Below are 447,288 nucleotides of genomic sequence, written 5' to 3'. Positions count from 1 at the left end.
GGCCAGGGTGGCGGAAGAGACGTTCAGCACGCCGTCGCCCGGCGTGCCCGCGCCGCCGCCGACGTGGATGTCGTGGCCGGGGTTGAGGGTCTCGAAACCGATCTGGCCGGTGCCCGAGACGGTGCCGCCGAAGTTCACCTCGTCGGCCTTGAGCGTGAGCTTGTTATCGGCCGCGTTCATGCCCTGGAGGAAGCTCAGCGAGCTGCCTTCGAGCGTCTTGCCATTGAACAGGGACGTGGTGGAAATGTTGTCCAGCGTCAGCGTCGCGCCCAGCGCCCGGCCGCCGCTGGCATCCCAGCTGCCCGAGACGAAGACGAAGGCGTAGGTGCCGGCGGTCTCCACGGTCGTGCTGGCCGTCTGCCAGCCGGTGGAGGACCAGGCGTTGGCGCCGGTGGCGTTGAGAATCACCTGCGTCTCGCCGGTCTTCACGTTGAGCAGGTAGCCGAACACGTCGTAGGCGTCCGAGCTGCCGGCCGCGTTCCACTGGAAGCTGACCACGTCGCCCTTGGCCAGGGCGATGGTGCTGTCGCTGGTGACGTAGCCGCCGCGCACGATGCAGTAGCCGGTGGCGCACTGCTGGGTGCTGCTGAGTTGCAGGCCCTGGGTGCCGTTGGCACCGTTGTTGGAGACGCCGGAGGTGAAGGTGCCGGAGGAGCTGACGTTTTCGCCGCTGGAGGTGGCGGGGCCGCTCGGGTCGTTCGGCGTGAGGTAGCCGCGCACGGTGGAGCCACCGTTCATGTAGACGCGCTGGTCGTGGATGCTCCAGCCGGTGGTGCCGTTCTCGAAGCCGGCGTTCAGGAACTCGGCCGCGCCCAGCACCACGGGCGAGTCGTACACCTGCTCGCCGAAGGTGCGCACGATGCCGCCGTTGATGTGCGTGGCGCCGGTGGGGGCGGTGGTGACGTACAACGAAGCAAGCGGGTTGGTGCCACCCACCTGGTCACCGAAGACGATGCTGCCCGTACCGGTGTTGGTCAGTGTGAGGCGGCTGGCGTTGCCCGCACCCGCGGTGGCCGAGTCCACGTACTTGGCGAAGTAGATCTCGCCGCCCTGGCTGGCGATGGTGATGTGGCCGTCGAGCTTGACGTCGCCATTGAAGATGAAGCTCAGGTCCGAGGTGGAGCCGATGTTGCCCTGCAGCACCAGCTGGTCCGCGCTGAGGATCAGCGAGCGGCCGCTGCCGCCGGTGTTGGTGTAGTCGCTGGTCCAGGTGATGGTGTCGTCGGCCTGGATGCTGACGTTGGTGCCGCCCGCGAGCGCGGTCTCGATGTCGTCGAGGCCCACGTTGGTGCCGCCGATCGCGCCAGCGCCGGCGGCGATGGTGACGTTGGTGGGGTCGATCAGCCACAGGCCGCCGTTGCCCTTGGGGGCGGCGGCATCGGCCGCGCGGCTCACCGAGAGCGTGGCGCCGCTGGTTTCGATGCGGCCACCGTTGCCGCCTTGCGCGCCGCCGCGAGCCTTGAGCACGCCCGCGACCTCGGTGCGGCCGCCGGCCGCGTGGATGTCGGACCAGGCGACCACGGTCCCGCCGTGGCCGTTCTGCGTGGCGGAAGCGTCGAGCAGGGCGCCCGAAGCCACCACGGTGTGGCGTGCCTGCTTGATGCGGTTGTCCTTGCCTTGCCAACTGCCGCCGACATAGATCTGGCCGCCGCCGGCGGCGCCGGTGGCGTCGATCACCGCGCCGTCGGCGACGGTGACGGTGTCGCCGGTGACGATGGCCTTGCCGGCCTGGCCTTGCGGCGCGGAGACGTCGATGCGGCCCGAGACATGCACGCCGCCCTGTTCGGCGACCAGGCTCACCACGCCGTCGGCGCCGACGCCGAGCGAGCGCGCCTCGATCAGGCCGCTGCTGTTGATCACGGTGGCGGTGAGGCTGTCGATGGCGCGCGCGGTCATGAGCACGGTGCCGCCGTTGGCGTGGATGGCGCCGCCGTTGTCGATCAGCGCGCCCAGCGCGCCGCCGTCGACCTCGACCTGCACCGGGCCGCCCAGGTCGAGCCGCACGGTGCTGCCCGCGGCGAGCACCACGCTGCCGCGTTCGGCCGAGAGTTGGCCGTCGTTCACGATGCGCGCCGCGACCAGCGCGACGTGGCCACCCGAGGCGGCCGAGATCTGGCCCTGGTTCACGATGGCGGCGGCGCTGTCACCGCTGAAGTGGTAGCGGCCCGCGAGGAAGTCTTCGGTGCTGATGCTCAGGGTGGAGGCCACCAGAGAGCCCACGTTCACCTGCGCGGTGGGCGAGAAGAGCACGCCGTTGGGGTTGACCAGGAACACCTGGCCATTGGCGTTCAGCGCGCCCTGGATCACCGACACGTCGGGTCCGAGCACGCGGTTGAGTGCGACCGAGGCCGCGCCGGGTTGCACGAAGTTGACGCTGTGGCCCTGGCCGATGGAGAAGCTGCTCCAGTCGATGGCGAGCTTGTCGCTGGCCTGCTGGATGGTGAGCACGTTGCCGGTCTGCTGCAGGCTGCCCTGGCCGACGGTGACGGTGCCGCCGGTGGGCAGGCCGCCGGCCACGGCGGCCAGGGGCGCGAACAGCAGGGCGCCGGCCACGCGGGAGGCGCCGCGCTTGCCGCGCGCGCTGGCGACCTCGCTCACAACGGTCCAGGCGTTGATGGCGTGGTTCCAGATGGTGGTGTAGATGCGGTTCATGGCGTTGTCTGGTTTTCTTCTTCAGTCGCCCTCGGTTCGAAGACCATGAGAGGGCCGGTGCGGCCCGGACACATTGCATGCCGGGGGACGCCGATGGATACGGATTGCGGACTGTCGAGCAGGCCGCGCGGATGATGGAGCTGTTGCTATAGAAATTGCTCTCGGGGCAGTATCGGCCGGGCCTTGGTGTTCTTGAGGCCCGAAAAGCGGGGGATTGGGGTGCTTGTTCGGTTCGCTGCGCTATCGTTCACACGAACCCTGTTTTTCTTGCCATGGAGCACCTATGCCATCTCATCCCGATTCCGATTCCGATTCCGAATTCGAGCGCGGCCTGGCCACGCGCAGACAGGTCATGGGCGACGCCTTCGTGGACAAGGCCTTCGGTGACATGACGGCCTTCACCGAACCGATGCAGCAGCACATCACCCGCAAGGCCTGGGGGGACGTGTGGCAGCGCGAGGGGCTCGATCTGAAGACCCGCAGCCTCATCACCGTGGCCATGCTCACGGCGCTGGGCAAGCAGCACGAGCTCAAGGGCCATGTGCGCGGCGCGCTGAACAACGGCGCCACGCCCGCCGAGTTGCAGGAGGTGCTGCTGCACGCCGCCGTGTACTGCGGCGTGCCGGCGGCGGTGGAGGCGTTTCGCACGGCGGCCAGCGTGGTGGACGGCGAGAAGGCCTGAGTGCCGATGCGGCGCTACGATCGGGGGTTTCTTCACCATCCCCTACGGAGTTCCGTCATGACCGCTTACCGTCTCTCGCTGGTCCGCCGCGCCCTGTTGGCCGCGGGCCTGGTCTGCTCCCTCGGCCTGGCCCAGGCGCAGTCCACCACCCGCATCCTGGTGGGCTTCCCGCCCGGCGGCGGCACCGACGCCATCGCCCGCATCCTGGGCGAGCGCCTGCAGCAGGACCTGGGCAGCCCGGTGGTGGTGGACAACAAGCCCGGCGCGGGCGGGCAGCTGGCCGCTCAGGCGCTGAAAGCCGCGCCGGCCGACGGCCACACCCTGTTCCTCAGCCACGACCACAGCATCACCATCCTGCCCATGGTGACCAGGAACCCGGGTTACGACTCGGCCAAGGACTTCGTGCCGGTGGCGGGCTTCGCGACCTTCGTCAACGCCTTCGCCGTCTCCAACGGCACGCCCGCGCAATCGTTCAAGGCCTATGTGGATGGCGTGAAAGCGGCGGGTGGCAAGGGCTCGGTGGGCATTCCCGCGCCGGCCTCGGTGCCGCAGTTCCTGGTGCAGGTGATTGCCAAGCAGAACGGCTTGGACCTCGTGGCCGCGCCTTACCGGGGCAGCGCGCCCATGATGTCGGACATGCTGGGCAACCAGATCCCCGCCGGCGTGGCCTCCATTCCCGACTTCATCGAAAACCACAAGGCCGGCAAGCTGCGCGTGGTGGCGGTGATGGGCTCGCAGCGCCAGGCCGCCATGCCCGAGGTGCCCACTTTCTCCGAACTCGGCCTCAAGGGTTTCGAGGACGTGCCGTACTACGGCCTGTTCGCGCCGGCCGGCACGCCCAAGGCCGCGCTGGACCGCATTGCCCAGGCGGTGCAGAAGGCGATCGCCCAGCCCGACGTGCGCGAGAAGCTCACCGCCATGGGCCTCACCGTGGGTTTCATGACCGGCGAACAGCTGGGCGCGCGCGAGCAGGCCTATGGCAAGGTGTGGGCGAAGATCATCCAGGACAGCGGCTTCCAGCCGCAGTGATCTGGCGCCGGATCGGGCTCAGCCCGCCAGCAGGCGCTGCATCAGGTCCGGCGTGCTGTGGGCCTGGTACTTGCGCATGAGCCGCGCGCGGTAGATCTCCACCGTGCGGTGGCTGATGTCCAGCGCCTTGCCGATCTGCTTGCTGGTCAGGCCATCCATGAGAAAGGCCGCCACCTCGCGCTCGCGCGGTGTCAGCTCGGCCTTCACGGTGCGCGTGGAGCTGAGGTCTTCGAAGCTCCAGATGCCGGCGGCGTGCGGCGCGTCGCGGTTCAGCGCGCGGCCGGTCACGTGGCACCAGAAGGTCTCGCCCTGCAACTGCCCGCCCACGCGCTTCATGATGCGGTTGTCCGAATAGGTGCCGCTGCGGCCCAGCAGGGGCGCCATGCGCTCGCCGATGCGCTCGTACTCGTCGGCGCTGGGGTAGAGGATCTGGAAGCTCTGGCCCACGAGCTGCTCGCGCGTGGCGCCGAACATCTCGCACAGCACCTGGTTGCAGTCGACCATGATGCGCTGCCGGGACAGGGCCAGGCCCACGGGGGCGAGGTCGAAGGCGAGGCGGTAGTCGATCTCCATGGCGTATCAGGCTTCGGGTTTGGCTTTACGAAATACTACGTATGTGGTTACGTAGTATCGTAGCGGCTCCCACGGTCCAACCCAGGAGACACCGACGTGAACAAGATTTTCCCGAACGCGGACGCCGCGCTCAAAGGCATCGTGGCCGATGGCCAGTTGCTTGCCGTCGGAGGCTTCGGCCTTTGCGGCATTCCCGAGGCCCTGATCGATGCGCTGCGCGACAGCGGCGCGAAGAACCTCACCGTGATCTCCAACAACGCGGGCGTGGACGGCTTCGGCCTGGGCAAGCTGCTGGAGACGCGCCAGATCAGCAAGATGATCTCGAGCTACGTCGGTGAGAACAAGGAGTTCGAGCGCCAGTACCTGGCCGGTGAACTGCAGCTCGAATTCACGCCGCAGGGCACGCTGGCCGAGAAGCTGCGTGCTGGCGGCGCGGGCATCCCTGCTTTCTTCACCAAAACCGGTGTCGGCACCCTGGTGGCCGAGGGCAAGGAGCTGCGCGAGTTCGACGGCGAGACCTATGTGATGGAGCGCGCGCTGGTGCCCGACGTGGCCTTGGTGAAGGCGCACCGCGCCGACAAGTCCGGCAACCTGCAGTTCCGCCTGACCGCGCGCAACTTCAACCCTGCCGCGGCCATGGCCGGCAAGATCTGCGTGGTCGAGGTGGAAGAAATCGTCGAGACCGGCGCGATCGACCCGGACCAAATCCACCTGCCCGGCATCTACGTGCACCGCATCGTGCACAACGCCAACCCCGAGAAGCGCATCGAGAAGCGCACCATCACCGAGAAAGCTGGAGCCTGACCATGCCCTGGACCCAAGACCAAATGGCCGCCCGCGCGGCGCAAGAACTCGAAGACGGTTTCTACGTGAACCTCGGCATCGGCATCCCGACGCTGGTGGCCAACCACACCGGCACCAAGGAAGTCTGGCTGCAGAGCGAGAACGGCATGCTGGGCATCGGCCCGTTTCCCACCGAAGACCAGGTCGACGCCGACCTGATCAACGCCGGCAAACAGACCGTGACCACGCTCCCGGGCTCCAGCATCTTCGGCAGCCACGACAGCTTCGCGATGATCCGCGGCGGCAAGATCAACCTCTCCATCCTGGGCGCGATGCAGGTCAGCGAGAAGGGCGATCTGGCCAACTGGATGATCCCGGGCAAGATGGTCAAGGGCATGGGGGGCGCGATGGACCTCGTGGCCGGCGTCAAGCGCGTGATCGTGCTGATGGAGCACGTCGCGAAGAAGAAGGACGGCACCGAAGACCTGAAGATCATTCCGTCCTGCACCCTGCCGCTGACCGGCGTGGGCGTGGTCGATCGCATCATCACCGACCTGGGCGTGATGGACGTGACGCCGCAAGGCCTCAAGCTGGTGGAAATGGCCCCGGGCGTCACGCGCGAGTTCATCCAGTCCAAGACCGGCGTCACGCTGGTCTGATACCCCTGGCGGGTATACTCCCGCCTGCACCCGTCATTGGGGAGTAGCCGCTCTGCGCCCTGCAGAGGTCCGCGTCAACACACTTGGCCCCCACGGCCATGGCGCAGACAGCTTCCAGCCTGGCAAGACCTTTGACCACACTGCCTCCGGATGGGCCGGGGATGCCGTGTGGTCTTCTGTCTTTTGCCGGCCCTCGGAGCATTCTCTTGGAAGCATTCCTGATCTCGACGGGCATCGTCGCCCTCGCCGAAATGGGCGACAAGACCCAGTTGTTGTCCCTCGTCCTCGCCGCCCGCTTCAAGCGCCCCTGGCCCATCGTCTGGGGCATCCTGGTGGCCACCCTGCTCAACCACGCCCTGGCGGGCGCTGCCGGCGCCTGGATCATGGCTGCCGTGGGCCCGAACGTGATGCGCTGGGTGCTGGGGGTCTCCTTCATCGCCATGGCCGGGTGGATGCTGATCCCCGACAAACTGGACGACGAAGACGCCGTGCCCAAGCGGCAGATGGGCGTGTTCGTCGCGACGCTGTGGGCCTTCTTCCTGGCCGAGATGGGCGACAAGACGCAGATCGCCACCGTGGCGCTGGGCGCGCAATACGAACCCCTGATCGCGGTGGTGATCGGCACCACCTTCGGCATGATGCTGGCCAACGCGCCGGTGGTGTTCTTCGGCGAGGCGATCACGCGGCGCGTGCCGATCAAGATCGTGCACATCATCGCCGCGCTGATCTTCGCGGTGCTGGGCGTGCTGGCCCTGATGGGCGTGGGCGCGTCGATGACCGGCTGACCGGTCCGGCCGGGGCGCTAGAATGGCGGCCTGCTGCGGGTGTAGTTCAATGGTAGAACGGCAGCTTCCCAAGCTTCATACGAGGGTTCGATTCCCTTCACCCGCTCCACCTCTCGACTCCCCCTTCACCGGCACCATCGCTGCGCGTGCGGCGCCTGTGGCGGCGCGGTTTCATCATGAACGAGCCATCAGCCCACACCGCCCCCCAATGGGAGCCCGCCGCGCGAGCCGAAAGCCTCTCGTGGTCGATCGTGCGGCAGATCCGCGATGCGCTGTTCTCGGGAAAGCTCAAGGCCGGCGAATTCATCGGCAGCGAAATCACCCTGGCTCAGCAGTTCGGCGTGAGCCGGATCGCGGCGCGCGATGCGCTGCGTTCGCTGATCGCCATGGGCGTGGTGGAAGTCCGCATGGGTTCCCGGGGCGGTGCCTGGGTGGCCATGGGCAACTCCGATCGCCTGGTCGATTCGCTGGCCGTTCAGCTCCATCTCATCGGTTTGACCGCGGCGGAGATGCTCGAAGCGCAGAGCATCACGAGCATCGCTTCGGCCGAGCTGGCCGCAGGCCGCGTGACCCCGGAGGATGCCGCGCGGATGGAAGAGGCGGCGCAGGCCACCGAGGCGGCCGCGGGTGACCCGCACGCGTTCACGGAAGCGTCCATGCGGTTCCGCGAGGCCATCGTCAACGCCTCCAAGAACCGCGTCCTCATCGCCCAGTACCGGGCCTTCGGATCGGTGCTCGGCCCCTTGCTCGAAGCCAACACGACCGCGGCGGCCACCCGCCGGATCATCCAGTCCAACGCCCGCCTGCTCCAGGCCATCGTCAATGGGGATGCGGTGGCCGCGGGTGAGCTGATGCGCGAGCGCGAGTCCGGCATCCGGATGCGCATCCTGGGCTCGGATTCGACCGCCACGACCGAGCCGGCGGCTCAAGCCCCGACCCCCTAGCGCCGGGCGCTTTTTCTTCTTTTTTTTGCCAGAACGGGCGCCTCGGGCGCCCGTTCTCTTTGGTGCGCCTGCGCCGGCACCATCGTGAAAACCCTAATGTATATTACAGATATACAGATTACAGTTCGACCCAAGCCGAGGACGCCCATGGGGTGTCCGGCGCCAGAGGTCGAGGTGCCGCGTTGGTCCCGATCGCCCGCAATGCCCACGGAAAAAGACATGCTCATTGATGCACACGCGCACGTGACTGCGCCCGATTCGCTGTATGTGTGGAAGGCCGGATTGCTGTCGCACCGTGGCAACCACGGACGCGGATCTCCGAAGGTGAGTGACGACGAGATGCTGGCCGTCCTCCACACGCCGACCTTCGGCACCAAGTCCCATCTGGAACAGTTGAAAGAGCTCGGCACGGACATGCAGCTGATCTCGCCCCGGCCCTACCAGAGCATGCACAGCGAAAGGCCGGCCAAGCTGGTTCACTGGTACACGGAAGAGGTGAACAGCATGATCGGGCAGCAGGCCCGGTTGGTGCCGGGCACCTTCCGGGGGGTGTGTGGTCTGCCGCAGGCCTGGGGCGAGCCGATCCAGAACTGCCTGCCGGAGCTGGACCGTTGCGTCAAGGAGCTCGGCATGGTGGCGGCGATGGTGAACACCGATCCCAGCGAGGGGCTGGACACCCAGGCGGTGCCGAATCTCGGCAGCGAATACTGGTACCCGCTGTGGGAGCGCCTGGTCGAACTCGACGTGCCCGCCTACCTGCACTCCGCGGGCTTTCGTTCGGAGCGCAACAGCTACTCGGTCCACTTCATCAACGAAGAGACGGTCGCCGTCATGGCGCTGTGCAACTCGCGCGTGTTCAAGGATTTCCCGCGACTGCGCATCGTCGTGTCGCATGGCGGAGGCGCGATGCCGTATCAGGTCGGGCGCTTCCATGCGCCATCGCTGCGGCCGGGTCGGGCACCCGAGCCGTTCCTCGATGCGCTGCGCCGCCTCTACTTCGACACCGTGCTCTATTCGGAAGAGGCCTTGCGCCTGCTGATCAAGACCGTCGGCCCCGAGCGGTGCATCTTCGGCGCCGAGCGCCCTGGCGTCGGCACGGTGAAAGACCCCGCGACCGGGCGCTGGATGGACGACATCCAGCCGCTCATCGAGGGTTTCGACTGGCTCTCCGAAGACGCGAAGCAGGCGATCTTCAGTGGCAACGCGAAGCAGGTCTTCAAGCTGTAGATCCTCTGCGGGAGACACCAGACATGGCAAACATCGTCGGGGGCATTGCGGTCTCCCATGGCCCCCTGTTGTGCACGCCCCCTTCGATCTGGCACCTGCGAGCGGGAGCCGATCAGAAGAATGTGAACCACTGGTATCAGGGCCGGCGTCACAACTACGATGAGCTGCTTGCCGCCCGAGCGCCGGGATTCGGCATGGCCGTGCAGGCAGCCCATCAGGCGCGCGCCTACGCGCAATGCCAGTCGTCACTGGACCAGCTGGCGGACAAGTTCAAGGCGATGAGGGCGGACTGGGTGATCGTCGTGGGCAACGACCAGCGGGAGGTCTTCCATGACGACATGTCACCCGCGTTGCTGGTGTACACCGGCGAGTCGATTCCCAACATTCCCCTGACCCCGGCGCAGCTGGCCAAGCTGCCGCCCGGCATCGCCGAAGCGGAGGTGGGGCACTGTCCACCGGAGGGGGCGGTGTACCCCGGTCATGCGGCCCAGGCGACGCGCATCGTGGCCAGTCTGAGCGACGCGGGTTTCGATGTGGCGACCTCCGCCCGCCTGCCGTCGACCGCCGATGGACAGCACGGCATTCCCCACGCGTTCGGTTTCGTGTACCGGCGCATCCTGAACGATGCGCCGCCGCCGAGCGTGCCCGTCTTTGTCAATGTGGGTGTCGCCCCCAACCAGGTCAGAACGGGGAGGGCGCTCGCCTTCGGCGCGGCATTGGCCCGGGCGGTGCGCGATCTGCCCGATGCCTCGCGTGTGGTGTTCATCGCCTCGGGGGGGCTGAGCCACTTCGTGGTCGACGAATCGCTGGACCAGAAAGTCCTCCAGGCCCTGAGCCCATTCGACGCGGCATCGCTCCAGTCGATCCCGGAGAGCTGGTTCAACGGGAACAGCGGCGAGATCAAGAGCTGGATGGCGGTGGCTGCGGCCATGAACGAAGCGGGGCTGCGCATCGACATGCGGGACTACACGCCGTGCTACCGGACGCCGGCCGGCACCGGCAGCGGCATGGGTTTCGTGGCGTGGTCCTTGTGAGTGTGAAAGAAGGAAACAGACGCAATGAATGAAGAACAGAACCGCAGGCTGACGCAGGTCGGCCGCGGAACGCCCATGGGCGAGGTGCTGCGAAGGCACTGGATGCCGATCGCGGGCGCCTCGGAACTCGATGAGAACCCCATCAAGCCGCTGCGGCTGATGGGCGAGGACCTCGTCCTCTACCGCGACCTGAGCGGCAACCATGGCCTGGTCGAGCGGGCCTGTGCCCACCGCCGCGCCGACCTGTCCTATGGTTTCGTCGAGGCCGACGGCATTCGCTGCAGCTACCACGGCTGGGCCTTCAATGCCTCGGGCAAGTGCGTGAGCCGCCCGTACGAGGACACCGTCAACCCCGAAATCACGAAGCGCGGGCGGATTTGCATCCAGGGCTATCCGGTGAAGGAGAAGGCCGGGCTTCTGTGGGCCTACCTGGGGCCCGCTCCCGCACCGGAGCTGCCCGACTGGGAGCCTTTCAGCTTCGAGAACGGTTTCGTCCAGATCGTGGTGTCCGACGTGCCCTGCAACTGGTTGCAGTGCCAGGAGAACTCCATCGACCCGGTGCACTTCGAATGGATGCACAACAACTGGAGCACCCGCCTGAGCGGGCAGACCGGCCCCTACTCGGCGGAACACAAGGAGGTCGCTTTCGAAGAGTTCGATCACGGACTGGTCTACAAGCGCATCCGCGGCGAGGCCACGAAGGCCGATGCGATGTGGACCGTCGGCCGGGTGTGCCTGTGGCCCAACGCGTTCTTCCTCGGGGACCACTTCGAGTACCGGGTGCCGATCGACGACGAGAACACGCTCAGCATCTCGTGGATCTTCACGCGCCTGCCGCAGGAGGTCGAGTCGTATTCACAGCCCTCGGTGCCAACCTGGCGCAGCCCGGTCAAGGACGACGCCACCGGGCGCTGGGTGACGAGTCACGTGATCAACCAGGACATGGTGGCCTGGGTGGGCCAGGGGGTCATCGCCGACCGGACGAAGGAGACCCTCGGGCTCAGCGACCGCGGCATCGTCATGCTGCGCCGGCGGTTCGAGCAGGACATCGCGGCGGTCGAACGGGGCGAGGATCCGAAAGGCGTCATCCGCGATCCGGCGAAAAACGTCCGGGTTCAGCTGCCCATCGCGGAACGCGAGTTTCTGCTGCGGGGCCTTCCGAGGCAGGTGCTTCTGGCGCACCCCATCTGGCGGCAGCACTACGAAGGGTTCCGCTTTGCCTATGGCCAGCCCGAGTCGGTGCGCCAGGCTTTCCGGGAGGCGGCAGGCCTATGAACACGCTGAGCACCATCCAGAAGGCATGCGTGGCGCGCCTGCGGCGCATCGACGTCTGCGCGCTGTCCGACGCCCTCGACAAGCTGGGTCGCGCGGGCGCCGTCACCGGCATCCCGCAGCGCAGTGGCCAGGGGCGCATCGCCGGGGTCGCTGTCACGATGAAGGTCGGTCCAGGCCAGCCACCCCCGGGTGAGCCACGGCATCTGGGTTGCACCGCCATCGAACTCTCGGGGCCGGACCAGGTGATCGTGGTCGAGCAGCGCTCCGGCATCGAGGCCGGCTGCTGGGGCGGGCTGCTCACGCTGGGCGCCAAGGTGCGCGGCGTCGAGGGCGTCATTGCCGATGGCCCGCTTCGGGACGTGGACGAGGCCATCGCCTACGGCTTCCCGATCTTCAGCCGCAGCCTGACCTGCCTGACGGCCCGGTCGCGCGTCGTCGAGCTGGGCACTCAACTGCCGGTGGCGCTGGGGAATGTCTCGGTGCAGCCGGGTGACTACGTGGTGGCCGATCGCAGTGGTGTGGTCGTCATTGCGGCGGCAAGCATCGAGGAGGTGCTCGACACCGCCGAAACCATCGCGCGGCGCGAGGGCGGCATGGCCAAGGCCCTCCAGGGGGAACCCCGATCAGCCAGGTGATGAATGGCCACTACGAACAGATGCTGGAGAACAAGCGATGAACGACGATCCCCATGTGCAACGCGCGGCCCGGCTGGACACGGCCGCCCTCAGTGACGCCCTCGACAAGCTGGGCATCGTTGGCCAGTGCCATCGCGTCAAGCCGCGAGACCCTTCCTTTCGCATGGCCGGCCGGGCGTGGACCCTGCTGTACGGCCCCGCGGGCAGCCCACCTGGCACCGTCGGAGACTACATCGACGATGTGCCTCCCGGCAGCGTGATCGTTCTGGACAACGGCGGCCGCGACAACGCCACCGTGTGGGGCGACATCCTGACCGAGATTGCGCATCGGCGGGGCATCGCCGGGACCGTGATCGACGGCATCTGCCGCGATGTCGCGCTCTGTCTGGAACTGAACTACCCGGTCTTCTCCAAGGACCACTGGATGCGCACCGGCAAGGACCGTGTGCAGGTCGAGGCCACGGGCGTTCCCGTCAATGTCGGCGATGCCCGCGTGAGCCCGGGTGACATCGTGAAAGGCGACGCGGATGGCGTCGTGATCATTCCGAAGGAGCACGAGGCACGGGTCCTGGACACCGCCGAAGCCATCGACTCGGCCGAGGCGCGCGTGCGCGCGGCGGTGCGGGGTGGCATGCGCCTGGACGAGGCGCGCAAGGCCCATGGGTACCACCAGTTGCAGACGAGGGCATCGTGATGCCCCGGCACGACCCTTCCACCACGACGCGGGACGCGGTCCGGCTGCCGGCGCCCGTCCTCGCGCGAGCGCAGGCCGCATCGTCGGCCACGCTGCACGAGGCCGCGCGAAAGATCGGCGCCCTGCCTTCCCAGATTCAGGCGCTCGCGCCCGGGTTTCGCTGCGCGGGATCGGCCCTCACCGTGCATTCCCCGCCGGGGGACAACCTCTGGCTCCATCGCGCGCTCGAGCGGGTCCAGCCCGGCGATGTGATGGTGGTGTTCACGGGCGGTGCCCACGAGCATGGCTATTGGGGCGAGATCATGGCGACGATGGCCAAGGCCCGAGGCCTGGCCGGCCTGGTGATCGACGGCTGCGTGCGCGATGGCGATCTGCTGCGGGAGATCGGCGTGCCCACGTTCAGCCGCGGTCTCTGCATCCGGGGGACGGGCAAGGATTTCGGCGCCGTCGGCTGGATCAATCACCCGGTTCTGATCGGCGACGTGGTCGTGAACGCCGGCGACCTGATCGTCGGTGATGGCGATGGGGTCGTCGCCATCCCACACCAGATGGCCGGGGCGGTCCTGGACGCGGGGGCGCAACGCGATGCCGAAGAAGCCGAGTTCGTCCAGCGGCTCCAACGAGGAGAGAGCACCTTGTCGATTTACGGATGGCGTTAGGCGCCCGCGCAAGCATAGGCAGATGGACGGTAGAACCAGGAGACAAACCCCATGAACATCCCTCGACTCGACCGACGCACCGCGGTCATCGGCCTGCTGGCCGCCGCCACCACCCCATGGGCGATGGCCCAGGCCGAGACAGCGGGCAACTATCCCGCCAAGACCCTCAAGATGGTCGTGCCCTACAGCCCGGGGTCCGTGACGGACACCCTGGCCCGCATGGTGTCGGAGCGGCTGTCGCAACGCCTGGGACAGCCGGTCATCGTCGAGAACCGCCCCGGTGCGAGCGGACAGATCGGCACCGCGGCGGTGGCCGCCGCCGCGCCGGACGGCTACACCATGATGCTGGCGCCGCCCACGCACATCATCAACTCGGTGCTGCGCAAGATGCCTTACGACCCGATCAAGAACTTCGATCCGGTCATCCAGATCGCCCGCTCGAACCTGGTGCTGGTGGTGAACGCCGCGACACCGGCGAACAACCTGAAGGAGTTGGTGAGCTATCTGAAGGCGCAGGGCGACAACGCCACCTACGCCTCGGCGGGGCAGGCCTCGACCCTGCACCTCTACACCGCCCAGCTGCAACAGGTGCTGGGCACCAGCATGCGGCACGTCCCGAGCAAGGGCGTGCCCGGCGCCGTCATGGACGTGGTTCAGAACAGCGTCACGGTGGTGCTCGCCCCGATGGAGAACGCCGTTCGCCTGATCAAGAGCGGCCACCTCAAGGCGATGGCGCAAACCGGCAAATCGCGCTTCGCCGAGATTCCCGATGTGCCGACGTTTGCCGAGGCCGGCCTCTCCAGCGTTCACAGCGAACTCTGGTACGGCCTCTTTCTGCCTGCGGGCACACCCAAGCCCATCCTGGCGAAGCTGAACAGGGAGGTCGCCGCGGTGCTCGCCATGCCGGAGGTGAAGACCCAGCTCCTCACGGCCGGCACGGAGCCGGTGGGCGGTTCACCCGAGCAACTGGCGGCGCTGTGCCGCAGCGAACTCGCGATGTGGACCGACGTGGTCAAGCGCAACGGCATCAAGGCCGACTGACGCGTGGCGCCTCCGCAGGACGAAGCTCAGAACCCCACCGCCTGCCCGTCGCGCCGCGCATCGCTCGCGGCCACGTAGCCGTCGGCCATGTCGTCGCTCAGGCGCGCGATGAACTGGCCGCTGCCGAAGTCGAGGTAGGTGTCGGCGGTCGGCTCGAAGCGGTGGCCCAGCGCCTTGAGGCCGTCGCGCAGCGCGGGCGCCATGGTGGACTCGAAGTCCACGTCCAGGCCCTTGCCCCATTTCCAGCGCGGTGCGTCGCACGCGGCCTGGGGCTGCTGGCCGTGCACCAGCATGCGCACCAGCGTCTGCACATGGCCTTGCGGCTGCATGTTGGCGCCCATCACGCCAAAGCTCATCACACCCTGGCCCTGGCGCGTGAGGAAGCCCGGGATGATGGTGTGGAAGGGCCGCTTGCCGGGCGCCACCTGGTTGGGGTGGCCGTCCTGCAGCGTGAAGCCGTGGCCCCGGTTCTGCAGGCTGATGCCCCAGCCGGGCACGACCACGCCGCTGCCGAAACCCAGGTAGTTGGACTGGATCAGGCTGACCATGCGGCCTTGCGCATCGGCGGCGGTGAGGTAGACCGTGCCACCGCGCGGCGGGTGGCCCGCGCCGGGGTGAATGGCGCGTTTCGGGTCGATGAGCCTGGCGCGGTCGCGCAGGTAACCCGGGTCCAGCAGGTCGGCGGCGCGCACCTCGGTCATGAAGCGCTCGTCGGCGACCCAGCGGTAGGTGTCGGCGAAGGCCAGTTTGACGGCCTCGATCTGCAGGTGCTGGCCTTCGATGCTGTCGGGCCCGAAGCGGCCGATGTCGAGCTGTTCGAGCATGCCCAGCGCCATGAGCGCGGCGATGCCCTGGCCGTTGGGTGGCAGTTCGTGCACCGTGTGGCCGGCGAAGGCCATCTCGATCGGCTTGACCCATTGCACCTGGTGCGCGGCGAGGTCGCTGGCGCGCAGTTGCGCGCCGTGCTCGCGCGCGAAGGCGTCGATGGCGGCGGCGATCTCGCCCCGGTAGAAGGCCTCGCCGCGCGTCTCGGCGATGCGGCGCAGCGCGCGACCGGCCTCGGCGAAGCCGAAGCGCTCACCGGGCAGCGGCGCACGGCCACGGGGCATGAAGGCCTGCGCGAAACCGGGTTTGTCCTGCAGCAGGGGCACGGCCAGGGCCCATTTGTGCGCGATGACGGGCGCCACCGCGAAGCCGCTTTCGGCCAGCTCGATGGCCGGCGCCATCAGGTCGGCGAAGGGCAGGGCGCCGAAGCGCTCGGACAAGGCGGCCCAGCCGGCCACCGCGCCGGGCACGGTCACGGCGTCGAAGCCGCGCAGCGGGATCTGGCCGTTGTGCTTGTTCTCGAAATAGGCCTTGCTCCAGCCCGCGGGCGCCACGCCCGAGGAGTTCATGCCGTGCAGTTGCTGACCGTCCCAGACGATCGCGAAGTTGTCGCTGCCCAGGCCGTTGGAGATGGGCTCCACCACGGTGAGGGCGGCGGCGGCCGCGATCGCGGCGTCCACCGCGTTGCCGCCCTTGAGCAGCATGCGCAGACCGGCTTGCGCGGCCAGGGGCTGCGAGGTGGCGACCACATTGCGCGCCATGAGCGGGCTGCGGATGGTGGGGTAGGGGTGGCTCCAGTCGAACTGCATGGGGTGGGTGTCTCTCAGGTGGGAATCACTTGAGGATATCGCCGACGCAGAGGTACTTGATTTCGACGTAGTCGTCCATGCCGTGGTGCGAGCCTTCGCGGCCCAGGCCGGATTGCTTCACGCCGCCAAAGGGCACGTGTTCGGTGGCCAGGATGCCGACGTTGATGCCCACCATGCCGTACTCCAGCGCCTCGCTCACGCGGAAGATGCGGCCCACGTCGCGGCTGTAGAAGTAGCTCGCCAGGCCGAACTCGGTGGCGTTGGCCGCGTCGATGGCTTCCTGCTCGGTGTGGAACCTGAACACCGGTGCGAAGGGGCCGAAGGTTTCCTCCTTCGCGCACAGCATGTCGGCCGTCGCGTCGGCGACCACGGTGGGTTCGAAGAACTGGCCGCTGCCCAGGCTGGCGAGGCGCTGGCCACCGGCCACCACGCGCCCACCCTTGGCCACGGCATCGTCCACGTGGCGCTGCACCTTCACGAGAGCCGCTTCCTCGATCAGCGGGCCCTGGCTCACACCCTCGCCAAAGCCGTTGCCGACCTTGGCGGTCTTCACCTTGGCGGCGAACTTGGCCACGAAGGCGTCGTAGACGCCGGCCTGCACGTAGAAGCGGTTGGTGCAGACGCAGGTCTGGCCGGCGTTGCGGTACTTGCTCGCGAAGGCGCCTTCCACCGCGCTGTCGATGTCGGCGTCGTCGAACACGATGAAGGGCGCGTTGCCACCCAGTTCGAGCGACATCTTCTTGACCGTGGGCGCGCACTGCGCCATGAGGATGCGGCCGACCTCGGTGGAGCCGGTGAAGCTGATGTGGCGCACCACGTCGCTCGCGCACAGCACCTTGCCCACGGCGATGGACTGTTCGGCGTCGGCGGTGAGGATGTTGAACACGCCGGCCGGGATGCCGGCGCGGATGGCCAGTTCGGCGGCGGCCAGCGCGGTCAGCGGCGTGAGCTCGGCCGGCTTGATGATCACCGGGCAGCCGGCGGCCAGCGCGGGCGCCACCTTGCGCGTGATCATGGCGAGCGGGAAGTTCCAGGGCGTGATGGCCGCGCACACGCCGATGGGCTGCTTGAGCACCATCAGGCGGCGGTTGTTGTCGAAGGTGGGCAGGGTTTCGCCGTTGACGCGCTTGGCCTCCTCGGCGAACCATTCCACGAAGCTCGCACCATAGGCCACCTCGCCCTTGGCCTCGGCCAGAGGCTTGCCCTGTTCGGCGGTCATGAGGGTGCCCAGGTCGTCCTGGTTCGCCATCAGCAGGTCGTACCACTTGCGCAGGATGTGGCTGCGTTCCTTGGCGGTCTTGGCCTTCCAGGCCGGCCAGGCGGCGTTGGCGGCGGCGATCGCGGCCTCGGCATCTGCGGGGCCCAGGTTGGCCACGTCGGCCAGCTTGTGGCCGGTGGCCGGGTCGTGCACGTCGAAACGGCGGTTGCCGGCAACCCACTGGCCGTTGATCAGGGCGTCGGTCTTGAGCAGGCTCGGGTCCTTGAGCAGGGCCAGGGGGGAGGTCTTCATGTCCATGGGGGTTGTCTCCGTCGATGCGGTGCGCGGGAAGGGGTGATCGGGATTTATTTAACTTGTTAAATGAATCGCCGCCGATTGTGCCGCCGAAAGGCGTTCCAGCATAGCCCCCGGTCTTTTCCGGGGCGGTGCCGCCCGCGACGCGGCGGGCCGATCCACCCGATTTCGCCGCCCGCGCGCCGGGGTCGGCCCGCATGTTGGAAAATAGCGGGTTCCGCGCGCGCGAGCGCTGCCCCGCATTCAACGACGACCACCCACAAGGCCAACATGACCCGCCCCGCCTCCGTTGCCGACATCCGCAAGAGCTTCCTGGACTTTTTCGCTTCCAAGGGCCACACCGTGGTCGCGTCCAGCCCCCTGGTGCCCGGCAACGACCCGACGCTCATGTTCACCAACTCCGGCATGGTGCAGTTCAAGGACGTGTTCCTCGGCACCGACAAGCGCCCCTACGTGCGCGCGGCCTCGGTGCAGGCCTGCCTGCGCGCCGGCGGCAAGCACAACGACCTGGAGAACGTGGGCTACACCGCGCGCCACCACACCTTCTTCGAGATGCTGGGCAACTGGTCGTTCGGCGACTACTTCAAGCGCGAGAGCCTGAAATGGGCCTGGGAGCTGCTGACCGAGGTCTACCAGTTGCCCAAGGAGCGCCTGCTGGCCACGGTGTACGAAGAGGACGACGAGGCCTACGACATCTGGACGAAAGAGATCGGCCTGCCGCCCGAGCGCGTGATCCGCATCGGCGACAACAAGGGTGGCCGCTACAAGTCCGACAACTTCTGGATGATGGCCGACACCGGCCCTTGCGGTCCGTGCAGCGAGATCTTCTACGACCACGGCCCCGAGATCCCCGGCGGCCCTCCAGGCAGCCCCGATGAAGACGGCGACCGCTTCATCGAGATCTGGAACAACGTGTTCATGCAGTTCAACATGGACGAGACCGGCGCCGTCACGCCGCTGCCCGCGCCCTGCGTGGACACCGGCATGGGCCTGGAGCGCCTGGCCGCGATCCTGCAGCACGTGCACAGCAACTACGAGATCGACATCTTCGACGCGCTCATCAAGGCCGCCGCGCGCGAGACGCACATCAGCGACCTGGACAACCCCTCGCTCAAGGTGATCGCCGACCACATCCGCGCCACCGCCTTCCTGGTGAGCGACGGCGTGATCCCCAGCAACGAAGGCCGGGGCTATGTGCAGCGCCGCATCGTGCGCCGCGCCATCCGCCACGGCTACAAGCTGGGCCAGAAGACGCCGTTCTTCCACAAGCTGGTGCCTGACCTGGTGAAGCTGATGGGCGCGGCCTACCCGAACCTGGCGCGCCAGGAGCAGCGCATCACCGAGGTGCTCAAGGCCGAGGAAGAGCGCTTCTACGAAACGCTGGCCAACGGCATGGAAATCCTCGACGCGGCGCTGGCCGGCGGCGAGAAGGTGCTGCCGGGCGACGTGGCCTTCAAGTTGCACGACACCTACGGCTTCCCGCTCGACCTGTCTGCCGACGTCTGCCGCGAGCGCGGCCTGTCGGTGGACGAGGCAGGCTTCCACGCCGCGATGGAAAAGCAGAAGGCCGCAGGCCGCGCGGCCGGCAAGTTCAAGATGGACAAGGCGCTGGACTACACCGGCGCGGGCAACCAGTTCGTGGGCTACGAACAGCTGGAAGCGCCCGGCAAGATCGTCGCGCTCTACTTCGAAGGCACGCCGGTCGCCGCGCTGAACGCCGGCCAGACCGGTGTGGTGGTGCTGGACAACACGCCGTTCTACGCCGAGAGCGGTGGCCAGGTCGGCGACGAGGGCGTCATCACCAGTGGCTCGGCGCGTTTCGCCGTGGGCGATACGCAGAAGATCAAGGCCGACGTGTTCGGCCACCACGGCAGCGTGGAGCAGGGCACGCTCAACGTGGGCGACCATGTGAACGCCCAGGTGAACACGGCGCTGCGCGCCGCCACCGTGCGCAACCACAGCGCCACCCACCTGATGCACAAGGCCTTGCGCGAGGTGCTGGGTGAGCACGTGCAGCAGAAGGGCTCGCTGGTGAACGCCGAGCGCACGCGCTTCGACTTCGCGCACAACGCGCCCGTCACGGACGCGCAGATCCGCCAGATCGAGGCCAAGGTGAACGCCGAGATTCTCGACAACCACGCCACGCAGGCACGCCTGATGGACATCGAGTCGGCGCAGAAGACCGGCGCCATGATGCTGTTCGGCGAGAAGTACGGCGAGACCGTGCGCGTGCTCGACATCGGCAGCAGCCGCGAGCTCTGCGGCGGCACGCACGTGCAGCGCACGGGCGACATCGGCCTCTTCAAGGTGGTGGGCGAGAGCGGCGTGGCCGCGGGCGTGCGCCGCATCGAAGCCATCACTGGCACGAACGCGCTGGCCTACCTGCAGTCGCTGGAAGACACGGTGGCGCAGGCGGCGGGCGTGCTCAAGGCGCCCACGGTCGAGCTGAACGCGCGCATCGGCCAGACGCTGGAGCAGGTCAAGGCGCTGGAGAAGGAAGTGGCCGCGCTCAAGGGCAAGCTGGCTTCGAGCCAGGGCGACGAGCTGGTGGCGCAGGCGGTGAACGTCAAGGGCATCAAGGTGCTGGCTGCCGTGCTCAACGGCGCCGACGCCAAGACCCTGCGCGACACGCTGGACAAGCTCAAGGACAAGCTCAAGACCGCCGCCATCGTGCTGGCCGCCGTGGACGGCGCCAAGGTGCAGCTGGCCGCCGGTGTCACCGCCGACAGCATGGGCAAGGTCAAGGCCGGCGAGCTGGTGAACTTCGTGGCCCAGCAGGTGGGCGGCAAAGGCGGCGGCAAGCCCGACATGGCCATGGCCGGCGGCACCGACGCCAGCGGTCTGCCCAAGGCGCTGCAGTCGGTGCAGGGCTGGGTGGCCGAGCGCCTGTGAGCCGGCCCTAGCCGGGCCAGTCCAGCGTTCTTGCGCTCTGGAAGGCCCTGGCCTGGCCGGTCACCGGGTCGGTGAACGCGATGGCCCGGGCCAGCAGGCGCAGCGGGTGGGCGAAATCCTCGGCTTCGTGTGGCCCGCGCTGCACGCTCGGGTAGAACTGATCGCCCACGATGGGCCGCGCCAGCGCGTTCATGTGCACGCGCAGCTGATGCCGTTTGCCGGTGACGGGCTCCAGGCGGTAGCGCGCCCACGGGCCACGCACCTCCAGCCGATCGATGCGCGTCTCGCTGTTGGGCTCGCCCTCGGTCTCGTTCATGCGGAAGAAGGCATCGTGCGCTTCCTCGATGCGGCTGCGCCGCACCACGGGCCAGGCCTGGGACGCATCGCCTGAGGGGGCGAGCGCTTCGTACACCTTGTGCACCGCGCGGTCGCGGAACAGCGACTGGTAGGCGTCGCGGTCCTGCGGGCGCAGGCTGAACACCACCAGGCCCGCTGTCTCGCGGTCGATGCGGTGGATGGGGCTGAGCGTGTCGATGCCCAGCCGGTTCTTCAGCCGCACCAGCAGGCTTTGCTGCACGTAGCGCCCACCGGGTGTCACCGGCAGGAAATGCGGTTTGTCCGCCACCAGCAGGTGCTCGTCCAGGTGCAGCACGGTTTCCTCGAAAGGCACCACGGGTTCGTGGTCGAGTTCGCGGTAGTAGTAGACCCGCACCCCCGGCGTGAAGGCCGCATCGGGTGGCAGGGCCTGGCCCGCGTCGTCAAGCACCTCGCCGCGCGCGAGCCGTTGGGCCCAGGCCTCGCGGCTGACGGCACTCAGGCGTCCGGCCAGGAAGTCGAGCAGCAGTGGCCAGGGCGCGGCCTTGTCGTAGGGCAGGGCGATGCAGCTGGCGGACACGCCCTGCCGCGAGGGAATCGCCGGGTTCTTCGGGGACGGCCCATGGTGGCCCGTTGCGGATCAGACGCGGCGGAACACCAGGTCCCAGACGCCGTGGCCGAGCTTGAGCCCGCGGTTCTCGAACTTGGTGAGCGGCCGGTAGTCGGGCTTGGGCACGAAGCCGTCGCCACCCGCTTCGGCGGTGTTGCTCAGCAGGGGCTCGGCCTGGAGCACCTCCAGCATCTGCTGGGCGTAGGGCTCCCAGTCGGTGGCGAGGTGCAGGTAGCCGCCGGGCTTGAGGTGGCGCGCGAGGCGGTTCACGAACGGGCCCTGGATCAGGCGGCGCTTGTGGTGGCGGCTCTTGTGCCAGGGATCGGGGAAGAAGATGTGCACGCCATCGAGGCTGGCTTCGCCCAGCATGTGGTCCAGCACCTCCACCGCGTCGTGGCGGAAGATGCGGATGTTCTCCAGACTTTGCTCACCCACGAGCTTGAGCAGGGCGCCCACGCCGGGCTCGTGCACTTCGCAGCAGAGGAAGTTGTCCTGCGGGCGCACGGCGGCGATGTGCGCGGTGGCGCCGCCCATGCCGAAGCCTATCTCCATGATGAGCGGCGCGGCGCGCCCGAAGGCCGCAGCCGCGTCGAACGCGCCCGGGGCGTAGTTCAGCAGGAAGCGGGGGCCGTGCTGTTCGAAGGCTCGAGCCTGGCCCGGGCCCATGCGGCCCGCGCGCAGCACATAGCTCTTCACCTCCCGCATGAAGGTGGTGTCGGCGGGGGCAGGGCGCGGTTGGGCGTGGCGGGGGTCGGTCATCGGGAGCGGTCGGTCGGGGAAGGGGTGGATTTTAGGCGGGCCAGGCCTTCGTCCACGCCGCCAGCAGGTTGGTCACCGTGTCGCGCCCTGGCGTGGGCAGGCCGAGCACTTGGGCGGCCTGCATCAGCGCGGTGGGGGGATCGCTCAGGTCCAGCGCCTGCGCGCCGTTCTGCTTGCTGAGCTTTTCACCGTGGTCGCCGAGCACCAGCGGGGTGTGGCGGTAGGCCGGCGTGGGCAGGCCCAGCGCCTGTTGCAGCAGGATCTGGCGCGCCGTGTTGTCGGCCAGGTCTTCGCCACGCACCACGTGGGTGATGCCTTGCGCCGCGTCGTCCACCACCACGGCGAGCTGGTAGGCCCAGAGGCCGTCGGCGCGCTTGAGCACGAAGTCGCCCACCTCGGTGGCCACGTCCTGCGCCTGCGGGCCGAGCTGGTGATCGGTCCAGCGCACTTCGCTGCGCAGGGGCTGCACGGCGAATCGCCAGGCTCTGGCGGGCTTGCCGCGCAGGCCGCCACGCTCGGGCCGGCAGGTGCCGGGGTAGACGGCGCTGTGGTGGCGCTCGCGCACCACACCCTGGGCCTGCAGCGCGGCCTCGATGTCCTTGCGCGAGCAGGCGCACGGGTAGGCGCGGCCTGCGGCCACCAGCCGGTCCAGCGCCTGCTGGTAATGGGCGCCGCGCTGCGATTGCCAGAGCACGGGCTCGTCGCTGACCAGGCCGCAGGTCTCAAGCTGCCTCAGGATGGTGCCGTCGGCACCGGGCACGCAGCGGGGGGTGTCCACGTCTTCCATGCGCACCAGCCACACGCCGCCGTGGGCGCGGGCGTCGAGCCAGCTGGCGAGCGCGGCCACGAGCGAGCCCGCATGCAGCGGGCCGGTGGGCGAAGGGGCGAAACGTCCTCTGTACATGGCCGCCATGGCCCGCAGACGCGAAAGACTCAGGCGATGGCGAGCGCCATTTCCAGGCCGGAGACGAAGGCGTCTTCGACGCGGTGGCCCAGACACCAGTCGCCGCAGGCGCCGATGCCCAGCGCCTTGTCGAGCAGGTGGCTCTGGCCCAGCGGCGTCTGCGTCTGGGCAAAGCGCCAGCGGTGCGCCACGGCATGGGTGGGCGTGGCGCGGATGCCGGTGATTTCGGCAAAACCCTTGAGCAGCTTGGCCTTGGCGCGCTCGGCGTCGTCTTCCAGGTGCTTGGTGGACCAGGCGGGGCTGGCCTGCACGGTCCAGCGCTCGATGGGGTCGCGCCCGGGCTTGCTGGATTCGCGCGCCAGCCAGCTGATGCGGTGGTGCGTGCTGCGCGCGGCGTTCCACTGCGGGCCGAGGTGCGGCAGGCCGGGCTGCATGGCCTGGGGGTAGGCGACCATCAGCGTCCAGCAGGGCGCCACGTGCACGGGGGTGAGCGCCTTGCGCAGCTCGGGCGCGAGGCCGGAGGCGAGCAGCAGGTCGTGGATTTGCGGGTGCGGCATGGCGAGGACCACGCGGTCGAAGCCGCCCAGCACCTGCTGGCCGCCCTGGGCGTCTTCGGCGCGCAACTGCCATTGTTCGGGATGCAGCGCATCGCGCTCGATGCGGGTCACGCAGGTGTCCAGCAGCGTGCGGGCCAGCAGGCCGCCGTGCAGCTCGGGGTGCGCCAGGGGCTGCGCCCAGAGGTTGACCAGGGCGCTCATGCCGGGCGAGGCCACGAAATGCGGTTCGGTGGGGGGCGGCGCGCTGGCCAGCACGCGGCCCAGTTCGTCGAGCACGCGCACGGTGCTGGCGCTCCAGGGGCGCACGACGGCGGTGGCGTTGCTGCGCAGCGCGGTCTCGAAACGCGCGTCGCGCACGGTGAAGTACTGGGCGCCGTGGTCGAAACCGCCGAACTCGGTGCGCCGCGTGGCCATGCGGCCACCGAACTCACGGCTTCTCTCGAGCAGGGTGACGCGGTGACCCGCCTGCACCAGCGTGCGCGCGCACACCACCCCCGCCATGCCACCGCCGACCACGGCGAAGTGCAGAGGCGTGGCCGCCGCGCCGCGGGCCTTGGAGCGGGTGTTCTTCGTGGCTGGGGCTGCGCGTGGGCTTCTGGTGTTCGTCATGTCTCTTGGCGCGTTGGGTGATGGGTGTGTGGCTGACTGTATCAGTTGCTTCATCGTTCGCGCCGCTTTCCCATGGATCAGATCTGATGGTGGTTGTTCAGCAGCGCGCCGCGCGTCTTGGGATGCTGCAGGCGGTCCAGCCACCACCGCAGCGCGCGGCCGGTGTCGCCCGCGCTGCGGGGCTGGCGCCAGGCGTAGGAGACGCGCAGCGTGCGGTTGGGCCGCTGCACGGTTTTCACCACCAGGCGCCCGGCGTTGATGAAAGGCTGTGCGAGGGACAGCGGCAGGAAACCTCCTCCGAGGCCGCGCAACTGCGCTTCGAGCTTGTGCTGCATGGTCGGCACGGTGAGCACATCCTGCCCCGGCAGCAGGTTGTGCGTGACACCGCGCCCGCGCTGCGTGCTGTCGGCCACGGCCACGGCGCGGTGTTCGCGCAGTTCCTCGTCGCACAGGCTGTGGGTGGCGCCGGCCAGGGCGTGGTGCGGTGCGACCGCGTAGACGAAGCTCAGCGTGCCCATGGGCGCGGACTGGAATTCGGTGAGCGCCATTTCGCTGGGCACCCCCAGGGCGAGGTCGGCCTGGCCGCTTTGCAAGGCTTCCACCGTGCCCGAGAGCGTTTCGGCCCGCAGCTTGAGCCGGGTGGGCGCCCCCTCGGCGTAGAAGGCCTCGCAGAGTTCGAACAGGGTGGCGCGCGCGATGATGGCGTCGGCCGCGATGGTGAGTTGCGGTTCCCAACCCGTGGCCACGCGCTTGACGCGCTGGGCCACGGCGTCGAGTTCGCTCAGCAGGTACTGCCCGGAACGCAGCAGCTCCGCCCCGGCGGGGGTGAGCACGGCGCGGCGCGCGCTGCGGTCGAACAGCAGCACGTCCAGCGCGTCCTCGATCTGGCGGATGCGGTAGGTCAGGGCGCTGGGCACCATGCCGAGTTCGCGCGCGGCGGCCGCCATGCTGCCCAGGCGGGCGACGGCATCGAGCAGGCCGAGGTTTTCAGGAGAGAGGGCGGCCCGGGGGCTGGAAGTGGCCATGGCAGTGACTCTGATCGTTCAAATGATTTGAATGATGCCATCAAAACCGTGCAGTCACAAAGGGGGCTGGTCCGCTCAGAATTCACCCCATGCCAGCCATTCGGGCCGGCCCCACGGAAGATGGAAAGGAATACACCATGCTTCAGATTCGACGCTCCGATGCCCGCGGCTATGCCGACCACGGCTGGCTCAAGAGCCACCACTCGTTCTCTTTCGCCGAGTACTTCGACCCCGCCTGGATGGGCTGGGGCAACCTGCGCGTGATCAACGAAGACCGCATTGCCCCGGGCACCGGTTTTGGCACGCACGGCCACCGCGACATGGAAATCATCAGCTACGTGCTGCAGGGCAACCTGGCACACAAGGACAGCATGGGCAACGTCAAGGGCATTCCGCCCGGCGACGTGCAGCGCATGAGCGCGGGCAGCGGCGTGCGCCACAGCGAGTTCAACCACGCACCCGACGCCACCACGCATTTCCTGCAGATCTGGATCGAGCCCAATGTGACGGGCATCGAGCCGGGCTATGAGCAGAAGGGGTTTGCCGAGGCCGAGAAGCGTGGTCAACTTCGCCTGGTGGCATCCCCCGACGGGGCCGAAGGCTCGGTGACCATTCATGCCGACGCGGCCATGTACGCCGGCCTGCTCGATGGCCAGGAAGCCGCCGAGCTGGCGCTGGACCCGGCCCGCAAGGCCTATGTGCACCTGGTGCGTGGCGCGCTCGACGTGAACGGCCAACACCTCAAGGCGGGGGACGCTGCCGTGCTGGCCGGCGAAAGCCGCCTGCAGCTCTCGAACGGCGATGATGCCGAGGTGCTTGTGTTCGATCTTGCTCCCTGAACGTTTTTTTCCATCCTTTCAACTTCCATTTTTTCAAGGACTCACCATGAACGCTCTGCAAAACCCCCTGGCCCTGATCGGCCGCATCCTGCTGGCCATTCTTTTCGTGCCGGCCGGCTTTGGCAAGATCGCCGGATTTGCCGGCACGGTCGGCTACGCCACGGCCATGGGCCTGCCTGCGCCGCAAGTGGGCGTGGCCATCGCCCTGGTGATCGAGCTGTTCGGTGGCCTGGCGCTGCTGATCGGCTACCGCACCCGCATTGCCGCCATTGCCCTGGCCGTGTTCACGCTGGTGGCCAGCTTCTTCTTCCACGCCTACTGGGCCGTGCCGGCCGAGCAGCAGATGATGCAGCAGCTGTTGTTCTTCAAGAACATCGCCATCACCGGTGGCCTGCTCGCCTTCGCCGCCTTCGGCGCCGGTGCCTTCAGCCTCGACGCGCGCCGCCCGGCCGCCTGAGCTTCATTGGTTTTCTCCTTCGCGGCGCCTGGGCGCCGCTTTTTTTTCAGGAACACAAGATGTCCAAAGTTGTCGTGGTCTACCACTCCGGTTACGGTCACACCCAGCGCATGGCGCAAGCGGTCGCCCAGGGCGCCGACGCCGAACTGCTCGCCATCGACGCCGACGGCAACCTGCCCGACGGTGGCTGGGACGTCCTCGATGCGGCCGATGCCATCATCATGGGCTCGCCCACCTACATGGGCAGCGTGAGCTGGCAGTTCAAGAAGTTCGCGGACGCCTCCAGCAAGCCCTGGTTCGCCCAGAAATGGAAGGACAAGATCGCCGCTGGCTTCACCAACAGCGCCGGCATGAACGGCGACAAGCTCGCCACGCTGAACACGATGTTCACCCTGGCCATGCAGCACGGCATGATCTGGGTCAGCCAAGGCCTGATGCCCAGCAACACCAAGGGCGCCCAGCGCAACGACGTGAACTACCTCGTGAGCTACAGCGGCGCGATCGCCCAGTCGCCGTCCGATGCCGGTGCGCAGGACATGCTGCCGGGCGACCTGGAAACCGCGCGCCTTTTCGGCGAGCGCGTGGCCAGCGTGGCCGCGCGATTCACGGGCTGAGGCGGTAGCACGCGCCGAACCGGCGAGCGTGCCGCTGTCCAGAGGCATCCAGGGTCCGGCTCCGTCGGCCCGAGATGCCGTGCCCCTCCCAGCGCCGAAGGCGCGCCAGAGAGGGGGAAGCCGCGTCAGCGGCGCAAGGGGGGCGTACCATCCAGCTCCATGAAGTTCCTCAGCATCATCCCCTGGGCCGACTGGCTGGCCCTGGTCTGCTTTCTGGCCCTGTGGGTCGGCTACGCCTGGTTCGCCCGCGAATGGGGCCGCAAGATGGGCTCGCTGCTCCACACCACCAACCGCTACCGCGGCTACTGGATGACGCAGACCACGGCGCGCGACCCGCGCATGCTCGACGGCCTCATCACCCAGGCCTTGTCGGCCACGCCCACGTTTTTCTCATCCACCTCGATCCTGGTCATCGGCGGTCTGTTCGCCTTGCTCGGCACGACCGACAAGGCGACGGAGTTGATGAGCGAGATCCCGTTCGCCCAGACCACTTCGCTGATCGTCTTCGAGTTCAAGATCCTGGTGATGGTGGCGATCTTCGTCTACGCGTTTTTCCGCTTTTCCTGGTGCATGCGGCAATACACCTTCGTGGCGCTGGTGATCGGCGCCATGCCGCCGGCCGAGGACTTCGAGGCCGGCAAGCACGACCGCCGGGCTTTCGCGGACCGCGCCGCAGCCATGGTGGGCGCCGCGGCCGACACCTTCAACGACGGCCTGCGCGCTTATTACTTTTCGTTCGCTGCGCTCGCCTGGTTCATCTCTCCGGTGGCGATGGTGGTCGCCACGCTGGCCGTGGTGGCCATTCTTTACAGCCGGGAATTCCGCTCCGAGGTGCTGAGCATCCTCAAGGACGAAATGCCACCGCCCACTTGAGAGGAAGAAGGCCCTGCGCCTTCTAAAATGGGCCGATGTTCACCCATCTGCGCCTGCACACCGAATTCTCCGTCGTCGACGGCACCAACCGCATCGATGACGTGGTGGCCGCGGCGGCTGCCGACGGCCAGCCCGCGCTGGCCATCACCGATCTCAGCAACCTGTTCGGCGCCGTCAAGTTCTACAAGGAAGCCCGCGGCGCGGGCGTCAAGCCCATCATCGGCGCCGAGGTGCTGCTGCAGGGCTTCACCGAAGAAACGCCCGGTGCCATGCCGGGCAGCCAGCAGGCGCCGGTGCCGCGCGCGCTGCTGCTGGTGCAGGACAAACAGGGTTACCTGAACCTCAGCGAGCTGCTCGCCCGCGCCTGGACGCGCAACGATGGCCGGGGCCAGGCGCTGGTGCAGCGCGACTGGCTGCAGGAATGCAACGCGGGCTTGATCCTGATCTCGGGCGCGCAGGCCGGCCCGGTGGGCCAGGCGCTGATGCAGGGCGATGCGCAGCGCGCGGCCGATGTGGCGCTGCAGCTCTCCAGCGTCTTCACGCACCGTTTCTACATCGAGCTGCAGCGCGCCGGGCGCGTGGACGATGAACGCCACGTGGCGCAGGCCGTGCAACTGGCCGCGCGCCTGCACCTGCCGGTGGTGGCCACGCACCCGGTGCAGTTTCTCGAGCCTGACGACTACGAGGCGCACGAGGCCCGCGTCTGCATCGCCGAGGGCGAGATCCTGGGCAACAACCGGCGCGTGCGCCGCTTCACGCGCGAGCAGTATTTCAAGAGCACGGCGCAGATGCAGGCGCTGTTCGCCGACATCCCGTCCGCGCTGGCGAACTCGGTGGAGATCGCCAAGCGCTGCAACCTCACGCTCGTGCTGGGCAAGCCGCAGCTGCCCAACTTCCCCACACCGCTGATCGATGGCGTGCCGATGCCGATGGCCGACTTCTTCCGGCAGTCATCGTTCGAAGGCCTGGAAGAGCGCCTGGCGCACCTGTACCCCGACACCGCCAAGCGCGACGCCGAGCGCCCGCGCTACGTGGAGCGCCTCGAGTTCGAGATCAACACCATCCTGAACATGGGGTTCCCGGGCTACTTCCTGATCGTGGGTGACTTCATCAACTGGGCCAAGAACAATGGCTGCCCGGTGGGACCGGGCCGGGGCTCGGGCGCCGGCTCGCTGGTGGCCTACGCGCTGAAGATCACCGACCTCGACCCGCTGCAATACAACCTGCTGTTCGAGCGCTTCCTGAACCCGGAGCGGGTGTCCATGCCCGACTTCGACATCGACTTCTGCCAGACCAACCGCGATCGCGTGATCGACTACGTGAAGGACAAGTACGGCAAGGAAGCGGTGAGCCAGATCGCCACCTTCGGCACGCTGGCGGCGCGCGCGGCCATCCGCGACGTGGGCCGCGTGCTCGACTTCTCCTACGGCTTCTGCGACGGCATCTCCAAGCTGATCCCGAACAAGCCGGGCATGTCGGTCACGCTGCAGTACCCGCCGGCGCAGAAGAAGGAAGGCGACAAGAACAACTACGCGATCGAGATGGAGCCGGTGCTGGCCGATCGCATCCAGAAGGAAGACGACGTCAAGACCCTGATCGAGCTGGCGCAGAAGCTCGAAGGCATGACGCGCAACATCGGCATGCACGCCGGGGGCGTGCTCATCGCGCCGGGCAAGCTCACCGACTTCTGCCCGCTGTACGCGCAGCCCGGCAGCGAATCGGCGGTGAGCCAGTACGACAAGGACGACGTGGAGGCCATCGGCCTGGTGAAGTTCGACTTCTTGGGACTGGCCACGCTGACCATCCTGGAGATCGCGCGCGAGCTCATCATGAAGCGCCACCCGGGGCAGGAGAACTTCCGTTTCGAGGACGTGCCGCTGAATGACGCGCGCGTGTACGCGCTGTTCTCGCGCGGTCAGACCGAAGCCGTGTTCCAGTTTGAAAGCCGCGGCATGCAGGGCATGCTGAAGGACGCCAAGCCCTCGCGCCTGGAAGACCTGATCGCGCTCAACGCGCTGTACCGCCCGGGCCCGATGGACCTGATTCCCAGCTTCGTGAACCGCAAGCACGGCAAGGAGACCATCGAGTACCCGCACCCGCTGGTGGCCGAGATGCTGTCGGAGACCTACGGCATCATGGTCTACCAGGAACAGGTGATGCAGACCGCGCAGATCCTGGGCGGCTACTCCCTCGGTGGCGCCGACATGTTGCGCCGTGCGATGGGCAAGAAGAAGGCCGAGGAGATGGCCGAGCACCGGGAGATCTTCCGCGCCGGTGCGGCGAAGAACGACATCTCGCAAGAGAAGGCCGACGAGGTCTTCGACCTGATGGAGAAGTTCGCGGGCTACGGCTTCAACAAGTCGCACGCCGCCGCCTATTCGCTGCTCGCGTACCACACCGGCTGGCTCAAGGTGCACTACACAGCCGAGTTCTTCTGCGCCAACATGACGGTGGAAATGGACGACACCGACAAGCTCAAGGTGCTGTTCGAAGACGCGCAGAAGATGGGCATCAGCTTCGAGGCGCCGGACGTGAACCGGGGCTTCCACCGCTTTGAGCCGATCACCAACAAATCCATCCGCTACGGCCTGGGCGCCATCAAGGGCACGGGCCAGCAGGCGATCGAGGCCATCGTGGCCGCGCGTGAAGGCCGGGGCGAAGGGCCACGCGGCGATGAGAAGGGCCCGTTCAAGAGCCTGTTCGACTTCTGCGTGCGGGTGGACCGCACGCGCCTGAACAAGCGCACGGTGGAAGCGCTGATCAAGGCCGGCGCCTTCGATTCGCTGAACCTCAACCGAGCCGAGATGCTCGCCTCGGTGGACCGCGCCTTCGAATTCGCCGCCGCCACCCTGGCCAACGCCAACCAGGGCGGGCTGTTCGACATGATGGGCGACGACGACCACGGTTCGAGCACGCAGGAGCCCGACCTCGTGGCCACCATGCCCTGGGGCGTGAAGGAGCGGCTCACGCTGGAGAAGACCGCGATGGGCTTCTACTTCTCGGGCCACCTGTTCGACGAGGTGCAGCGCGAGGTGCGCCGCTTCGCGCGCACGCCGCTGGGGGATGTGGTGGAGAGCCGCGACCCGGTGATCCTCGCCGGCATCGTGACCGACTTCCGCGTGATCAACGGCCAGCGAGGCAAGCTCGCGCTGTTCAAGCTGGACGACAAGACCGGGGTGTTCGAGACCAGCGCGGACGAGAACCTCATCAACCAGCATCGCAACCTGCTCAAGGACGACGAGCTCATCATCGTGCAGGCGGTGGCGCAGCCCGACCGTTTCTCAGGCGGTGTGCGGCTGAAGATCCAGCAGATCTGGGACCTGGCGGCGGCGCGCTGCCGCTTCGGCAAGTACCTGCGCGTGGCGGTGAACGGCACGGCGCCATCGATCGCCGAGCTGGTGCGCGAATTCCCGCCCAAGCGCGAGATCACCGAGCAGGGCGAGCTGGTGCGCGGCCTGCCGGTGCGGCTGGCCTTGCTGCGCGAGGGCGCGCAGTGCGAGCTGCAGCTGGACGATCGGGCGCTGTTCTTCCCCACGGACGCCGCGCTGGCGAGCTGGATGGCCCAGGCGCACGAGCAGCGCGCCGAGATAGTTTTTGATTAGAGGACACCCACTGCGCCGCTGCGCGGCTTCCCCTGAAGGGGGACAACGCCTGAGGCCCGGCAAAGCCGGTTCCTCGGCGTTTCTGGAAACCTCTCCGGCGAGCGTGCTTGATCCAGGAGTGCCACGGAACCGGCTTTGCCGGGCCGTAGGCGCTGTCCCCTGGGGGGAAGCCGCGCAGCGGCGCAGGGGGCTTAGTCCAGGGGTCGAAGCCCGATCACCAGCGGCGACGGCACGGTGCCGTTGGTGTCCTTGGGCAGGGTCGCGGTGCGGTCGATGGCGCGCAGCACCGCCTCGTCCCAGTCCGGGTTGCCGCTGCTCTTGACGAGCCGGCGCGAAACGATGCTGCCATCGGGCGAGGTGCGCACCTCGACCTCGGCGCGCGGGTTGCCCGGTGCCACGTCGGTGAACACCACGTTGGGCTTGATACGCGCGGCCACGCGCCCGGCGTAGCCCGGTGTCGGACCGCTGGACTGCTGGGCCGTGCCGGTGCTCTGCGGCCCGCCGCTGGCGCCGGCCTGGCCCATCATGCGTTTGATCTGGTCTTCGCGGATCTGCGCCAGGCGTTTTTCCTCGGCGGCTTCCTTGCGTTCCTGTTCGCGCTTCTCGGCCGCCAGTTTCTGCTGGCGCTCCTTCTCGGCGGCGGCTTTGTCCGCTGCGGCCTTTTTCTCGGCGGCCGCCTTTTCCGCGGCCTTCGCGGCGGCGACTTTCTTCGCCTCTTCCTCACGCTCCTTCTTTTCCGCCTCGGCCTTCTTCTTGGCCTGCGCGGTGGCGATCTCGGCCTGGGTCGGGCCCGGGGGCGGCGGTGCGGGGGTCGGCGCGGGTGCCGGTTTCGGGGCCGGTGCCGGCGTGGGCGCCGGGGTGGGCGCGGGCGGGGGTGGCGGCGGTTCCACCGCGCGCGGCGCGGCCTGCTGCGGGGTGCGGGACCAGAGTTCGGCCTCCACGGTGACCGGCTCGCCGTCGTTCTGCCACTGCACGCCCAGGGTCAGGGCGATCACGAGCAGGCCATGGGCAACCAGGGCCAGCCCCATGGGGCCGAGCCAGCGCCCATTCCGGGGCGGGGCGAGGTCGAGGTGGTCGGCGGTCGATTGCATGGGGAGTGGACGGGGCTCAGCGCGAGGTTTGCACGGAGAGGCCGACGCGCGCAATGCCCGCGCGCTGCAAGGTATCCATCACGCGAACAACGGCTTCGTACTTGACGTTCTTGTCGGCGCTGATCACCACCGGCACGCCGCCTTCGGGCGGGCTGCCCCGGCTGGCCTGCAGCTGCTGCACGCGCGCGACCAATTGGCCCATGGAGACCGGTTGCGGTTCGGCGCTGGAGGAGCCTTCGCGCACCTTGATCTGCTCATCCTTGTCGATCACCACGGCCACGAAGCGGTCGGGCTGGCGCCCCGCCTGGCCCACGCTGGGCAGGGCGATCTGGCTCGGCGTGATCAGCGGCGCGGTGACCATGAAGATGATCAGCAGCACCAGCATCACGTCGATGAAGGGCACCATGTTGATCTCGTTGATGGTGCGGCGGCCCCGGCCGCGGGAGGAGACGGCTGGCATGTCAGTGTCCCGACGGCGTCTGGGTGTGCACGCCGAGGTTGCGCTGCAGGATGTTGGAGAACTCTTCCATGAAGGTCTCCATGGCGTTGGCCACGCGGTCGATGTCGTGCGAGAAGCGGTTGTAGAACACCACCGCCGGGATGGCGGCGAACAGGCCGATGGCGGTGGCCACCAGGGCTTCGGCGATGCCGGGGGCCACCGTGGCCAGGGTCACCTGGGCCAGCGCGGCCAGGCCGGTGAAGGCGTGCATGATGCCCCAGACGGTGCCGAACAGGCCCACATAGGGCGAGACCGAGCCGACCGAGCCGAGGAAGGAGAGGTTGGTTTCCAGGGCGTCGAGCTCGCGCTGGAAGCTGGCCCGCATGGCGCGCCGCGCGCCGTCGAGCAGGGCGCCGCTGTCGGTGATGCGGCGCTCGCGCAGCTTCTGGTACTCGCGCATGCCGCTGGCGAAGATGCGTTCCATCGGCCCACCGTGCTTGGCGTTCTGGGCGGCGGAGGCATACAGGTCGTTGAGGTTGGTGCCCGACCAGAATTCGCGTTCGAAGTCTTCGTTGTAGCTGCGCACGCGCCTCAGGGCGAACACCTTGCGGAAGATGGCGGCCCAGCTCACCACGGAAACCACCACCAGCAGCGCCACGACGGCCTGGACCACCCAGCTCGCGTTGAGCATCAATTGAACGATGGAGAGATCTTGGGTCATGGGTGTTCGGATGCGGTAGGTGGGAAAAAAGTTTCGGTAGGCGGCCGCTCAGGCCGGGCCTTGCAGCGCGCTCGCCACCTGGGCCGGGATGCGCTGGGGGCGCAGGCTTTGGGCATCGACCCAGCCGATCCGGATCGTGCCCTCGCACAGCAGCAGGGGGGCCTCGCCAGCCAGCGGGGGCTGCAGGAGCGCGCGCTGCTCGATTGTCAGGGAGGCCCGGCCCGCTTCCCGCACGCGGGCTGTAACCAGAAGCAAATCATCCAGGCGGGCCGGGCGGTGGTACTGCACCTGGGTTTCGCTCACGACGAACATGCCGCCGACTTCGTCGCGCAAGGCCTGCTGTCCCAGGCCCAGGTGGCGCAGCCACTCGGTGCGCGCGCGCTCGAAGAACTTGAGGTAGTTGGCGTAGAAGACGATGCCGCCCGCGTCGGTGTCTTCCCAGTACACGCGCACCGGCCAGGTGAATGGCGCCCCCACGCTCCCCGCTGCGCGTGGTTCGCTGCCCCCCGTGGGGGCTGCCCCCGCCTTGGGGCGGCCCGGCGGCGGGGTCGGCGCCGTGGTGGGGGGCGCGCTCACAGGGCTTGCTCCAGGCGGGCCACGGCTTCCTGGAGCTGGGCCATTGAGTTGGCGGTGGAGAAGCGCAGGTAGCGGCCAGGCTCGGCCTGGCCGAAATCGCGCCCCGGTGTGGTGGCGAGCTGGCAGCGCTTCATGAGTTCGAACGCCAGCGCCCAGCTGCCGCCCTCGTCGGGCCGTGTGCCCTGCGGCGCGATGCCCCAGCGCTCGCACAGGCCGCGCACGTCGGCCCAGGCGTAGAAGGCACCGTCGGGCATCACGGGCACGTTCAGACCCAGGCGGTTGAGTCCGGGGATGAAAAAGTCGCGCCGGGCCTTGAAGGCGGCGCGGCGGCGCTCGTACTCGGCCAGGCTGTCGGGCTCGAAGCAGGCCAGCGCGGCGTGTTGCGCGATGGTGCTGGCGCAGATGAACAGGTTCTGCGCCAGGCGCTCCACCGCCGGAACGAGGGCGGGCGGCAGCACCAGCCAGCCCAGGCGCCACCCGGTCATGTTGAAGTACTTCGAGAAGCTGTTGATGCTGATGACCTCGTCGCCGAGGCCATCGGGCAGGCCCAGCGCGCTGTGGCCGTACTCGTCTTCGAAGCTCAGGCCGAGGTAGATCTCGTCCACCAGGGTGATGCCACCGCGGCCTCGCACGAAGCGCGCGATGCGTTCGAGCTCTTCGCGGGCGATGCTGGTGCCCGTGGGGTTGGAGGGCGAGGCCAGCAGGACACCGCGCGTGGCGGGGCCCCAGGCGGCTTCGACCTGTTCGGCGCTGAGCTGGAAGCGCTGTTCGGGGCCGGAGGGGATCAGCACCGCGCGGCCTTCGGCGGCCTGCACGAACTGCCGGTTGCACGGGTAGCTCGGGTCGGGCATCAGCACTTCGTCGCCGGCTTCGATGAGCGCCAGGCAGGCCAGCTGCAGCGCGGCCGAGGCGCCGGCGGTGATCACGATGCGGGCCGGGTCGATGCGCAGGCCGAAGCGCGAGGCGTACCAGCCGCTGATGGCTTCACGCAACGGAGGCAGGCCCGTGGCCTGCGTGTACTGGCTGCGGCCGGCATGGATGGCGCGTTCGGCGGCGGCGGTGACCAGCGGCGGTGCGGTGAAGTCGGGTTCGCCGATGTTGAGGTAGATCATCGACCGGTCGCTGGCGCCGGCCTGGGCCGCCATGGCGGAGGCGGCCTTGGCCAGCTCCATCACGTAGAACGGTTCGACGCGCTGCGCGCGCTGGGCAATCCTCATGGAGCGGGCTTGCGCGCGGCCGGCGCCGGTGATGCGGCCACTTCCGCGGGGCGCAGCTGCGAGGCCAGCTGGTGCATCACACCATTGACGTATTTGTGGCCGTCGGTGCCGCCGAAGGACTTCGCCAGTTCGATGCACTCGTTGAGCACCACGCGCCAGGGCACGTCCAGGCAGTGCTGGAATTCGTAGGCGCCGATCCAGAGCACGCCGTGTTCGATCGGCGAGAGTTCCGCCAGCGGGCGGTCCAGGCGCGGCGTGATCAGCGCGTCCAGCGCCGTGGCCTCGGCGATGCAGCCGTGCAGCAGGGCATCGAAGTGCACGCTGTCGGCCTTGTGGAAGCCGGCCAGGTCGCGCGTGAAGGTGTCGATGTCGATGGCGGCGTTGCGGCCCACCAGGTATTGGTAGATCCCCTGCAGCGCGAATTCGCGGGCGCGGGTGCGGGCGGACTTGTCGGCCGCCTTGCGCGCGGTGCCGCCGCTCTTGGCGGTGGCCGGGGTGGGGGTGTCAGCGGACATGGTGTTCAACCGATCTCTTGCAGCAGGTGCGCCATTTCCACCGCCACGCGGGCCGCATCGCGGCCCTTGTCGGTCTGGCGGGCCACGGCCTGGTCCAGGTTTTCGGTGGTCAGGATGGCGTTGGCGATGGGGATCTGGTAGTCCAGCGAGAGGCGCGTGACACCGGCGCCCGATTCGTTGGCCACCAGTTCGAAGTGGTAGGTCTCGCCGCGGATGATGCAGCCCAGGGCGATCAGCGCGTCGAAGTCGTCGCGCTCGGCCATGGCCTGCAGGGCCACCGGCACTTCCAGCGCGCCGGGCACCTTCACGTGGGCGATGTTCTTGTCCTGCACGCCCAGGGCGAGCAGCTCGGCCAGGCAGGCGTTGAACAAGGCGTCGGTGATGGATTCGTTGAAGCGGGCCTGGACGATGCCGATGCTGAGTTTTCTGCCGTCGAGCACGCTGGGGGTGCCTTTGTCTGCGCCGAACATGTGGGGGTCCGTTTCTTGGGATGGAGGAGGGAAGGGGAAAAAGGGATCAGCCGTTGCGGCTGAGGTAGCCGGTGATCTCGAGGCCGTAGCCGGTCATGCTGGGCATGCGGCGTGGGTTGCCCATGAGTTGCATGCGGTGCACGCCGCAGTCGCGCAGGATCTGCGCGCCCACGCCGTAGGTGCGCAGGTCCATGCGACCGCGCTCGGGCGCCTGGGCGGACCGCGCCGTGCCTTCGAACTGGGCCAGCAGCTGGCTGGCGGTTTCACCGCAATTGAGCAGCACGGCCACGCCCGCGCCGGCCTGGGCGATGTGGCGCAGGCTGGCTTCCAGGCTCCAGGAGTGCATGGAGCGGCCGACTTCCAGCGCATCCAGCACCGACAGCGGTTCGTGCACGCGCACGGCCACGCTGTCTTCGGGCTTCCACTCGCCCATGACCAGGGCCAGGTGCAGGGCGCCGCTGGGCTGGTCGCTGAAGGCCGTGACCTGGAATTCGCCGAAGGCGGTGTTCATGCTGCGCGTGCCCAGCTTCTTCACCAGGCATTCGGTGCGGCTGCGGTGTTCGATCAGGTCGGCGATGGTGCCGATCTTCAGGCCATGCTCGGCGGCGAAGACCTGCAGGTCGGGCAGGCGCGCCATGGTGCCGTCGTCCTTCATGATTTCGCAGATCACCGACGCGGGGCTGCAACCGGCCATGGCGGCGAGGTCGCAACCCGCTTCGGTGTGGCCGGCGCGCATGAGCACGCCGCCTTCGACCGCCTGCAGGGGAAAGATGTGGCCGGGCTGAACCAGATCGCCGGCCTGCGCGTCGGGCGCCACGGCGGCCTGCACGGTGCGCGCGCGGTCGGCGGCCGAAATGCCGGTGGTGACGCCTTCGGCGGCTTCGATGGAGATGGTGAAGGCCGTGCCCATCTTGGTGCCGTTGCGCGGCACCATGGGCGGCAGGCGCAGGCGCTCGCAGCGCTCGCGCGTGAGGGTCAGGCAGATCAGGCCGCGGCCGAAGCGGGCCATGAAGTTGATCGCTTCGGGCGTGACGTGGTCGGCGGCCAGCACCAGATCACCTTCGTTTTCGCGGTCTTCTTCGTCGACCAGGATGACGATGCGCCCGGCGCGCATGTCGGCGACGATGTCCTCGACCGGCGAGATGGCCACCGGGGCCAGGGTTTCAGGGGCGTTCATGCGGGTTCCTTGGTGGGGTGCGTGCCGGCGCTGAGCATGCGCTCGACATAGCGCGCGACAGTATCGATTTCGAGATTGACCGTGCTTGCCTCGGCCAGCTCGCCCAATGAAGTGTTGTCCACCGTGTGGGGGATGAGGTTGATGCTGAATTCGCAACCTGCGGCGCTGTCGGCCACCTCGTTGACGGTGAGGCTGACGCCGTTGACCGTGATCGAGCCCTTGTAGGCGAGGTATTTGCCGAGTTCGGTGGGCGCCATCACGCGCAGCTCCCAGCTTTCGCCCACCCGGGCGAAGCGGGTGACCGTGCCCACGCCGTCCACATGGCCCGCGACGATGTGCCCACCCAGCCGGTCATGGGCGCGCAGCGCCTTCTCCAGATTGATGCGACGGCCCGTTTGCGCCAGGCCGGTGGTGCGGGCCAGCGATTCGGCGGAAATGTCGATCGTGAAGCGGTGCCGGGGCAGGTCCAGCGAGGTGACGGTCATGCAGGCGCCGTTGAGGGCGATGCTGTCGCCCAGACCGACGTCGTCGAGGTAGCCAGGCGGCGCCTCCAGGGTGAGTCGCTTGCCATGGTCCAAAGAGCTGCCCAGGTCGTGGAGGGCGGCGATGCGCCCCACGCCGGTGATGATGCCGGTAAACATCCCGCTATTTTCGCAGGGTTTCGGAAACCGGGCCTGGAGCCCTCTTTGGAGGGCTCTGGCGCTAGCGGTTCCAGCAGGTCTGAGCCGACAAGGGAGCCGTCACGAGCGCCGTGGCGGACTGGGTTCTCAGCCCCGCCTCGCTGAGTTCGAAAACGCCGCATTCGTCCGCGCTTTGCGCGGCGCGCGGGGTGGCTTGCAGCACAAAGGCGCTGGCGTTCAGCGTTTTGAAGCCGACCGTGTACCGATCGCCTTCCACCGCCAGCACGCCGGCGGGAATGGCCGCCCGTGCGGGGTAGGTGCCCTGCGCGGTGGCCGAGCGCTCCAGCCATTGGGCGGCTTGCAGCAGGGCGGCCCGGGCGTGGGCCCGGTGAGTTCGCTGCACATGCGAGGTGTATTGCGGCAATGCGATGGTGGCGAGCACGGCGACGATCGCCAGCACGATCATGATTTCGATCAGCGTGAAAGCCCGCTGCGCCAGCGGCCGCCGCACGCCTGGGGAAGGCCGCGTGCTCATTCGAATTCCCGCCAGTCCGCGCGCCGGCCCGCGACCTTGCCTGCTGTCAAGGTCAGCTTCCTGATGCACGTCGCTTTGGCGGGATCGCAGGTCGGGTCGCCCGACGCGTTGGAGAGCGACAGCAGGTTGAGATCACCACCGGATGTGTGGATGCTGGCGAATTCACCGCTGCCAAAGCGCACGCGCGAGGCATTGACCATGGACATGGACGCGTCGGTGCTGGCGAATGCCGGCGCTTTGCCAGGCTGCCCCGTGATCATGTTGAGGACGGTGATCGCACCGCCTTCCTGGGCCTGTTCGAACGCGCAGGTTTCTTCGTTGCTGCCCTGCGCAGGGACGGTGGTGGTCACGATCACCTTCTGACCCTCGAACGGTTGCGCGTGTACACCAGGCTGCCCATGGCGGCGATCACCACCATGAGGCCGACGGCCAGCGCGATCATGAGCTCGACCAGGCTCACGCCCGACTGGCGTGATGTCGTCATGGCCGGACGAAGATCAGGTGGCAGGTGAAGGTGTCAGGGCAAAGCTCGCCCGTCACGCCGACGCCCGGTTGATCTGCCGCACCTCGCACAGCGACGGCCTGGCGGAAGAGAGCGGCCTCTTCTTTGCCGGCCTGGGCCTCGTTTTTGGCCTTGACTTCCGTCCACCTCACCAGAATGCCCAACTGGGTGGCGTCCTTCGTGGAAGCAAACACCCGTCCGTCGCCCGCGGGCAGGACGCGGGCCAGGTCTTTCTTCCACTGCATCAGATCGAAGGTGGCGAGTGGTGTTCCTCCGCACGGTGTGGAGGAACAGTCGGTCCCGGCGGCGGGTGGTGGGCCCCAGGTGGTCACATACGGGTTGACCAGGGCTGGCCTGTGCCGGAGGTCCGCGTTGGCCTGGATGCGGTCCTGCAGGTCTTCGGCGGCTTGGATGGCCACCGCCCGTTGGTTGGTGGTGCGGGCCGTGGTCAGGGCGCGCGTCTGAACCGCCGCCATGCCCATGACGCCCAGGGCCAGCACGAGCAGGGCCACCAGCGCTTCGATCAGGCTGGTGCCACGTTGGCGGTGGTGCGGTCTCCCCATCATTTGCCTTCATCGGGGCAGGTTTTTGCACCCTTGACCGTGCGCAGGCGCGTGCCCGTGGAGAAGCAGATCAGCTGGCCACTCAGATCGTCCATGCCTGCGGGGAAGGCCGCGAAACGCTGGCCTATGGCGGTGACCTGGCCGTACCGGTTGATGGTGATGTACTGCGGGCTGCCGCCGCCCTTCGCCTTGACGAGGCGGATGCCGGTGGGAAGCGCAACGGACTGCAGCTCGGCCTCGGCCGGGTCCGGCAGTTGATTGCCATTGAGATCGACGAACACGCGCCACCCACAATCCCAATCGGCGGTGGTGGGCAAGACCACGTCGCACGAGGTTTGGCGCTGGATCAAGATGTCTTGGCCCAGGCGCATGGCGTCCACCCGGGCCAGCTGGACCGACGCCATGAATTCGTCCACGGCCGCATTCACGCGGTACTGGCGGGCGATACCGGCAAACGACGGAATGGCGATCGATGCCAGGACCGCCAGCACCGCGATCACCACCAGCAGTTCGATCAGGGAGACGCCCAGAGGCCTATTCGGTCCAGCGATGAAGAGATGCCGAGCTTTTTGCATGGCGGCACTCTATCAGCCAAAAATACAACTAAAGAACCATATTGATGAGCGGCAGTATCCAGTAGATAGTTGCTTTGTATGACTTTTTGTATCTTCGTGGTGATCGATCAGGTCGCAGAGGGCAGGAGGAAGGCATCGCGGCCTTGCACCCGTGCCAGGATGCGCAGATCGGCGCCCACCAGATCCACCGACACATAGCGGAGCAGGGGGCCTTCCGTCAGCTGCTGCAGCGGTCCGAAGTCGGCCAGGCTGGCGCCACGCCCAAGCAGTTGAGGCGCCTGGTAGAGCAGCATCTCGTCGACCAGGCCCTCGCGCACGAACGACCCATTGAGCTTGTGCCCGGCCTCGATGTGCAGCTCATTCACTTCGCGCCGGGCCAGATCGGTGAGCATGCCGGGCAGATCCACCTTGCCGTTGGCACCCGGCATGTGGACCAGGGCCGCGCCCAAGCGCCGCAAGGCGCTTTCCTTGTCGGCGTCGCGGATGGCGTGATAGATCCAGATCTGACGTGCCTGGCCGTTGGCGGGCGTCTGGAAGAGGCGCGCGGCCGGTGGTGTCTGCAGGCGGCTGTCGATCACCACCAGGTGCGGTTGGCGAGGGGTGTCCACGAGGCGGACGTCCAGCAGGGGATCGTCCTCCAGCACCGTGCCGATGCCCGTGAGCACCGCGCAGGCGCGGGCGCGCCAGGCATGGCCGTCCGCGCGCGCGGCCTCGCCCGTGATCCATTGGCTGGCACCGTTGTCCAACGCGGTGATGCCGTCAAGCGACGCCGCGGCCTTCATGCGCACCCACGGTGTGCGACGGATCATGCGGCTGAAGAATCCGATGTTGAGTTCGCGAGCCGCTCTGGCGGCATCGTGGTCGTCTGGCAGCAGTTCGACCAGAATGCCAGCCGCACGCAGGCGGTCCATCCCACGGCCAGACACCTGGGGGTTCGGATCCCCCGTGGAGACCACGACCTTGCCGACGTGCGCGGCGATCAATGCGTCGCAGCAGGGTGGAGTGCGTCCGTGGTGGGAACAGGGCTCCAGCGTGACGTAGACGGTGGCACCGGCCACCGACTCGCCGCGCGCCTGTGCATCGCGCAAGGCCATCACCTCGGCATGGGGGCCGCCCACGGGCTGGGTGTGCCCAACCCCGATTTCACGGCCATCAGGCGTGGTGATGACGCAGCCGACGCGGGGGTTGGGGTTGCTGGAGCGTATGGCCTGTCCAGCGAGGGCCAGGGCTTGATCGAGCGGATGCTTGGAGGCGGGCGCAGTCATGCGCCGAGCTTATCAGCGGTTCCAGCACTCCTGCGCGGTCAAGGGCGCGGGCACGGCCGCCGTGACCACCTGGGTTCGCACGCCGGCGTGGGTCATCTGGAAGATCGCGCATGGGTCGGTGGCTTGCGCACCATTGGGTGTGGCCCGCAAGGTGAAAGTCCCGGCGGTCAGCACAGGAAGCGTGATCGCATAGCGGCCACCTTCCACTTGCAGCACGCCGGCGGGAATGGCGGCTGCAGCTGGGTAGCTGCCTTGCGCGGTCGCTGCACGTTCCAGCCACTGGGCTGTCTGTAGCAGTGCGGCTCGCGCGTTGGCCCGGTGTGTTCGCTGCACGTACTGGTTGTAGCTGGGGAACGCGATGGCAGAAAGAATGCCGATGACGCCGACCACGATCATCACCTCGATCAGCGTGAAGCCCAATGTCCGCGAGCGAGCGTGACGGTGTTTCATGAAGTCGTTTCCCTTGTTCATTGAGGAGGTTATCGGGCTTCTCGCCAGTCGGCCCGGGCGCCAGGGTACCGTCCCGTGGTCAAGGTCTTGTTCACCATGCAAGTCTGGGTGGTCGGATTGCAGGCGGTACCACCACCACCACCACCACCACCGCCACCGCCACCGCCACCTCCGCCACCTGATCCACCACTGTTGATGAACGAGATGAGCTCCAGGTTGCCGTCGGACTTGTTGATGCTGATGTACTCGCCACTGCCAAAGCGCGTGCGGCTGGCTTTGGCCATGTTCATCGACGTGTCCGTGGTGGAGAACACGGGGGTCGCGGAGGGGGAGCCCGAGATCATGTTGAAGACGTTGATCAGGTTGTCTTCGGTCACGGCGTCGAAGTCGCAGGTTTCTCCGGAAACCCCCGTTTTCGGTGCGGTCGAGGAAATGATCACTTTCTGGCCCTCGAAGAGTTGGGGGTTGGCCAGCACCCTTTCGCGAGAAAGTGGGAGATCCATGTACCAGCCGCGCTTGGCGGTGTTGTCGGCTCGGGAATAGGCCACGCTGTTCTCGGAGGTGTTGTAGTAGTCCGTGGCGGCCTCGCTGCCGCTGGCCGTGCTGGTGACTGCGCCCAGCACGGTCTGCTGCACCAGCGCCGACCGCCCCGTGGTGATGTTGCCGCTGTCCGCGGCGGTCAGCACGCCATCGGGGAACGAATACGTGCCCTTGTCCCAGACGGAGTAGATGGTCTGGGTGGCGGTGCTGGTGCGGTCCGCATCCTGGAGGTTCCGGCCTGTCCCGAACAGCACTTGAACCCCACCCAGGGGATGCGACATCCAGAGCGGGGCAGTGGTGATGGGTTGCCGCGTGGACGAACCGTCCTGCGCCACGTAGAGGGGGACGCAGTTCGTGGCGTTCTTGCAGGTCGTGGTGCCTCCCGACCAGTTGCTCACGCCCCACTGTGAAGCGGTGGTCTGCGTCAGGTTGAATTTCCAAAGGTTGCCTTGCAGATCACCCGCATAAGCGACGTCCATCGTGCCATCGCCGTTGACATCCACCAAGCGAGGAGCGGAGAGGCCGTTGGATTGTCCGGTTGTGGAATTTGCGACGATTTTCAGCAACTCCTTGCTGCCATCCAGGTACTGGATCAACAGCACGGGGCGTTCGTTGGTGCTGTTGACCCCGTTGCCCATGACCGCGGCCCATCGCCCATTGTTGAGCTTGACGATTTGCTCTGAGCGCGCGCCTGTGACGGGGTCCACCACGGGGACGGCGTAGATGTGGCCCACATCGGCGTCGGCGCCATCCGTCTTGTCCATCACCACGCCCGTCGCCGTGAACGTGGATGGATTGCTCGCGAACGCCACGGGGTTGGTCACATCCAGCACGAAGTAGCCCTTGCCGCCGCCGCCCAGGCCGCCGATCAGCATGGTCTTCCAGGTGGGCGTGGCGCCGTTGCCGGTGCCGCTGCTGCTGGTGTCCACATCTCCCGTGAAGGGATGTCCATCGACATAGAACCTGTGGCCGTAGTTCGTGAGGGTGTAGTTGCGCAGGTTGGCATAGACCCCCAGGGGCACATACGCCATGAGCTCCTGGCCGGTCGCGGCATTGAAGGCGTGCAGCATGCCGTCATTGGCGCCCACGTACAGCACCGCCGTGCGGTTGGCATAGGTGGTGCGGAAGGCGGCATGTCCCGCGTGCTCGACCGACATGCGCAGGGGCCGGCCCGTGTGCCAGATGTTGGAGTTGACGATGTCGCCCAGGCGGGAATCGCGTCGCCGCAGGGAGCCGCCGTTCTGCACCTCTTGCGTGCGATCACCCCGCAGGTAGTTCACCCGGTTCGTTCCCACGGTGACGGAATCGCCGCCGCGGATCGCGGTTTTCTGGGCATCCGAGAGATTGGCGAACAGGAACGGAGTGCCTTCGGTAGTGTTGCTGGTCAGCACCAGCCGGTTCGTGACGTTGAAGGTGGCCGCGTCGAGCAGGCTGGCGACGGTCCAGCTGGGCGTTGAATTCACCACATTGGTGTTCGCGGCGATCGTGTACGCCCCCAGGTCACCACTCCAGCGCTCGGAGTTGAATTCCGCGAGATAGGCGAAGCCATCCGTGCGCAAACGGCTGGAACTGCTGGCGATGCTGACCATCGGGTTGGCCGTCTGCGTCAGGATGTCGTCCAGAATGCCTTGAAAGGCGGAGACCAGTGCCGCGGCATTGGGGGCGGGCACGAAACGGCCGCGGCTGTTGAGGGCGGCGTGCCAGAGTTCCACTTTCCGTTCGTTGTCCCGCACGCCATAGTTTGTGCTTCCATCGCAGGCTTGATTACTGCCGGCGCCGCAGAACGGCGATGGCCAGTTGGTGGTGCCGCGGATCAGTGGGCTCAGGCCAGCGAAGGTGTCGCCGCTGAAAGTGGGGGCGCCCGTCCAGGTGGCGGCATCGTTGAAGCCGATGGTGTAGTTCACCATGTGTTGCCAGGTAGCCGGGTTGTTGCGCGGGTTCCAGTAGGAGTCCAGGGAGGCGGGCGTGGCGGTGGTGCCAAAGTTCTCGGCGGGCAACTGATCCTTGGGGCTCTTTCTCACGTTGTTCGCGAGATCTGGCTGAAGGTCTCGTGACCAATAGTAGAACGCCAGGTCCGAGAGCGTGCTCAGGTTCGCATTGCCCCAACTGTCCCTGTAGAGCCGCGTCTGCTCGGACGTGGTCGAGTACTGCGTACCATCGGGCAGGGTGTGATCGGTGTTGTCGGCGTTGCCACCACGGGTGATGCGCTGGCCGTTCGATCCCGACGTGTCCACCTGATTGGTGGTGGTGGTGGCGGCACTGTTCCATCCGCCATCGGACATGAAGATGTGGAACGATTTCCGGCACGAGAGCAGCGGCGTTTCCTGCGTTCCGGGGTTGGCCGCCCAGGGGCTGTTGATGCCGAGATCGGTGCGACTCAGGTACTTGCCCGCCTCGTCGATCATCAAGTGGGATGGGGTGCCGCCGCTGGGCGTCAGCGAGCCCACCCAAGTCATGAAGTTGGTGCGGTGCGTGCCCATCAGCGGGCGCATGCCGTTCAGGTTGCCACAGTCCGAGCTGTTGTTGGGAATGCTGCGGCAGCGGTTCATGGATTGCCAGGCCAGGCGGATCCGGTCGTCCGGCACGTTGGTTTCCGCAAAGGTCTGCTGCAAGGCAGATTTCAGGGTCGCGATGCCTGTCGCGCCCATGCTGCCGGAATCGTCGACCGACACGATGATGTTGGGCGAAGGTTCACGGCCGGCGCCGGGCGGGGATTGGGTCAGATTGAGCTGGGCGGCACTCAGGGGACCGTGCAGACATGCCAGCGCCACGGCAGTGCAGGAGAACCAAGGTGGGGGACGCAGCGTCATGGTGACCTCACTGAAAATCATTTGATCTGGTTTTGTGGCCGGGGCACGAAGATGGAACGCAACCAGACCCGCGTGCCGGGCTTCATGCCCTGGGCAAAAGCCGTGATGCGGTACACGAAGGGGTGCTTCATGTCCGGGATGGGTACGTTGCCTGCGGCCGTGATGACACCAGCCCCTGGCGTGTACCTGAATACCTCCACCCAATACCACGCACGCGGCGCAACGACCGGAGCCACACCGGGGCGCGACCACGACAGCAGGGGGTTGCCTGCGGCGGCCGGGTCGGCGCCCGTGAACTCCCCGTACCGCGCGGCCACGGAGGCATTGCCGACCGTGGCGGTCATTGCGGCCAGATTGGTGGTCCAGTTGGCTGCGTTCAGGGTCGTCACCGTGGCCGGGAGGCAAATGCCCTGGAGGCAGCCGTTGGCGCCAGTGGCCAGGCGTGGTTGAAGCAGATCCAGATCGTCGTCGTCCTGAGGGAAATAGGGCTGGTTGCCCGCAAAGTTGCGGCATCCGAGAAAACCCGCCGTGATGTTGCAGGGCGTGACGTTGTCGATCCGCAGCCCCCGGATGTCGCGCTCCGCATCGCGGACCAGCGCTTCAGCCGCGGCGAATGCCCGCTGGTAGTCGCTCTCGCCGCCCACCAAGCGCTCATTGAGCCAGCCCAGGCGCGTGCTGCTCAGCACCACGATGGTTCCGAGCAGCAGCATCACCATCACCACGATGAGCGAGATGCCCCGCTGCGGGTGTTGCCGCGATGGAGACGAATGGTGTTTCATATGCCTTGATTGCGGACCTTGAAGACGCGGAAAAAGACACGGCGGATGCGCCCGTCGTTGACGACGTTTTCCCCATTGCATCCCGTCATGTCCGCGCCCGGGTTGTTGCTCATTTCACCCACAAGGCGCAGGCACACCTGAACGGTTTCCACCTGCTCCCAAGGCGCGGGAACCATGACATTGATCGCCGCTGCCGTCCGGTACTGGAAGCTGTCATCGGTGATCCTGAAACCATACAGAACCTGAAAATCCTCCACGCCCTGGAGCAGCGCGAAAGGGGTGGCCGAGCCGGAACCCAGGCAGCGCAGTTCGTTGCCGACCACCGAGAAGGTGCTGGAGATGTTGTTGGCCACCAGCGTCGGCGCACCCAGGCAATCCATGCTTTGCAGCACGGGATCTGTGTCGTAGCTGACCTGCAAGGTGTCGGGCGCGTTGTCGGCTCCTTCGGTGCCTTGCAGCACCAGCGGCGCACCGGTGTTGGGGTTCGCGCCAAAGCCCAGGTAGGCATCGTTGAACGCCACGTTGGTATCGCCTACCGTGGGGTTGATGATGCGGCGCGCACCACTCTGGCGGATGTGGTGACCCAGCGTGCGGAATGCGTTGGACGCATCCTGCTGCAGTCGCGAACTGTCGCCCACCGCGATGGTTGACGTGCGGGTATACACCAGGCTGCCGATGGCGGCCACCACCACCAGCAAGCCAATGCTGATGCCGATCAGCAGTTCCATCAAGCTGACGCCCGATTGGCGACCGCGTGCACGACACGAAGGGGGACGGGGTGAAACAGCCATGCCGTGTTTCCTCATGGCCGGATGTAGACCAAGTGGCAGATAAGCCCTGCCGGACAGGCGACGCCCGCCACACCCGTCCCCACCGCATTGGCGGCGTCGCGGATGGCAACGGCATCGGTGAACAAGGTGGCCTGGGCGCCAGCCGCTTCCCCCTGGTTCTTCGCCTGAGTCTCGGTCCAGCCGATCAGGATGCCAAACTGGGTGGCGTCTGTGTTGGACCGAAACACCCGGGCGTCGCCACCCGGCAGCACCCGGGCCAGAGAGGCTTTCCATTGGACGAGGTCGAAGGCCGCCAGCTGGGCGCCATTGCAGCCGGCGGCGAAACAGTTAACCGGCGCAGCCGCGAGTGCGCCCCATGCCGCCAGATAGGGGCTGACGGCGGGGGGATTGATCCGGAGGGCCGAGTTGGCTTGCATGCGATCCAGCAGATCGTCCGCCATCTGCAGTGCGAGGGCGCGGGAGTTCGTGGTGCGGGACTCGACCAGCGTTCGGGTCTGGATGCCCGCCATGCCCATGATGCCGAGGGCGAGCACCAGAAGGGCGACCAGGGCTTCGATCAAGCTGACGCCGCGTTGGGAGGATGCCTTGTTGTTCATCGTGCGAATTGCATGGTTCGGCCGTCGTCAGGGGCAGGCGGAGGCGTTCTTGACCGTGCGCAAGCGGGTGCCCGCCGTGAAGCAGATCAACTGGCCATTGGCCGCCGCCATGCCCGTCGGGAAAACCTCGAACCGCTGATCCACCTGCGTGACCTGACCAAACCGGTTGATCACGATGAATTCGGGGTTGGTGTTGTTGCCTTTTCGGACCGTGACATTGGGTGTCAAGGACACCTCCTGGGTGGGGGTTTCCGCTCCGTTCATGGCGTTGTTGCCGTCGAGGTCGGCGAACACTTGCCAGCCGCAACTCCAGTCCTGGTTGTTCGCCAGGGCCAGGCCACAGCCCGTGATGCGACGGATGACCACGGGCGTGCCCAGCCGAATGGCCTCTTCCCGGGCAAGTGTCACGGAAGAGGTGAATGTTTCTCGCACCGAGTCCACCCGGAATCGGCGAAACATGTCGGTGAAGCTGGGTGCTGCAAGGCCCGCCAGAATGGCGATGAGCGCGACCACGACCATCAACTCGATGATCGTGAAGCCGCCTTCCGCCCGCAGGGGGGCAGGCGTGGCTCTCTGGGGCGCCGCAGCAATGTACATATGCTTACTCTATCGATGGAAGTCGCAGAGTCCGGGCTGGGCCGACCGGGCTAGTGAATGGCCCGACGGGCGGAACGGGGGTATTTCTGCCCCGTGAGGTCGGGCACTTTCAGCGCCGGACTTCGTCCACCAGAGCCCTGAATTCGTCGATATCCTCGAAGCTCCGGTACACGCTGGCGAAGCGGATGTAAGCCACCTTGTCGAGCTTCTTCAGTTCCCGCATCACCATCTCGCCCAGTCGGGCGGCGGGCACTTCGCGGGCACCCAGGTTCAGCAGCTTTTCCTCGATGCGCTCGATGGCCGCGTCGACCTGTTCGGTGCTGACCGGCCGCTTGCGCAGGGCCAGCGCGAACGAGGCCCGCAACTTGGCCGGCACGTAGTCCACCCGGCGGCCGTCCTTCTTGACGACGGCCGGGAAGCTCACTTCCGGCCGTTCGTAGGTGGTGAACCGCTTCTCGCAGTGGCCACACTGGCGGCGGCGTCGGATGAAATCCGCGTCTTCCGAGACGCGGGTTTCGACCACCTGGGTTTCAAGATGGCCGCAGAACGGGCATTTCATGCGGAGGGCACTCCCGTTGTACGGCCTGAGAACATCACTTGTAGACCGGGAAGCGGGCGGTCAGGGCGTTGACCTTGGCGCGCACGGCATCGATGTTGGCCGGGTCGCGTGGATTGTCGAGCACGTCGGCAATCAGGTTGGCGGTCAGCCGCGCTTCGTCGTCCTTGAAGCCGCGGGTGGTCATCGCCGGCGTGCCAATGCGCACGCCGCTGGTGACCATGGGCTTTTCCGGGTCGTTGGGGATCGCGTTCTTGTTGATCGTCATGTGCGCGCTGCCCAGCACCGCTTCGGCTTCCTTGCCGGTGATGCCCTTGGCACGCAGATCGACCAGCATCACGTGGCTCTCGGTGCGGCCGCTGACGATGCGCAGGCCGCGCGAAGTCAGTGTTTCGGCGACGATGCTGGCATTTGTCAGCACTTGTTGTTGGTAGGCGGTGAAATCGGGTGAAAGCGCTTCCTTGAACGCTACGGCCTTGGCCGCGATCACGTGCATCAGCGGACCACCCTGCAGGCCCGGGAAGATCGCGCTGTTGAGGGCCTTTTCGTGTTGGGCCTTCATCAGGATGATGCCGCCGCGGGGGCCGCGCAGGCTCTTGTGGGTGGTGGAGGTCACCACGTCGGCGTGGGGCACCGGGTTGGGGTAGACACCCGCGGCGATCAGGCCGGCGTAGTGGGCCATGTCCACCATGAAGATGGCGCCGACGTCCTTGGCCACCTTGGCGAAGCGCTCGAAGTCGATGCGCAGGCTGTAGGCCGAGGCGCCCGCGATGATCAGCTTGGGCTTGGTCTCGTGCGCCTTGCGCTCCATGGCGTCGTAATCGATCTCTTCCTTGTCGTTGAGACCGTAGGACACCACGTTGAACCACTTGCCGCTCATGTTGAGTGCCATGCCATGGGTGAGGTGGCCGCCTTCGGCCAGACTCATGCCCATGATGGTGTCGCCGGGCTTGAGGAAGGCCAGAAAGACGGCTTCGTTGGCGGAGGCGCCGCAGTGCGGCTGCACGTTGGCGGCTTCGGCACCGAAGAGCTGTTTGACGCGGTCGAGTGCGAGCTGCTCGGCCACGTCCACGTACTCGCAGCCACCGTAGTAGCGCTTGCCGGGATAGCCCTCGGCGTACTTGTTCGTGAGTTGCGTGCCTTGTGCGGCCATCACGGCCGGCGAGGCGTAGTTCTCGCTGGCGATCAGCTCAATGTGGTGTTCCTGGCGGGCGTTCTCGGCCTGGATGGCGGCAAACAGCTCGGGGTCGGTTTGCTGGATGAGGATGTTGCGGTCGTACATGGCAGTCCTTCAAGACGTGGAACCTTGCGCGGTGACAAGGGCTGCCCAGGCGAACGGCTGAACACCCGAACCCCTTGAGGTCGGGCGGCACGCTTCCCAGTGGTTGTCCCTGAAGACGATCACAGATCGGGCAGGGGGGCCACGTCAGCGGCAGCCGCCGACAGAGATGTGTCGGGGCGCGCGCCTATCGCCAGTTGCGTACCCGGCTAGTTTAGCCGAGGCCGAGAGGCCGGTTGGCGAGGTCAGGAACGGGTGAGCGGCGCGCCAGGGGGGAGGGCGTTCGGCGCGGCCGGGCCCTCGGCCTCGATTTCGGCTGCCGGGGCGGCCACCGGGGCCGGGGCAGCGGGTGCCACCACCGTGGTCGGGCGTGCCTGGGGCACATAGCGCTGCATCGGCTTGCCCAGCGCCACGCTCTGGATCCGCATGTGCTCGGCCATCACCTTGTCGATGTACCAACTGCCGTCCGTGGTGACCGCACCGACGTACAGGCGCAAACCACCTTCGACCGAGCCGGCGCGCTTGACCGCGTCCTGCAACACGCGCGCGCCCACACGAAGATTGGACACCGGGTCGAATGCGGCCAATTGTCCGCCGAAGTCGTTGTACTTGTCGGTGTGAACGCGGGTCAGCACCTGCATCAGGCCCTGAGCGCCCACTGGGCTCTGCGCAAACGGGTTGAAGCGGGACTCGATCGCCATCACGGCCAGGATCAGCGTGGGATCGAGCTTGGCCTTTTCCCCCACCTCGAAGGCCTCCGCCACCAGCACGCTCAGGGGTTCCGGCGCCACGCGGTACTTGCGGCTGAGCCAGTAGGTCACATTGGCCTGCTGCTTGGGCAGGTCGCCGGGCTGAGCGGCTGTCACGCGGTCGATCGCGGTGGGCTCGGCGGCGTACACGGCGTCGGCGCTGGCGGCTTCCTGGCGCTCCAGCAGCCAGCCGAGCAGTTGCTCTTCTGCGCTGGCGCGCAGATCTGCACGGGCACTCAGGGTGATCAGTGCCACGGCCGCCAGGGTGCCCAGCAGGGCCAGGCTGTTGTGGGTGATGTCGAAGAAGCCCTGGTAGGCGTCGCCAACAGCGGTTTTGAAGGATGCCACGGCACCTGAGGTGCTCTTGGGTGGCGTTGCGTCTTGCGCGGTCATGTCATCGCTCCTTTCTGCGCCGGCCTCGCTCGTGGGAGCTGGGTCGACTGGATTGGTCGCCATCGACGGCCCGATCCAGAGGGTGGAGCGGTCGAGTTAGCCTGGGTGGCAGCGGTTCGGGTTTACCCTTCGGCGGGCAAAGCTGGCGCATCCTATGGGCTTATTAATATCGAGTCAATGTTTATGAATCGATTTAAGCCTACTTTTTGGTATAAACAAGTGTGAGTAAACGTAAGCAAAAGGGCTTTGCTAGCGGGAAGCCTTGAGCCTGCAAGGCTTGCGGGTGGATGTCGCGTCGACGACCGTTTGTCGGGCAGTGACCACCTTTCATGTTCCAAAACGTGATTTTGGGGTCGTCAAATGGTCGTTTCGGGCGCGATTGAAAATCTGCATGGAGAACGGGCCATGCGGCCTTGATCCGGGGCGGCAAGGGGAGTAACCTGCAGTGGCCTGTCTGAAGACTGGCATCAGCTGACGACGCGGCGAACCGCAAGTCAGCTTCCAACGGGAGCAATCTGTTGCTTCCAGGCTGGAGAGACATCCAACTCCCTCCGCCAAAACCGACGGCATGAGCATCTAGCCCGCCGTCAACCCCGGCAGGCCCCGCTTGCCGGGGTTTCTTGTTTCTGGGGGACTCTATATAGGTGTGCGCTGCTGCATCCCTTCAGTTCGACGACACTCGTGGATCCGTTGGTTAGCGAACGCACGAATGAACAGCTTTTTTTCCCAGTGGTCCCAAGGTCGGTGGGCTCGGCGCCTGATGCTGGGCCTGCTGGGGCTCCTGCTGCTCTGGCTGGTGACCTGGCTGGGCATGCCGCCCTTGCTGAAATGGCAATTGGCCAAGCAGGCCACGGCCGCGCTGGGACGCCAGGTGACGGTGGAACGGGTTGATTTCCGGCCGTGGTCGCTGGAAGTCGCCATCGAGGGCTTGCGCGTGGCCGATGCCACAGGCGAGGGCGAGCAGTTCACGCTGGATCGCCTCTATGCCAACGCCGAGCTGCAGTCGCTGTTTCGGCTCGCGCCAGTGCTCGACGCCCTTGTGCTGGAGCATCCCAAGCTGAAGCTGCGCCACCTGGGCGAAGGCCGGTACGACGTGGACGACGTGCTGCAGCGCTTGCGCCCGAAAGACGATGAACCCCCGTCCGACCCGGCGCAGTTCGCCCTGTTCAACATCAACCTGTCCGGGGGCGAACTGACGTTCGTCGACGACAGCGTGGGCGTTACGCACCAGCTGAGCGGCTTGTCGGTGGGCGTGCCCTTCCTGAGCAACCTGCCGTCCCGACGGGATGTGGTGACCCAGCCCAAGCTGGCTTTCGTGCTGAATGGGAGCGCTTTCGATTCGAGTGCCAGCACCACGCCGTTCGCCCAGACCCGGGACACCGATGCCAGCGTGGACATTCCCACCCTGGATCTCGCGCCTTACCTGCCCTACTGGCCGGCGACTTGGCCCGTCAAGCCCGAAGCCGGTGTGCTCCAGCTCGCGCTCAAGCTGGCGTTCGAACAGCAGGACACGCCGCGCCTTTCCCTCTCCGGCACGGTAGCCCTGTCGGATCTGCGCGTCGTTGAGCGAACCGGGCCGTCCACCACGGTCGAACTGCTGGCCTGGGAACGCCTGGGCGTGACGCTCAATCGGGTGGAGCCGCTGGCGGGGCAAGTGGATCTGGCTGCCATTGACTGGAAGTCGCCCACGGTGTCGATCTCGCGCGATGCGGCTGGGTTGCTCAACTTGCAACGTGTGGCGCAAGCCTGGGCCGACCAGTCCCGACGTGCCGCATCTCCTCCCACCCCTGCGCCCGTGGCACCGGGTGCATCCACCGCGCCCGCCTCGCCGTGGAAAATGAGCGTGGCGCGCCTGAACCTGGAAGGCGGGACCGTGCGATGGCGCGATGCCGGCACCAAACCGGCCGCCCAACTGGCGCTGGAGGCCCTGAGCGTGCAGGCCCAGGCGCTGAGTTGGCCGATGCAGGCGCCGGTGCCCTTCGAGGTGTCCGCGCGCCTGGGCCAGACGCCGCTGTCGCTCAAGGGCACGGCCACCGATGCCGAGGCCAAGGCGCAGGTCTCGGTGGGCGAACTGCCCTTGTCGACGTTCGCGCCATACGCCGCCGGCGTGCTGACGCACGAACTCGACGGGCGGCTCGCCGCCGACCTCGATGTGGAATGGCGGGCGGCCAAGGCCGATCAGCCCATGGGGCTGCTGGTCAACGCGTCCCGGCTCGAGCTGGGCGAGGTGCGCCTGGGGACGGCTCGTCAGCCACAGGCCAGCCTGCGCCGCCTCCAGGTGCAGGACGCGCGCGTGGATCTGGCCAGCAGCACGGTGGCCGTGGGCAAGGTCGTGCTCGACCGGCCACAGGTGCGCGCGCAGCGCGACAAGGCGGGGCGCTGGATGGTGGATGGCTGGATGAAGGCATCGGAGGCGCCCGCTGCAACACCCCCGTCGAAACCGGCCGAGCCCTCCCCGTGGCAGCTGACGCTGGCCGACGTGCAGATCGATGCGGGCGCCGTCGCGCTCGAAGACCTCGCGCTGGCGCGCCCGGTCAGGCTCGACCTCAGTCAGATCAAGATGCAGGTCAAGAACCTGCAGCCCATGGCCCGCAGCCAGCCCGACATGCCGGTCTCGCTGCAGCTGCGCATGGGCGCGGCGCGAGGCAACCGCGCCGAGCCCGGCCGGCTCGCCCTCGACGGCGCGCTGCGCCTGCCCGGCAAGGGCGAGCGCGACGCCGACAGCCTGCGCACCCAGCTGAAGGTGCAGGCGGACAAGCTGCCGCTGCATGCCCTGGAGCCATACTTCGGCGACCGCCTGAACCTGGACCTGCTGCGCGCGGACACCAGCTACCGTGGCACGGTCGAGGCGGCATTGCCCCCGGCGGGTTTGCGGTTGACGGTCGCCGGCAACGTGGGGCTGGACGATTTCGCCGCCAACACGCTGTCGCCCGCCGAAGAGTTGCTGGCCTGGAAGTCCCTGCAGGTGCGGGGTCTGCGGCTCGCCATGGCGCCCGGGCAGGTCACCCGGGTGGCGGTACAGGAGACCGTGCTCAGCGACTACTTTGCCCGCGTGATCATCGACGAGGCGGGGCGCATCAACCTGCAAGGCCTCGTGAAACACGATGAGGCGGCGCCCGCGCCCATGGGCGCCGCCGCGCCGGCGGCCACAGCTCCGCCACCGCCACCGCCACCGCCACCGCCGCCGCCGCCTCCTGCAAACGCGAGCGCCGTGCCCGACCCGGACATCCGTTTCGGACCGATCAGTCTGGTCAATGGCCGCGTGCTGTTCTCTGACCGTTTCATCAAGCCCAACTATTCCGCCAACCTCAGTGAACTCACCGGCAGCCTGAGCGCTTTCGCCAGCGTGCCGCCGGGCGGCGCGCCACAGATGGCCGACCTGACATTGCGCGGGCGCGCCGAGGGCACGGCGGCGCTGGAGATCGATGGCAAGCTCAACCCGCTGGCCCAGCCGCTGGCACTCGACATCCGCGCGCTGGTGCGCAACCTGGAGTTGCCGCCGCTGTCGCCTTACACCGTGAAGTACGCCGGCTATGGCATCGAGCGCGGCAAGCTCAGCATGGACGTGGCCTACAAGATCGAGCCCAACGGCCAGCTGACGGCCAGCAACCAGATCATCCTCAACCAGCTCAGTTTCGGCGACCGCGTGGCCGGGAGCGAGGCCCCGAACCTGCCGGTGAAGCTGGCCGTGGCCTTGCTGGCCGACCGCAACGGGGTGATCGACATCAACCTGCCGGTCAGCGGCTCGCTCAACGACCCGCAGTTCAAGCTGGCGCCCCTCATCTTCCGGCTCATCTTCAACCTGATCGGCAAGGCCATCACCTCACCGTTCTCCCTGATCGCGGGGGCCTTCGGCGGGGGCGGGGAGGAAATGAGCCAGGTGGTCTTCACACCGGGCAGCAAGGCGCTGGACGGTGAGGCCCGGCAGCGGCTGGACGCTGCGGCCAAGGCCCTGGCCGATCGGCCGACCCTGCAGATCACCGTGGTGGGGCATGGCGACCTGGAGGCCGAGCGCAGCGGTTACCAGCGTGCCCGGCTGGACGAGCGCGTGTTGGCCGAGAAACGCCGCCAACTGGCGCGGGATGGCACCGCCATCAGCGACACGCTTGTGGTGACGCCCGCCGAGTACCCGGCCCTGCTCAAGGAGGTGTACCGGCGGACCGACATCCCGAAACCCCGCAACCTGGTCGGCCTGGCCAAGGACATCCCGCAAGCCGAGATGGAAGCCTTGCTGCTGGCGTCCATACCGGTCACATCGGATGCCATCCGCGAACTCGCGGTGGCGCGCGGCGTGGTCGTCAAGGACTACCTTGCAGGCCGGCAGTTGCCGGAAGACCGCATGTTCCTGGGCGCGCCCCAACTGGGCCGCCAGGGTGAGAAGTGGCGCCCGCAGGCCGAACTCAAGCTGGCGCCGCGCTGAGCATTCCGCGCGCGCGCGCCGGGGGAGGCGGGCACGCGCCAACTGCGGCGACAATACGCCTTGGTCGCGCCGTCGTGGTGCCGACAACCGAATCGATTGAGCCCCCCACTTCATGTCGCTGTTTTCCCTGCGCAAAGCCCCGTCTTCGTCCAACGCTTCCGAGTCTGCCGTGAACACGCCCACCTCCCCCAAGCCGGCCAGCCCCAACGCCGCCCACCCCCTGGATGCCGTCACCGGTGGTGCGTTCTCCGCGCCGACGTCGGGTGAGCGCGCTGCGCGCATCCGCGACTGGCTGGCCACCGGTCCCGCGCTCGAGCAGATGAACGAAGTGTTCAAGGAGCTCTCGCACCGCGACCGCGGAGCGGCCAAGCCCTTGAAGGAAAAGCTCGACGAACTCAAGCGCCAGAAGTCGCAGGAACAGATGTCTGTGGAGTGGGCGCAGAAGGCCCAGGGCCTGATCGACCAGCCGCGCCTGAACCTGGCCGACGCACTGGCCTGGCAACGCGATGCGGCACGCGCAGGCGCACCGCTGTCGCGCGAGCCGCTGGCCACCTTGCGCCAGGCGCTGGCCGAGCGTGTCAAGGCCATCGAAGACCTGCAGCACCGGGTGCAGGTCGAACGTGAGGCCGCCGTGCTGATCGCGCAGCGCATCGAGGTGCTGTCCACCAAGCCCTGGCGCGACGCCCAGCAGATTGCCGAGACGCTGCGCACCGATGTGGCCCAGTGGCAGCAGCAGGCGAGCGCCTTGGCGCAAGACCCCCAATGGCCCAGCGTGGATGTGAAGTTCCCGCCCATGCTCGACGCCTCGCGCCAGCAGCTGCAACTCGTGTGGGATGCCTTCGAAGCCGCACTGACCCAGACCGTCGCGGCCGATGCCAACCCCCAGGCGCCATTGCCCGCCGTGCCCGTGTGGGCCGACGAGCTGCGCGCCGCGCGGGGCCAGGACGTGAGCGCCCCGGCCGACAAGGCACCGCAGGACACGCAGGCCCAGCAGGAAAAACGCGCCCGCGTGGCGGCCGAACTCGAACAGGCGCTGAGCGTGCTCGAGCGCGAGCTCGCCGAAGGGCACGGCAAGGCCACGCCCAAGGCGGCGGCCGACGTGCGCGGCCTGCTCAAGAGCCATGGCCGGCTGGTCCCGGCCGCGCTCGATGCGCGCGCCCAGGCTGCTTTGGGGCAGGCCGGTGAACTCGAAGGCTGGCAGCGCTGGCGCGCCGACCAGCTGCGCGAAGAACTCGTGGCCAAGGCAGAGGCCTTGCTGCAAGCCCCCGAGGGTCAACGCCTGGGCGGGCGCAAGATGCAGGAAACCCTGCGCAGCCTGCGCGACCAGTGGAAGACCACCGACCAGGGCGGCCAACCCAACCATGCGCTGTGGAAGCGCTTCGATGAAGCCTGTACCGAGGCGCACAAGGTGGTCGAGACCTGGCTGGCGCAGGTGCGGCAGCAGAGCGAGGCGCACAAGGCGCAGCGCCTGGCCATCATCGAAGAACTCAAGGCGTGGACGCTGGCGCACGCCGACAGCAGCGACTGGAAAGCCCAGGTGCGTGAACTGCATGCGTTCTCCGAGCGCTGGCGCGAAGCCGGCCACCTGAGCGAGAAGGCGTTTGCCGACATCCAGCCGGTCTGGAAAGACGCCATGCACAAGGCGCACGAGCGCCTGGAGACGGCGCAGGCCGAGAGCACCGCGCGGCGCAAGGCGCTGATCGAAGAAGCCACCGCGCTGGGCGCGGCGCCCATGCTGCGCATCGATGCGGTCAAGGCCCTGCAGCAACGTTGGCAGGCCGAAGCCCATGCCGTGCCGCTGGAGCGCAAGCACGAACAGAAACTGTGGGAAGCCTTCCGCCAGCCGATCGACGAAGCCTTCGCCCGCAAGAGCACCGAGCGTGAGAAGGCCGCCACGGCCCTGAGCGCACACGACCAGCGCGTGCTTGACGCCTCGCGCGCGCTGGAAGCGGCGAGCGCCAGTGGCGACGCGCAGCGCATCCGCGCGGCCATGAACGAGCTGGAAGCGGCCCTGGCGGGTCAGGCCCCTGCGCCTGCGCCAGCACCTGTGGCCGCGCCGGCAGCCGTCGAGCCAGCCGCATCCGCTGCCGAAGCGGCGCCTGCCGATGCCGCAGAGGAGGCCTCCGCCACCGAGGAGGCCGAGGCCTCGGCGCCGACGGCACCTGCACCTGCACCTGCCAAACCCGCCGCGCCGCCGAAGAAGCTGGTGGCGGTGCGGGGCGACGACCGACCTGGTATGAAGAAGGCCGAGCCGGCCGGCCGCGATGGCCGCCGCGGCGATCGCCCGGAGGGGCGGCGCGACGGTGCACCGGGTCGCCCCGATGCGCGCGGTGGACGCGATGCCCGTGGACCGGGCGCACCGTCCTGGCGCGAAGAGCGCGAGCCGCGCGGCCCACGGCTGGGCGATGCGGCGTTCCGCGCGCAGCGCCAGGCGATCGAGGCGGCTCAGTCCAGCCTGCGCAAGCTCGCGGCGCAGGCCCACGGCGAGGTGCTCACGCAGCTCATGACGGCCTGGCAGCAGCGCGATGCCGAGCAACTGCCCACCGCGCAGGCCTTGGGCCCGCGGGTGAGCACGGCCCAGCGCGGTGCGTGGGCGTCGGCGGTGTCCAAGCCGGCGGCCCCCTTGCCGGGTGAAACCTTGCTGCGCCTGGAAATGGCCGCCGAGGTGCCCACGCCGGCCGAGCACCTGAGCGATCGCCGCATGTTGCAACTGCAATTGCTCACGCGCCGCCACGCTGCCGCACCGGTCGACACCTGGGCGGAGGATGTGGCCGCCGTGCTGGGCTCGAGCTTCGATGCCACGGCAGAGCGCCGCCTGCAGAACGTGCTGAAGGCGCTGCTCAAGCGTTGAGCGTCAACGCCCCGGGCGGAAGAAGCCGTCGTACAGCGGCATCAGCTCGGGGAACTCGGTCTCGAAACGTGGCCGGTTGACGAAGTAGGCCTCGCAGGTCACGGCGAAGAACTCGGCCGCGTCCTTCGCGGCGTAGTCGTCCAGCCAGGGCGGCTCGCCGCCGAAGCGCTCGGCCATGGCCACCGCTTCGCGAAAACGCTCGAAGCTGTCCCGCATGGTGCGTTGCCAGATCGCGCGCGCCTCGCTGCGCTGGCGCGCACCCAGGAAGCCCGAGGGCAGGGGCGGGGCCCCGTCGGGCGCTTCGCCCATCTGCATGTCGTGCATGTCCATCTTGTGCACGAACTCGTGGATCACCACGTTGTGCCCCTGTTGCGCGCGCTCGCCCGCGTGGGCGACGTCCTCCCAGCTGAGCATGAGGGGGCCCCGGTCCATGGCTTCGCCGGCCAGGACCTCGTCGTAATGGTGCACCACGCCCGCGCCATCGGTGGTCTTGCGCCGCGCCACCACGGCGCCGGGTTGCACGACGATGCCGACGAAGTCGCCGTACCAGTCCAGGAGCTTGAGCGGGTCGCGCACCGGTTCGCCTGACACGCCATGCATGTGGAGCAGCGGCAGGCAGGCTTGCGCCGCGATGGCCAGCGCCATGGTGTCCGTCACGGCCAGGCCGTTGGCGCCGTGGAACTCCTTCTCCATCAGGAAGTGCGTGCAGAGCAGGCGAAGGCGCTGCAGCTCGGGCCCATCGAGTGCCGCCAGAAAGGGGTGGTGCGCCACGGTCTGGCGCCAGAGGGCATCCGGGATGGGGGTGGGGCGGCGCAGCGCGCGGGGCAGCCAGCGTTGGAGCAGGTGAATCATGGAGGAGGAGGGCGGCGGCGGCTCAGGGTCGCAAGGGCCGGCGGTGCAGGCCCTTTGCGTCCAGCCGCAACACCTCGGCGCGGGCGGGCCTCGCGCTCAGCTCCCAGTCGCTGAGCACGACGCGTTGAAGGCCGTCACCCAGGTCGTGGGTCGCGGGCCGGTGCGTGTGGCCATGGATCAGCGTGTGGGCCTCGGCGTGCCGCAGCCAGGCCTTGGCGGCCTGGGTGTCCACGTCGGCCCAGAGGCTGGGGTCGTTGCCGGTGCTGCGCTTGCGCGCCTCGCTCTGGGCGCGCAGCTCGCGCGCGATCGCTTCGCGTTGGGCCAGGGGTTGTGCCAGAAAGCGGTGTTGCCAGGCCGGCTCGCGCACCTGGGCACGAAAGCGCATGTAGTCGGTGTCGGCCAGGCACAGGGCATCGCCATGGCTGAGCAGCCAGCGCTGGTCCAGAAAGACCAGCACGGTGGGATCGCTCAGGCCTTGCATGCCGCAGGCGTCGAGTCCGGCCGGTCCCAGGAGGAAGTCGCGGTTGCCTGGCATGAAGTAGACCGGTGCGTGCGCGCTGTAGGCCTGCAAGGCCTCGGCACAGGCGCGCCAGAACGCGTGATCGGCCGACGGGGAGGTGTGGGTGGAGAGCACGTCGTCGCCGACCCACACCTCGAACAGATCGCCCAGGATGAACAGCGCGTCGGCGCGCTCGTGCGCGGGGCGGCGCAGGTAGGCGGCCCACGCCTCGAAGGTCTCGGGCTCACCGGCCTGCAGATGCAGGTCTGAAATGACATCGACCGCTTGCCAGTTCGCGGGAGCGATGCATTCGGCGAAGCGGTCGACGGGTTGGACGGTCATGCGGTGCAGGGGCGTTGCCACCCCTGGCGATCAGAGCGCGACGGCCTTTTCGATCACGACGTCATCCTTGGGCACGTCGTCGTGGAAGCCCTTGCGGCCGGTGGGCGTGCCCTCGATCTTCTTCACGATCTCGCTGCCCGAGACCACCTTGCCGAAGACGGCGTAGCCCCAGCCCTGCGCGCTGGGCGCGGTGTGGTTCAGGAAGCCATTGTTCGACACGTTGATGAAGAACTGCGCGGTGGCCGAGTGCGGGTCGCTGGTGCGCGCCATGGCCACGGTGTAGGTGTCGTTCTTCAGGCCATTGTTGGCCTCGTTGGAAATGGGGGCGTCGGTGGGCTTCTGGGTCATGCCGGGTTCGAAGCCGCCGCCTTGCACCATGAAGCCGGGGATGACGCGGTGGAACACGGTGTTGTTGTAGTGGCCCTTGTTCACATAGGCCAGGAAGTTGCTGGTGGACAGAGGTGCTTTTTCAGCGTCGAGTTCCAGCGTGACGACGCCGTATCCGGCAATGTGCAGTTCGACTTGGGGGTTGGCCATGGTCATTTCTCCAGGGTGGCTTTGAGGATGGTGATGGGGGTTTTGGGCACGTTCTGGTGCATGCCCTGGTCGCCGACGGGCACGGCGCGGATCTTGTCCACGACATCCAGCCCCGCCACGACCTTGCCGAAGACGGTGTAACCGTAGCCGTCGGGGCTGGGGGCGTTCAGGTTCGGGTTGTTCACGGTGTTGATGAAGAACTGTGATGTGGCCGAATTGGGGTTGGAGGTGCGTGCCATCGCGATGGCACCGCGGTCGTTCTTCAGGCCGTTGGTGGCTTCCAGCGGAATCGGCGCCTTGGTGGGCTTTTGCTGCAGGTCGGGCGTGAAGCCGCCGCCCTGGATCATGAAGTTGCTCATCACGCGGTGGAACACCGTGCCGTCGTAGTGCTGGTCGCGCACATACTGCAGGAAGTTCTCCACCGTCTTGGGGGCCTTGTCGGGGTACAGCTCGACCACGATGTCGCCCTGGGACGTGGCCAGTTTCACGCGCGGCGCGGCGGTGGCCTGGGCCTGGGCGGCCAGAGGCAGCAGGGCGGCGCCGGCCGCCAGGGCCGTGAGCCAGAGGGCCGCGCGTCGGCGCAGGGGCAAAGAGGACAGTGTCATCAGATCGTTCCTTCAAAAAAGATGGTCCAGCGGTCTTGCTCGCGCACCCAGTACTGGCGCTTGGTCACTCCCCGGCTCTGGCCTGCGGCCACTTCACCGAAGGTGACGACCATGGTGTCGTCCTGGTCGCGCCAGCGCAGCACCGACAGGTCTTTCATCTGCAGCTCGCGCGAGCCATTGGCCCGCAGCTCGCTTTCGACGCGGGGCCACCATTGGGCCAGATCGCGGCCCTGGTTCATGAACCGGTCGGAATAAAACGTTTTGAGTTCGGCGAGGTGGCCCGCACTGCGGGTCTGCCGCCAGGCTTCCAGCACGGCTTCGAACTGCGTCCGCTCGCTGGCCAGGGTTTCGGGCTGCACCCATTGCAGCGAGGGCGCGATCACCACCGGCGTGGTGCGGATCTGCACCGTGCCCAGCAGGCGCTGCAGGTCGGGGTTGGACAGCACCACGCAGCCGTCGGACGCTTGCGGCGCGCGCACGAACTGCTCGGTGGGCGTGCCGTGCAGCCAGATGCCGCTGCCGGTCTTGCCGCGCTGCACATCGAGCGCATTGGGGTAGTTGATCGGCAAGGCACCCACGCCATACAGGTCGGGCAGGTCCGCCGGGTTGAGGGTGCTGGTGATGTAGTAGACGCCCAGGGGGGTGCGCTTGTCGCCCTCCGCGGTCTTCTCGATGCCCGAGAGGCCGACCGAGATGTAGAAATCGCCCAGCAGCTTCAGGCGCGGCGCGCGATCGGCTTCGCTGGCGCTGCCACGGGCTGGGTTCAGGTTTTCGAACAGGTAGAGGCGGGAGCGCGAGGCGTCGATCGCGATCGCGTGGCGGCTCTGGGGGGCGAGGGTGAGGAACTGCGTTGGCACGGCCCCTTCGGGCGGGCGCTCGGTCAGCGCCAGCAGCCGGCGGCGCGACTCCTCGCGCAGGGCGGTGAGCTGTGTCGACGCGGCCAAGGCCTGCGTGTCGGGCACGTCGCCGAGCCGGCGCACCGGGCGGGTCTGCTGGCTGAGAAGGTCGCCGTGCACAAGGTGGGCCAGCTGGAAATTGGGGTGGTCGCGCACCAGGCTCTCGGCCTGTTTCAGGGCCTCCCGGTGTTGCGCGTTCCCGATGAGCTGGTAGATCTCGATCAGACGGGCCTCGGCCCGGCCCATCATGGGCTTGACGTGCTGGAGCTGTTCACCTGTGAGGCTCACGGGCGTCAGACCCGAGGGGGCGGACTGGCTGTTCCCTGGACCGCATCCTGCACGCGGGTGAGGGCGCTGTTGATCAGTGAGACGGCAGGGGCCTCGCTGACCGGCTCGGCGACGGTGTTGGCGTCGGCCGCCTGGCGCTTGTGCAGCGACAGAGCGAGCAGGGCGGCCACCGCCACGGCCGTGGCGACCACGAGCGTGCGATGTCTCGGTGTCACGCGTTGAGCGTTGTTTGGCCCCGGCCCCAGCAGCTCGGTCGTGAGGCTGGCATGGCCCCGTTGCGCGAACCGCCGACTGACCATCAAGAGCCCGTGGATTCCCGAACGATCAGCCAGCGGTTGCCGCTTTTGACCAGATCCAGCGTCTTGCGGCTGGTGACGTTCAGGTTGTCGGAGGTGTAGTCCTGGCGAAAGCGCGCCGAAGCGCGGTCGCCGTTGACCGTGACGTTGAGGTCGTTGATGCCGACGCCGATGCGCGAGCGGGGTTCGATGCGCGAGCGGCGCTCGGCCTCCCAGGCGGCGCGCGACTGGCCGCCCGGCGGCGTGAACGCCGGGCCGTAGGCACCCAGGTAGGCGGACACGTTCTTCGAGGACCAAGCCTTGGCCCAGGCGGCCACAGCCGCTTCCACGTCAACCTGGGCATCGGCGGCGGCCGGGGCGGGCGCTGCCGGAGCGGCGGGCGCCGCAGGGGCCGGTGCAGCCGCGACGGGAGGCTTCGCGGCGGGAGGTGTGGCCACCGGAGCCGATGGAGCCGGTGCGGCCGTCGGGGGCGCGGCGGCGACGGAGGTGGCCGGGCGGGCACCGCGCGGATCGGCCGCGAACAGGTTGCGGATCAGGCTCAGCTTGGGTGCGACAGCGGGGTTGTTCGAATCGAGTTGCAGCGCCTTGCTGTAGGCCTGGCTGGCCAGCTTGGCGTAGACGTCGCCCAGGTTTTCGTGGGCGGTGGCGTAGCTCGGGTTGGTGCGGATCGCCATTTCGAGCGCGGCGCGGGCCTTGTCGAACTGGCTCTGGCCGGCGTACAGCACAGCCAGGTTGTTGTAGGGCTCGGGCAGCTCCGGGTAGTCTTCCGTGAGCTTGGCGAAGGTGGCAATTGCATCCGTCGACTTGCCGCTCTCGGTCTGGATCACACCCTTGAGGAAACGCATCTGCGGATCGCGTGGCTTGCCCACCAGGTATTGGTCCACCTTGACCAGGGCTTCGTTGAGCTGGCCGGCACGCACCAGCCGGTTGACCTCGGCATAGTCGTCGCCTTGCGCCCAGGCCAGCGAGGTGCCGAGGCTGGCGGCGGTCAGGGCCACGAGGGCCAGTTGGCGCAGTCGCATGGAAAAACCGTTTCTGGTGATGATGGGGGAGGATGGGCCGCTGCAGTGGGGGTGTGATGGAACGTGGCGAGACATGGCACCTCGAAAACAAACCTGGGCTCCCTCTCATGAAGGGGCCAGTGACACGTTGATCGAATGCCCGGCGGCGTGCTGTGGAGTGTCACCGGGCTGGATATACTGACACCGATGGATTGTATCTGAGGGGTCCCGTTCCGACGGTTGCGCCAGACCGCATGGAACGCCGACGGGCCCGCTCTTCGGATGGTGCCACGCACGGCCTGTGGAAGCCCCGTTTTTCACCCTCCGGCTGCCATCCGGAATTCCGTTCCCGTTCCCGTTCCATGACCCTGAAAATCTACAACACCTTGTCGCGCCGACTGGAGGACTTCCAGCCCATTGAGCCTGGGCACGTGCGCATGTACGTCTGCGGCATGACGATCTACGACCTGTGCCACATCGGCCATGCCCGCATGATGATGGCCTTCGATGTGGTGCAACGCTGGCTCAAGGTCAGCGGCCTGCGCGTCACCTACGTGCGCAACATCACCGACATCGACGACAAGATCATCAAGCGCGCGCTCGAGCGCGGCATCACGCTGCGCGCGTTGACCGACGAGATGACCGCCGCCATGCACCAGGACATCGGCGCACTGGGCATTGAACCCCCCAGCCTCGAACCCCGGGCCACCGAGTACGTGCCTCAGATGCTGTCGTTGATCGAGACCCTGCGCGGCAAGGGCCTGGCGTACCAGGCCGACAACGGTGATGTGAACTACGCGGTGCGCAAGTTCCCTGGCTACGGCAAGCTCTCCGGCAAATCGCTCGACGACCTGCGCGCGGGCGAGCGCGTGGCGGTGGACAGCGACAAGAACGACCCGCTGGACTTCGTGCTCTGGAAATCGGCCAAGCCCGACGAGCCGGCGGAAGCCAAGTGGAACAGCGCCTACGGCGCGGGCCGGCCGGGCTGGCACATCGAGTGCTCGGCCATGAGCTGCAGCACCCTGGGCGAGACCTTCGACATCCACGGCGGTGGTGCCGACCTGCAGTTCCCGCACCACGAAAACGAGATCGCGCAGAGCGAAGGCGCCACCGGCAAACCGCTGGCGCGCTTCTGGGTGCACAACGGCTTCGTGCGGGTCGACAACGAGAAGATGTCCAAGAGCCTGGGCAACTTCTTCACCATCCGCGAGGTGCTGGCGAAGTACGACCCCGAGACCGTGCGCTTCTTCATCCTGCGGGCGCACTACCGCAGCGCGTTGAACTACAGCGATGCCCACCTGGACGACGCCCGGGGTGCACTCAAGCGCCTGTACACCGCGCTGTCGCACGTGCCACCGGCGGCTTCGACGCAGATCGACTGGTCCCAAGCGCACGCTCAGCGCTTCCGCGCGGCCATGGACGAAGACTTCGGCACGCCCGAGGCCGTTGCCGTGTTGTTCGAACTGGCGGGTGAAGTCAACCGGAGCAAGGACGCGGCATTGGCCGGGCTGCTGCGCGCCCTGGGCGGCGCGCTGGGCCTGCTGCAGGCCGACCCGGCCACCTACCTGCAGGGCGGTGGGGCCGAAGGCGGGCTGGACGAGGCGGCCATTCTGGACCTCATCGCCCAACGCAGCGCGGCCAAGCAGGCCAAGGATTTCGCTGGGGCCGATCGCATCCGGCAGCAGCTGCTGGACCAGGGCATCGTGCTCAAGGACAGCCCCACGGGCACCACCTGGGAGCGCAACTGATGGCCACCACCGTCCTGCCCGAGCTCAACACGGAGGCGCCCGGCTATTGGGTGGATGCCTGTCGCCATCTCATGAAGCGCGACCGGGTGATGAAGAAGCTGATCCCCCAGCATGGGGGTGCCTGCCTGCAGTCGCGCGGGGATGCCTTCGTCACGCTGGCGCGCAGCATCGTCGGCCAGCAGATCTCGGTGAAGGCGGCCCAGTCGGTCTGGGACCGTTTCGAGCAATTGCCCCGGAAGATGGTGCCCGCCCAGGTGCTCAAGCTGAAGGTGGACGACATGCGCGCGGCCGGCCTGTCGGCCCGCAAGGTCGAGTACCTGGTGGACCTGGCCCTGCACTTCGCCAACGACCAGGTCCACGTCAGCCAATGGGCCGACATGGACGACGAGGCCATCATTGCCGAGCTGGTGGCCATTCGTGGCATTGGCCGATGGACGGCCGAGATGTTCCTGATCTTCCACCTGATGCGGCCCAACGTACTACCCCTGGACGACCTTGGTTTGCAGAATGGCATCAGCCTGGCGTATTTTTCGGGTGAACCGGTCAGCCGCAGCGAGATCCGGGAGGTGGCGAACTCCTGGGCACCGTTCTGCAGCGTGGCAACTTGGTATATTTGGCGGTCGCTCGATCCGCTGCCGGTCAGTTACTGAGCGCACCGGTTTCGCCGGGACGTCGTGGCAAACAAGACCAAAGGAGCACACCTTGGCCAAAAAGAATTTTCTCGATTTCGAGCAACCGATTGCCGAGCTCGAAACCAAGATCGAAGAACTGCGTTATGTGCAGACCGAATCCGCGGTGGACATCTCCGAAGAGATTGAACAGCTGGCTGGCAAGAGCCTGCAGCTCACCAAGGACATCTACAGCAGCCTCACGCCGTGGCAGATCACCAAGATCGCCCGCCACGCCGACCGCCCCTATACGCTGGACTACGTGCGCGAGATCTTCACGCACTTCCAGGAGTTGCATGGCGATCGGCACTTCTCGGACGACCTGAGCATCGTGGGTGGTCTGGCGCGCTTCAACGGCCAGCCCTGCATGGTGCTGGGCCACCAGAAGGGGCGTGACACGAAAGAGCGCGGCCTGCGCAACTTCGGCATGACCAAGCCCGAAGGCTATCGCAAGGCCCTGCGCCTCATGAAGCTGGCCGAGAAGTTCAAGCTGCCGGTCTTCACCTTCGTGGACACGCCCGGCGCCTACCCCGGCATCGATGCCGAAGAGCGCGGCCAGTCCGAAGCGATCGGCCGCAACATCTTCGAGATGGCGCAGCTGGAGGTGCCCATCATCTCCACCATCATTGGTGAAGGCGGTTCGGGCGGCGCGCTGGCCATTTCGGTGGCCGACCAGGTGCTCATGCTGCAGTACTCGGTGTACTCGGTCATCAGCCCCGAAGGTTGCGCCTCCATCCTCTGGAAGACCAGCGACCGCGCCAGCGATGCCGCCGATGCCCTGGGCATCACCGCGCACCGCCTCAAGGCGCTGGGCCTGGTGGACAAGATCGTCAACGAGCCCGTGGGTGGCGCGCACCGCGACCACAAGCAGATGGCCGCCTTCCTCAAGCGCGCCCTGGGCGACGCCTGGCGCCAGGTGACGGACCTCAAGGCCAAGGAGTTGCTCGATCGGCGCTACGCGCGCCTCAACAGCTACGGCCGCTTCACCGACACCAAGGCCGAGAGCAAGGACAAGCGCTGAGGTGAATGCCTCGCCAACCCCGGCCAACCCCTGCGATCGGGCGTTGGCCGCGTGGTGCGAGCGCTGGGGCTTCCTGCAGCCAGCCGGGCCCATGGCGGTGGCCTTCAGTGCCGGTGCCGATTCCACGGCCTTGTTGCTTGCGGCGCATCGGCGTTGGGCGGGCCAGGTGATCGCCTTGCATGTGAATCACGGCTTGCAGGCGGCGGCCGACTCCTTTCAGAACCACGCCCAGGCGTTCTGCGCTCTGCACGGCATCGTGTTGCGCGCCGAGCGTGTGCAGGCGGTGCATGCGCCGGGCGACAGCCCGGAAGACGCCGCCCGCCAAGCCCGTTACACCGCCCTGGCGCGCATGGCCGAAGAGGCCGGTGCAGCCTTTGTGCTGCTGGGCCAGCACGCGGACGATCAGGCCGAAACCGTCCTGCTCGCGCTCAGCCGGGGTGCGGGCCTGCCGGGGCTGGCCGCCATGGCCGAGCGCTTCGAGCGCCATGGTCAGATGTTTGGCCGGCCCTTGCTCGACGTGCCGTCCACCGCCTTGCGCGCCTGGCTGGCGTCCGCTGGTCACGCCTTTGTGGACGATCCCAGCAACGCCGACCAGCGCTTCACGCGCAACCGCATCCGTGCGCTGCTGATGCCCGCGTGGGAGGCCTGTTTTCCCGGCTTTCGGCCCATGCTCGCGCGCAGCGCGGCCCACGCCGCCCAGGGGCAGCGGCTGCTCGACGACCTGGCCCGCATCGATCTCGCGCAGGTGGGCACGCCTCCCGCGATCGCGAGGCTGCAGTCGCTGTCGCGCGATCGCCAAGCCAACGTGCTTCGCCACTGGTTGCGCGCCGAAGCGAACGTGGCGGCCAGCGCGGCCCAACTGGACGAGCTGCTCGATCAGATCGCGGCCTGCACCACGCGCGGCCACCGCATCCGCCTCAAGGTGGCCAGCGGCTTGGTCACTCGCGAGGGTGGGGATCTGCGTTTCGTGGCGCCGATATAATTCCCGGTTGCCCTGAACGGCCCTTTGGGGCCTGGCATGCCGCGTGGAACACCGGTTGCGCGGCCGCAATCAACCCAATCCAATCCCTCCCGATGGCCTTGATAGTTCACAAGTACGGCGGCACCTCCATGGGGTCGACCGAGCGCATCCGCAATGTGGCCCGACGCGTCGCCAAATGGCACCGTGCCGGCCACCAGCTCGTCGTGGTGCCCAGCGCCATGAGCGGTGAAACCAACCGCCTGCTCGGCTTGGCCAAGGAGCTGGCCCCGGGCAAGACCGACAGCGCCTACAACCGCGAACTCGACATGCTCGCCGCCACCGGCGAGCAGGCCTCGTCGGCCCTGCTGGCGATCGCGCTGCAGGCCGAGGGCATAGGCTCGGTGAGCTACGCCGGCTGGCAGGTGCCGATCAAGACCAACAGCTCCTTCACCAAGGCGCGCATCGAATCGATCGACGACGCGCGCATCCGCGCCGACCTGGCCGCCAGCAAGGTGGTCATCGTCACCGGTTTCCAGGGCGTGGACCCCGACGGCCACATCACCACGCTGGGCCGTGGCGGCAGCGACACCTCTGCCGTGGCCGTGGCCGCGGCGCTCAAGGCGGCCGAGTGCCTGATCTACACCGACGTGGACGGCGTGTACACGACCGACCCGCGCGTGGTGCCCGAAGCACGCCGTCTTCAGCGCGTGAGCTTCGAGGAAATGCTGGAGATGGCCAGCATGGGCAGCAAGGTGCTGCAGATCCGTTCGGTGGAATTCGCCGGCAAGTACAAGGTGCCCCTGCGCGTGCTCTCCAGCTTCACGCCCTGGGACATCGACCTGAATGAAGAAGCCGCCTCCGGCACCCTGATCACTTTTGAGGAAGACGAAGACATGGAACAAGCCGTCGTTTCCGGCATTGCCTTCAACCGCGACGAAGCCAAGATTTCGGTGCTCGGCGTGCCCGACACCCCCGGCATCGCCTACCAGATCCTGGGTGCGGTGGCCGATGCCAACATCGAGGTCGATGTGATCATCCAGAACCTGAGCAAGGACGGCAAGACCGATTTCAGCTTCACGGTGCACCGCAACGAATTCCAGAAGACGCTGGACCTGCTCAAGACCAAGGTCGTGCCCGCGCTGGGTGCGGCCGAGGTGGTGGGCGATGCACGCATTTGCAAGGTGAGCATCGTCGGCATCGGCATGCGCAGCCACGTCGGCGTGGCCAGCCGCATGTTCAAGTGCCTGAGCGTGGAGGGCATCAACATCCAGATGATCTCCACCTCCGAGATCAAGACCTCGGTGGTCATCGACGAGAAATACATGGAGCTGGCCGTGCGTTCGCTGCACCGCGAGTTCGATCTCGACCAGACCGCCGACACCATCACCGGTTGAACCCTCCACCAGAGGGAAATGCCTCCCGAGTTGAGGCATAATACGCAGCTTCCGGAGCGATGACCGAGTGGCCGAAGGTGCTCCCCTGCTAAGGGAGTATGGGGTGTAGAGCCTCATCGAGGGTTCGAATCCCTCTCGCTCCGCCAGTTATGCCAGGCGCCCCAGACGCGGGCTTCTGAACACCAAGCCCCACCGCCCATGGCCGTGGGGCTTTTTCACGTCCCGCCGCGTGGCGGCCGTGGCCGTTTTGATCGTCAAGGAGCCGCGATGAACGCTTCCCTCGCGCCCGCCCAGCAGATGCAGCTGGCGGTGCACTACCACTCGCAAGGCCTGCTGGACGCGGCCCGTTCACTGTACGAAGGCGTGCTCAAGCAGTTCCCGACCGAATTCGCGGTGCTGTACCACCTGGGCCTGCTGGAGTCGCAGGCCGGCCATCCTGAACGCGCAGCGGGCTATTTCGGCCGTGCGGTGCAGTCCTCGCCGCAGAATGCCGATGCGCTGAACAACCTGGCGTTCACGCTGCAGCAGCTGGGCCGCGACACCGAGGCGCTGGCCACGTATGAGCAGGCACGGGCGCTGCTGCCCGACGACGCGGACATCGCGATCAACCTCGGCCTGCTGCACAAGAAGCTGCAGCAGTTGCCCGAGGCCTTGGCCTGCCTCGAACGGGGCTTGCAGGCCCATCCGGCGCACACCGCGCTGCTGTGCAACCAGGGCAATGTGTTGCAGCGCCTGGGGCGCCAGCCGGAGGCGCTGAGCAGCTACGAGCGGGCGCTGGCGGTCGAGCCCGACAACCCCGTGGTGCTGTGCAACCTCAGCAACGCGCTCAACGAACTGGCCCGGTACGACGAGGCCCTGGCCCGCGCCGAGCGCGCCACCGAGGCGCACCCGAAACACGCCCAGGCCTGGGTGGAGCGCGGCAATGCGCTCAAGCAACTGGGCCGCATCCCCGAGGCCGTGGCCAGTTGCGAGAAGGCCATCGCGCTGGATCCGGCCATGGTCCAGGCGCACACCAACCTGGCGGCCACGGTGCTCAGCGACAGCGTGGACACGCCCCGCGTCATCGCCGCCGGCCGCAGGAGCCTCGAGGTGTTCCTGCAGAGCGTGTACCGCGCGCCGGCCTTGCGGCACGCGGGTCTGGCGCTCAGTGCTTTCCGGCTCAAGCACGATGTGCAGCAGGCGCAGTGGCTGCAGGCGCACGGCCACGCCGTGCCTGGCCTGGCGCCGTTTCTCAAGACCGGCAGCGCGCTGCTGCAACAGGCGAAAGATTGGCCGCCCGGCGGCACGCTGCGAGCCTCGGCCAAGGAGCTGTCGAGCCTGCAGGAGTTTCTGGCCACGCCCTGGCTGCATGCCATGCCCGATGCCATGCCCGACGTGCTCAACCCGGAGAACGACTGGCTCGCGCTGGAAGAGGCCTACCTTGCGGGCACGCCCGAAATCCTGACCATCGACCACTTCCTGTCCGAGCCGGCGCTCAAGGCCTTTCAGGACTTTGCCCACGCCTCGCGCGTGTGGCACGGCGAGTACGCCAACAGCTACCTGGGGGCCTTCGCCAACCGGGGCTTCAACAGCCCGCTGCACCTGCAGCTCGCGCGCGAGCTCAAGCAGCGCATGCCGCGTGTGTTCAAGGACTACCTGCTGACCCAGCTCTGGGGTTTCAAGTACGAGCCGGCCGTGACGCGTGGCATCAACGTGCACGCCGACTTCGCCAAGGTCAACCTGAACTTCTGGATCGCACCGAGCGAACACAACCTCGATCCCGAGAGCGGTGGCCTCAAGGTCTACGACGTGCCGGCGCCGGCCGACTGGACCTTCGAGCAGTACAACGCAGACAGTGCCCGCATCTACGAGTTCCTGGCGCAACACACGGCGGGTTGCGTGACGGTGCCGCACCGCTGCAACCGCGCGGTGCTGTTCAACTCGGCGCTGTTCCACGAGACCGACACCATCCGCTTCGTGGACCGCTACGAAGCCCGGCGGGTCAACATGACCTACCTGTTCGGCCAGCAGTTGCGATAGCAAGCAAGGCCTGACCGACAATCGAGGCATGACGTCCTCCGCCCATTCTCCCGCGGCCCTGAGCCGCGCCGCCTTCGCCACCCTGTTGCTCATCGCGTTCATGATGGGCGCCAACCACGTCGCCGCGCGGCTCGCGTTCGACCACGGCGTGAGCGTGGCCACGGCCGTGGCCTTCCGCAGCAGCGTGACGGCGCTGGTGGTCGCGGCCATCCTGCTGGTCTACCGCGTGCCCATGCGCCTTCAGGCGCGGCATCGCAAGGCATTGCCCGCGATCGGTCTGCTGGTGGGTGTGCAAAGCCTGTGCCTGTACGCCGCCGTGGCGCGCCTGCCCGTGGCGCTGGCGCTGCTCGCGTTCAACACCTACCCCTTGTGGACGGCGCTCTGGGCGCGCCTGGTCTACGGCCAGCGGCCGCAGCCGCGCGTGCTGAAGGCCATGCCGGTGATGCTCCTTGGTCTGGCGCTCGCGCTCGACGTGTTCGGGGCGGCATCGGGCCTGGGCGCTTCGGGCCATTGGGCGCAGATCGGTGTGGGCGTGGCGTTCGCGCTGGCCGCGGCCGCCACCTTCGGCATGGCGCTGGTGTTGACGCAGCACGAAACCAGTGAACTCGATGGCCGGCTGCGCACGGCCACCACCATGGCCATCGTCGCCGTGATGGCGATGATCGCGGCCACCGCGCAGGGCGGCCTGTCCCTGCCCACCGCGCCCACGGGCTGGTGGGGCCTGCTGGGCCTGACCTTTCTCTACGGCACCGCTTTCACCATCATGTTCACCGTGCTGCCCAAGCTCGGGGTGGTGGGCAATTCGGCCATCATGAACATCGAACCCATCTTCGCGCTGGTGCTGGCCTGGGCGATCCTGGGCCAGTCCATCGCCGCCGTGCAGGTGGTGGGCGGCCTAGTGGTGGTGGCCACGGTGATGTGGCTGGGCCTGCGCAAGGCCTAGGCCTTATTCCCCGTCGTCGAGCGACGCGCTCCAGCGCTCGTTCCATTCCCCTCGCGGCGGCGCGTCGCGCAGGTCCTCGATCTGGCGCCGGTCGCGTTTGGTGGGGCGGCCCATCGGCAGGCTGTGGGCCGGCTCGGGCGCTAGGCGCCGCTGCTCGGCGGCCTGGCTGCGCTGCAGGAGCGAGGCCGCGGTTTCTTCGTAGAGCAGGGCGGCCACCGGCGCGGGGCCGCGAACGCCGCTCAGGCCCTTCACGACCACGGTGCGCGTGTCCGGCCCGATGCGCAGCTCCAGGGTGTCGCCCGGTTTCACGTCGCGCGAGGGTTTGACCGGCAGGCCGTTGAGCCGCACATGGCCTTTGTCGATGGCTTCGCTGCTCAGGCTTCGGGTCTTGTAGAAGCGCGCGGCCCAGAGCCATTTGTCCAGGCGGACCTTGCCGGTGGCGTCGTCGGTGTCGGGTTTCATGAGTGGCTGGCAGGTGTGGCCAGGGGCAGGCGCACGATCGCTTCCAGCCCGATGACCTGGCCCTGGTGGGTGCGGTTGTTGAGTTCGATGCGGCCGTCCAGGGACAGCACGATTTCCCGGCAGATCGCCAGGCCCAGGCCGGAGCCCGACACGCCGGGCGCATGCTGCTGGTCGGTGACGAAGGGCTGGAACAGGCGTTCGCGCAGCGCGGGCGAGATGCCCGGTCCCTCGTCGCGCACGGTGAGCGCCGCGGTTTGCAGGTCCACCACCAGCACCACCGACAGGCTGGAGCCCACGGGTGTGTTCTTGATCGCGTTGTGCAGCAGGTTGCGGCTGAGTTCGCGCAAGGCCCATTCGTGTGCCTGCACCGGCGCGGCCTGGGTGTCGATCGAGAAGTCGATCGAACGCTCCGCAATCAGCGCCGAGAGGTCCAGCGCCACCGCGCGCACCACCTGGGACCAGTCGATCACCGGCGGCTTGCCATCCTGGCGCAACTGCTCCACCTTGGCCAGCGCCAGCATCTGGTTGGCCAGCTCCGTGGCGCGCTCGACCGTGTGGCCGATCTCCTCCAGCGCCTGCTGGGGCGGGACGTCGCCGCGCCGCGCCGACTGCACCTGGGTTTTGAGCACCGCCAGTGGCGTGCGCAACTGGTGCGAGGTGTCGCGAACGAAGCGCTTCTGGTGTTCCAGCAGGTGCGAGAGCCGTTGCATGTGCTGGTTGGTGGCGTCCAGCAGCGGCAGCAGCTCGCGCGGCGCGCCTTCGGTGGACAGCGGCGAGAGGTCGTTCTCGCTGCGCATGCCCAGCGCCTGGCTGAGCGCGCGCACCGGGCGCGTGGCGCGCTGCACCACGAAGACCACCACGAGCGCGATCACCACCACCAGCGCGGCCTGCCGCCACAGCGTGTCGAGCAGGATCTGCCGTGCCAGCGTCTCGCGCAGCTCCAGCGTTTCCGCCACCTGGATGGTGGCCATGCCCTGCTCGTACACACCGGACACTGGTTGCAGCAGCACCGCCATGCGCACCGGCACGCCGCGGTATTCGTCGTCGTAGAAGTTGACCAGGGCGGCGTAGAGGTTCTTCTGCGGGATGTCGCGGCGCCAGTCGGGCATGTCGCGAAAGCCCGAGACCATCTCGCCCTTGAGGCCGCTCACGCGGTAGAAGATGCGGCTGCGGTTGTCGGCCTCGAAGGCTTCGAGCGCCGAGTAGAGCAGGGTGGATTCGACCCGCACCTCGTCGCCCGCGCCGGTCACCCGCAGCTGTTCGCCGAGCGACTTCGCGGTGGCCAGCAGGGTGCGGTCGTAGGCGGTGTCGGCGGCGTCGAGGGCCTGCCGGTACAGCACGACGGTGTTGATGATCACGAACGCGAACACCGGCAGCAGGATGCCCATGAGCAGCGTGCGGCGCAGCGACACCGCGCGCGGGCGTGGGGTCTCGGTGGTGGGGCTCACGCCGTGGCCTTCAGCAGATAACCCAGGCCGCGAAGCGTGACCAGTTGCGCGCCGGTGTGGGCGATCTTCTTGCGCAGGCGGTAGGCCACCACCTCGATGGCCTCCGGCTGCACCTGGCTCTCGCCCGGGAACACCAGCTCGAACAGCCGCTCCTTGGCGATGGCATGGCCCGGCTTGCCCAGCAGGGCTTGCAGCAGCGCCAGTTCGCGCGGGGCGAGCTCCATCGGCCGGCCATCGAAGTAGACCGCGCCGCTGTCCTTCTCCACGTGCATGCCGCACCAAACCGGCCCGCGCGCGGCCTGGTCGGCGTTGCTGGAGCGCCGCACCAGGGCCCGCACGCGGGCTTCGAGTTCGTCGAGGTCGAAGGGCTTGGGCATGTAGTCGTCGGCGCCCGTGTTCAGGCCGAGGATGCGGTCGCCCACCGTGCCGCGCGCGGTCAGCACGATCACCGGGGTGCTCAGGCCGGCGGCGCGCGCCTGGCTCAACACCTCCAGCCCGTCCACGCCCGGCAGGCTCAGGTCGAGCAGCACCGCGTCGGGCAGGCTGGCCTGCCACAGCGCCAGGGCACGGGCGCCGTCTTCGCAACCCAGCACCTGCATGCCGCGCCGCTCGAAGCTGCGCCGCAAGGTGGTCTGCATCGTGGCGTTGTCTTCGATCAGGAGCAGCTTCATGGCCTCCGATTATGGGCGTGGGGTGAACGCCCGCCGGTCCGCGTCCGCGCCCGGCCTAGGGTTTGTCCCGATCGGTTGGACAGCGAACTGACAGCCGCCAAAACGAGCATGGCCTCTCCCGTTCACTTCTGAAAGTCATCATGAAAAAACATGCCATCGCCTTGGCGGCACTGGGTCTGGTCAGCGGTTACGCGAGCGCGCAGTCGTCCGTGACGCTGTACGGTGTGGTGGACGTGGCGCTTGAGCGCGTCAAGGGCGCCACCTCGGTCACGCGCGTGACCTCGGGGCAGCAGCAGGGTTCGCGCTGGGGCCTGCGCGGCACGGAGGACCTGGGCGGCGGGCTCAAGGCCACCTTCCTGCTGGAGTCCGGCTTCAACGCCGACGTGGGCACGCTCGGCCAGGGTGGCCGGCTGTTCGGGCGCCAGGGCTATGTGGGTCTGGGCGGCAACTGGGGCACGGTGCGCCTGGGCCGCCAGTACACGCCGATGGACGACATCGCCAGCATCATCGGCACCAAGGTCTACGACGTGGTGAGCGTGGTGCCCATCATCGGCAACGGGGACTACAACCGTGTGGACAACGCCGTCACCTACGTGTCGCCCACCGTGGCCAGCACCGTGTTCCAGCTGCAGTACAGCCTGGGTGAGGAGCGCGCCAGCAACAACGCCAGCGCGGACTTCGGCAAACAGGTCAGCGCGCACGCGCTCTATGCGCAAGGCCCCTGGACGCTGGGCCTGTCGCTGATGCAGGTGGCCGATGCCGACGGCGTGCTGGCCGGCAAGCAGGGCAAGGACGCGCTGCTGTTCGTGGGGGCGTACGACTTCGGCCCGGTCAAGCTCACCGGCTACTACGACGTGGAAGACAAGGCCGTGGAGAAGCTCAAGCTGTTCGGCCTGGCGGCGGCCTTCAAGTTCGGCGAGACCACGGTGTCGGTGGGCGCGGCGCAGGCCAAGAACGTCAACGGCTCGGCCGCCGCGGCCAGCGACGACGCGAAGATCTACACCCTGCAGGCCACCCACAACCTGTCCAAGCGCACGGCGCTCTATGGCCACCTTACCGCCGTCTCCAACGACACGGCGGCGGCGCTCGGCTTCAACAGCCCGGTGGCCGGTTCGAGCTCCAACGGCATCCAGGTGGGCATTCGCCACCGCTTCTGAGCCCGCGCGGCGCCGGTCTGTCTCCTAGGGTTTCCCCCAATCAGAAGGACAGCGAACTGACAGCGTGCGGGCAGAAGATACGCACATCGGTTCAGCCATTCCCTAGGAGACAAGCCATGCGTCGCGACACCTTCCTCAAATCCCTTGCGGCCCTCGCCGCCGCCGGCGCGCTGCCCAACGCCGCGTGGGCCAGTGCCAACATCAAGATGATGATCCCCGCCAACCCCGGCGGTGGCTGGGACGGCACCGGCCGCGCGCTGGGCGACGCCATGCGCGATGCCGGCGTGGCCGCCTCGGTGACCTACGAGAACAAGGGCGGTGCGGCCGGTGCCATCGGCCTGGCCCAGTTCTACAACGCGAGCAAGGGCGACCCGAACGCGCTGATGGTCATGGGCGCCGTCATGCTCGGCGGCATCATCACCGGCAAGCCGCCGGTGTCCATCACGCAGCTCACGCCCATTGCGCGCCTGAGTACCGAGTACAACGTGTTCGTGCTGCCTTCCAACTCGCCGTTCAAGACCATGAAGGACGTGGTCGAGCAGCTCAAGAAGGACCCGGGCAGCATCAAGTGGGGCGGCGGTTCGCGCGGCGCCACCGAGCACATCGCCGCGGCGCAGATCGCGCAGCTGGTGGGCGTGCCCGCATCCAAGATCAACTACGTGCCGTTCCGGGGCGGTGGCGAAGCCACGGCCGCCATCCTGGGTGGCAACGTCACCGTGGGTGGCAGCGGCTACAGCGAATTCCAGCAGTACATCGAGAGCGGCAAGATGCGCGCCATCGCCATCACCTCGGCCCAGCGCGTCAAGGGCATCGATGTGCCCACGCTGAAAGAGCAGGGCATCGACGTGGAGATCGGCAACTGGCGCGGCGTCTACGGCGCGGCCGGCATCACCCAGGCCCAGCGCGACGCGCTCACCGCCATGATCGTCAAGGCCACGCAGAGCAAGTCGTGGGCGGCCGCCGTCGAGAAAAACAACTGGACGCCCGCGCTGCTGACCGGCAAGGCTTTCGACGAGTTCGTCGACAAGGACTTCTCCTCCTTGCGCGCGACCATGGTGCGTGCCGGCATGGTCTGAGCCTGCCTTCTCGGTGCGCTCCCGCCGGGAGCGCCATGCCCTCACCCTGGTGTGTTCGCGCGCCAGGGTGATTCGTTTTGATAAGGACCCGTCATGAACCCCACTCCCCAGGCCGCCGCCGCGCCCGACCACCGCCCCGGCCAACTGGCCATGGGCATCGGCGCACTGATCGTGGCCGCCGTGCTTGCCTATGGCGCGGCAGCGATTCCTTCCGACGCGGGTTACGCCGGCGTCGGCCCCGACTTTCTGCCCTGGGTGGTGAGCGCGGCGCTCGCCATCTGCGGCGTGATGCTCATCTGGGAAGTGCGCACCGGCGGCTACCGGCACATGGAAGAGCCTTCGGGCGCGGCGCGCGGCGACTGGCGCGCGCTGGCCTGGGTCTCGGCCGGCGTGCTGCTCAACGCGGCACTCATCACCACCATCGGTTTCATCCTGAGCTGTGCGCTGTGCTTCGCGCTGGCCGTGCGCGGTCTGCGCGCCAGCGAGGGCAAGCCCATCGGCGATCTGCGCCAGACCGTGAAGGACGCGGTCACCGGCATCGTCATCGCGGCGCCCGTGTACTGGCTGTTCACCAAGCTGCTGGCCGTGAACCTGCCCGGCGTCACCGCCAGCGGCTGGATCTGAATCGGAAGGCGGAACCGACATGATGGACACCCTCAACCAACTGCTCGCGGGCTTCGCCACCGCCGGCACCCCCATCAACCTGCTGTGGGCCTTCGCGGGCTGTGCCCTGGGCACCGCCATCGGCGTGCTGCCCGGCCTGGGCCCGGCCGTGACGGTCGCCATGCTGCTGCCCATCACCGGCCAGGTCGAACCCACGGCCTCCATGATCTTCTTCGCCGGCATCTACTACGGCGCCATGTACGGGGGCTCCACCACCTCCATCCTGCTCAACACGCCGGGCGAGACCGGCACCATGGTCACCGCGCTCGAAGGCTTCAAGATGGCCAAGAGCGGGCGCGCGGGCGCGGCCCTGGCCACCGCCGCCATCGGCTCCTTCGTGGCCGGCACCATCGCCACCATCCTGGTGACGCTGTTTGCGCCCATGCTGGCCGAATTCGCCGTGAAGCTCGGCCCGCCCGAGTATTTCTGCCTGATGCTGCTGGCCTTCACGACCGTGAGCGCGGTGCTCGGCCAGAGCACCTTGCGCGGCCTCACCGCGCTGTTCTTCGGTCTGGCGCTGGGCCTCATCGGCATCGACCAGATCACCGCGCAGGTGCGCTACACCGGCGGCATCCTGGAGTTCATGGACGGCATCGAGGTGGTGCTGGTCGCCGTAGGCCTGTTCGCCGTGGCCGAAGCGCTCTACAACGCGCTCTACGAAGGCCGCAGCGAAGCCAGCATGAACAAGATGAACAAGGCCCACATGACGCGCAGCGAATGGCGCCGCTCCTGGCCCGCCTGGCTGCGCGGCACCGCCATCGGTTTCCCCTTCGGCACCATCCCCGCCGGCGGCACCGAAATCCCCACCTTCCTGAGCTACGCCACCGAGCGCAAACTGGCCGCACCCGAGCACAAGGCCGACTTCGGCACCGTCGGCGCCATCGAAGGCGTGGCAGGGCCCGAGGCCGCGAACAACGCGGCCGTCACCGGCACGCTGGTGCCGCTGCTCACGCTGGGCATTCCGACCTCGGTGACCGCCGCCATCCTGCTGAGCGCGCTGCAGAACTACGGCATCAACGCCGGCCCGCAGCTGTTCCAGACCTCGTCCGCGCTCGTGTGGGCGCTGATTGCCTCGCTCTACATCGGCAACGTCATGCTGCTGGTGCTCAACCTGCCCATGGTGGGCCTGTGGGTCAAGCTGCTGAAGATTCCGCGCCCGCAGCTCTACGCCGGCATCCTGATCTTCGCCACCGTGGGCGTGTACGGCATGCGCCAGAGCGCGTTCGACCTTTTCCTCATGTACGGCCTGGGCCTGCTCGGTGTGGTGATGCGCCGCTACGACTTCCCCACCGCACCCGTGATCGTGGGCCTCATCCTCGGCCCGATGGCCGAAGCGCAGATGCGCAACGCCCTGTCCATCGGGGAAGGCAGCTTCATGGTGTTCCTGCAGCGCCCCATGTCGGCCACGCTGCTGGCCGTGGTGCTCGTGGTGCTGGTGTTGCCGCGCCTGTTGGCACGGCTCAAAGGGCCTGCGGGGGCCTAGCCTCGATCCGAAACCGTCCCTCGGCTAGGGGGAATCCCTGGCCTGGAAGGCCTGGGTTGTCACCTGCATACAACGCGGCAAGCACCCAGTTTCCCGGCAGGCCCACCACGATTCCTGCCCGCGCAGGAGTCAGGTGCAGGTATCTGGAATGAAAAGCCGGATGGCGGCAACGAAGCGCGTCCGGACCTGAGGTCAAAGTCCTCCCGAGTCGTCAAGCCTGTCAGCCTTGACAGGCGTTGGACGCCGCTTTTCCCCCAAGACAGCATGGCCGCCCATGAAAAGCGTGGGGCGGCGAGCCCGTCTTCGCCCGTTGAGTCATGCCAACTTCGTGAGGTTCGGGTTTCTGCAATGAACACTTCCAGATCTGTTGAACAGGCGCATCAAGAATTGAAAGACGCCTGTCTCGCCTTCATTCGTGGGCGGCCGTGGGACTCGGTCACTTGCCATGCGGTCATCCTGAACAAGATGGCCCGAATCAGCATCTATCTGGTTCACGAGAACCAGATCGAAAGAAAAAGGCTCGCAGCGACTGGGGCTTTCACGGCACCCGAAGACGCCGTGCTGTTCCTGCGCGACGATCTTTTGAGCACCACCGGGGAGCGCATGTGGGGCCTGACCTTCACGCTGTATCCCGACGGCAGGTTCAACATCGAGTTCGACTGCCACCAGCCCAAGGGCCACGAAGCCGCATCCACGCCAGGCGAAGCCTTGTCTGTCGCCGAGAGACTGCCTCAGGCCTGGGACAGGATGGCCGCGGCGCTGTCCGCTCACCAATCCTTCGAAGACCAATGGCTCGTCACCGCCATGACCTGGCTGGAGCAGCAGACGACGAAGCACCGCCAGGCATGGGGCCTGGGCAGCGAAACCCAATGGCACCTCGACATGGACGAAGGCTGGTTGCGCTGGAGTTTCGCCGACGGCCGCGTGATGCAGGCCGCCGCGCAGGTGGTGGGGGTCTACTGCACGAAGGAGAGCCGCTTCACCTGGGGTTGGGAGCACCCTTCGGTGCCCGACGCCTTGCAACGGGCCGCACAGCAGGTGCGCACCCTCGGCTTTGATCGGTGGGTCACGCGCGTCGTGAACTGCTCGCAGGATGAGGCCTGGCAATTCGCCGCCATGGCCGCGCAGCACGACGGGGCCGCCGGGGCCTACCGGGGCGACAACGATGGGACGTGGATGTACCTGAGTTTCGATGAGCCCAGGGCCGTGACGCTGTGATGCCTCAGGTGGCGTGACCTCAGATGGTGCCCGTTCGCTCGGACGGGGACCACTCGCCCCCGAAGAGCATCCTCTCCAGGCAGTGGCTGGCCTGCGGCACGTCATGGGTCTGGACCAGCAAGAAAACGGCGTCTCGATCCGGTCGCGAGACACCGAGTTGCTCCAGCAGACCGTGCAGCCATGCCGCGTCATCCTGCTGAATCCGTTCGATCAGGCAATGGATGGCGTAGCAGGGGTTTTCCGCCGCCATCTTCAGCTTGGCGGCCGTCCATCCCTCCGAGCGGGCAGAGCGGTTCAGGGTCTCGACGAACGCGGGGGAATGGAAGTCGACGCGCCAGGCCGTCTCTCGCCGGTTCAGTTCGCGGGTCGAGAAAAACGATCGGATGCCTCGGTACACCCGGTAGCCGGCATAGGCCAGGCCTGTGGCGATGGCGATGAACGCCAGCGGGGGAAAGAGGAATGCCAAGGCGCTGAAGAGGGTGGCTGCGATGCCGGTGATGGTTTCTATCCTTGCCTTGGTCCGCTTGTCTCGGGCTTGTTGCAGCGCGTCCTTGCGTTGGCTGCGGGCGTGTCGGATCACATGGGCTTGCAGCGATGTCGGGCTGGCGGCGGGTGAGCCGCTTTCGATCAAGCGCAGCGCGCGCTTGGCCTGTTCGACCAGCTTGCTCGACGAATGCCATTTGAAGATGCCCGCCAAGGCTTGAAACGCCGAGCCCACGATGCCGACGATGCTGGCGGCCAACGAGAGCCACGCACTGGCCTTGAAGGCCAGCTTCAGGGCGGAAAACAGGCGCGATGTCCACGACACGACGGTGTAGCGAACCACATCCACGATCTGCTCCGGCGCGTGCCGCATGGCCGTCTCCAGCTGCACCTTGGAGGCGCGCGCCTGCCAGGCCTTCTTGGCGGCGTCGCACAGTCGCCGCGCCTGAGAGGGATGTGCCTCTGAATGCGCCCACCGGCGGTGGGCCTCGTCCAGCGCCAGTTGGCCCTGTGCGAATGCGGCGTGGGTCGCCTGTCGGTGCGACAAAGCCTGGCAGGTGTTGGACAGGTTTTTGATCGCCGCGCCCGTTTCGATGGCACCGCCCGCACCCTGGAGGGCCTGGAAGGCGCCCAGCGCTTCCACGGGAAAACCATCCCCGATCGGTGCGCTGTTCTCGTGCCCGGTTTTTTCCAGGGGCGCCTTGCTCAACCCCGAGGCCACGCCTTGCGGCGCACGGGTGAGGTAGGCCATGCCGCACACGGCATCGAGTTGGGAGTGCAGCCGTCGGGCTGTCACCGCCCCCTCCAGGTGCCCAGGGTCCGTGGACGCCAGTGGGGTGTCCCTGAACACCCACACGTCCGCGTGCGCGTGGCCGTGGTGGCGTGGGCTGCCCGTCGGCCCATTCATTTCGCCATGGGGAGAGGGCGGGCGGGTCGGAAAACCAAGGACAGAGGAAAGAACCATGTGCGTCATCGCGGCGAATCGTAGTTCTTACTTATTACTCTTCAATGACAGTGCAGGCGCGGAGAAGTGCAGGGTTACCATCCCGCCATGACCCGGGACAACCGCCTGCCGCGTGACGCGCAAAGCATCCTCGAACTCGCCGCGAGGTCGATGTTCGATCTGTTCGCCAACGCCAGCGAGGGCATGATGCTGGTGGACCGCGACGCGCGCGTGGTCTGGATCAACGACCAGTACCGCCGCTTCCTGCCCGCGCTGGGCTTCGAGCGCGAGGAAGACTTCGTCGGCCACCCGGTCTCGCGCGTGGTACAGAACACGCAGATGCACCAGGTGCTGGCCACCGGCAAGCCCATCCTCATCGACCTGCTGACCAACCGCGCCGGCACCTTCGTGGTGAGCCGCATCCCGCTGCGCGACGACGCGGGCGAGGTGATCGGGGTGCTGGGCATCGTGCTGTTCGATCACCCCGAGACCACGCTGCAACCCCTCATCAGCAAGTTCGCGCGGCTGGAGCAGGACCTGAGCGAAGCCCGGCGCGAACTCGCGAGCCAGCGCCGCAGCAAGTACACCTTCGCCAGCTTCGTGGGCAGCAGCGCCGCCGCGCTGGAGGTCAAGCGCCAGGCCCGGCGTGCCGCGCAGTCGGCCAGCCCGGTGCTGTTGCTGGGCGAGACCGGCACCGGCAAGGAGTTGCTCGCGCACGCCATCCACGCGGCCTCGCCGCGCGCGGGCCGCTCGTTCGTGAGCGTGAACATGGCGGCCGTGCCCGACACGCTGCTCGAAGCCGAGTTCTTCGGCGTGGCCCCCGGGGCCTACACCGGCGCCGACAAGAAAGGGCGCGACGGCAAGTTCAAGCTGGCCGATGGCGGCACGCTGTTCCTGGACGAACTCGGCGACATGCCGATGTCGGTTCAGGTCAAGCTGCTGCGCGCGCTGCAGGAAGGCGAGATCGAGCCGCTGGGTTCGAACAAGCTGGTGCGCTTCGACGTGCGCGTGGTCGCCGCCACCTCGCGCGACCTGCAGCAGATGGTGCGCGAAGGCAGCTTCAGGGAAGACCTCTACTACCGCCTCAACGTGTTGCCCATCCGCGTGCCGCCGCTGCGCGAGCGGCAGGACGACATCGCGCTGCTGATCGAGGCCCTGTGCGAAGACATCGCCGCGCGTGGCGGCGGCGCGCAGCTGGAGCTGACCGCCGACGCCCAGGCCCTGCTGGCCGCGCAGCCCTGGCGCGGCAACATCCGTGAACTGCGCAACGTGCTGGAACAGCTTGCGCTGCGCAGCGACTCGCACCACATCGCCGCCGCGCAGGTGGGGGCGGTGCTACAGGAAGCCGGCCTGCCCGCCCTTGCGCCGGCGGCCACGTTGCCGAAGGCCGTCGCGCGTGCGATGGAAGAGGGCGACGAACTGCGCCCGCTGCCCGAGCAGATCGCCGAGCTGGAGCAGCGCGCGATCGCGCAGGCCCTGGCCCGCACCGGTGGGAACCGCACCGCAGCCGCGAAGCTGCTCGGCATCTCGCGCGCCAGTCTGTACGACCGTTTGGCGGCCTTGGGCGATGCGTCTGAAATTCAGACGATTGTCTGAATTTCAGACAATTTCACGATTCGGGATTGTCTGAAATCTGGACAATCGCAAGAGCGTTCTAAACAAAACCCTTTGAAATCAAAGGCCTGTACCGCTGGCACGAAGTCTGCGATAAGGAAGGCACGGCGCACCGCGCTGTCACGATCCTTCCAACCAGGAGACAAGACATGACTCACACCACCCGCCGCCTGGCGGTCATCGCGCTCGCCTGCTCCGCGGCGCTCGGCACCTCGCTCGTTTCGGCCCAGGCCAACAAGGGCGAGATCCGCATCGCCCACATCCACAGCAAGACCGGCCCGCTCGAGGCCTATGCCAAGCAGACCCAGGCCGGCCTGATGATGGGCCTGAGCTACGCCACCGGCGGCACCATGATGGTGGGTGGCAAGAAGATCGTCGTGATCGAGAAGGACGATCAGGGCAAGCCCGATGTGGGCAAGAGCCTGCTGGCCGCCGCCTACGCCGACGACAAGGTGGATCTGGCCATCGGCCCGACCGCTTCGCCCGTGGCCCTGGCCATGCTGCCCGTGGCCGAGGAGTACAAGAAGATCCTGCTGGTCGAGCCCGCCGTGGCCGACTCGATCACCGGCGACAAGTGGAACAAGTACATCTTCCGCACCGGCCGCAACAGCAGCCAGGACGCCGCCGCCAACGCCGTGGCGCTGGACCAGCCGGGCAACGTGATCGCCATGCTGGCCAACGACAACGCCTTCGGCCGCGACGGCGTGAAGGCCGCCAAGGACTTCACCAAGAAGGCCAAGATCGTTCACGAGGAATACCTGCCCGTGGGCACGACGGACTTCACCGCCGGCCTGCTGCGCATCGTCGACAAGCTCAAGGACCAGCCGGGCACCAAGTACATCTCGGTGGGCTGGTCGGGCGCGCCCACGCCCTTCGGCAAGATCGCCGAGATGGAGCTGGACAAGCGCTACGGCATCAAGCTCGCCACCGGCGGCAACATCCTGCCCGCGATGGTGGCCTACAAGCAGTTCCCGGGCATGGAGGGCGCGCTGTACTACTACTTCGGCATCCCCAAGAACCCGGTGAACGACGCGATGGTGGCCGAGCACTACAAGCAGTTCAAGACGCCGCCGGACTTCTTCACCGCCGGTGGTTTCTCGGCCGCGATGGCCGTGGTGACCGCGCTGAAGAAGACCAACGGCGACACCAAGACCGACACGCTCATCAAGACCATGGAAGGCATGAGCTTCGACACGCCCAAGGGCACGATGACCTTCCGCAAGGAAGACCACCAGGCCATGCAGAGCATGTACCACTTCAAGATCAAGGCCGATCCGGCGTTTGCCTGGGGTGTGCCCGAGCTGGTGCGCGAGATCAAACCCGGGGACCTTGCCATTCCTATTCGGAATGGCCGGTAACCCCCTGCGCCGCTGACGCGGCTTCCCCCTTGAAAAGGGGGACAACACCTGCGGCCCGGCAAAGCCGGTTCCGCGGTGTTTCTGGAAGTTCGCCGCACTTGCGGCTCACGGCATACCGCTGCCTTCTGCGGAGAGTCCCTTCATGCTTGAAACCCAAGACCTCACGGTCCGCTTCGGCGGGCACGTGGCGGTGAATGCCGTCTCGTGCGCGTTCGCGCCGGGCACGCTCACCGCCATCGTCGGCCCCAACGGCGCGGGCAAGACGACCTACTTCAACCTCATCTCGGGCCAGATCAGGGCCAGCGCGGGCCGTGTGCGGCTCGGTGGCAAGGACATCTCGGCGCTGGGCGCGCCGGCGCGCGCGCAGGCCGGGCTGGGCCGGGCGTTCCAGCTGACCAACCTGTTCCCCAACCTCACGGTGCAGGAGAACGTGCGGCTGGCGGTGCAGGCGAGGGCGGGCGCGGGGCTGAACCTGTGGCGCATCTGGAGCGACCGGCGCGACCTGCTGCAGCGCGCCGACGAGGTGCTGGAAACCGTGGCGCTGGCCGACAAGCGCGACGCGCTCGCCTCCAGCCTGCCGCACGGCGACCAGCGCAAGCTGGAGGTCGGCATCCTCATGGCGCTGGAGCCGCAGGTCTTCATGTTCGATGAACCCACGGCCGGCATGAGCGTGGACGAGGTGCCCGTGATCCTGAACCTCATCCGCAAGCTCAAGGAAGACAAGCGCAAGACCATCTTGCTGGTCGAGCACAAGATGGACGTGGTGCGCGAACTCTCGGACCGCATCATCGTGCTGCACAACGGAGAGCTCGTGGCCGATGGCGAACCCGCCACCGTGATCGCCTCGCCCGTGGTGCAGCAGGCCTACCTTGGCATCAACCCCGAAGAAGAGGTGAGCGCATGAGTCAGGACCTGTTGACGCTGAAAGGGGTTCACACCCACATCGGCGCGTACCACATCCTCCACGGCGTGGACCTCGCCGTGCCGGCCAACCAGCTCACCATGCTGCTGGGCCGCAACGGCGCGGGCAAGACCACCACGCTGCGCACCATCATGGGCCTGTGGCACGCCAGCCAGGGCACGGTGACGCTCGACGGCCAGGACATCACCCAGCGCCCCACGCCCGACATCGCGCGCAGCGGCGTGGCCTACGTGCCCGAGAGCATGGGCATCTTCGCGGACCTCTCGGTGCGCGAGAACATGCTGCTGGCCGCGCGCGGCGCGCGCAGCCTGGACGACATCGACACCAACCGCCTCGAATGGATCTTCGGCCTGTTCCCGGCCATGAAGAAATTCTGGCTGCACCCGGCCGGCAAGTTGAGCGGCGGGCAGAAGCAGATGCTCGCCGTCTCGCGCGCCATCGTCGAGCCGCGCAAGCTGCTGCTGATCGACGAGCCCAGCAAAGGCCTGGCGCCCGCGATCATCCAGAACATGATCGCGGCCTTCCGCGAACTCAAGGCCGCCAAGACCACCATCCTGCTCGTCGAGCAGAACTTCAACTTCGCGCGCCAGCTCGGCGACACCGTGGCTGTGATGGACGACGGCCGCGTCGTGCACAGCGGCTCCATGGCCGAACTCGCGGCCGACGAATCGCTGCAATCCAAGCTGCTGGGCCTGTCCCTCGGAGCACACCAATGAAACTCAACGCCGACTTCGACTGGAAGCCGCTGGCCCTGGTGCCCGCGCTGGCGCTGCTCGCGCTGCCCGCCGTGGGCAGCCCGTCCACCTGGATCACGCTCACCGTGGCCGGCCTGGCCATGGGCATGATCGTCTTCATCATCGCCTCGGGCCTCACGCTGGTCTTCGGCCTCATGGACGTGCTCAACTTCGGTCACGGCGTGTTCATCGCGCTGGGCGCCTTCGTGGCCACCACCGTGCTGGCCAGCATGGGCAGCTACACCACGGCCAACAGCCTCTGGCTCAACCTCGTGGCCTTGCTGCCCGCCATGCTGGTGGCGATGGCCGTGGCCGGCGCGCTGGGCTGGGTGTTCGAGCGGCTCATCATCCGCCCGGTGTACGGCATGCACCTCAAGCAGATCCTCATCACCATGGGCGGCATGATCATCGGCGAGGAAATGATCAAGGTCATCTGGGGCCCGGAGCAGATCGCGCTGCCACTGCCCGAGAGCCTGCGCGGCTCCTTCATCTTCGGCGATGCCGCGGTGGAGAAGTACCGCCTGCTCGCCGTGCTGGTGGGCGCGGCCGTGTTCGCGGCGATGGTGTGGACGCTCAACCGCACCAAGGTCGGCCTGCTGGTGCGCGCCGGTGTGCAGGACCGCGAGATGGTCGAGTCCCTCGGCTACCGCATCCGGCAGCTCTTCATCGGCGTGTTCGTGGTGGGCAGTGCGCTCGCCGGCCTGGGCGGCGTGATGTGGGGCCTGTACCAGCAGACCGTGCTGCCGCAGATGGGCGCGCAGGTCAACGTGCTGATCTTCATCGTCATCATCATCGGCGGCCTGGGCTCCACGCTGGGCGCGCTCATCGGCGCGCTGCTGGTGGGGCTGATGGCCAACTACACCGGCTTCCTGGCACCCAAGGTCGCGCTGTTCTCCAACATCGCGCTCATGGTCGCCATCCTGCTGTGGCGGCCCCAGGGCGTGTACCCGGTCACGAACCGATAAGAAGGAGCCGAAGCATGTTGTCCCGTCTCCTCTCCAACGACCTGCCGCGCAGCCGCTGGCTGGTCGCCTTGCTGATCGTGCTCTTCCTGGGCCTGGCCTTCGCGCCCTTCCTGTTCCCGGGCGTGAAAGCGCTCAACGTGGCCGCCAAGGTGCTGATCTTCGTGGCGCTGGTGGCCAGCTTCGACCTGCTGCTGGGCTACACCGGCATCGTGAGCTTCGCGCACACCATGTTCTTCGGCATCGGTGCCTACGGCGTGGCCATCGCGCTCAACGCGGCGGAGTCACCGTCCTGGGGCGCCATTGCACTGGGCGTGCTCTGCGCGCTGCTGGTCTCGCTGGTGCTCTCGCTGCTCATCGGCCTGTTCTCGCTGCGGGTGCGCGCGATCTTCTTCGCCATGATCACGCTCGCGGTGGCCTCGGCCTTTCTCACGCTGGCCTCGCAGCTGTCGGATTTCACCGGTGGTGAAGACGGCCTGACCTTCCGCGTGCCCGAGCTGCTCTCGCCCGGCTTCACGCTGACCGAAGAGCCGCTGCAGACGCCGCTGGGCGAGGTCGATCTCAACGGCCGGCTGATCACCTATTACCTGATCTTCCTGGCCGTCACCGCGATCTTCCTCACCATCCTGCGCATCGTGAACTCGCCCTTCGGCCGCGTGCTGCAGGCCATCCGCGAGAACGACTTCCGTGCCGAGGCCCTGGGCTACCGCACCGTCGTCTACCGCACGTTGTCCAACGTGCTCTCCGCCTCCTTCGCCACGCTCGCGGGCTGCCTGCTCGCGCTCTGGCTGCGCTACAACGGGCCGGACACCTCGCTCTCGTTCGAGATCATGCTGGACATCCTGCTCATCGTCGTCATCGGCGGCATGGGCACGCTCTACGGCGCCTTCATCGGCAGCGTGCTCTTCGTGGTGGCGCAAAGTTACCTGCAGGACCTGCTGCGCATGGCCGGCAGCGCCACCGAAGGCCTGCCGCTGTTGCCCGCGCTGCTCACGCCCGACCGCTGGCTGCTCTGGCTGGGTGTGCTCTTCGTCCTGTCGGTGTATTACTTCCCCACGGGCATCGTGGGCAAGCTGCGAGAGCGGGCCTCGCTCGCGCGCCTGAAAGGAGGCCGGCCATGAACACCGCCACCACCCTCGCGCCCGCGGCCACCACCGTGACCCCGCGCTCGCGCTACCTCACCTGCGCAGGCCGCGAGATCCACTTCATGGACTGGGAGCCCGAGACGCCCAATGGTCAGACGGTGGTCGCCTGGCACGGCCTGGCCCGCACCGGACGCGACATGGACCCGCTGGCCGCGCACCTCAGCGCGCAAGGCTGGCGCGTGATCTGCCCCGACACGATCGGGCGCGGCCTCTCGGAATGGAGCCCCGAGCCCGAAGCCGAGTACTGCCTGGACTTCTATTCGCGCATCGCCACCGCGTTGGTGGACCAGCTCGTCATCAAACGCTTCCATTGGGTGGGCACCTCCATGGGCGGCGCCATCGGCATGGTGTGCGCCGCCGGCCCGCTGCACGGGCGCATCGAGCGGTTGGTGCTCAACGACATCGGCCCCAAGCTGGCCGACGCGGCGGTGCAGCGCATCCGCAGCTACGCGGGCAACCCGGCCGCGTTCCACACCATGAGCGAGCTGGAACAGTACTTCCGCACCGTCTACAAGCCGTACGGCTACCTGAGCGACGCGCAGTGGCGCCTGCTCACCGAAAGCTCGGCGCGCCGACTGGCCAATGGCCGCGTGACGCCGCACTACGACCCGGCCATGGTGATGCAGTTCAGCCACCACCCCGCGGACTACGACCTCTGGCCCACCTACGACCGCATCGACGTGCCCGTGCTGTGCCTGCGCGGCGCGGAGTCGGACCTGCTGCTGGCCGACACGGCCGAGGCCATGCGCGACCGCGGGCCGCGCGCGCTGGTGGTGACGATTGCCGGCTGCGGGCACGCGCCCGCGCTCAACGTGCCCGAGCAGTTCGAGCTGGTGCAGCGGTTTCTTGCGGGGCACTGAGCCCGCGAGCTTCTCAGCCGCGGTCCGCGTGCGCCCAGCCGGGCACGTTCACGAAGTAGCGCAAGGCCTTGCCCTGGCCCCGGGTGAACAGCAAACCCTCGTTCACCAGGTGCGCCATGTCCCGCGTGGCCGTGGCCTTGGATGCGCCGGTCATCTTGGTGTACTTCTCCGCATTCAGGCCGCCGAGGAAGCCACCATCGCCGTCGTCCAGCAAGCGCTGCACCACCTTGCGCTGCCGCGCGTTCAACACCACGGCGGCGTGCTGAGACCAGAAGCGCGATTTCTCCAGGGCGATCTGGATCAGCGAGCCGGTGTGCTCGCAGGCATGCCGGTACTGCTGCACGAACCACAGCACCCACCCGGACACATCCGTGCCGCCATGCTGGGCGTTTTGCAGAGCCTCGTAGTAGCCTTTGCGTTCCGCGAGCAACTGGTGCGACAGGCTCACGAGCCGTTGCGGTGCGGCTGCATCCTGTGCCAGCGCGAGGTCGATGATGGCGCGGCCGACGCGCCCATTGCCGTCTTCAAACGGGTGGATGGACTCGAACCACAGGTGGGCCATCGCGGCGCGCGCAATGCCATCCAGTGGAGGTCGTGCTTTGCGGTCGGGCCGGGTGTGCTCGAACCAGTCGAGGAACGCCCGCATCTGCGCGTCCACCTGCGCGGAGGGCGGGGCGATGTAGTGCACCACCTCGCGGCCGGGCCGGCCGCTCACGATCTGCATCGGGTCCGCATGGTTGCGGTATTGGCCGACGCGGATGCGCTGCAAGCCGCTGACGCCCATGGGAAACAGGGCCACATGCCAGCGGCACAGGCGTGCCTTGCTCAAGGCTTTGCCAAAGTGCTGTGTGGCGTCCTCCATCACGTCCACCAAGCCATCCACCTGCCGGCTCACCGGCGCCGAGGCGTCCACGTCCAGGCCCATGTGGCGCAGCACGGAAGAACGCACCGAGTCCGGATTCAACTGTTCGCCCTCGATGGCGGCGGTGGCAACGGCTTCCTGAACCCAGAGCTCGCGCAGTGTGGGGGCTGTGGCGTCCAGCCCCACGGCCGCGCACTGGCCCATCAGTTCTCCCTGGCTCTGTCGCGCCTGGAGCAGAGCGGCCGTCACCTCAGGTGCGGCCGCCGTCAAGTTGGGCCAGTCAGGGGACTGCCAGATCAAGTTTGAGGAAGGGGCTGCGGTGTGTGCCATGAGCCGCATTTTAAGCAAATACGGCTCAAATAATGAGCCGTATCTGTCAAAATACGGCTCGGAAGAGCGCTCAGCCACTCATCGAACGATCCCATGCGCCTTCATCACGGCTTCCTCGTCCCCCGTGATCCAGCCAAACACCGTGGCCGTGTCGCCTTCCCGGCGGACGAGGTACGCGTTGGTGAAGTCGATGGTCTTCTTCTCGTTGTCGATGGCATAGGTCGCCGTCCAGTCCACGCGCGCCAGGGCGTGAAGATCGTCGATGCCGGAGATGTCCAGGCGCTGGAGCTTCATGCCGCTCATGCCGATCTGCCGGTAGCGCTCGAAGCCGTCGGCCATCACCCGCTTCAACTGGTCGTCGTTCTGCCCCGTGACCACGCCCGACGGGGCCGCCGCGATGAATGCCTTGGCGTAGAGATTCGCGACCGCCACGAGGTCTGAATCACCGCTGAGGGATCGGTTGAACTCGCGCTCATAGCGCTGGAACAATTCATTCACCAACGATTCCATGGATGGAGATCCGGTCTGGTGGGTCATGGGCACCTCGCTGCAGGGAGAAAAAGGGCATCGCACCCGATCGATGGGGTTCAACTACCATGGCGGCTGTCGTTTGGCCGTGAACCTTGGAGTGGCGTGATGCGTCTCGAGTTCGGCATTTTCCTTCTCCACCCATGAGCCGCCTTCGCGAAGCCGGGCGCCGCATTCGGCACGCCGCGCTGAACACACCAGGGTTGCGCGTGATCCTGCTGGCCATCCGCAATTACGTCCTGCACCAGAGCGCCAACCAGGCCGGCAGCCTCGCGTTCTCGTCGGTGCTGGCCATGTTTCCGCTCCTGATCCTGTTGTCCGCTTCGGCCGGTTACCTGGGCAAGCCTGGCGACGCGGCGGCGCTGGTGGGCCGCGTGGTGGGGTACACGCCGCAAGTGGTGCGCGACGTGATGCAGCCGGTCATCGAGCAGGTGCTGGCCCAGCGCAACCAGGCCTTGCTGGCCGTGGGCGTGCTGGTGACGCTGTGGACCGCCTCGTCGGGCATGCAGGCGATCCGCTCGGCGCTGAACCGCGCCTATGGCATCGAGCGCGGGCTGCCGTTCTGGAAGGCGCGCATCAAGGTCACGCTGTTCACGGTGGTGGTGGGTTCGGGCGTGCTGCTGGCTTTCAGTTCGGTGGTGGTGATGCCGTATGTGTGGCTGCTGTTGGCCGAGAACGTGGGCGTGGGGCGGGAGACCTTGTGGGCGCGCAACAGCGTGCGCTATGGCTCGGCGTTCCTGGTGCTGGTGATGTTGTATGCCTTGATGTACGGCTGGCTGCCGGACATTCGCCAGCGGCTCTACACCGTGATCCCAGGTGCCGTGGTGGGGGCCGCCCTCTGGGTGGGGGCGGCCGCCAGCCTGTCGTACACCTTGCGCACCGCGGGCAAGCTGGCCTTGCTCTACGGCAGCTTCGCGGGCGTGGTGGCCACGCTGGTGTTTCTGTACATCAGCGCCACCACGCTGATCTTCGGTGCCGAAATCAACGGGGTGTTGCGCGGCTCGGTGGAGCCAGACGGCAAGACCGCGCCGCCTTAGCGGATGCGTCGGCCCAACGGCGTGTAGCGCAGCAGCTTGCTCAAACCGTCGCGGCCGCTGGCGGCTCGGCCCACGAGGGCGGTGGCCGCCAGCATGCCTGCCGTGCGCACGACCACCGAAGGGCTCGTGCGCGTGAGCGCCCATGCCGCAATGCCCGCGCCCAGCACCAGCCAGTGCTCGCCGGGAAAACTGTCGCGGGCGTCGTCGTGTGCCTTGGCCCGCTCGACGAGCGAGCCCTGGGTTCTTCTTCTGGTCGCCACGATGCATCTCCTGGAGTGATCGAGGTTCCACCTTACCGCGCCGAGGAGCAAGGCAATGTAGGACGACTTCGCGAGATGGTCCCCGTGGGCCGCTGTTCGGCAGCGGTTACTGGCGCAGGATCTTTTCCATCTTCCTGCCCTTGGCCAGCTCGTCGATCAGCTTGTCCAGGCAGCGGATGCGCTGCATCAGTGGGTCTTCCACCGCCTCGACGCGCACGCCGCAGACGACGCCGGTGATCAGCGAGGTGTTCGGGTTCATCGCGGGGGCCTGGGCGAAGAAGGTTTCAAAGTTGTTCCCTTGCGCGATCTGCCGCTCCAGGCCCGCCTGGTCGTAGCCCGTCAGCCAGCGGATGACGTCGTCCACTTCCGCTTTCGTCCGGTGCTTGCGCTCCGCTTTCTGCACATACAGCGGGTAGACCTTGGCAAACGCCGTCTTGAAGATGGGGTGGGCGGGCATGGTCTTCCCTCGTGTGAACCAGCAGGATCAGTCTTTCGCGCCCAGCGCCAGGGCCCGTTCGCGGCTGGCCTGCAACTCCATCGGGTTGTCCGCTGTCTTGGTGGGCCAGCCTTGCAGGTGCCGCTCGGCCAGATCGGCCAGTGCGCGAATCCACTCGGGCGAGTCGTTCACGCAGGGGATGTACTGGAACTGCTGGCCGCCCGCGTGCAGAAAGGCTTCGCGCGCCTCCATGTTGATTTCTTCCAGCGTCTCCAGGCAATCGCTGGTGAAGCCGGGGCAGACCACGTCCACGTTCTTCAAACCCTTCTTCGCCATTGCCACCAGCGTGGGCTCGGTGTAGGGCTCCAGCCATTTGGCCTTGCCGAAGCGCGACTGGAAGGTGAGGGTGTAGCGCTCGGGCGCCAGGCCGAGTTGCTCGGCCAGCAGGCGCGCGGTCTTGCGGCATTCGCAGTGGTAGGGGTCGCCCAGGTGCAGGGTGCGCTCGGGCACGCCGTGGAAGCTCATCACCAGATGGTCGCCCTGGCCGTGCGCCGTCCAGTGCGCGCGGATGGTCCGGGCCAGCGCCTTGATGTAGCCCGGGTCGTCGTGGTAGCGGTTGACGAAGCGCAGCTCGGGCAGGCTGCGCACGGGCTGGCTCCAGGCCGTCACCGCGTCGATCACGCTGGCGGTGGTGGTGCCGCTGTACTGCGGGTAGGCCGGCAGCACCAGCACGCGGGCCACGCCCTGGGCCTTGAGCTCGTCGAGCACGGACGCGATGGACGGGTTGCCGTAGCGCATGGCATAGCGCACCGTCACCTGGTGGCCGCGCTCGCCCAGGTAGCCGCGCAGCAGCGTGGCCTGTTTTTCGGTCCACACCTTCAGCGGCGAGCCTTCGGGCAGCCAGACGCTGGCGTACTTGGCGGCGGACTTCTTCGGTCGCGTGCGCAGGATGATGCCGTGCAGGATGGGCCACCAGACCAGCCGGGGAATCTCCACCACGCGGGGGTCGCCGAGGAACTCGGCGAGGTAGCGGCGCAGGGCGGGGGCGCTGGCCTCGTCGGGCGTGCCGAGGTTGCAATAGACGATGGCCGTGCGCGCTGGCTGGCCATGGGGGATCGTCGGTTCGGGGCGGAAGGGCATGCGCTATTCTCCCGCAGACATGAATACCCCCTCCCCACGGCGCTGGACGTCAGCCGCATCCGCGCCATCACCATCGATCTGGACGACACGCTGTGGCCGATCTGGCCCATCATCGAGCGCGCCGAGGCCGTGCTGGCCGCCTGGCTGCTGGAGCACGCGCCGGCCACCGCCGCGCAGTGGGGCGACCCCAAAGCCCTGCGCGCGGTGCGCAACGAAATGCACACCCTGCGGCCCGACCTGGCGCACGACATGAGTGCCTTGCGCCGGGAGGCGATTCGCCTGGTGCTGACGCGCGCGGGCGACGACCCGGCGCTGGCCGAGCCGGCCTTCGACATCTTCTTTGCCGAGCGCCAGCGCGTGGAGCTGTTCGAGGACGCCTTGCCGGCGCTGGAGTTTCTGGCGAAGCGCTATCCGGTGGTGGCCTTGTCCAATGGCAATGCCAACGTGCACACGGTGGGCCTGGGCCAGCATTTCCATGCGGCGTTCAGCGCGCACGAGTTCGGCGTGGGCAAGCCCGATGCGCGCATCTTCCACGCGGCGGCCGGCAGTGCGGGCGTGGGCGCCGCCGAGGTGCTGCACATCGGTGACGACGCGCAGCTCGATGTGGTGGGGGCGCTGGGCGCGGGCATGCAGGTGGCCTGGCTCAACCGCGCCGGCCACGCCTGGGCGCACGCGCCGTTGCAGCCCCATGTCACCGTGGCCGACCTGATGGCCCTGTGCCGCCAGCTGGGCTGAGCATGGGCCTCACGATCTACGGCATTCCCGCTTCCCGCGCTGTGCGCCCGCTCTGGGCCGCCACCGAACTGGGCCTGGATTTCAAGCACGTCGAGCTGGCCTACCAGGACCGCGGCACGCGCACGCCCGAGTTCCTCGCGATCAACCCCAACGGCCGCGTGCCGGCGGTGGTGGATGCCCGGCCCGAGGGCGATGTGGTGGTGTGGGAGAGCATGGCCTGCGCGCTGTACATCGCGCGGCATCACGGCCCGGCCGACGGTGCAAGCATCACGCCGGCCACACCGCACGAAGACGCCGAAGCCCTGCGCTGGAGCTTCTGGGCCATGACCGAAACCGAGGCCGATGCGCTCACGGTGCTGATGCACCGGCTGGTGATGCCCATGGAGCGGCGCAAGCCCGAGCTGGCCGACGCGGCCGAGCGCCGCCTGGCGGTGCCGCTGCGCGTGATCGAGCGGCACCTGCAGCGCCAGAAAGAGGCGGGCCAGGCCCACCTCGCTGCCGCGCGCTTCACCGTGGCCGACCTGTGCGTGGCCAGCGTCTTGAACTGGGCGCGCCCGTCCAGGGCGCTGATGGACGCCCACCCGCTCACGCACGAATGGATCCGGCGCTGCATGGCGCGCCCGGCCTACCTCGCGGTGCGCGAGAACGGCTGAGCGCCGGGGCTCAGAAGCCCCAGAGCAGCTGTTTGGCGATCCAGCCGCCCACGCCTTCTTCGCGTTCCACGCGCACCCAGTCGGCCCGCTTCTCGCGCGTGCGCAGCAATTCGCCGTATTCCGCCTTGCCCACGATGCGGTGCTGTGCGCCCGGGCCACTGCGTATGTTGGCGACCTTCGCCTTCACGACATGGTGCGGCGTGTTGCCGGTGAGCGAGCGCGCGACCCAGCCCGTGTCGCCCTCGAAGTCGCGCACCTTGATCCAGCTGCCCTTGCGCTCGGTGATCTGCAGCGGGTAGCCCCGCTTGAGTTCCCACAGCACGGCGGCCTTGGTGCTCGGGCCTTCGCGCATGTTGAGCGTGCTGCCCTGCACACTGACCATGCTTTGCGCCTGCGCCACGCTCGTGCTGAGCGCGAGCAGGCACAGGCCGGCGGCGGCGATGAGGTGTCGGGCGGGGTGGGGGGCGTTCATCCGCGAGGTCTCCTTCGGGTCGGGTTGAAAAAAATGTCACACGGTGTGAACCCCGTGCGCCCCAGAGGTTCCGCAGATGCGTGGATCAGTGGGAATCGGTGGCGAGCCGGGCCGCCGCGAGGCCGCTGCGCACCGCGCCTTCGAGCGTGGCGGGGTAGGGCCCTTCCACGTAGTCGCCCGCGGCCCAGAGCCCGGGGGCGATGGCCTGCACCGGCCGCACCAGTCCGGGCGTGCAGGCAAAGGTGGCGCGCTTTTCCACCACGGTCTGCACGGCCTGCAGCGCGGGCAGGCCGAGCTGGCGCCGGCCTTGTTCGAGCACCTGGGTCTGCAGGTCGTCGCGGTCCTCGCCGCTGGTGCTCACCACGAAGGCCAGCAGGCCTTGCGCGGCCGCGTCCGCGGGGCTGAGCTGGCCCCGGTCGAACACGAACTGCGCGGGGGCGGTCTGGGCGTCTGGCTCGGCGCGCAGGGCCAGCATGGGCGAGGCCAGGCGTGCGCCGGGTGCCCAGGCATACACGGTCGTGATGGCCGTGAAGGGCAGCGCGCGGGCCGAGCGCGCCCAGGCCTTGAGGATGGGCTCGGTGCTTTCGTCGCAGGCGTCCGCGGCCTGGCGGATGGCTTTTTCGGCGGGGCTCGCGGCGGTGGCCCAGATCACGCGGTCAAAGGCCTCTTCGCCACCTTCGTGGCCCAGCATCCATTGCGTGGCCAGCGGGCGCAGGGTGCTCACGCGGGTGCCGATGCGCATCTGGGTCGAGCCGCCATGGCGCAGCAGCCACTCGGCCGCCGCATCGGGGAACAGGCGCGAGAGGTCGGTGCGCGGCAGCAGCAGGCTGGACGCGCTGAAGCCCGCAAAGCCCTTGCCGAACAGGGCATCGCGCAGCACGCGCAGGAACACGGCTGCGCTCGCGTCCACCGTGGGCGTGTTGAGCGCGGACACGCACAGCGGTTCGATGAGCTCCTGCACCACGCGCGCGGGCAGGCGGGCGCAGAGCTCGGCCACGGTGAGCTGGGGATCGCATTGAAAACCCTGGCGCTGCCAGCGCAGCGAGAAGTTGACGAGCGCGAGCCGTTCGCGCCAGCGCCAGCTGCGCGTGGTGGCGATGGCGGCGAGCGCGTCCAGCGGCGCGGGCCAGTGCGCGGCCCAGGCCGGCGTCTGCAGGCCCGAGCCGTCGGTGTGCGGCAGGGCGAGGGGCAGGGCCAGCAGCGCCTGGGACAGGTCCAGCCCCACGCGCTGCATCAGCGCCAGCGTGTCGCTGTAGGCGCCGATGAGGATGTGTTGTCCGTTGTCGATCGTGAGCGGCGTGCCGTCGGGCAACTGCGCGGGCAGGGTGCGCGCGCGGCCCCCGAGCGTGCGCGCCGATTCGAACACCGTCACATCGATGCCGCGCGAGGCGGCTTCCACCGCGGCGGCCATGCCGGCCCAGCCGGCACCGACGACGGCGAGCTTCATAGGACGCGAAGACCCGCGCGGCGGTGGAGCGTGGGGCTCATAGCCTGCCCAGGGCCTGGACTTTCCAGGCCAGCCAGAACTTGCGCAAAGGCGTCAGGCTCACGCGCTGGGTCAGCACCAGCAGCGGGTCGGCCGCGATTTCCTTGAGCAGGGTGCGGTAGATGCTGGCCATCATCAGGCCCGGTTTCTGGGCACGGCGATCGGCCGCGGGCAAGAGGGCCAGGGCATCGTCGTAGGTCTGCAGGGCGCGCGTGCACTGGAATTGCATCAGCGCGTGGAAGCGGCGCTGGAAGTCGGCCACATCGGTGCCGGGCGCGGCGCCGCGCTGCAGCAGCTCGTGGGCCCGCACGTTGAAGCTCTGCAGCTCGTTCACAGGCAGGTAGATGCGCCCGCGAGTGGCGTCCTCGCCCACGTCGCGGATGATGTTGGTGAGCTGGAAGGCCAGGCCCAGGCGGTGGGCGTATTCGGTGGTGGCGATCTGCGTCTGGCCGAAGATGCGCGCCGCCACTTCCCCCACCACGCCGGCCACCAGGTGGCAGTAGCGCTGCAGGTTGGCGAAGTCGAGGTAGCGGTTCTGCTCCAGGTCCATCTGGCAGCCGTCGATCACGGCCAGCAGGTGGCGGATCTCGATCTCGTAGGTCTTGGCCAGCGGCATCAGCGCCTGCATCACCGGGTGGCTGGGCTCGCCGGCATAGGCTTGCGCCACCTCGCGGCGCCACCAGGCCAGCTTGGTCTGGGCCACGGCGGGGTCGCTGACCTCGTCCACCACGTCGTCCACCTCGCGGCAGAAGGCGTAGAAGGCGGTGATGGCCGCGCGGCGCTCGGCCGGCAGGAACAGGAAGGCGTAGTAGAAGCTGCTGCCTGAGGCAGCGGCTTTTTGCTGGACGTAGTCTTGAGGGCTCATGCGTGGTGCGATCCGGGGCCCAAGTGTACGCACCCGGGCCCACCGCCTGCGGGTAGGATGGGCCGGCGATCCAGCCCGTCCCCACGAGGTGCCCCATGAACGATTCGAACCGTCGCGTCTTTCTGTTGCGAGCGGCCGCCACCGGCGCGGCCGGCTGGGCCGCCTCGGCGGTGGCCCAGCCGGCCATGGTGGGCGACAAGGACCCCACCGCCCTGGCCCTGGGCTACACGTCCGACACCCAGAAGGTGGACCCGCGCAAGTTCCCCAGGCACACCCCGGCGCAGACTTGCCGCAACTGCCAGCTCTACACCGGCAAGCCCGGTGACGCGGTGGGGGGCTGCACCATCTTCACCGGCAAGATGGTGGTGGCCAACGGCTGGTGCAGCGCCCACGTGCCCAAGGGTTGATGCGGGCACCGCCCGGGCTCACTTGCGGGCCTTGGCCACTTCCTCGGCCACCAGGGCGAGGAGCTGCTCGCGCCCGAAGCTGGGCAGGCCCCGGCCATTGACGAAGAAGGTGGGCGTCTTGGTCACTTCCAGCGCGGTGAGGTCTTCGATGTCCTGCCGCAGTGCGGCCGCGAGTTCGGGCCGCTGGGCGTCCTCGATGGCCTGGTTGATGTCCAGCCCGGCCTGTTCCGCGGCCTGGAAGGCCACGCGCAAGTTGGGCTGGGCGTGGTCGGCCCACTGCGGTTGCGCGGCCAGCACGGCGTCGAGCACGGGCGCGTACTTGTTCTGCCGCTTGGCCGCTTCCAGCAGCAGGACGATCTGGTCCGAGCCCTGGTGGAAGGGCGCATAGCGGATCACCACACGCACTTCGTTGGGGTACTGCGCCAGCAGGCCCTTGACCACGGGGTGGAAGGCGCGGCAGGTCTCGCAGGCCGGGTCGAAGAACTCGACGATGGTCACCGGCGCGCCCTGCGGGCCGAACACCGGCGAATGCATGCGCACGAGGCGCGCCTGTTGCTGGGTGACCTTGTCCATCTGCGAGTTCTGCACACGCTGCTGGTACAGGTAGGCGCCCAGGCCGAACGCGGCGAGCACGACGGCGACGAGCGCGATCACGGTGATTTTCTTGGAGGTCATCGGGAGGTCTTTCGAAGGAACAGGGTGAGCAGAAGGCTGATGGCCGCGAAGGCGGCCAGGGAGAGCCAGGGAATCTGGATGCCGTTGAGGATCTCGAGCCGCTGGTCCGCGCACGAGACACCGGCGCTGCACGGCAGCCAGGCCTTGGGGATGAGGCCAGCCACCAGCAGCGTGTGGTACCCCGCCATGGCGGTGCCGCCCAGTGCCAGCGGCAGCGCGTAGACCGCGCCGCGCCGGTCTTCGGCGAAGCAGGCCATGCCCAGGATGAGGGCCAGGGGGAACATGAAGATGCGCTGGTACCAGCAGAGCTGGCAGGGCACCATCAACATGACCTCGCCGATGAACAGCGCGCCGGCCGTCGCGGCGATCGCCACCAGCCAGGCCAGGAGCAGAAGCGTCCAGGGGTTCTTCATGGGCGGGCGTCCGGTGTGGCGACGGGCGCGGCAGGCCGCCGCAGCGAGAGCAGGGCCCAGGCGATGACGGCGGTCACGACGAACACGTCGGCCAGGTTGAAGGCCGGCCAATGCAGGCCGCGCCAGTGGAGGTCGAGAAAGTCCACCACCGCGCCGGTCTGCACGCGGTCGATGAGGTTGCCCGCGCCGCCGGCCACGATCACCGCGCCGAGCCAGCGCTCCATCGGCTCGACGTGGCGCGTCATGCTCACGAAGCTGATGGCCACGACCACGATCAGGCCGACGGCGATGAGGAACGGGCGCTGCCAGCCGTCGGCATCGGCCAGCAGCGAAAACGCCGCGCCGGTGTTGAGCACATGGACCAGGTTCAGCCAGGGGGTGAGTTCGATGCCCGTGCCCAGCGGGATCGTGGCGGCGAAGTGGGCCTTGGTGGCCTGGTCCGCGCCCACCAGCGCGACGACGAGAACCAGCCAGGCCCAACGGGGGATCGGCGGAGCCAATGGAGTGACATGGGGTGCACCTCTTCGAAGAGCGCAGGAATGAGAGAAGAGCGGGCGACCCGGAAGGCCGCTCGCCGCTGCGTGAGGAGGGGGAGACGCGGGCGCGGCGCCGCGAACGGCGCTGCCACAGGCGGATGAGGCCGCTGCCCGGGGTCAGCCCCGGGCGCTCCACTGAGGCCGGTCGGGCAGGTCGGCCGGCCTCGACGCCGGCACCATGGCGGCCCCCGTCAGCGGGAAGGCCGGTGCGCTCGCGAAGGGGCGGCGCGGTTCGTGGAACAGGGCCATGGGACAGCCGTTGTGGCAGGTGCCGCAATCGGCGTGGTGCGCCGTGCTGGCATCCAGCCCCGGCGTGCGGGTGGCGCAATGGGGATGGGGGCAGTGCGCCCCCGCCACGGGCTCGCGTTCATGCGGGGCGGGCGTGCCCATCGCAGCCCAGGAGAACTGCAACGGCAAGAGCACCAACAGGAAGACGGCGAGCCACGAACGCATCAGGGGATTGTAGGAGTGGCCTGGGCGATGGCCTCGGCGATGTCCGCGCGCACGGCCATGGGCCGGAAGGCGCTGACCTGCGACCGGCCCGGGTTGCCGATCGGCAGGCGCCCTGTGAGGTGGCCCAGGGGCACGGGCAGCAGCCGCAGCACCTGCCCGGCCATCTCGCGCGCGTCCCGGGTGCGCCAGGCCTGGCCGAGCATCAGCCAATGGGTCTCCAGGTGGGGCCGGAAACGGGTCTGGCCGACCACATGGGCCGCCTCCAGCAGCAGCCAGCGCTCGCGGGTCGCGGTGGCGGGCAGCGCGTCGAAGCGCGACAGCAGGCGGGCGTAGATCACCGGGTCGAAGCCCGGCACGGCGGTGGGCTCAGTGCGCATGGTCGTGGTGCCCGTGGGCTTCGCTTTCACCGGCGAGCTCGCCGCGCGCCTGGCGCAGCACCTGCCAGCCGCCGTGCAGGGCCAGCGCGGCCATCAGGCTGGCCACCATCAGGTCGGGCCAGGCGCTGCCGGTGCCGAACACGCCGAGCGCGGCCAGCATCACGGCCACGTTGCCGATGGCATCGTTGCGCGAGCACAGCCACACGCTGCGCATGTTGGCATCGCCCTCGCGGAAGGCGTAGAGCATCCAGGCCACGGCCACGTTGGACACCAGCGCCAGCACCCCGATCACGCCCATGGTGGTGGCATCGGGCACCTGGCCGTTCCAGGCCGCCCACGCCGCGCTGCCCAGGATGTACAGGCCGAAGCCGATCATGCTCACCGCCTTGAGCACGGCCGCGCGGGCCCGCCAGGCCAGCGCGGAGGCGAGCACCGCGAGCGAGATGGCGTAGTTCAGCGCGTCGCCCGCGAAGTCGATCGCGTCGGCCAGCAGCGCGAGCGAGCCGGCGCGCCAGCCGGCGACGATCTCGACCACGAACATGGCCGCGTTGACCAGCAGCGCGATCCAGAGAATGCGGCGGTAGCGGCCCAGGTTGGCGACCTCGGTGGGCTTGGGGGTGTCGTGGGTATGGCAATGGGCTGACATGGTTTTTCCTTTCGATGCCTGTATTGAAAACCCTAAAGCGGCTACAGTGTCAACAAGGAGAAAAACCATGCAGATCAAGGAACTGGCCCGTGCCACGGGCGTGGACGTGGAAACCATCCGCTTCTACGAGAAGGAAGGCCTGCTGCCCGAGCCCGCGCGGCTGGACAACGGCTACCGCAACTACGACCAGCCGCACCTGGAGCGGCTGTCGTTCATCCGCCATTGCCGCGCGCTGGACATGCCCCTGGCCGACGTGAAACGCCTGCTCGGCTTCGTGGACGACCCCGAGGGCCATTGCCTCAATGTGGACCAACTGGTGGACGAGCAGCTCAGCCGCGTGCGCGCCCGCCTCAAGAGCATGCGGGCGTTGGAGAAACAATTGCTGCAACTTCGTTCGCGCTGCGACGGCGAGCACGAGGGCGGGACGCCCTGCGGCATCCTGACCGAGTTGGTCTCGGCCGCGCACGGGGAAGCCTGCGCCTGCCATCCCGGCCATTGATGCCGTTTGACGCCGTTTTTTACCGGTTCACTCCCATGGACGCCCTGCGCATCACCTTCCTCTTCGCCGTCACCGCGCTCGCCGAGATCGTGGGTTGTTACCTCACCTGGCTGGTGTTCAAACAGGAAAAAGTCGCCTGGCTGCTGCTGCCGGCGGCGCTGGCGCTGGGCCTGTTCGCCTGGCTGCTCACCCTGCATCCCGCCGCCGCCGGCCGCACCTACGCGGCCTATGGCGGCATGTACATCGCCGTGGCCCTGGTCTGGCTGCGGCTGGTGGACGGCGTCTCCCTCACCCGCTGGGACGTGGCGGGAGCGGTAATTGCCCTGACCGGGATGGCGGTGATCGCACTGCAGCCTCAGGGCGCCTGATCCCTCTCGTTCTCCTACGGCGAAAAGGGCACTTCGTCTGACACGGTGTTCGTGCGATCCCCGGCCTAATTTGGGCTCGGCTCACCCCCCGGGTGGGCCCGCGAATCGAACGACCTGTTGAAAGGGAACTGCCATGACCACCAATCCGTCTCCGCTGCCCAGCAACCACTTGCTGGCCATGCTGTCGAGCGCCGAATGGGAGCTTCTGGAGCCCGACCTCGAATGGGAAGAGCTGCGGGCCGGCGCCTTGTTGCACCAGGCCGGCGCCGAAGTGCGGCACGTGTACTTTCCCGTCAGCGCCACCGTGTCGCTGGTGTCCTCGCTGGAAGACGGCGCATCGTCCGAAGTGGCGGTGGTCGGCAACGAGGGCATGGTGGGTGTGTGCGCCTTCATGGGCGACACCAGCGCCCTGTGCGACGCCGTCGTGCAACGCCCCGGCCACGCCGGCCGCATGGGTGTGCAGGCGCTGCTGCACCACACGCGCCGCTCGCCCGAACTGCTGCAGCACCTGCTGGCCTACACCCAGGCGCTGTTCACGCACATGGCGCAGTCGTCGGCCTGCAACCGCCACCACGCGCTCGACCAGCAACTCTGCCGCTGGCTGCTCCAGCACCTGGACCGGCAGGACAACAGCGACATGCAGGCCACGCAGGAGCGCATCGCCAGCCTGCTCGGCGTGCGGCGCGAAGGCGTCACCAGCGGCGCGCTGAAGCTGCAGAAAGCCGGTTTGATCGAGTACCACCGGGGTCATATCTCCATCCTGGACCGTGACGGGCTCGAAGCGCGCAGCTGCGAATGCTACGGTGTGGTGCGCCGCGCGTACGACAAGCTCTCCTGCGGCCACGGCACACCTTCGCTTCCCACGCGGATCGTCAAACGGACCCTGCAGAGCGCCTGACCCGCGCCTCCTGCGGCGACGGTGCGGGCGCCGTGGTCAGGCCGAACACTTCGCTCAGGCTCTTGTGCTCGGGCAACACGTACACCACGGCTGACATCGTCGAGAACACCGGCTTCAGCTGCGCTTCGTAGAACGCGGCCGGCACATTGATGCAGCCATAGGAAATCCGGTTGTCGTCGATGGTCGCTGACGCGAGCCGCTCGGCGCGCCGTTCCTTGGGCTGCAGCGTGGGCCGCACGCGGTGCATCGACACGGCGGCGTCGTAGTCGACCCACACCACGTCTTCGCCCGTGAGGTTGTGGCCCAGATGCCCGACAAAGCGGCCGGCTGGTGTCGTGCGCTCATGCGGTTTCACTTGTTCCACCGGCCTGTTGCCGATGCCTGGCACGGTGTCGTCGCCAGGCGCAAATCCGAGCAGCACCGGGGTGCTGTCTCGCAGGCTCGCGTTGGCATTGAAAACATGCAACCGGGCGGCTGGCTTGTCCACCAGCACGAAAGGCATGCCCGCGTTGTCGCCCGTGCGGGCGATCCACTGCACGAGTTCGTGCGCGTTGGCGGTGGCCTCGACGCCGCCGAAGTCCGGCTCCGGCGCAGACAGGGGCGCGAGCGGCACCGCGATGGCGGCACCAGCCTGTGGGCCGTCGGGGCCCTGCACCAGCTTGGCCGGCGGCATGAGCAAGGTGAGCACCGCCGCGCCGATCAGCGCGCCGTTGCGGATGTCCTGCGCGAGGGAAGAGGGGATGCGCATGACGGTCGTGTTCTGGAAATGGGCGGCACCCGGAGCCTCATCGGGCTCATGGGGGCCTGTTTCATCAAGGGTCAGTTGCGATCAGCCTGGGCATCCGTGGTCATCGGCACGGTGCTGCGTTGCGTGGTGTCCTGGCTGGGCGTCGCAGGCATCGTGGTCGACGGTGCGGGCGCGGTGGGCGTGGCAGGCTGTGCCTGGGTGGTCGAGTCCTGCGTCATGGGCGCTGGCGTGCTCGGGGTGGTGGTCTGCGCGTACACGAGGCCAGCGCCGACGACGGTCAGCGCGGCCACGGTGGTGGTGAGAAGTTTGGAAGTCTTCATGATGGGGTCCTTTGGAAAGCTGCACAGGGCAGGGGGGTGACAACAGCCGGAAAAAGCGGCTGAGTCCAGACTAAGCCTCGCGTGGGCGAAGTTCTGTACGTCAACGCACAGACCCCTGGGCGCATGCCCGCGATCCTGAAGACTCCATATCGAGGAGCACGCCATGGCACAAACCGCACACATTGTTGGCAAGGTCGAGTACCGCGAAGGCGATGGCCCCAACATCGTCATTCGCCCCGGTCCCGTGAAGGTGGAAACGGGTTTGAACGACGCCACTCTCAGCTGGGTGGACGAGGAAGTGCGCGGCTCGGCGGCCATGCCGCTGACCGACTTCAAGCGCTACGTGACGGAGGGCAAGATCAAGCTCGCCGCATGATGAAAAACGCCGCCTGCACCGGGCTGTGATACCCGATGTAAGCGGCGTAAATCTTGTGCTTCAGGCTGCCTGCGGCTGCAGGAACACCCGGGCCTTCTTCGGCGAGACCACCAGCGTGTCGCCTTCCTTGAAACCCAGTTCGCGGAAACGCTCCGACGACATGCGCGCCTCGATCAGCGGGTCGTACCCACCCGGAGCCTGTGCGTCCACCGGCAGCAGTTCGAGCCGGGCGATCGGGCCCACCACCACCGCACGCTCCAGCTTGGCCACGATGCCAGGCAGACCGGCCGCGTAACGCTGCACGTCCAGGTCGTGCGGGCGCACATAGGCAAAGGCCTTGGCGTCTTGGGCACCGGCGTGTTCGGGCGAATCGATGGACACGCCTTGCAGGTGCAACTGGCCTTCGTTGGCGCGGCCATGGAACAGGTTCACGTCGCCCAGGAAACCGTACACGAACGGGCTCGCCGGGTGTTCCCACACCTCCTGCGGCGCGCCGATCTGTTCCACCTGGCCCTGGTTCATCAGCACCACGCGGTCCGCCACTTCCAGGGCTTCTTCCTGGTCGTGGGTGACGAACACGCTGGTCACGTGCAGCTCGTCGTGCAGGCGGCGCAGCCAGCGGCGCAGTTCCTTGCGCACCTTGGCATCGAGCGCGCCGAAAGGCTCGTCGAGCAGCAGCACCTTGGGCTCCACCGCCAGCGCGCGCGCCAGGGCGATGCGCTGGCGCTGGCCGCCCGAGAGCTGCGAAGGGTAGCGGTCCGCCAGCCAATCCAGCTGCACCAGCTTGAGCAGATCGAGCACCTTGGTCTTGATCTGCGCGTCGCTCGGGCGCTGGCCGCGCGGCTTCACGCGCAGGCCGAAGGCCACGTTCTCGAACACCGTCATGTGGCGGAACAGCGCGTAGTGCTGGAACACGAAGCCCACGTTGCGCTCGCGCACGTGCACGTCGGTGGTGTCCTCGCCGCTGAACAGGATGCTGCCCGTGTCCGGCGTCTCCAGCCCCGCGATGATGCGCAGCAGCGTGGTCTTGCCGCAGCCCGAAGGGCCGAGCAGGGCCAGCAGCTCGCCCGAGTGGATGTCCAGGTTGACGTTCTTCAGCGCCTGGAAGGTGCCGAAGTTCTTGTTGATGTCGCGGATCTCAATGCTCATGGTGTCTGTCCCAGCAGGGTTGGGTGGGCGGGCGTGGGCCGTTCGGGAGGCAGCTCGGCCAGCGCCTTCAGTTCGCGCTCCATCTGCCATTCGGCGACCGACTTGATCACCAGCGTGACCAGGGCCAGCAAAGCCAGCAGCGACGCCACGGCGAAGGCGGCGACGGACTGGTACTCGTTGTAGAGAATCTCCACGTGCAGCGGCATGGTGTTGGTCTGGCCCCGGATGTGGCCCGACACCACCGACACCGCGCCGAACTCGCCCATGGCGCGCGCGTTGCAGAGAATCACGCCGTAGATCAGGCCCCACTTGATGTTGGGCAGGGTCACGTGCCAGAAGGTCTGCCAACCCGAGGCGCCGAGCACGATCGCGGCCTGCTCCTCGTCATTGCCCTGCGCCTGCATCAGCGGAATGAGTTCGCGCGCGATGAAGGGGAAGGTGACGAAAATCGTGGCCAGGATGATGCCGGGCACGGCGAACACGATCTTGATATCGTGCTCGGCCAGCCAGGGGCCCAGCCAGCCCTGCGCGCCGAACACCAGCACGTAGATCAGGCCCGCCACCACCGGCGACACCGAGAACGGCAGGTCGATCAGCGTCGTGAGGAAGGACTTGCCCCGGAACTCGTACTTCGCCACGGCCCAGGCCGCCGCCACGCCGAACACCAGGTTCAGCGGCACGGCGATCGCGGCCGTGAGCAGCGTGAGGCGGATGGCCGACCACGCGTCCGGGTCCTTCAGCGCTTCCCAATAGGCGTCGAAGCCCTTGCGAAGCGCCTCGGTGAACACCGCGGCCAGCGGCAACACCAGGAACAGCGCCATGAACAGCAGTGCGATGCCGATCAGCGTGCGGCGCACCCAGGCCGCTTCGGTCGTGCCCTTGCGCGCGGTGCGCGGAGAGGTGGCGGTGCTCATTGCAGGTTCCCCCCGGAGCGCTTGCGTTGCCAGGTCTGCAGGCCGTTGATGAGCAACAGCAGCACGAACGAGAACAGCAGCATCACCAGCGCCACGGCGGTGGCACCCGCGTAGTCGTACTGTTCCAGCTTGCTGATGATGATCAGCGGCGTGATCTCCGACACCATGGGCATGTTGCCCGCGATGAAGATCACCGAACCGTACTCACCCACCGCGCGGGCGAACGCCATCGCGAAACCGGTGAGCAGGGCAGGCGCGATGCTCGGGAAGATCACGCGGCTGAAGGTCTGCCAGCGCGTGGCGCCCAAGCAGGTGGCGGCCTCTTCGAGTTCCTTTTCGGAGTCTTCGAGCACCGGCTGCACCGTGCGCACCACGAAGGGCAGGCCGATGAAGATCAGCGCGATCACCACGCCATTCGGGTTGAAGGCCAGCTGGAGGCCCAGCGGCTCCGTGTACTGGCCGATCCAGCCGTTGCCCGCCAGGATCGCGGTGAGCGAGATGCCCGCCACAGCGGTGGGCAGCGCAAACGGCAAGTCCACCAAGGCGTCCACGATCTTCTTGCCGGGGAAGCTGTAGCGCACCAGCACCCAGGCCACCAGCAGGCCGAACACAGCATTCACCGTGGCGGCGATCAGCGAAGCGCCGAAGGTCAGCTTGTACGACGCCAGCACGCGAGGCGCGGTAACGGCTTCCCAGAACTGCGGCCAGGTCAACGAAAACGTCTTGAAGAACAGGGCCGACAAGGGGATCAGCACGATCAGGCTCAGGTAGAAAACCGTGAAACCCAGCGTGATGTTGAAGCCCGGCAGCACGCGGCGGCGCGTGCGGCGACGGGTTTCAGTTGGAGCGGCTGCGGTTGGCAGCGTGGCGGTGGTCATGTCGTGGGTCCAGGTCGCTGCAACGCGAGAAGTGGCTTGTTCAAGAGGTGCCGCGGAACCGGCTTTGCCGGGCCGCAGGCACCGCCCCCTCGAGGGGGACGCGCGCAGCGTGGCGGGGGTGTTTCCTTGTTACTTGCCGACCGTGTACAGCTTGTCGAACTGACCGCCGTCGTTGAAGTGCACCTTCTGCGCCTCAGCCAGCGAACCGAAATAGTCGCTCACGTTGAACAGCTTGATGGGCTTGAAAGCCGAGGCGTACTTCTTCAGCACGGCTTCGTTGCGCGGGCGGATGTTGTGCTTGGCCGCGATCTCCTGGCCTTCCGGGCTGTAGAGGAAATCGAGGTAGGCCTTGGCCTCGGCGGCCGAGCCCTTCTTGTTCACCGTGCGCTCCACGATCGCCACCGGGTTCTCCGCCACGATGGACGCGCTGGGGTGGATCGCATCGACCTTGCCGGCGCCGAACTCGGCGTCCACCGACACCACCTCGGATTCGAAGGTGATCAGCACGTCACCAATATTGCGTTGCAGGAACACGCCCGTGGCGTCACGGCCACCACGCGCCAGCACCGGCACGTTCTTGTAGAGCTTGCCCACGAACTCGGCGGCCTCGGCATCGCTTCCGCCCTTGCTGCGCACATAGCCCCAGGCGGCCAGGTAAGCCAGGCGGCCATTGCCACCGGTCTTGGGGTTGACCACCACCACCTGCACACCAGGCTTGATCAGATCGTCCCAGTCCTTGATGCCCTTGGGGTTGCCGTTGCGCACCAGGAACAGCATGGTCGAGGTCGTGGGGGCGGCGCCATTCGGGAATTTCTGGCGCCAGTCCTTGGCCACCACACCCTTTTCCGCCAGGAAGTCCACGTCCGTCGTCGTGTTGAAGGTCACCACATCCGCTTCCAGGCCATCGGCCACGGCACGCGCCTGGGCGCTCGAGCCGGCGTGCGACTGGTCCACCTTGATGTCCTTGCCGGTCGATTTCTTGTAGCTCGCGGCGAACGCCACGTTGATGTCCTTGTAAAACTCACGGGCCACGTCGTAAGAGACGTTCAGCAGCGTGGTCTGTGCGCCCGCCAGGGCAGATGTGGACAGGGCGACGGCGGCAAGCGCCGCGCGCAAGGTGTTTTTCATGGGAAAGCTCCAAGCAAGAAACAGGATGTGTCAGATTCTGGGCGCCCACCCTGAGAATCCAAACGACTTTGTTCTTGTTTCTTTATTCCAGATGGGAATAAAGAAGGCTCGGGCCTTTCTCGCGTTCAGACGCCCGTGCGGGCTCGCAGCAGCCGGTCCGTGTCGGTGAAAAGCTGGCGCAGCTTGAGCAGCCAGTCTCCATCTGCTGGCCACTGCCCCGTCTCCACCATCAGGGCGTACCTCGCCCGCAATTCATCGTGAAACGCCCTGGCGCCCAAATGCCCGGCCAGACCCATCAAAGCGTGCATCAGCGTTTTCGCCCGCCCCATGTCGTTGGCCGCGACATAGCCGGCCAACTGGCCAAACTTGGTGCGCATGTCCTCCAGCGCATGGGCGAGATCCGCCTTGATCAGGCCCAACCGGCGCAAGCTGTCCAGCCTGGCGACATCGATGAGCGCGTGCACCGCCGCTGACGCCTGTGGGGTCGGCAAGGCATCCACCCTCACATCCTTGATGGCGATACCCAGTTGCCGGCTCAGCGACTCAAGGAGTTTTATCGACTGCACCGGCTTGATGAGAAAGTCGTTGATGCCCGCCTCGCGTGCCTCCGACATCATGGCCTCATCGGAACGGGCGCTCAGCGCGATCACGGGCATGGTGCCCCGAGGGCGGGGGCGTGCACGCAGGGTGTGTGCGATCTCGATCCCGCTCAGGTCGGGCATGTGAATGTCCGTGATCACCGCATCGACATGCATCGAGGCATCGTTCAAAAAACTCAAGGCGATCTGTCCGTTGGGGGCCTCGAGCACCTGGAACCCCTGCGTCATCAACACCGTGCGCACGTACTTGCGGCTGAAGTCCTCGTCGTCGACCAGCAGGATGGTCTTGCCTGAGTGCTTCGCGCAAGCCTCCATGGTTTTCGACTGGCTTTTCGACGAGGCATGGGCGCGACACAGCACCTCGATCAGTTCCAGTGGCGAACAACCCTTCGAAAGGAATTCCTTCACCCCGATCCGGTCCAGCCTGACCCTGGCCGCATGGGGAGACTCCGATGAATGGGCCACGATGGTCAGGTTCTCCAACCCGGGGATGGCACCACGGCGCACCCTTTCGGCCGTGGCGTAGCCGTCCAGCTCGGGCATGCACAGGTCCAGCAGCATCGCGTCGTGTCGTTCGGCGGCCAGCTTCGCCAGCGCCTCGTTGCCATCCTCGGCCTCATCGACCAGCGCGCCCAGTTCGATGAGCACCTTCTTGGACGCTTGACGGAAATGCCGCGAATCATCCACGACCAGGATCCGCTTGCCGCCGAACATGGAGGCTCCTCGTCTCTGCACGTCTTGCTCGTGCGCGGAAACCTCATCCTCGGCCACTTCCGGAAATTGCATCACGAACCGGGTGAACTCGCCGTGCACAGACTCGCAACGGATGCCGCCTCCAAAGGCCAGCATGGTCCGCTGGCAGAAAGACAATCCCAGCCCGGTGCCGCCTGGTTTGTCCTCGCTGTGAAAGGCCTCGAACAACCGCGAAAACACTTCGGGCCGGATGCCGGGTCCCGTGTCCTCCACCGTCACCGTGCGGCCATCCAGTGTGATCGTGACGCGGGCCTTCGGATACTTGTCGAAATAGTAGGTCGCGTTCTTCAGCAGATTGAACAGAGTGAAGATGAAGCGCGTTTCGTCGCCCAGGAAAACGAAGTCCACATTCGTCACCACCGAAATTCGTTCCTTGTCGCTGGCTTTGCGGTACGAGAACTCTGCCAATGCCTTGTTCACGACCGAGGCCATAGACAGATAGCGATGCTTGGACGAGTCGATCGGTTTGGCGCTGATTTCGTCCATGGTCAGCGTGATCACCTGCGTGCCCCGCTCGATGGCCTCCTTGCATTTGGCGATCTCGGCATAGATGGCCTCCAGATCAATGACGTCAATGGTCTGGGTCTGCGCACCGACAACATGGTCGGGCAAGCGCTTGCCGATGGCATCCAACCTCTGGCTGAGTTGGCCCATGGGGCTTCGCATTTCATGGGCGATGGAGCCAATCAGGGCTGTCATCACCTTCACCTTTTCTTGGGCTAGCAGCCCTCTCAGGTTGCTTCGACTGAAGATCAATCCGCCGATCAGCGTGAAGAGCATCACGTGCAGATGGATAGGGATCAACGTGGCGTGATTGAGTGCAGCGAAGTTGGGGATGGTGAGAAAAGCTAGCCCTACCGCCAGTGCAACGCCGATCAGCATGTTGCTGATCGCGAGGACGGGCTGCGAAAACACAATGATGACGAAGAACGCCATCGTGACCTCCAGCATCGATCGAAGCATCGAGTAGTTGCTACCCAGCAGCTGAAAGGTCGCGAAAAAGGGGAGGGAGTACATCACCACGGCGTACCAGTACCAAGGCAAGAACCTCCTCCATGATTCAGGCCAATGCTTGTTGATCAGCAAACCAAAGCAGGACAGCGCGCCAATCGCCCTGAGCCAAGCACTTTCGTGGTCCAGTGGTGCTACCTGCGTCCAAAGAATCCCATAGACGCAGTGAGCCACCGTACCGATCATGCCAACAGCCACCATGCTGTAAGCAGACCTCTTGGCATTCTCACGGAGCAATTGATCAAAGCTCAAAAAAATCTTGAAGATTTGACTCAGCATGGTTGTGTATCTCCTCAGTTTAAAAAAGTGCACGCGGCGAAAGACATCCCGGCACTGCCCATCAAAAACATCACTCGATCACCGGTCTGCACTCGACCCTCAAGCCTCGCCCGAGCAAGTGCTGCTGGAATAGAGGCGGAGACGACGTTGCCGGTGCGCGGATACAGGTGATAGATTTTTTCCGCGAAGCCGTGCTTCGCTCCAGCCTTGTGCCAATCCACGCTTGATGAGGTGTGTGTGAGCACGATGTCAGCCTCTTCACCCGTCACACCTGCAGTGGCAAGCAATTGCGGAATCTCTTGATCCAGGTGGTGATGCAGCTTTGCACCCAAAGCGGTGAAGCGCCCGACGCCCAGTTTTCCCGTGGCATCAGTCATCTCACAAAAATCCTCGAAGCCTTGGCCTGGGACCGTGCACAGGTCTGCCAGCTCGGGCTTGGAATGAAAGGCAATGTGGAAGTTGTCGGGCCGGTCGGGAAGGAGCAACGTGGCCGTAGCAGCTTCTCCGATGGTGTATGAGGGCAGTGCGTGGTCGAGTTGAGAAGGGCTCTGAAGCGAGAAGTTCGCGGGAAAGAGTGGGCCTCCCGCGGTCATGTTGAATTCCGCGTTCACGACCAACGCGTTGCGATAGCTGCGTGTCTTGAAGAGGCTGTCCACCAAAGAGATGGCACGTGTCCAGCTCATGCAGGCGTCAATGACGTCGAAGCACTCTGCTCGCACGAAGCCCAGCGCTTTCGCCACCATGTAGCTGTTGGCGGGCTCCCGAAAGCCACCGCTCACGCCCACATAGATGAACAGATCGATGTCGGCGTATTGCAAGAAGCTGCCCTGCAGCGCGGATGAGATGGCTTGTGCCAAATGATCGATCGGCCGTTCGCCTTCCGCTTGCCAATGGCGGGTGATCAGCCCGCTGCGATCGAGGAGTGTCTGAACGAGTCGCATCGCCTTGGACAGGTCACCATCGAAGTTCTTCGAATGGAACCGGATCAGGTCCACGACCTCTTCATTGCTGACTCTTCGGGTAGGAAAGCTCGCGACGACGTTTTCAATGATCATTCTTGTTGGTGGCGCGCTTCGCCGGTTGTGGTGGAGAAGAACCTGGGTTTTCGGTGTAGCGCGGTTAGCGCCTCAACAAAAACTTGGATCGACGCAGTCTTGGTGCGCCGGGTGCGCTTTGGTTGCTATTTGCACAAGCCGCTCGATTGGGGGTCCTGGATGCGGCTTCGGTGGAATGAAATGAAAAAAGCCGGCCCGGGATCGTTTTTGACGCGTTCACCACCCCACCCATGCGCGACGGGCCGCGATGTGTTGCGCAGCGCCGACGTTGTCGCCCTGGGCGTTCGCGCGTGTTTCTCTTCGCTGCACCTTGCTCTATGAACGAGTCGATGTTTGTTGGCATCGAGTTGCCGAATTGAAGGCATGAGTTGCAGCTTTCGGCGAGGGTGCGACTCTGCTGTCGATGTCAATCCAGTGAAGTCCGACCTTGGATGAATCGTTGAGGGTGGCCGAGCATGCGTCGCCATCTCAACGAGAACATTCAGGAGGACTGCCATGACCCCATCGACCCCCCGGCGTGGGCTGACGATCCGAAGCGCGGCGATTCCCGAGGTGAACGGGGCTCCCTTGCTGGAGCCCCTGAAGCTCGAAGGCGAAGAGGGCATCAACGCGCTGTTCGAGTACCGGCTGGTGCTGCAGAGCCCGGAGGGCGGTGCCCCACTGGAATTGAACACCTTCATCGGCCGCGAGCTGACCTGCTGCCTCGAACTCGAAGGCCAGGGCAGCTTCGTGCCCGGGATGCCCGGAGGAGCGGGCGTCAACCAGGGCGCAGGGGTGCGGGAGATCTCGGGCCTGATCACCGAAGCCCGGTACATCGGGGAGTCCGGGCGCCACGCGCTGGTGGAGTTCACCCTGAGGCCCTGGCTGCACCTGGCCACGCTGAGCACCGACTGCAAGGTCTTCCAGGACCAGAGCCCGGTGGAGATCATCGAGGCGGTGCTGGGGGAGTATGCGCTTCCCCGATGCCGAGGGAAGACAGACCAAAGAGCGTCCGGAGGGGTACACACCACGCAGGAGCTGTCAATGAAACGGAGATTTGTACTCTTCTGGCTGTGCATGATTCAGTTCATCGGTATCGCACATGCCGAACCGGCGACCTTGCATCGATTTCAGGCGAACTATGGGCCCGGTTGCAACATCGCGGCATGGATGCCTCCCAGCGGGAGAGACGGTGGCTTGGGCTCAGATTCAGCAACCGGCTTGGGCGGCATGGCGGTGAATCCGATACCTAAGTCTTGGAAGTCGAGTTTGGTGGCGCTCGGGTTTGGCCTAAGTTGCAGGCTTGCGGACGACCCATCCGCCACAGGCGGCTTGGCGAAGCTGAACGACAAAACGGGCTTGTGGGAAAAGGATCTGGACAGGTGTTTTTTGCCTCCTGAACCAACGCCCGAAGAGCGAAAGGTGCTGGATAGAGCGACTCGCTTGGTGAATATTCAAGCGGTCAACTCAAAGGGATATGCAGGTATCTCGGATGACACCATAGGTGACGAAGCGCATCGTCAGCGCAAGCTTTCTTTCTGCTTGTTTCATCCCCCTAAAGCGATCTGTGGCCAAGGCAACGTTGGGATATTGCGAGAAGGTCGCAAAGCAGACTTGACGCCCCACGCACTCAAGATCATCCGCAGCATTGAGTTCCTGCCGGACGAGCCGCCACCCGCCTTGACGATCCACCCGCCTCCAGCGAAGTGAGTTGGGGGAGCCAGGGCCTCAGGTGAATGTCAGTTGACCACTTCCACCTGCCGCACCCCCACCGGCACCTCCGCCCCCAACGACTGCAGCAACGCCAACCCCAGCGGCCAAGGCCCATGGCCCGAATCCACGTTGATGTGTCCCGCGTCGTTGAGCCGCACGAATTCGCTGCCCCAGGCCCGGGCATACGCGCCGGCCGTGCGCACCGGGCAATACGGGTCGTTGTTGCTGGCCACGAGGATGCTGCGGTACGGCAGGCGCTGGTAGGGCACGGGCGCGAAGTCGGCGAGCACGCCCCGGCGCTCCGGGTCGGCCGGAGCCACGAGCAGCGCGCCCTGGATGCGCTGCGTAATCTCGGGGGGCAGGTGGGTGGTGGTGATGCAGCCCAGGCTGTGCGCAACCACGACCACCGGGCCGGGCGCGCGTTCGATGGTTTCGCTCAGCCGTGCCACCCACGACTGGCGCACCGGCGCCACCCAGTCGTCCTGCTCCACCCGCAGCACCGAGGGCAGGCTGTCGGACCACAGCGTCTGCCAGTGGCCCGGGCCGGAGTTGCGCCAGCCGGGAATGATGATGACGGTGGGTGAGGACGACATGCGGCGAACCCTCAGCGGTTGGGCTGCGGGGTGAGGCGCAGGTAGGGCCGCACGGCCTTGAAGCCTTTGGGGAAGCGTTGTGCGATCTCGGCCGGGTCTTGCAGGCTGGGCACGATCACCACGTCGTCGCCGTCTTTCCAGTTGGCGGGCGTGGCCACCTTGTGGCTGTCGGTGAGTTGCAGCGAGTCGATGACGCGCAGGATCTCGTCGAAGTTGCGGCCGGTGCTGGCGGGGTAGGTCAGCGTGGTGCGGATCACTTTCTTGGGGTCGATGATGAACACGCTGCGCACGGTGGCGGTGGCCGATGCGTTGGGGTGGATCATGTCGTAGAGCGTGGCGACTTTCTTGTCCGCATCGGCGAGGATGGGGAAGTTCACCGTGGTGTTCTGGGTCTCGTTGATGTCGAGCACCCATTTGCCGTGCGAGTCCAGCGGGTCGACGCTGACGGCGATGGGTTTGACGTTGCGCTTGGCGAATTCGCCCGAGAGCGCGGCGGTCTTGCCGAGTTCGGTGGTGCACACGGGTGTGAAGTCGGCCGGGTGCGAGAAGAGCACGACCCAGCTGTCGCCCGCCCAGTCGTGGAAGTGGATGGGGCCTGCGGTGGAGTCTTGCGTGAAGTCGGGAGCGGTGTCGCCGAGTCGGAGGGTGGTGTTGCTCATGAGAGGGCTCCTGGTTGTTCAAATGCAAAACTGCATTCTGTTGACGCCGTCCAAATAACCAAACGACTATGAAGTAGTTTGTTTATGGCTTGTGGGCATATGGGTGCGCATAGACGCTGAGCGCATGAGCTAAGTCCGAATGCGTCGTTGTGTGGGTGGCGGAGCGCGCGGACACTGGCCCGCATGGCTGCTGTTGCGACGTTCGATGCCGACGGTCTCTGGTTGTCCACTTCGGTGTGCGAAGGCGCTGCCTGCCCGGCCGCCGCGTCGGTGGGCGTGCGCTGGGGGCGCTGGGTGGACGGGCCCGAGCCGGGCGATGCCGTGGTGGATCATGCGAAAGCGCTGGTCGAGTTGCGACGGCAACTTGGCGCGCACGTGTCGGAGCGCGTGCGCTTCAGCCACCCGGGTTACGACGGCGCGCACCCGCGCCCTCAGGAACTCACCAGCGAGGACGCTGTGGCCTGCGTTTTCCTGAAGGGCACGGCGCTGCTGAGCGTGCGCACCTCGGCCGGCTTCACTGGCGTGTTGTGCGAGGCTGGGGACTGGGTGTGGCTGCCGGCGGGTGTGCCGCATGTGTTCGACGCGGGCGAGTCGCCCGACGTGGTCTTCCTGCGGCTGAGCGCGGGCCGGCGCGGCTGGTTTCCGCTGCACACCGGCCGCTCCCTGCCACCGGGTCTGCCGCCGATGGAGGCCTTCGTCGAACACCTGCTGCACGAGCTGGGCGAGGACATCGAAGGCAGCGAGGCATGAGCCGGCGCCAGCTTCGGCTGGGCGCGTTCATGCGCCCCGTCAGCATTCACACCGGTGCCTGGCGCTACCCCGGCGCCTGGGCCGACGCGAACTTCAACTTCGAGCGGCTGAAGTACCTCGTGAAGCGCCTGGAGGCCGCGCGCTTCGACGCCTTCTTCATGGCCGACCACCTGGCCGTGCTGAACATGCCGATCGAGGCCCTGCAGCGCAGCCACACGGTGACCTCGTTCGAGCCCTTCACGCTGCTCTCGGCCCTGGCGCAGCACACGCGCCACATCGGACTGGTGGCCACGGCCTCCACCACATTCGAGGAGCCGTTTCACATCGCGCGCCGTTTCGCGTCGCTGGACCACCTGAGCCACGGCCGCGCGGGCTGGAACATCGTGACCACCAGCAACCCGGACGCGGCGCGCAACTTCGGTCTCGAAGATCACATGGAGCACGACCAGCGCTACGTGCGCGCCCGCGAGTTCCACGACGTGGTCACCGGCCTGTGGGACAGCTGGGCCGACGACGCCTTTGTCCGCGATGCGCAGAGTGGTCGCTTCTTCGACCCCGAGCGTCTGCACGTGCTCAACCACAAGGGGCCGTATTTCTCGGTGCGCGGCCCGCTGCACATCGCGCGGCCGGTGCAGGGCTGGCCGGTGATCGTGCAGGCCGGCGCCTCCGAAGCCGGGCGCCAGCTCGCGGCCGAAACGGCCGAGGTGGTGTTCTCCGCCCCGGGCACGCTGGACAACGCGAGGCGCTTCTATGCGGACGTGAAAGGCCGCATGGAAAAGATCGGCCGCGACCGCGACCACCTCAAGGTGCTGCCCGGCGCCTTCGTGGTGGTGGCCGATTCCGTGGCCGAGGCGAAAGCGATCCGCGCGCGGCTCGACGGCCTGGTCCACATCGACAGCGCGATCGCCTCGTTGTCCATCGCGCTGGGCCACGATGTCTCGGGTTTCGATCTGGACGCACCGCTGCCCGAGGTGCCGCCCACCAACGCGAGCCAGAGCACGCGCGAGCGCACCATCGAGCTGGCCCGGCGCGAGAACCTCACGGTGCGCCAGCTGGCCCAGCGGCTGGGCGGCTACGCCGGCCTGGCCTTCGTGGGCACGGCGCGGACCATTGCCGACGAGATGCAGGAATGGCTGGACACCGAGGGCAGTGACGGCTTCAACGTGATGTTCCCCTGGCTGCCCGGCGGGCTGGACGCCTTCGTGGACCACGTGGTGCCCGAGCTGCAGCGGCGCGGCCTGCTGCGCCGCGAGTACGAAGGCAGCACCCTGCGCGAGAACCTCGGCCTGCCCCGGCCCGACAACCGCTTCTTCCCATCGCTGCCGAACGCATAAGCAATCGCGAAAACCTTCTTTGCGCACCGAGGGGCCGGCCTCGCATGATGGCCGGTTTAACCCAAGAAGCCGAGGATTGTTCGTGAGCGTTGACCGCACCTATTTCGAGGATGGAAGAATCGAGCTGACCCACTACGGATCAGCGGCCTGGAAGATCACCGACGGCAAACATACCGTCTTGCTGGACCCGTACTTCACCCGCCTGCGCTACAGCGGCAACCGCTTCGGCATGCTGCCCGCGAACGCCGCACCGGGCGACGAGCGCCCCGCCTACAGCTTCGACGAGATCGTGCCCAGCGACACCGAGACCATCGACCGGCACATCCAGGAAGCCACGCACGTCCTGCTGTCGCATGCGCACTTCAACCACTGCATGGACATGCCGCACATCGCGAAGAAGACCGGCGCGCACGTGGTCGGCTCCTACAGCGCCACCAACATCGCCCGCGCCTACGGCGTGGCCGAACCGCAGCTGGTGCCGGTGCGCGGTGGCGAGGACTACGACTTCGGCGAGCTCTCGATCCGCGTGATCCCCAGCCTGCATTCCGCCCTGTGCGACAAGTGCTATTTCGACGCCGGCATCGTGCCCGAGGGCCTGCGGGGGCCGCTGCCGCTGAAGGCGTTTTCCGAAGGCGGCACCTTCGGCTACCTGGTGCGTTTCCGGCACCACGAGATCCTGATGTTCGGCTCCATGAACTACATCGAGCGCGAGGTGCAGGGCCTCACACCGTCCATCGTGCTGGTGCCCTCGGCCCGGCCGCGTCTGCAGATCTTCCGCTACACCGAGCGCCTGCTGCGCGCCACCGGTCTGCCCAAGGTGGTGGTGGCCACGCACTGGGACGTGCAGACCTTCCCCTACGGCGCGGACCAGAGCAGCGCGCTGGCGCACGCCGAGATCTTCCAGGAAGAGGTGCGCCGGGTGGCACCCGCGGCGGCGCAGGTGCTGCCCCGGCATTTCGAGACCTTCTCGGTGCTGCCGGGCGGCCAGGTGGTCCGGCGTTGACGGTCAGTCGCTGAGTTTCACGTTCTTCCAGAGCTGCACTTCCTGCACCACCACGGCCTGCGCGTCGTCGGCGGTGCCGGGCAATGCGTCCAGGCCCAGGTCCACCAGCTTCTTCTGGATCTCGGCCGAGGCCAGGGCCTGCTGCAGCGCGGCGTTGAGCTTGTTCACCACGGGGGTGGGCGTGGCCGCGGGCACGACCACGGCGTACCAGGGCAGCACGCGGAAGCCGGCGACGCCCGCTTCTTCGACGGTGGGCAGGGTCTCCCAGCCGCGCAGGCGCTTGGTGCCGGTGGTGGCCAGTGGCACCAGGGCGCCCGTGTCCACGTGCTGGCGCGCGATCAGCGGGCTCACGAAGGCCACCGGCACCCGGCCCGCGAGCAGGTCGGGAATGAACTCGCCCGTGCCCTTGTAGGGCACGTGCACCATGTCGATGTTCGCGGTGTTCTTGAGCAGCTCGCCCGCCAGGTAGGGCGAGGTGCCCTTGCCACCCGAGGGGAAAGACAGCTTGCCCGGGTTCGCCTTGGCGTGGGCCACCAGCTGCGCGATGGTCTTGATGTTCAGCGACGGGTGGGCCACGGCCACCACCGGGCCCTGCGCCACCATGCCGACCGCGCGGAAGTCGCTGATCTTGTAAGGCGCGTTGTCGAAGATCACGGTGTTGATCGACAGCGCGGAGCCGGGCAGGGCGATGGTGTAGCCGTCCGCCGCGGCGCGGGCGGTGTGGCCGGTGCCGATGTTGCCGGCGGCGCCCGGCTTGTTCTCGATCACCACCGGCACGGCGAGCGCCTTGGCCAGCTCCGGCCCGAGGGTGCGGGCGATCGTGTCGTTCGGCCCGCCGGGCGGGTAGGGCACCACCAGGGTGATGGGCTTGGTGGGGTAGGCCGGCGTCTGCGCCAGGGCGGGAGCCACCGCGGCGACCAGGGAAACCAGCGAGAGGGCGGTGACTTGGAGCACCTTCGAGTTCATGCAAACATCCTTGGGTTGAAAGGCCGTCGAATGACGGCGAACCCGGCAGCGTAGGCAGGCGCCCGCATCCGCGCCAATGCGCTTTTCGCAGATCGATACTCGGTCTTCGCCAGGGGCATGGCTTCCTGCGCACAATGGAGGCCGTCCCACCCATGGAGAGCACACACGATGACGTGGTCCGCCCGCACCTACTCGGCCTTTGAACAAGAGCGCACGCGCCCGGTGCGCGACCTGGTGGCCGCCGTGCCGGCGCGCGGCGTGCAGGTCGCGATCGACCTCGGCTGCGGCCCGGGCAATTCCACCGAGGTGCTGGCCGACCGGTTTCCGCAGGCCCGGGTGACGGGTCTGGACAGCTCCGACGACATGCTGGCCGCGGCGCGCGAGCGCCTGCCCGGCATCCGCTTCGAACTCGCCGACATCGAGGCCTGGAACCCGGTCGAGTCGTTCGACGTGATCCTGGCCAACGCCTCGCTGCAATGGCTGCCCGACCACGCCACGCTCTACCCGCGCCTGCTGAGCCGGCTGGCGCCCGGCGGCAGCCTGGCCGTGCAGACGCCCGACAACCTCGAAGAGCCGGCGCACCGCCTCGCGCGCGAGGTCGCGGCGCAAGGGCCCTGGGCGAGCAAGATCGGGAGCGTGAAGCACCCGGCGCGGCACGACGCCGCGTTCTATTACCAGTTGCTCAAGCCGCGCTGCGCGGCGGTCGATGTCTGGCGCACCACCTATTTCCACCCGCTCTCGGGCGGCCCCGAGGCGGTGGTGGAGTGGTTCAAGGGCTCAGCCCTTCGGCCCTACCTGGCACCGCTGGACGGCGGCGAGAAAGCGGCCTTCCTCGCCCGCTACCTCGCCGCCATCACCCAGGCCTACCCCGCGCTGGCCGATGGCACGGTGCTGCTGCCCTTCCCCCGGCTGTTCATCGTGGCCAGCCGCTGAGGCTTCGGTCTACCGCTGCCGGCCCGAGCTGAGCCGCCGCACCACCGCGATGAAGCGGTCCACCTCTTCGCAGGTGTTGTAGAACGCCAGCGAGGGCCGCACCGTGGCCTCGACGCCGAAGCGCCGCAGGATGGGTTGCGCGCAGTGGTGGCCCGAGCGCACCCCGATGCCTTCCTCGTTCAGCGCCTGGCCCACTTCCTCGGTGCTGTAACCCTGCAGCACGAAGGACAGCACGCTGGCCTTGTCCTGCGCGGTGCCGATCAGGCGCACGCCCGGAATGGGTTGCAGGTGGCGCGTGGCGTAGGCCAGCAGGTCGTGCTCGTAGCGCGCGATGTTCTCCAGCCCGATGCGCTGCACGTAGTCGATCGCCGCGCCCAGGCCCACCGCGTCGGCGATGTTGCCGGTGCCGGCCTCGAATTTGTTGGGCGGCGGCTGGAACACGGTGCGCTCAAAGGTGACGTCCGCGATCATGTTGCCGCCGCCTTGCCAGGGCGGCATGTCGTCCAGCAGTTCGCGCTTGCCGTAGACCACGCCGATGCCGGTCGGGCCGAACACCTTGTGGCCGGAGAACACGAAGAAGTCGGCGTCGATCGCCTGCACGTCCACGCGCAGGTGGCTCACCGACTGCGCGCCGTCCACCAGCGCTTTCGCGCCCGCGCGGTGCGCCAGCGCCACGATCTCCCGCACCGGCACCACCGTGCCCAGCGCGTTCGAGACCTGGGTGACGGCCACGATCTTCGTGCGGCTGTTGAGCAGCTTCTGGTACTCGTCCAGCCGCACCTGGCCGCTGTCGTCCACCGGGATCACGCGGATCACCGCACCCTTCTCGGCGGCGAGCTGCTGCCAGGGCACGATGTTGGCGTGGTGCTCCAGGTGCGAGACGATGATCTCGTCGCCTGCGCCCACGTTTTTCGCGCCCCAGGTTTTCGCCACCAGGTTGATGGCCTCGGTGGCGCCGCGCACGAAGATGATTTCTTCCACCGACGACGCGCCCAGGAAGGCGCGCACCTTCTCGCGCGCGCTCTCGTAGGCGTCGGTCGCGCGGGCCGCCAGCGCGTGCGCGGCGCGGTGGATGTTGGAGTTCTCGTGCTCGTAGAAATACGAAATGCGGTCGATCACCGACTGCGGCTTGTGCGTGGTGGCCGCGTTGTCGAACCACACCAGCTGCCGGCCGTTCACGCGCTCCTGCAGGATGGGGAAGTCGCGCCGCACCGCGTTCACGTCGAACGGCGGGTGGCGCGCCGCGTCGGCCTGCGGCGCCTGGGTGGCGAAGCCTTGCGGCGTCTGCAGGCCCTGCGTGAAGTAGAACGCGCCTGCCGTGTCGGTGGGGGCGTGGCCTGGTGCCGCGCTGTGGCGCGGTGGCGTGGCGAGCAGCTCGCGCAGGTCGTCCGCGCCCGGCAGGTCGAAGGACTGCGCGGTCACGCGGTCCGAGGGCGGCACGCCCAGGGCCAGGGGCCCGAGCGAGCTGCCGCCGGGCAACACGTTCACCGGCGCGGGCACGCCACCCAGTGGGGTGGTGGGCAGCGTGGGCGGCGAGCCGGGCAGGGCGGCGAAGAACGCGCCCGCGAGCTGGTTCAGCGCCGCCAGGTCGGGCAGGCCGGCCGGCGGCCGCTCACTTGTAGGTGTCTGGATAGTCATGGAACTTGCCCACTTCAACGTCTTCCAGCACGGCCAGTGCGTCCTCGGTCTGCACCGCGAGCGAGCAGTACAGCGAGATCAGGTACGAGGCGATGGCGCTGCGGTTGATGCCCATGAAGCGCACCGACAGGCCCGGGCTCTGCTCGCCGGCCAGACCCGGCTGGTACAGGCCCACCACGCCCTGGCGCTTGTCGCCCACGCGCAGCAGCAGGATCTTGGTCTTGCCATCGGCCACCGGCACCTTGTCGCTGGGAATCAGCGGGATGCCGCGCCAGGTGAGGAACTGCGAGCCGAACAGGCTCACCGTGGGCGGCGGCACGCCCCGGCGCGTGCACTCGCGGCCGAAGGCGGCGATGGCCAGCGGGTGCGTGAGGAAGAAGGCCGGCTCCTTCCACACCTTGGTGAGCAGCTCGTCCAGGTCGTCGGGCGTGGGCGCGCCGGTGAGCGGGTAGACGATCTGGTCCGGGTGCACGCTGGCCAGCAGGCCGTAGTCGGCGTTGTTGATCAGCTCGCTTTCCTGCTTTTCCTTGATGGTCTCGATGGTCAGGCGCAGCTGTTCCTTGATCTGGTCGTGCGGGCTGCTGTAGAGGTCGGACACGCGGGTGTGCACGTCCAGCACGGTAGAGACCGCGTTCAGGAAGTACTCGCGCGGCTGGTCCTCGTAGTCCACGTAGGTCGAGGGCAGCTCGCTCTCGTCGCGCTTGGCGCACAGCACCTCCACGTCCTGCGGGTTCTTCACCTTGTTGAGGCGGTAGATGCCGGCCTCCACCGGCTGCCATTGCAGCAGGTGCGTGAGCCAGCGCGGGCTGATGGTCGACAGCACGGGGGCCGTCTTGGTGGCATTGGCCAGTTGGCGCGCGGCGTTGTCGCTCAGCGCCAGTTGCGAGGGGGTTGGGTCAGACATGAAGGCTCCGTGGCTCGGTGGTTGAAAAAAGGCAAAAGAAGGCCCCACGCGTGCGGCCGAAGCGACGCGGCGAAGGGGGAAGGGCGGGGAAAGCTCGGTGGCGGTCGATCAGGGGCTGGCGGTGACCTCCCGTGATCGGGCCTGGCTCAGGTTGGCGCCGGCGGCCACGTCGTGCGTGACCCACAGGTTGCCGCCGATGGTGGCGCCGCGGCCGATGGTCACGCGCCCGAGCACGGTGGCGCCGGCGTAGATCACCACGTCGTCCTCCACCACGGGGTGGCGCGCCAGACCCTTGCTCAGGTGGCCGTTCTCATCGGTGGGGAAACGCTTGGCGCCCAGCGTGACCGCCTGGTACACGCGAACGCGCTGGCCGATGACGGCGGTCTCGCCGATCACGACGCCGGTGCCGTGGTCGATGAAGAAGCCCGCGCCGATGGACGCGCCGGGGTGGATGTCGATGCCGGTCGCGCCGTGCGCGAGTTCGGCCACGATGCGCGCGAGCAGCGGCACACCCAGCTGGTAGAAGCGGTGCGCCACACGGTGGTGGATCATGGCCTGGATGCCGGGGTAACACAGCAGCACCTCGTCCACGCTGCGCGCGGCGGGATCACCCTCGTAGGCCGCCACCACGTCGCTGTCGAGCAGCTCGCGCAGCTGGGGCAGCGAGTGCGCGAAGTCGCGCACCAGTTCGCGCGCCTGCTGTTCGGTGGCCGCTTCGTCGGTGCCGCCCGCGTGGCGGTGCTGGTAGCGCAGCTCCAGCCGCACCTGGCCCAGCAGCGCGTGCAGCCTGGCATCCAGCGTGTGGCCGATGTAGAAGTCCTCGCTCTCCTGGCGCAGGTCGGGCGGGCCCAGGCGCATCGGGAACAGCGCGCCGCGCAGCCCGTCGAGGATGGCGCCGAGCGCGTCGCGCGAAGGCAGCTCGCGCCCGCCCGGTTCGCGCGAGCGCTTCTGCGCGGTGCGCCAGCGCTGGCGCACGTCGGCGAGGTCGCGCACGACCTGCTGCAGGTCGAACAGGTGCGAGCGCACGTCCGCAGACGATTCGCGGAAATCGCTCATGAGACCACCACCCTGTTGGCGCGCCGTGGCCCAACCAGAAATGCCGCAGATCCGGCTTTGCCGGTCGGCTGGCGTTGCCCCCTTGAGGGGGACGCGCGAAGCGCGGCAGGGGTGTTCAATCTTGCACCCATGGGAGCCGATGGAAGCGCCAGCCGTCCTGGCCGCCGCGGTGTTGCTGCGCGTCGATCTCGCCCTCGAAACCTTCGAGCACGTTGAACACCTGCGTGAAGCCGGCCTTGGTGGCGGCCTCGGCCGCCAGCGCCGAGCGCTTGCCGCTGCGGCACAGCAGCAGCACGCGCGCTTCCTTGCCCACCTTGGCTTCGAGCTCGCGCACGAAGCGCGGGTTGCGCGTGAGGCTGGTGCCCGTGGCCCAGGGCACGTGCAGGCTCTCGGGCACATGGCCCACGAACTTGCGCTCTTCCGCGCTGCGCACGTCCACCAGCCGGGCTTCGCCGGCCGAGACCAGCGACCAGGCGAGTTCGGGCGGGATGCCACCCGCGTAGGGCAGGCCCCGGGCCTGGGCGTCGCGCCCGATGGCGTCCAGGGCGTCGAGCAGCGTGGGGGATTCGATGGCAACCGTCATGTTGGAGACCCTTGGTGTGAAGTTGGAATGCACTCTAAAAGCGCCGCTTCAACACACAAACCATTGTTTTTTTGTTTCTTAATTGCCCAAACATCTGAGCCAGGGTCAAGCTCCAAAAAAAAACCGGCCGATGCAATCCTCCCCCCAGGAGACAACCAGGGTTCTCTGCATCCCCGCATCGGCCGGACCAGTCGTTTCCAACACCGGTGCATGAATGCTAGGCCGCACGCTGCGCTGCCGCAACGAATCAGAACGGCTATGGATATGCGGTTTGTTTCCTTCCTCGGGGTCGCATGCGCGCCTAGATTGGCGGGCTCGATCCACTGGGAGCACACCCGCATGAGCAAACGACAACTGCGCCTTGGCGCCTTCATCATGGCCACCGGCCACCACGTCGCCGCCTGGCGCCACCCGGGCTCGCAGATCGACTCGGGCACCAACATCGACCATTACATCGAGGTCGCGCAGACGGCCGAGCGCGGCCTGTTCGACCAGGTCTTCGTCGCCGACAGCCCGGGCATCTGGGGCACGGGCGACGACGAGTCCTTCAGCCGCCAGGGCCGCATCTCGCACTTCGAACCGGTCACGCTGTGGGCCGCGCTCTCGGCGGTGACGAAACACATCGGCTTCGTCGCCACCGCGTCCACGACCTACGAAGACCCCTACCTGCTCGCGCGCAAGTTCGCTTCGCTGGACCACATCAGCAAGGGCCGCGCGGCCTGGAACGTGGTGACCACCAGCAACGACAGCGTGCACGGCAACTTCGGCCTGGACGCGCACCCCTCGCCCGGCGAGCGCTACGCCAAGGCCACCGAGTTCGTGGACGTGGTCAAGGGCCTGTGGGACAGCTTCGAGGACGACGCCTTCGTGCGCGACCGCGAGTCCGGCGTGTACTTCGACCCGGCCAAGCTGCACGAGCTCAACCACATCGGCAAGCACCTCAAGGTCAAGGGGCCGCTCAACCTGGAGCGCTCGCCGCAGGGCCACCCGGTGATCGTGCAGGCCGGTTCGTCCGAAGACGGCAAGGAACTCGCCGCCGCCACCGCCGAGGCCATCTTCACCGCCTGGACCAGCCTGGCCGAAGCCCAGGCCTTCTACCAGGACGTGAAGGGCCGCATGGCCAAGTACGGGCGCCGGCCCGAGCAGCTGCTGGTGCTGCCCGGCATCTCGCCCGTGATCGGCCGCACCGAGGCCGAGGCGCAGGCCAAGTGGGCCGAGCTGCAGGCGCTGATCCACCCCTCGGTGGGCCTCTCCACCCTGGTGCCGTTCTGGCCCGGCGAAGACCTGCGCCGCTGGAACCTGGATGCGCCGCCGCCGTACTACCCCGAGCCGCCCATGGGCGTCAACAGCCGCGCGCACGTGGTGATCGAGCTCGCGCGCCGCGAGCGCTTCACCGTGCGCCAGCTCTACGAATACCTGGCGGGTGCGCGCGGGCACTGGGTGGTGATCGGCACGCCACAGACCATCGCCGACCGCATGCAGGAATGGTTCGAGAACGGCGCGGCCGACGGCTTCAACGTGATGCCGCCGGTGCTGCCCGCCTCGCTCAACGAGTTCGTGGACCTGGTGGTGCCCGAGCTGCAGCGCCGCGGCCTGTTCCGCACCGCCTACGAAGGCCGCTCGCTGCGCGAGAACCTCGGCCTGGAGCGCCCGGTCGGCCGCCACGCGGCGGCCGCGCGCCTGGCGGCCTGATCAGCGGTCGAGGTGCGGCTGCATCAGCGCCTCGAACCACTCGATGAACGCGATGAGCCGGCGCGAGCGCTGCCGCCGGTGCGGGTAGACCAGCGACACCGGCATGGCCGCCGCGCGGAACCCGGGCAGCACCTCGACCAGCTGGCCCCGGTCCAGCAGGTGCTGCACGTCGAAGCGCGGGATCTGGATCAGGCCCAGGCCCGCCGCGCAGCAGGCGATGTAGCTCTCGGCGTTGTTGACGAGCACGCGGCTGGGCACCTGCAGCGACTGGGCCGAGGGCGGAAGCTCCCAGGCCAGCTCGCGCCCGTTGGAGGCGGAGGCGTAGCCCACCGCCCAGTGCCCTCGCGCCAGATCGTCGGGCTGCGCCGGCACGCCATGCTCGGCCAGGTAGTCGGGGCTGGCGCAGTTGATCAGCGCCACTTGCCCGAGCGGGCGCACCACGAGGCTGCTGTCCTGCAGGGTGCCGAAGCGCACCGCGCAGTCCACCCCTTCCTGCACCAGATCGATGGCGCGGTCGGTCGAACCCAGCGCCACCTGCAGCCGGGGATAGCGGCGCAGGAAGCCCGGCAGGGCCGGCGCGACCAGCCGGCGCGCGATGCGGCTGGGCACATCCACCTTGAGCCGCCCCGACACCTTGCGCTGGCCGGCCTGGAACAGCTGGTCGATGTCCTCGGCCTCGGCCAGCAGCGCGCGCGCACGCTCCAGCAGCTGCAGGCCATCGGCCGTGGGCCGCACCTGCCGGGTCGTGCGGTGCAGCAGGCGCGTGCCCAGGGTGGTCTCGAGCTGCTGAATGGCCGCCGACACCGAGGCGCGCGGCAGCTCCAGCGCGTGCGCGGCCTTGATGAAGCTGCTCATCTCCGCGACCTGAATGAACACCCGGTACTGCTCAAGCTTGTCCATGAACCGAATTTAGCCCACGGCAGCGCGGTTGGTATCGTCCAGAGGCATCCAGGGTCCGGCTGCGCCGGCCCGAGATGCCGTCCCCCCCTCGAAGCGCCGAAGGCGCGCCACGGAGGGGGGAAGCCGCGCAGCGGCGCAGGGGGGTGTCACTACTTCGTGGTGTAGCCGCCGTTGATCAGGATCGTCTGGCCCGTGATCCACCAGCCGTCGCTCACGAGATGGCGGATGAAGGGCACCACGTCCTCGATGTCGGTCAGGCCCGTCTTCGAACGGGGCGAGAGGGCGGCGGCGGTCCTGTGGTACGCCACCGCGTCGCTGCCTTCCTGGCCGTAGAAGAAGGGCGTGTCCATCGGGCCCGGGCCCACGGCCGTCACCGAGATGCCGCGCGCGCCGAATTCCTTGGCCGCCGCGCGGGTGTAGTGCTCCACCGGTGCCTTGGTGCCCGCGTACGCCGCGTAGAAGGGTGTGAAGGCCCCCAGCAGCGAGGTCACCAGGGTGCAGACCTTGCCGTTGTCGTTGACGTGCCGGCCCGCTTCCTTGAGGAAGAAAAAGGCGGACTTGGCATTGACGGCGGCCATCTCGTCGTACTCGGCCTCGCTGATCTCGGCGAACGGCTTCTTGAGCACCTTGCCCACCGTGTTGATGGCGATGTCGGGCCGGCCCACGGCCGCGATGGTGTCGGCGAACAGTTTCTCGACCGCACCGGCCGTGGTGAGGTCCGCCTGGATCGCGACCGCCTGCGCGCCCGCGGCGCGGATGGCGCCCGCCGTGGCGTCGGCATCGGCCTTGCTGGCGGCGCTGTTGTAGTGGATGGCGACCGCGCGGGCGCCGTGTTGGGCGAGGTCGCGGGCGATCAGGCCGCCGAGGTTCTTGGCGCCGCCGGCGATGAGGACCACCTTGCCGTCGATGGAGTGCTGTGCCATGGTCATGTTTCCCTGTGAAGGATGGATGGAAGGAACACCCAGTCTAGGCAGCGGCAGGCGGGAGATCAGCCCGTGCGGGCTGGATGCATTGTTCAGGAAACCGGTCCAATGCCGGGCTCACAGGGTCCGCAGAAAGGCCTGCAGCGCGGCGATGTCCGCCGCGCTCAGCGGCAGCGGCTTCAGGTGGGGCGAGAGGCGCTGCGCGCAGGCGTACAGCGGGTCGGCCGCCACGCCCGCGCGGCCATTGCGCGGGTCGCCGCCGCCGCGAGCATAGAGGTTCAACACGCCTTGCAGCGAATCGAACAGGCCGTGGTGCATGTAGGGCGCGGTGCGCGAGACCCCGCGCAGGCTGGCGGTGCGAAAGCGGCCCACGTCCTCGCACCGCCGCGTCACCTCGAAACGGCCGAGGTCCTGCGAAGGCTCGCCGACGAAGGCGATGCCGAGGTTGTGGAAGCGGCCGTCGCTCAGGGTGGGGCCGAAGTGGCAGTTGGCGCAGCGCGCGGCCGTGCGGAACAGGTGCAGGCCCTGGAGTTCCAGGTCGGTCAGCGCGCGGTGCTCGCCCTGCGCGAAGCGGTCGAAGCGGCTGCGTTCGTGCAGCGTGTGCTGGAAGGCCGCGAGGGCCTCGCCGATCCGGGCGGGTGACAGGGCCATGCGCCGGCCGACTGCGTGGAGAGAGGCGTTGGCCATCTCGCGCGGGTCGGTCAGGGGCCGCAGCGATTGTTCCGCGAGCGAGCGGGCCGCGCCGTCCCAGGCCCAGTGCGCCCGCGTGGCCACGTCCTGCAGGCCGGGCGGGTTGCGCCGGCCCGGCGCGCCCCTCACACCGGTGGCCGTGGGCGTGCGCACGGTCCAGCCCTGGTCGGGCCGGTGGCAGCTGGCACAGGCCACGCGGCCGCTCGCGGACAGGTGGGCGTCGAAGAACAGGCGCTGGCCCCGCTGCACGAGGTGGGCGGGTGGCGCGGGCGGTGGCGGCAAGGCCCCCAGCTCCACGAAGGCCACGCCTTCATCGACCCAGGGCGCAGGCCATTGGCTGGCCGGTTTCTCGTACAAGGCGCGCAGCGGCTCGCCCGCCACCACCGGGCCGCTCAGGCCGAGCGCGATCGCCAGCGCCGTGAGCCACCGCCGGCTCAATGGCAGTCCGGCCCCGTCTGGTCGAAATAGACCTCGAACGCGACGTTGGCCGCCCACTTCTGGCGCCGCTGCGCCCAGGCGGCCGTCGAGCCGATCTCCTGCACCGCGGCGCGGATGGGCGCGGCCAGTTCGTCGCGGCCCTCGGCCAGCCAGGCCTGCAGCGCGCTGTCGCGCGTGGCGGGCAGGGTGGCGGAGAACTTGCGCCATTCCTTCTGCGCCAGCAGCGGCTCCAGCTGCGAGCTGTCGAGGATGGCCGCCGCGCACTCGCCGGTGCGCACCTGCACCAGGGCCTGGGCCGGCGCGTCGAAGACCTTGAGTTGTCCCTGGATGCGCTCCGCCTGCGCGTGGGCGCGCGGATTGTCGGCCGTCACGCACACCACGCGCCCGGCCAGGTCGGTCCAGGCGCGCACGTCGGTGTCCGAGCGCATCGAAACGCTCAGGCCCGACTGGTAGCCCGTGGCCAGCACGCGCAGACCGTCCTCCTTCTGGCGCGCCTCGTCGGCGCGCGTCAGCACCAGGTCCACATCGCCCTGGCGCAGGGCCTGGGCCTGCGCGCCGGGCGGCAGCGGCACGATGAGCGCGTCCACGCCCAGGTGCCGCGCCAGTTCCTGCGCGTAGACCGCCTCGAAGCCGGCGTTGGTGTAGTCGCGCTCGCCGGTGCTCACGGGCAGGGTGGTGGGCGCCACGCCGATGCGCAGCTGCTTCAGCGGCAGGGGCACGGCCGCGGCGGCGCGCGATTCGATCGCCATGAACACCGCCGCGCACAGCGCGCCGATGCCCAGCGCGGTGAGCCAGGCCAGCGGGCGCAGCGGGCGTCCGGGGGAAGCGTCGAGGGAACTCATGGGAAGGGCATTCTGGGCGCGTCCCCGCGTTCGTGTGGCTCGAAATGCGCATAAGCATCTGCGCCATTTGCGGCCGCATATCGGTGTCCGTTTTCCTTCGTTGGCCGGCGCGCGCCGCGCCCCAAGAATCGGCGCGTCATTCACACCCCGACAGACGAACCCTTGGAGAACCTCATGACCGTCGTGACGAAACACAGAAGCCCCCGCAACCGCCTGCGCGCCCTGAGCGGCGCCGCCGCCCTGGCCCTGGGCCTGATCGGCCAGGCCGGCACCGCCGCCGCCGAGGTGCTGCCGGCGATCAACCTGCAGCTCACACCGTGGACGGTGATCGCCCGCGAGAAGGGCATCTTCAAGGAAGAGTTCGGCAAGGTGGGCACCAAGGAAGTCAACCTCATCGCCTCGGGCGGTGCGGAGCTGGTGGGCGCCGAAACGGGCGCCCTCAGCAAGGGCGCGATCTCGATCGCGCAGCGCATGATCTACCCGGCCACGGTGCACCGCGCCAACGGTCTGGACGGCGTGATCATCTGGGCCTCCGAGACCTCCAACCGCTACCGCGCGCCGGTGCTCGCCGCCGTGTCGAACAAGTCGGTGAACACGCTGGCCGATCTGGACGGCAAGAAGTTCGGCAGCAGCCGCATCAGCTGCTACTGGTCCGCCCCCACCGAAGCCTTGAACTCGGTGGGCCTGCCGCTGGACACGCGCCAGACCAAGGGCCGCGTGCGCTACGAATCGATCGACAACCCCACCGTGGCGATCTCGGCGGTGATCTCCGGCGCGCTCGATGCCACCACCACCCACCTGGCCGCGGGCAATGCCACCGGCGCCTGGCTCTCGGGCAAGCTCAAGGTGATCGGCCACGTGCCGGACGACGGCGTGTACGTGAACCACGCGGGCCGCGTCACGTATTTCGCCAAGCGCGAGTTCGTCAACAAGTACCCCGACGCGGTCAAAGCCTTCCTGGCCTCGCGCGAACGCGCCATGGCCTGGACGCTGGACAACGTGGACGAGGCCGCCAAGATCGTCTCGCGCGAAACCCGCGTGCCGGTGGAAGTGGCCAAGTTCCAGATCACCCACCTGGGCCAATGGGAGTTCATGGCCGGCGAGCCCAACGCCCAGCGCGCGCGCAACTCCATCAAGACCTTCATCGACTGGTACGTGAAGCAGGGCGACGACATCCTGAGCGAACGCCGCCTGACCGACGCGCAGGTGGATGCCTTCGTGGACGGCCGCTTCTTCGCCGGCGGTTCGCACTCGATCTACCACTGAGCGCGCCATGAACACGCTGACGCAAACCCTTCCCTCCACGGCGCCAGCGTCGGAAGCTACGTCCTTCGCGACGAAGCTCCAGCAATGGCTGGCGCCCAGCCGCGCGATCGGCTTCCTGCTGCCGGCCGGGGTGCTGCTGCTGTGGCAGACGGCGGCCAGCCTGGAATGGATCGACCCGGTCTTCCTGCCCGCCCCCATCAAGGTGGTGGAGGCCTTCTTCAAGATGCTGACGGAGCAGAAGCTGCTCTGGGACTTCGCCGTCAGCCTGTCCCTCGTCGCGCAGGGTTTCCTGTACGGCGCCTTCGCCGCCGTGGTGCTGGGCGTGGGCGCGGGCCTCTCCAAGCGCTTCGAACAATTCCTCTCGCCCACCTTCGACACCATCCGCCACATCCCCGGCATCGCCTGGTTTCCGCTGATCGTGTTGTGGCTGGGCCTGGGTGCGCCGGCCAAGATCCTGGTGATCGCCAAGACCGTGTTCTTCCCGGTCTTTCTCAACACGCTGCAGGGCATCCGCAGCGTGGACAAGAGCTACATCGAGCTGGCCGAGGTGATGACGCTCACCCGCTGGCAGCTGGTGCGCAAGATCATCCTGCCGGCCGCCACGCCGACCATCATGGTCTCGCTGCGCTACGCGGCCGGCCTGGCCTGGGCGCTGGTGGTGGTGGCCGAAGGCCTGAGCGGCCTCGAAGGCCTGGGCTTTCTGATCTTTCGCGCGCAGGGCCTGCTGCTCACCGACCAGCTGCTGGTCTGCATGGTGATCATCGGCCTGGTGGGCTTCGGCATCGACCGCACCATGTACCTGCTGCAGCGCCGCGTGCTGCGCTGGAAACAAGGCTTTGAAGGATAAACACCATGGCAGAACCCGGTCGCCTTGAAGTCAAGGCCGTCTCCAAAAGCTATGCCGTGCCGGGCCGCCCTCGCCTGGACGCGCTGGTCAACGCCAGCCTCGACGTCGAGCCCGGCGCCTTCGTGACGCTGGTCGGCCCCAGCGGCTGCGGCAAGTCCACGCTGCTGCGGCTCATCCTCGGTCTGGACAAGGACTACGAGGGCGACATCCTGCTGCACGGCGAGCGCATCGCCGGCACCAGCCTCTCGCGCGGCATCGTGTTCCAGGACCACCGCCTGCTGCCCTGGATGACGCTGGAGCAGAACATCGGCCTGGCGCTGACCAATTCCACGCTCCCGCCCGAGCAGCAGCGCCGCACCATCCAGTCGCACATCGATCTGGTGGGCCTGCAGGGCTTCGAGAAAGCCTACCCGCACGAGCTCTCGGGCGGCATGGCGCAGCGCGGCGCGATCGCGCGCGGCCTGGTCGGCCAGCCCGAGATCCTGCTGCTCGACGAACCCCTGGGCGCGCTGGACGCGCTCACGCGCGTGCGCCTGCAGGAAGAGCTGCTGCGCATCTGGCGCGCCGAGGGTGTGACCATGATCCTGGTCACGCACGATGTGGACGAGGCCATCTTTCTGAGCGACACCGTGATCGTGATGAACGCCAACCCCGGCCGCATCGTCAAACAGGTGAAGGTGGACCTGCCACCCGGCCTGCGCGACCGCGTGAGCCCGGCGTTCGCGGCGCTCAAGCGCGAGATCCTGGTGGCCATGGGCGAGGTGGTGCCGCACGCGGCCGCGCAACTGGCGGAGGCCTGAATGAGGCGGTGGCTCATCACCGCCGCCCTGGCGGCCGCGCCGCTGGCGCTGGGCGCGGCGGGCGCGCCGCCGTCGTCCGATTTGCCCGACCTCTCCGCCGTGCGCGCGCTGGTGTACGCCGGCGACTACACCAAGGCGGTGCAGCGGCTCACGGCGCTGAGCGAGACCGTGCAGCACGCCGAGGTCTACAACCTGCTCGGCTACAGCTTGCGCCAGCTCAAGCGCTACGAGGAAGCGGGGCGCTGGTACCGCGAAGCCCTGCTGTACGACCCCGAGCACCGGCCCGCGCTGGAGTACCAGGGCGAGCTGTTCCTGGCGCTGGGCGACGTGGCCGGCGCGCGCAAGAACCTGCGCTACCTGGAATTGCTCTGCACCGCCAAGCCCTGCGCGGAATACGAGCTGCTCAAGAAGGCGGTCGACAAGGCCGGGCGCTGAAGCGTCCCGAACACGTCCGGCAGCATGCGGTGGATCTGCGCCGCGATGAACATGGCCCCGCCCGGGTCGCCGAAGGTGCCCAGCGTGGGCGGGCCGATCAGGCGGATGCGCGACAGCGCTTCGCCTTCGCTGTCGATCACGCGGCAGTTCGGATCCACCGCGTAGCCGATGCCGCAGGCGTCCGCGCGCAGCGTGCCGTGCGACACCAGGGCCTGCAGCAGGGGGTTGCCGGCGGTGCGCCCGGTGGCGTCCAGCCCGGTGCAGTTCACCACCACGTCGAAGGCCTCGGTGCGCGGCGCGCCGCCGCCCGAGGGCTGCAGCACGGCGTCGATGCGGTGCGTGCCGGCCTGCACCGCCAGCGAGCGCAGCCGCGCCGCCAGGTGCACCACCCGGCCGGCGGCCAGGGCTTCGCGGTGGATGGCTTCCGTCTGCGGTGGCGAACGGAAGCGGTGCACGTCGTACCAGGGGCGCACGCTGCGCAGGAAGCGGCGCTGCTGCGCCGGCGGCAGCGTGGGCCAGAGCTGCCACACGGCGTCGCGCAGCTCGTCGAAGGGCACATTCCAGTTCTCGCCGCGCGCCACGCTGTCGCGGATGCGCGCGCGCAGGGTCTTGATCCAGGTGCGCAGCTCGGGCTTCACCTCGGTGAGGAAAGCGGGCGCGGGGCCGAGCAGGCGGTCCAGGTTCTGGCGGCCCACCGGGTGGGCCACCACGCCGCTGGCCAGCGGTTGCGCGCGTGGGCGCAGGCCCCGGCGCGAGACCACCGTGACGCCGCCCGCGTGGCCTTGCCGCTGCAGCGTGGAGACCACGTCCAGCGAGGTCAGGCCGCTGCCGATGATGAGCACGCGCGCGTCGCGCGGAATGCCCAGCAGCCGCGCGGTCACCAGCGGGTTCTCGATCACGCCCGGGTGTTGCGCCAGTGCCGGGTCCAGCGGGGCCTGCAGGCGCGGCTCGGCGTTGCCGGTGGCGAGCACCAGCAGGTCGGCCGTCAGCGTCTGCCCGTGTTCGGTGACGGTGGTGACCTCGCCGTCGGCCTCCCAGGCGTGCACGGCGCGGTCCTGCAGGGTGCGGATGGTCGAGCCCGTGGCCGCCCAGCTGGCGTGGCCGCGCACCATGGCTTCGAGGTAGGCACCCAGCACCGCGCGGCGCACGAAGGCCGTGCCATTGGCCTGCACGGCCTGCGGGTCGGCCTCGAACACGCCGTGCGTTTCGCACCAGCGCGTGAAGTGCTCGCCGTCGACGGGGTCGACCGCGTGCACCCAGGTCGGTCCGTTGAGGCGGTGGTCGGGGTCGTGCGTGGCATAGGCCAGGCCGGGGCCGACGCGGTCGCGCGATTCGATCAGCGTGACCGCCAGCGGCACCGGGCTGTGGCGCACCAGCTGCACGGCCGCGCTCACGCCCGAGAAACCACCGCCGACGATGGTGATGCGGCGCGGCGCGCTCATCGCGCCACGCCCCAGCGGCGGATGGTGAGTTTTTCAACCGTCTGGAACACCACGTTCTCCACCAGCAGGCCGATGAGGATCACCATCACCAGGCCGGCGAACACCTTGTCGGTGTAGAGCTCGTTGCGGTTCTGGAAGATGTACCAGCCCAGGCCGCCCTTGCCGGAGGACACGCCGAAGACCAGCTCGGCGGCGATCAGGGTGCGCCAGGCGAAAGCCCAGCCGATCTTCAGGCCCGAGAGGATGGCCGGCAGGGCCGAGGGCACCAGGATCAGCAGCACGTAGCGCACGCCGCGCAGCCCGTAGTTGCGCCCGGCCATGCGCAGGGTCTCGGGCACGGCCTGGAAGCCCGCGAAGGTGGCCAGGGCCAGCGGCCACAGCACCGAGTGCACCAGCACGAAGACCAGGCTGCCGTTGCCCAGACCGAACCAGAGCAGCGCCAGCGGCAGCAGCGCGATGGCTGGCAGCGGGTTGAACATGGAGGTGAGCGTGGCCAGCAGGTCGCGCCCGATCTGGGTGGACACGGCCAGCGTGGTGAGCACGAAGGCCGCCACGATGCCGAGCAGGTAGCCCTGCAGCAGCACGGCCAGCGAAGCGCGGGCGCGCAGCAGCAGCTCGCCGCCCGCCAGACCCTCGGCGAAGGCGCGCGCGGTCTGCGCGAAGGTGGGCAGCAGCAGGTCGTTGTCCTGCCAGCGCGCGAGCACTTCCCACAGCAGCGCCAGCGCGAGCAGGATCAGGGTCTTTCGCACCCAGGCCTGCTGCCACACGCGGCGCTGCCAGGGCAGGGGGCGCTCGGCCGGTGTGTCGCCCAGCGCGGGCAGCGGGTATTCGGCCTCGGGCCGGATCGGGGCAGGGCGTCGGCCAGGCTCATGGGTGGAGGGTCTCGGGCCCGAACAGCAGGCCGTGGATGCGTTGGGTGGCGGCCTGGAAGGCGGGGCCGCCGCTGCTGCCCAGGCCGAATTCGTGCGCCTGGATCTCGGCGCGCAGGCGCCCCGGGTGCGGCGAGAGCACACCGATGCGGCTGCCCACCACCAGGGCTTCTTCAATGGAGTGCGTGACGAACAGCAGCGTGAAGCGCACCGTCTCCCACAGCGCGAGCAGCTCTTCCTGCATGCGCCGGCGCGTGAGGGCGTCCAGCGAGGCGAAGGGCTCGTCCATCAGCAGCACGCGCGGCTGCATGGCCAGGGCGCGGGCGATCGCCACGCGCTGCTTCATGCCGCCCGAGAGCTGGTGCGGGTAGGCGTTCGCGAAATCGGCCAGGCCCACCTGTTCGAGCACCGCGTGCGCGCGCTCCAGCGCTTCCGCGCGGGCCAGGCGCCCGGTGGCGCGCAGCGGGAACATCACATTGCCCAGCACCGTCTTCCAGGGCGGCAGCTGGTCGAATTCCTGGAACACCACGATGCGGTCCGGCCCCGGGCCGGTGATGGCCTGGCCGTCGAGCCGGATCTGGCCCTCGCGCGGTGCGATGAAACCGGCCGCCGCCTTCAGCAGCGTGCTCTTGCCGCAGCCCGAAGGCCCGAGCAGCACATAACGCTCGGCCTCGAACACCGACAGGCTCACGCGGTGCGTGGCGCGCACCACCTGCTGGTCGGTCGCGTATTCCAGCGAGACCTTGTCGAAGTCCAGCAGCGGCCGGGGCAGGGCGGCCGTGGGCACTTTCTCGGGGCCGAACACCGCGCCGCCCTCCTGCTCGCGCGTGGCGCGCAGCAGGTCCTGCATCGGCGTGCCGATGGCGTGGCGCTGCAGCACGTGGGCCGGGTTCATGTCAGTTCGCGGCCGCGCTGTGGGCGTCGTCGAAGAAGTAGTCCTTCGCCGAGGCGGGCTTGTTCTTGATCGCGCCGATGCCGTGCATGAAGGTCGCGAGCTTGAAGGTGTTCTGCGGCGCGAGCTTGAACTGCACTTCGGGGTTCTTGATGATGGAGAGCAGCAGCTGGCGGTCGATCGCGCCCTGGCCGGTGCGCAGGTAGATGTCGGCCGCGCCCTCGGGGTTGGCGGTGATGTACTGGGCGGCTTCCTGCAGCGCGGCGGTGAAGGCGCGGTAGGTCTTGGGGTTGTCGTTGCGGAATTTCTCGGTCGCGTACAGCACGGTTGCCGACGAGGGGCCGCCGAGCACGTCGTAGCTGTTGAGCACGATGCGCGCGTTCGGGTTGCCTGCCAGCGCCTGGTTCTGGAACGGCGGGTTGCCGAAGTGCGCCGTGATCTCGGTGCCGCCCTTGATGATCGCGGCCGTGGCGTCCGGGTGGGGCACGGCCACCTGCAGCTTGTCGAGCTTGTTGTACTGGTCGTTGCCCCAGCGCTGGGCCGAGGCGAGCTGCAGCACGCGCGACTGCACCGACACGCCCACGGCGGGCAGGGCGATGCGGTCCTTGTCGCTGAAGTCGGCAATCGTCTTCACGGCCGGGTTGTTGCTCACCAGGTAATACGGGAAGTTGCCCAGCGAGGCGACGCCGCGCACGTTCTGCTTGTCCTTGGTGCGGTCCCAGATGGTCAGCAGCGGGCCCACGCCCGCGCCGGCGATGTCGATCTGGCCCGAGAGCAGCGCGTCGTTCACCGCGCTGCCGCCCGAGAGGCGCACGAACTCCACCTTCACGTCCAGGCCGGCAGCCTTGCCGTGTTTCTCGATCAGCTTCTGTTCTTCCGCCACATTGAGCAGCAGGTAGACCACGCCGAACTGCTGGGCGATGCGGATCTGGCCTTCGGCGTGGGCCGCGAACGACGCGCCAGCGGTCAGCGCGGCGGCCAGCAGGCCGTGGATGAACGTGTGTTTTTTCATGGTGTTTCTTTCTAGAACGGCACGTGGCCTTCGATCGTGGTACGGAACAGGCGGCGGCGCTGGTCGGGCGGGCAACCCGCGGCCAGGTGCAGCACCGAGCGGTTGTCCCAGAACACCATGTCGCCTGGCAGCCAGCGGTGGCGGTAGATGTAGCGCTCCTGCGTGCTGTGGGCGTACAGGGCCTGCAGCAGCGCCTCGCTTTCGTCGTCGGGCAGGCCGACCACGCGGGTGGTGAAGTGTTCGCTGACGAACAGCGCCTGGCGGCCGGTTTCCGGGTGCGTGCGCACGATGGGGTGGCTCACGGTGGGCACGGCGGCGATCTGCTCGGGCGAGAGGTTGGGCCGCCAGGGGCTGCGGCGCTGCAGCTCGGCGTACACCTTGAGGTAGCTGTGCTCGGCGCGCTCGCCCTGCACCGCGCCGCGCAGCCGCTCGGGCAGTTCGTCCCAGGCCAGGTGCTGGTTGGCGAACAGGGTGTCACCGCCCTCGGCGGGCAGTTCCTGCGCGTGCAGGAAGGAGCCCAGGCTGGGCCGCTCCTTGTACGACAGGTCCGAGTGCCAGAACACACCCGCATCGCCCAGGCCGATGGGTTTGCCGTTCTCCACGATGTTGCTGACGATCAGCACCTCGGGCTGTTCGGGGTGGGCGAACTGGTGCAGCACATGGCGCTGCAGCGGGCCCCAGCGCGCGCTGAAGGCGACCTGTTGCGCGGGGGTGATGCGCTGGTCGCGGAACACCAGCACGTGGTGCCTGAGATGGGCGCGGTGCAGGCGGGCGAAGTCGTCGTCGGACAGGGGCGCGGCGAGGTCCAGGCCCAGCACCTCGGCGCCGAGCGCGTCGCTCAGGGGCTGGATGTGAAAGTCCTGCCGCACGGGGGGAAGCTCTACAAGAATCATGGTCCGCCCATGCTAGGCAGCCCATCGCGCCCAGGGAACGATCCTTATCGAGCAGCGATATGCGGAAAACGGATATCGGCACGCGGCGGAGGGAAAACCGTCGCCGTCCGGTGAATCTGACCGACGTTTTTACCGATTCCGCGTGGGCGTGGGCCCCATGTCCAGCAGCTGCGGACCCATGCAGGCGAAGCGCGCCTGCGCCTCCCGCACCAGCCGGCCGCCGGTGAAGAGGGAGAAGGCGGGCAGCACCAGTTGCCGTTCCGTCAGGGCGAAGGCCGGAAAACGGCCCCGGAAGCCCGGCACGCTCACCACCGGGTGCACATGGCCGCAGACGACGAACCGGGCACCGGTTTCGGGTGCGAGGCGCGGCGCGTGCGCGAAGCCGAACGGGCCGTCGTCCACGGGCTCGCGGCGGTGCTCGATGTCCAGCCCCGCGCGCGCCGCCGCGCGGTCGTGGTTGCCCTCCACCAGCAGCATGCGCATGCCCGCGTGGCGAGCGCGAAAGCGCGCCCATTCCTCTCGCCATCGCGCATCCACGCGCGGGCCATGCAGCAGGTCGCCCAGCACCCACAGCGAATCCGCGCCGCTGCGCTCGATGAGCGCCGTCAGTCGCTCCAGGTCGTGGCGCGTGCCACCGGTGGGCAAGGCGATGCCGGCGGCGCGGAACGCGTCGTCCTTGCCCAGGTGCACGTCGGCCACCAGCAGGCGCCGCCGCGCCGGCCAGTACAGCGCGCGGTCGGCGAACAGGCGAACGGGCTCGCCGGCCAGAACCAGGTCGATGGCCTCAGCCATGGCGCGCCTGCAGTTGCTCGGCCGCGCGCCGCACCCGGGCCGACCAGTCTTCCGTGCTCAGCTCGCCGCGCACCGTCTCCGCCCACAGCGGAAACGACAGCGGGGTCAGCGTGCGGGGCTGGCGCAGGTCGATGGTGCGCGCCGCGCAGCGCGTGAACGCGGCCGTGAGGGCCTGCACGTCCATCTGCGCTTCGAACACCTCGCGCACCGCCTGGGCCAGCAGCAGGTGATGCGGGTCGTAGCGCTGGAGCACGTCGAACAGCAGGCCGCTGGAAGCCTGCAGTTGCCGCGCGCTGCGCTGCGCGCCGCCGGGCAGCGAAGGCACCAGCATGCCGGCCACGCGCGCGATCTCTCGGAACTGGCGGCGCGCCATCTCGGTCAGGTTCAGGCCCTCCCGCAGGTCGTCCAGGAGGTCCGCCGGCGCGAGCAGCCGCGCGATGAGGTCCGCGTCCGCCGGCGCGGGCTGCGAGGCATTCAGCACGAAGCCGTAGTCGTTGACCGCGTACAGGAAGGTGTTGGGCGCCAGGCGCCCCCAGCGCAGGGCGAACAGCGCGGCCATGCCTTCGTGCACCGTGCGGCCGGCGAAGGGGTAGACGAACAGCGACGCGCGCCCGCGCGTGCGCACCGTCTCCACCAACAGGGTCCGCGGCGTGGGCAGGGCCGAGACGCGCGCCTGCAGGTCCAGCAAGGGGGCCAGGGCGCGCAGTTCCGGGCTGTCGCGCGGGCCGTCGAGCACCGCCTCCATGGCCGCGCCCAGTTCGGTGGACAGCGGCATGCGCCCACCCTGCCAGCGAGGCACGGCGGCGCTCAGGCCCTTGGCCTTGCGCACATAGGCCGTCATCTGGTCCACCGCCACCAGCTCCAGCGTGCGGCCGGCGAACTGGAAACGGTCGCGCGGGCGCAGCCGGCTGATGAAGCTCTCCTCCACCGAACCCAGCGAGGCGCCGCGCGGAAAGCGCACCGCCACCGCGCCGTCGGCCGTGATGGTGCCGATGGAGAGCCGGTGGCGCAGCGCCACGCGCCGGTCCGTCACGCGGTACACGCCGTCGTCGCCGCGCACCGCGCGGTGGAAGTCGGGGTAGTTCTCCAGCGCCTGGCCGCCGCGTTCGATGAAGCGCAGCACGCCCGCCCATTGCGTGTCGCTCAAGGCGGCGAAGGCGTGTGTGCCGCGCACCTCGGCGAGCAGCGCGTCCGGCTCGAAGCCGCCGCCCAGCGCCAGCGTCACGCAGTGCTGTGACAGCACGTCCAGCGACAGGCGTGGCGGGCGCCGGGCCTCGATCTCCCCGGCCGCGATGGCCTTGCGCGCGGCGGCGAACTCGGCCAGTTCCAGCGCGTGCGTGGGCACGCCGTGGACCACGCCGGCCTCGCCGGGCCGGTGGTTGGCGCGGCCGGCGCGCTGCAGCAGGCGTGCCAGGCCCTTGGGGCTGCCCACCTGCATCACCAGCTCCACGGCGGGAAAGTCCACACCCAGGTCCAGGCTGGAGGTGGCCACCACGCAGCGCACGCTGCCGTCGCGCAAGCCCTGCTCGGCGGCCAGGCGCAGTGCCGTGTCCAGCGAGCCGTGGTGCAGGGCCAGGGTGCCCGGCGCTTCCAGCCAGATCGACGACAACGCACGGTGCCACAGCTCGGCCTGCGCGCGCGTGTTGGTGAACAGGATCGCGCTGCGCGCGCCGGCAATCAGCTGCATCACCCGCTCCAGCTGCGACAGGCCCAGGTGGCCGGCCCAGGCGAAGCGCTCGCCGTGCTCGGGCAGCAGCGTCTGGAGCACCAGGCCCCGGCGCCGCGCGCCGCGCACCACCGGCGCGCCGGGCCGGTGCGGCAGCAGCACGTCGCGCGCCTCGTCCAGGTTGCCCAGCGTGGCCGAGAGGCCCCAGGTCACGGCCGTGGGCGCCAGCGCGCGGATGCGCGCCAGCGTGAGTTGCAGCAGCACGCCGCGCTTGTTGCCCAGCAGCTCGTGCCACTCGTCCACGATCACGCCCCGCAGCCCCGCGAGCAGGGCCGCCGTCTCGGGATAGGACAGCATCAGGGCCAGCGACTCGGGCGTGATCACCAGCACCTCGGCCAAGCCCTGGCGGGCCAGGCGCCGGTCGCGCGAGCTGGCGTCGCCCGTGCGCTTGGCCACCGTCCAGGGCAGGCCCAGGGCTTCCAGCGGCGCGCTCAGGGCCTGGGTGGTGTCGGTGGCCAGGGCGCGCAGCGGCGTCACCCAGAGCAGGCGCAGGCGCGAGGTGGGGGACGCGGGAGCCGCCTCGCGCAGGCCGTCGAGCAAGGCGCCGCCCAGCGCCGCCAAGGTCTTGCCGCTGCCGGTGGGGGTGACGAGCAGGCCCGACTCTCCGCGCTGCCAATGGCGCCACACCTGCCGCTGGAAAGGGGCGGGGGACCAACCCTGGGCGGCGAACCACGCGAACAGCGCCGCGCCGGCCGCGCGGGTGCGGGCAGCCGGTGGGCGCGGGCTCAGGGTCACCCGATCGTCACGGCATCAAACGGCACCGCCACCCTCGTTCGCGCCGCGCGGTTTTCCCGCCGGGCGGTACGGCACCTCGGCCGGCGCGTGGTCTTCCTCGGGCGTTTCCGCATCGCGGTAGGCGCCGCGCTGGTTCTGTTCGAGGTGCGGGGCGTCGCTGCCGCCCAGCGGCGCGTGGTCGCGGCCCCGGCCAAAGTCGCCCTGGGGCTGGCGCGAGGAGGCGCGCACGGCGGCGGGGCGCGTGCTGTCTTCGAGTCGGGTCATGTCTGTCCTTTCCGTTCGTGCGCAGAGACAGGGCAAGGCGCGTACCCGGGCCCTGCCTTCAGGCGGGCACGGCCGCTTCGTGCAACTGCACCGCGTGCCCCGTCGCCTGGTGGAAGACCGCTTCCAGCGACGCGGCGAACTCGGTGTCCATCACGATCAGCTCGGCGCCTTCGCCCACCTTGGCGCGCGGCCCGTCGACCGCCAGGCTCGACCAGTGGCCGTCCACGACGGCGTGGCAGGGGAAGGGGCAGCTGTCGTCCACACGGTACACGCGCGCCCCGACGCTCAGAAGGTCGGCGCAGCGTTCCTGCCACCGCCAACCCAGCGCATGCCGGTGCACCACGACGGTCACACCCACGCCGCTGGCGCTCGCCGCGAGCAGGGCCTTCATCAGGCGGCGCGAGGGCGCGCGCTCGACCATGCTCACGAACACCTGGGCGCGCGCTTTCTCGATCTGCTCGACGAGGGAGTGGCCTGCCTGCAGCGGCACACCGCCGGTGGCGGGCGCGGCCGACAGGCCCATGCGCGCGCGCCCGACCACGATCAAGGGCGGAAAGTAATTCGCCTGGGGCAGGCGGGCGGCGGAGCTGGAGGCGTGCCAGGCTTCCAGAAAGAGCCGCTGCAGGCGCTGCACCACCGGCCCGCGCATCCGCACGTGGGGACCAAAACTGCAGAGGTCCGGGGAGCGGATGCCCGGCCCGCACCAGGCCACCTCGCCATCCACCACCGCCAGCTGGCGGTGCGTGGCGCGCAGACGGCGGTCCAGCCAGCCGCGCCAGCCGCGTCGGGGGTGGTCTTCGTTCAGGGTGATGCCCGCCTCGCACAGGCGAGAGAGCTCGTCGGTCGCGCGCGCCATGTCCAGTGTGTGCGCGATGACCTGCACGCGCACGCCCTTGCGGCATTGTTCGCCCAGGCAGCCGATGATGTCGGCGCCCAGCCCGGGTGTGTGCAGCAGCGCGGCGTCCAGGTTGATGTGGTCCACCGCGCGCTCCAGCGTGCCGATCAGCGCGGCCCGGACGTCTTCGGTGTGGTCGAAGAGGTCGGCCTGGTTGCCCTCCAGCAGCCGCTCGCCCGGCTCGTCATCCGCGTCGGCGGCGGCCACGGAGGCACGCTCAGGGGCCAATGGCGTGAAGGCAGGCTGTTTCATGCCCCCCAGGGCAAGCGGCGTTCCCGGCCGCCTCTTCAGCGGCGGGTGTCCAGCAGCTCGGTCAGCTGATCAAGGTCCGCGGGTTTGATGAGGTGGTGGTCGAAGCCCGCGGCCATGATGCGTTCGCGGTCCGTGGCCTGCCCCCAGCCGGTGAGCGCGACCAGCACCGTGTCGGCCAGCGCGCTGTCCGCGCGCACCAGGCCAGCCAGTTCGTACCCGTCGCGCACGGGCATGCCGATGTCGATGAACGCCAGGGTGGGTGTGCACACCGCCATCGCGGCCAGGGCTTCCTCCACGCCGTAGGCCACCGCGGTGCTGGCGCCCATCAGCCCGAGCAGCTCGGCCAGGGAGTCGGCCGCATCGCGGTTGTCGTCCACCACCAGCACCCGATGGCCCTGGCCGGCGCGCCGCTGGGTCGCCAGGGTGTCCGCCGTCGCCTGTTCCACCGTCTCCGGCACCAGCGGGAGTTCGACCGTCATCGTGGTCCCTTCGTTGACGCCAGGGCTGCTCGCCATCACACGGCCACCATGCAGTTCCACCAGGCTGCGCACCAGCGTGAGGCCGATGCCCAGGCCGCCCTGCGCCACGCGGGAGGTGTCGCTGATCTGCACGAACATGTCGAACACCGAGCCCAGCATGGCTGGCGGAATGCCCACGCCCGAGTCGCTGACCTGCACGCGCGCGGCGTGCCCGTCCGACCGCAGGCTCACCACGATGCGGCCTTGCGGCGGGGTGAATTTGGCGGCGTTGTTGAGCAGGTTGGCGAACACCTGGGTCAGCCGCACGCCATCGCCCTGCACGGTGCTGGGCACCGGTGGCAGGTCCAGCACCAGCTCGTGGCGGCCCGCCATGAGCAGGGGTTTGCTGAGCTCGGCGGCGTCGCGCACCACGCGGTGGAGCGAGACCGGTGCCAGGCGCAATTCGATCTTGCCCCGCGTGATGCGCGACACCTCCATGAGGTCGTCGATCAGCCGCACCATGTGCGTCACCTGCCGGTCCATCATGGCGTAGAGGCGCTGGGCGGTGGCCTCGTCCGGCTGCTTCTCCGTGAGGATGCTCAAGGAGGTGCGCAGCGGTGCCAGGGGGTTGCGCAACTCATGCGCCAGCGTGGCCAGGAATTCGGTTTTCCGCTGGTCCGCCTCGCGCAGGCCTTCCAGCGTGGTTCTCAACTGGTACTGCCGCCGGCGTGCCGCCAGCGCCGTGCGCACCGAGCTCACCAGCGAAGCCACCCGCATCGGCCGCTCCAGCACCGTGAGGTTGGCCAGCTGCTCCAGGGCCTCGGTGACCGCCACGGAATCCACGCCCGAGCGCGCCAGCACGATCACCGGCAGGTCGGACCAGGCGGGCTGCGAACGCAAGGCCAGCATCACGCGCCCGAAGCCCTGGTCGGCCAGGATCTCTTCGGCGATCAGCACGGCCGCGGCGCCTACCGCCATTTCTTTCGCCAGTTCGGCGGCATCCGCGCAGGTTTCGGCCGCGATGCCCGCGCGCGCCAGCAGGCGAATGGTCATCTCGCCGTCCTTCGCCGTGACCATCCTGAGCAAGACGCGCAGCTCGGGCGACCGAGCCGGAACGTCGGTCATTTCGCTGGCGGGTCGGGATCGACCACGCCTTCCAGGGGAATCGGTACGCCCGTGAGAATGCCGCGGAACTGTCGCAGGGGTGGCCCGAGAGAGAGCCCGTCGGGCGTGATCTTGAAGCTGCGGATGCTGCGCTCGTGCTGGCCGCCGCGCTTCTTCATCACGGAAATCGCCTGCCGCACCTCGCCCTCGGCCTCGAAGTAGCGCAGCAGCACCACGGCATCGGCCAGGTAGCTCGCGTCCACCGGCGAGTGCATCTGCATGCCGATCAGCCCGTGCTGCGCACCGATGAGCACGGTGGCCACGCCGGACTGGCCGAGGAAGGTGAGCAGCTCGTGCAGTTGCACGATGAGGAAACGCTCGTCCGGCATGGCGTTGAGGTAGCCGTTGAGGCTGTCGATCACCACCACGCTGGCGTGGTGCTCGGTGACGGCCTGCCGGATCTCGTGCACGAACTCGCCGGGCGAGAGCTCGGCCGGGTCCACTTGCCGCACCCGGATGAGGCCCGAGTCGATGTATTTCGAGATCGGCATGCCCATGCCTTCCGAGCGCGTGCGCATGGTCGCGATGCTCTCGTCGAAGATGAACAGGGCCGCGCATTCGCCGCGCTCGGCCGCCGCCATGGCGAACTGCACCGCCACGCTGGACTTGCCGGTGCCCGGGGCGCCCACCAGCAGCGTGCTGGTGCCGCGCTCGATGCCGCCGCCCAGCAGGTCGTCCAGCTCCTTGAGGCCGCTGGGCATCTTGGTCTGGCTCACGGGTTCGACGTGTTCGGCCGCCACCAGCCGGGGAAAGACGATCAGGCCGCCGCGCGTGATCTTGTAGTCGTGGTACCCACCCCGGAACGACTGGCCCCGGTACTTGAGCACCACCAGCCGGCGCCGGGCGCCGCCATAGTCCGGGTTGATCTGCTCCAGGCGCAGCACCGCGTGCGAGATGCTCTGCACCTGCAGGTCGTGTTCCACGGCGGTCATGTCGTCCAGCAGCACCACGGTGCAGTTGCGCCCCGCGAAGAACTGCTTGAGCGCCAGGATCTGGCGCCGATACCGCAGCGAATTGCCGGCCAGCAGCCGCAGTTCGGACAGGGAGTCGAACACCACCCGCGAAGGGTTGATGCGCTTGACGTCCTCCAGGATGCGGATGGTCGTCTCGCCCAGCTCCACCTCGGAGGGGTGGAACACCGTGTACTGCTCCTCGGGCGAGAGCGATTCCTGCGCGGGCAGCATCTCGCGGATTTCCACGCCATTGAGATCCCAGCCGTGGGAGCGGGCCACGCCCTGCAGTTCATCGGCGGTTTCCGAGAGGGTGACGTACAACACGGCCTCACCCATGCGAACCCCTTCCATGAGGAACTGCATGGCGATGGTGGTCTTGCCCGAACCCGGCGAACCCTCGGCCAGGTACAGGCGGCCCGGCGTCAATCCGCCACCGAGCACGTCGTCCAGGCCGGGCACGCCGGTGCGCAGCAAAGAGGAGGCGGTGGTGTCGTCGATAGGCAGTGAGGGTCGGGTCATGGCGGGCCGCGTGAAGAGAGGGGGGCGGGGGGCTCAACCCATCTTCCCACAGGCGCCCGGATGCACCAAGCCACCGCGCCCATCAGGCGGTGGCGCCACCGGACAACGCCCTGAAAAAACGAAAGCTGAATGGGGCGCCATACCAACGGAATGGCCGGTTTTCCATGGCCTGATCGTGCGAAGGACGACAACGGAAACTGCTAAGGTCCACTGCCAGTTACAAAAATCCCATCACCCTAGCCATCCATGCTGTCTGCCATCACGAATCGGAAATTCTGCGTCCTGAATCTGTTGGCACTTCTCACCGCTTGCGGCGGTGGTTCCGGAGGCTCTCCCGAGGCAGCCCCGCCGCCCGTGCCCCCGCCACCCCCACCACCCGTTCTCACCTCGCCCGCCGCCGCGACCACCCTGAGCGTGAGCCTCAGCGTGCTGGCGCTCAAGGTCTCTGGCGCCTCGCGCAGCGTCAGCGTGGTGAACACCGGTGCCCACCCCGCGACGCTGGTGGAGGTCGATCCGGCGGTGGTGTTCCCGGCGGGCACCACCTACCTCAACCACTGCACCACGCTGGCACCCGGCGCCACGTGCACCATCACCATCACGCCCGGTGCGGTGGCCAGCGCGCTGCCGGGTGCCCTGGCGCCGGTTCCGGTGTCCATGGCCGTGCGGGGCAGCAACACCAACACGCCAACGGTTCAGGTCCATGTGCTTGACTACGGCAGCGTCTACCAGGGTGGTCATGTCTTTGCCCTCGACGACGCCACGCCCCCAGCGCGAGCATCGGCGGCAAGGTGGCCATTGCCGGCGACAGCACCGCGCTCTACAACTGGAGCCAGCACAACGTCGCGCCCGGCGCGGTGTTTGAAGTCCCCGGCGTGACCGACAACTCAGCAGGCCCGCTGCCCTTCTGCAACGGCAAGTTCGACGGCGCCTGCAACACGCAGCGGATCGTGTCGGCCCCCGAGCATGTGGGCGTCCCGCTGACGGGCTACGCGGCTGGCGCCTGCCGCGCCACCATCAATGGCTATGCCGACTGGTACCTGCCCGCCATCTGCGAGCTCAGCGACAGCCCCTCCGCCGGATGCACCAGCGGGGAAACGGTGCAGGAGAAGCTGCACACGCCCGGCCATGCCAGCTTTCCCACGAGCTGGAGTTCCACGCAATGGAGCGTGGGCCCGGTGGCCCTCGCCTGGTTCCATTCGTTCGTGCCTGCCGGTGGCAGTTCCGCCGGGACGTTCAAAGGCGTTCCCACCGCGGTCAGCTGCGTTCGACAGCTCACGCACTGACCGGTTCAGGGCTTTTTATTCGACCGCTTCGACGATGCGGATGTCGCGCTCCGCGCCATTGCCCAGGGCCTTGAGCGCCAGTTGGTACTGCGGGCTGTCGTGCGCCCCGGTGGCCTGCGCCACGCTGTCGAATTCGATCAGCACGGCGCGCTGGTGGACCGCCGCTTCGTACACCTGCGCGGGCATGCCGCGCGCCAGGAAGCGCCCGCCCGCCGCCTGAATGGCGGGGCCGGCCAGCTTGGCGTATTCCGCCAGGGCGGCGGGGTCGCTGATCGAACGGTAGGTGGCCATCCAGTAAGCCTTGGGCATGTGATTTCCTCGTGTGGTTGTTGAGAGCAGAGATGAAGCCCGCAATGTACAGGCCGCGTCTTTTTCACATGCCACCCAGGGCCTTTTCGACCAGCCCGGCCAGGGCCTGAGCTTCGCCGCTCGGGTCCGCCCGCAAGGCGCGCACGGTGCCCAGCCGGTCGGGCAGGTCTTCGTCCTGGCTGGCCTTGAGCTTGCCTTCGAGCCGTTGGATGGGCAGCTCCACCCCGACGATGGCGCGCAGCATGCGGTCGACGTAGTCCGCGGGCGCATCGCCCACGCGCCACGGTGCGGGCCGGTCGGCCTCGTGCGTGGCCGTGAGCCGGTTCAGCATGTCCAGCAGCCAGTCCCGGTCGTCCACCGCGCGCGCGACGCCGTGCGCATGCGCCACCGTGTAGTTCCAGGTGGGCACGACCTTGCCGTGGGCCGCTTTGCCCGGGTACCACCCGGGCGAGATGTAGGCCTGCGGCCCCTGGAACATCACCACCGAAGGCGCGGCCGCGCCCAGCGCGCGCCAGATCGGGTTGGCCCGCGAGACATGGCCCACCAGCGTGCCGAATTCGCCTCGGCTGCGGTCCAGCAAGAAGGGCACATGGTTCGCCACCAGGCCGCCCGCGGTATGGCACACCCAGGCGCCCAGCGGGTGCGCCTCCATCAGGCCGAAGATCGCCTCGCTGTCATCGAGGGCGTGGTGCTTTGAAACGTACATGGTCCATCCTCAGGAAGTGGTGAATGCATGGCGCACCAGCAGCGCCGCGAGCACCCACATGGTGATGCCGATCAGCCCGTCCAGCACCTGCCACGCGCGCGGCCGCGCGAACCAGGGCGCGAGCCAGCGCGCGCCAAAGCCCAGCAGCCCGAACCAGAACAGGCTGGCCGTGCTCGCCCCGGCCACGAACCAGCCGCGCAACGCGGCCGGCTGCTGGGCGCCGATGCTGCCCACCAGCAGCACCGTGTCCAGGTACACATGCGGGTTGAGCAGCGTGAACGCCGCCGCCTGCGCCACGGCCGCGCCCCGGCTCAAACCCTCGCCCCCATCGGCGGCATTCAGCTGCTGCGGCAGGCGCGCGCGCCGCAAGGCCCGCCAGCCGTACACCGCGAGGAAGACCGCGCCGGCCAGCGCCAGCGCGCGCGCCAGGCCGGGGCTTTCGCCCAGCGCCTGCGCCATGCCCAGCACACCGGCCGTGATCAGCACCGCGTCGGCCACGGCGCAGAACAGCACCACGCTGCCCACGTGCTCCCGGCGCAGGCCCTGCCGCAGCACAAACGCGTTCTGCGCGCCAATCGCCACGATCAGGCCCAGGCTCAGCACCAGGCCTTGAATGAAAGTTGTCGTCATGCCCCGAGATTGCCAGTGCGGGGCTGTGAAGGCAAACTGTCTTCACTACATCCGATGAAGCAAAACTGAATCATGCTGGACTACGCCTCCTTGTCCGCCCTGGCCGCCGTCGTGCGCGAAGGCAGCTTCGAGCGCGCCGCGCGCGCGCTCCATGTGACGCCCTCGGCCGTCTCGCAGCGCATCCGGCTGCTGGAAGAGCGCGTGGGCAGCGCGCTGGTGGTGCGCGGCCAACCCTGCGAAGCGACCGAAACCGGCCGGCGCCTGTGCCAGCACGTGGACCGCGTGAGCCTGCTGGAACAGGAACTGCAAGGCACGCTGCCCGCGCTCGCGCCCGAAGGCGTCGCGCGCGTGGCGCTGCCCGTGGCGGTGAACGCCGACAGCCTGGCCACCTGGTTCGCCCCCGCCGTGGCCGCGTTCGCGGCCCAGGCGCCCGTGCTCATGCAGGTGGCCGTGGACGACGAAGACCACACCTCGGACTGGCTGCGCAGCGGCGCGGTGCTCGCCGCCGTCACGGCCACCGCCCGCCCGGCCGTGGGCTGCAACAGCCGCCCGCTGGGCACCATGCGCTACCTCGCCACCGCCAGCCCCGCGTTCGTGCAGCGCCACTTTCCCCAGGGCGTGGGGGCCGGCAGCCTGGGCAAGGCACCCAGCCTCGTGTTCAACACCAAGGACCAGCTGCAGGCGCGCTGGGCGCGCCGCCAGTGCCACCGGCACGTGGAGCTGCCCCGGCACACCCTGCCGTCGCCGCATGCGTTTGTCACGGCGGCCCTCGCGGGCATGGGCTGGGGCCTGCAGCCCGAGGTGATGGTGCGTGCCCATCTCAAGGCCGGCCACCTCGTTGAACTGGTGCCCGGCACCCCGCTCGATGTGCCGTTGCACTGGCAGCAGGCGCGCGCGGCCTCCACCTTGCTCGACGAACTCACGCGGCACCTCACGCGCGCCGCCGCGGCAGCGCTGTTGCCCCACTGACCAACCCCCGGCACGTGGTGGAAGCCTTGCGGCGCGGCGCCCTGGGCTACGTGCTGAAAAACTCGGCATCCCTCGAGCTGCTCAACGCCGTGGAGGTGGTCGCCAACGGTCACCGGTACCTCTGCCGGCGGGCATCCACGCTGGCGGTGGAAGGCCTGATGGCCGAATCCCGATCGGCCGCCGTGCTCTCCCTGTCGGCGCGGGAAAGGCAGGTCATCCTCATGGTGGTTCGGGGCCTCACCAGCGCCGTCATCAGCACGAAGCTGGACCTCTCGCCCAAGACCGTGGAGTCCTACCGCGCCCGCATCATGGCCAAGCTGGGCGTGGACGACGTGCCCGCCCTGGTGCGCCTGGCGGTGCGCGAGGGCTTGATCGGCGTCGAGGACTGAGCCCGCGCGCTCAGAACCGCAACCACCCGCGCCGCGCGAGGTGGTGCAGCACCAGCCCCACGGCCAGGCCGATGGCCACGTTCCACAGGCACAGGCCGGCCGTGGCCAGCACCACCAGGCGGTCGTTTCTGGCCGCGCCCAGCGCGCCCGCGCCCAGGGCCAGCTGCGCGCCGGTGAAGAACAGGATGACGCCCAGCACCGCCGGCGGGAAGAGCTGGAACAGCACGTGCACCGAGTCGCTGAAGAACAGCGCCAGCGCCAGCAGCACGGCACCCAGAATGACCACGGCCCCGCCGGTGCGCGCGCCGAAGGCCACGTGGCCGGCCATGCCGCCCGCGCCATGGCACATGGGCACGCCGCCCACGGTTGAGCTGAACACGTTCATGAGGCCGGTCGACACCGCCACCTTCTTCTCCGTCACCGGCGCGTGAGGGAACAGGCGGTTGTTCTCCTCCTTGATCGCGATCACCGCATTGCCCAGCGTCAGCGGGATCTGCGGCAAGGCGAGAAACACGACGCCGATGAACAGGTCGTTCCACGAGAGCGAGCCCAGGGCGAAGGTGGGCGTGGTCAGTTGCAGGTTCGCATTCGCCAGCGCCGAGCCCAGGGCCGGGTTCTGGTACAGGCCCACCGCCGCGCCCAGGGCCAGCAGCACGAACATGGCGGGAATGGCCCGGGTGCACATCAGCGCCAGGGTGACGGCGCCCGCCACGGCGGCCAGCACCCAGGCTGTCTGCATCATGCGCACGCCTTCGAGCATGAAGCCCAGGCCCAGCCCGAGCACGATGCCCGCCACCACCGTGGGCGGCACCAGGCGCGAGAGGGTGCGCGCCGCGCCCGTGAGCCCGAGCACGAGCCACACCGCGCCCGTCACCAGCGCCGCCGCCACCACGGTGCCGGGTGTGATCACCGCCGTTTGCGCCGCCTGCGCCACCGCCACCGCGCCAATGGCCTTCATGGGCTGCACCGGGAACGGCGTGCGGTAGTACAAGCCGCAGACCAGCATGGCCACGCCGAACGCGAACAGCACGCCCGTCGGGTCCATCTTCAGCACGCCGATGTAGGCCGCCAGAAAGGGAATGAGCGTGCCCAGGTCGCCGAACGCACCGGCCCACTCCATGCGGTCGAATCGGTTGGCCGGTCGCGCCAGCGGCGCGGTGGTGTTGGCGGAAGGTTCGGTGCTCATCAGGGGTGCCAGTTTGACACCACCGGCGGCGTGTTCGCCGAGCGGCTGCCCGCGAGCGCATACGACAGTTCGTTGGCCGCGCGGATCACGTGCTTGGCGTATTTCTCCAGCTTGGGCTTCGTGAGCCGCGAGCCCGGCCCCGAGATGCACATGGAACCCAGCAGCCGCCAGTTCAGGCCGAACACCGGCGCCGACACGCTCGACACCTCGGGCTCGCGCTCGCCCAGCGAGAGGTGGTAGCCGCGCTTGCGGATCTCTTCGTAGGGCTCGCCACGCTGCCCGCTGAATGCCAGGATCACGCGGCCCGGCGAGCCCTTGTCCAGCGGCAGGCGCTCGCCGATGCGCACATGGTGGCGCACCGCCTGCGCGCCTTCCACACGGGCGATGCAGGCGCGGATGTTGCCCTCGCGCACGTAGAAGGTCGCGCTCTCGCCGGTGAGTTGCACGAGTTCGCGCAACACCGGCTCCACGGCGAAGTTCACGTCGAAGCCACGCTGGTAGCGCGCGCCCAGCCAGCCCGTGGCCGGCCCCAGCCGCCACTGGCCGTCCTCGGCCTGCAACATGTAGCTGGAGAGCGCGAGCGTGCGCGCCAGCCGCAGCGCCGTGGTCTTGTGCATGCCCGCGCGCCGGCTCATTTCCGCGAGCGACAGCGTGGCCTCGCCGGCCTGGAAAGTCTCCATCAGCGAGAGTGCCCGCGTCACCGCGTTGACACCCCCGGCAGCGGGTTCATCATCGTCTTTGGGAGGATTGCGCACCATGCACCTCGTTTCGTTCCGTGAAACGGCATTGTACTGAACGCAACTCCTCCCTACAGTCCGGTCCCACGGCCAACGTGGTTGGCTGAACAACTGGAGACAAGCACCGTGATCATTTCCCGCCGCATCCTCGCCGGCCTCGCGCTGGCATCCGTTTTCGTCACCACCGCCCATGCCCAGGCCTGGCCCAACAAGCCGGTGCGCCTGGTCGTGCCCTTTCCCGCGGGCGGCGGCACCGACCTGATCGGCCGCGAGGTCACGCAGAAGATCAGCGAGACCACCAAGTGGTCCTTCATCATCGACAACAAGCCCGGCTCGGGCGGCAACATCGGCATCGACAACGTGGCCAAGTCGCCCGCCGACGGCTACAGCCTGGTGCTCGGCCAGACCAGCAACCTCGCCATCAACCTCAGCCTGTACAGCAAGCTGCCCTACGACCCCGTCAAGGACCTCACGCCGATCTCCATGGTGGCCAGCGCGCCGCTGGCGCTCGTGGTCTCGGCCACCTCGCCCTACAAGACGTTTGCCGAGCTCGTCGCCGCAGCCAAAGCCAAACCCGGCGCGCTGAACTTCGCCACCTCGGGCAACGGCACCGTGGCCCACCTGGCCATGGAGATGTTCCAGAAAGAAGCCGGCGTGAAGCTCATGCACGTGCCCTACAAAGGCGCGGCCCAGGGCATCAACGACGTGATCAGCGAGCGCGTGGAGGTCTACGTGTCGTCCATCCCCACGCTCATCGGCCACATCAAGAACGGCAAGATGCGCGCCCTGGCCGTCACCTCGCTCAAGCGCGTGGACGACCTGCCGCAGACGCCCACCATCGCCGAGTCCGGCTACAAGGGCTTCGAGGCCGTCACCTGGTTCGGCATCCTCGGCCCGGCCAACCTGCCCAAGGACGTCACGGCCCGCCTCAACACCGAGATCAACAAGGCCTTGCAACTGCCCGCCCTGCAGAAACAGCTGAGCGACCAGGGCGCCGACGTGGCCGGTAGCACCCCCGAAGCCTTCGCCAAGCTCATCGGCGACGACATCGTGCGCTGGGGCAAGGTCGTCAAGGACTCCGGCGCCAAGCTCGACTGATTCACTTCCTTCAGGACCCTCACCGTGACCACCACCCCCGACATCCTCCGCGACTTCGAGCGCGTTCCCCCGCACATCGTGCAGCAGGCCGGCGCCTACCAGGCGGCCATCCTGGCCGACGTGGCCGGCCGGCGCGGCGCGCTGCACGGCCGCATCACCGCCCTTCGCCCCAGCATGAAAGTGGTGGGCACCGCGTTCACCGTGGAAGTGCGCCCCGGCGACAACCTCATGATCCACGCCGCCATGTCGCTCGCCCAACCCGGCGACGTGCTGGTGGTGGACGGCAAAGGCGACCAGACCGCCGCGCTCATGGGCACCATCATGATGACCGCGTGCCAGAAGCTCGGCATTGCCGGCGTGGTGCTCGACGGCGCCGTGCGCGACTCGCTCGAACTCGAGGAAATGGGCTTCCCCGTGTTCAGCGTGGGCACCAACCCCAACGGCCCCACCAAGCTCGTGCCCGGCCGCATCGGCCACCCCATCTCCATCGGTGGCGTCACCGTGCACCCCGGCGACCTCGTGCTCGGCGATGCCGACGGCGTGGTGATCGTCGAGCGCGAGAAGATCGAAGCCCTGCTGCCCCTGGCCGAGAAAAAGGTGAAGGACGAAGCCGCGCGCATCGCCGCCATCCAGCAAGGCGACACGGCCGCCAAATGGCTCGACGCCGCGCTGCGCTCGGCCGGCGTGCTCAAGGAAGGGGAGCGGCTGTGAGCTCCACCAGGCCCGCCATCCTCGTCACCGCCGCCGACCTGGCCCCGCAAGCGCTCGCGCTGCTGACCGATTTCGACATCGTCTACGCCGGCAAGACCCCCAGCGAGCAGGACATCGTCGCGCTCTGCCAACAGCACGACCCCGTTGCCATCATCGTGCGCTACGGCAAGGTAGGGGCAGAGGCCATCCACGCCGCGCCCTCGCTGCGCGTGATCTCCAAGCACGGCAGCGGCACCGACACCATCGACAAGGTGGCCGCGACAGCGCGCCACGTGGAAGTGCGCGCCGCCGTGGGCGCCAACGCGGCGGCCGTGGCCGAGCAGGCCATGGCGCTGCTGCTGGCCTGCGCCAAGTCCGTGCCGGCCCTGAACGCCCGCATGCACTCGGGCCACTGGGACAAGGCCACGCACAAAAGCGTGGAGCTGGCCGGCCGCACCGTCGGCCTCATCGGCCTGGGCGCCATCGGCCAGCGCTTCGCGCGCATGGCCAAGGCGCTGGACATGCGGGTGATCGGCTTCGACCCCTACGCGAGCAAGGTGCCGGCCGACATCGAGGTGGTGGACCTCGACACGCTCTGGCGCGAGTCCGACGCGATCTCGCTGCACTGCCCATTGACCGACGACAACCGGGGCTTGCTCAACCGCGACACCCTGGCGCGCTGCAAACCCGGTGTGCTCATCGTCAACACCGCGCGCGGCGGCCTGGTGGACGAAGCCGCGCTGCTGGACGCCGTGCGCACAGGCCACGTGGCCTCGGCCGGGCTGGACAGCTTCGCCATGGAACCCATGGTGGCCGACCACCCGTTCCGCGACGAAGACCGCATCATCCTCAGCCCGCACATCGGCGGCGTCACGGCCGACGCCTACGTGAAGATGGGCCTGGCGGCCAGCGAAAACCTGCTCGCCGTGTTGCGCGAGGCAGAGGTCTCGGCGGACCGCTGAACCCGATCCGCTTCAAGCCGGAAGAAACAGCGCCACCGCGCCGGCCACTGCCCCCACGATGGAGCCGAGCGTGAACAGCAGCCCGGCATCGCGCGCGTTGTCGGCCTTGCGTTCGTTCCAGGCCAGCCACAGCAGCAGGGCGGCGATGGCGCCGATGGTCAAGGCGTAGTCCAGTGAAGTCATGAAGATGCGTCCGATAGAGAAATAGGGAAGGCCGCGCGCGGCGGCGCAGCGCCTCGCGGCCTCCTGGGCCAGGAGGGCATGGCGAGGCAACGCAACGCGGCAGCAGCGTCGTCAGGCGAGGAAGAGGAGGGGGCGCACCAACCGGTGCGCCAGGCGTCACGCCAGGGCGGCAGGCGGCGCGCGGGCCAGGTAGCCGTGGGGCGCGGGCTCGGGCAGCCTCGGGCCACGGCGGTCGGGGGCCTCGCCCCCGGGGGTGTCGAGCGTGGTGAACGTGACGCTGACCACCGGCAGCGCGCCATCGGTCCCCTTCGCCCCCATCTTCTTGGCAACGGGGCGCAGGGCCGCCATCGCAGACCGCCCCGCCGCCGTCATCACCGCCTGACGCAACGGCGTGCCGTCGTCCTGGGCGTAGGGGTGGGGCGCGTGCGCGCTCAGGCGCGCCGCCGGGTTCCCCAGGGAAACACCCAGAAGAACCAGCAGGAACAGAAGCAACGCCACGGCGCTCAGCCGAGGCGTGCTCTGTCTGGCAACTGGATCAGCGGGGGGCTCACGTTCAGGTACTTGGGCTCAAAAAGGCGTCGTCGGATTGTAGGAGGCCGCCTCGATGACGTGCCCACCTGGCCGCTCTCAGGGCGTCAACTCAACGATGTGAGGGTTGTTGGCCAAGTAGGTCTGCCACTCGGTGTCGTCTGCGAGCTTGGGGTAGTTCTGGCCTGACACGCTCCTGCTCAGGCCGATGGTGTCGCGGTGCTCGTGCCAGATCGCGTAGGCACGGCCAGGTTGCCCCCGATGAAAGGACTGCCAGCTCATCCCGTGGACGATGCCGCCATAGCGGGTGTGGAGCTGCAGGGCCACGTTCTGGTACGGCTCGTAGGACCCGAGCGGCTGCAAGGTGCCGCCCAGGCCGAGTTCGTCGCGATTCAAACCGTCGATTGGTATGAAGATCGCGGGCTTTGAAAAGCCGAACCGCACCACGTCGTACCGCTCTGCGGCCTCGCGGTTCCAGGTGTATCGGTCATTGGCGTCGACCTGGAGCACTCGGCATTCCATGGCCACACAGGACAGCGTGTTCGCCGTGTACAGCACCGAGAAGGCCGACTTGTGGCCCGGCGGCGGATCGACGCGCAGGTTGCGGTGCATCTCCGCCGGTGGGTCCCAGTCTCCACCGGTGGCGGTGTGCTGGGTCAGGCGGACGAGGTCCATGCTCTGCGGGTCGATCAGCTCCAGGGCCAGACGGCTTCCCCGGAAGGCGGCGTGGGCGGCGGCAGCCGTCATGCGCCGAGCTCACCTGCGTAGGTTTGTGCTGCGGTGGCGGCTGCCGCACGGCGCTCATCGGGTGAGGCGGCCAGCAAAGCCTCCGCACCCTTGTCGAGGGCGCGTGACGTGGTGCGTTTGCCCGCCAGCACTTCAATGGGCGTCAGGTTCGCCAGGAGATCGTTGGGCGACGAAAAGAAGCCGTAAAGGGCAGGCCCTTCCTGCCCGGTCAGTGGGCTCAGCACCTGCTCCAGGGGATCGCCGGCGATTTCTGGCCAGGCCTGGAAGGCGGGGTATTCCCGGCCCCGCTTTCGCCCGGGTCGGGTCACCGAGAACAGCTTGCCCTGACGCTCCCGGTTGCGCACCGTGTCTTCGCTCAAATCCCCCAAAGCGTCGCCGAGCTCCCGGGCGGTGAGGGGCTCCAGTGGGTCTGCAGCAGGTGCGATGACTGGCGCGCGCTCGGTGCCCATGCGCAATTGCTGCTGCAAGACGCGGGCATCCACGGTGACGTCGACCCAGGCCTTCAGCGCCTCGATGACCGTGGCGCTGAAGCCCGCTCTGGCGAGAAGGGCGACTTTGCGATCGGTCACCTCTTTGAGCGCTTCATTGACGAACTGGCTTGCGAGGTCGGCTTCGGAAACCGATTCGGCAAGCTGCACCCGGGTGGTCTTGCGGGATTTCGGGTACGCGCCTGCGCGTCTGTCCTCGGCTTGAGCACGCTCAAGAAACTGTTGCATCAACTCAGGGTTGTGCTCAGCGAGCATGCCCTCGCGCTCAAGCCGTTCGATAAGGGGGTTGATGTTCATGGTCGACTCCTGGCGGATGCAACTGGCCGCCCTGAGCAACTATACTGAAATTTAACGAATTAGTCTAATTAGCCTTAATTTGCACCCAGCTCGTTCAAGCGAAGCGCTTGCTTTCCACCTGCGCCTGCAGCACCGTGGTGGTGTCCGCCAGTGCGCCAAGCTGCCGCTGCATCTCGGCATTCAGCGTGTGCAGCAGCGAGCCCAGCTCCGAGCGCGAAGGTGGCACAGCGTCGTCCACCTCGTGCTCGTACTCCGGCGAGATGAAGCGCTCCAGCGCCTGATAGGCCTTGAAGGTGATCGACAGCTCGGTCACCTGGTTGGCCACCTGCAGCGCGAGCGACGAAACCCGCGCCTCGGTCGCGTCGGCCGAAGCGGCAGCGCCGAGAACGCGCACGCCGCGCGGCTTTCTGGTGGGGATGGTGCGTTGGTCCGCCATGAGGGCATTGCCTGAATGGCAGGCGCCTCAGCGGCGGCCGTTGTTCTTGTCGGCCAGCGCCTGCAGCGCCAGCAACGTGTCGAACAGGTCGATATAGCGGCGACTCGCCTCGTCGTGAAGCGCCTTGCGTCGCTCGTCGTTCACCGCGTTGGTGATGTCGTGATCGACCTGGCTTTCCATGGACAGGCCCAGCCGGTTGAGCCGGTGGAAGGCTTGAGCGGTGAGGTCGGAGACTTCGTGGGCGAAGCTCTTGGGGCGCAGGCGAGCGAGCGCGTGTTGGAAAGAGAGACGAAGGTTGATGGCCATGTAGAGGCTCCCCGGGATACGGATTGCGACAACCGTCGCCCCTCTTGTGGAGGGGCGGCGGCCCGAACGGGTTGGTCTACCGGGCAGTCCCTGCGGGAACCGGCGAGTCTCGCGACTCCCCGCTCGAGCCGCCAAAAAGCAGCACGAGCGAAAAAGCCGCAGAACTCTGCGGAGGAGGCCTGCGGCTTTCGCTGCAGGAACTGCGGACGGGAGACCAATCCCGATCACGCCTTTTTTGGACGCGATCGGCGGAGTATAGCTAGGGATATGTAATGCAAATGGCCGAATTTGGCCTTGCGCCATCGCATGGTTGCAGGGGGGTGGCTGGTCTGCAGCGAGAACTGCCAGACGCCACCGCTCCGTCAACTCATGATATTGAACAGATTTCAGTCATCATGCCGTGATGCGGAGAATCGCAACTACGTCCAGACATGCCGGCATGTTGACATAGCCAATATTCACTCTGTATAGCGCGGTTGTAACCATCCTAGTGAAATCCGTCCACGCAGAACCAGTCGTACTGCGCGCACGCCCACAGCTGGAAAATCCGCGAGTGGCACCGCCAGCTTCGGAAGGTCGCATGAACGAGCACCCTTCGAGGGCTCTCTCTGAAGCATGTGTAAGTGATACTCGTCACAAAATCAACGTTGCAGGGTGAGAGGTTTCCATGTCCATGATTGCCGAGCTCTTTTTCTCATTCTTGAAAGGCGTAGTGGGCAGAATCGGAGCTGAAGTACTGACGCAACTTGCGAAAGCACTTCGGAAACGCTTGCCATCCATATTCAACGTCGTCCAGCTTGAGGGCGTTTATCTGCGACGAGTGGCGAAAGAGGTGGAATCGATGCCTGTAATCTATCGAAGCATCGAGTTAAGCACGCGCACTGAATATGTAGAGGCATCGCTCAACAAGCTTAGGGGAGCTGCGGATTCACTTCGCTCGAGGCGGGGTGTTGAAGCCACTAAACTGAGGGACTACGATGTCAATCGCGCGAGAAGAATCGTCTGGCTTGGGGAGGCGGGCATTGGAAAAACGACGCTTCTTCGTAAGACGGTCTTAGACATTGCATCAAGGCAGATAAATGAGGAAAGCTTGATCAAGCAAGATGGACTTATTCCAGTTTATGTGCCTCTGAAAGCCGTCTCAATCTCGCACCCCGCCCCGGTGCTCCATTACATACTGAATTCAATCGACTATTTTCGTGGGAACTGGGGACGACAGCGACTACTGCGCCTAGCGCGAAATAAACGTCTGGCGATCTTTTTGGATGGATACGACGAAATCCCCTATCTGAATAATGCACGCCACATCGAGCGCGAACTTGGCGTGCTTCTTTCCAATGACATCTTCGTCGATACCTGGCTTTCGCCTTCGCAGAACTACGGGGAAATCCATCGCGCTATGCAGACGTGCAGGATCTGGATGACCTCACGCAAAGAATTTTTCTTTGCCCACAAGGTTTCATTGTCCAAGGCAAGTTGTTTTGAAGTGTGCGGCCTTCCTAACAACGGGGATGAATTAATTCATAAGATCTTGACATACTACCAACAGAAGATCGTACGAGATGGTGGCAAACCACTTGATGAAGGTGCATTTCTAAGCTCGCTAAAGACTGGTATTAAGGTTGGCCTCGATGATCTTTCCAACAATCCGCTATTTCTAACTATCCTGTCGTATGCCGTTTTTGAGGCCATGCGCAGCGGCAACGATGCCTCTAACGTATGGAGCCACGGTCAAGGTGGAATCATCAGTGCTTGCGCGAATCAACTCCTGCTTGAGATAGATAAAGAGAAATTCGAGCCCTTATCGAGCATCGATCGATTCCGCCTCCGCTCCAACCGCGCGCGCTGGGCGCATCAAAAGCTGTTGATAGTTCGACGTGTGGCATGGCGTGGATATGAACGAGGGATAGCTATCTACAGCTTGGCAGATATAGAGAGTGTCGCGCGTGAGCTACTGAATGAAGCGAAAGGTATTCAAGACCGAAGTGAGCTTATGCGTGGCATTGGAAGCGATGATTACAGCGTCAACGTTGTGGCTCAGATTTGTTACTCTGGCGTTCTGGTCGGGATCCTCAACAGCGAACGCGAGGTTGTCTACGACTTCATTCACCGAAGGTTCCGAGAGTCCCTGGCTATGCAATGCGTTCTGGAGGACGTCGGTGTTGAAAGACTCTGCGACTTGGTGCATGTGCCGACCATGTCTGAGTTGGTGCTAGTGGTAGCAAGAGAAGAGGGGCGCTGGCATCAGCTCTCGCTGGCGACGATGGAAAGAATATTCGTGCTTGCACGAGAAAGGCAAGATCACTGGCACGTTTCCGTCTTGCTCGCTGGACTTTTTCAGCTGCCAGCGGATTCAACCGATAAGCGATACGTATTTAATCAACTAATGGATAAGTGTTTTAATCGGCATGTGTATCCTGTACTAGACCGGAGACTATTGGATTTTCTGAACCAAAATAACTACTCAAGCCACTTTCGCGACTTGACGCTGGCATCCATCCATGCTGCGGCTGATGCGAGTGATTCAGCGAAAATTAGTTTTTGTCTTCCCATCTTGCATGTAATCGACCCTCACGAACACGACATACAGGTGGAGAAAATTCTCGATGCTTGCAGCAACTTAAATGATTTTGCTCGATCCATTTTGACCACTGCAGCAGGAAAGATGGTCAAGCATCGTACCGCCGTTGAACAACTTTTGGTACGAGCCTTCAAAGAAGGATTAAGTTTGAATGATCCTATGACGTTGGCTGCCATCAACATATTTTTGAGGAAAACTGGTGGCGGCTCAGTAACTGAATGGGACTTGAGTGGCGTTGTTTCGGCGCTTCAGAGCATGGACTCCACTTCCGCAACTCTCACTATGGAAGTCATCGCATTCGAGAAGCAAATAAACAATCTGCCAGACGATGAAGATGGATCGACGGGATCAGTAAGAAATAGACTGCTTACAAGCCGATTCCATGTGGATGGCAGCTGGAGATCTGCCGATGGCACCTAAGAGGCGGCCGCGTTAATACACGCTGACGCGGAGCCGCGCTACAAGAGGAAGCGACCCAAAAGACACCTACTCTATGCACGGGGCAGGTGGCAGGCAGATTTCGCAGTTGCATGTTTGGTCCGTGTAGGCCACTTCTAGGTCAATCGAGTGCGCCGATTTGATCGCCCATAAATCAGAGTTGGAAGGCGGCCACGGGCGATTGATCAGCTGCGAAGGTAGAACTACCGGATTGCCAATCCACCATCTCGGCGACCGCTTTGAGCAATCGTACACTTCCCCCGGCCTGAGGTTGGCGTCTCTTCTCAGTCTGAAGCGACCGTTCATTGGGGCAAGCCTCATGGCGACTCCTTGCCGGTGAGAAGCACCCGCCTGCGCGGCACACGTCACTCAGCCGAACCGCTGGGCAGATCCGAAATCGCCGATCAGTTGCAAATGACTGACGAGGCTGCCATCGACTTGCACACCATGAAGGTAGAAGCCCGGCGGCTCGAAGATGAAGGCGGGTTCGCTTTGCGGCAGCAACCCCAGGGCGATCTGGTGGGCGGTGGAGGGCGCGGTCATCGCCAGCGTGCCGCCGAAGCGCCGCAGGATCGTGCGGTGCAGATGACCACACAGCAAGCGCTCCACCTGCGGGTGCCGCGAGACGATGCGTTCGAGTTCCTCGGCGCCTTCGCGCAGACCCATGCCGTCCATGAAGGCGATGCCGGTGGTGAAGGGCGGGTGGTGCAGGGCGATGAGGGTGGGCATTTCGGGCTGGGCGTCCAGGCGCTTGCTCAGCCAGTTCAACCTCGCGGCGCACAGGGTGCCGAACGGCTTGCCCGGCACGGTCGTGTCGATTGAGAGCAGGCGATGGCTGCCGAGGTCCAGCTCATAGAGCACGAACGCCGCGATCGTGCCGTCGTCTTCGAGGTTGCCTTGCAGGTAGGCATGGTCAGGAAACGCTTCCCGCAGTTGGGGCACCGAGTCGTGGTTGCCGGGCATCAGCCAGTAGGGACAGGGCAGGGGCTTGAGCAACTCGCGCAGGTGCTGGTACTCGTCAAGCGAACCCTGATCCACCAGGTCGCCGGTGATCAGCACATGGCTCGGGCGCGGTGTGATCTGGTTGACCTGCTCGACGGCCTGGGCGAGGTACTTCGCGGTGTCGATGCGCCCCATCAGGCGCTTGCCCCGCGCCACCACATGGGGGTCGGAGAGTTGCACAAGGTTCAGGCGCGGTGTTTCCTGGTTCATGGCGTGGGGCTCGGGTGGGGTGGCGGTGCTGGCGAAACACGCGCTCATTCTCACGCAAGGTGACGCCCGGCTACACCGTCACGATCTCATCATTCAACGCCTCTTCCACGATCTGCCGCGTGAGGCTCGGCGCGAAGTTCTCGATGAAGCTGTACGCGTACCCGCGCAGCCAGGTGCCGCGCCGCACCGCGAGGCGGGTGACGTTGATTTCGAACAGGTGCCGCGCGTCCAGCGCGTGCAGGTGGCGGTCGCGGTCGGGGTCCACCGCGATGCTGGCGACGATGCCCACGCCCATGCCCAGTTCCACATAGGTCTTGATCACGTCCGCATCCATCGCGGTGATGACCACGTTGGGCCGCACGCCTTCCTTGTCGAACGCGTCGTCGATGTGCGATCGGCCGGTGTAGCCCTGGTCGTAGGTGATGATGGGGTGTTCGGCCAGTTGCTGCAGCGACAGCGGGCCCTCCACGCGCAGCAGCGGGTGGCCGTGCGGCACCACGACGCTGTGCGTCCAGCGGTAGCAGGGCAGCGTGACGAGTTGCGGGTAGTTGGCCAGTGCTTCGGTGGCGATGCCGATGTCGGCTTCGCCCGCGATCAGCATTTCGGCCACCTGTTTGGGTGAGCCCTGGTGCAGGTTGAGCGTGACTTGCGGGAACAGCGCGCGGAAGTCGCGCACGGCGTGCGGCAAGGCGTAGCGTGCCTGCGAGTGGGTGGCGGCGATGGAGAGGCCGCCTTCGAGGCGCGAGACGAATTCCTTGCCGGCCTGCTTGAGGTTGTCGGCTTCCTGCAGCAGGCGCTCCACGATGGGCAGCAGCGTTTGCCCCGGCCCGGTGAGGCCGGTGAGGCGCTTGCCCGCGCGGGCGAAGATGGTCACGCCCAGCTCGTCTTCCAGCTCGCGGATCTGCCGGCTCACGCCGGGTTGCGAGGTGTAGAGCATGGCGGCAACCTCGGTGAGGTTGAAGCCGCTGCGCGCTGTCTCTCGAACCGATCTGAGTTGCTGGAAGTTCATGGCGTTGTCGTCAGAGCAAGGCGTCTGCCCAGATGTTGCGTGCCCAGGACCGGGCGTACTGGCCTTCGAGCGCATTGGCGGTGGGCGTGAGGCCGCCCGCGCCGTTCACGGCCACGAGTGTTTTCTGCTCGGTGTTCCACTTGTGCACGCTGGCCACGTGCACCACGTCGGTGTCGCTCACGAAGCTGTAGCAGGTGTTGGCGATGATGGGTTCGGTGTTCACCGGCCGGCCCTGGATGAGCGCGATCACGGCGTCGGCCGCCACCTTGGCGTGGTTGTTGGCCATGAAGCCGGACTTGGGCATGCCCGGGGCCGACAGGGTGGCGTCGCCCAGCACGTGGATGCCCGGGGCCACGGTGGATTCGAAGGTCTGGAAGTTGACGCCGCACCACTTGTTGTTGGCGGTGATGAGCCCGGCGGTCTGCGCGATGCGCCCGGCCTGCTGCGGCGGCACCACGTTGAGCACGCCCGCGCGCACGGTTTCGAACTGCAGTTCCACGGTGCGGTTGGCCGCGTCCACGCGCACGATCTCGCTGTTGGGCTTGTATTCGACGATGCCGGGGTAGAGCTCGTTCCAGGCCTTGAGGAAGAGGGCCTTCTTGGAGGTGATGTCCGGGTTGGCGTCGAGCACCAGCACCTTGCTGTGCGGCTTGTGCTGCTTGAAGTAGAAGGCCACTTGCGCGGCGCGTTCGTAGGGGCCGGGTGGGCAGCGGTAGGGCGCCTTGGGAATGTGCAGGGCGTACACGCCGCCATCGGGCAGGGCTTCGAGCTGCTTGCGCAGGGCCACGGTCTGCGGGCCGGCTTTCCAGGCGTGCAGCACCTGGTTTTGCGCTTCGGCGCTTTGCAGGCCGGGCACCTGGTCGAACTGGAAGTCCACGCCGGGCGAGACGATGAGGCGGTCGTACTTCAGTGTGTCGCCGCGCGCCAGGCGCACTTCTTTCCTGGCCGCGTCGATGGCGGTGGCCTCGTCGCGCACCACGCGCACGCCGTGCTTTTTCTGCAGCGCGTCGTAGCCGGTGGTGAGGTTCTCGATCTTTTCCGTGCCGCCGAGCACGAGGTTGCTCAGCGGGCAGGAGACAAACGCGGCTTCGCGCTCGACCAGCACCACCTCGATCTCGGGCGCCCATTGGCGGATGTACTTGGCGGCGGTGGCGCCACCGAAACCGCCGCCGATGACGACGACGCGGGCCTTGGGCGCGGACGAAACCGAGGCGCAGCCCGGCAGGGCCAGGGCGGCCACGGTGCCACCGGCGGCGGCGAGGAAGTGGCGGCGTTGCAGCAGTTGCTTCATGGGGTGGGCTCCTTGTTGTTATTTGGGTTGGCGCGCGAAGTGGGCGGCCAGGCGGTCGAGCTCGGCGTCGGTGTAGCCCTTGGCGTGCTGGTGCATCACGGTGGCGGGCAGCGTGCCTTGCTTGTAGGCCAGCAGCTTCTGCAGCAGCACGGCCTTGTCCTGCCCGGCAATGGCGGGGATGGCGCTGTGGCTCTTGCCGTCGGTGCCGTGGCAGGCCGCGCACGAGGCGGCCCAGGCGCGGGCCTGGAGGTCGGGCGCGGTCTGCGCCTGCGCGGCGCCGCCCAGCAGTGCGAGCGTGGCGGCCGCCAGGCCGAGGATTCGTTTCATCGTGGGGTCTCCGTGTTTTCAGGTGATGGTTGAGTGAGATGTCTTGCCCCAGGGCTCCCGAGGATCCGGCTTTGCCGGTCCCAGGGTGCGCCCCCCTTGAGGGGGGTGGCGCCGAAGGCGACGCGGGGGGTGTTCATACGCTTGCCAGGGCCTGGTCGAGGTCGGCCAGCAGGTCGTCGATGTGTTCGATGCCGATGGACAGGCGCACCGCGTCTTCGGGCACGCCGGACTTGGCCAGCTCCTCGGGCGAGAGCTGGCGGTGCGTGGTGGAGGCGGGGTGGGTGGCGAGCGATTTGGCGTCGCCGATGTTCACCAGGCGGGTGAAGAGCTGCAGCGCATCGAGGAAGCGCGCGCCGGCCGCGCGGCCTTCGCCGGCGGCGGCTTTCACGCCGAAGGTGAGCAGGCCCGAGGCGTGGCCGCCCAGGTACTTCAGGGCGAGCGCGTGGTCCGGGTGGTTGGGCAGACCGGCGTAGTTCACCCAGCCCACCTTGGCGTGCTGCTCCAGGTGCTTGGCCACGCGCAGCGTGTTGCTGTTGATGCGGTCCAGCCGCAGCGAGAGGGTTTCGATGCCTTGCAGGATCAGGAAGGCGTTGAAGGGCGAGATGGCCGCGCCGGTGTTGCGCAGCGGCACGACGCGCGCCCGCCCGATGTAGGCCGCCGGGCCCAGGGCCTCGGTGTAGACCACGCCGTGGTAGCTCGGGTCGGGCTCGTTCAGGCGCTTGAAGCGGGCCTTGCGCTCCGCCCAGGGGAACTTGCCGCTGTCGATGATGGCGCCGCCAATGCTGGTGCCGTGGCCGCCGAGGTATTTGGTGAGCGACTGCACCACGATGTCGGCGCCGTGTTCGATCGGGCGCAGCAAGTAGGGCGAGGCGACGGTGTTGTCCACGATCAGCGGCACGCCGTGCTTGTGCGCGATGGCGGCGACGGCCGCGATGTCGGTGATGTTGCCCTGCGGGTTGCCGATGGACTCGACGAAGATGGCTTTGGTGCGCGCGTCGATCAGCGGCTCGAAGCTGGCCGGGTCGCGGTGGTCGGCGAAGCGCGTGGTGATGCCGAACTGCGGCAGCGTGTGCGCGAAGAGGTTGTAGGTGCCGCCGTAGAGCGCGGTGCTGGAGACGATGTTGTCGCCCGACTCGGCGATGGTCTGGATGGCGTAGGTCACGGCGGCCTGGCCCGAGGCCAGCGCCAGCGCGGCGATGCCGCCTTCCAGCGAGGCGATGCGCTGTTCCAGCACGTCCTGCGTCGGGTTCATGATGCGCGTGTAGATGTTGCCCGGCACCTTCAGGTCGAACAGGTCGGCGCCGTGCTGCGCGTTGTCGAAGGCGTAGGCGGCGGTCTGGTAGATCGGCACGGCCACGGCCTTGGTGGTGGGGTCGGGCTTGTAGCCGGCATGCACCGAGCGGGTTTCGAATTTCCAGTGGGCGGACATCGGTTTTTCTCCTTGTTGGGTGTTCGTTCAGGCGGTGGCGAGTTCGCGCGCCGCTGGCGCGGCGGCGGGGTGTTCGGGGCGCGGCAGGCCCAGGTGGTCGCGCAGGGTGCGGCCGCTGTATTCGGTCCGGAACAGGCCGCGCCGCTGCAGCTCGGGCACGACGAGCTGCGCGAAATCCTTCAGGCCATGGGGCAGCGTGGGCGCGAGCACGTTGAAGCCGTCGGCCGCGCCGGTGGTGAACCAGTGTTCGAGCTGGTCGGCGATGGACTCGGCCGTGCCCACCACCGTCCAGTGGCCGCGCGCGCCGGCCACGCGCTCGTAGAGCAGGCGGATCGTCAGGCCTTCGCGGCGCGAGAGGCCGGCGAACAGTTCCTGGCGGCTCTGCCAGCCCTCGGTCACCGGCAGGTCCTGCGGGAGGGGGCCGTCCACCGGGTACTTGGAAAGGTCCACGTTGCCGAGGAAGGTGGAGAGCAGGCCGACGCCGAGCACGGGGTCGATGAGGGATTGCAGTTGCTCGAACTTCTCGCGCGCCTCGGCCTCGCTGCGGCCCACGAAGGGCGAGATGCCGGGCAGGATCTTCAGCGCGTCGGTGGAGCGGCCATACCCGGCCAGCTGGCCCTTGAGGCTGTTGCAGAACTTGCGCGCCTCGTCGGCCGTCTGCTGCGCGGTCCCGCCGGCCGAGGGCACCACGTCCGGGTGCCGCCAGGCGGCCAGGTGGTGGCCGGCGCCGAAGAAGAAGGCACCGAGGTGCATCTGGCGAGGGGTGGTCATGTCAGAACCCGGCCAGGACGGAGCCCTTGAACTCGGTCTGGATGAAGGCCTTGACTTCGGCTGACTGGTAGGCCTTCACGAGTTTGGCGACCCAGGGCTTGTCCTTGTCGGCTTCGCGCACGGCGATCAGGTTCACGTACGGGCTCTTGGCGTTTTCCTGGGCGATGGCGTCCTTGCCCGGGTTCAGGCCGGCGGAAAGCGCGTAGTTGGTGTTGATGGCCGAGGCGTCGAGGTCGTCGAGCGAGCGCGGCAGCTGCGCGGCGTCGAGTTCCACGAACCTGAGCTTCTTGGGGTTGCTCACCACGTCCAGCGGCGTGGCCTTCAGGCCGGCTTCGGGCTTGAGCTTGATCAGACCCTGGTCCTGCAGCACCAGCAGCACACGCCCGCCGTTGGTGGGGTCGTTCGGGATGCCGACCTTGCCGCCTTCGGGCAGGTCTTTCAGGCTCTTGACCTTCTTGCTGTAGATGCCGATGGGGAAGTTCACCGTGTAGCCGACGGCGGTGAATTTGTAGCCACGGTCCTTGATCTGGTTGTCCAGGTAGGGCTTGTGCTGGTAGCTGTTGGCGTCGAGGTCGCCAGCGGCGAGCGCGGCGTTGGGCTGCACGTAGTCGCTGAACTCGACGATCTGGATCTTCAGGCCGTCCTTCTCGGCGATCTTCTTCACCTGTTCGAAGATCTGCGCGTGCGGGCCGGCGGTGACGCCGATCTTGAGCGGCTTGTCCTGCGCGAGCGCGGGCGCGGCGAAGGCGGCGGCCAGCGTGAGGGCCAGGGTGGATTGGAGCAGTTGCCGTTTGATCATTTCAGGGTTCCTTGTGGTTGATAAAAGTTTTCAAAGCGCACGAAACAACACTTCCGGAGCGTGTGCCTCGATCCAGAGGCATCAAGGGACGGCTCCGCCGGCCCAAGATGCCGTCCCCCCTCCAAGCGCCGAAGGCGCGCAAGTGAGGGGGGAAGCCGCGCAGCGGCGCAGGGGGGTGTTTCATTTCTTGTTCAAGCGGCGCACCAACCAGTCGCCCAGGCTTTGCACGGCCTGCACGAAGACGATGAGCAGCAGCACCACGGCCAGCATCACCTCGGGCAGGAAGCGCTGGTAGCCGTAGCGGATGCCGAGGTCGCCCAGGCCGCCCCCGCCGATGGCGCCGGCCATGGCCGAGTAGCCGGTGAGGCTCACGAGGGTGATGGTGAAACCCGCCACGATGCCGGGGAAGGCCTCGGGCAGCAGCACCTTGAAGACGATCTGCGGCGTGGTGGCGCCCATGGCCTGCGCGGCTTCGATCAGGCCGCTGTCCACCTCGCGCAGCGAGGTTTCCACCAGGCGCGCGATGAAGGGCGCGGCGGCGATGGTCAGCGGCACCACGGCGGCGGCCGTGCCGATGGACGAGCCGGTGATGAGGCGCGTGAACGGGATGATCGCGACCAGCAGGATGATGAAGGGCGTGGAGCGCACCGCGTTGACGATGCCGCCCACGGTGCGGTTGAAGGCCGCGTTCTGCAGCACACCGCCGTGGTCGGTGAGGCGCAGCAGCACGCCCAGCGGCACGCCGATGAGCGCGCCCACGAAGCCGGAGATGCCCACCATCACCAGCGTCTCCCAGAACGAGAGCACGAAGAGGTCGAGCAGGGCGGGCGGGAACCAGGTTTGCAGTTGTTCAAGCACAGGCCACCTCCTGCACTTGCACGCCGGCACCGCGCAGGTGGCCGACGGCGGCGGTGAGCTGCTCGCGCGCGCCACTGGCGAGCACGGCCAGCGTGCCGAAGGGGTGGCCTTGCACCTCGTCGATCTGGCCGTGCACGATGTTCAGGTCCAGCCCGAAGCGGCGCACCAGGTCGGAGAGCAGGGGCTGGTCGGACTCGACTCCCGCGAACACCAGGCGCAGCAGGCTGGCCGGCGGCTGGCCCGGCACGCCGAGCAGGCCGCGCACGCGCTCGAGTACGTTGGCGGGCAGCTCGCGCGGCACCACGTCGTCGAGCAGGCTGCGCGTGACCTCGTGCGCCGGGTGGCTGAAGACCTGCAAGGCCTCGCCCTGTTCGACGATCTGGCCGGCCTCCATCACCGCGAGGCGGTGGGCGACCTGCTTGATCACCTGCATCTGGTGCGTGATGAGCACGATGGTGAGGCCCAGTTCGCGGTTGATCTGCTGCAGCAGCGCGAGGATGGAGCGAGTGGTCTCGGGGTCGAGCGCGGAGGTGGCTTCGTCCGAGAGCAGCACCTTGGGCTGGCTGGCCAGGGCGCGGGCAATGCCCACGCGCTGTTTCTGCCCGCCGCTGATCTGGGCCGGGTAGCGGTCGGCCAGCGCGCCCAGGCCCACGAGTTCGAGCAGCGGGTTCACGCGCGCGCGGATCTGGTGGCGCGAGAGGCCGGCGAGTTCGAGCGGCAGCGCCACGTTGTCGAACACGGTGCGCGAGGTCAGCAGGTTGAAGTGCTGGAAGATCATGCCGATGTCGCGCCGGGCTTCGCGCAGGCCGGCGGCGTTCAGCGTGGTGAGGGAGCGGCCGGCGACCGTCACCGTGCCCTGGCTGGGCCGGTTGAGCAGGTTGATGGTGCGCACCAGCGAGCTCTTGCCCGCGCCGCTGCGCCCGATCACGCCGAAGACCTCACCGCCGCGGATCTGCAGGTCCACGCCGCGCAGGGCGTGCACCGGCCCTTTCGGGCCGCGGTAGGTCTGGTGGATGTTGTCGAGAAGGATCACGTCGGCGCCGGCCTTCAGAGCTTGGCGATCGACACTTCGGTCGACTTCACGAGCGCGACCACCTCGGAGCCGATCTGCAGGTCCAGGTCGTTCACCGAGCGGGTGGTGATGACGGAGGTGACGATGCCCCAGGGCGTTTCGACATCGACTTCGGAGACGACATCGCCCTTGATGATTTCCTTGACTTTGCCCTTGAACTGGTTGCGCACGTTGATGGCTTGGATGGACATGGTGTTTTCCTTGGTTTGAAGTGGAGGAGATGACTTAGATGGCCCAATGCCAGGCGGGGAACGCCGCGGAACCGGCTTCGCCGGGCCGCTGGCGTTGCCCCCCTCGGGGGGTGGCGCCGTAGTCGACGCGGGGGGGAGTTGTGTTCAACACGCGGTCGAGAATGCGTTTCTCGATCGCGGCGAAGGTGGCATCGCCGCGCGAACGCGGGCGGGCCAGCGGCACGCGCTCGTCGAGCGCGATGGCGCCGTCCTCGATCAGGATCACACGGTCGGCCAGGGCCACGGCTTCCTGCACGTCGTGCGTGACCAGCAGGGCGGTGAAGCCGTGCCGTTTCCACAGGCCTTCGATGAGTTCGTGCATCTCGATGCGGGTGAGCGCGTCGAGCGCGCCCAGCGGTTCGTCGAGCAGCAGCAGCTGCGGCCGGTGCACCAGCGCGCGGGCCAGCGAGACGCGCTGGCGCTGGCCGCCCGAGAGCTTGGCCGGCCAGTCGTTCAGGCGGTCGCCCAGGCCCACCTGGCCGAGCACGGCCTCGGCGTCGGCCTGGCGGTCCTTGGGCAGGCCCAGGGCCACGTTGTCGACCACGCGCTTCCAGGGCAGCAGGCGCGCGTCCTGGAACATGATGCGGGTGTCGTCGTGCAGGCCGTCCACGTTCTTGCCGTCGAGCAGCAGCTCGCCGCCGCTGGCCGCTTCCAGGCCGGCGATGAGGCGCAGCAGCGTGCTCTTGCCGCAGCCGCTGCGGCCCACGATGGCGACGAACTCGCCGGGTTCGATGGTGAGCTGGTTGTCGCGCAGCACCTCGCGCGCGCCGTAGCGCTTGCTCAGGTGGCGCAGCTGCACGCGCACGCCTTGGGTGTCGGTCTTCTCGCTCATGCGTTCACCCCTGCGGCTTGAACAGCGCCACGTCCACCGCGTTGACGCGGCGCGGCAGCAGCTTCTCGGCCAGGAAGGCGTCGGCGATCTTCTGCTGCTCGGTGATGTTCTGCGGCGTGACCGGGCGCACCGCGTAGCTGCGGCGGCCGTTGGCCTGTTCGACGATGGCCGCGTCCAGGCCCCAGAAGGGCGCGAGCAGGGCGGCGGCGTCCTTGGGGTTCTGCTTGACCCAGCGGCCGGTCTTCTCCAGTTCGGCGTAGATCACGCCGAGCACGTCGGGCCGGGCCTGGGCGAAGCGGGTGCTGGCCAGGTAGTAGCGCTGGTACGAGGCCAGGCCCGTGCCGTCGGCGAGCACGCGCGCGCCGGCCTGCTTCTGCGCGGCGGAGAGGAACGGGTCCCAGACCACCCAGGCGTCCACCGCGCCTTTTTCGAAGGCGGCGCGGCCATCGGCCGGCGTGAGGTAGGCGGGTTCGATGTCGGCGAAGGACAGGCCGGCTTTGTCCAGCGCGGCGATCAGCAGGTAGTGCGCGCCGGCGGCTTTGGCGAAGGCCACGCGCTTGCCCTTGAGCTCGGCCACGCTCTTGAGCGGCGAGTCCGCGCGCACCACGATGGCCTGGGCCGTGGGCGAAGGCGCTTCCTGCGCCACGAAGGTGAGCTGGGCGCCCGCGGCCTGGGCGAACACCGGCACGGTGTCGGCCACGTCGGCGCTGAAGTCCAGGTTGTCGAGGTTGAGCGCTTCGAGCAGCGGCAGGCCACTGGTGAACTCGTGCCAGCTGAGCTTGACGCCCAGCGGCTCCAGGCGCTGTTCCAGCGTACCCTGCAGGCGCAGCACGGCGATCAGCGTGGACGACTTCTGGTAACCCAGGCGCACGGCGCGCGGCGCGTTGCCCTGGGCCAGGGCGGCACCGGCGGCGAGGGAACCCAGGGCGCCCAGCGCGGCGCGGCGGTTGAAGAGGGGATGCGTCATGGTGGTCGTTCTCGTGGGGTGGTTCAGGGGTTCTGGTAGCCGGGGTGCCAGCGCAGCCAGTAGCGTTCGAGACTGCGGGCGAACACGTCGGCCAGCTTGCCGAGAGCGGCGTAGAGCAGGATGCCGACGAGCACGATGTCGGTCTGCAGGAACTCACGGGCGTTCATCGTGAGGTAGCCGATGCCGGCCTGCGCCGAGATGGTCTCGGCCACGATCAGGATCACCCACATCAGGCCGAGCGAGAAGCGCAGGCCGACCAGGATGGAGGACAGCGCGCCGGGCAGGATGATCTGGGTGTACAGGCCCCAGCGCGAGAGGCCGTAGGTGCGGCCCATCTCGATCAGGCCCGGGTCCACGTTGCGGATGCCGTGGAAGGTGTTGAGGTAGATCGGGAAGAACACGGCCACTGCGATGAGGAACAGCTTGGCCACCTCGTCGATGCCGAACCACAGGATCACCAGCGGGATCAGCGCGAGCGCCGGGATGTTGCGCACCATCTGGATGCTGGAGTCCAGCAGCGTTTCGAAGAAGCGCACCGAGCCGGTGAGCAGGCCCAGCGCCAGGCCCAGGCCGCCGCCGACGGCCAGGCCGATCAGGGCGCGGCCGGCGCTCACCTTCACGTGGGTCCAGAGTTCACCCGAGACGGCCAGTGTCCAGAACGCGGCGACCACGTCCAGCGGCGCGGGCAGCACGCGCGTGGACAACCAGCCCAGCGAGGACGAGAGCTGCCACAGCACCACCAGCAGCACCGGCACCAGCCAGGGCAGGAAGCGCTGCCAGAGGCCGCGCAGCAGCGGGCCGAGGAAGGCACCGGCGCCACGGCCGGGCAGCAGGCCCCAGCCGGGCGCGTCGATGGTGTCGGGCACCGGGGTCACCGGGGCCTCGCGGAGGGTCTGGGCCTGGGCTTGCGTCATGCGGCGCTCCCTTGTGGCGAATGGTCGGGTTCGAGGAATTCCAGCGGGTTGCCCGCGGGGTCGTTGACGAAGAAGCGCAGGTGGCCGGGCAGCGGGCGGGTCTCGTCGATCTCCAGCCCAGCGTCGAGCAGCTTGGCGCGAAAGCCGGGCAGGTTCTGCACTTCGAAGGCCAGGCGCGAAGGCGAGGGCGGCGGGGCCCAGTTCGGCACGGGCACGAGGTCCACGCGCTGCGAGGCGGCGTAGAAGCGCAGCGCGTTGCCGGTGCCGCCCAGGCGGAATTCCTTCAAGCCCAGCAGCTCGCCGTAGAAGTGCCGCACCAGCGACTGCTGGCCGGCCGGGAAGCCGAGCTGCACGTGGTGGATGGAATGGATGCTCATGGCAGGGCTCCTCAGCTCTGGGCGGCGCGGGGCACGAACACGTTGGCGACCGTTTCGCCGAACGGGCCGGTGAGCGCGGGGCCGGGCAGCTTCTCGCGGAGCTTGCGCGGCAGCAGCGGGAACACGAGTTCGGCGAAGCGGTAGGCTTCTTCGAGGTGCGGGTAGCCCGAGAAGATGAAGTTCTCCAGGCCCAGCTCGGCGTACTCCTGGATGCGCGCGGCCACGGTCTCGGGGTCGCCCACCAGGGCGGTGCCGGCACCGCCGCGCACCAGGCCCACGCCGGCCCACAGGTTGGGGCTGATCTCCAGGTCGGCGCGGGTGCGCTTGGCGCCACCGGCATGCAATGCGGCCATGCGGCGCTGGCCTTCGGAATCCATCTTGGCGAACGCGGCCTGCGCGCGGTTCACCACGTCGTCGTCGAGCTTGCTGATGAGCGCATCGGCGGCGGCCCAGGCCTCGGCGTCGGTCTCGCGCACGATCACGTGCAGGCGGATGCCGAACGTAATCGGGCGGCCGGATCGGGCGCCGGGCCGCCCCAAGCCAGATTGCGCCCCCTCGGGGGGCAGCGCAGCGTGGGGGCTGTCGTATTTGGCGGCGCGGGCGCGCACGTCGGCCACCTTCTTCGCCACCTCGGCCGGTGGCTCGCCCCAGGTGAGGTAGGTGTCCACCTGTTCGCCCGCGAGTTCGTGCGCGGCTTCCGAGGAACCGCCGAAGTACACCGGCGGGTGGGGGTGCTGCAGCGGCGGGAAGAACAGCTTGGCGCCTTTGACCTGCAGGTGCTGGCCGTCGAAGTCGTAGGTCTCGCCTTCGTGGCTGCGGGTGAGGATCTCGCGCCAGATGCGGATGAACTCGGCCGACTGCTCGTAGCGCTGCGCGTGGTCCAGAAACACGCCGTCGCCTTCGAGCTCGGCGCGGTCGCCGCCGGTGACGAGGTTGATGAGCAGGCGGCCGTTGGAGAGGCGGTCGAAGCTGGCGGCCATGCGCGCGGCCAGCGCCGGCTGGTGCAGGCCGGGGCGCACGGCCACCAGGAATTTCAGCCGCTGCGTCACCGGCAGCAGGCTGGCGGCGACGACCCAGGGGTCTTCGCAGGAACGGCCGGTGGGAATCAACACGCCTTCGTAGCCCAGGCTGTCCGCCGCCTGCGCGACCTGCTTGAGGTAGTCGTGGTTGAGCTGCCGCCCGCCCTGCGCCGTGCCGAGGTAACGGCTGTCGCCGTGGGTGGGGATGAACCAGAAGATGTTGAGACCCATGACGTGCTCCTGCTCAACCCGCGTTCACGGCGGCTTCAAGCACGTTGATCTTTTTGGGGATCAGCTTGAGGTTGAAGAAGGTGTCGGCGATGACCTGCTGTTCCTGCAGGATGGCCCTGGTGATCGGGCCGGTGCCGTAGACCTGGCGGGTCACCGAGCGGTCCACCACCGGCTTGGGCAGGCCCCAGAGCGGCGCGAACTCGGCGGCCAGCGCGTCGCGGTGGGCGCTGCCCCACTGGTCGAGCTTGTTGATCTCCTCGATCACGATCTTGATCACGTCGGCGTTCTTCGCCGCGTAGTCCAGCGTGGAGAAGTAGTAGGCGCGGTTGTTCACCACGCCGGTGGCGTCGGCCAGGATGCGGCCGTGCAGGCCCACCTCGGCGGCGGCCAGGAACGGGTCCCAGATCACCCAGGCATCCACCGCGCCTTTCTCGAAGGCGGCGCGTGCATCGGCCGGCGGCAGGAAGACGGACTGCACGTCCTCGTACTTCAGGCCGTTCTTCTCCAGCAGCTTGACCAGGAAGTAGTGCACGTTGGAGCCCTTGTTGTAGGCGACCTTCTTGCCCTTGAGATCGGCCACGCTCTTGATGGCCGAGTCCTTGGGCACGAGCACGGCTTCGGTGGCGGGGCGCGGCACGGTGGCGGCCACGTAGGCCAGCGGCGCGCCGGCGGCCTGCGCGAAGATGGGCGGGGCTTCGCCCACGTCGCCGAAGTCGATCGAGCCGACGTTGAGCGCTTCGAGCTGCACCGGGCCGGCGGTGAATTCGGTCCAGCTGATCTTCACGCCCAGGGGGGCGAGACGCTGTTCCAGCGTGCCCCGGCCTTTGAGCAGGCTCAGGAAACCTTTCTGGTGGCCGACGCGGAACACGCGGTTGGTCTGCTGGGCCTGCGCGGGCAGGCTGGGCAGTGAGGCGAGGGCGGCGGCGCCCACGCCCGAGAGGACGAAGCGGCGGCGGTTGGAGACATCGAAGGTCATGGCGGTGGTGTTCGTTGAAGGGGTCAGGACGCTGCGCGCTTTCGCGGCGGCGATGCTCCAGGAGGCCGCGGTGACGGCCAGCAGCTGGGCGATGTGGCGGCGCAGGTCGGCCGCACTGAAGGGCTTGGACATGGCGCAGGTCTCAGGGCTGGGCGACGACGACGGCTTCGTTGACCTTGATCGCCTTGGGGATCAGCTTGAGTTCGAAGAAGGTGTCGGCGATCTTTTGCTGGTCGGCGGCCACGGCGGGCGTGATCGGCTTGACGTTGAACTCGTAGCGCTGCAGCGCGAGTTCGACCACTTCGACCGGCAGGCCTTGCAGCGGCGCGATGAGTTCGGCGGCCTGGCGCAGGTTCTTCTTGAGCCAGATGCCTTGCGCCACGGAGTCCTCGAACAGGGCTTCGATCACCTTGGGGTTCTTGCTGACGAAGTTGCGCGCGCCCAGGTAGTACTGGTAGTTGTTGACCACGTTGCCCGTGCCGTCGGCCAGCACGCGGGCGCCGGTGGCTTTTTCGGCGGCGGCCTGGAACGGGTCCCAGATCACCCAGGCGTCCACGTTCTTGCTTTCGAAGGCGGCGCGGCCATCGGCCGGGGCCAGGTAGACCGGCGTGATGTCGGTGATCTTCAGGCCGTGTTTTTCCAGCTGCTTGACCAGCAGGTAGTGCACGTTGCTGCCCTTGTTGAGCGCGACTTTCTTGCCCTTGAGGTCGGCGACCGACTTGATGGGCGAGTCCTTGGTGACGAGGATGGCTTCGGCGCGCGGCGCGGCCGGGTCATAACCGAAGTAGACGAACTGCGCGCCGGCGGCCTGCGCGAAGATGGGCGGGGCTTCACCCACGTAGCCCACGTCCACCGCGCCGACGTTGAGGCCTTCGAGCAGCTGCGGGCCGGCCGGGAACTCGACCCACTTCACGCCGAAGCCCAGCGGGGCGAGCTTCTTCTCCAGCGTGCCTTGCGCCTTCTGCAGCACGAACAGGCTGGCCGACTTCTGGTAGCCGATGCGCAGCTCGCCTTTGGTCTGCGCTTTCGCTTCGGGCACCGGCAGCAACAGCAGGGCCAGGCCGAAGGCGGCGATGACGAAGACCAGGAAGCCGATGGCCCATTGCTTCAGGCGGCTGAAACGCGTGGGTTCGACCGGCACGCCGGCCTCGGGGTGGTGTTGAAACAGTTCACTCATGATCAATTCCTCTGTCTGTGACGAAGGCGCAGGCAACGGCCGTCCAGGCCACCCGCGCGGTGGCTGAAAAAAACGAATGGGGATGCGGGCGAGATCGGCCGGGTGGTCCCGGCTCGCGGCGGCTCAGACGCTACATCGCACCTGGGCGAACGGCACGGGCGCGAACCCGGCCGTGACCGGCATTCGCAGGCCTTCGTGGAGGAGGGTGTTCACGGCGTCGTCCAGCCGGTCACCGATTTCGGTGCCGACGTGGTACTGGCCTTCGGTGTCCTTCGGGATCTGCGCATCGGTGGCGTAGACCCCGGGGAGGATGTGCCGCGCCGCGAGCGACTGCAGCACGGGGCGCAGCGCGTAGTCGAGCGCGAGCATGTGGTGCGGGCTGCCGCCGGTGGCCAGCGGCAGCACCACCTTGCCCTTGAGGGCGGATTGCGGCAGCAGGTCCAGGAAGACCTTGAGCACGCCGCTGTAGGCGGCCTTGTAGACCGGGGTGGCCACCACCACGGCGCGCGCGGTCTCGACCTGGCTCAGTGCGGCGCGGATGGACTTGTGGCCCACGTCCGCCAGCAGCAGGGCCTGGGGAGACAGGTCCCGGATGTGCAGGCGTTCGATCAGCGCGTGGCGCAGGCCCAGCCGTTGGGACACCGCGTCGAGCAGCGCCGCCGAGCGCGAGTGCTCGGACGGGCTGCCTGCGATCAAGAGAATGGACACGGTGTGTTTCCCTGAAGGGTCGTTCGTTCTTGTGGGTGGCAGCGCGAAGGCTTCTTCTTACTTCTTGGTGTAGATCTGGTCGAAGCTGCCACCGTCGGCGAAGTGCACCTTGGCCGCTTTGTCCCAGCCGCCGAAGGCGTCTTCGATCTTGAACAGGTTGAGCTTGGGCAGCTGCTTGGCGTACTTGGCCTGGGCCTTGGCCGAGGTCGGGCGGTAGAAGTGCTTGCCGATGATGTCCTGCGCCTCTTCGGTGTACAGGAACTCCAGGTAGGCCTGGGCCACGGCGCGCGTGCCCTTCTTGTCCACGTTCTTGTCCACGACCGTCACGGCGGGCTCGGCCAGGATGGACAGCGAGGGGTAGACGAAGTCCACCTTGTTGCCGAATTCCTTCTCCAGCAGGTAGGCCTCGTTTTCCCAGGAGATGAACACGTCGCCCTGGTTGCGCTGCGCGAAGGTGATGGACGAGCCGCGCGCGCCGGTGTCGAGCACGGGCACGTTGGCGTAGAGCTTGCCCACGAACTCCTTGGCCTTGTCGTCGCTGCCGTACTTGCGCTTGGCGAATTCCCAGGCGGCCAGGTAGTTCCAGCGCGCGCCGCCGGAGGTCTTGGGGTTGGGGGTGATGACCTTGACGTCGGGGCGGATCAGGTCGTCCCAGTCCTTGATGTTCTTGGGGTTGCCCGCGCGGGTCACCAGCACGATGGTGGAGGTGTAGGGCGAGCTGTTGAGCGGCAGGCGCTTCTGCCAGTCCTTGGGGATCCAGTTGCCGTTGTCGTGCAGGGCGTCGGTGTCACCGGCCAGGGCCAGGGTGGCGACGTCGGCGTCCAGGCCGTCGATGACGGAGCGGGCCTGCTTGCCCGAGCCGCCGTGGCTTTGCTTGATGGTCACGTCCTGACCGGTCTTGGCCTTCCAGGCCTTGGCGAAGGCGGCGTTGTACTCGACGTAGAGCTCGCGCGTCGGGTCGTACGACACGTTGAGCAGCGTCACCGGCGCCGGCTGGGCCACGGCGGAAAGCGCGCTGGCGGTGAGGGCGGTGGCGGCAAAGGCCTGGATCAGTTGGCGGCGGGTGGTCATCTCGTTCCTCATGGGGATGCGTTGAAGGGATGCCGGATGATCCTTTCAAAGCCATGGATAAGGAACGAATGGTTTTTTGGTTGTTTATTACTTAAACATCTGAGCCCGCTTTTCCTTCCGCCGGGCCGCGCCGGAGCGCGCGAAAGCCCTGGCGGACGCGCTCGACCAGGGCCTGCTCCAGCGCGGAGGCCGGGAAGTGGGGGTTGCGCACCATGAAGACCTGGGTCGACGGCGCCTTGCGCACCGGGCGGAAGGCCAGCCGGTCGTGCGGCCAGGCGCGCGCGGTCAGGCTGTCGACCACCGCCACGCCGGCGCCAGCCGCCGCCAGCGCGCAGGCCACCTGGCCCGAGCGCACCTCGATGCGCTGGCGGCCCGGGTCGATCGCGCGCGGGTAGGCCTGGGCCACCATGCGGCCCTGCGGCGTGTCGGGGCTGAAGGCGATCAGCGGCTCCTTCACGATCTCGCGCAGCGAGACCGCGCTTTCCTGCTCGAAGCGGTGGCCTTTCTGGAACACGCAACTGAGCGACCACGAACCGATGGCTTCGGTGACCAGGGGCGGGTGGTCAATGGGCAGGCTGCTGAAACCCACGTCGGCCTCGCCGATGGAGAGCAGGCGCACCATCTCGCGCACCAGCTGCGATTCCACATAGAAGCGCGAGTCCGGGTAGCGGGCCGAGAGCGAGGACACCGCCTCGGGAATGATTTCCAGCAGCAGGCTGGGCGTGGCCAGCACGCGCACGGCCAGGCCGCCGCCGGACTTCAGGGCCTGGGCCCGCGCGTCGATGCGCTGCACGCCCCGGTACACCTGCTCCACCTCGGCGTACAGCGCATGGGCTTCGGGCGTGGGCTTGAGTCGGCCCTTGCCGCGCTCGAACAGGCTCACGCCGAGCTGCAGTTCAATGTGGCCGATCATGCGGCTGATGCCCGGCTGCGAGACGTGCAGCAGGCGGGCCGCGTCGGCGGTCGAGCCGGTGAGCATGGTGGCGCGAAACACTTCAATCTGGCGCAGGTTCATGGCCGTTTTCCTTTCGATAACAGCATGTTATTGCATGGCATCGAATTGGTATTTGCAGGTTAGGGGTGCCGTTCCTACCATGCCGGCTTTCGATACCGATCCTGGAGACAACACATGACTTCCTCTTCCCCGACCCTCGTTCGCCGCCGCGCGCTGCTCTCCGGTGCCGCCGCGCTGACCTGCGCCGCCACCGTCTGGCCCGGGCACGTGCTCGCGCAGTCGAGCTGGCCTTCGCGCCCGGTGCGCATCATCGTGCCCTTCGCCCCCGGTGGCGGTGCCGACAGCTCGGCGCGCGTGCTGGCCGAACTGTTCGCGGCCCAGCTGGGGCAGGGCGTGATCGTCGAGAACAAGCCGGGCGCGGGCAGCGCCGTCGGCGTGAACACCGCCGCGCAGAGCAAGGACGGCCACACCCTGCTGATGGGCAGCAACAGCATGGTGATCAACCCCTCGCTGATCCCCAACATCGGTTACGACGTGGCGCGCGACTTCGACGCCGTGGGCATGGTCTCGGCCCAGCCGCTGGTGCTGGTGGTGCCGGCCAACTCGCCGTTCAAGACCTTCGCCGACGTGGTCGCCGAAGCCAAGGCCAAGCCTGGCCAGCTCATGGCCGGCAACAGCGGCAACGGCACGCTGGCCCACCTGGCGTCTGAAATCTTCGCCAGCCAGACCGGCACCACCATCACCCCGGTGCCCTACAAGGGCGAGAGCGCGCTCATGCCCGACCTGATGGGCGGCCTGGTCTCGATGGGCTTCCTGAACCTGCCCAGCGTGATCGCGAACATCCGCTCGGGCCGCCTGCGTGCGCTGGCCGTGTCCTCGCCCAAGGAAGTGCCGGAGCTGCCCGGTGTGCCCACCTTCCGCTCGCTCAACCAGCCCAGCCTGGAAGTGCAGGGCTGGGCCGCGCTGTTCGCGCCCAAGGACTCGATTCCCGCCGACGGCCTGGCCAAGCTGGAGAAGCTGCTGGCCCAGGCGCTGGCCTCGGACGCGGTGAAGAGCCGCTTCGCCACGCTGGCGGTGTCGCCGGTGAGCCAGAGCCGCGCCGAGACCGTGAAGTTCATGAAGGCCGAGACCGAGCGCTACGCCGCCGTGATCAAGGCGCGCGGCATCAAGGCGGAGTGACGCACGTGAGCCATGCCAACGGACGGGCACCGATGACGGTGGATGTGCTGGTGTGCGGCGGCGGTGTCGCCGGCACCATGGCGGCCGTGGCCGCGGCGCGCCAGGGCGCTTCGGCGCTGCTGGTGGAGCGCTACGGCTTCCTGGGCGGCAACGCCACCGGCGGGGCCGTGGCCCAGTTCAACAGCTGGCAGACCGAGAACGGCCGCCGCGTGATCGCCGGGCTGGCCAGCGAGGTGGTGGAGCGGCTGCGCGCCTACCAGGCGGCCGGCGAGCACGAGGTCTTCGTGATGTCCACCGGCCACCGCATGGACCGCGTGGAGTACGCGCCCGAGGTGCTCAAGCTGGTGCTCGACGACCTCGTGACCGAAGCCGGCGTGCAGCCCATGCTGCACGCCCAGGTGTGCGACGTGGTGCGCGAGGGCGATCGCATCCAGGCCGTGCGCCTGCTCACCAAGAGCGGCGTGATCGAGGTGAACCCGCGCGTGGTGATCGACACCTCGGGCGACATCGATGTGCTGCACCGCGCCGGCGCGGACTTCCTGGAGCTGGACGCGGGCGACGCCTTGCAGCCGGCGACCATGATGTTCCGCTTCGGCCCGATCGACTTCGCGCGCTTCGACGCGCTGGCGCCGGCCGAGGTGCAGGCCCTGGCGCGCCAGGGTTACGAGAGCGGCGAGCTGGCTCGCGCCGCGCTGCACTCGTCGCGCGACCCGTATTCCACCGACGGCTGGTTCAACATCAGCCGCCTGGGCATCGACGCCACCGACGCCGGCGCGCTCAGCCGCGCCGAGATCGAAGGCCGCCGCCAGGCCTGGAAAGCCGCGGCCTACCTGCGGCGCGCCGTGCCCGGCTGCGAGGCCGGCCGGCTGCAGGCCTTCGCCACGCAGGTCGGCATCCGCGAGACGCGGCGCATGCGGGGCGACCACGTGCTCACCGCCGACGAACTGCTCAAGCCCGAGCGCTTCGCCGACGGCATCGCCTGTGGCGCCTACCCGATCGACATCCACCCCGCCGCCGGCGGCGAGCTGATCTATTCGGGCCTGGGCGAAGACCACGCGTACCAGATTCCCTACCGCAGCCTGATCCCCACCGGCCTGTCGAACGCGTTGGTGGCGGGGCGGGGCATCTCGGCCACGCACGCCGCGCTGGCCGCGATCCGCGTGATGACGATCTCGATGGCGGTCGGCCAGGCCGCCGGCACCGCCGCCGCCATGGCCTGCCGGGCCGAGGGCGCGCCGGATGTGCGCGCCGTGGACGCGGCGGCGCTGCGCGCCAGCCTGGTCGCACAAGGTTCTCTGGTGGGCGACTGAGCGTGGGCATCGATGGCCGCACCGAGCTGATCGCCCTCATCGGCCACCCGACCCACACGGTCAAGTCGCCGATGATCTACAACCCGTACTTCGAGTCGGCCGGCATCAATGCCCTGGTGGTGCCCATGGACTGCCGGCCCGAGTATTTCAGCGTGCTGATGCGCGGCCTGTTCGCGCTGGAGAACACGCGCGGCGCGCTCATCACCATGCCGCACAAGGTCGCCACCCTGGCGCTGCTGGACGAGGCCAGCGTGGCCGTGAAGGTGGCGGGCTCCTGCAACGCGGTCAAACGCACCGAGGACGGCCGCCTGGTGGGCGACATGTTCGACGGCGAAGGCTTCGTGCGCGGCGTGCGCCGCAAGGGTCTGCCGCTGGCGGGCGCGAGCGCGCTGGTGGTGGGCAGCGGCGGCGTGGGTTGCGCCATCGCGGCCTCGCTGGCCGGCGCGGGCGTGGCCACGCTGGCCTTGTTCGACGCGAACGCCGCCTCGGCCCAGGCCCTGGCCGATCGCTTGCGCCAGCACCACCCGGCGCTGCGGGTGCTTGTGGGCAACAAGGACCCCCAAGGCTTCGACCTCGTGGTCAACGCCACGCCGCTGGGCATGAACGCGGGCGACCCCTTGCCGCTGGACGTGGACCGCCTCTCACCCGACACGCTGGTGGGCGAGGTGGTGATGAAAGCCGAGATGACGCCGCTGCTGCAGGCCGCGCGGGCCCGGGGCTGCCCGGTGCAGATCGGCACCGACATGCTGTTCGAGCAGATCCCGGCCTACCTGGAATTCTTCGGCCTGCCCACGGCGACGGCGGACCAGCTGCGCGCGACCGCGCAGCTGGCCTACTGAGGCCCGCCGCTCACGCGCGGGCGGCGTGCTGGTAGCCGGTGCGCAGCAGCGGGGTGAGGGCGCCGAAGCGCGGCCACTCCAGCAGCACACCTTGCGCTTGCAGCAGCCGCTGGAAGTCCTGCAGCAGCTCCGGCTTGGCGCGCACCGCGCGCGGTGGCTCGGCCCGTTGCAAGGCGAAGGCGGCGAGCGAGCCGGCGGCTTCGCCGATGCTCCATTCGGTGGCGTGTTCGCGGTAGGCGCCGTTGGTGACGCGCGTGGTGCCGAGGTTCTTGCAGGCCGGCAGCAGGTTGTCCACCCGCTGCGGCAGCAGGGCGCCCAGCGGGATCTGGAACGGGTACGCGTCGATGTCCACCGTGTTGCGCCCGCGCGTGCTGGGGTGCAGGTCGATGCGGTAGGCGCCGATGCCCACGCTGTCGAAGAAGCGCTGCGCGCCGTCCTGCCCCGGCCGCGCGGCCACGCCGATGTGCTGTTCGAGCACGGTGAACTCGGCCTGGATGCGCCGGCCTTCGCGCCAGTAGACCTGCTGGGCCATGCCGTCTTCGGTGCCCAGCACGTCGCCGCGCAGGCGCAGGCCCGGGTAGCCCACGCCGCCGTCGTGGCGCGGGGCCTCGGTCTGCATCCAGTAGAAAAAGCCCAGGCTGAACTGCTTGGCCTGTCGCAGCGCGTGTTGTTCCTCGGCTTCGGACACACCGATCAGCGGCTTCTCCCAATAGTCCATCTGCGGCCAGTTGGCCAGCGTGATGTCGCTCTCGTAGGCCCCCGGCTGGAAGTGGCCGCGCCAGGCGATGCGGCGCGCGTGCCAGAGGTCGTACACGCCGGGCGCGTCGGTGTCGCCCGCGAACAGCGCGCGGGTGCGCGGCTGGTGGGTGACGAAGTCCGACAGCGTCCAGCTGTACTGGGCGTTGGGCCAGCAGTCCAGCTGCAGGGTGCGGAAGCGCTCGTAGCCCTCGGGTTGGTCTATCACGTGGTGCTCGCCCGGGCGGTGCTCCATGGCGAAGCACCAGGTCACGGCCTGCTGGTCCATGGGGTCGGCCTGCGGCAGGGCATGGGGCTCCTGCGTGGCCGACTGCGCTTCGGCGCCCAGCACGTGTTCCACGCCGGCCTGCTGCAGCAGCTCGCCGGTTTCGGTGGCGTCGATGAACAGCGGCGCCTGCAGCACGCTCTCGCGGCCCGTTCGCAGGTCGCGCAGTTCCAGCGCCCTGAGCCGGTCGCCTTCGCTGTGCGCGCGTTGCACACGGTGCTGGCGCAGCACGCGCAACCGGCCGTCGTGCTCCCAGGGCGCGAGCAGTTCGTCGATCACCTTCGCGGCCACCCAGGGCTCATGGCACAGGGTGCTCACATTGCCCTGACCGGGGTTGAGGCACAGCGCGCGCCGGGCCTCGGGGGTGAGGGGCAGGTGCAGGCGGTAGTGCTCGCGGATGGCGCGGCGCAGCTGCGCGTAGCTCTGCGAGGCCTGCAGCGATTCGATCCAGGGGTACTCGTCGGGCGGCACGGCCTGGGCCGTGAGTTGCCCGCCGAGCCACTGCAGCGCCTCCACCAGCACCACGCGCCGGCCCAGCCGCAGCGCGGCCAGCGCCGCTGACACCCCACCCAGACCGCCACCGACGATGGCGACCTCCGTTGTCCAACCGCCTGCCGCCACCGCCATGCTCATTCCACCTTGATGCCCATGCGGCGGATCGCTTCGCCGTAGCGCTGCGTGTCCGATGCGATCAGTTTCTGGAACTCGGCCGGCGTGCCGCCGCCCGATTCGAGGCCCAGGCCGCTCAGGCGCTCGCGCAGTTCGGGCTGTTGCAGCGCGGCGTTGAGCTCGCGGTTCAGGCGCTCCACCACGGCGGCGGGGGTGCCCGCCGGCGCCAGCACGCCGAACCAGCCGATCACCTCGAAGTCGCGGATGCCTTGTTCGATCACCGTGGGCACGTCCGGCAGCGCGGTGCTGCGGGTGCGGGTGGTCACGGCCAGCGCGCGCAGCTTGCCCGACTGGATGTGGGGCAGGGCGCTGGAGGGAATCTCGAAGCCGACCTGCACCTCGCCCGAGAGCAGCGCGGTGAGCGCCGGGCCCGAGCCTCGGTAGGGCACCTGGACCATGTCGGTGCCGGTGTCCTTCTTCAGGAACTCGGCCGCCAGCGCGGTGGTGGTCGCGCCACCGCCGCCGGCGGCGTAGTTCAGCGTGCCGGGCGCCTTGCGCGCGGCGTCGAGCAGTTCGCTGAGCGATTTCCAGGGCTGGGCGGCCGGGGCCACCACCACCACCGGCGTGGCCGCGAGCTTGATCACGGGGGTGAAGGCCTTGATCGGGTCGTAGCGCAGCGTGGGGTAGAGCGCGCCGCTGCCGGCGTGGCCGCTGGTCACCAGCAGCAGGGTGTGGCCGTCGGGCGCGGCCGAGGCCACCGCGGCGGCGGCGATGGTGCCGCCCGCGCCGGGCTTGTTGTCCACCACCACGGGCTGGCCGAGCACGCCGGTGAGTTTCTGCGAGATGGCGCGCGCCAGGATGTCGGCCGAGCCGCCGGCGGCGAAGCCCACGGTCAGGGTGACGGGCTTGCTGGGCCAGGCCTGGGCGTGGGCCAGCAGGGCGGTCGAGGACAGAGCGGCTGCGAGGACGGTGCGCGCCAGGGCGCGCCGGTGAAGCTTGAACATGTCTTGTCTCCTGAATGGTTCCCGGTGTTCGGGCCGAGTGGGGGGATGCTAGGAGGGCTTCTCCATACGATCCAATACTTTTGCGCGAGTTCTGAATAACACTGGGTTATGCGTGAGCGACAATGCGGCCCATGAACCTGCGTCAGATCGAGGTGTTCCGCGCCGTCATGACCACCGGCTCCACCACCGAGGCCGCGCGGCTGCTGCACGTCTCGCAGCCGGGCATCAGCCGCCTGGTGCGCCACCTGGAGCTGCAGCTGGGCGTGGCCCTGTTCGAGCGCCGCAGCGGCCGGCTGGTGCCCACGGCCGAGGCGCGCGAGTTGCAGGAGGAAATCGAGAAGGTCTACCGGGGCGTGCAGCACGTGCGCGACGTGGCGGCCCACCTGCGCTTCGGCACGCGCACCACGCTGCGCGTGCTCTCCAGCGCCAACACCGCGCTGCAGCTGGTGCCGCGCTGCATCGCCGCGCTGGTCGGCCAGGCCACGACCGCGCGCGTGCTGTTCGAGTCGCTGCCCACGCGCGAGATCGTCAAGCTGCTGGTGACGGAGGAGGCCGACGTGGCCATCTCCAGCGCGCCGCTGGACCACCCGGCGCTGGACATCGAGGAGATCGGCCGCTGGGAGCTGCTCTGCGCCTTGCCCGCCGGCCATGCGCTGCTGAAGAAGGCCAAGCCGTCGTTGGCCGAGGTGCTGGCCGGCCGCCTCGTGGTCTACAGCCCGGAGGCGCCGCAAAGCGCGGTGATCGACCACTGGATCGAATCGCACGGCGTGGCGCGCAACGTGGCGGCCGAGGTGCGCTCGGGCCTGGCCGCGTGTTCGGTGGCCGCCACCGGCGCGGCCGTGGCCTTCGTGGACGACCTCTCGGCCCGCGCCCACCGGCCCGAAGGCCTGGTGTTCACGGCGCTGCCGGGTTCACCCACGTTTCCGATCTTCGCGGTGCGCAACCGGCACCGCCCGCTCTCGCGCCTGGGCACCGCGTTCCTGCAGATCGCGCGCGAGCAGCTGGAGGCCCTGCGCGCGGCGCCCCTGCCGTTGCACAAGGCCGCGCTGCGCTGAAGGAAGTTCAGGCCGCCGCGATCGGCAGGCCCACGAGCTTTTCGAGTTCGGCGTGGTCCAGGCCCTCGACCTTGTCGATCAGCTTCAGACCTTGCGGCGTGCACGCCAGCGTGGCGAGGTCGCTGTAGATGCGCTTGACGCAGCCGATGCCGGTGAGCGGGTAGCTGCACTGCGCCACCACCTTGCTCGCGCCCTGCTTGGTGAGCAGGTCCATCATCACCCAGGTCTGCTTGGCGCCGATGGCCAGGTCCATCGCGCCGCCCACGGCCGGAATGGAGCCCGCTTCGCCGGTGCTCCAGTTGGCCAGGTCGCCGGTGGCCGAGACCTGGAAGGCGCCGAGCACGCAGATGTCCAGGTGGCCGCCGCGCATCATGGCGAAGCTGTCGGCGTGGTGGAAGAACACGCCCCCGGGCAGCAGCGTCACCGGCTGCTTGCCGGCGTTGATGAGGTCGTAGTCTTCCTCTCCCGTGGCCGGCGCCGGGCCCATGCCCAGGATGCCGTTCTCGCTGTGCAGCACCACCTCGATGCCCGGGGGCAGGTGGTTGGCCACCAGCGTGGGCTGGCCGATGCCCAGGTTCACGTAGGCGCCGTCGTGGATGTCCTGCGCCACGCGGCGCGCGAGTTCGTCTTTGGTTCTTCTCGTATAGCTCATGCCGCTTCCTTGAAACCACCGGCCTGCGTGGCCACGCGGGGGATCTGCACGATGGCGCTCACGTGGATGCCGGGCGTCACCACCGCTTCGGGGTCGAAGCTGCCGAGTTCGGCGATCCCGTAGACGCTGGCGATGGTGCGCTTCGCGGCGGTGGCCATCACCGGGCCGAAGTTGCGCGCGGCCTTGCGGTAGCTGAGGTTGCCCCAGCGGTCGCCGCGCTCGGCCTTGATGAGCGCCACGTCGCCGAAGATCGGGTACTCCAGCACATAGGTCTTGCCATTGATCACGCGCGTTTCCTTCGCGCTGCCGTCGGCGTTCTTCGCGAGTTCGGTGCCGAAGCCGGTGGGCGTGAAGAAGGCGCCGATGCCGGCGCCGGCGGCGCGCAGGCGCTCGGCGAGGTTGCCTTGCGGCACCAGCTCGAGTTCGAGCTGGCCGCTGCGGTAGAGCCCGTCGAACACATGGCTGTCGGCCTGGCGCGGGAAGCTGCAGATGACCTTGCGCACGCGCCCGGCCTTGAGCAGCGCGGCCAGGCCGGTGTCGCCGTTGCCGGCGTTGTTGTTGACCACGGTGAGCTCGCGCGCGCCCTGGTCGATCAGGCCGTCGATGAGTTCACCGGGAATGCCGGCGGTGCCGAAACCGCCGATGAGCACGGTGGCGCCGTCTTCGATGCCGGTGAGCGCCTCGGCGACCGAGGCGGCGATCTTGTTGATCACGGAAGTTCTCCTTCAGGGGGGTGCCCGCGCATTTTGTCAGCGAAAGGCCCGCCATTTCGTGCCCACATTTCCCTCTGCGGAAAACTGATTTTCAGGTGACCCGAAAGGCACCCGGGCCCGGATAGGCTGCGATCATCGCGGGGAACGACGCATCAAGATAGGGACAAAAAGGCATGAAATCATTCGTCTACCAGAACCTGCCGGCGCGCGTGGTCTTCGGTGCCGGCTCGCTGGCCCAGCTGCCGCGCGAAATGGACGCCCTGGGCGCGGCGCGCGCGCTGGTGCTCAGCACGCCCGAGCAACGCGTCTCGGCGGAGCGCGTGGCCGAACTGCTCGGCGCGCGCGCCGCCGGCATTTTCGACCGCGCGGTGATGCACGTGCCGATCGAGACCGCGCGCGAAGCCCGCGAGGTGGCGCGCCGGCTGGGCGCGGACTGCGCCGTGGCCATCGGCGGCGGCTCCACCACCGGCCTGGGCAAGGCCATCGCGCTCGACTCGGGTCTGCCCATCGTCGCCATCCCCACCACCTACGCGGGTTCGGAGATGACGCCCATCTACGGCATCACCGAAGCCGGCCTGAAGAAAACCGGCAAGGACCCGCGCGTGCTGCCGCGCACGGTGATCTACGACCCCGAACTCTCTTTGGGCCTGCCCGTGGCGATGAGCGTGACCAGCGGCATCAACGCCATCGCGCACGCGGCCGAAGGCCTGTACGCGACCGACGCCAACCCCATCATCGACCTCATGGCCGAAGAGGGCATCGCCGCGCTGGGCCGCGCGCTGCCGCGCATCCGCGCGCGGCCGACGGACGCCGAGGCGCGGTCCGACGCCCTGTACGGCGCCTGGCTCTGCGGCACCGTGCTCGGCGCGGTGGGCATGGCCCTGCACCACAAGCTCTGCCACACGCTGGGCGGCAGCTTCAACCTGCCGCACGCCGAGACGCACGCCATCGTGCTGCCGCACGCCCTGGCCTACAACGCGGCGGCGGCCCCGCAAGCCATGGAACGCATCCGCCGCGCCCTGGGCGGCGCGAGCGCGGCGCAGGCGGTGCACGACCTCGCCAAGGCCAACGGCGCGCCGGTGGCGCTGAAGGACATCGGCATGAAAGCCGAGGACCTGGACAAGGCCTGCGAGATCGCGATGAGCAACCAGTACCCGAACCCGAGGCCGCTGGAGGCGGGGGCGATCCGGCGCTTGCTGCAGGATGCGTTCGAGGGTGTGCGGCCCGGGTGACGGGTTAGCGCAGGCCCTTGGTCAGCAAATCCACATACGCCCCACCCACCAGCTGCGAGGGCGCGATGCCGAGGTCGGTCATCAGCCGGTGCGCTTCGCGCACGCCGGCTTCCAGCGGTTCGCCGTCTTCGAGCACCACCTCCAGTTCGAGGAAGTCGCCCAGGCCTTGCACCTGGTCGAGGTGGATGCGGGTGCGCCCCAGCAGGTACAGCGTGCGGTCCTTGATGACGCGGCCGATCTCGCCGTGCGCCAGCGTGAGGGCCTCGCGCAGGCTGGCCGGGCTGGCGGTGGGCGAGCGCACGTAGAACGATTCCTTGGGGCCTTGCCGGTCGGTGCGGCGGTAGAAGATCAGCTCGCCTTCCGTTTCTGAAAACACGCGCAGCTTGAGGCGGCCGTTGTCGCAGCGGAAGAAGGTGTCGTCCTGCGCGATGGCGATGGGGCCATGGTCGGCCATGGCGGCGGCCTTGGCGGCGACGGCGCTGAAGTTGTCCAGGCGGGCTTTGATCTCGACGTTTCTCGGCATGGTGGGGGCGATGGCGGGGTGGTCAGGCCGCGGCCTGGGGTGGTGCAAGGAGTTTGCGCATCAACGCGTTCGGGATGATGACACCCGCGCGCACGGGAAGGCGCTGCTCCACGACCTCGAACCCGAAGCGGGCGAAGAAGGGCTGCGCGGTTCGGCTGACGTCCGCCGTGAGTTCGGTGAGGCCCTGGCGGGCCGCCTCTTCGTGAATGCGCTCCATGAGGCGGCGGCCCACCCCCTGGCGAGGAAAGTCGGCGGACACGAAGAAGTGGTCGATGTAGCCGCTGGGTTGCAGGTCCGCATAACCGGCGATCACGCCATCGACCTCGGCCACGAAGGGCCGAAGGTGGCGCATCTTGATGGCCCACGGCCCCGGGTCCTGCCGGTCCGGCGCCCAGGCCTGGACCTGCTCGGGCGTGTAGTCGCGCGAAGCCACGCGGTGGATGGCCTCGCGGTGCACGCGGTAGAGGGCCGCTTCGTCGCCGGGCTGGAAAGGGCGGATGTTCATCGTGCGATGGCGCTCTGCGAGACGGTCAGTAGACGGAGAAGCGGCCGGTCCACTTGCGCTCGTAGTCCATCTTCTCGAAGTGCGCGGCCATGAAGTCGATGAAGGTGCGCACCTTGGCGCTGAGGTGCTTGCGGCTGGGGTAGGCCAGGTTGACGGTGAGGCGGGGCAGGTCCCAGTCGTCGAGCATGGGCACCAGGCGGCCGGCGACGATGTCGTCGTAGACGATGTAGCTGGGCTGGACCAGGATGCCCATGCCGTCGAGCGCGGCGGCGCGCAGGATCTGGCCGTCGTTGCTCTCCAGCAGGCCCTTCACGTTGACGGTCTGCTGCTCGTCGCCGCGCGTGAAGCGCAGTTCGTTGGGGTTGTTGGCGTGCGTGTAGATCAGCAGCTTGTGCCGGTGCAGGTCGTCGATGGTGCGCGGCACGCCGTGGCGCGACAGGTAGGCCGGCGACGCCGTGAGGATGCGCCGCGTGCCCGCGAGCCGGCGGATGGTGATGTTGGAGTCGGGCTCGTATTCGCGGTTGCGGATCGCCACGTCGATGTTGTTGTCGATGATGTCCAGGTAGCGGTTGGCCGCCTCCACGTGCACCGACACGTTGGGGTAGCGCTCGGTGTACTCGCGCAGCAGCGGCGCGATGTGGTGCATGGAGAACGAGAGCGAGGCGGTGACGCGCAGCACGCCGGTGGGGTTGAGCGCGGCCGCGTTCACGGTGGACTCGGCGTCGCGCAGGTCGGCCAGGATGGCGCGCGAGCGCTGGAAGAACTCCTGCCCCGTGTCGGTGAGGTAGAGGCGGCGCGTGTTGCGCTCCACCAGGCGCACGCCCAGGCGCGTCTCCAGCGCGGCCAGGTGGCGGCTCGCGCTGGCGTTGGACAAATTGAGCAGCTCGGCCGCGCGGCTCAGGCTGCCGGTCTCGGCCACCTGCACGAACAGTTCGATCTCGGTCCAGCGGTCCATGGTCTCCTCTTTGTTGCGCCTGACGAAAAAGTCATTTTTGTCTCAGGTCTTTTTCGGGGTCTCCCAAGGCCGTACATTGTGCCGGCACTCCCGGAGACCACGCTTGAGAAACCTCGACCAGTACAACATCACCCAGGCGGTGCTCGCGCGCATGGCGAACACGCCAGACCCGCGCCTCAAACAGATCATGACCAGCCTGGTGCAGCACCTGCACGCCTTCGCGCGCGAAGTGAAGCTGACCGAGGCCGAGTGGAAGGCCGGCATCGACTTCCTCACCGCCACCGGCCACAAATGCACCAACCAGCGGCAGGAATTCATCCTGCTCTCGGACGTGCTCGGCCTGTCCATGCTGACGGTGGCGCAGAACAACGACAAGCCCGCCGGCTGCACCGAGGCCACGGTGTTCGGGCCCTTCCACGTGGAAGGCGCGCCGCACTACGAGCATGGCGCCGACGTGGCCAACGGCGCGGCCGGCACGCCCTGCCTGGTGCGCGGCAGCGTGCGCGGGCTCGACGGCACGCCGGTGGCCGATGCCGTGATCGACGTGTGGCAGGCCGACGCCGACGGCATGTACGACGTGCAGCGCACCGACCTGCCCGAGGCTCAGGGCCGGGGCGTGCTGCGCAGCGGCCCCGACGGGCGTTTCCACTTCCAGAGCGTGGTGGCCGAGCCGTACCCGATTCCCGACGACGGCCCGGTGGGCGACATGCTGCGCGCCACCGGCCGCCACCCCTGGCGCCCGGCGCACCTGCATTTCATGATCCAGGCGCCCGGCTACGAAACGCTGGTGACGCACGTGTTCCGCGACGGTGGCGAGTACCTCGACTCGGATGTCGTGTTCGGCGTGCGCCAGTCCCTGGTGGCCGACTGGGTGCGGCAGCCCGATGGCACCCACACGCTGGACTTCGACTTCGTGCTCAACCGGGCCCAGCCCGCCACCGCCGCACGCGCCACATGATCAAACACATCGTCATGTGGAACGTGCACGGCGAGACCGCCGTGGCCAAGGCGCACAACGCGCAGCGGCTCAAACGGGCCTTCGAGGGCCTGCGCGAGCAGATCCCCGGCCTGCTGCGGCTGGAGATCGGCCTGGACGAAAGCGGCGTGGACTACGCCTGCGACGCCGTGCTCTACGCCGAATTCGAGTCGCGCCAGGCCCTCGACGACTACGCCCACCACCCCGCGCACACCCGCGTGCGCCACGAACTGGAGGGCGTGCGCACCGCGCGCCACCAGGTCGACTTCGAAACCCTTTGAATCACCGCAACCACCCGAGGAGACAACCCATGATCGAACAACAACTCAAAGACGAACTGCTGATCCGGCAGATGGTGGAGCGCTGGGCCGTGTGGCGCGACGCCGGCGACTGGGAGCGCTTCGCCACCGTGTGGCACCCCCGGGGCGTGATGATGGCCACCTGGTTCCAGGGCCCGTTCGCCGACTTCATCCGCGTCACGCAGGAAGGCTGGGCCAAGGGCGTGAGCATCCTGCACTTCCTGGGCGGCTCGGCGATCGAGGTGGCGGGCGACCGCGCCATCGCCCAGACCAAGATGACCATCTCGCAGCGCGGCATGGTCGACGGCGCCAACGGCCCCGTGATGTGCGACGTGGTCTGCACCGGCCGCTTCTACGACTTCGTGGTGCGCGAAAAAGGCGAGTGGAAGCTGCTGCACCGCCAGCCCATCTACGAAAAAGACCGCATCGACCCGATCGATTCCACCGCCGTGCTCGCGCTCGACCAGGAAGCCCTGGCCAGGATGCCCGAGGGCTACCGCCACCTGGCCTACATCCAGACCCGCATCGGCTACACGGTGAAGATGGACATGCCCATGCTCAAGGGCCCCGTGGTGGACGAGCTCTACCGCCGTGGCGCGCGCTGGCTGGCCGGCGGCGAGCTGGAGCGCGAAGTGAACCCGGGCTGAGTTTCATGCGGCGGGCGCGGGCCGCTGTCCAACCGCGCCAGACACCACAACAAGGAGACAAGACATGAACGCACTCGATCCGACGTGCGGGGGACCGGCTTCGCCGCTTCGCCGCCAACTGCTCGCCGCCGTGCCGGCCGCCGCCCTCGCTTCCCTGGCCCCGGCCGCCGCCTGGGCGCAGGCCGACTACCCCAACCGGCCCCTGCGCGTGATCGTGCCGCAACCGCCCGGTGGTGGTTTCGACTTCGTGGGCCGCGCGCTCGCAGATCGCCTCGCCCAGCCGCTGGGCCAGCCCGTGGTGGTGGAGAACCGCACCGGCTCGGGCACCGTGGTGGGCACCGACGCCGCCGCCAAGGCCGCGCCCGACGGCTACACCTTGCTCACCGGCTCGGTGTCGAACATGGTCCTGAACATGGGCCTGTACAAGAACCTCTCGTACGACAGCCTCAAGGACTTCGAGCCCGTGGGCCTGGCCGTGAGCTACAGCTACACGCTGCTCGGCCGCAACAGCCTGCCGTTCAACAACCTGGCCGGCCTGGTGGCCTACGCCAAGGCCAACCCCGGCAAGCTCACCTACGCCTCGGCCGGCAACGGCTCGGGCCAGCACGTCATCGCCGCCGCGCTCTGGAGCCTGGCGGGCGTGGACATCGTGCACGTGCCCTACCGGGGCGCGCAGCCGGCGTACGCCGACCTGCTCGGCGACCGCGTGGACCTGTTCTTCGACCTCACGCCCACCACCCGCGCGCACGTGGACACCGGCAAGCTCAAGGCCATCGCGGTCTCCAGCGCTGAACGCAACCCCATGCAGCCCACGGTGCAGACCATCAACGAGTCCGGCACCGTCAAGCTCGAGCTGGAATCGTGGTTCGGTTACTTCGCGCCCAGCAAGACCCCGCCCGAGGTGCTGGCGCGGCTGCGCACCGAACTGGCGAAAATCATCGCCACGCCCGAGCTTCAGGAAACCTTCCGCAAGGCGGGCGGTTCGCCCATGAAAATCAGCGTGGCCGACACCAAGACCATGCTGGCACGGGACGTGCAGCGCTGGACCGGCCTCATCAAAGCCGCCAACATCAGTTTGGACTGAGTTTTTCTTCTTCTACTTTCTGCCTCACACCATGACCCTCGACGCGTTAGCCCTCGACCAGATCTTCCTCAAGGCGCGCACCGCCAACACCTTCCTCGACAAGCCCGTGCCCGACGAGCTGCTCAAGCAGGTGTACGACATCGCCCGCATGGGGCCCACCTCGATGAACACGCAGCCGGCGCGCTACGTGTTCCTCAAGACGCCCGAGGCGCGCGCGCGCCTGCTGCCCGCGCTCTCGCCGGGCAACCTGGACAAGACGCGCGTGGCACCGGTCACGGTCATCGTGTGTGCCGACACCCGCTTCCACGAGTTCATGCCCCAGGTGTGGCACCGTGAAGGCGCGAAGGAAAACTTCGAGAGCAACCCCGCGCTGAGCGAAGCCACGGCCACCCGCAACAGCACGCTGGGCGGGGCGTACTTCATCATCGCGGCGCGCGCGCTGGGCCTGGACTGCGGCCCCATGAGCGGCGTGGACCTGGCCAAAGTGAACGCCGAGTTCTTCCCCGACGGGCGCTGGCGCGCGAACTTCCTGATCAACCTCGGGTACGGGGATGGCAAGGTGTTCGACCGCAATGCGCGCTTGAGTTTCGAGCAGGCTTGTCAGGTGCTTTGAGCGGTGCGAAGGGGCCTTGCCGAAGGCCTCCTTCCGTTTGAAGCGGCCACGCCACCTAGTACCGAGAGTGAGGCTAACCAGATACTCGGCAGGCTCACGAACAGCGAGACCGCAAAGCAAGCCGCAACGACTCCCAACATCACAGGAGCGGCGGGCAAGTGCTGAGCAAGCAGCTGCTCGATCTCTTGGTCAGCATTTCCCAACGGGCCTGGAGGTGTCTTAACTTGGCACTCCAGTGTCGGCTCCTGGCCGATTCCTGAAGTCTAGCCTTGCAGCTGGCGAGCGGCCACCCATCAAGGTGGGTCGCCAGCCGCTTGCAATCATGGACAATTGCTTATCGGTTAAGCCACTCCGGGGAGAAAGTGATGTACCCACACGACAAGGACAGCCCGCCTGACACGCTCTCTCTCATTGGAAACATTGCCGGTATCGCGTCGCTTGTTCTCGCCGTCGCGGGAAATAACATCACGGCGCTCAGTGCACTCCAACGATGGGGGTTGGCTGTGGCGTCGGCAGCCATGCTCTGGGCTTTTTTCTTCGGCCTTCTCATCGTGCAGTCGAAGGTGCACATAGCTCATCGAAACGCAGGTCGCGTTTTCTCCATCTTCTTCTTTGGCGGCGTTATTGGTGCCGGTCTAATCCTGGCGGTTCTTCCGTTCTTCGCCTTTGGTTTGCCGCCAGAGCAGCACGACTACTTGAGCATCGGCGCAGCCGCCTTGTTCACGTTGATAGCAACGCTTTCAGCATTCGGGTTCGCCGATCAGGCCAGCTAGTCGTGGGCATTCGCCGCCGGACCGTTGCAGCCCTTCAAGGCCTGGCGAGGCTCAAGCAGATTCGAGTGCCTTGGCTGACAGGAATGGGAGGATGTTGCTCATCGCCCGTGAAACGAACTGGTCCTTCTCGCCCACAGGTGCAACGTAATGAAGTGCGCTTTCGGCAGCCTCGACACCTTCAAGCCTCGCAATGATCCATGCGGCCAGGTAAGGCGATGCCAGGCAGCCGCCCGCCGTGGCGACGTTGTCGCGTGCGAAGAAGGGTTGATTGAGCACGTCCACGCCGGCCTCTTGCACCCATGGTTTGGTGGTCAGGTCGGTGCAGGCGGAAACGCCTTGGAGCAGACCGAGTTTGGCAAGGACAAGGGTGCCAGAACACTGCGCCGCCAGCAGTTGCCGTGATGGGTCCAGCTTCAGTTGTGACATCAGCACCGGGTTGGCCACGACCTCCCGTGTGAGGAGCCCGCTTCCAATGAGGACCGCATCCGCGCTGACCGCGTCCTGCAGCGTGGCTTGGGCTTCCACCACCACACCGTTCATGGAGCGCACCTTGGCAGAAGGGCTGGCGATCGAGACGCGCCAGCCAGGCTTCTTGACGCGATTCAAGATGCCGAGGGCCACAAAAGAGTCAAGCTCGTTGTAGCCCTCAAAAGTCAGGATGGCAATGTGCATGAGGTGCCCTCGATAACGATCAACACATGGTCGGTGAAGTTGACGGCGGTTATTGGCCTCGACCTGGATTTTCGCTCAAGCTCGCTTTCGCGAAAGGGGGCTTGCTGTGGATCGTTCGTCGAACGTCCAGTTGCAGCTGATCTGACAATGAAACAGTCCGCCGCACCTGCCGGGATTGGCATAAAGTCTTTCCCGCTCACGAAAAAGGTGAGCCGGGTGTGAGAACCTGTGAATGTCGGCAGAGGCTGTGAACCGGACAAGGAAAATGGCCTCTGTCGTTCTAGGCTTCTGCTTTTTTGGCGGCCTGGACGGGAGGCCGCGAGGCCTACCGGTTTGCCGAGCGTTCCCGGTTCTCACCCCGTTCAGGCCGCCGCCCTTATCCAGGGCGGCGGCTGTTCACCAACGAACAGGGAAGCCACCACATGCCCCGGCTGCAGCACAAGCAACAGAGACTCGCCGTCTTGTTTGACGCGGAAAACGTCTCCTACACACTCACCCGTCCCATCCTGCTGCGCGCCGCGAGCTATGGCGTGCTGGCGGTCAAGCGTGCGTATGCGGACTGGTCCCGGCCGGGCATGAGCCGCTGCAAGAATGTGCTGCTGCACAACGCGATCGAGCCGGTGCAGCTTTTTCCCTACGCCATGGGCAAGAACGCCGCCGACATCGTGCTCAGCCTGGACGCGATGTCGCTGGCGAACACGGGCCAGTTCGACGGGGTGTGCCTCGCGTCGTCGGACAGCGACCTCACACCACTGGCCTTCTGCCTGCGGCGCGAGGGTCTGCGGGTTTACGGCTTTGGCGCGCGCCAGACGCCGCGGGCCTTCGTGGCGGCGTGCAACAGCTTCATCTACACGGAGTCGATCGCCGTCGCCGCCTGAGCCTGCCCGCTCGTTTGTTCGTTCGTCGATTCAGGTCGCGCGCCGGGCCATCAGCGCCCACACGCCGGCCGCCGTCAGCAGCGAGCCGCCCGCGAGGTGAAAGCGCCGCTGCGCGCGCGGCGAGGTGAGCACCCGGCGCGCCGAGGCCGCGAACACGGCGTACAGCGTGGCGTTGAGCGTGGCCAGCACCACGAAGGTGATGGCCAGCACCCACAGCTGCGGGCCCACCGGCACCGAGGGGCTGATGAACTGGGGCAGGAAGGCCACGAAGAACACGATGCCTTTGGGGTTGAGCGCGGTCACCAGGTAGGTGTTGGCGAACAGGCGCCAGCGCGATTGCGGCGCGGGTGGGGCGGCCAGTTCGGTGGACGAGATGCCCGCGCGCAGCAGCTTGACGCCCAGGTAGATGAGGTACAGGCCACCGGCCCATTTGATGAGGGTGAACCAGAAGGCCGAGGTGGCGAGCAGCGCGCCCAGGCCGAGCAGCGAGACCGCCAGCGCGGTGGAGTCGCCCAGCGCCACGGCCGCCACCAGCGGCACGTTGGCGCGCCGGCCGTGGGCCATGGAGTAGCTGATGACGGTGAGGATGGTCGGGCCGGGAATGATCAGCATGACGGCCGATGCGGCGACGAAGGCGAGCCAGAGTTCGATGGGCATGGGGCTTATCCGATGGAGCCGAGGGTGGTGTCGCTCTGGGCGTGGGCGTCGCCCATGTAGAGCTTGAGGATGGGGCCTTCGCCGTCGTGTTCCCACACGCGGCCACGGATGAGGAATTGCCGGCCACCCAGGCGGACCAGGTCGCCCTGGGCCGGTTGCACCGAGTGGCCTTGCCAGAAGGCGGGCACGGTGATGGGGGTGCGGCGGATCCAGGCCTGGTCTTCCGCGCTGAACACCAGGACCGTGCGCAAGCTCGATGGGCTCATGGGTTGTCTCCTTGGGCTGGCCGGGGGGTGGAGGGCCGATGGACGGGAGCTTAGCGCAAGCCGGCGTACCGGGGTGGGTATGGCAAGTGTCATGGTTTCCCCACACAAGACGGCTTCGGGAGCGTCGATACAGCAGACATCTGTCCACCCATTCAAGGTATCTGCCATGCGCGTCAACTCTCCCGTTACCCAGCGTGAATACGAGTTCCCCGACAACGCCACGCTGATGTCGACCACCGACACCCAGAGCCACATCACCTACGCCAACGCAGCGTTCGTGGACGTGAGCGGCTTCACGCTGGAGGAGATCCAGCGCCAGCCGCACAACCTGGTGCGGCACCCGGACATGCCCAAGGAGGCGTTCGCCGACATGTGGGCCACGCTCAAGGGCGGTGAGCCCTGGACGGCCCTGGTGAAGAACCGCCGCAAGAACGGTGACCATTACTGGGTGCGGGCCAACGCCACGCCGGTGATCCGCAACGGCCAGACCGTGGGCTACATGTCGGTGCGCACCAAGGCCAGCCGCGAAGAGATTGCCGGCGCCGAGCGGCTCTACGCCGACATGCGCGAAGGCCGCGCCCGCCACCTGAAGCTGCACAAGGGCCTGCTGCTGCGCACCGGGCTGATGGGGCTGACGACCGTGTTCAAGACCATGGGCGTGCGCAGCCGCATCCGCCTGCCGCTGGCGGTGTTGCTGGCCGCGCTGGTGGGTGGCTCGCGGGCGCTGGGCATGGAAGGGATGGCCTGGGCGGAGTTCGCCGGCCTGTCCGCCGTGGGCGTGGGCCTGGCGGGCTGGTTCCTCGAATCGCAGCTGGCCGGCCCGCTGGAGTACCTGCGCGAGCAGGCCCTGCGTGTGGCCACGGGCGACACCCACAAGGTGGCGCACATGGACCGGGTGGACGAAATCGGCATGACCATGCGCACCATCAGCCAGCTGGGCCTGATGTTCCGCTGGCTGATCGACGATGTGAGCCAGCAGGTGCTGACGGTGCAGACGGCGGTGACCGAGATCGCCCAGGGCAACAACGACCTGAGCCAGCGCACCGAGCAGGCGGCGTCCAGCCTGCAGCAGACGGCGGCGTCCATGGAGCAGATGACCGCCACCGTGCGCCAGAACGCCGAGACCTCCAGCCAGGCCAACCAGCTCTCGGGCACGGCCAGCGACGCGGCTTCGCGCGGCGGCCATGCGGTGTCCCAGGTGGTGCACACCATGAGCGAGATCACCGAGAGCTCGCGCAAGATCAGCGACATCATCGGCGTGATCGACGGCATTGCCTTCCAGACCAACATCCTGGCGTTGAACGCGGCCGTGGAAGCCGCTCGGGCCGGTGAGCAGGGTCGGGGCTTCGCGGTGGTGGCCGGTGAGGTGCGCAGCCTGGCGCAGCGCAGCGCCGAGGCGGCCAAGGAAATCAAGCAGCTGATCGGCGCCAGCGCGGGCAAGGTGGAGGCCGGCACGCGCCTGGTGGACGACGCGGGCAAGACCATGGACGAGATCGTGCAGCAGGTGCGGCGCGTGTCGGACCTCATCAGCGAGATCAGCGCGGCCACGATCGAGCAGAGCGGCGGCATCCAGCAGGTGAGCCAGGCCGTGGGCCACCTCGACCAGGTGACGCAGCAGAACTCGGCCCTGGTGGAGCAGGGCGCCGCCGCCTCACAAAGCCTGCAGCAGCAGACGAAGCGGCTGGTGGAGGCGGTGAGCGTGTTCCGCTGAAACCGGCGCCGTCATGCCTCCTCGACCCGCGTGGTGATGCGCAGGCCGGTGGCGGCTTCATCGAAGTCCTTCAGGGACAGCAGGCCGGTGCACGGCCGGGCGCCGCTCGGCAAGGGCTCGCCGGCCGCCAGCTTTTTCACCAGGGCCCAGGCCGCGAGGGTGGGCACATAGGGCCCATGGCCCTCGGTGGCGATCAGTTCCCAGGTGCGCGCGATGGGTTGGTCCCGGTGGTCCACCCCTTTGGCCCGCACGTGCATGGCCCCGGCATCGCTGCCCCAGGTCTTGAACAGGTCCGCCGCGCGGGTGAGCAGCCTGGCGTGGGCCGACCAGTCGCGCACCAGGCCCAGGCGCCTGGCCAGCGCCATGAGGTTCATGCCCCGGTGCAGGAAGGCCAGCTCCAGGCCCGCGCCGAACCGCACCGTGGGTGCGCCCGGGTAGCGCGCGGGGAGGAGGCCCAGGTCGGGCACCTCGCAGGGTGAGAGCAGCCGCGCCCCGACCGGTGCGCCATACCGATGGCGGTACGACCGCCCCCAGCCGAGTTCGCTGCGGCCGTCGGCGTGCGCGATGGTTTGCCCGCAATAGCTCAGGATGCCTTGCACGGTGGAGAGCCCGCGCTCGGTGCGGTTGCCCGGGCTGATGCCGATGTCGATGGAGCGCACCAGCGCCATGCCTCGGCTGAGGTGGTCCGCCGCCGCAGCCGACAGCGCGGGGACGGAGCTGGCGCCGCTGAGCACCAGCACACCGGCCGCTTTGGCCGAGGCGTCCAGGGCGCCGATGCCGGCGACGAAGTCACGGCCGTCGGCCAGATCGATGTAGTGCGTGCCGTGGCGGATGCAGGTCTCGGCCACGTGGTGGTTCTGGCCCTGGAAGGGGCCCGAGGTGTGCACCACCACATCCGGGGTCCACTGCGCCAGGGCCTGTTCGAGAGAGGGGGTATGGACGTCCAGCGCCGCGGGATGAAGCTCCGCGGTGGCGGAGGCCTGGAGCGTTTGAACCAGGGCTTGCGCGGAGGCCGCGTGCCGGCCAGCGACCACGATGCTCAGGCCTTCAAGCCGCGCCAGGCGCTCGACGAGGCGACTGCCGAAGAAGCCGTATCCCCCTGTCACCAACACCCGGTAGCCGCTGTGCATACCGGAGTCTAGTGCGGGCGCAGGTTCAGTGGGCTGGGGGCGCGAGCACCAGGTGGCGTTGCACCCACCAGCCGATGGCGCGGGGCAGTTCGGACCAGTGCCAGGTGCTGGGCTGGCACTGCACGCAGTTGGCGCCGGGGTCGTCGAAGCTCAACACGTCGAAGTCGGTGTGGGCGAGCGCGAGTTCGCGGCTGAGCATGCAGCCGCTGGCGCGGTCGATGCGGGCGTCCAGGATGGCCAGGGCCGGGGGCGATTGCTGCGCGCGCCGCAGGGCGGCCACGGGGTCGACCGTCCAGTAGATCTGGGTGCTGCGCACCCAGTCGCCGACGAGGCCCCGCACCGTGTCCAGGTATTCCCCACGCGGGCAGACCACCAGCACCTGCAGGGGCTGGGTGTCGAGCGGCGCGGGGAGGGAAACGGTCATCTCAGGCTCCTGTCGGCTGGACGCGAGAAGCCGCGCCGCCATGCAGAGACTGTGCAGCGCATCGGGGCGCGTGCCTGCGGGGAAAACTGGACGGTGCGGGGCGGAATCACCCGCAAGCCCAGGGGCCTGTGCGAAAGTCCTCAGTCGTCTTCGGCGCTGATCAGGCCTTCGCGGATGGCCAGGCGCACGAGCGCGGGCAGGTCGCTCACGCCTAGCTTGGCCATGAGCCGGCTGCGGTAGGACTCGACCGTCTTGGGCGAGAGGTGCAGCTGTTCGCCGATGGCCACGCTGGTCAGGCCGCGCACCACGAGCAGGATGACCTGCTGTTCGCGCGCCGAGAGCGATTCGATGCTGCTGGGCGGGGCGTCGCCCATGAGCCCTTCGACCGCCAGTTCAGCCACGCCGATGCCCAGGTACTTGCGGCCCTCGCTCACCGCCGCCACCGCGTCGATCACGTCCCGCGAGGGCGAGCCCTTGAGCACGTAGCCGAAGGCGCCCAGGCGCATCGCTTCGGCCACGTGCCTGGGCTGGGCCGACATGGTCAGCAGGATGGTGCGGGTGCTGAGTTTGCGCCGCTGCAGCTGTTCGAGCAGTTCGAAGCCCGAGCGGTGGGACAGGTGCAGGTCGAGCAGCAGCACAGTGGGCACCAGGCGCACGATGTCGGCGAGCGCGGGGGTGGGCTGGTCCGATTCGCCGACCACGTGGTGTCCGGCGCCTTCGAGCACCGCGCGCAGGCCGTCCCTCATCATCGCGTGGTCGTCTACCAGGTATATGTCGCTCATGGCAGTCTCAAGGTGGCGCAATCAGGGTCTTGCGGGTGACGGTTCTCCGGGGGGGATGGCCGGTGGGGTTCCCCAGGTGAGAGAGATGACGGTGCCGCCTTTGGGCAGGCCCTTGGCTTCCATGCGCGCACCGATGGCCAGCGCGCGTTCGCGCATGCCCACGATGCCGAGGTGCCCGGGCCGGCCAGCGGCCATCTTGGGCGTCAGGCCCTTGCCATCGTCGGTCACCTGAAGGTGCAACCACTCGGGTTCGCCATCGACACGCACCACCACCTGGCTCGCGTTGGCGTGCATCACGGCGTTGGCCAGGGCTTCCCGGGCCACCATGAAGGCGGCGTATTCCACGTCGGCGGGCCAGCGCACGTCGCTTGCGGTGGGCGAGATTTTCAGCAGCAGCGCCACCGGCTCGGCATCGGGGGTGCGCGTGTGCACCTCGTTTTCCAGCGCCGCCTGCAGGCCGAGCTCATCCAGCAGCGGTGGGCGCAGCTCCACCAGCACCTGGCGCACCTCGGTGTTGGCGGTGTCGATCATGTTGCCCAGCTTGAAGGCGCGCTCCCTGGCCTTGTCGGGCAGGCCGAGCGGGATCATGCCCGTGAGCGCGTCGAACGACAGCCGGATCGCGCCCAGCGTCTGTCCGAGCTGGTCGTGCAGGATCTGGGCCAGCCGGCGCGTGGTCTGTTTTTCCTGGTGCAGCAGGCGGCGCGTGAGTTCGGAGAGTTCGAGCTGGTACTGCGCCACGGCGCGCTCGGCGCGCACGCGCTCGGTCACGTCGCGCAGGATGGCGGTGAGCACCTTGTTGCCGCGCACGGTGATCTGCGAGATCGAGGCTTCGAGGTTCAGCGTCTGGCCGTCGGCCCGCAGGCCGGTCACACGCCCCACGCCCATGGGGCGTGTGGTGGTGTGGGATTCCGCAAAACGCTGCAGGTGGCCGAGGTGCTGGGCGCGTTGCATGTCCGGCAGCAGGACGTCCAGTGGCTGCCCGATCATGCTGCTCGCGGGGTGGCCGAAGATGCGGGCGGCGGCGGGGTTGAAGAGGCTGATGCGCCCCTGCAGATCCACGCTGATCACCGCATCGCTCGCGGAGTTGATCACCGCGCTCAGCACCTCGCCCTGTTCGCGCAGGTGCTGCTCGGACTGGCTGTAAGGCCGCGCCAGGTGGCGCGAGATCGCGAAACCGGCCAGGCCCAGCAGCAGCGTGGTGATGCCGCCCCAGGTCAGCAGGCTGCGCTCGAGCTGGCGCACGGGCTCGACCGCGGCGCTCAGCGGCTGGTAGCCGACCACCTGCCACGGGGTGCGCAGTTCCGAGTCCCGGGGTTGAATGGCCACGTGCGAGAGAAGGTAGTGCTTGCCTTTGTCGTCCTGCACGGTGTGGGAGTCTTCTTCAGGGCCGGTCAGCAGAACGTTCCATTCGCTGTCGGTCACCGTCGGCCGCTCCCCGATCAGCACGCGCCCGTCGGCGTCGACGAGGGCCAGGTTCAGGGACCGGCGGACCTCTGGCGGCCCCAGCACCTGCTGGCGCAACTGGTCGAAGAAGCGGGCGTCGAGGTGCGCGGCGATCACCCCACGGGTCAGCCCCTGGGTGTCGTAGACGGGCATGGCGATGTCGGCGAGCTCTTCCGGCACCTGCAGACCCCGTTTGCTCAGAGGGTCGCGCAGCGCCACCGGCGGATGCAGGCTGCCGAACCACAGGCCGTCCCGGCCGTTGGTGAACACCCCGCGATTGGCGATCGAAGTGCCTTCGAGCAGGCCATCGCTGGCCACTTCCACTTCGCCGTGCTCATTGGTCACACCGATCCACACGTAGCTGTTGGTGCTGATCTTCAGGCGCTGTATCTGATCGCGCCAGGTGTCGGTGCGGATGTCGGCCCGGGCCATTTCGCCGAGCAGCTGGAGTTCGACGGTGCGGCGGGCCAGCGAGCGCGAAATCTGGTCCGCGTACAGCTGGGCGGATTGTTCGACACGGGTGTCCGCGCGCTGCTCCAGCTCCTTGGCCACGATGATCTCGGCCAGCAGCAGCGAGAGAACCAGCAACACCAAGGCCACCACCGCGGGCAGCAGTGGCAGTATCCAGGTCAGAACTCGGTCGCGGGGTGCAGCGGTCGTCAAGGGGGCTCCCTCTTCTTTTGGGCGGCGCCCTGGCAGCGTATCAGAGCTTGCGAGGTCTTTCGTGTGAAATATCACTCGACAACGGGCCTGTCCGTGGCGAATATGACTTCACTTGCACGAGGCCCTTCATGCGCATCCCCTTGTTGGTCATTGGCGCTGTTCTGTGGCACACAGATTTGCATGCGGGCCGTCACAGCGGTTTCAAGGGGATGGGCTACATTGCGGGCGGTTGCTCCACCCCAGTCCCCATGCCCGAACCCGCCACCCCCGAACCCCCCGCCGCCGTCGGCTTTGGCGAGGCCCTGCGCTTCTGGCTCAAGTTGGGTTTCATCAGCTTCGGCGGGCCGGCCGGGCAGATCGCGATCATGCACACCGAGCTGGTGGAGCGCCGCCGCTGGATCAGCGAACGCCGCTTCCTGCACGCACTGAACTACTGCATGCTGCTGCCCGGCCCCGAGGCCCAGCAGCTCGCCACCTACATCGGCTGGCTGATGCACCGCACCTGGGGCGGCATCGTGGCCGGCGCGCTGTTCGTGCTGCCCTCGCTGTTCATCCTGATCGGCCTGTCGTGGGTGTACCTGCGCTTTGGCGACGTGCCGGTGGTGGCGGGCATCTTCTACGGCATCAAGCCGGCCGTGACGGCGCTGGTGCTGCACGCGGCGCACCGCATCGGCACGCGCGCGCTGCGCAACCCCTGGATGTGGGGCATCGCCGCCGCCGCCTTCGTGGCCATCTTCGGGTTCGACACACCGTTCCCCGCGATCGTGCTGGCCGCCGGCCTGATCGGCCACTTCGGCGCGCGGCGCTGGCCCCAGGTCTTCGCGCTGGGTGGTGGCCACGGTGCCCAGGCGGCGGGCCATGGGCCGGCCTTGATCGACGACCACACGCCCACGCCGGCGCACGCGCGTTTCTCGAAACGCCGCCTGGCGAACGTGCTGGGCGCGGGGCTGGCGCTGTGGCTGCTGGGCATGGCTGCGCTGGTGGCCACGCAGGGTTGGGAGGGCACGCTGGCCCAGATGGGCTGGTTCTTCACCAAGGCGGCGCTGCTCACCTTTGGTGGGGCCTACGCGGTGCTGCCCTACGTGTACCAGGGCGCGGTGGACACGCACCAGTGGCTCACCGGCGCGCAGATGATCGATGGCCTGGCACTGGGCGAGACCACGCCCGGCCCGCTCATCATGGTGGTGGCCTTCGTGGGGTTTGTCGGCGGATGGACAAAGTCGGTGCTGGGGCCGGACGCGCTGTTCCTCGGCGCGGCGCTCGCGGCGACGGTGGTGACCTTCTTCACCTTCCTGCCTTCGTTCGTGTTCATCCTGGCGGGTGGCCCGCTGGTGGAGGCCACGCACGGCAAGCTGGGCTTCACCGCGCCGCTCTCGGCCATCACCGCCGCCGTGGTGGGGGTGATCCTCAACCTCGCGCTGTTCTTCGCGTACCACGTGTGGTGGCCCAAGGGCTTCGGCGGGCCGTTCGACCTTGCTTCGGCGGTCATCACGCTGCTGGCGCTGGTGGCGCTGTTCCGCCTCAAGTGGGGCGTGATGCCGCTGCTGGGGGTGTGCGCCTTGGCCGGGCTGGCGCTGACCCTGCTGCGCTAGTCAGGCCGTTGCTGCCGCCTTGAGGCCGAGTTTCTTGACCATGGCCTCGCGCAGCAGGAACTTCTGGATCTTGCCGGTGATGGTCATGGGGAAGGCGTCGACGAACTCGATGTAGGCCGGCACCTTGTAGTGCGCGATCTGGCCGCGCGCGAAATCCTGCAGTTCCTGCACCGTGGCCTTCTCGCCGGCCTTGAGCACCACGCAGGCGCAGAGCACCTCGCCAAAGCGCGCATCGGGCACGCCGACCACCTGCACGTCCTGCACCTTGGGGTGGCGGTAGTAGAACTCCTCGATCTCGCGCGGGTACACGTTCTCGCCGCCGCGGATCACCATGTCTTTCAGGCGGCCGACGATGTTGACGTAACCCTCGGCGTCCATGGTGGCGAGGTCGCCGGTGTGCATCCAGCCCTCGGGGTCGATCGCTTCGCGGGTTTTTTCGGCGTCGTCCCAGTAGCCCTGCATCACCGAGTAGCCGCGCGTGCAGAGTTCGCCCACCAGGCCGCGCGCCACGGCGCGGTTGTCGGTGTCGACGATCTGCACTTCCAGGTGGGGCTGTACCCGTCCCACGGTGGACACGCGGCGATCCACCGGGTCGTCCACCGCGCTCTGGGTGGAGACCGGGGAGGTTTCCGTCATGCCGTAGGCGATGGTGACTTCGCGCATGTTCATCAGCGATTGCACGCGCTTCATGACCTCGATGGGGCAGGGCGAGCCGGCCATGATGCCGGTGCGCAGGCTGGAGAGGTCGGTGGCGCCGAACTGCGGGTGGTCGAGCACGGCGATGAACATGGTGGGCACGCCATAGAGCGCGGTGCAGCGCTCGGCCTGCACGGCCTGCAGCACGGCGGCGGGGTCGAAGGCCTCGGAGGGGTAGACCATGGCACAGCCGTGCGTGACGCAGGCGAGGTTGCCCATGACCATGCCGAAGCAGTGGTACAGCGGCACGGGGATGCACAGGCGGTCCTCGGGTGTGAGGCGGATGGCCTCGCCGACGAAGAAGCCGTTGTTCAGGATGTTGCGGTGGGTCAGCGTGGCGCCCTTGGGGAAGCCGGTGGTGCCCGAGGTGAACTGGATGTTGATCGGGTCGGTGGGCGCGAGCCGGGGGCCGATGGCCGCGAGTTGCGCGCGCTGGGCGTCGCCGGCCCGGGCGGGCAGGTCGTCGAAATTGAGCATGCCGGCGGTTTTTTCCTGGCCGAGCCGGATCGCCCAGCGCAGGTGCGGCAGGGCCTGGGCATGGAGCTGGCCGGGGGTGGCGGCGTCGAGCTCGGGGGCGAGGCTGCGCAGGATCTCGATGTAGTTGCTGGTCTTGAGCGCGGGCGCGAGCACCAGGGCCTTGCACGAGACCTTGTTGAGCGCGTAGGCCAGTTCGCTGGCGCGGTAGGCGGGGTTGATGTTGACCAGGATCAGGCCGGCGCGCGCGGTGGCGAACTGCATCAGCGTCCATTCGGCGCAGTTGGGCGCCCAGATGCCCACGCGGTCGCCGGGTTGCAGGTCCAGCGCGAGCAGGCCGGCGGCCACGGCGTCGCTGCGTTGCAGCAGCTCGCGCCAGCTCCAGCGCACGTTCTGGTGCGGGATCACGAGGGCTTCGCGCTCGCCCCACTGGTGGGCGGCGCGGGCCAGCGCCTCGCCGATGGTGATGTCGTGCAGGGCCGGGCTCTGCGGGCCCTGGGCGTAGGAAGAGGTGGGGGCGGATGCTGGGTTCATGTCGGTCTCGGCGGTGCGGGGGGCAAAGGTTCGCCGGCCATCATGAACGCCCGCCGCGCCGCCCGCACGCCCGGGATTTCCCTGACGCCAGGTGTTCCATTCCAGTACGATGCGCGCTGCCCATTCACCACCCAACCGCCGGAGGCTCTCGCTCATGATGGAAGCTTTGCAGATCGATGACGTGGATGTGGTGGTGGAAGGCGAGGGCCCGCACACGGTGGTGATGCTGCACGGCTGGCCCGACACCCCGGCCCTGTGGGACAGCACCGTGGTGGCCTTGCGCGAGGGCTACCGCTGCGTGCGCTTCTGCCTGCCGGGCTACGACCTGGCCAAACCGCCCAGGGCGGCGTCGGTGGACGCCATGACCGGCCTGATCCGCAAGATCGTCGACGCGGTCAGCCCGCACCAGTCGGTCACGCTGCTGGTGCACGATTGGGGCTGTTTCTTCGGCTACGAGTTCGCCGCGCGCCACCCGGACCGGGTCGCCCGCGTGGTGGGCGTGGACATCGGTGACACCAGCTCGGGCGCCTACCTCAGGGGCTTGAGTGGCAAGGAAAAACGGATGATCGCGGGCTACCAGATCTGGCTCGCGGTGGCCTGGAAGATCGGGCCGTGGTGGCCCTGGCTGGCGAACCGCATGACGCGCTACATGGCGCGCACCATCGGCTGCCGCAACGAACCGTCCCGCATCGGCTGGCAGATGAACTACCCGTATGCCATGGGCTGGTTCGGCGCCCATGGCGGCCTGCGCGGCGTGGGCCGGGTGGACAAGCTGCTGGGCGTGGGCATGCCCGCGCTGTTCATCTATGGGCGGCGCAAGCCGTTCATGTTCCATTCCGAGCGCTGGCTGGACCAGCTCACCCGCGCGCCGGGCTGCGAGGTGCTCGCGCTGGACACCGGCCACTGGGTGATGCGCCAGAAGCCGGCCGAATTCAACGCCTGCGTGCGCGCCTGGCTGGACCGATCCACTTCCCTGGTATGAAACCCGAAGACCTCGAACGCCTCGTCACCGTGGAAATGCCCTTTGGCAAATACAAGGGCCACGTGATCGCGGACCTGCCGGGCAACTACCTGCACTGGTTCGCGCGCGAAGGCTTTCCGCCCGGCGAGATCGGCCGCCTGCTGGCGCTGATGCGGGAGATCGACCACAACGGGCTGAGCGAGCTGCTCACGCCATTGCGGCGGCGCTGAAACTCAGCCCAGACCCAGCGCGTGGTGCACGCGCATGGCGCCCCAGGCGTCGTTGGCGGCGTAGATGAGTTGGGCTTCCGTCAGCCGTGGGTTGGCCCAGTTGGACGTGGCCGCCTTCTTGGATTTGATGAAGCGCTGGTTGAACAGCACCGCGATCGCGCCTTTGACGCCCATGTCCTTGCGGTAGCCGCGTTCGCGGAACACGGTGTTGAGTTCCAGCACGCCGCCGGGCTCCACGCCGAGCTTGGCCACGATGCGCCGGGTATCGTCGCCCAGGCCAAAGCCGGCCTTGGTGTGGCCGCCGTCGGCCAGCAGCGCGGCCACCTGGGCGCGGCAGTCGGGTTCGTGCAGCTGGAACACCCAGGCGTGCTGCAGGGTGGCGAGCTGCACGATGTGCGGCCCGTCGGATACCTGGTCCTTGAAGAAGGTGGGCTTGGACTCGGTGTCGAAGCCCCAGGCGCGGTGGTCGCGCAGGGCGGCGCAGGCTTCTCGGGCCTGGGCGGCGGTGTTCACCAATGTGATGCGGTCGAGCCGCAACTGCTCGAACGGGGCGAGCAGGGCGATCTCGTCCTTGCTGGGGGTGGGGTGGTGTTCTCGGGAGGTCATCGCGGGGCAGGATACCCCGGCGCGCATAATCGCGCCCTCCATGAGAAAAATCTTCCCCCTGACCCAAGAAGGCCGTCACCGCGATCGCGTGCTGGAAGCCGTGAAGCACGAGATCCGCAAATACCTCAAGCGCGAGCGCCGCCGCGAGTTGCCCGAGGGTGCCGATTTCCTGGACTTCGACTGCCGCCTCGGCGCCACCAAGGAAACCGCCGAGGTGGTGCACCTCGCCGCCCTGATCGGCCAGCTGGACGCCGTGGCGCGCGAGGGTGGGGAGCAGGCCTACGTGGAAATCCTGGCCAAACCCGGCGTGCGCCGCCCGCGCCCCCCGGGCGCCAGCGCCGAAAGCGACCATCCGGCACAATCGTCCGATGCCCCAGACGACCCTGCCTCCGACGCCGAAAGACCCGCTGATTGAAGGGGTGAGCGACGCGCCCCCCGAGGGCGAGTTCCTCACGTTTCCCGGTTCCCCGTTCGAGCTCTTCCTGCCCTACCCGCCAGCGGGTGACCAGCCCGAGGCCATCCGCCAGCTGGTGGAGGGGGTGAACGACGGCGAGGTGTTCCAGACCCTGCTGGGCGTGACCGGCTCGGGCAAGACCTTCACCATGGCCAACGTGATCGCGCGGCTGGGCCGCCCGGCGATCGTGTTCGCGCCCAACAAGACGCTGGCCGCGCAGCTCTACAGCGAGTTCCGGGAGTTCTTCCCGAAGAACGCGGTGGAGTACTTCGTCAGCTACTACGACTACTACCAGCCCGAGGCCTATGTGCCGCAGCGCGACCTGTTCATCGAGAAGGACAGCGCGATCAACGAGCACATCGAGCAGATGCGGCTCAGCTGCACCAAGAGCATTCTGGAGCGGCGCGACGTGGTGATCGTGGCCACGGTCTCGGCCATCTACGGCATCGGCAAGCCCGAGAGCTACCACCAGATGGTGATGACGCTGCGCACCGGCGACAAGATCGGCCAGCGCGACCTGATCGCCCAGCTGGTGCGCATGCAGTACGCGCGCAACGAGCAGGACTTCTCGCGCGGCAAGTTCCGCGTGCGCGGCGACACCATCGACGTGTTTCCCGCCGAGCACTCGGAAATGGCGATCCGCATCGAGCTGTTCGACGACGAGGTGGAGACGCTGCAGCTGTTCGACCCGCTCACCGGCAAGGTGCGCCAGAAGATCCCGCGCTTCACCGTCTACCCCAGCAGCCACTACGTGACGCCGCGCGAGCAGGTGCTGCACGCGGTGGAGGCCATCAAGCTGGAGCTGGCCGACCGGCTCAAGCAGCTGGTGGGCGAGGGCAAGCTGGTGGAGGCCCAACGGCTGGAGCAGCGCACCCGTTTCGACGTGGAGATGCTCAGCGAGGTAGGCCACTGCAAGGGCATCGAGAACTACTCGCGCCACCTCGCGGGCAGCGCTCCGGGCGAGCCGCCGTCCACCCTGACCGACTACCTGCCCAAGGACGCGGTGATGTTCCTGGACGAGAGCCACGTGCTCATGGGCCAGTTCGGCGGCATGTACAACGGCGACCGCGCGCGCAAGACCACCCTGGTGGAATACGGTTTCCGCCTGCCCAGCGCGCTGGACAACCGCCCGCTCAAGCTGGAGGAGTTCGAACAGCGCATGCGGCAGGTGGTGTTTGTCTCGGCCACCCCGGCCGACTACGAGAAAAGCCACACCGGCCAGGTGGTGGAGCAGGTGGTGCGCCCCACCGGCCTCGTGGATCCGGAGCTGGAGGTGCGCCCCGCCACCCACCAGGTGGACGACGTGCTGCAGGAAATCCGCATCCGGGTCGAGAAAAACGAGCGCGTGCTGATCACCACGCTGACCAAGCGCATGGCCGAGCAGCTCACCGACTACCTGACGGAAAACGGCGTCAAGGTTCGCTATCTGCACAGCGATGTCGATACCGTGGAGCGGGTGGAGATCATCCGCGACCTGCGCCTGGGCGCCTTCGACGTGCTGGTGGGCATCAACCTGCTGCGCGAGGGGCTGGACATTCCCGAGGTGTCGCTGGTGGCCATCCTGGACGCCGACAAGGAAGGTTTCCTGCGCTCGGAGCGCAGTCTGATCCAGACCATCGGCCGCGCCGCGCGCAACCTGGGCGGCAAGGCCATCCTGTACGCCGACCGCATCACCGACTCGATGAAGCGGGCGATGGACGAGACCCAGCGCCGGCGCGACAAGCAGATCGCCCACAACCTGGCCATGGGCATCGAGCCGCGCAGCATCAACAAGCGCATCAAGGACCTGATCGACGGGGTCTACAGCGAGAAGGCGGGCCGGGAGGCCGATCGCCTGGCCGCCGAGAGCGCCCAGCGCGCCAGCGTCGAGGAGATGAGCGAGAAGGACGTGGCACGCGAGATCAAGCGGCTGGAAAAGCTCATGCTCGAACACGCCCGCAACCTGGAGTTCGAAAAGGCCGCCGGCGTGCGCGACCAACTCGCTCACCTCAAGGCCCAGGTGTTCGGTGCCCCGGGTACCGACAACATTCCTTGAGCACCGAACTGGTGCCCCGGGGAACGGGGGAAGGGTTTACCAGTAAAATGCTGAGCAAAACACTAGGCTTTTGAGGTATACTCGACGAAAACAGTCGGGAAAGCCTTCGATAACAGATCCGCAACGGATCGGGGTGGGTGGAGAAGGGGTTCAGGGGGTTCTTACCCGTTGGACCATGCCACGACGGTCAAGCCAACATCTCAAGGAGCTTGAATATGCGCCTCACGACCAAAGGCCGCTTCGCGGTCACCGCCATGATCGATCTGGCCCTGCGCCAGAACAATGGTCCCGTCACGCTCGCGGCTATCAGCCAGCGGCAACAGATTTCGCTGTCCTATCTGGAGCAGCTGTTCGGCAAGCTGCGCCGCCACGAACTGGTGGAATCCACCCGTGGCCCCGGCGGCGGCTACACGCTGGGCCGCAAGGCGGCCGACATCACCGTGGCCGACATCATCGTGTCCGTGGACGAGCCCATCGACGCCACCCAGTGCGGCGGCAAGGAAAACTGCCTGGGCGAAGGCCACCGCTGCATGACGCACGAACTGTGGGCGCAGCTCAACGCCAAGATGGTCGATTTCCTCGACTCGGTGTCCCTGCAGTCGCTGGTGGACGAGCAGCTCGCCAAGGGCGTGGTGGTGGAGAACGCACCCCTGATCAAACGGGCGATTTCCAGCGCGCCGGTGGTCAAGCCGATCCGCGTGAACGCCCCCAACTCGGTCTTTGCCCTCGGAGGCGCCGCGTTCTCGAAATGAACCCGGCCTGACCGGGGCGCTCGACCCCGCCGCCACCTCTTTTCACCGACAAGCCCACGAACCGTCCTTCCATGAGCACTCCGCACTTCCCCATCTACATGGACTACAGCGCCACCAACCCCTGCGATCCGCGGGTGGTGGACGCCATGATTCCCTGGCTGCGTGAACATTTCGGCAACCCGGCGTCGCGCAGCCATGCCTGGGGCTGGGAGGCCGAGAAGGCCGTGGAGACCGCGCGCGAGCAGGTCGCCGCTCTCATCAACGCCGACCCGCGCGAAATCGTCTGGACCAGCGGCGCGACCGAGTCCAACAACCTCGCGCTCAAGGGCGCGGCGCAGTTCTACAAGACCAAGGGCAAGCACCTCATCACGGTGAAGACCGAGCACAAGGCCGTGCTCGACACCATGCGCGAGCTGGAGCGCCAGGGCTTCGAAGTCACTTACCTCGACGTGCAGGCCGATGGCCTGGTCGACCTGGAAGCCTTCAAGGCCGCGATCCGCCCCGACACCATCCTGGCCTCGGTCATGTTCGTGAACAACGAGATCGGCGTGATCCAGGACATCGCGGCCCTGGGCGCGATCTGCCGCGAGAAGGGCGTGGTCTTCCACGTGGACGCCGCGCAGGCCACCGGCCGGGTCGACATCGACCTCCAGACGCTGCCCGTCGACCTGATGAGCCTGACCTCGCACAAGACCTACGGCCCCAAGGGCATCGGTGCCCTTTACGTGCGCCGCAAGCCGCGCATCCGCATCGAGGCGCAGATGCACGGCGGTGGCCACGAGCGCGGCATGCGCTCGGGCACGCTGCCCACCCACCAGATCGTGGGCATGGGTGAGGCCTACCGCATCGCCAAGGCCGAGATGCACGAAGAGAACCAGCGCATCAAGGCCCTGCACGACCGCATGGTCGCGGGTCTCAAGGACGTGGAAGAGGTGTTCATCAACGGCCATGAAACGCGCCGCGTGCCGCACAACCTCAACATGAGCTTCAACTACGTCGAAGGCGAGTCGCTCATCATGGGCATCAAGGGTCTGGCGGTGTCGTCGGGCTCGGCCTGCACCTCGGCCAGCCTGGAGCCCAGCTACGTGCTGCGCGCCCTGGGCCGCAGCGACGAACTGGCGCACAGCAGCCTGCGCATGACCATCGGCCGCTGGACGACCGAAGAAGAAATCGACTACGCGATCGCCACCATCAAGGAAAACGTGGCCAAGCTGCGCGAGTTGTCCCCGCTGTGGGAAATGTTCAAAGACGGTATCGACCTGTCCACCATCCAGTGGTCAGCGCATTGAAGGAGAAGACACCATGGCTTATTCAGAAAAAGTTGTTGACCACTATGAAAACCCCCGCAACGTCGGTTCCTTCGAAAAGGGCGACGACTCGGTGGGCACCGGCATGGTGGGGGCCCCTGCCTGCGGCGACGTGATGAAGCTGCAGATCAAGGTCAACCCGACCACGGGCGTGATCGAGGACGCGCGTTTCAAGACCTACGGCTGCGGCTCGGCGATCGCCTCGTCGTCGTTGGTGACCGAGTGGGTCAAGGGCAAGACGCTCGACCAGGCCGCCGCGCTCAAGAACAGCCAGATCGCCGAAGAACTGGCCCTGCCGCCGGTGAAGATCCATTGCTCGATCCTGGCCGAAGACGCCATCAAGGCGGCGGTGGACGACTACCGCAAGAAACACGTCACCTGAGGAGCACCGCGTTCCCATGGCCATCTCGATTTCTGAAGCCGCCGCCAGGCACGTCAACCGCTACATCGCCAAACGCGGCAAGGGCGTGGGTGTGCGCCTGGGCGTGAAGACGACCGGCTGCTCCGGCATGGCCTACAAGCTGGAGTACGCCGACGAGATCGCGCCGGAAGACGTGGTGTTCGAGGACAACGGCGTGAAGGTGCTGGTTGATCCCAAGGCCCTGGCCTACATCGACGGCACGCAGCTCGATTTCGTGCGCGAAGGCCTCAACGAGGGCTTCCGCTTCAACAACCCGAACGAGCGCGACCGTTGCGGCTGCGGCGAAAGTTTCCGCATCTGATGCTGCGTTCCCCCACCAAGCCGCCCGTGCTGTCCAGTGCTGGCGGCTTTTTCACGCGATGAACCTGAATTTGCAATCGAACGACTTCGAGATCTTCGGCCTGAGCCCGCGCTTCGCGGTGGACCGCGCCGCGCTCGACGCGCGCTGGAAAGACCTGCAGCGCGAAGCCCATCCCGACCGCTTCGCCACCGCCGATGCCCAGACCCAGCGCCAGGCGATGCAGTGGTCGGTGCGCATCAACGAGGCCTACCAGCGCCTGAAGGACCCGCTCAAGCGCGCGGCCTACCTGTGCGAACTGCACGGCGCGCCGATCCAGGCCGAGAACAACACCGCCATGCCCGCCGCCTTCCTGATGCAGCAGATGCAGTGGCGCGAAGACCTGGACGAGGCCCAAGGCCAGGACGATCTGGAGCGCATGGCCGACGACGTGGCCACCGCGCGGCGCGCGATGCTGCAGGAACTGCAGACCACGGCCGACGACCTGCGGGACTGGCCCGCGCTGGCCCAACAGGTCAGAGCCCTTATGTTCGTTGAGCGCTTTGCCAGCGATGTGGAGAACCGGCTCGATCTGCTGGGACAATAGCCGGTTCCCCCTTATGAATGACCGTTGACCCATGGCGCTTCTGCAGATCTCCGAACCCGGCCAGTCGCTCGACCCGCACCAGCGGCGCGTGGCGGTGGGCATCGACCTGGGCACCACGCATTCGCTGGTGGCCGCTGTGCGCCACGGCGTCTCCGAATGCCTGCCGGCGGCCGATGGCCGCGTGATCCTGCCCAGCGTGGTGCGTTACCTCGACCCCGCGCAGGGTGGCTCGGGCCGGCAGATCGGCTTCGAGGCACTGGCCGCGCAAGTGCAGGACCCGGCGAACACCGTGAGTTCGGTCAAGCGCCTCATGGGCCGCCGCCGTGCGCAGGTGGCCGACGTGGACAAGCTGTCCTATACCGTGGTCGACCAGGACGGCATGGCCGTGGTGGAGACCGTGGCCGGCCGCAAGACGCCGATGGAAGTCAGCGCCGAGATCCTGGCCACGCTGCGCTTTCGCGCCGAGGACAGCTTCGACGACGACCTGTATGGCGCGGTGATCACCGTGCCCGCGTACTTCGACGACGCGCAGCGCCAGGCCACCAAGGACGCGGCCCAGCTCGCGGGCATCAACGTGTTGCGCCTGATCAACGAGCCCACGGCCGCCGCCATCGCCTATGGCCTGGACAACGGCTCGGAGGGCGTCTACGCCATCTACGACCTGGGCGGCGGCACCTTCGACATCTCCATCCTGCGCCTGACCAAGGGCGTGTTCGAGGTGATGGCCACCGGCGGCGATTCGGCCCTGGGCGGCGACGATTACGACCAGGCGCTGGCCGCCTGGGTGCTGGCCCAGCAGGGCGTGAGCGCCGAGCTCAATGCCTCCGAGCGGGCCGCCGTGCATGCCGAGGCGCGTCGCGTGAAAGAGGCGCTGTCGTCGGCCGCGAGCGAGACCTTCCGCGCCCGCGTGGCGGGCAAGGCCATCGAACAGGCGGTCACGCCGGGCGATTTCGAGGCCTGCACCGCCGCGCTCACCGCGCGCACGATGACCGCGGTGCGCAAGGTGCTGCGCGACGCCGGCACGGCCAAGGACGAGGTGCAAGGTGTGGTGATGGTCGGTGGTTCGACCCGCATGCCGGTGATCCGCCGCACGGTGGGCGAGTTCTTCGGCACCGAGCCGCTGACCAACCTCAACCCGGACGAAGTGGTGGCGCTGGGCGCCGCCATCCAGGCCAACGCGCTCGCCGGCAACAGCCGCGACGGTGACCTGCTGCTGCTCGATGTGATCCCGCTGTCGCTGGGCATCGAGACCATGGGTGGCCTGGTCGAGCGCATCGTGCCGCGCAACAGCGCCATCCCCACCGCGCTGGCGCAGGACTTCACGACCTACCAGGACGGCCAGACCGCATTGGCATTGCACGTGGTGCAGGGCGAACGCGACCTGGTGGCCGACTGCCGCAGCCTCGCGCGCTTCGAGTTGCGCGGCATCCCGCCCATGGTGGCCGGCGCCGCGCGCATCCGCGTGACCTTCACCGTGGACGCCGACGGCCTGCTGTCGGTGAGCGCGAAAGAGCAGGGCAGCGGCGTGGAAGCCCGTGTGGACGTGAAGCCCGCCTACGGCCTGAGCGACGAGCAGATCGCCGCCATGCTGCAGGACAGCTTCGCCACCGCGCAACAGGACATCCAGGCGCGCGCGCTGGTCGAGGCCCGCGTGGACGCCGACCGCATGATCGCCGCCACGCGCACCGCGCTGGCCGCGGACGCCGACCTGCTGCAGCCCACCGAACGCCAACAGATCGACGACCTCATGGCGGCGCTGGCGGCCACCGCGCAGGGCGACGACGCCAACGCGATCGAAAACGCCACGACCGAACTCGCCAAGGCCACCGAGCCCTTCGCCGCGCTGCGCATGAACCGGGGCATCCAGCAGGCCCTGTCTGGCAAGAAACTCGAAGAAGTCTGAAAACACAACGTCCCCATGCCCACGATCAAGATCCTGCCCCATCCCGAATACTGTCCCCAGGGCGCCAGCATCACGGCGCCCGCGGGCACCTCGATCTGCGAAGCCCTGCTGGACAACAAGATCAACATCGAACACGCCTGCGACATGAGCGCGGCCTGCACCACCTGCCATGTGATCGTGCGCGAAGGCTTCAACAGCCTCAACGAGCTGGAAGAGACCGAGGAAGACCTGCTCGACCGCGCCTGGGGCCTGGAGCCCAACTCGCGCCTGTCGTGCCAGGCCATCGTGGCGCAGAAGGACCTCACGGTGGAAATTCCGAAGTATTCGATCAACCACGCGAAGGAAAACCACTGATGCGCCAGATCGTCCTCGACACGGAAACCACGGGCCTGTCGGCCGAGAACGGCGACCGCATCATCGAGATCGGTTGCGTCGAGCTGCTCAACCGCAAGCTCACCGGCAACAACCTGCACTTCTACGTGAACCCCGAGCGCGACAGCCACGAGGACGCGCTCAAGGTGCACGGCATCAGCAACGAGTTCCTGCGCGACAAGCCCAAGTTCGCGGCCATTTCCGACCAGTTGCTGGACTACCTGCGCGACGCGGAAGTGATCATCCACAACGCGCCGTTCGACATCAGCTTCCTCAACAAGGAGATGGAGCGCCTGGGCCATCCGCCCATCACCACCATCCTGGGCCAGGTGACCGACAGCCTGGTGATGGCCAAGGAAATGTTCCCTGGCAAGCGCAATGGCCTCGACGCCCTGTGCGACCGCCTGGGCGTGGACAACTCGGGCCGCACGCTGCACGGCGCCTTGCTCGATGCCGAGTTGCTGGCCGACGTCTACATCAACATGACGCGCGGCCAGGACGCGCTGCTCATGGACCTGGGCGATGCGCCGGGCGAGGACGGGCAGACCGAGGCGCTGGACCTGAGCCGCTTCGAGCTGCCGGTGCTGCTGGCCAACGAGCAGGAAAGCCAGGCCCACGAAGGGGTGCTGGCCGAACTGGACAAGGCGAGCAAAGGCAAAACCTTGTGGCGTTCGGTGCAAGCCGCCTGAAACAGCCCAAAAACCGGCTATAATTTGAGGCTTCCGAGAGATCGGTCAGATCAATCGGGCGGTTAGCTCAGTGGTAGAGCACTGCCTTCACACGGCAGGGGTCGCAGGTTCGAACCCTGCACCGCCCACCAGACCCAGAAAGCCTGCAAGTTCTTGAACTTGCAGGCTTTTCTGCTTTTATTCTCCGCTTTGGTCGTCTGGGCGAGGCGTAGATTCACCGGAATGTACAAGTCGCTTCCTCTGGACGCCATCGCCCTGCAGCAGCCGGTTCCCGTGAACGTGTGGGACCCGAAGGGTGTGCTGTTGCTGCGCAAGGGCGAAGCGATCACATCGGAACAGCACCGGGGGCTGCTGATGCTGCACTCGCCCGTGGTGCTGGAGGCCGACTGGCGCGCCTGGTCGTACAGCTACACCACCGAACTCGACCGCATGGTGCGCGACAACGCGCCGCTCAACCGCATCGCGGGTGTGAGCCACGCGGTGGAAGTGCCTCACGTCGAGGCGCGCGAGGAAGCCGGGCCGGTGGAGCTCTGGGCCGACCTGCACGCGTCGCTCAACAGCCTGTTGCACCAGGGCACGGCGGCCACCCAGTTCAACGACAAGCTCGAACGGCTGGCCGCGCGTGCGCAGCGCCTGTGGCACTCGGCGCCGGACGACTGCCTGTTGGTGTTGGTGCAATTGCTCTTCGATGCCCGCATGGGCTACAGCGCGACGCATGCGCTGCTTTCCGCGGGCCTGTGCGCGCTGGTGTCGCCCTCCACGGGGGTGTCTCCCGCCGAGCAGGCCACGCTGTTCCGCGCCGCGCTGACCATGAACATGGGCATGACGCGCACGCACGACGCGATGGCCCGCCAGACCGGTCCCCTGACCGACGCCCAGCGCCAGACGGTGCGCGAGCACCCCTTGCGCAGCGCGGCGATGTTGCGCGAACTGGGTGTGGCGGACGCGCTGTGGCTGCGCCTGGTGGAAGAGCAGCACGAGCGGCCCGATGGCAGCGGCTACCCGGTGGGCAAACCGGTGGCCGACCTCGCGCAGCGCCTGCTGCAGATGGCCGACGTGTACGTGGCCTGCATCAGCCCGCGCATGGGCCGGGGCGGCCTGCTCTCGCAGCAGGTGGCGCGCGAGCTGTACCTCGGGCCCGATCAGCAACCCGACGCGCTGGGTGCGCTGTTCGTCAAACACATCGGGTTCTACCCGCCGGGCAGCTATGTGCGCCTGGCCAGCGGCGAGGTGGCCGTGGTGACGCGGCGCGGCGCCAAGGCGAACGCGCCGCAGGTGTTCGCCATTGTCGGGCGCCAGGGCATGCCGCTGGGCGAGCCGACCTGGCGCGACACGCAGGACCCGGCCCACGAGATCAAGGCCAGCCTGCCGCCGGGCGACGTGCGGGTGGTGGTGAACGTGCCGCGCCTGCTGAGCAGGCGCTAGGAATCAGTACTTCTGCGTCGCAGCGCGACCTGCAACGAGAGAGGCAACACACACCAGGGGCACCAAGGGTCCGGCTCTGCCGGTCCTAGGTGCCGTCCCCCCTCGAAGCGCCGAAGGCGCGCCACGGAGGGGGGACGCCGCGCAGCGGCGCAGGGGGGTGTTTATCTCACCGCGGCAGGTACATCGTGGCCTCCACCTCGACCAGCACCTCGTCGCCGGGCAGGAAGCGCGAGACCTCGACCACCGTGCTCACCGGTGGCTCCCCCGGAAAGAACAGGCCGCGCACCCGGTTGTAGGGCGCGTAGTGGGGCAGATGGCGGAAGTACTGCACCAGCTTGACCACGTCGGACATCTTCCCGCCGTGTTCCTCGGCGAGCTGGCGGATGCGGTCCAGCACGAACCAGCTCTGCGACACGATGGGCGCCTCGAACACGTCCACCGACATCTGGCCGGTGACGAAGCCCTGCTTGCGCAGCGCGGCCAGCGCCTTGGTGGGGATGTCCTCGTAGCTGCTCACGGTGCGGCGCTTGGCCGGGTCCACGGCCACGACGCCGCTCATGAACACGAAGTCGCCGACGCGTTTGGCGGCGGCGTAGTGGGCCATGGGTTTGCCTGTGCTCATGTGGTGTCTCCGGTACAAGGGTGGGTGGCTCAGTCGGGCAGGCCCCAGGCGCGCATCTTCCCGGGGTTGAGAAGGCCGGCCGGATCGAAGCGCTTTTTCATGTCGATCACGTTCTGCGGCAGGTCGCCTCCGACCTTGCCTTCCTCGATGATGAAGGTGTGCGGGTTGTTCACGCGGATGCCGTTGTCGCGGAAGATCTGGATGATCTCGTTGAGGCGTTCTTCCGTCGTGAAGCGCACCAGCGGCAGCGAAGTGCAGGTGGTGAAGCCGTCCATGCTGCGCAGGAACTCGACGTGCATCAGCACCTCGTCGCCGAACAGCTCGCGGATGCGGCGCACCTGGTCCAGGTGCTTGCCCGGCGTGAACGTGGTCTGCAGGTAGGTCAGGCCCTTGTCCACCTTGAGGGCGTTGAGCGTGGTGTGGTTCCAGCAGTACTCGGCCAGCGTGTGGTGCTGGGCCCGCACCTCGTCGGCCGTGCGGCGGTAGGTGACCTTGCCGCCGTGGGCGGTGATCACCTGCAGGGCCGCGGCTTCCGAGAACTCGGCCACCAGCAGCAGCGCGGCGTGGCAGCCCTTGGGCAGGTATTCGGCCAGCGGCACCATGTAGGCGGGAATGGGGTCGGCCAGCAGGGCGATGTTCTTCTTCACGATGCCGGGCGCGTGCGCCAGCGCGTTGCCGAAGTCCAGCGCGCGGTCGGCGTCGTCGAAGGTGACGATCATTTCCATCCAGTCGTGGGCGGGCGCCAGCGCCATCTCCACTTCCAGCACCAGGCCGTTGGTGCCCCAGAGGTGGTGCATCAGCAGGGCTTCGGGGCCGCGCAGTTCCACCACCTGCGGCTCGGCCTCGATGCTCATCGCGCGGATGCCGAGGATGTTGCCGGCCGCGCCGATCGGGCCGTAGTTGATCGAGCCCACGCCGCCGAAGCCGCCGCTGAACAGGCCGCCGAGCGAGGCGCTGCGGAAGGTCGAGGGGATGCAGCGCAGCTCCCAGCCGGTGGGGCGCGCGGCGTTGTCGAACTCGGCCAGGCGGATGCCGGCCTGCGCGCGGCCCACGCCGGGGCGCGACCACAGGAAGGCGTTGTAGCCGCTCATGTCGAGGATCACGCCGCCGTGCAGCGGGGTGGACTGGCCGTAGTTGCCGGTGCCACTGCCGCGCACGGTGAGCGGGATGCGGTGGCGCGCGCAGGCCGAGGCCACCTGTCGGATCTCGTCCTCGGTGCGGGGCTTGACGACGATGTCGGCGCGCTTGCCGAGCAGCTGGCGCTTGAGCACCGGGCTGAACCAGGAGAAGTCCTGCGAGAGGCGGCCGATCTTGAGGGGATCGGTGATCCAGTCAAGGCCGGGCAGTTCCTGCTGGATTTGTTCGATGGAGGTGCTGGAAACGGTCATGGCGTGTGGTCTTCTTTCAATGCGGTTCAGTCCTGCGCGATTTCGCTGGCGTGCCAGGAGCCCAGCGACACCTTGGTCAGCCAGGCCATGAGCACGAACAGGAAGACGCCGGCGAGCGAGATCAGCAGCAGCGCGGCGAACATGCGCGGGATGTCGAGCTGGTAGCCGGCCATCAGGATCTGGTAGGCCAGGCCGGTGTTGGTGCCGCCGGTGCCGGCGACGAACTCGGCCACCACGGCACCGATCAGCGCCAGGCCCGAGGAGATGCGCAGGCCGCCGAAGAAGTAGGGCAGCGCGCTGGGGATGCGCAGGCGCCAGAGCATCTGGCCGCGCGTGGCGCGGTTCATCTTGAAGTAGCTCTGCAGGTCGGGGTCGACGCTGCGCAGGCCCAGCGTGGTGTTGGAGATGATGGGGAACAGGGCCACCAGGGCCGCGCACACCACCAGCGAGGCGGTGGGCTGCTTGACCCAGATGATGATCAGCGGGGCGATGGCCACGATGGGCGTGACCTGCAGCAGCACGGCGTAGGGGAACAGCGCGGTCTCGATCAACCGGCTCTGCACGAACAGGAAGGAGATCAGCACGCCGACGACCACAGCCACCACGAAGGACAGCACGGTGATCTTCATGGTGATCACCAGCGAGTTGAAGAGCGTGGACCAGTCCTTGACCAGCGTCTCCATCATCAGGCCGGGCGAGGGCACCAGGTAGGGCGGCAGTTCGAGGCCGACCACCAGGCCGTGCCAGAGCGCGACCAGCACGATGGCGACCAGGGCCGGGTACAGCACGCGCTGCACGCGAGGCTGTTTCAGGAAGGGGGTGTTGACGGTGGGGTTCATGCGTGTGCGCTTTCGGTCGTGTCGCGGCTGGCGCGCAGCAGGCTGTCCTGCAGTTGCTTGGCGTAGTGGCTGAATTCGGTGGAGACCATGAAGTCCGGCGTGCGCGGGTAGGGCTGGTCGATCTGGAATTCCTCGACGATGCGGCCCGGGCGCGCGGCCATCATGACCACGCGGCTGGAGAGGAACACCGCCTCGTGGATGGAGTGGGTGACGAAGACGACGCTGAGGTTCTTCTTCTGCCAGAGTTCGAGCAGGTCGGCGTCGAGCTTGTGGCGGGTGATTTCATCGAGCGCGCCGAAGGGCTCGTCCATGAGCAGCAGCGTGGGCTCGACCACCAGGCCGCGCGCGATCGACACGCGCATCTGCATGCCGCCGGAGAGGGCGCGCGGCAGGGCCTTGGCGAACCTGGACAGGCCCACCAGGGCCAGTGCATCGGCCACGCGGGCGTCGGCCTCTGCGCGCGGCACGCCGGCCAGGTCCAGCGGCAGGCGCACATTGGTCTGCACGCTGGCCCAGGGCATCAGCGTGGGCGACTGGAACACGAAGGCCAGGCGGTGGCCCGACTTCTCCAGCTGGCTGACCCCCTGGCCCCAGAGCTTGAGGCTGCCGCTGCTGGGTTCGAGCAGGCCGGCCACCATCTTCAGCAGCGTGCTCTTGCCGCAGCCCGAGGGGCCGAGCAGCGTGACGAATTCGCCTTCTCGCACCGTCAGGTCCACCGGCTGCAAGGCCACGGTGCCGTTGGGGTAGGTTTTCTGGACGCCCTGGATGTCAATGGCCAGGGTGGCGGACGGTTGGTCAGTCTTCATGGGGTACTTGTGGGTGAAGGCGGGGCGGGCCGATGCGGGCGCGGAGCCCGCATCGGTGCGCGTGGCGTGCGCCCGCCGCGGCGGGCGCACAGCGGTCGTCAGGGCAGGACCTTGGCGTCACGGGAGATGTCGAAGCGGTAGGCCTGGTCGATGTTGACCTTGGCCGGGTCGATCATCTCGTTCTCGACCAGGAAGGCGTGCGTCTTGAGCAGGCGCTCGCGCGTGATGATGCCGATGCCCTGCTTGGCGGCGTCGCCGCTGGTGATGATGCCCATCTCCTTGAGCTTGCCGATGCCGTAGTTGAGCTGGTCGTCGGTCATGTTGGGGTTGTCCTTCTTGATCAGCGCGTTGGCGGGCGCCGGGTCGGCCAGGTAGCTCTTGTAGCCTTCGGCGGTGGCTTTCACGAAGGCGGCCACGGTCTTCTCGCGTTCCTTCACGGTCTTGTCCATGCAGGAGATCAGGTTGGCGTAGGGCGGGTAGCCCTGGTCGGCCAGCAGGAAGGTGTTGGCCTTCACGCCGGCCTTCTGGATCGCGAACGGCTCGGACGAGAGGAAGCCCATCTGCACGACGTTCTTGTCGGCCACGAAGGGCTGGATGTTGTAGGTGTAGGGCCGCGCCTGCGCATCGGTGTAGCCGTACTTGCCCTTGAGCCAGGACCACATGCCACGCATCGCCGTGGGCGCGATCAGGATGGTCTTGCCTTTCATGTCCTCGAAGGACTTCACGTCCTCGTGGGCGATCAGCACCTGCGGGTCCTTCTGGAAGATGGCGGCCACGTTGACGATGGGCAGGCCGTTGCCGCGCGCCACCATCATCTGCGTGTCGGTCGCGCCCATGATGCAGTCGGCCTGGCCGGCGGCCATGATCTGGATGATGTTGATCTGCGGGCCGCCCATCTTGATGGTCACGTCCAGCCCGTGCTTCTTGTAGATGCCGTTCGCGATGGCCTGGTAGTAGCCGCCGTGCTCGGCCTGCGCGTACCAGTTGGTCATGAAGGTGAACTTTTCCTGCGCCTGGGCGGCGCTCAGGCTCAGGACGCCCAGGGCGGTGGCGCCGAGGGCTCGGCACAGTCGGGTCAGGGATGCGGAGGAGGACATGGCAGGCCTTTCTGTCGAAGGGTGGGGTGGGACGGAGGAGCGCGGGAGGGAAACGGAACGGTGGATCGATCAGCCCAGCGTCTGCTGGATGTGACCGGTGAAGTGGCCACGCTCCCAGGTCGGTTCATCGCGAACGACCCAGCGCATGGTGAAGAGTTCGGTGATGGCCTGGACCCAGCTGTTGGCCAGGCTGTCGAGGATGGCTTCGCCCTGTTCGCGCGTGGCGGTGGTGGGGTCGCCGATGACGCCGCTGGGGCCGAAGTCGCGCGCCACCCAGGCGCAGGCCGGTCGGCCATCGGCCGAGAGCGTCTTGGACGGGAAGGGCGGCGGGAAGTACGCGGCGGCGCGCTCCATGTGCACCGTGTCGGGCGCCAGCGCGAGCATCAGCGCGGTTTCCGAATGGCCGGCGTGCATGGAGAGCTTGCGTTCTTCGTCGCTGATGAACTTGCCCGAGACATTGGGCACGCGCGAGACGCCGTAGGGCACGACGACGAAATCGCCATGGCGCAGGCGCAGCTCGCGAGCGGCCATCTCCAGCACCTGCGGCTGGCCACCATGGCCGTTGGCGAACACCAGCTTGCGGAAACCCGAGCGGTAGACCGACTCGCCCAGCTCGATCATGGTCGAGAGCAGGGTGGTGCCGGTGAGCGTCATGGTGCCCGCGAAGTGCAGGTGCTCTTCGGACTTGCCGTAGGTGATGGGGGGCAGGCCGAAGGCGCGGATCTCGGCGGGCAGGCGCTCGAAGGCCTTGCCGATGACGCCCGCGGCGATCACGGTGTCGACCGAGCAGGGCAGGTGCGGCCCATGCTGTTCGGTGGCCCCCACCGGCAGCACGATGACCGTGTTCTCGCGGTCGGGCAGCGCGGTGATTTCCGTCCAGGCCAGGTAGGGCAGGAAACGGTGCGGGGGGAAGTAGCCGTGCATCATGGGGCGGGTCCTTGTGGGGAGTCAGGGAATGAGGGGGCGGCCGTTGCGCAGCACCACGCGGGGCGCGGTGCGCGAGGGCCAGGCATGGGCGTCCGAGGCGGTGAACACCACGAGATCGGCATTCGCACCGTCCAGCGTGGCGCGGGCCAGCGGCTGGCGCTGCAGCCAGTCGGCGCGGCACAGCGCGTCGGACCAGGTGTCGAAAGGGGTGTCGAGCTGACCGGCCAGCGTGGCGGCCTGCATGGCGTCGAGCGGGTCCAGGCTGCCGACGCGGCAGAACGGGTCCTGCACGTTGTCGCTGGCGAACAGCAGCGGGATGCCGCGCTCGCGCGCTTCCTTCACCAGCATGAGGCCGCGCAGGCGCGGCGTGCGGCCGGTGACGGCGTCCTGCAGCAGCAGGTTGGTGATGGGCAGCGACACCAGTGTGATCGGCGCGCGCGCCACGGCGTCCAGCGTGGCCAGCGCCTGGTCCTCGGGCTGGGCCGCGAGCGCGCAGTTGTGGCCGCAGACCACGCGGCCGGTGAAGCCGATGTCGCGCAGCAGCAGCGCGATGAAGGCCAGGCCTTGCGCGCCGGGATTGAGTTCCTCGTCCACGTGCAGGTCCAGGTCCAGATCGATCGCCTGCGCGGCGTGCACGAGGTGGCGCAGGGCGTTGGCGTCCCAGTTGCTGGAGTGCACGAAACCGCCGAGCAGCGCGTGCGGGCCGGTGGCGGCGACGCGGCGCGCCAGGGCCTGCGCCTCGTCGCGGTCCTGGAACAGGCCGAGCTTGATCAGGGCGACCTGTTCGAGCCGCACGCGGCCGCGCCATTCGGCGGCGAGTTCGGCGATCACCTCCCACGCCAGTGGCGGGGTGCTGGGGTCCCACCAGTCGATGTGGGTGCGCAGGTGCGTGGTGCCGGCCTCCCAGGCCCATTGCAGGCCGCGCTCGGCGCGCTCGCGCAGGTCGGCGTGGGTCCAATGGGCGCGGTCGCCGATCACCGCGTCGATCGCGCCGAGCAGGCCGGGCTTCACGGCGCCCATGCGCGGCAGGATGAAGGCCTTGTCCAGGTGCGTGTGCGCATCGACCATGCCGGGCAGCACCGGCGCGCCCTGCACGTCCCAGCCTTGGCCGGTGACCCTGACGGTGCCGGTGATGGGCGAGGTGCGGGTCACGCGGCCCTGGGCCAGTTCCAGCAGCGCCAGGGCCGGGCCGGCGTGGTCGGTGGGCCAGTCGGTCGGCAGCAGCCAGCGCGGCAGCCGCGCGTTGGCGATGAAGTCGGGGGCGGCGGGCGGCTGCGGCATGGGCGTGGGGTTCAGAGGTCGAGGGTCAGGGTGGGCGAGTGGCTGCGCGCGCAGCAGATCGCCACGTGCGTGGCGCGCTCGGCCTCGGTCATGCACGCGTCCTGGTGGTCCGGCGTGCCATCGAGGTAGGGCGTGAGGCAGGAGCCGCAGATGCCTTGTTCGCACACGGTGTCCACCGCCACGCCCGCGCCTTGCAGCACGTGGGCGATGCTCTTGCCCGGCGCCACGGGCAGGCGCAGCTGGCGGCGCGCGAGCAGCACCTCGAAACCCGCCGTCTGAGCCGGGGCGGCCTGGGGCTGGGTCGGGGCGCTGAAGTACTCGAAGTGCACGCGCTCGGCCGGCCAGCTCTGGCAGGCCTCGCGCACGTGGGTCATGAAGCCCTCGGGCCCACAGAAATAGACGTGGGAGCCGGCCGGCGCCTGGGCGATCACGGACGAGGGGCGGGTGGGCGACGGCACGCTGTCGAAGTGCACCTGCACGTTGCGCCGCCAGGGCGCGTGGTCGAGCGTGCCGCACAAGGCCAGGTGCTTGGAACTGCGCGCGAACACCGCCAGTGTGAACGGCGCGCCCAGCGCGTGCAGCGCATGCGCCATCGAGACCAGGGGCGTCACGCCAATGCCACCGCCCAGCAGCAGGTGGTGGGCCGCGTTCGGCGCCAGGCGGAACTGGTTGCGCGGCAGGCCGATGCGCAGGATCTCGCCTTCGCGCACCCACATGTGCAGGGCGCGCGAGCCGCCGCGGCCGGTGTCTTCGCGCTTGACCGCGATCTCGTACGACTCCGTGGTGCGCGTCGGATCGCCGCAGAGCGAATAGCTGCGCACCAGGCCGCCGGGCAGGTACACGTCCACGTGCGCGCCGGCCTCGCAGGCCGGCAGGGGCAGGCCGTCGATGCGCTGCAGCACATAGCTGTTCACCTCGTCGGTGTGGCGCACGACGCGGGCGACGCGGATGGTCAGGTCACCGCGTGGCGCGGGGCCGTTCGGGGGGCTGGCATGGACCGTTTGGCCCGCTGGCGTGTTGATCGAACTCAATTTCTGACCATTTAATTTGACTGTTTGGTCAGTATAAGAAAAATCACCCCCGGGGAAACCGTGAAAACCCGCAGATTCAGGGAAGGAAGGTGGCGCCGCGTGTCGTTGGCGCCACAGCGCGCTCAGTCGCGCAGCAGGCCGCAGCCGCGCAGGATGAACGGGATGAGCTCGTTGGCTACGGCCTCGCGGTCCAGGGGCCCGCAGATGTGGCGCACCTGCAGCGCGAAATCGGCGTGGTGCTGCGTCATGGCCCAGATGTGCATGAGCAGCAGGTGCGCGTTCATCGGCTTCATCAGACCGCGCGCGATCCAGCCGTTGATGATGCCGACTTCCTTCTGGACCCAGGTGCGGGCGTTGGGCCAGTAGCGCCCGAGGTTGTGGCCACCGTCCAGGATCTCGCGCGTGAAGATGCGCGAGACCGTCGGCTGGTCGAAGGCATGGTCCAGCTTTTGGCGGATGTAGTGGCTCAGGATGTCGGCCGGCTCGGTCAGGCCGGGCGGCGCGAACTCGATCTTCCAGGCCATCATCACCGAGTCCAGCAGCTCGTTGTAGAGCTCTTCCTTGCCGGTGATGTAGTAGTGCAGCTGGGGCTTGGTCAGGCCGGCGCGCTCGGCAATGGCCTGGGTGGAGGTGCCCTTGAGGCCATGCAGGCTGAACTCCTGGGTGGCCGCTTCCCGGATGGCGGCGAGGATGCGCTGTCGGCTTTCCCGCACCGCACGTGCGGGGCGCGCAAGCGTGGGGGTGGCGGCGCGGGGCTCGCGCCGTGCCGGGGAATCTGCAGCTGTCATGGTCCGGAGTCGCGTGGGCCGGAGCCGGCCACGACGCGCTGAAAAGTGGGATTTCATGATAGCAGGCGCGCCATTCTGGTGCGCGCGGCCAACCCCTCGCCACGGGCTCAGCCGGGGCGGCGCAGGGCCACCGCCTCGATCTCCACCAGCACGGGGGCAATCAGGCCGGAAATGACGGTCGAACGCGCGGGCGCCGTGGCCGCGGGGAAACGCTCGGCGTAGGCCTCGTTGAAGCCGGGGTAGTCCTTGGCGTTGACCAGCCACACCGTGGTCTTGACCACGTCGGCCAGCGTGCAGCCGGCGCGCTGCAGGATGGCCTCGATCAGGTCCAGGGTGTAGTGGGTCTGGCTCGCGATGTCCTCGCCGGCCGCCTGGCCGTTGCGCATGGGCACCTGGCCGGCGACGAAGACCAGCCGGTCCTCGACCACCACCGCGGGCGAGATGGGCTGGACCTTGCCGGCCCGTTCCACGGGCGGCCCGATGTGTTCAATGCCGGGGTTGGGGCTCATGCGGGATCAGTCGGGTTTGGCACCGGAGGCCTTGACGATGGAGGCCCACTTCTTCGTCTCCGATTCGATGAAGGCCTTGTACTCGGTGGCGCTGCTGCCGCCGAGCTTGAAGCCGCGCGAGACGAAGTACTCCTGGATGTCGGGGCTGGTCAGCGCGGCGTTCACGTCCTTGTTGATCTTCTCGACGATGGCCGCCGGCGTGCCGGGCGGCGCGAACAGGCCTTGCCACGACAGCGCCTCGAAGCCCGGGTAGCCGCTCTCGGCGACGGTGGGCACGTTGGGGAACAGCGGGTGGCGTTCCTTCGAGGTCACGGCCAGCGGCACCAGTTTGCCGGCCTGGATCTGCGGCATGACCACCAGCACGTCGCCGAACATCAGGTCGATCTGGCCGCCCATGAGGTCGGTGAGCGCGCCGGCACTGCCACGGTACGGGATGTGCAGGAACGAGGCCTTGGTGGCGAGCTTGAACATCTCGCCGGTCAGGTGCATCGAGGTGCCGCTGCCGGGCGAGCCGTAGGTGATCGAGGCGGGCTTGGCGCGCGCGGCCGCGATCAGCTCCTGCAGGTTCTTTGCCGGCAGGTTGGGGTTCTTCACGATCAGCAGCGGCGCGCTCACCACGGCCGTGACCGGCGTGAAGCCCTTGACCATGTCGTAGGGCAGGTTGGGGTAGAGCGCGCCGGCGATGCCGTTGCTGCCGGTCACGCCCAGCAGCAGCGTGTGGCCGTCCGGCTCGGACTTGGAGACGTGGTCCGCGCCCACGGTGCCGCCGGCGCCCGCGCGGTTGTCCACCACCACGGTCTGTTTCCAGGTGACGGTGAGTTTCTCGCCGAGCTTGCGCGCGAGCAGGTCGGTGCTCCCGCCGGGCGGGAAGGGCACGACGATGCGCACCAGTTTGCTGGGGTAGGCCTGCGCCGAAGCGAGCGAGGGCGCGAGCGCGGTCACGGCGAGCGTGGCCGCGAGCGCGAAGGTGGTGGTGATGCGGTTCATGGCGAGATCACTTTCATGTGGGTTGGTCTTTCGGTGCCACCAGCGTGTGGTCTGGTGCACCCCAAGCGCCTCCTCCGGCCGTTTCTATGACGAGCCTGTCCCCCGCCGACCACTCGACGCGCGCCCGGGCGGGCAACGCGTCGATGCGTCCATCGGCTCTTTCGATGCGGGCGGCCGACGGCGAACCATCGCCACCGCCCTGGCTGCCGCGTGCGCGGCTGACATGGCGTTCGCCCCGGTAGGAGACGCTGCCCTGTCCTTCTAGCAATTGGTATACCCGCCGCACGCCATGGCCGCCCACGAAGCGGCCCATGCCGCCCGAGCCTTCGCGGATCGCGTAGGTGTTCACGCGCAGCGGCGCTTCGGATTCGATCACCTCCACCGGCGTGTTGCGCGCATTGCCCACGTCGGTGGAAATGCCGCTGGTGCCATCGGCCTGCGCGCTCGCGCCCGCGCCGCTGGCGATGATCTCGGTGAGCAGCCAGCGCTGGCCGTCGGCCCCGGTGCCGCCGAGCGAGAGCACCGTGGCCACGCCCGCGTTCGAGGCCAGCGGCTCGCGCGAGGCGCCGAGCGACCAGGCGCTGAGCATGGCGTTGCAGGCCAGCTTGAGCGTGGCGGTGCGCGCGTTCACCGCGGCGGGCAGGCGCGGGTTGACCACGCTGCCTTCGGGCAGCACCCAGGTGGCGGGCGCGAGGCAGCCCGCGTTGTTCGGCGCCTGCGGCGCGAGCGAGCGCATGAAGAACAGGATGGCGGACATCATGCTCGAGGGCGATGCGTTCACCGGCCCGCGCGTCTGCGTCGACGAACCCGTGAAGTCGATCGTGAGCGCGTCGCCCTGCTTGCGCAGGCTCACCGCGATGCGCACGGGCGCGTCGTCGATGCCGTCGCCGTCGAGCTGGTCTTCCCACTGCCAGGCGCCGTCAGGCACCTGGCGCAGGGCGTCGCGCGTCATGCGCTCGGACTGCGCGAGCAGGGCATCGCACACGGCGTTGAAGGCGGGGCCGGTGCGCGCCTGCAGCGCGGCGGTTTCGCGCGCGCCCAGGCTCACGGCGGACCACTGCGCGTTCAGGTCGCCGACCAGGTTGCCCGGCGTGCGGCTGTTGGCGGTGAGCAGGGTCTCGACGTTGCTGTCCACCACCCCGGCCGCGCGCCAGCGCACCGGCGGAATGCGCAGGCCTTCCTGGTGGATGTCGGTGGCGTTCGGCGGGATCGAGCCGGCCGCCATGCCGCCCACGTCCTGGTGGTGCAGGATGGCGGCGGCCAGCGCGATGGTGACGCCCTCGCGGACGATGGGCCGCACCACGATCAGGTCGGGCAGGTGCGTGCCGCCCGACCAGGGATCGTTCATGAGGTAGGCGTCGCCCTCGGCCATCTGCGGCGCGGGAAAACGCTTCAGGACGCCGGCGACGGCGGGAATCAGCGAACCCAGCAGCAGCGGCAGCGAGCGCGCCTGCGCGAGCAGGCGGCCGTCGGGCAGGAAGACGGCGGCGGCGCAGTCGCCGCCTTCGCGCGCGATCGACGAGTAGGCCGCGCGCATCATGCGGCTCTGCATGCGGTCCACGATGCCCTGCAGCGCCAGCCGCACGGGCTCCATGAGGATCAGGTGTTCGTTCATGCGCGTGCCTCCTCGGCCTGCGTCAGCAGCAGGGAACCGTCGGCCTCCTGCGCCCATTGCCAGCCCGCCGGCACCCACACCGTGGTGGTGGCCGCGAACAGGGCCTGCGGGCCCTGGCCCGTGGCAGCGCAGCCGGCCCACAGCGCGGGGTCGGGCCGCAGGTGGTGGGCGTTGACGCCGGGCTGGGGCACGGCCTGTTCGAACACACCGCGCAGCAGGCCCACCAGCGCGTCGCTGCGCGCGGGCATCTGGCCACGCAGGGCTTCGTAGCGCGCGGCGAAGCGCGCCTGCAGCGCGGGCAGGTCGTCCTCGGGCAGCCAGCTCACTTCCACCGGGCTGCCTTGCCCCCGGTGCAGGATCTCCAGGCTCCAGCGGATGGATGCGCAGTCGGTGGTGGGTTGCAGTGCGTCGCGCAGGTCGGTGAGCGCGGCCAGGCCGTCGGTATTCAGCGGCAGCGAGCAGGCCTTTTCCACCGTCTGCGTGGGCGGCGAGGCCAGCAGGCCCAGCGCGGCGACCACGCCGGCGTGCGCGATCACGCGCACCTGCGACACGCCCGCGAGCTCGGCCACCTCGGCCACGTGTTGGGCGCCACCGCCACCCGCCGCGACGAGCAGGCAGTCGGCGGGGTGGATGTCGCGCTGGAAGGCGCGCATCTTCACGCTCTCTGCCATGGCCGTGGCGGCGGTGGCGACGATGGCTTTCGCCGCGTCGATGGTGGCGATGCCCAGGGGCAACGCGACGTCGCGCGCCACGGCCGCTTCGGCCAGCGTCACGTCCAGCGCCACGCCGCCGGAGAGCTGGCGCGGCAGGCGGCCGAGCAGCAGCAGGGCGTCGGTCAGCGTGGCGTTCGTGCCGCCCAGGCCGTAGGCCGCGGGGCCGGGCCAGGCGCCTTGCGAGCGCGGGCCCAGGCGCAGGCCGCCACCGGCGTTCACGCTGGCCAGGCTGCCGCCGCCGATGGAGAGCGATTCCACGTCGGCGCAGCGCAGCCGCAGCGTGAGGTCGCCGCAGAGCAGCGTGTCGGTGAACAGGGGGCGTCCGGCTTCGAGGATGCCGATGTCGGTGCTGGTGCCGCCGACGTCGATGGACATGACCACCTGCGCGGCATCGCTGTCGGGCAGGCTCGCGGCCACGCCCTGCAGCGCGGCGCAGGGGCCGGACATGGCCAGGCCGATGGGGCGCGCCACGGCATCCTGCCAGGGCGCGATGCCGCCTTCGGAGCGCATCAGCGCGGGCGCGGGCAGGCCGCGTTCGGCCAGCGCGCCGCCCAGCGACCGCAGGTACTGCTGCACCATGGGCTTGCTGTAGGCGTCGAAGGCGGTGGCGAGGAAACGCTCGAACTCGCGCGGCTTGGGGTCGACCTCGCTGGAGAGCGAGACCATCAGTTCAGGTTGCGCTTCGAGCAGCCAGGCGCGCACCTGCTGCTCGTGCGCCGGTCGCAGGTGCGAGAACAGCAGGCAGACCGCGACCGAGCGCAGGCCCGAGGCGGCGATGCGGTGGGCCAGGGCGGTGAGCTGTTCGCGGTCCAGCGGCTCGATCTCGTCGCCGTGCGCGTCCACGCGCCCGGCGATCTCGACGCGGTGCGCGGCGGGAAACAGGCGGCGCTCGGGCGTGGGCGGCAGCACGGCGGCGGTGTACAGGTCGCGCCGGTCCTGGCGCGCCAGCGCGAGGATGTCGCGCATGCCGGTGTTGGTGATCACGGCCACCGGGCCGTCGTTCTGCTCCAGCAGCAGGTTGGTGACCACGGTGGAGCCGTGCACGATGCGCGCGACCTGGGTGGGCGCGATGCCGTTTTCATCGAGCATGCGCTGCACGGCCTGCAGGATGGGCTGCACCAGCTGGCCCGCTTCGCGCGGGTGCTTGAGGCTGCGCAGCGCGCCGTCCGAGGCGCAGGCCACCACGTCGATGAAGGTGCCACCCATGTCGATGCCGATGGCCCAGCTCGGTGTGCTCATGCCGGCCTTTCAGCGGAAGCGCCGCGCGCTGAACGGCGACAGGTCCACCTGCGTGGCGCGGCCCGCCACCAGGTGGGCCACCTCGCGGCCGGTGCTGGCGCCCATGCACATGCCCATGTGGCCGTGGCCGAAGGCGAGCCAGGCGTTGTCGGCGTCGCGGCTGCGGTCGATCACCGGCAGGCTGTCGGGCATGCAGGGGCGGTGGCCCATCCACTGCGTCACTTCCGAGGTGTCCAGGTGCGGGAACAGCAGCTGGCCCTGGCGCAGCAGCGCCTGAGCGCGCTCGTAGTTGGGCGCGCGCTTGAGGCCGGCGAACTCCACCGTGCCGGCCAGCCGCAGGCCCATGGCCATGGGGTTGACCATGATGTTGTTCTCCGAGGCCATCACGGTGTGGCGCAGCTTCAGGTTGGAGCTGCGCACGGTCACGTGGTAGCCGCGCTGGGTTTCGAGTGGCACGCGGTCGCCGAGCTGTTTCGCGAGCTGGCCGGACCAGGCGCCGGCGGCCACCACCACGCCATCGACCGCGAGCGGCTCACCGCGGTCCATGCGCAGGCCGGTGACGCGCCGGCCTGCGCGTTCGAAGCCGGTGACCGAGCGGTGGTCGTGGCGGGCGCCGTCGCGCACGCTTTGCGCGACCAGGGCCTTGACCAGTTGCGAGGGGTCCAGCGTCGAGCCGTTGTCGGGCGCGAGGATGCCGAAGCGAAAGCGCCCCTTCAGGTCGGGCTCGAGTTCTTCCAGCTCATCGCGTTCGACGTTGACGAGGTTCACGCCGAGGGACTTGCGCAGGGCCATGCCCCACTTCCACTGGTCGGCGGCCTCGCGCGAGGAGTAGACGTACAGGCAGCCGCTGCGGCGCACCAGGGCGTTCGCGTCGGCGTGGTCGAGCAGGGGGCCGTAGCAGTCGAAGATCGGGCGCAGCAGGGTCTGCAGCGCGGTGGCGATGCGCGTGACCTCCTGCGGCGTGGAGTGCTGCAGCATGCGCAGCAGCCAGGGCATCACGCGCGGCAGGTAGGTGGTGCGGATGGTCAGCGGGCCCAGCGGGTCGAGCAGCCAGCTGGGCACTTTCTTCCACATGTTGGGCATGCCCACCGGCAGGCAGGCGCTGGGCGAGAGGGAGCCGGCGTTGCCGAACGAACAGGCTTCGCCCGGTTCCAGCGGATCGACGAAGGTGATCTGGTGGCCGTCGCGCTGCAGCCAGGCGGCTGTGCAGGCGCCGACGATGCCTGTGCCTACAACGGCGATGTGCATGGGATCAACGGATTCTTGTGAGGGGAGGGGCGGGGTGTCTCGCGGCATTCTATGAACCGTGCGATGCATCAAACAAGCGAATTCTTTTGATACATTCATCATGAAATCTGATGATGGTGCATGCACGCCCGCGGGCACCGCTTCTGAACCAGATGGGTGCACGCGATGAACATCAGCTTGAGACAGATGCGGGCCTTCGCGGCCGTGACGCAGAGCGGCAGCTTCACCGGCGCGGCGCGCCAGCTCAGCCTCACGCAGTCGGCGGTGAGCATGCTGGTCCAGCAGCTGGAGCAGGAGTTGCACCTGCAGTTGTTCGACCGCAGCCGCACGGCCATCACGCTCACCGAGGCCGGCAAGAACCTGCTGCCGCTGGCGCAGCGCATCCTGGAGGACGTGCGCCAGGTGGTCGAGGGCGCTTCCGAAATCCGCGCCTTGCGCCGGGGCTTCCTGCGCGTGTCCACCTCGCAGATGATGGCCTGCACCTGGGTGGCCTCGGTGCTCACCGAGTTCGGCCAGCAGCACCCCGGCATCAGCCTGCGCCTGAAGGACGCGGTGGCCGACGACGTGGTGGACACCGTGCGCCACGGGGCGGTGGAGCTGGGCATCGGCCCCGAGCGCCTGACGGGCGAGGACGTGACGCGCAGCTTCCTCATGAACGTGCCGATCCGCCTGGTGTGCCCGAAGGGGCACCCGGCCTACGAGCGCGCCAGCGTGTCGTGGAAAGAGCTGCGCGACGAGCGCTGGATCAGTTACTCCCACGAGTTCGGCCGCCACGTGGAGCGCGCGCTGCACACGCACGGCCACGACTTCTCGCTGGACACGGCGAGCGACGTGGGCTTTCTCACCACGGCGATGGCGCTGGCCGGCCACGGCATGGGCGTGCTGCTCGCACCGGAATACGCGCGCTCGTTCGCCGACAACTTCGGCGTGCGCTTCGTGCCGCTGCGCGCGCCGGCGATCCAGCGCGAGTACTTCGTGTACCAGCGCAAGGGGCAGTCGCTGTCGCCGGCGGCGGCCACTTTTCTCGATCTGTTGCGGCAGCGCGGTGGGGGCGCCCGGCGCGCGGGCAAGGTGGCTCAGGGCTGAATCAGTCCGGCTTGCGGGCGGCGGCAGCAGCGGCTGCGCGCAGCTTGTCCTTCTTGCTCGGCCGTTTGCCCTTGATGCCACCGTCGCCCGGCGAAGGCGGTGGCGCGGTTTCGGTGGGCTCGAAACCGGGCAGCACCTCGAGCGGCAGGGAGAGGCCCTGGCGTTTCTCGATCAGGCGCCAGTGGGCTTCGGTGGCCGGGCTCACGAAGCTCACCGCCAGGCCGCTCGCACCGGCGCGGCCGGTGCGGCCGATGCGGTGCACGTAGTCCACCGCCGAGCGCGGCAGGTCGTAGTTCACCACCACCGGCAGTTGCTCGATGTCGATGCCGCGCGCGGCCAGGTCGGTGGTGACGACCACGTCCCAGCGCTTTTCCTTGAACTCGCCCAGCGCCTGCTGGCGCGCGCCCTGGCTCAGGCCGCCGTGGAAGGAGGTGGCGTACAGGTCGCCGTGGTGCAGCTTGGCGGCCACGCGCTCGGCCGCGTACTGCGTGGCCACGAACACCAGCACGCGCTGCCAGCCCTGGTCCTTGATGAGCTGGCGCAGCAGCTGCGTGCGGCGCGTGCTGTCCACCAGAAAGGCCTGTTGCAGGATCACCGCGGCCTCGGCCGGCGCGGCGGGCACGTCGATGCGCAGGGGTTCGCGCAGCAGCGCGTCGGCCAGCGCCTGCACCGGCGAGGGGAAGGTGGCCGAAAAGAAGAGGTTCTGCCGCTGGGCGGGCAGCAAGGCGAGCACGCGCGCGAGTTCGTCGGCGAAGCCCAGGTCCAGCAGGCGGTCGGCTTCGTCGAGCACCAGCAGTTCCACGGCCGACAGGCGCAGCGCGTTGTGTTCCACCAGGTCGAGCAGGCGCCCGGGCGTGGCGACCACCACGTCGGCGCCGCCGCGCAGCGCCATCATCTGCGGGTTGATCGACACGCCGCCGAACACCACGGCCACCTTGGGCTGGCGCGGCAGGTGCTGCGCCAGCGCGCGCACCACCTCGCCGGCCTGTGCCGCGAGTTCGCGCGTGGGCACGACCACCAGCGCGCGCACGCGGCGCGGCGAATGGTTGGCGGCCTGGGTGAGCCGTTGCAGCAGGGGCAGGGCGTAGGCGGCGGTCTTGCCGGAGCCGGTCTGCGCGGTGGCGAGCAGGTCATGGCCGGCCAGCACGGCCGGAATGGCTTCACGCTGGATCGGGGTGGGCGTGGTGAAACCGAGTTCGGCGGCGGCTTGGGCGAGGGCGGGCGCGAGGCCCAGGGCGGTGAATGGCATGGATCGGGGCAGTGTACCGGCCCGGGTAGGATGCGGCCCCATGAAGAACAAGCTTTCGACCGGTGGCCTTGTCTACTCCACCGATGCGGGCCGCATGTGCCCCGACTGCCGCCAGCCGGTGGCGCAATGCGTGTGCAAACAGCGGGCCAGCGCCGTGCCGGCGGGCGATGGCGTGGTGCGCGTCTCGCGCGAGACCAAGGGCCGGGGTGGCAAGGCGGTCACGCTGGTCAAGGGCCTGGCGCTGGACGCGGTGGCTTTGGCCGCGCTGGGCAAGCAGCTCAAGGCGGCCTGCGGAACCGGCGGGACGGTGAAGGATGGCGTGATCGAGATCCAGGGCGATCACATCGAGAAGGTGATGGCGGCGCTGAAATCCCAGGGTCACGCCGTCAAACGCGCGGGCGGCTGAGGCCCGGGCTCAGAACAGCCGCGCCCACCACAGCCGAAGCCGCATGCCGATCTCGCTGGTGTAGCCGGCCGTGGGCGTGCGCAGCCGGCCCTGGGCATCCACCACCACGAAGGCCGGCACGGCCTTGAAGCCGAGCTGGCGGGCGATCTCCCCGCGCGGATCGATCGCCGTGGCCCAGGGCAACTGCCGCTGCGCCAGCACGCGGGCCACGGGGCCGGCCTGACCGGATTGCATGGCGATGGTGAGCACCGGCCAGTCCGCCGAGAGCCGGGTCACGCTGTGTTCTTCCGTGCGGCAGATGGGACACCACTCGGCCCACACGTGCAGGGCGACGGGCTGGCCGGGGTGGTCAGCGCGCCATTGCGCCAGGGTCGTGCGGCGCTCGCTGCCGTCGGGCTGAACCAGGGTGAGGGCCAGATCGGGCGCGGGGCCGCGCGGCACATCGCGCGTCTGCCAGGCTTGCACGCCCAGCAGCACCGCGAGCACCAGGCCCAGGGTGACGAGGTGGCTTTTCCACCGCCGGCGCAGCGACTGCGCGAAGCGGGCAAGGCGTGACGTCATGGGCATCAGCGTGTTCAGCGCAGGACTTCGAGCAGGCGGTCGAGCCCACCTTCGTTGATGGCCACCATGGCCTGCGCGCGCACAGCGGGCTTGGCGTGGTACGCCACCGAGAGGCCGGCCACGCCCATCATCGGCAGGTCGTTGGCGCCATCGCCCATGGCGATGCATTGCGAAGGCTCGATGCCCAGCAGCGACGCCACTTCGAGCAGCGTGCGGCGTTTCTCGGCACCGTCGCAGATGTCGCCCCAAGGCTGGTCCACCATGTAACCCGTGAGCTGGCCGCAGTTCGGGCCGCTTTCCACTTCGAGCACGTTGGCGCGCGTGAAGTCGATGCCCAGCGTCTGGCGCACGCGCTCGCTGAAGAAGGTGAAACCGCCCGAGACCAGCAGCACCTTCAGGCCGGCGGCCTTGCAGGCGCGCACCAGCTCGGCCGCGCCGGGGTTGATGCGCAGGCGCTCGGTGTAGATCTGCTCCATGTCGGCGATGGTCACGCCGCGCAGCAGTGCCACGCGCTTGCGCAGGCTGTCCTTGTAATCGGTGATCTCGCCGCGCATGGCGGCCTCGGTGATGGCGGCCACCTCGGCCTTCTTGCCCACGGCGTCGGCGATCTCGTCCACGCACTCGATGCTGATGAGCGTCGAGTCCATGTCGAAGGCGATGAGCTTGAAGTCGCTGAGCTTGAGCGGCGGGGTGAAGCCCTGGACGGTGAGGCCGGGGGCGAATTCGGTGGCGGTGGCGGGAGCTTGTGTCATGGCCGGGATTATCCCAGCCATGCACAAGCCCTTACTGTGGCGTGAGGCCGGCGGCCTTGACCAGTTCGGCGTGCAGCTTGATGTCGGCCGTGATGATGCGTTGCAGTTCTTCCGGCGTGCTGGGGGCCACCTCGATGCCGCTGGCCGCCAGCTTGGCCTTGAATTCGGCGTCCATGGCGGTGTTCACCGCGCGGTTGAGCTGGTCGATGATGGGGCGCGGGGTCTTGGCGGGCGCCAGGATGGCGACCCAGGCCGAGAGGTTGAGGTTGGCCAGACCGCCTTCGGCCATGGTGGGCACGTCGGGCAAGACCGGCGAGCGTTGAAGGCTCATCAGGCCCAGCGCATGGAGCTTGCCGGCCTGGATGTGCGGCAGGGCCTCGGGCAGCACGGCGAACATCGCGTCCACGTTGCCGGCGAGGGTGTCGTTGACCGCGAGCGCGCCGCCCTTGTAGGGCACATGCAGCATGCGGGCCTGGCTGCGGGTCTCGAACATCAGCCCACCCAGGTGCTGCGGGCTGCCGTCGCCCGACGAGGCGTAGCTGATCTTGCCCGGCGCGGCCTTGGCGGCGGCGAGGAAGGCGGAGGCGGTCGGGTACTTCTGCCTGTCCTTCACCACCAGCACCATGGGCTGGTTCACCAGCCGCGAGATCGGCATGAAGTCGGCCTCGGGGTCGTAAGGCAAGGTCTTGAAGATGCTCTTGTTCGTGGTCAGGAAGGACGCGGGCGACACGGTGAGGGTGTAGCCGTCGGCCGCGGCCCTGGCAACCGCCGGCATGCCGATCTGGCCCGAGCCGCCCGCGCGGTTCTCGATCACGAAGGGCTGGCCGAACTGGGCGTTGAGCTTCTGGCCCAGCATGCGCGCGATCATGTCGGCGCTGCCGCCGGCCGGCAGGCCGACGATGACCTTCACCACGTGGTCCGGGTAGCTGCCCTGCGCCAGCGTGGGGCCAGAGAGGGCGAGCGCAAGAAGGGCGCTGGCAATGTGCAGCGCGGTGCGTCGGGTCGGCATGGTGGGCTCCGTATCGGTGTGTTTGTGCGTTGAAAAGGACAGGGCCACCAGGGAAGGTGGCCATGCCGTTTTACGCAAAAACCATGCCGTTGGGTATCGGGCCCGGCCCACCCTCGATGGGCACCTACGGGGCCGGCGCGGGGGCCTTCGCCTGCAGCGGCTGGCCCAAACTGCGCAGCACATCTCGCACCAGCTGCACGCGGTCCTTCACTTCGGGCAGGGTGCGTTCGATGCGCAGCTTGTCGTTGCCGGCGAGCTTGATGTGGCGGTTCTTCTGGATCAGTTCGATGATGCGCATCGGCTCGAACGGCGGGTTGGCGCGGAAGGTGATGTTCGTCACGCCCGGTGCCGCATCGACCTTGACGACACCGTAGGGCGTGCTGATGCAGCGCAGGCGGTGCACGTCGATCAGCGTCTGCGCCTGGGGTGGCAGCTTGCCGAAGCGGTCCACGATTTCCTCGAGCAGCGCATCGACTTGGTCGGTGTTCTTCGCGGTGGCCAGCTTCTTGTAGAACGACAGCCGCAGGTGCACGTCGCCGCAGTAGTCGTTGGGCAGCAAGGCCGGGGCGTGCAGGTTGATGTCGGTGGTGACCGACAGCGGCGAGAGCAGGTCGGGCTCGCGCCCGGCCTTGAGCGAACTCACCGCTTCGGACAGCATCTCGTTGTAAAGCTGGAAGCCCACTTCCAGCATGTTGCCGCTCTGGTTCTCGCCCAGCACCTCGCCCGCGCCGCGGATCTCCAGATCGTGCATCGCCAGGTAGAAGCCGCTGCCAAGTTCCTCCATCTGCTGGATCGCGTCCAGCCGCTGCGCCGCCTGCTTGGTCAGGCCTTCGATGTCGGGGACCATGAGGTAGGCGTAGGCCTGGTGGTGGCTGCGGCCGACGCGGCCGCGCAGCTGGTGCAACTGCGCCAGGCCGAACTTGTCGGCGCGGCTCATCACGATGGTGTTGGCTGTGGGCACGTCGATGCCGGTCTCGATGATGGTGGAGCACAGCAGCACGTTGAAGCGCTGCGCCACGAAGTCGCGCATCACACGCTCCAGCTCGCGCTCGGGCATCTGGCCGTGGGCGATGGCGATGCGCGCCTCGGGCAATATTTCTTCCAGCTTCTGGCGCCGGTTCTCGATGGTCTCGACCTCGTTGTGCAGGAAGTAGACCTGCCCGCCTCGCTTGAGTTCGCGCAGCACGGCCTCGCGGATCACGCCGTTGCCCTCGTTGCGCACGAAGGTCTTGATGGCCAAGCGGCGCTGCGGCGCGGTGGCGATCACGGAGAGATCGCGCAGGCCTTCGAGCGCCATGCCCAGCGTGCGCGGGATCGGCGTGGCGGTGAGCGTGAGCACGTCGACCTCGGCGCGCAAGGCCTTCATCGCTTCCTTGTGGCGCACGCCGAAGCGGTGTTCCTCGTCGATGATGAGCAGGCCCAGGTCCTTGAACTTCACGCTTTCGCTGAGCAGCTTGTGCGTGCCGACCACGATGTCCACCGAGCCGTCGGCCAGGCCCTTGGCGGCGGCGGTGATTTCCTTGGCCGATCGGAAGCGGCTCATCTCGGCCACTTTCACCGGCCACTTGGAGAAGCGGTCCGACAGCGTCTGGAAGTGCTGTTCGGCCAGCAGCGTGGTGGGCGCGAGGAAGGCCACCTGGCGCCCGCCGGTGACGGCCACGAAGGCTGCGCGCAGGGCGACCTCGGTCTTGCCGAAGCCCACATCGCCGCAGACCAGGCGGTCCATGGGGCGCGGGCTGATCATGTCCTGGATCACGGCGTGGATGGCGCCGCGCTGGTCGGCGGTCTCCTCGAAGCCGAAGTCGTTGGCGAACACCTCGTAGTCCTGCGCCGAGTAGCGGAACGCATGACCCTGGCGCGCGGCGCGGCGGGCGTAGATGTTGAGCAGCTCGGCGGCGGCGTCGCGCACCTGCTCGGCCGCCTTGCGCTTGGCCTTTTCCCACTGACCGCTGCCGAGCTTGTGCAGCGGCGCCTCGTCGGCGCTCACGCCGGTGTAGCGGCCGATCAGCTGCAACTGGCTCACCGGCACATAGAGCACGGCCTTGTCGGCGTACTCCAGGTGCAGGAATTCCTGCAGCGCGGGGCTGCCGTCGGGGTTCTTCTCCCCCATGTCCATGTTCACCAGCCCGCGGTAGCGGCCGATGCCGTGCGCGTTGTGCACCACGGGGTCGCCCAGGTTGAGCTCGGACAGGTCCTTGATCAGCGCGTCGACGTCGCTGACCTGTTCCTGCTTCTTGCGCCGGCGCGTGGTGGGGCCGGCGGCGAAGAGCTCGGTCTCGGTGACGAAGTCGATGCCGCCGTCCAGCCAGGAGAAGCCGACCGCGAGCGCGGCGGTGGCGATGCCGGTCTCTTCTTCGCTGGCCTGGAACTCGGCGAGCGAGTCGAAGGCCGGTGGGTGGACGCCGCTGGCGCGCAGGAAGTCCAGCAGGCTCTCGCGCCGGCCATCGCTTTCGGCCAGCAGCAGCACCCGGTGCGCGGTGTTGCGGATGTGGGCCTGCAGGCGCGAGAGCGGGTCTTCGGCGCCGCGCACCACGGACAGGTCGCCCAGCTTCTGCACGTGCGCGCCGTGTTCGATCTCCTGCTGCGCCGGGCGCACCACGTACTGCGCGTGCTGGTTGGCGCGGGTGTAGAACTGCTCGGTGCCCAGGAACAGGGCTTCGGGCGGCAGCACCGGCCGCTCGGTGTCGCCGCGCAGCAGGCGGTGGCGGTCCTTGGTGTCCTGCCAGAAGCGCTGGAAGGCGGGCTCCAGGTCGCCATGCAGCACCACGGTCGCGTCCGCGCCGAGGTAGTCGAACACGGTGGCGGTGTCGTCGAAGAACAGCGGCAGGTAGTACTCGATGCCGGCGGTGGCCACGCCGTTGCCGATGTCCTTGTAGATGCGGCTCTTGGTCGGGTCGCCTTCGAGCAGCTCGCGCCAGCGGCTGCGGAATTTGGCGCGCGCCGCGTCGTCCATCGGGAACTCGCGCCCGGGCAGCAGCCGCACCTCGTTCACCGGGTACAGGCTGCGCTGGCTGTCGGGGTCGAAGGTGCGGATGCTGTCGATCTCGTCGTCGAACAGGTCCACCCGGTAGGGCACCAGGCTGCCCATGGGGAAGAGGTCGATCAGGCCGCCGCGCACCGCGTACTCGCCGGGGCTCACGACCTGCGTCACGTGCTGGTAACCCGCCAGGGTCAACTGGCCCTTGAGCCTGGCTTCGTCGAGCTTCTGCTTGACCTTGAAGTGGAAGGTGTAGCCGGCCAGAAAGGACGGCGGCGCGAGCCGGTACAGCGCGGTGGTGGCGGGGACGAGCACCACGTCGGCGCCGGTGTCCTTGTCGCGCTGCGAGATGCGCCAGAGCGTGGCCAGGCGTTCGCTGATCAGGTCCTGGTGCGGCGAGAAGGTGTCGTAGGGCAGCGTTTCCCAGTCGGGGAAGAGGGCGCAGCGCAGGCCGGGCGCGAAGAACGCCATCTCGTCAATCAGCCGCTGCGCGTCGTTGGCGTCGGCGGTGACGATGGCGGTGAGTCGGCCGGCGGCTTTTTCGCGCTCGCCCAGCTGGGCCAGCATCAGGGCATCGGCCGAGCCGCCGGGATGCGGCACGGTGTGGCGTTTGCCGGGGGTGAGTTTGGGCAAGTCCATGGGAGATGGAGGGGCGTGCGGGGTGGACTTGAGTGCGTGGTGGGCCAATGCGGCCATGACGAACACCCCCGACCGGGAGGGCGGGGGTGTGAGGGCTGATTTTAGAATGCAGGCACACCATGCCCCATGCCGACACCGAATTGACCCGCCCGGGCGCTCCCCGATGCCATGCGCTGCTGCCCTGTGCGGGCACCGGAACCCGGGCCGGCACCGACATCCCCAAGCAGTACCAGCCGATCGCCGGCGAGCCCATGGTGATGCACACCCTGGCGGCCTTGCGCGCCGTGGCGCGCCTGCAAGGCTGCGTGGTTGTCATCGCGCCCGACGATGGCTTCTGGACCTCGCAGCCCGTGGGCACCACGCTGGCGCGCCGCGGCGGGGCCACGCGCGCCGAGAGCGTGTTCAACGGCCTGCAGGCCTTGAGCGAGCAGGGCGCCCGGACGGACGACTGGGTGCTGGTGCACGACGCCGCGCGCTGCCTCGTCACGCCGGCCCAGGTGGATGCCCTGATCGACGCCTGCTGGAACGATGCCGTGGGCGGCCTGCTGGCGCTGCCCTTGCCGGACACGCTCAAGGCCGAAACCGGTGGGCGCGTGGCGGCCACGGTGGAGCGCGCCGACAAGTGGCTGGCGCAGACGCCGCAGATGTTCCGCCTGGGTGCCTTGCAGGCCGCGCTGGCGGCCACGGCGCCCGGCGGTTTCGCCGGTGTGACCGACGAGGCCAGCGCCATGGAGATGGCGGGCCACCGGCCGCTGCTGGTGCGCGGCAGCGCGCAGAACTTCAAAGTCACCTACCCCGAAGACTTCGCGCTCGCCGAAGCCGTGCTCAGGAGCCGTTCATGAATCCCAACACCGTTCCGTTGTTCCGCATCGGCGAGGGCTGGGACGTGCACGCGCTGGTGCCCGGGCGGCCGCTCATCATCGGTGGCGTGCGCATTCCCCACAGCCAGGGGCTGCTCGGCCATTCCGATGCCGACGTGCTGCTGCACGCCATCACCGACGCGCTGCTGGGCGCGGCGGCGCTGGGCGACATCGGCCGCCATTTCCCCGACACCGACGAACGTTTCAAAGGCGCCGACTCCAGCGTGTTGCTGGCCGAGGCGGCGCGCCGGGTGCGCGAGGCGGGTTTTGAGATCGGCAACATCGACAGCACCGTGATCGCGCAGGCGCCCAAGCTCGCGCCCCACATCGCCGCCATGTGCGAAGGCATCGCCCGCACGCTGGGGCTGGCGACCGGTCAGGTCAACGTGAAGGCCAAGACGGCGGAGAAGATCGGTCCCGTGGGGCAGGGCCTGTCGATCGAGGCGCGCGCGGTGGCGCTGCTCGTCAAGACGGCGCCTTGACCAGTTTCATGTGGGCCGCGAGGCCCCCGGTGCTGCTGTTGGCCAGCGCGAAACGGCCGCCCATGCGCGCGATGGCGCGGTCCACGATGGCCAGGCCCAGGCCGGTGCCGGTGGCCGCGCTGCGCGAGACGTCGCCCCGGTAGAACGGCTGGGTCAGCTGTTCGAGCTGCTCCGGGTTGACGCCTTGCCCATGGTCGCGCAGCTTGACCAGCACGTCGTCGTCCTTGGCCTTGGCCGCGATGTCGATCTTGGCGATGCCGGTTTCCGGGTCGCGCCCGTAACGCATGGCGTTCTCGATCAGGTTGGAGAACACGCGCTGCAGTTCCACCGCGTCGCCCATCACGGCGGTGTCGCGCGGGATGTTGGTGGTGATGTAGGTGTTCGGGTCCTGGCCGACCGAGAAGATCGCGGCGTCCACCACCTGGTTGAGGCTCACGCGCTCGGGCTTGAGGTGGTCGGGGCGGGCGTAGTCGAGGAACTTGTCGATGATGGCGTTGACCTGGTCGATGTCGGCCGCCATGTGCTCGCGCGCCTGCGCGTCGTCCACGCTCATCTCGGTTTCCAGGCGCAGGCGGGCCAGCGGCGTGCGCAGGTCGTGCGAGATGCCGGCGAGCATCAGGGCCCGGTCCTGCTCGATCTTGGAGAGCCGCTGGGCCATGCGGTTGAAGCCGATGTTGACCTCGCGGATCTCGCTGGTGGCCACGGCTTCGTTGAGCTGGCTCGCGTTGAAATCGCCTTCGCGCACGCGGCTGGCCGCGAACGAGAGCTTCTTCAGTGGCCGGTTGATCAGGCGCGCGATCAGCGCCGCGCCCGTGAGCGAGAGCAGGGCGGCGGTGCCCAGCCAGATCAGCCAGGTGGTGCCCGCCACCGGGCCGATGCGCGAGGGGTCGGTGAGCAGCCAGTAGGGGTCGCCGTCGATGGTGAAGCCGATCCACAGGCCTGGCGCGCCATTGACTTCGCGCGCCACCAGGGTGTCGGGCCCGAGCCGGCCCCGCAGGCGCTCGGCCACGTTGCGGCTCAGTGCATCGGTGTTGTAGAGGCGGAAGGTGTCGGTGGGCTCACGCGGTGCGATGCGCAGGCCTTCTTCACTGGCCAGGGTCTTGATCAGCGAGACCCGGGCGATGGCGTCCGAGTGCACCAGGGCGGCCCGGCTGAGGTTGACCAGCGAGGCCAGCTGGTTCGCGCTCTGCAGCGCCCGCGGCTCGTACTCCAGCGCGCGGAAGGTCTGCAGCCAGGCGACGGTGCAGCCGACCAGCAGCAGGGCAAGAAAGAAGAACGTGCGCCAGAACAGGCTCACGCCCCGCGAGGGACGCATGTCCAGCGGGGCGGGCGCTGTCTCCAGCGAGGCTGGCTGGGTCTCGAACGGAACGCGTGACTCGTCGGACATCAGGCATTGCCATCGGGCACGAAGACATAACCCACGCCCCAGACGGTTTGCAGGTAACGCGGCGACGCGGCGTCTTCCTCGATCAGCTTGCGCAGGCGGGAGACCTGCACGTCCAGGCTGCGGTCAAAAGGCTCGAACTCGCGGCCGCGCGCCAGCTGGGCCAGTTTTTCGCGCGACAGGGGCTGGCGCGGGTGGCGCACCAGGGCCTTGAGCATGGCGAATTCGCCGGTGGTCAGGGGCAGGTCGGCACCTTCCTTGCGCAGGGTGCGCAGGCTCAGGTCGAACTCGAACGGGCCGAACTTCACCACTTCCTGGTCCTGCGACGGTGCGCCCGGCACCTCGGTGGGCGGGCGGCGACGCAGCACGGCGTGGATGCGGGCCAGCAGCTCGCGCGGGTTGAAGGGTTTGCCCAGGTAATCGTCGGCGCCGACTTCCAGGCCCACGATGCGGTCCACATCCTCGCTCTTGGCGGTGAGCATGATGATGGGCGTGCGGTCGCCATTGGCGCGCAGGCGGCGGCAGATCGACAGGCCGTCTTCGCCGGGCATCATCAGGTCGAGCACGATGATGTCGACCGAGTCGCGTTGCAGAACCCGGTTGAGGGCCTTGCCGTCTTCGGCCAGCATGACCTCGAAGCCTTCCTGCATGAGGTAGCGGCGCAGCAGGTCGCGGATGCGGACGTCGTCATCGACGACCAGCACTTTGTTGGGACGGACAGTGGTTTGTGGCATGGGAGCAACTTCCGTTAAATGTAACAAACTCGATTGTGGCAGCGCCAAGTGCTTGTCAGCACTCATTTTTTATTTTTATGACACGCTGTTACAGATGTTGCCCGCATACTCCGCCGCTTCACCTCGCCCACATCACACAATCGGCGAATTGACCATACTTGAGTGCACCATGAAATCGTATCTGTCGAGTGGTTTGTTGCTAGTCACCCTGGGTTCGGCCTATGCCGCGCCGGGCGACCAGCGCGTGCATCCGATGCCCTCGGATGCGCCGGTGGCCGTCATGCCGATCTCGGCCGACGAAAGCGACCCACGCAGCACGATGCGCTTGCGCGATGCGCTGCGACAGCCCTTCGATGACATGGACGACAGCCGCAAACCCTACCGACTTTCGGTGGAAGAGCGCCAGCGTCTGCGCGAACAGCTTCGCGACCAGCCGCATCACGACTTCAAGTTCAAACCATGACCCTGTCTTCCTCGCGTCGTTTCTCCGGTTCCTCTTCTTCTTCCCGCTTTCTTCTCTCCTCCGTGCTGGCCCTCGGGCTGGGCTTGAGCGCTTCGGCGATGGCCCAGGTCACGGTGCCCGTGCCCGCCAACGTGGTGAACATCGCCGCCAGCGGTTTCCTGGAGGTGCCCCAGGACTGGCTGAGCATGAGCCTGAACACCACGCGCGAGGGCAGCGACGCCGTGACGGTGCAGAACCAGCTCAAGCAGGCACTCGACGCCGCGCTGGCCGTGGCCCGCGCCAACGCCAAGCCACAGCAGCTGGAGGTCCGCACCGGCCAGTTCAGCCTGTATCCGCGCTACAGCAGCAACGGCAAGATCAACGGCTGGCAGGGCAGCACCGAACTGGTGCTCGAAGGGCGCGACTTCGCCCTCATCAGCGCCACGGCCGGCAAGATCCAGACCCTGACCATGTCGGGCACCAGCTTCTCGCTCTCGCGCGACGCACGCCGCAAGCTCGAATCCGACGTGCAGGCGTTGGCCATCGAGCGCTTCAAGGCGCGGGCCGATGAAGTCAGCAAGGGCTTCGGCTTCGCCGGCTACAGCCTGCGCGAAATCAATGTGAGTTCGGCCGACCAGGAAGTGCGCCCGTTCCAGCCGCGCGCGATGGCGATGGAGGCCAAGGCCGCGATGTCGGATGCCCCTGTGCCGGTGGAAGCGGGCAAGTCCACGGTCAACGTCACCGTGTCGGGCTCGATCCAGCTGAAATAGACAACTTCTGCGTCTGAGGCGGCGCGGTCCAGAGGTGCCGCGGAACCGGCTTTGCCGGGCCGCTGGCGCCGCCCCCTGGAGGGGGACGCGCGAAGCGCGGCGGGGGTGCTGCGGTTACTGGGCGGCCCAGCCGCCATCCATGTTCCAGGCCACGCCCCGCACGTTGTTGCCGGCCGCCGAGCAGAAGAACACCGCCAGCTCGCCCAGTTCTTCCGGGGTGGTGAACTGCATGGACGGCTCTTTTTCGCCCAGCAGCTGTTTGGTGGCGTCCGTGTTGGAAATGCCTTGCGCCGCGGCCTTGGCGTCCACCTGTTTCTGCACCAGCGGGGTGAGCACCCAGCCCGGGCAGATCGCGTTGCAGGTGACGCCGGTGGTGGCGTTCTCCAGCGCCGTGACCTTGGTCAGGCCCACGATGCCGTGCTTGGCCGCGACGTAGGCCGACTTCTCGGCCGAACCCACCAGCCCATGCACCGACGCCACGTTGATGATGCGGCCCCAGTTGGACTTGAGCATCGCGGGCAGGGCCAGGCGGCTGGCGTGGAAGGCGCTGCTGAGGTTGATGGCGATGACCGCGTCCCAGCGCTCGACGGGAAAGTCTTCCACGCGCGCGACGTGCTGGATGCCGGCGTTGTTCACCAGGATGTCCACCTGGCCGAAGGTGCTGGCCGCGAAGGCCATCATGGCCTCGATCTCCGCCGGTTTGCTCATGTCGGCGCCGTGGTAGGCGACCTTGGCCCCCAGCGCAGCGATCTCCGCCTTGGGGCCTTCGGCATCGCCGAAACCGTTGAGCACGATGTTGGCACCCTGGCGCGCCAGGGCCTTGGCAATGCCCAGGCCGATGCCGCTGGTGGAGCCGGTGACGAGGGCGGTCTTGTTGGCAAGCATGAAGTGAACTCCAGTTCCAGTACGATGGGTTGAAAAGCGCTCAAGGCATTATCACGGACGCCTCCAGGCGCCCGCTTCGCACTGTCACACCATGCAAGAACCGAACCTCCAATACCTTCCCGTCACCGGGCCCGTGGCCCGCACCGGCGAACCGCGCCGCATGGCCTATTGGGACTGGGCCAGCGCCTCGGGCGACCACCGCCATGTCGTGGTCTGCGTGCACGGTCTCTCGCGCCAGGGGCGCGACTTCGACACCCTGGCGCGCGCCCTGGTCGGCCGCTGCCGCGTGATCGCGGTCGACGTGACCGGGCGCGGCCACAGCGACTGGCTGGCCGATCCCATGGCCTACCAGGTGCCCACCTACGCGGCCGACCTGGCGGCGCTGCTGATGCATGTGCGCGCAGCGAACCCGAAGGCCGTGATCGACTGGGTCGGCACCAGCATGGGCGGACTGATCGGCATGGCGATCGCGGCCCAGCCCGCTCTGGCACCACGCCGCCTGGTGCTCAACGATGTGGGGCCGGCCATCCAGTGGGAGGCGCTGCAGCGCATCAGCGCCTACCTGGGCCAGAACCCCTCGTTCGACAGCGAGCAGGCGGCCCTGGATTACCTGGCCTCGATTTCCACCGGCTTCGGCCCCCACACGCCGGCGCAATGGCGGGCGCTGTCCCTGCCGCTGCTGCGCGAGCGCGACGGGCGCTGGTGGCTGCACTACGACCCGGCCATCGCCATGCCGGTCAAGGCCCTGACCGGCATGGCCGACGAGGCACAGGCCCGGCAGATCGCCCGTGACGGCGAGGCCACCCTTTGGCAGCTGTACGACGCCATCACCGCGCCCACCCTGCTGCTGCGCGGCGGGCAGTCGGACCTGCTCTCCGAGGCCACCGCCGCCGAGATGGAGCGGCGCGGTCCCAGGGCGCGCTGTGTGGTTTTTGACGGCGTGGGCCACGCGCCGACGCTGGTGGCCGATGATCAGGTGGCCGCCGTCCGGGACTTCCTCTGGTCCGACTGAGCGGTGGGTTGTTGAGCGATTCATGAAACGTGTGATTTCCCCGACCTCGTCCGAGGCCTCCCATGCGGCCACCCTCATCGAGCGCGCGCCGGCCGTGCCCTCGGCGATCGTGGCGGCCACTTCCGACAGCCTGCCCAAGCAGGCCAACGCACTGGCCCGCGCGCGCGCGTTCGCGGAACCCTTGCTGGGCAGCGAACAGCTCGACACCGGCGAGAACACCCTGGCGCACGCCGATGCCGTGGCCGGCGTGCTGCACGACATCGGCGGCTCCGAGGCGATGCAGGCGGCGGCGTATCTGGTGTACGCCTGCCAGCATCTGAACCGCCCGCAAGAGGTGATCGCCAAGGCGTTTGGCGACAACTTCGCGGCGCTGGCACTGGAGACCACCAAGCTGGTGCAGTTGCAGCGCCAGGCCCGCATCAAGTCGGCCGAGGTGCTGGCCAAGAAGGAGGAAGAGCGGCAGGCGGCGCAGGAGCAGGCCCTGCCCGTGGCCACGCCCGGCAAGGCGCCGGTGTCCGAGCTGGCCGCGAGCCAGACCGAGAACGTGCGCAAGATGCTGCTGGCCTTCTCGCGCGACCTGCGCGTGGTCATGCTGCGCCTGGCGTCCCGACTGCAGACCCTGCGCTACTTCGCCGCCTGCAAGGGCGAGCCTGGCGACGCGCTCGCCAGCGAGTCGCTGCACGTCTTCGCGCCGCTGGCCAACCGCCTGGGCATCTGGCAGATCAAATGGGAAATGGAGGACCTGGCCTTCCGTTTCCTGGAGCCGCAGACTTACAAGCACGTGGCCCGGCTGCTGGACGAGAAACGCGCCGAACGCGAAGCCCATGTGGAGCAGGTGCGCCAGCAGCTCGAGGCCGAGCTTCAGCGCCAGGGCGTGGCCGCTTCCGTGCAGGGACGGCCCAAACACATCTACAGCATCGTCAAGAAGATGCGCGGCAAGTCGCTGGACTTCGACCAGGTGTTCGACATCCGAGCGCTGCGCGTGATCGTGACCGGCCGCGACGATTGCTACACCGCGCTGGCCCACGTGCATGCGAACTACGTGCCGGTGGCCGACGAGTTCGACGACTACATCGCCAAACCCAAGCCGAACGGCTACCAGTCGCTGCACACGGTGGTGCGCGATGAGCAGGGCCGGGCCTTCGAGATCCAGATCCGCACCCAGGCCATGCACGACCATGCCGAACACGGCGTGGCCGCGCATTGGGCGTACAAGGAGGCGGGAGCCAAGGGTTATGCCGGCGTCTCGGCCAGCTCGGAGTACGACGCCAAGATCGCGGTGCTGCGCCAGCTGCTGGCCTGGGAACGCGACCTGAGCGGCACCGCGCAGGGGCTGTTCGACGATCGCATCTACGTGCTCACACCCGATGCGGCCATCGTCGAATTGCCCCAGGGTGCCACGGCGGTGGACTTCGCCTACAGCGTGCACACCGACCTCGGCCACCGCTGCCGGGGCGCGCGCGTTGATGGCGCCATGGTCACGCTCAACACGCCCCTGCAGAACGGGCAGACAGTGGAAATCACCGCCGCGAAAGAGGGCGGGCCGTCGCGCGACTGGCTCAATGCCGAACTGGGCTACCTCGTCAGCCACCGGGCCAAGAGCAAGGTGCGCGCGTGGTTCAACGCGCAGGCCATGGAGGAGACCATGGCGCGCGGGCGCGAGGCGGTGGAAAAACTGCTGCAGCGCGAGGGCAAGACCGCGCTGAAGTTCGACGACCTTGCCGTGTCCATGGGCCTGGCTTCCGCGCAGGAGCTCTTCGAGCAGGTGGGCAAGGACGAACTGTCGCTGCGGGCCATCGAGACGCACCTGCGCCCGCCCGAGCCCGAGGAGCCGTCCGAAATTCCCGTGTGGCTCAAGAAGCCACGCAAGTCCTCCAGCCAGCCCAGCGGCGGGGTGCTGGTGGTCGGGGTGGATTCGCTCATGACGCAACTGGCCAAGTGCTGCAAGCCGGCGCCGCCGGACGACATCGGCGGTTTCGTGACGCGCGGCAAGGGCGTGAGCATCCACCGAGCCGATTGCAGCGATTTCGCCCACCTGCAGCGCAAGAACCCGGACCGCGTGATTGAGGTGCAGTGGAGTGGTCAGGTCGCCCCGGATCGGGATGGCCGTGCGGCCGTGTACCCGGTGGACGTGGCCATCGAGGCGCAGGACCGCCAGGGCCTGCTGCGTGACATTTCCGACGTGTTCGCCCGCGAGAAGATGAACGTGATCGGGGTGCAGACCCAGTCGGTCAAGGACGTGGCCTGGATGACCTTCACCATCGAAGTGTCGGACGCCCGGCAGGTGCAGCGGGCCATGTCCGTGGTGGGCGATGTGCCGGGTGTGCGGGTGGTGCGCCGCAAATGATGTGATGGGTCGGCCAGAAGTGCCCCGGAACACTGCTATACTGCGAGGCTTCGAATCGTTTGTAGGCGCGTAGCTCAGCTGGTTAGAGCACCACCTTGACATGGTGGGGGTCGTTGGTTCGAGTCCAATCGCGCCTACCAAACTTCTTCGGGGTCAACCAGGCCCCGGAAACAGAAAGCAGACCCCGCAGTCTGCTTTTTTTTCGTCTGTCCGGCGCCAGGGCATCGCCGGACGCTGTCTCGCAAGGCTCCCCGCACAGGGAAAACCCATGCTTGCGGCCCAGGGGCGGGTTTTTAGAATGTGCCGTATCCTTCCCGCAGACGACGGGCCTTGTTCGCCCGTTCCTTCCAGAAAGTCCCGCAGTGCAAAAAACCAAGGCCGGTAGCGGCAGCGAACGTGCGCCCGCCGTGCGTGTGATCAAGAAGTACCCGAACCGGCGTCTCTACGACACCGACACCTCGTCGTACATCACGCTGGCCGAAGTGAAGTCGCTGGTCATGGACAACGAGCCCTTCGTGGTACGGGACGCCAAGACCAACGACGACCTCACGCGCAGCATCCTGCTGCAGATCATCCTGGAAGAAGAGACCGCGGGCGTGCCGATCTTCACCGAGCAGGTGCTGGCCAACATCATCCGGTTCTATGGCCATGCCATGCAGGATTTCATGGGCGCCTACCTCGAAAAGAACGTCCAGATCTTCATGGATCTGCAGCACAAGATGGCCGAGCAGTCCACGGGCGTCAACCCGGAAGCCTGGAAGCAGTTCATGAACGTGCAGTCGCCCATGATGCAGGGCATGATGGGCACCTACCTGGAGCAGTCGCGCACGGCCTTCACGCAGATGCAGGAGCAGATGCAGAAGAACAGCGAGCAGATGCTGGCGGCGCTGGGGCTCAAGCGCTGAGTCTCGCCATTCTCGCTGCCAGCCGCAGCGCGTCGTCGGCTGCTGCGCCCGCCGCAGTGTTGTCGAAGATGCACCAGACTTGGGTGGTCGCTGGCCAGTTCAACAACTCTCGCGCCCTGGCCTCAAGCCAGTCGTCGTCGTAAGCCGACCAATACATGCGTGGCGAGCCGTGCCAACTGCAGTAGACGACGGCACCCGGGTATTCCGCGCGCACCGAGCGAAAGAAGTCGCGTGCCGCCTCGGGATCGAATCCCAACGACGGCGGCAGTTGCACCAGCAACACCGCCAGGCGCTCGCCGAGTCCCGCCAGCGACGAAACGAAGGTGCCCACCTCCCGGGATGGAACCTTCAGCCGCGCCACGTGCGTGAAAGCCTTGGGCAGCTTCACCGAGAAGCGGAAACCTGTCGGTGTCTGCATCGCCCAGCGCTCGAAGGTGTCCGCGCGGTGGGTGCGGCTGAAGGTGGTGTTGATTTCCGTGCAGCCCAGCACCCGTGCATAGCGCTCCAGCAGCGCTCCGTCGCCCGGAAATGCCTCGGCCACCGCTCGCGGTAGGCCCCAGCCTGCGGTGCCGATGTGGAGGGAAGGTGTGGTCCGTGTCATGCCGCTCGTGTGTGGCAATCCGCGTGCCGGTGCCCGTGCCTGTCTGGCCGACCGCTGCCTGCGAGGGGCCAAGGAATGTGCTGCCAGCCAAATCGACGCGCCGCCTTACAATATCGGACCACGCTCTTCAGCCAGGTAGCCCGGCGGAATTCAAATGGAAACAATGACTTACGACACCGCCTCCGCCGCCAAAACACCCAAAGTCGGGTTCGTCAGCCTGGGTTGCCCCAAGGCGCTGACCGACTCCGAACTGATCCTCACGCAACTCAGCGCCGAGGGTTACCAAACCTCCAAGACCTTTGCCGGTGCCGATCTGGTGATCGTCAACACCTGCGGCTTCATCGACGACGCCGTTCGCGAGAGTCTGGACACCATTGGCGAAGCCCTGGCCGAGAACGGCAAGGTGATTGTTACCGGGTGCCTGGGCGCGCGCGAAGGCGAGGGTGGTGGCAACCTGGTGCGGCAGATGCATCCCAGCGTGCTCGCCGTGACCGGCCCGCATGCCACGCACGAGGTGATGACGGCGGTGCACGAGCACCTGCCCAAGCCGCACGACCCCTTCGTGGACCTGGTGCCGCCGCAGGGCATCAAGCTCACGCCGCGCCATTACGCCTACCTGAAGATCAGTGAGGGCTGCAACCACCGCTGCACGTTCTGCATCATCCCGTCCATGCGCGGCGACCTGGTGAGCCGACCGATCGGCGACGTGCTGACCGAAGCGCGCAAGCTGTTCGAGTCTGGCGTGAAGGAGCTGTTGGTGGTGAGCCAGGACACCTCGGCCTACGGCGTCGATGTGAAGTACCGCACCGGCTTCTGGGATGGCAAGCCGGTGAAGACGCGCATGTTCGATCTCGTGCGCTCGCTGGGTGAACTGGCCCAGGGCTATGGCGCCTGGGTGCGGCTGCACTATGTGTACCCGTATCCGCACGTGGACGAGATCATTCCGCTGATGGCCGACGGCCTGTGCCTGCCTTACCTGGACGTGCCGTTGCAGCACAGCCATCCGGACGTGCTGCGCCGCATGAAGCGGCCCGCCAGTGGTGAGAAGAACCTGGAGCGCATCGCGCGCTGGCGCGAGCTCTGCCCGCAGATCGTGGTGCGCAGCACCTTCATTGCCGGCTTCCCTGGCGAGACCGAGGCCGAGTTCGACCACTTGCTGGAATTCGTGCGCGAGGCGCGCATCGACCGCGCCGGCTGCTTCGCCTATTCGCCGGTGCCGGGTGCCACGGCCAACGAGCTGCCGGACGCCGTGCCCGATGCCGTGCGGGAAGAACGCCGGGCGCGCTTCATGGCGGTGGCCGAGGCCGTGTCGGCCGAGAAGCTGCAGCAGCGCGTGGGCGCGACCATGCAGGTGCTGGTGGATTCCGCGCCGGGCCTGGGCAAGAAGGGCGGCATTGGACGCAGTTACGCCGATGCGCCGGAGATCGATGGTGTGGTGCGGCTGCTGCCGCCAGAGAAGATCAGCAAGACCATGAAGGTCGGCGAATTCACCAAGGCCCGTGTGGTCGCGGCACAGGGACACGACCTGTTGGCGGTCCCGGTTTGACGGTGACTGCGATGGCCGGACTGCACACTCGCCGGCCACATCGGGTGCTTCAGAATGTGAAGCAACTCAACCGTATGCGCAAAGCCTGCTTGCAGGCTTTGCATCTTGATAAGGCAAAAGAAAAGGGCTTGCAAACATCACGTTTGCAAGCCCTTTATGATTGGTGCCCAGGAGAGGACTCGAACCTCCACGATGTTACTCGCTAGTACCTGAAACTAGTGCGTCTACCAATTCCGCCACCTGGGCTTTCAGGAAAACCAGAAGTATAGCAGAGAAAAAAGCGATCCAAAAAGTGAACGAAAAAAACAGCCTGTTGGCCGAATATGAAGGTGTCGTTTCCGGACATCGCGATGGACACGGTTTTGTGATCCGCGACGATGGCCAGGCCGACATCTACCTGCCCTCCAACGAGATGCGCGCGGTGTTGCACAAGGACCGGGTCAAGGCCCGCATCGTGCGGCTGGACCGCAAGGGGCGCCCCGAAGGGCGCGTGACCGAAATCGTCGAGCGCTCCGACTCCCCCATCATCGGGCGCCTGTTGCAGGAAAGCGGTGTGTGGCTCGTCGCTCCCGAGGACAAGCGCTACGGGCAGGACGTGCTGATCCCCAAGGGCGCCACCGGATCGGCCAAGCCCGGCCAGGTGGTGGTGGTGCAATTGACCGAGCCGCCGGCGCTGTACGGTCAACCGGTGGGGCGCGTGAAGGAGGTGCTGGGTGAGATCGACGACCCCGGCATGGAGATCGAGATCGCGGTGCGCAAGTACGGCGTGCCGCACGAGTTTTCCGATGCCGCACTGGCCCAGGCGCGCGCGCTGCCGGACCACGTGCGGGCCGCCGACCACAAGCACCGCGTCGACCTGCGCGACGTGCCGCTGGTGACGATCGACGGCGAAGACGCGCGCGACTTCGACGACGCCGTGTATTGCGAGCCGGCGAAGGTCGGCAAGGGCAAGGGCTGGCGCCTGCTGGTGGCGATTGCCGACGTGAGCCACTACGTGGAGACCGGTTCACCGATCGACGTCGATGCGTATGACCGCGCCACCTCGGTCTATTTCCCGCGCCGCGTGATTCCCATGCTGCCGGAGAAGCTCTCCAACGGCCTGTGCTCGCTGAACCCCGGTGTCGAACGCCTGTGCATGGTGTGCGACATGCTGGTCAATGCCAAGGGCGAGGTGCATGCCTACCAGTTCTACCCGGCGGTGATGTTCAGCCACGCGCGCTTCACCTACACCGAGGTGGCCGCGATCCTGCAGAACACCCGGGGGCCGGAGGCCGCGCAACGCAAGGCGCTGGTGCCTTACCTGCTCAACCTGCACGACGTGTACCGCGCCCTGCTGATGGCGCGCGGCGAGCGCGGTGCGGTGGATTTCGAAACCACCGAGACGCAGATCGTCTGCGACGAGTCGGGCCGCATCGAGAAGATCGTGCCGCGCACGCGCAACGACGCGCACAAGCTGATCGAGGAAGCCATGCTCGCGGCCAACGTGTGCTCGGCCGATTTCATCCAGGAGGGCAAGCACACCGGTCTGTTCCGCGTGCACGAAGGCCCCACGCCGGAGAAGCAGGAAATCCTGCGCAACTACCTCAAGGCCATGGGTGTGTCGCAGACGATCGGCGACAACCCCAAGCCGGGCGATTTCCAGGCGATCGCCAACGCCACCAAGGACCGCCCCGAGGCCCAGCAGATCCACACCATGCTGCTGCGCTCCATGCAGCAGGCGATCTACACGCCCATCAACAGCGGCCACTTTGGTCTCGCGTTCGAGGCCTACACGCACTTCACGAGCCCGATCCGGCGCTACCCCGACCTGCTGGTGCACCGCGTGATCAAGGCCATCCTGGCGCGCAAGCGCTATGAACTGCCGAACCTGCCCACGCCGGGCGAGGCGCACGCCAAGTTGAGCAAGCGGCTGGCGAGCCGTGTGAAGCCGCCGGTGGCGGGCGAGGTGGTGAAGAAGCCGTCGGCCGACACGCTGGCCTGGCAGGCCGCGGGCCTGCACTGCAGCGCCAACGAGCGCCGCGCCGACGAGGCCAGCCGCGATGTGGAGGCCTGGCTCAAGTGCAAGTACATGCGCGAACACCTGGGCGAAGAGTTCAGCGGTGTGGTGACCGCGGTCACGAGCTTCGGCCTCTTTGTCACGCTCGATGCGATGTACGTCGAGGGGCTGGTGCACATCACCGAACTCGGCGGTGAGTACTTCCGGTTCGACGAGGCGCGCCAGGAGCTGCGTGGCGAGCGCACCGGCATTCGCTATGCATTGGGCACCCGGGTGCAGGTGCAGGTGAGCCGGGTGGACCTGGATGGCCGGCGCATCGACTTCCGGCTGGTCAGCGGTGACGACGACCTCGTGTTGCGGGCCATGCGCGACAAGACCGGTTTGCCTTCCTCTCCCGACCATCAGGCGCCGCCTGCCCGGGGGGCAAGTCGCGCCGCAACCGGAGCGAGGGCGCTCCGCAGGGGCGCCAGGCGCCCGCCATGGACGTCAAGGCCGCCGTGCGCAAGGCGGCGGGCAAGAAGGGCGAGCGGGGTGGTGCCCGCAGCACCGCGAGCCAATCGCGCAAGAGCCGGCGCTGAACCGGTCCTCACCCGACTACGCCATGCCCAAGTCCGCCGCCCTGACCAAAAGCCCTGCGGCCAAGCCTGCCAAGGCCACCGTGGTGCGCCGGCGCGAGCCTGCGGCCGTGCCCACCGACCGGGCCTTGCGCATCGGTGTCTCGGCGCGCCTGCTGCACCAGGCGCCGCAGGAGCTGGGGTTTCGAAACAAGATCCTGCAGTACATCGAACAGTCGCTGGCCCACTGGATCATGGAGCACGGGGCGGTGGCCTTCATGGTGCCGGCCGTGGCGCACGACAGCAAACACGCGGCGCGTCACCTCAAGGTGGAGCAGGTGGTGCAGGAGCTGGATGCCCTGGTGCTGCAAGGCGGTGCCGACGTGGCGCCCCAGAGTTACGGGCAGACCCCGATGGACCCACGCTGGCAGGGCGACGTGGTGCGCGACCGCTATGAGCTGGCCTTGCTGCGAACCTTTCTCGCTCAGAAGAAGCCGGTGCTGGGCGTCTGCCGGGGCGCTCAACTGCTCAACGTGGCTTTTGGCGGGACGCTGTACCAGGACATCCCGACGCAATGCCCGGCGGCCCATGCCCACGTCGACACCGACCTGTACGACCAACTGGAACACGACGTGACCTTTCTCCAGGGCACGGCACTGACCAAGCTGTATCCGAATGCCTCGCAGCTGCGGGTGACCAGCATCCATCACCAGGCGGTGGCGGAATTGGGCAAGGGCGTGGTGGTGGAGGCCGTGTCCACGCTGGACGGCATGGTCGAGGCCATTCGCTGGACCGGCGGGACCTATGCGCGCGGCGTGCAATGGCACCCCGAGTTCCACCATGGGCGCGATGCGCTGGCCGACAGCTCGCCCATCATGCTGGACTTTCTGGAGGCCTCGCGGGCCGCCGCGTTGGAGCGGTTGGCCAGCGGGCACGAACCCGATCCGCGCACGCCGCGGGCGCCCTTGCGATTGGGCGCCTGAGCCTACACTCTGTCCCCTCCGTCCTCCGCTGCTCTCACGCCATGCGCATTGTTTTCTTCCTGCTCGAAACCTTCTTCTTCTTCCTTGTGGCGGCGGCGCTGTTGCGGGCGTGGATGAATCACCTGCGCATCAACATGTCGGGCCAACCGGGGCGCTTCGCGATCGCAGTGACCGACTGGCTGGTGGCACCCCTGCGCCGGGTGCTGCCACGCTCGCTGGCGCAGAGCCGCATCGACTGGGGCAGTCTCGGTGCGGCCGTGCTGCTTTCGTTGGCGTTCGGCGTCTTGTGGTGGTTGCTGGCGGCGAGCGTGTCTGCGGCGCCCGGCTCGGCCGCCGGAGTGGTGACGATCGTCTTCAGCATGGCGGTGCGCCTGCTGGTGCGCACCTTGCTGCAGGGCTTGATGATCCTGCTGATCGGCTACGCCATCCTGTCGTGGGTGCAGCCGCAATCGCCGGTGATGGGCACGCTCGACCGCCTGTGCGCGCCCATCCTGCGCCCGGTGCGCCGGGTCGTGCCCTTGATCGGCGGGGTGGACCTGTCGGTGCTGGTGGTGATCATCCTGCTGCAGGTCGGCCTGATGCTGCTGGGCTGATCGGGCTTTCAGCCCGGTGGCCGCACCCGCGCCGCCAAGCGTCCGGCCGTGAGCCCAGGGGCAGCGCCATCGTCCCAGTGGTCGGCCAGCCAGCCGTGCTGATGCACGGCCGCAGCGACCCTGTCCCGCACCCCTTCGCCCGAAAGCCCGGCTGGCGCGATCGCGCTGCCGATCATGCCGGCGAGCACATCGCCCGTGCCGGCGGTGGCCAAAGCGGCGTTTCCGCTGGCGTTGATGAGCGGCACTTCGCCGGGCGAGGCCAACACCGAGCCAGAGCCCTTGAGCACGCACAAGGCGCCGAAGCGATCGGCCAGCGCCTGTGCAGCCTTCAATCGATGGGCCATGACCTCGGGGGTTGTGGTGCCCAGCAGGCGCGCGGCTTCCAGGGGATGCGGGGTGAGCACCGTTGTCCAGTCCCGGCCGTGGCGGTGGCCGAGCAGGGTTTGCAGCGCGGTGTCGGTGGCGATGGCATTGAGCGCGTCGGCGTCGAGCACCAGCGTTCGGGCGGCCGAGAGCACGCGCGGCAGCAGCGCAGCCACCGAGGCGCCGCCGCCGCAACCGCAGACGACACTCGCGGTTTCGAGGACGCCGGGCTCCAGCAGCCGCTGCGGATGGCGGAACATGAGTTCGGGGCAGGCGGGGTCCCAAGGCGTCGGGCTGCTTGCATCACCTTCGAGCAGACCGACGAACACGCGGCCCGCGCCGGCGTGCAGCGCGGCCCGGGCGGCGAGCACGGCGGCACCGGTCATGCCCGCGCCCTGCACGGCGATGCCTTGGCCACCGAGCACCAGCACGTCGCCGAAGCTGCCCTTGTGACTGGCATGCGGCCGTGTGCCCGTGGTCTTGGGCTGCCCAGCCAGCCAGGCGGTCACAGGCACGGCGGTCGCTGGCGGGGCATCCAGGTCGTCGAACCAGACGCTGCCGGCGGCGTCGCGTCCGGTGCCGGTGAACAAACCGGGCTTCAGGGTGAGCAGCGACAGCGTGTGGCGCGGCCCCGGCGGTGCCAGGGAAGGGGCGTTCAGGGCCGCCAGGACGCCTGTGTCGGCGTCCAGCCCACTGGGGACATCGACGCAGAGCACGGGCTGGGTGCAGGAGCGAAGCAGGTCCAGCCATGGGGCGAGAGGCCCCTTCAACGCCCTTTGTGGGCCGATGCCGAACAGGGCATCGATGGCGAGATCGAAGCGCGCCGGCGGTCCGTCGCTGAACGGCACGCCGGCGGCGCGCGCGGCCCGCAGGGCCTGACGGGCGTCGGCCGGCATCCGGGCCTCATCCCGCACCGCATGTGTCACGATCACTTCGGGAAAGTCGCCCCGTTCCTGCGCCCACTGGTGCAGGTGGGTGGCCGCGACCAGGCCGTCGCCCCCGTTGTTGCCGGGCCCGCAGGCCACCCAGATGCACCGCGCGTGCGGTTGCAGGGCCCGCGCCAGCCGCGCGACCGCCAGGCCGGCGCGCGACATCAAGGTGTGGTGGGGGAGGGTGGAAGCGGCCTGCTGTTCGATCTGCCGCGTGGCGGCGCTGCCGTACAAGGCAGCGCGGCCGGTGCCGGACACCGGGTGCGGGCGGGTGCCTGTGTTGAAGCTGCGCGTGTCCAAGGTCTCGCTCCTCTCAAGGAATGGGCGCATTTCAACATGTTTGCGCGCAGGCGCTGACCGCCCGCGGATGGTCTCAGAGACCGAAGCGCTGGGGCGAGCTGCCGGTGATGTCGATCTCGGCAGAACGCCCTGACAGCTGATCGGCCAGCGCCCGGGCGGTGCCGCAGGCCATGGCCCAGCCGGCGCCGCCGTGGCCCAGGTTCAGCCACACGCCGGGTTGGCGCGTGGCGCCCAGCACCGGAGGGCCATCGGGCAGCGTGGCCTGGGCGCCTTGCCATTCCTGCACGCTGCCCCGGGGGCCACCCAGACGCACAGCACCGGGAAACCAGTCCGCCAGCACGCCGTAAAGCCGTTTCAGCGTGGCTTTGGAAGGCTGGCCGGGCGTGGCGCCGAACTCACTGCCGCCGGCCACGCGAATGCGCTGGCCCAGCCGGGCGATCGAGATGCCATGGCCGGCGTCCAGCACCGCCGACTGCGGGGCGTCCAGCGGCTCACGCACCGCAGCACTGAGCGAGTGGCTGTAGACGGGCTGCAAAGGCAGGCGCAGCCCGAGTGGGTGCAGCAGGCGAGCGCTGTGCACCCCCGCGCACACCACCACCGCGTCGAAGCGTTGCACGTCGTTGGCATCCGGGGTGCTTGCGCTCGAGAGCCGCAGGTTCACACCACCCGTGGGGCCCAGGGTTTCGATGGCGTCCACCGACGTGCTGAACACGAAGCGGCAACCGAGTTGCTGGGCCTCGACGCGGATCGACAGCGCGAATTCCCGGCAATTGGCCGCGGCTTCCCCGCCCAGTTCGACCGCACCGTGCAACGGCGTTTCAGGATTCAGGGCGGGTTCGAGCGCGCGGGCCTGATCGGCCGAGAGTTCACGGCAGGCGATCCCAAGGTCCTTCATCTGTTGCAGGGCGGGCTGGGCTTGCTCCGCCTCCCGCGCGTTGCGCCAGAGCACCAGCATGCCCTGGCTGCGGTCATGGTCGAGGTCCCGTTCCTCGGTGATTTCCAGCAGGCGCTGCTGGCTGTACTGCACCCATTGGTGCATCTGCCGGTGGTGTTCGACCTGGCGTGGGCCTTGGCCCGCCTGCAGCCAGCGCCAGATCCAGCGCCACTCTCCGCCGCGGGGCAAGCGGGCCAGTTTCAGTCCTCCCGGGCGCGAGACCCAGGGCATGCGCAGGCTGCGTTCGGGCCGGTTCCAGGCGGCTGTCCAACCAGCGGCGACGAGCGCACCGCTGGCAAAGCTGGCTTCTTCGGCCACGGTGCTGCGGCGCTCGAACACCGTGACTTCATGGCCGTCGCGCGTCAGTTCGAACGCGGTTGTGGTGCCGATCACACCCGCGCCCACCACCGCGACCCTCAAGATGCGCCCCCGACGGGTGCCGAGGGCGCCCCTGGGTGGGAAGGGGGTGGGTAATCAACGGTCAACGGGACATCGGGCATGGGTCGTGGCGCAGAAACACCCCGGACGCGATTCCGTTCGGAGCGCGGTCCAGAGAGCGAAAGTAGGACGGGATCGGTCGGGCTGCTATAATCGATGGGCTTTGCAGATGGCTGGCTCGAACACCGTTCTTGCCGCCCTTGCAGAGCGAAATCGCAAACCAGCCCAACCGGGTGTTGCCTGAAGCACCTGGACCGTCAGCGGTCCGTTCAATGCACAGGTGATCGGGGCTGGATTTTAGACTCAACCTCTGGAAAGTTAACTCATGTCTATCTCCATGCGCGAAATGCTGGAAGCCGGTGTCCACTTTGGTCACCAGACCCGCTTCTGGAACCCCAAGATGGCACCGTACATCTTCGGCCATCGCAACAAAATCCACATCGTCAACCTCGAAAAGACGCTGCCCCTGTTCGAAGAGGCTGCCAAGTTCGTGCGCCAGCTCTCCGCCAACCGCGGCACCATCCTGATGGTGGGCACCAAGCGCCAGTCGCGCGACATCGTGGCCCAGGAAGCCCGCCGCGCCGGCGTGCCTTTCGTGGACCAGCGCTGGCTGGGCGGCATGCTGACCAACTTCAAGACGGTCAAGACCTCCATCAAGCGCCTGAAGGACATGCAAGCCCAGAAGGAAGCCGGCCTGGACAGCATGACCAAGAAAGAGCAGCTGATGTTTGCTCGCGAAATGGAAAAGCTCGAGAAGGACATCGGCGGCATTCAGGACATGAATGCGCTGCCCGATGCCATCTTCGTCATCGACGTGGGCTTCCACAAGATCGCCGTGCTCGAAGCCCAGAAGCTGGGCATCCCGCTGGTGGGCGTGGTCGACACCAACCACTCGCCCGTGGGCATTGACTACGTCATCCCCGGCAACGACGACTCGGCCCGTGCCGTGGCCCTGTACGCCCGTGGCATCGCCGACGCCATCATCGAAGGCCGCAGCAACGCGGTGAACGATGTCGTCAAAGCCGTGGCCGCCGAAGGCGCCGACGAGTTCGTGGAAGTCAAGGAAGACGCTTCTGCCTGAGCCTGACTCTTGCATGAAAGAGGGGCTCCTGTAGCCCCTTTTTCATAAGGCCACCCGATCATTGAAACAGACCGTTTTGCCCGCCGGGGCACAACGGCGAACGGAGAAACTGAAATGGCAATTACCGCAAGCATGGTCGCCGAACTGCGCGCCAAGACCGACGCACCCATGATGGAGTGCAAGAAAGCCCTGACCGAAGCCGACGGCGACATGGCCAAGGCGGAAGAGCTGCTGCGCGTCAAGCTCGGCACCAAGGCCGGCAAGGCCGCCAGCCGCGTCACCGCCGAAGGCGTTGTGGCCAGCTCCATCAATGGCACCACCGGTGCCCTGATCGAAGTCAACTGCGAAACCGACTTCGTCACCAAGAACGACAGCTTCCTGGCGCTGGCCAATGCGGCCGCCCAGCTGGTGGCGGCACACAACCCTGCCGACCTGGAAGCCCTGGGCGCGCTGCCCTACAGCCAGGACGGCTTCGGTCCCACGCTGGAAGACGTGCGCAAGGGCCTGATCGGCAAGATCGGCGAAAACATGTCGTTCCGCCGCTTCAAGCACTGGGCCAACGGCGGCCAGCTCGCTGGTTACCTGCACGGCACCCGCATCGGCGTGGTGGTGGAGTTCGAAGGCGATGCCGTGGCGGCCAAGGACGTCGCCATGCACGTGGCCGCGATGAAGCCGGTGTCGCTGACCTCGGCCGACGTGCCTGCGGAGCTGATCGAGCGCGAGCGCTCGGTGGCCGCCGCCAAGGCCGCCGAATCGGGCAAGCCTGCCGACATTGTCGCCAAGATGGTGGAAGGTTCGGTGCAGAAGTACCTCAAGGAAGTGTCGCTGTTCGACCAGGTCTTCGTGAAGGCCGCCGACGGCAAGCAGACCGTGGGCGCGATGCTCAAGGCCGCTGGCACCAACGTCAAGGGCTTCACCCTGTTCGTGGTGGGCGAAGGCATCGAGAAGAAGGTCGACGACTTCGCGGCGGAAGTGGCCGCGCAAGTGGCTGCCGCCAAGGGCGCCTGATCCTGCCGAGACTGGACGAGACAACGGGCCGCAAGGCCCGTTGTGCCGTATGGGGCTTATTTACGCCCCGAAGCGGCAGGTGAATGCGGGCTCCTCGCTACACTTGCCGGTTGAATCTTTGTTTATCGATTTCCTGAAAGTTGCCTCATGCCAGCCTACAAACGGATTCTGTTGAAACTGTCGGGAGAGGCCCTCATGGGCGATGACGCTTTCGGCATCAACCGAGCCACCATCGTGCGCATGGTGGAAGAAATCGCCGAAGTCACCCGCCTGGGCGTCCAGGTGGCCATCGTCATCGGTGGCGGCAACATCTTCCGCGGCGTGGCCGGGGGCTCGGTCGGCATGGACCGCGCCACCGCCGACTACATGGGCATGCTTGCCACCGTGATGAATTCGCTGGCCCTCGCCGACACCATGGACAAGGCCGGCTTGGTCGCCCGCGTGATGTCGGCCATTGCCATCGAGCAGGTGGTCGAGCCCTACGTTCGCCCCAAGGCCTTGCAATACCTCGAAGAGGGCAAGGTCGTGGTCTTCGCCGCCGGCACCGGCAACCCCTTCTTCACCACCGACACGGCCGCGGCGCTGCGCGGAGCCGAGATCGGCGCCGAGATCGTGCTCAAGGCCACCAAGGTCGATGGCGTCTACACCGCCGATCCGAACAAGGACCCCAGCGCCACGCGCTACACCACCATTTCCTTCGACGAGGCCATGAGCAAGAACCTGCAGGTGATGGACGCCACCGCCTTTGCCCTGTGCCGCGACCAGAAACTGCCCGTGAAGGTGTTCTCGATCTTCAAGCCCGGCGCGCTGCGCAAGGTGGTGCTGGGAGGCGATGAGGGCACGCTGGTTCACGTCTGATGCCCACACGGCATTCCATTTCCTGCTGCATTGAGGAGTTTTCATGAGCACCGACGACATCCGCAAAACCGCTGAGCACAAGATGCTTCAATCGGTGGAAGCGCTCAAGAACAGTTTGACCAAGGTCCGCACCGGCCGGCCCAACCCCGCCTTGCTGGACACCGTGCACGTGGAGTATTACGGTTCCATGCTGCCGCTGTCCCAGGTCGCCAACCTGACGTTGCTCGACGCGCGCACCATCGGCGTGTCGCCGTGGGAAAAAGGCATGGGCGCCAAGATCGAGAAGGCCATTCGCGAGTCGGATCTGGGCCTGAATCCTTCCAGCCAGGGCGACCTGATCCGCGTTCCCATGCCTCCCATGACCGAGGAGCGCCGCAAGGAGCTCACCAAGGTGGTCCGGGGTGAAGGCGAAGCCGCCAAGATCGCGGTGCGCAACCTCCGGCGCGACGCCAACGAATCGGTGAAGAAGCTGGTCAAGGAAAAGCTGGCGTCCGAAGACGACGACCGCCGCTCGCAGGAAGACATCCAGAAGCTCACCGACCGCATGATTGCCGAGGTGGACCGGCTGGTGGCGTCCAAAGAGCAGGACATCATGGCGGTCTGATCCGCCCCTTCCATCGACCCTGGCCATGGCATCTGCTGCAACTCCTCCCTCCGTGCCGGCGAAACTGCCTGGCCATGTGGCCATCGTCATGGACGGCAATGGCCGCTGGGCGCAGAAACGCTGGCTGCCGCGCGCGGCCGGGCACAAGCAGGGCGTGGACGCGCTGCGCGGGGTGGTCAAGGCGTGCATCGAGCGAGGCGTGCCCGTGCTCTCCGTCTTCGCGTTCTCGTCCGAAAACTGGAACCGCCCGGTGGAAGAGGTCTCCGGTCTCATGGACCTGCTGGCGATAGCCCTGTCGCGCGAGGTCCCCAGCCTGAAAAAGAGTGGCGTGCAACTTCATTTCCCAGGTAACCGGGAAGGCCTGTCGACCCGGGTGGTGCAAGGCCTGGAGGCGGCCGAGCGCGAGACCGCGCACAACCACACCCTGGTCTTGAACGTGTGCTTCAACTATGGGGGGCGTTGGGACATCGCCCAGGCCGCCCGGCGCCTCGCCCAGCAAGGCGTGGAGATCACCGAGCAAAGCCTGTCAGGTGCGATGGCGCTGGCCCACGTGGACGACCCGGATCTGTTGATCCGCACCGGTGGTGAGCTGCGCATCAGCAACTTCCTTCTCTGGCAGTCGGCCTACACGGAGCTGCTGTTCACCGACTGCCTCTGGCCCGATTTCGATGCGGCCGAACTGGACCGCGCATTGGCCGAATTCGCCCGGCGCGAGCGCCGCTTCGGCCAAACCGCCGAGCAACGGGCCGAGGTCGAGCCCGAGGTGATCGCGGTGGGCCAGCGACATGCTTAAGCAGCGCATCATCACGGCCGTGCTGTTGCTGGCCGTTCTGCTGCCCGCGCTGTTTTACCCCTTGATCGAGCCTTTTGCCGCCCTGACCCTGCTGCTGATCGTGGCGGGCGGCTGGGAGTGGGCTCGCCTCAATGGCTGCGGCTCTTCGCTCTCGCTGGGTCTGGGCTTGGGTCTGGGTGTCCTGATGGCGGTGGTCTGGTGGGCCGGTGGCCTGAACCTGTCGCTGCGCCCGCTCTGGCTGGCCGTGGGGGCCGCCTGGGTGTTGCTCGCTGTCGTGATGCTGGGCCGTGGCGTGAAAGGCTGGAGCGCCTGGCCTGTCGGCCTGCGCCTCTGGGTGGGGCTGGCACTCATCGCCTGTGCCTGGCTGGCCATGGTGCACGCGCGCCTGGAAGGTCTGGGCTTTCTGCTCTCCGTGCTGCTGCTGGTCTGGACGGCCGACATCGCCGCCTATTTTGGTGGCAAGGCCCTGGGGCGGCGCAAGCTCGCTCCCACCATCAGCCCGGGCAAGAGCTGGGAGGGCGCCATCAGTGGATTGTTGGGGGTCTTTGTGCTGGCGGCCTGCTGGCTCTGGGCCGATGCGCAAGGCACCAGCCTGTATGCGCGGCTCTGGGCTCTGGGGCCGGCGCTGGCGGTGCTGTCGCTGGTGTTTCTCGTCGCCATGAGCGTGGTCGGTGATCTGGTGGAGTCGCTGGTCAAGCGCAGTGCCGGTGCCAAGGATTCCAGCCAGCTGCTCCCCGGCCATGGCGGCGTGCTCGATCGCGTCGACGCCTTGCTGCCCGTGTTGCCGCTGGCCATGATGCTCATCACCGTCTGATTGCCATGACCCGCCCCCAAGCCATCACCATTCTGGGCTCCACAGGCTCGATCGGGGTCAGCACGCTGGACGTGATCGCCCGCCATCCGGAGCGCTACACCGTGTTTGCGCTGACCGCCGCCACGCAGGTGGAGGCCATCCTGGCGCAATGCCAGCGCTTTGCTCCCCGCTACGCCGTCATGGCCAGCCCGGCGCATGCGCAGCAACTGGCCGGCCGCGTGCGCGAGCTCGGCCTGTCGGTCGAGGTGCTGTCGGGCGCGCAGGCCTTGTGCGACGTCAGCCGCGATCCGGAGGTGGATGCTGTGATGGCCGCCATCGTCGGAGCCGCCGGTCTTTCGCCCAGCCTGGCGGCCGCGCAGGCGGGCAAGAAGCTGCTGCTGGCGAACAAGGAGGCGCTGGTGGTCGGCGGCGAGCTGTTCATGCGGGCGGTTCGCGAAGGCGGTGCGACGCTGCTGCCCATCGACAGCGAACACTCGGCGGTCTTTCAATCGCTGCCTGAAGACCCCACGACCTGGTCGCGCCGGGTCGACAAGATCGTGCTCACGGCTTCCGGGGGTCCTTTCCGCACGCGCGATCCGCAGACCTTGCACGAGGTGACGCCGGAGCAGGCCTGTGCGCATCCCAACTGGGTGATGGGCCGCAAGATCTCGGTGGACTCGGCGACCATGATGAACAAGGCGCTGGAAGTCATCGAAGCCTGCTATCTGTTTGGATTGCCCGCTTCGCAGATCGAAGTGGTGATCCATCCGCAAAGCGTGATCCATTCGATGGTGCAGTACACCGACAGCTCCGTGGTGGCCCAGCTGGGTACCCCCGACATGCGTGGGCCCATCGCCTATGGCCTGTCCTGGCCGGAGCGCATCGTCTCCGGTGCGGCCGCACTGGACTTCGCTTCGTTGGGTGCTCTGAGTTTCGAAAAGCCCGACGACCGGCGTTTTCCCGGTCTGCGCCTCGCCTGGGAGGCCCTGGGGGGCCCGGCGGGCACGACGGCGGTGCTCAATGCCGCCAACGAGGTCGCCGTGGCGGCCTTTCTGGACCATCGGCTGCGGTTCGACCAGATCCACGTCGTCAACCATGCAACTTTGCAGGCCCTGACCCCCTCGAAGCCCCAGGGCCTGGACGACCTGCTGGCGATCGACGCGGAAACGCGCGCCATCGCGCAAGTCCAGATCGACCGGTTGACGGCTTGACGGCCCGACGGCCGCCACCCCGTCCGTTCACCTCTCAAACGATTTCGCCATGCTCACACTCGTTGCCTTCGTCGTGGCCCTCGGTCTGCTGATCGCCGTGCACGAGTACGGCCACTATCGGGTGGCCGTGGCCTGCGGCGTGAAGGTGCTGCGTTTTTCGGTCGGTTTCGGCAAACCGCTGCTGACCTGGCGCAAAAAAGGCAGTCCCACCGAGTTCGTGCTCTGCGCGTTGCCCCTGGGCGGCTATGTGCGCATGCTCGATGAGCGCGAGGCACCGGTCGACCCGGCCGAGCGCCATCTGGCCTTCAACACCCAGCCGCTGCGCTCGCGTGCCGCCATCGTCGCGGCCGGCCCCGCGGCGAACCTGCTGCTGGCGATCGCGATTTATGCCGTCGTCAACTGGACCGGTGTGGAAGAGCCCAAGCCGGTGCTGGCCAGTCCGGTGGCGGGTTCGATCGCCGAGCGTGCGGGCTTGCGCGGCGGTGAGTGGGTGGCGCAGGCCGCCGTGGCCGACGTCGAAGCCAGTGCGGTGGCGTCCTTCGAGGACCTGCGCTGGCGCCTGACGCAGGCCGCTCTGTCGAGCGAGGACTTGACCCTGTGGGTGTCTTCGCGCGAAGGCGATGCGACGCGCCCCGTGACGCTTCCCTTGAGCGAGCTGGACGTGCGGGAAGCCGACGCTGCGCTGTTCCAGCGCATCGGCATCACCAGCCCGTGGAGCGCGCCGGTGGTGGGCGAGGTCATGGAGGGTGGGGCGGCGGCCGCTGCCGGACTGAAGGAAGGCGACAGCGTGCGCAAGGTCAACGACCAGGCCCTGGGTGACGGGCAAAGCCTGCGGGCCCTGATCCGGGCGGCTGTCGGCCCGGCCGGGCAGCCCGTCGAGCAGCGCTGGGAAGTGCTGCGCGCAGGGCAGGTGGTGCATCTGGTGGTCAAACCGGTGCCCGAGCAGCAGGCCGGCATCTGGGTGGGGCGTGTCGGGGCGTACATCGGCGCCATGCCGGAGATGACGACCGTGCGCCACGGCGCGGTCGATGGCCTGGTCAACGGGGTTGTCCGGACCTGGGAGGTGTCCTGGCTGACGCTCAAGATGATGGGGCGGATGCTCATCGGCGAAGCGTCTGTGAAGAACCTCAGCGGCCCGCTCACGATTGCGGACTACGCCGGCAAATCAGCCAGCCTCGGTATCACCTCTTACCTGCTGTTTCTCGCTCTGATCAGCGTGAGTCTGGGCGTGCTCAACCTGCTGCCGCTGCCGGTCCTCGATGGGGGGCACCTGATGTATTATCTTTGGGAGGGTGTCACTGGGCGCAGCGTGTCTGATGTCTGGATGGAGCGCCTGCAGCGAGGGGGTGTCGTGGTTCTCATGGCGCTCATGTCCGTCGCCTTGTTCAATGATGTGGCCCGCCTGGCTGGCTGAACGCTTCTTTTCCATGAAAATAAAATCCTTCGGACTTCGCGGCCTGACCCTTTCGGCGCTCGCGACGACCCTTCTTGCGGCCCTGCCTGCCTGGGCTGTCGACCCCTTCACCTTGCGCGACATCCGTGTCGAAGGCCTGCAGCGTGTCGAGCCCGGTACGGTGTTCGCTTCCTTGCCGTTCCGCATCGGTGACCAGTACAACGACGACAAGGGTTCGACCGCCATCCGTTCGCTGTTCGGCCTGGGCCTGTTCAGCGACGTGCGCCTGCAGGTCAATGGCGACGTGCTGGTGGTGATCGTCGAAGAGCGGCCGACGGTCGCGGACATCAGCTTCTCTGGCATCAAGGAGTTTGACGACACCGTGCTGAAGAAGGCCCTGCGAGACATCGGCCTGACCGATGGCCGGCCGTTCGACAAGGCGCTGGCGGATCGCGCCGAGCAGGAGCTCAAGCGCCAGTACATCAACCGCAGCATGTACGCCGCGCAGATCGTCACCACCGTGACCCCGAGCGAGCGCAACCGCGTCAACCTCAATTTCAGCGTGGTCGAAGGCGACGTGGCCAAGATCCGGGAGATTCGCATCGTCGGCAACCGCGCGTTCTCGGAGTCGACGCTGCGCAACCTGTTCGACCTCGACACCGGTGGCTGGCTGAGCTGGTACACCAAGTCCGACCGCTATTCGCGTGCCAAGCTCAACGCCGACATCGAAACCCTGCGTTCCTACTACCTCACGCGCGGCTATCTCGAATTCCGCATCGACTCCACCCAGGTCGCGATCGCACCGGACAAGGAGAGCATGTCCATCACCCTGAACATCACCGAAGGCGACCGCTACGTGGTCAAGTCGGTGGCGCTCGAGGGCGAGTACCTGGGGCGGGAAGAGGAGTTCAAGTCGCTCGTGACGCTGCGCGCTGGCGAGGCCTACAACGCGGAAGACGAAACCAGCACGGTGAAGGCCTTCACCGACTACTTCGGCGCCTTCGGTTATGCCTTCGCCCAGGTCGAGGCCAGCCGCGACATCGATCGGGTGAACAAGCAGGTGGCCTTCGTGCTGCGGGCGCAGCCCGCGCGCCGTGTGTACGTGCGCCGCATCAACGTGGAAGGCAACAACCGCACCCGCGACGAAGTCATCCGCCGCGAGTTCCGCCAGCTGGAATCGGCCTGGTACGACAGCGATCGCATCCGCCTGTCGCGCGACCGGGTCGACCGCCTGGGCTTCTTCACGTCCGTGGAGGTCGATACCCAGCCGGTGCCGGGCACGCCCGACCAGGTGGACATGACCATCACCGTGGCCGAAAAACCCACCGGCAACCTGACGCTGGGTGCGGGCTACTCACAGGCCGACAAGCTCTCGATCATTGCCGGCATCCGCCAGGAAAACGTGTTCGGCTCGGGCAACTACCTGGGGGTGGACGTCAATACCAGTGACTACAACCGCCAGGTCGTGATCAGCACGGTGGACCCGTATTTCACGCCGGACGGCGTGTCGCGCAGCTTCGACGTCTACTACCGCACGACCCAGCCGTACACCGAGCAGGGTGGTGACTACCGCCTCATCACGCCGGGTGTGAGCGTGAAGTTCGGCGTGCCCTTCACCGAGCAGGACACGGTGTTCTTCGGCATTGGCATCGAGCAGACCAAGATCGAACCCGGTACGGGTCTGCCACAGGCCTACCAGCAGTACTCGAACACGTTCGGGGAAACCAGCTCCTCGGTGCCCCTGACCATCGGTTGGTCACGGGACGGTCGCGACAGCGCGCTGGTGCCGACCCAGGGCCGGTTGCAGCGCTTCAACACCGAGATCGGGGTGGGCGGCGACACCCGCTACCTCAAGGCCAACTACCAGATCCAGCAGTACATTCCGCTGACCAAGCAGTACACCCTCGCGTTCAACGGTGAGTTGGGCTATGGCAAGGGCCTGGGCGGCCGGCCGTTCCCGCTGTTCAAGAACTTCTACGGGGGTGGCCTGGGTTCGGTGCGCGGCTTCGACCAAGGCACCCTGGGTCCGACCTCGCCCATCATGTCGGGCGTTCAGGCCGGCGAGCTGGTCAACATCGGTGGCAATCGCAGCATGGCTTTCAGCGCCGAGTTCATCACGCCTTTCCCAGGCGCGGGCAATGACCGTACCCTGCGCATGTTCGGGTTCATCGACGTCGGCAACGTGTACGGCGAAAATGACACCCGAGCAAATGCCACCGATTTGCGCGCTTCCGTGGGTGTGGGCCTGAGCTGGATCTCGCCCGTCGGCCCCTTGCGCTTCGCCATCGCCAACCCCATCCGGAAATTCCCTGGCGATAGAATCCAGAAATTCCAGTTTCAGATCGGAACCTCCTTTTGATGAAGACTTTCTCCCGACTTTTCAACCGACGCCTCCTGCTGGCCGCTGGGCTGGGCCTGCTGGCCTTTGCCGCCACGGCGCAGGACTTCCGCATCGGCTTCGTGAACACCGACCGCATCTTCCGCGAGGCCAATCTGGCCAAGGCGGCACAGACCAAGCTGGAGCAGGAGTTCTCGCGGCGCGAGAAGGAAGTCCAGGGTCTGGCAGCCCAGCTCAAGACCGCTTCGGAGAAATTCGAACGTGAGTCCCCCACGTTGCCGGATGCCCAGCGCGCGGCGCGCCAGCGCCAGCTCGTCGAGCAGGACCGCGACTTCCAGCGCAAGCAGCGCGAGTTCCAGGAAGACCTCAACCTGCGCAAGAACGAGGAGCTGCAAAGCGTGCTCGAGCGCGCCAACCGCGTGATCAAGCAGGTGGCCGAGGCCGAGAAATACGACCTGGTGATCCAGGAAGCCGTCTACATCAACCCCAAGCACGACATCACCGACAAGGTGCTGAGCGGCTTGAACGGCGGCAAGTAAGTTCACGCCAGGGCGACCCGTGTCGAGGCCACTGGGCGACATCGTTGAAGCCCTGGGCGGCGCGCGGCACGGCTCACCCGACCTGCTGATTCACCGCCTGGCCCCCGTGGCCACGGCCGGCCCGGGCGAGCTGGCCTTTGTGGCACAGGCGCGCTACGCCAGCCAGATTGCCAGCACGGCGGCCGAGGTGCTCATCGTTCCTCCGGCCTTGCAGGACCAGGCCATGGCCCGTGGCGCCTGCATCGTCACGGACGACCCCTACCTCTATTTCGCCAGGCTGACCCAGTGGTGGAAGCAGCAGCACGAGGCTGCGCCTGCGCAGGGCATTGATCCACTGGCCAGCATCCATCCCTCAGCCCGTGTGGACGAGGGGGTGAGCGTGGGGCCGTTTGCAGTCGTGGGGCGCGACGTTCATTTGTCGCGCGGTGTCCGGGTGGGCGCCCACGCCGTGCTGGGTGACGGCGCCCGCGTGGGCGAAGGCACCTGGCTGCATCCCCGGGTCACCCTGGGTGAGCGGTGCACCATCGGCGCGCGTGGTGTGGTGCATTCCGGTGCGGTGATCGGAGCCGATGGTTTCGGTTTCGCGCCTCATCAGGGCGAATGGATCAAGATCGAGCAACTGGGTGCGGTGCGCATCGGCAACGACGTGGAGATCGGTGCGAACACCTGCATCGACCGTGGCGCGCTGGACGATACCGTGATCGAGGACGGCGTGAAGCTGGACAACCTGATCCAGATCGGCCACAACGTGCATGTGGGAGCGCACACCGCCATGGCCGGTTGTGTCGGCGTGGCGGGCAGTGCGACCATCGGAGCGCATTGCACCATTGGCGGGGGCGCGGTGGTGCTGGGGCACCTCCGGCTGGCTGATGGTGTGCACGTCTCGGCGGCCTCGGTGGTCACGCGCTCCCTGCTCAAGCCAGGACATTACACCGGCATGTTCCCCATCGACGACAATGCCAGCTGGGAAAAGAACGCTGCCTCCCTCAAGCAGCTCAACCGCTTGCGCGAGCGCCTCAAGGCCGCGGAGCAGGCGATCGAACAAGCCCTTCAAAACAATTCAAAGCCATGATGGACATCCACCAGATTCTCAAGCAGCTGCCGCACCGATACCCCATTTTGCTGGTGGATCGCGTGCTGGAGCTGGACAAGGGCAAGAGCATCAAGGCACTGAAGAACGTGACCATCAACGAGCCGTTTTTCGTGGGCCACTTTCCGCATCGCCCGGTCATGCCGGGGGTGCTGATGCTCGAAGCCATGGCCCAGGCCGCGGCGCTGCTGTCCTTCGACACCATGGGCGTCACGCCCGACGACAAGACGGTGTACTACTTTGCGGGCATCGATGGCGCGCGGTTCAAGCGCCCCGTTGAACCCGGCGACCAGCTCATCATGGACGTGACCCTGGAGCGCGCCAAGGCCGGTATCTTCAAGTTCAAGGGTGTGACGCGCGTGGGCGATCAGATTGCGTGTGAAGCCGAACTGATGTGCACCATGCGCACCATCGCCTGAACGTGGGAGAGCGCGCCTCGTGTCTCTGATTCATTCCACTGCGCTGGTCGACCCTGCCGCCGAACTCGACAGCTCGGTGAGCGTGGGGCCGTACACCGTGATCGGGCCGCACGTGAAGATTGGTGCCGGTACCACGGTCGGCGCCCACTGCGTGATCGAAGGCCACACCACCATCGGCCGCGACAACCGCATCTTTCAGTTCAACTCGCTGGGGGCGATTCCACAGGACAAGAAGTACGCGGGCGAGCCCTGCGAACTGGTCATCGGTGACCGCAACACGATCCGCGAGTTCTGTACCTTCAACATCGGCTCGCCGGGCGACCGGGCGGTGACCCAGGTCGGCAACGACAACTGGATCATGGCCTATGTGCATTTGGCGCATGACTGCGTGGTAGGCAACCACACCATCTTTGCCAACAACTCGCAGCTTGCCGGCCACGTGGTGGTGGATGACTGGGTGATCCTCGGCGGTTTCACCGTGGCGCATCAGTTCGTGCGCATCGGTGCGCATGCCATGACCGCCATGTGCTCGCTGCTGTTTGCCGACTTGCCCCCGTTTGTGATGTGCCAGGGTCAGCCCGCCCAGGCGCGTTCGATGAATTTCGAAGGCCTGCGCCGCCGGGGCTTTTCGCCCGAGCGCATTTCGGCCGTGAAGGCCATGCACAAGGCGTTGTACCGGGACGATCTCAAGCTGGAAGAGGCCGTGGCGCGCATTCACGGGCTGACCGACAAGACGCCCGAGGCGGCGCCCGATGTGGCGATGATGCTGGACTTCCTCGGGCAGGTGTCGCCCCAGCGCGGCATCGTCCGCTGAGGCCTTGATGAACCCATCCAAGCGTTTTGCCCTCGTGGCGGGCGAGACGTCGGGCGACCTGCTCGCCGGTCTGTTGCTGGGTGGTGTCCGGCAGCGCTGGCCCGATCTCCACTCGTTCGGCATCGGTGGCCCGCAGATGGTGGCACAGGGCTTCGACCCCTGGTGGCCCAGCGAGAAGCTCGCGGTGCGTGGGTATGTCGAGGTGCTGCGCCATTACCGCGAAATCGTGGGCATCCGTGCCGAGTTGCAGCAGCTTTTGCTGACATCGACGCGCCCCGATGTGTTCATCGGCGTGGACGCACCCGATTTCAATCTGGATCTGGAAGCCAACCTGAAGGCGGGGGGCATTCGCACCGTGCACTTCGTCTGCCCGTCCATCTGGGCCTGGCGCGCGGACCGGGTCGACAAGATCCGGCGCAGCGCCGATCACGTGCTCTGTATTTTTCCGTTCGAGCCCGAGCTGCTGGCGGGGCATGGCATTGCGGCGACCTACGTCGGCCATCCGCTGGCCAATGTGATCCCCATGGAGCCAGACCGCGCGGCAGCGCGCGCCCAGTTGGGCCTGCGCGAGGAGGACGCGGTGGTCGCCATCCTGCCGGGCAGTCGCGCGTCGGAGGTGCAGTACCTGGTCGCGCGCTTTTTTGAAGCTGCCGTGCGGCTTCGGCGCGAGCGCCCGGGGATTCGATTCGTGGTGCCGGCGGTGCCAGCGCTGCGCGAGCGCATTGAGGCCGCGGCCCGTGCCGCCGGGCTGGATGGCGCGTTGACGGTGATCCCAGGTCAGTCGCACACAGCGCTGGCCGCCTGCGATGTGACGCTGATCGCCAGCGGCACCGCCACGCTGGAGGCCGCGCTGTTCAAGCGGCCCATGGTGATCGCCTACAACATGAACTGGCTCTCGTGGCAGATCATGCGGCGCAAGCAGCTGCAGCCCTGGGTGGGCCTGCCCAACATCCTGTGTGGCGAATTCGTGGTGCCCGAGCTGCTGCAGGACGCGGCCACACCCCAGGCGCTGTCGCGGGCGGTGCTGGACTGGCTCGACGCACCTGCGAAAATCGCATCGCTCCAGCAGCGATTCACCGAGCTGCACCACACACTGAGACGAGACACCGCCCAACTGGCCACCGATGCGATCGAACAAGTTCTTGAAGGCTGAACAGGCCCCGCTGATCTGGGACGTGCCCGGACTGCTCGCGGGCGTGGATGAGGCCGGGCGCGGCCCCCTGGCCGGGCCGGTGGTGGCCGCCGCCGTGATCCTGGACGACCGCTCGCCCATCAAGGGTCTGGCGGACTCCAAGCAACTGACCGCATTGCGCCGCGAAAAACTGTATGACGAAATCCGCGCCAAGGCGCTGTGCTGCAGTGTGGCGCAGGCCTCGGTGGAGGAGATCGACCAGCTCAACATTCTCCAGGCCACCATGCTGGCCATGCGCCGGGCGGTCATGGGCCTGCGCCTGAAGCCGGCGAAGGTGCTGGTGGACGGAAACCGACTGCCGACACTGGACGTGCTGGCCGAGGCCATCGTGTCGGGCGATGCGCTGGTGCCGTCGATTTCGGCAGCGTCCATCCTGGCCAAGGTCACGCGTGACCGCCTGTTGTGCGAGCTGCACCTGCAGCACCCCGAGTACGGATTCGACCAGCACAAGGGCTACGGAACGGCGCAACATATGCAGGCCTTGCGGGTGCATGGCGCCCTGGCTGTGCACCGGCGCTCGTTCGCGCCGGTGGCGCGTGCCTTGGTGGTGCCCGCAGCGGACGAGGGCGGTGAGCCATGACGGCATCGCCCCTGGCCATCACCTCGCGCGACAACCCTCTGCTCAAACGCCTGCGCCTGCTGGCGCAGGACGGCATCGCCTACCGCAAGCAGGGTCAGGTCTGGCTGGAGGGGGATCACCTTTGCCGGGCCTTGCTGGCGCGCGGGCAGCGTCCGCTCACCGCGGTGTTCACCGAGTCCTTCTGGCCGCAGGCCCCGCACGACCTGCGCGATGCCACCGATCACGTGGTCACCGTGCCCGACGCCCTGATGGCGGGCATCAGCGGGCTGGAGTCGCCCGCCGGCGTGGGGTTTGTCTGGTCCTTGCCGCCCGCTTTGGCAGTGCAGGGCGGCACGGCCACCGTTGTGCTGGACCGCCTGCAGGACGCGGGCAATGTGGGTTCCATCCTGCGCAGCGCCTCGGCTTTCGGTTTTGGCCAGGTGCTGGCCCTCAAGGGCACTGCCGCGCTTTGGTCGCCCAAGGTGGTGCGTGCCGGCATGGGGGCGCATTTCGGGCTGCGCTTGATCGAAGGCCTGGCAGCGGACGATCTCGCGGCACTGGACGTGCCGATGCTGGTGACCAGTTCCCACCAGGGCGACTGGCTGCACCAGGCCCGGCTGCCCTGGCCCTGCGCCTGGGTCCTGGGCCACGAAGGGCAGGGCGTGGGCGAGGCCCTGATGGCCCGTGCCGGGGCTTTCGTGCGCATTGCCCAGCCCGGCGGAGAAGAGTCGCTCAACGTGGCCGCCGCCGCCGCCATTTGCCTGCACGCCAGCGCAGCCGGATTGGCTTCGTGACCCGTCGGTCGATTGACCGACCCGGGCTATAATTCCACGGTTTACCCGCAATCAGCGCAACCCTGCGCGCCCCGGCTCACCACCCCAGGTTTTTGCTCCGTTTCTGCCCCGGCTCCGGCCGGCGCGAGGCGGGTGCGAGGCCTGCGCGGCACCTGCCGCCGGCGCGAAGACGTTGCCGCCCCACTCTGGAGAATTCCGTGCTTCCCGTCCACCCGAAAGCCCTTCTCGCGCTCGCCGACGGCACGGTCTTTACAGGCGTTTCCATTGGCGCCACCGGTCAGACCACGGGCGAGGTGGTGTTCAACACCTCGCTCACCGGCTACCAGGAAATCCTCACCGATCCCAGCTACTGCCAGCAGATCGTCACGCTGACGTATCCGCACATTGGCAATACCGGCGTCAATGCCGAAGACGTGGAAGCCAGCCGCGTCCACGCCGCTGGCCTGATCATCAAAGACCTGCCCCTGCTGGCCTCCAACTTCCGCAGCAACGAAACGCTCTCGCAGTACCTTCAGCGCGAAGGCACCGTGGCCATCGCCGACCTCGACACCCGGGCGCTCACGCGCCGACTGCGCACGCATGGCGCGCAGAACGGCTGCATCCTGGCCCTGCCAGCCGGCGAAGCCATCACCGAGGCGCACCGCGCCCAGGCCCTGGCCGCGGCCAAGGCCGCACCGAGCATGGCCGGCACCGACCTGGCCAAGGTGGTCTCGGCCACGGCGCCTTACGCCTGGACGCAGACCGAGTGGCAACTCGGCTTCGGCTATGGCGAGCAGATCGCGCCGCGCTTCCACGTGGTGGCCTACGACTTCGGTGTGAAGTACAACATCCTGCGCATGCTCAGCGAGCGGGGCTGCAAGATCACCGTGGTGCCGGCGCAGACGCCGGCTTCCGACGTGTTCAAGCTCAAGCCCAACGGCGTGTTCCTGTCCAACGGCCCTGGCGACCCGGAGCCTTGCGACTACGCCGTCGCCGCCACGCGCGAGATCATCGAAGCGGGCGTGCCGACCTTCGGCATTTGCCTGGGCCACCAGATCCTGGCGCTGGCCAGTGGGGCCAAGACCTTCAAGATGAAGTTCGGCCACCACGGTGCCAACCACCCGGTGAAGGACCTCGACAACGGCCGCGTGAGCATCACCAGCCAGAACCACGGCTTCGCGGTCGACGAAAAGACCTTGCCCGCCACGCTGCGCGCCACGCACGTGAGCCTGTTCGACGGCACGCTGCAGGGCCTGGCACGCACCGACCAGCCGGCCTTCTGCTTCCAGGGCCACCCCGAGGCATCGCCCGGCCCGCACGACATCGGTTACCTGTTCGACCGTTTCATCGACCTGATGCAGGCCCGCGTGCCCGCCACCGCCTGAGCCGGCGCACATCCCCAGCGAACCATGCCCAAAAGAACCGACATTCAAACCGTCCTCATCATCGGCGCCGGCCCGATCATCATCGGCCAGGCCTGTGAGTTCGACTACTCTGGCGTGCAGGCCTGCAAGGCCCTGCGCGAAGAGGGCTACCGGGTCGTGCTGATCAACAGCAACCCCGCGACCATCATGACCGACCCGGCCACGGCCGACGTCACCTACATCGAGCCCATCACCTGGCAGACGGTCGAGAAGATCATCGCCAAGGAACGCCCGCTGGCCCAGGGTGGCTTCGCCATCTTGCCGACCATGGGCGGTCAGACCGCGCTGAACTGCGCGCTCGACCTCTGGCGCAACGGCGTGCTCGCCAAATACGACGTGGAGCTGATCGGCGCCACGCCCGAGGCCATCGACAAGGCCGAAGACCGCCTGAAGTTCAAGGACGCCATGACCAAGATTGGTCTGGGGTCGGCGCGCTCGGGCATCGCGCACAGCATGGAAGAGGCCTGGGGCGTGCAGAAGACCGTCGGCTTCCCGGTGGTGATCCGCCCCAGCTTCACGCTCGGCGGCACGGGCGGCGGCATTGCCTACAACCCGGAAGAGTTCGAGACCATCTGCAAGCGCGGCCTGGAAGCCTCGCCCACCAACGAGCTGCTGATCGAAGAGTCGCTGCTCGGCTGGAAAGAGTACGAGATGGAAGTGGTGCGCGACAAGGCGGACAACTGCATCATCGTCTGTTCGATCGAGAACCTGGACCCCATGGGTGTGCACACCGGTGATTCGATCACCGTGGCGCCTGCCCAGACGCTGACCGACAAGGAATACCAGATCCTGCGCAACGCTTCGCTGGCCGTGCTGCGCGAGATCGGCGTGGACACCGGCGGCTCCAATGTGCAGTTCTCCATCAACCCGAAGGACGGCCGCATGGTCGTCATCGAGATGAACCCGCGCGTCTCGCGGTCTTCTGCGCTCGCCTCCAAGGCCACCGGCTTCCCGATCGCCAAGGTGGCGGCCAAGCTGGCCATCGGCTACACGCTGGACGAACTGCGCAACGAGATCACGGGCGGCGCCACGCCCGCGAGCTTCGAGCCCAGCATCGACTACGTGGTCACCAAGATCCCGCGTTTCGCGTTCGAGAAATTCCCCACCGCCGACAGCCGCCTGACCACGCAGATGAAGAGCGTGGGCGAGGTCATGGCCATGGGCCGCACCTTCCAGGAGTCGTTCCAGAAAGCCCTGCGCGGCCTGGAAGTAGGCGTGGACGGCATGAACGAGAAGACGCAGGACCGCGAGACGCTGGAGCGCGAACTCGGTGAACCCGGTCCCGACCGCATCTGGTACGTGGGCGACGCGTTCGCCGCTGGCTGGACGCTGGAGGAAGTGCACCAGTTCACCAAGATCGACCCCTGGTTCCTGGTGCAGATCGAGGAGATCGTGAAGATCGAGCTCGCGCTGGAAAAGACCAGCCTCGACGCGATCGACGCCGACACGCTGCGTGGCCTGAAGAAGAAGGGCTTCTCCGACCGCCGCCTGGCCAAGCTGCTCAAGACCAACGACCAGGCCGTGCGCGAGCGCCGCATCGCCGAGAACATCCGCCCGGTCTACAAGCGCGTGGACACCTGCGCGGCCGAATTCGCCACCGACACCGCCTACCTGTACTCCACCTACGAAGGCCATGGCGACGGTGAGTGCGAGGCCGAGCCGACCAACAAGAAGAAGATCATGGTGCTCGGCGGCGGTCCCAACCGCATCGGCCAGGGCATCGAGTTCGACTACTGCTGCGTGCACGCCGCGCTCGCCATGCGCGAGGACGGCTACGAGACCATCATGGTCAACTGCAACCCCGAGACCGTGTCGACCGACTATGACACCAGCGACCGCCTGTACTTCGAACCCCTCACGCTGGAAGACGTGCTGGAGATCGTGGACAAGGAGAAGCCGGTGGGCGTGATCGTGCAGTACGGCGGCCAGACGCCGCTCAAGCTCGCGCTGGGCCTGGAGGCCGCGGGTGTGCCCATCATCGGCACCAGCCCGGACATGATCGACGCGGCCGAAGACCGCGAGCGCTTCCAGCAGCTGCTGCACACCCTGGGCCTGCGCCAGCCGCCCAACGCCACCGCCCGCGCCGAACCGGAGGCGCTGGAGAAGGCGGCTGCCCTGGGCTACCCGCTGGTGGTGCGCCCGAGCTATGTGCTCGGTGGCCGCGCCATGGAGATCGTGCACGAGCAGCGCGACCTCGAGCGCTACATGCGCGAGGCCGTCAAGGTCAGCAACGATTCGCCCGTGCTGCTGGACCGCTTCCTGAACGATGCCATCGAGTGCGACGTGGATGCGGTGCGCGATGCCACCGGCCGCGTCTTCATCGGCGGCGTCATGGAACACATCGAACAGGCCGGCGTGCACAGCGGTGACTCCGCCTGCTCGCTGCCGCCGTACTACCTGAGCAAGGCGACGGTCGATGAGCTCAAGCGCCAGACCGCCGCCATGGCCGAAGGCCTGAACGTGGTCGGCCTGATGAACGTGCAGTTCGCGATCCAGGAGGTGGAAGAGAACGGCGTGAAGAAGGACGTGATCTTCGTGCTCGAGGTGAACCCGCGTGCCTCGCGCACCGTGCCCTTCGTGTCCAAGGCCACGGGCATCCAGCTGGCCAAGGTAGCGGCGCGCTGCATGGCCGGCCAGTCGCTCGACCAGCAGGGCATCGGCGCCGAAGTGACGCCGCCGTACTTCAGCGTCAAGGAAGCGGTGTTCCCGTTCGTGAAGTTCCCCGGTGTGGACACCATCCTCGGCCCCGAGATGAAGTCCACCGGCGAGGTGATGGGCGTGGGCAAGACCTTTGGCGAGGCCTTCGTGAAGAGCCAGCTCGGCGCCGGCACCAAGCTGCCGACCTCGGGCAAGGTGTTCCTGACCGTGAAGAACAGCGACAAGCCGCGCGCGGTGGAGATCGCGCGCCAGCTCGTCGAGATGGGCTTCTCGCTGGTCGCCACGCGCGGCACGGCGGCAGCCATTGCCGCCGCGGGGGTCGCGGTGCAGACGGTGAACAAGGTCACCGAGGGCCGCCCGCACATCGTCGACGCGATCAAGAACGGCGACATCGTGCTCGTCATCAACACCGTGGAAGAGCGCCGCAACGCCATCGCCGACTCGCGGGCCATCCGCACTTCGGCCTTGCTGGCGCGCGTGACCACGTTCACCACCATCGCTGGCGCTGAAGCCGCGGTGGAGGGCATGCAGTACCTGGACAAGCTGGGTGTGATCTCGGTGCAGGAGATGCACGCGCAACTCTGAGGTTGGCCCGCGCATCGGCTCGGCCGATGCGTGTGGACACCGCTTTCTTTCGCGGCATAATGCCCTTTCATGAACACCGCCGAGCGGCAACGCCCGGCGGTTTGCTTTTGTGCCGGCGCAGAGCCGGAAGCAGTAGGAGAACATCACAGTGGCCACCATTCCGATCACCAAACGCGGCGCCGAAAAACTCAAGGAAGAGTTGCAGCGCTTGAAAACCGTGGACCGCCCCTGGGTGATCAATGCGATCGCCGAGGCGCGCGCGCAGGGGGACCTGAGCGAGAACGCCGAGTACGACGCCGCGAAAGACCGCCAAGGCTTCATCGAAGGCCGCATCGCCGAAATCGAAGGCAAGCTCTCGGCCGCGCAGATCATCGACCCGGCCGCACTCGATGCGGGCGGCCGCGTGGTGTTCGGCGCCACGGTGGAACTGGAAGACGAAGACAGCGGCGCGGCCGTGACCTACCAGATCGTGGGCGAGGACGAGGCCGATCTCAAGCTGGGCCTGGTGAACATCAGCAGCCCGATCGCGCGCGCGCTGATCGGCAAGGAAGAGGGCGATGTGGCCGAAGTGCAGGCGCCGGGTGGCACCAAGCGCTTCGAAATCGTCGCGGTGCGTTACGCCTGATAGGCCATGCCACTGCACCGTGTTTCCATCTTCATCGCCGCGCTGTGGTGGGGTGGCATCACGGCGCTGAGTTTTCTCGCGGTGCCGACGCTGTTCGCCCAATTGGGCAATCCCGCCGTGGCGGGGCCGGTCGCCGCCAAGCTCTTTTCCCTGCAGTGTTACGCCGGCCTGTTGCTGGGCCTGGCGCTGCTGGTGATGTTGAGGCGCGGCAATGAGCAGGGTGGCCCGCCCAATGGCGCCACCATGACCACGCTGGGCATCGTGGTGTTGGGCATGTTGCTGGCGCTGCTGCAGGAATTCGGTGTGGCGCAGAACATCGTCACCGCGCGCGCCAGCGGCGGCAACCTGCGTCTGTGGCATGGCGTGGGCACCGCCATGGTGCTGGGCCAGTGGCTGTGTGCCGGTGCCGTGCTCTGGCGCTTGAGCCGGGCATCGCCGGCTCGCTGAGGCCTCAGGCCGCCAGACGCTCGGCCGACTCCAGCGTATTGACCATCAGCATGGTGATGGTCATGGGGCCCACCCCGCCGGGCACGGGCGTGATCCAGCTGGCCACTTCCTTCACGCCGTCGAAATCCACGTCACCGCAGAGCTTGCCTTCGTCGTTGCGGTTCATGCCCACGTCGAGCACGACGGCGCCGGGCTTGACCATGTCGGCCGTGAGCACGTTGCGCTTGCCCACGGCCGCCACGATCACGTCGGCCTGCTGCGTCAGGGCTTTCAGGTCCTTGGTGCCGCTGTGGCAGATGGTCACGGTGGCGTTCTGTTGCAGCAGCATCAGGGCCATCGGCTTGCCCACGATGTTGCTGCGCCCAATCACCACGGCATGTTTGCCCTTGAGTTCGCAGCCGATGCTCTCCAGCATCTTCATGCAGCCATAGGGCGTGCAGGGCCAGAAGCCGGGCATGCCGGTCATCAGGGCGCCCGCGCTGGCGATGTGGAAGCCGTCCACATCCTTGGCCGGAGAGATCGCTTCAATCACCTTCTGGGCGTCGATGTGGGCGGGCAGGGGCAGCTGGACCAGGATGCCGTGGACCGTCGCGTCGTGGTTGAGCGCATCGACCCGCGCCAGCAACTCCGCTTCGCTGAGGGTGGCGGGCCAGCGCTCCAGCACCGAGTGCATGCCGGTGTCTTCGCAGGCCTTGACCTTGTTGCGCACATAGACCTGCGAGGCCGGGTTCTCGCCGACCAGGATCACGGCCAGGCCCGGCGTGATGCCTTTGGCCTTGAGGGCGGTGACGCGGGCGCTGACGTCGGCGCGCAGTTGGCGGGAGAGGGCATTGCCGTCGATGAGTTGGGCGGTCATGGCTGGAGAGTGTCTGCGGTTGAAATGCAAACGCCCGCCGGGAGAGCGGCGGGCGTTAGGGGGAATGGGTGTGGCTGATGAAGGGGTTCAGGCCTTGGCCGGGGTCTGCCCCAGCGCGATCTTGAGCAGGTCGGCCACGGTGTTGGCGCCGAGCTTTTCCATGATGTTGGCGCGGTGCGCCTCCACCGTCTTGATGCTGATGCCCAGGTCGTCGGCGATCTGCTTGTTCAGCCGGCCGGCGACGATGCGTTCGAGCACCTGCGCCTCGCGGCTGGTGAGCTTGGAGAGCAGGGCGTCGCGGCTGACCGCCTGCTGGTGGGTGGCGAAGGCTTCGCGCGCGTGTTCGAGCATGCGCTCGACCAGGGCCACGAGCTGGTCTTCCTTGAAGGGTTTCTGGATGAAGTCGAGCGCGCCGCGCTTCATCGATTCCACTGCCATGGGCACATCGCCGTGGCCGGTGATGAAGACGATGGGCAGGGGCGACTGGCGCTCGATCAGGCGTTCCTGCAGTTCCATGCCGGTCATGCCGCCCATGCGGATGTCGGCGATCAGGCAGGCCACTTCGCGTGCGTCGTAGCGGCTCAGAAAGGCTTCGGCCGATTCGAAACATCGGACCCGGAAGTCCTTGCCTTCGAGCAGCCATTGCAGAGAGTCGCGCACCGCCTCGTCGTCATCGACCACGTAGACGCTGCCTTTTTTTGGGATCAAACTCATCTCGCTCTTTCAGTGTCCGTCAGCGGCTCTGTGGCGGGCCCGGCCGCGGCGCTGAGATTCTGCAGCCGAGAGATCACGGGGATCCAGAAGCTGAAGCAGCAGCCCACCACCTCTTCACCATTGTAGATGTTCTGAACCTGCATCCGGCCGTGGTGCGATTCGACGATGCTGCGGCACAGTTTGAGACCGATGCCCATGCCTTCGCTCTTGGTGCTGTAGAAGGCTTCGTAGATGCGCTCGATCATTTCGTCGGGCACGCCATTGCCCGAGTCGCGCACCGAGAACTCCACCACGTCCACGTCGTCCAGGCGGCGTGGCCCGACGCGCAACTCCACATAGCGTTCGCCTGGTGCGCGCCCCGCTTGGGCGATGGCTTCGCCCGCGTTCTTGAGGAGATTGATCAGGACCTGCTCGATCAGGATGGGATCGACCATGAGATTCGGCAAGCGCGCGGCCACGTAGGGCGAGAGGCGCACCTGATGCCGGCGCAGCTCGATGTCGGCGAGTTCGATCGCGTTGCTCACCATCTGTGCCACGTCGGACAGCGTGGGATTGGGTTCGCTGCGCTTCACGAAGGCCCGGATGCGCTGGATGATCTGCCCCGCGCGCTGGGCCTGGCGCGAGGTCTTCTCCAGCGCGCCCAGCAACTCGTCGGTGGTGATGCGCTGCTCGGTCACGCGCGAGATCATGCCGTTGCAATAGTTGGTGATCGCGGTCAGCGGCTGGTTGAGTTCGTGCGCCACGCTCGATGCCATCTCTCCCATGGTGATCAAGCGGCTCGCGGTCTGCGCGCGCTCGGCCTGGCGAGAGGCTTGTTCTTCCGCGTAGCGGCGGGGCGTGATGTCGCTGGCGATCACCATCTGCGCCAGCCGGCCGTCGACCCAGGTGAGGTAACGCGTGCGCACCTCCAGCCAGCGGTCCAGTTCTTCCACGAACACTTCCGCGTTCTCTGCGCCCGCGTCGGTCAGCGTTTCGGTGGGCATGCCGGCGAAGGCGTCCACGGCATCCCCGTCGTCGGGGCTGGGGGAGGGCTGGTTGCCGGCCAGATCAACCAGGTGGCGGTGCCCTTGACCGCGGGTGCCGAACCACAGGCGGTACATCTTGTTGGCGAACAGCATCTCGTCGCTGCCCAGGGGCGCGACCGAGACCGCGGAGTCCAAAGACTCCAGCACCGTGGTGAAGCGTTCGTAGGAGGCCGAAAGCTCCTCCCGGATGCGCTTGGGCTCGGTGATGTCGGTCATGGACGTCATCCAGCCGGTCTGGTGACCCTTGGGGTCGATCAGGGGCGAGACGTACATGCGCGCGTCGAAGATGCTGCCGTCGCGGCGCTTCACATGCACCTCGAAGCCACCGGGCGTGGAGCGGCCACGCAGCTCGTCTTCCAGGCGCGCGGCGAGTTGATCGTGTTCCTCTTCCGGCCAGTAGGGGAAGGGCGCGGTGCGGCCGACAAGCTCGCCTTCGGTCCAGCCGGTCATCGAGCAGAAGGCCGGGTTGACGTAGGTGATGCGCCCCTGCATATCGAGGGCGCGCATGCCGGTGAGCATGGAGTTTTCCATCGCGCGGCGGAAGTTGGTCTCGGCCACCAGCGCCTGCTGCGCCTGCACGCGGCGGCGGGTGTGGCGCCAGGTGCCGAGCAGCATCCAGACCGTGAGCGCGGAGAGCGCGCCGATGACCCAGAAGAAACCACTGCCCACGATGTCCTGCGACGTGCGGTAGCCCTGGGCTTTCAGGATCAGGCCGTTGCCCACCGGCGAGACGGGCACCTCGTGCTCCAGCGGCGGGTTGGACCACGGCAGCAGGCGCAGCACGCTGGTGGGTGTCTGCAGGCTGCCGGCCAGCACGCGGCCGCGGTCGTCCACCAAGGCCACGGCATAGCGGGCCATGATTTCCGGCGGGATGCCGAAACGCATCAGCCCGTCGACCGAGTACTCGCCCATGATGGTGCCGGAGAAGCGGCCCTGCTCGCTCAGCGGCACGTGCAGCATCAGCGTGGAATTGCGCGCGTCCTCGCCCAGCGGGCGCGAGTAGATGGGTTGGCGCAGGTCCCGGGCCAGGTCGAAGGAGCCGTCGGTTTCGCCGGCCGAGAGCACCGTGCCCACGGGGCGCACCAGCGTCGCTGGCGCGCTGGGCGAGGCGTAGGTGGCCAGCACGTTGCGCCGGCCATCGATCCAGCTGATGGCCAGCATCTCGGGGAACTGGCTCACCAGGGATTCGACCTGGAACTCGAACTCCTCGCTCTCGATCTCCTTGTTGCCCACTTCACGGGCCAGTCGCATGAGCTGCTCCTGCCGTTCGAGCAGGCGCAGGCGCAGGCGCTGCTGGGCGTACTCCACGTCGCGCGTGACGGCCTCCTGTTCGCGTTCGAGTTCCTCGTAACGCAGGTAGGTGATGGCGACCACGATGGCCGAGAGGAACAGGAGCACGGCCAGCAAGGGGCCGAGGGTGGCGAAGCGATCCTGGCGGGACGGCGGCAGGCGGCGCCACCAGCGCTTCCACCAGACGGCCTGGGCAGGCGGGCTGTTGGGTGGCGTGGTTTGGGGCAGGGGAATCATGAACCCGAGAGTCTACGTGAGTGGTTGCTCCACGCCCTTCGGAGGGGCTGGAGAAACGCGTGTTTTGTCGCGCCCAGGGCCTGTCTCGCCAACTGTTTGAATTTTCACAATATAAAAACATAAAGCATATGTTGAAAATGAAAAGCTTTTGTGGAAAAATCAGTGACAGTGCGGATGGACCTCCGTAAGCTCGATTCAAACCAACAGGAGACAACAATGTCAGCGAATGACGCTCTCAATGCCCGTGGTGCCGCCGATGCGGATTCCCAGGAAACCCGTGAGTGGATGGAGGCGCTGGCCGCCGTCATCGAGCGTGAGGGCCCCGAGCGCGCGCACTTCCTGCTCGAACAGCTGCTGGAAGAAGCCCGTCAGCACAGCATCGACCTGCCGTTCTCGGCCACCACCGGTTACGTCAACACCATCGAGCCCAACCAGGAAGAGCGCTGCCCGGGCAACATCGAGATCGAAGAACGCCTGCGCGCCTACATGCGATGGAACGCCATGGCCATGGTGGTCAAGGCCAACCGCCACAACCCCGAGGACGGGGGTGACCTGGGCGGCCACATCGGTTCGTTTGCCTCGCTGGCCCACATGTTCGGTGCCGGCTTCAACCACTTCTGGCACGCCGAGAGCGAGAACCACGGCGGCGACTGCCTCTACATCCAGGGCCACGTGTCGCCGGGCGTCTATGCCCGCGCCTACCTGGAAGGCCGCTTGACCGAAGAGCAACTGCTCAACTTCCGCCAGGAAGTCAACGGCAAGGGCCTTTCCAGCTACCCGCACCCCAAGCTCATGCCCGAGTTCTGGCAGTTCCCCACGGTGTCGATGGGCCTGGGCCCGCTGATGGCGATCTACCAGGCGCGCTTCCTCAAGTACCTGCATGCCCGCGGCATCGCCAACACCGAGAACCGCAAGGTCTGGGTGTTCTGCGGCGACGGCGAGATGGACGAAGTCGAGTCGCTGGGCGCCATCAGCCTGGCCGCCCGTGAAAACCTGGACAACCTGATCTTCGTGGTGAACTGCAACCTGCAGCGCCTGGACGGCCCGGTGCGCGGCAACGGCAAGATCATCCAGGAACTCGAAGGCGAGTTCCGCGGCTCCGGCTGGAACGTGATCAAGCTGCTGTGGGGCAGCGAGTGGGACTCGCTGCTGGCGCGCGACAAGGACGGCGCGCTGCGCAAGATCATGATGGACACGGTCGACGGCGACTACCAGTCCTTCAAGGCCAACGACGGCGCCTACGTGCGCAAGCACTTCTTCGGCCGCGATCCCAAGACGCTGGAGATGGTCGCCCATCTGAGCGACAACGACATCTGGAACCTCAAGCGCGGCGGCCATGACCCGCAGAAGGTTTACGCGGCTTACCACAAGGCGGTCAACCACAAGGGCCAGCCCACCGTGCTGCTGATCAAGACCGTCAAGGGTTTCGGCATGGGCAAGGCGGGCGAGGGCAAGAACACGGTCCACCAGACCAAGAAGCTCACGGACGAGGACATCAAGATCTTCCGCGACCGCTTCAACCTGCCGATCCCGGACAGCGAACTCTCCAAGATCCCGTTCTACAAGCCGGCCGAAGACACGCCGGAAATGAAGTACCTGCACGAGCGCCGCCAGGCCCTGGGCGGCTACCTGCCCAAGCGCCGCGTGAAAGCCGACGAGAGCTTCACCGTGCCCTCGCTCGACACCTTCAAGGCCGTGCTCGACCCGACGGCCGAAGGCCGCGAGATCTCGACCACGCAGGCCTACGTGCGCTTCCTCACCCAGCTGCTGCGCGACCAGGCCCTGGGCCCGCGCGTCGTGCCCATCCTGGTGGATGAAGCCCGCACCTTCGGCATGGAAGGCCTGTTCCGTCAGGTCGGCATCTACAACCCGCACGGTCAGCAGTACACCCCGGTCGACAAGGACCAGGTGATGTATTACAAGGAAGACAAGGCCGGCCAGATACTGCAGGAAGGCATCAACGAAGCCGGCGGCATGAGCAGCTGGATCGCGGCGGCCACGAGCTACAGCACGAGCAACCGCATCATGGTGCCGTTCTATGTGTACTACTCCATGTTCGGCTTCCAGCGCATCGGCGACCTCGCCTGGGCGGCGGGCGACATGCAGGCGCGCGGCTTCCTGCTGGGCGGCACCTCGGGCCGCACCACGCTCAACGGCGAAGGCCTGCAGCACGAAGACGGCCACAGCCACATCCTGGCCGGCACGATCCCGAACTGCATCAGCTACGACCCGACCTTCGCGCACGAAGTGGCGGTGATCCTGCACCACGGCTTGAAGCGCATGGTGGAGAAGCAGGACAACGTTTTCTACTACCTGACGCTGCTCAACGAGAACTACCCCATGCCCGGCCTGCAGCCCGGCACGGAGGAGCAGATCATCAAGGGCATGTACTACTGCAAGCAGGCGCCGGCCCTCAAGAAGGACGCGCCCAGCGTGCAACTGCTGGGCAGCGGTACCATCCTGCGCGAAAGCATCGCCGCGCAGGAACTGCTGGAGAAGGACTGGGGCGTGAGCGCTGGTGTGTGGAGCTGCCCGAGCTTCAACGAGCTGGCCCGCGATGGCCAGGACGCCGACCGCTGGAACCTGCTGCACCCGGCCGAAACGCCGCGCGTGCCCTTCGTGGCGCAGCAGCTGAACGCCACCACCGGCCCGGTGATCGCGTCCACCGACTACATGAAGAACTACGCGGAGCAGATCCGCCCCTTCATCCCCAAGGAGCGCACGTACAAGGTGCTGGGCACGGACGGCTTCGGCCGCAGCGATTTCCGCAGCAAGCTGCGCGAGCACTTCGAGATCAACCGCCACTACATCGTGGTCGCCGCGCTCAAGGCCTTGAGCGAAGAGGGCAAACTGCCGGTGGCCAAGGTGGCCGAGGCGATCAAGAAGTACGGCATCAACGCCGACAAAGTGAACCCGCTGTACGCGTAATCCGGAGACAAGAACATGGCACTGATTGATGTGAAGGTCCCGGACATCGGGGACTTTGATGAAGTGGCGGTCATCGAACTGCTGGTGAAGGTGGGTGACACGGTCAAGGCCGAGCAGTCGCTGATCACGGTCGAGTCCGACAAGGCCTCGATGGAGATCCCTTCCAGCACGGCCGGCGTGGTCAAGGAACTCAAGGTCGCGCTGGGCGACAAGGTCAAGCAGGGTTCGGTGGTGCTGGTGCTGGAGGCGGCGGGAGAGGCCGCAGCCGCTCCGGCCCCGGCGGCGGCCGCACCGGCTGCAGCCGCTCCGGCCCCGGCGGCGGCCGCACCGGCTGCAGCCGCTGCACCGGCCTCGGCCCCTGCGGCACCGGCTGCCGCGCCTGCGGCGGCGCCCGCTGCGGCTGCCGGCCCGGTGGAGGTGCGTGTGCCCGACATCGGCGACTTCAAGGACGTCGCGGTGATCGAGGTGCTGGTCAAGCCCGGCGACAAGATCTCGGTGGAGCAGAGCCTGATCACGGTCGAATCCGACAAGGCCTCGATGGAAATCCCGTCTTCGGCCGCTGGCGTGCTCAAGGAGCTCAAGGTCAAGATCGGCGACACCGTGAACATCGGTGACTTGCTGGCGATTCTGGAAGGTTCTGCGGCGGCTGCCGCCCCGGCCGCAGCGCCAGCGCCCGCCGCCGCACCGACGGCCGCGCCCGCGGCACCTGCTGCCGCTGCGGCAGCACCCCAGGCCGCCACGGCTTCGGCGCCCGCCGCCGCCGCACCGGCCCACAACCCCACCGCCACGGCGCCGCTGGGCCTGCCCCACGCCTCGCCCTCGGTGCGCAAGTTCGCCCGTGAACTCGGTGTGCCGCTGGAAGAGGTCAAGGGCAGCGGTCCCAAGGGCCGCATCGTGCTGGACGACGTGCAAGGCTTCACCAAGGCCGTGATGGCCGGCGCCACGCAAACCAAGGCGCAGGCGGCCAAGGCCCCGGCCAGCGGTGGTGGCGACGGGGCCGGCCTGGGCCTGATCCCCTGGCCGAAGGTCGACTTCGCCAAGTTCGGCCCGATCGAGCGCAAGGAGATGGGCCGCATCAAGAAGATCAGCGGCGCCAACCTGCTGCGCAACGCGGTCATGATCCCGGCGGTCACCAACCACGACGACGCCGACATCACCGACCTCGAAGCCTTCCGCGTGTCCACCAACAAGGAAAACGAGAAGAGCGGCGTGAAAGTCACCATGCTCGCTTTCCTGATCAAGGCCTGCGTGGCCGCGCTCAAGAAATTCCCCGAGTTCAACAGCTCGATCGACGGCGATGCCCTGATCTACAAGCAGTTCTGGCACATCGGCTTCGCGGCCGACACGCCCAACGGCCTGATGGTCCCGGTGATCAAGGACGCCGACAAGAAGGGCGTGCTGCAGATCAGCCAGGAAATGGGCGAACTCGCCAAGAAGGCGCGCGAGGGCAAGCTGAGCCCGGCCGAGATGAGCGGGGCGACCTTCACCATCTCCAGCCTGGGTGGCATTGGCGGGCGTTATTTCACGCCCATCATCAACGCGCCGGAAGTGGCCATCCTCGGCGTGTGCAAGAGCACCATGGAGCCGGTGTGGGACGGCAAGGCCTTCCAGCCGCGCCTGATGCTGCCGCTCTCGCTGACCTGGGACCACCGCGTGATCGACGGCGCCGCCGCCGCGCGCTTCAACGTGTACCTCGGCCAGATCCTCAGCGACTTCCGTCGCGTGTTGCTGTAAAGGACCACGCAGATGGCACTCATCGATATTCAAGTCCCCGACATCGGCGACTTCGACGAAGTGGCGGTGATCGAGTTGCTGGTCAAGCCCGGCGACACGGTCAAGGCCGAACAAAGCCTGATCACGGTCGAGTCCGACAAGGCCTCGATGGAGATTCCGTCTTCCCAGGCCGGCGTGGTCAAGGAGCTCAAGGTCAAGCTGGGCGACAAGGTCAAGCAGGGCAGCGTGGTGCTGACGCTGGAAGCGGCGGGTGAGGCCGCTGCCGCGCCCGCCGCCAGCGCACCGGCACCCGCGCCACAAGCGGCGCCGGCTGCGGCCCCGGTGGCTGCGGCCCCGGTGGCTGCGCCGACCGCCGCCAGCTTCGGCGGCAGCGCCGATCTCGAGTGCGACGTGGTCGTGCTCGGCGGTGGTCCTGGCGGCTACAGCGCGGCCTTCCGCGCGGCCGACCTGGGCCTGAAGGTCGTCATCGTCGAGCGCTACGCCACCCTGGGTGGCGTGTGCCTGAACGTGGGCTGCATTCCTTCCAAGGCGCTGCTGCACGTGGCGGCGGTGATGGACGAGGTCAGCCACATGGCGGCGCTGGGCGTGGAGTTCGGCCGCCCGGTGGTCAACATCGAGAAGCTGCGCGGCCACAAGGAAAAGGTGATCGGCAAGCTCACCGGTGGCCTGGCCGCCATGGCCAAGATGCGCAAGGTCACGACCGTGCGCGGTGTCGGTTCCTTCGTGGGCGCCAACCACCTGGAAGTGGAAGAGACCACGGGGGCCACCGGCCAGGAGAAGACAGGCAAGAAGCAGGTGATCGGCTTCAAGAAGGCCATCATCGCCGCCGGTTCGCAGGCCGTGCGCCTGCCCTTCATGCCGGACGATCCGCGCGTGGTGGACAGCACCGGCGCGCTCGCGCTCAAGGAAGTCCCCAAGCGCATGCTGATCCTGGGCGGCGGCATCATCGGCCTGGAAATGGGCACGGTCTACAGCACGCTGGGCGCGCGCCTGGACGTGGTGGAGATGCTCGACGGCCTGATGCAGGGCGCCGACCGCGACCTGGTGAAGATTTGGCAGAAGATGAATGCGCCGCGCTTTGACAACATCATGCTCAAGACCAAGACGGTGTCGGCCAAGGCCACGCCGGCCGGCATCGAGGTGACGTTCGAGAGCGCCGAGCCGGGTGGCACGGCGCCCGCGCCGCAGACCTACGACCTGGTGCTGCAGGCCGTGGGCCGCACGCCCAACGGCAAGAAGATCGGCGCCGAGAAGGCCGGTGTGGCGGTGACCGACCGGGGCTTCATCAACGTCGACATCCAGATGCGCACTAACGTGCCCAACATCTTCGCCATTGGCGACATCGTGGGCCAGCCCATGCTGGCGCACAAGGCGGTGCATGAGGCGCACGTGGCGGCCGAGGTGATCGCGGGTGAACTGCAGGGCAACAAGGAGCTGGCCAGCGCCGCGTTCAACGCGCGCGTCATTCCGAGCGTGGCCTACACCGACCCCGAGGTGGCCTGGGTGGGCCTGACCGAAGACCAGGCCAAGGCGCAGGGCATCAAGGTCAAGAAGGGCCTGTTCCCCTGGACGGCCTCGGGCCGCGCCATCGCCAATGGCCGCGACGAAGGCGTGACCAAGCTGTTGTTCGACGACTCGCCCGAGGCCCATGGCCACGGCAAGATCCTGGGCGGCGGCATGGTGGGCACGCATGCAGGCGACATGATCGGCGAGATCGCCCTCGCCATCGAGATGGGCGCGGATGCGGTGGACATTGGCAAGACCATCCACCCCCACCCCACGCTGGGCGAGAGCATCGGCATGGCGGCCGAGATCGCCCACGGCTCCTGCACGGACGTGCCGCCGCAGCGCAAGTAAACGCCGCAACGCCGGCCAAAAAAGAAGTCGCCAGCCCTCACGGGCCGGCGGCTTTTTTCATGGGCCGCATTCAGCGAGCCGGGACGCGGCTGGCCAGCGGCGCGCTTCGGTAGTCGGGCAGCAGCTTGCAGGTGTCGCCATACGCGGCCTCGTAGCCCTTGCAGAGCGTGGCCACCGTCTGGGGCGTGGGCTTCTCGTTCTTGTCGATCCAGTTGAGCAGGGCGGTGAACAGCGCGGGGTACTGCGGATCGCTCAGGTAGCTGTGCTCGGACTCGTCGCTGAAGGTCTGCACCAGCAGGTTGCCCCTGCCCGCGCGATCCAGTGTCTCGCGGTAGGCGGAAGAGAGTTCGACGAACGCGGTCGGGTCGTTGACGGCGTGCAGCGAGAGCACGGGCATGTTGATCCGGCCTTGGGGGTCGCTGTCCTTCGCCAGCTCGGTGACGGCCACCGGGTCGGCGGTGTAGCGCAGCACGCCCGCGTTCAGGGCCGCGTCGTCCGTGGAGCCGGTGTACCGAACGTTGGCGTTGTTGAACGGGTTGCGGTTGCCCAGGCGCAGCTGCGTCAGATCGCGGAACAGCCAGGTCGCCCAGTTGAGGTGGGCGATGAGCGAGCGCTCGGGGATCTTGATGACGTTGACGATGTTGGCGAGGTTGGTCTTCTGCTGTTCGGTGCGTTGCGCGGCGGGCTTGCGCACGCCGGTGCATTCGTCCACGCGGTTGGCCAGTTCGGCGCGCGTGAGCTTGGCGTCTATGGGCAGGCCCTGCCACAGCGGGTACGGGGGCTCATCTGCCTTCGGGTGGTTCTTGCACACGTACTGGTAGACCACGCGCAAGTCGATCCGGAAGTCGTAAGCGCGGGTGCCGCCGCCCAGCATGCCGCTGGTGAGCAGCATGCCGTCGTAAGGGCCTTTGACCGGTCCGTTGGGGCCGTCCACCGTGGCGTACAGCTCGGCGCCCTTGGCGGCGACCGAGCCGCCGTAGCTTTGCCCATGCAGGATGGTGCGGCGGGGCGGGCCGAAATGCTTCACGAAGACGCGGCGCACGCGCTCGGTGTCCTCGGCCGCCATGCTCACGCCAAAGCCGCCCCGGCGGTAGGTGGCGCCCGCCCAGGCGTGGCCGGCCTTGACGGTCACGGCCCAGCGTTTGAGGTCTTCCTCGCCGCGCGCCAGCGTGGCCGGGCCGGTGTCGGCAGGGCCGCCATGGGCATGCACCACGAGCACGCCGGTTTCAGGTTTCCACCCGGCGGGCAAGGCGATCCAGTAGAAGCCGCCCAGCCCGTCCTCGCCCGTGTGGCAGGTGGCACCGGCCGGCACTTCGGCGGGGCAGGCGCGGGGCTGGGGGTCGGTAGGCGCCTGGGCGATGGCGCCGCCGCTGTGACCGGCGAGGGCCGCCAGCGCCAGCAGCGCGATGGGGCGAAGGGGCATGAAAGGTCTCCTGTGGTTGTTCGAATCCACGCGGACGATAGGTGCGCCGCCACCCCATGTCAAATATACTGAAACCCGAATTTCAATACCTTTCAGATATGGAAATCAGGCACCTGCGCTACTTCCTGGCCGTCGCCGAGGCCGGCCACATGACCCGCGCGGCCGAGCGCCTGGGCATCCAGCAGCCGCCACTGAGCCTGCAGATCAAGGCACTGGAAAAGGAGCTGGGCGTTGCCTTGTTCCATCGCCATCCCAAGGGCGTGGCGTTGTCGGACGCCGGGCGCCTGTTCGAGCGGGAAGCGCGCCAGCTGGTGGACGACATGGCGGCCATGGAGCAGCGCATGGCGCGCGTGGCGCGCGGCGAACTCGGTGTGCTCCATGTCGGCTTCACCAGCTCCGCCGCCGCGCATGCTTTCACCCCCGAGGCCTTGCGCGCCTGCCGGCGGGCCTGGCCCGGCATCGCACTGTCGATCCGCGAAGACCACGCGGCCGGCATCACCGAGGCGGTGGAGGCGGGGCGGCTGCATTGCGGCCTGATCCGCGTGCCGGTGTCGCAGCCCGAGAGCCTGACCTTCGAGGTGCTGCTGCGCGAGCCGGTGCTGGTGGCGCTGCCTGGAGACCACGCCTTGGCGCGACGCCGGTCGGGCGCGCTGGCGTTGGCGGACCTGCGCGAGGAGGGCTTCATCCTGGTGCGGCAGCCCGGTGCCCCGGGGCTGTACGCCAACCTGCTGGCGCTGTGCGAAGCCCATGGTTTTCGTCCGCGCATTGCCGCCGAGGTCGAGCGCATGGTGACCAGCCTGAACTTGGTGGCCGCAGGCGCGGGCATCGCGGTCGTGCCGACCTCCATGAGCGGGCTGCATCCCCACGCGGTGGTCTATCTGCCCTTGCGCGAAGGCACGCCGCTGGATGCGCCGCTGACCCTGGTGTACCGCTCGGCCGAAGCCTCCGGCCCGGCCGCGCATTTCCTCAAGATCGCCCGGGACACGGCGCGCAAGGCCCAGGCGCGCGCGCGACGGGGGCGCACCGTGGCATGAGAGAAGGGCTGTCGCGTCGGCAAGCGATCCCGGCGCTGCTGGCGCTGGCAGGCGTCGTCGAGCCACGGGCCAGCCATGCGCAGCCCGGGTGGCCTTCTCAGCCCTTGCGCATCATCGTCGTGTACCCACCGGGCGGGCTCAGCGATGGCGTCGCGCGCGCGCTGGCCGAGCGCCTGTCGTGGCAACTCGGCGTGGCGGTGCGGGTGGAAAACCGGGGTGGTGGGGGCGGCAGCGTGGGGCTGCAGGCGCTGGCGCGCGCGCCGGCCGACGGACACACACTGGCCTTCTCGGCGGTCAGCCCCTTGACCCTGCGCCCGCACCTCGGTGCGGTGGGCTACGACCCGTTTCGAGACATCGAGCCGGTGGCCAGCGTGATGTACACGCCCGTGCTGCTGGTGGGCACGCCGACCTTCATGGGCCGGGGCTTTGCGGACCTGCTCGCGCAAGCCAAAGCCCATCCAGGCGCGCTGCGCTGGGCCACCTCCGGCCTGGCCACCGCCGGCCATCTGGTGCTGGAACAGGTGCAGCTGGGCAGCGGCGTGGTGGTCACGCACATTCCGTACAAGGGCGGCGGCCAGCAGCTCACCGACGCACTGGGCGGGCAGTTCGAGTTGCTGTCGACCAACGTGGCTCCGGCACAGCTGGCCCACATCGAGGCCGGTCGTTTCAAGCCCCTGGCCGTGGGCGCGCCGCAGCGCCTGGAGGTCTTGCCGCAGGTGCCCACGTTTGCCGAGCTGGGGTTGCCCCAGGCCAATGTCACGTCGCTGTTCGGCCTGTTCGCGCCGGGTGGGACGCCGCCGCAGGTGCTGGACCGGCTGAATGCGGAAATCAACGCGGCGGTGCAGACGCCCCCCATTCGCGAGCGGCTGCTGGCGTCGGACAACCTGCCCGCGCTCGGCGACCGGCCTTCCTTCGCGCGCCGCATTGCCGAGGAATGGCGCAGCAACCGCCAGCTCAAGGGCGCGAACATCAAGATGGAGTGAGCGTCGGGGCGGCGACGCGGTGGCCGTGATGGCCAGGACGGCTCAGGGAGCCTTGTCGGCCACCGGCACGCGGCGCGCGCCATTGAATCGCTTGTTCCAGTAGGCCATGCGCATGTCTTCCATGCGCACCTGGGCACCGCTGCGCGGGGAGTGGATGAACTTGCCGTCGCCCACATAAATGCCGACGTGGCTGAAGGCCCGGCGCATGGTGTTGAAGAACACCAGGTCGCCCGGCTTGAGTTCGCTGCGGTCGATGGTCTGTGTGGCCGCGGCCTGTTCGTCGGAACGGCGGGGCAGGATCTTGCCCAGCGATTGTTCGTACACCGCGCGCACGAAGCCGCTGCAATCGAAGCCCGTTTCGGCGCTGTTGCCGCCATAGCGGTACGGCACGTCGAGGAAGGCCATGGCGTTGATGACGAGGCTGGAGGCCTGGTCGCTCACCGTCTCACGGGCATGCTGCACCTGTTGGCCGATGCGGGCCATCAGGCCTTTGTCGTTGAGCAGCGAGTCCATGTCTTCATAGCCGTTGGTGGTGCCCGGCGCGGCGTGGGCCACGGCCGAACCGCACAGCAGAAGAATGGGGAGCCAACGCGACATAGGGCGTGAGGGTATCGGCGCTGCTGCTGGAAGTCAAGCGAGAATCGAGCGCCAACCCCTTGATTTACAACCACTTTCGTATTCACTTCCTGGCCAGCTGGGCGGCTCGCGACGGAAGGCTGCTGGTGACCGACGGAAGATTCACCATCACGGGCTGACCGGGCGCGGTGCAGCCGGTGTCGCAGCACTTGCCGGGTTGGCGGTTTTTCGTGATGGCGCGTGCCGGGTCGTGAGGCGATGCGGCAGCGCTGCCGTCGGCCGCCACGCCGCGTTCCAGCAGACGTTCGACCAGCTCGACCTTGTTGCCCACCGGGTAGTTGCGCCAGATTTCCTGCTTCATGGCGGCTGGCGAACCGCCGCCGTGCAGGCTGATCACGCTGTACCAGCCACCCTGGTAGCCAGCGGTCAGGTCTTCAAGGAAACGCGCCGTCTGGATCCGCTGCTCGTAAGGCACGTCGGGGTTGGCGCGCAGCACGTCCGAGAGTTTCGCGCCGGTTTCGGGGTTGTGGTCTTCGTCCGGGCCGGGCAGGGTGACGATCAGGCCGCCGCTCACGTAGTGGGCGATGCGGTGCATGTCGTAGATCTGCGTGGCGAGCAGCAGCTTGCCGATGTTGGAGAACACGGGGTCGGGCATGAAGGTCTGGCTGTGCGGGTCGGCCTTGCCATAGACGCTGGCCGCCACGCCGCAGGCGTAGAAGCCCTCGGTGATGGTGATCAGTTCCACCATTTGTTCGCGCAGATGGGTTTCCCGACCCGGGTCAAAGCCATTGGCTTCGCACATGAGCGCCCCGGCGCCGATGAGGAGGTCGCCGAAGCCGGCGCGCGCGCCGATGCAGGTGTGGCGGTGGTGGGTGGCGTAGCTGTAGGTGAGGTGGCTGGAGTGTTCCCACTCGTCGGCGTAGAACACGCTGTCCCAGGGCACGAACACGCGGTCGAAGATGCAGACGCCGGTGCTCTGCCCGTACTTGCGGCTGAACAGGGCCTCGCCATGTTCGACCTTTTCGCCGGGTCGGCCGGCGGGGCGAGCGACGATGGTCAGGCCCGGTGCGTCGATGGGCACGGCGCAGCAGACGGCGAAGTCGGCGTCCTCGCGGCCCATGTGGCGGCACGGCATCACCAGCAGCTCGTGCACATAGGGCGCGCCGGTGACGATGGCCTTGGTGCCGCTGATGACGATGCCGCGTGCGTTTCTCTCCACCACGTGCACGTAGCTGTCCACGTTGGCCTGCTCATGCGGACGGCGGCTGCGGTCGCCCTTGGCATCGGTCATGGCCACGCCCAGGGTCAGGTCCTGGTCCTGCACGCGGTGCAGGTAGTTCAGGAAGCGCTGGGTGTGCTCGGTGGTCCCACGGGCATCGTCGATGCGGGCCGAGACCTGGCCGATGGCGTTGAGCGCGTCGTGGGTGAGGTAGCGCTGGGCGCAACCGGTCTCCTGGCACACCAGGCGCACGGCTTCCAGCTTGTTGAGCAGGTCGCCGCTGCTGGTGTTGATGTGGCTGAGGCGGTTCACCCGGCGGCCGCTGGTCTGCTGGACCGCCGTCATCAGCGGCGCGTACCGGGCTTGGAGGGCCAAGTCATAGGTGAGGGCGATGGCGTTGATCCCGGGTTGCAAGGCCGGTTCATCGGCCACGCTGTCCACCGCGCGCCCGTCCACGAACACGCGCGGCTTGCGCTCGCGCAGGGATTCGCGGAAATCCTTGCCGCTCATGAGCGTGGGTGGGTGAGCCAGTGAGTTGTTCATGGGATGGATGCCTCGTAGATGGATTGACGGTCGACGTATTTTTTTCCTCTCGAGCATTTATTTAAACAGTGTTCAATAATTTGTGCAAATGTTTAATTTCAGCGATCCGTGTTCGTCATGGCGATAAACTGCGCGCATGGACGTCCATTTGCATGAACTGATCCCCGTGCCCTCGGAGGCCGAGGCAGAGGCCGCGCGAGAACAACAACGCCAACGGCAGCTGCGCCAGGCGGCGCAGTCGGATTCCCGGCGCGCCCTGGTGTTGGAAGCGGCGCGCAGTGTCTTCGCCGAAAAGGGCGTGGAAGGCGCCAGCATCCGGGAAATCGCCAAGCGGGCGGCGTACACACCAGGGGCGATCTACAGCTACTTCGAGAGCAAGGAGGCGATCTACGCCGCGTTGCTGGCCGAATCGCTGGAGCGGCTGAACCAGGAGGTGGCTGCCGCCAAGCCGCCCAAACCCCAACCCCAGGCGATGCTCGCGGCCAAGGCGCAGGCTTGGTTCGGCTTCTACGCCCGCAACCCTCGCGATCTGGACCTGGGCTTCTACCTGGTGCAGGGGCTGGCCCCACGGGGCCTGACCAGCGAACTGAACCAGCAGCTCAACAGCCGCCTGCACGACGCCCTGCATCCTTGCGAACAGGCCTTGCAGGCCATGGGGCTCTCGCCCGAAGCCGCGCTGCGCGAGAACACCGCGCTCTTCGCCCATGGGGTGGGTTTGCTGCTGTTGCAGCACACCGGCCGCATCCGCATGTTCGGGCAGTCACCTGACGCGCTGTTCCAGGCCTATGTGGACCAACTCGTGGCCCGGTTGAGCCCGGGCGATGGCGCTTCAGCGGGTGAACCGGGGCAGGCCGATCTGTTCGGGGGCTGAGGGCATTCGCGGCCACCCCGACCGGCCCTGCGAAAATCCCCGCTTCTCCCCGAAGCCTTAGACGTGAAAGACAAACCGATGCTGCTGGACGCCTCCGATTCCCAACTGGTGCTGGTGGACTACCAGGCCCGCCTGATGCCCGCCATCTTCGAAGGCCCTCAAGTGCTGGCCAATGCCCTGCGCCTGGCGCGCATGGCCCAGGCCCTGCGGGTGCCCACCTGGGGCACCGAGCAGAACCCCGAAAAACTGGGACCCAACCCGCCCGAGCTGCGCGAGCTGTGCCAGAAGACCCTGTCCAAGATGCACTTCGGCGCCGTCTCCGATGGCCTGGCCGACTGGTTGCGCCCTCCCGCGCGTCAGCAGGCGTCCGGCAATGCGCGCAGCCTGCCCAAGCACCTGCAGAAGCCGGCGGCGGCACCAGCCTCGGAGCGCCAGACTGTCGTCGTGGCGGGCTGCGAGGCCCATGTGTGCCTGCTGCAGACCGCGCTGGAGCTGATCGAGCAGGAGTTCGACGTCTGGGTGGTGACGGATGCCTGCAGCTCGCGCACCGAGCGCAACCGAGACGCCGCCTTCGACCGCCTGGCCGGCGCGGGCGCCGAGCTGGTGACCACGGAGATGGTGGCCTTCGAGTGGCTGCGCACGGCCGAGCACCCCGCGTTCCGCGAGATCCAGGTCTTGATCAAATAAGAGAAGCGTGCAGCGGCGCAGGGCGGCGGCCTTGCGCCGTGTCAGCCTCGCGCAAGCGGGCTCAGCATAATTATGAATTCACTTTAGTGCGCGACTTTCGGGTCCATCAGTTGCAGGAGACATTCATATGAGTCAGGGCTACGCCGAGTTCTACCGCCGCTCCATCGAGGACCGCGATGCCTTCTGGACCGAACAGGCCGAGCTGGTGGACTGGCACAAGCCGTTCGACCGGGTCTGCAACCACGACCACCCGCCGTTCGCGCACTGGTTCGAGGGTGGGCTGACCAACCTGTGCCACAACGCGGTGGACCGCCACCTTCAGGATCGCGCCGATCAGAACGCGCTGATCTACGTGTCGACCGAGACCGACACCGAGCGCACCTACAGCTTTCGCGAATTGCATGCCGAGGTGCAGCGCATGGCAGCGGTGCTGCTGGGGCAGGGCGTGAAGAAGGGCGATCGGGTGTTGATCTACATGCCCATGATTCCCGAAGCCACCTTCGCCATGCTGGCCTGCGCGCGCATCGGCGCCATTCACTCGGTGGTGTTCGGCGGTTTCGCAAGCCATTCGCTGGCCAACCGCATTGACGATGCATCCCCCGTGGCCATCGTGAGCGCCGATGCAGGGTCGCGCGGTGGCAAGGTGGTCGAGTACAAGCCGCTGCTGGACGAAGCCCTTCGCCTGTCCAGCCACAAGCCGGCGTCGGTGGTGCTGGTCAATCGGGGCCTGGCGCCGATGTCCCTGGTGCCCGGGCGCGACCACGACTACACCGCTCTGCGCGAGCAGCACCTGAACACCCAGGTGCCCTGCGAATGGATGGAGTCGACCGCCATCAGCTACACGATCTACACGAGCGGCACCACCGGCAAGCCCAAGGGCGTGCAGCGCGATACCGGGGGCTACCTGGTGGCGCTGGCGGCGAGCATGAAGCACATCTTCATGGGCGAACCCGGTGAGACCTATTTCTCCACCAGCGACATTGGCTGGGTGGTGGGCCACAGCTACATCGTCTACGGCCCGCTGATCGCCGGCATGGCGACCATCCTGTACGAAGGCCTGCCGATCCGGCCCGATGGGGGCATCTGGTGGCGGCTGGTCGAGAAGTACAAGGTGACGGTGATGTTCAGCGCGCCCACCGCGGTGCGCGTGCTCAAGAAGCAGGACCCGGCCTACCTGAAGCAGTACGACCTCTCCAGCCTCAAGGCGCTGTTCCTCGCCGGCGAACCGCTGGACGAGCCCACGGCGCGCTGGATCAGCGACGGCCTGGGCGTGCCCATCATCGACAACTACTGGCAGACCGAGAGCGGCTGGCCCATTCTCACCATCGCCAACGGGGTCGAGAAGAGGCCCAGCAAGTTCGGCAGCCCGGGGGTGCCGATGTACGGCTACAGCGTCAAGCTGCTGCACGAGTCCACCGGTGAAGAGCTCACCGGTGCCGATGAGAAGGGCGTGGTGGTGATCGAAGGGCCGACACCGCCCGGCTTCATGCAGACCGTGTGGAAGGACGACGCGCGCTTCATCAACACCTACTGGAAGAGCATCCCGGGCAAGCTGGTCTACAGCACCTTCGACTGGGGCATCCGTGACCAGGACGGGTACTTCTACATCCTGGGCCGCACCGACGACGTGATCAACGTGGCGGGCCACCGGCTGGGCACGCGGGAGATCGAGGAGAGCATCTCCAGCCACGCCAACGTGGCGGAGGTGGCGGTGGTGGGCGTGGCCGACCAGCTCAAGGGGCAGGTGGCCATGGCCTTCGTGGTCGCCAAGGACACCTCGGCGCTCGGTGACGAGGCCTCGAAGCTCAAGCTGGAGGGCGAGATCATGAAGCGGGTGGACGAGCAGCTCGGTGCAGTGGCCCGCCCGGCCCGGGTGCGTTTCGTGACCGTGCTGCCCAAGACGCGCAGTGGCAAGCTGCTGCGGCGGGCCATCCAGGCGGTCTGCGAAGGCCGCGATCCGGGCGACCTCACGACCATGGACGATCCCGCCGCGCTGCAGCACATCAAGGATCTGCTGGCCTGAAACGCAGGGGAGGCCTTGCCGGCGTTCCGGTCGCGTTGGCAAGGCATGGTGGTTTGGGGTGTTTGTAAGTACAATTCATGCTTATATTTACACGAGCAACGACCGCCATGGAACAGATGATCGCGTCCGAAGGCCAAGTGGAAAAAGTCCGCGTGTTTGAACTCGCGGCCGAACTCTTCGGCGTGCTCGCCACCCCCATGCGGCTGCGCATCCTCAGTGCGCTTTGCGACAAGGAGAAGTCGGTTTCCCAGCTGTTGCAGGAAATCGACACCACCCAGCCCAATCTGTCGCAGCACCTGAACCTGCTCTACCGCGCGGGCGTGCTGGCCAAGCGCAAGGACGGCACGCAGGTGATCTACCGCGTGCAGAGCGAAAAGGCCGTCACCCTGTGCCGCACGGTCTGCACCCAGATCGCGATCGAGATGGACGAGCCGAGCTCGGTGCCGGCCTCCGAGCGCCTCTCGCCCCGCGTCGCGTCCTGACGAACGGCCCCCGCATCGCATCTTTTTACACAGGGCTGTTCCCGCGGTGGCACAATCGCGGGCTGCAGTCAGGTCCTTCCACAGTCACTGTCGCATCCGCCTAACGGTTCAGCCGTGCCGCGGAAGGTTGTCTTAACCAGCTTATGTTTCCCGAAGGGAAACGGAGGTCAGCGGATTTATGAGCGATTCCCAATCGAACGGGGGCAACGTCTATGTTGCCTACAAAGGCAACTCGTACCTCTTCGGCGGCAACGCGCCGTACGTGGAAGAGATGTACGAAAACTACCTGGACAATCCCGGTAGCGTCCCCGACAACTGGCGCGGTTACTTCGACGCGCTGCAGAACGTCCCCGCCGGTGATGGCACCGACGCCCGCGACGTACCCCACCTGCCCGTCATCAACGCCTTCGCCGAGCGCGCCAAGCAGGGTGGCACCAAGGTCGTCGTGGCCGCTGGTGCCGACTCCGAGCTCGCCCGCAAGCGCACCGCCGTCCAGCAGCTGATTGCCGCCTACCGCAACGTCGGTGCCCGCTGGGCCGATCTGGATCCGCTCAAGCGCGCCGAGCGCGACCACATTCCCGAACTCGAACTCTCTTTCTACGGCTTCACCGACGCCGACCTCGAGACCGTGTTCAACACCAGCAACACGTTCTTCGGCAAGGAAACCATGTCCTTGCGCGAGTTGCTCAACGCCTTGCGCGAGACGTACTGCGGCTCTATCGGTGCCGAGTACATGTACATCACCGACCAGAGCCAGAAGCGCTGGTGGCAGGAGCGCCTGGAAGCCACGCGCACCAAGCCCGCCTTCAACGCCGAGAAGAAAAAGCACATCCTCGACCGCCTGACGGCCGCCGAAGGCCTGGAGCGTTTCCTGCACACCAAATACGTGGGCCAGAAGCGCTTCTCGCTGGAAGGTGGCGAGAGCTTCATCGCCTCGATGGACGAGCTGATCAACCAGGCCGGCCAGATCGGCGTGCAGGAAATCGTGATCGGCATGGCCCACCGCGGTCGCCTGAACGTGCTGGTCAACACCCTGGGCAAGATGCCCAAGGACCTGTTTGCCGAGTTCGACCACACCGCGCCCGAAGAACTGCCCGCCGGTGACGTGAAGTACCACCAGGGCTTCAGCTCCGACGTGACCACCCCCGGTGGCCCGGTGCACCTGTCGCTGGCATTCAACCCCTCGCACCTGGAAATCGTGAACCCGGTCGTGGAAGGTTCGGTGCGCGCCCGCATGGACCGCCGTGGCGACCCGCTGGGCAAGCAAGTGCTGCCGGTGCTGGTGCACGGTGATGCCGCCTTTGCCGGCCAGGGCGTGGTGATGGAAACCCTGGCGCTGGCCGAAACCCGTGGCTATTCCACGGGCGGCACGGTGCACCTGGTGATCAACAACCAGATCGGCTTCACCACCTCCGACCCGCGCGACAGCCGCTCCACGCTGTACTGCTCCGACGTCGTGAAAATGATCGAGGCGCCGGTGCTGCACGTGAACGGCGACGACCCCGAGGCGGTGGTGTTCGCCACCCAGCTGGCGCTCGACTTCCGCATGACCTTCCAGAAGGACGTGGTGGTCGACATTGTTTGCTTCCGCAAGCTGGGCCACAACGAACAGGACACCCCGAGCCTGACGCAGCCGCTCATGTACAAGAAGATCGCGGCCCACCCCGGCACGCGAAAGCTGTACGCCGACAAGCTGGCCGCGCAGGGCCTGGGCGAGACGCTGGGCGACGACATGGTCAAGGCCTACCGTGCCGCGCTGGACGCTGGCCGCCACACGGTGGACCCGGTGCTGACCAACTTCAAGAGCAAGTTCGCGGTCGACTGGAGCCCGTACCTGGGCAAGAAGTGGACCGACAGCGCGGACTCCGCCATCCCCATGGCCGAGTGGAAGCGACTGTCGGATCGCCTGACCACGATTCCGGACAACGTCACCCCGCACCAACTGGTGAAGAAGGTGTACGCCGATCGCGCGGCCATGGGCCGTGGCGACATCCCGGTGGACTGGGGCATGGGCGAGCACATGGCTTTTGCCTCGCTGGTGGCCAGCGGTTTCCCCGTGCGCCTCTCGGGTGAGGATTGCGGCCGCGGCACGTTCACGCACCGCCACGCCGTCATCCACGACCAGAACCGCGAGAAGTACGACGAAGGCATCTACGTGCCGCTGCAGAACGTGGCCGACAACCAGGCCCCTTTCGTGGTGATCGATTCGATCCTGTCCGAAGAGGCCGTGCTCGGTTTCGAATACGGCTACGCCTCGAACGACCCGAACACGCTGGTGATCTGGGAAGCCCAGTTCGGCGACTTCGTCAACGGCGCGCAGGTCGTGATCGACCAGTTCATCGCCTCCGGTGAAGTGAAGTGGGGCCGCGTCAACGGCATCACGATGATGCTGCCGCACGGCTACGAAGGCCAGGGGCCGGAGCACAGCTCGGCGCGCCTGGAGCGCTTCATGCAGCTGGCCGCCGACACCAACATGCAGGTCGTGCAGCCCACCACCGCGAGCCAGATCTTCCACGTGCTGCGCCGCCAGATGATTCGCGGCCTGCGCAAGCCGCTGATCATCTTCACGCCCAAGTCGCTGCTGCGCAACAAGGACGCGACCTCGCCGCTGTCCGAGTTCACCAAGGGCGGTTTCCAGACCGTGATTCCGGAGCAGAACGCCGACGTCGTGAAGAAGGCCGAGAAGGTCAAGCGCGTCATCTGCTGCTCCGGCAAGGTGTACTACGACCTCGTCAAGAAGCGCGAAGAGCGCGGCTCGGACGACGTGGCGATCGTGCGCGTGGAGCAGCTGTACCCGTTCCCGCACAAAGTGTTCGGCGCGGAGCTGCGCAAGTACCCCAACGCGACCGACATCGTGTGGTGCCAGGACGAGCCGCAGAACCAGGGCGCCTGGTTCTTCGTGCAGCACTACATCCACGAGAACATGCTCGAGGGCCAGAAGCTGGGTTACGCCGGGCGCGCGGCCTCCGCATCGCCGGCCGTGGGTTATGCCCACCTCCACCAGGAGCAGCAGAAGACGTTGATCGAAGCCGCTTTCGGCAAGCTCAAAGGCTTCATCCTCACCAAGTGAACTGAACGGACCCGAGCCGGTCACCCGACGTTGACGTCCTGTGACCGGCCCGTCCGGCGCACCCCACAAAACCCCCAGGTAGAACACTCATGGCAATCGTAGAAGTCAAAGTTCCGCAACTGTCCGAATCCGTGGCGGAAGCCACCTTGTTGGCATGGAAGAAGAAGGCCGGCGAAGCCGTCGCGGCCGATGAAATCCTGATCGAGATCGAAACCGACAAGGTCGTGCTCGAAGTGCCCGCGCCCGCCGCCGGCGTGCTGGTGGAGCTGGTCCAGGGCGACGGCGCCACCGTGGCCGCCGACCAGCTGATCGCTCGCATCGACACCGCTGCCGTCGCCGGTGCCGCGGCGCCCGCACCCGCTGCTGCGGCGCCTGCCGCTGCCGCTCCCGCCGCCGCACCGGCTGCTGCCGCTGCTGCTGCAACATCCCAATCCAAGGCCGGTGTGCCCATGCCCGCCGCCGCCAAGCTGATGGCCGACAACAACCTGGCCGCTGGCTCGGTGGCCGGCACCGGCAAGGACGGCCGCGTGACCAAGGGCGACGTGCTGTCGGCCGTGGCCGCGCCCAAGGCCGCTGTCGCTGCGCCCGTGGCGATCCCCACCGGCGCGCCTACCAAGGTGCTGCCGCAGGTGCCCGTGGTGGCCCCTGACCTGGGCGACCGCCCTGAAGAGCGCGTGGCCATGACCCGCCTGCGCGCGCGCGTGGCCGAGCGCCTGCTGCAATCGCAATCCACCAACGCCATCCTCACCACGTTCAACGAAGTGAACATGGCGCCGGTGATGGAGATGCGCAAGAAGTTCCAGGAGAAGTTCGAGAAGGAACACGGCGTCAAGCTGGGCTTCATGAGCTTCTTCGTGAAGGCCGCGGTGCATGCGCTCAAGAAGTACCCGATCATCAACGCCTCGGTGGACGGCAACGACATCGTCTACCACGGTTACTTCGACATCGGCATCGCCGTCGGTTCGCCCCGTGGCCTGGTGGTGCCCATCCTGCGCAACGCCGACCAGATGAGCTTTGCCGACATCGAGAAGAAGATCGCCGAGTTCGGCCAGAAGGCCAAGGACGGCAAGCTGGGCCTGGACGACCTCACCGGTGGCACGTTCTCGATCTCCAACGGCGGCACCTTCGGCTCCATGCTGTCCACGCCCATCATCAATCCGCCGCAGTCGGCCATCCTGGGCGTGCACGCGACCAAGGACCGCCCGGTGGTGGAAAACGGCCAGATCGTGATCCGCCCGATCAACTACCTCGCCATGTCGTACGACCACCGCATCATCGACGGCCGCGAAGCCGTGCTGGGGCTGGTGGCGATGAAGGAAGCGCTGGAAGACCCGGCCCGCATCCTGTTCGACATCTGATCGATCCTTCTCTTGCCAACGCCCCGACAGGGGCGTTGGCCCTTTGACTTCAGGAACACAACATGTCCCAATCCTTTGACGTCGTCGTGATCGGCGGCGGCCCCGGTGGCTACATCGCCGCCATCCGTGCGGCGCAGCTCGGCTTCAAGGTCGCCTGCATCGACGAGTGGAAGAACGCCGCTGGCGGCCCGGCACCGGGTGGCACCTGCACCAACGTCGGCTGCATTCCCAGCAAGGCGCTGCTGCAGTCGTCCGAACACTTCGATCACGCCAACCACCACTTCGCCGACCATGGCATCAGCGCCACCAACGTGAAGATCGACATCGCCAAGATGATCGGCCGCAAGGACACGGTGGTGAAGCAGAACAACGACGGCATCCTGTACCTGTTCAAGAAGAACAAGGTCACCTTCTTCCACGGCCGCGGCTCGTTCGTGAAGGCCGTCGAAGCCGGCTACGAGATCCAGGTGACTGGCGCGAAGGAAGAGCTCATCACGGGCCAGCAGATCATCCTGGCCACGGGCTCCAACGCCCGCGCGCTGCCGGGTGTGCCGTTCGACGAAGAGAGCGTGCTGTCCAACGACGGCGCGCTGCGCCTTGGCGCCGTGCCCAAGAAGCTGGTGCTGATCGGCTCCGGCGTGATCGGCCTGGAAATGGGCTCGGTCTGGCGCCGCCTGGGCTCGGACGTGATCATCCTCGAAGGTCTGCCGACCTTCCTGGGCGCGGTGGACGAGCAGATCGCCAAGGAAGCCAAGAAGGCCTTCGACAAGCAAGGCCTGAAGATCGAACTGGGCGTGAAGGTCGGCGAGGTCAAGACCGGCAAGAAGGGCGTGAGCGTGGCCTACACGAACGCCAAGGGCGAAGCGCAGAGCATTGAGGCCGACAAGCTGATCGTCTCCATCGGCCGTGTGCCCAACACCATCGGCCTGAATGCCGAGGCCGTGGGCCTGCAGCTCGACGAGCGCGGCGCCATCGTGGTGGACGGTGAATGCCGCACCAGCCTCAAGGGTGTGTGGGCCGTGGGCGACGTGGTGCGTGGCCCCATGCTGGCGCACAAGGCGGAAGAAGAGGGCGTGGCCGTGGCCGAGCGCATCGCCGGCCAGCACGGACACGTCAATTTCAACACCATCCCCTGGGTGATCTACACCAGCCCCGAGATCGCCTGGGTGGGCCGCACCGAGCAGCAGCTCAAGGCCGACGGCGTGAAGTACAAGGCCGGCACCTTCCCGTTCCTGGCCAACGGCCGTGCGCGGGCGCTGGGCGACACCACCGGCATGGTGAAGTTCCTGGCCGACGCGACCACCGACGAAATCCTCGGCGTGCACATCGTGGGACCCATGGCCAGCGAACTGATCGCCGAAGCCGTGGTGGCCATGGAGTTCAAGGCCAGTGCCGAGGACATCGCGCGCATCTGCCACGCCCACCCTTCGCTGTCGGAAGCGACGAAGGAAGCCGCGCTGGCGGTGGACAAGCGCACGCTGAACTTCTAAGCGCCGATCTTGAGCGTCCGCAGCACGTACGAGGCCGCGCTCAAGGAGCGCGGCTACACGACGGACCCCGCCCAACAGCGCGCCATCGACGCGCTGGAGCGGTGCGCGGCCGAGTGGGCGGTGTACAAGCAGAAGCGCTCGAACTCGCTGAAGAAGCTCTTCGTCAATCCCGAGATCCCGCGCGGCGTCTACATGTACGGCGGCGTGGGCCGGGGCAAGAGTTTCCTCATGGAGTGCTTTTTCGAGGCGGTGCCGCTGCGTCGCAAGACGCGGCTGCATTTCCACGAGTTCATGCGCGAGGTGCACCGCGAACTGCGCGAGTTGCAAGGCACGGTCAATCCGCTGGACGAGCTCGGCGCGCGCATCGCCAAGCGCTACAAGCTCATCTGCTTCGATGAGTTCCACGTGGCCGACGTGACCGACGCGATGATCCTGCACCGCTTGCTGGACGCGCTGTTCAAGGCGGGCGTGGGGTTCGTCACCACGTCCAACTTCCGCCCGGACGACCTGTACCCCGACGGGCTGCACCGCGACCGCATCCTGCCCGCGATCGAACTGCTCAAACAGCGGCTGGAGGTGCTGAGCGTGGACAACGGCACCGACTACCGCCAGCGCACGCTCAACCACATCCAGCTGTACCACTGCCCGCTGGGGCCGCAGGCCGATGCCGCGATGGAGGCGACCTTCAATGAGCTGGCCGAAATGGGCGACCACGATGCGGTCATGCACATCGAAGCGCGGCAGATCCAGGCGCTGCGGCGCTCAGGCGGCGTGATCTGGTTCGACTTCCGCACCTTGTGCGGTGGACCCCGTTCGCAGAACGACTACCTCGAGATCGCCTCCCAGTTCCACACGCTCATGCTGTCGAACGTGCCGCAGATGTCGGTCCGCCAGGCATCGGAAGCTCGGCGCTTCACCTGGCTGGTGGACGTGCTCTACGACCGGCGGGTCAAGCTGGTGATGTCCGCCGCCGTGCCACCCGAGGATCTGTACGTGGAAGGGCCGATGTCGCACGAATTTCCGCGCACCGTCTCGCGCCTGACCGAGATGCAGTCACAGGAATTCCTGTCGCTGGAGCACCGGTTGGTGGACACCGGGCTGACTTGAACCCCGCTTCAGCCGAGCGGGTCGAGTTTGACGATCGTCAGCGACAGGTTGTCACCCATGCCCTTGGCGCGCGAGCGCGCCTTCTGGATCAGGAACTCGCAAGCCTCGCGGGGCGAGAGCATGGCGATCGTGCTGGAGAGTTCTTCCGGGGTGAAGTAGTGCCAGATGCCGTCGCTGCAGGCCATGATCGCGTCACCCGCGCTCAGCTGGGGGACCACATGGAGGTCCACCGGCGGATCGTTCTCCGTGCCCAGGCAGCCCATCAGGATGTTGGCATGCGGGTGGTCCAACGCCTCTTCCTCGCTGATCTCGCCCTGGTTGACCAGGGTCTGCACGTAGGAATGGTCCATGGTGCGAAAGACCATCCGGCCATTGCGGAAGTGGTAGATGCGCGAGTCGCCTGCGTGCACCCAGTGGCTGTCGCCACCCGGGTTGATGAGGAAGGCGGCGATGGTGCTGTGCGGCTCCTGTTCGGCCGAGACAGCCGTGAGCTTGATCACCAGGTGCGACTCTTCGACGATCTGGCGCAGCAGCGCGGCGGCATCGTCCGTCTCGGGGTCGTAGCGCTCGAACAGCTGCCGCGCCGTGAGCATCACCTGATCGGAGGCTTTGCGTCCGCCGCTGCGACCACCCATCCCGTCGGCCAGCACCGCGAGCAGGCAGGTGCCGTGGCGCGGATGGTGCAGCAGGCTGACCTGGTCTTGCTGGTAATCGCGGTCACCCCGGTGGATGCCGGTGGAGGCCTGGATGCGGTAGCCTTTGGACATGAAGGTGCTGATCGGTCTGTTCGGGTGGGGAAATGGGTGCAATGGTATCCACATATGCGCTGCGCGAAGCCCGGCAAAGGCCGAAACCGTGAACCCTTGCGCGCCGGTCCGCCGTCCGGCGGCGTGGGCCTGCTCAACGGTGCCTGGCGCGGCGTGGAGGTGGCTTGAGCGCGCTTGAAAACGGCGTGGCAGCCGCGTTTGCCGCCGACGGACCCTTGGCGCGCGCGCACGGCAGTCTGCGCCCGCGGCAGGGGCAGCTCGACATGGCCGCCGCCGTGTCCCGCGCCATCGAAGACGGCCATGGCCTGGCCGTCGAAGCGGGCACCGGGGTGGGCAAGACCTTCGCCTACCTCGTGCCCTTGCTGCTCAGTGGCCGGAGCGCCCTGCTGTCCACCGCCACCCAAGCCTTGCAGGACCAGCTGTTCACGCGCGACATTCCCGCCGTGATCCGCGCACTCGGTCTGCCGGTGCGCGTGGCCCTGCTCAAGGGGCGGTCGAGTTACGTCTGCCTGCATCGGCTGGAGCAGGCCTTGCATGGGCCGGCGTCGGTCGGCCTGCGCGACCCGGCCATCACGGCCGGGTTGGCCCAGGTGCTGAGCTGGGCGAACCGCTCGCGCAGCGGCGACCTCGCCGAGCTGGAGGCCCTGGACGAACGCTCGCCGCTGCGCCCGATGGTCACATCCACCCGGGACAACTGCCTGGGCGCGAGCTGCCCGCGCCACGGCGATTGCCATGTCAACCGCGCGCGCGGCGAGGCCTTGCAGGCCGAGTGGGTGGTGATCAACCACCACCTGTTCTTTTCGGATCAGCTGTTGCTGGAGTCGGGCGTGGCCTCGTTGCTGCCGGCCGCCGAGGTGGTGGTGTTCGACGAAGCGCATCAACTGAACGACACCGGCATTCCGTTTCTGGGGCGCACGCTCGGGACGGGGCAGTTGCGGGAACTGGCGCGCGATCTGGCCACCCAGGGGCCGCAATGGGCGCGGGGCCAGCGGCCGTGGGCCCACCTGGCACTGGCGATCGAACAGGCCGCGCGCGCGATGGCCGCCTTGCCCCGCCAGGCCGGTGGCAGTGGTGGCCGCTACCGTTGGCAAGGCATGGCGCCCGAAGGTGTTGACGCGGCCGCCTGGCAGCGCTGCGCCATCGAACTGGGCCAGGCGTTGACGGCCAGCCAGGAGGCGCTGACCGCCACCGCACAAGCCTCGGCGGAACTGGAGCGCCTGCAGGCGCGGGTGCAGGCCTTGCTGTCGGTGTGGCGAGGCATGGCCACCGACATGCCGGCGACCGACATGGTTCGGTGGGTGGAGTGGGGTGAGGCCCGGCATTGGCGCGCCGTGTGCGCGCCGTCCGACAGCGCCCGTCTGTTCCAGCCCTTGCTGGACGAATCGGCGGGCCGGCGCAGCTGGGTGTTCTCGTCGGCGACCCTGGGCAGCGACGACGGGCTGAGCTGGTTCACCCGGGGCCTCGGCCTGGATGCGCTGCCGAGTTTTCACACCCTGCGCGTGCCCAGCCCGTTCGATCACGCGGCCCAGGCGGCGCTGTATGTGCCCCACGACCTGCCCGAGCCCGCCGACGCCTCGCACACGCCGGCGCTCGCCGACGCGGTGGCGCGCTGGGCTTCCCGACTGGGTGGCCGCACCCTGGTGTTGACCACCACTTTGCGCGCCGCATCGCGCATGGCTGATCATCTGCAGGGCCTGGTGGCGCAAGGGCGCTGCGCGCCGCTTCAGGTGTTGGCCCAGGGGCGCTTGTCCAAGCGCGCGCTGTTGGCGCGGTTTCGCCAAGCGAGCGAACCGTCCGTGCTGGTGGCGTCAGCGTCGTTCTGGGAGGGCGTGGATCTGCCCGGCGACGCGCTGCAGCTGTTGGTCATCGACAAGCTGCCTTTTCCGCCACCGGACGATCCCTTGATGCAGGCGCGCGGCCAGCGCCTGGAGGCGCAGGGCTTGAGCGCTTTCAACGACGCCTTTCTGCCCGAAGCCGCCATGGCGCTCAAGCAGGGGGCAGGGCGTTTGATCCGCTCCGAGACCGACCAGGGGATTCTGGTGATCGGCGACCGGCGCCTGGTCACCCGGTCTTATGGCAACCGTCTGCTGGGGGCGTTGCCGGCCATGAGCCGGCTGGTGGACGAGGCGGACATGGTCGCCCGCCTCGATGCGCTGGTGCTTACCAGATCTTCCACCAGGGATCGTCTTTGGACTTGAAACCCTGGCTCAGGTACTCGCTGTTCGGGTAACTGGCCTGCATCACGCGGCGGGTGTCGTCGCGCAGCTGCGTCAGGCCCAGCGCCTCATAGGACCGCAGCATGATGAAGAGGGCTTCTTCGAGCGCCGGCGCGTTGACGTAGTCGGTCAAGGCCGTCTGGGCGCGGTTGATGGCCGCCACGTAGGCGCCTCGGCTGTGGTAGTAGCGCGCGACATGGACCTCGTACTGCGCCAGCGAGTTGACGATGTACGTCATGCGGTCCCGGGCATCGGGGCTGTAGCGGGAATCCGGGAACCGCGAGACGAGCTCGCGGAACGCTTCGAACGATTCCTTGGCGGCTTTCTGATCGCGTTCGGACAGATCCTGGCGCGCCAGCGAGCCGAAGAGGCCGAGGTTGTCGTTGAAATTCACCAGCCCCTTGAGGTACAGGGCATAGTCCATCGCCGGGCTGGTGGGATGGAGTTTCTGGAAGCGGTCGAGGGTGGCCAGCGCCTGGGCTTGTTCGCCGGCCTTGTACTGCGCGTAAGCCTTGTCGAGCTGGGCCTGCTGGGCCAGGGGGGTGCCGGCGGCACGGCCTTCGAGCTTTTCGTACAGCGTCACCGACTTCTCGTAGTTGCCGGCGGCACGCTCTTCGGTCGCTTCGCTGTAGATTCGGTTCGGGCTCCAGCCGGCCGTTTCATCCACGGGCGTCGTGCTGCATGCGCTGAGCACCAGCGCCGAGGCCATCGCGCACAGGGGCACAGCCGATAATCTGGACGTCAACTTCACGGGTGCACCTTTACAACGGAACAATGGACTTGGCTTCGCAAATTATATCGACGGGGGATGTGACAGGAGGTTCCATGCCGGGTCTCGAATCGGAGGCGGGCGCCGTGCTCGACGAACTCACGGCGGAAATGGAAACGCGGATCTGCGAAGTACCCGCTGCCATGCATGGCTGGCGCATCGATCGTGCGCTGGCGCAGCTGATTCCCGAATTCTCCCGTTCCTACCTGCAGCAACTGATGGCCGACGGCGCTGTCGTGATGCGCGGCACAGCCCTGCGCAAGCCGTCGGCCCGCATCGCCGTGGGCGACCGGTTGGCGGTGGAACTGCGTCCCACGCAGCAGGCGCAGGCCTTCGTGGCGCAGGCCATGGCGCTGGACGTGGTGTTCGAGGACGCCGACCTGCTGGTGATCCAGAAGCCCGCCGGCCTGGTGGTGCACCCGGCGGCGGGGCACTGGACCGGCACGTTGCTCAACGGTCTGCTGGCGCACCACGCCGGTGCCGCGGCGCTGCCGCGCGCCGGTATCGTGCACCGCCTGGACAAGGACACCTCGGGCCTCATGCTCGTGGGCAAATCGCGCCAGGCCGTGGAGGCGCTGGTGCGGGCCATCGCCGCGCGCGAGGTGAATCGCCAGTACCTTGCCCTGGCCCATGGTCGCTGGCAGGGCGCGGCCGAGAAGGGCGTGGACCAGCCCATCGGGCGCGACGTGCACAACCGCCTGCGCATGGCCGTCGTGCGAGCCGACACCGGCATCGGGAAAACGGCGCAGACCACCATCCGCCTGCTCGATGGGTCTGACCAGGCCTGCCTGGTGGCCTGCAAGCTGCACACGGGGCGCACGCACCAGATCCGCGTGCACATGGCCTGGTTGGGCCATCCCCTGGTCGGGGATGCGCTCTACGGTGGTCGCCCGCTCTGGGGCATGGGCCGCCAGGCCCTGCATGCGGCGCGCCTGTCGCTGCGGCATCCGATCACCGGCGAGCCGTTGGCGTTTCAATCGGCCCCGCCGCCGGACCTGCTGGCCGCCATCGATGGCAGCGGCCTCCGGTACAATGAGCCGGGTCTGGGCAGCGGATTCCTCGAGTGAGCGCTACCGTGCGACCCCCGCTGCGCGGCGTGTCGAGGTCCTGACCTCACGATCCCCCAATTTTTGCCCTGCCAGGCAACAGGTTCTTCCCCGGCGTTCCGAGCCGACGGCCACCGCCGTCCTCGCCGGTTTGAGCAACGGGCCCCGTGCCCACCCCTGTACCGCCCCGGTCCATGCCGGTTTTTGACAGACTGACACCATGAACACCACGGATGCCAAGCGCGTCCTCGAGACGGCGTTGATCTGCGCGCCCCAGCCCCTGTCTGTGCGGGAACTGGGCACGCTGTTCGACGCCGAAGTCTCGGCGGACACGCTCAAGACCTTGCTGGCCGACCTTCAGCTGGAATGGACCGGCCGCGGCGTCGAACTGGTGCAGGTGGCCAGTGGCTGGCGTTTCCAGAGCCGGCCCGAACTGCGCCCCTACCTGGACCGTTTGCACCCCGAAAAGCCACCGCGCTACAGCCGCGCCACCATGGAGACGCTGGCCATCATTGCCTACCGCCAGCCGGTGACGCGGGGCGACATGGAAGACATCCGTGGCGTGACCATCAACTCGTTGATCATCAAGCAGTTGGAGGACCGGGGTTGGGTCGAGGTCATCGGCCACCGCGAAACCGTGGGCCGTCCCGCGCTGTTCGCCACCACGCGCCAGTTTCTCGACGACCTGGGTCTGTCTTCGCTCGATCAGTTGCCCCCGCTCGAGGGCAATGAAATCCAGGAGTCGGCCCTGGACCGGCTGGACTTCGAAGCGCTGTCGTCCAACCTGTCGCCCGAAGCCGCAGAAGTGGCCGAAGTTGCCGAGGCCTCGATCGATACCGAGATTGCCGTGGCGGATGCGCCCGAAGCAACGGCGACCGCCGACTTGCCGGCCGACGCCGAGACCCCCATCCCCGATCTGCAGAGAGCCGATCCCCACACCCAGGAACACCATGAACCCGGCGAACACCCCCCAGCGACGCCTGAGTCGACCCCCGACGCGACGTTGCCGCCCGCCGAGAACACGGTGCCGCCTCAGGCCGCGGGCGTTGAATCGGCCCCTGTCGCGGGCTCTCGAGAGGCCGCCGATGCCGAAGCCCTGCGTTTCGACGACGTGGTCAGTGGGGCTTTCGATGCCGAGCAGGAGCAAGCCCTGCCGCTGCCGACCAAGCGCGTGCTCGCGCCGCAGGCCGAGTCGCCCAAGCTGCACAAGGTGCTGGCGCAGGCCGGCATGGGCTCGCGGCTGGAGATGGAGCAGCTCATCCTGGAAGGCCGCATCTCGGTCAACGGCGAGCCAGCCCACATCGGGCAGCGCATCCAGTTCGGGGACGTCATCAAGGTCAACGGCAAGCCGGTGCGCGTGCGCATGACGCCGCCGCCGCCCCGCGTGCTGGCCTACCACAAGCCCGCCGGGGAGGTGGTCTCTCACGACGACCCGCAGAACCGCCCGACCGTGTTCCGCCGCCTGCCCAAGCTGATGCAGGGCAAGTGGCAGTCGGTGGGCCGACTCGACCTCAACACCGAAGGCCTGCTGTTGCTGACCAACTCGGGCGAACTGGCCAACCGGCTGATGCACCCTCGTTTCGGTCTGCAGCGGGAATACGCCGTGCGCGTGCTGGGCGCCTTGTCCAACGAGGAGAAACAGCGGCTGCTGGACGGTGTGCGCCTGGACGACGGCGTGGCCCAGTTCGCCTCCATCGAGGATGGCGGCGGCGAGGGCGCCAACTGCTGGTACCGCGTGACGATCGGCGAGGGCCGCAACCGCGAGGTGCGCCGCATGTTCGAAGCCGTTGGCCATGCGGTCAGCCGGCTGATCCGCATCCGTTATGGCGCGGTGATGCTGCCGCGCGGGCTCAAGCGCGGCGTGTGGCTGGAACTCGACGACCGCGACATCGCCCGGTTGACCGCCGCGGCAGGGCTGGTGGAGGCCGACGAACCGCGTGGCCCGCGCCCCGGCGGCCGGCACCCTGCCCAGCGGGGCAAACAAGGCGGCAAGGGTGGCCGCACCCAGGGCAAACCGCCAGGCAGCCGTGCGGACGGCCCCGGTTTCGGCGATCGCCGCACCAACAGCGGCTACGGCATGGGCGGGGCGCCGGGTGGCGCCAAGCCGCGCGGCGCCAAGGGCCCGGGCAAGGGGCAGGGGAGTGCGGGTTCGCAGCCGGACCCGATGAAAACCTCCTTCGGTTACATCGGTCAGGACGCCCTGCAGCGCCGGCGCGAGCAGGACGCCGGCCGCGGAGGCCCGCCGGGCGGTGGCCGGCGCCGGGGTGGCGGACGTTCGGGCGGGCGCTGAATGGCGCTTCCCACGCCCACGTTCCACGGCACGGACACCCGAGCAATGTAGAATCGTGGGCTTTGTGAGGCCTTGTGGCTTCGGCAAATTCAACCAAGAAACTTCAGGATTCCTATGGCCATCGAACGCACCCTCTCGATCATCAAGCCCGACGCCGTCGCCAAGAACGTCATCGGCCAGATTTACGCCCGCTTTGAAGCCGCTGGCCTGAAGGTCGTGGCCGCTCGCATGGCCCACCTCTCGCGCGGCGAAGCCGAAGCCTTCTACGCCGTGCACAAGGCCCGTCCCTTCTTCAAGGACCTGGTCGACTTCATGATCTCCGGCCCCGTGATGATCCAGGCGCTCGAAGGCGAAGGCGCCATCGCCAAGAACCGCGACCTGATGGGCGCCACCGATCCCAAGAAGGCCGCTGCCGGCACCATCCGCGCCGACTTCGCCGACAGCATCGACGCCAACGCCGTGCACGGCTCGGACGCGCCCGAGACGGCTGCTGCCGAAGTGGCATTCTTCTTTGCCGGCCTCAACGTCTACTCGCGTTGATCATGGTATGACGGCCAATCTGCTCGACTTCGATCTCGAGGGTTTGGCCGCCTTTTGCGAGCAGCTGGGCGAGAAGCGCTTTCGCGCCGTCCAGCTGTTTCGCTGGATCCATCAAAAGGGGGCGTCGGACTTCGCCCAGATGACGGACCTGGCGCGCAGCCTGCGCGACAAGCTGCCCGGCGTCTGCACCATCACCGACCTGCCCGTGCTCTCGCGCCAGGACTCGGCCGACGGCACCATCAAGTGGCTCTTCGATGTGGGCGATGGCAACGCGGTGGAAACCGTGTTCATCCCCGAGGAAGACCGCGGCACGCTGTGCATTTCCTCCCAGGCCGGTTGCGCCGTGGGCTGCCGCTTCTGCTCCACCGGCCACCAGGGCTTTTCGCGCAACCTCACCACCGGTGAGATCCTGGCCCAGCTGTGGCATGCCGAGCATTTTCTTCGCCGTCACCTGAAACGCGGGGAACGCGTGATCACGAACGTGGTCATGATGGGCATGGGCGAACCCTTGCAGAACTACCACGCGCTGGTGCCGGCGCTGCGCGCCATGCTCGATGACCATGGCTACGGCCTGTCGCGCCGCCGCGTGACGGTGTCCACCTCGGGCGTGGTGCCGATGATCGATCGCCTGGCGCAGGATTGCCCAGTGGCCTTGGCGGTGTCGCTGCACGCCCCCAACGACCCGCTGCGCGACGACCTCGTGCCCTTGAACCGCAAGTACCCCATCGCCGAACTGCTGGACGCCTGCCTGCGCTACCTGCCGGCGGCGCCACGCGACTTCATCACCTTCGAGTACTGCATGCTCGACGGGGTGAACGACCAGCCCGAGCACGCCCGCGAATTGCTGGCCTTGCTCAAGCAGCATGGCGAGCGCGGTGTGCCGTGCAAGATCAACCTGATTCCTTTCAACCCTTTCCCGGACTCGGGGCTGACCTGCTCGCCGCGCGCGGTGGTGCAGCGCTTCGGGCAGATGCTCAATGAAGCCGGTGTGGTCACCACGGTGCGCAAGACCCGTGGGGACGACATCGATGCCGCCTGCGGCCAGCTCGCGGGTGATGTGCTGGACCGCACCAACGCGGCCAAGCGCCTGGCGCAACGGCGCAGCAATGCCAGCGAGCGCCCCATTCGTTTCGTTCAAAAGGAAAGGCAGGCATGACACATCCGACCCGCACCGGTTTTGGGGCGCATGGCACGCGCTCGCGTGGCATGGTGGCCAGCTTCTGGCTGGGTGTGCTGCTGGTGTTGCTGGCCGGCTGTGCGCAAACGCGCGGCCTGCCGGCCACCACGGCCGCTGCCGTGGCAGCCGGCGCCGAACCGGTCACCGAGTCGGACGAGCCCGAAGCGCGCAAGCGCGCGCGCATCCGGGTGGAGCTGGCTTCGGGCTACTTCGAGCAGGGCCAGACCACGGTGGCGCTCGACGAGATCAAGCTGGCGTTGGCCGCTGATCCGAATTACGCGCCGGCCTACACGCTGCGCGGCCTGGTGTACGCGCGGCTGAACGAACTGCGGCTCGCGGAAGACAGCTTCAAGCGCGCGCAACTGCTCAGCCCGCGCGATCCGGACGTGCTGCACCACTACGGCCTGTTCGCGTGCCAGCAAGGCCGCTACCCGCAGGCGGTCGAGCTGTTCCAGCAGGCGCTGGCCAGCCCGGTGTACGGCGGCCAGGCCAAGACCCTGATGGTCAAGGGCATCTGCCAGGTGCGGGCGGCGCAGTTTGACGAAGCAGAGGGCAGTCTGGCGCGCTCCTACGAGCTCGATCCCGGCAACCCCATCACGGCCTACAACCTGGCGGCCTTGCAGTTCCGCCGCGGCGAGGACGCGAAGGCGCAGTTCACCATTCGCCGGCTGAACAACAGCGAGCTGGCCAATGCCGAAACCCTGTGGCTGGGCATCAAGGTGGAGCACCGCATGGGCAATGCCGAAGCCATGGCCCAACTGGCCCAGCAACTGAGCCGGCGTTATCCGGACTCGCGTGAGTGGGCGTCGTATCAGCGGAGAGCATTTGATGAATGAGGTGTATGCCAACGAGGGCGCCACGGCGGCCGGGGAGGGTGCTTCGCGCCCGGTGCTGCTGCGCGCGGCGCGCGAGGCGGCGGGCTTGCACATTGCGGCGCTCGCCGCAGCCCTCAAGGTCCCGGTGAAAAAACTCGAAGCCCTGGAAGCAGGGCGCTACAGCGAACTGCCCGACCTGACCTTCGCGCGCGCGCTGGCGTCCAGCGCATGCCGCCACCTCAAGGTGGATCCGGCGCCGATCCTCGAACAGATTCCGCAGGGAGGCATCCCTGAACTGGGTGGTTCGCGCCATGCGATCAATGCCCCCTTCCAGCCCGCGCACGACCCGGCCCCCATCAACCCCTTGAGCTGGCTCTCGCGCCCCGCGCTGCTGGCTGCGATCGTGCTGCTGCTGGGCGCGCTGGTGATCGTGTTCCTGCCGCGCGCGGAAGAGTCCGCGCAGGAGCCTGCACAGGCCGAGGCGGGCAACGTGGTCACGCCGCTGGAGCAACCGGCGGAACCGGTGGCGGCGGTGGAGCCCGAGCCTGTTCAGGAACCCGCTGCGGCAGGTGCGCCTGTGGCTCCTCCCATGGGAGGCGCGACACCCGCGGCGCCTGCGGCGGCCCCCGCACCGGTGTCCGCGTCGCCTGCGGCTGCTCCGGCCGTGGCTGCGGTGCCGCCCGCGGCCCCGGCTGCCGCGGCGCCTGCCGCACCCGCATCGGGCAGCCTGCTCACCATTGCCGCCACCGGCGAATCCTGGGTGGAGGTCGTCAATGGCTCGGGCAGTGTCGTCATCCAGCGCGTGCTGCAAGCCGGTGACGCCGTCGATTTTTCCAGCGCGCCGCCTTACACCGTGGTGCTCGGCCGTGCCGAGGTCGCTCAGGTTACTGTGCGTGGCAAGCCGTTCGACGTGACGCGCTACGCGCGCAACAACGTCGCCCGATTCGAGGTGAAATGAACATGGACACCCTGGTGCGCCCCGCCGCGTCGTGTGAACCGATTCCGCTGTCGGCGGCGCGAACGCGCCGCACCCGCCAGGGGGTGGTGGCCTGGGGCGACCACCGCGTCACGGTGGGCGGCGATGCGCCGGTGCGCGTGCAGTCCATGACCAACACCGACACCGCCGATGCCGTGGGCACGGCGATCCAGGTCAAGGAGCTGGCGCTGGCCGGCTCCGAGCTGGTGCGCATCACGGTCAACAACGACGAGGCCGCCAAGGCCGTGCCCTACATCCGCGAGCAGCTCGACCGCATGGGCGTGAACGTGCCGCTGATCGGGGACTTCCACTACAACGGCCACCGCCTGCTGACCGACCACCCGGCCTGTGCCGAGGCGCTGTCCAAGTACCGCATCAACCCCGGCAACGTGGGCCGAGGCGACAAGGGCGACCGCCAGTTCGCGCAGATGGTGGAAATCGCGGCGCGCCACGACAAGGCCATCCGCATCGGCGTGAACTGGGGCAGCCTGGACCAGGACCTGCTCGCGCGCCTGATGGACGAAAACGCGAACCGCAGCGTGCCCTGGGAAGCGCGGCAGGTGATGTACGAGGCGCTGATCACCTCGGCGCTCGAATCCGCCCGCAAGGCCGAAGAGATTGGCCTGAATGGCAACAACATCGTGCTGTCCTGCAAGGTCAGTGGCGTGCAGGACCTCATCGCGGTCTACCAGGCCTTGGCGCAGCGCTGCGACTACGCGCTGCACCTGGGCCTGACCGAGGCCGGCATGGGCACCAAGGGCGCCGTGGCCTCGGCGGCGGCGCTGTCGGTGCTGCTGCAGCAAGGCATTGGCGACACGATCCGCGTCTCGCTCACGCCGCAGCCCGGCGAAGCGCGCACGCAGGAGGTGGTGATCGCGCTGGAGATCCTGCAGGCCCTGGGCATGCGCGCTTTCGTGCCGTCGGTCACCGCCTGCCCGGGCTGTGGCCGCACCACCAGCACCACCTTCCAGGAACTGGCCAAGCAGATCGACGACTACCTGCGCAGCTCCATGCCACTGTGGCGCGCGCGCTATCCCGGGGTGGAGAACCTCAAGGTGGCCGTGATGGGCTGCATCGTCAATGGCCCCGGTGAAAGCAAGCACGCCGACATCGGCATCAGCCTGCCCGGCACCGGCGAGGCGCCCGCTGCCCCGATCTTCATCGACGGGCAGAAGGCCATGACCCTGCGAGGCGAGGGCATCGCGCGCGAGTTCCAGCAGGTCGTTGAAAACTACATCGAGAAGAAATTCGGCGCAACGTCCTGAGCATCGGCACCACCCGATGCCTCTGGCGCATGGCTGAACGAGAGATTGCATGGCAGACAAACTGAGCGCCGTCAAAGGCATGAACGACATCGCCCCTCCCGCGTCCGCGCACTGGGAGTGGCTCGAAGACACCCTTCGCACGCTGATGCGCCGCTACGGCTATCGCAACCTGCGCACGCCCATCGTCGAGCCCACGGCGCTGTTCGTGCGGGGACTGGGTGAAGTGACCGACATCGTCGAGAAGGAGATGTACTCCTTCGAAGACCGGCTCAACGGCGAGCAGCTCACGCTGCGCCCCGAGAACACCGCCGGTGTGGTGCGCGCCGCGCTGGAGCATTCGCTGCTGTACGACGGTGGCAAGCGCCTGTACTACATGGGCCCGATGTTCCGGCACGAGCGGCCGCAGCGGGGCCGATATCGGCAGTTTCATCAGTTCGGTGCAGAGGCCCTGGGCTTCGCGGGCCCGGACGTGGATGCCGAGCTCATCGTGCTGGCCTGCGATCTCTGGGCTGAGCTTGGCCTCACGGGCATCGAACTCGAGATCAACAGCCTGGGCCAGCCGCCCGAGCGCCTGGCCCATCGCCAGGCCCTGATTGCCTACCTGGAGGCGCACGCCGACCAGCTCGACGAAGAAGCCAAGCGCCGCCTGCACAGCAACCCCTTGCGCATCCTGGACACCAAGAACCCGGCCATGCAGGACCTGGTCAACGCCGCGCCGCGCCTCATGGACCACCTGGGTGCCGAGTCGCTCGACCACTTCAACCGCCTGCGCGGCCTGCTCGATGCGCACGGCATCACCTACCGCATCAACCCGCGCCTGGTGCGCGGCATGGACTACTACAACCTTTCGGTGTTCGAGTTCGTCACCACCCAACTGGGCTCGCAGGGCACGGTGTGCGCGGGCGGCCGGTACGACGGCCTGTTCGAACAGATCGGTGGCAAGGCCGCTCCGGCGGTCGGCTGGGCCATGGGCATGGAACGCATCCTGGAATTGCTGAAAGAGCAGGGCCGCCTGCCCGAGCAGCCCGCGCCCGATGCCTACGCGATCGTGCCGGACGCGGCCCGCGTGCCCCAGGTGATGCCGGTGCTGCGGGCGCTGCGCCTGCAGGGCGTGAACGTGCAGATGCATGCCGCCGGTGCCGATGGCATGGGCAGCATGAAGTCGCAGTTCAAGAAGGCCGATGCCAGCGGCGCGCGCTTTGCGCTCATCTTTGGCGAACAGGAAATGCAGCAAGGCACGGTGGCGCTCAAGCCCCTGCGCGGCCCGCGCACCGACGCGCCCGCGGAAGCTGCGCAAAGCCTGCTGGCCCTCGACGCCGTCGCCGATTGGGCAGGCCGCCTGCGCGGCGATTGACGTTCGCGCGTCCGCACGGGGTGGCCTGGGGCCACCCGCCTACAATCCCCCGTTGCGCAACCGGCGCACGAATTCCAGACCCGCATCCACCATGGCCAAACACCTCGACCTCGAAGAACAGGAACAGATCGATCAGATCAAGCACTTCTGGGCCCAGTACGGCAACCTCATCAGCTGGGTGTTGATCGTCGTCTTCGGTTCGTTCGCGGCCTGGAACGGCTGGAACTACTGGCAGCGCACGCAGGGCGTGAAAGCCGCCGCGCTGTACGACGAAGTCGACCGCGCGGTGCTGGCTCGCGACAACGAGCGCGTGGAGCGCGCCCTGGCCGACATGCAGGCCCAGTTCGGCGGCACCACCTTCGCCAGCCAGGCGGCGCTGCTGGCGGGCAAAACCCTGTTCGAAGCCGGTCAGGTCGACAAGGCCCGTGCCGCACTGACCTGGGTGGTCGAGAAATCCGGCGACGCTTCCTACCAGGCCGTGGCACGCTTGCGCCTGGCCGCGCTGGACGTGGAGGGCAAGGCCTTCGACCAGGCCCTCAAGACGCTGGAAGCGTCCGTGCCCAAGTCTTTTGAACCCCTGGTGGCCGACCGCCGTGGCGATGTCTTCATGGCCCAGGGCAAGGCCGATGAAGCCAAGGCGCAATATCAGAGCGCCTGGCAGGCCCTGGGCGCGCGCACCGAGTACCGCCGGTTGGTCGAGGTGAAGCTCGCCGCCCTGGGCGTGGACACCGCCAGCCTGTCTTCCACCGCACGTTGAAATCCATGCTCACCTGCACACCCCGTTCATCCATGGCGCCCTGGCGCCGGGCCTTGCCCGTCATCGGGCTGGTCGCCGTCGCCTTGCTGTCGGCCTGTGGCTCGAGTTCGAAGAAGCCGCAGCCGGCCGAGTTGCCCGCTGTGGCCGCCCTGATGGGCACCCAGCTCGTGTGGTCGGCCCAGGTCGGCGAAGGCCATGCCTCGCTGGCGCCGCTCGTGGCGGGCGGACGCGTTTTCGTTGCCGGCGGTGCGGGCAACGTGGCCGCATTGGATGCCGCCACCGGCAAGGATGTCTGGCGCCTGAACCTGGGCACGCCGATCGCCGCCGGGGTGGGTGCCGATGGCCAGACCGCTGCCGTCGTGACCCGCAACAACCAGTTGGTGGCCATCGCCGATGGGGCCGAGCGCTGGCGCGTGCGCCTGCCCGCGCGCTCGTTCACCGCCCCCCTCGTGGCGGGCGAGCGGGTGTTCGTTCTCACGGCCGATCGCGTGGTCACGGCTTTCGATGGCAAGACTGGCGCCCGGCTGTGGAGCCAGAGCCGTCCCGCAGAACCGCTGGTGCTGAGCCAGACAGGCGCGCTGCTGGCGGTGGGCGATACCCTGGTGGTGGGCCTGGCGGGACGCCTCACGGGTCTCAACCCCGACAACGGATCCGTGCGCTGGGAGGCACCGGTGGCCACGTCCCGAGGCACCAACGAAGTCGAGCGCCTGGTCGACATCGTGGGGCCGGTCAGCCGCATCCGCAACAGCGTCTGCGCGCGGGCCTATTCGGCCGCCGTGGGCTGCGTGGACGCGAGCCGAGGCACCGTGGTGTGGACGCGCGCCGCGCAAGGCACAACGGGTGTGCACGGCGATGACCGCCTGGTTTTCGGCAGCGAGAGCGATGGCCGCTTCCAGGCCTGGCAGCGCGCCACCGGCGAGCCCGCCTGGAGCATCGACCGCCTGAAATACCGTGGCCTGACCGCACCGCTGGCCCTGGGCCGTGTGGTGGCGGTGGCCGACAGCCGTGGCCTCGTGCACCTGATCTCCCGCGAAGACGGCAGCGAAATGACCCGCCTGACCACCGACGGCTCGCCCATCCTGGCCCCGCCGGTGCTCGCTGGCGATGCGCTGGTGGTGCAGACACGCAACGGCGGCGTGTTCGCCTGGCGTCCCCAGTAATGCCCGCCACGAACACCGTGTTCGTGACCGCCTGAACGAAAGCTCTTTCCGTGAAACCCGTCATCGCCCTGGTGGGCCGGCCCAATGTGGGCAAGTCCACCCTGTTCAACCGCCTGACGAGTTCACGCGACGCCATCGTGGCCGACTTTGCCGGCCTCACCCGGGACCGCCACTACGGCAACGGCCGTCAGGGCCGGCGTGAGTACATCGTCATCGATACCGGCGGCTTCGAACCCGAGGCCAGCGAAGGCATCTACAAAGAGATGGCCAAGCAGACGCGGCAAGCTGTGGCCGAGTCCGATGTGGTGATCTTCGTGGTCGATGCCCGCGCTGGCATCAGCGCCCAGGACCACGAGATCGCAGGCTACCTGCGCCGCCTGGGCAAGCCCACGCTGCTGGTGGCCAACAAGGCCGAAGGCATGACGCAAGGCCTGCAACTGGTCGAGTTCTACGAACTCGGGTTGGGTGAGGTGATGGCGGTGTCCGGTGCGCACGGGCAGGGCGTTCGCTCCATGCTCGACGGCGCCTTGGAGCTCATCCCCGGCCTGCCGCCGGAGGACGAGGAGGAGCCCGAGGTCGAGACCGGGGTGATCCGCCTGGCCGTGGCGGGCCGTCCCAATGTGGGCAAGTCCACCCTCATCAACGCTTGGCTGGGCGAGGAACGCCTGGTGGCCTTCGATCTGCCGGGCACCACGCGCGATGCCATTTCCGTGCCGTTCGAGCGCTCGGGCCAGAAGTTCGAACTGATCGACACCGCCGGGATCCGCCGCAAGGGCCGCGTGTTCGAGGCGATCGAGAAGTTCTCGGTGGTCAAGACCCTTCAGGCGATCGAAAACGCCCACGTGGTTCTGCTGCTGCTGGACGCCACGCAGGGCGTGACCGACCAGGATGCCCACATCGCCGGCTACATCCTGGAGAGCGGCCGCGCCGTGGTGCTCGCGATCAACAAGTGGGACGCGGTGGACGCCTACCAGCGCGAGCAGATCGAGCGCCAGGTTGAAACCCGGCTTGCTTTCCTGAAGTTCGCCTCGCTGCACCTGATTTCCGCCCAGAAGCGCCAGGGCCTGGGCCCGGTCTGGAAGTCCATCACCCAGGCCCACGCTTCCGCCATGCGGAAAATGTCAACCCCGGTGCTGACCCGCCTGCTGATGGAGGCGGTGGCCTTCCAGGCGCCGACCCGCAGCGGCATGTTCCGGCCCAAGATGCGTTACGCCCACCAAGGCGGCATGAATCCCCCGGTGATCGTGATCCACGGCAACTCCCTGGAAAACGTGCCGGACGCGTACAAGCGCTTCCTCGAAGGGCGCTTCCGCAAGGCCTTCGATCTGGTCGGCACCCCCCTGCGAATCGAGTTCAAGACCTCGGCCAATCCCTTCAAGGAGTAGGAATTTCGACTCAACCTCGGCCCGGCCGCACGGCTGTGGTATGGTCCATTCCTCATTAACTTTCATTGAACACGGAGCATATCGTGAGCAATAACAAAGGCCAGCTCTTGCAAGATCCTTTCCTGAACCAGCTTCGCCGGGAGCATGTGCCCGTGTCGATCTATCTGGTCAACGGCATCAAATTGCAGGGTCAGATCGAGTCGTTCGACCAATACGTCGTGTTGCTGCGCAACACGGTCACGCAGATGGTCTACAAACACGCCATTTCCACCATCGTGCCGGGTCGTCCGGTGCAGTTCTCGGCCGTCGGCACGGACGAGCCGGCAGCGTCCTGATTCAGCGCCTGAATCGCATCCGGCCCGTGCAGCCGACCTGCCGGGCCCGCAACGCCGCGCGCGTTGTCGCTCTACCGACTTGAATTCACCCGCTTCCACCCCATCCTCCACGCCCTCCGTCATCCTGGTTGGCGTGGACTTTGGTGTGCCTCATTTCGACGCCGGCCTTGAGGAATTGGGCCTGCTGGCCCAGACCGCGGGATACACCGTGGCCGAGCGCGTCAGCTGCAAGCGCCGCGCGCCCGACCCCGCCTTGTTCGTGGGTTCGGGCAAGGCCGACGAGATCAAGATGCTGGCGCAATCCACCGGTGCTTCCGAGGTGCTGTTCGACCAGTCGCTCAGTCCGGCGCAGCAGCGCAACCTGGAGCGCCACCTGGGTCTGCCGGTCAATGACCGCACCCTGTTGATTCTGGAAATCTTTGCCCAGCGGGCGCGCAGCCACGAAGGCAAGCTGCAGGTCGAACTGGCTCGGCTGCAGTACCTGTCGACGCGCCTGGTGCGGCGCTGGTCGCACCTGGAGCGGCAAAGCGGGGGCATCGGCATGCGCGGTGGCCCGGGTGAAACGCAGATCGAACTGGACCGCCGCATGATCGGCGAGGCCATCAAGCGCACCAAGGAGCGGCTCGAAAAGGTGAAGAAGCAGCGCTCCACGCAGCGCCGCCAACGCGAGCGCCGCGACACCTTCTCGATCTCGCTCGTGGGCTACACCAACGCCGGCAAGTCCTCGCTGTTCAACGGTCTGGTCAAGGCGCGCGCCTACGCGGCCGACCAGCTCTTCGCCACGCTGGACACCACCACGCGCCAGCTCTACCTCGGCGAAGCAGGGCGCTCGGTCTCGCTCTCGGACACCGTGGGTTTCATCCGCGACCTGCCGCACGGCCTGGTCGACGCCTTTGCCGCCACGCTGCAGGAGGCCGCCGACGCCGACCTGCTGCTGCACGTCGTCGATGCCTCCAACCCGTCCCACCCTGAGCAGATCGCCTCGGTGCTCGGCGTGCTCAAGGACATCGGCGCCGATCAGGTGCCGCAGATCCTGCTGTTCAACAAGCTCGATGCGATGGACCCAGCCACGGTGCCGAATGTTTTGAGCGATGCGATGGAACTGGAAGGCCAGTCGGTCCCTCGAATCTTCGTCAGTGCGCGCACCGGCGTGGGCCTGCCCGAGTTGCGGGCCTTGTTGGCGGCACACGTGATCGCGCAAAAGCCGGGGTCTGACCCCATGCTTCCCGGGGCGCTCCCGGAAATCGGCGAACCCGTGTCCTGATTGGGCACAATGTGATGGTTTTGAATCGACAAAAGAGTTGGCAACCCATGGATGTGAATCTGCAAACCCCTGCCCGCGGCGCTGATCGAGCGACCCGCCCTGTCCGCCGCCGTGGTTGGCAAGGGCTGTGGGGCATGTTCAATCTGAACGACCCCCGTTGGGGCCGGGGTGACGACGAGCCCCGCAACGACGGTGGCCAGGAGCCGGGCCGCGACGAGGATCGCAATCCGCAGCGCCAACCCCCGCGCGGCCAAGGCCCGAACCAGGGCCCGCCGGACCTGGACGAACTCTGGCGCGATTTCAACCGCAAGCTCGGTGGCTTGCTCGGCAACAAGGGCCGGGGCGGCAACCAGGGTGGTGGCAATGGTTCCGGCGGCAACGGCGGCATGCAGGGCTTCAACCCGAACCCCAAGGCCACCGGCATCGGCTTCGGTCTCATCGCCGGCGTGGCCTTGCTCATCTGGATGGGCACGGGCTTCTTCATCGTGCAGGAAGGTCAGCAGGCCGTGATCACCCAGTTCGGCAAGTACCACAGCTCCGTGGGCGCCGGCTTCAACTGGCGCCTGCCGTACCCGATCCAGCGCCACGAAACCGTGTTCGTCACGCAGATCCGCTCGGTGGACGTGGGCCGCGACAACGTCGTGCCCGCCACCGGCCTGCGCGAATCGGCCATGCTCACCGAAGACGAAAACATCGTGGAGATCAAGTTCGCGGTGCAGTACCGCCTGAACGACGCCCGCGCCTTCCTGTTCGAGAGCCGGGACCCTGACGCCGCCGTCGTGAAGGTCGCGGAAACCGCGGTGCGTGAGGTGGTCGGCAAGATGAAGATGGATGCCGCGCTCGCCGAAGAGCGCGATCAGATCGCCCCGCGCGTGCGCACGCTGATGCAGAGCATTCTCGACCGCTACAAGGTCGGCATCGAGGTCGTGGGCATCAACCTGCAGCAGGGCGGGGTGCGCCCGCCCGAGCAGGTGCAGGCATCGTTCGACGACGTGCTCAAGGCCGGCCAGGAGCGCGAACGCGCCAAGAACGAGGCCCAGGCCTACGCGAACGACGTGGTACCGCGTGCCCGTGGTGCGGCCTCGCGCCTGACCGAAGAGGCCGAAGGCTACCGCGCCCGCATCGTGGCGCAGGCCGAGGGTGATTCGCAGCGCTTCCGCGCGGTGTTGACCGAATACCAGAAGGCACCGCAGGTGACCCGCGAACGCATGTACACCGACGCCATGCAGGAGATCTACAGCAACGTGACCAAGGTGCTGGTGGATTCCAAGTCGGGCTCCAACCTGCTGTACCTGCCGCTGGACAAGATCATGCAGATGACGGGACAGCCCGCGTCCACGCCCAGCAGCAGCAGCACCCAGCCCAGCGCGCCCACGCAGAGCACGATCCCGGTGCCCACCAGCCGCAGCACGGACAACGCCGCGCGTTCGCGCGAGCGCGAGAGCCGCTGAACAGCGCCAGCGACCAGAGAAACAACATGAACAAACTCGGTTTCATCATCACATCCTTCATCGTGGTTCTGGCGATCGCCAGTTCCATGCTGTTCGTGGTGGACCAGCGCCAGTTCGGCGTGGTCTTCCAGCTGGGTCAGATCAAGCAGGTCGTCACCGAACCTGGCCTGAACTTCAAGCTGCCGCCGCCGTTCCAGAACGTGTCCTACATCGACAAGCGCCTGCTCACCCTGGAGAGCACAGACACCGAGCCGACGCTCACCGCCGAGAAGCAGCGTGTGGTGATCGACTGGTATGTGCGCTGGCGCATCAGCGAGCCGCAGGAGTACATCCGCAACGTCGGCGTGAACGAGCGCGCCGGCGCGCTGCAGCTCAACCGCGTGGTGCGCAACTCCTTCCAGCAGGAAGTCAACAAGCGCACGGTGAACGAACTGCTGTCGACCCGGCGCGAGCAGCTCATGGCCGACGTCAAGCGTGAAGTGCTGGCGGCCGTGCGCGGCGCCGACAAACCCTGGGGCATGGACGTGGTCGACGTGCGCATCACGCGCGTCGATTACGCCGAGAGCATCACTGCCTCGGTCTACCAGCGCATGGAAGCCGAACGCAAGCGTGTTGCGAACGAGCTGCGCTCCACCGGCTTTGCCGAGGGCGAGAAGATCCGCGCCGATGCCGACCGCCAGCGCGAGGTGATCGTCTCCGAGGCCTACCGCGACGCGCAGGCGATCAAGGGTGCGGGCGACGCCAAGGCCGCGGCCTCGTTCTCCGATGCCTTCGGCCGCGATCCGGCATTCGCCCAGTTCTACCGCAGCCTGGAAGCGTACAAGTCGAGCTTCGCCAGCAAGTCCGATGTGCTGGTGGTCGACCCTTCGTCCGACTTCTTCAAGGGCATGCGCAGCAGCAACGTGGCGCCGGCCCGATGAGCCTAGAGCGCTGACAGGCCAGGGCACGACATGTCCGACGCGATCTGGCCGGCGCTGGCCCTGGTGCTGATCTTCGAGGGGCTGCTGCCCCTGCTGGCGCCCAAGCTGTGGCGCCGCGTCTTCACCGACATGCTGAGCCTGCGCGACGGGCAGTTGCGCTTCTTCGGCCTGATCTGCCTGGGCAGCGGCGTGCTGCTCTGGTGGTCGCTGACCTGACCCCGCGCTTCTTTTCCAGCGCCTCCCCGCGCTGAGCGATACCCGCCGGAGTAGCTCCCGGGGGGCCGGTAGAATCACGTTTTTAACAGCGCCTGAAAATATCCATGTCTGCCTGGGTCCTCCCGGATCACATTGCCGATGTCCTGCCTTCCGAGGCCCGTCACATCGAAGAACTTCGCAGGGGCTTGCTGGACACGGCCCGGGGCTACGGCTACGAGTTGGTCATGCCGCCGCTGCTGGAGCACCTGGAGTCCTTGCTCACCGGCACCGGTGAAGCCCTCGGTCTGCAGACCTTCAAGCTGGTCGATCAGCTCTCCGGCCGCACCCTGGGTTTGCGCGCGGACAGCACGCCGCAGGTCGCCCGCATCGACGCCCACCTGCTCAACCGCCAGGGCGTGGCCCGCCTTAGCTACTGCGGCCCGGTGGTGCACACCCGCATCGACCGCCCGCTGGCCAGCCGTGAGCCGCTGCAGTTCGGGGCCGAGATCTACGGCCACGCCGGCCAGGAGGCCGACCTGGAGATCATCGAACTCGCGCAGGCCTGCCTGCGCAATGCAGGCGTGAAAGGCCTGCAACTGGACATGGCCGACGTGCGCGTGATCGATGCCGTGCTCGCACCGGTGTCGCTCACCGCCGCGCAGGAAGCCCGCATCCACGCCGCGCTCAACGCCAAGGACGTGGCCGAACTCGAGGTGCTCGCGCGCGACCTGCCGGCCGCCGTGCGCCGCGATCTGGTCGCGCTGCCGCGCCTGTTCGGTGGTGTGGCGGTGCTCGACGAGGCGCAGCGCATCCTGCAACCATCTGCGGCCCTGCACGCCGCGCTGGACAGCCTGCGCTGGCTGGCCTCGCACGCGCAGGGCATGGACGTGTCGATCGACCTGGCCGACCTCCGCGGTTACGCCTACTACACCGGCATGCGTTTCGCGCTCTTTGCCCACACGCCGGAAGGCCGGGCAGGGCAGACGCTCGAACTGGCACGGGGCGGCCGCTACGACGAGGTGGGCGCCGTGTTCGGCCGCAACCGCCCCGCAGTGGGCTTCAGCCTGGACCTCAAGGAACTGGTGGCGGCGGTGGCGCCGCGCCCCCTGGTGGCGGCCATCCGCGCACCCTGGGGCATGGACGCCGGCCTGCGCCAGGCCATTGCCGAACTGCGCGCGCAGGGCCACACCGTGGTGTGTGCCTTGCCAGGCCACGACCACCAGGTCGATGAATTTCACTGCGACCGCGAACTGGTGCCCGATGCGGCCCGCCGCGGCGCCTGGACAGTACAAACCCTTCAAACGGAAACCAGCAAATGAAGAACAGCAGCAGCGCCGTGACCCCCGGGCGCAACGTCGTGGTGGTGGGCACCCAGTGGGGTGACGAAGGCAAGGGCAAGCTGGTCGACTGGCTGACCGAGACCGCCACGGGCGTGGTGCGCTTCCAGGGCGGGCACAACGCGGGCCACACGCTGGTCATCAACGGCGTGAAGACGGCGCTGCACCTGATCCCCAGCGGCATCATGCGCGCCGGCGTGAAGTGCTACATCGGCAACGGCGTGGTGCTTTCGGTGGGCAAGCTGTTCGAGGAGATCGCCGGCCTGGAGAAAGCCGGTGTCGAGGTGCGCTCGCGCCTGCGCGTGAGCGAAGGCTGTCCGCTGATCCTGCCGTTCCACGCCGCCATCGACATCGCTCGCGAGGCCGCCAAGGTGAAGGCCGGCACCGAGAAGATCGGTACCACCGGCCGTGGCATCGGGCCGGCCTACGAAGACAAGATCGCGCGCCGTGCGCTGCGCGTGCAGGACCTGAAGTACCCCGATCGTTTCGCGGCCAAGCTGCGCGAGTTGCTGGACCTGCACAACCACGTGCTCACCACCTACCTGCATTCCGCCGACATGGCCTGGGACGACAAGATCGCCTCGTACATGAAGGACGGCGCGATCCAGTTCGACGCGGTGTACACCGAGGCCATGCAGCAGGCCGAACTGCTCAAGCCCATGATCGCCGACGTCTCGCGCGAACTCAACGAAGCGCATCAGGCGGGCGCCAACCTGCTGTTCGAAGGCGCGCAAGGCACGTTGCTCGACATCGACCACGGCACCTATCCCTTCGTCACCTCCAGCAACTGCGTGGCCGGCAACGCCGCCGCCGGTTCGGGCGTGGGTCCGGGCCTGTTGCACTACGTGCTGGGCATCACCAAGGCGTATTGCACCCGTGTGGGCGGTGGCCCGTTCCCCACCGAACTGGAATGGGAAAAGGAAGGCACACCCGGCTGGCACATGGCCACCGTGGGGGCCGAGAAGGGCGTGACCACGGGCCGCAGCCGCCGCTGTGGCTGGTTCGATGCCGCGCTGCTCAAGCGCTCGGCCCAGGTCAATGGCCTCTCGGGCCTGTGCATCACCAAGCTCGACGTGCTGGACGGGCTCAAGGAGCTTCAGCTGTGCACCGGCTACGAGCTGGATGGCCAAGTCATCGACATCCTGCCGATGAGCGCGGAAGACATCGCGCGCTGCAAGCCCATCTACGAAACGCTGCCCGGATGGAGCGAATCGTCGGTGGGTGCCACGCGGTATGAAGACCTGCCGGTCAACGCGCAGCGCTACCTCACGCGCATCGCGCAGACCACCGGGGTGCCGATCCACATCGTCTCCACCAGCCCGGACCGCGACCACACCATCCTGGTGCACAACCCCTACCATGGGTGAAACCACCGGGGGCCGCGTGCGGCCCTTCGTGCAAAATTCCCATCGACATCCCCATCCGGAGCCCGCATGCTGACCGAAGACGGCAAACACCTCTACGTCTCCTACGACGAGTACCACAACCTGATCGAGAAGCTCGCGCTCAAGGTCTACCAGTCGGGCTGGGAGTTCGACACCATCCTGTGCCTGGCACGGGGCGGCATGCGACCGGGCGACATCCTCTCGCGCATCTTCGACAAGCCGCTGGCGATCATGTCCACCAGCTCCTACCGCGCCGCCGCCGGCACCGAACAGGGCAACCTGGACATCGCGCGCTACATCACCACGCCCAAGGGCGAGATCGCGGGCAAGGTGCTGCTGGTGGACGATCTCGCCGACTCGGGCCACACGCTCAAGGCGGTCATCGACCTGCTCAAGAACAACTACAAGCCGATCACCGAGATGCGCAGCGCCGTGATCTGGACCAAGCAGCTCTCGACCTTCACGGCCGACTACTCGGTGGAGTTCCTGCCCACGAACCCGTGGATCCACCAGCCTTTCGAGGGCTACGACAGCCTGCGTCCCGCGCAACTCCTCGAAAAGTGGAAGCTTTAATCCCATGGCCCCCACGCTCCGCCGCTGCGCGGGTCGCTGCCCCCCGAGGGGGTGCGTGTTGCCTTGGGGCGGCCCGGCGGCCACACGTTCATGAGTGACGACCTGTCCACCCGCCTGATCCACCACCCCTACAAACCCCCCGAGGGCTTCGAGGGGGTGGCCCCGGGGGTGTACAAGGCGTCCACCGTGTTCTTTCCCAACGTCAAGGCCCTGCGCACGACCGACTGGAAAGACAAGAGCGGCTACACCTACGGCCTGCACGGCACGCCGACCACCTTCACGCTGGAAGAGCGCATCGCCACCATCGAAGGTGGTCTGCATTGCGTGCTCGCGCCCAGCGGCCTGGCGGCGGTGTCGCTGGTGGACATGGCCCTGCTGCGCCAGGGCGATGAGGTGCTGATTCCCGACAACGCCTACGGACCGGGCAAGTCCTTTGCTTCGGTCGAGCTCGCGGCCTGGGGCATCACGCACCGCTATTTCGATGCCATGGACCCGGCCGATCTCGCGCGCAAGATCGGCCCGGCCACGCGCCTGGTCTGGCTGGAGGCGCCCGGTTCGGTCACGCTGGAGTTTCCCGATCTGCCGGCCCTGGTGGCCCGGGTGCGCGAGGTCAACGCCCAGCGCGGCGCCGACCAGCGCCCCGTCGTCACCGCGCTCGACAACACCTGGGGCGCCGGCATCGCCTTCGCGCCGTTTGATCTGGGCGTGGACATCTCGGTGCAGGCCCTCACCAAGTACCCCAGCGGCGGTGCCGACGTGCTCATGGGCTCGGTCGTCACGCGCGATCTGGCGCTGCACCGCCAGGTCTTGCTCACGCACATGCGCCTGGGGTTGAACATTGGCGTGAACGACGCCGAATTGGTCTTGCGCGGCCTGTCCAGCATGGCGCTGCGTTACCACGCCCAGGACGCCTGCACCCGCGAACTCGCCACCTGGATGCAGGGTCAGGCAGGCGTGGTGCAGGTGCTGCACCCGGCGCTGCCGGGCTCGCCCGGCCACGCCACCTGGCAACGCGATGCGACCGCCGCGGCCTGTCTGTTCAGCGCGGTGTTCGACGCCTCCATTTCCCAGGCGCGCATCGACGCGTTCTGCGACAGCCTGCGCCTGTTCAAGCTGGGCTGGAGCTGGGCCGGCCCGATCAGCCTGTGCGCGCCTTATGACATCGGCTCCAGCCGCAGCCAGGGCTGGCCCCACGCGGGCGGTCTGGTACGCTTTGCCGTGGGCCTGGAATCCGTGCACGACCTCCGCGCCGACCTGGCGCAGGCCTTGACCGCATTGAACCCCTGACCCTCCCCCTTTTCCACCGACCTGAAAGACTGACTTGGCCACTCCCAATTACGGATACGAAAAGCGCCAGCGCGAGCTCGCCAAGAAGAAAAAGAAAGAGGAAAAGCTCAAAGCCAAGGCCGCTGGTCGCCAGCACCAGGACACCGATGCGCCCGAAGAGCCGGGTGCCGGATCGCCTGACGCGCCCGGTGACGCACCGGCGGGCGGCGACAGCGCGGCCGACTGAGCCCGCTGGTTCCCACGTCGGCCGGCGCTTGGGCGCTCAGGCCGGGTGGGTGGCTGTGGCCTCGTCGGCCATCAGCGTCCGCGCCGCCTGCGCCAGGGCGTCGGGCGACCGGTCCCGCAGCACCAGCGGCCGGGCCTGCGCAAACCGCGTGAAATTTCGTGCGATCGACTGGGCGTACATCGGGTCGTAGTGGCCGGTGAGCAGTTCCAGCACCACCTCCGGTGTGTGGCCCGCACGCACCTTCCCCGTCCAGCCCGACACCACTTGCTTGCCCCGCAGTTCCGTGAGCGCCTCCAGGCGTTCGCAGAACGCCGCCGGGTCCTTCACGAAGAAGTCGTAGTCCTCCAGCAGCAGGGCCACCCGCTCCTCGTCGCCCAGGCGCAGGTCGATGCAGGGGCTGGCGCGCATGGCGTCGATCAGCGCTTCGTTCACGCGCACATTGCCCACCTTTTTGCTCTCGCTCTCGACGTACACCACCCGGCCCGGGTCGAAACCCCGCAGGGCCGCCCACACCAGGGAGTCGAAGCGCTTCTGGCTGGGTTGCGGCTGGCCGGGGATGTGGCCCAGCACCGAGCTGCGGTGGCTGGCCAGGGCCTCGAGGTCGAGCACCTGGGCGCCCTGGGCGGCCAGGGCATGCAGCAGGCGCGTCTTGCCGCTGCCGGTGGGGCCGCAGACCACGCGGTACGACAGGCCCTGGGCCAGGACGGGCAGCGCTTCCACCAGCGCGGCGCGCCAGGCCTTGTAGCCGCCTTCGATCAACGTCACGCGAAAGCCGATGGCGCCCAGGATGGTCGCGAGCGCGCCGCTGCGGTGGCCGCCGCGCCAGCAGTAGGTCAGCGGCTTCCAGCCCTTGGGCTTGTCGATCACTTCGCGTTCGATGTGGGCCGCGATGTTGCGCGCCGACAGGGCCGCGCCGCGCTTCTTGGCCTCGAAGGGGTTGACCTGCTTGTACATCGTGCCGATGTCGATGCGCTGCTGGTTGTTCAGCGTGGGCCAGTTCACCGCGCCGGGCACGTGGTCGAGCGCGTACTCGTCTTCGGTGCGCGCGTCGATGAGGGTGTCGAAATCGGCGAGGCGGGCCATTGCCTCGGCGGCGCTCAGGATGTGGACAGGCATGCCCGATTATCGGGCGGCGAGCAGCTTGCGCAGTTCGGGCCAGACGTTGTCGCGCATCGTGGCCTGGGCGGATTCGTTGGGGTGGATGCGGTCGGCCTGGAACAGCGCGGTGGGGTCTTTGGTGTCGGCCACGCCCTTGAGGAAGAAGGGCACGAGCGCGGTCTTTTCGGCCTTGGCGACGGTGGTGAACACCTCGCGGAATTCCTGCCCGTACTTCGCGCCGTAATTGGGCGGCATCTCCATACCCAGCAGCAGCACCTTGGCACCGGCCTCGCGCGCGAGGCGGGCCATGGTCGCGATGTTGTCGCGCGTCATGTTCAGCGGGAGGCCGCGCAAGGCGTCGTTGCCGCCCAGTTCGATCACCACCAGGGCGGGCTGGTGCTGCTTGAGCAGGGGGGCGATGCGCGAGCGCCCGCCCGAGGTGGTGTCGCCGCTGATGCTGGCGTTGACCACACGGGCGCGAACTTTTTCCTGTTTCAGACGCTCATCCAGCAGGGCCACCCAGCCGGTGCCGCGCTTGAGGCCGTATTCGGCGCTGAGCGAATCTCCCACCACGAGGATGAGCGGATCGGCGGAAGCGGTGGCCTGAGCATGGGTGAAGCCAGAAGACCCCGCGGCGGCCAGGGCGCACAGCGCGCTGGCCAGCACGTTAAAGTGACGGCGTTTCAACTTGAGAAGTCCTTCCATGTCCGATGTGATGATTGCGGTCCAGCATGTGTTCAAGTCCGTGACCGACTCCACCGGCTCCCTGACGATTCTGCGCGATATCGATTTCACCCTGAACAAGGGGGAAACCGCCGCCATCGTGGGCGCGTCCGGGTCGGGCAAGAGCACGCTGCTGTCGATCGTTGCCGGTTTGGACACGCCCAGCAGCGGCACAGTTCACATCGACGGCGTCGATTTGTTCGCCCTGGACGAAGACCAGCGTGCCGCGCTGCGCGCGCAGAAGGTCGGTTTCGTGTTCCAGAGCTTCCAGTTGCTGGGCAACCTCACCGCGCTGGAGAACGTGATGCTGCCGCTGGAACTGGCCGGCCAGCGCGATGCGCGCGCCACCGCCACCCAGATGCTGCAGCGGGTGGGCCTGGGCGAGCGCCTGTCGAGCTACCCCAAGGTGCTCTCGGGCGGTGAACAGCAGCGCGTGGCCCTGGCGCGCGCCTTCGTGGTGCAGCCCTCGGTGCTGCTGGCCGACGAGCCCACCGGCAGCCTGGATTTCGCCACCGGCGCCCGGATCATGGAACTCATGTTCGAGCTCAACCGCGAGCAGGGCACCACGCTGGTGCTCGTGACGCACGACCGCGCCATCGCCCAGCGCTGCGAGCGCCGCATCACCATCGAAGCCGGCCAGGTGGCCGCCGAGGCCGAAGCGGCCTGACGCGCCGTCAGGAGGAGGCCGGGCGCAGCCGCTGCCAGAGTTCGGCGACTTCGTCGTCGACCTGTGCGGCCGGGTGTTCCGGCTCACTCAGGGTTTCCAGCAGGCGCGTCAGCAGCTCCACCCGGGGCAGCACCGGCCCGAAGAACAGCACCCGATCGCCCCGGCCCACCAGCACCGTGGGCAGGGTTTCCACGTCGAGGTCGCCCAGCAGCGCGGCCTCGTCCTCGATGTCCAGCCAGCGCCAGCGCAGGTGCGGGAGGCTGCTGGCCGTCTCGTCGATCACCGGTTTCCAGTCGCGGCAGGTGCCGCACCACTGGGCGCACAGGCTGACGACATGGAGGGGTTCAGCGGCCAAGCGGTCCTCTGAGCTGCTGCACGTCCAGCGCGCTGACCGGCGGTGCCTGGTTGCCCCATTGGGTGCGCACATAGGTCAGCACGTCGGCCAGTTCCTGGTCGTTGAGCTGCAGCACGAACGGGGGCATGCCGAAGGGGCGCGGATGACCCTCGGTGGCCGGACCGAAGCCGCCGTTGAGGACGATCTGCACCAGGTTGGCGGGGGAGGCCATGGTCACCGCGCGGTTGCCGGCCAGGGCCGGGTAGGCCGTGGTGCCTTGGCTGGTGATGCCTTCGCCCTGGTTGCCGTGGCATTGGGCGCAATGCTGCTCGTAGCGCTTGCCACCCACGCTGAGCGCGCGGCCGTCGGCGGCGGGCGGCTTCTCGCTGCGCGACGCGGGTGGCTTGGGCAACTGCTGGAGGTAGCTGGCCATGGCCCGCAGGTCGGCCGGAGCCCAATGCTGCGTGCTGTGCTGTACCACCTCGGCCATGGGGCCGGAGACCAGCGCGTCGCGGGCGCGGCCGTCCTTGAACAGGGCGACGATCTCGTCGACGGACCAGTCCTGCAACCCGGCCTCCGCCGGATCGAGCAGCGAGGGGGCGTACCAGCGTTGCATGGGGATCAGCCCGCCGGAGAGGCCGAGCATGTCGCTCTGGCCGCCCAGCGCATCGCGCGGCACATGGCAGGCGCTGCAATGGCCCAGGCCGTTGACGAGGTAGGCGCCGCGCAGCATCTCGGGTGCGCGCGCGGCCGAGGTCGGCGGCTCCTCGGGGCCGGCCTTGAAGTACAGCGTGCGCCAGGCCTTGAGCGCGAGCTGCGTGTTGTAGGGCCAGCGGATGTCGTGCGGCGGCACCGGCGCGTCCACCGGGGCCAGGCTGCGGAAGTAGGCGTAGAGCGCGTCGCTGTCTTCGCGCGTGACCTGGGTGGTGTTGTTGTACGGGAAGGCCGGGTTGAGCCAGCGGCCGTCCGGGCCCTGGCCGTGGTGCATGGCGCGCCAGAAGTCGTCGGCGCTCCAGGGGCCCAGGCCACTCTCGCTGGGGGTGAGGTTGCTGCCGTACACGGTGCCGAACGGCGTGGGCAGGGCATAACCGCCGGCGAACGGCTCGCCGCCGCGAGGGGTGTGGCAGGCTTGGCAGTTGCCCAGCACCGAGAGGTAGCGACCGCGCTCGATGGTGTTCGGATCGCGCAGGTCGGTGGCCACGGCGGCGGGCGGCACGGCGATGGGCTGCGCAGGCCAGGCGAGCCAGGCCACCACGGCCACACCGATCAGCAGCAGCACGGCGAACGCGCGCAAGGCGATGCGGCTCATGGGCGGCCTCCCTTGGGCGGCATGGCACTGCCGCATTGCAGGGGCAGGGGCGCAGCACCGGGCGACACGGCGTGGGTGTTCGCCGGCAGGCGCTGGGTGGAGAGCCAGGCACTCACGGCCGCGATGTCGCGGATGTCCAGGCGCTGGGCGATGTCGGCCATGCAGTCGGGTGCGTGGGCCTTGCGTTGGCCGGTGCGCCAGGCGCCGAGCTGCGCGTTGAGGTAGTCGCGCGGCAGCCCCAGCAGGCCGGGCGTGGCGGGCTGCACGCCGGTGAGCGCCGCACCGTGGCAGGCGACGCAGGCGGGCAGGCGGCGCGCGGCATCGCCATGCAGGGCCAGTTGTTCACCGCGCTGCAGTTCCTGCGGCGTGGCTTCCGCCTTGGCCGGCGCGGGGTAGGGCACGTCCATGGCGGCGAAGTGCTCGGCGATCTCCAGCAGGTAGGCGTCGCTCAACGGATCCACCATCTGCGTCATGAGGCGGTAGGTGCGTCGGCCATCGCGGAAATGCAGCAGCTGGTTGTAGAGGTAGCCCGCCGGCTTGCCCGCCAGGCGCGGGTAGTAGCCATCGGGCGCGGCGCGGCCCTGGTTGCCGTGGCAGGCCGTGCAGGCCACCATGCGCTGGGCCATGGTGTCTTCGAAGGTGGGTGGCTGCGCGGCGGCCGGGAGCCCCACGCAGGCCAGGGCGAGCAGCAGGGAGGGGCGCCAGTGCGGTGGCAAGGTCAAGCGGGAGAACAGGGTCATGTCGTGGGGAACGTTGAAGGTGAGAGCGTGGACAGGGCGGTTCGGTTCCAGTCGGTCGGGCAGGGCAGGCCCGGGGCCAGCGCCGCCGCCACGGGGGCCAGACGCTGGGGCAGGTCGGGGCCGAACAGCCATTCGTCTTCGCGGAAGAACACGTGTTCGAGGCGCAGCGTGCCGGCGAGGGCTTTCCCGGGCCCGTGTGCGCCAGTATCGGGCACGACCGACAGGCCGTCTTCCTCGCTGCGCAGCAGCACCCAGTGGTCCACCGGGCCGTTCAGGCGCACCGGCGCGATCAGGGAGAAGCCGGCCCACTGCAGGTTGGGCACCGGTTGGAGTTCACCGCGCAGCAGCCAGCCCCGGCCGGTGTCGTGCGCGTACAGCGCGTCGAACGAAGGGGCCACGGTGGCCGCCCGCTCGCCGCTCAGGAAGTCGGCCAGCCAGTGCTCGCGCAGGGCGACGTTGGGTGACTGGAGCAGCGCCTCGATGGCCAGGCGCTGGGCCCACAGCAGCCAGGCTGCGGCCGGGTCGTGCCGCGCCAGTTCGGCCGCGCCGGCCGCCAGCGCGGCCAGCCCGTCGCCCGCACCGCCCAGGTGGGCGGGCACGCCGCAGCGCAGCAGGCCGCTGTCCACCACCTCGCGCAGCGCGTCGAGGCCGGGTGGGTCCGGTGGTGGTTTCGTGGGTTCCTGGGACATGCCGCGATCGTGGCCTAGGCCCATCTGATGCGCAAGATGCAGTTTTATTGAAAAAATACCAGATCAGAAGCGCCTGCTGATCCGTTCTGATCCGCTTGCATTGCGCCGCATCTGAGCCGTGGCAGATGCGGCGCACCGGGCGATACTGGCCCGATGATGTTCCAGTTCCTTGACGATCTTGGGCCGCGCGCCAGGCACGTGGCTGGGTGGGTGGCCGCCGCTGCGCTGCTGGCCGGCCTGCAGTGGCTGGGCGACGCCCTGGTGGCCTGGCTGGGTTGGCCCTTGCCCGGTTCGTTGCTGGGCTTGCTGATGCTGCTGGGCCTGCTGGCGCTGCGCGGTGGCGTGCCGCGCGGCCTGGACGAGGTCACCGCGCCGCTGCTGCGCCACCTGATGCTGTTCCTGATCCCCTCGGTCGCGGCCGTCGGGCTGTACGGCCACCTGCTGTGGCAGCACGCGGCGCTGTTCGCGCTGGCGGCCACGCTGGTGACGGCGTTCACCCTTGCTGTCACCGGCTGGACCCTGCACCGGCTGATGCGCCGGCGGCAACCGTGAGCGCGGTGGTTCTCTGGACGCTGGTGACGCTCGCGGCCTACGCGGCGGCGCTGTGGCTGTACCGGCGCAGCGGCCACCACCTGCTGTGTCTGCCGGTGCTCACCGGCACGGCCCTGGTGCTGGGCGCGCTGGCGCTGGCGGGCACGGGCTACCCCGTTTACGCCGAGGGCACCCGCCTGCTGCGCTGGCTCACCGGGCCGGCCATCATCGCGCTGGCCGTGCCGCTGTACCAGCAGGCTGCGCTGTTGCGGCGCATGGCGCTGCCGCTGCTGGGCGCCTTGCTGGCCGGGTGCCTGGCCTCGGTGCTGGGCACGCTGCTGCTGGCGCAGGCCCTGGGTTCGCCGATGCCTTTTGCGCTGTCGATCGCCCCCAAGGCCGCGACCATGCCGATCGCCATGCAGGCGGCGGAGCGGGCCGGCGGCCTGCCGGCGGTCGCGGCCCTGGCCGTGGTGGCCACCGGCGTGTTGGGCACCCTGTTCGCGGGCCCGGTGCTGCGGTTGCTGCGGCTGGACGATGCGACCACGCGCAGCTTCGCGCTGGGCCTGGTGGCGCACGCCATCGGCACCGCGCGCGCCCTGCAGACGCACCCCGGCAGCGTGGCCTTCGCCGCGCTGGCGATGGGCCTGAACGGCGTGTGCACCGCGCTGGTGATCGCGCTGCTGGCGCGCTGGTTGTGACAGACCCGACGATGCGGCCGCTAAGATCGGCCGACCCCCTTCACGATGCCGATCCGATGAGTGGCGCTCGCCTCACCCGCTACCAGCAACTGGCCGAAGAAATCGCCGATGGCATCCGCGCCGGCCTGCTGCGCCCCGGCGAGCGCCTGCCTTCGGTGCGGCAGACCTGCGAGCAGCGCGGCGTGAGCCCGTCCACCGTGTTCCAGGCCTATGGGCAGCTGGAGTCGCAGGGGCTGGTGGAGGCGCGGGCCCGGTCCGGGTTTTTTGTGCGCGCGACGCGCCGCCCCGCGCGCTCCGCACCGCAGGCCGCACGGCCCAGTGGCGAGGCCACGCCGGTGGCCATCAGCGAACTGGTGTTCGAGCTGCTGGGCTCCACGCGCGACGCCGACGTGGTGCCGCTGGGCTCCGCCTTTCCGGCGCCGCACCTGTTCCCCTTCGACGCGCTGGCGCGCAGTGGCGCGCGCGCCATGCGCCGGCTGCCGGCCGCCCGCATCACCGGTGCGCTGACCGCGGGCGACGTGGGCCTGCGCCAGGCGGTGCGGCGGCGCTACGCGCTGCATGGCGTGCCGCTGGCCGAGGACGAACTGGTCATCACCAATGGCGCCATGGAAGCGCTCAACCTGTGCCTGCAGGCGGTGACCCAGCCCGGCGACGTGGTGGTGGTCGAGTCGCCCACCTTCTACGCCGCGCTGCAGGCGCTCGAGCGCCTGCGCCTCAAGGCGGTGGAGGTCGCCACCGATCCGCGCGAAGGCGTGGACCTGGACGCCCTGGCCGCGCTGCTGGAGCGCCAGTCGGTGGCGGCATGCTGGTTCATGCCCAGCTTCCAGAATCCGCTGGGCGCGCTGATGCCTCCTGAGCGCAAGCAGGCGCTGGTGGCCCTGCTGGCGCGCCACCGCGTGCCGCTGATCGAGGACGACGTGTACGGCGAGCTGCACGCCGGGGCGCGCCGCCCGCCGCCGGCCAAGGCCTTCGACCGTGAAGGCGGCGTGCTGCACTGCTCGTCGTTTTCCAAGTGCCTCGCGCCGGGCTACCGCGTGGGCTGGGCTGCGGCCGGGCGCTACGCCGGGGCGGTGGAGCGACTGAAGATGTCGAGCTCGCTGGCCACCGCCATCCCACCCCAGCTCGCGCTGGTGGACTACCTCGCGCAGGGCGGCTACGACCGCCACCTGCGCCGCTTGCGCGAGGCGCTCGCGGGCCAGCAGCAGCACGCGCTGCGCCTGGTGGAGCGCCACTTCCCGGCCGGCACGCGCGTCACGCGCCCGCTGGGCGGCTACTTCCTCTGGCTGGAGCTGCCGCCCACGGTGGACGCGCTCGCGCTGCACCACCGCGCGCGAGAACGCAACATCAGCACCGCGCCGGGTGTGCTGTTTTCGGCCGACCGGCGCTTCACGCACCACCTGCGGCTCAACGTCGGCCACCCCGGCGATCCCCGTTTCGATGCGGCGCTGCGCCTGCTGGGCGAGCTGGCGCAAACCGCCTGAGGGCGGCCAGCGTCGATAATCCCCGGATGTCTTCCCCCAAAGTGCTGTTCGGCTTTCACGCCGTGGGTGTGCGCCTGAAAACCGCGCCGCAATCCATCATCGAGATCTACTACGAGCCGACCCGGCGCGACGCGCGCATGCGCCAGTTCCTGGACAAGGCGCGCGAAGCCAACGCCCGGCTGATCGAGGCCGACGGCCTGCGCATCGCCAAGCTGGCCGGCAGCCATGGGCACCAGGGCGTGGCCGCGCGCGTGGAAGCCGTGGCCCAGGTGCGTTCGCTCGACGACCTGCTCGAACAGCTCGAGCCCACCGGCATCCCGCCGCTGCTGCTGGTGCTCGACGGCATCACCGACCCGCACAACCTGGGTGCCTGCCTGCGCGTGGCCGACGGGGCCGGCGCGCACGCCGTGATCGCGCCCAAGGACCACGCCGCCGGCATCAACGCCACCGTGGCCAAGGTGGCCAGCGGCGCGGCCGAGACCATGCCGTACTTCATGGTCACCAACCTCGCGCGCACGCTGGGTGAGCTCAAGGAACGCAACATCTGGGTCATCGGCACCAGCGACGACGCGCCCAAGACGCTCTACCAGGTGGACCTCAAGGGCCCGGTGGCGCTCGTGCTCGGCGCCGAAGGCGCGGGCATGCGCCAGCTCACGCGCAAGACCTGCGACGAGCTGGTGAGCATCCCCATGGCCGGCGCGGTCGAGAGCCTGAACGTCTCGGTCGCCAGCGGCGTCTGCCTCTACGAAGCCCTGCGCCAGCGCAGCTGAACACCATGGGCGACACGGACGCGGTGCGCGGCTGGGTTCGGGACGCGCGCCACATCGCCGTGCTCACCGGCGCGGGCATGAGCGCCGAATCCGGCGTGCCCACCTTCCGCGACGCACAGACCGGCCTGTGGGCGCACTTCGATCCGCAGGAACTCGCCACCGAATCCGCCTTCCGGGCCCACCCGCAGCGCGTGTGGGACTGGTACGCCCACCGCCGCGACATGATTCGCGCCGTGTTGCCGAACGCGGGCCACGCGGCGCTGGCGGCTTTCGCGCGGCAGCACCCGGGGCGCCAGACCCTGATCACCCAGAACGTGGACGGCCTGCACCAGCGGGCCGGGAACACCGACGCCCTGGCCCTGCACGGCAGCATCGCCGAGGACCGCTGGCTCGATGTGCCGCGCGCCTGCTGCCGGCTCGACGCCCTGGAGGCCGGCCATCCGCCGCGCTGCCCGGTGTGCGGCAACCTGCGGCGCCCGGCCGTGGTCTGGTTCGGTGAAAACCTGCCGGCCGATGCGCTCGAAGCCGCCGAACACGCCGCCCGCCACTGCGACCTGATGCTGGTCGTGGGCACCTCCGGCGAGGTCTACCCGGCGGCGGGCCTGGCCTTCACGGCCCACCAGAGCGGCGCGCGGGTGGTCATCGTCAACCCCGAGCCGACCCCGCTGGACGCGGTGGCCGAGACCTGTCTGCGGGAAACGGCGGCGGTGTGCCTGCCGGTCTTGCTGGGTTGAGACCACCGGCCGATTGAATCGACCCTCCATCCAGGAGCAACGCATGCAAGTCATTCACTGCACTGAGGCGCAACTCGATGTGCTGTCGGCGCTGTTCAACGATTACCGGATCTTCTACGAGCAAGCCAGCGACCTGCCGGCCTGCCGGGCCTTCATCCAGCAGAACCTCCGGCAGAACCGGTCGAAGATCTTCCTGTTGCTGGACGATCAAGGTCAGGCGGTCGCGTTCTCACAGCTTTACCCGGCGGTCTGCTCGATCAGCATGCGGCCTTACCACTACCTGTCAGACCTGTACACCACCCCATCCACCCGCAAGAGCGGTTATGCACGGTACCTGATGAACCACATCACCGAGCATTTCACCCGGGAAGGGGCGCAGCGTCTCACACTCGACACCGCGACGACCAACAAGATCGCGCAGGGTCTGTACGAATCGCTGGGCTACCAGCGTGAAGAGGTTTACATCACCTACCACCAGGTGCTGGAGACGCCCATCTGATCCGTCCATGGTCTTTTGCTGCGCCTGGGGGCCGGTCACAATGGCCATACGCCGACTTCACGGAGACAACCCCATGGCCCACCCCGTTCTCGACACATGGCACGACCTGGTGCAGACCCGCAACGCGAAAGGCCTGCGCGATCTGCTGGCCGATGAGGTGGTGTTCCATTCGCCGGTCGTGCACACGCCGCAGGCCGGCAAGGCGGTGACGACGCAGTACCTCGCGGCGGCGTTCCAGGTTTTCTTCAATGCCTCGTTCCGCTACGTGCGCGAGGTCGTCGGGCCGCGCGACGCGGTGCTGGAGTTCCAGGTCGAGATCGACGGCATCACCGTCAACGGCGTGGACATGATCCGCTGGAACGACGAGGACCGCATCACCGATTTCAAGGTGATGATCCGCCCGCTCAAGGCCATCAACCTGATTCACCAGAAGATGGCGGCCATGTTGCAGGCGAACCAGTAGACCGACGTTCAGCGGGCGAGCTCGGCGAGATCCCCCGTTGCCAGCCAGCGCAGCACCTGGTTCCGGTGACCGTCGAGGGCGGGTGCGGGTCCACCGTGCGGCGCGATGCCGCCGGAGAACTTCACGGGGAAGTCCACGACGCGGCTGCCGCCATCGTCGGACGCGTGCGACACGCCCCGCGCCACGACGTGCGGATCGTCCAGCAGCTCGTCGTACTCCAGCACCGGCGACCAGGGGATGTCGCGGGTGCCGAACTGCTCCGCCCATTGCCCCAGGGTCTTCGTGGCGAGCAGGGTCTTCAACAAGGCATTGAGCCGGCGCTTGTGGCGCAGCCGGTCGGGCCGCGTGGCGAAGTCCGTGGCGCCCAGGGCGGGGCAGTCCGGTACCAGCGCGTCGCGCAGGTTGTCCCAGAACTTTTCCTCCAGGATGCCGAGGGCGATGAAGCGGCCGTCGGCGGTGGCGAAGAGGTCGTTGTCGGGCATCACATGGCCCATCTTCTCGATGTCCTTGCCGGTCTTGCGCACCATGCTGTCGATGCCGGGGATGGTCCAGGCGGTCATGGCGTCGTGCAGCGACACGTCCAGGTGCTGGCCCTGGCCGCTCAGGCGGGCCGTCATCATGGCCACCACCAGCGACAAGGCCGCGTACATCGAACCGCAGTAGTCCGACAGGCGCACGTTGGGCCGTCCGGTGTGGTCGTCCACCTGCGAGGGCACGGCCCAGTAGCCGGCCAGCGCCAGGTAGTTCAGGTCATGCCCCGCGCGCTGCGCATAGGGGCCGGTCTGGCCGAAGCCCGAGATCGAGCACAGCACGAGGGCCGGGTTCAGCTCGCGCAAGACGCCGTAGCCCACGCCCAGGCGGTCCATCACACCGGGGCGAAACCCTTCGATCAGGGCCTGGCTGCGGCGTGCCAGGCCTTTCAGGACGGTCTGATCATCCGGGTTCTTCAAGTCCAGCGCGATGGAGAGCTTGCCCCGGTTGTACTTGGCGAAGGTGTCGGCACCCAGCGCGCGGCCCGAATCGCCGCCCTGCGGGCGCTCGACCTTGATGACGGTGGCGCCCAGTTGTTGCAGCAACATGGCGGTGTGAGGGCCCGGGTGGAGCTGGCCCAGGTCGAGCACGACCTGGCCCGTCAGGCAGGTGGGAGGGACAGCGATGTTCATGCCAGGATCGCTTTCGCGATGGTGTTGCGCTGGATCTCGCTGGTGCCGGTGAGGATGCGGTACAGCCGCAGCCGGCGAAAGGCGAACTCCACCGGGTGGTTCTTGGTGACGCCCACGTTGCCGTGGATCTGCACCGCCTTGTCGGCGATCTCGAAACACTTCTCCGACACGAAGAGCTTGCACATCGCGCCCTCCATGCGCACGTCGCCGCCTTCGTCGGCCTTCTGCGCCGCGGCCAGCACCATGCCTTCGCAGGCGTACAGCCCGGTCGCCATGTCGGCGAGCATGTGCTGGATGGCCTGGAAGCGGCTGATGGGGCCGCCGAACTGGCGGCGCTGCTGGGCGTATTCGAGCGAGAGGCGCAGGCACAGGCGCGCCAGGCCGATCATGTTGGGGCAGTGCAGCAGTCGGTTGACGTTGACGCGCGCCATCGCGATCTTGAAGCCACTGCCTTCCTCGCCGATCAGGTTGGCGCGCGGCACCCGCACGTTGTCGAAATGGATGTCGGCGTCGACGTGCTGGCCCGTCATCGGCAGGTAGTCGTAGGTCAGCGAGACACCGGGCGCGTCGAGGTCGACCAGGATGGCCGAGATGCCCTGGGCGCCGGCGTCCGGGTCGGTCACGCACATCACCACGGCGAAGTCGGCGAACGCGGACGCGGTGATGTAGTGCTTGTGCCCCGTGATGATGTAGTCGTCGCCGTCGCGCACCGCGCGGGTCTGGATGCTGGCGGCGTCGGAACCGGACTGGGTTTCCGTCATCGCGAAACAGGCGCCTTTTTCACCGCGCGCCACCGGCAGCATGTAGTGCTCCAGCTGGTAGGGCGAGGCGTACTTCACGAGGTTGCCGATGCGCGAGGGCCCGCCCCAGTCGCCCAGGACGTGAGGGAACAGCACGGCGCCCGAGGCGGCCACGTCGGCCTTGAGCACGGCCAGGTCGCGCACGCTCAGACCCAGGCCGCCCAGCTCCGGCGGCAACTGCAGCCCATAAAATCCGAGTTCGCGCGAGCGCTTCCAGATGGTCTTGGCGAAGTCCCGCGAGAGCTTGTCCTCGTAGGCGATGCCGGCCGATTTTTCGAAGGGGATCAGCTCTTCGTTCAGGTAGGCGTTGAGCCGTTCGCGAAGGCTGGCGAGGTCGGGATGGGTCGCTGTCGTCATGGTGGTGTGCCCGTGAAAAGTGGGTGTCGGGTGGATCATGTCGCGCGGATCGGGCGCGGCGATCCGCAAGTGCCTGGGTTCGATAACCTTCGGGAATAACGTGCGAATCGAAGATCTCAACTACTTCATTGCGGTCGCCGAAACCGGCCATGTGGGGCGCGCTTCGCAGCGGCTGGGCCAGAGCCAGCCGGCGTTGACCAAGGGCATCCAGCGGCTGGAGCGCGAACTCAAGCTGCAGCTGTTCGAGCGCACCGCGCGCGGCATGGAGCTCACCACGGCGGGCACGGCGTTTTTCCAGCGGGCGCGCCATGTGCGGGTGAGCCTGGACGACGCCATCAAGGAGGCCAACGACCTCCACCTGGGCAAGAAGGGCCTGGTGCGCGTGGGCGTGGCGCCGACCTACTCGGAGATGTTCTTCGGCCAGGCTTGTGCCGAGCTGTTGCGGCAGCGGCCGGCGGCGCGGGTGCAGGTCATGATCGGCCTGAACGATCAGTTGCTCGCGGCCCTGCAGTTCGGTGACCTGGACATGGCCATCAGTGCGCTGCCCGCGCACGAGACACCGGAGTTCACCCAGCTGCCGCTGTTCCGCGACGACATCCACGTGGTCGCGCGCGCCGATCACCCGCTGCTGGAGTCGACGTCCCTCCGGTTCAAGGACCTGGCGGAAGCCTCGTGGGTCCTGCCGGGGCGCAACGTCGCGGCCCGGCGGTCCCTGGAAGCGCGCTTCGCCGAGCACGGCCTGCCGGAGCCCAACGTGGTGGTGGAATCCAACTCATCGGTCACCGCGCTGGCCAGCGTGGTGCGCACCACCGATCTGCTGAGCGTGATCCCGGCGTCGGTCCTGTCACGGCCCCAGGGGACCGGCCTCAGGCCCCTGGCCCTGGCGCAGGCGGTGTGGCCCCGCACGATCGGCATCTCGATGCGCAAGGCCGCTTATCTCTCTCCGCTGGCCGAGCGCCTGGTCGAGCTGTTGAAGGCGCACGGCCCCGTCTGAGTGGCGCCTCAGTCGGCGGTGATCTTGTTGTCGCGCACGATCTTGCCGTAGGCCTCGACTTCGGACGCGATGAACTTCTGGAACTGTTCGGCGGTGGTGGGTTCGATCCGGAACCCCATTTCCTCCATCCGCTGCCGGTTGGCCGGGCTGTCCTGGAAGGCCCGCACCACACCGTGCCAGCGCGCCACGATCTCGGCCGGCATCTGGCGCTGACCCGCAATCCCCAGCCAGCTGCCGGCATTGAGTTCCGGGTAGCCCACTTCGGACAGCGCGGGCACGTTGGGCAGGGCGCGTGAGCGGCCCTTGCTCGTGACCGCCAGGGCGCGGATGCGGCCCGCGTTCAGGAATTCCTGGGCGGGGGCGATGCCGATGATGCCCAGGTTGACCTGCCCGCCGGACAGGTCGGTCAGCGCGTTGGCACCGCCCCGGTAGGGGATGTGGGTGATGTCCACGCCGTAGTGCGCCTTGATCATCTCGAACGTGAGGTGCATCGAGGTGCCCATGCCCGGCGTGGCGTAGTTCAGCTTGCCGGGGTTTTTCTTGGCATAGGCCACCAGCTCGGCCATGCTGTGGATCGGCATGGCGGCGTTCACCAGCACCACGTGGGGCGTGATGCTGACCATGGAGATGGGTGAAAAGTCCTTGGTCACGTCGTAGCCCGGTTTGGCGTAGAGGGACTTCGCGATCGCGTGGTTGCCGCCCAGCACCAGCAAGGTGTAGCCATCGGGCGCGGCGTTGGCGACCCGCGCCGCGCCGATGTTGCCGCCGCTGCCCGCCACGTTTTCAACCACCACCGGTTGCTGCAGTTCCGTGCTGGCGAACTGCGCCAGCATGCGCGCGACGATGTCGAACTGGCCGCCCGCGCTGAACGGGATGATGAGTTTGATGGGGCGGTCCGGGTAGCGCCCCTGGGCGTGCGCGGGCAGTCCCAGGGCCAGCAGTCCGCCGGCGAGGCCGCCCAGAAGAAGAGTGCGTTTGGTCAGCATGCGTGGTGTCTCCAGAGAATTTTGATCTGGCTCGATTCTCTGGCGCCAGGGCCCATGGCGCGATTCCGCGGCGGGCGATATCGATGCCCCAGCGGCATGAGCGCGGCCATTCCCGGCGGGCATCGGGATCGCTCGGGGCCTTATCGGTCGGGCCTGTCGCCGATCCTACGATCCGTTCACTTTCATTCTTTGCGAGGAATCCCCGTGAACCAAGGCCGATTTTTGACCCGCAGCGCCCGCTACTGGCCGCAGCGCCCCGCCATTCTTTTTCACGACCGGGTGATCACCTACCGCGAACTCGACGAGCGCTCCAGCCGGCTCGCCAACGCGCTGATCGCCCTGGGCGCGCAGAAGGGCGATCGGGTGCTCGTCCAGTCGTTCAACCGCCCGGAGCTGATCGAGTTCGAGTGCGCCATGTACAAGGCCGGCCTGGTGAAGGTCGCCCTCAACGCGCGCCTCTCGCCCGAAGAGATGGTGGAGTCCGCCAACAGCTCGCAGGCGAAGATCATGCTCGTCGGGCCCGAGCACGTGGCTTCGGTGGTGCAGCAGGCGGGCCGGTTGACGGACATCCGCACCCTGGTGGCGCTGGAGAACGGGCCGCAGGGCTTTCTGGACTACGAGGCCCTGCTGGCGGCGGCTTCGCCGGTGTCGCCCGACGTGGAGATGGAGGCCTCCGATCTCGCGGTGCTGCATTTCACCTCGGGCTCGACCGGCAAGGTCAAGGCCTCGATGCAGACGGTGGGCAACCGCCTGGCGTCGCTGCGCAAGGTTGTCATGGGCCGGCTGCGGGCCAAGCCCGGCGACGTGCTGGCGCTGGCCGGGCCCGTCACGCACGCCAGCGGCATGTTCATCCAGCCCTTCCTGTTCCAGGGCGGCACCATCCTGCTGCACGACCGCTTCGACGCCGAGGTGTTCATGGCCACAGTGCAACAGCACCGCGTGACCGCCTGTTTCCTGGTGCCGACCATGATCAACATGATCCTCGCGCACCCGCGCCTCAAGGAGTTCGACCTCAGCTCGCTGCGCGATGTCACCTACGGCTCGGCCCCGATCGCGCCCTCGCGCATCAAGGAGGCATGGAAGGCCTTCGGGCCGGTCCTGTCGCAAGGTTATGGCGCGGGCGAGACCACGGGCGGGCTGGTCATCCTGACGGCGGAGGACCACCGCATCGCGATCGAAGAGGGCCGCGAAGAACTGCTGCTTTCCTGCGGCCGCGCGTTCGGTGAATCCCGCGTGCGGCTGGTGGACGATGCCGGCCAGGAGGTGCCGCTGGGCGAGGTCGGCGAGATCGTGATCCAGGGCCCCGACGTGTTCGCCGGTTACTGGCGCGAGCCCGAGATCACCGCCGACACCCTGAAGAACGGGTGGCTGCACACCGGGGACCTGGCCCGCATGGACGAACTCGGCTACCTCTCGATCGTCGATCGCAAGAAGGAGATGATCATCTCCGGCGGCTTCAACGTGTACCCCAGTGAAGTGGAGCTGGCCTTGTACCGGCACCCCGCGGTCTACGAAGTCTGCGTGGTGGGGGTGCCCGACGCGACCTGGGGCGAAGCCATCAAGGCGGTGGTCGTCAAGCGCGAGGGGCACGAAGTGGCCGCCGACGAACTGGTGGACCACTGCCGCCAGTTCCTGGCGGACTTCAAGAAGCCCCGTTCGGTCGACTTCGTGTCGGAGCTGCCCAAGAACGCGAACGGCAAGCTCTCGCGCAAGGAACTGAAGGAGCGTTACTGGGATGGGCAGGCCCGGCGCGTCGCGTGATGCCGGCCGCGCAGATCGAGCGCGTGGCCGCGCTGGCCGAGCGCCACACGGTGGACGCCCTGGGCGTGCGCGTGTGCTGGCGCCGCTTCGGTCGCGGCGGCCCGCCACTGGTCCTGCTGCATGGCGGTTATGGGAACTGGATGCACTGGATCCGCAATGTGGAGGCGCTGTCGGCGGCGCACGAGCTGTGGGTGCCCGACATGCCGGGCTTCGGCGAATCCGGCGCCTTGCCGCCCGAGGTGCCGAGGGCCGCACGGCTGGAGGCGCTGGTGGTGCATCTGACGGCCGCCCTGGAAGCCTTGCTCGGGCCGGAGGCCCGGTTCGGTCTCGCCGGGTTTTCCTTCGGGTCGCTGGTGGCCATGGGCGTGGCCGAGCGCACCCGCCGGGTCCGGCGCCTGGCGCTGGTGGGGCCGGCGGGCCATGGGTCCGGGCGCCAGCGCGAGATCAGGCTCGTGGACTGGCGCCAGGCGGACGGCGCGGCGCACACCCGCGACCTGCTTCGGCGCAATCTGGCCGAACTCATGATCGCCCCGGCCAGCGACATCGACGCGCTGGCCCTGGACATCCACGAGCGCGCCTGCAGGGCCGCGCGCTTTCAGAGCCGGCACTTCTCGCAGTCGGCGCACCTGCCCACCGCTCTGGCGGCCTTCGATGCGCCGGTGCTCGGCGTCTGGGGACGGGAGGACGCGACCGGCCTGGCCGAGCGCGTGGCATCGACCCTGGGTCTGGGCACGGCCGAACGGCCCTGGGCCGTGGTGGAAGGGGCGGGCCACTGGGTGCAATACCAGCGGCCCGACGAGGTCAACGACCTGCTGCTGAACTGGTTTGCGCCTTCAGACCAGGCCTAGCGCGCCCAGCAAGCCGCCCGCGCCGATCATCCACAGCAGGTGCATCTTCGTGCGCCACACCAGCACGGTGGTGACGGCGGTGAGCAGCCACAGCGGCCAGTCGCGCGCGGGGTGCTCGTGCGAGCCGGTGAGCAGCCAGCCGGTGGCGATCAGCAGCGCGATCACGATCGGGGCCATGCCGGTCTTGAAGGCGCGCACCGCGCGCAGCTCGCGGTTCTGGTGCGCCCAGCGCGTGGCGGTGTAGGTCAGCACCGACGAGGGCAGCAGGATGGCCACCATGGTGACCAGCACGCCGAACAGGCCGAGGGCCCAGGCCAGCCAGCCAGCCGACGGGCCACCGCCCGCGTTGAGGCCCACGTTCCAGCCCAGCACGGCGACGAACAGCACGTTCGGGCCGGGCGCGGCCTGCGAGATGGCGATGGACGAGGTGAACTGCGCCTCGCTCAGCCAGCCGTTCTGCAGCACGAGGTAGCGGTGCATGTCGGGCGCGGTGGTGATCGCGCCGCCCACGGCCAGCAGCGAGAGCGAGGCAAAGTGGGTGAAGAGGTCGAGCCAGTTGGCCGGGGTGGGCAGCATCATGCTCAGGCGCCTCCCTTCCTGGCGCGGTCGGCGTCGGCGTCGCTCAACACCCGATAGGCCCACAGGCAGGCCCCCCGCCGATGCTGAGCAGCACCCACAGCAGGGGCCAGCGCAGCAGCCCGATGGCGATGAAGGTGAGCACGGCCAGGAAGACGCACATGCCCATGCCCAGGGCGTTCTTGTTCAGCGCCCCGATGAGCTTGATGCCGGTGGCGGCGACCAGGCCGGCCGCCACCGCGCCCATGCCGCGCAGCGCGTTCTGCGCCACGGCGCTGTCGGCCACGCTGCCGTAGAGCGCGGCCAGCAGCAGCACCAGCACCATGGGCGCGGTCAACATGCCGGCCAGCGCCGCCAGGGCGCCCGGCAGGCCGTAGTAGCGCCCGCCGATCATCATGGAGAGGTTGACCACGTTGGGGCCCGGCATGATCTGCGCGACGGCCCAGTCCTCCACGAACTGCTCGCGGCTCATCCAGCGCTTCTTCTCCACCAGCTCGCGCTGCACCACCGCCAGCACACCGCCAAAACCCTGCAGGGCCAACCAGGTGAAGGAGACGAACAGGTCGGTTTTCGACTGCGGGTGCTGGAGAGGGGGGGTGTCGGGGGCGGTCTGGGCGGGCGGCATGCCCGGATTATCGGGCCGCGGTGGCCTGGGCCAGGGGCAGGCAGATGTCGGTGAGCAGGTCGGCCGGCGCGGTGTCGCGCGGGTTGTTGAGGTACTCCTCGAACACCGGCGCGTCGCCCACCTCGTGGCCGCTGTTCACGAGCCAGTGGCCGTACAACCACTGGTAGGCCGCGCGCATGGTGGCGTAGGGCCCGCGGTGGCGCAGCACGGCGCAGGGCCCGCCGCCCACCTCGAAGGCCACGAGGGGCGGCACCACCTCGGCGCTGTCGGGCACGGACAGGCCGGCGCGCGAGCACAGCTGGCGCTCGGGCACCGAGGACGGGTCGTCGAAATACTCGGCGATCCAGCGCGAGGCTGGCCCCACCTGGCCGCGCGCGGCCAGTTGCACGTAGCTGCGCTCGAACGCCTTGCCGATGGCCATGTACGAGCCCTTGTGGTCCAGGCCGGCCAGGCGCACGCGCGGGATCTCCCGCACGCTCACCTCGTAGCCCGCGGGCACGGCGCTCGCCGCCTGCGCCGTGCGAAAGGCCACGTGGTTGCCCTGCTGGCGGTACTGCAGCGGGCTCATGCCGTAGGCCGTGCGGAAGGCGCGCGCGAAGGACTGGGCATTGGGGTAGCCGCAGCGGCGCGCGAGCTGTTCCACCGGCAGGCTGGTGTTGGCCAGGTAGCCCGTGGCCCAGTGCAGGCGCAGCCGCCGAACGGTGACCGCGATGGTCTCGCCATGCAGCGCGTGGTAGACGCGGTGCCAGTGGTAGGGCGAGAGGTGCGCCACCTCGGCCAGCCGGTGCAGGTCGAGCGGCTCGTCCAGGTGGTCGTGCAGGTAGGCGATCACGCGGCCCAGGCGCTGCTGGTAGTCGGTCCAGCCGTGGCCCGGGTTCATGCGCTGGCGCCGTGCCGCAGGCCGATGAGGAGGTCGATCTGCCCGTCGGCGCGGTAGCGTTCGCAGTCGGCCACGTAGGCCTTGGGCAGGTCGTCGCGCAGCCAGACCGCCTGCCAGGTCGGCACCACCTGGTCGAAGCGCCCCTGGGGCACGGGAAAGACCGCGCGCGGCGCGGCCGGCAGCACGGCGTGGCTCATGCCGGGTGGCACGGCCTGCGTGCTGCTCACCGGCGCGCCGATGATGAGCGAATAGACGCCCTCGTTGTTCACGCCCGCGTTCTCGAAGTGCGTGTAGACCGCGTACACCTCGTCGGAGAGCTTGCCCGGGATGCGCGCGAGCACGCCTTCCTCGGTGAAGCGCTGCCAGTGCGGCGGGATGGTCCGCATGGCCTCGTGGTTGTCGGTCCTGAGTTCGATGCCGATGATGCGCACGGCGCGGTCTTGCTGTTCGAGGTGCATGGAAGGCTCCTGAAAGGGATGGGGGTCGAGGCCTTCAATCTAGCCGCGCCGGGCTGACATTTCTTGCGGAGTTGCGCCGCAGGCCCTCACAGCGTCAATTCCCAGGTCTCGCCCACGAGGTCCTTGCCATAGCCGTGGTGCGCCTCGCTGTGCACCAGCGTGAAGCCGCGCCTGGCGTAGATGGCGCGCGCGGCGCTCAGGATGCTGTTGGTCCACAGCACCATTTTGCGGTAGCCCTTGGCGCGCGCGAAGGCCAGGCATTCGTCGGTGAGGCGCCCGCCCAGGCCCAGGCCGCGCGCGGCGGGACTCAGGATGAGCAGGCGCAGCTGGGCCTCGGTCTCGCTCTTGCGCACCACGAAGACCGAGCCCACGCGCTCGCCGTCGAGTTCGGCGATCCAGCCGCGTTCCCAGGCCGGGTCGTGCCGGCGGATCATGCCCGCCGCGATCTCGGCGACCAGGGCCTCGAACTCGCTGTTCCAGCCGTACTCGCGGGCGTAGATCTCGCCGTGCTGCTGCACCACCCAGCCCATGTCGCCGGGGCGCACGTCGCGCAGCACGGCGGTGCGGGAGGCGGGGGCGCTGCCGGGGTCGAGCAGGCCTTGTGCGCGCGCGAGCGCGGCCATGAGCGCCTGGCGCTGATCGGGCGCCAGCGGGGCCAGCAGGTGGGCGGCCTCGTCGCGCGAGCGTTGCTGCAGGGGCTCGAAGGCGGTGCGGCCCTCGGCGGTCAGGCTCAGCGCGTGTTGCCGGGCGTCGTTGGGCAGCGGGGTGCGCGTGATCCAGCCGGCGCTGGTGAAGCGGCGCACGATGCGGCTGAGGTAACCGGCGTCGAGCACCAGTCGGCGCCCGAGCTCGCTGGCGGTGCAGGGCGCGTGGTGCGCCAGCTCGTAAAGCACGCGCACCTCGGTGAGCGAGAACGCGCTGCCCAGGTAGGGGTCGAGCAGGCCGGTGCGCTGGGTGTAGAAGCGGTTGAAGGCGCGCAGCGCGCGCACCTGGGCGGGATCAACGGGGGATGTCATGCCCCCGATTCTGGTTCAGTTATTTGACTTTGGCAAGTAAATATCTGACGGAGGCAATATCAACCCCGCTGCAGCATCTCCCGCACGCGCTCCCGGGTGAGCGGCTTGGTGACGAAGCCCTGGATCACCGGCATGCCGCTGGCGCGCAGGCGATCCTGCGGTGCGTCGGACGAGGTGAGCATCATCACCAGCATGGTGGGTTTGTCCTGCAGCAGCGGCTGGGCCTGGCGCGCGAACTCGAAGCCGTCCATCTGCGGCATGTTGATGTCGAGAAACAGGCAGGTGGGCATGGCCAGCGGGTCGCTGCGCAGGAAGTCCAGTGCCTCGGCGCCGCTTTCGAACACCCGCACCTCGCCGGTGAAGCCGGCGCGGCGGATCATGATCTCGTGGTAGACGTTGTCGGCCTCGTTGTCGTCGACCAGGATGAAACGTTGTGGAATGCTCATGGGGCGCCTCGGGACGGCGTGCCGTGCGGCACCGGCAGGTGCAGCGTGAAGCGGCTGCCTTCACCCGGCACCGACTGCACCGAGAGGTGGCCGCCGTGCAGCGCCGCGATGCGCCGGCAGATCGGCAGGCCCAGGCCCGAGCCGGTGTGCGTCTTGCGCGGGTGCAGGCGCTTGAACATGTCGAAGATGCTGGCCTGGTGTTCAGGGGCGATGCCCAGGCCGTTGTCGAGCACGTGGATCTGGTCGAAGCCATGCTCGCGCGTGGCGCTCACGCGCACGTGCGGCGGCACGCCGGGCCGCGCGAACGCCAGGCCGTTGGCCACCAGGTTCTGCAGCGCGATGCGAAGCAGGGACGGATCGGCCTGCACGGTGGGCAGCGGGTCGCACTGCAGTTGACCCTGGGTCTTCGCCAGCGCGTCGCCGAGGTCGTCGCCCACCTGGCCGACCAGCACGGTCACGTCCACCGGCCCGCTGTCGAGCGAGTGGCGGTCCAGGCGCACGTACTTCAGCAGGCTGTCCAGCAGGCAGGCCATGTGCTGGCCGCCCGTGCGCACGAAGCCCAGGTAGCGCCGGGCATCGGGCGAGAGTTCGTGCTGGTGGTCGGCCTCCAGCAGCGAGGTGAAGTTGTTGATGGCGTTGATGGGCTCGCGCAGGTCGTGCGACAGGATGTGGATGAAGCGCTCCTGCTCCAGCGTCTTCTTCTCGAGCTGGACGATGGTTTCGCCGAGCTGGCGTTCCTTGTTCTTGAGTTCCTGGATGTCGCGCCCGCGCATGACCACGCCGCTGACCTTCCCGTCCGCGCCGCGCACGGGCAGCAGGGCGATCTCCATGTGGCGGTTGCCGGCGACCTTGAAATGCGAGACGCGCTGGTAGATCACGGTCTCGCCGGCCATGGCGCGCGCCATCTTGGAGCCGACCATGTTGTTGTAGGTCGCCTCACCCAGGCGGTCCTTCACGGCCACGCCGATGACTTCGCTGCGCGTGCTGCCGATGTAGTTCAGGTAGGTCTGGTTGACGTGGCGGTAGACGCCGTCGGCATCGATGTAGGCCTGCAGATCCAGCCCGGCAGCGGCCATCGCGGTGAGCTCCTCGTGCGCCTGCTGGGCCTCGTTGGCGGAGCGCCGGGCCTCGAGCTGGCGCGCCCGCTCGTGTTCGAGCAGGGTGGCGACCAGGGCCGAGAGGCGGCTCAGGGCGCTCAGCTGCACCGAATGCAGCGTTCGCGCCATCTGGTCGATGACGCACACCGTGCCCAGCGCGAAGCCGTCGCTGGTGACGATGGGCGCACCGGCGTAGAAGCGCACGTTGGTGGGGCCGGTCACCAGCGGGTTGCACTGGAAACGCGTGTCCTGGCTCATGTCCTCGACCACCATGACGTGCTCCGGGTCGAGGATGGCGTGAGAGCAGAACGCCACCTCGCGCGGGGTTTCGCTCACGTCCACGCCGACGCGGGACTTGAACCACTGGCGATCGCGGTCGATGAGGGTGATCAGCGCCACCGGCGTGCCGCAGATCACCTGCGCCAGGGCGGAGATGTCGTCAAACGCTTTCTGGGGCAGGGTGTCGAGCACGCCCAGGCCCCGCAACCGGGCCAGGCGTTGTTCCTCGTTGGAGGGAAGGGGAGCAGTCTGCATGCGGGCCGGAACGGGACGGGACGGAGCGAGGCCCCGATGATTGCATACCCGCCAGGGATGTGAGCCGCCGGCAGGCGGCCTGCGGCGGCACTGGGGCAGTACCGCACGTGATTTCGTCACGTTCCTGACGCAATTCGCCGCCAGACCAAAAAAACCAGGCGAGCGGCGCCAGCCTCCAGAGCACGTGGCGGCGCAGGGCGGCTCCTCTACACCGACATGCCGCCCGAGACCTCGATCACGGCGCCGTTGATGTAGCTGGCCTCGTCGCTGGCCAGGAAGGCATAGACGTTGGCGATCTCCTCTGGCCGGCCCAGGCGGTGCAGCGGCACGCGGTGCTCCATCTCGGCGATGACCTTGGCCGGGATGGTGTCCAGGATGGGCGTGGCGATGAAGCCGGGCGCCACCGCGTTCACGCGCACGCCCTTGGGGCCGAGTTCGCGGCTCCAGGTCTTGGTGAAGCCGATCACGCCGAACTTGCTTGCGGCGTAGTTGGTCTGCCCGAAGTTGCCGTAGATGCCGACCACCGACGAGGCGTTGAGGATCACGCCACTGCCTTGCGCGGTCATGGTGTCGGCCACGGCCTGCGCGCAATGGAACACGCCGCGCAGGTTGACGTCGATCACGCGGTCGAACTGCTCGAGCGTCATCTTCTGCAGGCGCGCGTCCTGCGTGATGCCGGCGTTGTTCACCAGCACGTCGATGCGGCCGAAGCGCGCCTTCACCTGGGCCACCACCGCGTCGACCATCTCGCGCTGGGTCACGTCCATCACGAAGCCCAGGGCGGTGGCGCCCAGCGCCTCGCACTGCCGCACGGCGCTGTCCACCGCGGCCTGCTTCACGTCGCAGACGATGACGGTGGCGCCTTCCTGCGCGAACTTGAGCGCGGTGGCCAGGCCGATGCCTTGCGCCGCACCGGTGATGAGGCTGACTTTTCCTTCGAGTCGTTTCATGGGGAAGAGGGGGAGGGTGGTTCAAAAAAACGCCGGCGGGGTGGCCGCCGGCGCGTGGGAGCGAATGTGTTTAGTACACCGGCTGGTGCTGGCGGATCGCGTTCTTCGCCGCCTCGTCGAGCGCGAAGCCCGCGCCGTGGCGCGCCGCCAGCTCGGCGCAGCGCCGTTCGAAGGCCTCGATGCCCATGCCGTAGATGAACTGCAGCGCACCGCCCGTCCAGGCCGGGAAGCCGATGCCGAAGATCGAGCCGATGTTGCCGTCGTGCACGGTGGTGAGCACGCCTTCGGCCAGGCAGCGCGCGGTCTCCACCGACTGGCGGTAGATCAGGCGGTCCTTGACGTCCTGCAGGTCCCAGGCGGCGCCGGGCTTCTCGAAGCGCGCCTTGAGTTCGGGCCAGAGCTGCTTCTTCTGGCCCGCCGGGTAGTCGTAGAAGCCGCCGCCGCCGGCCCGGCCCGGCCGCTTGAATTCCTTGACCATGCGCTCGACCAGCAGCTCGCCCGGCGTGGCGGTGTAGCGGCGGCCTTCCTTCTCGAAATCGGCGCGGGTCTGGTCCATCACGTGCACCGAGAGTGAGAGCGCGGTCTCGTCGAGCACGGCCAGCGGCCCCACCGGCATGCCGGCCTGCATGGCGGCGTTCTCGATCACCGGCGCCGGAATGCCTTCGCCCAGCATGGCCGCGCCTTCCATCACGAAGGTGCCGAAGGTGCGGCTGGTGTAGAAGCCGCGCGAGTCGTTCACCACGATGGGCAGCTTGCCCAGGGCCTGCACGTAGTCGAAGGCGCGCGCGATGGTCTCGTCGTCGGTCTCCTTGCCGCGGATGATCTCCACCAGCTTCATCTTGTCCACCGGGCTGAAGAAGTGGATGCCGACGAAGCGCTGCGGCCGGCTGCTGGCCTGTGCCAGGCCGGAGATGGGCAGGGTGGAGGTGTTGCTCGCGAAGAAGCCGCCGGCGGCCAGCATGGGCTCGGTTTCCTTGGTGACGGCGGCCTTGACCTCGCGGTTCTCGAACACCGCCTCGATGATCAGGTCGCAGCCCTTGAGGTCGCTCGGGTGATCGGTGGGCAGGATGTGGTCGAGCAGCTCGCGCTGGTCGTAGGGGCTCATGCGGCCCTGGTCCACGCGGGTCTGGGTGAGCTTGAAGCTGTAGGACTTGCCGCGCTCGGCGGTTTCGATGCTCACGTCCTCCAGCACGGTGCGGATGCCCCGGCCGGCCTGCACGTAGGCGATGCCCGCGCCCATCATGCCGGCGCCGAGCACGCCCACCTTCTTCGGCTTGTAGCGCGAGATTCCCTTGGGGCGCGACTGGCCGCTCTTGATGGCGTTGAGGTTGAAGAAGAACGTGTTGATCATGTTCTTCGCCACCGGGCTCACGATGAGCTTCGCGAGGTAGCGGCTCTCGATGCGCAGCGCGGTGTCGAAGTCCACCATGGCGCCTTCGGCCATGGCGGCGAGCGCCGCCTCGGGCGCCGGGTAGAGCCCGCGCGTCTTCTGCTTGAGCATGGCCGGCGCCACGGTGAGCATGCCGGCGACCTTGGGGCTGCTCGGCGTGCCACCGGGAATCTTGTGGTTCTTGTCGTCCCAGGGCTGGCGCGACTGCGGGTGCGCCGCGATCCAGTCCAGCGCGGCGTTGCGCAGCGCATGGGCCACGTCGCCCTCGGGCGAGACGAGTTCGTGCACCAGGCCGAGCTCCTGCGCTTCGCGCGGGTTGAACAGCTTGCTCTCCAGGATGTAGGGCTGCGCGCCCATCAGGCCGAGCAGGCGCACCATCTTCGTGATGCCGCTGGCGCCGGGGATGAGGCCCAGCGTGATCTCGGGCAGGCCGAGCTGGATCTTGGGATCGTTCACCGCGATGCGGTGGTGGCCCACGAGCGCCACTTCCCAGCCACCGCCCAGCGCCGTGCCGTTGATGCAGCTCACCACCGGCACGCCCAGCGTCTCCAGCGTGCGGAAGTTCTTCTTGGTCTGCTCGATCTCGGCGAACACGCGCGGCGCGTCGCTGGGCTGCAGGCGCATCGTGCCCTTGAGGTCGGCGCCCGCGAAGAAGGTGCTCTTGGCCGAGGCCAGGATGATGCCCTTGATGTCGGCGCAGTCGCGCATCACCTGCGCCGTGACCTCGGTGAGGTCCTGCTGCCAGTCGGCGCACATGGTGTTGACGGGGGATCCTTCCTCGTCGAAGGTGATGGTGGCGATGCCGTCGGTGAGTTCGTAGCGGATGGTTTTCATGCCTCAGATCCTTTCGACGATCGTGGCGATGCCCATGCCGCCGCCCACGCACAGTGTGGCCAGGCCGTAGCGCAACTGGCGGCGGTGCAATTCGTCGATCAGCGTGCCCAGGATCATGGCGCCGGTGGCGCCCAGCGGGTGGCCCATGGCGATGGCGCCACCGTTCACGTTCACCTTCTCGTGGGGCACGCCCATCTCCTTCATGAACTTCATGGGCACGGCCGCGAAGGCCTCGTTGACCTCGAACAGGTCGATCTGCTCGATGGTCAGGCCGGCTTTCGCCAGGGCCTTGCGCGCCGCCGGCATGGGGCCGGTCAGCATGATGGTGGGGTCGGCGCCCGAGAGCGCCACCGAGACGATGCGCGCGCGCGGCGTGAGGCCGTGCGCCTTGCCCGCGCTGTCGCTGCCGATCAGCACGGCGGTCGCGCCGTCGACGATGCCCGAGGAGTTGCCCGCGTGGTGCACGTGGTGGATGCGCTCGACTTGCGGGTAGCGCTGCAGCGCCACGGCGTCGAAGCCCATGCCGCCGAGGTGTTCGAACGCGGGCTTGAGCGAGGCCAGGCCGTCCATCGTGGTCTGCGGCTTGATGAACTCGTCTTCTTCCAGGATGGTCTGGCCCAGGAAGTCGGTGACGGGCACCACCGAGCCTTTGAAGTACCCGGCCGCGCGCGCCGCCGCCGCGCGCTTCTGCGATTCGAGGGCGAAGGCGTCCACATCTTCGCGCGTGAAACCTTCGAGCGTGGCGATCAGGTCGGCACCGACGCCCTGCGGCACGAACAGGGTGTCGCTGTTGGTCTGCGGGTCCTGCGCCCAGGCGCCGCCGTCGGAGCCGATGGGCACGCGGCTCATGCTCTCCACGCCGCCGGCCACCACCAGGTCTTCCCAGCCGCTTCGGACCTTCATCGCCGCCATGTTCACCGCCTCGAGGCCGGAAGCGCAGAAGCGGTTGAGCTGCACGCCCGAGCAGCGCCAGTCCCAGCCGGCCTTGAGCGCGGCCACCTTGGCGATCACCGAGCCTTGCTCGCCGATGGGCGAGACCACGCCCATGACCACGTCGTCCACCGCGCCGGTGTCGAAGCCATTGCGTTGTTGCAACTGGGTGAGCACGCCGGCCAGCAGGTCGATCGGCTTGACCTCGTGCAGGCTGCCGTCTTTCTTGCCCTTGCCGCGCGGCGTGCGCACGGCATCGAATACGAATGCTTCGCTCATGGTGTCTCCTGGGGGAAGGCGGATGCCGCGAATCAGTATAGACTTTTGCCAAGCATTTGCTTTCTGTAATTCTTCGCCGCAGTCTGATAGGTGACACCATGATCGAACGCACCCTGTTCAACGCCGACCACGAGGCCTTTCGCGACAGTTTCCGCAAGTTCGTGGAGAAGGAGGTCGCGCCACACCACGAGGCCTGGGAGGAGCAGGGTTATGTGGACCGCGCGGTCTGGAGCAAGGCCGGCGAGAACGGTTTTCTCTGCATGACCTTGCCCGAGGCCTTTGGTGGCTCGGAAGCCGACAAGCTCTATTCGGTGGTGCAGATGGAGGAGATCGCGCGCAGCGGCTTCAGCGGGATCGGCTTCGGCCTGCACAGCGAGATCGTGGCGCCGTACATCCTGCACTACGGCACCGAGGAACAGAAGAAAAAATACCTGCCCCGGCTCGCCACGGGCGAGATGGTCGGCGCGATCGCGATGAGCGAGCCCGCCGCCGGCAGCGACCTGCAGGGGGTCAAGAGCACCGCCATCAAGCAGCCTGACGGCAGCTACCTGCTCAACGGCAGCAAGACCTTCATCACCAACGGCTGGCACGCCGACCTCGTGATCGTGGTCGCCAAGACCGACCCGAGCGCAGGCGCCAAGGGCACCAGCCTGCTGCTGGTCGAGCGCGGCATGCCGGGTTTCGAAAAAGGCAAGCGCCTGAAGAAGCTGGGCATGAAGGCGCAGGACACCTCCGAGCTGTTCTTCGACAACGTGAAGGTGCCGGCCGAGAACCTGCTGGGTGGCCCGGCCATGGAAGGCCGGGGCTTCATCTGCCTCATGGAGCAACTGCCCTGGGAGCGGCTGCAGATCGCCATCGGCGCGGTGGCGTCGGCGCAGGCCGCGATCGACGGGACGGTGCAGTACACCAAGGACCGCAAGGTCTTCGGCCAGGCCGTGGCCCAGTATCAGAACACGCGCTACACCCTGGCCGAGCTGCAGACCGAGGTGCAGGTGGCGCGCGTGTTCGTCGACAAGTGCTGCGAGCTCATCGTGGACGGCAAGCTCGACACCGCCACCGCGAGCATGGCCAAGTACTGGTGCTCCGACCTGCAGTGCAAGGTGATGGACGAGTGCCTGCAGCTGCACGGCGGCTACGGCTACATGTGGGAGTACCCCATTACCCGCGCGTATGCCGACGCGCGCGTGCAGCGCATCTACGGCGGCACGAACGAGATCATGAAAGAGGTGATCTCGCGCGGGATGGGGCTGGGCGGGCGCTAGAGCGAGACCGTCTTCTTCAGAGCGATGCCTTCGGGCGCCTCGTGGTCCGCCAGCAGCCAGGCCCGGCTGGGGTGGTCGGCGGCGTCCTGCAGCAACCCGCGCAGGAAGCGGATCGAGGGCGCGTCGAGCGCGGCGAAGGGCTGGTCGATCAGCGTGAGCGGTGTGCCCGACGCGAACGCCGCGGTGAGCCAGACCTTGCGCCGGCTGCCGGTGGAGAGCATGTACATCGGCTTGGCCAGGTGCGGCCCCAGGCCGAAACCCTGCACCAGCTCGTCCATGGCCTCGGCGTTGAAGTTCGGGTAGTGGTGACTCAGGCTGTCCAGGTAGCCCTTGGCCGCCAGCGCGTCGTGCGCCTCGGTCTGCGGATCGATCCAGAACACCTGGTGGCGGTAGGCGTCGTGCCGTTCATCGAGGTGGATGCCGTGGATGGCGAGCGAGCCGGCGTCGGCGTTCTGGGCCCCGGCCAGCAGCCGCAGCAGCGTGCTTTTGCCGCTGCCGTCGTCGCCGCGCACGAGGCTGACGCCGGGCGGGATGTCGAAGGACAGCCCATTGAACAGGGGCGGTTCGGACCAGCCGAACCGCAGGCCCTTGACGTGGAGGACGGGTTCTTCCGGATCGGCGTTCATCTCAGTACCCGATGGAGTAGCGCAAGCCGTTGTGGTTGAGCACCGCGCTGCGCTGGCCGATGGTCTCCAGCTTGAAGCCGGGAGCGATTTCCTGGCCCTCCTGCAGCACCTTGCCGTTGACGATCAGCATGCGCAGCGCCGGGTTCTTGGAGTAGGTCGAGCCGCTCACGTTCACGGCCGGCAGTTGCGCACGGGCTTCGGGCGAGAGTTCGGCAAAGCTGCGCACGGGTGCGGCGTTGGCCTCCGGGGGGCTGGCTGCGGCCGGGGCCGCAGGCGGTGCCACGGCGGGCGCCTTGGCCGTCGTGGCGGGGGCTGGCGTGGCCGCCACAGGCGGCGCGTTGGCCGGTGGTGACGCGGCTGGTGTGGCGGCCGGCGCGGGCGCCGGCGGGTTGCTGGCCTGGGGCCGCTTGGGTGCGGGCTCCACGCGGGGCGGCGCCAGGATGGGCTGCACCGGTTCGGGCGCGGGCACGGCGGGGCTCGGGGCTGCAGGGACTGGGGTCACGGCGGCCACCGGGGGCATGGCGGGTGGCGGTGGCACGGCGGATGCCGGCGCTGGCGCGGCGACCGGCGTTTCGTCGGCCTGACCCAGCCACCACCACAGGCCGGCGGCGATCAGCAGCGCGGCCAGCACCGCCCCCGCCACGGCGGCGCGGGAGACGCCGCGACGGCGCACGGGTCTGGCCTTGCGGCTGGGGGGCGGCACGATCTGGCTGTTGAGGCCGGGCACGTGGCCGCGCTCGCGCTCCGCTTCGGCGCGTTGAAGGGCATCGAGGATGTAGGACATCGTGGAATGGCCCTCAGGAGCCGGGGCGCGAGAGCCGGGGCTCGTCCACGCCGCTGGCCAGGTTGACCTGCATGAAGGTGATGGGGCCGGCCAGCCCGGCGGCGTCGATGCCGTTGGCGCGCTGGAAGGCCTGGATGCGGGCGGAGAGCTGATGGGCCGAAGGCGGCACCTTGCCCGCCGTCTGCAGGCCGGCGATGCGCTCACCCAGCCAGTCAGCGGCCGGGCCGGTGCGGCCGTCCACCAGGCGGGTGGTCTGGCCCGGCGGCGTGCGCCACAGGGTGGCGAAGTCGCCGCGCCAGCTCTCGGCCAGGGCGCTGAGCGGCATGCGCCAGCGCTGGTCGCCCGCCTGCAGCGTGGCGGTGTCGTTGGTGAGCGCGGTCACCAGCGCCAGGCCCGACCCTTGGCCCGCCTGGCGCAGCGTGATGATGCCGGGCCGGTCGAGCTGGCGCAGGCCGTTGAGGGTCATGCGGTCGGTGCGGTAGCACTGCAACTGGGCTTGTTGTGCGGCGGTGCAGGGGTCGCCCGAGGCCAGTGGCTGGCCCCAGAGCGGGCCCAGTTCGCGCCAGGCCTCGGTTTCGTTCTTGAGCAGGGCCGATGCCTCGGGAGGGCCGGGCAAGGGGTCGGGGCGGCTCGCCGCGACAGGCGCCGGTGCGGGCGTGTCGGCTGGGGCTGCTGCGCCGGGCGCTGGCGCGGGTGGGGCGGCCACCGCGGCGGGGGCGGGCAGAGGGGCGGCGGGGGTCGGTGCCGCCGCGGTCGTTCTGGGCGCGCTGTGGCTCCAGAACCAGAACAGCGCGCCGGTCACCAGCGCGCCCACCACCAGGCCGATGCCCAGGGTGCCCAGCGGCGAAGCCCAGGCGGCCAGCGGCGCGGCGGCCTGCCCACGGCGGTGCTTGGGCATGGGCGCATCGGTCTCGAACACTTCGCTCGCCGCCTTCTCGACCACGGCGCGCTCCACACGGGCCTGGTGGGTGGCGTAAGCGCCGAGCAGGGCACGGTCGCACAGCAGGTTCACGCGCCGGGGCACGCCCCGCGTGATCTCGTGGATGCGCTGGATCGCCTGGTTGGAGAAGGGCAGTGGCCCGCGCAGACCGGCCACCTGCATGCGGTGCTGGATGTATTGGCGGGTTTCGGCTTCGTTGAGCGTGCCCAGGTGAAAGCGCGCAATCACGCGCTGCGCCAGCTGTTCCAGCTCGGGTCGCGCGAGCACCTCGCGCAGCTCGGGCTGGCCGATCAGGATGACCTGCAGCAGCTTGCGCTCGCTGGTTTCCAGGTTGGTCAGCAGGCGAAGCTGCTCCAGCACGTGGGGCGTGAGGTTCTGCGCCTCGTCGATGATGAGCACGTTGCGCTCGCCCTTGGCGTGGCTTTGCAACAGGTACTCGTTGAGCGGGTCCAGGTAGTCCTTGATCGTGGCCGGGCCGATGCCTTCGTGCTGGACCTCGATGTGGAACTCGCGGCAGATCGTCTTGAGCAGGTCGCCGACCGTGAGCTTGGGGTTGAAGATGTACGCCACCCGGCACTGCTCGGGGATCTGCTCCAGGAAGCAGCGGCAGATGGTGGTCTTGCCGGCACCGATCTCGCCGCTGAGCAGCACGAAGCCGCCGCCGCCGCGGATGCCATAGAGCAGGTGCGCCAGGGCCTCCCGATGGCGCTCGCTCATGAAGAGGTAGCGCGGGTCGGGCGCGATGGAGAAGGGGTCCTGCTTCAACCCGAAGAATTCGGCGTACATGGCCCCGAGCATAACGGGGCCGCCGAGGGCGGGCAACGACGCCCGGCCGAGCCGGGCCGGGCGTGTGCCGCGGTGCTAGCGGACGGTCAGGCCGCCAGGGCCATGGAGCGCTGCGACGACGAGGCCGGGTACTTCGCGCTGGCCGAGGACGAGCATTCGATGTCGCCGGAGAGCTGGCCGCCTTCCTCGATCACGACCTTGCCGTAGCGGATCTTGCCGGTGACCTTGCCCGTGGCGTAGATCACCAGCTTCTGGCGCACCGTGAGGTTGCCGTCGAACACGCCGCGGATTTCGGCGATGTCGATCTCGGCCGAGCCCTTGAATTCGCCCTGTTCCGCGATCTGGATCACGCGCGAATCCATGGTCGCCTCGACCAGGCCTTCCACCACGAGCGTGTCGCAGTCGGTGATCTCCACGCCCTTGAGCTTGATGTTCGGGCCGACGGTGAGCTTGCTGCCGCCTTCGGGGGTGGACGACGAGGCGCTGGCGCTGCTCGTGGCGGCGGGGGTGGCCAAGTCCAGGTCGGGGGTGGAGGGGGCCGGGGTCTGCGGCTGGGCCTGCGAGGCGCTGGTGCTGCTGCTCGCGGGCTGGCCGTAACGTTGCGTGGCCATGCCGGTGTTCAGGGTCTTGGGTTGATCGTCTCGTTTGCCAAAATGCAGTGCCATGCCAGCTCCTTCTGTAAATGAAGCGGTCATGCTAAGCGGCAGGCCGATTACATTCTCGGCCGTCCCGTAAGAGGGGTAACGAGATGAACCGTACATGCGGTTTCATTTTTTCGGGGATGACCTCTTGCGGTTTTCCATCTCGCGGATCAAGGCGCGCGCTTCATCGCCTTCGGGAATCGGCCGGCCGCTGTCGCGCCATTGCACCGCGTCCTTGAAGCCCGCTTCCTGCGCATGGCGGCGGAACCACAGGCCCTCCGGGTTGTGGCGCGTGATGCCGTCGAACAGCGTGGCCATCTGCTGCGTCTGTTCCAGGCCCATGGTGAGCATGACCTGGTTCACCACCATCTTGTGCATGGCCAGGTGCGAGCGTGGCACGCCCGCGATGCGCTCGGCCAGTTGCATGGTGGTGGCCTCCAGCTGATCGGCCGGCACGGCCTCGTTGGCCAGGCCCCAGGCCGCGGCGGTGCGGCCGTCGATCACGTTGCCGGTGAACATCATCTGCTTGGCGCGCGCGGCGCCGAGGCGGTAGGTCCACATCGCGGTGGTGGGGCAACCCCAGACGCGCGTGGGCATGTAGCCGATGCGCGCGTCATCGGCCATCACCAGCAGGTCGCAGCACAGCGCGATGTCGCTGCCGCCGGCCACCGCCGCGCCGTGCACCTTGGCGATGGTGGGCTTGGGGCTGCGCCACAGCGCCATGAAGTCTTCGGTGTTGCGCTTCATGAAGGCGTAGTCGTCCATCGGGTCCCAGGGGTGGCGTTCCTGCTGGCAGGGGTGGTCGATCTCGCCCTGGCCGAACATCGAGAGGTCGTAGCCGCCGCAGAAGCCCTTGCCGGCACCCTCGACCACGATCACGTGCACCTCATCGTCGGCGTTGGCCCATTCCACGGCGGCGCGGATCTCGCGCGGCGTCTCGTCGTTGATGGCGTTGAGGCGTTCGGGGCGGTTGAGCAGCAGGCGGGCGACGCGCGGCTGGTTCGCATCCTTCTCGATGCGCAGGGTGTTGAAGCTGGGCATGGGCATGTCTCCTGGGGTTGTTTTCCCCATGATAGGCAGCACCCGGGCCTGCCGCAGTTGCCTCGGAGACAGTGGTTCCGTGTCCATATGGTTGCGAACGCAACCAAAAGTGGATAAAGTTGTGTGCGCAACCATATGAACGCCATGAACCCAGAATTGCCTTCTTCCATTCCCGTGCTGATCGCCGGCGGCGGTCCCGTGGGCCTGACCCTTTCGGCCCTGCTCGCGCGAGAGGGCATCGCCCACCTCGTGATCGAAGCCGACGAGGGCTACTGCACCGGCAGCCGCGCCATCTGCATCTCGCGGCGGTCGCAGGAAATCCTGGGCTGGGTGGGGGCCGATGCGCCGCTGGTGGCCAAGGGCCTGAGCTGGACAGGCGGCCGCAGCCACTGGCGCGACACCGAGGTGCTGCACTTCGAGATGCCCGCCGAACCCAGCCAGCGCTTCGCGCCCATGGTCAACATCCAGCAGTTCCATGTGGAAGCGTTCGCCCACCAGGCCGCCCAGGCACAGGGCGAGGCATCGCGCGTGTTCTGGGCCAGCCGCGTGGTGGCGGTGCGCCCGCAGACCGATGGCGTGCAGGTGGAGGTGGACACGCCGCAGGGGCGGCAGACGGTGCAGGCCGGCTTTGTCGTCGCCTGCGACGGCGGCCGCAGCACGGTGCGCGACCAGCTTGGCCTGCAGCTCGAAGGCACGCAGTACGACGGCAAGTACGTGATCGTCGACGTGGTGCAGAAGACGCAGCGCCCGGTGGAGCGCCTGGCCTGGTTCGATCCGCCGTCCAACCCCGGCTCCACCATCCTCATGCACCGCCAGCCCGACGACGTCTGGCGCATCGACTACCAGATCCGCGACGACGAAGACCCGGTGGAGGCGGTCAAGCCCGAGAACGTGCTGCCGCGCGTGCGCAGCCACCTGGCCATGATCGGTGAAAACGAGCCCTGGGAACCGCTGTGGATCTCGATCTACAACGCCAAGTGCCTGACGCTGCCGAGCTACCGCCAGGGCCGTGTGTTCTTCGCCGGCGATGCCGCGCACCTGGTGCCCATCTTCGGTGTGCGAGGACTCAATTCGGGCCTGGACGATGCGGCCAACCTGGCCTGGAAGCTGGCCCGCGTGCTGCGCGGCGAATCGCCCGACGCCTTGCTCGACTCCTACTCCACCGAGCGCGTGCACGCCACGCGCGAGAACATCGCCTACGGCGCCAAGAGCACCGAGTTCATGGCACCGCCGAACTTCGCCTACCAGCTCATGCGCGAGGCCACGCTGCGCCTGGCGGTGAGCGACGAGCAGGTGCGCCCGCTGATCAACCCGCGCCAGTCCTCTCCCATCACCTACGTGGGCTCGCCGCTGAACGTGGCGCAGGCCGACGGATGGGCGGACGACCGCGCGCGGCCCGGCGCGCCAGCCCCCGAAGCCCTGCTGCAGGGCCAGGGAGCCGCACCCTGGCATCTGAGTGGCCGGTTCGGCCAGGGTTTCGTGTGCCTGGCCTTCGGGGGCGCGGGCCCTGGCCTGAGCGACGCCGGTGTCACGGTGCTGGAGATACCACCCGACATCGACACCCTCGGCCAGGCCTGGCGGCGCTACGGCCTGCGCCGTCCGGATGAGCCCGCGCTGGTGCTCGTGCGGCCCGACGGCTATGTGATGGGCCGCTGGCACGGCCTGGACCCCGCGCCCCTGCGCGCCGCCCTCAAAGACACCGGAGTGTTCGCATGACCGATACCGATCTCGACCAGAGTTACAGCGCGGTCTGCGAAGCGCTCTCGCAAGTCGGCGAAGCGCGCGCGCCGATGTTCCTCGCCATGCTCAGCCTCTCGCTCATGAGCCGCTTCGAGCGCGCCGAGCAGGTGTTGCCGCTGATCGCGAACGCGTTGGCGCAAAGTGGGGAGGGGACGGACCATGGGCGCTGAAACCACCTCGCTGCAGGACTTCCTCACCTACCGCCTGCACAAGCTCAACAAGATCACCGACCGCCACAGCAGCGAGGCCTACGCGGCGATGGGCCTGGGTGTGAGCGAGGCGCGCTGCCTGGCCGCCATCGGTGAATTCGCGCCGTTGTCGGTGAACGACCTCGCGGCGCGCGCCAACCTGAACAAGGCCCAGGCCAGCCGGGCGGCGCAGATGCTGGTGGACCGCGAGCTGGTGCTCAAGTCCACCAGCGACGCGGACGCGCGCGGTGTGGTGCTGGTGCCCACGCGCAGCGGGCGGGCCCTGTGGAAGAAGGTGATGCGCCTGATCGCGCAACGCAATGCCGACATCTTTGGTTGCTTGTCCGCGCACGAGCAGCGACAGTTGGAAACATTTTTTGACCGACTGATTGCCCATTCCCGGAAGGACTGCGCCAGCGAGTGACCCGACGCGGTTTATAAAAGCGGCATGAATCCGCTCAACGATCTCGGCTACAAGGCCGACGACCTTCTGGTCCAGGTCACCGAACTGCTGGTGGCCACCTCCGACGGCTCCGACGAACTCATCGACAACGCCGTCTCCGACGTGCTGCGCCTGCTGCGCGAACGCATGAAGATGGACGTGGTGTTCGTCTCCGAATTCACCGATGGCCAGCGCGTGTTCCGCCATGTGTCCCAGGCGCCCGACTCGCCCGTGATCGGCGAAGGCGGCTCGGAGCCGCTGGAGCGTTCCTGGTGCCAGCGCGTGGTCGATGGCCGCCTGCCCAGGTTCATCGCCGATGCCTCGGCCCATCCGCTCGCCTCGGAATTGCTCAGGAGCGTGCCTTTTCCCATCGGCACGCACATCAGCACGCCCATCGTGCTGGAGAACGGCGACATCTACGGCACGCTGTGCTGCTTCAGCTTCCATCCCCAGGACAAGCCCAACACGGAAGACCTGAAGAAACTGGAGTTCACGGCCCGGCTGGCGGCCCAGAAGCTCGATCAGCGGCGCGTGGTGCGCAAGGCGCCCGAGTCGGTGCCGGAATGGCAGCTCAGGCCCAAATGAAGGGGAATGGGGTTGAAGGCCCCTGAAAAGGGGGTGGGCCCGTAAAATCAGGGGTTTTCCAGCCGCCCGCGCTCCGGGTCTGTGCCAGCCCCATGAACGCCCCCATCGACGTCTCCTTCTTCGCGCGCGCCGCCAAGCCGATCACCAGCTACCGCCCCTACTGGGCCAAGCGGTTCGGCGTGGCGCCGTTCCTGCCGATGAGCCGCGCCGAAATGGAGCAGCTGGGCTGGGACAGCTGCGACATCATCCTGGTGACGGGCGACGCCTATGTGGACCACCCCAGCTTCGGCATGGCCGTGGTGGGGCGTGTGCTGGAGGCGCAGGGCTTTCGCGTGGGCATCATCGCCCAGCCCGACTGGACCAGCGCCGAGGCCTTCAAGACCCTGGGCAAGCCCAACCTGTTCTGGGGCGTGACCGCCGGGAACATGGATTCCATGATCAACCGCTACACGGCGGACCGCAAGATCCGCAGCGACGACGCCTACACGCCGGGCGACGTGGGCGGCAAGCGGCCCGATCGTGCCGCCATCGTCTACAGCCAGCGCTGCCGCGAGGCCTTCAAGGACGTGCCCATCGTGCTCGGCGGCATCGAAGGCAGCCTGCGCCGCATCGCCCACTACGACTACTGGAGCGACAAGGTGCGTCGCAGCGTGGTGGTCGACAGCAAGTGCGACCTGCTGCTGTACGGCAACGCCGAGCGCGCGCTGGTCGAGGTGGCGCACCGCATCGCGGCGCGCGAACCGATCGAGCAGATCACCGACGTGCGCGGCACCGCCTTCGTGCGCCGGCCCGGCGACCCGACAGCCGCGGGCTGGATCGAGATCGATTCGAGCGAGGTCGACACGCCCGGGCGCGTGGAAAGTCACATCAACCCTTACCAGACCACCAGCGAACAGGCCCAGGCCCAGGGGCAGAGCTGCGCCAAGGAAGAGGGCGAGGCCGCCGCTGCGCCGGCCGAGGTCAACCCGGCCATCCAGACGCTGAAGTTCGTGCCCAACCCCGCGCTGCAGGGAAAGGGCCGGCTCAAGGTGCCGCCGCGCGAGCGCTCGGTGATCCGCCTGCCCAGCTACGAGCAGGTCAAGAGCGACGCCGTGCTCTACGCCCACGCCAACCGCGTGCTGCACCTCGAAACCAACCCCGGCAACGCGCGCGCGCTGGTGCAGGCGCACGGCGAAGGCACAACCGCGCGCGACGTGTGGATCAACCCGCCGCCGATCCCGCTGACCACGGCCGAGATGGATCACGTGTTCGATCTGCCGTACGGGCGCAGCCCGCACCCGGCCTACGCCGACGAACACGGCAAACACGACGGCGCGACCAAGATCCCGGCCTGGGAAATGATCCGCTTCAGCGTGAACATCATGCGCGGCTGTTTCGGCGGCTGCACCTTCTGCTCGATCACCGAGCACGAGGGCCGCATCATCCAGAGCCGTTCCGAGGAGTCCATCATCAAGGAGGTGGAGGACATCCGCGACAAGGTGGAAGGCTTCACCGGCGTGGTGTCCGACCTTGGTGGCCCCACGGCCAACATGTACCGCCTGGGCTGCAAGTCGCCCGAGATCGAGGCCGCCTGCCGCAAGCCCAGCTGCGTCTACCCCGGCATCTGCTCCAACCTGCACACCGACCACGGCCCGCTGATCAAGATCTACCGCCGCGCGCGCGAGTTGCGCGGCATCAAGAAGATCCTGATCGGCTCGGGCCTGCGCTACGACCTCGCGGTCAAGAGCCCCGAGTACGTGAAGGAGCTGGTGCAGCACCACGTGGGGGGATACCTCAAGATCGCGCCCGAGCACACCGAGGGCGGGCCGCTGTCGAAGATGATGAAGCCCGGCATCGGCAGCTACGACCGCTTCAAGCAGCTGTTCGAGAAGTTCAGCGAAGAGGCGGGCAAGAAGCAGTTCCTCATCCCGTATTTCATCGCGGCCCACCCGGGCACCAGCGACGAGGACATGATGAACCTCGCGATCTGGCTCAAGAAGAACGGGTTTCGCGCCGACCAGGTGCAGACCTTCTACCCCAGCCCCATGGCCACCGCGACGGCGATGTACCACACCAACCTGAACCCGCTCAAGGGCATCCACCGTGACGACCGCGCCGAGCGCGTGGACATCGTGCGCGGCGACAAGCGCCGCCGGTTGCACAAGGCCTTCCTGCGCTACCACGACCCAAACAACTGGCCGCTGCTGCGCGAAGCGCTCAAGACCATGGGCCGCGCCGACCTCATCGGCAACGGCAAGCACCACCTCATCCCCACCTTTCAGCCGATGACGGACGGCAGCTACCAGAGCGCGCGCCGCAAGAACAGCACGCCGGTGGGCAACAAAGTGCCGGGCACCCAGCCGGGCAAGGGCCGCCTGCTCACGCAGCACACCGGCCTGCCGCCGCGCGTCACCGGTTCCGCGCCGGCCGGTGCGGGCAAACGCAAGCCGCGCTGAAACTCAGGCGGCCGGCGCGCCGAGGAACGCCGGCCACAAGATCCAGGCCAGCAGGGCCAGCATGTTGACCGCCACCGTGCCCCAGTAGATCAGGCGGAACGGCCGCTTGCTCGTCTTGTGGCGCAGGATCTGCTGGGCGAACCACGCGCCCGGCCAGCCGCCGGCCACGGCCAGGCCGTGCAGCCAGTCTTCGGGCGTGCGCTGGACTTCGTTGATGGCCGCGTGCTTGTCGCGCCAGTACAGGTAGAACGTGACCAGGTTGATCAGCACCACGGCGGTCAGGATTACCCAGGGGAAGCGCCCCATGCCGATGCCGACCAGCCACAGCAGCAGCCAGAAGGCGATCAGACCCAGGCCGATCCACAGGGGGCGTTCCTCGCGCCGCTTCTGCCATTGCGAGCGCGAGCGGGCCGCCGGCTGGCGGGGTGGCAGCAGCTCGGCGCCGGCCGGGGGCGGAGGCGGCGCGGGCGCCTCGGTGACGATGGTGTTGCGGGCCGGCTCCACCGACAGCGCGCGCGGGCCTTTGCCGCCCACGTGGATGTCGTCGAACATCACCTGCATGCCTTCGCGCGGCTTGGACGGGCCGCTGTAATCGCGCAGGTGAAAGAAGACGTCGGCGGGGATCTGCGGGCAGCGGATGAAGCCGAAGGCCTTCTCGCTGTCCCAGCGCACCACGGTTCCCTGTTTTTTCATGATCGCGTGTGAAAGGTGTCGGGTGGAAAATCCGCTCGGTTGCCATGGTATCCGAAATGGCGCAAAATGCGCCATCCAGGAGATTTCCATGTCGTCTTCCAGCAGCAGCGCATTTTCCTCGGTCAAGTTGCCCGCCGGCCTGGTCCGGCAGGCGCGTGAGGCGGCGCAGCCCCAGCGCCGCTCGGTGGCGGGCCAGATCGAATACTGGGCCACGCTGGGCCGCATCGCCGAAGAAACGGGCCTGACGGTGCAGGAAGCCCGCGAAGCCATCGCCCGGTACGACGCCGCCGCCCGCCACGCCGAGGCGGCGGCCGATCCGGTCGATGCGATCGAGGCCCGCTTCCTGGCCGCCGAATCCAGCGGCCGCCTGGCCCAGGCCGTGCGCCAGACCGTGCTCGACAACCGCAGCAAGGCACCGGCCGCTCGCCGCGCCGCGTGACCCAGCCGGTTTTCTACCTGCTCGCCGGCCCCAACGGTGCCGGCAAGTCCACGCTGTACCGGGCCGCGCTGGCCACCGGGCTGATCCCGCCCGAGGCCGAGTTCGTCAACGCCGACCTGCACGAGGCCGCGCACCTGCAGCACATCAGCCACCCGTTGAGGCGTTCGCAGATGGCGCGGCAATGGGCCGACCAGCAGCGCGCGGCCTGCCTGGCGGCGGGTGAGTCCTTCGTGAGCGAAACCGTCTTCTCGCACCCCTCCAAGCTCGATCTGCTGGCGGCGGCGAAGGCGGCCGGTTTCGCGGTCGTGCTGCTGGTGGTCTGCGTGGACGAACCGCGGCAACTGCTCGCGCGCGTGCAGCAGCGCGAGAGCGAGGGCGGCCACAGCGTGCCGCCCGAGCGCATCCTGGCGCGTTACCCGCGCACGCTGGCGAACCTGGCGAAGGCGGTCGCGCTCGCCGACCTGGCCTTGCTGTACGACACCTCGGGCCCGCGCAACCGCGTGGTGCAGCCACCGCGCCTGGTGGCGCGTTGCCGTGCCGGGCGCGCGCTGTGGAAGAACCCGGTGCGCTGGCCGGCCTGGGCCGAGCGACTGCTGGCCGAGGTGCCCGAAGGCCCGCCGGCCGCCGGCCATTGATTACAGTGCGGCATGTCCGACGAATCGCAGATCGAAATCCCCCCGTCCTTCCTGGCGCTGTATGTGGCACCTGGGCGCCAGAAACCCAGCCTGCCGCGCGACGAGCTGGCCGCGCGCTATGAGCTGTGCGAGGACATGGCGCAGATGCTCACCGAGACCGCGCGCAACATGGAATTCGGCCTGGGCATCACCGAGGCCGACGTGCTCGCGCGCTGCCTGCAGGGTTTGCGGGTGGAGCCCACGGTGGTGAGCGAGGCCGAGTCGGTGTGGGTGGTGCACCGCCTGGCCGAACTGCTGGATTGGCGAGCGCCCGAGGGCGGTGCGCCTGTGGCCTGACGGCCGCGACTCAGCGCGACTTGGTGGCGCGCAGCCACACCAGGCAGGCGAAGGCGCTCAGGCCCAGTGCGCTGGAGATCCACAGCGCGCCTTCGCCCCAGCGCTCGAGGCAGGCGCCGAACACCAGCGGCGCAAAAGCCTGCGCCAGGCGCGAGGGCAGCATGATGAGGCCTTGCCGCCGGCCATAGCCCGCGGGGCCGAAGTACACCAGTGGCAGCGTGCCCTTGGCGATGGTCATGATGCCGTTGCCCGCGCCGTGCAGGATGGCGAACAGCGGCCCGGCCACCGGGCCCAGCAGCATCCAGCAGGCGACCCCCAGCGGATGGCCCAGGGCCGCGGCGCGCGCGGCGAACACCGGGTGCAGCCGGCGCAGCAGGCCGAACTCCAGCAGCCGGCCCGCCACCTGCGCGGGCCCGACCAGGGCGCCGATGGCGACCGCGCCGGCCAGGGTGGCGCCCCCGGCCATCAGCAGGGCCGGCAGGTGCGCCGCCATGGCCGTGCTCACGAACCAGGTGGCGGCGAACACATAGGCCAGCACACCGGCCGTCCAGCGGTGCGGCGCTGCCTGCGGTGCGGGCGCATCGGGGGAGGGGGGCGCCGCGTTGCGGGCTGGCTCGGGCAAGGGGGATGCGCGGGGCAGGCTGGCGTTCAGCGGCAGGCCGAGCAACAGGTGCAGGCCGGCCCAGCCCAGGCAGGCACCGCGCCAGCCCCAGGCGGTTTCCATCCAGCCGCTGAGCGGCCAACCCACGGTGCTGGCGAAGCCGGCCAGCAGGGTGATGCCGGTGATGGACGCGCGGGCGTCATGTCCCTTGAGCCGGACCAGCGCGGCAAAGGCGGCTTCGTACAGGCCGCTGCCCATGACGATGCCCAGCAGCAGCCAGCCCAGCACCAGCCCCGCCGTGCCCTGCGCTTGCGACAGCACCGCCAGGCCCGCGGCGGCGAGCAGGCTGGTGCCCGTGAGCACCGGGCGACCGCCCCAGCGGTCGATGGCGCGGCCTGCCCAGGGGCCCAGCGCTGCCGCCAGCAGCATCGCGGCCGTGACCGCGCCCCAGACGTGGGACGCCGGCACGCCCAGGCCCCGGGCCATGGGTGCGGCCAGCAGGGCCGGCAGGTAGTAGGTGGAGGCCCAGGCCAGCGTCTGCGCCGTGCCCAGGCGCAGCACCAGGGGCCAGTCGCGTGCCGAGCCCATGCCGCTGCTCAGGCGATGTCGAAGGCGTGGAAGCCGAAGCGGCCCTGGCGGCGGTCGGCGAAATAGTGTTCCAGGGTTTCCTTGACGGTGCGAAAGGCGATCTCGTCCCAGGGAATCTGGTCTTCGGTGAACAGCCGTGCCTCGATGGTTTCGTGGCCGGGGTCGAAGCGGTCGCTGAGCAGCCGGGCGCGGTAGTAGATGTGGACCTGGCCCACGCGCGCCACGTTCATCAGCGTGAAGATGTCGCCGAGTTCGAACTGCGCGCCGGCTTCTTCCGTGGTCTCCCGGGCCGCGCCTTCGGCGGTGGTCTCGTTCAGTTCCATGAAGCCGGCGGGCAGCGTCCATTTGCCCCAGCGCGGTTCGATGTTGCGCTTGCAGAGCAGCACGTATTCGCCCGCTTCGCCCCATACCGGCACGGTGCCGACGACGTTGAGCGGGTTCTCGTAGTGCACCGTGTGGCAGGTCGGGCAGACGGCGCGGATCTTGGTATCGCCGTCGTCGGGCAGGCGCATGTCGACGGCGGTGCCGCAGTTGCGGCAGTGTTTGGGGGGGTGCGCAGCATCGAGGCAGTTTAGCGGGACGGTGGGCAGGCGAAAAAAAGCCGGGCTGGGCCCGGCTTTCTGGGGGGAGGAAGGATCAGGCCTTCTTGCCGTGCTTGGCGATCAGGGCCTTGGCGGTTTCGAGCAGCTTCTTGCCGTCGAAGCCGCGCTTGTCCATGTCCTGCACCCACTCCACTTCCACCAGGCGCGCCTTGCGCTTGAATTCCTGCGCTTCGGCCGAGGGGATGGTGTAGATGGTGTTGCCCTGCTTGACGGCGGCTTCACGGCCGGGTGCATCGCCGGCCTGCTGCACCTTGCCCAGCCAGCCGGAGGTCTCGATGCCCGAGTTCTTGTCGATGACGGCCTTGAGGTCGGGCGGCAGCGAGGCGTACTTGTTGCGGTTCATGCCCATCACGAAGGTGGTGGTGTAGAGCGCGCCGCCAGCGGGGTCGAACTCGCTGTGGAACTTGGTGAGCTCGTGCACCTTGACCGAGGGCACCACTTCCCAGGGGATCACGCAGCCGTCGATCACGCCCTTGGAGAGCGCATCAGGGATCTGCGGCAGCGGCATGCCCACGGGGATGGCGCCGAGGTAGCCCAGCATCTTGGTGATCTGGCGGGTCGGGCCGCGCACCTTGGAGCCGCGCAGGTCTTCCGCGGTCTTGATCTGCTTGCTGCGCATGTGGAACATGCCCGGGCCGTGCACCTGCAGGGCGATGGGCTGCACTTCCTTGTACTCGTCGGGGGCCATCGTGGTGATGTACTCCCAGAACGCCTTGGAGGTGGCTTCGGCGTTGTTCATCATGAACGGCAGCTCGAACACTTCGGTGCGCGGGAAGCGGCCCGGGGTGTTGCCCGGCAGCGTCCAGACGATGTCGACCACGCCGTCGCGCGCCTGGTCGAACAGCTGCACGGGCGTGCCGCCCAGCTGCATGGCGGGATAACCTTCGAACTTGATCCGGCCGCCGGAGTCCTTCTCGACCTTGTCCATCCATGCCTTGTGCATGTTGATGTACACGTTGGACTGAGGCGCCATGAACGTGTGGAACTTGAGCGTGACGCTTTGTTGGGCGAAGCCTGTGAGCGCGGGTGCGCCGAGGGCCACGGCCGCACCGGACTGGAGCAGGGTTCTGCGTTGAATCATGTTGAAAGTCTCCTGGGGTCAAAGAAAAACGGGAAAAGCATATGTCAGGCCAGGTCGTTTTCGTGAGAGGTCTAACCCTCGGATGCGACCTGCGTCACGTTCTCGTTCAGGCCACGCGCACCGAAATGGGTGTGAGGCCGTCCACGCCGCCGTGCAGGGTGTCGCCCTTCACCACGGCCGCCACGCCTTCGGGCGTGCCGGTGTAGATCAGGTCGCCGGGTTGCAGTTCCCAGGCGGCCGACAGGTGTTCGATGGTCTCGGCCACGTTCCAGATCAGCTTGGCCACGGTGCTGCGCTGGCGGTCCACGCCATTGACCTGCAACCAGATCGGCGCCTCGTTCACGTGGCCGGCCTGCGCGGCCGGGGTGATGGGGCCGATGGGCGCGGACTGGTCGTAGGCCTTGCCGATGCACCAGGGGCGGCCCTGCTTCTTCATGTCGTTCTGCAGGTCGCGGCGCGTCATGTCCAGGCCCACGGCATAACCCCAGATGTGCTTCGCGGCGTCGGCGGCCTGGATGTTCTTGCCGCCCACGCCGATGGCGACCACGAGTTCGATCTCGTGGTGCAGGTTGCCGGTGAGGCTGGGGTAGGGCATGGAAGCGGTCTGGCCTGCCTCGGCGACCACGATGGCATCGGCCGGCTTGAGGAAGAAGAAGGGCGGCTCGCGGCCGGTGAAGCCCATCTCCTTGGCGTGCTCTTCGTAGTTGCGGCCCACGCAGTAGATGCGGTGCACGGGGAAGCGCTCGGCGCGCCCCACCACGGGCACGCTCACGGTGGCCGGGGGGGCGAAGAGGTAGGTGGTGTCTGGCATGGCGGATGGTTTCGTTGGAATCGAAGATCACCAGTGTGCCATGGGCGCAGACCGCTTTTCGGTGCGTCCTCAGTGCTGGGACGCGGGCAGCCGGACCTCCATGCCATCCATCTCCGGCGTGAGCTTGACCTGGCAACTCAGGCGGCTGTCGGTCTCCACCGGGCTGGACGCGAAGTCCAGCATGTCGATCTCGTCGGGCACCGGGGCGCTCAGCATCGCGGCCCAGGGCGCCCCGATCATCACGTGGCAGGTGGCGCAGGTGAGGCTACCGCCGCAGTCGGCCTCGATGCCCTGGATGTTCGCGTCCACCGCGGCCTTCATCAGGCTCTGGCCCGGCTCGGTCTGGATGGCCTGCACCGTGCCATCGGCGTTGAGGAATCGGATCGAGATCATGGGCGGGCTCAAGTCCTGGCGAAGTACTCGCGGCGCTCGAAGTCGGTCTTGTCCTCGGCTTGCGCGTGGCGGTCGATCTCGCTTTGCTTGATGCGGCAGAAATAGCGCACGAAGTCCTCGCCCAAGGCCGTGCACAGCGCGCCGTCGGCGCGCAGCGCATCCAGGCCATCACCCAGCGAAGAGGGCAGCTTCTGGTTGTCGGCCGCGTAGGGCGATTCGCTCGCGGGCGGCGGCAGCGTGGCGCGCGCCAGGCCGTCGAGCCCGGCATGGATCTGCGCGGCCATGTAGAGGTAGGGGTTGGCGGCGGGCTCACCCACGCGGTTCTCGATGCGGGTGGCGTTGTCGCCGGCCGCACCCACCACGCGCAGCATGGCGCCCCGGTTGTCCTGCCCCCACAGCGCGGCCTGCGGTGCCAGCGCGTTGGGCCGGAAGCGGGCAAAGCCGTTGATGGTGGGCGTGCACAGCACCGTCATGCCGCGCGCGTGCGACAGCAGGCCGGCGAGCCAGTGCGCGCCCGCCTCGGACAGCGTGTGCGTGGCGTCGGTGCGGGTGGTGCCGGATGCGGGCGTGTCGCGCACGCAGGCGTTGCGGCCGGTCTTCAGGTCCACCAGCGACTGGTGCAGGTGCCAGCCGCTGGACATGATGTTGGGGAACGGCGGGCGGCACATGAAGGTGGCGTGGTAGCCCGCGCGGCGCAGCGCCTGGCGCACGCCGTTGCGGAACAGCACCATCTGGTCGGCGGCGGTCAGGGCGTCGGTGGCGTCGAACACCGCTTCCACCTGGCTCGGGCCAAGTTCGATTTCCAGCGACTGCAGCGGCAGGCCCAACGCCTGCGCGGTGCGCTGCACGATGCGCAGCGGCTCGTCGCTCATGTCGCCCATGGCCTCGGCCTGCAGGTTGTAGCCGGGGTGGATCATCTCCACCGTGGGCGGCAGGCCGGGCCAGGCCGCGAGCTCGGGGTCGAGCTGGGGGCGGGTGTCGGTGATGCGGTAGATGTGGAACTCCACCTCCAGCCCGGTCTTGAGGCCGTAGCCGACCTGGCCCAGTTTCGCCAGTGCGGTCTGCAGCATGCCGCGCGCGTCCAGCGGCACGGGCGTGCCGTCGGCGAACCAGGGCTGGCAGCGCAGCCAGCCGGTGCGCTCCAGCCAGGGCAGCACGGTGAAGCTCTGCGGATCGGGCATGAGCATGAGGTTGGCCGCGCCGGCGAAGCCGGGCAGGCCGTCGGCGCCACCGGGCTCGAACACCTTCCAGGCCGTGCGGTCGGCCGTGTCCTTGAGCATCAGCGTGCCCACCATGCCCACGCCGTCGTTCAGCGCGCGCAGCGCTGCCTTGGCGGTGAGCGTTTTGCCGCGCAGCATGCCGTGGGCGTCGCACCAGCCAAAGCGCACCAGCTCGATGCCGCTGGCTTCGATGAGTTGGGCCACGCGCCGGCATTCGGCGTCGCGTTCGGGGGATTCGAGGCCGCAGCGTTGGGCGAACGACGTCATTTGGCGCCCGCCGTTTCCCCGGCGGAGGCTTTCGCGTGCCAGGGCGCACCTTCGCGCTTGTCGCGCACCGCGTCCTGCCACCAGGTTTCCCAGCCCTGCGCGGGGGCGATGCCGTCCACCGTGTCGGGGCCTGCAATGGCGCCGTGCAAGGCCGGGTCCGCCACGCCGGGGGCCGTGCCGCCTTGCTCCACGGCGTCGATGGCCTGCAGCAGCATGCGGCGGTTCGCCATCACCACCTTGTCGGTGGTGCCCAGGTGTTCGCGCGTGCGGTCCTGGATCGGGCCCATGCTCTCGCAGGCCCACTGGTCGTGCACGTTGATGTCGTCCTCGCCCATGCCGAGGTAGGTGCGGGTCTGCTGCTCTTCGGCGTTGAAGCCCCAGTTGTTGTGGCGGCCCGACTTCGGGATGTAGTCGGGCAAGGTCACGGCCTGCAGGCGCGGCGTGCGCATGGCGTCCTTGTCCACCGGGCCGGTGAAGCTGGTGAAGAAGGCGTACCAGTAGTTGTGGGTGTCGTCCACCGGCACGTGCATCTGCGTGATGGTCATGGTCTCCGACAGCGGGATCACGAAGGTCTGCGGGAACACGGCATTGGTCACGCGCACGTGGGTCAGCTCGTCGGTCATGGGGCGCAGCGCGGTGAGCTGCAGGCCATAGGGCTTGGGCTCGAAGCTGATGAGGGGCTGGCCGAATTCGCGCATCACGCGCGTCATGGGCCAGCGCTCGCCGCCCACGTCACCGGCGCTGGCGCCGCGGAACTGCTTGCCGTAGCTGTCTTCCAGCGAGCCGTCGTTGAAGAAGCGGTGCAGGTAGGACGCATGTGCCGGGTCGATGCCCACTTCCAGCGACTGCAGCCAGTTGCAGTGCCACAGGCCCTTGAAGGCGAAGGTGTGGCTTTCGGGCGCGGTGAAGCAGTCCAGCTCGGGGAAGGGCGGGGGCGTCTGGTCCTCGGGACCGAACCAGCCGAACAGCACGCCGCTGCGCTGCACCAGCGGGTAGCTGCGCTGCTTGATGCGCGTGCACATCTTGCTGCCGGCGGGCTCGGCCGGGGTGTCGATGCACTGGCCCGTGGTGTCGAACTTCCAGCCGTGGAAGGGGCAGCGGATGCCATCGCCTTCGTTGCGGCCGAAGGCGAGGTCGGCGCCGCGGTGCGGGCAGTCGCGATCGAGCAGGCCGAACGCGCCCTGGGCGTCGCGGAACAGCACGAAGTTCTGGCCCAGCACGCGCACCGCCTTCACGGGGCGCACGGCCATCTGGGGGTCCAGCGCGGGGTTGAATTCGTCCATCAGCGCCACCGGCTGCCAGTAGCGGCGCAGCAGCTCGCCACCGGGCGTGCCCGGTCCGACCTGGGTCATGCGTTGGTTGAGTTCGGCTTTCATGTGGGGAATCTCCGGCAATAAAACGGGGTGGGGTATCGAAATGGTATACCGTTTTTTGATTTCGGTGTACATTTTGTGCCATGAGCCTGCAAGAAACCGTTTTGATGCAATTGCGCGACCTGATCCTGAGCGGTCAGTTCGAACCTGGCCAGCGCCTGGCCGAGCAACAGCTGGCCGAGCGCCTGGGCGCCTCGCGCACACCGGTGCGCGCCGCGCTGGTCACGCTGGAGCAGGAGGGGCTCGTGCAGGCCAACGAGACCGGCAAGTACCTGGTGCGCCAGTTCACCGCGCAGGAAGTGATCGACGCCATCGCGGTGCGCGGCCACCTCGAAGGCATGGCCGCGCGGCTGGTGGCCGAACACGGCGTGTCGCGCCAGTTGCAGGGCCAGCTGCTGACCGTGCTCGATGAGGGAGACCGCCTGCTGGCGGACAACCCGCTGACCATCGAAAGCTATGCGGCCTACGCCCTGATGAACGACCGCTTCCACGCGCTGATCCTCGATGCCTGCGGCAACCGGGCCTTGCAGCGCTCGGTGGAGCTCAACGACAAGCTGCCGTTCGCCCCGGCCTCGGCCATGCTGCCCATGCAGGGCACGGTGACCATGGACCGCGACTGGATGCTGTACGCGCACCGCCAGCACCACATGCTGTTCGATGCCCTGCGGCGCGGCGAAAGCGCGCGCGCCCAGGCGCTCGCGGTGGAACACACCGAAGTGGCGCAGATGAACATGCGCCTGGCGCTGGAGCGGCGCGCCGAGTCCGAGCAGGTGTTGCCCGGCATCCGCCTGGTGGTGGGCTGAGCGTTCAGCAGCACAAGCGCGGCGGGTCTGCAGGGCCTGCCGCAACGACCTTGCGGCCGTGGGGACTTGCGCCATCCCGAGGAATCGACGGGGGTGGCTGCGCACAATGGGCCGTCGTTCAACCCCGCTGTCCCATCCGCATGACCCGCCTTTTCGAACCCACCACCGCCGGCCAGCTGTCGCTGGCCAACCGCATCGTCATGGCACCGCTCACGCGCAACCGCGCGCCCAACGCCGTGCCCACGCCGCTCATGGCCACCTATTACCAGCAGCGCGCCAGTGCCGGCCTGTTGATCACCGAAGCCACCGCGATCAGCCACCAGGGCCAGGGTTATGCCGATGTGCCGGGCCTGTACGCGCCCGAACAGATCGAAGGCTGGAAACGCGTGACCGCGGCCGTGCACGCCGCGGGTGGCAAGATCGTCACCCAGCTCTGGCACGTGGGCCGCGTCTCGCACACCGAGCTGCAACCCAAGGGCGGTGCCCCCGTGGCGCCCTCGGCGATTGCCGCCAAGACCAAGACGGTGCTGATCAAGGACGGTGTGCCCACCTTCGTGGAAACCTCCGTGCCGCGCGCACTCGACGCGGCCGAATTGCCTGGCATCGTCGAGGACTACCGCAAGGCCGCGCTGGCCGCCATCGAGGCCGGCTTCGACGGGGTGGAAATCCACGCGGCCAATGGCTACCTGATCGACCAGTTCCTCAAGACCGGCAGCAACCACCGCACCGACGCCTATGGCGGCGGCATCGAGAACCGCGCGCGCCTGCTGCTGGAAGTGGTCCACGCCGTGACCGATGCGATCGGCGCGGCACGCACTGGCATCCGCCTCTCGCCCGTGACGCCGGCCAACGACGTGGTCGACGCCGACCCGCAGCCGCTCTTCACCTGCGTGGTGCGCGAGCTGGCGCGTTTCGATCTGGCTTATGTGCATGTCATCGAAGGCGCCACGGGTGGCCCGCGCGAGATCCCCGATCGCCCGTTCGACTACGCCGCGCTGCGCGCCACCTACCGCGCGGCCGGCGGCCGTGCGGCCTGGATGGTCAACAACGGCTACGACCTCTCGCTGGCGCAGAAGGCCCTGGACGACGGCGCCGACCTCGTGGCCTTCGGCAAGAGCTACATCGCCAACCCCGACCTCGTGGCCCGGCTCCAGCAGGGTGGCCCGTTCAACCAGCCCGACAAGACCACCTTCTACGGCGGCGGCGAAAAGGGCTACACGGACTACCCGGCGTTGACGGCCTGAGGGGGCCTGGCCGCTGCGGGTTTATCCTTGGAGCCCATGAAGCTCTACAACTACTTCCGCTCCTCGGCCTCGTTCCGCGTGCGCATTGCGCTCGCGCTCAAGGGCATTGCCTACGACTACGTGCCCGTGCACATCGCGCGCGGCGACCACAAGCTGCCGGCCTTCACCGACAAGGCGGTCGAAGGCCTGGTGCCCGTGCTCGAGCTCGACGATGGCACGCGCCTGACGCAGTCGATGGCGATCATCGAGTACCTGGACGAGGTGCAGCCCGCGCCCGCGCTGCTGCCGGCCGATGCACTGGGCCGCGCGCGCGTGCGCGCGCTCTCGCAGATCGTGGCCTGCGAGATCCACCCCATCAACAACCTGCGCGTGCTCAAGTACCTGACCAAGGAACTGAAGGTGGAAGAGGAGCCCAAGAACGTCTGGTACCGCCACTGGGTTCGCAGCGGTCTGGAGTCCTTCGAGCGCCAGCTCGCGCTGCAGCCCCAGTCCACCTACTGCGCGGGCGACACGCCCACCATGGCCGATTGCTGTCTGGTGCCGCAGATCTTCAACGGTCAGCGCTTCAACACCGACTTCAGCGGCCTGCCGCGCACCATGGCGGCGTTCGAGGCCTGCATGGCCTTGCCCGCGTTCCAGCAGGCCCAGCCATCGGCCTGCCCGGACGCCGAGGCCTGATGCCCCAGTCCCCGGACAGCCTGGTTCCCGACTGGCCCGCACCACCGGGCGTGCGGGCGCTGTTCACCACGCGCGACGGTGGTGTGTCGGCCCCGCCGTTCGACCGCTTCAACCTGGGCGACCACGTGCGCGACGACCCGCTTGCCGTGGCCGCCAACCGCGCCCGCCTGGCCTCGCTGACCGCGCCCGCACGTCCCGTGTTTCTTCAGCAGGTGCATGGCACCGGGGTGGTGCGGCTGGACCGCGCGACGCCGGATGGCGCCGAGGCCGATGGCTGTGTGGTGCAAGGGCCTGGCCTGGCCGCCACCATCATGGTGGCCGATTGCCTGCCGGTGCTGTTCGCCCATGCCTCGGGCCAGGTGGTGGCCGCCGCGCACGCGGGCTGGCGCGGGCTGGCGAACGGTGTGCTCGAGGCCACGCTGCGCGCCTTGCGCGAAGCGGCGGGCGAGGGTGAGGTGGTGGCCTGGCTCGGCCCCTGCATCGGTCCGTCGGCGTTCGAAGTCGGCGCGGAAGTGAAGGACGCCTTCGTGTCGGCCGATGTCGAAGCCGCTTCCTGTTTTCGGTCTCATGGGCGAGACGGCAAATCTTTGGCGGACCTGCCCGCGCTCGCGCGGCGCCGGCTTCAGGCCGCGGGCGTGGCACAGGTGCACGGCAACGACGGCAGCGCCGCGTGGTGCACCGTCACGCAGGCCTCACGGTTCTTTTCGCACCGGCGCGATGCCGTCCGCCTCGGCAGCACCGGGCGCATGGCCGCCTGCGTCTGGATCGACTGAAGCTGTGGTCGAGGTCGTCGCGGCCCGCTGTGCTTCGAGCTCGGCGGCCTCGCGCGCCTTGATCGCTTTGCGCCTTTGTGGCGTGAGCATCAGGTAAACCACCAGTGCGACCGGCAGCAAACCGTAAAGAAAAAAGGTCACAATGGCTCCCAGCACAGAGCCTGTGGTGTTGGTCGCTTCGGCCACCGACATCATGAGCACCACGTACATCCAACCGATCACCACCAGATACACAACATTCCTTGCAGCCCGGACCACCCGTGTCAGCCTGCTGGATGCTGATACGAAAAACCTGGGGAAGATCCGGAATCTCTCCCCCGAGGGCTGCCCATGATAAGTCGCAGGCAACACCCTAGGAGACCAGCATGACATCGGGCAAGAACCCTTCTTCAGACTGGCTGGAAACCGCGCAACAGTTCCAGCAGAACCTCGTTCAACAGTGGACGCAGATGGCCCAGGCCTTTCCCGGGGCCTCCGCCCCCCCATCCGCCGCCAGCGACCCTTTTGCCGCGTTCAAGGCGTTCATGCCGAAAGCGGGCGCAGCCAGCCCCTTCGGGATGGCCATGCCCACGGGCGCCGCCGCCTTCCCCGGCATGCCGGCCGTGGGCGACATCTTCAGCCAGGCCAGCCAGGGCCAGGCGGTCAGCTTCGACCCGGCCCAGCTGCTGGAGATCCAGAACACCTACCTCCAGGAACTGGCCGGGCTGTGGAACCAGGGGCCGAACGTGAAGCCCGCGGGCGATCGGCGCTTCGCGTCCGATGCCTGGGCCAGCAACCCCATGGCGGCCTTCGCGGCCGCGACCTACCTGCTCAACGCCCGCACCCTCATGGCCATGGCCGAGGCGGTGCAGGGCGACGCCAAGGCGCGAACGCGCGTTCGTTTCGCCGTGCAGCAGTGGATCGACGCCAGCGCGCCCAGCAACTTCCTGGCGTTCAATGCCGAAGCGCAGAAGAAGGCGATCGAGACGCAGGGCGAGAGCATTGCCAAGGGCGTGGCCAACCTGCTGCACGACATGAAGCAGGGCCACGTGTCCATGACGGACGAGAGCGTGTTCGAGGTCGGCAAGAACGTCGCCACCACCGAAGGCGCCGTCGTGTTCGAGAACGAGCTGTTCCAGCTCATCGAGTACAAGCCCTTGACCGCCAAGGTGTACGAGCGGCCTTTCCTGCTGGTGCCGCCTTGCATCAACAAGTTCTATATCCTCGATCTGCAGCCCGAGAACTCGCTGATCCGCTACTGCGTGGAGCAGGGCCACCGCACTTTCGTGGTGAGCTGGCGCAACCCCGACGAATCGCTGTCGAAGAAGACCTGGGACGAGTACATCGAGGACGCGGTCATCAAGGCCATCGCGGTCACGCAGGACATCACCGGCGCCGAGACCATCAACGCCTTGGGCTTCTGCGTGGGCGGCACCATGCTGGGCACGGCGCTGGCCGTGCTGGCCGCGCGGGGCGAGACGCCGGTGAACAGCGCGACCTTCCTCACCACGCTGCTCGACTTCACCGACACCGGCATCCTCGACGTGTTCATCGACGAGAACTTCGTGAAGTTCCGCGAGATGCAGTTCGCCGATGGTGGCCTCATGCCCGGGCGCGACCTCGCCACCACCTTCAGCTTCCTGCGCCCGAACGACCTGGTGTGGAACTACGTGGTGGGCAACTACCTCAAGGGCGAGACGCCACCGCCATTCGACCTGCTGTACTGGAACTCCGACAGCACCAACCTGCCGGGCCCGTACTACGCCTGGTACCTGCGCCAGATGTACCTGGAGAACAACCTGGTCAAGCCGGGCAAGACCACGGTGTGCGGCGAGAAGATCGACTTCCGCCAGGTCAAGCTCCCCGTCTACATCTACGGCTCGCGCGAAGACCACATCGTGCCCATCGGCGGGTCCTACGGCAGCACGCAGATCTTCCCGGGCAAGAAGCGCTTCGTGATGGGCGCCTCGGGTCACATCGCGGGCGTGATCAACCCCGCGTCGAAGAACAAGCGCAGCCACTGGATCGGCCCGGCGGGCAAGTTCCCGGCCGATGCGAAGGACTGGATCGCCAGCGCCACCGAACACCCCGGCAGCTGGTGGACCGACTGGTCCGCCTGGCTCAAGCCGCTGGCTGGCAAGCAAATTGCTGCGCCCAAGGCGTATGGCAAGGCCAAGCGCTACACCGCCATCGAGCCCGCACCCGGCCGTTACGTCAAAGCCAAAGCCTGAATTTTTTTCATCCGCACCCCAGGAGACATTGCATGGAAGACATCGTCATCGTTTCAGCCGCCCGCACCGCCGTGGGCAAGTTCGGCGGCACGCTCGCCAAGACACCGGCCACGGAGCTGGGCAGCATCGTCATCAAGGCGCTGCTGGAGCGCACCGGCCTGCCGGCCGACGCCATCGGTGAAGTGATCATGGGCCAGGTGCTGGCCGCTGGCGTGGGCCAGAACCCGGCCCGTCAGGCCATGATGAAGGCCGGCGTGGCCAAGGAAACGCCGGCGCTCACCATCAACGCCGTGTGCGGCTCCGGTCTCAAGGCCGTGATGCTGGCCGCGCAGGCCGTGGCCTGGGGCGACAGCGAGATCGTGATCGCTGGTGGCCAGGAGAACATGAGCGCCTCGCCGCATGTGCTCAACGGCAGCCGCGACGGCCAGCGCATGGGCGACTGGAAGATGACCGACACCATGATCGTCGACGGCCTGTGGGACGTGTACAACCAGTACCACATGGGCATCACCGCCGAGAACGTGGCCAAGGAACACGGCATCAGCCGCGACGCGCAGGACGCGCTCGCGCTGGGCAGCCAGCAGAAGGCCAGCGCCGCGCAGGACGCCGGCAAGTTCAAGGACGAAATCGTGGGCGTGAGCATTGCGCAGCGCAAGGGTGACCCCATCCTCTTCAATGCCGATGAGTTCATCAACAAGAAGACCAGCGCCGAAGCCCTGGCCGGCCTGCGCCCCGCGTTCGACAAGGCCGGCTCGGTGACGGCGGGCAACGCCTCGGGCATCAACGACGGCGCCGCCGCGGTGGTGGTGATGACCGCCAAGAAGGCCGCGGCGCTGGGCCTCAAGCCGCTGGCGCGCATCGCCGCCTTCGGCACCAGCGGCCTGGACCCGGCCACCATGGGCATGGGCCCGGTGCCGGCGTCGAAGAAGGCCCTGGCGCGCGCTGGCTGGAAGGCCAGCGACGTGGACCTGTTCGAGCTCAACGAAGCCTTCGCGGCCCAGGCCTGCGCCGTCAACAAGGCGCTGGACATCGATCCGGCGCGCGTGAACGTCAACGGCGGTGCGATCGCCATCGGCCACCCCATCGGTGCGTCCGGCTGCCGCATCCTCGTGACGCTGCTGCATGAAATGCAGCGCCGCGATGCAAAGAAAGGTCTCGCGGCCTTGTGCATTGGTGGCGGCATGGGGGTTTCCCTCGCGGTCGAACGCTGAATTCACGGTTAAATCAACAACGGATGACCGGAGGGAGGGCCTTCCGGTCACCATCGCCAAAGGCACAAGGAGCACAAGAAATGAGCAAGAAAGTCGCGTACGTCACAGGCGGCATGGGTGGCATCGGAACGGCCATCTGCCAGCGCCTGCACAAGGAAGGTTTCACGGTCATTGCGGGCTGCGGCCCCACGCGCGACTTCAAGAAGTGGCTCGACGAGCAGAAGGCTCAGGGCTACACCTTCCACGCCTCGGTCGGCAATGTCGGCGACTGGGATTCCACCGTGGAAGCCTTCACCAAGACCAAGGCGGAACACGGCACGATCGACGTGCTGGTGAACAACGCCGGCATCACGCGCGATCGCATGTTCCTGAAAATGTCGCGCGACGACTGGGATGCGGTGATCGAGACCAACCTGAACTCCATGTTCAACGTGACCAAGCAGGTCGTGGCCGACATGGTGGAAAAGGGCTGGGGCCGCATCATCAACATCTCGTCGGTCAATGGCGAGAAGGGCCAGGCTGGGCAGACCAACTACTCGGCCGCCAAGGCCGGCATGCACGGCTTCTCGATGGCGCTGGCGCAGGAGCTGGCGACCAAGGGTGTCACGGTCAACACCGTGAGCCCGGGCTACATCGGCACCGACATGGTCAAGGCCATCCGGCCCGACGTGCTGGAGAAGATCGTGGCCACCGTGCCCGTCAAGCGCCTGGGTGAGCCGAGCGAGATCGCGTCCATCATCGCCTGGCTGGCCAGCGAGGAGGGCGGCTACGCCACCGGTGCGGACTTCTCCGTGAACGGCGGCCTGCACATGGGCTAGAAAAGTTCCCCCGCGCCGGGCTCGCCAAGCGAGCCCGTCACCCCCGGGGGGCGGCACTGCCGGCCAGCGAAGCCGGACCGGCGTTGCCCTGGACGAAGAGCGAGCCTCGGCACCAAACCCGCTTCGGCGGGTTTTTTGTTGCGGGCATGGTTCCTGCGAAAGCGTGGTGTAAATTCGACCGCACCCCCACCCCCTTTCCGCCCAAGGAGTTTCCGGCCCATGCCGCACAGCGTTTCACTGATCAACACCATTGCTGCGGGCCTGGGTCTGGCACTGATCCTCGGCTTCCTGGCGGCCAAGGTGCGCCTGCCCGCGCTGGTGGGCTACCTGCTGGCGGGTGTGATCATCGGACCGTTCACGCCGGGCTTCGTGGCCGACGCCGGCATCGCCGCCCAGCTCGCCGAGATCGGTGTGATGCTGCTGATGTTCGGCGTGGGTCTGCATTTTTCCCTGGAAGACCTGCTCTCGGTGCGCAAGATCGCCTTGCCCGGCGCGGTGGTGCAGATGGCGGTCGCCACGCTGATGGGCATCGGCATGGCCATGTGGTGGTGGGACTGGAGTTTCGGCTCGGCACTGGTGTTCGGCGTGTCCCTCTCGGTGGCCAGCACCGTGGTGCTGCTGCGGGCGCTGGAGAGCCTGGGCATTCTCGATTCCTTCACGGGTCGCATCGCGGTGGGCTGGCTGGTGGTGGAAGACCTGGCCATGGTGCTGGTGCTGGTGCTGCTGCCGCCGCTGGCGGGCTTTCTGGGCGGCAAGGGCTCGGACGGCGATCTCGATTCGATCTGGCGCACGCTGGGCTTCACCCTGCTGCAGGTGGGTGGCTTCGTGGCGCTGATGCTGGTGGTGGGGCGCCGGGTGTTCCCCTGGCTGCTGTGGCAGGTCACGCGCACCGGTTCGCGCGAGCTGTTCACGCTGTGCGTGGTGGCGGCGGCGGTGAGCATCGCGTTCGCCTCGGCGGCGCTGTTCGGCGTGTCGTTCGCGCTGGGTGCCTTCTTCGCCGGCATGGTGCTGCGAGAATCGGAGTTCAGCCACCGCGCGGCCGAAGAGTCGCTGCCGCTGCGCGACGCCTTCGCGGTGCTGTTCTTCGTCTCGGTGGGCATGCTGTTCAACCCGGCCGTGCTGATCGAGCGCCCGCTGCAGGTGCTCGGCGTGGTGCTGATCATCATCGTGGGCAAGTCGGTGGCCGCCGCCGCCCTGGTGGTGGCCATGCGCTACCCACTCAACACCGCGCTCACCGTCTCCGCCAGCCTGGCACAGATCGGCGAGTTCTCCTTCATCCTGGTCGGCCTGGGGGCATCCCTGGGCCTGCTGCCGCCCGAGGGGCAGAGCCTGGTGCTGGCGGGTGCGCTGATCTCCATCGCCACCAACCCGCTGTGGTTCAAGGCCATCAACCCGCTGCAGGAATGGCTGCGCAAGAACTCCGAGTTCGCGCGCAAACTGGAACAGCGCGACGACCCGCTGGCTGAACTGCCCATGACCACGCACGAGAAATTTCTTTCGCGCCAGGTGGTGCTGGTGGGTTACGGCCGGGTGGGGCGGCGCATCGCCGCCGCGCTGGAGGAACAGCATTTGCCCTATGTGGTGGCCGAAGAGAACCGCGACATCGTCGAGCGGCTGCGCGAGCGCGGCATTGCCGCCGTGTTCGGCGACGCGGCGGACCCGGCGGTGCTGATCCAGGCCCACATCGCGCGCGCCGGCATGCTGGTGATCGCCACGCCCGACACGCTCAACGTGCGGCAGATGATCGCCACCGCGCGCGCCCTCAACCCCGAGATCCAGACCGTGGTGCGCACGCACAGCGAGGAAGAGGCCGGCCTGCTCGAGAAGGAAGTCGCCGGCAAGGTCTTCCTGGGTGAGGAAGAGCTGGCGCAGTCGATGACGCGCTACGTGATCGAGCATTCCCAGCTCGCGAACCCGGGCGCGCGCGCCGCGGCCTGACCTCGGATTGGCGCCAGCGCCGGTCCTACACGCCTTCGCGCACCCGTCCGACAGGCGCCCATGAGGGCGCCACCCATGATGGCCTGACATTCCAACAGGAGGCCCATCATGGCATTGACCCATTCGCCCACATTCGACGACATCGCCGTGGCGCCGGCATCCGAGCACGCGGTGTCCTGGCCCGCGGTGTTCGCCGGCGCGGCCGGCGCGGCCGCGCTCTCGCTGATCCTGCTCATCCTGGGCACGGGCCTGGGGCTGGCATCGGTCTCGCCCTGGGTGCAGCAGGGCATCGGTGCCGCCACCTTCGGCGTCTCGACCATCCTCTGGATTTCCTTCACCCAACTGGTGGCCTCTGGCATGGGCGGCTATCTGGCCGGTCGGCTGCGCACGCGCTGGGCCGGCACGCAGGCCGACGAGGTCTACTTCCGCGACACCGCGCACGGCTTCCTGGCCTGGGCGGTGGCGACCCTGGCCACGGCAACTTTGCTCACCTCGGTGATCGGTGCGATCGTGGGCACCGGTGTGAACGCCGGCGCCACGGTGGCGGCCGGTGGCGCGGGGGCGACGGTGGCCCAGGTGGCGGACAAGGCCGATGGTGAAAAGGACGGAGAGGCCGACCTGGACTACTTTGTCGGCACGCTGTTCCGGACCGACGCGGCGGCGTCGACGGCTGGCGCCCCGGGCGTGCTGATGGTGAACCCGTCGCCTGCCGCGATCGCTGCCGATGCTTCGGGCATCTTCCTCACGGCCCTGAAGAACGGCGCCTTGCCGCCCGAGGACGCCAGCTACCTCGGCCAGCAGGTGGCCTTGCGCACCGGCGTCAGCGCGCAGGACGCACAGAAGCGCGTGACCGACACCTTCGGGCGGATGCAGATCAAGGCCCGCGAAGCCGAAACCGCCGCGCGCGAGGCGGCCGACAAGGCGCGCAAGGCGTCGGCCTATGGCGCGCTGTGGCTGTTCGTCTCCTTGCTGATCGGCGCCTTCTTTGCCAGCCTGGCCGCAACCTTCGGTGGCCGCCAGCGCGATCGGGCCTGAGTTCCCGACCTGCACACCCCTTCACCTTTCCAAGGAGCCTTCCATGCAATCCCTGCTGCTGTTTTTCCTCGGTGTCCCTATTCCCATCATCATCCTGATCGCCCTGATGTTCTGATCGGAGATCACGAAGGCGGGCAGCCTAGCGGCGGCTGCCCGTCGGCGCGTTGATGTCCCTGGCGTGGGCTTCCAGGCATTGCGAGACGATGAGCTGGACCGCGCTGGTGGCATCGGGTGTCAGCCGGGCGTTGTTGTGCACCCGGGTGCGCACGGGCCGCCCCACCTCACCACCCACGCGCACCTGCGATTCCACCGTGCAGGACAGCTCGTCTCCCGAGGCCAGGCCGCCCTGGTGCTGCAGCTCCAGGCGCTGCAAGCCCACGTAAAAGGGTTGAGGCCCGGTGTAGCTGGCGGCCACCCAGTTCCGCAGGGCCTCTGCGACCGGGGGCCGGATCTCGACAGGCAAGGTGCCGGTGTGTGTCTTGAGTTTCAGATCGGTGTCATGCCGCGAGTCCTGCACCTGCACACCGGCACCGCTGGCCACAGGCGGTTGCAGATCCACCCTTTGTTCTGCGGCGGCACAGCCGGCCAGCGCCAGCGCGGCGAGGGCGCAAGCCAAGAGGTTCAGATGGGGTCGTGTTGGTGTATGCATGGCCCATTGTGGTGGTGCAACCCGGCCGCTTCCACCCCTGGCGCGGCGAATCTCCTCCCGTCCTACAAGCGCGTCGGCAACTCTCCGACAAGGGGCCTGCGGCAGCGCCGGAATACTGGCGTGACTGTCACACCAAGTCTCCGAAGCTCCCTCCCCCCGAGCTTCCCTCCGCCAGGAGGTTCAACCCGCTTCGGCGGGTTTTCTTTTGCCTGCTCGCCGGGGTGAGAAAATACCGGGGTGCAACCACATCCCACCCTGCAAGTTCCGAGTCCCTGGCGCCTGTCCGTCGCGCCCATGATGGACTGGACCGACCGCCACTGCCGCTACCTGCATCGCCTGCTCTCGAAGCACACCCTGCTGTACACCGAGATGGTGACCACGGGCGCGCTCGCCCACGGCAGCGTGCAACGCCACCTGCGTTTCAACGCCGAGGAACACCCGGTGGCCTTGCAGCTCGGGGGCAGCGACGCCGCCGAGCTGGCGAGCGCCGCGCGCCTGGGCGAGCAATGGGGCTACGACGAGATCAACCTCAACTGCGGCTGCCCGAGCGACCGCGTGCAGCGCGGCGCCTTCGGTGCCTGCCTGATGGCCGAGCCGCAGACGGTGGCCGACGGGGTCAAGGCCATGGTGGACGCGGTCTCGATCCCCGTCACGGTCAAACACCGCATCGGCATCGATCGGGTCGAGAGCTACGACTTCGTGCGCGATTTCGTCGGCACCGTGAGCGAGGCCGGCTGCGGCGTGTTCCTGGTGCACGCGCGCAACGCCTGGCTGGACGGCCTCTCGCCGAAAGAGAACCGCGAGATTCCGCCGCTGCGCTACGAACTCGCGCACCGCCTCAAGCAGGACTTTCCGCAACTCACCTTTGCCATCAATGGCGGCTTCACCACCAACGCGCAGATCGCCGAGCACCTGAGTGCGGTCGATGGCGTGATGGTCGGCCGCGAGGCGTACCACAACCCCTGGGTGCTCACCGGCTGGGACGAGGCCTTCTTCGGCGCCGCGCCGTCCACCGTGACGCGCGAAGCGGTGGAAGAGCAGATGGTGGCCTACATGGAGCGCGCCTTCCTGGAAGACGGTTGCCCCTGGTACGCGATCGCGCGCCACATGCTGGGCCTGCGGCACGGCTTGCGTGGTGCCCGGCGCTGGCGCCAGATCTGGAGCGACCACCGCCTGAAGCCGCTGCCCCCGCGCGAGGTGTGGGCCATGGCGCAGGCCCACGTGGGCCTGGAAGCCGAATCCGACGGGCTGGTGACCCCCGCCTGACGCTCAGAGTCCCACGGCGCGCAGGTCGATGCGGCCCTGGTGCAGGGGCGGGCACCAGAAGTAGGCCCCGGTTTCCGGTTCCGTGAAGGAGAAGAGGGCGTCGACCACGCCGTCCTCCGCGCCCGACATGCGGCGCAGCAGGGCTTCGTAGGCATCGAACGAGTGGCCGAAGGCGGTGAACATGGAGCCGCCTTCGTTGCCCTCCGCCCAGGGCATGGCACGGCGCAGCACGAACGCCGGCGGTTCGAAGTCTTCCTGGGCCGTGCGCTTCACGTGCGCCGAGGCCGGTGCGTCGTCGAGTTCTTCGTTGTTGTGGTGGGCGCGGCCGAAGACGTGGTCGCGTTGCAGCTCGGGCATGGCGGCGAAATGGCTCAACTGGTGGCGCCAGCGCTGCACCGCCAGGAAGCTGCTGCCCGCGAGCGGGCCCTGGGCCACCAGGGCCGCGGCGAGCGCGTCCTCGCCCTGCGGGTTTTCCGTGCCGTCTTCGTAGCCGCTGAGGTCGTGGTTGGTGCGGTGGCTGAAGGCGTCGGTGATGGCGCGCAGCTCGAAGGCTGGCGCCAGCAAGGCCTCCAGCTGGCGGCTGCGCAGCAACAGTTCCCCGCGGTCGCTGCCGCGCAACCAGATCAGGAGGTCGATGGGCGTGGCCGGCAGTTTGACGAGCGCGCCCTCGATCTGAGGGAAGCTTTTGAGCCCAGGGACCTGCGTGCCGAGCGAACGCACCAGCGACTCGCCCAGGCCGACGACGGTCGCTTCGCCATCGGCGAAAGCAGCGAGTTCGCGCAGCACGGCCTGGGGGGTGGCACCGATGCGCAATTGGCAACTGAGGTAACGGGCCTGGGTGGGAATGGGCTGGAGGATGCCGGGTTGGGCAGGGAGCAGAGCGGGCATTGTTCTTCGTGTGCGGGGTGGGGCACGCGGGACTTTACCAGCGCCCTCGGCGGGCCCGCTCAGCCGGCGGCTTCCAGGCCGTTCTCGAAGTGCTCGCGCATGCGCTGCACCGTCAACGCGGCGTCGCGCTGCGTGAGCGCGGCCACGATGGCGCGGTGCTCGGCCAGCGACTCTTCGATGCGCCCGCTCTTGAGCAGCGAGTTGTGGCGGTTGAGCTTCATCACCTTGCGCAGGTCGGCAACCATCTGCTCGCGCCAGCGGTTGCGCGCGAGTTCGAGCACGCGCATGTGGAACTGTTCGTTGAGCGCGAAGAAGCGGTCGCGCTCGCCCACGGCGGCTTCCAGTTCCTGGTGCAAGGCCTGCAGGCTGGCCAGCTCCTCGTCGCTGGCGCGCGCGGCCACCACGCCGGCCGCGTCCGACTCCAGCAGGGCCAGCAGGTGGTAGACATCCGCAAGGTCTTTCTCGGACACTTCGGTGACGTAGGCGCCGCGCCGCACCTTCATCGTGACCAGGCCTTCGGCGGCCAACACCTTGAGCGCTTCGCGCAGCGGGGTGCGGCTGATGCCGTATTCCTCGGCGAGCTTGAGCTCGTCGATCCAGCTGCCGGGCTCGAGCTCGCGGCGGAAGATGCGCTGGCGCAGCAGCTCGGCGACTTCTTCGTACAGGGCGCGGGGCGAAAGCGACAAAGCGGACATGGTCAGGGAGGAGTCAATCGGGGGTGTGGGACACAGGCCGGCATTGTAAGCCAATAGGAATATTTTGCATCAATAATTATGAATCATGTAGAATCCCGGCGGTCCTGATCCCGTCCAAACCGAGTTTTGCCATGAGCCAGAAACAGCCCGAATTCAACGCAGCCACCCTGGAAGCCTGGGCTCAGGCGGCCCGCAAATCCGCACCCGGTGGCGACGTCTCCGCGCTGGACTGGGTCACGCCCGACGGCATTCGCGTCAAGCCGCTGTACACCGCCGAAGACACGGCCGGGCTGCCGCACACCAACACCCTGCCGGGCTTCGAGCCCTTCATCCGAGGCCCGCAGGCCACCATGTACGCGGTGCGGCCGTGGACGATCCGCCAATACGCGGGCTTCTCCACCGCCGAAGAGAGCAACGCCTTCTACCGCAAGGCCCTGGCCGCGGGCGGGCAGGGCGTCTCGGTCGCGTTCGACCTCGCCACCCACCGGGGTTACGACAGCGACCACCCGCGCGTGACCGGCGACGTGGGCAAGGCCGGCGTGGCGATCGACAGCGTGGAGGACATGAAGATCCTGTTCGACCAGATCCCGCTGGATAAGGTGAGCGTGTCCATGACCATGAACGGCGCCGTGCTGCCGGTGCTGGCGGGCTACGTGGTGGCGGCCGAAGAGCAGGGCGTGGGGCAGGACAAACTCAGCGGGACCATCCAGAACGACATCCTCAAGGAGTTCATGGTCCGCAACACCTACATCTTCCCGCCCGAGCCGTCGATGAAGATCATCGGTGACATCATCGAGTACACGGCGCAGCACATGCCGAAGTTCAACTCGATCTCGATCTCGGGTTACCACATGCAGGAAGCCGGCGCCAACCAGGCGCTGGAGCTGGCCTTCACGCTGGCCGACGGCAAGGAGTACGTGAAGACCGCGATCGCCAAGGGCATGGACGTGGACGATTTCGCCGGGCGCCTGTCCTTCTTCTGGGCGATCGGCATGAACTTCTACCTGGAGATCGCCAAGATGCGCGCCGCCCGCCTGCTGTGGACGCGCATCATGAAGGGCTTCCACGCGAAGAACCCCAAGAGCCTGATGCTGCGCACGCACTGCCAGACCTCGGGCTGGTCGCTCACCGAGCAGGACCCGTACAACAACGTGGTGCGCACCGCCATCGAGGCCATGGCCGCGGTGTTCGGCGGCACGCAGTCGCTGCACACCAACTCGTTCGACGAGGCCATCGCGCTGCCCACCGAGTTCAGCGCGCGCATTGCGCGCAACACGCAACTCATCATCCAGGAAGAGACCCACATCACCAACGTGGTGGACCCCTGGGCCGGCAGCTACATGATGGAGAGCCTCACGCAGGAGATGGCCGACAAGGCCTGGGCCATCATCGAGGAAGTGGAGGCCATGGGCGGTATGACCAAGGCGGTGGACAGCGGCTGGGCCAAGCTCAAGATCGAGGCCGCGGCCGCCGAGAAACAGGCGCGCATCGACTCCGGCAAGGACGTGATCGTCGGCGTCAACAAGTACAAGCTCAAGCAGGAAGACCCGATCGAGGCGCGCGACATCGACAACGTGGCGGTGCGCGACGGGCAGATCGCCCGCCTGAAACGGATCAAGGCCACGCGCGACGCGGCGAAGGTGCAGGCCGCGCTGGAGGCCCTGACCGCTGCCGCCGACAGCGGCGAGGGCAACCTGCTGGATCTGTCGATCCAGGCCATCCGCCTGCGCGCCACGGTGGGCGAGGTGAGCGATGCGCTGGAGAAGGTTTACGGGCGCCACCGCGCCGACACGCAAAAGGTGACCGGTGTGTACGCAGCTGCCTACGATTCCGCCGAGGGCTGGGAAGCCCTCAAGACCGAAATCAACGCCTTCGCCGAAGAAGCGGGCCGCCGGCCTCGCGTGATGATCAGCAAGCTTGGCCAGGACGGCCACGACCGGGGTGCCAAGGTGGTCGCCACCGCGTTCGCCGACCTCGGGTTTGACGTCGACATGGGCCCGCTGTTCCAGACGCCCGAGGAGTGCGCGCGCCAGGCGATCGAGAACGACGTGCACGCCGTGGGCGTGTCCACCCTGGCCGCCGGCCACAAGACCCTGGTGCCGGCCATCATCGCCGAGCTGAAAAAGCAGGGCGCGGACGACATCATCGTGTTCGTGGGCGGCGTGATTCCGCGCCAGGACTACGATTTCCTGTACGAATCGGGCGTCAAGGGCATCTACGGCCCGGGCACGCCGATCCCGGCGAGCGCCAAGGACGTGCTGGAACAGATCCGGAAAGCCCAGGGGTGACCCCTCAAATCCTGCTCGAAGGCATCGTGCGCGGCGAACCCGCCGCGCAGCGCCGCGCCATGGCCAAGGCCATCACGCTGCTGGAGTCCACCCGCGCCGATCACCGCGCCCAGGGCGACGAGCTGCTCACCGCCTTGCTGCCGCACACCGGGAACGCGCTGCGCCTGGGCATCAGCGGTGTGCCGGGCGTGGGCAAAAGCACCTTCATCGAGGCGCTGGGCCTGTACCTGATCGGGCACGGGCACCGCGTGGCGGTGCTCACCATCGACCCGTCCTCGTCGGTCTCGGGCGGTTCGATCCTGGGCGACAAGACGCGCATGGAAAAGCTCTCGGTGCACGACCGGGCCTACATCCGGCCCAGCCCGAGCAGCGGCACGCTGGGCGGTGTGGCCGAGAAGACGCGCGAGGCCATGATGGTCTGCGAGGCGGCCGGCCACGACATCGTGATCGTCGAGACCGTGGGCGTGGGCCAGAGCGAGACGGCGGTGAGCGGCATGACCGACATGTTCGTCCTGCTGCAATTGCCCAACGCGGGCGACGACCTGCAGGCGATCAAGAAAGGCGTGATGGAGCTGGCCGATCTGGTGGTCATCAACAAGGCCGACCTCGACCCCGACGCCGCCACGCGCGCGCGCGCCCAGATCACCTCGTCGCTGCGCCTGCTCGGCCTGCACGGCCACCCCGAGCACGCCCACCACAACGACGGCCTCTGGCATCCCCAGGTGATCCAGCTCAGCGCTCTTCAGGGGCGGGGCGTGGACGCCTTCTGGGCCGAAGTCTCGCGTTTTCGCGCGCTGCAGACCGGCAACGGCCAGCTCGCCCAGCGCCGCCAGCAACAGGCCCGCGCCTGGATGTGGGAACGCATCGACGCCGGCCTCAAACAACGCTTCCGCGCGCACCCGCAGGTGCGCGCCGACCTCGACGAGACCACCCGCCGCGTGCTGGCGGGCGAACTGCCGCCGTCCACCGCGGCGCGCCAGCTGCTCGACCTCTTTGACTGACCGACCGTTTCCTCCGGAGAACCACCATGCAGGACATCCTTGAACAACTCGAACACAAGCGCGCGGCCGCGCGGCTGGGCGGCGGCGAGAAGCGCATTGCCGCGCAACACGCCAAAGGCAAACTGAGCGCGCGCGAGCGGCTGGAGGTGCTGCTCGACGAGGGCACCTTCGAGGAATGGGACATGTTTGTCGAGCACCGCTGCACCGACTTCGGCATGCAGGACAACAAGATCCCTGGCGACGGCGTGGTGACCGGCTACGGCATGATCAACGGCCGCCTGGTGTTCGTGTTCAGCCAGGACTTCACCGTCTTCGGTGGCGCGCTGTCCGAAGCGCACGCGGAGAAAATCTGCAAGGTGATGGACCAGGCGATGAAGGTCGGTGCGCCGGTGATCGGCCTGAACGATTCGGGTGGCGCACGCATCCAGGAAGGCGTGGCCTCGCTCGGCGGTTACGCCGACGTTTTCCAGCGCAACGTGATGGCCTCGGGCGTGGTGCCGCAGATCAGCATGATCATGGGCCCCTCGGCCGGCGGCGCGGTGTATTCGCCGGCCATGACCGACTTCATCTTCATGGTCAAGGACTCGAGCTACATGTTCGTCACCGGCCCCGAGGTGGTGAAGACGGTGACGCACGAGGAAGTGACGGCCGAGGAACTGGGCGGCGCGATCACGCATACCACCAAGAGCGGTGTGGCCGACCTGGCCTTCGAGAACGACGTGGAGGCGCTGCTGATGCTGCGCCGCCTCTACAACTACCTGCCGCTCAACAACCGCGAAAAGGCCCCGGTGCGCCCCAGTGGCGACCCGATCGACCGCATGGAACTGAGCCTGGACTCGCTGGTGCCCGAGAACCCGAACAAGCCCTACGACATGAAGGAGCTCATCGTCAAGACAGTGGACGACGGCGACTTCTTCGAGTTGCAGCCCGAGTACGCCAAGAACATCCTGATCGGCTTCGCCCGCATGGACGGCCAGACCGTGGGCATCGTGGCCAACCAGCCCCTGGTTCTGGCGGGTTGCCTGGACATCAAGAGCTCGATCAAGGCCGCGCGTTTCGTGCGCTTCTGCGATGCGTTCAACATCCCGGTGGTCACCTTCGTGGACGTGCCCGGTTTCATGCCCGGCACCTCGCAGGAGTACGGCGGCATCATCAAGCACGGCGCCAAGCTGCTCTACGCGTACGCCGAATGCACCGTGCCCAAGATCACCGTGATCACGCGCAAGGCCTACGGCGGCGCCTACGACGTGATGAGCTCCAAGCACCTGCGCGGCGACGTGAACTTCGCCTGGCCCAACGCCGAGATCGCGGTGATGGGCGCCAAGGGCGCGGTGGAGATCATCTTCCGCGAAGAGAAGAAGGACCCGGTCAAGCTCGCGCAGCGCGAGGCCGAGTACAAGGCCCGCTTCGCCAACCCCTTCGTGGCGGGTGCGCGCGGCTTCATCGACGACGTCATCCTGCCGCACGAGACGCGCAAGCGCATCTGCCGCTCGCTGGTGATGCTCAAGGACAAGAAGCTCGAAAACCCGTGGCGCAAGCACGGCAACATTCCGCTGTGAGCCCCGAGGAGAACAACAAGATGTTTACCAAGATCCTGATTGCCAACCGCGGCGAGATCGCCTGCCGCGTGATCGCCACCGCGAAGAAGATGGGCATCGCCACCGTGGCGGTGTACTCCGAGGCCGACAAGGAGGCTCGCCACGTGCAGCTGGCCGACGAGGCCGTGCTGCTCGGCCCGGCGCCTTCGCGCGAGTCCTACCTGGTCGCGGACAAGATCATCGAGGCGGCGAAGAAAACCGGCGCCCAGGCCATCCACCCGGGCTACGGCTTCCTGTCGGAGAACGAGGCCTTCGCCAAGCGCGTGGAAGACGAGGGCATGGCCTTCATCGGCCCGCGCCACTTCAGCATCGCCGCCATGGGCGACAAGATCGCCTCGAAGAAGCTGGCCAACGAGGCCAAGGTCAACACCATCCCGGGCTGGAACGACGCCATCGAATCCGCCGATCGCGCGGTGGAGATCGCGCGCGACATCGGCTACCCCGTGATGATCAAGGCGAGCGCGGGCGGCGGCGGCAAGGGCCTGCGCGTGGCCTTCAACGACAAGGAGGCCCTGGAAGGCTTCACCAGCTGCCGCAACGAAGCGCGCAACAGCTTCGGCGACGACCGCATCTTCATCGAGAAGTTCGTGCAGGAGCCGCGCCACATCGAGATCCAGGTGCTGGGCGATTCGCATGGCAACGTGATCTACCTGAACGAGCGCGAGTGCTCGATCCAGCGCCGCCACCAGAAGGTGATCGAGGAAGCGCCGTCGCCCTTCATTTCGGACGCCACGCGCAAGGCCATGGGCGAGCAGGCCGTGGCGCTGGCCAAGGCGGTGAAATACCAGAGCGCGGGCACGGTGGAGTTCGTGGTCGGCAAGAACCAGGACTTCTATTTCCTGGAGATGAACACCCGCCTGCAGGTCGAGCACCCGGTGACGGAGTGCATCACCGGCCTGGACCTGGTGGAGCTGATGATCCGCGTGGCGGCCGGCGAGAAGCTGCCGCTGACGCAGGAGCAGGTCAAGCGCGACGGCTGGGCCATCGAGTGCCGCATCAACGCCGAGGACCCGTTTCGCAACTTCCTGCCCAGCACCGGCCGCCTGGTGCGTTTCGCGCCGCCGGCGCAGAGCATGTTCCAGGGCAACACGGCCGATCTGCTCGGCGTGCGGGTAGACACCGGTGTGCAGGACGGCGGCGAGATCCCGATGTTCTACGACTCGATGATCGCCAAGCTCATCGTGCACGGCAAGGACCGATCTGAGGCCATCGCCAAGATGCGCGAAGCGCTCAACGGCTTCGTGATCCGGGGCATCAGCAGCAACATCCCTTTCCAGGCCGCGCTGCTGGCCCACCCGAAATTCGTGGCGGGGGATTTCAACACCGGCTTCATCGCCGAGCACTACGGCCAGGGTTTCCGTGCCGAAGACGTGCCGCATAGCGACCCCGACTTTCTTGTCGCCCTGGCGGCCTTCGTGCGTCGCAAATCGCGCGAGCGCGCGGCCGGCCTGTCGGGCCAGTTGCCAGGCTACGGCGTGAAGGTGGGACACGACTACTCGGTGATCGTGCTCGACGCCCACGGCAAGCACAGCTACAAGCCGGTGCATGTGGACGAGGTGGTGGGCGAGATCGGTTCGGCCGTGGTGACGGTGGACGGCAAGCGCTACGCGATGTCCAGCCCCTCGCGCCTGAACGACATCTGCGTGACCGGCACCTGCAACGGCCAGCCCTACACGGCTCAGATCGAGCGCGGCACGCCGCGCAACCCGCTGGCCCTGGTGGTGCAGCACAACGGCACGCGCATCGAGACCATGGTGGTGTCGCCGCGCATGGCCGAGCTGCATGCCCTGATGCCCTTCAAGGCGCCGGCCGACATGAGCAAATACGTGCTCTCGCCGATGCCGGGCCTGCTGGTGGACGTGGCGGTGCAGCCGGGCCAGAAGGTGCAGGCCGGCGAGCGCGTGGCCGTGATCGAGGCCATGAAGATGGAGAACGTGCTGTTCGCCGCCGCCGACGGCGTGGTGTCCAAGGTCCTAGCCAAGGTCGGCGAGTCGCTGGTGGTGGACCAGCCCATTGTCGAGTTCGGCTGAGGCACCGTTGAGCACCATTGGATACGGACAGCGGGCGGTGAAATGCGCTAACCTTCAAAGCCATCCGGCTCTGAAGGATTCGCATGAAGCATGGTCTGGCCTTTGCCCTGGGATGTTTGCGCGATCCGCGCCGCATGGGTGCCATTGCGCCGGCTTCCCGGGCATTGGCCCGGGCCATTGTGAGCGAGGTCTGGCGCAGCCACCCCGGCGTGCTGATCGAGGTGGGTGCGGGCACCGGCGCCATCACGCGCGAGCTGGCCACGTCGTTCGCGGCGTTGGACCGCTTCGTGGTGATCGAGCGCGACCCCGACTTCGCCCGCCTGCTGCGCCATGCCTTTCCGCTGGCCGAGGTGCTCAACCATTGCGCTTCCGACGTGAACCAGCTCTCGATCGAGGCGCGCTCGCCCGTCACCCTGGTGTCGTCGCTGCCGTTGCTGTCCATGCCGCGTGACGAGGCCCGCGAGTGCGTGAGCGCGATGCTGGCGCTGATCGGTCGCCAGCCGGGCTCGCGCCTGATCCAGTACACCTACGCCGCACCGCACCTGCGGCCTTTCAACGGCATCCCCCCGGGCTGGCGCTGGCGGCGCTCGGCCTCGGTCTGGGCCAACCTGCCACCCGCCACGGTGTGGGCGCTCGAGCGTTCACCCGGGTCCCTCAACGGAGTTCATTGACGCATGCCTTCCTCCTCACGTCCTTTCAAAGTGCTGGGCATCCAGCAGATCGCCATCGGCGGCCCTGATAAGCAGCGCCTGCAGAAACTCTGGGTCGACATGCTGGGCCTGGAGGTCACCGGGACCTTCCGCAGCGAACGCGAGAACGTGGACGAGGACATCTGCGCCATCGGCACCGGCCCGTTCAAGGTCGAGGTCGATCTGATGCAGCCGCTGGATCCCGAGAAGAAACCGGCGGTGCACGCCACGCCGCTCAACCACATCGGCCTGTGGATCGATGACCTCCCCACCGCCGTGCAGTGGCTGGGCGAGCAGGGCGTGCGGTTCGCGCCGGGCGGCATTCGCCAGGGCGCGGCGGGTTTCGACATCACCTTCCTGCACCCCAAGGCCAATGAGGAATTCCCCATCGCGGGCGAGGGCGTGCTGATCGAGCTGGTGCAGGCGCCGCCCGAGGTGGTGAGCGCCTTCGCGCGCCTGGCCGCCCAGCCGGCCTGATCCCGGGGACGAGCGGCGGAACGCCCGGAGCAGGGCGGCTTTTCGGGCCCTGTTCGGTGCACCGCGGGGCGGGCCCTGAACTTAATCTTGCGACCTGTGAAGGCTGTGCCGACGGTGGCACGGCCCACCCCTTGTCGCAGGAGTTCAGCATGAACCCGTTCCCTGGCCAACCTTCGAGAGACCTTTCCGGCACCGCCAGCTGGCTTGCCCGCGAGATGGCGCCTGCCTGGCCCGTCGAGCTGCTGGAGGCGTTCTGCCTGCGCATGTCGTCGCAGGGCATGTGCGTGAGCCGGGCGCTGATGATCTGCGACCGCCGCTACGCGCTGGAACAACTCGCGCACGCCCACAACATGGCCGACGATGCGCTGCGGGTGATGGCCGTGCAGCTGTTCCGGCACTTTGAAGCCCGCCAGTCCGGCATCCCCGGTCTGCATTGAGCCCCCACCCAGGAGCGGTCCACCCATGTCCGGATTCCATCCGCTGTTGCCCGGCGTCGCCCTGATGCGCCGCTTCCGCCTGCGTGGCAAGCTGTTGCTGCTCGCGGCGTCGTCGGTCTTGCCGCTGCTGCTGGCCTGGGCCTTGCAAGGCCCCGACGGCCTGCACGGCCGTGCCCTGATGGTCGCGGTCGCGGGCCTGGCGCTGCTGGCCTACCTGATGGTCTCCTTCTACGTCAGCTTCACCGCCGATTTCCAGCAGGTGCTCGGCGCGATGGGGCAGACGGTGTCGGGCAACCTGCGCACCACGGTTCGTGTGCAGGGCAGCGATGAGCTGGCCGAGCTGGCCCGCCTGCTGGACCGCACCATCGGCAACCTCTCGGCCATGGTGGCCGAGGTGCGCAGCAATTCGGCCCTGGTGGCGCACGCCGGCAAGAGCCTGGCGACGGGCAACCGCGACCTGGCCGACCGCACCGAACAGCAGGCCGCCAACCTGGAGCAGACGGCGGCCAGCGTCAGTGAGCTCTCGGGCACGGTGCAGCAGAACGCCCGCACCGCCAGCGAATCCGACCAGCAGGCCGCGCAGGTGCGCGATGTGGCCGAGTCGGGCGCGAAATTCATGGGCCATGCGGTCGAATCGGTCGAAGGCATCCAGAAAAGCGCCCAGCAGATGAACGAGATCATCGGCGTGATCGACAGCATCGCGTTCCAGACCAACATCCTCGCGCTGAACGCGGCGGTGGAAGCCGCGCGCGCGGGCGAGCAGGGTCGGGGATTCGCGGTGGTGGCGGCCGAGGTGCGCACGCTCGCGCAGCGCTCGTCCGCGTCGGCGAAGGAAATCCGCGAGCTGATCGAAGCCTCTCGCAGCCAGGTGGAGGCGGGCGTGGCCCAGATCCGCACGGCCGGCAACAGCATCGGCCAGATCGTCTCCGGCGTGCGCGGGGTGGCGGCCAACATGTCCCTGATCTCGGCGTCCAGCGCCGAGCAGAGCACCGGCCTGAATGAAATCTCGGCGGCGGTGACCCAGCTCGACCAGATCACGCAGCACAACGCCCAGATGGTGGAGCGCGCGGTGGCGCAGGCCAATCAGCTGGAGCAGCGTGCGGCTCATCTGTCGAAAGCGGTCTCGTCCTTCATGCTGCAGCAGGGCACGGCCGACGAGGCCATGCAACTGGTGAGCCGTGCGCAGACCCAGCGCCGGCACGGCGGGCGCGATGCCTTCGTGCGCGCGATCACCGAGCCCTCGGGCGGTTTCCACGACCGCGACATGTACGTCTTCGCACTCGACAGCGCGGGCGTCTACCGCGCCTTCGGCGGCAAGCCGGAGAAGGTCGGCAGCCGGGTGCAGGACATCGCCGGCGTCGACGGCCAGGCGCTGCTCCATGCCATCGTCGCGCAAGCTGAGGTGGGCGAGGGCTGGGTCGAGTACGACATCGCCAACCCGGTCACCGGTGCCATCCAGACCAAGATGTCCTACGTGGTGAAGGTTGACGACCTGTACATGGGCTGCGGCGTCTACAAGACCGTGGCCGCGCGCCAGGGCGCCTGAATCAGCCGCCGCTCTGGCCGCGCCGCGCGCGCGAGCGGGCCAGCGCGGCCTCGATCACCGAGCGCTTCTTGTCGAGCACGGCCTCGTCGGTGATCTGCGAGTGCGCGGCCAGGTCGGCCAGTTTCTCCTGCGCCTTAGCCGCCAGCCGAACTTCGTGTTCCTGTTTTTCGCGCGCCAGGCGCTGCTGCCGCTGGGTGTAGCGCTCGCGTCCCTGGTCGGCCTGTTCGCTGGACCAGGCCTGCCAGCCGGTGCGTTCACCGCTGACGATTTCGAGCGAAATGCAATCCACCGGGCAGACCGGCAGGCACAGCTCGCAGCCGGTGCAGTAGGGCTCCACCACGGTGTGCATGCGCTTGTGGATGCCCAGGATGGCGTCGGTGGGGCAGGCCTGGATGCACAGCGTGCAGCCGATGCACCAGGCCTCGTCGATCACCGCCACGGTGACCGGGCCTTCGATGCCGAAGCGGTGGTCCAGCGCCTGCACGGGTTGGCCGGTGAGGGCGGAGAGCCGCTCGATGCCTTCGGCCCCGCCGGGGGGACACTGGTTGATGCCCGCTTCGCCGTCCGCGATGGCCTTCGCGTAGCTCGCGCAGTCGGGGTAACCGCAACGCGTGCACTGGGTCTGCGGCAGGGCGGCGTCGATGCGCCGGGCGAGGTCGTTCATGCCCGCGAATATACCGGCGCCGCGAGGGCGCTGTGGGCTTCGCCGCTCAGGCCTTGGCGGTCTTGCGGCTGGCCGTCTTGCGGGCCGCTGCCGGTGCCTTGGCGGCCGGTTTGCGCGCCACGGCCTTGGGGGCCGCATTCACGGCCGGCTTCGCTGCGGCAGGCGCGGCATCCGCGGCGGGCTGGTGCGCGCGGATGAAGGTCTTGACCACCGGGTGCACCATGTCGCGCCAGCGCCGGCCGCTGAAAATGCCGTAATGGCCGGCGCCCTGCGCCTCGTAGTGCATCTGGTGCGTCTTCGGGATGCCGGTGCACAGGTCGTGCGCGGCGGCCGTCTGCCCGGAGCCGGAAATGTCGTCGAGCTCGCCTTCCACCGTGAGCAGGGCGGTGCGCTTGATGTCCTGCGGACGCACGCGCTCCAGCTCACCCTGTTCGTTCTTCACGTCCCAGGTGCCGTTGACCAGCTTGAATTCCTGGAACACCGTCTCGATCGTTTCGAGGTAGTAGTCGGCGTCCATGTCGAGCACGGCGTTGTACTCGTCGTAGAACTTGCGGTGGCTCTCGGCGCTGGAGTTGTCGCCCTTGATCAGGTCCTTGAAGTAGTCGTAGTGGCTCGACGCGTGGCGGTCGGGGTTCATGGCCACGAAACCGGTGTGCTGCAGGAAGCCCGGGTACACGCGGCGGCCGGCGCCGGGGAAGTTGTCGGGCACGCGGTAGATCACGTTGTTCTCGAACCACTCGTAGCTGCGCTGCGTGGCCAGGTTGTTCACCGCCGTGGGCGACTTGCGCGCGTCGATGGGGCCGCCCATCATGGTCATGGACAGCGGCGTGGTCTCGCCCCGGCTGGCCATCAGCGAGACCGCCGCGAGCACCGGCACGGTGGGCTGGCAGACGCTCATCACGTGGCAGTTGCCGTAGCCTTGCTGCAGGTAACGGATGAACTCCTGGATGTAGTTCACGTAGTCGTCCAGATGGAACTCGCCATCGGCCATCGGCACGAGGCGGGCGTTCTTCCAGTCGGTGATGTAGACCTTGTGGTCCTTGAGCATGGTGCGCACGGTGTCGCGCAGCAGCGTGGCGTAGTGGCCCGAGAGCGGGGCGACGATGAGCACGACCGGCTGGCCCTTGAGCTTGGCCAGCGTCTCGGTGTCGTCGGAGAAACGCTTGAAGCGGCGCAGCTCGCAGAATGGCTTGTCGATCTCGATGCGCTCGTGGATCGCGATGTCCACACCGTCCACATCCACCGTGTGGATGCTGAACACCGGCTTCTCGTAGTCCTTGCCCAGCCGGTGCATCAGGTCGTAACCGGCGGAGATGCGCTGGGCACCCGGCAGTTGGGCCAGCGGCAGCATGGGGTTGGTGAAGAGCTTGGACGCGACCTCGGCCAGGTCAGCGAACGGCTCCATGATCGAGCGCTGGGTTTCGTAAATCTGGTACAGCATGGGCGTCGAATCTGGTTATGTTGCAGTGCAATATAGCAGCATGTGCAAGTCCCTATAAGGGTGAAAACACTATACCCCCGGGTGTTGTTGTCACCTTCGTGAAAGAATCCTGCCGGAACTTCGTGCGCGGCGGCGGGCTCCATGGCTTTTCCGCCGATCGCCACCCCCCATGCAACGTCGCCCCCTATTGATCGCCGGCGGGGCCCTCGCGGCCACCGCCCTCGGAACCTACATGAGCACTTCGGCCTCCGTCTCTTCACCCGCCGCCGCCGGTCTGGCCGACCTGGCCGCCGCGCTGCCTGCGACCGAGCGCCTGCCGGTGCTGTTCCTGGGGCATGGCAGCCCCATGAATGCGATCGAGGACAACGCCTGGCGCCGCAGCTGGCAGGCCCTGGGCCAGGAACTGCGCGCGCGAGGCACGCAGCCCAGCCTGATCCTGTGCGTTTCGGCGCATTGGCTGACCCCGGGCTGGCAGCTCACGGCCATGAGCCAGCCTCCCACCATCCACGACTTCGGCGGCTTCCCGCAGGCCCTGTTCGACCAGCAATACCCCGCGCCGGGTTCACCAACGATGGCCCGGGCCATCAGCGGGGCGGTGCGGCAGCCCGACTCCGGCCGCGCGCTGGACCTGGACGAGCGCGAATGGGGCCTGGACCACGGCACCTGGTCGGTGCTCAAGCCCATGTTCCCGGCCGCGGAGATCCCGGTCATCCAGCTCAGCATGGACTACCGCCGGCCCGCGGCCGAGCATTTCGCGGTCGGCCGCCAGCTGGCCCGGTTGCGCGAGCGCGGTGTGCTGATCGTGGGCAGCGGCAACATCGTGCACAACCTGCGCACCATGCGCCGGGACGCGGCCGACAACCAGGCCTACGAATGGGCGATCGAGTTCGACCGCATCACGGCCGAGCACCTCGCTCAGGGGCGGCTGGAGGCGCTCAACGACTTCCAGCAGCTGGGCACCGTGGCGCAGATGGCGCACCCCAGCTGGGAGCACTACCTGCCGCTGCTGTACACGGCGGGTGCGGTCACCGACAAGGAGGAGCCGCGCTTCTTCAACGACGGTTTCCAGGGCGCCTCCATCTCCATGCGCTCGGTTATCTGGAGCTGAACCCGGGACGCCCCATGAAAAAAGCCGCTCATCGAGCGGCTTTTTTGCGTCAGACCCGACTCAGACCACCTTGGCGATGGCCTGGCAGACGTAGTCGATGTTCTTGCTGTTGAGCGCGGCCACGCACATGCGGCCGGTGTCGGTGCCATAGACGCCGAACTCGCTGCGCAGGCGCACCATCTGGTCCTTGTTCAGCCCGGAGTAGCTGAACATGCCGATCTGGCTGGTGATGAAGCCCATGTCCTGCTTCACGCCGGCGGCCTTGAGGCCGTCCACCAGCTTCTGGCGCATGGCCTTGATGCGCACGCGCATCTCGCCGAGTTCCTTTTCCCACAGGGCGCGCAGCTCCGGGTTGTTCAGGACGGCGGCCACCACCGCGCCACCGTGGATGGGCGGGTTGGAGTAGTTGGTGCGGATCACGATCTTGAGCTGCGACAGCACGCGCGAGGCTTCCTCGGCGTTTTCGCACAGCACCGACAGGGCCCCCACGCGCTCGCCGTACAGGCTGAAGCTCTTGGAGAACGAGGTCGAGACGAAGAAGGTCAGACCGGCGGCGACAAACTTGCCGATGACCGCGCCGTCTTCGGCAATGCCGTGGCCAAAGCCCTGGTAGGCCATGTCCAGGAAAGGCGTGAGGCCGCGGGCCTTGACGGCGGCGATCACCTGGTCCCATTGGGCCGGGGTGATGTCGTAGCCGGTCGGGTTGTGGCAGCAGGCGTGCAGCACGGCGATGGTGCCGGGCTGCGCGGCGTTCAGGCTGGCCAGCATGCCGTCGAAGTTGACGCCGCGCTTGTCGGCGTCGTAATAAGCGTAGCTGTCGACCGTGAAGCCGGCGTTGGTGAAGAGGGCGCGGTGGTTTTCCCAGCTTGGGTCGCTGATCAGGACCTTGGCGTTCGGGTTGAGGCGCTTGAGGAAGTCAGCGCCGATCTTGAGGCCGCCGGTGCCGCCGATGGCTTGCACCGTGGCCACGCGGCCGGACTTCACCGGCTCCGAATCGCTGCCGAACACCAGGCTCTTGACGGCGGCGTCGTAGGCCGCGATGCCGTCGATGGGCAGGTAGCCACGCGCGGCGGGCTTGTCCATCATGGTCTTCTCGGCCGCCTGCACGCATTGCAGCAGGGGCAGCTTGCCGTTGTCGTCGAAGTAGACCCCGACGCCGAGGTTGACTTTGTTGGGGTTGGTGTCGGCGGCAAACTGTTCGTTCAGACCCAGAATCGGGTCGCGCGGCGCCATTTCGACGGCGGAGAAGAGGGACATGCTGGGTTTCCTGGGTTGAGGTCGGGAGCAACCGGCATTTTAGCGGCCGGGCGTGTTGCGTTCCTGATGCCAAATGGCGTGCCCGTTGCGGCCTTCGCATGCATGTTTTCGCCACAAGCGTGCGCTTCCTCATGACAGAGGAGGGTTTGGGTATTCGTTACCGTTTACAAGCGTTCCATTGCCGCATGTCTGCGGTATATTCAAAAGGGCGTTAACTTTTATTAACATTTCACCGTTCCATGGAGGAAATGGGTCATGCGAAAACATACTTCCGGTCTCGTTCGTGTTCTCGCCATTGGCGCCGCTGCAACCGCGTTGTTGGTGGGTGTCAGTGGCTGCGCGAGCAACAGCAACCTGCCGGCCGCGCCGGTGGTGGCCAGCACCGCCAACTACAACTACCTGGTGGGACCGGGCGACACGCTGAACATCACCGTGTGGCGCAACCCCGAGCTTTCGCTGACGGTGCCCGTGCGCCCCGATGGCAAGGTGTCCGCGCCGCTGGTCGACGAACTCGTCGCGCAGGGCAAGACGTCCTCCGAAATCGCCCGCGACGTCGAGAAGGCGCTGGGCAAGTTCGTGCGCGATCCCGTCGTGACGGTGATCGTCACCAACTTCGTCGGCCCCTACAGCGAGCAGATCCGTGTGGTGGGTGAAGCCACCAAGCCGCAGTTCCTGCCCTACAAGCAGAAGATGACGGTCATGGACGTGATGATCGCGGTGGGCGGGCTGACCGACTTCGCCGACGGCAACAAGGCCACCATCGTGCGCGCCGCTGAGAGCAACAAGCGCTACAGCGTGCGGCTGCAGGACCTGGTCAAGCGCGGCGACATTTCCGCCAACGTGGAAATGCTGCCCGGCGACATTCTCATCATCCCGCAGGGCTGGTTCTAAGGCCGCCGTCCGGTCGGCCTTGGGGTTGGTCGGGCGACCAGCCAGTCCCTCGCTGTTCTGCTGTCACACACAGATTTCTGCATGCACGATCTCCTGAACCAAATCTCCACCACCCTGCGGGGCATGTGGAAATACCGCCGACTCGGGGTGCTGATCGCCTGGATCGTGGCCGCCGTGGGCGCCGCCGGCGTGTTGATGATCCCCGATCGCTACGAGGCGACGTCGCGGGTGTACGTCGACACCCAGTCGATCCTGCGCCCGCTCATGACCGGTCTGGCAATCCAGCCCGATGTGGAGCAGCAGGTGGCCATGCTCAGCCGCACGCTGATCAACCGGCCGACGGTGGAAAAGCTCATGCAGATGGCCCAGCTGGAAACCGCAGGCCAGACCAAGGCGCAGCGCGATGCCCTGGTGGACAACCTGTTCAAGTCGCTCGCCATCCGCTCGACGGGGCGCGACAACCTCTACACCTTGTCGTACCGCGACGAGAACCCCGAGCGTTCGCTGCAGGTGGTCAAGTCGCTGCTGACGATCTTTGTCGAGTCGGGCAAAGGCGCGGCCGGCACCGATTCCGACAACGCCCGCAAGTTCATCGAGGAGCAGATCAAGAACTACGAGAACAAGCTGTCCGAAGCCGAATCCCGTCTGAAGGATTTCCGCCTGCGCAACCTGGAGATGCAAGGGCAGGGAGGTCTCGATGTGGCCGGCCGCATGGCCGAGATGCTGAGCACGCTCAGCCAGGCCCGCCTGGAGCTGCGCGAAGCCGAGAGCGCCCGCGAGGCCGCGCGCAAGCAGCTGGAGCAGGCGCGCAGCATGGCGCGGACCGCGCCCGACACCTCGTCGCTGAACCTGGCCACGCCCGACCTGGATTCCCGCATCGATGCGCTCAAGCGCAGCCTGGACGCCCTGCTGCAACGCTTCACGGACCAGCACCCGGACGTGCTCAACACGCGCCGCCTGATCAAGGAACTGGAAGACCAGAAGCGCCGCGAGATCGCTGAAATGCGCCGCGCCGCCGCGGCCTCGCCCGCCTCGCCGGTGGTGGAGAACAACCCGGCCATCGTGGAAATCACGCGCACGCTGGCCTCGGCCGAAGTGCAGGTGGCGTCCTTGCGCGCCCGTGTCGGCGAATACGAAGGCCGCTCGGCCCGCCTGCGCGAGCAGCTCAAGGTGGCGCCGCAGATGGAAGCCGAGCTGGCCCAGCTCAACCGCGACTACGAAATCCACCGCAAGAACTACCAGGACCTGGTGTCGCGCCGCGAGACCGTGTTGATGAGCGGCGAGCTGGAAAGCACCTCCAACCTGGCCGACTTCCGCGTGGTCGAACCGCCGCAGGTCTCGCGCCGCCCGGTGGCCCCCAACCGCGCGCTGCTGTTGCCCGTGGCCCTGCTGGCCGCGCTGGCCGCGGGTGTTGGCGTGACCTTCCTGGTCAGTCAGCTGCGCCCGGTGTTCTTCGATGCCTCGGCCTTGCGCGGTGCCACCGAGCTGCCCCTGCTGGGCGTGGTGACCCTGGTCAAGAACGACGCCATGCGCCGGCGCGAATCCCGAAGCCTGCGGCGTTTCCTGCTGGCCATCATGGCCTTGGTCGTGTTGTTCCTCATCGGTATGGTGACCTTGTCGTACCGATCGAGCCTTTGAAGGTGATCTGAAAACATGTCCAGCTTGATTGAAAAAGCAGCCCAACGGCTTGAGCAACTGCGACAGGCCGGCGCCGACATGCCGGCGGTGCCCGATGCCGCCGCGGCGCCCGCCAGCGCACCCGAAACCACGGCGCCTGTGGCCGCTGCCGCCAGGCCTGCGCCCGTGATGAAAGAGGCCGCCAAGACCGTCTCCAAGAGCGTGCGCCTTGATCTGGCCGGGCTCACCGAGGCAGGCTTCGTCACGCCGAACGCGCCGCGCGCCGCCATCGCCGACCAGTACCGCGTCATCAAACGCCCCCTGATCGCCAATGCCACCGGCAAGGGGGCCTCGGTCGTGCAGCATGGCAACCGCATCATGGTGACCAGCGCCATGCCCGGCGAAGGCAAGAGCTTCACCGCCATCAACCTGGCGATGAGCATCGCCATGGAGCTGGACTACACGGTCCTGCTGGTCGATGCCGACGTGTCCCGCCCTTCGATCATGAAAACGCTGGGCCTGCCGCCCGGCCCCGGCCTGCTGGACCTGCTGACGAACAAGCAGATGGAGATGTCGGACACGCTGCTGCGCACCAACATCGACAAGCTCAGCCTGCTGCCCAGCGGCACGCCGCATCCGCGCGCCACGGAGCTGCTGGCCAGCGACGCGATGACCGATCTGATCGAAGAGATGGGCCACCGTTACCCCGACCGCATCATCATCTTTGATTCGCCACCCCTGCTGCTGACCACCGAATCCCGCGTGCTGGCCACGCACATGGGCCAGATCGTGGTGGTGGTGCAGGCCGAGAAGACCCTGCAGTCCCAGGTCCGGCACGCGCTGACGACGATCGAGTCGTGCCCGATCAAGCTCATGGTGCTCAACCAGGTGCATGGCGGCGATCAGGATGCCTATGGCTATGGCTACGGCTACGGGCACGGGGCGTCGAGCGACGCCCAGGTCTCAGAGACCACGCCGGCTTGAATCGGTTCACGGAGGTTTCCCAGTGACACATCGATCATCCCGCCGGCCCACATCGTTCCCTGTGGCCACGCTGGTGCAGGCCTTGTCGGGCCTGCTCGTGCTGTCGCTGCATGCCCAGGTGAGGGCGCAGGAAGTCGGCCCCGCAGGGGATCTGGTGGAGGTGGAGACGCCGGTGGCCCCGCCCCCCGCCATCTGGGTGACGCCCCGCATCTCCGTGAGCCAGGGCTTTTCCAACAACGGCGATCTCTCCACGCAGAACCGCCAGAACGAGCAGATCACCGAAATCAGCCCGGGCATTGGCGTGGTGGTCAACAAGCCGCGCCTCAAGGGTTTCTTCGACTACTCGCTGCGCGGCATCTACGACGCGCGCAACACGGTGCAGGACAACATCCAGCAGTCCCTGAACACCAATGGCACCTTCGAGGCCTGGGACAACCGCGCCTTCATCGATTTCTCCGGGATCATCGGCCAGCAGGCCATCTCGGCATTCGAGTCGCCGAGCATCGACGCCCTGGGCAACGACAACCTGTCGGAGACCTCGAGTTTCCGGTTCTCGCCCTACCTGCGCGGCAGCCTGATGGGTTCGGTGGACTACGAGCTGCGCTACGCCTACCAGACCACCCGCACCGACACGCGGCTGCGTTCCGACATCAGCTCCGAAGAGGGCCTGGCGCGGCTGTCGCGCCAGGTGACCGGGCAATCGCTGGGCTGGACGCTCGAAGCGGGTCGCACGCAGCTCGACTACAGCTTCGGACAGCGGCAGACCCTGGACGCGGTGAATGGCCGGCTGTTCTACGCGCTGAACCCGACGCTGACCCTGTCGGCGCTGGTCGGCGTGGAGTCCAACGACCTGCTCACCCCCGACATGAAGTCGTACCGCTCCACCGGGCTGGGTGTCGAATGGCGGCCCTCCGATCGCACGCGCGTCTTCGCCGAGCGGTCCAACCGCTATTTCGGCAATGGCCACAACGTCGAGGTCGAGTACCGCAGCCGGCGCGCGATCTGGCGCTATGTGGACACCCGCGACGTGGTCACCAGCCAGCTGGATGCCTCGGGCGCGTCCCAGGGTTCGCTCTATGGTCTGATCGACGCGCTGTCCAACGAGTCCGACCCGGTGCGGCGGGCGCAGCAGGTGAATGCCGAGCTGCAGCGCCTGGGCCTGCCGGCCGATTTCCAGCTCAACCCGGGCTTCCTCACCTCGTCGGCGTCGGTGCAACGTCTGCAGGAGCTTTCGCTGGGCCTGTTCGGTCCCCGCGATGCCTTTGTGGTGGCCGTGGCCCGCAACACGGGGCGCCGCCTCAATCCGGTGATCACGCTCAGCGACGACTTCAACATCGCCTCCGACATTGTCGAGAAGGCCTGGCGGGTCACCTACGCCCACCGCCTGACGCGGCTGACCTCGGCCAATGTGTCCTTCACGCGGCAGACGAACGAAGGCATCAACACCTCGTTCAGCAACACCCTCAAGACCTTGACGTTCGGCGTCAGCACGCGCCTGGCCGCTCGCACCAGCGGCAGCGTGCAGCTCCGGCGTTCGCTCTACAGCGGCACCTTCCCCTACAAGGAAACCGCCATCCTGGGCGTGGTCACCCACCGGTTCTGATACATGTACGAAGCCTATTACGGGTTGACCAGCAAACCCTTCCAACTCAACCCCGACCCGCGTTTCTATTACAGCAGCAAGCCGCACCGGCGCGCGCGCTCGTACCTGGTGTACGGCGTCATGCGCGGCGAGGGCTTCATCGTCATCACCGGTGAGGTGGGCGCCGGCAAGACCACCATCGTGCGCGACCTGCTCGACAGCCTGGAAAACGGCTCGGTGGTGGCGGCCCACCTGGTGAGCACCCAGCTGGGCGCCGAAGACGCGCTGAAACTGGTCTGCGCGGCCTTCGGCGTGCCCGTGCGCGGCACCGGCAAGGCCGACATGCTGATGGCGCTGGAAGCCTTCTTCATCACCCAGACGACCCAGGGCAAGCGCTGCCTGCTGATCGTGGACGAAGCGCAGAACCTGCAGCCGCTGGCGGTGGAAGAGCTGCGCATGCTGTCGAACTTCCAGTTCGGCGAGCAGGCCCTGCTGCAGACCTTCCTGGTCGGGCAGCCCGAGTTCCGCACCATCCTTCAGGGCCCGGGCATGCTGCAACTGCGCCAGCGCGTCACCGCGCGCTGCCACCTCGGCCCGCTGGACGAGGAGGACACCCGCGCCTACATCGAGCACCGGCTCAAGTGCGCCGGCGCGGTGGACAAGCCGGTCTTCGAGCCGGCGGTGTTCGCCGGCATCTTCCAGCACAGCGGCGGCATTCCGCGCCGCATCAACACCCTGTGCGACCGCCTGCTGCTGCAGGGCTACCTGTCCGAATCGCCGACCCTGACGCTGGATGCGCTCAACGAGGTGGTCGCGGAGATGCACGCCGAGAGCGCGGTGCCCGCGCCGGACCACCAGGGCAGCGACGACCGCTGGGCCCACCTGCCCAAGGCGGGCGAGGGCGCCGAGGCCCGCCCTTCGCTGGTCGATGGGATCGGCCCCGAAGACCTCGACCTGGACCCGGGCGTGGTGGACGGCATCGGCGAAGAACTCACCCGCGTGACGGCCGAGCAGCTCAGCACCCGCCTGCTGCGCATGGAGCGCAGCGTGCTGCGCCAGGAGCGGGTGAGCCTGGAGATCCTCGGTGCCTTGAGGAAGATCGTCGCGGCCACCCGCAAGTCGCGCAACAACGGCAGCAACTGATCCCAAAGGGGGTTCCCATGCCATCCAACGCACCCATCGAAAACGCCCTGACCATCGACGTCGAAGACTACTTCCAGGTCTCGGCCATGGCGCCCTACATCGACCGTGCCGATTGGGACCGCTGCGAGTGCCGGGTCGAACACAACATCGACCGCATCCTGCAGCTGCTCGCGGCGAAGAACACCCACGCCACCTTCTTCACCCTGGGCTGGATCGCCGAGCGCTACCCCGACATGGTGCGCCGCATCGTGCGCGAAGGCCATGAACTCGCCAGCCATGGTTATGGGCACCAGCGGGTGAGCGACCTCACCGAGGCCGAGTTCTTCGACGACATCACGCGCTCCAAGGGCCTGCTGGAAGACCTGGGCGGCCAGGCGGTCTGGGGCTATCGGGCGCCGAGCTTCTCCATCGGTGCGAAGAACCTGTGGGCGCTCGACACCCTGCAGCGCGCGGGCTACCGCTACAGCTCCAGCATCTACCCGGTCAAGCACGACCACTACGGCATGCCCGATGCGCCGCGCTTCGCCTACGAGACCTCGGGCGGCATGATGGAAGTGCCGCCGACCACGCTGCGCATGTTCAACCGCAACCTGCCGTCCAGCGGCGGCGGTTATTTCCGCCTCATGCCCTATGCGCTCTCGCGCTGGATGCTGCAGCAGGTGAACAGGCAGGACGAGCAATCCGCCATCTTCTACTTCCACCCCTGGGAGATCGACCCCGGGCAACCGCGCGTGGCCGGCATCGACCTCAAGACCCGCTTTCGCCACTACGTCAACATCGGCCGCACGGAACAGCGCCTCGCGCGCCTGCTGGACGATTTCCAATGGGACCGCATGGACAACATCTTCATCGGCAGCCGCGTGAAGAAAGAGGTGTCCGTTGTCTGAGCCTGCTCTTCTGCGCATCCACCGCCTCGACAGCGCCCAAGCCGACCAGATCGCCCGCTGGGACGCCTTCGTCCTGGCGCAGCCGCAGGCCACGTTCTTCCACCGCGCGGGCTGGCAGACGGTCATCCGCGACGTCTTCCGCCACGACACCTACTTTCTCTACGCCGAGTCCGGCGGCGAGATCCAGGGCGTGCTGCCGCTGGCCCATGTCAACAGCCGCCTGTTCGGCAACGCGCTGACCGGCCTGCCGTTCGCGGTGTACGGCGGCGCGGCCGCCGCGACCCCCGAGGCCGCCACGGCGCTCGAAGCCGAGGCCCAGCGCCTGGCCGTCGAGCTCGGCACCGACCACCTGGAGCTGCGCCACATCGAGCGCCGCCACACCGACTGGCCGGTGCAGGAGCTCTACGTCACCTTCCGCAAGGCCATCCTGCCCAAGGAAGAGGACAACATGCTGGCCATCCCGCGCAAGCAGCGCGCCATGGTGCGCAAGGGCATCAAGAACGCGCTGACCTCGCACATCGACCCGACCGTCGACCGCTTCTTCGCCCTGTACGCCGACAACGTGCACCGCCACGGCACGCCGGCCATGCCCAAGCGCTACTTCCAGACCCTGCTCAAGACCTTCGGCGCCGACGCCGAGGTGCTGACCGTGTGCTCGGCCGAAGGCACGCCGCTGTCCAGCGTGCTCAGCTTCTACTTCCGCGACGAGGTGCTGCCGTACTACGCGGGCGACGACGAGGCCGCCCGCGACCTGGCCGCCAACGATTTCAAATACTGGGAACTCATGCGCCTGGCCTGCGCGCGCGGACTCAAGGTGTTCGACTACGGGCGCAGCAAGGAGGGCACCGGCCCCTACGCGTTCAAGAAGAACTGGGGCTTCGAGCCCACGCCGCTGAACTACGAGTACCGCCTGTACAAGCGCGAGGGCATTCCGCAGAACAACCCGGCCAACGCCAAGTACAAGCTGCTGATCGCCACCTGGCGGCGCCTGCCCATTGGCGTGGCCAATTGGCTGGGCCCGTTCATCGTGCGCAATCTGGGCTGAGCGACGCCACCTTGACGCACCATGGCCAACCTGCTGTACCTCGTTCACCGCCTTCCGTATCCGCCCAACAAGGGCGACAAGGTGCGCTCGTACCACCTGTTGCGCCACCTGCTGCAGAAACACCGCGTGTTCCTGGGCACCTTCATCGACGACCCTGACGACGAGCAGCACCTGCCCACGCTGAAGGCCCTGTGTCCGGACCTGCACGTCGAGCGCATCGCGCCGCGCCAGGCCAAGCTGATGAGTGCCACCGGCCTGCTGCGCGGCGAGGCGCTGACGCTGGCCTACTACCGCAACGCCGGCATGCGGCGCTGGGTCGAGCAGGTGGCCCAGGCCCACGAGCTGCAGGCCAGCGTGGTGTTCTCGGGCGCCATGGCGCAGTACGCGCAGCCGCTGGCGCCGGCCGTGCCCATGCTGGTCGATTTTGTCGATGTGGATTCGGCCAAGTGGACGCAATACGCTCCCGCGCACCGCTGGCCGATGTCGGCCGTGTACCGGCGCGAGGGCGAACGCCTGCTGGCCTACGAACGCGAGGTGGCCTCGCAGGCGCGCCGCTCCTTCTTCGTCACGCCGAACGAGACCGCGCTGTTTCTCTCGCACGCGCCCGAGGCCCAAGGCCATGTGCAGTCGCTCAGCAACGGCGTGGACGCCGATTTCTTCACCCCCGATCCCGCGCGCGCCAACCCGTTCGCGGCGAACGAGCAGGCGATCGTGTTCACCGGTGCCATGGACTACTGGCCCAACATCGACGGCGTGAGCTGGTTCGTCTCGGACATGCTGCCGCGCCTGCGCGCGCACTGGCCGCGGGCGCGTTTCTACATCGTGGGCCGCAGCCCCTCGCCGCAGGTGCAGGCCCTGGCCGGCCAGCACGTGGTGGTCACCGGCACCGTGCCCGATGTGCGGCCCTACCTGCAGCATGCCGCCGCGGTCGTGGCGCCGCTGCGCGTGGCGCGCGGCATCCAGAACAAGATCCTCGAAGCCATGGCCATGGAGCAGGCGGTGATCACCGTGCCGTCCTGCGCCGAAGCCATCGGCGCCAGCAGCGCGCAGGGTTTGCTGCGCGCCGAGGATGCCGACGGTTTCCTGCAGGCGCTGCAGCAACTGCTCGATGCGCCGCCAACCCAGGCCGCAGCGCTCGGCCGCGAGGCCCGCCGCTTCGTGCTGCAGGGTTTCAGCTGGCAGGCCCACCTGAGCGGCATCGACGCCTGCCTGGACGACCCCCACCAACTCAACGCCTCCGTGCAGGAGGCCCACTGACATGTGCGGCATTTCCGGCCTGTTCGACACCCAGGGTCTGCGCAGCTACGACCGCGCGCTGGTGTCCCGCATCAACGACATCCAGGCCCACCGGGGGCCGGACGAAGACGACCTGCACCTCGAACCCGGCCTGGCGCTGGGCCACCGGCGCCTGTCGGTGATCGACCTGGCCACGGGCCAGCAGCCGCAGTTCAACGCCGACGCCAGCGTGGGCATCGTCTTCAACGGCGAGATCTACAACTTCCAGGAACTCGTGCCCGAGCTCAAGGCCCTGGGCTACGTGTTCCGCACGCGCAGCGACACCGAGGTGATCGTGCACGCCTGGTCGGCCTGGGGCACGGCCTGCGTGCACCGCCTGCGTGGCATGTTCGCCTTCGCCATCTGGGACCGCGCGCAGCAGTCGCTGTTCCTCGCGCGCGACCGCATGGGCGTCAAGCCCATGCACTACGCCTGGTTGCCCGACGGCAGTTTCATCTTCGGCTCCGAACTCAAGGTGATCACGGCCCACCCGGGCTTCGTGCGCGAGATCGACCCGAAGGCGGTGGAAGACTATTTCTCGTTCGGCTACGTGCCCGACCCGCGCTGCATCTACCGCAACGCCCACAAGCTGCCGGCGGCGCACACGCTGCTGCTGCGCCGGGGCGAAGCCGACCAGCCCGCGCCCGTGCCGTACTGGGACGTGCAGTTCACCAACGACAACCCGATCGAGCAGGCCGATGCCGAGGTCGAGCTGCGCGACCGCGTGCGCGAGTCCGTCAAGCTGCGCCTGATCGCCGACGTGCCGCTGGGTGCCTTCCTCTCGGGTGGGGTCGATTCCAGCGCCGTGGTCGCGACCATGGCCGGCCTGTCCGACACACCGGTGCAGACCTGCGCGATCGGTTTCGACGACCCGCGCTTCAACGAGTCCGAGTTCGCCCAGCAGGTCGCCGACCGCTACAAGACCGACCACCGGCTGGAGATCGTCAAGAGCGACGACTTCGACCTGATCGACACCCTGGCCTGGCTGTACGACGAACCCTACGCCGACAGCTCCGCCATTCCGACCTACCGCGTCTGCGAGATGGCGCGCAAGCACGTCACCGTGGCGCTCTCGGGCGATGGCGGCGACGAAAGCCTGGGCGGCTACCGGCGCTACCGCATGCACCTGGGCGAGGAGCGCGTGCGCAACCGACTGCCGCACGGCCTGCGCCAGTCGGTGTTCGGCACGCTGGGCCGGCTCTACCCCAAGGCCGACTGGGCGCCGCGCATGTTCCGCGCCAAGACCACCTTCCAGGCCATGGCCATGGACAGCGTGCAGGCCTACCACCACAGCATGTCGCACCTGCGCGCCGACCAGCGCGCGCGCCTGTTCTCGTCCGCGTTCCAGCGCGAGCTGGGCGGCTACAACGCCATCGAGGTGTTCCGCGAGCACGCCCAGCGCGCGCAGACCGACGACCCGCTCGCGCTGATCCAGTACCTGGACTACAAGACCTGGCTGGTCGGTGACATCAACACCAAGGTGGACCGCGCCGCCATGGCGCACTCGCTGGAGGTGCGCGAACCCCTGATGGACCACCAGCTCATCGAGTGGCTGGCCACGCTGCCCAGCGATCTGAAGATCCAGGGCGGGGAGGGCAAGGCGGTGTTCAAGAAGGCTTTCGAGCCGCTGCTGCCGCACGACGTGCTGTACCGGCCCAAGATGGGCTTCTCGGTGCCCCTGGCGAAGTGGTTGCGCGGGCCGTTGGCGCAGCGCATGCGCGAATCGGTGCTGAGCCCGCGCATGCTGGACTCGGGCTACTTCAATGCCACCGTGCTCGAGCGCATGGTGAAAGAACACCTGAGCGGCCAGTCCGACCATTCCACGCCCTTGTGGATGCTGATCATGTTCGATGCGTTCCTGCGGCAGAACGAGAAGAGCGCGCCCGTCTGACGGGCCAAGAATTCATTTCCAGGAGGATGTTTGTGAGCAACAAGAAGAAGGTGCTGCTGGTCGGCGCCGGCAATATCGCCAAGACCCACGCGGCCGCGCTGCGCGAGATCCCGGGTGTGGAGCTGTATGGCGTGTTCGACGTGAACGCCGCCACCGCCCAGGGCCTGGCCAAGGAATTCGGCGCGGGCCGCGTGTTCAACTCGATCGAGGAAGCCGCCGCCTCGGACGCCGACACCGTGCACGTGTTGACGCCACCGGACTTCCACCTGTCTTCCGCCATGCCCTTCGTGGCCGCAGGCAAGACCGTGCTGCTGGAAAAGCCGGTGGGCGTGAGCACCGCCGAGTGCGAGCAGCTGCGCGAAGCCGCAGGTCAGTCCGGCGCCGTGATCGGCGTGAACCAGAACCTGGTGTTCAACCCCGCCTACGTGCAGCTCAAGGAAGCCATCGCGTCGGGCCGCCTGGGCAAGCCGCGTTACCTCGACTACGTGTACGAAGTGCCGCTGCGCCAGCTGGCCGCGCGCCAGTTCGGCCACTGGATGTTCCGCAAGCCGCTCAACATCCTGCTGGAGCAGGCGGTGCACCCGCTGTCGCAGGTGCTCGATCTCGCCGGTTCGGTGCGCGAGCTCTCGGTGCTGGCCGAGGACCCGGTGGAAATCTCGCCCGGCGTCGGCCTTCACAACGCCTGCCAGGTGTCGCTGCGCTGCGAGCGCATGCCCGCCCACATGCGCTTCCATGTAGGCGCGGAGTTCACGGTGTGCCGCATGACCGTGGTCTGCGACGACGGCGTGGCGGTGGCCGACATGTTCGCCAACCAGTTCCACACCCTGGAGCGCACCGCCTACATGGAGCCGGTGGATGCCTGGCTCTCCGCGCGCGCTACCGGCAAACAGGTGAAGTCGCAAGGCTTCTCGGTGCTGCGCGACTACGTCATGGCCACGGCCAAGCTCAAGCCGCGCTCCGATGCGTTCTACCTGGGCATGAAGGGCAGCCTGCAGGCCTTCTACCAGGAGCTGCAGAGCCAGGGCAAGCCCCGCATCGACCTCGACTTCGGCGCCGAACTGGTCTCGGTCTGCGAGCAGATGGCCGCGGCCTTCAAGCCCTTGCCCGCGCGCGCCACGCCGGTGGCCGAGCCCGCGCCCACGGGTGACCTGGTCGTGGTGCTGGGCGGCACCGGTTTCATCGGCTCGCACACCGTGGCGGCTTTGCTGGGCCAGGGCCACCGCGTGCGCGTGATGGCGCGCGGCGTGAACAACCTGCAGCCGGTCTTCAGCCGGCCTGGCGTGGAGATCGTGCGCGGCGACGTGAAGAACAAGGCCGACCTGGAGCGCGCGATCGCCGGCGCCCCCTACGTGATCAACCTCGCGCACGGTGGCGGTGGCGCGAACTTCGAGGCCATCCGCGCCGCGATGGTGGACTCCGCCGTGATGGTGGCCGAGGTGTGCCGCGCGGCCGGTGTGCAGCGCATGGTGCACGTGGGCTCCATCGCCAGCCTGTTCCTGGGCGATGCGGGTGAGACCATCACCGGCGCCACACCACCGGACCCCCGCCCCGAGACGCGCGCCGACTACGCCCGCGCCAAGGCCCTGGCCGACCAGGCCTTGATGGACATCCATCAGAAGACCGGCTTCCCCATCGTGCTGATGCGCCCCGGCCTGGTGGTGGGTTCGGGCACCTCGCCCTTCCACAGCGGCCTGGGCTTCTTCAACAACGACCAGTACTGCGTCGGCTGGAACGGTGGCCAGAACGCCTTGCCCTGGGTGCTGGTGGGCGACTGCGCCTCGGCCATCGTGGCCGCTGTCACCGCGCCCGCCGCGCCGGGCCGTGCCTACAACCTGGTGGGCGATGTGCGCCCGAGCGCGCGCGAGTACCTGGCCGACCTCTCGCGCACCATCGGCCGTCCGCTGAAGTTCGTGCCGTCCTCGCCCACCGGCCTGTGGCTGGTGGAGATGGGCAAGTGGCTGATCAAGCGCGTGACCGGCCGCGCCGTGGCCCGACCGTTCAAGCGCGATCTGATGTCGCGCGGCCTGCTGGCCAAAATCGACTGCAGCAACGCCAAACAGGACCTGGGCTGGCAGCCGGTGGGCGATGCCGCCACCTTCCACCGCCAGGCCATGGCCGTGCACGCCGGAGAAGGTTCTGCATGAGCGAGGGCGCACGCCCCCCGCGCGTGCTGCTGCACGCCTTCTCGACCTTCAAGCTGGGCGGGCCGCAGGCGCGCTTCGTGCAACTGGCCAATGCCCTCGGGCCGGGCTACCGCCACCTCATCGTGGCGATGGACAACTGTTTCGACGCCGGTGAGCGGCTCGACCCGGCGGTGAACTGGGAGCCGATGCGGCTCGAGGTGGTCAAGGGCGGGGCGCTGGCCAACCGGGGCGCCTTTCGCGCCTTGCTCCAGCGCCTGAAACCCGACCTGCTGCTGTCCTACAACTGGGGCGCCATCGAATGGGCGGCGGCCAACCTGCCGCGCGTGGTGCCGCACGTGCACGTGGAAGACGGCTTCGGCCCCGAAGAGGCCGCCCGGCAACTGCCGCGCCGCGTCTGGATGCGGCGCGTGCTGCTGGGCTGGAACCGCGTCTCGGTGGTGGTGGCCTCGCGCAACCTGGAGCGCTTGGCCACGGGCGTGTGGAAGCTGCCGGCGCGCCGGGTCACCTTCATCCCCAACGGCGTGGACATTCCCGCGGCGGCGCGCGCGGTGTCGGTGGAAGAAGGCCGTCCGGTGCGCATCGGCACGGTGGCCGGGCTTCGGCCGGAGAAAAACATCGCCCGCCTCATCCGCGCCTTCGCCGACGTGCGGGCCCGGCGTTCCGCCCGCCTCATCGTGGTCGGCGACGGCGCGCAGCGCGGCGAGCTGGAAGCGCTGGCGCAGCAACTCGGCGTCGCCGCCGACGTGGAATTCACCGGCTACCTCAAGGACCCGTCCGCGCGCCTGACGGACTTCGACCTGTTCGCCCTGTCGTCGGACACCGAGCAACTGCCGATCGCACTGCTCGAAGCCATGGCGGTGGGCATGCCGGTGGTGGCCACGCGCGTGGGCGACGTGGGCGACATTCTCTCGGACGTGTCGCCCGACAACCTCTGCGAGCCGCAGGACGACCTGTTCGCCGCCACCCTCGCGCGCGCCCTGGACCAGCAGCCCCTGTGGCCGGCGTGGGCGCGGGCCGGCCGCGAGAAGGTGCAGGCCTCGTACGCCAAGGCCCTCATGACCGCCCAATGGAAGCGGGTGTTCGATGGCCAACTTCACCGATCCTCTGTGGCGGCCTGAGGCCGCTCGACCCATGAAAATCCTGTACCACCACCGCACGGCATCGAAAGACGGCCAGGCCGTGCACATCGAAGAGATGATCGAGGCCTTGCGCAGCGAGGGGCATGAGGTGCGCGTGGTCAGTCCGGGTGGCGACGAGCCCGAAAGCAGTGCGCCAGGGCAGGGCGGCAATGGCCAGATGGGCAGCGACATGGGCTGGGTGCACCGCCTCAAGGCCCTGATGCCCAAGGCCTTGTACGAACTCATGGAGCTGGCCTACAGCGTGCTGGCCTACCGCAAGCTGATGAAGGCCGCGAAAGACTTCCAGCCCGACGTCATCTACGAACGCTACAACCTCTTCCTGCTCAGCGGCCTGATGGCCAAGAAGCGGCTCGGCATTCCCCTGCTGCTGGAGGTGAACGCGCCGCTGGTGTTCGAACGCTCGCAGCACAGTGGCGGCCTGGCCCTGCAGGCGCTGGCCCGCTGGGCCGAGGGTGTGGCCTGGCGCGGCGCGGACTGCGTGCTGCCCGTGACCAATGTGCTGGCCGACCACGTGCGCGCCCGCGGCGTGCCCGACGCGCGCATCCAGGTCATCCCCAACGGCATCAACCGCGCGCACTTCGCCCAGGCCCCGACCCAGGAGACCGCCAAGGCCCACCTCGGCCTGCAGGGCCGCCTGGTGCTGGGCTTCACCGGCTTCGTGCGCGACTGGCACGGCGTGGACCGCATCGTCGACTGGATGGCCTCGCCGCAGGCACCGTCCCACACCCACCTGCTGGTGGTGGGCGACGGCCCGGTGCGAGAAGCGCTCGAGCAGCAGGCCCGGCGCCTGGGCCTGGCCGACCGAGTGACCTTCACCGGCGTGATCCACCGCGACCGGGTGCCCGCGCACGTGGCCGCCTTCGACGTCGCCCTGCAGCCCGCCGTGACGCCCTATGCGTCGCCCCTGAAGCTGATGGAATACCTGGTGCTGGGCAAGGCCGTCGTGGCGCCCGCCACCCCCAACCTGCTGGAGGTGCTGACCCACGAGGACAACGCCCTGTTGTTCGACGAGGCCGTGCCCACGGGCATGCAGGACGCGCTGACGCGCCTCTGCACCGACGACAGCCTGCGCGAGCGGCTGGCCGTCGCGGCGCACGACACCATCGACCGGCTCAGCCTCACCTGGACGGGCAACGCCCGGCGGGTGGTGGCGCTGTCGACCTCCCTGGCCCAGGCTTCCCCGACGAGGTGAACCATGACGACGCGAAGCACCGACTCTCTTTCGAGCAAGGGGGCCCTGGGCGGCCTGTTGCTGGTGCTGCTGGTCGCGTTCGGCTTGCGCTTCATGGCGATCCGGGCCGATGGGGGCCTGTGGTTCGATGAAATCTTCGGTGCGAGCTACGTCAACCTGAATCCGCTGGACGTGGTGGTCGCGGTGATGCGCTTCGACATCCACCCGCCGCTGTACTACCTGCAGCTCAACGCCTGGGGCGTGTTCTCGAAACAGGACACCTGGCTGCTCCTGAACTCGGTGTTCTGGAGCCTGGGTTCCATCGTGGTGGTGTACCTGGGCGTGGCCGCGCGGGCCGGCCGCCGCGCCGCGCTGCTGGCCGCGGCCTTCACGGCGCTGCTGGGCAGCGAGATCTACTACGCCTCCGACCTGCGCATGTACGCCATGCTGGGCTGCAACGTGCTGCTGCTCTGGTACTGCGTCGACCAATGGCTGCTGAACGGCCGGCGCGGCCACTGGTGGGCCATGTGCCTGCTGGTGCTCTCGCTGTCCATGCTGCACAGCATCGCCTTCATCGCGGTGGGGTCGGTGCTGTGTTACACGCTGATCCGCTGCTGGGTGGCCGGCGAGCGCCACCGCCTCAAGCCCCTGCTGGGGTTCATCGGGATTTCGGGTGTGTTGCTGCTGCCCTGGCTGGCGAACGCCAGCTTCCGTTCGGTGTCGCACACCCGCATGCCGAGTTTCGACAGCGTGGCGCAGACCCTCGGTGGCTGGCTGCTGGGCTACTTCCCCGGGGCCACGACCACGCAGTACGCGGTGGCCGCCGCCCTGGTGCTGGCGCTGGTGCTCTACCTGCTGGTGTTCGGCTCGGCCTACGTGAGGGCCTGCGTGGTCTCGTTCGTGGTGCTGCCGGTGCTGGTGGTGGGGGTCATCTCGCTGGTGCTGCGGCCCATCTGGCTGGACCGCACGCTGGCCTACACCGCGCCTTTCCTCGCCGTGGCGCTGGCCGTGCACCTGCACGAGCGCCTGCGGCCGGACGCACGCCTGCGGGTGTGGGGCGCGGCGCTGGTGGTGGCCTTGCTGGTTTTCGTGGCGGCCTATGGCGCCGGCTGGGAGCGGCTGCAGACCCCGCGCAAGATGGACTTCCACCAGGCCGCCCGGCACATCGCGCAGGACAACACCGAGCGCCGCGACATCTACGTGCCCTCCAACGTGCGCTACTGGGCCACGGCCCGCTACCTCCAGGGGCCGGGCTGGGGCAGCCTGCTCGCCATCCAGGACCCGGCGAAGATCGACGACTCCGACACCTGGCGCCGGATCTACCAGAAGCTGGGCGACACCTGGCTGGAGCGCCTGCACCTCAAGGGCGCGGCGCGTTTCATCGACACGCCCCATGGACGCCTGTGGATCGGCTACAGCCCGCTGCCCGACGAGGTGGTGGCGCGCGGCTACTACCTGGTGGGCGACAACAACGACCGCGACAAGGCCCAGCCCTGCCCGCAAGGGCGCGAGACGTCCCGGAAAAGTTTTGAAGGTGTGATGGTGTTCGAATGCAAAAATCCCTGAAGCCCCTTCGCATCCTGCTGTTCTCCAGCCTGTACCCGAGCGAGGTGCGGCCCATCCACGGCATCTTTGTCGAGACTCGCCTGCGCGAGCTGCTGAAAACCGGGCAGGTCCAGGCCAAGGTGGTGGCGCCAGTGCCCTGGTTCCCGCTGAAGTCGCCCCGCTTCGGTGAATACGCCCAGTTCGCGGCCACGCCGCGCCTGGAGCAGCGCAACGGGCTGGAAGTGCACCACCCACGTTACCTGCTGCTGCCCAAGGTCGGCATGAACCTCGCGCCCTACACCATGGCCCTGGGGGCCCTGGCGACGGTGCGGCGCCTGCAGAAGCAGGGCTTCGATTTCGACCTGATCGACGCTCACTACTACTACCCCGACGGGGTGGCCGCCGGGCTGCTGGCGCGCTGGCTGAAAAAGCCCTTCGTCGTGACCGCGCGCGGCACCGACCTGAACCTCATTCCCGAGTACCCCTTTCCCCGCAAGCTCATCCTCCAGACCGCCGAACAGGCGCAGGCCTCGATCGGCGTGTGCCGTGCGCTCATGGATTCGCTCGCCGCCCTCGGCGCGGACCCGGGCAAGCTCAACACCTTGCGCAACGGCGTCGACCTCGAGCGCTTCACCCCCGAGCCGCGCGAGGCCGCGAGGCAGCGCCTGGGCCTGGATGTGCAGGGGCCGTACCTGCTGTCGGTGGGCCACCTGATCGAGCGCAAGGGCCACCACATCGCGATCGAGGCGCTGCCCGCCATGCCGGGCGTGACCTTGCTGGTGGCCGGGGGCGGGCCGGAGCAGGGCGCCTTGAAGGCGCTGGCGGCGCGCCTGGGCGTGAGCGAGCGCGTGCGCTGGGTGGGCGTGGTGCCGCAGACCGAACTCAAGTGGTGGTACAGCGCGGCCGATGCGCTGGCCCTGTGTTCCAGCCGCGAAGGCTGGGCCAATGTGCTGCTGGAGGCCATGGCCTGTGGCACGCCGGTGATCGCCACCAACATCTGGGGCACGCCCGAAGTGGTCAGCCAGCACGCCGCCGGCCTGCTGATGGCGCGCCGTGACGGGCCGGCCCTGGCCGAGGCCTGGGGCCGGCTGATGGGCGACCTGCCCCCGCGCGCGGCCACGCGCGCGCACGCCGAAACCTTTTCCTGGGACTCCACCACCCAAGGGCAACTCGACATCTTCAGGAGGTTCGCATGACCGAAGGCTTGCTGCTGTTGGCCGAACTGGTGCTGCTCGCGCTGCTCTTGCTGGCGGTGCGGCGCAAGGCCCGTGATCCGAAGACGCCCGACATGGGCTTCTTCTCCTACGAGGTGCTCACCGATGACGCACCGCCCGCGCCGAAGAAAAGGAACTAGGAACCGCCATGCGTGACCTGCTGGTCTTCGGGGCCGTGCTGCTCTTCGTGCCCCTGGGCTTTTCGAACGCCTTCATCGGCTACCTGCTGTGGGGCTGGGCCGGCCTGATCGCCATGAACAGCTACGTGCACGGCTTCATGGGCGCCGTGCCCTTCGTGCAGCTGTTCGCTCTGGTCACCATGGCCTCGCTGCTGATGCGCCGGGGCGACCGCTTCGAGCGCATCGAGATCAACCGCACCACGGTGCTGATGATGCTGTTCGCGGTGCACGGCTTCTTTGTCGCGCTGTTCGCCTACCCAGGCCTGGACCGCAACTGGGAGCTCTTCGGCAACCTGGTCAAGACTGTGCTGTTCTGCCTGTTGATGCCGGTGTTCGTGACCTCGCGCTACCGCATCCATGCCATGGTGGTGATGGTGGTGCTGGCGACGAGCTTTCACGGCGCCCTCGATGGGCTGAAATTCATCGCCAGCGGTGGCGGGCACAACGCGCGCGGCATCGCCAAGTTCGGGGACAACAACCACTTCGCGATGGTGCTGCTGATGGTGTTGCCGCTGCTGTACTACCTCTACCAGATCTCTTCGCGCAAGCTGGCCAAGATCGGCTTTGCCGTGCTGCTGCCGCTCACGGCCTTCGCCGTGGTGGCCACGGCCTCGCGCGGCGCCTTGATCGGCCTGTGCGTGATCGTCTTCTTCATCCTCATGAAGAGCCGCAACCGCATGATCGGCATCGTGATCGTGGCCATCAGCGTGGCGGTGGTGGTGCAGCTGGCGCCCGATTCGTGGTCCGAGCGCATGGAGACCATCAAGACCGCGAAGGAAGACGATTCCCTGCTGGGCCGTTTCGGCGCCTGGCGGGTGAGCTCGTCCATCGCCCTGTCCAACCCGGTCTTCGGTGGTGGTTTCCGGGCCGTGCAGTCGTCCGCGCTCTGGGACTCGTTCAAGGATGGCCCCACCTTGCTGCCCTTCATCGAGGTCGCGCCAAGCAGCCCCTCGGGCCTGGCCGCGCACAGCATCTGGTTCGAGGTGATGGGTGACATGGGCTTCATCGGCTTCCTGCTGTTCGTCGCGCTGGTGGCCAATGCCTTCCTCACGCGCCGGGAAATCCTGAAGCTGACCAAGGCGCGAGGGCCCTCGCTGCGCTGGGCGTCCGACCTGGCCGACATGCTGGGCGCCGCCCTGCTGGCCTTCGTGGTGACGGGCTCGCTGCTCAGCGCCGCGTACTTCGAGCTGCCCTACATCTTCCTGATCCTGATGGAGGTGCTCAAGCAGCACGTCCGCAAGACCGTGGCGGCCGGCAAGGTGCCGCCGCCAGCCCCGGCCTGAGGCCGGTGGGCGCGGGGGCCGTTCAGCCCGCCGCGTCCTTCTTGAAGATCAAGGCCACCGCGCTGTCCTGGAAGCGCCGCAGCTCGGCTTCGATCGGCGGCTTCATCAGCATGATGCAGGCGTACCAGGCGGCGACGAACATCACGCCGTTGAACAGCAGGCTGAAGAAGATCGGGAAGTTGGGGTGCACGTAGGTCTTGAGCGCGTAGCTGAAGGTCCCGGTGATCAGCGAGATCAGCACGATGGGCACATTGCCCCGCAGCCACTGGCGCACGCCCAGCCCGAAGTAGACCTTGTTGACCATGACGTAGAGCGGAATGCCCACGATCTGGCCGATGGCCATGGCGATGCCGAAGCTCACCAGGGTGCCGTCGAACAGCATGATGGCCAGCACCACCTTGATCAGCAGCACCAGCAGCGAGGGCACGGCGGCCGCATACGGCTTGCCGATGCTGGTGAGCGCGGGTGTGACCAGGCGAAAGAGGATGCCGGCGGCCCCCGTGAGGCACAGCCAGGGGATCACGTCGATGCTGGCCACCCACTGCGGACCGAACAGGAACAGGATGATCTCCCGGTCCATCACCATCATCCACACCATGGCGGGGATGATGACCACGGAGATGTACGACGAAGCCTGCTGGATCGCCGCCGCCATGTCTTCGTTGGCGTGGTGCAGCTTGGAGAGGTAGGGCAGCGCGAAATAGTCGATGGTCGACTTGAGCACCGTGTAAGGCAGCGAGACCGCCGAGGCGGCCTTGCTGAAATAGCCCACGGCCGCGGGCGTGCTCATCTTGCCCAGCATCACGTCGGGCAGCGCCGCGTCCAGGGCGGCGACGGTGGAGGTGACGATGGTGCCGGTGCCGAAGTGGGTGATCTTCTTCCAGCCCTTGAGGCTGGGCAGCCAGGGTATGGGCGTGGTGGAGTACCAGTGGTAGGCCGCGCCCGTGACGATGATGTTGACCAGGTTGGCCCAGGCCATGGTCATGTGGCCGTGGCCGGTGTAGGCCAGGGCGATGGTGGTGATGAAGTAGGTCACCACCGAGATCGCCATGACCTTGGAGGTGCGCTTGACCTCCAGGTTGCGCGTGAGCAGGGCGTAGGGGATGGAGCCGAACGGAATGAAGACGAAGCCGATGGCCAGCACCTTGACCACGTCGCCGACCTCGGGTGTCTTGAAGAACACCGACCACACATCGGACGTGAAGAACAGGATCGCGGCGACGGTCCAGGACGTCACCAGCAGCACGCCCAGCGCGGTGCGGATGGTCTGCTGCGTGACCTCCTTCTCCTTGACGATGTAGGAGAACACACCGAAGTCGCGGAACACGTGCGCGAAGGTGATGAGGATGGCGCTCATCGAGAAGATGCCGATGTCCGTGGGGGTCAGCAGGCGCGCCAGGATGACCGACAGGGCGAAGTTGGCGACCGTGGCGCCATTGCTCACCAAAAACTGCAGGCCGATTTTTTTTCTTATGTTCAACGGAGGTTCCCGGATTTTCGTTGGGGCAGGGGGGCACGCGGGTGCGGCGGCGCGGCGGTGGCGAGTGCCTCTGGGCGGTTCACGGGGGGCTCAGGTGTTGCGTGGCATTGTAGTGAGCCGACATGACTCGACGGCGTCTGGTTTCGAAGGTTTTCCAGTGGTACGGCAGTGTGTACGGGTTTCGTCGCGTTTGGGGCATTCGATTCCTCGCCAGATGTGAAGCAATGCGGAATCCCACCGCTTTTGCGGGCCCACTTTGTCAACTATTTGTTACATTGAGCGTCCCCCCCAGACGGAGTTCCCCCATGCCCGCGACCAGCGATGCCGCGCGCCCCGCCGCGACGATGACGCCCGCGCTCTCCGTGTGGCTGGACCTGTGCCGCGTGCTCGCGGCCCTGGCGGTCTACATCGGGCATTCGGTCTACCTCAAGGTGGCGCCATCGGCGCTCACGCTCACCTGGCACCGGTCGGCGGATGATGCGGTGATCGCCTTCTTCGTGATCTCCGGTCTGGTGATCGCGCACACCACCCGCGATCGCCAGCTCAGCGGAGGGCGGTACGCGCTGGCGCGCCTCTCGCGCGTGTACTCCGTCGCGCTGCCCGCGGTGCTGCTGGCCCTGGCCATCGATCTGGTCGGGATGCGGCTCAACCCCAGCCTGTACACACCCGACTGGCAGTACCCCAGGCTCTGGTTCTACCTGCCGTTCCACTGGTTGTTTCTGGGCGAGACCTGGTTCGGCGCCATCCAGCCGTTCAGCATGGCGCCGTACTGGTCGCTCGGTTACGAGGTCTGGTACTACGTGTTGTTCGGCGTGGCCCTGTTTCTGCGCGGGCCGCTGCGCTGGGTCGCCCTGATCGGGGTACTGGCCGTGATGGGGCCGCGCATCGCGCTGCTGTTGCCGGTCTGGCTGCTGGGCGTCTGGCTCCAGCGGCGCCTGCCCGGCCTGCGGATGGGGCCGCGCGCCGCACGGCTGCTCATGGGCCTTGCCGTGGCCGCCTACCTGGTGTTTTTCCTGTCGGGCCTGCGGGGCGTGACCGACGAGGCATCGCGCCGCCTTTACGCTGGCTTCAGCCAGGTCCTGCCCGTGCCTTTCGACCCGGGTTCCACAGTCCATGTGCTGTCGGACTGCGTGGTGGCCCTGATCTTCGCGGGCTTCGTCATCGGCTGCGCGCGTTGTGAATGGGACTTCAAGGGGGCCGGGGCGCGCTGGATCCAGCGGCTCGCCGGCTTCACCTTCAGCTTCTACCTGATCCATTTCACCCTGCTGGTGTTCGCCAGCGCCCTGGGCCTGTCGCAGCCCGGCTGGGGCCTGTACGGCGTGCTCCTGCTGGCGGTGCTGGCCGCCACCTGGGCGCTGGCCCAGGTGGGCGAGCTGCGGCGCGACTGGTACCGCGCGCGCCTGCTGAGCCTGTGGAACGCCGGTGCCTGGTGGCGCCGCGACCGGCCCCGCGCGGGCGCCTGAAAGCCGTCCGCTACATCGCCAGGTGGCGGTCGGTGTCCGCCAGGCGCGCGCAGGCGGCCTGGCCGGGAAATGGCAGCGCCAGGCTGTGCACCGCCATGGCACAGGCCTGACCCTGGACGTCGATCGCGGTGAACCGAGGCTCGGTCTCGATCCCCGCCTCGAACACCCCGGGCTCGATGGACAGGCCGCTGCCCAGGGCTTTGAGGCAGGCTTCCTTGCGGGTCCAGCAGCGCAGGAAGGCCTCCAGGCGCCGGTCCGGATCGACCGCGCACAAGGCCAGGAACTCGGCCGGGGAAAAATTGCGCTGCGCCAGCGATTCGAGGTCGTTCATCTCCCGTGGCACCTCGATGTCCACGCCGATCGGCGCGTCGGCGCAAAGCCCGATCAGCGCCCAGTCGCCGCTGTGGCTCATGTTGAAGTGGGGCTGCCCCTCGCCCCGCAGGCGCGGTTTGCCGAACGGGCCTTCGACGAAGCTCAGGACGCGCGCGGGCTGGCCCGTGACCTGCGCCAGCAGCTGGCGCAGCGCCGTGTGGCTGGCACGGTAACGGCGGGCATCGCGTTCGAAATGGAAGCGGCCGGCCTTGGCCCTTTCGGTCGCGCTGAGCAGCGCGATCTGGTCGGGATCGCCGGGGTCCGACGAGGGCAGGCTCAGGTCGACGAGCCAGAGGGTGATGCCGATGGCTTCGGGTGAGGTCAGGTGCGTGGCGGTCATGCGGAAAAGGCTGCTTGAATGGTCATATTTCCGGGCTGGGAGGAGAAGGGATTCGTCTATAGTGCACGAGCACTTTCCAGTGCAGTGCGACAACCTAGTACTACCTCACTGCTACCCCGTCCCCAAGTGTGCGGAAATGCACTTAATGGCAGGTACTTTCGCGTTGTCACGATGCTACGTTTGGTAACATCATTCTTTCATGAAGGCAGAGACGTTCACGCCTCGCCGCGCGATGGTGGCGGGGGGTGAATCGCAAGGGACGACACGATGAAACGCTGGACCGCTTCACATCCTGACCGCGGAACAACCGTGACCATCGGGACGCCATCTTCAGCCTGGCTGCGGGGCGCGCGATGAACAGCCTGTGGTTGCAACGCTTCACGCCCAGGCCGCAGGCGCGGGCCCGCCTGTTCTGCTTTCCCCATGCCGGGGTGGGCGCGGCCGTGTACCGGCCCTGGTCGCTTGCGCTGCCCGCCGATCTGGAGCTGTGCGCGATCCAGCTGCCCGGCCGCGCCAACCGCCTGAACGAGCCCGCGATGACGCACCTGCCCGAGCTCGTCAGCGCGGTGGTGGCCGCGCTGCAACCCCATCTCGATCTGCCGTTCGCCTTTTTTGGTCACAGCATGGGTGCCGTGCTCTCGAGCGAAGTGGCGCGTGCGCTGCACGCGACCGGCGCGCCGATGCCGCGCCACCTGTTCGTCTCGGGCCGGCGGCCGCCGCACTGGCCCAACCCCGATCCCCTGCTGCACGTCCTGTCGGACGCCGATTTCGTGACCGAGATCAACCGCCGCTACGGCGGCATTCCGCCCGAGGTGGCCGAGCACGAGGAGCTGCTGGCGTTGCTGTTGCCCGCGCTGCGGGCCGACATCCACGCGCTGGAGACCCACCTGCCGCCGGCCTCCCGCGCGCCGCTGGCCTGCCCGGTCACGGTGTTCGGCGGCTCGGACGATCCGCTGACGCCGCGCGCGCACCTGGACGGCTGGCGCGGCGAAACCCAGGGCGCGTTCCGCGTGCGGGTGTTCCCGGGCGATCACTTCTACCTCCAGGCGCAGAAAGATCCGCTGCTGGCCGACCTGTCGGCCACGCTGGCGCCGCTGCTGGCCGAGGCCCGGCCGCGTGAGACCTCGGCATGAACCACCCCTCGAAGGAACCCGTCGCCATCGTGGGCATCGGGTGCCGCTTCCCGGGGGGCGTGATCGACCCCGCCAGCTTCTGGCGGCTTTTGAGCGAAGGGCAGGATGCGATTGGCGAGGTGCCGGCCGACCGCATCGACCTCCAGCGGTTTTTCGACGCGCGTCCCGCGACCCCGGGCCGCATGATGTCGCGGCGCGGTGGCTTCCTCGATCGCATGGACCTGTTCGATGCCGATTTCTTCGGCATTTCGCCGCGCGAGGCGCAGGTGATCGATCCCCAGCAGCGCGTGCTGCTGGAGACGGCCTGGGAGGCGCTGGAAGACGCCGGCCAGGACGTGCCGCAGCTCGAAGGCAGCGAGACGGCGGTCTACATCGGCCAGTGGGTCAGTGATTTCGAGTCCCGGCTGTTCGCCCAACCCGAGGCGATCGACTTCCCGTCCACGCTGGGCAGCGGGCGCTACGCCTCGTCGGGGCGCATCTCCTACGTGTTCGGCTTTCGCGGGCCGAGCCTGACGATCGATTCGGCCTGCTCGTCGTCGCTGGCGGCGGTGCACCTGGCCGTGCGCAGCCTGCGCAGCGGCGAGACGCGCCTGGCCCTGGCCGGCGGCGTGAACATGATCCTGCAGCCGCACATCACCATCGGCTATTCGCAGAGTCGCATGATGGCCGCCGACGGCCACTGCAAGTTCGGCGACGCCTCGGGCGACGGCTACGTGCGCAGCGAAGGCGCCGGGCTGGTGGTGCTCAAGCGGCTGGCCGACGCGGTGCGCGACGGCGACCGCATCTACGCGGTGATTCGCGGCAGCGCGGTGAACAACGATGGCCGCAGCAGCGGCGTGATGGGCCGGCCCAGCCGCATCGGCCACGAAGAGATGCTGCGCGCCGCCTACCGCGACGCCGGCGTGGCCGCCTCGCAGGTGTCGTACGTGGAAGCGCATGGCACCGGCACGCGCGCCGGCGACCCGGTGGAGATCGCCGCCTTGGGCGCCGTGCTGGGCGATGCCCGCGAGGCGGGCAGCACCTGCCACATCGGGTCGGTCAAGACCAACATCGGCCACACCGAGGGCGCGGCCGGCGTGGCCGGGCTGATCAAGGCCGCGCTTGCGCTGCACCACGGTGCGGTGCCGGCCAGCCTGCATTTCGTGAATCCCAATCCCGGCGTGCCCTGGGGCGAGCTGCCGTTTCGCGTGCCGACCTCGCTCGCGGCCTGGCCGGCATCGGGCACCCCGCGCGTGGCGGGCGTCAACTCGTTCGGCATCGCGGGCACCAACGCCCACGTCGTGTTGCAGGAGGCGCCAGCGGTCGAGGCGAAGGCTTCGCCCGCCGCCCCGGCCCCGGCGGTGGTGCTTCCGCTGTCCGCCAGGAGCCCGGAGGCCTTGCGCGCGCTCGCTTCCCGGTACGCCGATCGGCTCGCGGACGCGGACGCCCTGGCGCTGGAGGAACTTTGCCAGGCGGCCGCGCTGCGGCGCTCGGCGCTGGAAGTCCGGGCGGCTTTCGCCGCGCAGGACGCGGCTTCGCTGCGCGAGGCCTTGCAGCGCTTCGCTTCGGGCGAAGGCGAGGGCGTCCAGGCGCGCCCCGGTGAGCGTCCGCGGGTCGCTTTCGTCGTGCCCGGGCAGGGCGCGCAATGGAGCGGCATGGCGCGGCAGCTGATCGCTCACGAGCCCGTGTTCCGCGACATCCTTTCGCAGTGCGATGCCGCCGCGCGGCCCTACCTGGACGTGTCCATCCTGGCGCTGTTGCAGGCCGAACCCGGCAGCGCCGACGCCCAGCTCGACCGCATCGACGTGGTGCAGCCGGTGCTGGTGTCCCTCGCGATCGCCTACGCGGCGCTGCTGCGCTCCCGGGGCGTGGAGCCCGACGCGGTGGTGGGCCACAGCATGGGCGAGGTGGGCGCGGCCTGCATCGCCGGCGTGCTCGACATCGGGCAGGCCATGCAGATCGTGTGCGCGCGCAGCCGGCTCATGCGGCGCGTCAGCGGCCTGGGCGCCATGGCCCTGGTGGAGCTGTCGATGGAGGATGCGCGCCAGCGCCTGCGAGGCCGGGAAGACCGGTTGTCGGTGGCGGTGAGCAACAGCCCGCGATCCAGCGTCATCTCGGGCGAACCCGAGGCGGTGCAGGCCGTGATGGCCGAACTCGAGCGCGAGCAGATCTTCTGCCGGTTGGTGAAGGTGGATGTGGCCTCGCACAGCCCGCAGATGGAGCCGCTCGCGCAGGAACTGGCCCAGCGGCTCGACGGCCTGTCGCCCTCGGCGGCCCGCTGCCCTCTGTATTCCACCGTGCGCGCGCGCCGCGTCGAGGGCCATGAAATGCCCGCCGCCTACTGGGCGGACAACCTGCGCCGCCCGGTGCTGTTCTCGCACGCCGTGGAGCAGATGCTGGCCGAGGGCATCACCGTGTTCGTCGAACTCGGCCCACACCCGGTCCTGCTGCCGTCCCTGCAGCAGACCGCGCAGATCGCCGCGCGCGACATCGCCACCGTGGCCTGCGGCCACCGCGACGAGCCGGCCTGCCTGGGTGCCCGCGCGGCACTGGGCGCCCTGTGGACGCACGGTATTGCCGTGGACTGGCGCGCGAGCCAGCCGGCACCGGGCCGCTGGGTGGACCTGCCTACCTATCCCTGGCAGCGCGAACGGCACTGGGCCGACGCGGCCGAGGTGCCGAGCTTCAACACCAGCGGCGCGCCGGGCCCGACCCGCAAGCCGGACGCCACTTCGCTGGACTGGCTGTACCAGCTCCAATGGACCGCCAGCGACCCTTCCCACGACAGCGCGCCGCGCGCTTCGCGCTGGCTGGTGGTCGGTGCGGCCGACGAGGCCCTGGTGGCCGCGCTGCGCGCCTCGGGCATGCAGGCGCGCGGCGTGCCGCTGGCCGGGCTGGACGCCGCGCTTGCCGAGCCTTGCGACCATGTGGTGCTCTGGGCGAAAGAGGACGCCACGGCGCCGTTTCTCCCTTTGCAGGCGCTGCGCGCTCTGCGCAGCGCGGGCTCCGACGCCCGCCTCTGGTTCATCACCCAGGCCGCCCAGGCGGTGGTGCCGGGCGAGCGCGTGCAGCTGCAGCAAGGCGCGCTCTGGGGCAGCGCCCGCGTGCTCGCCGAAGAGCACCCCGAACACTGGGGCGGTCTGATCGACCTCGGCGCGGACTTCGACGCCGCGCGCGGCGCAAGCGCGTTGGCGGACCACCTGCTGTGCGCCGATGGCGAAGACCAGGTCGCCTGGCGCGGCCCCTACCGCCATGTCCTGCGCCTGGCGCGCGCCGAGCGCGACCGCCTGGCGCAGCCCTTCGCCTGGCGCGCCGACGCGGCCTACCTCATCACCGGTGGCCTGGGCGGCGTGGCCGGCCACGTGGCACGGGCCATGGTGGAAGGCGGGGCGCGCCGGCTGGTGCTGCTGGGCCGCACCCCCTTGCCCGAGCGCGCGGCCTGGGGCGCGCTCGACCCCGCCAGTGCCGAAGGCCGGCGCGTGGGCGCCGTGCGCGCGCTCGAAGCCCTGGGCGCCTCGGTGCACGTCGCCGCGGTGGACGTGGCCGACAAGGATCAGTTGCAAGCCTTCCTCGCGCGCTACGCCGCCGAGGCCTGGCCGGCGATCCGGGGCGTGGTGCATGCCGCCGGCACCTTCGACAACCGCCTGGCCAGCCAGATGGACGAGGCCGCCTTCGACGCGGTGCTGCGGCCCAAGCTGCAGGGCGCGCGCTGGCTGGACCAGCTGCTGCCCGACCTCGACCTGTTCGTCACCTTTTCCTCCACCGGCGCCGTGTTCGCGCAGGCGGGCCAGGCCAACTACGCGGCCGCCAACGCCGGGCTGGACGCGCTGGCGCAGGACCGGCGCGCGCGCGGCCTGCCCGCGCTCAGCATCGGCTGGGGCGTGTGGGCCGGCACCGGCCTCGTGCACGACGCCGCCGGTGCCCAGAATGTCGCGCAGATGGAGCGCCAGGGCATCCGGGCGTTCGAGCCCGCGCAAGGCGCCGCGCTGTTCCCCTGGCTGTGCCAGCGCCGCGAGGCGCATCTGATCGTGGTGCCTCTGGACTGGGCGGCCTTCGCGATGGCACGGGCCGGCCGCTCCGCGCCGCTTTGCCGTGACCTGCTGGCCGCCTTGCCGGCGGCACCGGTCACCACCACGGGCCTGGGTGAACAACTCGCCACGGCAGCGCCGGCCGAACGGCGCCGCCTGCTGGAGGGCCTGGTGAAGGAAGCCGTGGGGGCGGTGCTGCGCATCGCGCCCGCGCGCCTGGACCCGCGCAAGGCCCTGGGCTCGATGGGACTGAACTCCTTGATGGCGATGGAACTGCGCAACCGGCTCGAAGCTGCCACGGGCCGCTCGCTGTCGGCGACCCTGGCCTGGAACTACCCCTCGGTGGAAGCGCTGGCCGCCCATCTGGCGGGCGCCGATGCCGCCGCGCCGGTGGCGCCACCGGCCCAGGATGCTCCCCCACCACCGACCGCGCCCGTCGTGGCCGCCCTGTCCGATGAAGACGCCTTGCTGGCGCTGCGCGGCAACCGCCGCCGGGGAGGAGGCTGATGGCATCCGACGCGCTCAAAGGACTGTCCGCCCTCAAGCTCGCGCTGATGGCGCGACAACTGCGCGAATCGGCCGAGCCGGTGCTGCGCGCCGACCCCATCGCGGTGGTCGGCATGGGCTGCCGCACGCCCGGCGGCGTGGAGTCGCCGGCCGATCTGTGGGAACTGCTGCGCGATGGCCGCGAGGCGATCCGCGAAGTGCCCGCCGACCGCTGGGACGGCGATGCCTGGTACAGCACCGATGCCGCCGCACCCGCGAAGTCGCTCACCAAATGGGGTGGCTTCCTCGACCGCATCGACGGCTTCGACGCCGCGTACTTCGGCGTGCTGCCGCGCGAGGCCGAGCGCATGGATCCCCAGCAGCGCCTGCTGCTCGAAGTCGCCATCGAGGCGCTGGACGACGCCGGCCTGTCCGAGGCGCGCCTCCAAGGCAGCCGCACCGGCGTGTACATCGCGAGCTACCACAGCGACTACGCGCAGATGCAGCACAACGACCTGGCCGCCGTCGACGCGCGCACGCTCACCGGCACGCTGCACAGCGTGGTCGCCAACCGGCTGTCCTACCTGCTGGACCTGCGCGGCCCCAGCCTGTCCATCGACACCGCCTGCTCGTCCTCGCTGGTGGCGATCCACCTGGCCTGTCAGAGCCTGCGCAGCGGCGAAAGCGATCTCGCGGTGGCCGGTGGCGTGTCGCTGATGATCTCGCCCGAGCTGATGGTCTCGCTGTCCAAGGTCGGCTTCATGGCGCCCGACGGCCGCTGCAAGACCTTCGACGAATCGGCCGACGGCTTCGGCCGGGGCGAAGGCTGTGGCGTGGTGGTGCTCAAGCGCCTGGCCGACGCGGTGGCCGATGGCGACCGCGTGCTCGGCGTGCTGCGCGGCTCGGCCGTGAACTCCGACGGCCACTCCACGCTGCTGGCCGCGCCCAACGGCCTGGCCCAGCAGGCCATGGTGCGCGAGGCGCTGGACAACGCGCAGCTCGAACCCCACCGCATCGGTTTCGTCGAGGCCCATGGCACCGGCACCGCGCTGGGCGACCCGATCGAGGTGGAGGCCCTGGCCGCCACCGTGGGTCAGCCCGCGCCCGGCGCCGGCACCTGCTACATCGGCGCGGCCAAGGCCAACATCGGCCACCTCGAAGCGGGCGCCGGTGTGGTCGGCCTGATCAAGACCGTGCTGGCGCTGCAGCACGAGGCGATCCCGCCGCAACCCAATTTCACCCGCCTGAGCCACCACATCTCGCTCGCCGGCACGCGCCTGGCCGTGGCCACCGCGCTCACGCCCTGGCCGCGTGGCGCACAGGCGCGCTGCGCCGCCGTGAGTTCCTTCGGCGTGGGCGGCACCAACGCCCACGTGATCGTGGAAGAGGCCCCGGCGCTGCCGGCCGAGCCGTCCCCGCCCGGCGACGGTGCCGGGCACCTGCTGCCGCTGTCGGCCAAAAGCCCCGAGGCCCTGCGCGCCGTGGCGCAGCGTTGGGCCGGTTTCCTCACCCAGGGCGTGGTGGCTCTGCCCGACGCCGTGTTCACCGCCGCCGAACGCCGCACGCACCACGATGTGCGCCTGGCCGTGGTCGGCCAGTCGGCTCAAGACATCGCCGCGCGCCTGAACCAGTTCGCGCTCGGCGAAGACGCGCCGGCGCTGGCCAGCGGCCGGCGCTCGTCCATCGGGCTGCCGCGCGTGGCCTTCGTGTTCAGTGGGCAGGGGCCGCAGTGGCACGCCATGGGCCGCGAACTGCTGGCCAGCGAGCCCGTGTTCCGCGCGGTGATGACCGAGTGCGACGCGCTGCTGCGCCCGCTCTCGGGCTGGTCGCTGCTGGACGCCCTGGCGGCGGACGAGGCGCACTCTCGGCTCGGCGAAACCGAGGTCGCGCAGCCCGCGCTGTTTGCCTTGCAGGTGGCCCTGGTGGCGCTCTGGAAATCCTGGGGCATCCAGCCCGATGGCCTGGTGGGCCACAGCATCGGCGAGATGGCCGCGCTGCACGTGGCGGGTGTGCTCCCGTTGCCCGACGCGATCCGCGTGGTCTGGCATCGGGGCCGCACCATGCAGCAGGCCACCGGCCTGGGGCGCATGGCCTCGGTCGGCCTGAGCGCCGAGGCCGCCGACGAATTCGTGACGCCGTGGAACGGCCAGCTCTCCGTGGCCGCGCTCAACGGGCCGCGCAGCGTGGTGCTCTCGGGCGACGCGAAGGCCCTGGACGAGGCGCTCGACCAGCTCACGGCGCGCGGCGTGGCCCACCGCATGCTGCCGGTGCAGTACGCCTTCCACAGCGCCCAGATGGCGCCGTTCCAGCAGCGGCTCACCGACGAACTCGCGGGCCTGCGCTGCGCGGCGCCGGGCGTGCCGGTCTACTCCACCGTCACGGGCGCCTTGCTCGACCCGCAGCCGCTCGACGTCGGCTACTTCGGCCGCAACGTGCGCCAGACGGTGCGCTTCGCCCCGGCCATCCAGGCCATGGCGGACGACGGCTTCGACGTGTTCCTCGAAATCGGCCCCCACCCGGTGCTTGGCGCCTCGATCGCCGAATGCCTGGCCGGTGCGGAGGTGGAGCCCCGTTTGCTGACCTCGCTGCGCCGCGGCAAGCCCGAGCGCGAAACCCTGCTGCAGGCCTGCGCCGGCCTGTACGCCGCCGGCCTCATGCCGGCCTGGGACGCGCTCCAGCCCGACGGCGGGCAGGTGGTGCCGCTGCCGGCCTACCCCTGGCAGCGCAAGCGCCACTGGATCCGCCCGCGCCCTGTTTCGACCCCGAGCGTTTCAACGGCACAGGGCGCGGCCGTGCACCCCTTGCTTGGCCGGCGCCTGCCCATGGCGAGCCAGAAGATGCGCATCCACGAGGGTGATGCGTCCGCCGCGCACGCCTGGCTGAACGACCACCGCATCTTCGGCCGCCTGCTGATGCCGGCCGCCGCCATGATGGACGTGCTGGGCGCGGCCGCGCGCGACCTGCTGCGGGCCGACGCCGTGCGGCTCACCGGCTTCACGCTCTCGCGCCCGCTGGTCATCGCCGAGGCGGACGAGCCGGCCACGCGGTGGCAGGTCTCGGCCACGCTGGACGAGGGTGGCGCCGTGGACCTCGAATTGCACCAGGCGCTCGATGGCGATGGGTGGCAGCCGGTGGCGAACGCCCGCGCCGTGGCCGCGAACGGTGCCGAGGTGGCCGATGCCGTGACCACCGACCAGGCCGTGGACGCCTCGGCGGTCCACCAGCGCTTTGCCGAACTCGGTGTGGCCTTCGGTCCCCGTTTCCGCGTGCTGCGGGACGTGGCGTCCGGCCCTGGCGTGGCCAGCGGCTGGGTGGAACTGCCCGACGAAGGCCTGGCCACGGGCCATGCCCTGCACCCCGTGTTGCTCGATGGCGCGCTGCAGCTCTGTTCCGTGGCCGCGGGCCACGCCGGTGGCGGCCTGCCGCCCAGCCTTTACCTGCCGCTGGGGGTGGACGAGCTGCTGCTGCGCCCGTCGCGGTCGCGGCGCCTCCAGGTGGCGGCGAGCGTGGTCGAGACCGGCAGCTCGCTCACCGCGCGCGTGACCCTCTGCGAACCCGACGGCACCGTGGTCGCCCGCCTGGACGGCATGCGTTTCGCCCCGGCCGACGCCAGCGCCTTCG

426 protein-coding genes, 5 tRNA genes, 4 pseudogenes and 2 riboswitches (2 of these 437 only partly in view) are annotated in these 447,288 nt (G+C 67.9%); of the genes and pseudogenes, 225 read left to right on the top strand and 210 right to left on the bottom strand.

Annotated elements, in window-relative coordinates:
* Nucleotides 1–2,652: the 5' portion of a filamentous hemagglutinin N-terminal domain-containing protein gene (locus ABSY19_RS03055; protein ID WP_382158949.1), read on the bottom strand. 1,296 nt of this gene lie to the left of the window's left edge; the window shows 2,652 of its 3,948 coding nt (coding positions 1–2,652); its start codon is at nt 2,650–2,652; the stop codon falls past the left edge of the window.
* Between the two features lie 283 nt (nt 2,653–2,935).
* On the opposite strand from ABSY19_RS03055, the gene pcaC reads away from it, so the two are divergent.
* Together pcaC and ABSY19_RS03045 are read left to right on the top strand one after the other, a co-directional pair.
* Nucleotides 2,936–3,334, top strand: a complete 399-nt coding sequence (gene pcaC / locus ABSY19_RS03050) for a 4-carboxymuconolactone decarboxylase (protein WP_382158947.1) — start codon at nt 2,936–2,938, stop codon at nt 3,332–3,334.
* Between the two features lie 57 nt (nt 3,335–3,391).
* Nucleotides 3,392–4,363, top strand: coding sequence for a Bug family tripartite tricarboxylate transporter substrate binding protein (locus tag ABSY19_RS03045; RefSeq protein WP_382158945.1), 972 nt, complete (start codon nt 3,392–3,394; stop codon nt 4,361–4,363).
* A gap of 18 nt (nt 4,364–4,381) precedes the next feature.
* Here the strand turns inward: ABSY19_RS03045 and ABSY19_RS03040 are convergent, their stop codons facing one another.
* The gene (locus ABSY19_RS03040) at nt 4,382–4,936 is read right to left on the bottom strand and encodes a LuxR C-terminal-related transcriptional regulator (protein ID WP_382158943.1); all 555 of its coding nucleotides are present in this window, start codon (nt 4,934–4,936) and stop codon (nt 4,382–4,384) included.
* A 96-nt stretch (nt 4,937–5,032) separates the two neighbouring features.
* Between ABSY19_RS03040 and ABSY19_RS03035 the strand changes: the two genes are divergently transcribed.
* The 12 genes from ABSY19_RS03035 (at nt 5,033) to ABSY19_RS02980 (ending at nt 14,672) form a co-directional block, all read left to right on the top strand.
* Nucleotides 5,033–5,740: a CoA transferase subunit A gene (locus ABSY19_RS03035; protein WP_382158941.1), complete on the top strand. Its 708-nt coding sequence runs from the start codon at nt 5,033–5,035 to the stop codon at nt 5,738–5,740.
* Nucleotides 5,741–5,742: 2 nt separating this feature from the next.
* Complete coding sequence (locus tag ABSY19_RS03030; RefSeq protein ID WP_382158940.1) at nt 5,743–6,378, top strand: 3-oxoacid CoA-transferase subunit B; 636 nt, start codon at nt 5,743–5,745, stop codon at nt 6,376–6,378.
* A gap of 26 nt (nt 6,379–6,404) precedes the next feature.
* Nucleotides 6,405–6,580: riboswitch (yybP-ykoY riboswitch) on the top strand.
* 4 nt (nt 6,581–6,584) lie between these two features.
* Nucleotides 6,585–7,163 (top strand): TMEM165/GDT1 family protein, encoded by a 579-nt coding sequence (locus tag ABSY19_RS03025; RefSeq protein ID WP_382158938.1) that lies wholly within the window; start codon nt 6,585–6,587, stop codon nt 7,161–7,163.
* A gap of 35 nt (nt 7,164–7,198) precedes the next feature.
* Nucleotides 7,199–7,272: transfer RNA gene (locus ABSY19_RS03020), tRNA-Gly, on the top strand.
* Between the two features lie 67 nt (nt 7,273–7,339).
* Nucleotides 7,340–8,107 carry a FadR/GntR family transcriptional regulator gene (locus ABSY19_RS03015; RefSeq protein ID WP_382158937.1) on the top strand — a complete coding sequence of 256 codons (768 nt, stop codon included), beginning with the start codon at nt 7,340–7,342 and terminating at the stop codon, nt 8,105–8,107.
* A gap of 219 nt (nt 8,108–8,326) precedes the next feature.
* Nucleotides 8,327–9,334, top strand: coding sequence for an amidohydrolase family protein (locus ABSY19_RS03010; protein WP_382158935.1), 1,008 nt, complete (start codon nt 8,327–8,329; stop codon nt 9,332–9,334).
* Nucleotides 9,335–9,357: 23 nt separating this feature from the next.
* A complete protein-coding gene (locus ABSY19_RS03005) occupies nt 9,358–10,368 on the top strand; it encodes a protocatechuate 3,4-dioxygenase (protein ID WP_382158933.1) in 1,011 nt (336 codons plus the stop codon).
* Nucleotides 10,369–10,392: 24 nt separating this feature from the next.
* Nucleotides 10,393–11,643: a Rieske 2Fe-2S domain-containing protein gene (locus tag ABSY19_RS03000; RefSeq protein WP_382158931.1), complete on the top strand. Its 1,251-nt coding sequence runs from the start codon at nt 10,393–10,395 to the stop codon at nt 11,641–11,643.
* Nucleotides 11,640–12,278 carry an RraA family protein gene (locus ABSY19_RS02995; protein ID WP_382158929.1) on the top strand — a complete coding sequence of 213 codons (639 nt, stop codon included), beginning with the start codon at nt 11,640–11,642 and terminating at the stop codon, nt 12,276–12,278. Before ABSY19_RS03000 ends, ABSY19_RS02995 begins: the two co-directional genes overlap by 4 nt.
* Nucleotides 12,279–12,315: 37 nt before the next feature.
* Nucleotides 12,316–12,972, top strand: coding sequence for an RraA family protein (locus tag ABSY19_RS02990; RefSeq protein WP_382158927.1), 657 nt, complete (start codon nt 12,316–12,318; stop codon nt 12,970–12,972).
* Nucleotides 12,972–13,631, top strand: coding sequence for a 4-carboxy-4-hydroxy-2-oxoadipate aldolase/oxaloacetate decarboxylase (locus ABSY19_RS02985; protein WP_382158925.1), 660 nt, complete (start codon nt 12,972–12,974; stop codon nt 13,629–13,631). Before ABSY19_RS02990 ends, ABSY19_RS02985 begins: the two co-directional genes overlap by 1 nt.
* A gap of 51 nt (nt 13,632–13,682) precedes the next feature.
* Complete coding sequence (locus tag ABSY19_RS02980) at nt 13,683–14,672, top strand: Bug family tripartite tricarboxylate transporter substrate binding protein (protein WP_382158923.1); 990 nt, start codon at nt 13,683–13,685, stop codon at nt 14,670–14,672.
* Nucleotides 14,673–14,698: 26 nt separating this feature from the next.
* Here the strand turns inward: ABSY19_RS02980 and ABSY19_RS02975 are convergent, their stop codons facing one another.
* Both ABSY19_RS02975 and ABSY19_RS02970 read right to left on the bottom strand, forming a co-directional pair.
* Nucleotides 14,699–16,306: a gamma-glutamyltransferase family protein gene (locus ABSY19_RS02975; protein ID WP_382158921.1), complete on the bottom strand. Its 1,608-nt coding sequence runs from the start codon at nt 16,304–16,306 to the stop codon at nt 14,699–14,701.
* A 25-nt stretch (nt 16,307–16,331) separates the two neighbouring features.
* Nucleotides 16,332–17,822 (bottom strand): NAD-dependent succinate-semialdehyde dehydrogenase, encoded by a 1,491-nt coding sequence (locus ABSY19_RS02970; RefSeq protein ID WP_382158919.1) that lies wholly within the window; start codon nt 17,820–17,822, stop codon nt 16,332–16,334.
* Nucleotides 17,823–18,089: 267 nt separating this feature from the next.
* Here ABSY19_RS02970 and alaS point away from each other — a divergent pair, with 267 nt between their 5' ends.
* Complete coding sequence (gene alaS / locus ABSY19_RS02965) at nt 18,090–20,711, top strand: alanine--tRNA ligase (RefSeq protein WP_382158917.1); 2,622 nt, start codon at nt 18,090–18,092, stop codon at nt 20,709–20,711.
* Between the two features lie 7 nt (nt 20,712–20,718).
* Here the strand turns inward: alaS and ABSY19_RS02960 are convergent, their stop codons facing one another.
* The 5 genes from ABSY19_RS02960 to ABSY19_RS02940 form a co-directional block, all read right to left on the bottom strand.
* The gene (locus tag ABSY19_RS02960) at nt 20,719–21,606 is read right to left on the bottom strand and encodes a pseudouridine synthase (RefSeq protein ID WP_382158915.1); all 888 of its coding nucleotides are present in this window, start codon (nt 21,604–21,606) and stop codon (nt 20,719–20,721) included.
* A gap of 60 nt (nt 21,607–21,666) precedes the next feature.
* The gene (trmB, locus tag ABSY19_RS02955) at nt 21,667–22,395 is read right to left on the bottom strand and encodes a tRNA (guanosine(46)-N7)-methyltransferase TrmB (protein WP_382158913.1); all 729 of its coding nucleotides are present in this window, start codon (nt 22,393–22,395) and stop codon (nt 21,667–21,669) included.
* A gap of 31 nt (nt 22,396–22,426) precedes the next feature.
* On the bottom strand, nt 22,427–23,308 hold the full coding sequence (gluQRS, locus tag ABSY19_RS02950) for a tRNA glutamyl-Q(34) synthetase GluQRS (RefSeq protein ID WP_382158911.1): 882 nt from the start codon (nt 23,306–23,308) through the stop codon (nt 22,427–22,429).
* Between the two features lie 20 nt (nt 23,309–23,328).
* The gene (locus ABSY19_RS02945) at nt 23,329–24,465 is read right to left on the bottom strand and encodes an NAD(P)/FAD-dependent oxidoreductase (protein ID WP_382158909.1); all 1,137 of its coding nucleotides are present in this window, start codon (nt 24,463–24,465) and stop codon (nt 23,329–23,331) included.
* Nucleotides 24,466–24,542: 77 nt separating this feature from the next.
* Nucleotides 24,543–25,490: a LysR family transcriptional regulator gene (locus tag ABSY19_RS02940; protein WP_382158907.1), complete on the bottom strand. Its 948-nt coding sequence runs from the start codon at nt 25,488–25,490 to the stop codon at nt 24,543–24,545.
* 137 nt (nt 25,491–25,627) lie between these two features.
* Between ABSY19_RS02940 and ABSY19_RS02935 the strand changes: the two genes are divergently transcribed.
* The 5 genes from ABSY19_RS02935 (at nt 25,628) to dnaE (ending at nt 31,875) form a co-directional block, all read left to right on the top strand.
* Nucleotides 25,628–26,329, top strand: a complete 702-nt coding sequence (locus tag ABSY19_RS02935) for a pirin family protein (protein ID WP_382158905.1) — start codon at nt 25,628–25,630, stop codon at nt 26,327–26,329.
* Between the two features lie 46 nt (nt 26,330–26,375).
* On the top strand, nt 26,376–26,786 hold the full coding sequence (locus ABSY19_RS02930) for a DoxX family protein (protein ID WP_382158903.1): 411 nt from the start codon (nt 26,376–26,378) through the stop codon (nt 26,784–26,786).
* 59 nt (nt 26,787–26,845) lie between these two features.
* On the top strand, nt 26,846–27,400 hold the full coding sequence (locus ABSY19_RS02925) for a flavodoxin family protein (RefSeq protein WP_382158901.1): 555 nt from the start codon (nt 26,846–26,848) through the stop codon (nt 27,398–27,400).
* A 159-nt stretch (nt 27,401–27,559) separates the two neighbouring features.
* On the top strand, nt 27,560–28,273 hold the full coding sequence (locus ABSY19_RS02920; RefSeq protein ID WP_382158899.1) for a DUF599 domain-containing protein: 714 nt from the start codon (nt 27,560–27,562) through the stop codon (nt 28,271–28,273).
* 35 nt (nt 28,274–28,308) lie between these two features.
* Nucleotides 28,309–31,875: a DNA polymerase III subunit alpha gene (gene dnaE / locus ABSY19_RS02915; RefSeq protein ID WP_382158897.1), complete on the top strand. Its 3,567-nt coding sequence runs from the start codon at nt 28,309–28,311 to the stop codon at nt 31,873–31,875.
* 191 nt (nt 31,876–32,066) lie between these two features.
* On the opposite strand, the gene tolA is transcribed toward dnaE, so the two are convergent.
* The 24 genes from tolA to ABSY19_RS02795 form a co-directional block, all read right to left on the bottom strand.
* A complete protein-coding gene (gene tolA, locus ABSY19_RS02910) occupies nt 32,067–32,966 on the bottom strand; it encodes a cell envelope integrity protein TolA (protein ID WP_382158895.1) in 900 nt (299 codons plus the stop codon).
* Between the two features lie 16 nt (nt 32,967–32,982).
* Nucleotides 32,983–33,426: a biopolymer transporter ExbD gene (locus ABSY19_RS02905; RefSeq protein ID WP_291112118.1), complete on the bottom strand. Its 444-nt coding sequence runs from the start codon at nt 33,424–33,426 to the stop codon at nt 32,983–32,985.
* A 1-nt stretch (nt 33,427) separates the two neighbouring features.
* Nucleotides 33,428–34,126 carry a protein TolQ gene (gene tolQ / locus ABSY19_RS02900; RefSeq protein WP_291112121.1) on the bottom strand — a complete coding sequence of 233 codons (699 nt, stop codon included), beginning with the start codon at nt 34,124–34,126 and terminating at the stop codon, nt 33,428–33,430.
* A 48-nt stretch (nt 34,127–34,174) separates the two neighbouring features.
* Nucleotides 34,175–34,603, bottom strand: a complete 429-nt coding sequence (gene ybgC, locus ABSY19_RS02895) for a tol-pal system-associated acyl-CoA thioesterase (RefSeq protein ID WP_382158893.1) — start codon at nt 34,601–34,603, stop codon at nt 34,175–34,177.
* Between the two features lie 95 nt (nt 34,604–34,698).
* Nucleotides 34,699–35,919 carry a pyridoxal phosphate-dependent aminotransferase gene (locus ABSY19_RS02890; RefSeq protein WP_382158891.1) on the bottom strand — a complete coding sequence of 407 codons (1,221 nt, stop codon included), beginning with the start codon at nt 35,917–35,919 and terminating at the stop codon, nt 34,699–34,701.
* Nucleotides 35,916–36,434, bottom strand: coding sequence for a transcription antitermination factor NusB (gene nusB, locus ABSY19_RS02885; protein ID WP_382158889.1), 519 nt, complete (start codon nt 36,432–36,434; stop codon nt 35,916–35,918). The genes ABSY19_RS02890 and nusB overlap by 4 nt, the downstream gene beginning before the upstream one ends.
* 5 nt (nt 36,435–36,439) lie before the next feature.
* Nucleotides 36,440–36,904 carry a 6,7-dimethyl-8-ribityllumazine synthase gene (gene ribH / locus ABSY19_RS02880; protein WP_291112129.1) on the bottom strand — a complete coding sequence of 155 codons (465 nt, stop codon included), beginning with the start codon at nt 36,902–36,904 and terminating at the stop codon, nt 36,440–36,442.
* 46 nt (nt 36,905–36,950) lie between these two features.
* Entirely contained in the window at nt 36,951–38,081 is a 1,131-nt protein-coding gene (ribBA, locus tag ABSY19_RS02875) for a bifunctional 3,4-dihydroxy-2-butanone-4-phosphate synthase/GTP cyclohydrolase II (protein WP_382158887.1), read from the bottom strand.
* Nucleotides 38,078–38,722: a riboflavin synthase gene (locus tag ABSY19_RS02870; protein ID WP_382158885.1), complete on the bottom strand. Its 645-nt coding sequence runs from the start codon at nt 38,720–38,722 to the stop codon at nt 38,078–38,080. Before ABSY19_RS02870 ends, ribBA begins: the two co-directional genes overlap by 4 nt.
* Before the next feature lie 61 nt (nt 38,723–38,783).
* Nucleotides 38,784–39,236, bottom strand: a complete 453-nt coding sequence (locus tag ABSY19_RS02865; RefSeq protein WP_382158883.1) for a type IV pilin protein — start codon at nt 39,234–39,236, stop codon at nt 38,784–38,786.
* Nucleotides 39,233–39,586, bottom strand: coding sequence for a hypothetical protein (locus ABSY19_RS02860; protein ID WP_382158882.1), 354 nt, complete (start codon nt 39,584–39,586; stop codon nt 39,233–39,235). Before ABSY19_RS02860 ends, ABSY19_RS02865 begins: the two co-directional genes overlap by 4 nt.
* 2 nt (nt 39,587–39,588) lie before the next feature.
* Entirely contained in the window at nt 39,589–39,720 is a 132-nt protein-coding gene (locus ABSY19_RS02855) for a prepilin-type N-terminal cleavage/methylation domain-containing protein (RefSeq protein ID WP_382158880.1), read from the bottom strand.
* Entirely contained in the window at nt 39,717–40,301 is a 585-nt protein-coding gene (gene pilV, locus ABSY19_RS02850) for a type IV pilus modification protein PilV (protein WP_382158879.1), read from the bottom strand. Before pilV (ABSY19_RS02850) ends, ABSY19_RS02855 begins: the two co-directional genes overlap by 4 nt.
* On the bottom strand, nt 40,301–40,876 hold the full coding sequence (locus ABSY19_RS02845; protein ID WP_382158877.1) for a GspH/FimT family pseudopilin: 576 nt from the start codon (nt 40,874–40,876) through the stop codon (nt 40,301–40,303). Before ABSY19_RS02845 ends, pilV (ABSY19_RS02850) begins: the two co-directional genes overlap by 1 nt.
* A 107-nt stretch (nt 40,877–40,983) precedes the next feature.
* Nucleotides 40,984–42,141 (bottom strand): bifunctional diaminohydroxyphosphoribosylaminopyrimidine deaminase/5-amino-6-(5-phosphoribosylamino)uracil reductase RibD, encoded by a 1,158-nt coding sequence (ribD, locus tag ABSY19_RS02840; RefSeq protein WP_382158875.1) that lies wholly within the window; start codon nt 42,139–42,141, stop codon nt 40,984–40,986.
* Nucleotides 42,142–42,153: 12 nt separating this feature from the next.
* Nucleotides 42,154–42,591: a type IV pilin protein gene (locus ABSY19_RS02835; RefSeq protein WP_382158873.1), complete on the bottom strand. Its 438-nt coding sequence runs from the start codon at nt 42,589–42,591 to the stop codon at nt 42,154–42,156.
* Between the two features lie 29 nt (nt 42,592–42,620).
* The gene (locus ABSY19_RS02830; RefSeq protein ID WP_382158871.1) at nt 42,621–45,962 is read right to left on the bottom strand and encodes a pilus assembly protein; all 3,342 of its coding nucleotides are present in this window, start codon (nt 45,960–45,962) and stop codon (nt 42,621–42,623) included.
* Nucleotides 45,959–46,720: a PilX N-terminal domain-containing pilus assembly protein gene (locus ABSY19_RS02825; protein WP_382158869.1), complete on the bottom strand. Its 762-nt coding sequence runs from the start codon at nt 46,718–46,720 to the stop codon at nt 45,959–45,961. Before ABSY19_RS02825 ends, ABSY19_RS02830 begins: the two co-directional genes overlap by 4 nt.
* A complete protein-coding gene (locus ABSY19_RS02820) occupies nt 46,717–47,448 on the bottom strand; it encodes a PilW family protein (protein ID WP_382158867.1) in 732 nt (243 codons plus the stop codon). The genes ABSY19_RS02825 and ABSY19_RS02820 overlap by 4 nt, the downstream gene beginning before the upstream one ends.
* Nucleotides 47,449–47,522: 74 nt before the next feature.
* Nucleotides 47,523–48,107 carry a type IV pilus modification protein PilV gene (gene pilV, locus ABSY19_RS02815; RefSeq protein ID WP_382158865.1) on the bottom strand — a complete coding sequence of 195 codons (585 nt, stop codon included), beginning with the start codon at nt 48,105–48,107 and terminating at the stop codon, nt 47,523–47,525.
* Between the two features lie 27 nt (nt 48,108–48,134).
* A complete protein-coding gene (locus ABSY19_RS02810) occupies nt 48,135–48,704 on the bottom strand; it encodes a GspH/FimT family pseudopilin (protein ID WP_382158863.1) in 570 nt (189 codons plus the stop codon).
* A 109-nt stretch (nt 48,705–48,813) separates the two neighbouring features.
* Nucleotides 48,814–49,263: a transcriptional regulator NrdR gene (nrdR, locus tag ABSY19_RS02805; protein ID WP_291112203.1), complete on the bottom strand. Its 450-nt coding sequence runs from the start codon at nt 49,261–49,263 to the stop codon at nt 48,814–48,816.
* Between the two features lie 34 nt (nt 49,264–49,297).
* Complete coding sequence (glyA, locus tag ABSY19_RS02800) at nt 49,298–50,542, bottom strand: serine hydroxymethyltransferase (RefSeq protein ID WP_382158861.1); 1,245 nt, start codon at nt 50,540–50,542, stop codon at nt 49,298–49,300.
* A 36-nt stretch (nt 50,543–50,578) separates the two neighbouring features.
* Nucleotides 50,579–50,750, bottom strand: a riboswitch (ZMP/ZTP riboswitch).
* Between the two features lie 34 nt (nt 50,751–50,784).
* A complete protein-coding gene (locus tag ABSY19_RS02795) occupies nt 50,785–51,681 on the bottom strand; it encodes a transglycosylase SLT domain-containing protein (protein ID WP_382158859.1) in 897 nt (298 codons plus the stop codon).
* Nucleotides 51,682–52,390: 709 nt separating this feature from the next.
* On the opposite strand from ABSY19_RS02795, the gene ABSY19_RS02790 reads away from it, so the two are divergent.
* Both ABSY19_RS02790 and ABSY19_RS02785 read left to right on the top strand, forming a co-directional pair.
* On the top strand, nt 52,391–56,101 hold the full coding sequence (locus ABSY19_RS02790) for a DUF748 domain-containing protein (RefSeq protein ID WP_382158857.1): 3,711 nt from the start codon (nt 52,391–52,393) through the stop codon (nt 56,099–56,101).
* Between the two features lie 112 nt (nt 56,102–56,213).
* Nucleotides 56,214–58,952, top strand: a complete 2,739-nt coding sequence (locus ABSY19_RS02785) for a DUF349 domain-containing protein (protein ID WP_382158855.1) — start codon at nt 56,214–56,216, stop codon at nt 58,950–58,952.
* Nucleotides 58,953–58,955: 3 nt separating this feature from the next.
* Here ABSY19_RS02785 and ABSY19_RS02780 read toward each other — a convergent pair whose 3' ends face one another.
* From ABSY19_RS02780 to ABSY19_RS02750, 7 genes are all read right to left on the bottom strand, one after another.
* On the bottom strand, nt 58,956–59,804 hold the full coding sequence (locus ABSY19_RS02780) for a zinc-dependent peptidase (protein ID WP_382158853.1): 849 nt from the start codon (nt 59,802–59,804) through the stop codon (nt 58,956–58,958).
* Nucleotides 59,805–59,826: 22 nt separating this feature from the next.
* Nucleotides 59,827–60,645, bottom strand: coding sequence for a UDP-2,3-diacylglucosamine diphosphatase (locus ABSY19_RS02775; RefSeq protein ID WP_382158851.1), 819 nt, complete (start codon nt 60,643–60,645; stop codon nt 59,827–59,829).
* 30 nt (nt 60,646–60,675) lie between these two features.
* Nucleotides 60,676–61,182: a peptidylprolyl isomerase gene (locus tag ABSY19_RS02770; protein WP_291112226.1), complete on the bottom strand. Its 507-nt coding sequence runs from the start codon at nt 61,180–61,182 to the stop codon at nt 60,676–60,678.
* 2 nt (nt 61,183–61,184) lie between these two features.
* The gene (locus ABSY19_RS02765; protein WP_291112228.1) at nt 61,185–61,787 is read right to left on the bottom strand and encodes a peptidylprolyl isomerase; all 603 of its coding nucleotides are present in this window, start codon (nt 61,785–61,787) and stop codon (nt 61,185–61,187) included.
* Nucleotides 61,787–62,971: a murein L,D-transpeptidase family protein gene (locus ABSY19_RS02760; RefSeq protein WP_382158849.1), complete on the bottom strand. Its 1,185-nt coding sequence runs from the start codon at nt 62,969–62,971 to the stop codon at nt 61,787–61,789. Before ABSY19_RS02760 ends, ABSY19_RS02765 begins: the two co-directional genes overlap by 1 nt.
* Nucleotides 62,972–62,976: 5 nt before the next feature.
* Nucleotides 62,977–63,186 carry a hypothetical protein gene (locus ABSY19_RS02755; protein WP_382158847.1) on the bottom strand — a complete coding sequence of 70 codons (210 nt, stop codon included), beginning with the start codon at nt 63,184–63,186 and terminating at the stop codon, nt 62,977–62,979.
* Nucleotides 63,187–63,269: 83 nt separating this feature from the next.
* Nucleotides 63,270–64,289, bottom strand: coding sequence for a tetratricopeptide repeat protein (locus tag ABSY19_RS02750; protein WP_382158845.1), 1,020 nt, complete (start codon nt 64,287–64,289; stop codon nt 63,270–63,272).
* 341 nt (nt 64,290–64,630) lie between these two features.
* On the opposite strand from ABSY19_RS02750, the gene cysS reads away from it, so the two are divergent.
* The 8 genes from cysS (at nt 64,631) to ABSY19_RS02710 (ending at nt 73,022) form a co-directional block, all read left to right on the top strand.
* Entirely contained in the window at nt 64,631–66,016 is a 1,386-nt protein-coding gene (gene cysS / locus ABSY19_RS02745; protein WP_382158843.1) for a cysteine--tRNA ligase, read from the top strand.
* Nucleotides 66,016–66,666 carry a DNA-3-methyladenine glycosylase family protein gene (locus ABSY19_RS02740; protein ID WP_382158841.1) on the top strand — a complete coding sequence of 217 codons (651 nt, stop codon included), beginning with the start codon at nt 66,016–66,018 and terminating at the stop codon, nt 66,664–66,666. Before cysS ends, ABSY19_RS02740 begins: the two co-directional genes overlap by 1 nt.
* Nucleotides 66,667–66,718: 52 nt before the next feature.
* Complete coding sequence (locus tag ABSY19_RS02735) at nt 66,719–67,705, top strand: acetyl-CoA carboxylase carboxyltransferase subunit alpha (RefSeq protein ID WP_382158839.1); 987 nt, start codon at nt 66,719–66,721, stop codon at nt 67,703–67,705.
* Between the two features lie 91 nt (nt 67,706–67,796).
* Complete coding sequence (gene tilS / locus ABSY19_RS02730) at nt 67,797–68,687, top strand: tRNA lysidine(34) synthetase TilS (protein WP_382164014.1); 891 nt, start codon at nt 67,797–67,799, stop codon at nt 68,685–68,687.
* 92 nt (nt 68,688–68,779) lie between these two features.
* Nucleotides 68,780–70,060, top strand: a complete 1,281-nt coding sequence (locus ABSY19_RS02725) for an aspartate kinase (RefSeq protein WP_382158837.1) — start codon at nt 68,780–68,782, stop codon at nt 70,058–70,060.
* 53 nt (nt 70,061–70,113) lie between these two features.
* Nucleotides 70,114–70,206: transfer RNA gene (locus ABSY19_RS02720), tRNA-Ser, on the top strand.
* 121 nt (nt 70,207–70,327) lie between these two features.
* The gene (locus ABSY19_RS02715) at nt 70,328–72,079 is read left to right on the top strand and encodes a tetratricopeptide repeat protein (RefSeq protein ID WP_382158835.1); all 1,752 of its coding nucleotides are present in this window, start codon (nt 70,328–70,330) and stop codon (nt 72,077–72,079) included.
* A gap of 28 nt (nt 72,080–72,107) precedes the next feature.
* Complete coding sequence (locus ABSY19_RS02710; RefSeq protein WP_382158833.1) at nt 72,108–73,022, top strand: DMT family transporter; 915 nt, start codon at nt 72,108–72,110, stop codon at nt 73,020–73,022.
* Between the two features lie 3 nt (nt 73,023–73,025).
* Here the strand turns inward: ABSY19_RS02710 and ABSY19_RS02705 are convergent, their stop codons facing one another.
* From ABSY19_RS02705 to ABSY19_RS02695, 3 genes are read right to left on the bottom strand one after another with little or no spacing between them, the layout of a single operon-like run.
* Nucleotides 73,026–73,484: an RNA-binding S4 domain-containing protein gene (locus ABSY19_RS02705; RefSeq protein ID WP_382158831.1), complete on the bottom strand. Its 459-nt coding sequence runs from the start codon at nt 73,482–73,484 to the stop codon at nt 73,026–73,028.
* Entirely contained in the window at nt 73,481–74,872 is a 1,392-nt protein-coding gene (locus tag ABSY19_RS02700; protein ID WP_382164013.1) for a sensor histidine kinase, read from the bottom strand. The genes ABSY19_RS02705 and ABSY19_RS02700 overlap by 4 nt, the downstream gene beginning before the upstream one ends.
* Before the next feature lie 56 nt (nt 74,873–74,928).
* Nucleotides 74,929–75,603, bottom strand: a complete 675-nt coding sequence (locus ABSY19_RS02695) for a response regulator transcription factor (RefSeq protein ID WP_382158829.1) — start codon at nt 75,601–75,603, stop codon at nt 74,929–74,931.
* Nucleotides 75,604–75,743: 140 nt separating this feature from the next.
* Here ABSY19_RS02695 and ABSY19_RS02690 point away from each other — a divergent pair, with 140 nt between their 5' ends.
* From ABSY19_RS02690 to ABSY19_RS02670, 5 genes are all read left to right on the top strand, one after another.
* Nucleotides 75,744–76,760: a porin gene (locus ABSY19_RS02690; RefSeq protein WP_382158827.1), complete on the top strand. Its 1,017-nt coding sequence runs from the start codon at nt 75,744–75,746 to the stop codon at nt 76,758–76,760.
* 116 nt (nt 76,761–76,876) lie between these two features.
* The gene (locus tag ABSY19_RS02685; RefSeq protein WP_382158825.1) at nt 76,877–77,836 is read left to right on the top strand and encodes a tripartite tricarboxylate transporter substrate binding protein; all 960 of its coding nucleotides are present in this window, start codon (nt 76,877–76,879) and stop codon (nt 77,834–77,836) included.
* Nucleotides 77,837–77,929: 93 nt separating this feature from the next.
* Nucleotides 77,930–78,460: a tripartite tricarboxylate transporter TctB family protein gene (locus tag ABSY19_RS02680; protein ID WP_291112259.1), complete on the top strand. Its 531-nt coding sequence runs from the start codon at nt 77,930–77,932 to the stop codon at nt 78,458–78,460.
* Between the two features lie 22 nt (nt 78,461–78,482).
* Complete coding sequence (locus tag ABSY19_RS02675; RefSeq protein WP_382164011.1) at nt 78,483–79,982, top strand: tripartite tricarboxylate transporter permease; 1,500 nt, start codon at nt 78,483–78,485, stop codon at nt 79,980–79,982.
* A 348-nt stretch (nt 79,983–80,330) separates the two neighbouring features.
* Complete coding sequence (locus tag ABSY19_RS02670) at nt 80,331–81,200, top strand: DUF6882 domain-containing protein (protein ID WP_382158823.1); 870 nt, start codon at nt 80,331–80,333, stop codon at nt 81,198–81,200.
* Between the two features lie 19 nt (nt 81,201–81,219).
* On the opposite strand, the gene ABSY19_RS02665 is transcribed toward ABSY19_RS02670, so the two are convergent.
* Nucleotides 81,220–82,434: a hypothetical protein gene (locus ABSY19_RS02665; protein ID WP_382158821.1), complete on the bottom strand. Its 1,215-nt coding sequence runs from the start codon at nt 82,432–82,434 to the stop codon at nt 81,220–81,222.
* A gap of 300 nt (nt 82,435–82,734) precedes the next feature.
* On the opposite strand from ABSY19_RS02665, the gene ABSY19_RS02660 reads away from it, so the two are divergent.
* The 7 genes from ABSY19_RS02660 to ABSY19_RS02630 all read left to right on the top strand — a co-directional run bounded on the left by ABSY19_RS02660 (nt 82,735) and on the right by ABSY19_RS02630 (nt 90,221).
* Nucleotides 82,735–84,222, top strand: a complete 1,488-nt coding sequence (locus tag ABSY19_RS02660; RefSeq protein ID WP_382158819.1) for a sigma-54 interaction domain-containing protein — start codon at nt 82,735–82,737, stop codon at nt 84,220–84,222.
* 167 nt (nt 84,223–84,389) lie between these two features.
* A complete protein-coding gene (locus tag ABSY19_RS02655) occupies nt 84,390–85,598 on the top strand; it encodes a substrate-binding domain-containing protein (RefSeq protein WP_382158817.1) in 1,209 nt (402 codons plus the stop codon).
* Nucleotides 85,599–85,740: 142 nt separating this feature from the next.
* A complete protein-coding gene (locus ABSY19_RS02650; protein WP_382158816.1) occupies nt 85,741–86,502 on the top strand; it encodes an ABC transporter ATP-binding protein in 762 nt (253 codons plus the stop codon).
* A complete protein-coding gene (locus ABSY19_RS02645) occupies nt 86,499–87,236 on the top strand; it encodes an ABC transporter ATP-binding protein (protein ID WP_382158814.1) in 738 nt (245 codons plus the stop codon). The genes ABSY19_RS02650 and ABSY19_RS02645 overlap by 4 nt, the downstream gene beginning before the upstream one ends.
* Nucleotides 87,233–88,219 (top strand): branched-chain amino acid ABC transporter permease, encoded by a 987-nt coding sequence (locus ABSY19_RS02640; RefSeq protein ID WP_382158812.1) that lies wholly within the window; start codon nt 87,233–87,235, stop codon nt 88,217–88,219. Before ABSY19_RS02645 ends, ABSY19_RS02640 begins: the two co-directional genes overlap by 4 nt.
* A gap of 14 nt (nt 88,220–88,233) precedes the next feature.
* On the top strand, nt 88,234–89,337 hold the full coding sequence (locus ABSY19_RS02635; protein WP_291112288.1) for a branched-chain amino acid ABC transporter permease: 1,104 nt from the start codon (nt 88,234–88,236) through the stop codon (nt 89,335–89,337).
* Nucleotides 89,334–90,221: an alpha/beta fold hydrolase gene (locus tag ABSY19_RS02630; protein WP_382158810.1), complete on the top strand. Its 888-nt coding sequence runs from the start codon at nt 89,334–89,336 to the stop codon at nt 90,219–90,221. Before ABSY19_RS02635 ends, ABSY19_RS02630 begins: the two co-directional genes overlap by 4 nt.
* A 13-nt stretch (nt 90,222–90,234) precedes the next feature.
* On the opposite strand, the gene ABSY19_RS02625 is transcribed toward ABSY19_RS02630, so the two are convergent.
* Together ABSY19_RS02625 and ABSY19_RS02620 are read right to left on the bottom strand one after the other, a co-directional pair.
* Nucleotides 90,235–91,413 (bottom strand): Fic family protein, encoded by a 1,179-nt coding sequence (locus tag ABSY19_RS02625; RefSeq protein ID WP_382158808.1) that lies wholly within the window; start codon nt 91,411–91,413, stop codon nt 90,235–90,237.
* Between the two features lie 78 nt (nt 91,414–91,491).
* Nucleotides 91,492–91,950: a nuclear transport factor 2 family protein gene (locus tag ABSY19_RS02620; protein ID WP_382158805.1), complete on the bottom strand. Its 459-nt coding sequence runs from the start codon at nt 91,948–91,950 to the stop codon at nt 91,492–91,494.
* 134 nt (nt 91,951–92,084) lie between these two features.
* Between ABSY19_RS02620 and ABSY19_RS02615 the strand changes: the two genes are divergently transcribed.
* The gene (locus ABSY19_RS02615; RefSeq protein WP_382158803.1) at nt 92,085–92,978 is read left to right on the top strand and encodes a YihY/virulence factor BrkB family protein; all 894 of its coding nucleotides are present in this window, start codon (nt 92,085–92,087) and stop codon (nt 92,976–92,978) included.
* Here the strand turns inward: ABSY19_RS02615 and ABSY19_RS02610 are convergent.
* From ABSY19_RS02610 to hemH, 3 genes are all read right to left on the bottom strand, one after another.
* Entirely contained in the window at nt 92,975–93,238 is a 264-nt protein-coding gene (locus ABSY19_RS02610; RefSeq protein ID WP_382158801.1) for a hypothetical protein, read from the bottom strand. The genes ABSY19_RS02615 and ABSY19_RS02610 overlap by 4 nt on opposite strands.
* 106 nt (nt 93,239–93,344) lie before the next feature.
* A complete protein-coding gene (locus ABSY19_RS02605) occupies nt 93,345–93,695 on the bottom strand; it encodes a DUF2200 domain-containing protein (protein ID WP_382158799.1) in 351 nt (116 codons plus the stop codon).
* 27 nt (nt 93,696–93,722) lie between these two features.
* A complete protein-coding gene (gene hemH, locus ABSY19_RS02600; RefSeq protein ID WP_382158797.1) occupies nt 93,723–94,814 on the bottom strand; it encodes a ferrochelatase in 1,092 nt (363 codons plus the stop codon).
* Here hemH and ABSY19_RS02595 point away from each other — a divergent pair.
* Nucleotides 94,782–95,549, top strand: a complete 768-nt coding sequence (locus ABSY19_RS02595) for an HAD family hydrolase (protein WP_382158795.1) — start codon at nt 94,782–94,784, stop codon at nt 95,547–95,549. The genes hemH and ABSY19_RS02595 overlap by 33 nt on opposite strands.
* A 2-nt stretch (nt 95,550–95,551) precedes the next feature.
* On the top strand, nt 95,552–96,202 hold the full coding sequence (locus ABSY19_RS02590) for a glutathione S-transferase family protein (protein WP_382158793.1): 651 nt from the start codon (nt 95,552–95,554) through the stop codon (nt 96,200–96,202).
* A 10-nt stretch (nt 96,203–96,212) separates the two neighbouring features.
* Here ABSY19_RS02590 and ABSY19_RS02585 read toward each other — a convergent pair whose 3' ends face one another.
* The 3 genes from ABSY19_RS02585 to hpnD form a co-directional block, all read right to left on the bottom strand.
* The gene (locus ABSY19_RS02585) at nt 96,213–96,674 is read right to left on the bottom strand and encodes an SH3 domain-containing protein (protein WP_382158791.1); all 462 of its coding nucleotides are present in this window, start codon (nt 96,672–96,674) and stop codon (nt 96,213–96,215) included.
* An 85-nt stretch (nt 96,675–96,759) separates the two neighbouring features.
* Nucleotides 96,760–98,121 carry a hydroxysqualene dehydroxylase HpnE gene (gene hpnE / locus ABSY19_RS02580; protein WP_382158789.1) on the bottom strand — a complete coding sequence of 454 codons (1,362 nt, stop codon included), beginning with the start codon at nt 98,119–98,121 and terminating at the stop codon, nt 96,760–96,762.
* Nucleotides 98,122–98,158: 37 nt separating this feature from the next.
* The gene (gene hpnD / locus ABSY19_RS02575; protein WP_382158787.1) at nt 98,159–99,025 is read right to left on the bottom strand and encodes a presqualene diphosphate synthase HpnD; all 867 of its coding nucleotides are present in this window, start codon (nt 99,023–99,025) and stop codon (nt 98,159–98,161) included.
* A 95-nt stretch (nt 99,026–99,120) separates the two neighbouring features.
* On the opposite strand from hpnD, the gene ABSY19_RS02570 reads away from it, so the two are divergent.
* The gene (locus ABSY19_RS02570) at nt 99,121–99,432 is read left to right on the top strand and encodes a high-potential iron-sulfur protein (RefSeq protein ID WP_382158785.1); all 312 of its coding nucleotides are present in this window, start codon (nt 99,121–99,123) and stop codon (nt 99,430–99,432) included.
* 18 nt (nt 99,433–99,450) lie between these two features.
* Here the strand turns inward: ABSY19_RS02570 and ABSY19_RS02565 are convergent, their stop codons facing one another.
* The 6 genes from ABSY19_RS02565 to ABSY19_RS02540 all read right to left on the bottom strand — a co-directional run bounded on the left by ABSY19_RS02565 (nt 99,451) and on the right by ABSY19_RS02540 (nt 102,532).
* Entirely contained in the window at nt 99,451–100,107 is a 657-nt protein-coding gene (locus ABSY19_RS02565) for a DsbA family protein (protein WP_382158783.1), read from the bottom strand.
* Complete coding sequence (locus ABSY19_RS02560; RefSeq protein ID WP_382158781.1) at nt 100,104–100,520, bottom strand: disulfide bond formation protein B; 417 nt, start codon at nt 100,518–100,520, stop codon at nt 100,104–100,106. Before ABSY19_RS02560 ends, ABSY19_RS02565 begins: the two co-directional genes overlap by 4 nt.
* Entirely contained in the window at nt 100,517–101,020 is a 504-nt protein-coding gene (lspA, locus tag ABSY19_RS02555) for a signal peptidase II (protein WP_382158779.1), read from the bottom strand. The genes ABSY19_RS02560 and lspA overlap by 4 nt, the downstream gene beginning before the upstream one ends.
* A 153-nt stretch (nt 101,021–101,173) precedes the next feature.
* Nucleotides 101,174–101,509: a hypothetical protein gene (locus ABSY19_RS02550; RefSeq protein WP_382158777.1), complete on the bottom strand. Its 336-nt coding sequence runs from the start codon at nt 101,507–101,509 to the stop codon at nt 101,174–101,176.
* Nucleotides 101,509–101,886 (bottom strand): DUF3703 domain-containing protein, encoded by a 378-nt coding sequence (locus ABSY19_RS02545; RefSeq protein ID WP_382158776.1) that lies wholly within the window; start codon nt 101,884–101,886, stop codon nt 101,509–101,511. The genes ABSY19_RS02550 and ABSY19_RS02545 overlap by 1 nt, the downstream gene beginning before the upstream one ends.
* On the bottom strand, nt 101,876–102,532 hold the full coding sequence (locus ABSY19_RS02540; protein ID WP_382158774.1) for a cation transporter: 657 nt from the start codon (nt 102,530–102,532) through the stop codon (nt 101,876–101,878). The genes ABSY19_RS02545 and ABSY19_RS02540 overlap by 11 nt, the downstream gene beginning before the upstream one ends.
* 67 nt (nt 102,533–102,599) lie before the next feature.
* Here ABSY19_RS02540 and cadR point away from each other — a divergent pair, with 67 nt between their 5' ends.
* From cadR to ABSY19_RS02525, 3 genes are all read left to right on the top strand, one after another.
* On the top strand, nt 102,600–103,031 hold the full coding sequence (cadR, locus tag ABSY19_RS02535) for a Cd(II)/Pb(II)-responsive transcriptional regulator (protein WP_382158772.1): 432 nt from the start codon (nt 102,600–102,602) through the stop codon (nt 103,029–103,031).
* A 35-nt stretch (nt 103,032–103,066) separates the two neighbouring features.
* Complete coding sequence (locus ABSY19_RS02530; protein WP_382158770.1) at nt 103,067–103,399, top strand: YnfA family protein; 333 nt, start codon at nt 103,067–103,069, stop codon at nt 103,397–103,399.
* A 133-nt stretch (nt 103,400–103,532) separates the two neighbouring features.
* Entirely contained in the window at nt 103,533–104,297 is a 765-nt protein-coding gene (locus ABSY19_RS02525; protein ID WP_382158768.1) for a Crp/Fnr family transcriptional regulator, read from the top strand.
* Here the strand turns inward: ABSY19_RS02525 and ABSY19_RS02520 are convergent.
* Together ABSY19_RS02520 and ABSY19_RS02515 are read right to left on the bottom strand one after the other, a co-directional pair.
* Nucleotides 104,272–105,045, bottom strand: coding sequence for a hypothetical protein (locus ABSY19_RS02520; protein ID WP_382158766.1), 774 nt, complete (start codon nt 105,043–105,045; stop codon nt 104,272–104,274). The genes ABSY19_RS02525 and ABSY19_RS02520 overlap by 26 nt on opposite strands.
* Nucleotides 105,046–105,116: 71 nt before the next feature.
* The gene (locus tag ABSY19_RS02515) at nt 105,117–105,365 is read right to left on the bottom strand and encodes a hypothetical protein (RefSeq protein ID WP_291112336.1); all 249 of its coding nucleotides are present in this window, start codon (nt 105,363–105,365) and stop codon (nt 105,117–105,119) included.
* A 163-nt stretch (nt 105,366–105,528) separates the two neighbouring features.
* Here ABSY19_RS02515 and ABSY19_RS02510 point away from each other — a divergent pair, with 163 nt between their 5' ends.
* Complete coding sequence (locus ABSY19_RS02510; RefSeq protein WP_382158764.1) at nt 105,529–105,741, top strand: hypothetical protein; 213 nt, start codon at nt 105,529–105,531, stop codon at nt 105,739–105,741.
* Nucleotides 105,742–105,801: 60 nt separating this feature from the next.
* On the opposite strand, the gene ABSY19_RS02505 is transcribed toward ABSY19_RS02510, so the two are convergent.
* The 6 genes from ABSY19_RS02505 to ABSY19_RS02480 form a co-directional block, all read right to left on the bottom strand.
* On the bottom strand, nt 105,802–106,890 hold the full coding sequence (locus tag ABSY19_RS02505) for a sulfate/molybdate ABC transporter ATP-binding protein (protein WP_382158762.1): 1,089 nt from the start codon (nt 106,888–106,890) through the stop codon (nt 105,802–105,804).
* The gene (gene cysW / locus ABSY19_RS02500; RefSeq protein WP_382158760.1) at nt 106,887–107,804 is read right to left on the bottom strand and encodes a sulfate ABC transporter permease subunit CysW; all 918 of its coding nucleotides are present in this window, start codon (nt 107,802–107,804) and stop codon (nt 106,887–106,889) included. Before cysW ends, ABSY19_RS02505 begins: the two co-directional genes overlap by 4 nt.
* Nucleotides 107,801–108,682 (bottom strand): sulfate ABC transporter permease subunit CysT, encoded by an 882-nt coding sequence (cysT, locus tag ABSY19_RS02495; RefSeq protein ID WP_382158758.1) that lies wholly within the window; start codon nt 108,680–108,682, stop codon nt 107,801–107,803. Before cysT ends, cysW begins: the two co-directional genes overlap by 4 nt.
* A gap of 129 nt (nt 108,683–108,811) precedes the next feature.
* Entirely contained in the window at nt 108,812–109,810 is a 999-nt protein-coding gene (locus ABSY19_RS02490) for a sulfate ABC transporter substrate-binding protein (protein ID WP_382158756.1), read from the bottom strand.
* 125 nt (nt 109,811–109,935) lie between these two features.
* Nucleotides 109,936–112,452 (bottom strand): hybrid sensor histidine kinase/response regulator, encoded by a 2,517-nt coding sequence (locus ABSY19_RS02485; protein WP_382158754.1) that lies wholly within the window; start codon nt 112,450–112,452, stop codon nt 109,936–109,938.
* A gap of 14 nt (nt 112,453–112,466) precedes the next feature.
* The gene (locus ABSY19_RS02480; RefSeq protein WP_382158752.1) at nt 112,467–113,507 is read right to left on the bottom strand and encodes a 3-oxoacyl-[acyl-carrier-protein] synthase III C-terminal domain-containing protein; all 1,041 of its coding nucleotides are present in this window, start codon (nt 113,505–113,507) and stop codon (nt 112,467–112,469) included.
* Between the two features lie 495 nt (nt 113,508–114,002).
* On the opposite strand from ABSY19_RS02480, the gene ABSY19_RS02475 reads away from it, so the two are divergent.
* On the top strand, nt 114,003–115,196 hold the full coding sequence (locus tag ABSY19_RS02475) for a contractile injection system protein, VgrG/Pvc8 family (protein WP_382158750.1): 1,194 nt from the start codon (nt 114,003–114,005) through the stop codon (nt 115,194–115,196).
* A 29-nt stretch (nt 115,197–115,225) separates the two neighbouring features.
* Here the strand turns inward: ABSY19_RS02475 and ABSY19_RS02470 are convergent, their stop codons facing one another.
* Both ABSY19_RS02470 and ABSY19_RS02465 read right to left on the bottom strand, forming a co-directional pair.
* On the bottom strand, nt 115,226–115,792 hold the full coding sequence (locus ABSY19_RS02470) for an RBBP9/YdeN family alpha/beta hydrolase (protein WP_382158748.1): 567 nt from the start codon (nt 115,790–115,792) through the stop codon (nt 115,226–115,228).
* 11 nt (nt 115,793–115,803) lie between these two features.
* On the bottom strand, nt 115,804–116,451 hold the full coding sequence (locus ABSY19_RS02465) for a peroxiredoxin (RefSeq protein ID WP_382158746.1): 648 nt from the start codon (nt 116,449–116,451) through the stop codon (nt 115,804–115,806).
* Between the two features lie 183 nt (nt 116,452–116,634).
* On the opposite strand from ABSY19_RS02465, the gene ABSY19_RS02460 reads away from it, so the two are divergent.
* From ABSY19_RS02460 to ABSY19_RS02450, 3 genes are all read left to right on the top strand, one after another.
* Nucleotides 116,635–117,201 carry a hypothetical protein gene (locus ABSY19_RS02460; RefSeq protein WP_382158744.1) on the top strand — a complete coding sequence of 189 codons (567 nt, stop codon included), beginning with the start codon at nt 116,635–116,637 and terminating at the stop codon, nt 117,199–117,201.
* Nucleotides 117,198–118,535, top strand: a complete 1,338-nt coding sequence (locus tag ABSY19_RS02455; RefSeq protein ID WP_382158742.1) for an LLM class flavin-dependent oxidoreductase — start codon at nt 117,198–117,200, stop codon at nt 118,533–118,535. Before ABSY19_RS02460 ends, ABSY19_RS02455 begins: the two co-directional genes overlap by 4 nt.
* Nucleotides 118,536–118,617: 82 nt before the next feature.
* Complete coding sequence (locus ABSY19_RS02450) at nt 118,618–119,538, top strand: MBL fold metallo-hydrolase (protein ID WP_382158740.1); 921 nt, start codon at nt 118,618–118,620, stop codon at nt 119,536–119,538.
* 3 nt (nt 119,539–119,541) lie between these two features.
* Here the strand turns inward: ABSY19_RS02450 and ABSY19_RS02445 are convergent, their stop codons facing one another.
* Nucleotides 119,542–120,504 (bottom strand): tripartite tricarboxylate transporter substrate-binding protein, encoded by a 963-nt coding sequence (locus ABSY19_RS02445; protein ID WP_382158738.1) that lies wholly within the window; start codon nt 120,502–120,504, stop codon nt 119,542–119,544.
* A 168-nt stretch (nt 120,505–120,672) separates the two neighbouring features.
* On the opposite strand from ABSY19_RS02445, the gene tam reads away from it, so the two are divergent.
* Nucleotides 120,673–121,437 (top strand): trans-aconitate 2-methyltransferase, encoded by a 765-nt coding sequence (gene tam, locus ABSY19_RS02440; protein ID WP_382158736.1) that lies wholly within the window; start codon nt 120,673–120,675, stop codon nt 121,435–121,437.
* A gap of 9 nt (nt 121,438–121,446) precedes the next feature.
* Here tam and ABSY19_RS02435 read toward each other — a convergent pair whose 3' ends face one another.
* From ABSY19_RS02435 to ABSY19_RS02420, 4 genes are all read right to left on the bottom strand, one after another.
* Nucleotides 121,447–123,075, bottom strand: a complete 1,629-nt coding sequence (locus tag ABSY19_RS02435) for a family 2A encapsulin nanocompartment cargo protein cysteine desulfurase (protein WP_382158734.1) — start codon at nt 123,073–123,075, stop codon at nt 121,447–121,449.
* A complete protein-coding gene (locus ABSY19_RS02430) occupies nt 123,050–123,979 on the bottom strand; it encodes a family 2A encapsulin nanocompartment shell protein (protein ID WP_291112362.1) in 930 nt (309 codons plus the stop codon). Before ABSY19_RS02430 ends, ABSY19_RS02435 begins: the two co-directional genes overlap by 26 nt.
* A 108-nt stretch (nt 123,980–124,087) precedes the next feature.
* Complete coding sequence (gene epsC / locus ABSY19_RS02425; protein WP_382158732.1) at nt 124,088–125,035, bottom strand: serine O-acetyltransferase EpsC; 948 nt, start codon at nt 125,033–125,035, stop codon at nt 124,088–124,090.
* A 115-nt stretch (nt 125,036–125,150) separates the two neighbouring features.
* Nucleotides 125,151–125,618, bottom strand: a complete 468-nt coding sequence (locus ABSY19_RS02420; RefSeq protein ID WP_382158730.1) for a rhodanese-like domain-containing protein — start codon at nt 125,616–125,618, stop codon at nt 125,151–125,153.
* A 339-nt stretch (nt 125,619–125,957) separates the two neighbouring features.
* Here ABSY19_RS02420 and ABSY19_RS02415 point away from each other — a divergent pair, with 339 nt between their 5' ends.
* Nucleotides 125,958–127,310: an LLM class flavin-dependent oxidoreductase gene (locus ABSY19_RS02415; protein ID WP_382158728.1), complete on the top strand. Its 1,353-nt coding sequence runs from the start codon at nt 125,958–125,960 to the stop codon at nt 127,308–127,310.
* Here the strand turns inward: ABSY19_RS02415 and ABSY19_RS02410 are convergent, their stop codons facing one another.
* The 4 genes from ABSY19_RS02410 to ABSY19_RS02395 form a co-directional block, all read right to left on the bottom strand.
* On the bottom strand, nt 127,311–128,210 hold the full coding sequence (locus ABSY19_RS02410; protein ID WP_382158726.1) for a LysR family transcriptional regulator: 900 nt from the start codon (nt 128,208–128,210) through the stop codon (nt 127,311–127,313). It lies immediately after the preceding gene.
* A 149-nt stretch (nt 128,211–128,359) separates the two neighbouring features.
* Nucleotides 128,360–129,133, bottom strand: a complete 774-nt coding sequence (locus tag ABSY19_RS02405; RefSeq protein WP_382158724.1) for an SDR family oxidoreductase — start codon at nt 129,131–129,133, stop codon at nt 128,360–128,362.
* Nucleotides 129,134–129,250: 117 nt separating this feature from the next.
* Complete coding sequence (locus tag ABSY19_RS02400) at nt 129,251–130,261, bottom strand: cytochrome-c peroxidase (protein ID WP_382158722.1); 1,011 nt, start codon at nt 130,259–130,261, stop codon at nt 129,251–129,253.
* Nucleotides 130,258–131,103 (bottom strand): substrate-binding periplasmic protein, encoded by an 846-nt coding sequence (locus ABSY19_RS02395; RefSeq protein ID WP_382158720.1) that lies wholly within the window; start codon nt 131,101–131,103, stop codon nt 130,258–130,260. Before ABSY19_RS02395 ends, ABSY19_RS02400 begins: the two co-directional genes overlap by 4 nt.
* A 174-nt stretch (nt 131,104–131,277) precedes the next feature.
* On the opposite strand from ABSY19_RS02395, the gene ABSY19_RS02390 reads away from it, so the two are divergent.
* The 4 genes from ABSY19_RS02390 to ABSY19_RS02375 are packed head-to-tail and all read left to right on the top strand — an operon-like array spanning nt 131,278 to nt 134,451.
* Nucleotides 131,278–132,369, top strand: a complete 1,092-nt coding sequence (locus tag ABSY19_RS02390) for an ABC transporter substrate-binding protein (RefSeq protein ID WP_382158718.1) — start codon at nt 131,278–131,280, stop codon at nt 132,367–132,369.
* A gap of 7 nt (nt 132,370–132,376) precedes the next feature.
* Nucleotides 132,377–133,216, top strand: coding sequence for an ABC transporter permease (locus ABSY19_RS02385; RefSeq protein ID WP_382158716.1), 840 nt, complete (start codon nt 132,377–132,379; stop codon nt 133,214–133,216).
* Nucleotides 133,217–133,221: 5 nt separating this feature from the next.
* Entirely contained in the window at nt 133,222–134,016 is a 795-nt protein-coding gene (locus ABSY19_RS02380) for an ABC transporter ATP-binding protein (RefSeq protein ID WP_382158714.1), read from the top strand.
* Nucleotides 134,017–134,451: a tetratricopeptide repeat protein gene (locus tag ABSY19_RS02375; protein ID WP_382158712.1), complete on the top strand. Its 435-nt coding sequence runs from the start codon at nt 134,017–134,019 to the stop codon at nt 134,449–134,451.
* On the opposite strand, the gene ABSY19_RS02370 is transcribed toward ABSY19_RS02375, so the two are convergent.
* The 11 genes from ABSY19_RS02370 to ABSY19_RS02320 form a co-directional block, all read right to left on the bottom strand.
* Nucleotides 134,370–135,893, bottom strand: coding sequence for an FAD/NAD(P)-binding protein (locus tag ABSY19_RS02370; RefSeq protein ID WP_382158710.1), 1,524 nt, complete (start codon nt 135,891–135,893; stop codon nt 134,370–134,372). The two genes, ABSY19_RS02375 and ABSY19_RS02370, sit on opposite strands and share 82 nt — an antisense overlap.
* On the bottom strand, nt 135,890–136,738 hold the full coding sequence (locus ABSY19_RS02365) for an ABC transporter permease (RefSeq protein WP_382164009.1): 849 nt from the start codon (nt 136,736–136,738) through the stop codon (nt 135,890–135,892). The genes ABSY19_RS02370 and ABSY19_RS02365 overlap by 4 nt, the downstream gene beginning before the upstream one ends.
* A 22-nt stretch (nt 136,739–136,760) precedes the next feature.
* Nucleotides 136,761–137,657, bottom strand: a complete 897-nt coding sequence (locus ABSY19_RS02360; protein ID WP_382158708.1) for an ABC transporter ATP-binding protein — start codon at nt 137,655–137,657, stop codon at nt 136,761–136,763.
* A 1-nt stretch (nt 137,658) separates the two neighbouring features.
* Nucleotides 137,659–138,666, bottom strand: a complete 1,008-nt coding sequence (locus ABSY19_RS02355) for an ABC transporter substrate-binding protein (RefSeq protein WP_382158706.1) — start codon at nt 138,664–138,666, stop codon at nt 137,659–137,661.
* A gap of 11 nt (nt 138,667–138,677) precedes the next feature.
* Nucleotides 138,678–139,559, bottom strand: coding sequence for a TauD/TfdA dioxygenase family protein (locus ABSY19_RS02350; protein ID WP_382158704.1), 882 nt, complete (start codon nt 139,557–139,559; stop codon nt 138,678–138,680).
* A gap of 129 nt (nt 139,560–139,688) precedes the next feature.
* The gene (gene pdeM, locus ABSY19_RS02345; RefSeq protein ID WP_382158702.1) at nt 139,689–140,351 is read right to left on the bottom strand and encodes a ligase-associated DNA damage response endonuclease PdeM; all 663 of its coding nucleotides are present in this window, start codon (nt 140,349–140,351) and stop codon (nt 139,689–139,691) included.
* Nucleotides 140,344–142,812 carry a ligase-associated DNA damage response DEXH box helicase gene (locus tag ABSY19_RS02340; RefSeq protein ID WP_382158700.1) on the bottom strand — a complete coding sequence of 823 codons (2,469 nt, stop codon included), beginning with the start codon at nt 142,810–142,812 and terminating at the stop codon, nt 140,344–140,346. Before ABSY19_RS02340 ends, pdeM begins: the two co-directional genes overlap by 8 nt.
* A 15-nt stretch (nt 142,813–142,827) precedes the next feature.
* Entirely contained in the window at nt 142,828–143,076 is a 249-nt protein-coding gene (locus tag ABSY19_RS02335) for a hypothetical protein (RefSeq protein WP_382158698.1), read from the bottom strand.
* Nucleotides 143,077–143,134: 58 nt separating this feature from the next.
* On the bottom strand, nt 143,135–144,223 hold the full coding sequence (locus ABSY19_RS02330; RefSeq protein WP_382158696.1) for a phosphatidylserine/phosphatidylglycerophosphate/cardiolipin synthase family protein: 1,089 nt from the start codon (nt 144,221–144,223) through the stop codon (nt 143,135–143,137).
* 35 nt (nt 144,224–144,258) lie between these two features.
* The gene (locus ABSY19_RS02325) at nt 144,259–145,806 is read right to left on the bottom strand and encodes an ATP-binding protein (protein ID WP_382158694.1); all 1,548 of its coding nucleotides are present in this window, start codon (nt 145,804–145,806) and stop codon (nt 144,259–144,261) included.
* On the bottom strand, nt 145,803–147,317 hold the full coding sequence (locus ABSY19_RS02320; RefSeq protein ID WP_382158692.1) for an ATPase domain-containing protein: 1,515 nt from the start codon (nt 147,315–147,317) through the stop codon (nt 145,803–145,805). Before ABSY19_RS02320 ends, ABSY19_RS02325 begins: the two co-directional genes overlap by 4 nt.
* Before the next feature lie 354 nt (nt 147,318–147,671).
* Between ABSY19_RS02320 and ABSY19_RS02315 the strand changes: the two genes are divergently transcribed.
* Nucleotides 147,672–148,193: a hypothetical protein gene (locus ABSY19_RS02315; protein WP_382158690.1), complete on the top strand. Its 522-nt coding sequence runs from the start codon at nt 147,672–147,674 to the stop codon at nt 148,191–148,193.
* Entirely contained in the window at nt 148,190–148,600 is a 411-nt protein-coding gene (locus ABSY19_RS02310; protein WP_382158688.1) for a hypothetical protein, read from the top strand. The genes ABSY19_RS02315 and ABSY19_RS02310 overlap by 4 nt, the downstream gene beginning before the upstream one ends.
* Nucleotides 148,601–148,615: 15 nt before the next feature.
* Here ABSY19_RS02310 and ABSY19_RS02305 read toward each other — a convergent pair whose 3' ends face one another.
* The 3 genes from ABSY19_RS02305 to ABSY19_RS02295 form a co-directional block, all read right to left on the bottom strand.
* Entirely contained in the window at nt 148,616–148,909 is a 294-nt protein-coding gene (locus ABSY19_RS02305; protein WP_382158686.1) for a DUF1330 domain-containing protein, read from the bottom strand.
* 64 nt (nt 148,910–148,973) lie between these two features.
* Nucleotides 148,974–149,615, bottom strand: a complete 642-nt coding sequence (locus tag ABSY19_RS02300; RefSeq protein WP_382158684.1) for an FMN-binding negative transcriptional regulator — start codon at nt 149,613–149,615, stop codon at nt 148,974–148,976.
* A 9-nt stretch (nt 149,616–149,624) separates the two neighbouring features.
* Nucleotides 149,625–150,245 carry a LysE/ArgO family amino acid transporter gene (locus tag ABSY19_RS02295; protein WP_382158682.1) on the bottom strand — a complete coding sequence of 207 codons (621 nt, stop codon included), beginning with the start codon at nt 150,243–150,245 and terminating at the stop codon, nt 149,625–149,627.
* A gap of 72 nt (nt 150,246–150,317) precedes the next feature.
* On the opposite strand from ABSY19_RS02295, the gene ABSY19_RS02290 reads away from it, so the two are divergent.
* Both ABSY19_RS02290 and ABSY19_RS02285 read left to right on the top strand, forming a co-directional pair.
* Complete coding sequence (locus ABSY19_RS02290; RefSeq protein WP_382158680.1) at nt 150,318–151,214, top strand: LysR family transcriptional regulator ArgP; 897 nt, start codon at nt 150,318–150,320, stop codon at nt 151,212–151,214.
* 14 nt (nt 151,215–151,228) lie between these two features.
* Nucleotides 151,229–151,603: a LuxR C-terminal-related transcriptional regulator gene (locus ABSY19_RS02285; RefSeq protein WP_382158678.1), complete on the top strand. Its 375-nt coding sequence runs from the start codon at nt 151,229–151,231 to the stop codon at nt 151,601–151,603.
* 10 nt (nt 151,604–151,613) lie between these two features.
* On the opposite strand, the gene ABSY19_RS02280 is transcribed toward ABSY19_RS02285, so the two are convergent.
* Nucleotides 151,614–152,789 carry a putative sulfate/molybdate transporter gene (locus tag ABSY19_RS02280; protein WP_382158676.1) on the bottom strand — a complete coding sequence of 392 codons (1,176 nt, stop codon included), beginning with the start codon at nt 152,787–152,789 and terminating at the stop codon, nt 151,614–151,616.
* Nucleotides 152,789–153,547, bottom strand: a complete 759-nt coding sequence (locus ABSY19_RS02275) for an IclR family transcriptional regulator (RefSeq protein ID WP_382158674.1) — start codon at nt 153,545–153,547, stop codon at nt 152,789–152,791. The genes ABSY19_RS02280 and ABSY19_RS02275 overlap by 1 nt, the downstream gene beginning before the upstream one ends.
* 105 nt (nt 153,548–153,652) lie before the next feature.
* Between ABSY19_RS02275 and ABSY19_RS02270 the strand changes: the two genes are divergently transcribed.
* From ABSY19_RS02270 to ABSY19_RS02260, 3 genes are read left to right on the top strand one after another with little or no spacing between them, the layout of a single operon-like run.
* Nucleotides 153,653–154,624 carry a Bug family tripartite tricarboxylate transporter substrate binding protein gene (locus ABSY19_RS02270; RefSeq protein ID WP_382158672.1) on the top strand — a complete coding sequence of 324 codons (972 nt, stop codon included), beginning with the start codon at nt 153,653–153,655 and terminating at the stop codon, nt 154,622–154,624.
* 24 nt (nt 154,625–154,648) lie between these two features.
* Nucleotides 154,649–155,335: an RraA family protein gene (locus ABSY19_RS02265; protein WP_382158670.1), complete on the top strand. Its 687-nt coding sequence runs from the start codon at nt 154,649–154,651 to the stop codon at nt 155,333–155,335.
* Entirely contained in the window at nt 155,332–156,276 is a 945-nt protein-coding gene (locus ABSY19_RS02260; RefSeq protein ID WP_382158668.1) for a hydroxyacid dehydrogenase, read from the top strand. The genes ABSY19_RS02265 and ABSY19_RS02260 overlap by 4 nt, the downstream gene beginning before the upstream one ends.
* 12 nt (nt 156,277–156,288) lie before the next feature.
* Here ABSY19_RS02260 and ABSY19_RS02255 read toward each other — a convergent pair whose 3' ends face one another.
* The 6 genes from ABSY19_RS02255 to ABSY19_RS02230 form a co-directional block, all read right to left on the bottom strand.
* Nucleotides 156,289–156,459, bottom strand: coding sequence for a hypothetical protein (locus tag ABSY19_RS02255; protein WP_382158666.1), 171 nt, complete (start codon nt 156,457–156,459; stop codon nt 156,289–156,291).
* A 156-nt stretch (nt 156,460–156,615) separates the two neighbouring features.
* The gene (locus tag ABSY19_RS02250) at nt 156,616–156,957 is read right to left on the bottom strand and encodes a hypothetical protein (RefSeq protein ID WP_382158664.1); all 342 of its coding nucleotides are present in this window, start codon (nt 156,955–156,957) and stop codon (nt 156,616–156,618) included.
* Between the two features lie 129 nt (nt 156,958–157,086).
* Entirely contained in the window at nt 157,087–157,734 is a 648-nt protein-coding gene (locus tag ABSY19_RS02245) for an RES domain-containing protein (RefSeq protein ID WP_382158662.1), read from the bottom strand.
* Nucleotides 157,731–158,519 carry a hypothetical protein gene (locus ABSY19_RS02240; protein ID WP_382158660.1) on the bottom strand — a complete coding sequence of 263 codons (789 nt, stop codon included), beginning with the start codon at nt 158,517–158,519 and terminating at the stop codon, nt 157,731–157,733. The genes ABSY19_RS02245 and ABSY19_RS02240 overlap by 4 nt, the downstream gene beginning before the upstream one ends.
* A gap of 94 nt (nt 158,520–158,613) precedes the next feature.
* Nucleotides 158,614–158,955, bottom strand: a complete 342-nt coding sequence (locus tag ABSY19_RS02235) for a hypothetical protein (protein WP_382158658.1) — start codon at nt 158,953–158,955, stop codon at nt 158,614–158,616.
* A gap of 27 nt (nt 158,956–158,982) precedes the next feature.
* A complete protein-coding gene (locus tag ABSY19_RS02230) occupies nt 158,983–159,261 on the bottom strand; it encodes a hypothetical protein (protein WP_382158656.1) in 279 nt (92 codons plus the stop codon).
* 667 nt (nt 159,262–159,928) lie between these two features.
* Here ABSY19_RS02230 and ABSY19_RS02225 point away from each other — a divergent pair.
* On the top strand, nt 159,929–162,262 hold the full coding sequence (locus ABSY19_RS02225; RefSeq protein ID WP_382158654.1) for an NACHT domain-containing protein: 2,334 nt from the start codon (nt 159,929–159,931) through the stop codon (nt 162,260–162,262).
* Nucleotides 162,263–162,649: 387 nt separating this feature from the next.
* On the opposite strand, the gene ABSY19_RS02220 is transcribed toward ABSY19_RS02225, so the two are convergent.
* The 20 genes and pseudogenes from ABSY19_RS02220 to ABSY19_RS02125 form a co-directional block, all read right to left on the bottom strand.
* On the bottom strand, nt 162,650–163,492 hold the full coding sequence (locus tag ABSY19_RS02220) for a phosphodiesterase (RefSeq protein WP_382158652.1): 843 nt from the start codon (nt 163,490–163,492) through the stop codon (nt 162,650–162,652).
* A 70-nt stretch (nt 163,493–163,562) separates the two neighbouring features.
* Nucleotides 163,563–164,501, bottom strand: a complete 939-nt coding sequence (locus tag ABSY19_RS02215) for a CysB family HTH-type transcriptional regulator (RefSeq protein WP_382158650.1) — start codon at nt 164,499–164,501, stop codon at nt 163,563–163,565.
* Nucleotides 164,502–164,511: 10 nt separating this feature from the next.
* Entirely contained in the window at nt 164,512–165,780 is a 1,269-nt protein-coding gene (locus tag ABSY19_RS02210) for an FCSD flavin-binding domain-containing protein (protein WP_382164007.1), read from the bottom strand.
* A gap of 30 nt (nt 165,781–165,810) precedes the next feature.
* Nucleotides 165,811–166,119: a c-type cytochrome gene (locus ABSY19_RS02205; protein ID WP_382158648.1), complete on the bottom strand. Its 309-nt coding sequence runs from the start codon at nt 166,117–166,119 to the stop codon at nt 165,811–165,813.
* Nucleotides 166,120–166,252: 133 nt separating this feature from the next.
* On the bottom strand, nt 166,253–167,548 hold the full coding sequence (locus tag ABSY19_RS02200; protein WP_382158646.1) for an O-acetylhomoserine aminocarboxypropyltransferase/cysteine synthase family protein: 1,296 nt from the start codon (nt 167,546–167,548) through the stop codon (nt 166,253–166,255).
* A 27-nt stretch (nt 167,549–167,575) separates the two neighbouring features.
* Nucleotides 167,576–168,217, bottom strand: a pseudogene (locus ABSY19_RS02195) (nitrilotriacetate monooxygenase); the annotation flags it as partial.
* Between the two features lie 103 nt (nt 168,218–168,320).
* Nucleotides 168,321–169,118, bottom strand: coding sequence for a MetQ/NlpA family ABC transporter substrate-binding protein (locus ABSY19_RS02190; RefSeq protein WP_291115338.1), 798 nt, complete (start codon nt 169,116–169,118; stop codon nt 168,321–168,323).
* 180 nt (nt 169,119–169,298) lie between these two features.
* Nucleotides 169,299–169,898: a methionine ABC transporter permease gene (locus tag ABSY19_RS02185; RefSeq protein WP_382164005.1), complete on the bottom strand. Its 600-nt coding sequence runs from the start codon at nt 169,896–169,898 to the stop codon at nt 169,299–169,301.
* Between the two features lie 70 nt (nt 169,899–169,968).
* Complete coding sequence (locus ABSY19_RS02180; protein WP_382158644.1) at nt 169,969–171,009, bottom strand: methionine ABC transporter ATP-binding protein; 1,041 nt, start codon at nt 171,007–171,009, stop codon at nt 169,969–169,971.
* A gap of 14 nt (nt 171,010–171,023) precedes the next feature.
* Complete coding sequence (locus tag ABSY19_RS02175) at nt 171,024–171,239, bottom strand: molybdopterin-binding protein (protein ID WP_382158642.1); 216 nt, start codon at nt 171,237–171,239, stop codon at nt 171,024–171,026.
* Between the two features lie 34 nt (nt 171,240–171,273).
* On the bottom strand, nt 171,274–172,110 hold the full coding sequence (locus ABSY19_RS02170) for an ATP-binding cassette domain-containing protein (RefSeq protein WP_382158640.1): 837 nt from the start codon (nt 172,108–172,110) through the stop codon (nt 171,274–171,276).
* Nucleotides 172,111–172,114: 4 nt separating this feature from the next.
* Nucleotides 172,115–173,077 carry an aliphatic sulfonate ABC transporter substrate-binding protein gene (locus ABSY19_RS02165; protein WP_382158638.1) on the bottom strand — a complete coding sequence of 321 codons (963 nt, stop codon included), beginning with the start codon at nt 173,075–173,077 and terminating at the stop codon, nt 172,115–172,117.
* Between the two features lie 23 nt (nt 173,078–173,100).
* The gene (ssuC, locus tag ABSY19_RS02160; RefSeq protein WP_382158636.1) at nt 173,101–173,991 is read right to left on the bottom strand and encodes an aliphatic sulfonate ABC transporter permease SsuC; all 891 of its coding nucleotides are present in this window, start codon (nt 173,989–173,991) and stop codon (nt 173,101–173,103) included.
* The gene (locus ABSY19_RS02155; protein WP_382158634.1) at nt 173,988–174,368 is read right to left on the bottom strand and encodes a VOC family protein; all 381 of its coding nucleotides are present in this window, start codon (nt 174,366–174,368) and stop codon (nt 173,988–173,990) included. The genes ssuC and ABSY19_RS02155 overlap by 4 nt, the downstream gene beginning before the upstream one ends.
* A gap of 11 nt (nt 174,369–174,379) precedes the next feature.
* The gene (locus ABSY19_RS02150; RefSeq protein WP_382158632.1) at nt 174,380–175,618 is read right to left on the bottom strand and encodes an FMNH2-dependent alkanesulfonate monooxygenase; all 1,239 of its coding nucleotides are present in this window, start codon (nt 175,616–175,618) and stop codon (nt 174,380–174,382) included.
* 13 nt (nt 175,619–175,631) lie between these two features.
* On the bottom strand, nt 175,632–176,594 hold the full coding sequence (locus ABSY19_RS02145; protein WP_382164003.1) for a sulfonate ABC transporter substrate-binding protein: 963 nt from the start codon (nt 176,592–176,594) through the stop codon (nt 175,632–175,634).
* 142 nt (nt 176,595–176,736) lie between these two features.
* The gene (locus ABSY19_RS02140; RefSeq protein WP_382158630.1) at nt 176,737–177,771 is read right to left on the bottom strand and encodes a sulfonate ABC transporter substrate-binding protein; all 1,035 of its coding nucleotides are present in this window, start codon (nt 177,769–177,771) and stop codon (nt 176,737–176,739) included.
* Between the two features lie 123 nt (nt 177,772–177,894).
* Nucleotides 177,895–178,479, bottom strand: coding sequence for an NADPH-dependent FMN reductase (gene ssuE / locus ABSY19_RS02135; protein WP_382158628.1), 585 nt, complete (start codon nt 178,477–178,479; stop codon nt 177,895–177,897).
* A gap of 57 nt (nt 178,480–178,536) precedes the next feature.
* Entirely contained in the window at nt 178,537–179,550 is a 1,014-nt protein-coding gene (locus tag ABSY19_RS02130; RefSeq protein WP_382158626.1) for a sulfate ABC transporter substrate-binding protein, read from the bottom strand.
* Nucleotides 179,551–179,641: 91 nt separating this feature from the next.
* Nucleotides 179,642–180,565: a LysR family transcriptional regulator gene (locus ABSY19_RS02125; RefSeq protein ID WP_382158624.1), complete on the bottom strand. Its 924-nt coding sequence runs from the start codon at nt 180,563–180,565 to the stop codon at nt 179,642–179,644.
* A gap of 114 nt (nt 180,566–180,679) precedes the next feature.
* On the opposite strand from ABSY19_RS02125, the gene ABSY19_RS02120 reads away from it, so the two are divergent.
* Genes ABSY19_RS02120 through ABSY19_RS02110 form a run of 3 tightly spaced genes read left to right on the top strand, consistent with a single transcriptional unit; the run spans nt 180,680 to nt 183,833 of the window.
* Nucleotides 180,680–181,684 (top strand): Bug family tripartite tricarboxylate transporter substrate binding protein, encoded by a 1,005-nt coding sequence (locus ABSY19_RS02120; protein ID WP_382158622.1) that lies wholly within the window; start codon nt 180,680–180,682, stop codon nt 181,682–181,684.
* 5 nt (nt 181,685–181,689) lie between these two features.
* Nucleotides 181,690–182,994 carry an FAD-dependent oxidoreductase gene (locus tag ABSY19_RS02115; RefSeq protein WP_382158620.1) on the top strand — a complete coding sequence of 435 codons (1,305 nt, stop codon included), beginning with the start codon at nt 181,690–181,692 and terminating at the stop codon, nt 182,992–182,994.
* A 2-nt stretch (nt 182,995–182,996) separates the two neighbouring features.
* Nucleotides 182,997–183,833, top strand: a complete 837-nt coding sequence (locus ABSY19_RS02110) for a shikimate dehydrogenase family protein (RefSeq protein WP_382158618.1) — start codon at nt 182,997–182,999, stop codon at nt 183,831–183,833.
* 10 nt (nt 183,834–183,843) lie between these two features.
* Here the strand turns inward: ABSY19_RS02110 and ABSY19_RS02105 are convergent, their stop codons facing one another.
* A complete protein-coding gene (locus ABSY19_RS02105; RefSeq protein ID WP_382158616.1) occupies nt 183,844–185,481 on the bottom strand; it encodes an FAD-dependent oxidoreductase in 1,638 nt (545 codons plus the stop codon).
* 2 nt (nt 185,482–185,483) lie between these two features.
* Nucleotides 185,484–186,467 (bottom strand): Bug family tripartite tricarboxylate transporter substrate binding protein, encoded by a 984-nt coding sequence (locus tag ABSY19_RS02100; protein ID WP_382158614.1) that lies wholly within the window; start codon nt 186,465–186,467, stop codon nt 185,484–185,486.
* 131 nt (nt 186,468–186,598) lie between these two features.
* On the opposite strand from ABSY19_RS02100, the gene ABSY19_RS02095 reads away from it, so the two are divergent.
* On the top strand, nt 186,599–187,522 hold the full coding sequence (locus ABSY19_RS02095) for a LysR family transcriptional regulator (protein WP_382158612.1): 924 nt from the start codon (nt 186,599–186,601) through the stop codon (nt 187,520–187,522).
* 7 nt (nt 187,523–187,529) lie between these two features.
* Here ABSY19_RS02095 and ABSY19_RS02090 read toward each other — a convergent pair whose 3' ends face one another.
* Nucleotides 187,530–188,174, bottom strand: a complete 645-nt coding sequence (locus tag ABSY19_RS02090) for a 3-oxoacid CoA-transferase subunit B (RefSeq protein ID WP_382158610.1) — start codon at nt 188,172–188,174, stop codon at nt 187,530–187,532.
* Nucleotides 188,171–188,887, bottom strand: a complete 717-nt coding sequence (locus tag ABSY19_RS02085) for a 3-oxoacid CoA-transferase subunit A (protein WP_382158608.1) — start codon at nt 188,885–188,887, stop codon at nt 188,171–188,173. The genes ABSY19_RS02090 and ABSY19_RS02085 overlap by 4 nt, the downstream gene beginning before the upstream one ends.
* A gap of 173 nt (nt 188,888–189,060) precedes the next feature.
* On the opposite strand from ABSY19_RS02085, the gene ABSY19_RS02080 reads away from it, so the two are divergent.
* The gene (locus ABSY19_RS02080) at nt 189,061–190,119 is read left to right on the top strand and encodes a maleylacetate reductase (protein WP_382158606.1); all 1,059 of its coding nucleotides are present in this window, start codon (nt 189,061–189,063) and stop codon (nt 190,117–190,119) included.
* A gap of 4 nt (nt 190,120–190,123) precedes the next feature.
* On the opposite strand, the gene ABSY19_RS02075 is transcribed toward ABSY19_RS02080, so the two are convergent.
* The 3 genes from ABSY19_RS02075 to ABSY19_RS02065 are packed head-to-tail and all read right to left on the bottom strand — an operon-like array spanning nt 190,124 to nt 192,102.
* On the bottom strand, nt 190,124–190,642 hold the full coding sequence (locus ABSY19_RS02075; protein WP_382158604.1) for a class IV adenylate cyclase: 519 nt from the start codon (nt 190,640–190,642) through the stop codon (nt 190,124–190,126).
* A 22-nt stretch (nt 190,643–190,664) separates the two neighbouring features.
* Nucleotides 190,665–191,147, bottom strand: a complete 483-nt coding sequence (locus tag ABSY19_RS02070; protein ID WP_382158602.1) for a GNAT family N-acetyltransferase — start codon at nt 191,145–191,147, stop codon at nt 190,665–190,667.
* 25 nt (nt 191,148–191,172) lie between these two features.
* Nucleotides 191,173–192,102, bottom strand: coding sequence for a LysR family transcriptional regulator (locus ABSY19_RS02065; protein ID WP_382158600.1), 930 nt, complete (start codon nt 192,100–192,102; stop codon nt 191,173–191,175).
* A 103-nt stretch (nt 192,103–192,205) separates the two neighbouring features.
* Between ABSY19_RS02065 and ABSY19_RS02060 the strand changes: the two genes are divergently transcribed.
* The 6 genes from ABSY19_RS02060 (at nt 192,206) to ABSY19_RS02035 (ending at nt 196,494) form a co-directional block, all read left to right on the top strand.
* On the top strand, nt 192,206–193,060 hold the full coding sequence (locus tag ABSY19_RS02060; protein WP_382158598.1) for an intradiol ring-cleavage dioxygenase: 855 nt from the start codon (nt 192,206–192,208) through the stop codon (nt 193,058–193,060).
* Entirely contained in the window at nt 193,057–193,359 is a 303-nt protein-coding gene (locus ABSY19_RS02055; RefSeq protein ID WP_382158596.1) for a Dabb family protein, read from the top strand. Before ABSY19_RS02060 ends, ABSY19_RS02055 begins: the two co-directional genes overlap by 4 nt.
* A gap of 29 nt (nt 193,360–193,388) precedes the next feature.
* On the top strand, nt 193,389–194,024 hold the full coding sequence (locus tag ABSY19_RS02050; RefSeq protein ID WP_382158594.1) for a nuclear transport factor 2 family protein: 636 nt from the start codon (nt 193,389–193,391) through the stop codon (nt 194,022–194,024).
* Between the two features lie 64 nt (nt 194,025–194,088).
* Nucleotides 194,089–195,108 (top strand): Bug family tripartite tricarboxylate transporter substrate binding protein, encoded by a 1,020-nt coding sequence (locus ABSY19_RS02045; RefSeq protein ID WP_382158592.1) that lies wholly within the window; start codon nt 194,089–194,091, stop codon nt 195,106–195,108.
* A gap of 31 nt (nt 195,109–195,139) precedes the next feature.
* Nucleotides 195,140–195,721 carry a malonic semialdehyde reductase gene (locus ABSY19_RS02040; RefSeq protein ID WP_382158590.1) on the top strand — a complete coding sequence of 194 codons (582 nt, stop codon included), beginning with the start codon at nt 195,140–195,142 and terminating at the stop codon, nt 195,719–195,721.
* A gap of 365 nt (nt 195,722–196,086) precedes the next feature.
* Nucleotides 196,087–196,494, top strand: a complete 408-nt coding sequence (locus tag ABSY19_RS02035; RefSeq protein WP_382158588.1) for a hypothetical protein — start codon at nt 196,087–196,089, stop codon at nt 196,492–196,494.
* A gap of 51 nt (nt 196,495–196,545) precedes the next feature.
* Here the strand turns inward: ABSY19_RS02035 and ABSY19_RS02030 are convergent, their stop codons facing one another.
* The gene (locus ABSY19_RS02030; protein WP_382158586.1) at nt 196,546–197,166 is read right to left on the bottom strand and encodes a DJ-1/PfpI family protein; all 621 of its coding nucleotides are present in this window, start codon (nt 197,164–197,166) and stop codon (nt 196,546–196,548) included.
* A gap of 461 nt (nt 197,167–197,627) precedes the next feature.
* On the opposite strand from ABSY19_RS02030, the gene ABSY19_RS02025 reads away from it, so the two are divergent.
* Nucleotides 197,628–198,044, top strand: a complete 417-nt coding sequence (locus tag ABSY19_RS02025) for an NYN domain-containing protein (RefSeq protein WP_382158584.1) — start codon at nt 197,628–197,630, stop codon at nt 198,042–198,044.
* Nucleotides 198,045–198,074: 30 nt separating this feature from the next.
* Here the strand turns inward: ABSY19_RS02025 and ABSY19_RS02020 are convergent, their stop codons facing one another.
* Both ABSY19_RS02020 and ABSY19_RS02015 read right to left on the bottom strand, forming a co-directional pair.
* A complete protein-coding gene (locus ABSY19_RS02020; RefSeq protein WP_382158582.1) occupies nt 198,075–198,701 on the bottom strand; it encodes a LysE family translocator in 627 nt (208 codons plus the stop codon).
* A gap of 5 nt (nt 198,702–198,706) precedes the next feature.
* A complete protein-coding gene (locus ABSY19_RS02015; RefSeq protein ID WP_382158580.1) occupies nt 198,707–198,967 on the bottom strand; it encodes a hypothetical protein in 261 nt (86 codons plus the stop codon).
* 166 nt (nt 198,968–199,133) lie between these two features.
* Here ABSY19_RS02015 and ABSY19_RS02010 point away from each other — a divergent pair, with 166 nt between their 5' ends.
* On the top strand, nt 199,134–200,678 hold the full coding sequence (locus ABSY19_RS02010) for a methyl-accepting chemotaxis protein (RefSeq protein WP_382158578.1): 1,545 nt from the start codon (nt 199,134–199,136) through the stop codon (nt 200,676–200,678).
* An 11-nt stretch (nt 200,679–200,689) separates the two neighbouring features.
* Here ABSY19_RS02010 and ABSY19_RS02005 read toward each other — a convergent pair whose 3' ends face one another.
* The 4 genes from ABSY19_RS02005 to ABSY19_RS01990 form a co-directional block, all read right to left on the bottom strand.
* Nucleotides 200,690–201,808: a saccharopine dehydrogenase NADP-binding domain-containing protein gene (locus ABSY19_RS02005; protein WP_382158576.1), complete on the bottom strand. Its 1,119-nt coding sequence runs from the start codon at nt 201,806–201,808 to the stop codon at nt 200,690–200,692.
* 25 nt (nt 201,809–201,833) lie between these two features.
* The gene (locus ABSY19_RS02000) at nt 201,834–202,232 is read right to left on the bottom strand and encodes a hypothetical protein (protein ID WP_382158574.1); all 399 of its coding nucleotides are present in this window, start codon (nt 202,230–202,232) and stop codon (nt 201,834–201,836) included.
* Between the two features lie 140 nt (nt 202,233–202,372).
* Nucleotides 202,373–203,014 carry a response regulator gene (locus ABSY19_RS01995; RefSeq protein ID WP_382158573.1) on the bottom strand — a complete coding sequence of 214 codons (642 nt, stop codon included), beginning with the start codon at nt 203,012–203,014 and terminating at the stop codon, nt 202,373–202,375.
* A gap of 21 nt (nt 203,015–203,035) precedes the next feature.
* On the bottom strand, nt 203,036–205,120 hold the full coding sequence (locus ABSY19_RS01990) for a PAS domain S-box protein (RefSeq protein WP_382158571.1): 2,085 nt from the start codon (nt 205,118–205,120) through the stop codon (nt 203,036–203,038).
* Between the two features lie 248 nt (nt 205,121–205,368).
* Here ABSY19_RS01990 and chrA point away from each other — a divergent pair, with 248 nt between their 5' ends.
* Nucleotides 205,369–206,712, top strand: coding sequence for a chromate efflux transporter (chrA, locus tag ABSY19_RS01985; RefSeq protein ID WP_382158569.1), 1,344 nt, complete (start codon nt 205,369–205,371; stop codon nt 206,710–206,712).
* Here chrA and ABSY19_RS01980 read toward each other — a convergent pair whose 3' ends face one another.
* On the bottom strand, nt 206,713–208,416 hold the full coding sequence (locus ABSY19_RS01980) for an AMP-binding protein (protein WP_382158567.1): 1,704 nt from the start codon (nt 208,414–208,416) through the stop codon (nt 206,713–206,715).
* 154 nt (nt 208,417–208,570) lie between these two features.
* Between ABSY19_RS01980 and ABSY19_RS01975 the strand changes: the two genes are divergently transcribed.
* Nucleotides 208,571–209,398: an alpha/beta fold hydrolase gene (locus ABSY19_RS01975; protein ID WP_382158565.1), complete on the top strand. Its 828-nt coding sequence runs from the start codon at nt 208,571–208,573 to the stop codon at nt 209,396–209,398.
* Complete coding sequence (locus tag ABSY19_RS01970) at nt 209,395–209,607, top strand: DUF3820 family protein (protein WP_291118552.1); 213 nt, start codon at nt 209,395–209,397, stop codon at nt 209,605–209,607. The genes ABSY19_RS01975 and ABSY19_RS01970 overlap by 4 nt, the downstream gene beginning before the upstream one ends.
* Before the next feature lie 3 nt (nt 209,608–209,610).
* Here ABSY19_RS01970 and ABSY19_RS01965 read toward each other — a convergent pair whose 3' ends face one another.
* Complete coding sequence (locus tag ABSY19_RS01965) at nt 209,611–210,213, bottom strand: 3'-5' exonuclease (RefSeq protein WP_382158563.1); 603 nt, start codon at nt 210,211–210,213, stop codon at nt 209,611–209,613.
* A 40-nt stretch (nt 210,214–210,253) separates the two neighbouring features.
* Here ABSY19_RS01965 and ABSY19_RS01960 point away from each other — a divergent pair, with 40 nt between their 5' ends.
* From ABSY19_RS01960 to ABSY19_RS01905, 12 genes are all read left to right on the top strand, one after another.
* Complete coding sequence (locus ABSY19_RS01960; protein ID WP_382158561.1) at nt 210,254–210,628, top strand: DUF6172 family protein; 375 nt, start codon at nt 210,254–210,256, stop codon at nt 210,626–210,628.
* Nucleotides 210,582–212,702 (top strand): excinuclease ABC subunit UvrB, encoded by a 2,121-nt coding sequence (gene uvrB, locus ABSY19_RS01955; RefSeq protein WP_291118543.1) that lies wholly within the window; start codon nt 210,582–210,584, stop codon nt 212,700–212,702. Before ABSY19_RS01960 ends, uvrB begins: the two co-directional genes overlap by 47 nt.
* Nucleotides 212,703–212,917: 215 nt before the next feature.
* Nucleotides 212,918–213,454, top strand: coding sequence for a Fe-S cluster assembly transcriptional regulator IscR (gene iscR, locus ABSY19_RS01950; RefSeq protein WP_066272853.1), 537 nt, complete (start codon nt 212,918–212,920; stop codon nt 213,452–213,454).
* Between the two features lie 71 nt (nt 213,455–213,525).
* Nucleotides 213,526–214,743 carry an IscS subfamily cysteine desulfurase gene (locus ABSY19_RS01945; RefSeq protein WP_382158559.1) on the top strand — a complete coding sequence of 406 codons (1,218 nt, stop codon included), beginning with the start codon at nt 213,526–213,528 and terminating at the stop codon, nt 214,741–214,743.
* Nucleotides 214,744–214,756: 13 nt separating this feature from the next.
* A complete protein-coding gene (gene iscU, locus ABSY19_RS01940; RefSeq protein WP_382158557.1) occupies nt 214,757–215,143 on the top strand; it encodes a Fe-S cluster assembly scaffold IscU in 387 nt (128 codons plus the stop codon).
* Between the two features lie 16 nt (nt 215,144–215,159).
* Nucleotides 215,160–215,483, top strand: a complete 324-nt coding sequence (gene iscA / locus ABSY19_RS01935) for an iron-sulfur cluster assembly protein IscA (RefSeq protein ID WP_066272849.1) — start codon at nt 215,160–215,162, stop codon at nt 215,481–215,483.
* Between the two features lie 64 nt (nt 215,484–215,547).
* A complete protein-coding gene (gene hscB, locus ABSY19_RS01930) occupies nt 215,548–216,066 on the top strand; it encodes a Fe-S protein assembly co-chaperone HscB (RefSeq protein ID WP_382164001.1) in 519 nt (172 codons plus the stop codon).
* A 31-nt stretch (nt 216,067–216,097) separates the two neighbouring features.
* Entirely contained in the window at nt 216,098–217,969 is a 1,872-nt protein-coding gene (gene hscA, locus ABSY19_RS01925; RefSeq protein ID WP_382158555.1) for a Fe-S protein assembly chaperone HscA, read from the top strand.
* Nucleotides 217,970–217,984: 15 nt separating this feature from the next.
* Entirely contained in the window at nt 217,985–218,323 is a 339-nt protein-coding gene (fdx, locus tag ABSY19_RS01920; RefSeq protein ID WP_382158553.1) for an ISC system 2Fe-2S type ferredoxin, read from the top strand.
* Nucleotides 218,323–219,030 (top strand): DNA polymerase III subunit epsilon, encoded by a 708-nt coding sequence (gene dnaQ, locus ABSY19_RS01915; protein WP_382158552.1) that lies wholly within the window; start codon nt 218,323–218,325, stop codon nt 219,028–219,030. The genes fdx and dnaQ overlap by 1 nt, the downstream gene beginning before the upstream one ends.
* Before the next feature lie 56 nt (nt 219,031–219,086).
* Nucleotides 219,087–219,161, top strand: a tRNA-Val gene (locus tag ABSY19_RS01910).
* Between the two features lie 91 nt (nt 219,162–219,252).
* Entirely contained in the window at nt 219,253–220,455 is a 1,203-nt protein-coding gene (locus tag ABSY19_RS01905; protein WP_382158550.1) for an HD-GYP domain-containing protein, read from the top strand.
* Between the two features lie 166 nt (nt 220,456–220,621).
* Here ABSY19_RS01905 and ABSY19_RS01900 read toward each other — a convergent pair whose 3' ends face one another.
* The 14 genes from ABSY19_RS01900 to ABSY19_RS01835 form a co-directional block, all read right to left on the bottom strand.
* Nucleotides 220,622–221,077: a RidA family protein gene (locus ABSY19_RS01900; protein ID WP_382158548.1), complete on the bottom strand. Its 456-nt coding sequence runs from the start codon at nt 221,075–221,077 to the stop codon at nt 220,622–220,624.
* A gap of 29 nt (nt 221,078–221,106) precedes the next feature.
* Nucleotides 221,107–222,465: an FAD-binding oxidoreductase gene (locus ABSY19_RS01895; protein ID WP_382158546.1), complete on the bottom strand. Its 1,359-nt coding sequence runs from the start codon at nt 222,463–222,465 to the stop codon at nt 221,107–221,109.
* 26 nt (nt 222,466–222,491) lie between these two features.
* Nucleotides 222,492–223,304: an ABC transporter permease gene (locus ABSY19_RS01890; protein WP_382158544.1), complete on the bottom strand. Its 813-nt coding sequence runs from the start codon at nt 223,302–223,304 to the stop codon at nt 222,492–222,494.
* Nucleotides 223,301–224,110: an ABC transporter ATP-binding protein gene (locus ABSY19_RS01885; RefSeq protein ID WP_382158542.1), complete on the bottom strand. Its 810-nt coding sequence runs from the start codon at nt 224,108–224,110 to the stop codon at nt 223,301–223,303. The genes ABSY19_RS01890 and ABSY19_RS01885 overlap by 4 nt, the downstream gene beginning before the upstream one ends.
* A gap of 98 nt (nt 224,111–224,208) precedes the next feature.
* Nucleotides 224,209–225,207 carry an ABC transporter substrate-binding protein gene (locus ABSY19_RS01880; protein ID WP_382158540.1) on the bottom strand — a complete coding sequence of 333 codons (999 nt, stop codon included), beginning with the start codon at nt 225,205–225,207 and terminating at the stop codon, nt 224,209–224,211.
* 69 nt (nt 225,208–225,276) lie between these two features.
* On the bottom strand, nt 225,277–226,134 hold the full coding sequence (locus tag ABSY19_RS01875; protein WP_291120300.1) for a creatininase family protein: 858 nt from the start codon (nt 226,132–226,134) through the stop codon (nt 225,277–225,279).
* Nucleotides 226,135–226,155: 21 nt separating this feature from the next.
* Entirely contained in the window at nt 226,156–227,415 is a 1,260-nt protein-coding gene (locus ABSY19_RS01870; protein ID WP_382158538.1) for an amidohydrolase family protein, read from the bottom strand.
* Between the two features lie 11 nt (nt 227,416–227,426).
* The gene (locus tag ABSY19_RS01865) at nt 227,427–228,446 is read right to left on the bottom strand and encodes a PDR/VanB family oxidoreductase (protein WP_382158536.1); all 1,020 of its coding nucleotides are present in this window, start codon (nt 228,444–228,446) and stop codon (nt 227,427–227,429) included.
* A 122-nt stretch (nt 228,447–228,568) separates the two neighbouring features.
* Nucleotides 228,569–229,234 (bottom strand): TetR family transcriptional regulator C-terminal domain-containing protein, encoded by a 666-nt coding sequence (locus ABSY19_RS01860; protein WP_291120293.1) that lies wholly within the window; start codon nt 229,232–229,234, stop codon nt 228,569–228,571.
* 107 nt (nt 229,235–229,341) lie between these two features.
* Complete coding sequence (locus tag ABSY19_RS01855) at nt 229,342–229,743, bottom strand: RidA family protein (protein WP_382158534.1); 402 nt, start codon at nt 229,741–229,743, stop codon at nt 229,342–229,344.
* A gap of 6 nt (nt 229,744–229,749) precedes the next feature.
* Entirely contained in the window at nt 229,750–230,730 is a 981-nt protein-coding gene (locus ABSY19_RS01850) for a Bug family tripartite tricarboxylate transporter substrate binding protein (RefSeq protein WP_382158532.1), read from the bottom strand.
* A 13-nt stretch (nt 230,731–230,743) separates the two neighbouring features.
* Nucleotides 230,744–232,345: a hydantoinase B/oxoprolinase family protein gene (locus ABSY19_RS01845; RefSeq protein ID WP_382158530.1), complete on the bottom strand. Its 1,602-nt coding sequence runs from the start codon at nt 232,343–232,345 to the stop codon at nt 230,744–230,746.
* Nucleotides 232,342–234,297, bottom strand: coding sequence for a hydantoinase/oxoprolinase family protein (locus ABSY19_RS01840; RefSeq protein ID WP_382158528.1), 1,956 nt, complete (start codon nt 234,295–234,297; stop codon nt 232,342–232,344). Before ABSY19_RS01840 ends, ABSY19_RS01845 begins: the two co-directional genes overlap by 4 nt.
* A gap of 9 nt (nt 234,298–234,306) precedes the next feature.
* Nucleotides 234,307–235,545: an NAD(P)/FAD-dependent oxidoreductase gene (locus tag ABSY19_RS01835; RefSeq protein WP_382158526.1), complete on the bottom strand. Its 1,239-nt coding sequence runs from the start codon at nt 235,543–235,545 to the stop codon at nt 234,307–234,309.
* 165 nt (nt 235,546–235,710) lie between these two features.
* Here ABSY19_RS01835 and ABSY19_RS01830 point away from each other — a divergent pair, with 165 nt between their 5' ends.
* Nucleotides 235,711–236,631 (top strand): LysR family transcriptional regulator, encoded by a 921-nt coding sequence (locus ABSY19_RS01830; protein WP_382158524.1) that lies wholly within the window; start codon nt 235,711–235,713, stop codon nt 236,629–236,631.
* A gap of 1 nt (nt 236,632) precedes the next feature.
* Here ABSY19_RS01830 and ABSY19_RS01825 read toward each other — a convergent pair whose 3' ends face one another.
* The gene (locus ABSY19_RS01825; protein ID WP_382158522.1) at nt 236,633–237,880 is read right to left on the bottom strand and encodes a DEAD/DEAH box helicase; all 1,248 of its coding nucleotides are present in this window, start codon (nt 237,878–237,880) and stop codon (nt 236,633–236,635) included.
* Between the two features lie 40 nt (nt 237,881–237,920).
* Here ABSY19_RS01825 and ABSY19_RS01820 point away from each other — a divergent pair, with 40 nt between their 5' ends.
* Complete coding sequence (locus tag ABSY19_RS01820; protein ID WP_382158520.1) at nt 237,921–238,286, top strand: translation initiation factor Sui1; 366 nt, start codon at nt 237,921–237,923, stop codon at nt 238,284–238,286.
* 9 nt (nt 238,287–238,295) lie between these two features.
* Here the strand turns inward: ABSY19_RS01820 and ABSY19_RS01815 are convergent, their stop codons facing one another.
* The 4 genes from ABSY19_RS01815 to mfd all read right to left on the bottom strand — a co-directional run bounded on the left by ABSY19_RS01815 (nt 238,296) and on the right by mfd (nt 244,224).
* Complete coding sequence (locus ABSY19_RS01815) at nt 238,296–238,847, bottom strand: redoxin domain-containing protein (protein WP_382158518.1); 552 nt, start codon at nt 238,845–238,847, stop codon at nt 238,296–238,298.
* A gap of 14 nt (nt 238,848–238,861) precedes the next feature.
* A complete protein-coding gene (serB, locus tag ABSY19_RS01810) occupies nt 238,862–239,599 on the bottom strand; it encodes a phosphoserine phosphatase SerB (protein WP_382158516.1) in 738 nt (245 codons plus the stop codon).
* 31 nt (nt 239,600–239,630) lie between these two features.
* Nucleotides 239,631–240,608: a Bug family tripartite tricarboxylate transporter substrate binding protein gene (locus ABSY19_RS01805; protein ID WP_382158515.1), complete on the bottom strand. Its 978-nt coding sequence runs from the start codon at nt 240,606–240,608 to the stop codon at nt 239,631–239,633.
* A gap of 124 nt (nt 240,609–240,732) precedes the next feature.
* Nucleotides 240,733–244,224 (bottom strand): transcription-repair coupling factor, encoded by a 3,492-nt coding sequence (gene mfd / locus ABSY19_RS01800; protein WP_382158513.1) that lies wholly within the window; start codon nt 244,222–244,224, stop codon nt 240,733–240,735.
* Nucleotides 244,225–244,343: 119 nt separating this feature from the next.
* Between mfd and ispD the strand changes: the two genes are divergently transcribed.
* The gene (gene ispD, locus ABSY19_RS01795; RefSeq protein ID WP_382158511.1) at nt 244,344–245,066 is read left to right on the top strand and encodes a 2-C-methyl-D-erythritol 4-phosphate cytidylyltransferase; all 723 of its coding nucleotides are present in this window, start codon (nt 244,344–244,346) and stop codon (nt 245,064–245,066) included.
* On the top strand, nt 245,063–245,566 hold the full coding sequence (gene ispF, locus ABSY19_RS01790) for a 2-C-methyl-D-erythritol 2,4-cyclodiphosphate synthase (RefSeq protein WP_382158510.1): 504 nt from the start codon (nt 245,063–245,065) through the stop codon (nt 245,564–245,566). The genes ispD and ispF overlap by 4 nt, the downstream gene beginning before the upstream one ends.
* Here ispF and ABSY19_RS01785 read toward each other — a convergent pair.
* Nucleotides 245,550–246,953: a sensor histidine kinase gene (locus tag ABSY19_RS01785; protein ID WP_297401685.1), complete on the bottom strand. Its 1,404-nt coding sequence runs from the start codon at nt 246,951–246,953 to the stop codon at nt 245,550–245,552. The two genes, ispF and ABSY19_RS01785, sit on opposite strands and share 17 nt — an antisense overlap.
* Complete coding sequence (gene ompR / locus ABSY19_RS01780; RefSeq protein ID WP_291121876.1) at nt 246,953–247,684, bottom strand: two-component system response regulator OmpR; 732 nt, start codon at nt 247,682–247,684, stop codon at nt 246,953–246,955. Before ompR ends, ABSY19_RS01785 begins: the two co-directional genes overlap by 1 nt.
* A gap of 169 nt (nt 247,685–247,853) precedes the next feature.
* Here ompR and ABSY19_RS01775 point away from each other — a divergent pair, with 169 nt between their 5' ends.
* Together ABSY19_RS01775 and ABSY19_RS01770 are read left to right on the top strand one after the other, a co-directional pair.
* Nucleotides 247,854–248,147, top strand: a complete 294-nt coding sequence (locus ABSY19_RS01775) for a hypothetical protein (protein ID WP_291121875.1) — start codon at nt 247,854–247,856, stop codon at nt 248,145–248,147.
* Entirely contained in the window at nt 248,144–248,896 is a 753-nt protein-coding gene (locus ABSY19_RS01770; RefSeq protein ID WP_382158508.1) for an SIMPL domain-containing protein, read from the top strand. Before ABSY19_RS01775 ends, ABSY19_RS01770 begins: the two co-directional genes overlap by 4 nt.
* Nucleotides 248,897–249,010: 114 nt before the next feature.
* Here the strand turns inward: ABSY19_RS01770 and ABSY19_RS01765 are convergent, their stop codons facing one another.
* Nucleotides 249,011–249,781, bottom strand: a complete 771-nt coding sequence (locus ABSY19_RS01765; RefSeq protein WP_382158506.1) for a 3-hydroxybutyrate dehydrogenase — start codon at nt 249,779–249,781, stop codon at nt 249,011–249,013.
* Between the two features lie 91 nt (nt 249,782–249,872).
* On the opposite strand from ABSY19_RS01765, the gene ABSY19_RS01760 reads away from it, so the two are divergent.
* The 4 genes from ABSY19_RS01760 (at nt 249,873) to phaR (ending at nt 254,045) form a co-directional block, all read left to right on the top strand.
* Complete coding sequence (locus tag ABSY19_RS01760) at nt 249,873–250,793, top strand: alpha/beta fold hydrolase (protein ID WP_382158504.1); 921 nt, start codon at nt 249,873–249,875, stop codon at nt 250,791–250,793.
* 22 nt (nt 250,794–250,815) lie between these two features.
* Nucleotides 250,816–253,140 carry a RelA/SpoT family protein gene (locus ABSY19_RS01755; protein ID WP_382158503.1) on the top strand — a complete coding sequence of 775 codons (2,325 nt, stop codon included), beginning with the start codon at nt 250,816–250,818 and terminating at the stop codon, nt 253,138–253,140.
* A 63-nt stretch (nt 253,141–253,203) separates the two neighbouring features.
* Nucleotides 253,204–253,280: transfer RNA gene (locus ABSY19_RS01750), tRNA-Val, on the top strand.
* A gap of 222 nt (nt 253,281–253,502) precedes the next feature.
* Complete coding sequence (phaR, locus tag ABSY19_RS01745) at nt 253,503–254,045, top strand: polyhydroxyalkanoate synthesis repressor PhaR (protein ID WP_297401674.1); 543 nt, start codon at nt 253,503–253,505, stop codon at nt 254,043–254,045.
* Here the strand turns inward: phaR and ABSY19_RS01740 are convergent.
* Nucleotides 254,035–254,646: a DUF72 domain-containing protein gene (locus ABSY19_RS01740; RefSeq protein WP_382158501.1), complete on the bottom strand. Its 612-nt coding sequence runs from the start codon at nt 254,644–254,646 to the stop codon at nt 254,035–254,037. The two genes, phaR and ABSY19_RS01740, sit on opposite strands and share 11 nt — an antisense overlap.
* Before the next feature lie 154 nt (nt 254,647–254,800).
* Between ABSY19_RS01740 and rimO the strand changes: the two genes are divergently transcribed.
* The gene (gene rimO, locus ABSY19_RS01735) at nt 254,801–256,192 is read left to right on the top strand and encodes a 30S ribosomal protein S12 methylthiotransferase RimO (RefSeq protein ID WP_382158500.1); all 1,392 of its coding nucleotides are present in this window, start codon (nt 254,801–254,803) and stop codon (nt 256,190–256,192) included.
* Nucleotides 256,193–256,353: 161 nt separating this feature from the next.
* On the opposite strand, the gene ABSY19_RS01730 is transcribed toward rimO, so the two are convergent.
* Nucleotides 256,354–256,438 (bottom strand) — tRNA-Leu (locus ABSY19_RS01730).
* Nucleotides 256,439–256,502: 64 nt separating this feature from the next.
* Here ABSY19_RS01730 and rnr point away from each other — a divergent pair.
* The 3 genes and pseudogenes from rnr to ABSY19_RS01715 all read left to right on the top strand — a co-directional run bounded on the left by rnr (nt 256,503) and on the right by ABSY19_RS01715 (nt 260,318).
* Nucleotides 256,503–258,766 (top strand): annotated as a pseudogene (gene rnr / locus ABSY19_RS01725) (ribonuclease R).
* 23 nt (nt 258,767–258,789) lie between these two features.
* Complete coding sequence (locus ABSY19_RS01720) at nt 258,790–259,725, top strand: gamma-glutamyl-gamma-aminobutyrate hydrolase family protein (protein WP_382158498.1); 936 nt, start codon at nt 258,790–258,792, stop codon at nt 259,723–259,725.
* A 41-nt stretch (nt 259,726–259,766) separates the two neighbouring features.
* Entirely contained in the window at nt 259,767–260,318 is a 552-nt protein-coding gene (locus tag ABSY19_RS01715; RefSeq protein ID WP_382158496.1) for a YggT family protein, read from the top strand.
* Between the two features lie 8 nt (nt 260,319–260,326).
* Here the strand turns inward: ABSY19_RS01715 and ABSY19_RS01710 are convergent, their stop codons facing one another.
* Both ABSY19_RS01710 and ABSY19_RS01705 read right to left on the bottom strand, forming a co-directional pair.
* The gene (locus ABSY19_RS01710) at nt 260,327–261,910 is read right to left on the bottom strand and encodes an NAD(P)H-hydrate dehydratase (protein WP_382158492.1); all 1,584 of its coding nucleotides are present in this window, start codon (nt 261,908–261,910) and stop codon (nt 260,327–260,329) included.
* A 73-nt stretch (nt 261,911–261,983) separates the two neighbouring features.
* Entirely contained in the window at nt 261,984–263,237 is a 1,254-nt protein-coding gene (locus ABSY19_RS01705) for an FAD-dependent oxidoreductase (protein WP_382158491.1), read from the bottom strand.
* 370 nt (nt 263,238–263,607) lie between these two features.
* On the opposite strand from ABSY19_RS01705, the gene rpsB reads away from it, so the two are divergent.
* The 20 genes from rpsB (at nt 263,608) to ABSY19_RS01605 (ending at nt 284,486) form a co-directional block, all read left to right on the top strand.
* Nucleotides 263,608–264,363, top strand: a complete 756-nt coding sequence (gene rpsB, locus ABSY19_RS01700; protein ID WP_291121864.1) for a 30S ribosomal protein S2 — start codon at nt 263,608–263,610, stop codon at nt 264,361–264,363.
* A 114-nt stretch (nt 264,364–264,477) separates the two neighbouring features.
* Nucleotides 264,478–265,371, top strand: a complete 894-nt coding sequence (gene tsf / locus ABSY19_RS01695) for a translation elongation factor Ts (RefSeq protein WP_291121863.1) — start codon at nt 264,478–264,480, stop codon at nt 265,369–265,371.
* A 147-nt stretch (nt 265,372–265,518) separates the two neighbouring features.
* Nucleotides 265,519–266,229: a UMP kinase gene (pyrH, locus tag ABSY19_RS01690; protein WP_291121862.1), complete on the top strand. Its 711-nt coding sequence runs from the start codon at nt 265,519–265,521 to the stop codon at nt 266,227–266,229.
* A gap of 43 nt (nt 266,230–266,272) precedes the next feature.
* A complete protein-coding gene (gene frr, locus ABSY19_RS01685) occupies nt 266,273–266,833 on the top strand; it encodes a ribosome recycling factor (protein WP_382158489.1) in 561 nt (186 codons plus the stop codon).
* A 25-nt stretch (nt 266,834–266,858) separates the two neighbouring features.
* Nucleotides 266,859–267,626: a polyprenyl diphosphate synthase gene (uppS, locus tag ABSY19_RS01680; RefSeq protein ID WP_382158487.1), complete on the top strand. Its 768-nt coding sequence runs from the start codon at nt 266,859–266,861 to the stop codon at nt 267,624–267,626.
* Entirely contained in the window at nt 267,619–268,440 is an 822-nt protein-coding gene (locus ABSY19_RS01675; protein ID WP_382158485.1) for a phosphatidate cytidylyltransferase, read from the top strand. Before uppS ends, ABSY19_RS01675 begins: the two co-directional genes overlap by 8 nt.
* A 5-nt stretch (nt 268,441–268,445) precedes the next feature.
* Entirely contained in the window at nt 268,446–269,630 is a 1,185-nt protein-coding gene (gene ispC / locus ABSY19_RS01670; protein ID WP_382158483.1) for a 1-deoxy-D-xylulose-5-phosphate reductoisomerase, read from the top strand.
* A gap of 49 nt (nt 269,631–269,679) precedes the next feature.
* Complete coding sequence (rseP, locus tag ABSY19_RS01665; RefSeq protein WP_382158481.1) at nt 269,680–271,044, top strand: RIP metalloprotease RseP; 1,365 nt, start codon at nt 269,680–269,682, stop codon at nt 271,042–271,044.
* 13 nt (nt 271,045–271,057) lie between these two features.
* Nucleotides 271,058–273,382 (top strand): outer membrane protein assembly factor BamA, encoded by a 2,325-nt coding sequence (gene bamA / locus ABSY19_RS01660; protein WP_382158480.1) that lies wholly within the window; start codon nt 271,058–271,060, stop codon nt 273,380–273,382.
* Complete coding sequence (locus ABSY19_RS01655) at nt 273,382–273,900, top strand: OmpH family outer membrane protein (protein WP_382158478.1); 519 nt, start codon at nt 273,382–273,384, stop codon at nt 273,898–273,900. The genes bamA and ABSY19_RS01655 overlap by 1 nt, the downstream gene beginning before the upstream one ends.
* A 19-nt stretch (nt 273,901–273,919) precedes the next feature.
* Nucleotides 273,920–274,972, top strand: coding sequence for a UDP-3-O-(3-hydroxymyristoyl)glucosamine N-acyltransferase (lpxD, locus tag ABSY19_RS01650; protein WP_382158476.1), 1,053 nt, complete (start codon nt 273,920–273,922; stop codon nt 274,970–274,972).
* Nucleotides 274,969–275,409, top strand: coding sequence for a 3-hydroxyacyl-ACP dehydratase FabZ (gene fabZ / locus ABSY19_RS01645; protein WP_291121647.1), 441 nt, complete (start codon nt 274,969–274,971; stop codon nt 275,407–275,409). Before lpxD ends, fabZ begins: the two co-directional genes overlap by 4 nt.
* A gap of 19 nt (nt 275,410–275,428) precedes the next feature.
* Complete coding sequence (gene lpxA, locus ABSY19_RS01640) at nt 275,429–276,223, top strand: acyl-ACP--UDP-N-acetylglucosamine O-acyltransferase (RefSeq protein ID WP_382158474.1); 795 nt, start codon at nt 275,429–275,431, stop codon at nt 276,221–276,223.
* A 7-nt stretch (nt 276,224–276,230) separates the two neighbouring features.
* Entirely contained in the window at nt 276,231–277,376 is a 1,146-nt protein-coding gene (gene lpxB / locus ABSY19_RS01635; protein WP_382158473.1) for a lipid-A-disaccharide synthase, read from the top strand.
* A complete protein-coding gene (gene rnhB / locus ABSY19_RS01630; protein WP_382158471.1) occupies nt 277,348–277,995 on the top strand; it encodes a ribonuclease HII in 648 nt (215 codons plus the stop codon). The genes lpxB and rnhB overlap by 29 nt, the downstream gene beginning before the upstream one ends.
* Entirely contained in the window at nt 277,992–278,768 is a 777-nt protein-coding gene (locus ABSY19_RS01625; protein WP_382158469.1) for a TrmH family RNA methyltransferase, read from the top strand. Before rnhB ends, ABSY19_RS01625 begins: the two co-directional genes overlap by 4 nt.
* Before the next feature lie 197 nt (nt 278,769–278,965).
* Nucleotides 278,966–280,132, top strand: coding sequence for a glutamine-hydrolyzing carbamoyl-phosphate synthase small subunit (gene carA, locus ABSY19_RS01620; protein ID WP_382158467.1), 1,167 nt, complete (start codon nt 278,966–278,968; stop codon nt 280,130–280,132).
* A 24-nt stretch (nt 280,133–280,156) separates the two neighbouring features.
* Nucleotides 280,157–283,414 (top strand): carbamoyl-phosphate synthase large subunit, encoded by a 3,258-nt coding sequence (gene carB, locus ABSY19_RS01615; protein ID WP_291121637.1) that lies wholly within the window; start codon nt 280,157–280,159, stop codon nt 283,412–283,414.
* A gap of 148 nt (nt 283,415–283,562) precedes the next feature.
* Nucleotides 283,563–284,039 (top strand): transcription elongation factor GreA, encoded by a 477-nt coding sequence (gene greA / locus ABSY19_RS01610; RefSeq protein ID WP_382158465.1) that lies wholly within the window; start codon nt 283,563–283,565, stop codon nt 284,037–284,039.
* A gap of 6 nt (nt 284,040–284,045) precedes the next feature.
* Nucleotides 284,046–284,486 (top strand): DUF4149 domain-containing protein, encoded by a 441-nt coding sequence (locus tag ABSY19_RS01605; RefSeq protein ID WP_382158463.1) that lies wholly within the window; start codon nt 284,046–284,048, stop codon nt 284,484–284,486.
* 4 nt (nt 284,487–284,490) lie between these two features.
* Here the strand turns inward: ABSY19_RS01605 and folD are convergent, their stop codons facing one another.
* The 3 genes from folD to ABSY19_RS01590 all read right to left on the bottom strand — a co-directional run bounded on the left by folD (nt 284,491) and on the right by ABSY19_RS01590 (nt 288,608).
* Entirely contained in the window at nt 284,491–285,342 is an 852-nt protein-coding gene (folD, locus tag ABSY19_RS01600) for a bifunctional methylenetetrahydrofolate dehydrogenase/methenyltetrahydrofolate cyclohydrolase FolD (protein ID WP_382158461.1), read from the bottom strand.
* An 87-nt stretch (nt 285,343–285,429) separates the two neighbouring features.
* Nucleotides 285,430–286,056 (bottom strand): response regulator transcription factor, encoded by a 627-nt coding sequence (locus tag ABSY19_RS01595; RefSeq protein WP_291119523.1) that lies wholly within the window; start codon nt 286,054–286,056, stop codon nt 285,430–285,432.
* Complete coding sequence (locus ABSY19_RS01590) at nt 286,053–288,608, bottom strand: PAS domain S-box protein (RefSeq protein ID WP_382158459.1); 2,556 nt, start codon at nt 288,606–288,608, stop codon at nt 286,053–286,055. Before ABSY19_RS01590 ends, ABSY19_RS01595 begins: the two co-directional genes overlap by 4 nt.
* A 216-nt stretch (nt 288,609–288,824) precedes the next feature.
* Here ABSY19_RS01590 and aceE point away from each other — a divergent pair, with 216 nt between their 5' ends.
* Genes aceE through lpdA (ABSY19_RS01575) form a run of 3 tightly spaced genes read left to right on the top strand, consistent with a single transcriptional unit; the run spans nt 288,825 to nt 295,127 of the window.
* Nucleotides 288,825–291,536, top strand: coding sequence for a pyruvate dehydrogenase (acetyl-transferring), homodimeric type (gene aceE, locus ABSY19_RS01585; protein ID WP_382158457.1), 2,712 nt, complete (start codon nt 288,825–288,827; stop codon nt 291,534–291,536).
* Between the two features lie 15 nt (nt 291,537–291,551).
* Nucleotides 291,552–293,270, top strand: coding sequence for a dihydrolipoyllysine-residue acetyltransferase (aceF, locus tag ABSY19_RS01580; RefSeq protein ID WP_382158455.1), 1,719 nt, complete (start codon nt 291,552–291,554; stop codon nt 293,268–293,270).
* A 12-nt stretch (nt 293,271–293,282) separates the two neighbouring features.
* Nucleotides 293,283–295,127 (top strand): dihydrolipoyl dehydrogenase, encoded by a 1,845-nt coding sequence (gene lpdA, locus ABSY19_RS01575; protein WP_382158453.1) that lies wholly within the window; start codon nt 293,283–293,285, stop codon nt 295,125–295,127.
* A gap of 70 nt (nt 295,128–295,197) precedes the next feature.
* Here the strand turns inward: lpdA (ABSY19_RS01575) and ABSY19_RS01570 are convergent, their stop codons facing one another.
* Nucleotides 295,198–296,550, bottom strand: coding sequence for a hypothetical protein (locus ABSY19_RS01570; RefSeq protein ID WP_382158451.1), 1,353 nt, complete (start codon nt 296,548–296,550; stop codon nt 295,198–295,200).
* Between the two features lie 98 nt (nt 296,551–296,648).
* Between ABSY19_RS01570 and ABSY19_RS01565 the strand changes: the two genes are divergently transcribed.
* Both ABSY19_RS01565 and ABSY19_RS01560 read left to right on the top strand, forming a co-directional pair.
* Nucleotides 296,649–297,584: a LysR family transcriptional regulator gene (locus ABSY19_RS01565; RefSeq protein ID WP_382158449.1), complete on the top strand. Its 936-nt coding sequence runs from the start codon at nt 296,649–296,651 to the stop codon at nt 297,582–297,584.
* Nucleotides 297,581–298,567: a Bug family tripartite tricarboxylate transporter substrate binding protein gene (locus tag ABSY19_RS01560; RefSeq protein WP_382158447.1), complete on the top strand. Its 987-nt coding sequence runs from the start codon at nt 297,581–297,583 to the stop codon at nt 298,565–298,567. The genes ABSY19_RS01565 and ABSY19_RS01560 overlap by 4 nt, the downstream gene beginning before the upstream one ends.
* A 42-nt stretch (nt 298,568–298,609) precedes the next feature.
* On the opposite strand, the gene ABSY19_RS01555 is transcribed toward ABSY19_RS01560, so the two are convergent.
* Both ABSY19_RS01555 and ABSY19_RS01550 read right to left on the bottom strand, forming a co-directional pair.
* The gene (locus tag ABSY19_RS01555; protein ID WP_382158445.1) at nt 298,610–299,164 is read right to left on the bottom strand and encodes a C40 family peptidase; all 555 of its coding nucleotides are present in this window, start codon (nt 299,162–299,164) and stop codon (nt 298,610–298,612) included.
* An 82-nt stretch (nt 299,165–299,246) separates the two neighbouring features.
* Nucleotides 299,247–300,905, bottom strand: coding sequence for a 4-hydroxyphenylacetate 3-hydroxylase family protein (locus ABSY19_RS01550; RefSeq protein WP_382158443.1), 1,659 nt, complete (start codon nt 300,903–300,905; stop codon nt 299,247–299,249).
* Between the two features lie 136 nt (nt 300,906–301,041).
* Here ABSY19_RS01550 and ABSY19_RS01545 point away from each other — a divergent pair, with 136 nt between their 5' ends.
* The 8 genes from ABSY19_RS01545 (at nt 301,042) to zapE (ending at nt 311,993) form a co-directional block, all read left to right on the top strand.
* Complete coding sequence (locus ABSY19_RS01545) at nt 301,042–301,776, top strand: TetR/AcrR family transcriptional regulator (RefSeq protein ID WP_382158441.1); 735 nt, start codon at nt 301,042–301,044, stop codon at nt 301,774–301,776.
* Between the two features lie 78 nt (nt 301,777–301,854).
* On the top strand, nt 301,855–302,463 hold the full coding sequence (locus tag ABSY19_RS01540; RefSeq protein ID WP_382163999.1) for an isochorismatase family protein: 609 nt from the start codon (nt 301,855–301,857) through the stop codon (nt 302,461–302,463).
* A 127-nt stretch (nt 302,464–302,590) separates the two neighbouring features.
* Complete coding sequence (locus ABSY19_RS01535) at nt 302,591–304,486, top strand: propionate--CoA ligase (RefSeq protein ID WP_382158439.1); 1,896 nt, start codon at nt 302,591–302,593, stop codon at nt 304,484–304,486.
* A 107-nt stretch (nt 304,487–304,593) separates the two neighbouring features.
* Entirely contained in the window at nt 304,594–304,968 is a 375-nt protein-coding gene (locus ABSY19_RS01530) for a helix-turn-helix transcriptional regulator (protein ID WP_204731485.1), read from the top strand.
* 178 nt (nt 304,969–305,146) lie between these two features.
* Entirely contained in the window at nt 305,147–308,038 is a 2,892-nt protein-coding gene (locus tag ABSY19_RS01525; protein ID WP_382158437.1) for a 2-oxoglutarate dehydrogenase E1 component, read from the top strand.
* Nucleotides 308,039–308,127: 89 nt separating this feature from the next.
* Nucleotides 308,128–309,396, top strand: a complete 1,269-nt coding sequence (gene odhB, locus ABSY19_RS01520; protein ID WP_382158435.1) for a 2-oxoglutarate dehydrogenase complex dihydrolipoyllysine-residue succinyltransferase — start codon at nt 308,128–308,130, stop codon at nt 309,394–309,396.
* Nucleotides 309,397–309,458: 62 nt separating this feature from the next.
* On the top strand, nt 309,459–310,886 hold the full coding sequence (lpdA, locus tag ABSY19_RS01515; RefSeq protein WP_382158433.1) for a dihydrolipoyl dehydrogenase: 1,428 nt from the start codon (nt 309,459–309,461) through the stop codon (nt 310,884–310,886).
* 9 nt (nt 310,887–310,895) lie between these two features.
* Entirely contained in the window at nt 310,896–311,993 is a 1,098-nt protein-coding gene (gene zapE, locus ABSY19_RS01510; protein WP_291119574.1) for a cell division protein ZapE, read from the top strand.
* Between the two features lie 8 nt (nt 311,994–312,001).
* Here the strand turns inward: zapE and ABSY19_RS01505 are convergent, their stop codons facing one another.
* On the bottom strand, nt 312,002–312,760 hold the full coding sequence (locus ABSY19_RS01505) for a PP2C family serine/threonine-protein phosphatase (protein WP_291119577.1): 759 nt from the start codon (nt 312,758–312,760) through the stop codon (nt 312,002–312,004).
* A 164-nt stretch (nt 312,761–312,924) separates the two neighbouring features.
* Here ABSY19_RS01505 and ABSY19_RS01500 point away from each other — a divergent pair, with 164 nt between their 5' ends.
* Nucleotides 312,925–314,958: an ATP-dependent DNA helicase gene (locus tag ABSY19_RS01500; RefSeq protein WP_382158431.1), complete on the top strand. Its 2,034-nt coding sequence runs from the start codon at nt 312,925–312,927 to the stop codon at nt 314,956–314,958.
* Here ABSY19_RS01500 and ABSY19_RS01495 read toward each other — a convergent pair.
* Nucleotides 314,921–315,685, bottom strand: a complete 765-nt coding sequence (locus ABSY19_RS01495; protein WP_291119609.1) for an outer membrane protein assembly factor BamD — start codon at nt 315,683–315,685, stop codon at nt 314,921–314,923. The two genes, ABSY19_RS01500 and ABSY19_RS01495, sit on opposite strands and share 38 nt — an antisense overlap.
* 116 nt (nt 315,686–315,801) lie before the next feature.
* On the opposite strand from ABSY19_RS01495, the gene ABSY19_RS01490 reads away from it, so the two are divergent.
* The 22 genes and pseudogenes from ABSY19_RS01490 (at nt 315,802) to ABSY19_RS01385 (ending at nt 337,483) form a co-directional block, all read left to right on the top strand.
* Nucleotides 315,802–316,812 carry an RluA family pseudouridine synthase gene (locus ABSY19_RS01490; protein ID WP_382158429.1) on the top strand — a complete coding sequence of 337 codons (1,011 nt, stop codon included), beginning with the start codon at nt 315,802–315,804 and terminating at the stop codon, nt 316,810–316,812.
* 199 nt (nt 316,813–317,011) lie between these two features.
* Nucleotides 317,012–317,473, top strand: a pseudogene (gene scpB, locus ABSY19_RS01485) (SMC-Scp complex subunit ScpB); the annotation flags it as partial.
* Nucleotides 317,474–317,539: 66 nt separating this feature from the next.
* Entirely contained in the window at nt 317,540–319,081 is a 1,542-nt protein-coding gene (locus ABSY19_RS01480) for a pseudouridine synthase (RefSeq protein ID WP_382163998.1), read from the top strand.
* 114 nt (nt 319,082–319,195) lie between these two features.
* Nucleotides 319,196–319,621, top strand: coding sequence for a nucleoside-diphosphate kinase (ndk, locus tag ABSY19_RS01475; protein ID WP_086123506.1), 426 nt, complete (start codon nt 319,196–319,198; stop codon nt 319,619–319,621).
* 7 nt (nt 319,622–319,628) lie between these two features.
* Nucleotides 319,629–320,777 carry a 23S rRNA (adenine(2503)-C(2))-methyltransferase RlmN gene (gene rlmN / locus ABSY19_RS01470; RefSeq protein ID WP_382158427.1) on the top strand — a complete coding sequence of 383 codons (1,149 nt, stop codon included), beginning with the start codon at nt 319,629–319,631 and terminating at the stop codon, nt 320,775–320,777.
* A complete protein-coding gene (gene pilW / locus ABSY19_RS01465) occupies nt 320,774–321,634 on the top strand; it encodes a type IV pilus biogenesis/stability protein PilW (RefSeq protein ID WP_382158425.1) in 861 nt (286 codons plus the stop codon). The genes rlmN and pilW overlap by 4 nt, the downstream gene beginning before the upstream one ends.
* Nucleotides 321,627–322,571: a helix-turn-helix domain-containing protein gene (locus ABSY19_RS01460; protein WP_382158423.1), complete on the top strand. Its 945-nt coding sequence runs from the start codon at nt 321,627–321,629 to the stop codon at nt 322,569–322,571. Before pilW ends, ABSY19_RS01460 begins: the two co-directional genes overlap by 8 nt.
* Before the next feature lie 2 nt (nt 322,572–322,573).
* Nucleotides 322,574–323,854: a flavodoxin-dependent (E)-4-hydroxy-3-methylbut-2-enyl-diphosphate synthase gene (gene ispG, locus ABSY19_RS01455; RefSeq protein WP_382163996.1), complete on the top strand. Its 1,281-nt coding sequence runs from the start codon at nt 322,574–322,576 to the stop codon at nt 323,852–323,854.
* A 49-nt stretch (nt 323,855–323,903) separates the two neighbouring features.
* Nucleotides 323,904–325,208, top strand: a complete 1,305-nt coding sequence (hisS, locus tag ABSY19_RS01450) for a histidine--tRNA ligase (protein WP_382158421.1) — start codon at nt 323,904–323,906, stop codon at nt 325,206–325,208.
* A 91-nt stretch (nt 325,209–325,299) separates the two neighbouring features.
* Nucleotides 325,300–325,965, top strand: a complete 666-nt coding sequence (locus ABSY19_RS01445; protein WP_291113297.1) for a tetratricopeptide repeat protein — start codon at nt 325,300–325,302, stop codon at nt 325,963–325,965.
* 5 nt (nt 325,966–325,970) lie between these two features.
* Entirely contained in the window at nt 325,971–327,125 is a 1,155-nt protein-coding gene (gene bamB, locus ABSY19_RS01440) for an outer membrane protein assembly factor BamB (RefSeq protein WP_382158419.1), read from the top strand.
* A gap of 50 nt (nt 327,126–327,175) precedes the next feature.
* On the top strand, nt 327,176–328,510 hold the full coding sequence (der, locus tag ABSY19_RS01435; protein WP_291113300.1) for a ribosome biogenesis GTPase Der: 1,335 nt from the start codon (nt 327,176–327,178) through the stop codon (nt 328,508–328,510).
* 65 nt (nt 328,511–328,575) lie between these two features.
* Nucleotides 328,576–328,845, top strand: coding sequence for an RNA chaperone Hfq (gene hfq, locus ABSY19_RS01430; protein ID WP_084360358.1), 270 nt, complete (start codon nt 328,576–328,578; stop codon nt 328,843–328,845).
* A 79-nt stretch (nt 328,846–328,924) separates the two neighbouring features.
* On the top strand, nt 328,925–330,109 hold the full coding sequence (gene hflX, locus ABSY19_RS01425; RefSeq protein WP_382158417.1) for a GTPase HflX: 1,185 nt from the start codon (nt 328,925–328,927) through the stop codon (nt 330,107–330,109).
* A gap of 134 nt (nt 330,110–330,243) precedes the next feature.
* Complete coding sequence (hflK, locus tag ABSY19_RS01420) at nt 330,244–331,560, top strand: FtsH protease activity modulator HflK (protein WP_382158415.1); 1,317 nt, start codon at nt 330,244–330,246, stop codon at nt 331,558–331,560.
* 26 nt (nt 331,561–331,586) lie between these two features.
* Nucleotides 331,587–332,480 (top strand): protease modulator HflC, encoded by an 894-nt coding sequence (hflC, locus tag ABSY19_RS01415; protein ID WP_291113308.1) that lies wholly within the window; start codon nt 331,587–331,589, stop codon nt 332,478–332,480.
* A gap of 30 nt (nt 332,481–332,510) precedes the next feature.
* Nucleotides 332,511–332,696, top strand: coding sequence for a DUF2065 domain-containing protein (locus tag ABSY19_RS01410; protein ID WP_382158413.1), 186 nt, complete (start codon nt 332,511–332,513; stop codon nt 332,694–332,696).
* Nucleotides 332,697–332,800: 104 nt separating this feature from the next.
* Complete coding sequence (locus ABSY19_RS01405) at nt 332,801–333,994, top strand: ATP phosphoribosyltransferase regulatory subunit (protein WP_382158411.1); 1,194 nt, start codon at nt 332,801–332,803, stop codon at nt 333,992–333,994.
* Complete coding sequence (locus tag ABSY19_RS01400; protein ID WP_382158409.1) at nt 333,991–335,379, top strand: adenylosuccinate synthase; 1,389 nt, start codon at nt 333,991–333,993, stop codon at nt 335,377–335,379. Before ABSY19_RS01405 ends, ABSY19_RS01400 begins: the two co-directional genes overlap by 4 nt.
* Nucleotides 335,380–335,445: 66 nt before the next feature.
* The gene (locus tag ABSY19_RS01395) at nt 335,446–335,970 is read left to right on the top strand and encodes a phosphoribosyltransferase (protein WP_291113316.1); all 525 of its coding nucleotides are present in this window, start codon (nt 335,446–335,448) and stop codon (nt 335,968–335,970) included.
* Between the two features lie 90 nt (nt 335,971–336,060).
* A complete protein-coding gene (locus ABSY19_RS01390; RefSeq protein ID WP_382158407.1) occupies nt 336,061–337,257 on the top strand; it encodes a PLP-dependent transferase in 1,197 nt (398 codons plus the stop codon).
* A gap of 34 nt (nt 337,258–337,291) precedes the next feature.
* Nucleotides 337,292–337,483: a hypothetical protein gene (locus ABSY19_RS01385; protein WP_382158405.1), complete on the top strand. Its 192-nt coding sequence runs from the start codon at nt 337,292–337,294 to the stop codon at nt 337,481–337,483.
* 36 nt (nt 337,484–337,519) lie between these two features.
* Here ABSY19_RS01385 and mnmH read toward each other — a convergent pair whose 3' ends face one another.
* Nucleotides 337,520–338,599 carry a tRNA 2-selenouridine(34) synthase MnmH gene (mnmH, locus tag ABSY19_RS01380; protein WP_382158403.1) on the bottom strand — a complete coding sequence of 360 codons (1,080 nt, stop codon included), beginning with the start codon at nt 338,597–338,599 and terminating at the stop codon, nt 337,520–337,522.
* Nucleotides 338,600–338,605: 6 nt separating this feature from the next.
* Nucleotides 338,606–339,286: an arylesterase gene (locus ABSY19_RS01375; protein ID WP_382158401.1), complete on the bottom strand. Its 681-nt coding sequence runs from the start codon at nt 339,284–339,286 to the stop codon at nt 338,606–338,608.
* Between ABSY19_RS01375 and ABSY19_RS01370 the strand changes: the two genes are divergently transcribed.
* Entirely contained in the window at nt 339,285–339,971 is a 687-nt protein-coding gene (locus ABSY19_RS01370) for an ABC transporter ATP-binding protein (protein WP_291113326.1), read from the top strand. The genes ABSY19_RS01375 and ABSY19_RS01370 overlap by 2 nt on opposite strands.
* A gap of 7 nt (nt 339,972–339,978) precedes the next feature.
* Here ABSY19_RS01370 and ABSY19_RS01365 read toward each other — a convergent pair whose 3' ends face one another.
* The 4 genes from ABSY19_RS01365 to ABSY19_RS01350 are packed head-to-tail and all read right to left on the bottom strand — an operon-like array spanning nt 339,979 to nt 343,043.
* A complete protein-coding gene (locus tag ABSY19_RS01365; protein ID WP_382158399.1) occupies nt 339,979–340,326 on the bottom strand; it encodes a thioredoxin family protein in 348 nt (115 codons plus the stop codon).
* Nucleotides 340,316–341,614: a c-type cytochrome gene (locus ABSY19_RS01360; protein ID WP_382158397.1), complete on the bottom strand. Its 1,299-nt coding sequence runs from the start codon at nt 341,612–341,614 to the stop codon at nt 340,316–340,318. Before ABSY19_RS01360 ends, ABSY19_RS01365 begins: the two co-directional genes overlap by 11 nt.
* On the bottom strand, nt 341,611–342,354 hold the full coding sequence (locus ABSY19_RS01355) for a c-type cytochrome (protein WP_382158395.1): 744 nt from the start codon (nt 342,352–342,354) through the stop codon (nt 341,611–341,613). The genes ABSY19_RS01360 and ABSY19_RS01355 overlap by 4 nt, the downstream gene beginning before the upstream one ends.
* Nucleotides 342,351–343,043, bottom strand: a complete 693-nt coding sequence (locus ABSY19_RS01350) for an acyl-CoA dehydrogenase family protein (RefSeq protein WP_382158393.1) — start codon at nt 343,041–343,043, stop codon at nt 342,351–342,353. Before ABSY19_RS01350 ends, ABSY19_RS01355 begins: the two co-directional genes overlap by 4 nt.
* A gap of 156 nt (nt 343,044–343,199) precedes the next feature.
* Between ABSY19_RS01350 and ABSY19_RS01345 the strand changes: the two genes are divergently transcribed.
* The 7 genes from ABSY19_RS01345 to ABSY19_RS01315 all read left to right on the top strand — a co-directional run bounded on the left by ABSY19_RS01345 (nt 343,200) and on the right by ABSY19_RS01315 (nt 348,219).
* Complete coding sequence (locus ABSY19_RS01345; protein ID WP_382158391.1) at nt 343,200–343,595, top strand: CidA/LrgA family protein; 396 nt, start codon at nt 343,200–343,202, stop codon at nt 343,593–343,595.
* A complete protein-coding gene (locus ABSY19_RS01340) occupies nt 343,592–344,272 on the top strand; it encodes an LrgB family protein (protein ID WP_382158389.1) in 681 nt (226 codons plus the stop codon). The genes ABSY19_RS01345 and ABSY19_RS01340 overlap by 4 nt, the downstream gene beginning before the upstream one ends.
* 56 nt (nt 344,273–344,328) lie before the next feature.
* Complete coding sequence (locus tag ABSY19_RS01335; protein ID WP_382158387.1) at nt 344,329–345,753, top strand: PLP-dependent aminotransferase family protein; 1,425 nt, start codon at nt 344,329–344,331, stop codon at nt 345,751–345,753.
* Between the two features lie 26 nt (nt 345,754–345,779).
* A complete protein-coding gene (gene rlmB / locus ABSY19_RS01330) occupies nt 345,780–346,523 on the top strand; it encodes a 23S rRNA (guanosine(2251)-2'-O)-methyltransferase RlmB (protein ID WP_291113339.1) in 744 nt (247 codons plus the stop codon).
* Between the two features lie 5 nt (nt 346,524–346,528).
* A complete protein-coding gene (locus ABSY19_RS01325) occupies nt 346,529–347,257 on the top strand; it encodes an NAD-dependent deacetylase (RefSeq protein ID WP_382158385.1) in 729 nt (242 codons plus the stop codon).
* A 43-nt stretch (nt 347,258–347,300) separates the two neighbouring features.
* Nucleotides 347,301–347,756, top strand: a complete 456-nt coding sequence (locus ABSY19_RS01320; RefSeq protein ID WP_382158383.1) for a GNAT family N-acetyltransferase — start codon at nt 347,301–347,303, stop codon at nt 347,754–347,756.
* A gap of 73 nt (nt 347,757–347,829) precedes the next feature.
* Nucleotides 347,830–348,219 (top strand): nuclear transport factor 2 family protein, encoded by a 390-nt coding sequence (locus ABSY19_RS01315; RefSeq protein WP_382158381.1) that lies wholly within the window; start codon nt 347,830–347,832, stop codon nt 348,217–348,219.
* Between the two features lie 8 nt (nt 348,220–348,227).
* On the opposite strand, the gene ABSY19_RS01310 is transcribed toward ABSY19_RS01315, so the two are convergent.
* The gene (locus ABSY19_RS01310; RefSeq protein ID WP_382158379.1) at nt 348,228–349,382 is read right to left on the bottom strand and encodes a CaiB/BaiF CoA transferase family protein; all 1,155 of its coding nucleotides are present in this window, start codon (nt 349,380–349,382) and stop codon (nt 348,228–348,230) included.
* Nucleotides 349,379–350,539 (bottom strand): acyl-CoA dehydrogenase family protein, encoded by a 1,161-nt coding sequence (locus ABSY19_RS01305; RefSeq protein WP_382158377.1) that lies wholly within the window; start codon nt 350,537–350,539, stop codon nt 349,379–349,381. The genes ABSY19_RS01310 and ABSY19_RS01305 overlap by 4 nt, the downstream gene beginning before the upstream one ends.
* A 100-nt stretch (nt 350,540–350,639) precedes the next feature.
* On the opposite strand from ABSY19_RS01305, the gene ABSY19_RS01300 reads away from it, so the two are divergent.
* Complete coding sequence (locus tag ABSY19_RS01300) at nt 350,640–351,533, top strand: LysR family transcriptional regulator (protein WP_382158375.1); 894 nt, start codon at nt 350,640–350,642, stop codon at nt 351,531–351,533.
* 8 nt (nt 351,534–351,541) lie between these two features.
* Here ABSY19_RS01300 and ABSY19_RS01295 read toward each other — a convergent pair whose 3' ends face one another.
* Nucleotides 351,542–352,519 carry a Bug family tripartite tricarboxylate transporter substrate binding protein gene (locus ABSY19_RS01295; RefSeq protein ID WP_382158373.1) on the bottom strand — a complete coding sequence of 326 codons (978 nt, stop codon included), beginning with the start codon at nt 352,517–352,519 and terminating at the stop codon, nt 351,542–351,544.
* A gap of 204 nt (nt 352,520–352,723) precedes the next feature.
* Between ABSY19_RS01295 and ABSY19_RS01290 the strand changes: the two genes are divergently transcribed.
* The gene (locus tag ABSY19_RS01290) at nt 352,724–354,280 is read left to right on the top strand and encodes a long-chain fatty acid--CoA ligase (RefSeq protein WP_382158371.1); all 1,557 of its coding nucleotides are present in this window, start codon (nt 352,724–352,726) and stop codon (nt 354,278–354,280) included.
* Nucleotides 354,280–355,128, top strand: coding sequence for an alpha/beta fold hydrolase (locus ABSY19_RS01285; protein WP_382163994.1), 849 nt, complete (start codon nt 354,280–354,282; stop codon nt 355,126–355,128). Before ABSY19_RS01290 ends, ABSY19_RS01285 begins: the two co-directional genes overlap by 1 nt.
* Here ABSY19_RS01285 and ABSY19_RS01280 read toward each other — a convergent pair.
* The 10 genes and pseudogenes from ABSY19_RS01280 to ABSY19_RS01235 all read right to left on the bottom strand — a co-directional run bounded on the left by ABSY19_RS01280 (nt 355,114) and on the right by ABSY19_RS01235 (nt 365,143).
* Nucleotides 355,114–355,707 carry a chromate transporter gene (locus ABSY19_RS01280; RefSeq protein WP_382158369.1) on the bottom strand — a complete coding sequence of 198 codons (594 nt, stop codon included), beginning with the start codon at nt 355,705–355,707 and terminating at the stop codon, nt 355,114–355,116. The genes ABSY19_RS01285 and ABSY19_RS01280 overlap by 15 nt on opposite strands.
* A 2-nt stretch (nt 355,708–355,709) precedes the next feature.
* Nucleotides 355,710–356,329, bottom strand: a pseudogene (locus tag ABSY19_RS01275) (chromate transporter).
* Nucleotides 356,330–356,336: 7 nt separating this feature from the next.
* Nucleotides 356,337–357,209, bottom strand: coding sequence for a GyrI-like domain-containing protein (locus ABSY19_RS01270; RefSeq protein ID WP_382158367.1), 873 nt, complete (start codon nt 357,207–357,209; stop codon nt 356,337–356,339).
* Nucleotides 357,206–357,667, bottom strand: a complete 462-nt coding sequence (locus ABSY19_RS01265; protein WP_382158365.1) for a GyrI-like domain-containing protein — start codon at nt 357,665–357,667, stop codon at nt 357,206–357,208. Before ABSY19_RS01265 ends, ABSY19_RS01270 begins: the two co-directional genes overlap by 4 nt.
* An 86-nt stretch (nt 357,668–357,753) precedes the next feature.
* Nucleotides 357,754–358,683 carry a GNAT family N-acetyltransferase gene (locus ABSY19_RS01260; RefSeq protein ID WP_382158363.1) on the bottom strand — a complete coding sequence of 310 codons (930 nt, stop codon included), beginning with the start codon at nt 358,681–358,683 and terminating at the stop codon, nt 357,754–357,756.
* A 59-nt stretch (nt 358,684–358,742) separates the two neighbouring features.
* Nucleotides 358,743–359,129, bottom strand: coding sequence for a response regulator (locus ABSY19_RS01255; protein ID WP_382158361.1), 387 nt, complete (start codon nt 359,127–359,129; stop codon nt 358,743–358,745).
* Nucleotides 359,126–360,760 carry an ATP-binding protein gene (locus ABSY19_RS01250; RefSeq protein WP_382158360.1) on the bottom strand — a complete coding sequence of 545 codons (1,635 nt, stop codon included), beginning with the start codon at nt 360,758–360,760 and terminating at the stop codon, nt 359,126–359,128. The genes ABSY19_RS01255 and ABSY19_RS01250 overlap by 4 nt, the downstream gene beginning before the upstream one ends.
* Nucleotides 360,761–360,966: 206 nt before the next feature.
* Nucleotides 360,967–361,710: a 3-oxoacyl-ACP reductase FabG gene (gene fabG / locus ABSY19_RS01245; protein WP_382158358.1), complete on the bottom strand. Its 744-nt coding sequence runs from the start codon at nt 361,708–361,710 to the stop codon at nt 360,967–360,969.
* A 70-nt stretch (nt 361,711–361,780) separates the two neighbouring features.
* Nucleotides 361,781–363,934: a 3-hydroxyacyl-CoA dehydrogenase NAD-binding domain-containing protein gene (locus ABSY19_RS01240; RefSeq protein ID WP_382158356.1), complete on the bottom strand. Its 2,154-nt coding sequence runs from the start codon at nt 363,932–363,934 to the stop codon at nt 361,781–361,783.
* 3 nt (nt 363,935–363,937) lie between these two features.
* Nucleotides 363,938–365,143: an acetyl-CoA C-acetyltransferase gene (locus tag ABSY19_RS01235; RefSeq protein ID WP_382158354.1), complete on the bottom strand. Its 1,206-nt coding sequence runs from the start codon at nt 365,141–365,143 to the stop codon at nt 363,938–363,940.
* A 98-nt stretch (nt 365,144–365,241) separates the two neighbouring features.
* Here ABSY19_RS01235 and ABSY19_RS01230 point away from each other — a divergent pair, with 98 nt between their 5' ends.
* The gene (locus ABSY19_RS01230) at nt 365,242–366,405 is read left to right on the top strand and encodes an acyl-CoA dehydrogenase family protein (protein ID WP_382158352.1); all 1,164 of its coding nucleotides are present in this window, start codon (nt 365,242–365,244) and stop codon (nt 366,403–366,405) included.
* Here ABSY19_RS01230 and ABSY19_RS01225 read toward each other — a convergent pair.
* The 5 genes from ABSY19_RS01225 to ABSY19_RS01205 form a co-directional block, all read right to left on the bottom strand.
* Complete coding sequence (locus tag ABSY19_RS01225) at nt 366,402–367,031, bottom strand: ATP-binding cassette domain-containing protein (RefSeq protein ID WP_382158350.1); 630 nt, start codon at nt 367,029–367,031, stop codon at nt 366,402–366,404. The genes ABSY19_RS01230 and ABSY19_RS01225 overlap by 4 nt on opposite strands.
* A 1-nt stretch (nt 367,032) precedes the next feature.
* On the bottom strand, nt 367,033–367,815 hold the full coding sequence (locus ABSY19_RS01220; protein ID WP_382158348.1) for a general secretion pathway protein GspB: 783 nt from the start codon (nt 367,813–367,815) through the stop codon (nt 367,033–367,035).
* 13 nt (nt 367,816–367,828) lie between these two features.
* Nucleotides 367,829–369,541 carry an ExeA family protein gene (locus ABSY19_RS01215; RefSeq protein ID WP_382158346.1) on the bottom strand — a complete coding sequence of 571 codons (1,713 nt, stop codon included), beginning with the start codon at nt 369,539–369,541 and terminating at the stop codon, nt 367,829–367,831.
* Between the two features lie 86 nt (nt 369,542–369,627).
* Entirely contained in the window at nt 369,628–370,206 is a 579-nt protein-coding gene (locus ABSY19_RS01210; RefSeq protein ID WP_382158344.1) for a polymer-forming cytoskeletal protein, read from the bottom strand.
* 102 nt (nt 370,207–370,308) lie between these two features.
* Nucleotides 370,309–371,223 (bottom strand): crotonase/enoyl-CoA hydratase family protein, encoded by a 915-nt coding sequence (locus ABSY19_RS01205; protein ID WP_382158342.1) that lies wholly within the window; start codon nt 371,221–371,223, stop codon nt 370,309–370,311.
* A gap of 135 nt (nt 371,224–371,358) precedes the next feature.
* On the opposite strand from ABSY19_RS01205, the gene ABSY19_RS01200 reads away from it, so the two are divergent.
* From ABSY19_RS01200 to ABSY19_RS01180, 5 genes are all read left to right on the top strand, one after another.
* Complete coding sequence (locus ABSY19_RS01200; protein WP_382163992.1) at nt 371,359–372,939, top strand: FAD-dependent monooxygenase; 1,581 nt, start codon at nt 371,359–371,361, stop codon at nt 372,937–372,939.
* Nucleotides 372,936–373,133: a hypothetical protein gene (locus ABSY19_RS01195; protein WP_291121934.1), complete on the top strand. Its 198-nt coding sequence runs from the start codon at nt 372,936–372,938 to the stop codon at nt 373,131–373,133. Before ABSY19_RS01200 ends, ABSY19_RS01195 begins: the two co-directional genes overlap by 4 nt.
* Nucleotides 373,123–373,575, top strand: coding sequence for a MarR family winged helix-turn-helix transcriptional regulator (locus tag ABSY19_RS01190; protein ID WP_382158340.1), 453 nt, complete (start codon nt 373,123–373,125; stop codon nt 373,573–373,575). Before ABSY19_RS01195 ends, ABSY19_RS01190 begins: the two co-directional genes overlap by 11 nt.
* A gap of 24 nt (nt 373,576–373,599) precedes the next feature.
* A complete protein-coding gene (locus ABSY19_RS01185) occupies nt 373,600–374,178 on the top strand; it encodes a GAF domain-containing protein (protein ID WP_382158338.1) in 579 nt (192 codons plus the stop codon).
* Nucleotides 374,179–374,270: 92 nt separating this feature from the next.
* Complete coding sequence (locus ABSY19_RS01180; protein ID WP_382158336.1) at nt 374,271–376,613, top strand: YgiQ family radical SAM protein; 2,343 nt, start codon at nt 374,271–374,273, stop codon at nt 376,611–376,613.
* Between the two features lie 3 nt (nt 376,614–376,616).
* Here ABSY19_RS01180 and ABSY19_RS01175 read toward each other — a convergent pair whose 3' ends face one another.
* The gene (locus ABSY19_RS01175; RefSeq protein ID WP_382158334.1) at nt 376,617–377,306 is read right to left on the bottom strand and encodes a DUF1294 domain-containing protein; all 690 of its coding nucleotides are present in this window, start codon (nt 377,304–377,306) and stop codon (nt 376,617–376,619) included.
* A gap of 88 nt (nt 377,307–377,394) precedes the next feature.
* Here ABSY19_RS01175 and ABSY19_RS01170 point away from each other — a divergent pair, with 88 nt between their 5' ends.
* The 3 genes from ABSY19_RS01170 to ABSY19_RS01160 are packed head-to-tail and all read left to right on the top strand — an operon-like array spanning nt 377,395 to nt 378,716.
* Nucleotides 377,395–377,745, top strand: a complete 351-nt coding sequence (locus tag ABSY19_RS01170) for a hypothetical protein (protein WP_382158332.1) — start codon at nt 377,395–377,397, stop codon at nt 377,743–377,745.
* Complete coding sequence (locus ABSY19_RS01165) at nt 377,742–378,380, top strand: AAA family ATPase (RefSeq protein WP_382158330.1); 639 nt, start codon at nt 377,742–377,744, stop codon at nt 378,378–378,380. Before ABSY19_RS01170 ends, ABSY19_RS01165 begins: the two co-directional genes overlap by 4 nt.
* Before the next feature lie 12 nt (nt 378,381–378,392).
* The gene (locus tag ABSY19_RS01160; protein ID WP_100054371.1) at nt 378,393–378,716 is read left to right on the top strand and encodes an ATPase with chaperone activity; all 324 of its coding nucleotides are present in this window, start codon (nt 378,393–378,395) and stop codon (nt 378,714–378,716) included.
* A gap of 10 nt (nt 378,717–378,726) precedes the next feature.
* Here ABSY19_RS01160 and ABSY19_RS01155 read toward each other — a convergent pair whose 3' ends face one another.
* From ABSY19_RS01155 to ABSY19_RS01125, 7 genes are all read right to left on the bottom strand, one after another.
* A complete protein-coding gene (locus ABSY19_RS01155) occupies nt 378,727–379,905 on the bottom strand; it encodes an MFS transporter (protein WP_382158328.1) in 1,179 nt (392 codons plus the stop codon).
* Nucleotides 379,906–379,913: 8 nt separating this feature from the next.
* Nucleotides 379,914–380,417 carry an NUDIX domain-containing protein gene (locus ABSY19_RS01150; RefSeq protein WP_382158326.1) on the bottom strand — a complete coding sequence of 168 codons (504 nt, stop codon included), beginning with the start codon at nt 380,415–380,417 and terminating at the stop codon, nt 379,914–379,916.
* Nucleotides 380,418–380,541: 124 nt separating this feature from the next.
* A complete protein-coding gene (locus ABSY19_RS01145) occupies nt 380,542–381,588 on the bottom strand; it encodes a TRAP transporter substrate-binding protein (RefSeq protein WP_382158324.1) in 1,047 nt (348 codons plus the stop codon).
* 106 nt (nt 381,589–381,694) lie between these two features.
* Nucleotides 381,695–382,399 (bottom strand): fumarylacetoacetate hydrolase family protein, encoded by a 705-nt coding sequence (locus tag ABSY19_RS01140; protein ID WP_382158322.1) that lies wholly within the window; start codon nt 382,397–382,399, stop codon nt 381,695–381,697.
* 69 nt (nt 382,400–382,468) lie between these two features.
* A complete protein-coding gene (locus ABSY19_RS01135) occupies nt 382,469–382,792 on the bottom strand; it encodes a 2Fe-2S iron-sulfur cluster-binding protein (RefSeq protein ID WP_382158320.1) in 324 nt (107 codons plus the stop codon).
* Between the two features lie 8 nt (nt 382,793–382,800).
* Nucleotides 382,801–384,279: a glutamine synthetase family protein gene (locus tag ABSY19_RS01130; RefSeq protein ID WP_382158318.1), complete on the bottom strand. Its 1,479-nt coding sequence runs from the start codon at nt 384,277–384,279 to the stop codon at nt 382,801–382,803.
* Nucleotides 384,276–385,655, bottom strand: a complete 1,380-nt coding sequence (locus tag ABSY19_RS01125; RefSeq protein ID WP_382158316.1) for a Rieske 2Fe-2S domain-containing protein — start codon at nt 385,653–385,655, stop codon at nt 384,276–384,278. The genes ABSY19_RS01130 and ABSY19_RS01125 overlap by 4 nt, the downstream gene beginning before the upstream one ends.
* A gap of 80 nt (nt 385,656–385,735) precedes the next feature.
* On the opposite strand from ABSY19_RS01125, the gene ABSY19_RS01120 reads away from it, so the two are divergent.
* The 4 genes from ABSY19_RS01120 (at nt 385,736) to pgeF (ending at nt 389,150) form a co-directional block, all read left to right on the top strand.
* Nucleotides 385,736–386,455 carry a GntR family transcriptional regulator gene (locus ABSY19_RS01120; RefSeq protein ID WP_382158314.1) on the top strand — a complete coding sequence of 240 codons (720 nt, stop codon included), beginning with the start codon at nt 385,736–385,738 and terminating at the stop codon, nt 386,453–386,455.
* Nucleotides 386,456–386,595: 140 nt separating this feature from the next.
* Nucleotides 386,596–387,699 (top strand): alkene reductase, encoded by a 1,104-nt coding sequence (locus ABSY19_RS01115; protein WP_382158312.1) that lies wholly within the window; start codon nt 386,596–386,598, stop codon nt 387,697–387,699.
* A gap of 36 nt (nt 387,700–387,735) precedes the next feature.
* Nucleotides 387,736–388,377 carry a maleylacetoacetate isomerase gene (gene maiA / locus ABSY19_RS01110; protein WP_382158310.1) on the top strand — a complete coding sequence of 214 codons (642 nt, stop codon included), beginning with the start codon at nt 387,736–387,738 and terminating at the stop codon, nt 388,375–388,377.
* A complete protein-coding gene (gene pgeF, locus ABSY19_RS01105; RefSeq protein ID WP_382158308.1) occupies nt 388,377–389,150 on the top strand; it encodes a peptidoglycan editing factor PgeF in 774 nt (257 codons plus the stop codon). The genes maiA and pgeF overlap by 1 nt, the downstream gene beginning before the upstream one ends.
* On the opposite strand, the gene ABSY19_RS01100 is transcribed toward pgeF, so the two are convergent.
* On the bottom strand, nt 389,070–389,384 hold the full coding sequence (locus ABSY19_RS01100) for a hypothetical protein (protein ID WP_382158306.1): 315 nt from the start codon (nt 389,382–389,384) through the stop codon (nt 389,070–389,072). The genes pgeF and ABSY19_RS01100 overlap by 81 nt on opposite strands.
* A gap of 131 nt (nt 389,385–389,515) precedes the next feature.
* Between ABSY19_RS01100 and ABSY19_RS01095 the strand changes: the two genes are divergently transcribed.
* The 5 genes from ABSY19_RS01095 to ABSY19_RS01075 all read left to right on the top strand — a co-directional run bounded on the left by ABSY19_RS01095 (nt 389,516) and on the right by ABSY19_RS01075 (nt 396,362).
* Nucleotides 389,516–391,360 carry a PHA/PHB synthase family protein gene (locus tag ABSY19_RS01095; protein WP_382158305.1) on the top strand — a complete coding sequence of 615 codons (1,845 nt, stop codon included), beginning with the start codon at nt 389,516–389,518 and terminating at the stop codon, nt 391,358–391,360.
* Between the two features lie 32 nt (nt 391,361–391,392).
* Nucleotides 391,393–392,571 (top strand): acetyl-CoA C-acetyltransferase, encoded by a 1,179-nt coding sequence (locus ABSY19_RS01090; RefSeq protein ID WP_382158302.1) that lies wholly within the window; start codon nt 391,393–391,395, stop codon nt 392,569–392,571.
* Between the two features lie 80 nt (nt 392,572–392,651).
* Nucleotides 392,652–393,389 carry an acetoacetyl-CoA reductase gene (phbB, locus tag ABSY19_RS01085; protein WP_382158300.1) on the top strand — a complete coding sequence of 246 codons (738 nt, stop codon included), beginning with the start codon at nt 392,652–392,654 and terminating at the stop codon, nt 393,387–393,389.
* Between the two features lie 219 nt (nt 393,390–393,608).
* Nucleotides 393,609–395,327, top strand: coding sequence for a YbaL family putative K(+) efflux transporter (gene ybaL / locus ABSY19_RS01080; RefSeq protein WP_382158298.1), 1,719 nt, complete (start codon nt 393,609–393,611; stop codon nt 395,325–395,327).
* A gap of 108 nt (nt 395,328–395,435) precedes the next feature.
* Nucleotides 395,436–396,362, top strand: a complete 927-nt coding sequence (locus tag ABSY19_RS01075; RefSeq protein ID WP_382158296.1) for a hypothetical protein — start codon at nt 395,436–395,438, stop codon at nt 396,360–396,362.
* 139 nt (nt 396,363–396,501) lie between these two features.
* On the opposite strand, the gene ABSY19_RS01070 is transcribed toward ABSY19_RS01075, so the two are convergent.
* Nucleotides 396,502–396,921, bottom strand: coding sequence for a hypothetical protein (locus ABSY19_RS01070; RefSeq protein WP_382158294.1), 420 nt, complete (start codon nt 396,919–396,921; stop codon nt 396,502–396,504).
* A 384-nt stretch (nt 396,922–397,305) separates the two neighbouring features.
* On the opposite strand from ABSY19_RS01070, the gene dusA reads away from it, so the two are divergent.
* Complete coding sequence (dusA, locus tag ABSY19_RS01065; RefSeq protein ID WP_382163990.1) at nt 397,306–398,277, top strand: tRNA dihydrouridine(20/20a) synthase DusA; 972 nt, start codon at nt 397,306–397,308, stop codon at nt 398,275–398,277.
* A gap of 3 nt (nt 398,278–398,280) precedes the next feature.
* Here the strand turns inward: dusA and ABSY19_RS01060 are convergent, their stop codons facing one another.
* Together ABSY19_RS01060 and ABSY19_RS01055 are read right to left on the bottom strand one after the other, a co-directional pair.
* Nucleotides 398,281–399,165: a Dyp-type peroxidase gene (locus ABSY19_RS01060; protein WP_382158292.1), complete on the bottom strand. Its 885-nt coding sequence runs from the start codon at nt 399,163–399,165 to the stop codon at nt 398,281–398,283.
* A gap of 59 nt (nt 399,166–399,224) precedes the next feature.
* Nucleotides 399,225–399,860, bottom strand: coding sequence for a GntR family transcriptional regulator (locus ABSY19_RS01055; protein ID WP_382158291.1), 636 nt, complete (start codon nt 399,858–399,860; stop codon nt 399,225–399,227).
* Nucleotides 399,861–399,991: 131 nt separating this feature from the next.
* On the opposite strand from ABSY19_RS01055, the gene scpA reads away from it, so the two are divergent.
* The 8 genes from scpA to ABSY19_RS01015 all read left to right on the top strand — a co-directional run bounded on the left by scpA (nt 399,992) and on the right by ABSY19_RS01015 (nt 409,926).
* Nucleotides 399,992–402,148: a methylmalonyl-CoA mutase gene (gene scpA / locus ABSY19_RS01050; RefSeq protein WP_382158289.1), complete on the top strand. Its 2,157-nt coding sequence runs from the start codon at nt 399,992–399,994 to the stop codon at nt 402,146–402,148.
* Nucleotides 402,145–403,149, top strand: coding sequence for a methylmalonyl Co-A mutase-associated GTPase MeaB (gene meaB, locus ABSY19_RS01045; RefSeq protein ID WP_382158287.1), 1,005 nt, complete (start codon nt 402,145–402,147; stop codon nt 403,147–403,149). The genes scpA and meaB overlap by 4 nt, the downstream gene beginning before the upstream one ends.
* A 26-nt stretch (nt 403,150–403,175) precedes the next feature.
* Entirely contained in the window at nt 403,176–404,708 is a 1,533-nt protein-coding gene (locus ABSY19_RS01040) for an acyl-CoA carboxylase subunit beta (RefSeq protein WP_382158285.1), read from the top strand.
* 20 nt (nt 404,709–404,728) lie between these two features.
* Nucleotides 404,729–406,777 (top strand): acetyl-CoA carboxylase biotin carboxylase subunit, encoded by a 2,049-nt coding sequence (locus ABSY19_RS01035; RefSeq protein WP_382158283.1) that lies wholly within the window; start codon nt 404,729–404,731, stop codon nt 406,775–406,777.
* 83 nt (nt 406,778–406,860) lie between these two features.
* Nucleotides 406,861–407,448, top strand: coding sequence for a class I SAM-dependent methyltransferase (locus ABSY19_RS01030; RefSeq protein ID WP_382158281.1), 588 nt, complete (start codon nt 406,861–406,863; stop codon nt 407,446–407,448).
* A gap of 3 nt (nt 407,449–407,451) precedes the next feature.
* Nucleotides 407,452–407,943, top strand: coding sequence for a VOC family protein (locus ABSY19_RS01025; RefSeq protein ID WP_382158279.1), 492 nt, complete (start codon nt 407,452–407,454; stop codon nt 407,941–407,943).
* A 149-nt stretch (nt 407,944–408,092) separates the two neighbouring features.
* On the top strand, nt 408,093–408,380 hold the full coding sequence (locus ABSY19_RS01020) for a hypothetical protein (RefSeq protein WP_382158278.1): 288 nt from the start codon (nt 408,093–408,095) through the stop codon (nt 408,378–408,380).
* 25 nt (nt 408,381–408,405) lie between these two features.
* Nucleotides 408,406–409,926, top strand: coding sequence for a methyl-accepting chemotaxis protein (locus tag ABSY19_RS01015; RefSeq protein WP_382158276.1), 1,521 nt, complete (start codon nt 408,406–408,408; stop codon nt 409,924–409,926).
* 1 nt (nt 409,927) lies between these two features.
* Here the strand turns inward: ABSY19_RS01015 and rsxB are convergent, their stop codons facing one another.
* Entirely contained in the window at nt 409,928–410,590 is a 663-nt protein-coding gene (rsxB, locus tag ABSY19_RS01010) for an electron transport complex subunit RsxB (protein WP_382158274.1), read from the bottom strand.
* A 46-nt stretch (nt 410,591–410,636) separates the two neighbouring features.
* Nucleotides 410,637–412,031 (bottom strand): polyhydroxyalkanoate depolymerase, encoded by a 1,395-nt coding sequence (locus ABSY19_RS01005; protein ID WP_382158272.1) that lies wholly within the window; start codon nt 412,029–412,031, stop codon nt 410,637–410,639.
* Nucleotides 412,032–412,263: 232 nt separating this feature from the next.
* Here ABSY19_RS01005 and ygiD point away from each other — a divergent pair, with 232 nt between their 5' ends.
* Entirely contained in the window at nt 412,264–413,139 is an 876-nt protein-coding gene (gene ygiD / locus ABSY19_RS01000) for a 4,5-DOPA dioxygenase extradiol (protein ID WP_382158270.1), read from the top strand.
* A gap of 60 nt (nt 413,140–413,199) precedes the next feature.
* On the opposite strand, the gene ABSY19_RS00995 is transcribed toward ygiD, so the two are convergent.
* Nucleotides 413,200–414,396, bottom strand: a complete 1,197-nt coding sequence (locus tag ABSY19_RS00995; RefSeq protein WP_382158268.1) for an amino acid aminotransferase — start codon at nt 414,394–414,396, stop codon at nt 413,200–413,202.
* A gap of 255 nt (nt 414,397–414,651) precedes the next feature.
* Between ABSY19_RS00995 and ABSY19_RS00990 the strand changes: the two genes are divergently transcribed.
* The 16 genes from ABSY19_RS00990 (at nt 414,652) to ABSY19_RS00915 (ending at nt 434,386) form a co-directional block, all read left to right on the top strand.
* Nucleotides 414,652–415,287 carry an XrtA/PEP-CTERM system exopolysaccharide export protein gene (locus ABSY19_RS00990; protein WP_291116680.1) on the top strand — a complete coding sequence of 212 codons (636 nt, stop codon included), beginning with the start codon at nt 414,652–414,654 and terminating at the stop codon, nt 415,285–415,287.
* An 81-nt stretch (nt 415,288–415,368) separates the two neighbouring features.
* A complete protein-coding gene (locus tag ABSY19_RS00985) occupies nt 415,369–416,925 on the top strand; it encodes an XrtA system polysaccharide chain length determinant (protein WP_382158266.1) in 1,557 nt (518 codons plus the stop codon).
* 15 nt (nt 416,926–416,940) lie between these two features.
* A complete protein-coding gene (locus ABSY19_RS00980) occupies nt 416,941–417,888 on the top strand; it encodes an XrtA-associated tyrosine autokinase (RefSeq protein WP_382158264.1) in 948 nt (315 codons plus the stop codon).
* Between the two features lie 22 nt (nt 417,889–417,910).
* Entirely contained in the window at nt 417,911–419,491 is a 1,581-nt protein-coding gene (locus ABSY19_RS00975) for a TIGR03016 family PEP-CTERM system-associated outer membrane protein (protein WP_382158262.1), read from the top strand.
* A 3-nt stretch (nt 419,492–419,494) separates the two neighbouring features.
* Nucleotides 419,495–420,613 carry an XrtA/PEP-CTERM system-associated ATPase gene (locus ABSY19_RS00970; RefSeq protein ID WP_382158260.1) on the top strand — a complete coding sequence of 373 codons (1,119 nt, stop codon included), beginning with the start codon at nt 419,495–419,497 and terminating at the stop codon, nt 420,611–420,613.
* A 17-nt stretch (nt 420,614–420,630) separates the two neighbouring features.
* Nucleotides 420,631–421,500 carry an XrtA system polysaccharide deacetylase gene (locus ABSY19_RS00965; RefSeq protein ID WP_382158258.1) on the top strand — a complete coding sequence of 290 codons (870 nt, stop codon included), beginning with the start codon at nt 420,631–420,633 and terminating at the stop codon, nt 421,498–421,500.
* Nucleotides 421,493–422,545 carry a FemAB family XrtA/PEP-CTERM system-associated protein gene (locus ABSY19_RS00960; RefSeq protein ID WP_382158256.1) on the top strand — a complete coding sequence of 351 codons (1,053 nt, stop codon included), beginning with the start codon at nt 421,493–421,495 and terminating at the stop codon, nt 422,543–422,545. Before ABSY19_RS00965 ends, ABSY19_RS00960 begins: the two co-directional genes overlap by 8 nt.
* A 21-nt stretch (nt 422,546–422,566) precedes the next feature.
* Entirely contained in the window at nt 422,567–423,802 is a 1,236-nt protein-coding gene (locus ABSY19_RS00955) for a TIGR03087 family PEP-CTERM/XrtA system glycosyltransferase (RefSeq protein WP_382158254.1), read from the top strand.
* Nucleotide 423,803: 1 nt separating this feature from the next.
* Entirely contained in the window at nt 423,804–425,711 is a 1,908-nt protein-coding gene (locus ABSY19_RS00950; protein WP_382158252.1) for an XrtA/PEP-CTERM system amidotransferase, read from the top strand.
* A gap of 32 nt (nt 425,712–425,743) precedes the next feature.
* Nucleotides 425,744–427,855: an NAD-dependent epimerase/dehydratase family protein gene (locus tag ABSY19_RS00945; protein ID WP_382158250.1), complete on the top strand. Its 2,112-nt coding sequence runs from the start codon at nt 425,744–425,746 to the stop codon at nt 427,853–427,855.
* Nucleotides 427,852–428,973 carry a glycosyltransferase gene (locus tag ABSY19_RS00940; protein WP_382158248.1) on the top strand — a complete coding sequence of 374 codons (1,122 nt, stop codon included), beginning with the start codon at nt 427,852–427,854 and terminating at the stop codon, nt 428,971–428,973. The genes ABSY19_RS00945 and ABSY19_RS00940 overlap by 4 nt, the downstream gene beginning before the upstream one ends.
* Before the next feature lie 13 nt (nt 428,974–428,986).
* On the top strand, nt 428,987–430,186 hold the full coding sequence (locus ABSY19_RS00935; protein WP_382158246.1) for a glycosyltransferase family 4 protein: 1,200 nt from the start codon (nt 428,987–428,989) through the stop codon (nt 430,184–430,186).
* A 3-nt stretch (nt 430,187–430,189) separates the two neighbouring features.
* Nucleotides 430,190–431,731, top strand: a complete 1,542-nt coding sequence (locus tag ABSY19_RS00930; RefSeq protein ID WP_382158244.1) for a hypothetical protein — start codon at nt 430,190–430,192, stop codon at nt 431,729–431,731.
* Entirely contained in the window at nt 431,716–432,906 is a 1,191-nt protein-coding gene (locus ABSY19_RS00925) for a glycosyltransferase family 4 protein (protein ID WP_382158242.1), read from the top strand. The genes ABSY19_RS00930 and ABSY19_RS00925 overlap by 16 nt, the downstream gene beginning before the upstream one ends.
* The gene (locus ABSY19_RS00920; RefSeq protein WP_382158240.1) at nt 432,903–433,064 is read left to right on the top strand and encodes a hypothetical protein; all 162 of its coding nucleotides are present in this window, start codon (nt 432,903–432,905) and stop codon (nt 433,062–433,064) included. The genes ABSY19_RS00925 and ABSY19_RS00920 overlap by 4 nt, the downstream gene beginning before the upstream one ends.
* A gap of 8 nt (nt 433,065–433,072) precedes the next feature.
* Complete coding sequence (locus tag ABSY19_RS00915; RefSeq protein ID WP_382158238.1) at nt 433,073–434,386, top strand: putative O-glycosylation ligase, exosortase A system-associated; 1,314 nt, start codon at nt 433,073–433,075, stop codon at nt 434,384–434,386.
* A gap of 22 nt (nt 434,387–434,408) precedes the next feature.
* On the opposite strand, the gene ABSY19_RS00910 is transcribed toward ABSY19_RS00915, so the two are convergent.
* Nucleotides 434,409–435,830 carry an oligosaccharide flippase family protein gene (locus tag ABSY19_RS00910; protein WP_382158236.1) on the bottom strand — a complete coding sequence of 474 codons (1,422 nt, stop codon included), beginning with the start codon at nt 435,828–435,830 and terminating at the stop codon, nt 434,409–434,411.
* A 341-nt stretch (nt 435,831–436,171) separates the two neighbouring features.
* On the opposite strand from ABSY19_RS00910, the gene ABSY19_RS00905 reads away from it, so the two are divergent.
* Nucleotides 436,172–437,329, top strand: a complete 1,158-nt coding sequence (locus ABSY19_RS00905; protein WP_382158234.1) for an acyltransferase family protein — start codon at nt 436,172–436,174, stop codon at nt 437,327–437,329.
* A gap of 10 nt (nt 437,330–437,339) precedes the next feature.
* Here the strand turns inward: ABSY19_RS00905 and ABSY19_RS00900 are convergent, their stop codons facing one another.
* A complete protein-coding gene (locus ABSY19_RS00900) occupies nt 437,340–438,041 on the bottom strand; it encodes a 4'-phosphopantetheinyl transferase family protein (protein ID WP_382158232.1) in 702 nt (233 codons plus the stop codon).
* Nucleotides 438,042–438,394: 353 nt separating this feature from the next.
* On the opposite strand from ABSY19_RS00900, the gene ABSY19_RS00895 reads away from it, so the two are divergent.
* The 3 genes in view from ABSY19_RS00895 to ABSY19_RS00885 are tightly spaced (each overlapping or abutting the next) and all read left to right on the top strand, a layout consistent with a single transcriptional unit that may run on beyond the window.
* Nucleotides 438,395–439,174, top strand: coding sequence for a thioesterase II family protein (locus ABSY19_RS00895; RefSeq protein WP_382158230.1), 780 nt, complete (start codon nt 438,395–438,397; stop codon nt 439,172–439,174).
* On the top strand, nt 439,171–443,688 hold the full coding sequence (locus tag ABSY19_RS00890; RefSeq protein WP_382158228.1) for an SDR family NAD(P)-dependent oxidoreductase: 4,518 nt from the start codon (nt 439,171–439,173) through the stop codon (nt 443,686–443,688). The genes ABSY19_RS00895 and ABSY19_RS00890 overlap by 4 nt, the downstream gene beginning before the upstream one ends.
* Nucleotides 443,688–447,288, top strand: partial view of an SDR family NAD(P)-dependent oxidoreductase gene (locus tag ABSY19_RS00885; RefSeq protein ID WP_382158226.1) — the 5' portion only. It continues 2,831 nt past the right edge of the window; 3,601 of the gene's 6,432 nt are visible here — the first part of the coding sequence; its start codon is at nt 443,688–443,690; the stop codon falls past the right edge of the window. Before ABSY19_RS00890 ends, ABSY19_RS00885 begins: the two co-directional genes overlap by 1 nt.

The sequence above is a fragment of the Hydrogenophaga sp. ANAO-22 genome, assembly GCF_042466645.1.
GTDB lineage: Bacteria > Pseudomonadota > Gammaproteobacteria > Burkholderiales > Burkholderiaceae_C > Hydrogenophaga.
Note: the sequence above shows the minus strand (reverse complement) of the source record. Positions and strands in the feature narration are given on the sequence as shown.

Bases quoted from the DNA above. Each gene is read 5' to 3' on its own strand.
- pcaC (WP_382158947.1), top strand. From the start codon at position 2,936: ATGCCATCTCATCCCGATTCCGATTCCGATTCCGAATTCGAGCGCGGC.
- ABSY19_RS03045 (WP_382158945.1), top strand. From the start codon at position 3,392: ATGACCGCTTACCGTCTCTCGCTGGTCCGCCGCGCCCTGTTGGCCGCG.
- ABSY19_RS03040 (WP_382158943.1), bottom strand. From the start codon at position 4,936: ATGGAGATCGACTACCGCCTCGCCTTCGACCTCGCCCCCGTGGGCCTG.
- ABSY19_RS03030 (WP_382158940.1), top strand. From the start codon at position 5,743: ATGCCCTGGACCCAAGACCAAATGGCCGCCCGCGCGGCGCAAGAACTC.
- ABSY19_RS03015 (WP_382158937.1), top strand. From the start codon at position 7,340: ATGAACGAGCCATCAGCCCACACCGCCCCCCAATGGGAGCCCGCCGCG.
- ABSY19_RS03010 (WP_382158935.1), top strand. From the start codon at position 8,327: ATGCTCATTGATGCACACGCGCACGTGACTGCGCCCGATTCGCTGTAT.
- ABSY19_RS03005 (WP_382158933.1), top strand. From the start codon at position 9,358: ATGGCAAACATCGTCGGGGGCATTGCGGTCTCCCATGGCCCCCTGTTG.
- ABSY19_RS03000 (WP_382158931.1), top strand. From the start codon at position 10,393: ATGAATGAAGAACAGAACCGCAGGCTGACGCAGGTCGGCCGCGGAACG.
- ABSY19_RS02995 (WP_382158929.1), top strand. From the start codon at position 11,640: ATGAACACGCTGAGCACCATCCAGAAGGCATGCGTGGCGCGCCTGCGG.
- ABSY19_RS02990 (WP_382158927.1), top strand. From the start codon at position 12,316: ATGAACGACGATCCCCATGTGCAACGCGCGGCCCGGCTGGACACGGCC.
- ABSY19_RS02985 (WP_382158925.1), top strand. From the start codon at position 12,972: ATGCCCCGGCACGACCCTTCCACCACGACGCGGGACGCGGTCCGGCTG.
- ABSY19_RS02980 (WP_382158923.1), top strand. From the start codon at position 13,683: ATGAACATCCCTCGACTCGACCGACGCACCGCGGTCATCGGCCTGCTG.
- ABSY19_RS02975 (WP_382158921.1), bottom strand. From the start codon at position 16,306: ATGCAGTTCGACTGGAGCCACCCCTACCCCACCATCCGCAGCCCGCTC.
- ABSY19_RS02970 (WP_382158919.1), bottom strand. From the start codon at position 17,822: ATGGACATGAAGACCTCCCCCCTGGCCCTGCTCAAGGACCCGAGCCTG.
- alaS (WP_382158917.1), top strand. From the start codon at position 18,090: ATGACCCGCCCCGCCTCCGTTGCCGACATCCGCAAGAGCTTCCTGGAC.
- trmB (WP_382158913.1), bottom strand. From the start codon at position 22,395: ATGACCGACCCCCGCCACGCCCAACCGCGCCCTGCCCCCGCCGACACC.
- gluQRS (WP_382158911.1), bottom strand. From the start codon at position 23,308: ATGGCGGCCATGTACAGAGGACGTTTCGCCCCTTCGCCCACCGGCCCG.
- ABSY19_RS02945 (WP_382158909.1), bottom strand. From the start codon at position 24,465: ATGACGAACACCAGAAGCCCACGCGCAGCCCCAGCCACGAAGAACACC.
- ABSY19_RS02940 (WP_382158907.1), bottom strand. From the start codon at position 25,490: ATGGCCACTTCCAGCCCCCGGGCCGCCCTCTCTCCTGAAAACCTCGGC.
- ABSY19_RS02935 (WP_382158905.1), top strand. From the start codon at position 25,628: ATGCTTCAGATTCGACGCTCCGATGCCCGCGGCTATGCCGACCACGGC.
- ABSY19_RS02930 (WP_382158903.1), top strand. From the start codon at position 26,376: ATGAACGCTCTGCAAAACCCCCTGGCCCTGATCGGCCGCATCCTGCTG.
- ABSY19_RS02925 (WP_382158901.1), top strand. From the start codon at position 26,846: ATGTCCAAAGTTGTCGTGGTCTACCACTCCGGTTACGGTCACACCCAG.
- ABSY19_RS02920 (WP_382158899.1), top strand. From the start codon at position 27,560: ATGAAGTTCCTCAGCATCATCCCCTGGGCCGACTGGCTGGCCCTGGTC.
- dnaE (WP_382158897.1), top strand. From the start codon at position 28,309: ATGTTCACCCATCTGCGCCTGCACACCGAATTCTCCGTCGTCGACGGC.
- tolA (WP_382158895.1), bottom strand. From the start codon at position 32,966: ATGCAATCGACCGCCGACCACCTCGACCTCGCCCCGCCCCGGAATGGG.
- ABSY19_RS02905 (WP_291112118.1), bottom strand. From the start codon at position 33,426: ATGCCAGCCGTCTCCTCCCGCGGCCGGGGCCGCCGCACCATCAACGAG.
- tolQ (WP_291112121.1), bottom strand. From the start codon at position 34,126: ATGACCCAAGATCTCTCCATCGTTCAATTGATGCTCAACGCGAGCTGG.
- ABSY19_RS02890 (WP_382158891.1), bottom strand. From the start codon at position 35,919: ATGAGGATTGCCCAGCGCGCGCAGCGCGTCGAACCGTTCTACGTGATG.
- nusB (WP_382158889.1), bottom strand. From the start codon at position 36,434: ATGTCCGCTGACACCCCCACCCCGGCCACCGCCAAGAGCGGCGGCACC.
- ribH (WP_291112129.1), bottom strand. From the start codon at position 36,904: ATGTTCGGCGCAGACAAAGGCACCCCCAGCGTGCTCGACGGCAGAAAA.
- ribBA (WP_382158887.1), bottom strand. From the start codon at position 38,081: ATGAACGCCCCTGAAACCCTGGCCCCGGTGGCCATCTCGCCGGTCGAG.
- ABSY19_RS02870 (WP_382158885.1), bottom strand. From the start codon at position 38,722: ATGTTTACCGGCATCATCACCGGCGTGGGGCGCATCGCCGCCCTCCAC.
- ABSY19_RS02865 (WP_382158883.1), bottom strand. From the start codon at position 39,236: ATGAGCACGCGGCCTTCCCCAGGCGTGCGGCGGCCGCTGGCGCAGCGG.
- ABSY19_RS02855 (WP_382158880.1), bottom strand. From the start codon at position 39,720: ATGACGACATCACGCCAGTCGGGCGTGAGCCTGGTCGAGCTCATGATC.
- pilV (WP_382158879.1), bottom strand. From the start codon at position 40,301: ATGGGGAGACCGCACCACCGCCAACGTGGCACCAGCCTGATCGAAGCG.
- ABSY19_RS02845 (WP_382158877.1), bottom strand. From the start codon at position 40,876: ATGCAAAAAGCTCGGCATCTCTTCATCGCTGGACCGAATAGGCCTCTG.
- ribD (WP_382158875.1), bottom strand. From the start codon at position 42,141: ATGACTGCGCCCGCCTCCAAGCATCCGCTCGATCAAGCCCTGGCCCTC.
- ABSY19_RS02835 (WP_382158873.1), bottom strand. From the start codon at position 42,591: ATGAAACACCGTCACGCTCGCTCGCGGACATTGGGCTTCACGCTGATC.
- ABSY19_RS02830 (WP_382158871.1), bottom strand. From the start codon at position 45,962: ATGATTTTCAGTGAGGTCACCATGACGCTGCGTCCCCCACCTTGGTTC.
- ABSY19_RS02825 (WP_382158869.1), bottom strand. From the start codon at position 46,720: ATGAAACACCATTCGTCTCCATCGCGGCAACACCCGCAGCGGGGCATC.
- ABSY19_RS02820 (WP_382158867.1), bottom strand. From the start codon at position 47,448: ATGGAACTGCTGATCGGCATCAGCATTGGCTTGCTGGTGGTGGTGGCC.
- pilV (WP_382158865.1), bottom strand. From the start codon at position 48,107: ATGAACAACAAGGCATCCTCCCAACGCGGCGTCAGCTTGATCGAAGCC.
- ABSY19_RS02810 (WP_382158863.1), bottom strand. From the start codon at position 48,704: ATGTACATTGCTGCGGCGCCCCAGAGAGCCACGCCTGCCCCCCTGCGG.
- nrdR (WP_291112203.1), bottom strand. From the start codon at position 49,263: ATGAAATGCCCGTTCTGCGGCCATCTTGAAACCCAGGTGGTCGAAACC.
- glyA (WP_382158861.1), bottom strand. From the start codon at position 50,542: ATGTACGACCGCAACATCCTCATCCAGCAAACCGACCCCGAGCTGTTT.
- ABSY19_RS02795 (WP_382158859.1), bottom strand. From the start codon at position 51,681: ATGACCGCGCAAGACGCAACGCCACCCAAGAGCACCTCAGGTGCCGTG.
- ABSY19_RS02790 (WP_382158857.1), top strand. From the start codon at position 52,391: ATGAACAGCTTTTTTTCCCAGTGGTCCCAAGGTCGGTGGGCTCGGCGC.
- ABSY19_RS02785 (WP_382158855.1), top strand. From the start codon at position 56,214: ATGTCGCTGTTTTCCCTGCGCAAAGCCCCGTCTTCGTCCAACGCTTCC.
- ABSY19_RS02780 (WP_382158853.1), bottom strand. From the start codon at position 59,804: ATGATTCACCTGCTCCAACGCTGGCTGCCCCGCGCGCTGCGCCGCCCC.
- ABSY19_RS02775 (WP_382158851.1), bottom strand. From the start codon at position 60,645: ATGACCGTCCAACCCGTCGACCGCTTCGCCGAATGCATCGCTCCCGCG.
- ABSY19_RS02770 (WP_291112226.1), bottom strand. From the start codon at position 61,182: ATGGCCAACCCCCAAGTCGAACTGCACATTGCCGGATACGGCGTCGTC.
- ABSY19_RS02765 (WP_291112228.1), bottom strand. From the start codon at position 61,787: ATGACACTGTCCTCTTTGCCCCTGCGCCGACGCGCGGCCCTCTGGCTC.
- ABSY19_RS02750 (WP_382158845.1), bottom strand. From the start codon at position 64,289: ATGCGACTGCGCCAACTGGCCCTCGTGGCCCTGACCGCCGCCAGCCTC.
- cysS (WP_382158843.1), top strand. From the start codon at position 64,631: ATGACCCTGAAAATCTACAACACCTTGTCGCGCCGACTGGAGGACTTC.
- ABSY19_RS02740 (WP_382158841.1), top strand. From the start codon at position 66,016: ATGGCCACCACCGTCCTGCCCGAGCTCAACACGGAGGCGCCCGGCTAT.
- tilS (WP_382164014.1), top strand. From the start codon at position 67,797: ATGGCGGTGGCCTTCAGTGCCGGTGCCGATTCCACGGCCTTGTTGCTT.
- ABSY19_RS02725 (WP_382158837.1), top strand. From the start codon at position 68,780: ATGGCCTTGATAGTTCACAAGTACGGCGGCACCTCCATGGGGTCGACC.
- ABSY19_RS02715 (WP_382158835.1), top strand. From the start codon at position 70,328: ATGAACGCTTCCCTCGCGCCCGCCCAGCAGATGCAGCTGGCGGTGCAC.
- ABSY19_RS02710 (WP_382158833.1), top strand. From the start codon at position 72,108: ATGACGTCCTCCGCCCATTCTCCCGCGGCCCTGAGCCGCGCCGCCTTC.
- ABSY19_RS02705 (WP_382158831.1), bottom strand. From the start codon at position 73,484: ATGAAACCCGACACCGACGACGCCACCGGCAAGGTCCGCCTGGACAAA.
- ABSY19_RS02700 (WP_382164013.1), bottom strand. From the start codon at position 74,872: ATGGGCATCCTGCTGCCGGTGTTCGCGTTCGTGATCATCAACACCGTC.
- ABSY19_RS02695 (WP_382158829.1), bottom strand. From the start codon at position 75,603: ATGAAGCTGCTCCTGATCGAAGACAACGCCACGATGCAGACCACCTTG.
- ABSY19_RS02690 (WP_382158827.1), top strand. From the start codon at position 75,744: ATGAAAAAACATGCCATCGCCTTGGCGGCACTGGGTCTGGTCAGCGGT.
- ABSY19_RS02685 (WP_382158825.1), top strand. From the start codon at position 76,877: ATGCGTCGCGACACCTTCCTCAAATCCCTTGCGGCCCTCGCCGCCGCC.
- ABSY19_RS02680 (WP_291112259.1), top strand. From the start codon at position 77,930: ATGAACCCCACTCCCCAGGCCGCCGCCGCGCCCGACCACCGCCCCGGC.
- ABSY19_RS02675 (WP_382164011.1), top strand. From the start codon at position 78,483: ATGGACACCCTCAACCAACTGCTCGCGGGCTTCGCCACCGCCGGCACC.
- ABSY19_RS02670 (WP_382158823.1), top strand. From the start codon at position 80,331: ATGAACACTTCCAGATCTGTTGAACAGGCGCATCAAGAATTGAAAGAC.
- ABSY19_RS02665 (WP_382158821.1), bottom strand. From the start codon at position 82,434: ATGGCCTACCTCACCCGTGCGCCGCAAGGCGTGGCCTCGGGGTTGAGC.
- ABSY19_RS02660 (WP_382158819.1), top strand. From the start codon at position 82,735: ATGACCCGGGACAACCGCCTGCCGCGTGACGCGCAAAGCATCCTCGAA.
- ABSY19_RS02655 (WP_382158817.1), top strand. From the start codon at position 84,390: ATGACTCACACCACCCGCCGCCTGGCGGTCATCGCGCTCGCCTGCTCC.
- ABSY19_RS02650 (WP_382158816.1), top strand. From the start codon at position 85,741: ATGCTTGAAACCCAAGACCTCACGGTCCGCTTCGGCGGGCACGTGGCG.
- ABSY19_RS02645 (WP_382158814.1), top strand. From the start codon at position 86,499: ATGAGTCAGGACCTGTTGACGCTGAAAGGGGTTCACACCCACATCGGC.
- ABSY19_RS02640 (WP_382158812.1), top strand. From the start codon at position 87,233: ATGAAACTCAACGCCGACTTCGACTGGAAGCCGCTGGCCCTGGTGCCC.
- ABSY19_RS02635 (WP_291112288.1), top strand. From the start codon at position 88,234: ATGTTGTCCCGTCTCCTCTCCAACGACCTGCCGCGCAGCCGCTGGCTG.
- ABSY19_RS02630 (WP_382158810.1), top strand. From the start codon at position 89,334: ATGAACACCGCCACCACCCTCGCGCCCGCGGCCACCACCGTGACCCCG.
- ABSY19_RS02625 (WP_382158808.1), bottom strand. From the start codon at position 91,413: ATGGCACACACCGCAGCCCCTTCCTCAAACTTGATCTGGCAGTCCCCT.
- ABSY19_RS02620 (WP_382158805.1), bottom strand. From the start codon at position 91,950: ATGACCCACCAGACCGGATCTCCATCCATGGAATCGTTGGTGAATGAA.
- ABSY19_RS02615 (WP_382158803.1), top strand. From the start codon at position 92,085: ATGAGCCGCCTTCGCGAAGCCGGGCGCCGCATTCGGCACGCCGCGCTG.
- ABSY19_RS02605 (WP_382158799.1), bottom strand. From the start codon at position 93,695: ATGCCCGCCCACCCCATCTTCAAGACGGCGTTTGCCAAGGTCTACCCG.
- ABSY19_RS02595 (WP_382158795.1), top strand. From the start codon at position 94,782: ATGGGGGATCGTCGGTTCGGGGCGGAAGGGCATGCGCTATTCTCCCGC.
- hemH (WP_382158797.1), bottom strand. From the start codon at position 94,814: ATGCCCTTCCGCCCCGAACCGACGATCCCCCATGGCCAGCCAGCGCGC.
- ABSY19_RS02590 (WP_382158793.1), top strand. From the start codon at position 95,552: ATGGGCCTCACGATCTACGGCATTCCCGCTTCCCGCGCTGTGCGCCCG.
- ABSY19_RS02585 (WP_382158791.1), bottom strand. From the start codon at position 96,674: ATGAACGCCCCCCACCCCGCCCGACACCTCATCGCCGCCGCCGGCCTG.
- hpnE (WP_382158789.1), bottom strand. From the start codon at position 98,121: ATGAAGCTCGCCGTCGTCGGTGCCGGCTGGGCCGGCATGGCCGCCGCG.
- hpnD (WP_382158787.1), bottom strand. From the start codon at position 99,025: ATGAGCCCTCAAGACTACGTCCAGCAAAAAGCCGCTGCCTCAGGCAGC.
- ABSY19_RS02570 (WP_382158785.1), top strand. From the start codon at position 99,121: ATGAACGATTCGAACCGTCGCGTCTTTCTGTTGCGAGCGGCCGCCACC.
- ABSY19_RS02565 (WP_382158783.1), bottom strand. From the start codon at position 100,107: ATGACCTCCAAGAAAATCACCGTGATCGCGCTCGTCGCCGTCGTGCTC.
- ABSY19_RS02560 (WP_382158781.1), bottom strand. From the start codon at position 100,520: ATGAAGAACCCCTGGACGCTTCTGCTCCTGGCCTGGCTGGTGGCGATC.
- ABSY19_RS02550 (WP_382158777.1), bottom strand. From the start codon at position 101,509: ATGCGTTCGTGGCTCGCCGTCTTCCTGTTGGTGCTCTTGCCGTTGCAG.
- ABSY19_RS02545 (WP_382158776.1), bottom strand. From the start codon at position 101,886: ATGCGCACTGAGCCCACCGCCGTGCCGGGCTTCGACCCGGTGATCTAC.
- ABSY19_RS02540 (WP_382158774.1), bottom strand. From the start codon at position 102,532: ATGTCAGCCCATTGCCATACCCACGACACCCCCAAGCCCACCGAGGTC.
- cadR (WP_382158772.1), top strand. From the start codon at position 102,600: ATGCAGATCAAGGAACTGGCCCGTGCCACGGGCGTGGACGTGGAAACC.
- ABSY19_RS02530 (WP_382158770.1), top strand. From the start codon at position 103,067: ATGGACGCCCTGCGCATCACCTTCCTCTTCGCCGTCACCGCGCTCGCC.
- ABSY19_RS02525 (WP_382158768.1), top strand. From the start codon at position 103,533: ATGACCACCAATCCGTCTCCGCTGCCCAGCAACCACTTGCTGGCCATG.
- ABSY19_RS02520 (WP_382158766.1), bottom strand. From the start codon at position 105,045: ATGCGCATCCCCTCTTCCCTCGCGCAGGACATCCGCAACGGCGCGCTG.
- ABSY19_RS02515 (WP_291112336.1), bottom strand. From the start codon at position 105,365: ATGAAGACTTCCAAACTTCTCACCACCACCGTGGCCGCGCTGACCGTC.
- ABSY19_RS02510 (WP_382158764.1), top strand. From the start codon at position 105,529: ATGGCACAAACCGCACACATTGTTGGCAAGGTCGAGTACCGCGAAGGC.
- ABSY19_RS02505 (WP_382158762.1), bottom strand. From the start codon at position 106,890: ATGAGCATTGAGATCCGCGACATCAACAAGAACTTCGGCACCTTCCAG.
- cysW (WP_382158760.1), bottom strand. From the start codon at position 107,804: ATGAGCACCGCCACCTCTCCGCGCACCGCGCGCAAGGGCACGACCGAA.
- cysT (WP_382158758.1), bottom strand. From the start codon at position 108,682: ATGACCACCGCCACGCTGCCAACCGCAGCCGCTCCAACTGAAACCCGT.
- ABSY19_RS02490 (WP_382158756.1), bottom strand. From the start codon at position 109,810: ATGAAAAACACCTTGCGCGCGGCGCTTGCCGCCGTCGCCCTGTCCACA.
- ABSY19_RS02485 (WP_382158754.1), bottom strand. From the start codon at position 112,452: ATGCTGAGTCAAATCTTCAAGATTTTTTTGAGCTTTGATCAATTGCTC.
- ABSY19_RS02480 (WP_382158752.1), bottom strand. From the start codon at position 113,507: ATGATCATTGAAAACGTCGTCGCGAGCTTTCCTACCCGAAGAGTCAGC.
- ABSY19_RS02475 (WP_382158750.1), top strand. From the start codon at position 114,003: ATGACCCCATCGACCCCCCGGCGTGGGCTGACGATCCGAAGCGCGGCG.
- ABSY19_RS02470 (WP_382158748.1), bottom strand. From the start codon at position 115,792: ATGTCGTCCTCACCCACCGTCATCATCATTCCCGGCTGGCGCAACTCC.
- ABSY19_RS02465 (WP_382158746.1), bottom strand. From the start codon at position 116,451: ATGAGCAACACCACCCTCCGACTCGGCGACACCGCTCCCGACTTCACG.
- ABSY19_RS02460 (WP_382158744.1), top strand. From the start codon at position 116,635: ATGGCTGCTGTTGCGACGTTCGATGCCGACGGTCTCTGGTTGTCCACT.
- ABSY19_RS02455 (WP_382158742.1), top strand. From the start codon at position 117,198: ATGAGCCGGCGCCAGCTTCGGCTGGGCGCGTTCATGCGCCCCGTCAGC.
- ABSY19_RS02445 (WP_382158738.1), bottom strand. From the start codon at position 120,504: ATGAACTCGAAGGTGCTCCAAGTCACCGCCCTCTCGCTGGTTTCCCTG.
- tam (WP_382158736.1), top strand. From the start codon at position 120,673: ATGACGTGGTCCGCCCGCACCTACTCGGCCTTTGAACAAGAGCGCACG.
- ABSY19_RS02435 (WP_382158734.1), bottom strand. From the start codon at position 123,075: ATGACTATCCAGACACCTACAAGTGAGCGGCCGCCGGCCGGCCTGCCC.
- ABSY19_RS02430 (WP_291112362.1), bottom strand. From the start codon at position 123,979: ATGTCTGACCCAACCCCCTCGCAACTGGCGCTGAGCGACAACGCCGCG.
- epsC (WP_382158732.1), bottom strand. From the start codon at position 125,035: ATGAGCGATTTCCGCGAATCGTCTGCGGACGTGCGCTCGCACCTGTTC.
- ABSY19_RS02420 (WP_382158730.1), bottom strand. From the start codon at position 125,618: ATGACGGTTGCCATCGAATCCCCCACGCTGCTCGACGCCCTGGACGCC.
- ABSY19_RS02415 (WP_382158728.1), top strand. From the start codon at position 125,958: ATGAGCAAACGACAACTGCGCCTTGGCGCCTTCATCATGGCCACCGGC.
- ABSY19_RS02410 (WP_382158726.1), bottom strand. From the start codon at position 128,210: ATGGACAAGCTTGAGCAGTACCGGGTGTTCATTCAGGTCGCGGAGATG.
- ABSY19_RS02405 (WP_382158724.1), bottom strand. From the start codon at position 129,133: ATGGCACAGCACTCCATCGACGGCAAGGTGGTCCTCATCGCCGGCGGC.
- ABSY19_RS02395 (WP_382158720.1), bottom strand. From the start codon at position 131,103: ATGAGTTCCCTCGACGCTTCCCCCGGACGCCCGCTGCGCCCGCTGGCC.
- ABSY19_RS02390 (WP_382158718.1), top strand. From the start codon at position 131,278: ATGACCGTCGTGACGAAACACAGAAGCCCCCGCAACCGCCTGCGCGCC.
- ABSY19_RS02385 (WP_382158716.1), top strand. From the start codon at position 132,377: ATGAACACGCTGACGCAAACCCTTCCCTCCACGGCGCCAGCGTCGGAA.
- ABSY19_RS02380 (WP_382158714.1), top strand. From the start codon at position 133,222: ATGGCAGAACCCGGTCGCCTTGAAGTCAAGGCCGTCTCCAAAAGCTAT.
- ABSY19_RS02375 (WP_382158712.1), top strand. From the start codon at position 134,017: ATGAGGCGGTGGCTCATCACCGCCGCCCTGGCGGCCGCGCCGCTGGCG.
- ABSY19_RS02370 (WP_382158710.1), bottom strand. From the start codon at position 135,893: ATGAGCGCGCCGCGCCGCATCACCATCGTCGGCGGTGGTTTCTCGGGC.
- ABSY19_RS02360 (WP_382158708.1), bottom strand. From the start codon at position 137,657: ATGAACCCGGCCCACGTGCTGCAGCGCCACGCCATCGGCACGCCGATG.
- ABSY19_RS02355 (WP_382158706.1), bottom strand. From the start codon at position 138,666: ATGAAAAAACACACGTTCATCCACGGCCTGCTGGCCGCCGCGCTGACC.
- ABSY19_RS02350 (WP_382158704.1), bottom strand. From the start codon at position 139,559: ATGATTCTTGTAGAGCTTCCCCCCGTGCGGCAGGACTTTCACATCCAG.
- pdeM (WP_382158702.1), bottom strand. From the start codon at position 140,351: ATGGCTGAGGCCATCGACCTGGTTCTGGCCGGCGAGCCCGTTCGCCTG.
- ABSY19_RS02335 (WP_382158698.1), bottom strand. From the start codon at position 143,076: ATGACCCGACTCGAAGACAGCACGCGCCCCGCCGCCGTGCGCGCCTCC.
- ABSY19_RS02330 (WP_382158696.1), bottom strand. From the start codon at position 144,223: ATGAAACAGCCTGCCTTCACGCCATTGGCCCCTGAGCGTGCCTCCGTG.
- ABSY19_RS02325 (WP_382158694.1), bottom strand. From the start codon at position 145,806: ATGACCGACGTTCCGGCTCGGTCGCCCGAGCTGCGCGTCTTGCTCAGG.
- ABSY19_RS02320 (WP_382158692.1), bottom strand. From the start codon at position 147,317: ATGACCCGACCCTCACTGCCTATCGACGACACCACCGCCTCCTCTTTG.
- ABSY19_RS02305 (WP_382158686.1), bottom strand. From the start codon at position 148,909: ATGCCCAAGGCTTACTGGATGGCCACCTACCGTTCGATCAGCGACCCC.
- ABSY19_RS02300 (WP_382158684.1), bottom strand. From the start codon at position 149,615: ATGTACGTTTCAAAGCACCACGCCCTCGATGACAGCGAGGCGATCTTC.
- ABSY19_RS02295 (WP_382158682.1), bottom strand. From the start codon at position 150,245: ATGACGACAACTTTCATTCAAGGCCTGGTGCTGAGCCTGGGCCTGATC.
- ABSY19_RS02290 (WP_382158680.1), top strand. From the start codon at position 150,318: ATGCTGGACTACGCCTCCTTGTCCGCCCTGGCCGCCGTCGTGCGCGAA.
- ABSY19_RS02280 (WP_382158676.1), bottom strand. From the start codon at position 152,789: ATGAGCACCGAACCTTCCGCCAACACCACCGCGCCGCTGGCGCGACCG.
- ABSY19_RS02275 (WP_382158674.1), bottom strand. From the start codon at position 153,547: ATGGTGCGCAATCCTCCCAAAGACGATGATGAACCCGCTGCCGGGGGT.
- ABSY19_RS02255 (WP_382158666.1), bottom strand. From the start codon at position 156,459: ATGACTTCACTGGACTACGCCTTGACCATCGGCGCCATCGCCGCCCTG.
- ABSY19_RS02245 (WP_382158662.1), bottom strand. From the start codon at position 157,734: ATGACGGCTGCCGCCGCCCACGCCGCCTTCCGGGGAAGCCGTCTGGCC.
- ABSY19_RS02240 (WP_382158660.1), bottom strand. From the start codon at position 158,519: ATGAACATCAACCCCCTTATCGAACGGCTTGAGCGCGAGGGCATGCTC.
- ABSY19_RS02235 (WP_382158658.1), bottom strand. From the start codon at position 158,955: ATGGCGGACCAACGCACCATCCCCACCAGAAAGCCGCGCGGCGTGCGC.
- ABSY19_RS02230 (WP_382158656.1), bottom strand. From the start codon at position 159,261: ATGGCCATCAACCTTCGTCTCTCTTTCCAACACGCGCTCGCTCGCCTG.
- ABSY19_RS02225 (WP_382158654.1), top strand. From the start codon at position 159,929: ATGTCCATGATTGCCGAGCTCTTTTTCTCATTCTTGAAAGGCGTAGTG.
- ABSY19_RS02220 (WP_382158652.1), bottom strand. From the start codon at position 163,492: ATGAACCAGGAAACACCGCGCCTGAACCTTGTGCAACTCTCCGACCCC.
- ABSY19_RS02215 (WP_382158650.1), bottom strand. From the start codon at position 164,501: ATGAACTTCCAGCAACTCAGATCGGTTCGAGAGACAGCGCGCAGCGGC.
- ABSY19_RS02205 (WP_382158648.1), bottom strand. From the start codon at position 166,119: ATGAAACGAATCCTCGGCCTGGCGGCCGCCACGCTCGCACTGCTGGGC.
- ABSY19_RS02200 (WP_382158646.1), bottom strand. From the start codon at position 167,548: ATGTCCGCCCACTGGAAATTCGAAACCCGCTCGGTGCATGCCGGCTAC.
- ABSY19_RS02190 (WP_291115338.1), bottom strand. From the start codon at position 169,118: ATGATCAAACGGCAACTGCTCCAATCCACCCTGGCCCTCACGCTGGCC.
- ABSY19_RS02185 (WP_382164005.1), bottom strand. From the start codon at position 169,898: ATGGTGGGCATCTCCGGCTTCGTGGGCGCGCTCATCGGCGTGCCGCTG.
- ABSY19_RS02175 (WP_382158642.1), bottom strand. From the start codon at position 171,239: ATGTCCATCCAAGCCATCAACGTGCGCAACCAGTTCAAGGGCAAAGTC.
- ABSY19_RS02170 (WP_382158640.1), bottom strand. From the start codon at position 172,110: ATGAGCGAGAAGACCGACACCCAAGGCGTGCGCGTGCAGCTGCGCCAC.
- ABSY19_RS02165 (WP_382158638.1), bottom strand. From the start codon at position 173,077: ATGACGCATCCCCTCTTCAACCGCCGCGCCGCGCTGGGCGCCCTGGGT.
- ssuC (WP_382158636.1), bottom strand. From the start codon at position 173,991: ATGACGCAAGCCCAGGCCCAGACCCTCCGCGAGGCCCCGGTGACCCCG.
- ABSY19_RS02155 (WP_382158634.1), bottom strand. From the start codon at position 174,368: ATGAGCATCCATTCCATCCACCACGTGCAGCTCGGCTTCCCGGCCGGC.
- ABSY19_RS02150 (WP_382158632.1), bottom strand. From the start codon at position 175,618: ATGGGTCTCAACATCTTCTGGTTCATCCCCACCCACGGCGACAGCCGT.
- ABSY19_RS02145 (WP_382164003.1), bottom strand. From the start codon at position 176,594: ATGACCTTCGATGTCTCCAACCGCCGCCGCTTCGTCCTCTCGGGCGTG.
- ABSY19_RS02140 (WP_382158630.1), bottom strand. From the start codon at position 177,771: ATGAGTGAACTGTTTCAACACCACCCCGAGGCCGGCGTGCCGGTCGAA.
- ABSY19_RS02130 (WP_382158626.1), bottom strand. From the start codon at position 179,550: ATGACCACCCGCCGCCAACTGATCCAGGCCTTTGCCGCCACCGCCCTC.
- ABSY19_RS02125 (WP_382158624.1), bottom strand. From the start codon at position 180,565: ATGAACCTGCGCCAGATTGAAGTGTTTCGCGCCACCATGCTCACCGGC.
- ABSY19_RS02120 (WP_382158622.1), top strand. From the start codon at position 180,680: ATGACTTCCTCTTCCCCGACCCTCGTTCGCCGCCGCGCGCTGCTCTCC.
- ABSY19_RS02105 (WP_382158616.1), bottom strand. From the start codon at position 185,481: ATGGCGGTGGCGGCAGGCGGTTGGACAACGGAGGTCGCCATCGTCGGT.
- ABSY19_RS02100 (WP_382158614.1), bottom strand. From the start codon at position 186,467: ATGTTCAAGCTTCACCGGCGCGCCCTGGCGCGCACCGTCCTCGCAGCC.
- ABSY19_RS02095 (WP_382158612.1), top strand. From the start codon at position 186,599: ATGAACCTGCGTCAGATCGAGGTGTTCCGCGCCGTCATGACCACCGGC.
- ABSY19_RS02090 (WP_382158610.1), bottom strand. From the start codon at position 188,174: ATGAGCTATACGAGAAGAACCAAAGACGAACTCGCGCGCCGCGTGGCG.
- ABSY19_RS02080 (WP_382158606.1), top strand. From the start codon at position 189,061: ATGAAATCATTCGTCTACCAGAACCTGCCGGCGCGCGTGGTCTTCGGT.
- ABSY19_RS02075 (WP_382158604.1), bottom strand. From the start codon at position 190,642: ATGCCGAGAAACGTCGAGATCAAAGCCCGCCTGGACAACTTCAGCGCC.
- ABSY19_RS02070 (WP_382158602.1), bottom strand. From the start codon at position 191,147: ATGAACATCCGCCCTTTCCAGCCCGGCGACGAAGCGGCCCTCTACCGC.
- ABSY19_RS02065 (WP_382158600.1), bottom strand. From the start codon at position 192,102: ATGGACCGCTGGACCGAGATCGAACTGTTCGTGCAGGTGGCCGAGACC.
- ABSY19_RS02055 (WP_382158596.1), top strand. From the start codon at position 193,057: ATGATCAAACACATCGTCATGTGGAACGTGCACGGCGAGACCGCCGTG.
- ABSY19_RS02050 (WP_382158594.1), top strand. From the start codon at position 193,389: ATGATCGAACAACAACTCAAAGACGAACTGCTGATCCGGCAGATGGTG.
- ABSY19_RS02045 (WP_382158592.1), top strand. From the start codon at position 194,089: ATGAACGCACTCGATCCGACGTGCGGGGGACCGGCTTCGCCGCTTCGC.
- ABSY19_RS02040 (WP_382158590.1), top strand. From the start codon at position 195,140: ATGACCCTCGACGCGTTAGCCCTCGACCAGATCTTCCTCAAGGCGCGC.
- ABSY19_RS02035 (WP_382158588.1), top strand. From the start codon at position 196,087: ATGTACCCACACGACAAGGACAGCCCGCCTGACACGCTCTCTCTCATT.
- ABSY19_RS02030 (WP_382158586.1), bottom strand. From the start codon at position 197,166: ATGCACATTGCCATCCTGACTTTTGAGGGCTACAACGAGCTTGACTCT.
- ABSY19_RS02020 (WP_382158582.1), bottom strand. From the start codon at position 198,701: ATGCCCATCGAACTCTGGCTCGCCTTCGTCGCCGCATCGGCCGTCATG.
- ABSY19_RS02015 (WP_382158580.1), bottom strand. From the start codon at position 198,967: ATGAGCCCATCGAGCTTGCGCACGGTCCTGGTGTTCAGCGCGGAAGAC.
- ABSY19_RS02010 (WP_382158578.1), top strand. From the start codon at position 199,134: ATGCGCGTCAACTCTCCCGTTACCCAGCGTGAATACGAGTTCCCCGAC.
- ABSY19_RS02005 (WP_382158576.1), bottom strand. From the start codon at position 201,808: ATGCACAGCGGCTACCGGGTGTTGGTGACAGGGGGATACGGCTTCTTC.
- ABSY19_RS02000 (WP_382158574.1), bottom strand. From the start codon at position 202,232: ATGACCGTTTCCCTCCCCGCGCCGCTCGACACCCAGCCCCTGCAGGTG.
- ABSY19_RS01995 (WP_382158573.1), bottom strand. From the start codon at position 203,014: ATGAGCGACATATACCTGGTAGACGACCACGCGATGATGAGGGACGGC.
- chrA (WP_382158569.1), top strand. From the start codon at position 205,369: ATGCCCGAACCCGCCACCCCCGAACCCCCCGCCGCCGTCGGCTTTGGC.
- ABSY19_RS01980 (WP_382158567.1), bottom strand. From the start codon at position 208,416: ATGAACCCAGCATCCGCCCCCACCTCTTCCTACGCCCAGGGCCCGCAG.
- ABSY19_RS01975 (WP_382158565.1), top strand. From the start codon at position 208,571: ATGATGGAAGCTTTGCAGATCGATGACGTGGATGTGGTGGTGGAAGGC.
- ABSY19_RS01970 (WP_291118552.1), top strand. From the start codon at position 209,395: ATGAAACCCGAAGACCTCGAACGCCTCGTCACCGTGGAAATGCCCTTT.
- ABSY19_RS01965 (WP_382158563.1), bottom strand. From the start codon at position 210,213: ATGACCTCCCGAGAACACCACCCCACCCCCAGCAAGGACGAGATCGCC.
- ABSY19_RS01960 (WP_382158561.1), top strand. From the start codon at position 210,254: ATGAGAAAAATCTTCCCCCTGACCCAAGAAGGCCGTCACCGCGATCGC.
- uvrB (WP_291118543.1), top strand. From the start codon at position 210,582: ATGCCCCAGACGACCCTGCCTCCGACGCCGAAAGACCCGCTGATTGAA.
- iscR (WP_066272853.1), top strand. From the start codon at position 212,918: ATGCGCCTCACGACCAAAGGCCGCTTCGCGGTCACCGCCATGATCGAT.
- ABSY19_RS01945 (WP_382158559.1), top strand. From the start codon at position 213,526: ATGAGCACTCCGCACTTCCCCATCTACATGGACTACAGCGCCACCAAC.
- iscU (WP_382158557.1), top strand. From the start codon at position 214,757: ATGGCTTATTCAGAAAAAGTTGTTGACCACTATGAAAACCCCCGCAAC.
- iscA (WP_066272849.1), top strand. From the start codon at position 215,160: ATGGCCATCTCGATTTCTGAAGCCGCCGCCAGGCACGTCAACCGCTAC.
- hscA (WP_382158555.1), top strand. From the start codon at position 216,098: ATGGCGCTTCTGCAGATCTCCGAACCCGGCCAGTCGCTCGACCCGCAC.
- fdx (WP_382158553.1), top strand. From the start codon at position 217,985: ATGCCCACGATCAAGATCCTGCCCCATCCCGAATACTGTCCCCAGGGC.
- dnaQ (WP_382158552.1), top strand. From the start codon at position 218,323: ATGCGCCAGATCGTCCTCGACACGGAAACCACGGGCCTGTCGGCCGAG.
- ABSY19_RS01905 (WP_382158550.1), top strand. From the start codon at position 219,253: ATGTACAAGTCGCTTCCTCTGGACGCCATCGCCCTGCAGCAGCCGGTT.
- ABSY19_RS01900 (WP_382158548.1), bottom strand. From the start codon at position 221,077: ATGAGCACAGGCAAACCCATGGCCCACTACGCCGCCGCCAAACGCGTC.
- ABSY19_RS01895 (WP_382158546.1), bottom strand. From the start codon at position 222,465: ATGACCGTTTCCAGCACCTCCATCGAACAAATCCAGCAGGAACTGCCC.
- ABSY19_RS01890 (WP_382158544.1), bottom strand. From the start codon at position 223,304: ATGAACCCCACCGTCAACACCCCCTTCCTGAAACAGCCTCGCGTGCAG.
- ABSY19_RS01885 (WP_382158542.1), bottom strand. From the start codon at position 224,110: ATGAAGACTGACCAACCGTCCGCCACCCTGGCCATTGACATCCAGGGC.
- ABSY19_RS01880 (WP_382158540.1), bottom strand. From the start codon at position 225,207: ATGTCCTCCTCCGCATCCCTGACCCGACTGTGCCGAGCCCTCGGCGCC.
- ABSY19_RS01875 (WP_291120300.1), bottom strand. From the start codon at position 226,134: ATGATGCACGGCTACTTCCCCCCGCACCGTTTCCTGCCCTACCTGGCC.
- ABSY19_RS01870 (WP_382158538.1), bottom strand. From the start codon at position 227,415: ATGCCGCAGCCGCCCGCCGCCCCCGACTTCATCGCCAACGCGCGGCTG.
- ABSY19_RS01860 (WP_291120293.1), bottom strand. From the start codon at position 229,234: ATGACAGCTGCAGATTCCCCGGCACGGCGCGAGCCCCGCGCCGCCACC.
- ABSY19_RS01855 (WP_382158534.1), bottom strand. From the start codon at position 229,743: ATGAGCCCCAACCCCGGCATTGAACACATCGGGCCGCCCGTGGAACGG.
- ABSY19_RS01850 (WP_382158532.1), bottom strand. From the start codon at position 230,730: ATGAACCGCATCACCACCACCTTCGCGCTCGCGGCCACGCTCGCCGTG.
- ABSY19_RS01845 (WP_382158530.1), bottom strand. From the start codon at position 232,345: ATGAACGAACACCTGATCCTCATGGAGCCCGTGCGGCTGGCGCTGCAG.
- ABSY19_RS01840 (WP_382158528.1), bottom strand. From the start codon at position 234,297: ATGAGCACACCGAGCTGGGCCATCGGCATCGACATGGGTGGCACCTTC.
- ABSY19_RS01835 (WP_382158526.1), bottom strand. From the start codon at position 235,545: ATGCACATCGCCGTTGTAGGCACAGGCATCGTCGGCGCCTGCACAGCC.
- ABSY19_RS01830 (WP_382158524.1), top strand. From the start codon at position 235,711: ATGAACATCAGCTTGAGACAGATGCGGGCCTTCGCGGCCGTGACGCAG.
- ABSY19_RS01825 (WP_382158522.1), bottom strand. From the start codon at position 237,880: ATGCCATTCACCGCCCTGGGCCTCGCGCCCGCCCTCGCCCAAGCCGCC.
- ABSY19_RS01820 (WP_382158520.1), top strand. From the start codon at position 237,921: ATGAAGAACAAGCTTTCGACCGGTGGCCTTGTCTACTCCACCGATGCG.
- ABSY19_RS01815 (WP_382158518.1), bottom strand. From the start codon at position 238,847: ATGACGTCACGCCTTGCCCGCTTCGCGCAGTCGCTGCGCCGGCGGTGG.
- serB (WP_382158516.1), bottom strand. From the start codon at position 239,599: ATGACACAAGCTCCCGCCACCGCCACCGAATTCGCCCCCGGCCTCACC.
- ABSY19_RS01805 (WP_382158515.1), bottom strand. From the start codon at position 240,608: ATGCCGACCCGACGCACCGCGCTGCACATTGCCAGCGCCCTTCTTGCG.
- mfd (WP_382158513.1), bottom strand. From the start codon at position 244,224: ATGGACTTGCCCAAACTCACCCCCGGCAAACGCCACACCGTGCCGCAT.
- ispD (WP_382158511.1), top strand. From the start codon at position 244,344: ATGCCCCATGCCGACACCGAATTGACCCGCCCGGGCGCTCCCCGATGC.
- ispF (WP_382158510.1), top strand. From the start codon at position 245,063: ATGAATCCCAACACCGTTCCGTTGTTCCGCATCGGCGAGGGCTGGGAC.
- ABSY19_RS01785 (WP_297401685.1), bottom strand. From the start codon at position 246,953: ATGTCCGACGAGTCACGCGTTCCGTTCGAGACCCAGCCAGCCTCGCTG.
- ompR (WP_291121876.1), bottom strand. From the start codon at position 247,684: ATGCCACAAACCACTGTCCGTCCCAACAAAGTGCTGGTCGTCGATGAC.
- ABSY19_RS01775 (WP_291121875.1), top strand. From the start codon at position 247,854: ATGAAATCGTATCTGTCGAGTGGTTTGTTGCTAGTCACCCTGGGTTCG.
- ABSY19_RS01770 (WP_382158508.1), top strand. From the start codon at position 248,144: ATGACCCTGTCTTCCTCGCGTCGTTTCTCCGGTTCCTCTTCTTCTTCC.
- ABSY19_RS01765 (WP_382158506.1), bottom strand. From the start codon at position 249,781: ATGCTTGCCAACAAGACCGCCCTCGTCACCGGCTCCACCAGCGGCATC.
- ABSY19_RS01760 (WP_382158504.1), top strand. From the start codon at position 249,873: ATGCAAGAACCGAACCTCCAATACCTTCCCGTCACCGGGCCCGTGGCC.
- ABSY19_RS01755 (WP_382158503.1), top strand. From the start codon at position 250,816: ATGAAACGTGTGATTTCCCCGACCTCGTCCGAGGCCTCCCATGCGGCC.
- ABSY19_RS01740 (WP_382158501.1), bottom strand. From the start codon at position 254,646: ATGACACGGACCACACCTTCCCTCCACATCGGCACCGCAGGCTGGGGC.
- rimO (WP_382158500.1), top strand. From the start codon at position 254,801: ATGGAAACAATGACTTACGACACCGCCTCCGCCGCCAAAACACCCAAA.
- ABSY19_RS01720 (WP_382158498.1), top strand. From the start codon at position 258,790: ATGCCCAAGTCCGCCGCCCTGACCAAAAGCCCTGCGGCCAAGCCTGCC.
- ABSY19_RS01715 (WP_382158496.1), top strand. From the start codon at position 259,767: ATGCGCATTGTTTTCTTCCTGCTCGAAACCTTCTTCTTCTTCCTTGTG.
- rpsB (WP_291121864.1), top strand. From the start codon at position 263,608: ATGTCTATCTCCATGCGCGAAATGCTGGAAGCCGGTGTCCACTTTGGT.
- tsf (WP_291121863.1), top strand. From the start codon at position 264,478: ATGGCAATTACCGCAAGCATGGTCGCCGAACTGCGCGCCAAGACCGAC.
- pyrH (WP_291121862.1), top strand. From the start codon at position 265,519: ATGCCAGCCTACAAACGGATTCTGTTGAAACTGTCGGGAGAGGCCCTC.
- frr (WP_382158489.1), top strand. From the start codon at position 266,273: ATGAGCACCGACGACATCCGCAAAACCGCTGAGCACAAGATGCTTCAA.
- uppS (WP_382158487.1), top strand. From the start codon at position 266,859: ATGGCATCTGCTGCAACTCCTCCCTCCGTGCCGGCGAAACTGCCTGGC.
- ABSY19_RS01675 (WP_382158485.1), top strand. From the start codon at position 267,619: ATGCTTAAGCAGCGCATCATCACGGCCGTGCTGTTGCTGGCCGTTCTG.
- ispC (WP_382158483.1), top strand. From the start codon at position 268,446: ATGACCCGCCCCCAAGCCATCACCATTCTGGGCTCCACAGGCTCGATC.
- rseP (WP_382158481.1), top strand. From the start codon at position 269,680: ATGCTCACACTCGTTGCCTTCGTCGTGGCCCTCGGTCTGCTGATCGCC.
- bamA (WP_382158480.1), top strand. From the start codon at position 271,058: ATGAAAATAAAATCCTTCGGACTTCGCGGCCTGACCCTTTCGGCGCTC.
- ABSY19_RS01655 (WP_382158478.1), top strand. From the start codon at position 273,382: ATGAAGACTTTCTCCCGACTTTTCAACCGACGCCTCCTGCTGGCCGCT.
- fabZ (WP_291121647.1), top strand. From the start codon at position 274,969: ATGATGGACATCCACCAGATTCTCAAGCAGCTGCCGCACCGATACCCC.
- lpxB (WP_382158473.1), top strand. From the start codon at position 276,231: ATGAACCCATCCAAGCGTTTTGCCCTCGTGGCGGGCGAGACGTCGGGC.
- rnhB (WP_382158471.1), top strand. From the start codon at position 277,348: ATGCGATCGAACAAGTTCTTGAAGGCTGAACAGGCCCCGCTGATCTGG.
- ABSY19_RS01625 (WP_382158469.1), top strand. From the start codon at position 277,992: ATGACGGCATCGCCCCTGGCCATCACCTCGCGCGACAACCCTCTGCTC.
- carB (WP_291121637.1), top strand. From the start codon at position 280,157: ATGCCCAAAAGAACCGACATTCAAACCGTCCTCATCATCGGCGCCGGC.
- ABSY19_RS01605 (WP_382158463.1), top strand. From the start codon at position 284,046: ATGCCACTGCACCGTGTTTCCATCTTCATCGCCGCGCTGTGGTGGGGT.
- folD (WP_382158461.1), bottom strand. From the start codon at position 285,342: ATGACCGCCCAACTCATCGACGGCAATGCCCTCTCCCGCCAACTGCGC.
- ABSY19_RS01595 (WP_291119523.1), bottom strand. From the start codon at position 286,056: ATGAGTTTGATCCCAAAAAAAGGCAGCGTCTACGTGGTCGATGACGAC.
- ABSY19_RS01590 (WP_382158459.1), bottom strand. From the start codon at position 288,608: ATGATTCCCCTGCCCCAAACCACGCCACCCAACAGCCCGCCTGCCCAG.
- aceE (WP_382158457.1), top strand. From the start codon at position 288,825: ATGTCAGCGAATGACGCTCTCAATGCCCGTGGTGCCGCCGATGCGGAT.
- aceF (WP_382158455.1), top strand. From the start codon at position 291,552: ATGGCACTGATTGATGTGAAGGTCCCGGACATCGGGGACTTTGATGAA.
- lpdA (WP_382158453.1), top strand. From the start codon at position 293,283: ATGGCACTCATCGATATTCAAGTCCCCGACATCGGCGACTTCGACGAA.
- ABSY19_RS01570 (WP_382158451.1), bottom strand. From the start codon at position 296,550: ATGCCCCTTCGCCCCATCGCGCTGCTGGCGCTGGCGGCCCTCGCCGGT.
- ABSY19_RS01565 (WP_382158449.1), top strand. From the start codon at position 296,649: ATGGAAATCAGGCACCTGCGCTACTTCCTGGCCGTCGCCGAGGCCGGC.
- ABSY19_RS01560 (WP_382158447.1), top strand. From the start codon at position 297,581: ATGAGAGAAGGGCTGTCGCGTCGGCAAGCGATCCCGGCGCTGCTGGCG.
- ABSY19_RS01555 (WP_382158445.1), bottom strand. From the start codon at position 299,164: ATGTCGCGTTGGCTCCCCATTCTTCTGCTGTGCGGTTCGGCCGTGGCC.
- ABSY19_RS01550 (WP_382158443.1), bottom strand. From the start codon at position 300,905: ATGAACAACTCACTGGCTCACCCACCCACGCTCATGAGCGGCAAGGAT.
- ABSY19_RS01545 (WP_382158441.1), top strand. From the start codon at position 301,042: ATGGACGTCCATTTGCATGAACTGATCCCCGTGCCCTCGGAGGCCGAG.
- ABSY19_RS01540 (WP_382163999.1), top strand. From the start codon at position 301,855: ATGCTGCTGGACGCCTCCGATTCCCAACTGGTGCTGGTGGACTACCAG.
- ABSY19_RS01535 (WP_382158439.1), top strand. From the start codon at position 302,591: ATGAGTCAGGGCTACGCCGAGTTCTACCGCCGCTCCATCGAGGACCGC.
- ABSY19_RS01530 (WP_204731485.1), top strand. From the start codon at position 304,594: ATGGAACAGATGATCGCGTCCGAAGGCCAAGTGGAAAAAGTCCGCGTG.
- ABSY19_RS01525 (WP_382158437.1), top strand. From the start codon at position 305,147: ATGAGCGATTCCCAATCGAACGGGGGCAACGTCTATGTTGCCTACAAA.
- odhB (WP_382158435.1), top strand. From the start codon at position 308,128: ATGGCAATCGTAGAAGTCAAAGTTCCGCAACTGTCCGAATCCGTGGCG.
- lpdA (WP_382158433.1), top strand. From the start codon at position 309,459: ATGTCCCAATCCTTTGACGTCGTCGTGATCGGCGGCGGCCCCGGTGGC.
- ABSY19_RS01505 (WP_291119577.1), bottom strand. From the start codon at position 312,760: ATGTCCAAAGGCTACCGCATCCAGGCCTCCACCGGCATCCACCGGGGT.
- ABSY19_RS01495 (WP_291119609.1), bottom strand. From the start codon at position 315,685: ATGGCCTCGGCGCTGGTGCTCAGCGCATGCAGCACGACGCCCGTGGAT.
- ABSY19_RS01490 (WP_382158429.1), top strand. From the start codon at position 315,802: ATGCCGGGTCTCGAATCGGAGGCGGGCGCCGTGCTCGACGAACTCACG.
- ndk (WP_086123506.1), top strand. From the start codon at position 319,196: ATGGCCATCGAACGCACCCTCTCGATCATCAAGCCCGACGCCGTCGCC.
- rlmN (WP_382158427.1), top strand. From the start codon at position 319,629: ATGACGGCCAATCTGCTCGACTTCGATCTCGAGGGTTTGGCCGCCTTT.
- pilW (WP_382158425.1), top strand. From the start codon at position 320,774: ATGACACATCCGACCCGCACCGGTTTTGGGGCGCATGGCACGCGCTCG.
- ABSY19_RS01460 (WP_382158423.1), top strand. From the start codon at position 321,627: ATGAATGAGGTGTATGCCAACGAGGGCGCCACGGCGGCCGGGGAGGGT.
- ispG (WP_382163996.1), top strand. From the start codon at position 322,574: ATGGACACCCTGGTGCGCCCCGCCGCGTCGTGTGAACCGATTCCGCTG.
- hisS (WP_382158421.1), top strand. From the start codon at position 323,904: ATGGCAGACAAACTGAGCGCCGTCAAAGGCATGAACGACATCGCCCCT.
- ABSY19_RS01445 (WP_291113297.1), top strand. From the start codon at position 325,300: ATGGCCAAACACCTCGACCTCGAAGAACAGGAACAGATCGATCAGATC.
- bamB (WP_382158419.1), top strand. From the start codon at position 325,971: ATGCTCACCTGCACACCCCGTTCATCCATGGCGCCCTGGCGCCGGGCC.
- hflK (WP_382158415.1), top strand. From the start codon at position 330,244: ATGTTCAATCTGAACGACCCCCGTTGGGGCCGGGGTGACGACGAGCCC.
- hflC (WP_291113308.1), top strand. From the start codon at position 331,587: ATGAACAAACTCGGTTTCATCATCACATCCTTCATCGTGGTTCTGGCG.
- ABSY19_RS01410 (WP_382158413.1), top strand. From the start codon at position 332,511: ATGTCCGACGCGATCTGGCCGGCGCTGGCCCTGGTGCTGATCTTCGAG.
- ABSY19_RS01405 (WP_382158411.1), top strand. From the start codon at position 332,801: ATGTCTGCCTGGGTCCTCCCGGATCACATTGCCGATGTCCTGCCTTCC.
- ABSY19_RS01400 (WP_382158409.1), top strand. From the start codon at position 333,991: ATGAAGAACAGCAGCAGCGCCGTGACCCCCGGGCGCAACGTCGTGGTG.
- ABSY19_RS01395 (WP_291113316.1), top strand. From the start codon at position 335,446: ATGCTGACCGAAGACGGCAAACACCTCTACGTCTCCTACGACGAGTAC.
- ABSY19_RS01390 (WP_382158407.1), top strand. From the start codon at position 336,061: ATGAGTGACGACCTGTCCACCCGCCTGATCCACCACCCCTACAAACCC.
- mnmH (WP_382158403.1), bottom strand. From the start codon at position 338,599: ATGCCTGTCCACATCCTGAGCGCCGCCGAGGCAATGGCCCGCCTCGCC.
- ABSY19_RS01370 (WP_291113326.1), top strand. From the start codon at position 339,285: ATGTCCGATGTGATGATTGCGGTCCAGCATGTGTTCAAGTCCGTGACC.
- ABSY19_RS01375 (WP_382158401.1), bottom strand. From the start codon at position 339,286: ATGGAAGGACTTCTCAAGTTGAAACGCCGTCACTTTAACGTGCTGGCC.
- ABSY19_RS01360 (WP_382158397.1), bottom strand. From the start codon at position 341,614: ATGAGCCGCATCGCCTTGCGCGCGTTCGCCGTGCTGCTGCTGATCGGT.
- ABSY19_RS01355 (WP_382158395.1), bottom strand. From the start codon at position 342,354: ATGACCCTGTTCTCCCGCTTGACCTTGCCACCGCACTGGCGCCCCTCC.
- ABSY19_RS01350 (WP_382158393.1), bottom strand. From the start codon at position 343,043: ATGTCCCAGGAACCCACGAAACCACCACCGGACCCACCCGGCCTCGAC.
- ABSY19_RS01345 (WP_382158391.1), top strand. From the start codon at position 343,200: ATGTTCCAGTTCCTTGACGATCTTGGGCCGCGCGCCAGGCACGTGGCT.
- ABSY19_RS01335 (WP_382158387.1), top strand. From the start codon at position 344,329: ATGAGTGGCGCTCGCCTCACCCGCTACCAGCAACTGGCCGAAGAAATC.
- rlmB (WP_291113339.1), top strand. From the start codon at position 345,780: ATGTCTTCCCCCAAAGTGCTGTTCGGCTTTCACGCCGTGGGTGTGCGC.
- ABSY19_RS01325 (WP_382158385.1), top strand. From the start codon at position 346,529: ATGGGCGACACGGACGCGGTGCGCGGCTGGGTTCGGGACGCGCGCCAC.
- ABSY19_RS01320 (WP_382158383.1), top strand. From the start codon at position 347,301: ATGCAAGTCATTCACTGCACTGAGGCGCAACTCGATGTGCTGTCGGCG.
- ABSY19_RS01315 (WP_382158381.1), top strand. From the start codon at position 347,830: ATGGCCCACCCCGTTCTCGACACATGGCACGACCTGGTGCAGACCCGC.
- ABSY19_RS01310 (WP_382158379.1), bottom strand. From the start codon at position 349,382: ATGAACATCGCTGTCCCTCCCACCTGCCTGACGGGCCAGGTCGTGCTC.
- ABSY19_RS01305 (WP_382158377.1), bottom strand. From the start codon at position 350,539: ATGACGACAGCGACCCATCCCGACCTCGCCAGCCTTCGCGAACGGCTC.
- ABSY19_RS01295 (WP_382158373.1), bottom strand. From the start codon at position 352,519: ATGCTGACCAAACGCACTCTTCTTCTGGGCGGCCTCGCCGGCGGACTG.
- ABSY19_RS01285 (WP_382163994.1), top strand. From the start codon at position 354,280: ATGCCGGCCGCGCAGATCGAGCGCGTGGCCGCGCTGGCCGAGCGCCAC.
- ABSY19_RS01280 (WP_382158369.1), bottom strand. From the start codon at position 355,707: ATGATGCTGCCCACCCCGGCCAACTGGCTCGACCTCTTCACCCACTTT.
- ABSY19_RS01270 (WP_382158367.1), bottom strand. From the start codon at position 357,209: ATGAACCCGGGCCACGGCTGGACCGACTACCAGCAGCGCCTGGGCCGC.
- ABSY19_RS01265 (WP_382158365.1), bottom strand. From the start codon at position 357,667: ATGCACCTCGAACAGCAAGACCGCGCCGTGCGCATCATCGGCATCGAA.
- ABSY19_RS01260 (WP_382158363.1), bottom strand. From the start codon at position 358,683: ATGACATCCCCCGTTGATCCCGCCCAGGTGCGCGCGCTGCGCGCCTTC.
- ABSY19_RS01255 (WP_382158361.1), bottom strand. From the start codon at position 359,129: ATGAGCATTCCACAACGTTTCATCCTGGTCGACGACAACGAGGCCGAC.
- ABSY19_RS01250 (WP_382158360.1), bottom strand. From the start codon at position 360,760: ATGCAGACTGCTCCCCTTCCCTCCAACGAGGAACAACGCCTGGCCCGG.
- fabG (WP_382158358.1), bottom strand. From the start codon at position 361,710: ATGAAACGACTCGAAGGAAAAGTCAGCCTCATCACCGGTGCGGCGCAA.
- ABSY19_RS01240 (WP_382158356.1), bottom strand. From the start codon at position 363,934: ATGAAAACCATCCGCTACGAACTCACCGACGGCATCGCCACCATCACC.
- ABSY19_RS01235 (WP_382158354.1), bottom strand. From the start codon at position 365,143: ATGAGCGAAGCATTCGTATTCGATGCCGTGCGCACGCCGCGCGGCAAG.
- ABSY19_RS01230 (WP_382158352.1), top strand. From the start codon at position 365,242: ATGATCGAACGCACCCTGTTCAACGCCGACCACGAGGCCTTTCGCGAC.
- ABSY19_RS01225 (WP_382158350.1), bottom strand. From the start codon at position 367,031: ATGAACGCCGATCCGGAAGAACCCGTCCTCCACGTCAAGGGCCTGCGG.
- ABSY19_RS01220 (WP_382158348.1), bottom strand. From the start codon at position 367,815: ATGTCCTACATCCTCGATGCCCTTCAACGCGCCGAAGCGGAGCGCGAG.
- ABSY19_RS01215 (WP_382158346.1), bottom strand. From the start codon at position 369,541: ATGTACGCCGAATTCTTCGGGTTGAAGCAGGACCCCTTCTCCATCGCG.
- ABSY19_RS01210 (WP_382158344.1), bottom strand. From the start codon at position 370,206: ATGGCACTGCATTTTGGCAAACGAGACGATCAACCCAAGACCCTGAAC.
- ABSY19_RS01205 (WP_382158342.1), bottom strand. From the start codon at position 371,223: ATGCCCAGCTTCAACACCCTGCGCATCGAGAAGGATGCGAACCAGCCG.
- ABSY19_RS01200 (WP_382163992.1), top strand. From the start codon at position 371,359: ATGAACGCCATGAACCCAGAATTGCCTTCTTCCATTCCCGTGCTGATC.
- ABSY19_RS01195 (WP_291121934.1), top strand. From the start codon at position 372,936: ATGACCGATACCGATCTCGACCAGAGTTACAGCGCGGTCTGCGAAGCG.
- ABSY19_RS01190 (WP_382158340.1), top strand. From the start codon at position 373,123: ATGGGCGCTGAAACCACCTCGCTGCAGGACTTCCTCACCTACCGCCTG.
- ABSY19_RS01185 (WP_382158338.1), top strand. From the start codon at position 373,600: ATGAATCCGCTCAACGATCTCGGCTACAAGGCCGACGACCTTCTGGTC.
- ABSY19_RS01180 (WP_382158336.1), top strand. From the start codon at position 374,271: ATGAACGCCCCCATCGACGTCTCCTTCTTCGCGCGCGCCGCCAAGCCG.
- ABSY19_RS01175 (WP_382158334.1), bottom strand. From the start codon at position 377,306: ATGAAAAAACAGGGAACCGTGGTGCGCTGGGACAGCGAGAAGGCCTTC.
- ABSY19_RS01170 (WP_382158332.1), top strand. From the start codon at position 377,395: ATGTCGTCTTCCAGCAGCAGCGCATTTTCCTCGGTCAAGTTGCCCGCC.
- ABSY19_RS01160 (WP_100054371.1), top strand. From the start codon at position 378,393: ATGTCCGACGAATCGCAGATCGAAATCCCCCCGTCCTTCCTGGCGCTG.
- ABSY19_RS01155 (WP_382158328.1), bottom strand. From the start codon at position 379,905: ATGGGCTCGGCACGCGACTGGCCCCTGGTGCTGCGCCTGGGCACGGCG.
- ABSY19_RS01150 (WP_382158326.1), bottom strand. From the start codon at position 380,417: ATGCGCCTGCCCGACGACGGCGATACCAAGATCCGCGCCGTCTGCCCG.
- ABSY19_RS01145 (WP_382158324.1), bottom strand. From the start codon at position 381,588: ATGATTCAACGCAGAACCCTGCTCCAGTCCGGTGCGGCCGTGGCCCTC.
- ABSY19_RS01140 (WP_382158322.1), bottom strand. From the start codon at position 382,399: ATGCCAGACACCACCTACCTCTTCGCCCCCCCGGCCACCGTGAGCGTG.
- ABSY19_RS01135 (WP_382158320.1), bottom strand. From the start codon at position 382,792: ATGATCTCGATCCGATTCCTCAACGCCGATGGCACGGTGCAGGCCATC.
- ABSY19_RS01130 (WP_382158318.1), bottom strand. From the start codon at position 384,279: ATGACGTCGTTCGCCCAACGCTGCGGCCTCGAATCCCCCGAACGCGAC.
- ABSY19_RS01125 (WP_382158316.1), bottom strand. From the start codon at position 385,655: ATGAAAGCCGAACTCAACCAACGCATGACCCAGGTCGGACCGGGCACG.
- ABSY19_RS01120 (WP_382158314.1), top strand. From the start codon at position 385,736: ATGAGCCTGCAAGAAACCGTTTTGATGCAATTGCGCGACCTGATCCTG.
- ABSY19_RS01115 (WP_382158312.1), top strand. From the start codon at position 386,596: ATGACCCGCCTTTTCGAACCCACCACCGCCGGCCAGCTGTCGCTGGCC.
- maiA (WP_382158310.1), top strand. From the start codon at position 387,736: ATGAAGCTCTACAACTACTTCCGCTCCTCGGCCTCGTTCCGCGTGCGC.
- pgeF (WP_382158308.1), top strand. From the start codon at position 388,377: ATGCCCCAGTCCCCGGACAGCCTGGTTCCCGACTGGCCCGCACCACCG.
- ABSY19_RS01095 (WP_382158305.1), top strand. From the start codon at position 389,516: ATGACATCGGGCAAGAACCCTTCTTCAGACTGGCTGGAAACCGCGCAA.
- ABSY19_RS01090 (WP_382158302.1), top strand. From the start codon at position 391,393: ATGGAAGACATCGTCATCGTTTCAGCCGCCCGCACCGCCGTGGGCAAG.
- phbB (WP_382158300.1), top strand. From the start codon at position 392,652: ATGAGCAAGAAAGTCGCGTACGTCACAGGCGGCATGGGTGGCATCGGA.
- ybaL (WP_382158298.1), top strand. From the start codon at position 393,609: ATGCCGCACAGCGTTTCACTGATCAACACCATTGCTGCGGGCCTGGGT.
- ABSY19_RS01075 (WP_382158296.1), top strand. From the start codon at position 395,436: ATGGCATTGACCCATTCGCCCACATTCGACGACATCGCCGTGGCGCCG.
- dusA (WP_382163990.1), top strand. From the start codon at position 397,306: ATGATGGACTGGACCGACCGCCACTGCCGCTACCTGCATCGCCTGCTC.
- ABSY19_RS01060 (WP_382158292.1), bottom strand. From the start codon at position 399,165: ATGCCCGCTCTGCTCCCTGCCCAACCCGGCATCCTCCAGCCCATTCCC.
- ABSY19_RS01055 (WP_382158291.1), bottom strand. From the start codon at position 399,860: ATGTCCGCTTTGTCGCTTTCGCCCCGCGCCCTGTACGAAGAAGTCGCC.
- scpA (WP_382158289.1), top strand. From the start codon at position 399,992: ATGAGCCAGAAACAGCCCGAATTCAACGCAGCCACCCTGGAAGCCTGG.
- ABSY19_RS01040 (WP_382158285.1), top strand. From the start codon at position 403,176: ATGCAGGACATCCTTGAACAACTCGAACACAAGCGCGCGGCCGCGCGG.
- ABSY19_RS01035 (WP_382158283.1), top strand. From the start codon at position 404,729: ATGTTTACCAAGATCCTGATTGCCAACCGCGGCGAGATCGCCTGCCGC.
- ABSY19_RS01030 (WP_382158281.1), top strand. From the start codon at position 406,861: ATGAAGCATGGTCTGGCCTTTGCCCTGGGATGTTTGCGCGATCCGCGC.
- ABSY19_RS01025 (WP_382158279.1), top strand. From the start codon at position 407,452: ATGCCTTCCTCCTCACGTCCTTTCAAAGTGCTGGGCATCCAGCAGATC.
- ABSY19_RS01020 (WP_382158278.1), top strand. From the start codon at position 408,093: ATGAACCCGTTCCCTGGCCAACCTTCGAGAGACCTTTCCGGCACCGCC.
- ABSY19_RS01015 (WP_382158276.1), top strand. From the start codon at position 408,406: ATGTCCGGATTCCATCCGCTGTTGCCCGGCGTCGCCCTGATGCGCCGC.
- rsxB (WP_382158274.1), bottom strand. From the start codon at position 410,590: ATGAACGACCTCGCCCGGCGCATCGACGCCGCCCTGCCGCAGACCCAG.
- ABSY19_RS01005 (WP_382158272.1), bottom strand. From the start codon at position 412,031: ATGCTGTACCAGATTTACGAAACCCAGCGCTCGATCATGGAGCCGTTC.
- ygiD (WP_382158270.1), top strand. From the start codon at position 412,264: ATGAGCACTTCGGCCTCCGTCTCTTCACCCGCCGCCGCCGGTCTGGCC.
- ABSY19_RS00995 (WP_382158268.1), bottom strand. From the start codon at position 414,396: ATGTCCCTCTTCTCCGCCGTCGAAATGGCGCCGCGCGACCCGATTCTG.
- ABSY19_RS00990 (WP_291116680.1), top strand. From the start codon at position 414,652: ATGCGAAAACATACTTCCGGTCTCGTTCGTGTTCTCGCCATTGGCGCC.
- ABSY19_RS00985 (WP_382158266.1), top strand. From the start codon at position 415,369: ATGCACGATCTCCTGAACCAAATCTCCACCACCCTGCGGGGCATGTGG.
- ABSY19_RS00980 (WP_382158264.1), top strand. From the start codon at position 416,941: ATGTCCAGCTTGATTGAAAAAGCAGCCCAACGGCTTGAGCAACTGCGA.
- ABSY19_RS00970 (WP_382158260.1), top strand. From the start codon at position 419,495: ATGTACGAAGCCTATTACGGGTTGACCAGCAAACCCTTCCAACTCAAC.
- ABSY19_RS00965 (WP_382158258.1), top strand. From the start codon at position 420,631: ATGCCATCCAACGCACCCATCGAAAACGCCCTGACCATCGACGTCGAA.
- ABSY19_RS00955 (WP_382158254.1), top strand. From the start codon at position 422,567: ATGGCCAACCTGCTGTACCTCGTTCACCGCCTTCCGTATCCGCCCAAC.
- ABSY19_RS00950 (WP_382158252.1), top strand. From the start codon at position 423,804: ATGTGCGGCATTTCCGGCCTGTTCGACACCCAGGGTCTGCGCAGCTAC.
- ABSY19_RS00940 (WP_382158248.1), top strand. From the start codon at position 427,852: ATGAGCGAGGGCGCACGCCCCCCGCGCGTGCTGCTGCACGCCTTCTCG.
- ABSY19_RS00935 (WP_382158246.1), top strand. From the start codon at position 428,987: ATGAAAATCCTGTACCACCACCGCACGGCATCGAAAGACGGCCAGGCC.
- ABSY19_RS00930 (WP_382158244.1), top strand. From the start codon at position 430,190: ATGACGACGCGAAGCACCGACTCTCTTTCGAGCAAGGGGGCCCTGGGC.
- ABSY19_RS00925 (WP_382158242.1), top strand. From the start codon at position 431,716: ATGCAAAAATCCCTGAAGCCCCTTCGCATCCTGCTGTTCTCCAGCCTG.
- ABSY19_RS00920 (WP_382158240.1), top strand. From the start codon at position 432,903: ATGACCGAAGGCTTGCTGCTGTTGGCCGAACTGGTGCTGCTCGCGCTG.
- ABSY19_RS00915 (WP_382158238.1), top strand. From the start codon at position 433,073: ATGCGTGACCTGCTGGTCTTCGGGGCCGTGCTGCTCTTCGTGCCCCTG.
- ABSY19_RS00905 (WP_382158234.1), top strand. From the start codon at position 436,172: ATGCCCGCGACCAGCGATGCCGCGCGCCCCGCCGCGACGATGACGCCC.
- ABSY19_RS00900 (WP_382158232.1), bottom strand. From the start codon at position 438,041: ATGACCGCCACGCACCTGACCTCACCCGAAGCCATCGGCATCACCCTC.
- ABSY19_RS00895 (WP_382158230.1), top strand. From the start codon at position 438,395: ATGAACAGCCTGTGGTTGCAACGCTTCACGCCCAGGCCGCAGGCGCGG.
- ABSY19_RS00890 (WP_382158228.1), top strand. From the start codon at position 439,171: ATGAACCACCCCTCGAAGGAACCCGTCGCCATCGTGGGCATCGGGTGC.